General features: G+C 29.0%; 418 protein-coding genes, 4 tRNA genes, 2 pseudogenes and 2 riboswitches (2 of these 426 running past the window's edge). Of the genes and pseudogenes, 247 read left to right on the top strand and 177 right to left on the bottom strand.

The features are described 5' to 3' along the window. The 8 genes from ACJJVK_RS07010 to lpdA all read right to left on the bottom strand — a co-directional run. Positions 1–237, bottom strand: partial view of a phosphoenolpyruvate carboxylase gene (locus ACJJVK_RS07010; protein WP_405564551.1) — the start only. Its footprint begins 2,343 nt before the window's first position; 237 of the gene's 2,580 nt are visible here — the first part of the coding sequence; it begins with the start codon at positions 235–237; its stop codon lies beyond the left edge, outside the window. A gap of 217 nt (positions 238–454) precedes the next feature. Next, a complete protein-coding gene (locus ACJJVK_RS07015) occupies positions 455–2,422 on the bottom strand; it encodes a protein-disulfide reductase DsbD family protein (protein ID WP_405564553.1) in 1,968 nt (655 codons plus the stop codon). Then, a complete protein-coding gene (gene tilS / locus ACJJVK_RS07020; protein WP_405564555.1) occupies positions 2,422–3,747 on the bottom strand; it encodes a tRNA lysidine(34) synthetase TilS in 1,326 nt (441 codons plus the stop codon). The genes ACJJVK_RS07015 and tilS overlap by 1 nt, the downstream gene beginning before the upstream one ends. A gap of 31 nt (positions 3,748–3,778) precedes the next feature. Further along, entirely contained in the window at positions 3,779–4,600 is an 822-nt protein-coding gene (locus ACJJVK_RS07025; protein ID WP_405564558.1) for an alpha/beta hydrolase, read from the bottom strand. A gap of 10 nt (positions 4,601–4,610) precedes the next feature. Further along, positions 4,611–5,069, bottom strand: coding sequence for a type II secretion system protein GspG (locus ACJJVK_RS07030; RefSeq protein WP_405564560.1), 459 nt, complete (start codon positions 5,067–5,069; stop codon positions 4,611–4,613). A 1-nt stretch (position 5,070) separates the two neighbouring features. After that, positions 5,071–5,304 carry a hypothetical protein gene (locus tag ACJJVK_RS07035; RefSeq protein ID WP_405564563.1) on the bottom strand — a complete coding sequence of 78 codons (234 nt, stop codon included), beginning with the start codon at positions 5,302–5,304 and terminating at the stop codon, positions 5,071–5,073. 2 nt (positions 5,305–5,306) lie between these two features. Next, complete coding sequence (locus ACJJVK_RS07040; protein WP_405564566.1) at positions 5,307–6,608, bottom strand: anthranilate synthase component I family protein; 1,302 nt, start codon at positions 6,606–6,608, stop codon at positions 5,307–5,309. Between the two features lie 79 nt (positions 6,609–6,687). After that, positions 6,688–8,088, bottom strand: coding sequence for a dihydrolipoyl dehydrogenase (lpdA, locus tag ACJJVK_RS07045; protein ID WP_405564567.1), 1,401 nt, complete (start codon positions 8,086–8,088; stop codon positions 6,688–6,690). Between the two features lie 134 nt (positions 8,089–8,222). Between lpdA and ACJJVK_RS07050 the strand changes: the two genes are divergently transcribed. Then, positions 8,223–8,696 carry a heme-binding domain-containing protein gene (locus tag ACJJVK_RS07050; protein ID WP_405564570.1) on the top strand — a complete coding sequence of 158 codons (474 nt, stop codon included), beginning with the start codon at positions 8,223–8,225 and terminating at the stop codon, positions 8,694–8,696. Beyond that, positions 8,697–9,935 (top strand): glycosyltransferase, encoded by a 1,239-nt coding sequence (locus ACJJVK_RS07055; RefSeq protein ID WP_405564572.1) that lies wholly within the window; start codon positions 8,697–8,699, stop codon positions 9,933–9,935. A 61-nt stretch (positions 9,936–9,996) separates the two neighbouring features. On the opposite strand, the gene ACJJVK_RS07060 is transcribed toward ACJJVK_RS07055, so the two are convergent. The 5 genes from ACJJVK_RS07060 to ACJJVK_RS07080 all read right to left on the bottom strand — a co-directional run bounded on the left by ACJJVK_RS07060 (position 9,997) and on the right by ACJJVK_RS07080 (position 15,485). Then, the gene (locus ACJJVK_RS07060) at positions 9,997–11,226 is read right to left on the bottom strand and encodes a carboxypeptidase-like regulatory domain-containing protein (RefSeq protein ID WP_405564574.1); all 1,230 of its coding nucleotides are present in this window, start codon (positions 11,224–11,226) and stop codon (positions 9,997–9,999) included. Positions 11,227–11,286: 60 nt separating this feature from the next. After that, on the bottom strand, positions 11,287–13,302 hold the full coding sequence (locus ACJJVK_RS07065; protein WP_405564576.1) for a M3 family metallopeptidase: 2,016 nt from the start codon (positions 13,300–13,302) through the stop codon (positions 11,287–11,289). A gap of 64 nt (positions 13,303–13,366) precedes the next feature. Beyond that, positions 13,367–13,846, bottom strand: a complete 480-nt coding sequence (gene purE / locus ACJJVK_RS07070) for a 5-(carboxyamino)imidazole ribonucleotide mutase (RefSeq protein WP_015481745.1) — start codon at positions 13,844–13,846, stop codon at positions 13,367–13,369. A 2-nt stretch (positions 13,847–13,848) separates the two neighbouring features. Next, entirely contained in the window at positions 13,849–15,006 is a 1,158-nt protein-coding gene (locus tag ACJJVK_RS07075; protein ID WP_405564578.1) for a 5-(carboxyamino)imidazole ribonucleotide synthase, read from the bottom strand. Positions 15,007–15,059: 53 nt separating this feature from the next. Next, positions 15,060–15,485: a phosphoribosylaminoimidazole carboxylase gene (locus ACJJVK_RS07080; protein ID WP_405564580.1), complete on the bottom strand. Its 426-nt coding sequence runs from the start codon at positions 15,483–15,485 to the stop codon at positions 15,060–15,062. 196 nt (positions 15,486–15,681) lie between these two features. Between ACJJVK_RS07080 and greA the strand changes: the two genes are divergently transcribed. Continuing rightward, positions 15,682–16,155, top strand: a complete 474-nt coding sequence (gene greA / locus ACJJVK_RS07085; RefSeq protein WP_405564582.1) for a transcription elongation factor GreA — start codon at positions 15,682–15,684, stop codon at positions 16,153–16,155. A 212-nt stretch (positions 16,156–16,367) separates the two neighbouring features. Continuing rightward, entirely contained in the window at positions 16,368–16,757 is a 390-nt protein-coding gene (locus ACJJVK_RS07090; RefSeq protein WP_405564585.1) for an HIT family protein, read from the top strand. On the opposite strand, the gene ACJJVK_RS07095 is transcribed toward ACJJVK_RS07090, so the two are convergent. Then, a complete protein-coding gene (locus ACJJVK_RS07095; protein WP_405564587.1) occupies positions 16,758–17,915 on the bottom strand; it encodes a sensor histidine kinase in 1,158 nt (385 codons plus the stop codon). Positions 17,916–18,110: 195 nt separating this feature from the next. Here ACJJVK_RS07095 and ACJJVK_RS07100 point away from each other — a divergent pair, with 195 nt between their 5' ends. Together ACJJVK_RS07100 and ACJJVK_RS07105 are read left to right on the top strand one after the other, a co-directional pair. Further along, entirely contained in the window at positions 18,111–18,971 is an 861-nt protein-coding gene (locus ACJJVK_RS07100) for a flavin reductase family protein (RefSeq protein WP_405564589.1), read from the top strand. Positions 18,972–18,976: 5 nt separating this feature from the next. After that, the gene (locus tag ACJJVK_RS07105) at positions 18,977–19,345 is read left to right on the top strand and encodes a DUF3127 domain-containing protein (RefSeq protein ID WP_068356955.1); all 369 of its coding nucleotides are present in this window, start codon (positions 18,977–18,979) and stop codon (positions 19,343–19,345) included. A 151-nt stretch (positions 19,346–19,496) separates the two neighbouring features. Here ACJJVK_RS07105 and ACJJVK_RS07110 read toward each other — a convergent pair whose 3' ends face one another. Both ACJJVK_RS07110 and ACJJVK_RS07115 read right to left on the bottom strand, forming a co-directional pair. Beyond that, positions 19,497–19,733: a DUF1456 family protein gene (locus tag ACJJVK_RS07110; RefSeq protein ID WP_215993267.1), complete on the bottom strand. Its 237-nt coding sequence runs from the start codon at positions 19,731–19,733 to the stop codon at positions 19,497–19,499. 18 nt (positions 19,734–19,751) lie between these two features. Continuing rightward, positions 19,752–20,378, bottom strand: a complete 627-nt coding sequence (locus ACJJVK_RS07115; RefSeq protein WP_215993268.1) for a YqaA family protein — start codon at positions 20,376–20,378, stop codon at positions 19,752–19,754. A gap of 117 nt (positions 20,379–20,495) precedes the next feature. On the opposite strand from ACJJVK_RS07115, the gene aat reads away from it, so the two are divergent. After that, positions 20,496–21,122: a leucyl/phenylalanyl-tRNA--protein transferase gene (gene aat / locus ACJJVK_RS07120; protein ID WP_405564594.1), complete on the top strand. Its 627-nt coding sequence runs from the start codon at positions 20,496–20,498 to the stop codon at positions 21,120–21,122. Positions 21,123–21,187: 65 nt separating this feature from the next. On the opposite strand, the gene ACJJVK_RS07125 is transcribed toward aat, so the two are convergent. From ACJJVK_RS07125 to ACJJVK_RS07155, 7 genes are all read right to left on the bottom strand, one after another. Beyond that, positions 21,188–21,898 (bottom strand): DUF4097 family beta strand repeat-containing protein, encoded by a 711-nt coding sequence (locus tag ACJJVK_RS07125; RefSeq protein WP_405564597.1) that lies wholly within the window; start codon positions 21,896–21,898, stop codon positions 21,188–21,190. 86 nt (positions 21,899–21,984) lie between these two features. Then, positions 21,985–22,785, bottom strand: coding sequence for a hypothetical protein (locus ACJJVK_RS07130; protein WP_405564600.1), 801 nt, complete (start codon positions 22,783–22,785; stop codon positions 21,985–21,987). 35 nt (positions 22,786–22,820) lie between these two features. Beyond that, positions 22,821–23,573: a HEAT repeat domain-containing protein gene (locus ACJJVK_RS07135; protein WP_405564603.1), complete on the bottom strand. Its 753-nt coding sequence runs from the start codon at positions 23,571–23,573 to the stop codon at positions 22,821–22,823. Beyond that, positions 23,573–24,109, bottom strand: a complete 537-nt coding sequence (locus ACJJVK_RS07140; protein ID WP_215993272.1) for an RNA polymerase sigma factor — start codon at positions 24,107–24,109, stop codon at positions 23,573–23,575. The genes ACJJVK_RS07135 and ACJJVK_RS07140 overlap by 1 nt, the downstream gene beginning before the upstream one ends. A 173-nt stretch (positions 24,110–24,282) precedes the next feature. After that, positions 24,283–24,693: a large-conductance mechanosensitive channel protein MscL gene (mscL, locus tag ACJJVK_RS07145; RefSeq protein ID WP_215993347.1), complete on the bottom strand. Its 411-nt coding sequence runs from the start codon at positions 24,691–24,693 to the stop codon at positions 24,283–24,285. A gap of 157 nt (positions 24,694–24,850) precedes the next feature. Then, a complete protein-coding gene (alr, locus tag ACJJVK_RS07150) occupies positions 24,851–25,948 on the bottom strand; it encodes an alanine racemase (protein ID WP_405564606.1) in 1,098 nt (365 codons plus the stop codon). A 33-nt stretch (positions 25,949–25,981) separates the two neighbouring features. Next, positions 25,982–26,671 (bottom strand): thymidine kinase, encoded by a 690-nt coding sequence (locus ACJJVK_RS07155; RefSeq protein WP_405564609.1) that lies wholly within the window; start codon positions 26,669–26,671, stop codon positions 25,982–25,984. Positions 26,672–26,840: 169 nt separating this feature from the next. Between ACJJVK_RS07155 and ACJJVK_RS07160 the strand changes: the two genes are divergently transcribed. The 3 genes from ACJJVK_RS07160 to ACJJVK_RS07170 all read left to right on the top strand — a co-directional run bounded on the left by ACJJVK_RS07160 (position 26,841) and on the right by ACJJVK_RS07170 (position 29,272). Beyond that, positions 26,841–27,680, top strand: a complete 840-nt coding sequence (locus ACJJVK_RS07160) for a hypothetical protein (protein WP_405564610.1) — start codon at positions 26,841–26,843, stop codon at positions 27,678–27,680. A gap of 127 nt (positions 27,681–27,807) precedes the next feature. Beyond that, the gene (locus ACJJVK_RS07165) at positions 27,808–28,719 is read left to right on the top strand and encodes a glycosyltransferase family 4 protein (RefSeq protein ID WP_405564612.1); all 912 of its coding nucleotides are present in this window, start codon (positions 27,808–27,810) and stop codon (positions 28,717–28,719) included. Between the two features lie 76 nt (positions 28,720–28,795). Then, the gene (locus ACJJVK_RS07170; RefSeq protein ID WP_215993276.1) at positions 28,796–29,272 is read left to right on the top strand and encodes a DUF4252 domain-containing protein; all 477 of its coding nucleotides are present in this window, start codon (positions 28,796–28,798) and stop codon (positions 29,270–29,272) included. 94 nt (positions 29,273–29,366) lie between these two features. On the opposite strand, the gene ACJJVK_RS07175 is transcribed toward ACJJVK_RS07170, so the two are convergent. Next, positions 29,367–29,711: an arsenate reductase family protein gene (locus tag ACJJVK_RS07175; RefSeq protein ID WP_405564614.1), complete on the bottom strand. Its 345-nt coding sequence runs from the start codon at positions 29,709–29,711 to the stop codon at positions 29,367–29,369. Positions 29,712–29,754: 43 nt separating this feature from the next. Between ACJJVK_RS07175 and ACJJVK_RS07180 the strand changes: the two genes are divergently transcribed. Both ACJJVK_RS07180 and ACJJVK_RS07185 read left to right on the top strand, forming a co-directional pair. Continuing rightward, entirely contained in the window at positions 29,755–30,210 is a 456-nt protein-coding gene (locus tag ACJJVK_RS07180; protein WP_405564616.1) for a DinB family protein, read from the top strand. 116 nt (positions 30,211–30,326) lie between these two features. Then, a complete protein-coding gene (locus ACJJVK_RS07185; protein WP_405564618.1) occupies positions 30,327–31,475 on the top strand; it encodes a cystathionine gamma-synthase in 1,149 nt (382 codons plus the stop codon). Between the two features lie 20 nt (positions 31,476–31,495). Here ACJJVK_RS07185 and ACJJVK_RS07190 read toward each other — a convergent pair whose 3' ends face one another. The 3 genes from ACJJVK_RS07190 to ACJJVK_RS07200 are packed head-to-tail and all read right to left on the bottom strand — an operon-like array spanning position 31,496 to position 34,064. Beyond that, positions 31,496–31,699, bottom strand: a complete 204-nt coding sequence (locus ACJJVK_RS07190) for a PLDc N-terminal domain-containing protein (RefSeq protein ID WP_405564621.1) — start codon at positions 31,697–31,699, stop codon at positions 31,496–31,498. 6 nt (positions 31,700–31,705) lie between these two features. Next, positions 31,706–33,322, bottom strand: a complete 1,617-nt coding sequence (locus ACJJVK_RS07195) for an Ig-like domain-containing protein (RefSeq protein WP_405564623.1) — start codon at positions 33,320–33,322, stop codon at positions 31,706–31,708. A 55-nt stretch (positions 33,323–33,377) separates the two neighbouring features. Continuing rightward, a complete protein-coding gene (locus ACJJVK_RS07200; RefSeq protein WP_405564626.1) occupies positions 33,378–34,064 on the bottom strand; it encodes a ComF family protein in 687 nt (228 codons plus the stop codon). A gap of 105 nt (positions 34,065–34,169) precedes the next feature. Between ACJJVK_RS07200 and ACJJVK_RS07205 the strand changes: the two genes are divergently transcribed. After that, entirely contained in the window at positions 34,170–35,717 is a 1,548-nt protein-coding gene (locus ACJJVK_RS07205) for a glycine--tRNA ligase (RefSeq protein ID WP_405564628.1), read from the top strand. A 52-nt stretch (positions 35,718–35,769) separates the two neighbouring features. Here the strand turns inward: ACJJVK_RS07205 and ACJJVK_RS07210 are convergent, their stop codons facing one another. The 7 genes from ACJJVK_RS07210 to ACJJVK_RS07240 form a co-directional block, all read right to left on the bottom strand. Next, positions 35,770–36,063 (bottom strand): hypothetical protein, encoded by a 294-nt coding sequence (locus ACJJVK_RS07210; RefSeq protein WP_405564630.1) that lies wholly within the window; start codon positions 36,061–36,063, stop codon positions 35,770–35,772. A gap of 111 nt (positions 36,064–36,174) precedes the next feature. Continuing rightward, on the bottom strand, positions 36,175–36,672 hold the full coding sequence (locus ACJJVK_RS07215; protein ID WP_405564633.1) for a DUF3575 domain-containing protein: 498 nt from the start codon (positions 36,670–36,672) through the stop codon (positions 36,175–36,177). A 59-nt stretch (positions 36,673–36,731) separates the two neighbouring features. After that, entirely contained in the window at positions 36,732–37,280 is a 549-nt protein-coding gene (locus ACJJVK_RS07220; protein ID WP_405564635.1) for a DUF3575 domain-containing protein, read from the bottom strand. A 54-nt stretch (positions 37,281–37,334) separates the two neighbouring features. After that, positions 37,335–40,712 (bottom strand): hypothetical protein, encoded by a 3,378-nt coding sequence (locus ACJJVK_RS07225; RefSeq protein WP_405564637.1) that lies wholly within the window; start codon positions 40,710–40,712, stop codon positions 37,335–37,337. 55 nt (positions 40,713–40,767) lie between these two features. Further along, complete coding sequence (locus ACJJVK_RS07230; RefSeq protein ID WP_405564639.1) at positions 40,768–41,259, bottom strand: methylated-DNA--[protein]-cysteine S-methyltransferase; 492 nt, start codon at positions 41,257–41,259, stop codon at positions 40,768–40,770. Beyond that, the gene (locus ACJJVK_RS07235; protein ID WP_405564640.1) at positions 41,260–41,967 is read right to left on the bottom strand and encodes a hypothetical protein; all 708 of its coding nucleotides are present in this window, start codon (positions 41,965–41,967) and stop codon (positions 41,260–41,262) included. Positions 41,968–41,970: 3 nt separating this feature from the next. Beyond that, the gene (locus tag ACJJVK_RS07240; RefSeq protein ID WP_405564643.1) at positions 41,971–42,735 is read right to left on the bottom strand and encodes a TatD family hydrolase; all 765 of its coding nucleotides are present in this window, start codon (positions 42,733–42,735) and stop codon (positions 41,971–41,973) included. A gap of 100 nt (positions 42,736–42,835) precedes the next feature. Here ACJJVK_RS07240 and ACJJVK_RS07245 point away from each other — a divergent pair, with 100 nt between their 5' ends. Both ACJJVK_RS07245 and ACJJVK_RS07250 read left to right on the top strand, forming a co-directional pair. Then, the gene (locus ACJJVK_RS07245; protein ID WP_405564645.1) at positions 42,836–44,188 is read left to right on the top strand and encodes a DEAD/DEAH box helicase; all 1,353 of its coding nucleotides are present in this window, start codon (positions 42,836–42,838) and stop codon (positions 44,186–44,188) included. Then, positions 44,188–44,553 carry a Na(+)-translocating NADH-quinone reductase subunit F gene (locus tag ACJJVK_RS07250; RefSeq protein WP_405564646.1) on the top strand — a complete coding sequence of 122 codons (366 nt, stop codon included), beginning with the start codon at positions 44,188–44,190 and terminating at the stop codon, positions 44,551–44,553. Before ACJJVK_RS07245 ends, ACJJVK_RS07250 begins: the two co-directional genes overlap by 1 nt. An 18-nt stretch (positions 44,554–44,571) precedes the next feature. Here ACJJVK_RS07250 and ACJJVK_RS07255 read toward each other — a convergent pair whose 3' ends face one another. Continuing rightward, a complete protein-coding gene (locus ACJJVK_RS07255; protein ID WP_405564649.1) occupies positions 44,572–45,159 on the bottom strand; it encodes a PepSY domain-containing protein in 588 nt (195 codons plus the stop codon). 170 nt (positions 45,160–45,329) lie between these two features. Next, complete coding sequence (locus ACJJVK_RS07260; RefSeq protein WP_252726755.1) at positions 45,330–46,181, bottom strand: OmpA family protein; 852 nt, start codon at positions 46,179–46,181, stop codon at positions 45,330–45,332. Between the two features lie 114 nt (positions 46,182–46,295). On the opposite strand from ACJJVK_RS07260, the gene ACJJVK_RS07265 reads away from it, so the two are divergent. The 3 genes from ACJJVK_RS07265 to ACJJVK_RS07275 all read left to right on the top strand — a co-directional run bounded on the left by ACJJVK_RS07265 (position 46,296) and on the right by ACJJVK_RS07275 (position 49,157). After that, positions 46,296–47,279, top strand: a complete 984-nt coding sequence (locus tag ACJJVK_RS07265; RefSeq protein ID WP_405564652.1) for an FAD:protein FMN transferase — start codon at positions 46,296–46,298, stop codon at positions 47,277–47,279. Positions 47,280–47,321: 42 nt separating this feature from the next. Further along, positions 47,322–47,771 carry a hypothetical protein gene (locus tag ACJJVK_RS07270; RefSeq protein ID WP_215993294.1) on the top strand — a complete coding sequence of 150 codons (450 nt, stop codon included), beginning with the start codon at positions 47,322–47,324 and terminating at the stop codon, positions 47,769–47,771. 66 nt (positions 47,772–47,837) lie between these two features. Further along, positions 47,838–49,157, top strand: coding sequence for a hypothetical protein (locus ACJJVK_RS07275; RefSeq protein ID WP_405564654.1), 1,320 nt, complete (start codon positions 47,838–47,840; stop codon positions 49,155–49,157). A gap of 6 nt (positions 49,158–49,163) precedes the next feature. Here the strand turns inward: ACJJVK_RS07275 and ACJJVK_RS07280 are convergent, their stop codons facing one another. The 5 genes from ACJJVK_RS07280 to gpmI form a co-directional block, all read right to left on the bottom strand. Further along, positions 49,164–49,940 (bottom strand): class I SAM-dependent methyltransferase, encoded by a 777-nt coding sequence (locus ACJJVK_RS07280; protein ID WP_405564657.1) that lies wholly within the window; start codon positions 49,938–49,940, stop codon positions 49,164–49,166. A gap of 30 nt (positions 49,941–49,970) precedes the next feature. Continuing rightward, positions 49,971–50,345 carry a GxxExxY protein gene (locus ACJJVK_RS07285; RefSeq protein WP_405564660.1) on the bottom strand — a complete coding sequence of 125 codons (375 nt, stop codon included), beginning with the start codon at positions 50,343–50,345 and terminating at the stop codon, positions 49,971–49,973. 44 nt (positions 50,346–50,389) lie between these two features. Then, entirely contained in the window at positions 50,390–51,199 is an 810-nt protein-coding gene (map, locus tag ACJJVK_RS07290) for a type I methionyl aminopeptidase (RefSeq protein WP_215993298.1), read from the bottom strand. 162 nt (positions 51,200–51,361) lie between these two features. Further along, positions 51,362–51,973 (bottom strand): thioredoxin family protein, encoded by a 612-nt coding sequence (locus tag ACJJVK_RS07295; protein WP_405564664.1) that lies wholly within the window; start codon positions 51,971–51,973, stop codon positions 51,362–51,364. Beyond that, the gene (gpmI, locus tag ACJJVK_RS07300; RefSeq protein WP_405564666.1) at positions 51,973–53,490 is read right to left on the bottom strand and encodes a 2,3-bisphosphoglycerate-independent phosphoglycerate mutase; all 1,518 of its coding nucleotides are present in this window, start codon (positions 53,488–53,490) and stop codon (positions 51,973–51,975) included. Before gpmI ends, ACJJVK_RS07295 begins: the two co-directional genes overlap by 1 nt. Positions 53,491–53,755: 265 nt before the next feature. On the opposite strand from gpmI, the gene ACJJVK_RS07305 reads away from it, so the two are divergent. After that, positions 53,756–54,151, top strand: coding sequence for an ankyrin repeat domain-containing protein (locus ACJJVK_RS07305; protein ID WP_405564668.1), 396 nt, complete (start codon positions 53,756–53,758; stop codon positions 54,149–54,151). An 81-nt stretch (positions 54,152–54,232) separates the two neighbouring features. Here ACJJVK_RS07305 and ACJJVK_RS07310 read toward each other — a convergent pair whose 3' ends face one another. After that, entirely contained in the window at positions 54,233–54,499 is a 267-nt protein-coding gene (locus ACJJVK_RS07310; RefSeq protein WP_405564671.1) for a hypothetical protein, read from the bottom strand. A gap of 185 nt (positions 54,500–54,684) precedes the next feature. On the opposite strand from ACJJVK_RS07310, the gene ACJJVK_RS07315 reads away from it, so the two are divergent. Together ACJJVK_RS07315 and ACJJVK_RS07320 are read left to right on the top strand one after the other, a co-directional pair. Continuing rightward, positions 54,685–56,412, top strand: a complete 1,728-nt coding sequence (locus tag ACJJVK_RS07315) for an aromatic amino acid hydroxylase (protein ID WP_405564674.1) — start codon at positions 54,685–54,687, stop codon at positions 56,410–56,412. Positions 56,413–56,453: 41 nt separating this feature from the next. Continuing rightward, complete coding sequence (locus tag ACJJVK_RS07320) at positions 56,454–56,729, top strand: rhodanese-like domain-containing protein (RefSeq protein WP_405564677.1); 276 nt, start codon at positions 56,454–56,456, stop codon at positions 56,727–56,729. 7 nt (positions 56,730–56,736) lie between these two features. Here ACJJVK_RS07320 and ACJJVK_RS07325 read toward each other — a convergent pair whose 3' ends face one another. From ACJJVK_RS07325 to alaS, 5 genes are all read right to left on the bottom strand, one after another. After that, positions 56,737–57,390 (bottom strand): response regulator, encoded by a 654-nt coding sequence (locus ACJJVK_RS07325; protein ID WP_405564680.1) that lies wholly within the window; start codon positions 57,388–57,390, stop codon positions 56,737–56,739. A 25-nt stretch (positions 57,391–57,415) separates the two neighbouring features. Continuing rightward, positions 57,416–59,518: a tetratricopeptide repeat protein gene (locus ACJJVK_RS07330; protein WP_405564682.1), complete on the bottom strand. Its 2,103-nt coding sequence runs from the start codon at positions 59,516–59,518 to the stop codon at positions 57,416–57,418. Between the two features lie 427 nt (positions 59,519–59,945). Further along, entirely contained in the window at positions 59,946–61,001 is a 1,056-nt protein-coding gene (locus tag ACJJVK_RS07335; protein ID WP_405564684.1) for a hypothetical protein, read from the bottom strand. A gap of 101 nt (positions 61,002–61,102) precedes the next feature. Beyond that, positions 61,103–62,053: a GSCFA domain-containing protein gene (locus ACJJVK_RS07340; RefSeq protein WP_405564687.1), complete on the bottom strand. Its 951-nt coding sequence runs from the start codon at positions 62,051–62,053 to the stop codon at positions 61,103–61,105. A 133-nt stretch (positions 62,054–62,186) separates the two neighbouring features. After that, positions 62,187–64,805, bottom strand: coding sequence for an alanine--tRNA ligase (alaS, locus tag ACJJVK_RS07345; protein ID WP_405564689.1), 2,619 nt, complete (start codon positions 64,803–64,805; stop codon positions 62,187–62,189). 159 nt (positions 64,806–64,964) lie between these two features. Between alaS and ACJJVK_RS07350 the strand changes: the two genes are divergently transcribed. The 6 genes from ACJJVK_RS07350 to ACJJVK_RS07375 all read left to right on the top strand — a co-directional run bounded on the left by ACJJVK_RS07350 (position 64,965) and on the right by ACJJVK_RS07375 (position 69,319). Then, the gene (locus tag ACJJVK_RS07350; protein ID WP_215993311.1) at positions 64,965–65,927 is read left to right on the top strand and encodes a M23 family metallopeptidase; all 963 of its coding nucleotides are present in this window, start codon (positions 64,965–64,967) and stop codon (positions 65,925–65,927) included. Positions 65,928–66,070: 143 nt separating this feature from the next. Continuing rightward, on the top strand, positions 66,071–66,400 hold the full coding sequence (locus tag ACJJVK_RS07355) for a MerR family transcriptional regulator (protein ID WP_405564690.1): 330 nt from the start codon (positions 66,071–66,073) through the stop codon (positions 66,398–66,400). Positions 66,401–66,515: 115 nt separating this feature from the next. Continuing rightward, on the top strand, positions 66,516–67,112 hold the full coding sequence (locus ACJJVK_RS07360) for a LemA family protein (protein ID WP_215993313.1): 597 nt from the start codon (positions 66,516–66,518) through the stop codon (positions 67,110–67,112). 16 nt (positions 67,113–67,128) lie between these two features. Beyond that, entirely contained in the window at positions 67,129–67,566 is a 438-nt protein-coding gene (locus tag ACJJVK_RS07365; RefSeq protein WP_405564693.1) for a TPM domain-containing protein, read from the top strand. Continuing rightward, positions 67,566–68,417, top strand: a complete 852-nt coding sequence (locus tag ACJJVK_RS07370) for a TPM domain-containing protein (RefSeq protein WP_405564696.1) — start codon at positions 67,566–67,568, stop codon at positions 68,415–68,417. The genes ACJJVK_RS07365 and ACJJVK_RS07370 overlap by 1 nt, the downstream gene beginning before the upstream one ends. Positions 68,418–68,473: 56 nt before the next feature. Then, positions 68,474–69,319, top strand: a complete 846-nt coding sequence (locus ACJJVK_RS07375; RefSeq protein WP_405564699.1) for an SdiA-regulated domain-containing protein — start codon at positions 68,474–68,476, stop codon at positions 69,317–69,319. Here ACJJVK_RS07375 and ACJJVK_RS07380 read toward each other — a convergent pair. The 9 genes from ACJJVK_RS07380 to msrB all read right to left on the bottom strand — a co-directional run bounded on the left by ACJJVK_RS07380 (position 69,305) and on the right by msrB (position 79,887). Beyond that, positions 69,305–69,694 carry a DUF423 domain-containing protein gene (locus tag ACJJVK_RS07380; protein ID WP_405564702.1) on the bottom strand — a complete coding sequence of 130 codons (390 nt, stop codon included), beginning with the start codon at positions 69,692–69,694 and terminating at the stop codon, positions 69,305–69,307. The genes ACJJVK_RS07375 and ACJJVK_RS07380 overlap by 15 nt on opposite strands. Positions 69,695–69,697: 3 nt before the next feature. Then, positions 69,698–73,396, bottom strand: coding sequence for a metallophosphoesterase (locus ACJJVK_RS07385; RefSeq protein WP_405564704.1), 3,699 nt, complete (start codon positions 73,394–73,396; stop codon positions 69,698–69,700). 17 nt (positions 73,397–73,413) lie between these two features. Further along, on the bottom strand, positions 73,414–74,007 hold the full coding sequence (locus ACJJVK_RS07390) for an NTP transferase domain-containing protein (RefSeq protein WP_215993317.1): 594 nt from the start codon (positions 74,005–74,007) through the stop codon (positions 73,414–73,416). Beyond that, the gene (locus ACJJVK_RS07395) at positions 74,008–75,030 is read right to left on the bottom strand and encodes an XdhC family protein (protein ID WP_405564706.1); all 1,023 of its coding nucleotides are present in this window, start codon (positions 75,028–75,030) and stop codon (positions 74,008–74,010) included. 35 nt (positions 75,031–75,065) lie between these two features. After that, positions 75,066–76,283 carry an alpha/beta fold hydrolase gene (locus tag ACJJVK_RS07400; RefSeq protein ID WP_405564708.1) on the bottom strand — a complete coding sequence of 406 codons (1,218 nt, stop codon included), beginning with the start codon at positions 76,281–76,283 and terminating at the stop codon, positions 75,066–75,068. 17 nt (positions 76,284–76,300) lie between these two features. After that, the gene (locus ACJJVK_RS07405) at positions 76,301–77,245 is read right to left on the bottom strand and encodes an aldo/keto reductase (RefSeq protein WP_405564710.1); all 945 of its coding nucleotides are present in this window, start codon (positions 77,243–77,245) and stop codon (positions 76,301–76,303) included. A gap of 68 nt (positions 77,246–77,313) precedes the next feature. Beyond that, positions 77,314–78,870 (bottom strand): protein adenylyltransferase SelO, encoded by a 1,557-nt coding sequence (locus ACJJVK_RS07410; protein WP_405564712.1) that lies wholly within the window; start codon positions 78,868–78,870, stop codon positions 77,314–77,316. A 20-nt stretch (positions 78,871–78,890) separates the two neighbouring features. Next, on the bottom strand, positions 78,891–79,439 hold the full coding sequence (gene msrA, locus ACJJVK_RS07415; RefSeq protein WP_405564714.1) for a peptide-methionine (S)-S-oxide reductase MsrA: 549 nt from the start codon (positions 79,437–79,439) through the stop codon (positions 78,891–78,893). Further along, on the bottom strand, positions 79,432–79,887 hold the full coding sequence (gene msrB, locus ACJJVK_RS07420; RefSeq protein ID WP_405564716.1) for a peptide-methionine (R)-S-oxide reductase MsrB: 456 nt from the start codon (positions 79,885–79,887) through the stop codon (positions 79,432–79,434). Before msrB ends, msrA begins: the two co-directional genes overlap by 8 nt. A gap of 116 nt (positions 79,888–80,003) precedes the next feature. On the opposite strand from msrB, the gene ACJJVK_RS07425 reads away from it, so the two are divergent. After that, positions 80,004–81,215 carry a Pycsar system effector family protein gene (locus ACJJVK_RS07425; RefSeq protein ID WP_405564718.1) on the top strand — a complete coding sequence of 404 codons (1,212 nt, stop codon included), beginning with the start codon at positions 80,004–80,006 and terminating at the stop codon, positions 81,213–81,215. An 11-nt stretch (positions 81,216–81,226) separates the two neighbouring features. On the opposite strand, the gene ACJJVK_RS07430 is transcribed toward ACJJVK_RS07425, so the two are convergent. The 9 genes from ACJJVK_RS07430 to der form a co-directional block, all read right to left on the bottom strand. Continuing rightward, the gene (locus ACJJVK_RS07430) at positions 81,227–83,533 is read right to left on the bottom strand and encodes a GAF domain-containing protein (RefSeq protein ID WP_405564720.1); all 2,307 of its coding nucleotides are present in this window, start codon (positions 83,531–83,533) and stop codon (positions 81,227–81,229) included. Positions 83,534–83,822: 289 nt separating this feature from the next. Continuing rightward, positions 83,823–85,007, bottom strand: a complete 1,185-nt coding sequence (locus ACJJVK_RS07435) for a glycoside hydrolase family 26 protein (RefSeq protein ID WP_405564722.1) — start codon at positions 85,005–85,007, stop codon at positions 83,823–83,825. Between the two features lie 2 nt (positions 85,008–85,009). Further along, positions 85,010–85,915, bottom strand: coding sequence for an NAD-dependent epimerase/dehydratase family protein (locus ACJJVK_RS07440; RefSeq protein ID WP_405564725.1), 906 nt, complete (start codon positions 85,913–85,915; stop codon positions 85,010–85,012). Next, the gene (gene rfbG / locus ACJJVK_RS07445; protein WP_405564727.1) at positions 85,903–87,009 is read right to left on the bottom strand and encodes a CDP-glucose 4,6-dehydratase; all 1,107 of its coding nucleotides are present in this window, start codon (positions 87,007–87,009) and stop codon (positions 85,903–85,905) included. Before rfbG ends, ACJJVK_RS07440 begins: the two co-directional genes overlap by 13 nt. Then, the gene (gene rfbF / locus ACJJVK_RS07450) at positions 87,003–87,773 is read right to left on the bottom strand and encodes a glucose-1-phosphate cytidylyltransferase (RefSeq protein ID WP_405564729.1); all 771 of its coding nucleotides are present in this window, start codon (positions 87,771–87,773) and stop codon (positions 87,003–87,005) included. The genes rfbG and rfbF overlap by 7 nt, the downstream gene beginning before the upstream one ends. A gap of 17 nt (positions 87,774–87,790) precedes the next feature. Next, positions 87,791–89,401, bottom strand: coding sequence for a glycosyltransferase family 2 protein (locus ACJJVK_RS07455; protein ID WP_405564731.1), 1,611 nt, complete (start codon positions 89,399–89,401; stop codon positions 87,791–87,793). Next, positions 89,401–90,927 (bottom strand): hypothetical protein, encoded by a 1,527-nt coding sequence (locus tag ACJJVK_RS07460; protein ID WP_405564733.1) that lies wholly within the window; start codon positions 90,925–90,927, stop codon positions 89,401–89,403. The genes ACJJVK_RS07455 and ACJJVK_RS07460 overlap by 1 nt, the downstream gene beginning before the upstream one ends. A gap of 261 nt (positions 90,928–91,188) precedes the next feature. Next, positions 91,189–93,135 carry a leucine-rich repeat protein gene (locus tag ACJJVK_RS07465; protein WP_405564735.1) on the bottom strand — a complete coding sequence of 649 codons (1,947 nt, stop codon included), beginning with the start codon at positions 93,133–93,135 and terminating at the stop codon, positions 91,189–91,191. A 90-nt stretch (positions 93,136–93,225) separates the two neighbouring features. After that, positions 93,226–94,536, bottom strand: a complete 1,311-nt coding sequence (der, locus tag ACJJVK_RS07470) for a ribosome biogenesis GTPase Der (RefSeq protein ID WP_405564737.1) — start codon at positions 94,534–94,536, stop codon at positions 93,226–93,228. An 80-nt stretch (positions 94,537–94,616) separates the two neighbouring features. Between der and ACJJVK_RS07475 the strand changes: the two genes are divergently transcribed. Then, positions 94,617–95,141 carry a GTP-binding protein gene (locus ACJJVK_RS07475; protein WP_405564738.1) on the top strand — a complete coding sequence of 175 codons (525 nt, stop codon included), beginning with the start codon at positions 94,617–94,619 and terminating at the stop codon, positions 95,139–95,141. Here ACJJVK_RS07475 and era read toward each other — a convergent pair. Continuing rightward, on the bottom strand, positions 95,138–96,022 hold the full coding sequence (gene era, locus ACJJVK_RS07480; RefSeq protein WP_405564741.1) for a GTPase Era: 885 nt from the start codon (positions 96,020–96,022) through the stop codon (positions 95,138–95,140). The genes ACJJVK_RS07475 and era overlap by 4 nt on opposite strands. 112 nt (positions 96,023–96,134) lie before the next feature. Here era and ACJJVK_RS07485 point away from each other — a divergent pair. The 5 genes from ACJJVK_RS07485 (at position 96,135) to ACJJVK_RS07505 (ending at position 98,639) form a co-directional block, all read left to right on the top strand. After that, a tRNA-Met gene (locus ACJJVK_RS07485) sits at positions 96,135–96,207 on the top strand. 109 nt (positions 96,208–96,316) lie between these two features. Beyond that, positions 96,317–97,138, top strand: a complete 822-nt coding sequence (locus ACJJVK_RS07490) for a hypothetical protein (protein ID WP_405564743.1) — start codon at positions 96,317–96,319, stop codon at positions 97,136–97,138. Between the two features lie 49 nt (positions 97,139–97,187). Next, positions 97,188–97,625, top strand: coding sequence for a hypothetical protein (locus tag ACJJVK_RS07495; protein ID WP_405564745.1), 438 nt, complete (start codon positions 97,188–97,190; stop codon positions 97,623–97,625). A 364-nt stretch (positions 97,626–97,989) separates the two neighbouring features. Next, complete coding sequence (locus ACJJVK_RS07500) at positions 97,990–98,181, top strand: hypothetical protein (RefSeq protein ID WP_405564746.1); 192 nt, start codon at positions 97,990–97,992, stop codon at positions 98,179–98,181. 47 nt (positions 98,182–98,228) lie between these two features. Next, a complete protein-coding gene (locus ACJJVK_RS07505) occupies positions 98,229–98,639 on the top strand; it encodes a hypothetical protein (protein WP_405564749.1) in 411 nt (136 codons plus the stop codon). A gap of 66 nt (positions 98,640–98,705) precedes the next feature. On the opposite strand, the gene ACJJVK_RS07510 is transcribed toward ACJJVK_RS07505, so the two are convergent. The 18 genes from ACJJVK_RS07510 to ACJJVK_RS07595 form a co-directional block, all read right to left on the bottom strand. Then, positions 98,706–99,779, bottom strand: coding sequence for a Fic family protein (locus tag ACJJVK_RS07510; RefSeq protein ID WP_405564752.1), 1,074 nt, complete (start codon positions 99,777–99,779; stop codon positions 98,706–98,708). Positions 99,780–99,974: 195 nt separating this feature from the next. After that, the gene (locus ACJJVK_RS07515; protein WP_405564754.1) at positions 99,975–100,667 is read right to left on the bottom strand and encodes a hypothetical protein; all 693 of its coding nucleotides are present in this window, start codon (positions 100,665–100,667) and stop codon (positions 99,975–99,977) included. A gap of 279 nt (positions 100,668–100,946) precedes the next feature. Then, a complete protein-coding gene (locus ACJJVK_RS07520; protein WP_405564755.1) occupies positions 100,947–101,090 on the bottom strand; it encodes a hypothetical protein in 144 nt (47 codons plus the stop codon). A gap of 743 nt (positions 101,091–101,833) precedes the next feature. Continuing rightward, entirely contained in the window at positions 101,834–102,517 is a 684-nt protein-coding gene (locus ACJJVK_RS07525; RefSeq protein WP_405564758.1) for a GPP34 family phosphoprotein, read from the bottom strand. Positions 102,518–102,621: 104 nt separating this feature from the next. Next, on the bottom strand, positions 102,622–104,847 hold the full coding sequence (locus ACJJVK_RS07530; protein ID WP_405564761.1) for a CocE/NonD family hydrolase: 2,226 nt from the start codon (positions 104,845–104,847) through the stop codon (positions 102,622–102,624). Between the two features lie 40 nt (positions 104,848–104,887). Beyond that, complete coding sequence (locus ACJJVK_RS07535) at positions 104,888–105,502, bottom strand: hypothetical protein (RefSeq protein WP_405564766.1); 615 nt, start codon at positions 105,500–105,502, stop codon at positions 104,888–104,890. A gap of 117 nt (positions 105,503–105,619) precedes the next feature. Then, the gene (locus ACJJVK_RS07540; protein WP_405564769.1) at positions 105,620–106,342 is read right to left on the bottom strand and encodes a LytR/AlgR family response regulator transcription factor; all 723 of its coding nucleotides are present in this window, start codon (positions 106,340–106,342) and stop codon (positions 105,620–105,622) included. Next, positions 106,329–107,414 (bottom strand): sensor histidine kinase, encoded by a 1,086-nt coding sequence (locus ACJJVK_RS07545; protein ID WP_405564772.1) that lies wholly within the window; start codon positions 107,412–107,414, stop codon positions 106,329–106,331. Before ACJJVK_RS07545 ends, ACJJVK_RS07540 begins: the two co-directional genes overlap by 14 nt. A gap of 405 nt (positions 107,415–107,819) precedes the next feature. Next, positions 107,820–108,794, bottom strand: coding sequence for a hypothetical protein (locus ACJJVK_RS07550; RefSeq protein WP_405564775.1), 975 nt, complete (start codon positions 108,792–108,794; stop codon positions 107,820–107,822). A gap of 107 nt (positions 108,795–108,901) precedes the next feature. After that, the gene (locus ACJJVK_RS07555) at positions 108,902–109,747 is read right to left on the bottom strand and encodes an alpha/beta fold hydrolase (protein ID WP_405564777.1); all 846 of its coding nucleotides are present in this window, start codon (positions 109,745–109,747) and stop codon (positions 108,902–108,904) included. A gap of 152 nt (positions 109,748–109,899) precedes the next feature. Then, positions 109,900–111,333, bottom strand: coding sequence for an amidohydrolase family protein (locus tag ACJJVK_RS07560; protein WP_405564780.1), 1,434 nt, complete (start codon positions 111,331–111,333; stop codon positions 109,900–109,902). 168 nt (positions 111,334–111,501) lie between these two features. Next, positions 111,502–112,071 (bottom strand): hypothetical protein, encoded by a 570-nt coding sequence (locus tag ACJJVK_RS07565; RefSeq protein WP_215993734.1) that lies wholly within the window; start codon positions 112,069–112,071, stop codon positions 111,502–111,504. Positions 112,072–112,098: 27 nt separating this feature from the next. Then, positions 112,099–112,791, bottom strand: coding sequence for a DUF6624 domain-containing protein (locus ACJJVK_RS07570; RefSeq protein ID WP_405564783.1), 693 nt, complete (start codon positions 112,789–112,791; stop codon positions 112,099–112,101). A 182-nt stretch (positions 112,792–112,973) separates the two neighbouring features. Then, complete coding sequence (locus ACJJVK_RS07575) at positions 112,974–113,660, bottom strand: DUF4386 domain-containing protein (protein ID WP_405564786.1); 687 nt, start codon at positions 113,658–113,660, stop codon at positions 112,974–112,976. Between the two features lie 105 nt (positions 113,661–113,765). Next, entirely contained in the window at positions 113,766–114,368 is a 603-nt protein-coding gene (locus tag ACJJVK_RS07580) for a hypothetical protein (RefSeq protein WP_405564789.1), read from the bottom strand. Between the two features lie 55 nt (positions 114,369–114,423). Next, entirely contained in the window at positions 114,424–114,912 is a 489-nt protein-coding gene (locus ACJJVK_RS07585) for a thioredoxin family protein (protein ID WP_405564790.1), read from the bottom strand. A 142-nt stretch (positions 114,913–115,054) separates the two neighbouring features. Beyond that, the gene (locus ACJJVK_RS07590; protein WP_405564793.1) at positions 115,055–116,128 is read right to left on the bottom strand and encodes an acyltransferase family protein; all 1,074 of its coding nucleotides are present in this window, start codon (positions 116,126–116,128) and stop codon (positions 115,055–115,057) included. Between the two features lie 12 nt (positions 116,129–116,140). After that, positions 116,141–116,734 carry an ankyrin repeat domain-containing protein gene (locus ACJJVK_RS07595; RefSeq protein ID WP_405564795.1) on the bottom strand — a complete coding sequence of 198 codons (594 nt, stop codon included), beginning with the start codon at positions 116,732–116,734 and terminating at the stop codon, positions 116,141–116,143. Positions 116,735–116,968: 234 nt separating this feature from the next. Between ACJJVK_RS07595 and ACJJVK_RS07600 the strand changes: the two genes are divergently transcribed. The 15 genes from ACJJVK_RS07600 (at position 116,969) to ACJJVK_RS07670 (ending at position 146,034) form a co-directional block, all read left to right on the top strand. Further along, on the top strand, positions 116,969–119,068 hold the full coding sequence (locus tag ACJJVK_RS07600) for a helix-turn-helix domain-containing protein (protein WP_405564798.1): 2,100 nt from the start codon (positions 116,969–116,971) through the stop codon (positions 119,066–119,068). 375 nt (positions 119,069–119,443) lie between these two features. Beyond that, positions 119,444–122,227 (top strand): triple tyrosine motif-containing protein, encoded by a 2,784-nt coding sequence (locus ACJJVK_RS07605; RefSeq protein ID WP_405564800.1) that lies wholly within the window; start codon positions 119,444–119,446, stop codon positions 122,225–122,227. Positions 122,228–122,446: 219 nt separating this feature from the next. Further along, positions 122,447–125,449 carry a SusC/RagA family TonB-linked outer membrane protein gene (locus ACJJVK_RS07610; RefSeq protein WP_405564802.1) on the top strand — a complete coding sequence of 1,001 codons (3,003 nt, stop codon included), beginning with the start codon at positions 122,447–122,449 and terminating at the stop codon, positions 125,447–125,449. Between the two features lie 10 nt (positions 125,450–125,459). Then, complete coding sequence (locus ACJJVK_RS07615; RefSeq protein ID WP_405564805.1) at positions 125,460–126,944, top strand: RagB/SusD family nutrient uptake outer membrane protein; 1,485 nt, start codon at positions 125,460–125,462, stop codon at positions 126,942–126,944. An 11-nt stretch (positions 126,945–126,955) separates the two neighbouring features. Continuing rightward, positions 126,956–129,004, top strand: a complete 2,049-nt coding sequence (locus ACJJVK_RS07620; RefSeq protein WP_405564808.1) for a PKD domain-containing protein — start codon at positions 126,956–126,958, stop codon at positions 129,002–129,004. 10 nt (positions 129,005–129,014) lie between these two features. Then, positions 129,015–130,688, top strand: a complete 1,674-nt coding sequence (locus ACJJVK_RS07625; RefSeq protein ID WP_405564810.1) for a family 16 glycosylhydrolase — start codon at positions 129,015–129,017, stop codon at positions 130,686–130,688. Positions 130,689–130,787: 99 nt separating this feature from the next. After that, positions 130,788–132,068, top strand: coding sequence for a glycoside hydrolase family 2 TIM barrel-domain containing protein (locus ACJJVK_RS07630; RefSeq protein WP_405564811.1), 1,281 nt, complete (start codon positions 130,788–130,790; stop codon positions 132,066–132,068). Between the two features lie 59 nt (positions 132,069–132,127). Further along, positions 132,128–135,583: a hypothetical protein gene (locus ACJJVK_RS07635; protein ID WP_405564814.1), complete on the top strand. Its 3,456-nt coding sequence runs from the start codon at positions 132,128–132,130 to the stop codon at positions 135,581–135,583. 5 nt (positions 135,584–135,588) lie between these two features. After that, entirely contained in the window at positions 135,589–137,406 is a 1,818-nt protein-coding gene (locus ACJJVK_RS07640; RefSeq protein WP_405564816.1) for a glycoside hydrolase family 3 protein, read from the top strand. Continuing rightward, positions 137,403–138,692 carry a glycosyl hydrolase family 17 protein gene (locus tag ACJJVK_RS07645; protein WP_405564819.1) on the top strand — a complete coding sequence of 430 codons (1,290 nt, stop codon included), beginning with the start codon at positions 137,403–137,405 and terminating at the stop codon, positions 138,690–138,692. Before ACJJVK_RS07640 ends, ACJJVK_RS07645 begins: the two co-directional genes overlap by 4 nt. 6 nt (positions 138,693–138,698) lie before the next feature. Beyond that, a complete protein-coding gene (locus ACJJVK_RS07650) occupies positions 138,699–140,195 on the top strand; it encodes a glycoside hydrolase family 30 protein (RefSeq protein WP_405564822.1) in 1,497 nt (498 codons plus the stop codon). A gap of 25 nt (positions 140,196–140,220) precedes the next feature. Then, a complete protein-coding gene (locus ACJJVK_RS07655) occupies positions 140,221–141,648 on the top strand; it encodes an MFS transporter (RefSeq protein WP_405564825.1) in 1,428 nt (475 codons plus the stop codon). 15 nt (positions 141,649–141,663) lie between these two features. Further along, the gene (locus ACJJVK_RS07660; RefSeq protein WP_405564828.1) at positions 141,664–142,578 is read left to right on the top strand and encodes a glycosyl hydrolase; all 915 of its coding nucleotides are present in this window, start codon (positions 141,664–141,666) and stop codon (positions 142,576–142,578) included. 328 nt (positions 142,579–142,906) lie between these two features. Further along, positions 142,907–144,805, top strand: coding sequence for a T9SS type A sorting domain-containing protein (locus tag ACJJVK_RS07665; RefSeq protein WP_405564831.1), 1,899 nt, complete (start codon positions 142,907–142,909; stop codon positions 144,803–144,805). Positions 144,806–145,050: 245 nt separating this feature from the next. After that, entirely contained in the window at positions 145,051–146,034 is a 984-nt protein-coding gene (locus ACJJVK_RS07670) for a type IX secretion system membrane protein PorP/SprF (protein ID WP_405564834.1), read from the top strand. On the opposite strand, the gene murI is transcribed toward ACJJVK_RS07670, so the two are convergent. From murI to ACJJVK_RS07710, 8 genes are all read right to left on the bottom strand, one after another. Beyond that, positions 146,031–146,822: a glutamate racemase gene (murI, locus tag ACJJVK_RS07675; RefSeq protein ID WP_405564837.1), complete on the bottom strand. Its 792-nt coding sequence runs from the start codon at positions 146,820–146,822 to the stop codon at positions 146,031–146,033. The genes ACJJVK_RS07670 and murI overlap by 4 nt on opposite strands. A gap of 67 nt (positions 146,823–146,889) precedes the next feature. Further along, on the bottom strand, positions 146,890–147,396 hold the full coding sequence (locus tag ACJJVK_RS07680; RefSeq protein WP_215993712.1) for an OmpH family outer membrane protein: 507 nt from the start codon (positions 147,394–147,396) through the stop codon (positions 146,890–146,892). 37 nt (positions 147,397–147,433) lie between these two features. Further along, entirely contained in the window at positions 147,434–148,252 is an 819-nt protein-coding gene (locus tag ACJJVK_RS07685; RefSeq protein WP_405564840.1) for an OmpH family outer membrane protein, read from the bottom strand. A gap of 65 nt (positions 148,253–148,317) precedes the next feature. Further along, complete coding sequence (gene bamA, locus ACJJVK_RS07690; RefSeq protein ID WP_215993710.1) at positions 148,318–150,855, bottom strand: outer membrane protein assembly factor BamA; 2,538 nt, start codon at positions 150,853–150,855, stop codon at positions 148,318–148,320. Further along, a complete protein-coding gene (locus ACJJVK_RS07695) occupies positions 150,824–151,567 on the bottom strand; it encodes an isoprenyl transferase (protein ID WP_215993709.1) in 744 nt (247 codons plus the stop codon). Before ACJJVK_RS07695 ends, bamA begins: the two co-directional genes overlap by 32 nt. Positions 151,568–151,570: 3 nt before the next feature. After that, positions 151,571–152,248 carry a DUF6089 family protein gene (locus ACJJVK_RS07700; RefSeq protein ID WP_405564844.1) on the bottom strand — a complete coding sequence of 226 codons (678 nt, stop codon included), beginning with the start codon at positions 152,246–152,248 and terminating at the stop codon, positions 151,571–151,573. A 106-nt stretch (positions 152,249–152,354) separates the two neighbouring features. Then, positions 152,355–153,254, bottom strand: coding sequence for an NAD kinase (locus ACJJVK_RS07705; protein WP_405564847.1), 900 nt, complete (start codon positions 153,252–153,254; stop codon positions 152,355–152,357). 62 nt (positions 153,255–153,316) lie between these two features. Then, positions 153,317–153,976, bottom strand: a complete 660-nt coding sequence (locus ACJJVK_RS07710; RefSeq protein ID WP_405564849.1) for a CBS domain-containing protein — start codon at positions 153,974–153,976, stop codon at positions 153,317–153,319. A gap of 60 nt (positions 153,977–154,036) precedes the next feature. Between ACJJVK_RS07710 and ACJJVK_RS07715 the strand changes: the two genes are divergently transcribed. The 14 genes from ACJJVK_RS07715 to ACJJVK_RS07780 all read left to right on the top strand — a co-directional run bounded on the left by ACJJVK_RS07715 (position 154,037) and on the right by ACJJVK_RS07780 (position 168,683). After that, complete coding sequence (locus ACJJVK_RS07715) at positions 154,037–154,750, top strand: pyridoxine 5'-phosphate synthase (protein WP_405564851.1); 714 nt, start codon at positions 154,037–154,039, stop codon at positions 154,748–154,750. A gap of 45 nt (positions 154,751–154,795) precedes the next feature. Then, positions 154,796–155,545 carry a queuosine precursor transporter gene (locus ACJJVK_RS07720; protein ID WP_405564854.1) on the top strand — a complete coding sequence of 250 codons (750 nt, stop codon included), beginning with the start codon at positions 154,796–154,798 and terminating at the stop codon, positions 155,543–155,545. A gap of 62 nt (positions 155,546–155,607) precedes the next feature. Further along, positions 155,608–156,318: a DUF547 domain-containing protein gene (locus ACJJVK_RS07725; protein WP_405564856.1), complete on the top strand. Its 711-nt coding sequence runs from the start codon at positions 155,608–155,610 to the stop codon at positions 156,316–156,318. A 71-nt stretch (positions 156,319–156,389) separates the two neighbouring features. Further along, positions 156,390–156,725, top strand: a complete 336-nt coding sequence (locus tag ACJJVK_RS07730; protein WP_215993702.1) for an arsenosugar biosynthesis-associated peroxidase-like protein — start codon at positions 156,390–156,392, stop codon at positions 156,723–156,725. Between the two features lie 219 nt (positions 156,726–156,944). Beyond that, the gene (gene arsS, locus ACJJVK_RS07735; RefSeq protein ID WP_405564859.1) at positions 156,945–158,000 is read left to right on the top strand and encodes an arsenosugar biosynthesis radical SAM (seleno)protein ArsS; all 1,056 of its coding nucleotides are present in this window, start codon (positions 156,945–156,947) and stop codon (positions 157,998–158,000) included. A gap of 197 nt (positions 158,001–158,197) precedes the next feature. Beyond that, the gene (locus ACJJVK_RS07740; protein ID WP_405564860.1) at positions 158,198–161,392 is read left to right on the top strand and encodes a SusC/RagA family TonB-linked outer membrane protein; all 3,195 of its coding nucleotides are present in this window, start codon (positions 158,198–158,200) and stop codon (positions 161,390–161,392) included. Positions 161,393–161,430: 38 nt separating this feature from the next. Further along, complete coding sequence (locus ACJJVK_RS07745; RefSeq protein ID WP_405564864.1) at positions 161,431–162,867, top strand: SusD/RagB family nutrient-binding outer membrane lipoprotein; 1,437 nt, start codon at positions 161,431–161,433, stop codon at positions 162,865–162,867. Between the two features lies 1 nt (position 162,868). Further along, the gene (locus tag ACJJVK_RS07750) at positions 162,869–164,200 is read left to right on the top strand and encodes a sodium:solute symporter family transporter (RefSeq protein ID WP_091897701.1); all 1,332 of its coding nucleotides are present in this window, start codon (positions 162,869–162,871) and stop codon (positions 164,198–164,200) included. After that, a complete protein-coding gene (locus ACJJVK_RS07755) occupies positions 164,188–165,015 on the top strand; it encodes a metallophosphoesterase family protein (protein ID WP_405564866.1) in 828 nt (275 codons plus the stop codon). The genes ACJJVK_RS07750 and ACJJVK_RS07755 overlap by 13 nt, the downstream gene beginning before the upstream one ends. Before the next feature lie 6 nt (positions 165,016–165,021). Next, a complete protein-coding gene (locus ACJJVK_RS07760; protein ID WP_405564869.1) occupies positions 165,022–165,516 on the top strand; it encodes a rhodanese-like domain-containing protein in 495 nt (164 codons plus the stop codon). Beyond that, complete coding sequence (locus ACJJVK_RS07765; RefSeq protein ID WP_405564872.1) at positions 165,509–166,120, top strand: TIGR04282 family arsenosugar biosynthesis glycosyltransferase; 612 nt, start codon at positions 165,509–165,511, stop codon at positions 166,118–166,120. Before ACJJVK_RS07760 ends, ACJJVK_RS07765 begins: the two co-directional genes overlap by 8 nt. Before the next feature lie 6 nt (positions 166,121–166,126). Beyond that, complete coding sequence (locus ACJJVK_RS07770) at positions 166,127–166,828, top strand: DM13 domain-containing protein (RefSeq protein ID WP_405564874.1); 702 nt, start codon at positions 166,127–166,129, stop codon at positions 166,826–166,828. 89 nt (positions 166,829–166,917) lie between these two features. Next, positions 166,918–167,736, top strand: coding sequence for a purine-nucleoside phosphorylase (locus ACJJVK_RS07775; protein WP_405564877.1), 819 nt, complete (start codon positions 166,918–166,920; stop codon positions 167,734–167,736). A gap of 59 nt (positions 167,737–167,795) precedes the next feature. Then, a complete protein-coding gene (locus ACJJVK_RS07780; protein ID WP_405564878.1) occupies positions 167,796–168,683 on the top strand; it encodes a sterol desaturase family protein in 888 nt (295 codons plus the stop codon). Between the two features lie 60 nt (positions 168,684–168,743). Here the strand turns inward: ACJJVK_RS07780 and ACJJVK_RS07785 are convergent, their stop codons facing one another. Further along, a complete protein-coding gene (locus ACJJVK_RS07785; protein ID WP_405564881.1) occupies positions 168,744–169,277 on the bottom strand; it encodes a DUF1599 domain-containing protein in 534 nt (177 codons plus the stop codon). Between the two features lie 84 nt (positions 169,278–169,361). On the opposite strand from ACJJVK_RS07785, the gene ACJJVK_RS07790 reads away from it, so the two are divergent. The 3 genes from ACJJVK_RS07790 to ACJJVK_RS07800 are packed head-to-tail and all read left to right on the top strand — an operon-like array spanning position 169,362 to position 171,315. After that, positions 169,362–169,943: a TIGR00730 family Rossman fold protein gene (locus ACJJVK_RS07790; protein WP_405564883.1), complete on the top strand. Its 582-nt coding sequence runs from the start codon at positions 169,362–169,364 to the stop codon at positions 169,941–169,943. Between the two features lies 1 nt (position 169,944). Further along, complete coding sequence (folP, locus tag ACJJVK_RS07795; protein ID WP_405564886.1) at positions 169,945–170,766, top strand: dihydropteroate synthase; 822 nt, start codon at positions 169,945–169,947, stop codon at positions 170,764–170,766. Between the two features lie 48 nt (positions 170,767–170,814). Continuing rightward, positions 170,815–171,315, top strand: a complete 501-nt coding sequence (locus tag ACJJVK_RS07800) for a hypothetical protein (RefSeq protein ID WP_215993689.1) — start codon at positions 170,815–170,817, stop codon at positions 171,313–171,315. Between the two features lie 106 nt (positions 171,316–171,421). Here ACJJVK_RS07800 and ACJJVK_RS07805 read toward each other — a convergent pair whose 3' ends face one another. Further along, positions 171,422–173,281 (bottom strand): peptidase M61, encoded by a 1,860-nt coding sequence (locus tag ACJJVK_RS07805; protein WP_405564889.1) that lies wholly within the window; start codon positions 173,279–173,281, stop codon positions 171,422–171,424. A gap of 139 nt (positions 173,282–173,420) precedes the next feature. Here ACJJVK_RS07805 and ACJJVK_RS07810 point away from each other — a divergent pair, with 139 nt between their 5' ends. Then, positions 173,421–175,385 (top strand): YgiQ family radical SAM protein, encoded by a 1,965-nt coding sequence (locus ACJJVK_RS07810; protein ID WP_405564892.1) that lies wholly within the window; start codon positions 173,421–173,423, stop codon positions 175,383–175,385. A gap of 14 nt (positions 175,386–175,399) precedes the next feature. Here the strand turns inward: ACJJVK_RS07810 and ACJJVK_RS07815 are convergent, their stop codons facing one another. The 5 genes from ACJJVK_RS07815 to ACJJVK_RS07835 all read right to left on the bottom strand — a co-directional run bounded on the left by ACJJVK_RS07815 (position 175,400) and on the right by ACJJVK_RS07835 (position 179,067). Further along, positions 175,400–175,693, bottom strand: a complete 294-nt coding sequence (locus ACJJVK_RS07815) for a type II toxin-antitoxin system RelE/ParE family toxin (RefSeq protein ID WP_405564895.1) — start codon at positions 175,691–175,693, stop codon at positions 175,400–175,402. Next, positions 175,684–176,022, bottom strand: a complete 339-nt coding sequence (locus ACJJVK_RS07820; protein WP_405564898.1) for a hypothetical protein — start codon at positions 176,020–176,022, stop codon at positions 175,684–175,686. The genes ACJJVK_RS07815 and ACJJVK_RS07820 overlap by 10 nt, the downstream gene beginning before the upstream one ends. Positions 176,023–176,143: 121 nt before the next feature. Beyond that, on the bottom strand, positions 176,144–177,331 hold the full coding sequence (locus ACJJVK_RS07825) for a YHYH protein (RefSeq protein ID WP_405564900.1): 1,188 nt from the start codon (positions 177,329–177,331) through the stop codon (positions 176,144–176,146). A gap of 114 nt (positions 177,332–177,445) precedes the next feature. After that, positions 177,446–178,186, bottom strand: coding sequence for a hypothetical protein (locus ACJJVK_RS07830; protein ID WP_405564903.1), 741 nt, complete (start codon positions 178,184–178,186; stop codon positions 177,446–177,448). A 59-nt stretch (positions 178,187–178,245) separates the two neighbouring features. Further along, positions 178,246–179,067 carry a class I SAM-dependent methyltransferase gene (locus tag ACJJVK_RS07835; protein WP_405564906.1) on the bottom strand — a complete coding sequence of 274 codons (822 nt, stop codon included), beginning with the start codon at positions 179,065–179,067 and terminating at the stop codon, positions 178,246–178,248. Positions 179,068–179,170: 103 nt separating this feature from the next. On the opposite strand from ACJJVK_RS07835, the gene ACJJVK_RS07840 reads away from it, so the two are divergent. After that, the gene (locus ACJJVK_RS07840; RefSeq protein ID WP_405564908.1) at positions 179,171–181,708 is read left to right on the top strand and encodes a M14 family zinc carboxypeptidase; all 2,538 of its coding nucleotides are present in this window, start codon (positions 179,171–179,173) and stop codon (positions 181,706–181,708) included. A 76-nt stretch (positions 181,709–181,784) separates the two neighbouring features. Here ACJJVK_RS07840 and ACJJVK_RS07845 read toward each other — a convergent pair whose 3' ends face one another. The 4 genes from ACJJVK_RS07845 to ACJJVK_RS07860 all read right to left on the bottom strand — a co-directional run bounded on the left by ACJJVK_RS07845 (position 181,785) and on the right by ACJJVK_RS07860 (position 184,436). Beyond that, positions 181,785–182,675: a dienelactone hydrolase family protein gene (locus ACJJVK_RS07845; protein ID WP_405564910.1), complete on the bottom strand. Its 891-nt coding sequence runs from the start codon at positions 182,673–182,675 to the stop codon at positions 181,785–181,787. A 67-nt stretch (positions 182,676–182,742) separates the two neighbouring features. Then, positions 182,743–183,282, bottom strand: coding sequence for a sigma-70 family RNA polymerase sigma factor (locus tag ACJJVK_RS07850; protein WP_405564913.1), 540 nt, complete (start codon positions 183,280–183,282; stop codon positions 182,743–182,745). A 249-nt stretch (positions 183,283–183,531) separates the two neighbouring features. Then, the gene (locus ACJJVK_RS07855) at positions 183,532–183,867 is read right to left on the bottom strand and encodes a DUF3703 domain-containing protein (RefSeq protein WP_405564916.1); all 336 of its coding nucleotides are present in this window, start codon (positions 183,865–183,867) and stop codon (positions 183,532–183,534) included. Between the two features lie 41 nt (positions 183,868–183,908). Next, entirely contained in the window at positions 183,909–184,436 is a 528-nt protein-coding gene (locus ACJJVK_RS07860; protein WP_405564919.1) for a hypothetical protein, read from the bottom strand. Positions 184,437–184,541: 105 nt separating this feature from the next. On the opposite strand from ACJJVK_RS07860, the gene ACJJVK_RS07865 reads away from it, so the two are divergent. The 4 genes from ACJJVK_RS07865 (at position 184,542) to ACJJVK_RS07880 (ending at position 186,712) form a co-directional block, all read left to right on the top strand. Further along, positions 184,542–185,045 carry a GbsR/MarR family transcriptional regulator gene (locus tag ACJJVK_RS07865; protein WP_405564921.1) on the top strand — a complete coding sequence of 168 codons (504 nt, stop codon included), beginning with the start codon at positions 184,542–184,544 and terminating at the stop codon, positions 185,043–185,045. Positions 185,046–185,470: 425 nt separating this feature from the next. Beyond that, positions 185,471–185,812 (top strand): hypothetical protein, encoded by a 342-nt coding sequence (locus tag ACJJVK_RS07870; RefSeq protein WP_405564922.1) that lies wholly within the window; start codon positions 185,471–185,473, stop codon positions 185,810–185,812. 4 nt (positions 185,813–185,816) lie between these two features. Further along, entirely contained in the window at positions 185,817–186,308 is a 492-nt protein-coding gene (locus ACJJVK_RS07875; protein WP_405564924.1) for a hypothetical protein, read from the top strand. A 23-nt stretch (positions 186,309–186,331) separates the two neighbouring features. Then, on the top strand, positions 186,332–186,712 hold the full coding sequence (locus tag ACJJVK_RS07880; protein ID WP_405564926.1) for a hypothetical protein: 381 nt from the start codon (positions 186,332–186,334) through the stop codon (positions 186,710–186,712). Between the two features lie 113 nt (positions 186,713–186,825). Here ACJJVK_RS07880 and ACJJVK_RS07885 read toward each other — a convergent pair whose 3' ends face one another. Next, a complete protein-coding gene (locus ACJJVK_RS07885; RefSeq protein WP_405564928.1) occupies positions 186,826–190,356 on the bottom strand; it encodes a methylmalonyl-CoA mutase family protein in 3,531 nt (1,176 codons plus the stop codon). 151 nt (positions 190,357–190,507) lie between these two features. Between ACJJVK_RS07885 and ACJJVK_RS07890 the strand changes: the two genes are divergently transcribed. Next, on the top strand, positions 190,508–191,053 hold the full coding sequence (locus tag ACJJVK_RS07890) for a DUF4136 domain-containing protein (protein WP_405564930.1): 546 nt from the start codon (positions 190,508–190,510) through the stop codon (positions 191,051–191,053). A 72-nt stretch (positions 191,054–191,125) separates the two neighbouring features. On the opposite strand, the gene ACJJVK_RS07895 is transcribed toward ACJJVK_RS07890, so the two are convergent. Then, positions 191,126–192,139: a glutamine synthetase beta-grasp domain-containing protein gene (locus ACJJVK_RS07895; RefSeq protein ID WP_405564931.1), complete on the bottom strand. Its 1,014-nt coding sequence runs from the start codon at positions 192,137–192,139 to the stop codon at positions 191,126–191,128. 167 nt (positions 192,140–192,306) lie between these two features. On the opposite strand from ACJJVK_RS07895, the gene ACJJVK_RS07900 reads away from it, so the two are divergent. Next, complete coding sequence (locus ACJJVK_RS07900) at positions 192,307–194,490, top strand: glutamine synthetase III (RefSeq protein WP_405564933.1); 2,184 nt, start codon at positions 192,307–192,309, stop codon at positions 194,488–194,490. 307 nt (positions 194,491–194,797) lie between these two features. Next, positions 194,798–195,979 (top strand): AIR synthase related protein, encoded by a 1,182-nt coding sequence (locus ACJJVK_RS07905; protein WP_405564936.1) that lies wholly within the window; start codon positions 194,798–194,800, stop codon positions 195,977–195,979. Positions 195,980–196,055: 76 nt separating this feature from the next. Here ACJJVK_RS07905 and ACJJVK_RS07910 read toward each other — a convergent pair. Beyond that, positions 196,056–196,165 (bottom strand): annotated as a pseudogene (locus ACJJVK_RS07910) (glyoxalase); the annotation flags it as partial. Here ACJJVK_RS07910 and ACJJVK_RS07915 point away from each other — a divergent pair. After that, a pseudogene (locus ACJJVK_RS07915) lies at positions 196,156–196,266 on the top strand (winged helix-turn-helix transcriptional regulator); the annotation flags it as partial. The pseudogenes ACJJVK_RS07910 and ACJJVK_RS07915 overlap by 10 nt on opposite strands. A 77-nt stretch (positions 196,267–196,343) precedes the next feature. Next, the gene (locus tag ACJJVK_RS07920) at positions 196,344–197,651 is read left to right on the top strand and encodes an ATP-binding protein (protein ID WP_405564938.1); all 1,308 of its coding nucleotides are present in this window, start codon (positions 196,344–196,346) and stop codon (positions 197,649–197,651) included. A 14-nt stretch (positions 197,652–197,665) separates the two neighbouring features. Here the strand turns inward: ACJJVK_RS07920 and ACJJVK_RS07925 are convergent, their stop codons facing one another. From ACJJVK_RS07925 to ACJJVK_RS07935, 3 genes are all read right to left on the bottom strand, one after another. Beyond that, positions 197,666–198,085, bottom strand: a complete 420-nt coding sequence (locus tag ACJJVK_RS07925) for a response regulator (protein WP_405564941.1) — start codon at positions 198,083–198,085, stop codon at positions 197,666–197,668. A gap of 7 nt (positions 198,086–198,092) precedes the next feature. Beyond that, positions 198,093–199,670, bottom strand: a complete 1,578-nt coding sequence (locus ACJJVK_RS07930; protein WP_405564943.1) for an ATP-binding protein — start codon at positions 199,668–199,670, stop codon at positions 198,093–198,095. 194 nt (positions 199,671–199,864) lie between these two features. Continuing rightward, positions 199,865–200,299, bottom strand: coding sequence for a DUF6265 family protein (locus ACJJVK_RS07935; protein WP_405564946.1), 435 nt, complete (start codon positions 200,297–200,299; stop codon positions 199,865–199,867). Between the two features lie 70 nt (positions 200,300–200,369). Between ACJJVK_RS07935 and prfA the strand changes: the two genes are divergently transcribed. Both prfA and ACJJVK_RS07945 read left to right on the top strand, forming a co-directional pair. Then, complete coding sequence (gene prfA, locus ACJJVK_RS07940) at positions 200,370–201,446, top strand: peptide chain release factor 1 (RefSeq protein ID WP_405564949.1); 1,077 nt, start codon at positions 200,370–200,372, stop codon at positions 201,444–201,446. Positions 201,447–201,586: 140 nt separating this feature from the next. Beyond that, positions 201,587–201,736: a hypothetical protein gene (locus ACJJVK_RS07945; RefSeq protein ID WP_405564951.1), complete on the top strand. Its 150-nt coding sequence runs from the start codon at positions 201,587–201,589 to the stop codon at positions 201,734–201,736. A 135-nt stretch (positions 201,737–201,871) separates the two neighbouring features. Here the strand turns inward: ACJJVK_RS07945 and ACJJVK_RS07950 are convergent, their stop codons facing one another. From ACJJVK_RS07950 to ACJJVK_RS07975, 6 genes are all read right to left on the bottom strand, one after another. Further along, positions 201,872–203,152 (bottom strand): FAD-dependent oxidoreductase, encoded by a 1,281-nt coding sequence (locus tag ACJJVK_RS07950; RefSeq protein ID WP_405564954.1) that lies wholly within the window; start codon positions 203,150–203,152, stop codon positions 201,872–201,874. Further along, on the bottom strand, positions 203,133–204,500 hold the full coding sequence (locus tag ACJJVK_RS07955; protein ID WP_405564956.1) for an exonuclease domain-containing protein: 1,368 nt from the start codon (positions 204,498–204,500) through the stop codon (positions 203,133–203,135). Before ACJJVK_RS07955 ends, ACJJVK_RS07950 begins: the two co-directional genes overlap by 20 nt. 152 nt (positions 204,501–204,652) lie before the next feature. Then, a complete protein-coding gene (rpe, locus tag ACJJVK_RS07960) occupies positions 204,653–205,309 on the bottom strand; it encodes a ribulose-phosphate 3-epimerase (RefSeq protein WP_405564959.1) in 657 nt (218 codons plus the stop codon). Between the two features lie 163 nt (positions 205,310–205,472). Beyond that, positions 205,473–206,078 (bottom strand): hypothetical protein, encoded by a 606-nt coding sequence (locus tag ACJJVK_RS07965; RefSeq protein ID WP_405564961.1) that lies wholly within the window; start codon positions 206,076–206,078, stop codon positions 205,473–205,475. Between the two features lie 6 nt (positions 206,079–206,084). Further along, the gene (locus ACJJVK_RS07970) at positions 206,085–207,095 is read right to left on the bottom strand and encodes a YHYH protein (protein ID WP_405564964.1); all 1,011 of its coding nucleotides are present in this window, start codon (positions 207,093–207,095) and stop codon (positions 206,085–206,087) included. A 144-nt stretch (positions 207,096–207,239) separates the two neighbouring features. After that, positions 207,240–208,103 (bottom strand): RNA polymerase sigma factor RpoD/SigA, encoded by an 864-nt coding sequence (locus tag ACJJVK_RS07975; RefSeq protein ID WP_018942691.1) that lies wholly within the window; start codon positions 208,101–208,103, stop codon positions 207,240–207,242. A gap of 201 nt (positions 208,104–208,304) precedes the next feature. Between ACJJVK_RS07975 and ACJJVK_RS07980 the strand changes: the two genes are divergently transcribed. From ACJJVK_RS07980 to ACJJVK_RS07990, 3 genes are read left to right on the top strand one after another with little or no spacing between them, the layout of a single operon-like run. Beyond that, entirely contained in the window at positions 208,305–208,874 is a 570-nt protein-coding gene (locus ACJJVK_RS07980; RefSeq protein WP_405564966.1) for an RNA polymerase sigma factor, read from the top strand. A 2-nt stretch (positions 208,875–208,876) separates the two neighbouring features. Continuing rightward, positions 208,877–209,062, top strand: coding sequence for a hypothetical protein (locus ACJJVK_RS07985; protein WP_215993658.1), 186 nt, complete (start codon positions 208,877–208,879; stop codon positions 209,060–209,062). 16 nt (positions 209,063–209,078) lie between these two features. Continuing rightward, positions 209,079–209,912 (top strand): mechanosensitive ion channel family protein, encoded by an 834-nt coding sequence (locus tag ACJJVK_RS07990; protein ID WP_215993657.1) that lies wholly within the window; start codon positions 209,079–209,081, stop codon positions 209,910–209,912. A 123-nt stretch (positions 209,913–210,035) separates the two neighbouring features. Here ACJJVK_RS07990 and ACJJVK_RS07995 read toward each other — a convergent pair whose 3' ends face one another. The 3 genes from ACJJVK_RS07995 to ACJJVK_RS08005 all read right to left on the bottom strand — a co-directional run bounded on the left by ACJJVK_RS07995 (position 210,036) and on the right by ACJJVK_RS08005 (position 213,055). Continuing rightward, entirely contained in the window at positions 210,036–210,650 is a 615-nt protein-coding gene (locus ACJJVK_RS07995) for a deoxynucleoside kinase (RefSeq protein WP_215993656.1), read from the bottom strand. Between the two features lie 61 nt (positions 210,651–210,711). Then, positions 210,712–211,389: a response regulator transcription factor gene (locus ACJJVK_RS08000; RefSeq protein WP_215993655.1), complete on the bottom strand. Its 678-nt coding sequence runs from the start codon at positions 211,387–211,389 to the stop codon at positions 210,712–210,714. Further along, positions 211,382–213,055 carry a sensor histidine kinase gene (locus ACJJVK_RS08005; protein ID WP_405564971.1) on the bottom strand — a complete coding sequence of 558 codons (1,674 nt, stop codon included), beginning with the start codon at positions 213,053–213,055 and terminating at the stop codon, positions 211,382–211,384. The genes ACJJVK_RS08000 and ACJJVK_RS08005 overlap by 8 nt, the downstream gene beginning before the upstream one ends. A gap of 123 nt (positions 213,056–213,178) precedes the next feature. Here ACJJVK_RS08005 and ACJJVK_RS08010 point away from each other — a divergent pair, with 123 nt between their 5' ends. The 6 genes from ACJJVK_RS08010 to gldA all read left to right on the top strand — a co-directional run bounded on the left by ACJJVK_RS08010 (position 213,179) and on the right by gldA (position 219,946). Further along, a complete protein-coding gene (locus tag ACJJVK_RS08010; protein ID WP_405564972.1) occupies positions 213,179–213,526 on the top strand; it encodes a hypothetical protein in 348 nt (115 codons plus the stop codon). Positions 213,527–213,531: 5 nt separating this feature from the next. After that, positions 213,532–214,371 (top strand): GLPGLI family protein, encoded by an 840-nt coding sequence (locus tag ACJJVK_RS08015; protein WP_215993652.1) that lies wholly within the window; start codon positions 213,532–213,534, stop codon positions 214,369–214,371. 94 nt (positions 214,372–214,465) lie between these two features. Continuing rightward, a complete protein-coding gene (locus ACJJVK_RS08020; protein WP_405568332.1) occupies positions 214,466–215,302 on the top strand; it encodes a GLPGLI family protein in 837 nt (278 codons plus the stop codon). A gap of 45 nt (positions 215,303–215,347) precedes the next feature. Then, positions 215,348–218,119, top strand: a complete 2,772-nt coding sequence (locus ACJJVK_RS08025) for a carboxypeptidase regulatory-like domain-containing protein (protein ID WP_405564974.1) — start codon at positions 215,348–215,350, stop codon at positions 218,117–218,119. 73 nt (positions 218,120–218,192) lie between these two features. Next, complete coding sequence (locus ACJJVK_RS08030; RefSeq protein ID WP_405564975.1) at positions 218,193–218,963, top strand: hypothetical protein; 771 nt, start codon at positions 218,193–218,195, stop codon at positions 218,961–218,963. A gap of 89 nt (positions 218,964–219,052) precedes the next feature. Further along, positions 219,053–219,946, top strand: coding sequence for a gliding motility-associated ABC transporter ATP-binding subunit GldA (gldA, locus tag ACJJVK_RS08035; RefSeq protein WP_405564976.1), 894 nt, complete (start codon positions 219,053–219,055; stop codon positions 219,944–219,946). Here gldA and ACJJVK_RS08040 read toward each other — a convergent pair whose 3' ends face one another. The 4 genes from ACJJVK_RS08040 to ACJJVK_RS08055 form a co-directional block, all read right to left on the bottom strand. Then, a complete protein-coding gene (locus ACJJVK_RS08040; RefSeq protein ID WP_405564977.1) occupies positions 219,947–220,600 on the bottom strand; it encodes an HAD family hydrolase in 654 nt (217 codons plus the stop codon). Further along, positions 220,584–221,912, bottom strand: coding sequence for a D-arabinono-1,4-lactone oxidase (locus ACJJVK_RS08045; protein WP_405564979.1), 1,329 nt, complete (start codon positions 221,910–221,912; stop codon positions 220,584–220,586). The genes ACJJVK_RS08040 and ACJJVK_RS08045 overlap by 17 nt, the downstream gene beginning before the upstream one ends. Positions 221,913–222,064: 152 nt before the next feature. Next, positions 222,065–226,402, bottom strand: coding sequence for a DNA polymerase III subunit alpha (dnaE, locus tag ACJJVK_RS08050; protein ID WP_405568333.1), 4,338 nt, complete (start codon positions 226,400–226,402; stop codon positions 222,065–222,067). Positions 226,403–226,549: 147 nt separating this feature from the next. Next, positions 226,550–226,996 (bottom strand): PA2169 family four-helix-bundle protein, encoded by a 447-nt coding sequence (locus ACJJVK_RS08055; protein WP_215993646.1) that lies wholly within the window; start codon positions 226,994–226,996, stop codon positions 226,550–226,552. A 248-nt stretch (positions 226,997–227,244) separates the two neighbouring features. On the opposite strand from ACJJVK_RS08055, the gene ACJJVK_RS08060 reads away from it, so the two are divergent. The 5 genes from ACJJVK_RS08060 (at position 227,245) to ACJJVK_RS08080 (ending at position 232,433) form a co-directional block, all read left to right on the top strand. After that, positions 227,245–227,988 (top strand): outer membrane lipoprotein-sorting protein, encoded by a 744-nt coding sequence (locus ACJJVK_RS08060; RefSeq protein WP_215993645.1) that lies wholly within the window; start codon positions 227,245–227,247, stop codon positions 227,986–227,988. Between the two features lie 71 nt (positions 227,989–228,059). Next, on the top strand, positions 228,060–231,083 hold the full coding sequence (locus ACJJVK_RS08065; RefSeq protein ID WP_405564981.1) for a WD40/YVTN/BNR-like repeat-containing protein: 3,024 nt from the start codon (positions 228,060–228,062) through the stop codon (positions 231,081–231,083). Between the two features lie 140 nt (positions 231,084–231,223). Beyond that, complete coding sequence (locus ACJJVK_RS08070) at positions 231,224–231,760, top strand: 30S ribosomal protein S16 (protein WP_405564983.1); 537 nt, start codon at positions 231,224–231,226, stop codon at positions 231,758–231,760. A 19-nt stretch (positions 231,761–231,779) separates the two neighbouring features. Continuing rightward, the gene (rimM, locus tag ACJJVK_RS08075; RefSeq protein WP_405564985.1) at positions 231,780–232,304 is read left to right on the top strand and encodes a ribosome maturation factor RimM; all 525 of its coding nucleotides are present in this window, start codon (positions 231,780–231,782) and stop codon (positions 232,302–232,304) included. A 42-nt stretch (positions 232,305–232,346) separates the two neighbouring features. Continuing rightward, positions 232,347–232,433, top strand: a tRNA-Ser gene (locus ACJJVK_RS08080). 70 nt (positions 232,434–232,503) lie between these two features. On the opposite strand, the gene ACJJVK_RS08085 is transcribed toward ACJJVK_RS08080, so the two are convergent. Beyond that, positions 232,504–232,926 carry a hypothetical protein gene (locus ACJJVK_RS08085; RefSeq protein WP_405564986.1) on the bottom strand — a complete coding sequence of 141 codons (423 nt, stop codon included), beginning with the start codon at positions 232,924–232,926 and terminating at the stop codon, positions 232,504–232,506. 88 nt (positions 232,927–233,014) lie between these two features. On the opposite strand from ACJJVK_RS08085, the gene ACJJVK_RS08090 reads away from it, so the two are divergent. Continuing rightward, positions 233,015–233,737: a tRNA1(Val) (adenine(37)-N6)-methyltransferase gene (locus ACJJVK_RS08090; RefSeq protein WP_405564989.1), complete on the top strand. Its 723-nt coding sequence runs from the start codon at positions 233,015–233,017 to the stop codon at positions 233,735–233,737. A gap of 1 nt (position 233,738) precedes the next feature. On the opposite strand, the gene ACJJVK_RS08095 is transcribed toward ACJJVK_RS08090, so the two are convergent. Further along, entirely contained in the window at positions 233,739–234,170 is a 432-nt protein-coding gene (locus tag ACJJVK_RS08095; protein ID WP_405564990.1) for a hypothetical protein, read from the bottom strand. Positions 234,171–234,260: 90 nt separating this feature from the next. Then, positions 234,261–235,628, bottom strand: coding sequence for a saccharopine dehydrogenase family protein (locus ACJJVK_RS08100; RefSeq protein ID WP_405564992.1), 1,368 nt, complete (start codon positions 235,626–235,628; stop codon positions 234,261–234,263). 71 nt (positions 235,629–235,699) lie between these two features. Between ACJJVK_RS08100 and ACJJVK_RS08105 the strand changes: the two genes are divergently transcribed. The 9 genes from ACJJVK_RS08105 (at position 235,700) to ACJJVK_RS08145 (ending at position 242,428) form a co-directional block, all read left to right on the top strand. After that, positions 235,700–236,080: a DUF423 domain-containing protein gene (locus ACJJVK_RS08105; RefSeq protein WP_405564993.1), complete on the top strand. Its 381-nt coding sequence runs from the start codon at positions 235,700–235,702 to the stop codon at positions 236,078–236,080. 84 nt (positions 236,081–236,164) lie between these two features. Next, positions 236,165–237,775 carry a phosphoenolpyruvate carboxykinase (ATP) gene (gene pckA / locus ACJJVK_RS08110; RefSeq protein WP_405564994.1) on the top strand — a complete coding sequence of 537 codons (1,611 nt, stop codon included), beginning with the start codon at positions 236,165–236,167 and terminating at the stop codon, positions 237,773–237,775. A 98-nt stretch (positions 237,776–237,873) separates the two neighbouring features. Beyond that, entirely contained in the window at positions 237,874–239,100 is a 1,227-nt protein-coding gene (locus ACJJVK_RS08115; protein WP_405564995.1) for an Nramp family divalent metal transporter, read from the top strand. Next, positions 239,090–239,833 carry a 5-oxoprolinase subunit PxpA gene (gene pxpA / locus ACJJVK_RS08120; RefSeq protein WP_405564996.1) on the top strand — a complete coding sequence of 248 codons (744 nt, stop codon included), beginning with the start codon at positions 239,090–239,092 and terminating at the stop codon, positions 239,831–239,833. Before ACJJVK_RS08115 ends, pxpA begins: the two co-directional genes overlap by 11 nt. Beyond that, complete coding sequence (gene pxpB, locus ACJJVK_RS08125) at positions 239,826–240,557, top strand: 5-oxoprolinase subunit PxpB (RefSeq protein WP_405564998.1); 732 nt, start codon at positions 239,826–239,828, stop codon at positions 240,555–240,557. The genes pxpA and pxpB overlap by 8 nt, the downstream gene beginning before the upstream one ends. Then, a complete protein-coding gene (locus ACJJVK_RS08130; RefSeq protein ID WP_405564999.1) occupies positions 240,550–241,401 on the top strand; it encodes a biotin-dependent carboxyltransferase family protein in 852 nt (283 codons plus the stop codon). The genes pxpB and ACJJVK_RS08130 overlap by 8 nt, the downstream gene beginning before the upstream one ends. A 121-nt stretch (positions 241,402–241,522) precedes the next feature. Continuing rightward, complete coding sequence (locus ACJJVK_RS08135; RefSeq protein ID WP_405565002.1) at positions 241,523–241,855, top strand: YtxH domain-containing protein; 333 nt, start codon at positions 241,523–241,525, stop codon at positions 241,853–241,855. A gap of 4 nt (positions 241,856–241,859) precedes the next feature. Continuing rightward, a complete protein-coding gene (locus ACJJVK_RS08140; RefSeq protein ID WP_405565003.1) occupies positions 241,860–242,216 on the top strand; it encodes a hypothetical protein in 357 nt (118 codons plus the stop codon). 11 nt (positions 242,217–242,227) lie between these two features. Then, the gene (locus tag ACJJVK_RS08145) at positions 242,228–242,428 is read left to right on the top strand and encodes a hypothetical protein (protein WP_405565004.1); all 201 of its coding nucleotides are present in this window, start codon (positions 242,228–242,230) and stop codon (positions 242,426–242,428) included. A 69-nt stretch (positions 242,429–242,497) separates the two neighbouring features. On the opposite strand, the gene ACJJVK_RS08150 is transcribed toward ACJJVK_RS08145, so the two are convergent. Beyond that, the gene (locus ACJJVK_RS08150; RefSeq protein WP_405565005.1) at positions 242,498–243,523 is read right to left on the bottom strand and encodes a helix-turn-helix domain-containing protein; all 1,026 of its coding nucleotides are present in this window, start codon (positions 243,521–243,523) and stop codon (positions 242,498–242,500) included. Between the two features lie 254 nt (positions 243,524–243,777). Here ACJJVK_RS08150 and ACJJVK_RS08155 point away from each other — a divergent pair, with 254 nt between their 5' ends. Next, entirely contained in the window at positions 243,778–243,939 is a 162-nt protein-coding gene (locus ACJJVK_RS08155; RefSeq protein ID WP_215993626.1) for a DUF1328 family protein, read from the top strand. A 126-nt stretch (positions 243,940–244,065) separates the two neighbouring features. Here the strand turns inward: ACJJVK_RS08155 and ACJJVK_RS08160 are convergent, their stop codons facing one another. From ACJJVK_RS08160 to ACJJVK_RS08180, 5 genes are all read right to left on the bottom strand, one after another. Continuing rightward, a complete protein-coding gene (locus ACJJVK_RS08160; protein ID WP_405565008.1) occupies positions 244,066–247,305 on the bottom strand; it encodes a choice-of-anchor I family protein in 3,240 nt (1,079 codons plus the stop codon). Positions 247,306–247,436: 131 nt separating this feature from the next. Then, positions 247,437–249,824: a sodium-translocating pyrophosphatase gene (locus tag ACJJVK_RS08165; protein WP_405565010.1), complete on the bottom strand. Its 2,388-nt coding sequence runs from the start codon at positions 249,822–249,824 to the stop codon at positions 247,437–247,439. A gap of 288 nt (positions 249,825–250,112) precedes the next feature. After that, positions 250,113–250,646, bottom strand: coding sequence for an inorganic diphosphatase (locus ACJJVK_RS08170; RefSeq protein WP_215993623.1), 534 nt, complete (start codon positions 250,644–250,646; stop codon positions 250,113–250,115). Between the two features lie 122 nt (positions 250,647–250,768). Further along, complete coding sequence (locus ACJJVK_RS08175) at positions 250,769–253,279, bottom strand: DUF5686 family protein (RefSeq protein WP_405565013.1); 2,511 nt, start codon at positions 253,277–253,279, stop codon at positions 250,769–250,771. A 141-nt stretch (positions 253,280–253,420) separates the two neighbouring features. Then, positions 253,421–254,398, bottom strand: coding sequence for a pyruvate dehydrogenase complex E1 component subunit beta (locus tag ACJJVK_RS08180; protein WP_215993621.1), 978 nt, complete (start codon positions 254,396–254,398; stop codon positions 253,421–253,423). A gap of 266 nt (positions 254,399–254,664) precedes the next feature. Here ACJJVK_RS08180 and ACJJVK_RS08185 point away from each other — a divergent pair, with 266 nt between their 5' ends. The 7 genes from ACJJVK_RS08185 to ACJJVK_RS08215 all read left to right on the top strand — a co-directional run bounded on the left by ACJJVK_RS08185 (position 254,665) and on the right by ACJJVK_RS08215 (position 263,892). Then, a complete protein-coding gene (locus tag ACJJVK_RS08185; protein ID WP_405565015.1) occupies positions 254,665–255,438 on the top strand; it encodes a polysaccharide lyase family 7 protein in 774 nt (257 codons plus the stop codon). 146 nt (positions 255,439–255,584) lie between these two features. Then, entirely contained in the window at positions 255,585–256,331 is a 747-nt protein-coding gene (locus ACJJVK_RS08190) for an electron transfer flavoprotein subunit beta/FixA family protein (RefSeq protein WP_405565017.1), read from the top strand. A 118-nt stretch (positions 256,332–256,449) separates the two neighbouring features. Continuing rightward, positions 256,450–257,406 (top strand): electron transfer flavoprotein subunit alpha/FixB family protein, encoded by a 957-nt coding sequence (locus ACJJVK_RS08195; RefSeq protein WP_215993618.1) that lies wholly within the window; start codon positions 256,450–256,452, stop codon positions 257,404–257,406. Positions 257,407–257,596: 190 nt separating this feature from the next. Beyond that, positions 257,597–258,208, top strand: coding sequence for a bifunctional nuclease family protein (locus ACJJVK_RS08200; protein ID WP_215993617.1), 612 nt, complete (start codon positions 257,597–257,599; stop codon positions 258,206–258,208). A gap of 18 nt (positions 258,209–258,226) precedes the next feature. After that, positions 258,227–259,630, top strand: coding sequence for a NupC/NupG family nucleoside CNT transporter (locus ACJJVK_RS08205; protein WP_405565020.1), 1,404 nt, complete (start codon positions 258,227–258,229; stop codon positions 259,628–259,630). A 110-nt stretch (positions 259,631–259,740) separates the two neighbouring features. Further along, positions 259,741–262,935 carry a VIT domain-containing protein gene (locus ACJJVK_RS08210; RefSeq protein WP_405565023.1) on the top strand — a complete coding sequence of 1,065 codons (3,195 nt, stop codon included), beginning with the start codon at positions 259,741–259,743 and terminating at the stop codon, positions 262,933–262,935. 132 nt (positions 262,936–263,067) lie between these two features. Next, positions 263,068–263,892 (top strand): thymidylate synthase, encoded by an 825-nt coding sequence (locus ACJJVK_RS08215; RefSeq protein WP_405565026.1) that lies wholly within the window; start codon positions 263,068–263,070, stop codon positions 263,890–263,892. A gap of 68 nt (positions 263,893–263,960) precedes the next feature. Here ACJJVK_RS08215 and ACJJVK_RS08220 read toward each other — a convergent pair whose 3' ends face one another. Further along, on the bottom strand, positions 263,961–264,257 hold the full coding sequence (locus ACJJVK_RS08220) for an isoamylase early set domain-containing protein (RefSeq protein ID WP_068355927.1): 297 nt from the start codon (positions 264,255–264,257) through the stop codon (positions 263,961–263,963). Positions 264,258–264,559: 302 nt separating this feature from the next. Here ACJJVK_RS08220 and ACJJVK_RS08225 point away from each other — a divergent pair, with 302 nt between their 5' ends. Then, complete coding sequence (locus ACJJVK_RS08225) at positions 264,560–265,048, top strand: dihydrofolate reductase (RefSeq protein ID WP_405565028.1); 489 nt, start codon at positions 264,560–264,562, stop codon at positions 265,046–265,048. On the opposite strand, the gene ACJJVK_RS08230 is transcribed toward ACJJVK_RS08225, so the two are convergent. Further along, complete coding sequence (locus ACJJVK_RS08230; RefSeq protein ID WP_405565029.1) at positions 265,045–265,479, bottom strand: DUF6146 family protein; 435 nt, start codon at positions 265,477–265,479, stop codon at positions 265,045–265,047. The genes ACJJVK_RS08225 and ACJJVK_RS08230 overlap by 4 nt on opposite strands. 218 nt (positions 265,480–265,697) lie before the next feature. Here ACJJVK_RS08230 and ACJJVK_RS08235 point away from each other — a divergent pair, with 218 nt between their 5' ends. Both ACJJVK_RS08235 and ACJJVK_RS08240 read left to right on the top strand, forming a co-directional pair. Further along, on the top strand, positions 265,698–266,255 hold the full coding sequence (locus ACJJVK_RS08235; protein WP_405565031.1) for a DNA-3-methyladenine glycosylase I: 558 nt from the start codon (positions 265,698–265,700) through the stop codon (positions 266,253–266,255). Between the two features lie 251 nt (positions 266,256–266,506). After that, on the top strand, positions 266,507–267,211 hold the full coding sequence (locus ACJJVK_RS08240; RefSeq protein WP_405565034.1) for a DNA alkylation repair protein: 705 nt from the start codon (positions 266,507–266,509) through the stop codon (positions 267,209–267,211). Positions 267,212–267,213: 2 nt separating this feature from the next. On the opposite strand, the gene ACJJVK_RS08245 is transcribed toward ACJJVK_RS08240, so the two are convergent. After that, on the bottom strand, positions 267,214–267,423 hold the full coding sequence (locus ACJJVK_RS08245; RefSeq protein WP_252726777.1) for a hypothetical protein: 210 nt from the start codon (positions 267,421–267,423) through the stop codon (positions 267,214–267,216). A 104-nt stretch (positions 267,424–267,527) separates the two neighbouring features. On the opposite strand from ACJJVK_RS08245, the gene ACJJVK_RS08250 reads away from it, so the two are divergent. After that, on the top strand, positions 267,528–267,914 hold the full coding sequence (locus ACJJVK_RS08250) for a hypothetical protein (RefSeq protein ID WP_405565036.1): 387 nt from the start codon (positions 267,528–267,530) through the stop codon (positions 267,912–267,914). 7 nt (positions 267,915–267,921) lie between these two features. Here ACJJVK_RS08250 and ACJJVK_RS08255 read toward each other — a convergent pair whose 3' ends face one another. The 3 genes from ACJJVK_RS08255 to metK all read right to left on the bottom strand — a co-directional run bounded on the left by ACJJVK_RS08255 (position 267,922) and on the right by metK (position 274,705). Next, on the bottom strand, positions 267,922–270,615 hold the full coding sequence (locus ACJJVK_RS08255) for a DEAD/DEAH box helicase family protein (protein ID WP_405565039.1): 2,694 nt from the start codon (positions 270,613–270,615) through the stop codon (positions 267,922–267,924). Between the two features lie 196 nt (positions 270,616–270,811). Continuing rightward, positions 270,812–273,307 (bottom strand): zinc-dependent metalloprotease, encoded by a 2,496-nt coding sequence (locus tag ACJJVK_RS08260; protein WP_405565042.1) that lies wholly within the window; start codon positions 273,305–273,307, stop codon positions 270,812–270,814. A 141-nt stretch (positions 273,308–273,448) separates the two neighbouring features. Beyond that, on the bottom strand, positions 273,449–274,705 hold the full coding sequence (gene metK, locus ACJJVK_RS08265) for a methionine adenosyltransferase (RefSeq protein WP_215993606.1): 1,257 nt from the start codon (positions 274,703–274,705) through the stop codon (positions 273,449–273,451). A 310-nt stretch (positions 274,706–275,015) separates the two neighbouring features. Beyond that, a riboswitch (SAM riboswitch) is annotated at positions 275,016–275,140 on the top strand. A 125-nt stretch (positions 275,141–275,265) separates the two neighbouring features. On the opposite strand from metK, the gene ACJJVK_RS08270 reads away from it, so the two are divergent. From ACJJVK_RS08270 to metF, 21 genes are all read left to right on the top strand, one after another. Beyond that, complete coding sequence (locus ACJJVK_RS08270; protein WP_405565045.1) at positions 275,266–276,540, top strand: O-acetylhomoserine aminocarboxypropyltransferase/cysteine synthase family protein; 1,275 nt, start codon at positions 275,266–275,268, stop codon at positions 276,538–276,540. 53 nt (positions 276,541–276,593) lie between these two features. Next, positions 276,594–279,995, top strand: a complete 3,402-nt coding sequence (gene thrA / locus ACJJVK_RS08275; RefSeq protein ID WP_405565048.1) for a bifunctional aspartate kinase/homoserine dehydrogenase I — start codon at positions 276,594–276,596, stop codon at positions 279,993–279,995. A 73-nt stretch (positions 279,996–280,068) separates the two neighbouring features. Next, positions 280,069–281,232 carry a trans-sulfuration enzyme family protein gene (locus ACJJVK_RS08280; protein WP_405565050.1) on the top strand — a complete coding sequence of 388 codons (1,164 nt, stop codon included), beginning with the start codon at positions 280,069–280,071 and terminating at the stop codon, positions 281,230–281,232. Between the two features lie 146 nt (positions 281,233–281,378). Continuing rightward, positions 281,379–282,584, top strand: coding sequence for a polysaccharide lyase family 7 protein (locus ACJJVK_RS08285; protein WP_405565052.1), 1,206 nt, complete (start codon positions 281,379–281,381; stop codon positions 282,582–282,584). 112 nt (positions 282,585–282,696) lie between these two features. Beyond that, the gene (locus ACJJVK_RS08290) at positions 282,697–283,110 is read left to right on the top strand and encodes an Rrf2 family transcriptional regulator (protein WP_215993602.1); all 414 of its coding nucleotides are present in this window, start codon (positions 282,697–282,699) and stop codon (positions 283,108–283,110) included. A gap of 40 nt (positions 283,111–283,150) precedes the next feature. Beyond that, positions 283,151–284,368 carry an acyloxyacyl hydrolase gene (locus ACJJVK_RS08295; RefSeq protein ID WP_405565055.1) on the top strand — a complete coding sequence of 406 codons (1,218 nt, stop codon included), beginning with the start codon at positions 283,151–283,153 and terminating at the stop codon, positions 284,366–284,368. Positions 284,369–284,595: 227 nt separating this feature from the next. Continuing rightward, on the top strand, positions 284,596–284,859 hold the full coding sequence (locus ACJJVK_RS08300; RefSeq protein WP_215993601.1) for a DUF2061 domain-containing protein: 264 nt from the start codon (positions 284,596–284,598) through the stop codon (positions 284,857–284,859). Beyond that, positions 284,859–285,473 carry a phosphoadenosine phosphosulfate reductase family protein gene (locus ACJJVK_RS08305; protein ID WP_405565058.1) on the top strand — a complete coding sequence of 205 codons (615 nt, stop codon included), beginning with the start codon at positions 284,859–284,861 and terminating at the stop codon, positions 285,471–285,473. The genes ACJJVK_RS08300 and ACJJVK_RS08305 overlap by 1 nt, the downstream gene beginning before the upstream one ends. Positions 285,474–285,483: 10 nt before the next feature. After that, a complete protein-coding gene (gene cysD, locus ACJJVK_RS08310; RefSeq protein ID WP_215993599.1) occupies positions 285,484–286,389 on the top strand; it encodes a sulfate adenylyltransferase subunit CysD in 906 nt (301 codons plus the stop codon). Between the two features lie 116 nt (positions 286,390–286,505). Further along, a complete protein-coding gene (locus ACJJVK_RS08315; RefSeq protein ID WP_215993598.1) occupies positions 286,506–287,753 on the top strand; it encodes a sulfate adenylyltransferase subunit 1 in 1,248 nt (415 codons plus the stop codon). Between the two features lie 132 nt (positions 287,754–287,885). Next, positions 287,886–289,979, top strand: a complete 2,094-nt coding sequence (locus ACJJVK_RS08320; protein ID WP_405565061.1) for a HEPN domain-containing protein — start codon at positions 287,886–287,888, stop codon at positions 289,977–289,979. 19 nt (positions 289,980–289,998) lie between these two features. Next, on the top strand, positions 289,999–290,766 hold the full coding sequence (gene cobA, locus ACJJVK_RS08325) for a uroporphyrinogen-III C-methyltransferase (protein ID WP_405565064.1): 768 nt from the start codon (positions 289,999–290,001) through the stop codon (positions 290,764–290,766). A gap of 7 nt (positions 290,767–290,773) precedes the next feature. Further along, complete coding sequence (locus ACJJVK_RS08330; protein WP_215993595.1) at positions 290,774–291,349, top strand: bifunctional precorrin-2 dehydrogenase/sirohydrochlorin ferrochelatase; 576 nt, start codon at positions 290,774–290,776, stop codon at positions 291,347–291,349. 73 nt (positions 291,350–291,422) lie between these two features. Then, a complete protein-coding gene (locus ACJJVK_RS08335; RefSeq protein ID WP_405565068.1) occupies positions 291,423–292,478 on the top strand; it encodes an NAD(P)/FAD-dependent oxidoreductase in 1,056 nt (351 codons plus the stop codon). Between the two features lie 292 nt (positions 292,479–292,770). Continuing rightward, the gene (locus ACJJVK_RS08340; RefSeq protein ID WP_405565070.1) at positions 292,771–293,103 is read left to right on the top strand and encodes a 2Fe-2S iron-sulfur cluster-binding protein; all 333 of its coding nucleotides are present in this window, start codon (positions 292,771–292,773) and stop codon (positions 293,101–293,103) included. 7 nt (positions 293,104–293,110) lie between these two features. After that, entirely contained in the window at positions 293,111–293,887 is a 777-nt protein-coding gene (gene epsC / locus ACJJVK_RS08345) for a serine O-acetyltransferase EpsC (protein ID WP_215993592.1), read from the top strand. A gap of 3 nt (positions 293,888–293,890) precedes the next feature. Further along, positions 293,891–294,778 carry a cysteine synthase CysM gene (gene cysM, locus ACJJVK_RS08350; protein WP_405565073.1) on the top strand — a complete coding sequence of 296 codons (888 nt, stop codon included), beginning with the start codon at positions 293,891–293,893 and terminating at the stop codon, positions 294,776–294,778. Positions 294,779–294,862: 84 nt separating this feature from the next. After that, positions 294,863–294,988, top strand: a riboswitch (SAM riboswitch). A gap of 45 nt (positions 294,989–295,033) precedes the next feature. Beyond that, positions 295,034–296,047 carry a homocysteine S-methyltransferase family protein gene (locus ACJJVK_RS08355; protein WP_405565076.1) on the top strand — a complete coding sequence of 338 codons (1,014 nt, stop codon included), beginning with the start codon at positions 295,034–295,036 and terminating at the stop codon, positions 296,045–296,047. 47 nt (positions 296,048–296,094) lie between these two features. Further along, on the top strand, positions 296,095–296,376 hold the full coding sequence (locus ACJJVK_RS08360) for an antibiotic biosynthesis monooxygenase family protein (protein WP_405565078.1): 282 nt from the start codon (positions 296,095–296,097) through the stop codon (positions 296,374–296,376). Next, a complete protein-coding gene (metH, locus tag ACJJVK_RS08365) occupies positions 296,376–299,051 on the top strand; it encodes a methionine synthase (protein ID WP_405565081.1) in 2,676 nt (891 codons plus the stop codon). Before ACJJVK_RS08360 ends, metH begins: the two co-directional genes overlap by 1 nt. A 175-nt stretch (positions 299,052–299,226) precedes the next feature. Beyond that, complete coding sequence (gene metF / locus ACJJVK_RS08370) at positions 299,227–300,183, top strand: methylenetetrahydrofolate reductase [NAD(P)H] (protein WP_405565084.1); 957 nt, start codon at positions 299,227–299,229, stop codon at positions 300,181–300,183. Positions 300,184–300,185: 2 nt separating this feature from the next. Here the strand turns inward: metF and ACJJVK_RS08375 are convergent, their stop codons facing one another. Beyond that, complete coding sequence (locus ACJJVK_RS08375) at positions 300,186–300,665, bottom strand: hypothetical protein (RefSeq protein ID WP_405565087.1); 480 nt, start codon at positions 300,663–300,665, stop codon at positions 300,186–300,188. 163 nt (positions 300,666–300,828) lie between these two features. On the opposite strand from ACJJVK_RS08375, the gene trxA reads away from it, so the two are divergent. The 5 genes from trxA to ACJJVK_RS08400 all read left to right on the top strand — a co-directional run bounded on the left by trxA (position 300,829) and on the right by ACJJVK_RS08400 (position 307,810). After that, the gene (trxA, locus tag ACJJVK_RS08380) at positions 300,829–301,146 is read left to right on the top strand and encodes a thioredoxin (protein ID WP_215993585.1); all 318 of its coding nucleotides are present in this window, start codon (positions 300,829–300,831) and stop codon (positions 301,144–301,146) included. A gap of 120 nt (positions 301,147–301,266) precedes the next feature. Further along, positions 301,267–303,837, top strand: a complete 2,571-nt coding sequence (locus ACJJVK_RS08385) for a M1 family metallopeptidase (RefSeq protein ID WP_405565090.1) — start codon at positions 301,267–301,269, stop codon at positions 303,835–303,837. Then, positions 303,834–304,754 carry a DUF58 domain-containing protein gene (locus ACJJVK_RS08390; protein WP_405565093.1) on the top strand — a complete coding sequence of 307 codons (921 nt, stop codon included), beginning with the start codon at positions 303,834–303,836 and terminating at the stop codon, positions 304,752–304,754. The genes ACJJVK_RS08385 and ACJJVK_RS08390 overlap by 4 nt, the downstream gene beginning before the upstream one ends. 63 nt (positions 304,755–304,817) lie before the next feature. Beyond that, a tRNA-Asp gene (locus ACJJVK_RS08395) sits at positions 304,818–304,891 on the top strand. Positions 304,892–305,053: 162 nt separating this feature from the next. Continuing rightward, positions 305,054–307,810 (top strand): outer membrane beta-barrel protein, encoded by a 2,757-nt coding sequence (locus tag ACJJVK_RS08400; protein WP_405565095.1) that lies wholly within the window; start codon positions 305,054–305,056, stop codon positions 307,808–307,810. 17 nt (positions 307,811–307,827) lie between these two features. Here ACJJVK_RS08400 and ACJJVK_RS08405 read toward each other — a convergent pair whose 3' ends face one another. After that, positions 307,828–308,919, bottom strand: coding sequence for a formylglycine-generating enzyme family protein (locus tag ACJJVK_RS08405; RefSeq protein ID WP_405565098.1), 1,092 nt, complete (start codon positions 308,917–308,919; stop codon positions 307,828–307,830). Positions 308,920–309,308: 389 nt separating this feature from the next. On the opposite strand from ACJJVK_RS08405, the gene ACJJVK_RS08410 reads away from it, so the two are divergent. The 22 genes from ACJJVK_RS08410 to ACJJVK_RS08515 all read left to right on the top strand — a co-directional run bounded on the left by ACJJVK_RS08410 (position 309,309) and on the right by ACJJVK_RS08515 (position 335,526). Next, complete coding sequence (locus ACJJVK_RS08410; protein WP_405565100.1) at positions 309,309–309,752, top strand: hypothetical protein; 444 nt, start codon at positions 309,309–309,311, stop codon at positions 309,750–309,752. A gap of 84 nt (positions 309,753–309,836) precedes the next feature. Next, on the top strand, positions 309,837–310,727 hold the full coding sequence (locus ACJJVK_RS08415; RefSeq protein WP_405565102.1) for an aldose 1-epimerase: 891 nt from the start codon (positions 309,837–309,839) through the stop codon (positions 310,725–310,727). A 498-nt stretch (positions 310,728–311,225) separates the two neighbouring features. Further along, on the top strand, positions 311,226–312,545 hold the full coding sequence (locus tag ACJJVK_RS08420) for a hypothetical protein (protein ID WP_405565105.1): 1,320 nt from the start codon (positions 311,226–311,228) through the stop codon (positions 312,543–312,545). Next, positions 312,542–313,816 carry an O-antigen ligase family protein gene (locus ACJJVK_RS08425; RefSeq protein WP_405565107.1) on the top strand — a complete coding sequence of 425 codons (1,275 nt, stop codon included), beginning with the start codon at positions 312,542–312,544 and terminating at the stop codon, positions 313,814–313,816. Before ACJJVK_RS08420 ends, ACJJVK_RS08425 begins: the two co-directional genes overlap by 4 nt. Continuing rightward, positions 313,813–314,889 (top strand): glycosyltransferase family 4 protein, encoded by a 1,077-nt coding sequence (locus ACJJVK_RS08430; protein ID WP_405565109.1) that lies wholly within the window; start codon positions 313,813–313,815, stop codon positions 314,887–314,889. Before ACJJVK_RS08425 ends, ACJJVK_RS08430 begins: the two co-directional genes overlap by 4 nt. Positions 314,890–314,894: 5 nt before the next feature. Further along, on the top strand, positions 314,895–316,148 hold the full coding sequence (locus ACJJVK_RS08435) for a hypothetical protein (protein WP_405565110.1): 1,254 nt from the start codon (positions 314,895–314,897) through the stop codon (positions 316,146–316,148). Continuing rightward, on the top strand, positions 316,135–317,139 hold the full coding sequence (locus tag ACJJVK_RS08440; protein ID WP_405565113.1) for a hypothetical protein: 1,005 nt from the start codon (positions 316,135–316,137) through the stop codon (positions 317,137–317,139). Before ACJJVK_RS08435 ends, ACJJVK_RS08440 begins: the two co-directional genes overlap by 14 nt. Continuing rightward, positions 317,132–318,364: a glycosyltransferase gene (locus ACJJVK_RS08445; protein ID WP_405565116.1), complete on the top strand. Its 1,233-nt coding sequence runs from the start codon at positions 317,132–317,134 to the stop codon at positions 318,362–318,364. The genes ACJJVK_RS08440 and ACJJVK_RS08445 overlap by 8 nt, the downstream gene beginning before the upstream one ends. Continuing rightward, positions 318,361–319,563 (top strand): glycosyltransferase family 4 protein, encoded by a 1,203-nt coding sequence (locus tag ACJJVK_RS08450; protein ID WP_405565119.1) that lies wholly within the window; start codon positions 318,361–318,363, stop codon positions 319,561–319,563. Before ACJJVK_RS08445 ends, ACJJVK_RS08450 begins: the two co-directional genes overlap by 4 nt. Further along, positions 319,541–320,263 (top strand): WecB/TagA/CpsF family glycosyltransferase, encoded by a 723-nt coding sequence (locus tag ACJJVK_RS08455; RefSeq protein WP_405565121.1) that lies wholly within the window; start codon positions 319,541–319,543, stop codon positions 320,261–320,263. The genes ACJJVK_RS08450 and ACJJVK_RS08455 overlap by 23 nt, the downstream gene beginning before the upstream one ends. A 103-nt stretch (positions 320,264–320,366) precedes the next feature. Next, positions 320,367–321,548, top strand: coding sequence for a glycosyltransferase family 4 protein (locus ACJJVK_RS08460; RefSeq protein WP_405565122.1), 1,182 nt, complete (start codon positions 320,367–320,369; stop codon positions 321,546–321,548). Positions 321,549–321,560: 12 nt separating this feature from the next. Then, positions 321,561–322,346 (top strand): polysaccharide biosynthesis/export family protein, encoded by a 786-nt coding sequence (locus tag ACJJVK_RS08465; protein ID WP_215993564.1) that lies wholly within the window; start codon positions 321,561–321,563, stop codon positions 322,344–322,346. A 10-nt stretch (positions 322,347–322,356) separates the two neighbouring features. Beyond that, positions 322,357–324,627, top strand: coding sequence for a polysaccharide biosynthesis tyrosine autokinase (locus ACJJVK_RS08470; protein ID WP_405565125.1), 2,271 nt, complete (start codon positions 322,357–322,359; stop codon positions 324,625–324,627). A 363-nt stretch (positions 324,628–324,990) separates the two neighbouring features. Continuing rightward, complete coding sequence (locus tag ACJJVK_RS08475; RefSeq protein WP_405565127.1) at positions 324,991–325,818, top strand: prephenate dehydratase; 828 nt, start codon at positions 324,991–324,993, stop codon at positions 325,816–325,818. Continuing rightward, positions 325,815–326,957 (top strand): pyridoxal phosphate-dependent aminotransferase, encoded by a 1,143-nt coding sequence (locus ACJJVK_RS08480; protein ID WP_405565129.1) that lies wholly within the window; start codon positions 325,815–325,817, stop codon positions 326,955–326,957. Before ACJJVK_RS08475 ends, ACJJVK_RS08480 begins: the two co-directional genes overlap by 4 nt. A gap of 3 nt (positions 326,958–326,960) precedes the next feature. Then, positions 326,961–327,812, top strand: a complete 852-nt coding sequence (locus tag ACJJVK_RS08485; RefSeq protein WP_405565131.1) for a prephenate dehydrogenase — start codon at positions 326,961–326,963, stop codon at positions 327,810–327,812. Positions 327,813–327,832: 20 nt separating this feature from the next. Next, positions 327,833–328,915 carry a bifunctional 3-deoxy-7-phosphoheptulonate synthase/chorismate mutase type II gene (locus tag ACJJVK_RS08490; protein WP_215993559.1) on the top strand — a complete coding sequence of 361 codons (1,083 nt, stop codon included), beginning with the start codon at positions 327,833–327,835 and terminating at the stop codon, positions 328,913–328,915. Between the two features lie 404 nt (positions 328,916–329,319). After that, a complete protein-coding gene (rsgA, locus tag ACJJVK_RS08495) occupies positions 329,320–330,285 on the top strand; it encodes a ribosome small subunit-dependent GTPase A (RefSeq protein WP_405565134.1) in 966 nt (321 codons plus the stop codon). A 3-nt stretch (positions 330,286–330,288) separates the two neighbouring features. After that, the gene (gene dtd / locus ACJJVK_RS08500) at positions 330,289–330,741 is read left to right on the top strand and encodes a D-aminoacyl-tRNA deacylase (protein WP_405565136.1); all 453 of its coding nucleotides are present in this window, start codon (positions 330,289–330,291) and stop codon (positions 330,739–330,741) included. A gap of 111 nt (positions 330,742–330,852) precedes the next feature. After that, the gene (locus tag ACJJVK_RS08505) at positions 330,853–331,491 is read left to right on the top strand and encodes a YceI family protein (RefSeq protein WP_405565139.1); all 639 of its coding nucleotides are present in this window, start codon (positions 330,853–330,855) and stop codon (positions 331,489–331,491) included. 85 nt (positions 331,492–331,576) lie between these two features. Continuing rightward, a complete protein-coding gene (locus ACJJVK_RS08510; RefSeq protein WP_405565142.1) occupies positions 331,577–333,493 on the top strand; it encodes a DUF3857 domain-containing protein in 1,917 nt (638 codons plus the stop codon). 2 nt (positions 333,494–333,495) lie between these two features. Then, positions 333,496–335,526, top strand: a complete 2,031-nt coding sequence (locus ACJJVK_RS08515) for a DUF3857 domain-containing protein (protein WP_405565145.1) — start codon at positions 333,496–333,498, stop codon at positions 335,524–335,526. Between the two features lie 10 nt (positions 335,527–335,536). Here the strand turns inward: ACJJVK_RS08515 and ACJJVK_RS08520 are convergent, their stop codons facing one another. Next, positions 335,537–335,989, bottom strand: coding sequence for an Lrp/AsnC family transcriptional regulator (locus ACJJVK_RS08520; protein WP_215993553.1), 453 nt, complete (start codon positions 335,987–335,989; stop codon positions 335,537–335,539). 156 nt (positions 335,990–336,145) lie between these two features. Between ACJJVK_RS08520 and ACJJVK_RS08525 the strand changes: the two genes are divergently transcribed. The 5 genes from ACJJVK_RS08525 to fabD all read left to right on the top strand — a co-directional run bounded on the left by ACJJVK_RS08525 (position 336,146) and on the right by fabD (position 340,512). Next, positions 336,146–337,345 (top strand): aminotransferase class I/II-fold pyridoxal phosphate-dependent enzyme, encoded by a 1,200-nt coding sequence (locus ACJJVK_RS08525; RefSeq protein ID WP_405565148.1) that lies wholly within the window; start codon positions 336,146–336,148, stop codon positions 337,343–337,345. A 113-nt stretch (positions 337,346–337,458) separates the two neighbouring features. After that, on the top strand, positions 337,459–338,421 hold the full coding sequence (locus ACJJVK_RS08530) for a DoxX family protein (RefSeq protein WP_405565149.1): 963 nt from the start codon (positions 337,459–337,461) through the stop codon (positions 338,419–338,421). Next, positions 338,421–338,792 (top strand): fluoride efflux transporter CrcB, encoded by a 372-nt coding sequence (crcB, locus tag ACJJVK_RS08535; RefSeq protein ID WP_405565151.1) that lies wholly within the window; start codon positions 338,421–338,423, stop codon positions 338,790–338,792. Before ACJJVK_RS08530 ends, crcB begins: the two co-directional genes overlap by 1 nt. Before the next feature lie 67 nt (positions 338,793–338,859). Next, on the top strand, positions 338,860–339,561 hold the full coding sequence (locus tag ACJJVK_RS08540; RefSeq protein WP_405565154.1) for a crotonase/enoyl-CoA hydratase family protein: 702 nt from the start codon (positions 338,860–338,862) through the stop codon (positions 339,559–339,561). Positions 339,562–339,624: 63 nt separating this feature from the next. Further along, positions 339,625–340,512 (top strand): ACP S-malonyltransferase, encoded by an 888-nt coding sequence (fabD, locus tag ACJJVK_RS08545; protein ID WP_215993548.1) that lies wholly within the window; start codon positions 339,625–339,627, stop codon positions 340,510–340,512. A 76-nt stretch (positions 340,513–340,588) separates the two neighbouring features. Here the strand turns inward: fabD and ACJJVK_RS08550 are convergent, their stop codons facing one another. Next, positions 340,589–343,426 carry a M16 family metallopeptidase gene (locus tag ACJJVK_RS08550; RefSeq protein ID WP_405565157.1) on the bottom strand — a complete coding sequence of 946 codons (2,838 nt, stop codon included), beginning with the start codon at positions 343,424–343,426 and terminating at the stop codon, positions 340,589–340,591. A gap of 204 nt (positions 343,427–343,630) precedes the next feature. Between ACJJVK_RS08550 and ACJJVK_RS08555 the strand changes: the two genes are divergently transcribed. From ACJJVK_RS08555 to tsaB, 17 genes are all read left to right on the top strand, one after another. Further along, positions 343,631–344,191 carry a porin family protein gene (locus ACJJVK_RS08555; protein WP_405565160.1) on the top strand — a complete coding sequence of 187 codons (561 nt, stop codon included), beginning with the start codon at positions 343,631–343,633 and terminating at the stop codon, positions 344,189–344,191. Positions 344,192–344,356: 165 nt separating this feature from the next. Continuing rightward, the gene (locus ACJJVK_RS08560) at positions 344,357–347,707 is read left to right on the top strand and encodes a leucine--tRNA ligase (protein WP_405565162.1); all 3,351 of its coding nucleotides are present in this window, start codon (positions 344,357–344,359) and stop codon (positions 347,705–347,707) included. Between the two features lie 57 nt (positions 347,708–347,764). Further along, positions 347,765–348,025, top strand: a complete 261-nt coding sequence (locus ACJJVK_RS08565) for a SemiSWEET family sugar transporter (RefSeq protein WP_252726772.1) — start codon at positions 347,765–347,767, stop codon at positions 348,023–348,025. A gap of 30 nt (positions 348,026–348,055) precedes the next feature. Continuing rightward, positions 348,056–348,823 (top strand): PepSY domain-containing protein, encoded by a 768-nt coding sequence (locus ACJJVK_RS08570; protein ID WP_405565165.1) that lies wholly within the window; start codon positions 348,056–348,058, stop codon positions 348,821–348,823. 66 nt (positions 348,824–348,889) lie between these two features. Then, on the top strand, positions 348,890–349,660 hold the full coding sequence (locus ACJJVK_RS08575) for an enoyl-CoA hydratase/isomerase family protein (RefSeq protein ID WP_405565167.1): 771 nt from the start codon (positions 348,890–348,892) through the stop codon (positions 349,658–349,660). 47 nt (positions 349,661–349,707) lie between these two features. Next, positions 349,708–350,265 carry an MOSC domain-containing protein gene (locus ACJJVK_RS08580; protein ID WP_215993543.1) on the top strand — a complete coding sequence of 186 codons (558 nt, stop codon included), beginning with the start codon at positions 349,708–349,710 and terminating at the stop codon, positions 350,263–350,265. Further along, positions 350,265–350,822, top strand: coding sequence for a hypothetical protein (locus ACJJVK_RS08585; protein WP_405565170.1), 558 nt, complete (start codon positions 350,265–350,267; stop codon positions 350,820–350,822). Before ACJJVK_RS08580 ends, ACJJVK_RS08585 begins: the two co-directional genes overlap by 1 nt. A 255-nt stretch (positions 350,823–351,077) precedes the next feature. After that, complete coding sequence (gene cyoE, locus ACJJVK_RS08590; RefSeq protein ID WP_215993541.1) at positions 351,078–351,980, top strand: heme o synthase; 903 nt, start codon at positions 351,078–351,080, stop codon at positions 351,978–351,980. Between the two features lie 3 nt (positions 351,981–351,983). Continuing rightward, a complete protein-coding gene (locus ACJJVK_RS08595) occupies positions 351,984–352,571 on the top strand; it encodes a heme-copper oxidase subunit III (RefSeq protein ID WP_405565172.1) in 588 nt (195 codons plus the stop codon). A gap of 53 nt (positions 352,572–352,624) precedes the next feature. After that, positions 352,625–353,605 (top strand): cytochrome c oxidase subunit 3, encoded by a 981-nt coding sequence (locus tag ACJJVK_RS08600; RefSeq protein WP_215993539.1) that lies wholly within the window; start codon positions 352,625–352,627, stop codon positions 353,603–353,605. A gap of 18 nt (positions 353,606–353,623) precedes the next feature. Continuing rightward, positions 353,624–353,965, top strand: a complete 342-nt coding sequence (locus ACJJVK_RS08605) for a cytochrome C oxidase subunit IV family protein (protein ID WP_215993538.1) — start codon at positions 353,624–353,626, stop codon at positions 353,963–353,965. 81 nt (positions 353,966–354,046) lie between these two features. After that, entirely contained in the window at positions 354,047–354,715 is a 669-nt protein-coding gene (locus ACJJVK_RS08610; protein ID WP_405565174.1) for a hypothetical protein, read from the top strand. Then, a complete protein-coding gene (locus ACJJVK_RS08615) occupies positions 354,712–355,356 on the top strand; it encodes an SCO family protein (RefSeq protein ID WP_405565177.1) in 645 nt (214 codons plus the stop codon). Before ACJJVK_RS08610 ends, ACJJVK_RS08615 begins: the two co-directional genes overlap by 4 nt. After that, entirely contained in the window at positions 355,349–355,888 is a 540-nt protein-coding gene (locus ACJJVK_RS08620; RefSeq protein WP_215993535.1) for a DUF420 domain-containing protein, read from the top strand. The genes ACJJVK_RS08615 and ACJJVK_RS08620 overlap by 8 nt, the downstream gene beginning before the upstream one ends. After that, the gene (locus ACJJVK_RS08625; protein ID WP_405565180.1) at positions 355,881–356,102 is read left to right on the top strand and encodes a hypothetical protein; all 222 of its coding nucleotides are present in this window, start codon (positions 355,881–355,883) and stop codon (positions 356,100–356,102) included. The genes ACJJVK_RS08620 and ACJJVK_RS08625 overlap by 8 nt, the downstream gene beginning before the upstream one ends. Before the next feature lie 125 nt (positions 356,103–356,227). Next, positions 356,228–357,553, top strand: a complete 1,326-nt coding sequence (locus tag ACJJVK_RS08630; protein WP_215993533.1) for a TolC family protein — start codon at positions 356,228–356,230, stop codon at positions 357,551–357,553. 81 nt (positions 357,554–357,634) lie between these two features. Further along, positions 357,635–358,321: a tRNA (adenosine(37)-N6)-threonylcarbamoyltransferase complex dimerization subunit type 1 TsaB gene (gene tsaB / locus ACJJVK_RS08635; protein WP_215993532.1), complete on the top strand. Its 687-nt coding sequence runs from the start codon at positions 357,635–357,637 to the stop codon at positions 358,319–358,321. Positions 358,322–358,323: 2 nt separating this feature from the next. Here the strand turns inward: tsaB and ACJJVK_RS08640 are convergent, their stop codons facing one another. Beyond that, on the bottom strand, positions 358,324–359,133 hold the full coding sequence (locus ACJJVK_RS08640) for a mechanosensitive ion channel family protein (protein ID WP_405565184.1): 810 nt from the start codon (positions 359,131–359,133) through the stop codon (positions 358,324–358,326). A gap of 46 nt (positions 359,134–359,179) precedes the next feature. Beyond that, positions 359,180–359,536, bottom strand: a complete 357-nt coding sequence (locus ACJJVK_RS08645; RefSeq protein WP_405565187.1) for a DUF1304 domain-containing protein — start codon at positions 359,534–359,536, stop codon at positions 359,180–359,182. A 195-nt stretch (positions 359,537–359,731) separates the two neighbouring features. On the opposite strand from ACJJVK_RS08645, the gene ACJJVK_RS08650 reads away from it, so the two are divergent. Beyond that, positions 359,732–360,085 (top strand): nicotinic acid mononucleotide adenyltransferase, encoded by a 354-nt coding sequence (locus ACJJVK_RS08650; RefSeq protein WP_405565190.1) that lies wholly within the window; start codon positions 359,732–359,734, stop codon positions 360,083–360,085. A gap of 389 nt (positions 360,086–360,474) precedes the next feature. On the opposite strand, the gene ACJJVK_RS08655 is transcribed toward ACJJVK_RS08650, so the two are convergent. The 7 genes from ACJJVK_RS08655 to ACJJVK_RS08685 all read right to left on the bottom strand — a co-directional run bounded on the left by ACJJVK_RS08655 (position 360,475) and on the right by ACJJVK_RS08685 (position 372,592). Then, on the bottom strand, positions 360,475–360,696 hold the full coding sequence (locus tag ACJJVK_RS08655) for an SMI1/KNR4 family protein (protein WP_405565192.1): 222 nt from the start codon (positions 360,694–360,696) through the stop codon (positions 360,475–360,477). Positions 360,697–361,008: 312 nt separating this feature from the next. After that, complete coding sequence (locus ACJJVK_RS08660) at positions 361,009–361,728, bottom strand: energy transducer TonB (protein ID WP_405565195.1); 720 nt, start codon at positions 361,726–361,728, stop codon at positions 361,009–361,011. 65 nt (positions 361,729–361,793) lie between these two features. Beyond that, on the bottom strand, positions 361,794–362,171 hold the full coding sequence (locus ACJJVK_RS08665) for a VanZ family protein (RefSeq protein WP_215993527.1): 378 nt from the start codon (positions 362,169–362,171) through the stop codon (positions 361,794–361,796). After that, positions 362,137–362,517, bottom strand: a complete 381-nt coding sequence (gene gcvH, locus ACJJVK_RS08670) for a glycine cleavage system protein GcvH (RefSeq protein WP_405565198.1) — start codon at positions 362,515–362,517, stop codon at positions 362,137–362,139. The genes ACJJVK_RS08665 and gcvH overlap by 35 nt, the downstream gene beginning before the upstream one ends. Before the next feature lie 33 nt (positions 362,518–362,550). After that, the gene (sprA, locus tag ACJJVK_RS08675) at positions 362,551–369,702 is read right to left on the bottom strand and encodes a cell surface protein SprA (RefSeq protein ID WP_405565201.1); all 7,152 of its coding nucleotides are present in this window, start codon (positions 369,700–369,702) and stop codon (positions 362,551–362,553) included. 4 nt (positions 369,703–369,706) lie between these two features. Further along, entirely contained in the window at positions 369,707–370,288 is a 582-nt protein-coding gene (gene ruvA, locus ACJJVK_RS08680) for a Holliday junction branch migration protein RuvA (RefSeq protein ID WP_405565204.1), read from the bottom strand. 24 nt (positions 370,289–370,312) lie between these two features. After that, positions 370,313–372,592, bottom strand: coding sequence for an NADP-dependent malic enzyme (locus ACJJVK_RS08685; protein ID WP_215993523.1), 2,280 nt, complete (start codon positions 372,590–372,592; stop codon positions 370,313–370,315). Positions 372,593–372,864: 272 nt separating this feature from the next. Here ACJJVK_RS08685 and ACJJVK_RS08690 point away from each other — a divergent pair, with 272 nt between their 5' ends. Both ACJJVK_RS08690 and ACJJVK_RS08695 read left to right on the top strand, forming a co-directional pair. Next, positions 372,865–375,339 (top strand): DUF5686 and carboxypeptidase regulatory-like domain-containing protein, encoded by a 2,475-nt coding sequence (locus ACJJVK_RS08690; RefSeq protein ID WP_405565208.1) that lies wholly within the window; start codon positions 372,865–372,867, stop codon positions 375,337–375,339. Positions 375,340–375,358: 19 nt separating this feature from the next. Further along, positions 375,359–375,601, top strand: coding sequence for a MoaD/ThiS family protein (locus tag ACJJVK_RS08695; protein ID WP_405565210.1), 243 nt, complete (start codon positions 375,359–375,361; stop codon positions 375,599–375,601). Between the two features lie 18 nt (positions 375,602–375,619). On the opposite strand, the gene ACJJVK_RS08700 is transcribed toward ACJJVK_RS08695, so the two are convergent. Next, a complete protein-coding gene (locus ACJJVK_RS08700) occupies positions 375,620–375,892 on the bottom strand; it encodes a DUF3817 domain-containing protein (protein ID WP_405565213.1) in 273 nt (90 codons plus the stop codon). A gap of 62 nt (positions 375,893–375,954) precedes the next feature. Here ACJJVK_RS08700 and ACJJVK_RS08705 point away from each other — a divergent pair, with 62 nt between their 5' ends. Then, positions 375,955–376,377, top strand: a complete 423-nt coding sequence (locus ACJJVK_RS08705; protein WP_215993519.1) for a molybdenum cofactor biosynthesis protein MoaE — start codon at positions 375,955–375,957, stop codon at positions 376,375–376,377. Between the two features lie 237 nt (positions 376,378–376,614). Here the strand turns inward: ACJJVK_RS08705 and ACJJVK_RS08710 are convergent, their stop codons facing one another. Both ACJJVK_RS08710 and ACJJVK_RS08715 read right to left on the bottom strand, forming a co-directional pair. Beyond that, positions 376,615–377,634 carry a heme A synthase gene (locus tag ACJJVK_RS08710; RefSeq protein ID WP_215993518.1) on the bottom strand — a complete coding sequence of 340 codons (1,020 nt, stop codon included), beginning with the start codon at positions 377,632–377,634 and terminating at the stop codon, positions 376,615–376,617. 97 nt (positions 377,635–377,731) lie between these two features. Beyond that, positions 377,732–377,923, bottom strand: a complete 192-nt coding sequence (locus ACJJVK_RS08715) for a cold-shock protein (protein WP_015481089.1) — start codon at positions 377,921–377,923, stop codon at positions 377,732–377,734. 397 nt (positions 377,924–378,320) lie between these two features. Here ACJJVK_RS08715 and ACJJVK_RS08720 point away from each other — a divergent pair, with 397 nt between their 5' ends. The 7 genes from ACJJVK_RS08720 (at position 378,321) to ACJJVK_RS08750 (ending at position 388,116) form a co-directional block, all read left to right on the top strand. Then, entirely contained in the window at positions 378,321–379,292 is a 972-nt protein-coding gene (locus ACJJVK_RS08720) for a ribonucleotide-diphosphate reductase subunit beta (protein WP_215993517.1), read from the top strand. 141 nt (positions 379,293–379,433) lie between these two features. After that, on the top strand, positions 379,434–381,824 hold the full coding sequence (locus ACJJVK_RS08725; protein ID WP_405565217.1) for a ribonucleoside-diphosphate reductase subunit alpha: 2,391 nt from the start codon (positions 379,434–379,436) through the stop codon (positions 381,822–381,824). 361 nt (positions 381,825–382,185) lie between these two features. Beyond that, positions 382,186–382,857, top strand: a complete 672-nt coding sequence (locus ACJJVK_RS08730; protein ID WP_405565219.1) for a hypothetical protein — start codon at positions 382,186–382,188, stop codon at positions 382,855–382,857. Positions 382,858–382,913: 56 nt separating this feature from the next. Beyond that, positions 382,914–383,438: a TlpA family protein disulfide reductase gene (locus ACJJVK_RS08735; protein ID WP_405565221.1), complete on the top strand. Its 525-nt coding sequence runs from the start codon at positions 382,914–382,916 to the stop codon at positions 383,436–383,438. Between the two features lie 53 nt (positions 383,439–383,491). Next, positions 383,492–384,829 carry a deoxyguanosinetriphosphate triphosphohydrolase gene (locus tag ACJJVK_RS08740; protein ID WP_405565224.1) on the top strand — a complete coding sequence of 446 codons (1,338 nt, stop codon included), beginning with the start codon at positions 383,492–383,494 and terminating at the stop codon, positions 384,827–384,829. A gap of 94 nt (positions 384,830–384,923) precedes the next feature. Then, complete coding sequence (locus ACJJVK_RS08745; protein ID WP_405565227.1) at positions 384,924–387,638, top strand: T9SS type A sorting domain-containing protein; 2,715 nt, start codon at positions 384,924–384,926, stop codon at positions 387,636–387,638. A gap of 70 nt (positions 387,639–387,708) precedes the next feature. Beyond that, positions 387,709–388,116, top strand: a complete 408-nt coding sequence (locus ACJJVK_RS08750) for a hypothetical protein (RefSeq protein ID WP_405565230.1) — start codon at positions 387,709–387,711, stop codon at positions 388,114–388,116. 41 nt (positions 388,117–388,157) lie between these two features. Here the strand turns inward: ACJJVK_RS08750 and dxs are convergent, their stop codons facing one another. After that, entirely contained in the window at positions 388,158–389,951 is a 1,794-nt protein-coding gene (dxs, locus tag ACJJVK_RS08755) for a 1-deoxy-D-xylulose-5-phosphate synthase (RefSeq protein ID WP_405565232.1), read from the bottom strand. A 56-nt stretch (positions 389,952–390,007) separates the two neighbouring features. Between dxs and ACJJVK_RS08760 the strand changes: the two genes are divergently transcribed. Continuing rightward, positions 390,008–390,457, top strand: coding sequence for a nucleoside deaminase (locus ACJJVK_RS08760; protein WP_405565234.1), 450 nt, complete (start codon positions 390,008–390,010; stop codon positions 390,455–390,457). A 102-nt stretch (positions 390,458–390,559) separates the two neighbouring features. Beyond that, a complete protein-coding gene (locus ACJJVK_RS08765) occupies positions 390,560–393,070 on the top strand; it encodes a prolyl oligopeptidase family serine peptidase (protein ID WP_405565237.1) in 2,511 nt (836 codons plus the stop codon). Positions 393,071–393,302: 232 nt separating this feature from the next. On the opposite strand, the gene ACJJVK_RS08770 is transcribed toward ACJJVK_RS08765, so the two are convergent. From ACJJVK_RS08770 to ACJJVK_RS08805, 8 genes are all read right to left on the bottom strand, one after another. Further along, positions 393,303–393,509: a helix-turn-helix transcriptional regulator gene (locus ACJJVK_RS08770; protein WP_091895173.1), complete on the bottom strand. Its 207-nt coding sequence runs from the start codon at positions 393,507–393,509 to the stop codon at positions 393,303–393,305. Between the two features lies 1 nt (position 393,510). Continuing rightward, positions 393,511–394,014 carry a DUF2975 domain-containing protein gene (locus tag ACJJVK_RS08775; RefSeq protein ID WP_405565240.1) on the bottom strand — a complete coding sequence of 168 codons (504 nt, stop codon included), beginning with the start codon at positions 394,012–394,014 and terminating at the stop codon, positions 393,511–393,513. 4 nt (positions 394,015–394,018) lie between these two features. Beyond that, the gene (locus ACJJVK_RS08780; protein WP_405565242.1) at positions 394,019–394,564 is read right to left on the bottom strand and encodes a DUF2975 domain-containing protein; all 546 of its coding nucleotides are present in this window, start codon (positions 394,562–394,564) and stop codon (positions 394,019–394,021) included. Between the two features lie 6 nt (positions 394,565–394,570). Continuing rightward, positions 394,571–395,098, bottom strand: coding sequence for a DUF2975 domain-containing protein (locus ACJJVK_RS08785; protein ID WP_405565245.1), 528 nt, complete (start codon positions 395,096–395,098; stop codon positions 394,571–394,573). 77 nt (positions 395,099–395,175) lie between these two features. Continuing rightward, positions 395,176–395,610: a LexA family protein gene (locus tag ACJJVK_RS08790; protein ID WP_405565247.1), complete on the bottom strand. Its 435-nt coding sequence runs from the start codon at positions 395,608–395,610 to the stop codon at positions 395,176–395,178. 168 nt (positions 395,611–395,778) lie between these two features. After that, positions 395,779–396,156, bottom strand: a complete 378-nt coding sequence (locus tag ACJJVK_RS08795; RefSeq protein WP_405565249.1) for a DUF2007 domain-containing protein — start codon at positions 396,154–396,156, stop codon at positions 395,779–395,781. A 7-nt stretch (positions 396,157–396,163) separates the two neighbouring features. After that, entirely contained in the window at positions 396,164–397,429 is a 1,266-nt protein-coding gene (locus ACJJVK_RS08800; RefSeq protein WP_405568336.1) for a Y-family DNA polymerase, read from the bottom strand. 80 nt (positions 397,430–397,509) lie between these two features. After that, the gene (locus ACJJVK_RS08805) at positions 397,510–399,006 is read right to left on the bottom strand and encodes a PLP-dependent aminotransferase family protein (RefSeq protein ID WP_405565251.1); all 1,497 of its coding nucleotides are present in this window, start codon (positions 399,004–399,006) and stop codon (positions 397,510–397,512) included. Between the two features lie 67 nt (positions 399,007–399,073). Between ACJJVK_RS08805 and ACJJVK_RS08810 the strand changes: the two genes are divergently transcribed. The 4 genes from ACJJVK_RS08810 to ACJJVK_RS08825 all read left to right on the top strand — a co-directional run bounded on the left by ACJJVK_RS08810 (position 399,074) and on the right by ACJJVK_RS08825 (position 404,289). Beyond that, positions 399,074–400,897, top strand: a complete 1,824-nt coding sequence (locus ACJJVK_RS08810) for a TonB-dependent receptor plug domain-containing protein (protein ID WP_405565252.1) — start codon at positions 399,074–399,076, stop codon at positions 400,895–400,897. A gap of 223 nt (positions 400,898–401,120) precedes the next feature. Beyond that, positions 401,121–401,693 (top strand): hypothetical protein, encoded by a 573-nt coding sequence (locus tag ACJJVK_RS08815; RefSeq protein WP_405565255.1) that lies wholly within the window; start codon positions 401,121–401,123, stop codon positions 401,691–401,693. A 24-nt stretch (positions 401,694–401,717) separates the two neighbouring features. Then, the gene (locus ACJJVK_RS08820) at positions 401,718–403,319 is read left to right on the top strand and encodes a flotillin family protein (RefSeq protein ID WP_215993499.1); all 1,602 of its coding nucleotides are present in this window, start codon (positions 401,718–401,720) and stop codon (positions 403,317–403,319) included. Positions 403,320–403,437: 118 nt separating this feature from the next. Beyond that, positions 403,438–404,289: a cupin-like domain-containing protein gene (locus tag ACJJVK_RS08825; RefSeq protein ID WP_405565257.1), complete on the top strand. Its 852-nt coding sequence runs from the start codon at positions 403,438–403,440 to the stop codon at positions 404,287–404,289. Positions 404,290–404,564: 275 nt separating this feature from the next. Here ACJJVK_RS08825 and pyrF read toward each other — a convergent pair whose 3' ends face one another. After that, positions 404,565–405,377, bottom strand: a complete 813-nt coding sequence (gene pyrF, locus ACJJVK_RS08830; protein ID WP_405565260.1) for an orotidine-5'-phosphate decarboxylase — start codon at positions 405,375–405,377, stop codon at positions 404,565–404,567. 84 nt (positions 405,378–405,461) lie between these two features. On the opposite strand from pyrF, the gene ACJJVK_RS08835 reads away from it, so the two are divergent. From ACJJVK_RS08835 to ACJJVK_RS08855, 5 genes are all read left to right on the top strand, one after another. Further along, positions 405,462–405,950, top strand: coding sequence for a TlpA family protein disulfide reductase (locus ACJJVK_RS08835; protein WP_405565262.1), 489 nt, complete (start codon positions 405,462–405,464; stop codon positions 405,948–405,950). Between the two features lie 88 nt (positions 405,951–406,038). Then, entirely contained in the window at positions 406,039–406,797 is a 759-nt protein-coding gene (gene tpiA / locus ACJJVK_RS08840; protein ID WP_405565264.1) for a triose-phosphate isomerase, read from the top strand. 63 nt (positions 406,798–406,860) lie between these two features. Next, entirely contained in the window at positions 406,861–407,697 is an 837-nt protein-coding gene (prmA, locus tag ACJJVK_RS08845; RefSeq protein ID WP_405568339.1) for a 50S ribosomal protein L11 methyltransferase, read from the top strand. A gap of 10 nt (positions 407,698–407,707) precedes the next feature. Further along, entirely contained in the window at positions 407,708–407,983 is a 276-nt protein-coding gene (locus ACJJVK_RS08850) for an ATP-dependent Clp protease adaptor ClpS (protein ID WP_215993494.1), read from the top strand. A 4-nt stretch (positions 407,984–407,987) separates the two neighbouring features. Then, entirely contained in the window at positions 407,988–408,260 is a 273-nt protein-coding gene (locus ACJJVK_RS08855) for a hypothetical protein (RefSeq protein WP_405565267.1), read from the top strand. Between the two features lie 199 nt (positions 408,261–408,459). Here ACJJVK_RS08855 and ACJJVK_RS08860 read toward each other — a convergent pair whose 3' ends face one another. Both ACJJVK_RS08860 and ACJJVK_RS08865 read right to left on the bottom strand, forming a co-directional pair. Next, positions 408,460–409,017, bottom strand: coding sequence for a hypothetical protein (locus ACJJVK_RS08860; RefSeq protein WP_215993492.1), 558 nt, complete (start codon positions 409,015–409,017; stop codon positions 408,460–408,462). A gap of 131 nt (positions 409,018–409,148) precedes the next feature. Next, a complete protein-coding gene (locus tag ACJJVK_RS08865) occupies positions 409,149–409,724 on the bottom strand; it encodes a hypothetical protein (protein WP_215993491.1) in 576 nt (191 codons plus the stop codon). Positions 409,725–410,622: 898 nt separating this feature from the next. Between ACJJVK_RS08865 and ACJJVK_RS08870 the strand changes: the two genes are divergently transcribed. The 17 genes from ACJJVK_RS08870 to ACJJVK_RS08950 all read left to right on the top strand — a co-directional run bounded on the left by ACJJVK_RS08870 (position 410,623) and on the right by ACJJVK_RS08950 (position 428,090). Further along, positions 410,623–411,873 (top strand): tyrosine-type recombinase/integrase, encoded by a 1,251-nt coding sequence (locus tag ACJJVK_RS08870; protein WP_405565272.1) that lies wholly within the window; start codon positions 410,623–410,625, stop codon positions 411,871–411,873. A gap of 167 nt (positions 411,874–412,040) precedes the next feature. Continuing rightward, positions 412,041–413,183: a hypothetical protein gene (locus tag ACJJVK_RS08875; RefSeq protein WP_405565274.1), complete on the top strand. Its 1,143-nt coding sequence runs from the start codon at positions 412,041–412,043 to the stop codon at positions 413,181–413,183. Positions 413,184–413,279: 96 nt separating this feature from the next. After that, entirely contained in the window at positions 413,280–413,621 is a 342-nt protein-coding gene (locus tag ACJJVK_RS08880; protein WP_405565276.1) for a helix-turn-helix domain-containing protein, read from the top strand. 106 nt (positions 413,622–413,727) lie between these two features. After that, entirely contained in the window at positions 413,728–415,191 is a 1,464-nt protein-coding gene (locus tag ACJJVK_RS08885; protein WP_405565279.1) for a phage/plasmid primase, P4 family, read from the top strand. 6 nt (positions 415,192–415,197) lie between these two features. Next, positions 415,198–416,115 (top strand): DUF6371 domain-containing protein, encoded by a 918-nt coding sequence (locus ACJJVK_RS08890; protein ID WP_405568341.1) that lies wholly within the window; start codon positions 415,198–415,200, stop codon positions 416,113–416,115. Positions 416,116–416,254: 139 nt separating this feature from the next. Further along, positions 416,255–416,554: a plasmid mobilization protein gene (locus ACJJVK_RS08895; RefSeq protein WP_405565281.1), complete on the top strand. Its 300-nt coding sequence runs from the start codon at positions 416,255–416,257 to the stop codon at positions 416,552–416,554. Further along, a complete protein-coding gene (locus ACJJVK_RS08900) occupies positions 416,551–417,453 on the top strand; it encodes a relaxase/mobilization nuclease domain-containing protein (RefSeq protein ID WP_405565282.1) in 903 nt (300 codons plus the stop codon). The genes ACJJVK_RS08895 and ACJJVK_RS08900 overlap by 4 nt, the downstream gene beginning before the upstream one ends. Before the next feature lie 2 nt (positions 417,454–417,455). Further along, the gene (locus tag ACJJVK_RS08905) at positions 417,456–417,923 is read left to right on the top strand and encodes a hypothetical protein (protein ID WP_405565285.1); all 468 of its coding nucleotides are present in this window, start codon (positions 417,456–417,458) and stop codon (positions 417,921–417,923) included. A gap of 368 nt (positions 417,924–418,291) precedes the next feature. Further along, on the top strand, positions 418,292–418,645 hold the full coding sequence (locus tag ACJJVK_RS08910) for a hypothetical protein (RefSeq protein WP_405565287.1): 354 nt from the start codon (positions 418,292–418,294) through the stop codon (positions 418,643–418,645). Positions 418,646–418,664: 19 nt separating this feature from the next. After that, complete coding sequence (locus ACJJVK_RS08915) at positions 418,665–419,237, top strand: hypothetical protein (RefSeq protein WP_405565289.1); 573 nt, start codon at positions 418,665–418,667, stop codon at positions 419,235–419,237. Positions 419,238–419,427: 190 nt separating this feature from the next. Next, positions 419,428–419,586, top strand: coding sequence for a hypothetical protein (locus ACJJVK_RS08920; RefSeq protein WP_405565292.1), 159 nt, complete (start codon positions 419,428–419,430; stop codon positions 419,584–419,586). Positions 419,587–419,980: 394 nt separating this feature from the next. Next, the gene (locus ACJJVK_RS08925; RefSeq protein WP_405565294.1) at positions 419,981–420,208 is read left to right on the top strand and encodes a helix-turn-helix transcriptional regulator; all 228 of its coding nucleotides are present in this window, start codon (positions 419,981–419,983) and stop codon (positions 420,206–420,208) included. Beyond that, entirely contained in the window at positions 420,205–422,529 is a 2,325-nt protein-coding gene (locus ACJJVK_RS08930) for an N-6 DNA methylase (protein ID WP_405565296.1), read from the top strand. Before ACJJVK_RS08925 ends, ACJJVK_RS08930 begins: the two co-directional genes overlap by 4 nt. After that, the gene (locus ACJJVK_RS08935; protein WP_405565298.1) at positions 422,523–423,863 is read left to right on the top strand and encodes a restriction endonuclease subunit S; all 1,341 of its coding nucleotides are present in this window, start codon (positions 422,523–422,525) and stop codon (positions 423,861–423,863) included. The genes ACJJVK_RS08930 and ACJJVK_RS08935 overlap by 7 nt, the downstream gene beginning before the upstream one ends. After that, entirely contained in the window at positions 423,860–425,923 is a 2,064-nt protein-coding gene (locus ACJJVK_RS08940; RefSeq protein ID WP_405565301.1) for a DUF4357 domain-containing protein, read from the top strand. Before ACJJVK_RS08935 ends, ACJJVK_RS08940 begins: the two co-directional genes overlap by 4 nt. Before the next feature lie 2 nt (positions 425,924–425,925). Beyond that, entirely contained in the window at positions 425,926–427,440 is a 1,515-nt protein-coding gene (locus ACJJVK_RS08945; protein WP_405565304.1) for an AAA family ATPase, read from the top strand. Continuing rightward, the gene (locus ACJJVK_RS08950) at positions 427,437–428,090 is read left to right on the top strand and encodes a hypothetical protein (protein WP_405565306.1); all 654 of its coding nucleotides are present in this window, start codon (positions 427,437–427,439) and stop codon (positions 428,088–428,090) included. The genes ACJJVK_RS08945 and ACJJVK_RS08950 overlap by 4 nt, the downstream gene beginning before the upstream one ends. 527 nt (positions 428,091–428,617) lie before the next feature. Here the strand turns inward: ACJJVK_RS08950 and ACJJVK_RS08955 are convergent. From ACJJVK_RS08955 to ACJJVK_RS08965, 3 genes are all read right to left on the bottom strand, one after another. Further along, a tRNA-Arg gene (locus ACJJVK_RS08955) sits at positions 428,618–428,694 on the bottom strand. 58 nt (positions 428,695–428,752) lie between these two features. Next, positions 428,753–428,983: a DUF2007 domain-containing protein gene (locus tag ACJJVK_RS08960; protein WP_405565309.1), complete on the bottom strand. Its 231-nt coding sequence runs from the start codon at positions 428,981–428,983 to the stop codon at positions 428,753–428,755. Between the two features lie 11 nt (positions 428,984–428,994). Next, positions 428,995–429,147: an SsrA-binding protein gene (locus ACJJVK_RS08965; RefSeq protein WP_215993489.1), complete on the bottom strand. Its 153-nt coding sequence runs from the start codon at positions 429,145–429,147 to the stop codon at positions 428,995–428,997. A 575-nt stretch (positions 429,148–429,722) separates the two neighbouring features. Here ACJJVK_RS08965 and ACJJVK_RS08970 point away from each other — a divergent pair. Continuing rightward, entirely contained in the window at positions 429,723–430,652 is a 930-nt protein-coding gene (locus tag ACJJVK_RS08970; protein WP_405565312.1) for a calcium/sodium antiporter, read from the top strand. Here ACJJVK_RS08970 and ACJJVK_RS08975 read toward each other — a convergent pair. Next, on the bottom strand, positions 430,641–431,870 hold the full coding sequence (locus tag ACJJVK_RS08975) for an MDR family MFS transporter (protein ID WP_405565315.1): 1,230 nt from the start codon (positions 431,868–431,870) through the stop codon (positions 430,641–430,643). The genes ACJJVK_RS08970 and ACJJVK_RS08975 overlap by 12 nt on opposite strands. Before the next feature lie 276 nt (positions 431,871–432,146). Between ACJJVK_RS08975 and ACJJVK_RS08980 the strand changes: the two genes are divergently transcribed. The 5 genes from ACJJVK_RS08980 (at position 432,147) to ACJJVK_RS09000 (ending at position 436,437) form a co-directional block, all read left to right on the top strand. Further along, positions 432,147–432,680 carry a DUF4252 domain-containing protein gene (locus tag ACJJVK_RS08980; RefSeq protein ID WP_215993486.1) on the top strand — a complete coding sequence of 178 codons (534 nt, stop codon included), beginning with the start codon at positions 432,147–432,149 and terminating at the stop codon, positions 432,678–432,680. Between the two features lie 3 nt (positions 432,681–432,683). Then, the gene (locus tag ACJJVK_RS08985) at positions 432,684–433,298 is read left to right on the top strand and encodes a DUF1684 domain-containing protein (protein ID WP_405565317.1); all 615 of its coding nucleotides are present in this window, start codon (positions 432,684–432,686) and stop codon (positions 433,296–433,298) included. Positions 433,299–433,543: 245 nt separating this feature from the next. After that, positions 433,544–435,214: a Na+/H+ antiporter NhaC family protein gene (locus tag ACJJVK_RS08990; protein WP_405565320.1), complete on the top strand. Its 1,671-nt coding sequence runs from the start codon at positions 433,544–433,546 to the stop codon at positions 435,212–435,214. Further along, entirely contained in the window at positions 435,214–435,672 is a 459-nt protein-coding gene (locus ACJJVK_RS08995; RefSeq protein WP_405565323.1) for a GNAT family N-acetyltransferase, read from the top strand. Before ACJJVK_RS08990 ends, ACJJVK_RS08995 begins: the two co-directional genes overlap by 1 nt. Positions 435,673–435,696: 24 nt before the next feature. Next, the gene (locus ACJJVK_RS09000) at positions 435,697–436,437 is read left to right on the top strand and encodes a phosphatase PAP2 family protein (RefSeq protein WP_405565326.1); all 741 of its coding nucleotides are present in this window, start codon (positions 435,697–435,699) and stop codon (positions 436,435–436,437) included. An 82-nt stretch (positions 436,438–436,519) separates the two neighbouring features. Here the strand turns inward: ACJJVK_RS09000 and ACJJVK_RS09005 are convergent, their stop codons facing one another. Further along, positions 436,520–437,650: a vWA domain-containing protein gene (locus tag ACJJVK_RS09005; protein WP_405565329.1), complete on the bottom strand. Its 1,131-nt coding sequence runs from the start codon at positions 437,648–437,650 to the stop codon at positions 436,520–436,522. Between the two features lie 244 nt (positions 437,651–437,894). Between ACJJVK_RS09005 and ACJJVK_RS09010 the strand changes: the two genes are divergently transcribed. From ACJJVK_RS09010 to ACJJVK_RS09025, 4 genes are all read left to right on the top strand, one after another. Next, complete coding sequence (locus ACJJVK_RS09010) at positions 437,895–438,611, top strand: carboxypeptidase-like regulatory domain-containing protein (RefSeq protein WP_405565332.1); 717 nt, start codon at positions 437,895–437,897, stop codon at positions 438,609–438,611. After that, the gene (locus ACJJVK_RS09015; RefSeq protein ID WP_405565334.1) at positions 438,612–440,801 is read left to right on the top strand and encodes a histidine kinase; all 2,190 of its coding nucleotides are present in this window, start codon (positions 438,612–438,614) and stop codon (positions 440,799–440,801) included. A 238-nt stretch (positions 440,802–441,039) separates the two neighbouring features. Beyond that, complete coding sequence (locus ACJJVK_RS09020) at positions 441,040–441,771, top strand: LytR/AlgR family response regulator transcription factor (RefSeq protein WP_405565337.1); 732 nt, start codon at positions 441,040–441,042, stop codon at positions 441,769–441,771. Positions 441,772–441,898: 127 nt separating this feature from the next. Further along, complete coding sequence (locus ACJJVK_RS09025) at positions 441,899–442,414, top strand: gamma carbonic anhydrase family protein (RefSeq protein ID WP_068362918.1); 516 nt, start codon at positions 441,899–441,901, stop codon at positions 442,412–442,414. Between the two features lie 166 nt (positions 442,415–442,580). Here ACJJVK_RS09025 and ACJJVK_RS09030 read toward each other — a convergent pair whose 3' ends face one another. Then, entirely contained in the window at positions 442,581–443,027 is a 447-nt protein-coding gene (locus ACJJVK_RS09030; RefSeq protein WP_405565339.1) for a Spy/CpxP family protein refolding chaperone, read from the bottom strand. A 99-nt stretch (positions 443,028–443,126) separates the two neighbouring features. Here ACJJVK_RS09030 and ACJJVK_RS09035 point away from each other — a divergent pair, with 99 nt between their 5' ends. Together ACJJVK_RS09035 and ACJJVK_RS09040 are read left to right on the top strand one after the other, a co-directional pair. Further along, a complete protein-coding gene (locus ACJJVK_RS09035) occupies positions 443,127–444,767 on the top strand; it encodes a mechanosensitive ion channel family protein (RefSeq protein WP_405565342.1) in 1,641 nt (546 codons plus the stop codon). A gap of 41 nt (positions 444,768–444,808) precedes the next feature. Next, the gene (locus ACJJVK_RS09040) at positions 444,809–445,744 is read left to right on the top strand and encodes an endonuclease/exonuclease/phosphatase family protein (protein ID WP_405565345.1); all 936 of its coding nucleotides are present in this window, start codon (positions 444,809–444,811) and stop codon (positions 445,742–445,744) included. Positions 445,745–445,754: 10 nt separating this feature from the next. Here the strand turns inward: ACJJVK_RS09040 and ACJJVK_RS09045 are convergent, their stop codons facing one another. Next, positions 445,755–446,708 (bottom strand): MBL fold metallo-hydrolase, encoded by a 954-nt coding sequence (locus tag ACJJVK_RS09045; protein ID WP_405565348.1) that lies wholly within the window; start codon positions 446,706–446,708, stop codon positions 445,755–445,757. 79 nt (positions 446,709–446,787) lie between these two features. Continuing rightward, complete coding sequence (locus ACJJVK_RS09050) at positions 446,788–447,843, bottom strand: branched-chain amino acid aminotransferase (RefSeq protein ID WP_215993472.1); 1,056 nt, start codon at positions 447,841–447,843, stop codon at positions 446,788–446,790. 118 nt (positions 447,844–447,961) lie between these two features. On the opposite strand from ACJJVK_RS09050, the gene ACJJVK_RS09055 reads away from it, so the two are divergent. The 8 genes from ACJJVK_RS09055 (at position 447,962) to ACJJVK_RS09090 (ending at position 452,667) form a co-directional block, all read left to right on the top strand. Next, positions 447,962–448,468: a DUF4920 domain-containing protein gene (locus ACJJVK_RS09055; RefSeq protein WP_405565350.1), complete on the top strand. Its 507-nt coding sequence runs from the start codon at positions 447,962–447,964 to the stop codon at positions 448,466–448,468. Next, positions 448,468–448,893: a hypothetical protein gene (locus tag ACJJVK_RS09060; RefSeq protein ID WP_405565353.1), complete on the top strand. Its 426-nt coding sequence runs from the start codon at positions 448,468–448,470 to the stop codon at positions 448,891–448,893. The genes ACJJVK_RS09055 and ACJJVK_RS09060 overlap by 1 nt, the downstream gene beginning before the upstream one ends. Further along, positions 448,893–449,588: a tRNA (5-methylaminomethyl-2-thiouridine)(34)-methyltransferase MnmD gene (gene mnmD, locus ACJJVK_RS09065; protein ID WP_405565356.1), complete on the top strand. Its 696-nt coding sequence runs from the start codon at positions 448,893–448,895 to the stop codon at positions 449,586–449,588. Before ACJJVK_RS09060 ends, mnmD begins: the two co-directional genes overlap by 1 nt. Positions 449,589–449,693: 105 nt before the next feature. Then, positions 449,694–449,825 carry a hypothetical protein gene (locus ACJJVK_RS09070; protein ID WP_289851787.1) on the top strand — a complete coding sequence of 44 codons (132 nt, stop codon included), beginning with the start codon at positions 449,694–449,696 and terminating at the stop codon, positions 449,823–449,825. 4 nt (positions 449,826–449,829) lie between these two features. Continuing rightward, positions 449,830–450,429, top strand: a complete 600-nt coding sequence (ruvC, locus tag ACJJVK_RS09075; protein ID WP_215993468.1) for a crossover junction endodeoxyribonuclease RuvC — start codon at positions 449,830–449,832, stop codon at positions 450,427–450,429. A 7-nt stretch (positions 450,430–450,436) separates the two neighbouring features. Continuing rightward, complete coding sequence (gene hemW / locus ACJJVK_RS09080) at positions 450,437–451,633, top strand: radical SAM family heme chaperone HemW (protein ID WP_405565359.1); 1,197 nt, start codon at positions 450,437–450,439, stop codon at positions 451,631–451,633. Positions 451,634–451,643: 10 nt separating this feature from the next. Next, positions 451,644–452,393, top strand: coding sequence for a cyclase family protein (locus ACJJVK_RS09085; RefSeq protein ID WP_405565362.1), 750 nt, complete (start codon positions 451,644–451,646; stop codon positions 452,391–452,393). Between the two features lie 100 nt (positions 452,394–452,493). Next, a complete protein-coding gene (locus ACJJVK_RS09090; RefSeq protein ID WP_405565364.1) occupies positions 452,494–452,667 on the top strand; it encodes a hypothetical protein in 174 nt (57 codons plus the stop codon). Here ACJJVK_RS09090 and ACJJVK_RS09095 read toward each other — a convergent pair. Further along, positions 452,664–453,644: a CorA family divalent cation transporter gene (locus tag ACJJVK_RS09095; RefSeq protein WP_405565366.1), complete on the bottom strand. Its 981-nt coding sequence runs from the start codon at positions 453,642–453,644 to the stop codon at positions 452,664–452,666. The two genes, ACJJVK_RS09090 and ACJJVK_RS09095, sit on opposite strands and share 4 nt — an antisense overlap. Positions 453,645–453,703: 59 nt before the next feature. On the opposite strand from ACJJVK_RS09095, the gene ACJJVK_RS09100 reads away from it, so the two are divergent. Continuing rightward, a complete protein-coding gene (locus ACJJVK_RS09100) occupies positions 453,704–454,072 on the top strand; it encodes an MmcQ/YjbR family DNA-binding protein (RefSeq protein WP_405565368.1) in 369 nt (122 codons plus the stop codon). A 1-nt stretch (position 454,073) separates the two neighbouring features. After that, the gene (locus tag ACJJVK_RS09105; RefSeq protein WP_405565371.1) at positions 454,074–454,622 is read left to right on the top strand and encodes a 5-formyltetrahydrofolate cyclo-ligase; all 549 of its coding nucleotides are present in this window, start codon (positions 454,074–454,076) and stop codon (positions 454,620–454,622) included. A 22-nt stretch (positions 454,623–454,644) separates the two neighbouring features. Here ACJJVK_RS09105 and ACJJVK_RS09110 read toward each other — a convergent pair whose 3' ends face one another. Both ACJJVK_RS09110 and ACJJVK_RS09115 read right to left on the bottom strand, forming a co-directional pair. Beyond that, positions 454,645–457,914, bottom strand: coding sequence for an amidohydrolase family protein (locus ACJJVK_RS09110; protein WP_405565374.1), 3,270 nt, complete (start codon positions 457,912–457,914; stop codon positions 454,645–454,647). A 112-nt stretch (positions 457,915–458,026) separates the two neighbouring features. Continuing rightward, positions 458,027–458,737 (bottom strand): peptidoglycan DD-metalloendopeptidase family protein, encoded by a 711-nt coding sequence (locus ACJJVK_RS09115; RefSeq protein ID WP_405565377.1) that lies wholly within the window; start codon positions 458,735–458,737, stop codon positions 458,027–458,029. A gap of 163 nt (positions 458,738–458,900) precedes the next feature. Here ACJJVK_RS09115 and ade point away from each other — a divergent pair, with 163 nt between their 5' ends. After that, positions 458,901–460,523: an adenine deaminase gene (gene ade, locus ACJJVK_RS09120; protein ID WP_405565379.1), complete on the top strand. Its 1,623-nt coding sequence runs from the start codon at positions 458,901–458,903 to the stop codon at positions 460,521–460,523. A gap of 3 nt (positions 460,524–460,526) precedes the next feature. Here ade and ACJJVK_RS09125 read toward each other — a convergent pair whose 3' ends face one another. Next, positions 460,527–461,373, bottom strand: the final stretch of a protein-coding gene (locus ACJJVK_RS09125; protein WP_405565382.1) for an FUSC family protein. The gene runs 1,370 nt beyond the window's last position; 847 of the gene's 2,217 nt are visible here — the last part of the coding sequence; the start codon falls outside the window, past its right edge; its stop codon occupies positions 460,527–460,529.

Raw genomic sequence — 461,373 nt, forward strand, 5'->3', positions numbered from 1 at the left:
ATCGTTTTTTTCGTTATCAGTTGGTGAGTCTTGATATTTCTTAAAAAACTTTTCAATTATTTGTGTTGGATTTTTTCCGTTCTTAAAACCTTTTTCACAAATCTTTTGAAAAAGAGGCAATAAAACACCTGTATTGCTTATTGTATCGAAAGGTAGTGTTGTGAATATGCTACTATAAATTTGATATTTAGATAACACATTGTCATTAAATCTTGTTAATTCTGGTAATGCAGACATATTTCTTAAAATTTAGTGATGTGAAATTACAAAAAACCAAAAATAAAGAACCTAGGTTTTTAGGAATAATGTCTTTAAAAAATTGCGAAAATGATAGAAATTTACACCTATTTTTCTGAAATGTTTAATTTCTATTCAGCTGTGCTGATTTTGTTATTTTTTATACCCTTTTTAAGGTTTTTATTTGATGAAACCTTTTGTTAATACAATGATTTTATTATTCTTTATTAAAGTTTTCTACTCCTTCTTTTAACCAAGAATAATAAGTATCTCTGTCTGTATATTGTTGTGCAGAATTTAAAATCTCTAAATCAGGACTTAATAAAATATAATAAGGTTGTGATGCGTTTTTAAAATTGATAACTTGAAATGTAGACCATTTATCTCCAACCGTTTTTATTTTTTTAATTTTACCATTTGGTTTTAAAAAGTCGAATTGTTGTGCTTCTGGTAATGCTTTCTCATTATCATCTACATACAAAGAAATTAAAATATAATCTTCTTTTAAAGTTTGATAAATGTCTGGTTCACTCCAAACATTTTCTTCCATTTTTCTACAATTTACGCAAGCCCAGCCTGTAAAATCTAACAAAATAGGTTTGTTAACTTCTGTTGCTTTTGCTAAACCTTCATCAAAATCTTTATAGCAATCTAAACCTAATGGGCAATCGCTTTCTTGTTCATAAATACTGTAAAATTGTGGAGGAGGAAAACCACTTAATAAACTTAAATTCCAAGTAGGATTTTTTAAAACTCCAGGAGTAATATAAATGATAAAAGAGATAACTAAAACCCCAAAAGAGATTCTTGAAAATGACAGTTTTTTGATAGGAGAATCGTGTGGGAATTTAATTTTAGCAAATAAATACAAGGCTAAACCTATAAAAATAATTACCCAAATTCCGATAAAGATTTCGCGTTTTAAAATATCCCAATGCGCAACTAAATCTGCATTCGATAAAAATTTGAAAGCTAAAGCTAACTCTAAAAAACCTAAAACTACTTTGGTTGTATTTAACCATCCACCAGATTTTGGTAAAGAATTTAACCAATTTGGGAACAAAGCAAACAATGCAAAAGGCAAAGCCAAAGCCAAACCAAAACCAGACATACCTGCTGTTAACTGTGTTGCTCCACCATCCGAAGTTAAAGAACCAGCTAAAAGAGAACCTAAAATTGGGCCTGTACAAGAAAAGGAAACGATAGCTAAAGTTAAAGCCATAAAAAAGATTCCAATAATTCCGCCAACAGAAGAAGCAGAATCCATTTTATTACCCCAAGAACTTGGTAAAGTTATTTCGTAAAAGCCGAAGAAAGAAAAAGCAAAAAACACTAAAACAACAAAAAAGAAAATGTTTAACCAAACATTAGTAGAAATTGTATTTAAAATTTCTGGATCTAAATTATCTAAAAAGTGAAAAGGTAAACTTAGTAATATGTATATTAAGATGATAAAAAAACCATATAAAATGGCATTAAAAACTCCCTTCTTTTTATTTTCTGATTGTTTTGTGAAAAATGAAACCGTTAACGGAATCATAGGAAAAACACAAGGTGTTAATAGTGCTAATAAACCACCTGCAAAACCAAGAAAAAAGATACTAAATAATCCGTTTGAACTTTCTGATTCTGCATCAGAAGTGTTTATTAAAAGTTCAGTACTTTTTAAATCTAACTTTAATTGTTTGGTTAATACTGCACTTCTTTCATCAACAGTATTCGAAATTTTAATTTGATTATTAGTAAGTGAAACTGTAAAATTTTCATCGATATTTATACAAGCAGTTTCACAAACTTGACCAAAGAAATTTAATTTTACTTGCGTGATTTTTTTGTTGGTTAATTGAATTCTTTGAGTAATTTTTGCTTTCTCTTTAAAAACAACTTCTTCTACTTCCCAAACATCAGAATATTTTTTAAATGTATCTTTTTCATCAGCTTTACCAATTAATTTATAGCCAGTTTCGCCATCAGGAATTGTGATTTCTAAAGGTAAAGAAGCCCCATCAGGATTGTATTGTGAGTACAAATACCATCCTTTGTATAATTTAGCATTAAAAATAATATCGTATTCTGTGTCTGATATTTTCTGAACAGAAGTTGCAATGGTTATGGGATCATTTTCTGTTTGTGCTTTTAAAACAAAAGCAGTGAAAAGGATAAATAGCGTGATGAATTTCTTCATTATATGGTGGTGATTTTTAAATAATTTTCAGTGTTTTTGGTTGATGAAAAACGACGATCTTGTCTGTGGTTTATCACCCAAATAATTTCGTTATCTGCATTACAAAGCAACCAAGTATGTTCTTTTTCTAAGAGCGAAAATTTTTCGTCTTTAAAGTATTTGCTCAGTTTCTTTTTTCCTAGCATTCCTGTTGGATAAAGATAGTCTCCATTTTCCCATTTTCTAACAAGCAAAGGGTATTTTAACAAATTTTTATCAATGTAAATAGTCTGTTTATTTTCTTTTGATTTTTCATCAATATCTTCTAAAACTAAATGAATTGGAGTTGTTATTTCTGATTGATATTTCTGTATTTTAAATGTCATTTCTTGCGAAGTTGACAAATCTATTTTAGATAAAATTAAAAATTCTCTATCTTTTAATAATCTATGGGTTTTAGAAAAAACTTGTTTACCAGATTGTGCAGATAATAAATCGTAAACATCATGCCATTCTGTAAAATTATAATCCTTTAAAAGTTGATATAAATAGGCTTTTGGATTAGAAAGTTTATTAATTTCAGCAATTGTATATTTTGTTATTTCTAAAGTTGAAGATGAATCTTTTTTGATAATTTTTGATGAAACATCTTGAATTCTATCTTCAATTATTTGCTGCGATTCTTGTAAGTTTTGTAAAGATTTCGCAAAAGTTTCTAACAAACTTGGATTAATTTCCTTTAAAATAGGTACTACTTGATGCCTAATTTTATTACGTACATATTTGGTTGATGCATTGCTTGCATCTTCTCTCCAATCAATATTGTTGTCTTTGGCATAATTCAGAATTTCATCCCTTGTAAAAGGTAAAAGAGGACGAACAATATTTCCGTTCTTTTTGGGAATACCAGTAAAGCCATCTAAACCAGAGCCTCTTGTTAAGTTGATGAGAAAAGTTTCTAAATTATCATTTGCATGATGTGCTGTTAAAATATAATCGAAATTATGTTTTTCTACTAGTTCTTGAAACCAAGTGTAACGTAATTCTCTTGCTGCAATTTGAGTAGAAAGCTTATTGTTTTTGGCAAAAACAACAGTATCAAAATTAATTGTAAAGATTGGTTTGTTGTTTGCTTTGGCAAGTTTTGCTATAAACTCTTCATCTAAATCGCTCTCTTTTTCTCTAAGTTTAAAATTACAATGTGCTAAAGAAATGTCTATTTTTAATTGATAAAAAAGATGATGAAGAACAACAGAATCTACACCTCCAGAAATGGCAAGTAATAGTTTTTTATCCTTTAAAAAAGGAAAATTATTATTGATATGTTCTTTGAAGTTCTGAAGCATTTGCGCATCAAAAATACGCAATTCTTGTCATTTAAATTTTAGAATTCAACCAGTTTACAACATCTTGTAGCATTTCTTCTTTACAAAGATCATTGTGCAATTCATGATAACCACCTTCGTATAATTTTAAAGAGGCAAATTCTGAATTATTTGCAAATTCTTCTGTGCCTTTATAATCGATAATTTTATCATCTGTTCCATGTAATAAATACATTTGTGTTTGTAGTTTACTCGCATTTTCAATAGCCCATTTGCCAGTTTCTATAAAGGTTAGCGAAAAATTAGGACTAATTTTATCGTGTACTAAATCATCATTTTTGTATTTTTCAACTTCTGTTTGATCTCTAGAAACATGGTTTACATTTAATTCATTACTCAACGTAATTGAGGGTGCAATTTTTTGTAAAATTTTACCAGCTGCTAATTTGATTTTTGGTGGTTGAAAAGCTAGTTTTAAAAACGGACTAGTTGCAATAACTCCTTTTAATTGATGCTTTTTTCTTAATGTATAATTGATTACTGCATTTCCGCCCATAGAATGTCCGTATAAAAAAATGGGTTTGTTTGGATATAATTCTTTTGCTTTAGCTATGGTTTTTGAAATGCTTTCTAAAACCGCTTCAAAATTGGGATTATGGCCTCTTTTACCTTCTGTTTTTCCATGACCAAAATGATCAAAAGCAACAACAGCAAAATCCTTTTCAGTTAATTTTTTTGCAACATGTTTGTAACGATTAGAATGTTCGCCCATTCCATGTGCTAAAACTACAACAGCTTTGGTTTCTTTTCCTTGCCAATATCGACCGTAAAATTCAGTGTTATAAATAGTAAAATTGAATTCTTTTTGAGTCATAATTGTGCTATTAATTGGTTGCTTTAATGTCGTCTGAAGTATTTTGTTTCTGGTCTTTACCCATTGAAACGAGTTGGTAATTTAAGGAATCTTTTGATATTTTATAAATAAAATCATTTCCCCAATAATCTTTGGTGATATTTTTATGCAAAGGATTATTTCTAATAATGTTTTTTAATTCTTTAGGATAAAAGCCAAATTGTTTCTTTTCAGAAGAAAGTAAAGTTTGAATTTTAGCAATTTTAGAACTTGTATTTTCTAAGGGTTTGGTGTTTAAATTGAAATAAGAAATTAAAGCAAAAATTATTATAAATATTGGAAAGGCAATTAAAAATGGCTTGGTCATAGGGTGCCAAACAATACTTTTAGGAAGATTATTTTCTTTTTCGAACTTTCTTCTTTTTTTATGCTTAATCAAATATTTAATCTCTAAATACCACTCTAATATTTCTGCAATTAATTCAGCCAATTTATCTGTTTTTTAACCAAACACGAATTTCCTTTTTTAAAGATTGTTCTGGTTTTGGCAAAGGAATGGTTTTACCAAATTGTTTACTTCTGTTAAATTTACTAAAATTTATTTTTAATTGTTTCCATTCTTCAGGATACATTTTTAAAAAACCTGCAAACATATTCATTTCATTAGGTTTGTCTGTTATGGTTTCTAAAACTGCTTTGAATTTTTCTTCTTTATTTTGAATCATAATTATTTAGAATTCAACAATACATAACGCATTGCTTTTGCTTTTAGTAAACATTCTTCATACTCTTTTTCTGGAATAGATTTGGCTGTAATTGCACCACCTACAGAATAAGAAATATACTTTTTTTCTTCGTTATACAAAATACTTCTAATTACTACATTAAAATCGAAATCGCCATGAGGAGTAATATAGCCAATAGCGCCAGAATACAAACCACGTTTTGTTTCTTCTAGCTTTTCTATGATTTTCATTGCTGCAAATTTAGGAGCGCCAGTCATACTTCCCATAGGAAAAGTATCTTTTAAAACTGTTACAGGATGTATGTTTTCTTCTACTTCAGCAACTACTGTAGAAATCATTTGATGTACTTGCTTAAATGAATACACCTTGCATAATTCCTCTACTTTTACGCTTCCTTTTTTTGCGGATTTAGATAAATCGTTTCTCACCAAATCTACAATCATTACATTTTCTGAACGTTCTTTAATATCTCTAGATAAATCTGATGCAATTTTATCATCATCAATTTTACTTCGTAAACGCTTTGCAGTACCTTTTATAGGCTGAGAAATTATTTTATTACCTTCTTTTTTAATATATCTTTCTGGTGATGCAGATAATAAATATTGATGTTCCATTTTTAGAAAAACAGCAAAAGGAGGCTCAGAAATTTTATTTAAATCTTTGTAAACTTCAATAGGATTTATGGTCGAATTTTCAGCATAAAATTCTTGACAAAAATTGGCTTCATAAAGATCTCCGATTTTAATATGCTCTAAAAGTTTATTTACTTTTTGATGGTATTCGTCTTTATGAACTCTGAGTTTTATTTTGATGTCATTTTCAGATTTTTGAGTTGTTATATTTTTGATTTTTTGGATTGCTTCAAAATCACTATCCATTTCATCATCAACCATTCTTAAATAATGGAATTCAACAGAATTTCCTTTGATAAAAAACAACTTTTGAGGCTGAAAAAAGTACAAATCAGCAAAATCTAAACCATCAAAATTATTAGAAGAAAGTTGTTCTACATCATTTTTAACATCATAAGAAATATAACCGAAAATATAGTCTTTAGTTGTGGTTTGATATTCTTCTAATTTATCAAAAGCATTAAAATAATCAGTTTTAATTGAAGTAAATTCTTCAACAGCCAAAGCACAATCAAAACTAGAATATTGTTGTTTGTAATTGTTAGAATCTAACCAAATTGCAGTTTCAAATTGTTGTGCCCACAACAAAATTTGTTCTTTAAAATTCTCAATATTATCAACAGTAAAAGATTGTATGGTTCTCTGCATATTTTTGCAAAAATACTCGAAAGTTTTGGAAACAAAAAAACCTCACCAAATAGTGAGGTTTCTATATAAAATTTAAATTTTAAGCATTTAATGGTTTACCATCCCAAGCCGCTTTTGCAGCTTCTTTTACAGCCTCTGAATAGGTTGGGTGTCCATGACAAATTCTAGCTAAATCTTCTGCAGACGCTCTATATTCCATTGCAACAGCAGCTTCCATAATTAAATCTGCAACTCTTGCACCTACCATATGAACTCCTAAAATTTCATCAGTGTTTTTATCTGCTAAAACTTTTACAAAACCATCAATATCTCCACTTGCTCTAGATCTACCTAAGGCTCTCATAGAAAATTTACCAGATTTATAATCGATTTTTGCATCTTTTAATTCTTGTTCAGTTTTACCAACTGCAGCAACTTCTGGCCAAGTGTACACAATACCAGGAATTAAATTATAATCAATATGTGGTTTTTCACCAGCTAAATATTCTGCAACAACAACACCTTCTTCTTCTGCTTTGTGAGCTAACATTGCACCTTTTACAACATCACCAATTGCATAAATGTTAGAAATATTAGTTTGTAAATGATCATTTACATCAACTTGCCCTCTTTCATTAACTTTTACGCCAGCTTTTTCTAAACCTAAACCTTCTGTATACGCTTTTCTACCAACAGCAACTAAACAATAGTCACCAGTAAAAGTTACTTCTTCACCTTTTTTGTTATTTGCTTTTACAATAACTTCATCACCATTTCTTTCAACAGAAGTTACACCTGTACTTACGTTAAATTTCATACCTTGTTTCTTTAAAACTTTGGTAAGTTCTTTAGAAACATCAGCATCCATAGTAGGTGTAATTTTTGGAGCATATTCAATTACAGTAACATTTGCACCTAATCTTTTATAAACAGAACCTAACTCTAAGCCAATAACTCCACCACCAATTACTAATAAATGTTTTGGTACTTCTTTTAATTTTAAAGCTTCTGTAGAAGTAATTACTCTTTCTTTATCTAAACTGATAAATGGTAAAGTAGATGGTTTAGAACCAGTTGCAATGATGGTATTTGTACCTTCAATCACTTCTGATGAACCATCACTTTTAGTAATTTTTATATGAGTAGCATCTTCGAAAGAACCTAAACCTTCGTAAACATCGATGTTATTTTTATCCATAAGATATTTAATACCACCAGTTGTAGTTGTAACAACGTTTTCTTTTCTTGCTACCATTTTAGAAAAATCAAAAGAAGGTTTTTCTACAGAAATTCCATGTTCTTCAAAATGATGTACAGCATCATAATAATGGTGAGAAGAATCTAATAACGCTTTAGAAGGAATACACCCAACATTTAAACAAGTACCTCCTAATGTGCTATATTTTTCTATAATAGCTACTTTTTTTCCTAATTGTGATGCTCTAACTGCAGATATATATCCTCCAGGACCAGAACCAATAACGATAATATCGTATTTCATTGTTGATTTTTTTTATGTATTCTATAACCTAATAGGTTGTTTTTTAATAATAGTAGACAAAAATACGGATATTTTTACAGAATAAAGTTAGAATTTAGTAGTTTTACTGAGTAATATATTTAAAGTAATTTCAGATGAAAATCATAAAAAAAATAATGTTAGTGCTTTTGTTAATTTTTATTGTAGCTCAATTTTTTGGGCCAGAAAAAAATGAAGGAAACATAGATACTGTAAATGCATTTATTGCAGAAACAAACCCACCAGAAAAGGTGTTAGATATTTTAAAAACAAGTTGTTTCGATTGCCATTCTGCAAAAACAAGTTACCCTTGGTACAATAATATTACACCTGTTAACTATTGGTTAGCAGATCACGTAAAAGATGGTAAAAAACATTTAGATTTTTCGAAATGGAATACTTATTCTTTAAAGAAAAAAGAACATAAAATGGACGAATTGTATGAAGAAGTTGAGAAAGGCGAAATGCCTTTAAATTCTTATACTTGGACACATTCAGAGGCGAATTTAACTCAAGAACAAATTAATGCAATTGTAACTTGGGGTAAAAAAGTACAGGCAGATTACAAGCAACAAATGACTGCAGAATAATTGAAAAAACAATCTATTTTAATTATAGGTGCAGTTTGGGTAGAGCCCAATTCTTCTGCTGCAGGTAGTAGAATGTTGCAATTGATAGATTTGTTTTTAAAACAGAACTTTATACTCACTTTTGCTTCTACTGCTCAAAAAAGTGAAAACGCTTTTAACCTAGAATCTTTAGGAATTACAACAGTTGCTATTGAGCTGAATTCATCTTCTTTTGATGATTTTATTCAAAAATTAAACCCAAATATTGTTGTTTTTGATCGATTTATGACAGAAGAACAATTTGGTTGGCGAGTTGCAGGAAATTGCCCAAATGCTCTACGAATTTTAGATACAGAAGATTTACATTTTTTACGTAAAGTAAGGCATCAACAACTAAAAAAAAGAGAGAAATTTACAAACGAAGCTTTGTTAAGATCTGATGATACCAAAAGAGAAATAGCTTCTATTTTACGATGTGATTTGTCTTTAATTATATCTACTTATGAAATGGATTTGCTTAAATCTGTTTTTAAGATTGATGAAAACCTACTTTATTATTTACCTTTTTTATTAGATAAGATTGATGAACATCACACTAATAAATGGAAATCATTTGAGGAAAGAGAACATTTTGTGTTTATTGGAAACTTTTTTCACAAACCAAATATTGATGCTGTACTCACTTTAAAAAATGAAATTTGGAGCAAAATTAGAAAACGACTCCCTGAAGTAGAAATTCATATTTATGGCGCATATATAAATCAACAAATAAAAGAGTTACATAATTCTAGAGAGGGGTTTATTGTAAAAGGGTATGCAGAAAATGCCCAAGAAATTGTGAAAAATGCAAGAGTAGTTTTGGCCCCTTTACGTTTTGGAGCTGGAATAAAAGGCAAATTAACAGAAGCTATGATTTGCGGAACACCAAGTGTTACAACCTTAATTGGAGTTGAAGGAATGACTGATGAATTGCATTGGAGTGGGTTTGTTGAAGATGATTTTACTGTATTTTCTAAAATGGCAGTAATATTATATGTAGAAAAAAATACTTGGAAAATGGCGCAAAGTAATGGGGTTAAAATTATCAATGCTACATACAATAAACAGAAAATAGGGAAACCTTTTTTAAATAAAATTGATGTAATTAAACAAAATTTAGAGCGTCATAGAACTCAAAATTTTTTAGGAAGCTTGTTACAACATCAAACTTTACAAGCTACTAAGTTTATGAGTAAATGGATAGAGGCTAAAAATAAGTAAGCAGTTTTTTAGCCTTCAGTTTGCAGTCACCATTTTCAGTAAAAACTCACAGAATTACTGTTTACTGAGAGCTGCCAACTGGCTCATAATCTAAAGGTAAATAGGTTGCGATTTTTTCGTAAAAAGACCAATAGCCTTCATAAAACACATCTAAAGGATAAATTAACAATCCGTTTTTATTTACAATAATTCCTTTTTTCTGAGGAATTAAACTTGATGTTTGTGGTAAAGGTTCTCTTTTTTTGCTGAATGTGTTTCTTGTAATGTATGCTAATTCTTCTTTTTCTTTAGTGTAAACGATACTTAAATTATCATCAAAAGTAAGATAAACTAAACCATTTTTTTTAGTAATTATTTCTTTTTGAGATAGTTTCGATTTGTACAAATAATCTTTAAATTTTACCAAACGAGATTTTTTAAGTACTACTAAAGCAGAGTCTGTTGCGTTTTTTGGTGTATCAATTTCTTTATTAAAGTTGATGCCTAAACCTTTACTAAGTTTTATGAGTTCTCTGGCTTTTTTAATTTCTTTTTCAGAAGGTCTTTCTGGGTTTGGTACTCTTTTAAATTGGTTAACAACAAAACCTTGCTCAGTAAAAGTGTTGTTTAAAACAGATTTAAAAAAGTGAACTGTAGAACCATTGTAAGCTTTTATTCTGTTTTTTTTCCAACGTTTTTGTTTCGCTTTTCCGCCTTTTAATTCTTTGTATCTAGAGTAACCTAAATAATGAACATAGTTTCTGTTTCTTACAAATTCTTCTAGTTCATAAATAATCAAATAGCCCAGCGCTTTATGTTTTAATTGCAGAGGTTTTCTGGTAAAAGCAGTAAGAATATTCTCTCTAGCATTGTAATTAAAATGCAAAACTTCAGGATTTAAAAGTTTACATTCTTTAGCTAATTCTGTTATGCCTATAAACTCTTTTTTAAAAAGTTCTAGATTATATTTCCACTCTTCATCATACACTGTTTTTTGAATAATAATTTCATCCAAAACGTTTTCATCTTCCTCAAGAACAAAAAACAAAGGTTTAGAGTATGTAGCAGTATTTAGAGTATAATTAATTTTTTTAAATCCAAGATAAGATACAATAAGTTCGAATTTACCTTCTTTAACAGTTAAGTTAAATTGCCCATTGGCATTTGTTGTAGTGCCAAGCATGGTGTTATTTAGGTAAATGGCAACATTTTCTAAAGGTGTTTTTTGATGATATACAGTACCTTTAATTTCTATTTGCGAAAATGATGATATTGTAAAGAAAGCCCATAAAATAAAAAAATTGTTCCTCATTCTATTTTTATAACGAACAAGAAACAATTTTATAACAATTCTTTTGGTTTATTTTTAAGCTTATAACAAACCAGCTCTTCTTAATAAAGCTTCTGGTTTTGGTTCTTGACCTCTAAAGCGTTTGTATAATTCCATTGGTTTTACAGTTCCTCCTTTAGAAAGCACATTTTCTTTAAATTTTGTTGCTACTTCTTTGTTAAAAATTCCTTTTTCTAAGAAATATTCAAAAGCATCAGCATCTAAAACTTCTGCCCATTTGTATGAATAATATCCTGCAGAATATCCTCCTTGAAAAATGTGAGAAAATGCAGTACTCATACAGTTTTCTACAACATCAGGATACAATCTAGTTTCAGAAAAAGCATCAATTTCAAATTCTTTTACAGAAGTAATTTCTGACGGATTTTCTGAGTGCCATTTCATATCTAAAAGTCCGAAACTCAATTGACGTAAAGTTTGCATTCCTTCGTGAAAACTAGCAGATTCTTTAATTTTTTCTACATATTTCATAGGGATAACTTCTCCAGTTTCGTAATGTTTTGCAAACAATTCTAAAGCTTCTTTTTCATAACACCAGTTTTCTAAAACCTGACTTGGTAATTCAACAAAATCCCAAGAAACAGAAGTCCCTGATAAACTGTTGTAAGTGGTGTTTGCTAACATTCCATGTAATGCGTGACCAAACTCGTGAAACAAAGTTGTAACCTCATTAAACGTTAATAAAGAAGGTTTTGTAGCTGTTGGTTTTGTGAAGTTACAAACAATAGAAACTTGTGGTCTTTCGTTAACTCCGTTTTTAATTTGTTGCGATTTGTAACTCGTCATCCATGCACCATTTCTTTTTCCTTTTCTAGGATGATAATCCGCATAAAAAACAGCAATAAAGTTGCCTTTAGTATCAGTTACGTTATAGGTTTTTACATCTGGATGATATTTTTCTATGTTAGAAACTTCTTCAAAATTTAAATCGTACAAACGATTAGCGATTTCAAAAACCCCATCAATTACATTTTCTAATTTAAAATAAGGCTTTAATATTTCTTGATCTAAATCGAATAATTCTTTCTTTAATTTTTCTGAATAATAAGCGCCATCCCATTTTTGAAGTTGATCAATTCCGTCTAATTTTTGAGCGTATTTTTCTAAATTTTCAAACTCTTTTTGAGCAGCAGGTTTTGCTTTTTCTAATAAATTGTTCGAAAATTCGATTACCTTTTCAGGAGATTCTGCCATTCGTTCTTCTAAAACAAAATGAGCGTGGGTTTTATAACCCAATAAATTTGCTCTTTGCTGACGTAAGTTTACAATTTCTAAAACAATTTTTTCATTGTTAAACTCATTGTCTTGAAATGCTTTTTTACCAGCAGCAATTGCCATTTTTTTACGCAATTCTCTATTGTCTGCATAGGTTAAAAACGGAATGTAACTTGGGTATTGAAGCGTAAAGATATAACCATCTTTATCTTGTTCTTTTGCTAATTGACTTGCAGCTTCTTTAACAGATTCTGGTAAGCCAGAAACATCTTCTTCATTAGTTAAATGCATTTCAAAAGCATTTGTTTCTGCCAAAACATTTTCGCCAAATTGTAAAGATAATTTAGATAGTTTTGAATCTATTTCTCTTAATTTTGATTTTTTATCATCACTTAAATTTGCACCATTTCTTGCAAAACCTTTGTATTGCTTCTCTAATAGCATTTGTTGTTCTGGTGTTAAATCTAAATTTTCTTTATCATTAAAAACAGATTTTACTCTTGTAAATAAAGCTTCATTTAAAGTGATGTCGTTTCTAAATTCACTTAACCAAGGAGAAACTTCTTGAGCAATTTTTTGAATAGCATCATTAGTTTCAGCTGAGTTTAAATTAAAAAAAATTGAAGTTATTCTATTTAATTTTTCTCCTGTAAAATCTAAAGCTACAGTAGTGTTTTCAAAAGTAGGAACAACAGTACTATTTGCAATTGTATCAATTTCTGCTTTTGCAATTTCTATCCCTTTTTTAATAGCTGGTTTGTAATCATCAGAAGAAATTTTCGTAAACGGAGCTGTATTAAAATCTTGTAAAAGTGGGTTCATGTTTTTATAATTTATAAGCCCTTCAAATACGAATACCTGAAGGGCTATTACAATTTGTACTCTTTTATTTTTTTACTCTTTCAGAAGCTTTTTCAACTTTAAGTTTTAAACCTTCTTTATAAGCGATAATTTTGTCTAAAACACATTTATCTGAAGCTCCAATAATTTGAGCTGCCAAAATTCCTGCATTTTTTGCACCATCTAAAGCTACAGTTGCAACAGGTACACCTCCTGGCATTTGTAAAATTGATAAAACAGAATCCCAACCATCTATAGAATTTCTACTTTTTACAGGAACTCCAATTACAGGTAAAGGACTCATACTTGCTACCATTCCTGGTAAATGAGCAGCACCTCCAGCACCAGCAATAATTGCTTTTATACCTCTTTTGTGTGCATTTTTAGAATAGTCGAATAATTTTTCTGGAGTTCTATGAGCAGATACAATATCTACTTCTATTTGTATGTCAAAACTTTCTAAAATGTCTATTGCTTCTTGCATTATTGGAAGATCTGAATCGCTTCCCATTATTATACCTACCATAATTATTTGCTTATCACTCTAATTGTTTCTTTAACTTTTTGTGCTATCTCTCTTGCTTTATCAATATCAGCATTTACAATCGTTACATGTCCCATTTTTCTGAATGGACGTGTTTCTTTTTTACCATAAATATGAGGAGTAACTCCATCAACCCTTAAAATATCATTTAAATTCTCGTAAATTACATCTCCAGAAAAACCTTCTTCTCCAACAAGGTTTACCATAATTCCTGCTACTTTACTTTCTGTGTTTCCTAAAGGAAGATTTAAAATTGAACGTAAATGTTGTTCAAATTGATTGGTGTAACTTGCTTCTATAGAATAATGACCAGAATTATGTGGTCTAGGAGCAACTTCGTTTACCAAAATTTTATCATCTACAGTTTGAAACATTTCTACAGCCAATAAACCAACAAAATCTAGTTTACTAACTACATTTAAGGCAACTTCTCTAGCTTTTTCTGCAACCTTAAAATCGATTCTTGCTGGGCAAATTACATATTCAACTTGATTTGCTTCTGGATGAAATTCCATTTCTACAACAGGATAAGTTGATATTTCACCATCAGAATTTCTAGATACAATTACAGCCAATTCATTTTTAAACGGAATTAACTTTTCTGTAATACATTCTACATTTGGTAAACTTTGTAAATCATCAATATTTCTTACAATTTTTACTCCATTACCATCATAACCAAAACGTGCAGCTTTCCATACAAAAGGAAAATCGATAATATTATTCTCAAAAGAATGCTTTAATTCTTCTAAATATGCATAATGAGAAAATTCTGCAGTTGGTATTTGATGATCTACATAAAAATTTTTCTGTCTTGCTTTACTTTGAATAATTCTTAAATCTCTAGGTTTTGGATAAATGGTTAAACCTTCGTCTTCCAATTTATCTAAAGCATCTAGATTTACGTTTTCAATTTCTATGGTTAGTAAATCTACAGTTTTACCAAAGTTGTAAACTGCATCAAAATCTAATAAATCTCCAACAACAAACGTGTTACAAATTTCTGCACAGGGTGCAGATGCACTGCCATCTAAAATTGAAGTATGAATGTCGAATTTTTGAGTTTCTGTTAACAACATTCTACCTAGTTGACCACCACCTAAAACGCCTAATTTAAAGTTTGAAGAAAAATAATTTTTCACGATAATTGTAATTGTATTTTAGCAAAAATAAGCATCTAAAAGCTAAGAAACTATTAAAAATTACTGATTCGAATTGTAGAGCCATTTCTGGTTACATTGTACTCAATAGCAGGGCATTGAAAATCTTCAGTTTGTGGTGCTCCTCCAAAATCTACACTGTAAGTACTGTCATCGCAAGTGCATTTTAAAAGGCGGTTTTCAAATATCATTGGTGCTGTACAATTATTTGCAGGGCATAATCTATCAAAAGCAACAAAATCACTTCCGTTTTTATTAAATAAAAGAATTCCTTTACTTAAACCACCTACACTTGGTAACTCTGCATAACCTCCAGGAGTTTGTGCGTTTATAAGTCCAGGATTGTTTAAGTCTGTGGCTGTACTTAAGCTAAAAGATCTAATGCAACCTTCTAAATTAGTTGTATCTGAGCAGTTTATAAAAAAGATAAAACAAGTAAAAATTACTAATTTTTTGAACATTATGTATTTCTGTTTTATTAAAAACGCTGGCAATTTACAAATATTTTGTACATTTGTAGAACAATCTCATTCCTGTTTAGGCAATGAGATTTTTAAATTTAACCCATAAAGGGTTTTTAAGAAATAATTGTATTATCTCTTTTTTGATAAATTGTATGTTTTGCAAAGAAAAGGATAAGTTTTAAAAACAAAGAAAATGAGCGAAATTTCATATTATTCTCCAGAAGGATTAAAAAAGTTAAAAGATGAATTGCATCAGTTAGAACAAGTAGAAAGACCTAGAGTTACTCAAGAAATTGCAGATGCTAGAGATAAAGGTGATTTAAGTGAAAATGCAGAATATCATGCAGCAAAAGAAGAACAATCTCATTTAGAAACTAAAATTGCCAAATTAAAAAATATAGTGGCAAATGCGCGTATTTTAGATGAAAGTCAGTTAGATACTTCTAAAATATTGATTCATTCTAATGTTAAGATTAAAAATACAAGTAATGGAATGGAGTTTTCTTACAGATTAGTTGCAGATTCTGAAACTGATGTTAGAAATGGAAAACTGTCTGTAAATTCCCCAATTGGTAAAGGTTTATTAGGGAAAAAAGTAGGTGAACTTGCTGAAATTAAAGTGCCTAATGGAATTATGAAATTTGAAATTGTAGAGATTTCAAGATAATTTTATTTGAAGCTATTTCCTGCTTTCCACTATATCTTTTTTATGAAAAATAAAAAAGGATGTCGTTTCAATCAGGGCTAAACTTGTTTGCAAACTTTTTGAAATAACTTTTTAGGAAATAATTACTAAAAAACTATTCTAAATTCGGATTTTGATAATGTCAGAACTCGAATTCTTTTTTTATTTTTACTAAAAACTATTTATTTTTTAATATGAGCATATTTACCAAAATAATCGAAGGAGAAATACCAAGTTATAAAGTAGCAGAAGATGATAATTTTTTTGCTTTTTTAGATATTAATCCAAATGCAAAGGGACATACTTTAGTAGTACCTAAAAAAGAAGAAAACAAGATTTTTGATTTATCAAAAGAAGAATATACAAGTTTAATGAATTTCTCTTATAGAGTTGCAAAAGCATTAGAAAAATCAGTGCCTTGTTTACGAATTGGTATGAGTGTAATTGGTTTAGAAGTGCCTCATGTTCATGTACACTTAATACCAACAAATGCAATGGCTGATATGCAATTTACCAAAAAAGAAAAACTAACAAACGAAGAGTTTGTTGCTTTAGCAGAAAGTATTTCTAGCAATTTTTCTTGATTATAATTTATTCAATAAAATCTGAAAAGTAGTTCCTTTATCGATTTCAGATTTTTTTACAAATATTTTTCCATTGTGGTAATCTTCTACAATTCGTTTTGAGAGCGATAAACCTAAACCCCAACCACGTTTTTTAGTTGTAAAACCGGGTTTAAATATTTGTTTGAATAACTTTTTAGGCATTCCTTTACCAGTATCAGAAACCGTAATTTTTACTTTCTTTTGTTTACTTTCAATTTTTAGATTGAGTTCACCTTTACCCAACATCGCATCAATTGCATTTTTAATCAGGTTTTCGATTACCCAACCAAACAGTTCTGTATTTAATTCCGTAAAAATTTCATCTTCTGTGGATGAAAACGAAAATGAGATTTGCTTAGAACTTCTAGATTCTAAATAATCAAAAGCCTGTTTTGTAATGTCTACAATGTTTTCTTTTTTTAATTCGGGTACAGAACCAATTTTAGAAAAACGATTGGCAATTGTATTTAAACGATGTACATCTTTTTCAATTTCTTCTATATAAGTTTCATCAACTTTTTCCATTTTTAAAATAGAAATCCAACCTAAAAGAGAAGACAAAGGTGTGCCAATTTGATGCGCAGTTTCTTTAGCCATCCCAGTCCATAGTTTATTGGTTTCTGCAGCTTTGTTAGAACTATAAAACAAGTAAATAACCGCTAAAAATAAGACTAAAATTAAAATTAATGCTAAAGGATAATAGGTTAATTTGTTTAATAAATCTGAATCTCGGTAATAAATAAAGTCAGTTTTTCCAAGATAATCAACCTGAATTGGCTGATTTTGATCCTTCATAATTTCGAGCTGTTCTTTTAAATATTTAGGATCGTTTTCTTTTTTAGGATCTAAGTTATTAGAACCTTTTATTTCACCATTTGCATCAACCAAAATAAAAGGAATATCTTTTGTTCTGCTGATAACACTTAATGGAAGTTCAGAAATATTTTTTTCTAAATCTTCTAAACTTTCTGTATTTAGTTCTTTAATGGCTTCTCCATGAATTTCCATTTTTGCTCTTTCAGATTGTTTAAATTTTTGAAAGAAAGTGTAAGTGTTCCAGAGAATTAGCGTAACAATTACTAAAGAAACTAGCATTGTTATACGTTTTAATAAAAGTGTATTTGAGAAAAATTTCATTAAAAACAAATATAAAGGTTTCTTGTATATAACTCATTTAAGTATTTGATAGTATCTTTACTAATGAATTTTATTTGTTAGTTCGAGTGAATTTATAAAGTGATAACGTAATAAATTAGTGTCGAGAACTTCTTGATAAAATTTTCTCTTGAAACCGAAAATCACTCAAAGTGACATCTATTTAAATTTTTGAATATGCTTTCAATCAATCCAAAAGAAATTCCAACAGGAAAATTTCACGGCTATTTATTAGGCGCAATTGCACCAAGACCTATTGCATTTGCAAGTACCATAGATACTGATGGTAATCCTAATTTATCGCCTTTTTCTTTCTTTAATGTTTTTGGGTCAAACCCGCCAATATTAATATTTTCTCCTGCAAGAAGAGTAAGAGATAATACTACAAAGCATACTTTAAATAATGTTTTAGCAACGAAAGAAGTAGTGATTAATGTTGTGAATTATGATATTGTGCAACAAATGTCTTTGAGTTCTACAGAATATCCAGAAGGAGTAAATGAGTTTGAAAAAGCAGGTTTTACAATGTTAAAATCAGACGAAATTAAATCTTTTAGAGTAGCAGAATCACCTGTGCAATTTGAGTGCAAAGTAAATGATGTTATTTTTACAGGTGATGAAGGTGGAGCAGGAAATTTAATAGTTTGCGAAGTTGTTAAAATGCACATAAACGAAAATGTTTTAGATGATAATGGAGCAATAGATCAACATAAAATTGATTTAGTGGCTAGAGCAGGAGGTAGTTATTATACAAGATCCAGAGATGGTTTTTTCGAAATTCCGAAACCAATATCAACTTTAGGAATTGGTATTGACAATATTCCATCAGAAATTAGAAATAGTACAGTTTTAACAGGTAATAATTTGGGGATGTTAGGTAATGTTGAACAATTGCCAACTACTGACACTGTTAATAACTTTGGTAAAGAACACCCAAATTTTATTGGGTTAGAAACTACAAAAAAACATACATTTGCGCAGGATTTTTTAAGTAAAAATGATGTAGAAAGTGCTTGGAAAGTACTTTTATTAAAATAAATATTATGGAAGTTATTGGTAAAGTAAAAATTATTGGAGAAGTACAAACTTTTGGTGCTAACGGATTTAGAAAAAGAGATGTAGTTGTAACTACTGATGATCAATACCCACAAATGATTAGCGTAGAATTTCATCAAGACAAAACAGATTTGTTAAACAACTATAAAGTTGGTCAAGATGTAAAAATTTCAATTAATTTAAGAGGTAGAGAGTGGATTAATCCACAAGGAGAAGCAAAATACTTTAACTCAATTGTTGGTTGGAGAATAGAAAATTTAGGTCAGTCTGCAGCACCTAGTAATTTGCCTCCTGTAGATCAGTTTGAGCCAGCATCTAAAGTTTCTGATGATGAGCCAGATGATTTACCATTCTAGATTGTTAGATTTTTAGTCAGTTAGATTTTTAGAATCAAGAGACAAGATAAAAAAAGAGAGAATTCATTTAATGAATTCTCTCTTTTTTTTTAATTAATATATTTTATTCTTGGTTCTAAAAATCTAACTGACTAAGAGTCTAAAAAAAAATCTACGATTTTTTAGGCATTGGTCCACGCAAATGAATAATTAATCCGTTTAAGAAATTACGTAGAAACTGATCTCCACATTCAATATATTTAGGATGATCTTCTTTTCTGAAAATTGCACCTAATTCGCCTTTTGTAACTTTAAAATCGACCAAAGCACAAATATCTATAATATCTGTATCACGTAATTTGTGTGCTACTCTTAATTTTTTGAAAATATCGTTATTTGTTAATCCCATACTGCAAAGATAATTGTTTTAATGTACTACTTTAAAAATTGCCCAAGCATAAATTGCAAATCTTGCAAAACGAAATAATCCGAAGAAAAAAACATTTTTAAAAGGATATTTAATCATACCAGCAGTCATACAAGCAATAGAAAAAGGCAAAGGTAATAATGCACCAACTAAAACTAAAATCCCTCCCCATTTACGAGTATTGGCTAGGTTTTTTGCCATTTTAATTTCTAGATATTCTTTTATAGACTTTATTTTTAAGGCCATTCTTCCTATAAAATAAGAAATTAAACCACCTGAATAAGATAATGTTGCTAGAATAGCTAGATTTAAAATAGGTTCGTCAGTTTTTTTTGTCCAAGCAATAAAAATTTCTGGCGGAATTAATCCTAAAATAGTTTCTGAAAGAAAAAATACAGATAAAATAGAAAGCCTAGAAAAAGTTTCTGTAAAATGATGCAAACCATCATTTATATTATAAACGTATTTATTAAATAAGAAAATACCGATAATAATACCTAGAATAGGTAAAATAGCACTTTTTAGGTTTTTACCTACAAAAGAATAAAAACCAGTAATTTTATAATACTTGTGTACTAGTTGGAATTTTTTACCTTGAGATTTTTTAGGTTTTTTTCTTTTAAGCATTTTGTTGTTTTATTAATAAAACGATTTGCAAAAATACTGACAAAATTTTAATAATTTTGAGTAAAATTTTAAATAATTTATTTTTTGATTTTAACGGTTTAAGTAAAAATAGAAACTTTGATTTGGCTCACTGATAAAATAGAATTTCCTGATTACAAATACGCTACATATGATGGTGTTTTGGCTTTGGGAGGCGATTTGTCTGAAAATCGTTTAATTTACGCTTACAAAAACGGAATTTTCCCTTGGTTTTCTGAAGATGATCCTATTGTTTGGTATTGCCCTCCAGAAAGAATGGTTTTATTTCCTGAGGATATAAAAGTGTCAAAATCGATGCGAAAAATTATTAATAAAAATGAATTCTTAATTACAGAAAATCAAGCATTTGAAGAGGTTATTTACAACTGTAAAAACATCAACAGAAAAGATGGTTTTGGCACTTGGATTACAGATGATATGGAGCAAGCTTACATTAACTTGCACAAAAGAGGAGTTGCAAAATCTATTGAGATTTGGAAAGATAAAGAATTAGTTGGTGGCTTATATGGCTTAGAAATTAACGATATTTTTTGTGGAGAGAGCATGTTTAGTAAAGTGTCTAATGCTTCTAAATTGGCATTTATTCACTTGGCAAAAAACAAAAATTATAATTTGATAGATTGCCAAATTTATAACGAACATTTAGCAAGTTTAGGTGCAAAAGAAATAGAAAGAGGTTTGTTTTTAGAAATTTTAAAAGCCTAGATTTTTTTGATAAAAAACAGCCATTTTCTTAAAGAAATGGCTGTAAAATTAGTTTAAAATAGTAGTTAAATCTTTCGTAAATAAATATCTCCGCTAATTGTATTTAGCTTTAAAAAAGCGGTTCCTTTGTTTATGGTAGTTACAATTTTAGAACCAAAACCTGTCTTTTTATTTTTGTCAAAATTAATTTCTAAATTAGAATATACACCTCCTGTTAAGGTTTTTGCTTCTAATTTTGCATCTGCTACATAAATATCAATATCGCCACTTATGGTTTTTAATTGCATTTCTTTAGAGTGTTTTTTTACGGTAATATTTCCGCTAATTAAATCTAAGTTTAAAACCCCTACAAAGTTTTCAGCTTCTACATCACCAGAAATACTTTTTACTTTTAAATTCATGTTTTTCGGTACATAAATTACGTAATTCACAATATTTTTATGTCTATAAGTTGAGATTTCTTTGTCATCATTTTTAGTATAACTTCTATATTTTTTAAAATAATCTCCATATTCTGATCTTATTTTATAAGTATTACCTGTGTTTTCTGCATTTAAAGAAAAATAATCATTGTGTTCATTATTATCTAAATTTACAGTTGCTTCAACAGAAATTTCGTTTTTATTCCAGTTTTTTACAATGATGTTATTAGCAAATTTTAAATGAACATAAACATCATTTATATTATTACTAGATGCGTTTTCTGTAACTTTTTTTTGAGCTGATAGGTTGTTAATAGTCAATAACAATCCTATGAAGAAGTATAAACTTTTCATTATTAATGTTTTTAAATTAGATGATTTTAGTGTGTTTTAGAAGTAAAGTCTAAAGCGAATTTTTTAAGAAAATTTAGACGATATTCTTATTTTTTGCGCAAATAAATATTACCCATAGAAGATTTTATGTAGATTTTTACGCCACCATTATTTAGTTTAGAAACAATACTTTTTCTGCCACTAACATTTGGTAATCCTTTTTTCTTTGGCATATCAAAATCGAAATTTGTATAAACAGTTCCTTGTGTTTTTAACTCTAAATTTGCTTGTGTATTTGCAGGTATTGCAACATCAATTTCAGAAACAGAAGTAGAAATTGTAATTGGAGATTTTTGGCTAACTTTTACAAAATCGATATCTACTTTACCAACATTAGCATCTACAGTAATTGGTCCTGTAACGTTTTTCATTTCAATTTTACCCACGTTTGCAGAAGCTTCAACTTCGCCTGTAAAACCTTCTATATAAATAGAACCTAGGTTTTCTGCATCCACAGAAATATTGATGTTTTTTGGTAATTTTACAAACAACCCATGTCTTTGAAAGTGCGATTTTAAATCTGTAACATACAGTATATCTCCTTCTTTTGAAATTGAAAATCCATAACCATTTGTATCATCTTTTCCTCCAGGATAAACTGCTGTTAAGCCTTTTCTTTTATCTTCTTTTGTACTCGATTTTTCTTCAGAAAAATGATCATTATTATGTTTGTCATTATTATTACTATCTGATAGAATGAGTTCTTGTGTAGTACCAACTTCTACTCTAATTGCTGTATCTGATGATAATACTACTTTTTTTATGCCAGTTAATGCATATTTAAAATCCTTTTTTTGTGCTGATATTATTGTGCTAACAAATAATAATAAGATGAATATTTTTTTCATGATTTTCTTTGTGCTGAATTTAGTGCAGCATCTTTCTATAATAATGTTGATAAATTTAATTCTAATTGTTGTTTTACATATTGAGGAGTTTCCTCGTTTTCGAGCATTTTTTCCATGGGTTTAATTGCTCTTTTTTCTTGGATTTTAGATAAAATTGTAATTACTTCTATTTGTACTATAGTACTTTTATCTGTTTCCAAACTTTTTATTAACGCATCTCTAACCAACTCTTCAGACGAAAACTTAGACAACGCTTCTGCTGCAGCTAAACGTACGTTTGTGTTTTTATCAAAAAATAATCTGTTAATTAATGCTTCAATAATTTTTGTGTTTTTACTTGTAAATTCTTCTGCATTGTTTACGGCTAAAATTCGCTTGCTTGCAGAATTATCTTCTAATAAAGTTAAAACTTGTGCTGTATTTTTTTCTATTGATGATGTTTTGTTTGGTTGATATTTGCCTAATAAAAAAGCACTGATTACAATTAAAATACTGGCAGCTACTCTTAAGTAAGATTTCCAATCTGTTTTTGGTTTTAACTTAACTACTTTAGGATTGTGTGCTTCTATTTCTTGTGCTAACATTTGCTCGAAATTCGACTTTAAATTGGCAGACGGAATTTCCATTGTTTCATTATCTAAGACAGCTAAAAAAGATTTTAGTTCTGCTAATTCTTGTTGACAATTTGCACAACTTTTTAAATGATGTTCTATCTCAGATTTTTCTATTGCAGATAAATTATCTTCTAAATAATCGTTCAATTTATTTTCTATATCTCTACACTCCATTAGTTATTGTTTTGAAAATAGATTTCTTTTAATTTCTTTAAAGCTCTGTGCACTTTTACTTTTACAGCATTTTCTGTGCTGCCAATAATTTGTGCAATTTGCTCGTATTTTATTTCTTGAAAACGATGCATAACTATTAATTCTCTATCAGAATTAGAAAGTTTAAGTAACGCTTTTTGTAAATGCTCTAACTCTTCTTGGTTACTTTCAGAAACCAAAGTTTCGTTAGCATCTAACTTATCATCATCAATTAAATTAGAACGTTCTTTTTTTGTTTTTTGATAATGACTAGAAAATATATTGCGTGCAATAGTATATAACCAAGCTGCAAAATTTCCGTTTTTGTAAGATGTTCTGTACTTAATTACTTTTATAAACACATCTTGTGTTAAATCTTCGCTAACCATTTTATTACAAACCATCTTATTGAAATAATTATACATACGAACATGATATCTATCAAAAAGAATCGATAATAATTCTATTTTGCCAGTTGCAATTGCTAACATAATTTCTTCGTCAGTTAATTGTTTCAAGGTTGGTTTTTGGTTGGTTTCTATAGTTAAAACCATCAATTTACAAAAAGGTTACATTTTTAATAATTTTTTTCTAAAAAGAACAAATGGTATGGATGCAGATTTGGCTATAATCCATAAAAAAAACCCAAGCTATTGCTTGGGTTTTGTATCGTTTTCTAAAAGAAAAAAATTTATTTTTGCTTTGCTAATAAATCTCTAATTTCAGCTAATAAATCTTCTTGACTTGGTCCTGCAGGAGCTGGTTCTGGAGCTGGCTCTTCTTTCTTTTTAGTTGCGTTTATACCTTTTATCATCATAAACATAACAAAAGCTACAATTATAAAATCAATAATATTGGTAATAAACTCACCATATAAAATGGCTACTTCTCCAGTAACTTTACCAGTTGCATCTGCAACACCTTCTTTAGCAATGTATTTTAATTCTTTAAAATCAGCTTTAAATATTAAGCCAATTAACGGAGAAACAATCCCTCCTGTAAATGAAGTAACTACTTGTTTAAAAGCAGCACCCATAACAAAACCTACTGCAATATCTACAAGGTTTCCCTTCATTGCAAAAGCTTTAAATTCTTTAAGCATTCCCATTTGTGTATAATTTTAGTTTACGCAAAAGTAGAGAAATAAAAACTTTAGTGATTTTTTTATTCGATAAGAGGTGTAAGTTGGGCTTTTAAGCTCCAAATTGTTAAGTTTTATAGAATATTATTTAAAATAAAAATTCTAGTTAAGATAATTATTATTTTAAAACCTTTTTAACGCGCTGAGAAATTGCAGTTAAAGTTTCATAAACAATCGTTTCAGAAATAGTTGCTATATGATTTAGCATTTTCTGATGATTAAAAATGATAACTTCATCACCTTCTTTACAATCAATTTTTGTAACATCAACCATAATCATATCCATACAAACATTACCAATAATTTTTGCTTTCTGATTATTTATTAGTACAAAACCTTTTTTATTTCCTAATTTTCTAGATAATCCATCTGCATGCCCAATAGGGATTGTTGCAGATTTTGTTGGACTTTTAGCTACAAAATCTCTGTTATATCCAACAGTTTCACCTGGCTGAATTAAATGAATCTGAGAAATAATAGATTTTAAGTTATGTGTGTTTTTTAATTGAGCAGTTTCTTTATCATCATTACCAAAACCATACAAACCAATACCAACTCTAACCATATCAAATTGTGCTTTAGCATAATTTATAACTCCAGAGGTATTTAAGATGTGTAATAAAGGTTCGTAACCTAGGTGTTTATAGAATTGTTGAGCTATGTATGCAAAGTTATTCAATTGATTTATAGAGAATTCCTTTTCTTCTAAATCTTCACTAGCAGCTAAATGAGAGAATATAGATTGTACTTTTACGTGATTAAAACCTTTTAAATCTGTTAAGATTTTAGGGATATCTGTATGCCAAAAACCTAACCTGTTTAAGCCTGTATTAAATTTTAAATGAATTGGATAATTCATTAAAGGCATTTCGTCTGCTAATTTTAAAAAGGCATTAAAGATTTTAAAATTGTATAAATTAGGTTCTAATCTATAATCTACAATCGTTTTTAAATTTGGTATCTGTGGATGTAAAACTAAAATGGGTGTTTCAATTTCTGCTTCACGCAAAGCAACACCTTCTTGTGTGTATGCAACAGCAAAATAATCTACTTTATCTTCTAAAAACTTAGCAACTTGCACACCATCAGAACCATAACCAAAAGCTTTAACAACCGCTAAAATTTTGGTTTCAGGTTTTATTTTTTGTTTAAAATAGTTCAAGTTATGCACTAAGGCATTACTATCAATTTCTAAAACTGTAACGTGATTGTTCATAATCTTAATATGCTAAATTAGAATCAGCATCTTTTAATCAATTTTTGAGTCATCAGCATTTATTTCAGAATCTTCATTTTCAGAAACACGATTAAGTTGTTGGTTGTCAGTTTTAATTGTTGTGTTTTGTGAAGTTTCTTCCTGCTTTTTCTTAACAGCTTTATAATATGCAGCTCTACTTAAAGGTTCGTATTCTTGGGTTTCTCCAAGCATTACTAATTTATCATTTTGCGCTTTTCTAAAGCTATAATGTGCTAAATTTCCTGTATGTGTACAAACAGCATGTACTTTAGTTACATATTCTGCAGTAGCCATTAGGGCTGGCATTGGTCCAAAAGGGTTTCCTTTAAAATCCATATCTAAACCAGCAACAATTACACGAATTCCTCTATTTGCCAAATCGTTACAAACAGCAACTATTTCATCATCAAAAAATTGAGCTTCATCAATACCAACAACATCAACATTGTTTGCTAAAAGTCTTATGTTTGATGAAACTGGCACAGGTGTAGAACGAATTCTAGAATCGTTATGAGAAACTACTTCCTCATCATCATATCTTGTGTCTACAGCAGGTTTAAAAATTTCTACTTTTTGCTTAGCAAATTGCGCACGTTTTAAACGTCTAATTAACTCTTCTGTCTTGCCAGAAAACATAGAACCACAAATTACTTCTATCCAGCCAAATTGTTCAGTATGATTTACTGTATTTTCAAGAAACATTTTGTAATTTTAAGCGTTATAATTTTATTTATTTTTAAGCAATTACAAATCTATAAATATTTAATAGCAAAAAATAATTTATGCTGAAATGATTTCAGCAACTCAAAGATAAGATATGCACAAAAAATTGGAGGCTGATTTAATCAGTTTAGCGCACAACATTTTAAAAATGAAAAACAGAGAAGATGTTTTTGCATTAAAAGAAAAATCTAAAGAAGTTTACGAAAAGCTTGCTTTACTGGCTTTTGTAGAAGAATATGTGAAAGAAACTCCGAATTTAGAAACAACTAAAGAAGATTTGTTAGATAAAGTTGAACTAGCTTTAGAAACAAAAGAAAATACGATTACAGCAGTTCATAACACTAATAAAGAAATTATTCTTGAAGAAAAAATTGTCTATAATTTAGTTGATGAACCTAAGGTAACTGAAAAAGTAGAAATTTTTGAAGAGTTAGTAGAAGATAAAATTAAAGTAGTTCTAGAAGAAAAAGTTGAACTTAATGATGTTGTTGAGCACCCCATACAAACCAATAAAGTTGAAGAAATTATTGAACAACCTTTTGATGAGTTAGAAGAAATACTTTTTCCTAAAGATGAAGTTGAAGAAAAGTTAGAAGAAAATGAGGTTGTAAAGATTGAAGAAGAAATTATAAATGATGTTATAAAAGTAGAAGAACGAAAAACAATGTCTTTAGAAGAGGAATTACAAGATGTTATTTCTGTAGATGTTATGGCAGATTTGTTCGAAAATGCACAGCCAATATCTCTAAACGATAAATTGGCAAAGAACATTCAGATTGGTTTAAATGATAGAATTGCATTTGTAAAAAACTTGTTTAATAATCAGCAAGAAGATTATAATAGAGTAGTTTCGCAATTAAATACTTTTCGATCAGAAAGTGAAGCGAAACATTTTATAAATACAATGGTAAAACCAGATTATAATTGGGATAATCAAGAGGAATTAGAAGTTCGTTTTATGGAGATAATAGAACGTAAATTTGCTTAAAAATTCGAGATTTTGAGTTTATACTCAAAATAATTGCAAACACTTTAGACTTTATCAACTGAAACCTATTTTAATTCATACTCATTTTCACAAGCGTAAAACAGGCGTTACTAGAAGCATAGAAAATGTGCTTCCTTTTTTTTCTGATGAATTTGAAACTTATGTTTATGGTTCAAATATTTCAGGAAATCATCTTACTGCTAAAAAACTAAAATCAATTTTATTTTCTGATGTTAAAACAGTAGTGCATTGCCATAGAAACAATGAAATTATGCGAATGCTTTTTTATCGTTTTTTAGGTGCAAAATTTACTTTAGTTGCAACAAGACACGCAGAAACAAAACCATCTGGTTTAACTTTATACTTATTAAAAAAAGCAGATAAAGTGATTACGCTTATAAAAAGTATGAGCGAAAATTTAGGTATTAAAAACGCCATAGTTGGTCATGGAGTTAGAGTTAATGATTTTAAACCAGAAGCTAATAAAAAATTAGAGAATATTTCTCAAGAAAACATCATTTTAAACGCTGGTAGAGTAAGAAAAGCAAAAGGACAATTAGTGTTATTAGGAGCTGCTAAGGTTTTAAAAAGCCATAAAAATTGGGCATTAGTAATTGTTGGTAAAATTGACAAGCCAGAATTTTCACAGGCATTAAAAGAAATTATAGAAAAACATAAAATAGAAAATCAAGTTTATTTTATAAATGAAACTAGAGAGATAATTTCATATTATCAAGCTGCAAAAATAGTTGTTGCTCCTAGTTTTTCTGAAGGTTTTTCTTTAGTAACAGCAGAAGCTATGAGTTGCGAATGTTCTGTAATTGCTACAAAAAATGTAGGTGTACATTCAGAATTAATCACCAATGAAAAGAGTGGATATTTATTTGAAGCAGGAAATAGTACTGAACTAGAAACCCTTTTATCAAAATCTATAACAGGCGAAATTCCACATTTAGGAAAACAAGCAAGACAAGAAATTCTACAAAACTGGAGTGCAAAAAAAGAAGCAGAAGGTTTAATGGAAGTTTATAAATCTTAGACTTAGAAAAATCTATTTTAAAAATTTTATTGTAACAAAATACTTTGGTATTCGTCTGAAAAGAAAACCAAGTATTATGAAACAAATTACAACCATTCTATGTGCATTTTTTATGATAAGTGCTGTAGCACAAGAAACTACCTTTAAAAACTTTTATAAAAAGCATAAAGAACAATCTGCTTTTTCTATTAATTTATCAGCCTCTTTTGCAGGTTCTTTTTTAGATGAAGGTGATAATGACGATTTACAAAAACTACTAAAAAAATCGGGCGATTTTAAATTAATGATTTTTAATAACGAAGACGCTTCAGTATCTAAAGACTTTAAAAAGTATATCAAAAAAAATAAATTAAAAACTATGGCACGTGTAAAAGGTGATGATGGAAAAGCCGCTTTTTATATTTTAGAAAAAAATGATATTGTAAAAGAAATCGTTTTACAAGCCAATAGCGATAATGATAAAGTTATTTTATTCGGATTAAAAACCAATTTAACTATGGATGAATTAGCAGAAATAATGTCTAATTCAGATATTAAATTTTCATCAAAATAAAGAGTTAGCTTGTCATTTCAACCTTTTGTAAAAAAATCGCCTAATACATAATCAATTTTTTGGTTTCTCTACAAGGTAGAAATGACATTTGCTTTTAAAGAATATCTTTTAAACTTTCAATTACTTTTTTACTATTTCCAATAAATATTTTATCATCAACAATAAAAACTGGGCGTTTTAAAAACGTATATTCATCTAGCAAAAATTGTTTATAATCAGCTTCAGTCAAATCCTGATTTTTCAAATCCATAGCTTTGTACAACTTTGCACGCTTGTTAAATAAAGCCTCATAACTACCAGAAATCACGTACATTTCCTCCAATTGTTCAACAGAAATATTATTCGCTTTAATTTCTTGTCGTTCAAAACCATCTGTATTTACTTCTTTTAAAATTCTTCTACAGGTATCACAAGTTTGCAAAAAATAGACTTTCTTCATTTTTATTAAATTATATTTACAACATCAAAATTATACATAAAAAATGAATATACAGTTTGATGTTTTAAGAAAATCTAGAGAACTCGTTTTAAAAGAATTAGAAGGTTTAACTTTAGAACAAATTCACAAAATTCCAGAAGGTTTTAAAAACAATATTGCTTGGAATGTGGCTCATTTAGTAGTTACTCAACAATTGTTGCATTATAAATTGTCTGGTTTAAACCCTTTGTGTCCAGACGATTTAATAGAAGCGCATAGAAAAGGAACTGTACCAACAAAAACTTTTACAGAAGAAGAATTTGAAGAAGTAAAAGATTTGTTAATAGGTTTGCCAGATACGTTGCAAGAAGATTTTGAAGCAGGTATTTTCGAGAATTACACAGAATATCCAACAAGTACAGGTTATGTTTTAAAAAACATAGAAAATTCAATTTCGTTTAATAATTTTCATGAAGGAATTCACTATGGAATTATAAGATCGATTAAAAAGTTTTTATAGAAGCTATTTCCAGCTTTCAGCACTCGCTTTTTTTGGCTAAAAAAGCCAAAAAAGAGCTCAAACAAATGCTTTAATCTGGGCTAAACTAGTTTGCCAGCTTTTAAATAATGTAAGAAATGAAGTTCAATACAAAAACAATTCATGGAGGTCAGAAGCACGAAGAAGCAACAGGAGCAGTAATGCCACCAGTTTTTTTAACATCTACCTACGCACAATCTAGCCCAGGAGTAAATAAAGGGTATGAATATTCAAGAGGAAAAAACCCAACAAGAGCAGCATTAGAAAGCAGTTTTGCAGCCATAGAAAATGGTACTCATGGTTTTGCGTTTTCGTCTGGTTTAGCTGCAATAGATTGTGTTTTAAGAACATTAAGTCCAGGAGATGAGGTAATTGCTGGAGACGATTTATATGGTGGTACTTACAGAATGTTTACAAGATTATTTAAAAAATACGGATTAGAATTCTCTTTCGTAGATATGAATAAAGTAAACAATGTTACAGAAGCCATAACAGAAAAAACAAAATTAGTTTGGATAGAAACACCAACAAATCCGTTAATGAAAATTGCAGATATTGCAATAATAGCATCAGCAATAAAAGGTCTAAATTCAGATATTTTAGTAACTGTAGATAATACTTTTGCAACGCCATATTTACAACAACCCTTAACTTTAGGTGCAGATATTGTTATGCATTCTGCAACAAAATATTTAGGTGGGCACTCAGATATTGTTATGGGAGCATTAATGGTAAAAGACCTAAAATTAGCAGAAGAATTGCATTTTATACAATTTGCAGCTGGTGCAATTGCAGGTCCTATGGATTCTTTTTTAGCTTTAAGAGGAGTAAAAACGTTACATATTAGAATGCAAAGACATTGCGAAAATGGTAGAGCTGTAGCTAAATTTTTAGAAAACCACCCAAAAGTAGGAGAGGTATATTATCCAGGTTTAGAAAATCATCCAAATCATGAAATTGCTAAAAAACAAATGAAAGATTTTGGAGGTATGGTTTCTTTTAGGCTTAAAGACGAAAGTAAAGCAGCTGCATTTAAGTTTTTAGAAAATACTAAAGTATTTACTTTGGCAGAATCTTTAGGAGGTGTAGAGAGTTTGGTAAATCATCCAACAACAATGACACACGCTTCTATTCCAGAACCAGAACGTTTAAAAATTGGTATTACAGATTCTTTAATTCGTTTAAGTGTGGGTATTGAAGATGAAGAAGATTTATTGGCAGATTTAGACCAAGCTTTAAATTTATAAGAACAAAAAAAAGACCTAAACTAAAATTTAGGTCTTTTTTTTATGTAATTTTTTTTCATCAAAAAATACGCAGAAGCTCCTAAAAATGGAATTAAAAAGATGATGAAAAACCATATTTTTTTGTTGTTATCGCTGCTGAATCTTGTTCTAGAAATGTCTGATATAGCTTTAAACCATAGTGTTAAGCTCAAAACTATAAGCGCAATAATTAAAAGTGTTTTCATTTTTTTTTAATCAATTGTAAAATTTTCAACCAAGAAAAAGTTGGCCCTTAAGTCTGCATTATTTATTTCTTTGTGATATATAATTTCTTCTGCTAATTGTTTATTAAGATAATTTCCAGTATCCCATTTGTTATTTTTGTTTGTATCTACAATTGCTCTAATAGTATATTTACTAGGTTCTAATAAATCGAAAACTACTTTGGTAGAAGTAGTAATAAATTTACGCTCTACAAGTTGTTCTTGTTTAGAGCCTGAAAGAATTTCTATAATTATGTTTTTGTTATTTACGTTATTTACGTTTAAAGTTATTCTACCATAATCTTCAATTTCTTTAGTAGAAAAATTATAATTTAACGTATCGTTTTTTATTCCAAAAACATCATTAAAAGCCTCTGGTAGTGCTTTAAAATTGTATTTGTCTTCAGGTTTTTTATCAAAAAGAAAAGCAATTTTATTCTCTTTTTTAGAAGCTAATACTTTGTAATTTACAGCAATTGTATCTTTATCAAAAAGACTGATTTTGGTAGTATCTATCTTAACAATTGGGTTGTTACTACTTATAAAAAATGTGTCTCTAAAATGTAGTGTATTTCTAACAGTAGTTGTTATTTCTAGAGAATCTAATTTTTTCTTTCTTAGCTTAACTGTTAAGGTGTCTAAAAACTCATTATTAGAAATTGTGAAATTTAAAGAGTCTACATCAATAGGGGTAAACCAGTAATTTAGTGTGTCTTTATCAAGTCTAAATTTAGAAACACTTTTAAAAGTATCTGGTACTTTAGAGAGTAGGTTAACTTTCATGTCTTTTGCATCACCCACAAAACCAAACTCTATTTTACCTTTGGTAACTTCTTTACCTCTTTTAAACTCGTAAGGTAAATCTTCTTGAAATAAAATAATAGGTTTGGTTATAATACTGTCTTTTGGTAATTGAAGTGTGTCTGTATAAAAACCAATTTTATCTGTAACCGGATTAAATATATAATCGTTAATTTCTTCTTTTAAAGCCACCATTAAATACTTGCCTTTTCTTAAATTGGTGAATTTAAAATTGGTTGTATCTAATGTGTTTGTAATATAATTTGGTTTCTTTTTGTAAACAATAGAATCGTTAAAAGCAGTGTCTATTCTATATAACAAAACATTTACACTTTTAGGTGTTTCTTTTAATTTTGAATCTTTAATAGAGCCAGAAGTAGTTAAAGAATCTATATAGCTGCCAGTAGAAAATACATATTTAAAATTTTCTAGCTTATTACCTTCATTATTATCTTCTACTGCATTACCAAAATTAAAAATGTAGGTAGTGTTTTGTTTTAATGTGTCTAAAATTTCGATTTTTATTTCTTTGCTTGCAGTTCCTTGAGGAGTAATTAAAGGCGGATTTTTCATTGGTGGAGATACTACCAACTGATCATTTAAATTTTTTAAGACTACAAATTCATCAAACTCAATCTTAATTTCTTTTTTATTAAAGTTGATACTTTCGTAAGGCGGATTTGCAGTTACAAATAAAGGTGCATCTTCATCTTTAGGGCCACCTTCTGGTCTTCCAGTTCTAGCACAACTTGTTGCAATAATAAGAATTAATGTAAAAAAAAGGAATTTGTAAAAAGTCTTCACTCAAATAAATTTTACACAAATTAACGATTATTTTTTGAATATAAAATCATAAAAATTATTCTGTATATGCCATTGTTAAAACGCTTATTTTACAATTTTCTGATTTCTGAAACTCTTTAGCACAAGCTTTTAATGTAGCACCTGTTGTAATTACATCATCGATTAATAATATATGCTTATTGTTAAATTGAGATGGGTTACTTAAAGAAAACTTAGTGTCTAAATTCCTAAATCGCTCAAAACGAGATTTAAAGGTTTGTGTTTTGGTTGATGAAATTCTGATTAATTCATTTTCTACTAACGGAATATTTAGATAAAAACTCAATCTTTTTCCGAATTTAGTTACTTGATTATAACCTCTTTCTCTTAATTTCTTCGGATGCAAAGGCACAGGTATTATGCAATCTACATCTTTAAATTTACTATTTTGTTTGAGAATTTCACCCAACCAATTGCCAAAGAAAACACCAATTTCTTCATTGTCCTTGTATTTTAATTCATGTATTAATTTTAATGTGCTACCTTCTTTTCTGTAAAATAACAAGGCATAACCTTTATCTATAGCAATAGCCCCATAAAAAGTCTGTGTAACTTTATTGTTTTTATAGTCATTAAAATTTGTGAGTGGTAAATCGTGTCTGCAAAGTGTACAAACTACATTTTCATTTTCTAACAAATGCTCATCACAAACAACACATAATTTGGGGTAAAAAATATGGAATAAATCTTTTAGAATTCTCATAGCGTAAAACAATTCTTCTTAAAGATACATAAATTGTTTTTTATAGGTTTTTATGCACTGCTTTTTATTGATAAATTTCAGTAAATGTGTATTTTTGCGCTCATTATGGCAAAACAAGAAGATCAGTTTAAAAAAGTTTTATCGCACGCAAAAGAGTATGGTTATGTATTTCAGTCTTCTGAAATTTATGATGGATTAAGTGCGGTTTACGATTATGCTCAAAATGGAGTAGAGCTAAAGAAAAATATTAGAGATTATTGGTGGAAAGCAATGGTGCAAATGCACGAAAACATTGTGGGTATAGATGCAGCAATTTTAATGCATCCAACAACTTGGAAAGCTTCTGGGCACGTAGATGCTTTTAATGATCCTTTAATCGATAATAAAGATTCTAAAAAACGCTACAGAGCAGATGTTTTAGTAGAAGAATTTAGAGAAAAAATAAATATAAAAATACAAAAAGATATTGCTAAAGCTCAAAAACGTTTTGGTGATGCTTTTAATGAGGATGAGTTTAGAGCTACAAACCAAAATGTAATTCGTCGTCAAAAACAAATTGATGAAATTTCTGCAGAATTAACTCGCGTTCAAGAAGAAAGTGACTTAGAAGGTTTTAGAAATTTAATTTTAGATTTAGGTATTGTTTGTCCTGTTTCTGGTTCTAAAAACTGGACAGAAGTTAAACAATTTAACTTAATGTTTGGAACTAAAATTGGTGCTTCAGCAGAAAATTCTACACAAGTATATTTACGTCCAGAAACTGCACAAGGGATTTTTGTAAACTTCTTAAATGTGCAAAAAACTGGACGAATGAAAATTCCTTTCGGAATTGCGCAAACTGGTAAAGCTTTTAGAAATGAGATTGTTGCAAGACAATTTATTTTTAGAATGCGTGAGTTTGAACAAATGGAAATGCAATTTTTTGTAAAACCAGGTACGCAAAAAGAATGGTATGAACAATGGAAAGACACACGTTTAAAATGGCATTTAAGTTTAGGAATGGGAGCAGAAAATTATCGTTTTCATGACCATGATAAATTGGCTCATTATGCAGATGCAGCAGCAGATATTGAGTTTAATTTTCCTTTTGGCTTTAAAGAATTAGAAGGGATACACTCTAGAACTGATTTCGATTTAAAAGCACACGAAGAATTTTCTGGTAAGAAATTACAATATTTTGATCATACAGAAAACAAAAGTTATGTGCCTTATGTTGTAGAAACTTCTATTGGTTTAGATAGAATGTTTTTAGCAGTTTTTTCTAATTCTTTGCAGGAAGAAGCATTAGAAAACGGAACTACAAGAACTGTATTAAAATTACCAGCAGTTTTAGCGCCATTTAAAGCAGCAGTTTTACCATTGATTAAAAAGGATGGTTTGCCAGAAGTTGCCAAACAAATTATGGAAGACTTAAAATGGGATTTTAATGTTTTTTATGATGAAAAAGATGCAGTAGGTAAGCGTTATAGAAGACAAGATGCTGCAGGAACACCTTTTTGTATTACTGTAGATCACGATTCTTTAGAAGACAATTCTGTTACCATAAGACATAGAGATACTATGGAGCAAAAGCGTGTTAAAATTTCTGATTTAAAAGAGATAATAAAAGCTGAGGTTGATGTAAAGACTTGGTTAAAGAAAATGGATGTATAGCATCTATTTTCATTCTAAAATAGAATCCTCATCAATTTTGATGAGGATTTTTTTATAAAGCGTCTCTAAAAATAGAATAGAGTAAATTAAAAATAGTAAAGGTTATAATTATAGAAATTATAAGAATAAAATAGTTCTTGATTTTTTCTTTTCTCCTTTGTTTGGAAATTTTAGCTTTTATTTCTAGAGCTTCTTTATGAGATAATTCAACTTCTTTTTTTACACTAATTTTCTTTCTTTCAGTTATATCTAGCTTTCTAGTTCTATCAAAAAATTTCTTTCGCTCTTTTTTTCTTGAATTTTTTTTTAAGTCTTTAACCTGTTGTGAAGCAAAACCTTCCCCCATAATAATATTTTCATTATAAGAAGATAAAACCCGAAGAATGTTACAGTGAATAATAAAAATGTTATAATTCCTTTGGGATTATAGCATTTTTTAGTTTTGTCTAAAGTCTAACTAAAACCTCCAACCAACATTAAATCCAATTCTTGGAACTATTACAGGTGATTCTGAACCAAATAAATTACGACCCAAACCACCATACAAATCAATTACTAGGCCTCCATTAGAGATGTATTTTGTACCTACTGCAACACCTAAAGCACCATCTGTATATTCTATATCATAAATATCAGAATCTTCAACAGACTCTTTTTTTCCAGAATTAATTCCGAAGAAACCTTCACCAAAAAAGTTCCAATTATACTCAGTTGTAAAATAATGACGGTAATAAGGAGTTATCATCATATTCTCATTGTATCTAAAATCTGCTTCTTGTTTTTCTAAATTAAACTGTACAGAAATACCAAAAGAAGATTCTTCATTTATATAGTTTTCATAAGAAAAATCTAGAGTTTTTATGATTAGAGCATCAGCAATATCTAATTTAAATTCTCTTTGAGAAAAAGTAATTGAGCTAATGAAAAGTGTAAATAGTAAAATTGATTTTTTCATAAATTGTCTTTTAGCCTTTAACGATTTAATTATTAAATTTATTTTATAGATGAATGCTTTTAAAAACGGTATCCAACAGAAATTCCAACTCTACCAATAGCATCATCATAACTATTTTCAGAAAAATTACGCCCCACACCTAAAACTAATTCTGTAGTAAAGCCTTTTTTAGAAACAAATTTTCCTCCAATAGAAATACCTAAACCAAAGCCAGTTTCAAAGTTATCAGAATTACTATAATAGTCGTAGTGATCATAATCATAATAATCATAATAATAGTCTCTTGCAGAGTACAACATACCAAAACCTTCTACAAAAAAACCTCTTGCAAAATTGCCCGAAAAATAACGTCTGTAAAAAGGTGTAAGCGAATAATTTAAATCACTTTCATCTCTATCTGTATTTATTGTAGCTGCAATACCATAAGAAGACTCTTCATCAATTAAACGTTCATAAGAAACATCAATCCATTTTGCAGCGATTAAAGTTAAGGCATTAATTTTAATTTCTGTTTTTTTATTGATGTCTTGAGGATAATTTTCTTCTTTTTCTTGTGCAATTGCAATTGTAGTTACAAATACTAAAATAATTAAAGTAATTTTTTTCATAGTTAAGTTTTATGATTTAAGTAAACAAATTTATCAAAAACCTTACCAAGATTATTAAAAATTAGCTCTTAATTGCACACTACCTGTATGTATGGTTTTAGAGTTCTCACTTTTTCTACCTAAATAATTTAAATTTAGGTTTAAAAAAGCGTTTAGTTTTCGGTTAAATAGTAAGCTCCAAGTATAGTTTTTACCAGCTTGCAAACCTTCTAACATTTGGTAGGCAACAGGTGTGTTTGCGTCTCCTGTAAAATCATTTAAAAAGACATTTATGTTCGCAGATATTTGATTTTTCTTTTTGCTGATGTAAAAATACTCTACTCCAAATTTTTGTTGATGTAAAGTTTCGAAATCTTCTAATTTGTTTTGTTTGTTTTTAAAGTGATAAAATGCAGAAAATCGATTGTTTTCATTGTATAAAAAACTAATTTTTGGCTGAACTTCATTTGCATTAATTTCGTAGTTTCTGTCTGTAAAATTTTCTGTTTCTAAACTATTTTTTGATGTTTTTGTCATTAAGTCTATCAACCAGAAATCTGCAAATTTATGTGCATAATCTAACTGATGTAAATTAATGTTATTTTCTTGATTACCAATAAAATATTGCTGTTTTAATTTTGAATTCCCATAAGTGAAAGTCATACTATGTTTTTGTAAATCTTTGTTGTAGTACAAACTATTTCTGATATTTAAATTCAAACCAATTAATGAATTCTCATTAAAATCAAAAGGATTTAATTGAAACGAATTTGCAGTTCTTTCTTGTTCATTTTCTACGGATAAATAACTCTGATTATAAAAGTGAGAAATTAGTTTTTTAAAACCTGTTTTTGTTGCCCAATTTCTTGGATTTAAGGTAATAGTTTGATTCCATTTTGCACGTTGAGTAGCAATAAAACTTAAATTGGGTTTTGGCAAACGTAAATAATTTGCTTGGTCTTGAAATTGTGCAATTTCGAATTCATTAAAATCTTTAATTCCGTCGTTATTATAATCAATCCAAGCATAAAAACCTAAACCAGGTTCTGTCTGAACATAAATATAATCTTGTTGAGCTACATTACCAGAAGAAGTTTCATAAACTGTACTTAAATTGATAAAATTCTTGAATAATTTTTGACTAAAAACGACTCTTGAGTTTAGTGCTTTTTCATCATCAGAAAAATTATTTTCTGTAATTCTATAATTGGCATACACACTTAAATTGGTGTTTTTATTTTTGATGAGTTTACTATTAATATAAATTGTTTTTCTGTTATTAATTTCTGCAAACTGATTCGATTTTATACTGTCGTTGTTTCTAAAATTATAACCAATTTTCGCAAATATTTTTGTAGAATCACCAACACCAAAATAACCTTCGTACTCTTTAAAACGATGACTTGTATTTATAAATTGATGGGTTGTTACGTCTTTTCTAGAATTGGTTTCGAAATTGATAAAAGTACCCAGCCAAGTTTTTTTAAGAGAATGTTCTGCTTTTGCTTGTGCTCTAAAAAATGAATTGTCTTCTATAGTAGATGTGTTAGATAAGAAGCTTCCATCAACAAAAAAACTAGTTTTATTGGCTTTAATTTTCGATTTTAGTTGATGTTTCGTTCCTTTAAAACCATTGTTGTAAGTTAAATTGTAAAACTGATAAGTGAGGTAATCTTCTTTTTTATTGATTAAATTTAAAGCCGATTGAAAATAATTCTTAGTAGCATTATTGCTTAAAATGTTCCAGTCTCTGTTAAATTCTACAGGTTCATAACCTTGCTCAGAATAAAAATTTTCTTGTGCATATTCGTGGCTAATTTTACTGGTTAATTTCCAGCTTTTATCAATTAAAGTTTGCTCCCAATTAATTTTTGCAGCCACTGCAATATTGTTTTCATCATCTATAGTAGAATACAAATTGGCATCTCTGTTACTAATGGCAATTTCGGTATCTAAACTAGTTTTTTTATCGGTGTTTAATTCAGATTTTACAATAAATAATTGCGATTTTGTTGGGGCAACAAGTCTTGTAATTGGGCTATAATCACCCAGATTTGTGCCTACAAAACTAAAAATACTTCCTGTTGCAATAGTATCATCTAAAACATAATCTCCATTATTAGTGCCAACATTTGTAAAAGTTACCGTGTATAATTCGTCATTTTCATTGGTAGAATATTCAAAATATTCTTGTATTCCGTCTGTTACTTTTTTGTAGAGAATTTTATTTTCATCAAACACATCAATAAAAGCACTTTCAGAAAACATAGCCTCTTCGTTATTACCAGCATTGGCTAAAATTTCTTTTTGTTCTGTAGATAAACTTTGTTGTAAAGGTTGATTTTTAGCATCATTTTCAGAATAAAAATAACCAGCAATACTAAATTGTTCTCCTTTATATTCGGCTTTATCATAGGTAATAAAACGTGTGTAATTCCTTTCTGCGTACTGAAAATCTATCCAAATACGCATATCATTTGTAATAGGATAGGTGGTGTTAAAGGTAATTTCACCCAAATTATAATTAATGGTGTAATCTTCGTTTTCGCCTCTTTTTATTAAAGAACCATTTACATAAACCTGTTCTGAACCTTCTATCATTAAAATTACAGACTCATTATTTGCACCGTAAATTTTATAAGGTCCTTGGTTGCCTTCTACACCTGTAAAATTAAAAGTGTTGAATTTACCTCTAACCACAGCACCAGATGCAGCCACTTTTAAATTGTCGTTTACATTGGCTTCTACTTCTAAACCAGAAACTTGTTTTGCAAACGGAAAGAAGAACGTTTCTGTGTTTTTAAGTGATAAATCTCCAGCTCTAACTCGCCAATTATCAGTAAACATTTCTATAAAAATACGATCAAAATCGGTTAAGTTTTGAGATACTCCATTGTTCTGAACAGGAATATTAGTATCAAATATATTAGCCCTTAAAGTTACATCTTTAGATAGTTTTCCTGATATTTCTAAATCGAGAGCAGAATTAGTTACCGCATTTTGATTGTTACCCGAAGTTAAACCTCTGGTTATAAATCCTCTGGTTTTTAAACCATCAAAAAGTTGAATGTCTGACTTTTTTTTGTTGGTAGTTAAGCTATATAATTTACCTTGGTTTGTATTGCTTTGTAAAATTAGTTTTTCATCAAAAGGAGTATAGATTTTGGTGATAAAATCGGGTAATCTAAAATATTCAACTGTAATTTTTTTGTATTTTTTTGAGTTGATAATTAAGATGGCTTTGCTAAAGTTGATGTTGTAATTTTTAAAAGGAATTTGGTGTTGTTTATCATCAAAAATTTTGAATTCTTGCGGATTTAAAGCCACAGAATCTAATTGAATGGTATCTTGTTTTACCTCAATAATTTTCTTTCTATAATCTGTAGATTTAGTTTGACTCTGAATTGATAATCCAAAGAAAAGGATAAAATAAAAGAATATTTTTTTAAACATAGAAACTATAAGAAGCTAACGTAAAAATATGTTTTTATGTTTTAAGAAAATAAAATTAAAAAAGAGATTGTTGTTTTACAGGATTTTCGTGCGCTAACAACCATTTTTTACGCCAAATTCCGCCTGCGTAACCAGTTAAAGAACCATCAGAACCAATTACTCTATGGCAAGGAATTACGATCCAAAGTGGGTTTTTTCCATTTGCTGAAGCTACTGCTCTTATGGCTTTTACATCGCCTAAAAACTTACTTTGTTGTAAATAGGTTCTTGTTTTTCCATAAGGAATATCTAACAAGGCTTTCCAAACTTTTTTTTGAAATGTAGTTCCTTTAGGGTTTACGGTTAAGTTGAAACTGGCTCTTTTGCCCTTAAAATATTCTTCTAATTGTGTGACGCAATCTTGCAAAACCTCAGGAATTTCTGTTTTTAAAAGCTCTATAGAAATTGAATCATCATCTAAAACTTTAATAGATTGAATTCCGTTTTTGTCGCCAATAATTTTAGCAATACCAATTGGTGTTTTGTAGTATGTGGTTTGTGAATTCAATTATAAATTATATTTTTTTCTTAATTCTTTGGCTTCTTTATCCGATGAATAATTCATCATTAATAAGCCTTCTGTGCTGTTAATTTCTCCTTCTTTTATTTTAGAGGCCATAAAATTTCTTGATTCTATGGTCTTTTTAAAATCATCACTAAAAATAGAAATTAACTTTTTAATATTTATTTTCGTAAACTTATTTTTGATGATTTGACTCGCAAGAAAATAATTTAAAGTTGTTATTTCTCTTTCAGAGTTTATCAGAATTCTTTTTTTAATTTTTTCTGTATCAGTTTTTATAGTAATAAAATTATCTGCTCCTGATTTTAATCCAGATCCGAATTCATTATGATGTTTTAATTCTCCTCTATATTCTGTAATACTAAGATTTAAATATGTAACTGAGTTGAAATGAATATTTTTTGAGTTGTTAATGATAAATTCGTCTTCCGTAATTTTTAAAAAACCTGTATTTATAATTTTAATATTCTCTTTAGAAAATTTCAAAATGAAAAATGAAAAAAATAATATTAAACCAGAAATAAAAATTAATGAAGAGAAAATAATATCTATTATTTCTATGGATAAATATTCATTATTTAAACTTACCATAGAAATACTAAGCACAAGAACCCCAAAGCTTAATGTTAAATATGTTATAGGATGATCAAAAGACCAAAAGTTAGACTTTATTTCAACTGTGTTTATTGTCATAATCTAAATTCCAAAAACGTCTTTAGAATTTTGAGTTGTAATTTCTGCAATTTCATTGTAAGAAAGGTCATAAATATCTACCAATTTATCAACAACATTTGTTAGGTATGCACTTTCATTTCTTTTGCCTCTAAAAGGAGTTGGTGCTAAATACGGAGCGTCTGTTTCTAGTACAATGTGTTTGATATCAATTTGGTTTAAAAACTTATCAATTTTACCGTTTTTAAAAGTGGCAACACCACCAATTCCTAATTTCATATTGTAAGATATGGCTTGTTTAGCTTGTTCTACTGTACCAGTAAAGCAATGAAAAATTCCTCTTAAATCATCACTTTTTTCTGATTCTAGCACTTCAAAAACTTCGTTAAAAGCATCTCTACAATGTATATTTATAGGCATTTTCTTTTCTTTTGCCCACTGAATTTGTGTTTTAAAAGCTTCTTGTTGTTGGGTTAAAAAAGATTTATCCCAATATAAATCCATACCAATTTCACCAATAGCATAAAATTGTTTTTTATCGATCCATTTTTTTACGTGTGCTAATTCTTCTATGTAATTTTCTTTTACAGAAGTTGGATGTAAACCCATCATTAAAAACACATCATCAGGGTTTTCTTGTTCTAAAGTAAACATTTTTTCTGTGTACGTAGAATCAATTGCAGGAATAAAAAAGCGTGTAATACCTGCGTCTTTTGCACGTTTTATCATTGCTTTTCTGTCTTCGTTAAATTGCTCTGAATATAAATGGGTATGCGTATCTGTAATCATTATTTAGGTCGATTTTCATCAGCAAAATTAAGAATATTAGAGCGTATAAATTCAAAAGATATCATCTTTATAATCTGTATCTTTGCAGAAAATATACAAAATGACTTTCCAAGATTTAGACTTATCAAATCAGTTACAATATGCTATTGACGATTTGGGTTTTCAGAACCCAACTCCAATTCAAGAGCAAGCATTTTCTGTGGTAAGATCTGGTAAAGATGTTGTAGGAATTGCGCAAACAGGTACAGGAAAAACTTTTGCGTATATGATGCCAATTTTACGCGATTTAAAATTTTCGAAACAATTGCATCCAAGAGTTTTGGTGTTAGTACCAACTCGTGAATTGGTTTTGCAAGTTGTAGATGAAATTGAAAAATTATCAAAATACATTAATACAAGAGTTTTGGGTGTTTATGGTGGTGCAAATATCAACACACAAAAACAAGCCATTTTACAAGGTCAAGATATTATTGTGGCAACTCCTGGACGTTTGTACGATTTAGGTTTAAGTAATGCTTTAAAGCTAAAATCAATTCAGAAATTGGTAATTGATGAGGTAGATGTAATGTTAGATTTAGGTTTTCGTTTTCAGTTGATGAATATTTTTGATATTCTACCAGAAAGAAGACAAAACGTACTGTTTTCTGCAACAATGACAGAAGATGTAGATGCTTTAATTTATGATTTTTTTAAAAATCCGCAGAAAATATCTATTGCAGTTAGTGGAACACCTTTAGATAATATAGAGCAAGTTTCTTATAATATTCCCAATTTTTTTACCAAAGTAAACTTGTTGAATCATCTTTTAAGTGATAAACAAACCTATAACAAAGTTTTAATTTTTGTGGGTTTTAAAAGAACTGCAGATTATTTATTTAAACATTTAGAAGAAGTTTTTGGTAGTGAAACTTGTGTAATACATTCTAATAAAACCCAGAATTACAGAATACGTTCCATTCGTCAGTTTGATGAAGGTAATAACCGAATTTTAGTAGCTACAGATGTTATGGCTCGTGGTTTAGATTTTGATAATGTGAGTCACGTTATTAATTTTGATACGCCAGATTTTCCTGAAAACTATATGCATAGAATAGGTAGAACTGGTAGAGCAGAAAAAGCGGGAAAAACAATTTTATTATCTACAGAAAAAGAGCAAAAACCTAAAGACGAAATAGAAATTTTAATGGATTATAAAATTCCAGTTTTAGAATTGCCAGAAGAAGTAGAAATTTCGAAATTATTAACGGAAGATGAACGACCAAGTGAAGATAGAGAACAATCTAAAAACAGAACAGGACAAGAATATGTGCCTGGCCCAGCTTTTCATGAAAAGAGTGAAAAGAACAGTAAAGTAAATTTAGGGGGTTCTTATCGTAGAGAAATTGCAAAGAAATATAAGAAACCTAAAACACGAGGGGATAAAAATTATAATAGACGAAATAAGAAGAAATAATGCAGATTTTAACAGCACAAGAATTGCATAATTTAGCGATGAATATTGTAGGTGAAAAGCTTACAAAAATGGGGTATGAGTTCCAAGCCATTAATAGTCAGTTAAAAAGACACCCTCAGTTTGTGTTATTTAAAAAAGGAGAACCTACCATTTTTGTATTGGTAAAAGCTACAGATAACCTACAAAACCCAAATGAATACGATACCTTTTGGATGGAAACTTTTATCAATCATGCAAAAAAGCAAAATGCTAAAGTTTGGTTTGCAGGTGTAGGAATTGCAAATGCAGAAAGTGTTGAAAGCCCTGTTTTTAAAGACCAACCTTATTATGTAGCTTTTGAAGACTTTGTTAAAGTTTTGGAGTAGGTCTTAGTTTAATTGTAGTTATTCAATACTTTTAACGGTTCTTTTTTTTCGCATTCGTTTAGGACCGTACCAAAGCCAAAAACCAGTAATGGTAAAACTTATTAGTGCAAGCCCCATTACAGACGTATATATTAGTTTTATTTGTCCATTTGTTGTTTCAAAATACTTGTCAAGTATAGATCCATCATGGATGTTTTCGATATAATCAGAACGTCTTTGTCCAATATGTAATAATTGACCTGTTGCACCATCAAGTTGAATGCTCCAGTAATGGTCTTCAAAAATAAATTTTACCATACCTTTATTTTTTCTGATATCAATTCGATCTATTTTTGATGAGAGTTTAGGTGATATTGAATCGTGTAGAATTTTACAAGCATTTTTATGTAAACGATCTATTGGTAGCCAATTTTTAAGATCTGTTGATGTTCCTTGGTAAGATTTTGATAAAATAATGCCATTACTATGCTTTTTCCAACCTAATAAAAGTCCGGTTACAGATATCAAAAAGAAAAAAATGAATAGTAAAGCACCTGTCTTTCTGTGAACTTTTCTAAAAATCCTTAATAATTTTGCTTGCTTTTGCCTTTTATTTTTAATGCTCATTGTTTTTCTTACGATTCTAAATCAGTAGCTGTTCAGCAATAATATAATTTATGGGCATTATTTTATGCAAATTAAAAGTTAAAAGAGTTCAATTTTTTTAAGTTTAACTTTTAAAAACAAAAAAAACCAACTTTAAAAGTTGGTTTTTAATAAAATATTAAAGAATAAAATTACTCTGCATCTTGCTCTAATAATTCAAAAAACTGATTTAATTTAGGCATAATAATAATTTTTGTTCTTCTATTTTTTGCTTTGTTTTCTTTAGTATCATTTTCTACTAAAGGTATATACTGACTTCTACCAGCTGCAATTAAACGTTGTGGTTGTACTCCGTATTTATATTGTAAAATACGAGTAATAGAAGTAGCTCTTAAAGCAGATAAATCCCAGTTATCTTGTATTATGTTTCTTTTAATTGGTGTAGAATCTGTGTGCCCTTCAATCATAACTTCCATTTCTGGTTGTCCTTTAATTACTTTGGCAATTTTCTCTAAAACTGTATAAGCGTTATCAGTTACATTATAACTACCGCTTTTAAATAAAAGTTTATCAGAAATAGAGATAAATACTACTGTTTTTTCTACATTTACAGTAATATCTTCATCTTGTATACCGTCTGTTAAATTCTTAGTTAAGTGAAATTTAATAGCAAGGTTTAAAGAATCTTTTTGAGTCATTGCTCTTCTAATACCGTTAATGTATTTATCTTTTTCGCTTAATTGAGCAATTACTTTGTTTATACCATCAGAAGATGATTTAGATAAAACTGTTAAGTTTTCAACTTGTTTTAAAGCATTTTTTTTGTCTTCTTTTAAAGAAGATACTTGCTCTGTAAGCGAAGATACTTGCGTGTTTTTTTTCTCTTGGTCTATCAAACATTTTTGTAAAGTTGTTTCAACTTTTAACAATTCATCTTTGGTTTTTGCGTGAGTAGATTCTAATTGTGCATACTGTTTTTTAGATACACAAGAACTTACTAAGATTACAGACAATATTAATAATGCTGTTATTTTTTTCATCATTTAAAAAATTAAATTCGACTACAAATTTAACAAAATCAGTAGATAATTAGTAGTATAAATACGATTTTGTGAAAATTTTATATACTATTTTTGCAAAAAAGAAGAAACAGATTTATGAAAACAATACAGAGTGTATTATTTTTTTTAGCCCTATTACTCTTTATCTCTTGTAAAAAAGAGATTAAAAACCAAGACTATATTTTAAAAGGTGGTGTTTTTGGAACCACTTATAAAATTACTTATTTAAATGCATCTAAAAATTATCAAAAATCTTTAGATAGTCTGTTTTTGGTGATTAATAATTCTGTATCAACTTATATTCCTACTTCAGATATATCCAAAGTAAATGCTGGGGAAAATAATGTAATTATTGATGATGTTTTTACAGAAGTTTTTAAAAAATCGAAAAGAATACATAAAGAAACTAATGGTTTTTTTGATCCTACAGTGGGTAATTTGGTAAATGCATATGGTTTTGGCCCTAAAAAAGAAAAGGTAAATCTAACAAGTCAAGAAATAGATAGTAGTATGCAATTTGTTGGTTTAGATAAAGTTGTTTTAAAAAATGGTACAATTGTAAAAGAAAAATCTCAGGTATATTTAGATTTTAATTCAATTGCTAAAGGTTTTGGAATAGATATTGTATCTCGTTTCTTTGATGCTAAGCAAATTGATAGTTACCTAATTGAAATTGGCGGAGAAATAAAAGCAAAAGGATTAAAAAATAATAAAGAACCTTGGATAATAAAATTAGTTAATCCTGTTAAAGCTGATGATAATGATGGTTTTAAAATAATAAACCTCTCTAATAAATCTATGGCAACTTCTGGCAATTATCGAAAGTTTAGAATTACAGATGATGGAAAAAAATATGTACACACCATAAACCCTAAAACTGGTTTAGCTACAGAAAGTAATTTATTAAGTGCTTCTGTAATTGCTACATCAGATTGTGCAGATGTAGATGCTTATGCAACTGCTTTTATGGCTATGGGCTTAGAAAAAACAAAAGAATTTTTAGAGAAACATTCTGAAATTAAAGTAATTTTAATTTATGCAGATACAGATGGTTCTTTACTAGAATTTTCAACATACTAAATTATAATACAGGTCGTTAATTACTTAAATCGTTAACTTTTTATGCTTTTAAAAAATATAAACTTTAAACAACTATTATTTATTTTAATTATTTGTGTTTGCAGTAGTTTGCAAATAAATGCTCAATCGAACAAAAAAATAGCTTATTCATATATTAGAAAGGCAAATGCAGCTATAGAAAAAAGTATAGATTATGCAGAAGCGCTTATCAATTTTAATAAAGCTATGGAGTATATGGATGTTATTACAGACAAAAATGTGGCAAGTTTAGGTGCAAGATCTTATTACGAAATTCATCATACTCAAAGTACCATCCAAAGACAAATTCGATTTTTAGAAATTTCTAATAAATACTCTAAACAATATTTTTCACTCGCAAAAAATAAAAATTCTAATGATTATGAAGATAACTTAGAATTGTACACTCATGCAAAAAGCGATCTTAAAAAATTAAGATATGCCCTTAGAAGAAAGAGTATGGGTAAGTTTTAACTCCTGAATTTCAGCTTTTTTTTATTAAATTGTATATATTGCAAAAAATAAGAAAAAGGTTTATTTATGAAGAAAATTGTTGTTGTTATATGTTTATTAATGTTTGTTGTAACTGAAGCACAAACTAATAAAGATATTGCAAATGTGTATATTAGAAAAGCAAATGAAGTTTTAGCAGAAAGTATAGATTTTGAAACAGCCCTTACAATGTTTCAAAAAGCAATGAAATACACAGATACAATTTCAGATAAAAAAATAGCTTCTTTAGGAGCTTCTGTTTACTTCGAAACTTACCAAAAGCAACCAACTTTAAAAGACCAATTAGCTTTTTTAGAAAAAGCAAAATTTTACTCTAAACAATATTTTAATTTAAACGATGGTAAAAATAAGACCTCTGAAGATTTTATAAATAATTCCGATAATTATGTGTTTATATTAGAGAATATAGAAAGTATAAATGATAAATTAGATAAAATAGAACAAGATCGTTTAAAAAAAGAGAAAGAATTACGCAGAATAGATTCTTTAAAAACGGTTTGGAAAAATAAATCAGAAACTTTATCTATTAAAGCAGATAGTATATACCAATTCAATAAAAACAAAGTTGCACTATATAGAAGTGATGTTTACTTCGGATTAATAAATGATAGGGGAGAAATACTTTTAAAAGCAAACGAATATGCAGATGCTATTTCTTTTGATGGTTTTGTGATATTTAAAAATCAAGCTATAAACCCTACAAAATTGTATTGTTACAATACTAATAACAATGTAAATTTTCAAATACCTAGTATCTCTGATTTTAATACGCTATCTACACATTATGGTAAAGTAATGTTACCTAGAGGAAATGGAAGATTGGTAACCTACCCAAATAATTCGCACAGTGCTTTTGTTTACGATCTTAACGTTAAAAAAAATGTAAAAGTAGCTAATCTAGAAAACCTTTTTAAAAGATTAGAAAAGGTTGAAGCTATTAGAAAATATAACAAAGACGATCAAGTTAAAATTGATAAAGATTGGTATAATTTTGGAGGTCATTTAGGAGGAGGAATTCATCCCTTATATGGTGTAGAAGACTATAACTTAAAAGGTTTTTTATGTTCTTTAGATGCTAGTTTTATTAAGGCAAATTCAGGTTATCAATACATAGGAGCTTTCCATAATAGTAAATATCAGGCATTAAAAGGTAATCAGGTTATATGGATAAACCAAAATGGTACAAAAGTAAATGCAGCTAAAGATGAAGCTGAAAAGTATTCTGGTAATTCAATTGTTAGTAAATTAGATAATGGTAATTATCAAATTACTCAAGAAGGAATAATTATTTTAGGGAAAGAGAGCTTAGTAAAAATGTCAGAATTTTTAAGAAGTTTTTCTAATTAATTTCTGTTATTTTTTATAACATACTGGTAATATTTCGCCTTTCATTAAGCAAAATCGTGTTACTTTTTCTTCGGATATTTTTTTGGTATAATCTATTTCATCAACTTTAAAGCCTACAGAACGTAGTCTGTTAAAGTAATCTTTTCCGTAAACTCTTACATGATCATATTGTCCGAAAATTTTAGCACGTTCTTTTTTATCTGTAATGGAATCATCTTCAAAAGTTGTTTCTCTAGATAAATCTTGCGGAATTTGAAAAATACCAAATCCGCCTTTTTTTAAGACTCTATACAATTCTTGCATAGCTTTTTTATCATCAGGAATATGCTCTAAAACGTGATTGCAAAAAACAACATCAAATTCATTGTCTTTAAAAGGTAAATCGCAAATATCTGCTTTAACATCTGCAATTGGGCTTTCTAAATCTGAGGTAATATATTCTAAGTTTTTTTGTTTTCTAAAAATATCTAAAAAACATTGTTCTGGTGCTATATGTAAAGTTTTTAATTTTTTGGTTGATGTTAAAAAGTTGGTTTCATCATTTAAAAATAACCACATTAAACGATGTCTTTCTAATGATAATGTTGATGGTGAAAGTGCATTTTCGCGTTGTTTACCATAACCATAAGGTAAAAATTTACGAAACGATTTACCATCAATAGGATCTGTAAATGTATTTCCTTTTAAAGTTAATGCAATTATTGGACGTACTAAATAACTTGCTTTTATTAGTAAAGGTCTTGGAATTGTATTTAATATGGATTTAAAGATTTTGTTTGACACGGATTTCACAGATTTACACTGATAATAGCGTTATAAAATTACTCTTTTATATTTTAAACTATCTTCACCAAAATTAATTAGTAAACCCAATTTAAGACTAGAAACGGCTAAGTAGTTTAATGTTTGTTTAATATGAGAAGAGGTTAAACATTGCACAGCTTTAATCTCTAAAATTATTTTATCATTAATAATAAAATCTGCTCTATATTTATGAGGCAGTATATTTCCTTTATAAGTGATACTGAATTTTTTCTCTTTTGAATATTTAATATTGTTATCAATCAACTCAATTTCAAGAGCATCACTATAAACAATCTCATTAAATCCTTTTCCTAATTGATTATGAACTTCCATACAAATACCTATAATTTTATAAGTTTCTTCTCTGTAAAGTAAATTGTTCATTTTCTTGAAATTAATTTATCCGTGAAAATCTGCGAAATTCGTGTCTAAATATTTTGTCGGAATTCGTCTTCCTCATCAGTAACAATACCTAAAGCTTCATTTACATATTTAAAAGTAGAAAGAAGTTCTGGTTTTCCGTTAACAATGGCAACATCATGCTCAAAATGAGCAGAAGGTTTGTTGTCTAAAGTAGTAATGGTCCAACCATCTGAATGTTGTCTTATTTTGTGAGTTCCCATATTTGTCATTGGTTCAATGGCTACAACCATACCTTCTACAAACTTTTTTCCTCTTCCTCTTCTACCATAATTTGGCATTTCTGGGTCTTCGTGCATTTTTCTACCTAAGCCATGGCCAACTAATTCTCTAACAACTCCATAACCATGTTTTTCAGTAAAATTCTGAATAGCATAACCAACATCTCCAACTCTTTTGCCTACTTTAAATTCTCTAATACCAACGTATAAACTCTCTTTGGTAACTTCTAATAATTTTTTGGTTTCAGCGTCAATTTCACCAACAGCAAAAGTATAAGCATGATCACCATAAAAACCATTTTTTAAAGCACCACAATCAATAGAAATAATATCGCCTTCTTGTAGAGGTTCGTTTGTTGGGAATCCATGAACAACTTGAGAATTAGGACTCATACAAAGTGTATTCGGAAAATCGTACAAACCTAAAAAACCAGGAATAGCTCCTTGTTCTCTAATAAAATCTTCTGCAAGTTTATCTAAATATAAAGTAGTTACGCCAGGTTTTACTTCTTTGGCTAACATTCCTAAAGTTTTAGAAACTATTAATGCACTTTCGCGCATAATTTCTATTTCTTCTCTGGTTTTAATATGAATCATTCTCTAATAATTGAAATGCAAAGTTACTACAATTATTAATAATTATATACTGATGTAACTCAAGTAAAAAAGCAATTTATTGTTAAAAAAGAAAACACGAATTTCAAAGATTTTTGTTGATCTATGAAATTCGTGTTAGAAATTTATCTACTAAAATAGCAGTTATTCGCTCTTATCGTAAGAGTGTTTATAAGGTGCTCCTGTAACTATTTTTAAAATGTCTTTTTCAAGATTTTCTCTAGGGTATTCTACATAACGTCCTACTTCTTTACCTTCTTTATAAAAAATAAAAGTTGGTACTCTAATTATGTTGTAACCTTCTTGTAAATTATCTGGTGTTTTTTTGTTTCTACCTACAGTAACTAATTCAAAATAATTTAAATCGAAACCAGTTTCTTCTAAAATTTTGTAAAAACGTGGAGTTTCTCTTTTGCTATCTCCACACCAAGTACCCATAAAACCTTTAATGGTAAAATCATTAATAATAGGTTTTAGTTTTTCTATAATTTCTTTATTGGTATTATATTCACTATATCTGCTGTTAAACCAAGATTTATAAGAAGCATCTGCAAAAGAATTCTTATCAGCAAAACCAATTAAATAACCTCTATCGTTTTTAGTGGCATTTGCATTTTTGGCTTTTACTTTAATGTATTCTTTAGCTTTTACAATTTTTTCAGCTACTTCTATTTCTTTGTTTTCTACAGTAGATTTACTTGAATTACAAGCAAAAACAATAGTAGTTAAAAATATAAATATGATTTTTTTAAGCATTATAAAAGTGATTTTTGTGTCATTTCTTTTGGTTGATCTACACCCATTAAATCTAAAATAGTTGGAGCAATATCACCTAAAATTCCGCTTTTAATTGATTTTATTTCATCATCAATTAAAATAAAAGGAACAGGATTTGTTGTGTGTGCTGTATGAGGAGATCCATCAGGGTTCATCATTGTTTCGCAGTTTCCATGATCTGCAATAAGTAAAGTAGAATAACCATTGGCTAAACCAGTTTCTACAACTTCTTTGGCACAAATATCTACAGTTTCACAAGCTTTAATGGCTGCTTCCATAATTCCTGTATGCCCAACCATATCTCCATTTGCAAAGTTTAAACAAACAAAATCAGCTTCACCTTTTTCTAAATCTTCGCAAAGAGCATCTTTTAATTCATAAGCAGACATTTCTGGTTTTAAATCGTAAGTAGCTACTTTTGGCGAATTTCTTAATATTCGGGATTCACCTTCAAAAGGTTCTTCTTGTCCTCCAGAAAAGAAAAATGTAACGTGTGGATATTTCTCAGTTTCAGCAATTCTGATTTGTTTTTTGCCAGCTGCAGATAATACTTCTCCTAAAGTATTTTTGATATTATCGTTATTATAAATTACATTAATCCCTTTAAAAGAAGAATCATACATTGTAATTGTTGTGTAGTATAAGTCTAATTTTTTCATTCCGAATTCTGGGAAATCATTCTGACTTAAAACGTTTGTTAATTCTCTACCTCTATCTGTTCTGTAGTTAAAGAAAATAATAGCATCACCTTCTTTTATTTGTGCTTTTGGAGACCCGTCTTCATTTGTAATAATGATTGGTTTGTGAAATTCATCAGTTAAACCAGCTTCATAATTCGCATTTAAAGTTGCAATAGCATCTGTAGTTTTTGTACCAACGCCATTTACAAGACCATCGTAAGTTTCTTTAATACGTTCCCATCTATTATCTCTATCCATTGCATAATAACGACCTGTAATTGATGCTAATTCACCAACACTTTTTGTCATATACTCTTGCACATCATTAATGAAATATGTTCCTGATTTTGGGTCACAATCTCTACCGTCAGTAAAAGCGTGTAAGAAAACATTGGTAACATCATTTTCTTTAGCAACATCTAATAAACCTTTTAAATGGTCTATGTGTGCATGAATTCCTCCATTAGAAACCAAGCCTAATAAATGAACATTTTTGTTGTTTTCTTTGGCATATTTAAAAGTATCTAATAATACTTTTTCTTTACCTAAGGTTTTTTCTTTAACAGCTTTGTTAATTCTAGCTAAATTCTGGTATACAATTCTACCAGCACCTAAATTCATATGGCCAACTTCTGAATTACCCATTTGTCCTTCAGGTAAACCAACGTGCTCACCATCTGTTCTTAATTGTGCATTCGGATATTTGTCATATAAAGAATTGATATATGGCGTTTTTGCATTGTATATGGCAGATACTTTTGGGTCTTGTGTAATTCCCCAACCATCTAATATCATTAAGATAACCTTCTTGTTCATTTTATAGTTTTATAACGTAAAAATAAGAAAGATTTTGGAGATATTTTTAAAATTCTACGAAACCGATAAAGTTGAGAATAAACTAATATTTAAGTGTGATAATAGTGATATTAACATAAATTTAGTTTTTTTTTAGATAAAATATAGGAATGCGTTAAACGCTTGTTAAATGAATTAAAGTTCTGAAACATAATTGGTTTAGTTTGGTCTATTAAATATATACAAACAACCATAAATTATATAATAACCTAAAAACTTATCTATTATGAAAAAATTAATCTTAAGCACATTTATCTGCTTATTCGTATTCTCAAGTTCTAGTAACGCAACTTCTTTAGATTTAAATAAGCAAACTGTTGCATCAGCAAAATTTGGTTATGCAGTAAACTCATTTTGTAAATTAATACAAATGGGAAATTACGATGCTGTAAAAGCACTTATTAAAGCTGGTCATAATGTTAATAAAAAATCTACAGGTTTAACTCCGTTAATGTTTGCTGCTAGATATAATAAATCTAAAATTGCAAAATTATTAATTGATAATGGAGCAAAATTAGATACAAAATCTGACAAGGCTTTAAAAATGACAGCTTTACAAATTGCAAAACAGTCTAAAGCAATAGATGTAGTAAAGGTGATTAAAGCTGCTTACAGGAAATAGAAATTAGTTGTGACGTCTTAAAATAGCGTTACAAAATTAATAAATTAAAGGTAGTGATTTTTTATCACTGTCTTTTTTTGTTTAAAATTCTACAAAGCCGATAACGTAAATGACGATTATTAAAAGACAAGTAGAAATAATAGCAAATCTCCTTAATCTTTTTCTGTTTTCTGATTGTAGCTTTTCTCTTATTCTTTTGAGTTGTGCTGGTGTAGATTTTTTAGAAAAAGAAACTTGAATGTTTTTACCTTCTTTAAAATCTTTCATTTTTTTAAAAGTAGAAACACGCGTTCTTTTGTTATTTTTTAAACTTGTAATCATTGCTGCTGCAGAACCTCCAAAACCCATAATAGTATCTCTTTTTATTATAGGTAGTGAAAAATGATTAAATGTTACAATTGTGTTATTATTAAATAATTGATTGTTTTGGTTTAAAATAAATTTTAAATAGGATAAAACTGTTCATTAATTACAAATTCCGTAATTTTATAAGATAATATTTTTAAGTATCTAGAATAAAATTAAATGTAGTAATGAATGAAGTAACCCAAAAACTGCCTAAACATTTGCATAAATTTATTGTAAAGCAACCTTATGATGAATATACAGCACAAAACCAAGCAGTTTGGAGATATGTAATGCGAATGAATATAGATTATTTAAGCAAGGTTGCACATAAATCATACATGCCTGGTTTGCAAAAAACAGGAATTTCTACAGAAAATATTCCAAGAATGGAGGGCATGAATCGTATTTTAAAAGAAATTGGTTGGGCAGCAGTTTCTGTAGATGGTTTTATTCCACCAAATGCTTTTATGGAATTCCAAGCCTATAATGTTTTGGTAATTGCTTCAGATATGAGAACCATAAATCATATTGAATATACACCTGCACCAGATATTATTCATGAAGCTGCAGGTCATGCACCAATTATTGCAAATCCAGAATATGCTGAGTATTTAAGACGTTTTGGAGAAATTGGTAGCAAAGCCATATCATCTGCTAAAGATTATGAAATGTACGAAGCCATCCGACTTTTGTCTATATTAAAAGAAGACCCAAATTCTGCAGCGTTGCAAGTTAAAGAAGCGCAAGAAAAAGTAGAAGAATTGCAAGATAATATGGAAGAATTATCAGAAATGGCTAAAATTAGAAATTTACATTGGTGGTCTGTAGAATATGGTTTAATTGGTTCTTTGAATGACCCTAAAATTTATGGAGCAGGACTTTTATCATCTATTGGAGAAAGTGCTTGGTGTATGCAAAATGAAGTAAAAAAACTGCCTTACTCTATAGAAGCTGCCACTAAGAATTTCGATATTACTAAACCACAACCTCAATTATTTGTAACTCCAGATTTTGCTTATTTAAGTTTGGTTTTAGATGAGTTTGCAAACACAATGGCCCTAAGAAATGGAGGTTTAAATGGAATTGTAAAATTAATAGATTCTAAAAATATTGGTACTATAGAGTTAACAACAGGAGTTCAGATTTCTGGAAATTTTGATAGCGTTATTCAATTTAAAAATAACAAAGTGGCTTATTTTCAAACTATTGGTAAAACAGCTTTGGCTAATAGAGACAAAGAATTAATTGGTCATGGAACAACAAAACATGCTAATGGTTTTGGTAGCCCAATTGGTAAATTAAAAGGAATTAATTTGCCAATAGAAGACATGAGCCCTAGAGATTTAAAAGCTTACGGAATTTACGAAGGTGAGTTTATGACGTTAGAGTTCGAAAGTGGAGTAGTAGTAAAAGGAAAAGCAATAACAGGTACTAGAGATTTAAGAGGTAAAATTTTAATAATCACATTTGCGAATTGCACAGTAACTTATAAAGAAAAAACGCTCTTTCAGCCAGAATGGGGTTTATATGATATGGCTGTTGGTAAAGAAGTAATTTCTGCTTATGCTGGCCCTGCAGATATTGGCTCTTTTGAAGATACAAGTAAAGTTTCTGAAGTTAAAACACACAAAATAATCTATTCAGAAAATGAGAAAGCATTGTACTTTTTATACAACCAAGTAAAAGAAATGAGAGAAGGTAACACAGTGTCAGAATTAAAAATAACAGAAATTTTTAATCAGTTAAAAACTAAATTTTCTAAGGATTGGTTATTGATTTTAGAGCTCTATGAATTAGCTTTGCAAAATAATTACAAGATTAAATCTGAAATTTTAGCAACATTACATCAGTTAAAGTGTAACAAAAGCTACACAAGGTTAATAGAAAATGGATTAGCTTTGTGCCAAAATTAAGAGATATTATGGGTTTATTTAACTTGTTTAAAAGAAAAAATATGAGTGCAGAAATTAAAGAATATTTAGAAAAAGGAGCAGTGGTTTTAGATGTAAGAACAGTAGAAGAGTGGAATGAAGGTCACTCAGAAGGTGCTAAACACATTGTGTTACAAACAATTCCTAATAATGTAGATGAAATAAAAGCATGGAATAAACCTGTAATTGCTGTTTGTAGAAGTGGTGCAAGAAGTGGCCAAGCAACTCAGTTTTTACAAAACCATGGAGTAGATGTTATTAATGGTGGGCCTTGGGGAAATGTAGACGTACTTTTATAAAAGTAATCTAAATTAGGTTACTTTTTTTAGCTTTCATTACAGCCTCTACTTTACTATGTACTTGTAGTTTTTTATAGATGTTTTCTATATGTTTTCTTACAGTAGAAGGAGATATATTTAAATTATCTGATATAGAATTATAGTTTAATCCTTTACTTAACTGAATTAGTATTTCTGTTTCTCTTTTGGTTAATTTTATATCGCTTTCGGCAGTGTTTATTGTTGCTGTAAATTCTGGATTACGTAATAAATTTAAAGTTTTTAGAGCAATACTTGGCGTCATTGGTGCACCACCTTTGGTAACTTCTAAAACACTTTTATGAAGCTTTTCTGCGTCTATTTCTTTTAATAAATAGCCATTTGCACCAGCTTTTATAGCGTTAAAAACATATTCATCATCATCTACAATAGTTAGCATTATTATCTTTATTTGAGGGTATTTGTTTTTAACCAATTCTGTAGCTTTAATACCATCCATTACTGGCATTTGAATATCCATTAAAATAACATCTACATTGTGGTTTTCTTCAAGCTTACCAATTAATTCAGCTCCATTTTTAGCATCAAACTTTACTGTAATATCATCAAAAAAAGATAGTTTTTCTTTGATTGCTTTAGTTAAAAAATAATTGTCTTCTGCAATACAGATTTTCAGTTTCATAGGTAGCTTTATTTATTTTTAAACTTTAAATACTTTTTAAAAATTTTACGGTTAACTTAATTTCTGTGCCAATTTTTGGTTTAGAGATAATGGCAACTTTTCCATCAATTTCACTCATCCTTTTTTCCATGTTAGATAAGCCATTGCCTAAATGCACTGTGTTTAAATCAAAACCTTTACCATCATCAATTATAGAAATTGTACAATAATTGTTTGTTTCAGAAAGTGAAATTTTTATGTTTTTAGCATCAGCATACTTAATTGAATTATTAATGGCTTCTTGAATAACTCTAAAAACATTCATACCAGTTAGAGATGAAAAATTAGAGTTTTTATCAATATTAAAGCCAATTTCAAATTCAGTTTTATCAACTGCATTTTTAGCTTTTTCTATAAATGATAAAACTCTAGTATGTAAATCTTCTACAGAAATTTGACTTTTATTCATTGCCCAAATTGTATCTCTTAGTTGATGAATTGTATCACCTGTAAAAGAGCTAATATTAGTTAATTTGTCTTTCAGTTTAGTACTTGCATCTTTAGAAATATACTTTAAATTGTCTATAGATGAAATAATAAAGGTGAGTTGAGATCCGATATTATCGTGTAAATCTCTTGATATTCTTAAACGCTGTTCTTGTAACCTATTTTGAGTTTTTATTTTAGAAAGTGCTTCTTTTAAATTAATTTCTTTTTGTAGTTGTTTTCTTTTAAATTGATTTTTTTTATAAACTCCAAAAAAGATGATTCCCAAAATTATAACTGTAAATATTAAAATAATCAGATATAAAGTTCTGTTTTTAAGAGCTAATTCTTGTGCTAAAAGTTGTTTTCTTTGAACTATTATTTCTTTCTCTTTCTTTTCTGTTTTGTATTTTATTTCGAAATCAGAAATTTTTTCTTTGAGGGTGTTTTTAGTTAAATCCTTTTCAATATCATATTGTTTTTTTAAATATTGATACGCTTTTGTAAACTGTTTTTTTTCTGCATACAAAGAAGATAAGTTTTTGTAAACACTTGCATTATCTGATGGATTATTAGCTTTTTCTATAATTGGTAAAGCTTGTAGTAGATAATTTTCTGCAATATTTAGATTTTTAAGTTTTAAATAATTTACACCTAAATTTAAATATGTAATTCTTAAAGTTTGATTATCGTTTGCTTTTATAGCATCTGGTAGTACAGATTTATAAATTTCAATAGCTTTTTTTGGTTGATTTCTTACAGTTGCTAGTTGGGCAATTCCTGTTTTGTTAAATAATATAACTTTACCATAATTTATAGTATTGGCTATATTTAAAGATTTCTGATAATAATTTTCTGCTTTGCTATAAAAAGTAGTGTCATTCTCTTGCTCTCCAATTTCTTTATACATGCCTGCAACATTATACAAACTGTTGGCAACATCAATTTGGCTAGTTCCATTTTTTTTAATTTCTAAAGCATTTAGATAAAATTCCAGCGCTTTTTCATATTCTTTCATGTCTTCGTAAATCAAACCAATATTGTTAAAAGATTTACCAAGAGCTGTAGAATCATTTAGTTTTTCTGCTAAAGAAATGGCTTTTTTATGCACATCTAAAGAGGCTTCAGCTTTTCCTAAATAAGACATTGCAAGTGCTTTATTGTTCAAAAAACGTAGTTGATCTTCATTTATATTTTCTTTTTCTGCTAATTCTAAGGCTTTAGAGAAATTGTTTAAAGCACCTTTAAAATCACCTTTGTAAAAATGTAACACTCCAAAATCTCCATAATATTTGCTGTATAATTGGTAGTTGTAGTTGTTTTTTAATTTTGCCCAAGCTTTATTGTAGTTTTCTTCAGATTTATTGTAATCTCCTTTAACAATATAAAATTGTGCATATTTTAGAATTGCATTTATATAAGTTTTTTCTAAACTTGGTTTATTTTTGGTTAGCTGTACTACTTCCTTAATATAATATTCTGAAGAATCTTTATTTTGATTAAAATAATTATCGATCAATAACATCATTGTGCTTGCTTTTTTGTCAATTTCTGATGTTGTTTTTAAGCTTTTTTTCAAGCTATCAATTTTTGTAGTTTGAGCTAAATTGATAGAACTATAGATTAGCAGTAATTGAAGAATAATGGTTTTAATTTTTTTCATAAAACAATAAGTATCAGGTAACCAATTTAAAGAAAAGATTTTAATTCAAAATTTCATCCAAAGAAAAATGAATGTTTATTAAAGAAACTTTAATGGTTTTTATTTTTTTTAAAATTGATTCTTGAATAAGTTCAACTTTTTTAGACTTATCTTTTAATAGATAAAACTGTTTATTTTCTTGTTGAATTTCTTTGTGGAAAAGTTCAATTTTTTTTTGTTCTATTTTTTTTAACTTGTTATAAGTAATACGAAACCAAACACTTAAAAATAATGTTGTTAAACTCAATAAATTTAGAGTTAAAATTAGCTTAGTAGTCATAAATTTTTCTTTAGTTATTTTTTTGTCTAAAAATCATTGAAATTACATCAAAAAAAAATACGACTAATGCCGTATTTTTTTCCCTTTCACAACATTTAATTTTTATAGCTATTTTAATTTAGGTAATATTTCGTCTAATTGATTTTCTAAAAACGCATTACAAGCATTATAAAAGCCTTGTGCATATTTATCTCCATCAACTTCAATCCATTTTGTGGTTGTAGAATAACGATCAGCTTTAGCATCTAAGTAGTTAGAAAACGTGGTAAAAGAAGTTGGTACAAAAGAACCTTGTTTTTGATATGCAACAATTTTTTGTTTTTTTACAATATCATTAATTTCTAAATCTTCTTTTAAACTACCAGTATAATTAGCTTGTACTTGATCATAAAAAGCAATATTAGAATTTACACGATGTACATCAGATGCTCCTTTTATTTTCACAGAACCAAATAATTTACCTAAAGTAGATTTTTTCTCTTTAAATTTTTGAGGAATGGTAATTGCGTATTCTCCTGCCAAACGTAAATTTGTTTTAATTTTTACCTTTGCAGCTCTTCCTTTCATCCAATCATTACCAGATTCAGAGAAAATTACGTATAAATTTACATCAGCAACAATTACATTGCCTAGTTGTTTTGCAAGTTTAGGTTGAATGTTCCATCCCAAACCAAAAAAACCTTTTTTCTTATGATAAAAAGTATAATTTTCTGGTACACAAGTAATAATTCCTGTAAGGTTTTCTATTAAATTAGGCCCTGTTGTTTTGTCCCAATCTTTAATAGCATCAACTTTTGCAACTTCTTCTGTAGTAATAATTTCATAACCTGCATCTTCTAATTTTTTCATGTAATTTTTATACAGCAAATTTGTTTTCTCTTGCATTAATTTTCCGTCAATACCACTTAAACCAACTGCGGCTTTTGCTGTTGCACTACTAGTATTACCACCAATTCTACCTCCATTTCCTCCAGCTTTAAAGTCTATAGCTTCTTTATATACTTCAAAATTTACATTAAAAGAATTTATATAGATTCTTTTAGATGCTTTTTTCATCGTTTTAAATGCCCACTTTTTGTTAGTGGTTTTTAAATTACCAATACTTTGAGCACTTAAAGAAAGTGTTAAACATATAAGACTAATTGAAAATAGTAATTTTTTCATTTTATGAATTTTAAAAGTTACCCTACAAAAATCTTTAATAATGAAAGTTAAGACAATACGTCAAATGACGTATATTTTAAATAAATAAGGAAGATGATTTTTTAGAATTTGATAAAAGAAAACGCTTTCTGAATTTTATCTTTTTTCTCTTCTAAATTTTTAAGAAACTGTTGATGTTGTTCAGAATTCTCATTAAAAGGTCTGTGTAAAATTCCTTTTTGAATTGCATCAATTGTAGCCATTGTTGGTTTAGATGCTTCAGAAAACCAAGTTGCTACAAACCTTTCCCAAATATAATTTATAGCAGTTTTATTCGGATGAATCATATCTTCATTATAAAAACGATAATCGCGTAATTCATCCATCATAATTTCATAAGAAGGAAAATAATGTGTGTTTTTTCTTTCATCAATTATTTGATGTATAGCTGTAATTAGGTGGCTTTTACTTTGTGTGTTTTCTATAAAACCATCCTTTAAATGTCTTACAGGCGAAACTGTAAACAAAATTGTTAAATTCTTATTTACAGATTTTATCAATGCAATTGTTGAAGCTAAACTTTCTGTAATTTCATTAACAGATAAGAGTTCTTTTAAGAATTTTTTTTGTGGAATTTTATGACAGTTTGTAACAATTTTGTCACTTTCTATATGTCTGTAAACCCAAGAAGTACCCAATGTAATTACAATATGTGATGCTTCCTCTAATTTTTTATTTGTTACTGTAATTGCTGAATTTAAATGATTTAATATCTCACTTTTATCTAAAGAACTTAAGCTTGAATGTGCATCAAAAGAATGCCAAATTTCATTTTGATAAATTAAATCTTCTTCAACATATTTTTTTTGGTTGATAGCATTTGTGATTAAGTTTTCTATTGCAATAGGATGAAACAAAATACCAAACGGATTTTGAGATGATTGAAACTTAAAATAGTTTAATTGATGACCAATATTATCAGAAAAGCAAGAGCCAAACAACAACAGTTTAGAGTTGTAATTAATTTGGGCTCTAGTTTCTTTTTTAATGGCAATTTTTGTTTGTAGTTTCATTTCTATAAAAGTGAATTTTACTATTTATTAAATAAAAACGAACTTACATACCAAATTCCAAGACCAGAAAGAATCAAGACAATTAAGATGATAAAAAGTATAATAAAAAAAGAAAATTTACTCTTTTTTTTTTTCAAACTATATATTCTTTTGCCTTTTCTAAAACTTTAGGTATTCCTCCAGGATTTTTACCTCCAGCAGTAGCAAAGAAAGGTTGGCCTCCTCCACCTCCGTGAATTAATTTACCCAATTCTCTAACTACAGTTCCTGCATTATAACCACGTTCGTTGGCTAATTCTTTAGAAATATAACAAGTTAACATTGCTTTGTCTTTTTTAGGTGCAGTAGCAAATAATAAAAATAAATTCTGATGTTCTTTACCCAAACCAAAAGCTAAGTTTTTAATTCCGTTTGCGTCTAAATCTACTTTAGTAGCTAAAAACTGTACTCCGTTAATTTCTTGTAATTGGTTTTTAATTTCTCCTGATAAATTTTGTGCTTTTTCTTTTAGCAGTTGCTCAACTTGTTTTTGTAAATCAGCATTTTCATCTTGTAATTTTTGAACTGCTTTTACAGGGTCTTTTGCATTGTTTAATAAATCTTTTACTTCGAATAAAGTTCTGTTATTATCAAAATAAAAGTCTTTAACAGCATCATTTGTAATTGCTTCAATTCTACGAATTCCTGCAGCAACAGCACTTTCAGATTTAATTTTAAAATGCCAAATATCACCAGTATTTTTTACGTGAGTTCCACCACAAAGTTCTATAGATTTACCAAATTTAATTGCTCTAACAGTATCTCCATATTTTTCGCCAAATAATGCCATTGCTCCATCAGCAATTGCTTTTTCCATGGTAATATTTCTGCTTTCTTCTAAAGGTAGTTTGCCAGAAATACGTGCATTTACAAAGTTTTCTACATCACGTAATTCATCAACAGTTAATTTAGAAAAATGAGAAAAATCGAAACGTAAATATTTAGAATGTACAGCAGAGCCTTTTTGCTCTACATGTATACCTAAAACTTCTCTTAAAGCTTGATGTAAAAGGTGAGTGGCTGTATGGTTACACTCAGTTCTGTAACGTTGTTTTTTATCTACATTTGCTTTAAAATGAGCATTTATATTTTCGGGTAAATTTTTAGTGAAATGAATAATTACATTGTTTTCTTTTTTGGTATCAAGAATATAAATAACATCGCCATTTGCATTTTCTAAATACCCTTTATCACCAACTTGCCCTCCACCTTCTGGATAAAAAGGAGTTAAATTAAAAACTAATTGATACATTGTTCCGTCTTTTTTAGAAGTAACTTTTCTGTATCGTGTAATTTTTACATTGGCTTCTAAAAAATCATAACCAATAAATTCTTGTACAGCATCATCAACTAAAACTGTCCAATCTTCTGTAGACATTTCGCTTGCTGCACGAGATCTGTTTTTTTGTTTTTGCAATTCTGCTTCAAAACCTTTTTCATCTAAAGTATATCCTTTTTCTGATAAAATTAAAGCAGTTAAATCTATAGGGAAACCAAAAGTATCATATAATTCAAAAACTTTATCGCCAGAAATTTCTTTTGTTTTTGCTGATGCAATAATACCATCTAACAAAACCAAACCTTGATCTAACGTTCTTAAAAACGAAGTTTCTTCTTCTTTAATAACGTTTTCTATCAGCTGTTTTTGAGCTTTAATTTCTGGGAAAGCTGTTCCCATTTTTTTGCTTAAAACATCAACTAACCTATAAATAAAAGGTTCTTTTTTATCTAAAAATGTAAATCCGTAACGAACTGCTCTTCTTAAAATTCTACGAATTACATAGCCAGCACCTGTGTTGCTTGGTAGTTGACCATCAGCAATAGAAAAAGCTACAGCTCTAACATGATCAGAAATTACGCGAGTTGCAATATCTTGTTGTTCGTTTTTGCCATATTTAGTATTGGTAATGGCTTCTATTTCTCTTATAATTGGTGTAAAAACATCAGTATCATAATTCGATTGAACATCTTGTAAAACCATACACAAACGTTCAAAGCCCATTCCTGTATCTATATGTTTGTTTGGTAAATCTTCTAAAGAACCATTGGCTTTTCTATTATATTGCATAAAAACCAAGTTCCAGATTTCTACCACTTGTGGATGATCTTCGTTTACTAAAGTTTTACCATCTACTTTTGCTTTTTCTTCTGCAGAGCGAATATCAACGTGAATTTCAGAACAAGGTCCACAAGGTCCTTGCTCTCCCATTTCCCAAAAATTATCCTTTTTGTTTCCTTTTAAAATACGATCTTCAGATATAAATTGTTTCCATAAATCGTAAGCCTCTGTATCCATACCTAAATCATCAGCATCATCAGAACCTTCAAAAACGGTTACATATAAAATGTCTTTATCAATTTTGTAAACTTCAGTTAACAATTCCCAAGCCCAAGCAATAGCTTCTTTCTTAAAATAATCGCCAAAAGACCAGTTACCTAACATTTCAAATAAAGTATGGTGATACGTATCGTAACCAACTTCTTCTAAGTCATTGTGTTTACCAGAAACACGCAAACATTTTTGCGAATCTGTAATTCTATTCTTTTTAGGAGTTCCATTACCTAAAAAGTATTCTTTAAAAGGCGCCATTCCAGAATTAACAAACATTAATGTTGGATCGTCTTTTGTAACCATTGGTGCAGAAGGAACTACTAAATGAGATTTTTCTTTAAAAAAGTTTAAAAAAGTAGCGCGAATTTCTTGAGATTTCATAAAAAAGAAGTTTCCAACAAGTTGGATTTTGTTAATTTATTTTTAAAAAACTGCTATAAAATAAGCAGTTGTAAAACATTTTGTAAATTTGTTTGTTCTTTAAGTAAGGTTATTTAAATATAACGTTACAAAAAACACAAAAATAGTATATTTAAGAATATGGCAAAAGTAAAATATTATTATGATGAGAATACTCTTTCTTACAGAAAAATTGCTGTAAAAAAGAGTGATAAGTATCGTAAAGTAATATTTAGTTTTTTAGGAGTAGTTTTAATTGCATTTTTTGGTTTTATCGGTTTTAGTCAAATTTTAATGTCGCCCTCTGAACGAGCTCAAAAAAGAGAGTTAGAAAATTTAAAATTGCATTACGAACTTATTGAAAAAAGATTAGAAGAGAGTTCTTCTATATTATCTCAATTACAAGAAAGAGATAATAATATTTACAGAAGTTATTTTGAGGCAAACCCAATACCAGAAGAACAGCGTAAAGCTGGTTTTGGTGGTGTAAATAGATATAAAAACTTAGAAGGTTTTGATAATTCTGATTTAATTACCAAACTAACAAAAGAAGTAGATATTTTATCGAAACAAATGGTGGTGCAATCTAAATCTTTAGACGAAATTGTAGAACTTGCCAAAGAAAAGAAAGAAATGTTAGCTGCAATTCCTGCAATTATTCCTGTAAAAAAAGGAGATTTTTATGTGGCTTCTGGTTATAAAATGAGAATGCATCCTATTTTAAAAATAAATAAGTTTCATAAAGGGATGGATTTTACAGCACCAAAAGGTACACCAGTTTATGCTTCTGGAGATGGTAAAATACATAGAGCACAAAGAAGTAGTACGTTTGGTAAAGTAATTTATATAGACCATGGTTATGGTTACAAAACCATTTATGCTCATTTAAGTAAAATGGTAGTTAAAAGACGCCAAGAAGTAAAAAGAGGAGACTTAATAGGTTATATTGGTAATACAGGTTTATCTGTGGCACCACATTTACATTACGAAGTACATAAAAATGATAGAGCTGTAAACCCTATAAATTTTTATTACGGAGATTTGTCTTTAGAAGAATTTGCTACTTTACAAAGAACATCAGAAGAAAGTCAATCTTATGATTAGTGTTTTTTAGTTTTAGAGATAAGAAACAAGAAAAAACTAAAGATGATAGATTGGATTTGGATTAAAAAACCTGAAAAAAGAATCTATTGTTTACCTAAGCTTCTAAAAGTCTTTTTTAACTTTGAAAAACTGAAAATTGAAAAATGCACATAGATTTACCCGAAAAACGTTATTATAAAATCGGCGAAGTTGCCAAAGCATTTGGTGTAAATGCTTCCTTAATTCGTTTTTGGGAAAAAGAGTTTGCTATTATTAAACCTAAAAAAAACGCCAAAGGCAATCGACTTTTTACTCAAGAGGACATCAAAAATTTTAAGCTAATATTTAATTTAGTAAAAGAAAGAGGTTTTACTCTAGAAGGCGCAAAGCAAAAGCTTAAAAAAAATCCGGAAGGTATTTATAATAATCACGAAATTATTAGCAGATTAGAAAGCGTAAAAGCAGAATTGATTAAAATTAAAAATCAGTTGTAACAAATGTTTATTTGTTGTGTCTAATCCGTAGGAAAACGTCTGTTATTTTTTAGATTCTAAAGAATAATCGATAATATTGTAACACAAAAAATCAATCAATTAAAATTTAGAAATTATGAAAAAATGGTTAATTCCAGTAATAATTATAGCAGTTTTAGCTTTTTATGGATACAGCAGAGCAAAAGGATTTAATAATGATGCAGTTGTTTTACAAGAAGATGCAAAAACAGAATGGTCTAATGTAGAAAGTGCTTACCAACGTAGAAACGATTTAATTGGTAACTTAGTAAAAACGGTTCAAGGAGCTGCAGATTTTGAAAAAAGTACACTGACAGAAGTAATTAATGCAAGAGCAAAAGCAACTTCTGTAAACATTAATGCAGGAGATTTAACACCAGATAAATTAGCACAATTTCAACAAGCACAATCTGGTTTAACAGGTGCATTATCTAAATTATTAGTTTCTGTAGAACGTTACCCAGATTTAAAAGCAAATGCAAATTTCTTAGAATTACAAAGTCAGTTAGAAGGTACAGAAAACAGAATAAATGTTGCTAGAGATCGTTTTAACGAAGATGTAAATAAATACAACAAACACATTAAAATTTTTCCAAATTCAATATTTGCTGGTTGGTTTAATTTTGATGAAATGGCTAGATATAAATCTAACCCAGGTTCTGAAAATGCAGTTGATGTAAATTTCGAATTTTAATTTTTAAATCACATAAATGTCTAAAGTAGAAGCTTTTTTAACCAAAGAAGAAGAGCAAGAAATTATTGAAGCTATTCGAATTGCAGAGAAAAATACTTCTGGTGAAATTCGTGTACATATAGAAGCTACAGCAGATAAAGATCATTACGAACGCTCTTTAGAAGTTTTTCATCTTTTAAAAATGAACAATACAAAAGATGAAAATGCTGTGCTGATTTACGTTGCTGTAAACGATAAAAAGTTTGTGGTTTATGGTGATAAAGGCATTAATAAAGTTGTGCCTAAAGACTTCTGGAATTCTACCAAAGATGTAATGCAAAATCATTTTAAAAACGCCAATTTTAAACAAGGTATTGTTGATGGTGTTTTAAAAGCTGGTGAAGAATTAAAAACGCATTTTCCTTGGCAAATAGATGATGAAAACGAACTTTCTAATGAAATTTCTAAAGGATAATGATGATTCGTAAACAGTTTTTTAAAGATAGTTTTCAGTGGGCAGATATGTGTAAAAAGTTGTTGTTTGTAACCGCTTTTGTTTTTTCATTAAATACCTTTTCTCAAGGATTTGAAATCCCTGAAACACCTAAGTTTCAAACTAGTGTTTACGATTATGTTAACCTACTTTCTTCAAACCAAAAAAAGAACTTAGAAAATAAATTAGTTCGTTATTCAGACACAACATCAACCCAAATTGTAATTGCCATAATAGCATCTACAGAAGGAGAAAATATAAACTATTTAGCTGCAAATTGGGGAGAAAAATGGGGAATTGGAGATGAGGAAAAAGATAATGGAATTCTTGTTTTATTAGCCAAAGACGATAAAAAAATTGCTATTCAAAATGGTAGAGGAGTAGAGCATTTAATGACAGATTTTCAATCGAAAAGAATTATAGATAGAGTTATAATTCCTGAGTTTAGAAAAGGCGATTTTTATGCAGGTTTAAATAAAGGATCTGATTATATTTTTAGAACTTTAAATGGCGAATTTAAAGGAACTCGACAACAAGAGTCAGAAGGGTTTGATCCTGGAGTTATCATTTTTGTAATTGTTATAATCATCTTTTTTATTCTAATTTCTAGAGGAAATAAAAATAATAGAGGTGGAGGAAGAGGTTATAGAAGAGGTTCTGTAGCAGGCTCAATTTTAGATACCATTATTTTAAGCAACGCTGGTAGAGGAGGAGGAAGCTTTGGAGGTGGTTTTGGTGGTTCTTCTGGTGGAGGCTCTTTTGGTGGAGGTGGCTTTGGTGGCGGATTTGGAGGTGGCTCTTTTGGAGGTGGAGGTGCTTCTGGAGGCTGGTAAAAACCTATTTTTTACTTTCTAAAGTAAAGAAAATTAATACCCAAAATTTTATGTTAATGAAAAAGCTTATTATATCATTCTGTTTGTTATTTTTTTATAGTTGTCAGAATTTTGGACAATTAGAAATGATTGCTGGTTTACCAAAAGTTTTAGATGAAGTTTCTGGAACAGAGACCATAAAAGGTTCTGATTTAATTTGGATGCTGAATGATTCTGGAAATCAACCCAAATTGTTTGCTGTTTCTGAAGAAGGTAAAATTCTAAAAGAGATTTATGTTAAAACGAAAAACCACGATTGGGAAGATTTAACTGCGGATAAAAAAGGTAACTTATACATTGGTGATTTCGGAAATAATAACAGCAAAAGAAAGAATTTAAGAATTTTAAAAGTTGATAAAAAGTATTTAAATAAAAAAAATGCTGAGGTAGAAAAGATTGAATTTGAGTATGAAGATCAGAATAAATTTCCACCGAAAAAGAAAAATTTATTCTTTGATTCAGAATCTTTTTTTTACCACAATAATCACTTTTATATTTTTACAAAAAGTAGAACAAAGAAAAAATACGGAAAAACTTCTTTGTATAGAATTCCTGCAGAAAAAGGAAAACATAAAGCAACGTTAATTGGCAAATTCGATAATGGTAAAAAAACAGACTCTTGGATTACCTCTGCAGATATTTCTGACGATGGCAAAAAAGTGGTACTGTTATCACAAAAAAATATTCTAATTTTTACAGATTTTAAAGGCGATAATTTTTTGTCTGGTAATGTAAAAGAAATTGAATTAACCCACGAAACCCAAAAAGAAGGAATCTGTTTTAAAGATAATACTACTTTATTGATTACTGATGAAAAATCGGGTGGAGAAGGTGGTAATTTATATCAATTAAAATTCGAATAAAACTACATATTTATACAATAATAAAGCCCAACCTGCTGCTAAAAACAAGCCTCCTAAAGGCGTAATTGGTCCTAAAAACTTTAGTTTCTTATTTTTTGCTGACGAAATAACGAGTCCGTAAATAGAGAAAGAAAACAGAATTACACCAATTATAAATGCATTAACTATGTAATTATCTATGATTAAAGTATCATCTAAATTAAAGCCTAACATAAGTAAAACTATTGCATGATACATTTGGTATTTTACGCCAGTTTCAAAACTTTGTAGTTGTTCTGTACTTAGTGTTTTCTTTAATAAATGTGCGCCAAATGCACCAAAAATGATTGCTAAACACCCAAAAATACTACCAGAAATTAATGCTAATTGACTCATATTTTAAAAATCAAAACCTACTTTAAATGCAATACGCATTCCATCATCTCCATTAAAAGCGCCTATATTACCTACAAATATGTTAGCAGCGTTAAAAAATATTCCACCTCCATAAGAAGTATTTGGTGTTCCATTTTCTGTAATAAGTATCGTTAAATTATCTGGTGTGTTCCAAACTTTACCATAATCAAAGCCACCAAAAACACCAATATTCATTGGTAATAAACTTGTTTTAACACTTCTTAAATTTAAACGTACATCTGTAGTATGATAAAATGCATTTTTACCTGTAAAACGTTCATTTCTATAAGCACGTAAACCATCATTACCTCCAATTGTTGCAGCTTGGTAAAACTCGAAATTATTACCAAAAGTAAATTGCCCTTTTACTTTAGAAGCTAATACTAATCGACCATTAGGTATCAGTTTATGTGTAATTGCCAAAGAAGTATTATTGTAAGCAAAACTTCTTTTTTCATCTAAATTTCTAGTATAGCCAAACTTAGTGTCGAATTCCATACCTAATGTCGTAAAAGCAGGATTATCTGAGTGTTTGTAGTTATAACTTGCTTCTGTATTTAAAAAGTTTTGTTCTTTAAATATTCTATTATCTATAGCGTAATTTGCTTCTAAAAATCTACCTTCAGTTCTTTCAATATCGAAGCTTTGGTAGTTTAATCCTATTTTTAAAGCAGCACCTAAATCTCCTCTTATTTTTATAAACGTACCTAATTGAATTTGACCAATTTTAACTCTATTATAATCTCTGTCTTCATCATCTTTATTTGCTTCTGGATTTAAAGAATTGTTACCATAACCAAAAAAGTTAGATGAATAATTAGGGCTGTTAAACTTTGCTTCAAAACCAAGGTTCCATCTATCAAAAATATTTGCAATTTCTGAAGAGTATCCTAACTCAAAACCATTAGTGGCAAAATAATAGTTCGCAGAAATTACGTGTTGTCTTGTAAATGGGTTTCTCTCAAAAGAATTTACCAAAAAAAGATATTTTAAACCAACTTTTACTCCATCATCTGGGTTGTAACCAATTGCAGGTGAGATTTTACTCTGTTTATGTTTTAGTTTTTTGTAATCGTAGGTATTGGTCTTATAATCGTCTGTAATTTTTTTATGTATGTTTTTTGTTATAAATGTATTTTTCTTGGATTTATAATCATATACCTTAACATCATGTTGTTTTCTAATGTCGTAAACATCATTATTTAAACCACCAATAATTTTTATTTTAATACTTTTTTTACCATTGGCACCTGTTAATAAAAATTCATCATCATCATCTAAACCATAAATCCAGATTTCTTTGGTAATGTCATATTTATAGCGTCTATTATGAATAATAGTTCCTTTTTTACCATCTTTTATTCTGTAGGCTGTAATTTTTGTATCACCATTAACAAAACGTTCTATCTCGAATCTATCATCTTTATTTGTTCCTGTAATTATTTGAAATTCATTTAAATAATAAAAATAATTATCAGAAATCTTTTGAAGATTTTCTCTTCTTCCTTTTAGTTTTCTCTTAATTTCATTTATAGTTTTACCTCTAACTTCTGTAGGGAAATTAGAAAAAGCACTCTCTATAATTTCATCTGTTATTTGATTTTGAATGAAGCTAACCTGTTTATCCCAAACTTTTTTATCAGAAGCAGAAATTAAAGTCATATCTAAAGGATGACCAGATAAATTAAACCATTTTGTACTTTTTATATCCTCTTCGTAAGAACGCATACCTCTTAAAGTTGGTATTAATTTGGTGAATACGTTTAAAAGAATTCCGTCTGCAAAAACAGAAAAAGCCTGATCTCGATCTCTTGGTACAGGTCTGTAAATAATCTTATCATTTTCTTTAAATTCTGCCCATCTCCATTGGTCTTGGTGTCTGTCCCAATCTCCTATTAACATATCAAATAATCGAGCTCTTATATAAGCTTCTTCATCTAAAGTATATTTTTCATCCTTTTTAAGGTTTTTTCTTAAATCATCTGTACTAATAATTTCATCAGAATAACCAAAGTTTTCTTTATCTCCATGACCATCTGCAGTTCTGGCTTCAATCATATACAATTCATCACCATAATCTGTATTGAATTCTCCCAAAGTTTCTTGCTTAGGCACATAATATAATATAGGGTTTGTATGATAAATATTAATTGCATCTGCTAATTGAGCAATGGTAAATGGAGCATAAGGATGTGAGCCTGTAAAAACGTCTAACAACAAGCTTTCTGTATATGTCTTTTTAAACTGACCCTCTACATATTGATCTTTAAAAGCAACCGCTTGTAAATACTGTACAGCATTTTTTCTTAAAGCTCGCATTACATATTCTTTACCTTCTTTATCTTCTAATCGTAAAGATTTAGATTGATGTCCTCCACCTCTTCTAATAGGTTTTAAACCACCATATAAAGTATCTAAACTTACTGTTGGCGCATTTATTTTTTGACCAAAAAACTTTCTGTATCTCTTACCCCAAAGTAAATTATAAACACCACTTTTTGTAGTTTCTTTATCTGTATAAATAGAGGCTTCTTTTTCTGATAATTCTGCATTTGGGAAAGCATCAAACTTAATAATACTATCAGCTTCGAATACATTAGCTTCATAAACAATTTTACGATCTTTTGCAGTATAATAGTGCACTGTAGAAGAACCATCTGTATATATATCTAACCTTGCAAAACCTTGTGTGCCATAAGAAAATAAACCTCCGTTTACATTTTTTGTAGCTGTAACTTTAGAGCCAGAACCACTAACTATTTGCGGTATGTTGTCTTGCACAATATATTGTAAGTTATGCTCATGACCAGAAACAAGAATTATTTTTTCGTTTTGCTGTGCTAAACTAATAATACGTTTTCTAAGTTCATTGTATTTATCATTTTGTTGATCTGTATTTGTAACTCCAGATGTTTTTCTTAAAATATTTAAGGCACTACCAAAAATTGGTAAAGGTTTCATATGGCTTTTAAAAGAGTAATAACCTCCATGAGGACCATTTGTAAATACAGGATGATGTATGGCTAAAAGTGTCGTTTTTCCTTGCGATTTTTTAATCATTCCTTCTAACTCTTCAAAGAATTTTTCGCGAGTTTTAATTTGGCATTCATCGTTAATTCCTGGGTGATTGTCCCAGTTTGTAACATACCAATGAGAGTCTATAACTATAATATTTATGTCGTCATTTACCTCGATTTTTTCTAAAGGACATCCATTTTCTGGTAAAAAAGTATTTTTACCTAAAGCATCTTCAACTAGTTTTTCTTGTCTTTTTAACCCTTTTAAGCCACTGTACCAATCATGGTTTCCAGGAATAAATAAAGTTTTTCCAGGAAATTTTTTTCCAATATCTGTTTGTACTTTTAGTCTGTATTTAGAAAGTTCGTGTAGTTTTTTTCCTTTAGATGGAATTCCTTTAGGATAAACATTATCTCCTAAAAAAATTAAAGTAGAATTTTTATTTGCCTCTTCAATTACCTGATTTAAATAAGATAAAGCAGAATCTCTTTTATTGAATTCAGAATTACCAGCATCACCAACAAGATAAAATGAATGAAGTAGCTTTGCATCTTTTTTCTTTATGTTAAATTTTTGACCTTCTGTAACTTGCATTTTTACAGTGGCACAAGAATGTATAAATGAGATTAGTAAAAGCGCAATACAAATTTTCAATATTTTCATGGCGTAAAAATAAATATTTAAATTGACTTGTTGTAAGAATCTAAATCTTGTTTGGTATCAATATCTACTAGATTTGCTTTTATTTTAGGTGAAAGTGTATTTTTTGTGTTTTGATTGATGAAATTTTTAGCGCCTTTATCTCCTTTTATCAATAATAAATCATCATAATATTTTGATGAAAATAGTGCTGGTACTCCAAAAAAATCGCCATAATTAGAAGCAATAATCTTAGAACTATTAGCATAAAATAAAGAGATAAGTGTATTTAGATAACTAATTTCTATTGCTGGTTGATCTGCTAATAAAACCAAAACCCCATCAAATTGTAATTGATTTTTTTTAAAATAATGAATGCCAGAAACGATACTAGAACTTAAGCCTTCATTATAATTATTATTTAAAATAAAGTTGATATTTTCTGTTTTTATTTTCGATTTAATCAAATTAGCATTTGCACCTAAAACACAAAAGATATTTTTTATTGGTAGTTGTTTTGCTTTTTCTAAAGTAAGTTCTAAAAGGGTTTGATTCCCAATTTTTTCGAGCTGTTTAATACTTTTCATTCTCGAAGATTTACCAGCAGCTAATACTAAAACAGCAATATTTTTCATTTAAGAACTATGAATTTTCCCATTGATATTCCTTAAAGAAAAAGGTTCTTTTTGTCTGATAACAGATAATATTTCTGCAATAATAGAAACCGCAATTTCTTCTGGAGTTTTAGCGCCAATGTGTAAACCTGCAGGTGTGTATATGTTCTCTAAAAACTCATCAGTAATTTCTGGTGCAAATTCAATAAGCTCATTAAATAAACGTTCTCTTCTTTTTGGTGCACCTAAAATACCTATGTATTTGGGATTGTATTCAGATAATTTTACCAAATATTTTAAATCTTGCACATAACTATGATTCATAATTACAATTGCTGTGTTATCTGATATATCAGAAAACTGAATGGTTTCTGGAGTATTACCAACAACAGAGTTTGCGCCTGGAAAATCGCTCAATAATTTGCTGTCTTTTGCAGACGTTATTACATCAATTTCCCAACCTAAATTTGCAGCAATTTTACACAGTTTTACAGCATCGTGTTCACCACCAATTATGATCAATTTAAAAGCTGGCTGCAAAATTTGCGAAAAAAGTGCGATTTCATTTTTTTCTTGATGTATGAATGATTCAGAAAATGTAAATTTTTCTTGATTATAAAAAGTAACTACAGAACCAAAATTGCCAAAAGATTCATCCTTTTTAAGAAAAAAGCTGTCAATTTTTAAGGCTTCACGTTTATCTAGTGTTGTTGTAAATGTTTTTAGAAAGTTATCATCAATATAAAAAGGTTCAATTAAAATATATAAAATACCTTCGCAACCTAATTTATATCTGCCATCGTAAGTAATTACTTTGGGCTTATTATCAGAAAAAACAGATTTTGCTCTTTGAATAATTTCTTTTTCTACACAACCACCAGAAACTGCACCAACAGAGTTTAAATCTTCAGAAATAAGCATTCTAACACCTGGTTTTCTGTAAGATGAACCTTCTAAATGTACAACAGAAGCCAACACGTTTTTCAATCCTTTTTGTTGATTGATGACAGCTTGATTGATAATTTCTTTGAGTTCGTGAATCATTAAAAAATTATTTATATAACACCAATATATAATTTTTAAATTAATTCTGTTTCAATAACAGTTTGTGTAATTAATGTTTTATGTACAGGACATTTAGAGGCTATTTCTTTTAATCGTTGTTTTTGAGCATCATCTAAATTACCAATAAATTTTAGTTTTTTTTGCAAATGATCTAAACGAGTTGGCTTTTCTAAGTCAATTTTTAAATCTTCGCTATGTTTTTTAGAATAAGTGATGTAAACAAAAACCTCTTGTAAATCCCATTTTTTACGCTCAGCATATAATTTTAAAGTCATCACTGTACAAGCAGCTAAACCAGCACTTAAATAATCGTAAGGAGATGGTCCAAAATCGTCTCCACCTACACTTGTAGGTTCATCAGCAATTAAAGTATGCTTTTTTGTTTGGATAGATGTTGTGAAATTATCTTCAATTAAATTTAAATGACCAACCAATTGTTCACCTTCTGTAGATAACATTTTGTTTTCTTCTTTAGGGAAATATTTATCAACCCAAGTACCAATCATATTACCCACATAAATGCTGTCTTTTGCATTTGATAGTAAATGATCTGCGTCATCTAAACTCATAAAACTCTTTGGGTGCATAGCATTTAAATAAATTTTTTCTGCATTTTCTATACCTACAATTTTATCGAAAGGAGCGTGCATTACCAAAATTGGTTTTCTTAGTTCTTTGGTAATTTTTGGTAAATCTGTTTTGCTAAAATCTTTTACAAAATCTTGATTTATTTTAAAAGGCCTACCACCAATTTGTACTTCTACTTCACCTTTTTTTGCAATATCATTTAAAGAGTGAGAAAATAAATGTGTTACGTGATTTACGTTTGCTGGTGCACCTATAGTTGCAATTGCTTTTATATTATTTAATTGAGATGCAGCAACAATAACTGCAGCACCACCCAAAGAATGGCCAACTAATAAAGCAGGTGCTTGGTAGTTTTCTACTAAATAATTATTAACATCTAAGAGATCTTCTACGTTTGCAGAAAAATGACTTTCTGCAAATTCGCCTTCACTTCTACCTAAACCTGTAAAATCGAAACGTAAAACTCCAAAACCGTTATTAGATAAAGAACGACTAATGTTTTTAACTGCATTAAAATTACTGTTGCAAGAAAAGCAGTGTGCAAAAATTGCAAAATGATTCGGTTTTTGATTTGCTGGTAATTCTAAATATGCTTGTAATTTTAAACCTTTTCTATTCTTAATTTCTAATCTAATCGTATTCATAAAGTTTTCTTTTTATGTTAATTCCATTGTAATTCTTTTCTTTCTTGCCAATATAATTCTGGCGAAATTTTAAAAGAATTTAGTTGTTCAATATCATTATTAGAAAGTAAAAATGAGTTCGTTTTTAAATTTTCTTTTAATTGATTTAAATTACTTGCACCACTTAAAACAGTGCTTTTACCAATTGTTTGGTTGCAATATTTTAAAGCAATAGCATCTAAACCAACATTGTGTTTGTGAGCTAAGCTTTCTAAAACTGTATACATTTTATTGTAGTGTGGATATTTTTTATTTCTAAAAACTCTACCATTAGCTAAAGCTTCTTTTATTACTATTGATTTATTTTGGAGTTGTAATTCATCAATAATTTCTGATAAACTTTGGTCTAAAAAATTGTAAGTAACTTGATAAACATCAAATAATTGTTCACCATCAACCAAAACATTTAAAGCATTCTTAATCACTTCAACCTGATTTGTGCCTGTTGTAGTTAAACCTATTTTTAAATTGTGTTCTTTTTTTAAAACTGCCAATTGCTCTAAAACTGATTTGTTTTCTAAAATTCCAGTTTCTAAGGTAGCAGAATGAATTTGATATACTTTTAAATAGGGCAGAAGTTGTTCAGAAAACTGCCATTGTTCATTTAGCTTTACCAAACTATGCTCTTTAACTTCATGCACTTTTGCATTTGCATTAAAATTTGCAGTATATGTATAACCCCATTTTGTGGCAACTTTAATAGTTTCATCATTTTTGGTTTGCAACCATTCTAACAATAATTCTTCTGCTAAACCATAACCAGGAGCTGTATCAAAATATCTAATACCTAAGTTGTATGCGTTTTCTAAAACAGAAAAACTTTGTTTTTTAAAGGCATCCAAATCTGAATTGTCTACATTTTTCTGACGAATATTTATGTATTGAGGTCTTCCTAAAGCTGCTGTTCCTAATCCTATACTCATATTTTTTTTTAATTTTTCGAATTTTTAATCCCTTCAGTTTTTTGAAACTTAAAGTTTTTTTCTAATTTTTAAGAACTACAAGATAACATGGAACAACCCACTTTATTTCTAGCCCATTCAGGTCTTTTTGCAAACCATTTTTCATTTTCTGGTTGTTCTGTATAAGGTTTTTTTAAGAGTTTAAAAAGCTCATCAATTAAAGTGTAATCACCTTTATCTGCAGCATCAATAGCCAATTGTGCCATATAATTACGCAATACATATTTAGGATTTACAGCATTCATTTTTTCCTTTTTTTCTTCGGATGAAACTCGTTCTATAGCCAATCTTTTAGCATAGTTTTTAAACCAAGAGTTCCATCTAGTTTTTACATCATTTGTAAGATTTTCTATATTATAAAAAGCACTTTCTATTAATTTTAGTCCAGTTTTATCATCAGAAAAATTACTTAAATTTCTAAAGAAAATGGTCATGTCTGTTTCTATCAATTGTAAATTATCTTCTAAATTTTGAATCAATTCAACATCGTCTTCATCAGAAACAAATAAGCCCAATTTGCTTTTCATCATTTGTAAAGATTGTTTCTCAAAATCAATTTTATATTGATTTAAAATAGCTTCTAAAGGTTCAACTTCTTCAATTATTGGGTACAGAGCATTTGCGAGTTGATACAAATTCCACAACCCAATATTTGGTTGATTTCCATATCTATAACGTTTATTTTGCCTGTCTGTAGTGTTTGGTGTCCATCCAAAATCGAAACCTTCTAACCATCCATAAGGTCCATAATCTATGGTTAACCCTAAGATGGACATGTTATCAGTATTCATAACTCCGTGTACAAAACCCACTCTTTGCCAATCAATAATCATCTTTAAAGTACGTTCAGAAACTTCTTTAAAAAAGTTAATATAGGTTTCTTTTAATGGTTTTCCTAAATGCGAAAAATGATGTTTGATAGTGTAATCTGTTAAAACTTTTAAGTTTTTTACATCTTTTCTGGCAGTAAAAATTTCAAAATTCCCAAATCTTAAAAAAGACGGAGAAATTCGAGAAACAATTGCACCTTTTTCATAAGCCGGATTTCCATTGTATAATACATCTCGTAAAACTTCGTCTCCAGATAAACTTAAAGATAATGATCTTGTAGTTGGAACACCTAAATGAAACATGGCTTCTGCACATAAATATTCTCTAATTGATGAACGTAAAACAGCCAAACCGTCTGCAGTTCTAGAATAAGGAGTTTCGCCTGCACCTTTTAACTGTACTTTCCAGTTTTTATTTTGATGTTCAATCTCGAATAAATTTATGGCTCTACCATCACCTAATTGTCCTGCCCAATTGCCAAATTGATGACCTCCATAACACATTGCAAAAGGTGTTGTATTTGGGTAGACTTCATTACCAGTAAGAATTTTTTTAAAGAATTCAGTTTTAGTTTCTTCTTTTGTGATGCCTAATTCTGATGCCATTTCTTGCGAAACGTGAATTACTTTGGGTGCTTTTGTTTTTTTAGGATGTACATAAGAAAATACTGATTCAGTAACTTGTCTTCTTGAGTTTTCAAGAATTTTATCCGAAGGCAATTCTGATGTAAATGTATTTTTTAGGTTCAGTTTCATATAGTGATTTGCAACGGATTTTAAACTCCTTGTAACTTTAATTTATCTGCGTGTAATTTTCTTAATTTAGATAATTTTGGTTCAATTACAAAAGTACAATAACCTTGTCTTTTGTTATCTCTATAATAATTTTGATGTTCTTGTTCTGCATTGTAAAAAATATCTAAAGCGCTAATTTCTGTTACAATTTTATCATTATAATAAGGCTGAATTTGTTCTAAAACTTCTTTGGCTATTTTTTGTTGATTATCATTATGATAGTAAATTACAGATCTGTATTGTGTGCCTCTATCTGCACCTTGTCTGTTTAATGTTGTAGGGTCGTGAGTGGTCATAAAAATAACCAAAATGTCTTGGTAAGAAATTACATTAGCATTAAAAGTTATTTGAATTACTTCTGCATGACCTGTTAAACCTGAACAAATTTCTCTATAAGTTGGTTTGCCAGGAGCATTACCACCAGAATAACCAGATACTACTTCTTCTATTCCTTTTACTTCTTGAAAAACAGCTTCTGTACACCAAAAACATCCACCACCAATTGTGGCAATTTGTAAATTTTTATTCATTTTCTTTTTTGTCTAAAATCATAGATTCAGAGTTTATGCAATAACGTAATCCACTTGGTTCTGGTCCATCAGGAAAAATATGCCCCAAATGAGCATCGCAAGTATTGCACATTACTTCAACTCTAACCATACCAAAAGAAGTGTCTTTGTAATATTTTATTGCGTTTTCTTTTATAGGTTGTGTAAAACTAGGCCAGCCAGAGCTAGATTCGAACTTAATTGTAGAATCGAACAAAGGCGTGTTGCAACAAACACAGTTGTATTGCCCTTCTTCGTAAATACTGCACAGTGCACCAGAATGTGGTCTTTCTGTACCTTTTTTACGTGTAATTCTATATTGCTCTGCTGTTAATTGTTTTATCCATTCTTTTTCTGGTTTTTCAACTCTTTTATCTGGAATAGGATTTCCTTTTACAGTATAATTAATTATATTTTTCCAAGTAAGCATCTTTATTGTTTTGTATTGTTTTTATAGTCGTAAAAATTACTATAAATTTACGACTAAATGAATAGAATAAAAAGTTGATTTTATTACTTACTTTTGATTGATTAAAAAAAATAATTATGAGCGAATTAGTTTCTAAAGCAGAACTTTATGTATTAAATTTTTTAAGTAAAAATTTAGATGAGAAGTATGTGTATCATAATATTTCTCATACACAAAGAGTTGTAGAAAACACAACTGAGATTTGTGAAAATATAGAAATTAGTGAAGAAGAAAAAGATGATGTTTTATTAGCTGCTTGGTTTCATGATACTGGTTTTATAAAAGGTTCAACGAATCATGAAGAAGAAAGTGTTAAGATCGCCGTTAATTGGTTGCAAGAAAATGAAGTAAATGCTAAAAGAATAGCAACAATTTCTAGAATTATTTTAGCCACAAAAATGGGTGCTAAACCTGTAGACAAATTAGAAGAAATTATTGTTGATGCAGATTGCGCGCATTTGGCTTCGAAAAACTTTTTAGATTATACCTCTTTATTGAGAAAAGAGTGGGAGTTAACAGACAAAAGAAAAATGTCTGAAATAGATTGGATTGCTGGTAATATTGAGTTTTTTACCATTACACAGAAATTTTATACAGACTACGCTTTAAAGAATTGGAGTAAAAGAAAAGCTAAAAATTTAGCTAAACTGATTAAAAGTCAGAAAGAAATAGCTGATAATACTAAGAAATTTAATCAGAAACAAGAAGCTTTAGATATTAAAAAGAATAAGAGTGATGTACCTGAAAGAGGTGTAGAAACAATGTTTAGAGTGGCTTTGAGAAACCACATAACTTTAAGTGATATTGCAGATACAAAAGCTAATATTTTACTTTCGGTAAACGCTATTATAATTTCGATGTCTTTGTCTACTTTAATTCCTAAATTAGACAATCCTTCTAATGATTATTTATTAGTGCCTTCTATAATTTTTGTGCTTTTTACTGTTATTTCTATGGTTTTATCCATCTTAGCAACAAGACCTAATGTTACCCAAGGAAAATTTACAAAAGAAGATGTTGCTAACAAAAAAGTAAACTTGTTGTTTTTTGGTAATTTTCATCAAATGAAATTAGAAGAGTTTGAATGGGGAATTCAAGAAATGATGAATGATAAAGATTATTTATATGGTTCTTTAACCAAAGATTTATACTTTTTAGGTTTAGTTTTAAACAGAAAATACAATCTTTTAAGAACTACTTATACTGTATTTATGATAGGTATTATTGTAAGTGTTATTGCATTTTCTATAGCTTTTGCACTACAAGGAACCAGCCCACATACTTTATAAAATCTTTAAAATTATGCTTCTATTTCTTTCATTAAATCGTTAAAAGAAAAAGTTTCTTTTTCATTAAAACACTCTTGGTAAATAACTTCTACTCTAAGTGCTTTTAGCCCAGAAACACCTTGTAAATCTTCTAACTCTAGGTATTCTAATTTACCTAATTGATTTTTTGATTGTAAGTATGCAATGTATTTAGAATACTCTACTGCGTCTTTATCTTGCGAATACACAATTGCTATTTTACCAGGTATAGTTAAACGATCTTGAGTGCCTTTAATATTTGCTTTGTCTATACGTTTTTTTATGATTTCGTATCTAATATTATATGCACCATCTACATCAAATTGCTTTTCATCCATTCTAAATTTTATAGCCATAGGATTACTGTGTACCAAAATTAAAGAAGCAACACGTAAATCATTTTTCATATTATTACGTTCGTAATAGGCTAAGTTTTCCATTTCATAAGTAACTTGCAATTGCCACAAACGTAAGTTATATAAATACAGATTGTCATAAGTTTTTGACTTTGTAATAGATTGCCCTATATACATATTGTACTCAACTCCATCTGTTTTATAGCGCTCAAAATAATGTGGAAACATTTCTTGAACATCTTTTTGCTTTGTGTCTATAAATCTTGCTAGTTTATCATTTAAATGAGTAACACTATCTTCGTATTCTTTTCTTTTCTCGTAGACTACATTCAGTTCTTTGTCTAAACGATTCATATAAATTTTTACTTTCAAAGAAAGCTCTTTACTAATATCTTTTATATGACTAAAAACAGGATAAATTTCTCTACTTAAAAAATCTAAAATACTAACTTCATCACCAGCATTTAAACCATCTTTAACATCTTCTAAATAAGAAGATACACGAAACATTAATTCGTTGTAAATTGGTAAATGTTCTGTTTTACAAGCATCTTCTAAAACCGAAATTGCTAATGTTAGTTGAGTTGTTAAATCTTCTTGAATAGCTACGTTTCTAGCATTTGAAGAGCCTTTAATATCACTTTGCCCAAATAAAGGGTAAACTTCATCAAAAACGATTTGATCTAACTTCGCATTTTCGCTTGTTAAAGATTCTTGATGATATTTTTCTGCAGCTTCGTAAAAACGCCATTTTACAGCTGGGTGAATAGAAGTATAATTCTCTTGTATAGTGGCTTCTAAAACATTTTGACGTTCTTCGGATGTTCTTTTAACAGCGGCTTCAAATACTGGAATTATATCTTTTAATTTATTTATTGTTACTGAGTTTAAATCATAAGCTCTTTGTGATGCAATTTCTAATAAGGCCAAATCTCCATTTCCTGTAGCAACAATTGGTATTAATATTATACTTTGTATACCAGAATCATGTAAGTTTTGATAAAAAGGATTTTTATGGGTATTTAAACCATATTGTTCTACATCAGAAATTATAAATGTTTCATGATCTACAAAAACTTTTTGCATAATACCTTCACAAAAGTAATTTTCATCACATTTTATTTCTGCGTTTTTATTTAGAATTATACTGTTCGATTTTTTTCCAACAGTTGCGCAAACTTTAGTATTGATATTATCGAAAATAGAAAAGCCTAATTTTAAGTCTTTAATACTATAAAAATCTCTTAGGTTGTTTTGTAATTTATAGATTAAATCATCTCCACCAGAAAGTAAATTGGCTTTTATTTGAGATAACATTTCTTCGGATGTTACATCAAACAAACTCACTAAACCAAAACCTTTAAAAATATAACTGTTTGGTGGAAATTTTTCTCTCCAAATGTCTATGTTTTCAAAGTTGTTTAATAATTCTTGAAAGTCTTCTTGAGTTAATTGAGGTGCCTTTTCTGTTGGTGTAACTTCAGAAAAATCAGCATTAAATGCGGCTCTATAATATTTCATTGTTCCTGTTGTTTTATCAGGAATATCAAAATAAAAAGGTCTTTTTACATCAACATTATAACCATATACAAAGCCTAAAATGAATGTACAGGCCATAATGTACATGCTATCGTCCTCAAAATTACGAACGTTAAATTCGTAATCATCACCAGCATTATCTATAATATTTTTAAAACGATCTGTAAATTTAAACGACGTAAAAGAAAAAGGTACACTTGCTGCTTTTATTTCGTTCATCAACAAAGGTTCAGGAAATAAAGGGTTTAATAATAACTCTATTTCTTCCTTGTTTTTTTCTAATAAAGAATAATCTGAAAATCCTTCAATTAATTGAGGATGCTTTTGGAACAATTCTACCATATTTATAGCAGCACTATAAAAAGGATGAGTTTTATACTCATCATGAGCATATTTTTCGAACATCACAAATACCTTTTTAAAGGACACGAAAAGCTGTAGAGGTAGCTCTACGTTGTCAAAGTTATTTGATTCAATTATTCTCATAGTGAAAAAGTTATTATTCTTGTGTCTATTTAGACGTTTAAAGAGGTAAGAAGTTACAAAAATACGAATATTTTTATTTTTGTATTATAATTAAGTCTTTTTTGTCTATGTTGTTGATTTTTAATAGATAAGTGTTGTTGAGTGATAAGCATAAAAAAAACAGACCTAGGTCTGTTTTCTAATTTTTATTTTAGTCGTTAATTATATTTTACTCCATACCTGGTTGTTTTATACTCGCAGGCCATTTTTTTAATTCATCTTTAATTGCTGTAGTAACCTCATTATCATCTTTAATATACCAACTTACATTTTTATAAGTTGTAGAACCATCACTTGAGTAGTGAAAAAAGACAATAGAAGTTACATATGGATATTTAGTGTAAAAGTCTCTAAAGGTATCTCCAAACCATTCAGCTCTATTACCACCTGGTTTTAAAGAACCAAATTCTGCAATCATAATTGGTTTGTAAAAAGATTCTAATTGTTTGTAATAATTACCAAAAATTTGTTCAAAAGACCACCAATCACTCCAACTTGTACTTGTACCATAGTTTAAAGCTCCAGTAGCAACTACATCTACATAATCTGTACCTGGATAATATTCTTGAAACTTACCATACGTTAAATGCGGACTCCAAATCCAAATAATATTTGTAGCGCCAACAGCATCAAAAACCTCTCTGATGTGTTGATATGCTGCTACATATTCTGATGGATCATTGTTTTGAGGTCCCCAAGGATAACGATAAGGATCGTTCATTTCATGACCAACTCTTAAATAAATTGGGTAACCTACTTTTTTAGCTTCTAAAGCCCATTCTTTTATAAAAGCATCATAATGACCTTTTGCAACTGAAGCCAAACCATGATTGTTTCTTACTTCAGGAGCAGCAATTTCAGGGAAATTTTCTTGTGTAAACTTACCTAACCAAGGCTCCCAAGTAACCATTGGTATAGAACCAACTCTAACAATGGCATCAATCTCATTTCTTGGAAATTCGTAATCTTGTCCTTCTCCCCAAGCTTTATAAATGTGAATTATAGGGAAAGTTATCGCTAAAGAATCTTCTAAATTAATAATGTTTTCATAAGATGCACCTTTGCTATCATCTGAAGCACCAAAAAGAATATGTTTTGTTTTTAATAAAGCAAACTTATTTTTTCTTTGATCTTTAAACCAAGCTAACTTCTTTTCTCTATTTTTTTCTCTTTTTTCTAGAATATTATCACGTTCAAAATCTTGAACCATATTACTCATGCTTTCTAGAAAACCTCCTAAGGGCCCTTTAGAACTTTTACTTACAGCTGCCAAACCATAAATTACAATATAACCTAATGCTAAAGCTATAAGAACGTTAAAAAGTCTTTTAAATGTTTTTTTGGATGATGCCATGCTTACGATTTATTTATAACGATTTTGATACCTTCATCTATAGATGTTTTTGGCTCGAAACCTGTAATTTTTTTAATTTTAGAATTGTCTCCTATCATTTCCCAAACTTCATTATTTCTATAGGGTATTGCACCTAAAATAATTTTAGATTTAGTATTAATAGTTTTATTTACTGCTTCTGCTAATTCGCTTAATTTTGTTCCTTTACCACTACAAATATTCATAGTTTGGTTGTAAGAATTGGTGCTTTTTGCTGTTAAAATTAAAGCTTCTACAACATCACCAACATATAAAAAATCTCTAACTTGTTCTCCTTTTGTCATCAAAAAATCTTCTCCTTTTTTTAATGTTAAAATCATTTGAGGAATAAAGAATTCTACTGGCATATTTTCGCCATAAAAATTGAAAACTCTTAAGTTAGTAAATTGTATTTTTTGATTTTTACAATAGGTCTCTATTAACATTTCTGCACTTATTTTACTTAAAGAATAAGGTGAAACAGGTTTAGGAACTTGATTTTCATGAAATGGAGATGTATTGTTTCCGTAAATTTCACTAGTAGAAGTAAATATAAAATGAGCGTTACTATTTTCTAAGGATTTTAGTACATTTAATGTTCCTTGAACATTAACTTCTGTCATATCTTTATATATCGAAAAATCTCTATTTCTGCTGATATTAGCAGCTAAATGATAAACGATATCTGGTTGTATTTTCTGAATTATTTTTTGGGTTTCATCAAAATTTGTAATATCAATTGTAAATTCAGTTTTCGAAGGTTTACAATCTCTAGAAATAACAAAAACATTAGCATTAATCTCTTTAAGTGCTTTTACAAGAAAAGTACCCAAATAGCCATTACCACCAATTACTAATATTTTTTTATTTTTTATTTCTATTGTGCCCATAAAATATTTGCAGTATTTGCATCACCTACATATTCAGTTAAATCTGAAAGTGATAAAACTTGATTGTTTTCATAATAAGCCTTATACCAACTAATTGTTTTGTCAATCGTTTTATCTATACCCCAAACAGCTTTCCATTTTAAGGTTTTGTTGGCTTTAGAACAGTCTAACATCAATAAATTTGCTTCATGATGTTCGTCTGTATTTTTACTGATTTCAATTTTGATATTATTCCAATATTCGTGTGATAATTTTACAATATCACCTACTTGTAAATTGCTGTTATTATCAGGTCCAAAATTCCAACCTTCTGCAGCAAAAGTTTCTTTATTTAATAATTTCCAACCTAAAGTTAAGTAACCACTTAATGGTTCTAAAACATGTTGCCAAGGTCTTGTTGCTAACGGGTTTCTAACTAAAACAGCTTTGTTAATTGCTGTTGCTTTAACAATATCAGGAATTAGTCTATCTACAGCCCAATCACCACCACCAATTACATTTCCTGCACGTCCACTAGCTAATAAAACTTGATGTTTTTTATCAAAATCTTTAGTATTGAAATAAGAATTTCTATAAGATGATGTTAATAATTCTGAACACCCTTTAGAAGCACTATAAGGATCGTAACCACCCATTGGTTCGTTTTCTCTATAACCCCATTCCCATTCTTTGTTTTCGTAACATTTATCAGTGGTAACATTAATAATTGCTTTTACAGATGGTGTTTTTCTACAAGCTTCAAAAATGTTTAATGTACCCATAACATTGGTAGAAAAAGTTTCTACAGGATCAACATAAGAAGCTCTTACTAAAGCCTGAGCAGCTAAATGAAAAACAATATCAGGCTGTACTTCTTCAAAATATTTTTGAAGAACATCTGTATTTCTAATGTCTTCTATTTTTTCTTCAATACCAAGTTTTAAAAGGCTAAGATGATTAATTTCATCTTCATTTATTAAAGAAAAACCATATACTTTAGCCCCCATTTGTTCTAGCCAAAGTGCTAACCAAGATCCTTTAAAACCTGTATGGCCTGTTAATAAAACCTTTTTATCCTTATAAATGCCTCCAAAAAGTGATTCGAAATTTACCATGTTTTCCAAGGTGCTTTGTTATCATTCCATTTAGACTCTAATTGATTTTTATCTCTTAAAGTATCCATTGGTTTCCAGAAACCTCTGTGTTTGTAGGCAGCTAGTAATTTATCGTTTGCAATATTTTCTAAAGGACTTCTTTCAAAAACAGTTGTATCATCATCTAAATAATTAAAAACGATTGGGTCACAAACAAAGAAACCACCATTAATCCAAGCTCCATCTCCTTTTGGTTTTTCCATAAAGCTATTAATTTCGTTGGTTTCTGTATTAATGTCTACAGCCCCAAATCTACCTTCGGGTTGTACACAAGTCATCGTAAACTTTTGGTCGTGATTGTTATGAAAATCTAAAAGTTCTTTAATATTTACATCACTAACTCCATCACCATAAGTTAAAAAGAAAGGCTCGTCTAAATATTTTGCAGCTCTTTTAATACGTCCACCAGTCATTGTATGTAAACCTGTATCTAGAATTGTAACTTTCCACTTTTCAGTTTTAGATTCTAAAGTAGTCATTGTGTTATTTTCCATGTCAAACTCTACATCAGATTGATGTAAATAATAATTTGCAAAATATTCTTTAATAACGTAAGATTTATATCCACCTAAAATAACAAAGTCGTTAAAACCATAACTAGAATAGTGTTTCATTATGTGCCAAATAATTGGTTTGTCACCAATTTTTACCATAGGTTTTGGTATTGTTGAGGTTTCCTCACTTAATCTAGTTCCAAACCCTCCTGCTAAAATTACTACTTTCATATTTTAGTTACTTTAAGTTATTGTTTTATTTCAATTTCTTTGTTTGATTTTACTTTAATTCTACTCCAAGCATTTTCTGCTTTAATAAATAGAGATTTGTATGCTGCACCAATACCACCAATAAATTGGATAAAAGCTATCATAGCAAAGCCTATCATAGCCCAAGTTTTTTTGGCAGTTAGTATTAATTCGCTTTCTGGTATAAAGTACCTTCTTTCTATATAAATACCAACTAACATCAACAAAAATAGTACACAATATATAATTAATGGTTTAACAAATGGATTCATAAAACCTTTTACGGCTATTTTTGCTGTTGGTAAATAGGGTATTTTTTTATTTATTAATGTTAAATAGAAAGCATAGGTAAATACTGGCCAACAAGAATATTTTAAAACCATTCCTCGCCAATGAATTCCTTTTTCTGTTTTTCTATCACATAAAAATCTTTGTGCATACCCGTAAATTAATAATGCTACAATTAATATTGGACTACCAAGTATTACAAATTCTGTAAAATCCATACTTGCAGGACTTATTTTTGTTGTAAAAAACAATAATGGAATAAATATAAAAAAGGCTGTTATTGGGCCAAATAAATAATAAGTTCCTATTGATAAATAGGATATTTTTTGCCAGAATTTTAGATGTTTTAAATGACCAGGCATTTCATCGAAAAGTAATTCAAAGACACCTCTTGCCCATTTTAATTGTTGTTTGCAAAATGATGTAAAATCTTCTGGAACCAAACCACGACTAACAATTACAGGATTGTAAATAGATTCCCATCCTTTTGCATGTATTCTTATGGATGTTTGCAAATCTTCTGCTAAACCTTGTGCATGGCCTCCAATACTTTCTAATGCCTTTCTTCTAAAAGTACAATTTGCACCAATAGCAACTGCACCTCCATAACCATGTAAACCCATTTGAGTTGGTCCATAAAAAGAATAGGTTTGTTCTGCAGCGCCTTTTGCTGTAAAAGAACGATACATATTGTAATAACCCTGACTAACCTGAACAAAACCAATTTTTTCATCTTTAAAAAAGCCCAAAGTTTGGTCTAAAAAGTTAGGAAACACAATATGGTCTGGGTCTAATATTAAAATATAATCTTCGTTTGTTCTTTTTAATGTTTCGTTAATTTTACCCGCTTTTGCTCCAGGAATGTTGGCAAGATTTAGCCAAACTACTCCATATTCTTCTGCTAATTCTTTAAAAGCAACATCTTCTGTGCTATCTAATAAATAAGTTGTGTGAGGATAATTTAAGTTTTTTAAAGCCTTAAATGTGTTTTCGAACATAGATAAAGGTTCACCAGGAGCAGAGGTTGTAAATACAGCAACACTTAAATTTTCTTCAGGTACAGGAACTTCTTTTGGTTTAGAAATGCGTAAATAATTTATCCAAACTAAAGCAATTCTTATAATTCCGTATATAAAAAGTAAACTTAAAATTACAAACAAGAAAAGATTTTCTATGTGTTCGCCACGAAACCACCATTCAATTAAATTGAACATACTTAACAAACCAGCAAATGTTAATCCTAAAAAGATAGCTCTGTCTAAGCTAGTAACTTTTTTAGCTTGTTTAAATTCCCATAAATCGTTACGTAATTTTGAATTCATTAAAATCTATAATTCAAACCTAAATTAATATTATCTCTTTTGTAAAAAAATGTTTCTTGATAGGTGTAAACTAAATTAACACCAAATTTATGAGAAAACATATAGTTTACAGCCCCTTCAATATCCAAGTAAGAAAATTCTTCATCATAAAAACCCCCTATTTCAAAATTGTTTGGTGTAACTTCTAAAGGATATGGATTTCTTACAGTAGCAGAAAAACCATAGTTTAACTTACCTTTTATTGTCAATTTTTCTGTTGGCTTATAGTTTGTTATAAATAAACCAGAATGAATTTTTTGTTCTTTTGGTGTAAAATACGGGTCGTAAACTCCCAAACCTTCACTGTCATAAACAAATAAAATATCATCTGCATCTGTGTAGTTAAAACCATAACCAGCCTGAAAGCCAAATTTGCTCACTTTTATAGGTTGAGAAACAATCCAAGCACCAAACACTTTTATTTTATTATCATCTTGATAAAATTGTTGATTGTAAGCACTGTGTAAAACTATCCATTTGTTATTATAATCTAACTCACCAAATATATCTTCTTTAGTTAAATTGATAGAAGTACTAGCAATTGTACCTAAAACACTATTTTTTGAGTAGCCAAACTTAATAGATGTGTTTTCTGCTAAAAACTGTTTAAATTCTATACCTCCAATCCAATCTGTATCTCCAGAGAAATTTTTGTATGCACCAGCACTTAAATTTACTTCTAAGCTGAGTTCATTAAAATGCATTTTGTTACCTAGCTTAGCAAATATAGCTTGTTCTGATTGTGGAGAAAAATTATAATTTGAAATTTCTAAACTAGGATTAAGAAGTTTAGAAACGTATTTTTGTAAAGTGATGTGTTGAGCAAAATAATCCATTGGTTGAGAATCTGTTTGATACTCAAAATTGGCCTTTAAATATAAGCCAGTTAATTCTTCTATTTGATTTGATAAATTATTAGTTAGGTCTGTATTTGGATAAATTTCTTGAATTCTATCAATTTTCTTTTTTGATGTTTTAAAATTACCATTCCAAAAACTGATATTTGCATGTATAAGCAAGAACTCTACATCTTTAGAATTTTTATCAATTGTAAAATTGGATAAAATGTTTTCTATTTCATTGATTTTACCCATTTGATAAAGAAACTTAACGTAATCCATTTTCAATTCTTTATTGTTAGGAGCAATAGCAATGGCTTTTTTAAATTTACTCTTAGCTTCTGTTTTGTTATTATTTAAATTTAAAACATAAGCATAAAGCCAATTTATTTCTAAATCTTCTGAAAAAAGGTTGTAATACTTTGATAAATAAATGTCTGCTTGCTTGTATTCTTTTTTTGATAGATAAGCTTTTGTAGTTGTAACTACGTCTTTTTTATCAATAGTATGAGAAGCAAGATTGTTTTTTGGAGTCGATTTAAAAGACTGATTTTGAGAAAAAACAGATATGTTTAAGAATATTAAAATGTATACGCTACAATTTTTTATTAATTTAAAAATTGTATTTACCTTTAATAGGTTTATCATTTTTTTTAAAGTTTTTTATTTCATTTAGAAAAAACTATAAATATGTTGGGGTTTTAGAAACTAAAATCCAAATATATTAATTTTTTAATGATAACTCTTTAATTTCTTTAGAGTTTTATCTAATTAAAATTAAGAAAATTCTTAAGGATTTTAGATGTAAAATTTAGTAAATATAGTTTTTAAATAAAATAGAGATGAATAAAAAAAGATTAAACCAGCTTAACTTTTAAGTGATAAGCTGGTTTACTAATTTATCTAATTTTATAGAGAACTTATTGTTCCAAATTCTTGCCAAACTGCAGTAGACTCATATGTTGAAACTGAACTTGCTGGTACTTTTAAAGTTAAATTGATTAAAGAAACATATTCAAAAACATTTGCTTCTATAGTAAGAGGTGTTTCTATATCTACATTTACATTGGTTAAAAGAGAGCAATTATAAAAAGCGCCATCACCAATACTTGTTACACTACTTGGTATACTTACATCTTTTAAACTAGTACATTGAAAAAACGCTTGAGTAGATATGCTTGTAACAGTATTAGGAACATCGAAGCTTGTTAAGCTTACACAGTTTCCAAAAACGGTTGCACCAAATGAAGTTACACTAGTAGGTATGTTCACTTTAGTTAAGCTGCTACAGTTATAAAAACCAATTTCTGGTAAAGAAGTAATACCATCTGGTATTGTAATTTCGCTTATTGCATTACAACCAGCAAAAGCTCCTTTACCAATACTTGTTACGCTACTAGGTATGTTTATTTCTGTTAAACTACTACAGTTAAAGAAAGTTGTTTCTTCGATAGTTGTAATTCCATCAGGAATTGCGATGCTTTTTAAATTAGGGCAGTTACCAAATGCACTACCACCAATGCTTGTTACACTATTTGGTATGTTAATTTGTTCTAAACTAGTACAATCGTAAAATACACTACTACCAATTGTTGTTGCGTTGCTTGGTATGTTTACATCAACCAAATCAAAACATTGATAAAATAAGTTGTCTGGTATAGTTGTAATATTCTCTGGTAAAACTGCTTTTGTTAAGTTAATACAAGCACCAAATGCACTGTTACCAATACTTGTTACAGTAGCAGGTATTGTTATTTCTTTTAAGACACTACACTCATAAAACGCAGAAGAACCAATTGTAGTAATATTACTTGGTATTGTAAAACTCTCTAAACTGTTACAAGCATAAAAAGTTTCATTAGGTATTGTTGTAAAAGTATCTGGAAAAGTTACGTTTGTTAAACTGTTACATAAACCAAAGACAGCTGCACCCATATTGTCATTCTCTACACTGCTAGGTATTGATATATTGTTTAAACTGCTACAATCATAAAAAGCTCCAGTACCAATACTTGTGATTGTGTTTGGTATATCAATAGAAGTTAAACTTCTACAACTTGCAAAAACACCATCAGCTAAATGAGATGTGCCTGCAGGAATATTAATGTCTGATAAACTTACACAAATACCAAAAGCATCGTTACCAATTTCTGTAACTTCATCAGGTATATTAATGCTAGTAATGCTGTATGAGTTGTAAAAAGCGAGGCTACCTATGTTTGTGTAACTACTTGGAATATTTATACTTGTTATGTCGTAAGCATAAGCAAAACCTTCGTCTGCAATACTAGTAACGCTATACGTTAAATCGAATTGATCTATGGTTGCAGGTAACTCTAATGCACCAGAAGGACCATCTTCGGTGGTTTTTTCTATAGATACCTCTTTGTTGTCTACATTTGTAATGGTGTACTTATAATCATCAACCGTAAAAGTTGTTCCTGCTTCTGGCCCTGTAGGAGGTATAACTACCACAGTAACTGATGCAGTATCACTATCTCCATCATTGTCAGTAATTGTATAATCAAAAGTATCAGTACCATCAAAGTTTGTTTCTGGAGTATAATCGATAGTATCGTCTGTTGGGTCATTTGGTGTACCTTCTGTGTTTACAGAAACTGTTCCTCCATTTTCTGTTGTATTAGAAATTACAGAAATTGCTCCTGTGCTTGGACCATCATCACCAAAATTATCATTATTTAAAACATCAATATTAATTGATATTCCTACATCTGTAGAGGTAGAATCGTTTAAAGCATTTGGTGTATCATTTAATTCTTCTTCTTCAGAAGTTGGGCTTGTACATGATGTAAAAGCAATGGAAATAATTGCGAGAGCGTAAAAATATTTTCTCATTTTTTTTGTTTAAGGGGTTGATAACAAAGGTATTTAAATATTCGTTATCTCAAAGTGTTTTTTATTTTATTTAAATTTATGTTGATATAACTATTTCTGTCTAAAGTAAATAGTTATTGGTACACCAGAAAAATTATAAATTTCTCTAAGTTTATTTTCTAAAAATCGTTTATAAGGATCTCTAACATATTGTGGTAAATTACAAAAAAAAGCAAACTGAGGTGTTTGTGTTGGCAACTGCATGCAATATTTAATCTTCACAAATTTTCCTTTAATTGCAGGTGGTGGATTGTTTTTAACAATTTCTAACATTGTTTCATTAAATTTACTTGTAGAAATTCTGTTTTTTCTATTTTCAAAAACTTCTACAGCAGTTTCAATGGCTTTAAATAAACGTTGTTTTGTTAATGCTGATGTAAAAATTATTGGTACATCTGTAAAAGGTGCAATTTGTTCTTTTACTTTTGCTTCATAATCTCGCATTGTATTGGTTTCTTTTTCAACCAAATCCCATTTATTAATTAAGATGATAACACCTTTTCTGTTTTTTTCTGCTAACCAAAATATATTTTGATCTTGACCTTCAAATCCACGAGTGGCATCAATAACTAATATAATAACGTCAGAATATTCTATAGAACGCACAGCACGCATAACTGAGTAAAACTCTAAGTCTTCTTTTACTCTCGATTTTTTTCGGATACCTGCAGTATCAACTAAATTAAAATCGAAACCAAATCTGTTGTATTTTGTATCAATAGAATCTCTTGTGGTACCTGCAATATTGGTTACAATATTTCTGTCTTCACCAATTAAAGAATTTATAAATGATGATTTTCCTGCATTTGGACGCCCAACAACAGCAAATCTTGGCAATTCTTCTTTTTCTAAATCTACAGCTTCTGGTTCTGGCATTTTTTCTGCAAGCGCATCTAATAAGTCTCCAGTACCTGAACCGTTAATAGAGGCAATTGTGTAATACTCTCCTAAACCTAGATTGTAAAATTCTACTGCATCAGGTTCTCTCATTGCGTTATCTACCTTGTTTACAACTGTAAAAATTGGCTTTTTAACTTTACGTAAAAGTTTAGCAACTTCAGCATCCATAGGTGTAATACCATCTTCAACGTTAACTACAAAAACAATTAAATCTGCTTCATCAATAGCTAGATTTACTTGCTTTCTAATTTCTCCTTCAAAAATATCATCAGAACCTTTAATATACCCACCAGTATCTATCACAGAAAATTCTTTTCCATTCCAGTCAGATTTTCCATAATGTCTGTCTCTTGTAACTCCGCTAACAGAATCTACAATTGCTTCTCTTTTTTGCACCAATCTGTTAAAAAGTGTTGACTTCCCTACATTTGGTCTTCCTACAATGGCAACAATGCTATTCATTTGATTTGTAATTTTTTGCAAAGATACGATTTACTAAAGGATTTTAATTGTAATTTTAAAGGGTTGTAAAATAGATTTCTATGGATAGAAAATTAAATGTATTAATAGAAAAAAGAAATAGCGAAGTTTTTCTTAGGCCAAGATTTACGATTGATTTAGATAAAAATTATAAAGATATACTTGAGCGTTTTTCTGATGAGTTTAAAAAAGGGAATTCAAAAATTACTGGAAATATTGTTGATGGGCATGTTTTTATAAAAGTTTGTGAAAAAGACGAACATTTTTGGTCGCCACAACTACATTTAGAGATTATTGAAAAAACAGTAGACACATCATTATTAAAAGGTTTGTTTGGTCCAAAGCCAGCAGTTTGGACACTTTTTATGTTTATACACTTTATAATTGGGCTTTCTTTTCTAGCTTTTTGTATGATGCTATATACTCGATTCTCTTTAAGTGAATCACTTTTTTTTCCTTTATTAATGATGATTGTTTTACCATTAATTTGGGCGCTTTTATATTTTTTAGGTAAAATTGGGAAAAATACAGGTAAATACCAAATGAGAAATTTACACGACTTTATGTTACAAGTTTTAGATGATTAATTCTGATTATAACCAAAACGTTTTAATTGGTTCTTATCACTTCTCCAGTTTTTGTTCACTTTTACATAAAGTTCAATAAAAACTTTTTTCTGAAAAAAGCGTTCTAGATCTTTTCTGGCTTCAGCACCAATTCTTTTTATTGCACTTCCTTTATGACCTATAATAATTCCTTTTTGAGTATCGCGTTCTACCATAATTATAGAGCGAATTCTAACAATGTTTTCTTGTTCAATAAATTCCTCAGTTTCTACTTCTACAGAATAAGGAATTTCTTTTTTGTAATGCATTAGAATCTTTTCTCTAATTTTTTCGTTTACAAAAAAGCGTTCGGGTTTGTCTGTTAATTGGTCTTTTGGGTAAAAAGGAGGTCCTTCTGGTAATAATTCAATTATTTTGTAGAAAACAGCCTCAACATTAAATTTTTCTAAAGCAGAAATTACATAAACAAAAGAATTAGGAACTTTTTCTCTCCAATATTTAATTTTCTCGTCAACTTCTTCTTTATTAGATTTATCAATTTTATTCAATAAAAGTATAACAGGAATCTTGCTGTTGATGATTTTATTAAAAAAAGCTTCATTTTTTAATGCAGTTTCTCCAACTTCAACCATATAAATTAAAACATCGGCATCATCTAAAGCAGATTTCACAAAATCCATCATAGAAGCTTGCAGTTCGTATGCAGGTTTTATGATTCCAGGAGTATCTGAAAACACAATTTGATATTCTTCGTGATTTACAATACCTAATATTCGATGTCTAGTTGTTTGGGCTTTAGGTGTTATAATTGAGAGCTTTTCTCCAACCAATGCATTCATTAATGTGGATTTACCCACATTAGGATTTCCAATAATATTTACAAAACCAGCTTTATGTATCATAAAACAAAGATAACTTGTTTTATGTTTTGTCTATAAATTTTGTCTTAAAAAAAAATAAATGAAATAAAGTTTGGAAAATAGTTTCTTTGTGTTGTATATTTGCAGTCCAAATCGCGGGATAGAGCAGTAGGTAGCTCGTCGGGCTCATAACCCGAAGGTCACTGGTTCGAGTCCAGTTCCCGCTACAAGCTTAACGTTAATTAAATCAACGAATTGTGTCTAACAATTCGTTTTTTTATGTCTTCAATTTCCTTACTTTTACAAAGAGTACACAAAAACGTACACGTTTTACCTATGAAATTGAATTATTCAGAGCCAAAAATTTACACAGGAGGTGTGGATATTTCCTTGTGGTCAAAATTAAGTATCAAAGAGAAAAAAGCATCATTAGAAAAGCCTTGGTATGTTTATTTTTCGTTTAGAAACTCTAAAACGAACAAACTAGAGCGTCAGCCCAATATTAAAGCAGGCGCCAATAAATTAAAAACTAAGGGCGAACGTTATGCGTTTTTAAGAACAATGCAACAGGCGCTTTTAGAGTTGTTAGAGTATGGATTTAATCCTTATCAGGACAATAGTTCATTAGAGGAAGCCATGTTTTCTAGTGATAATTTAACGAACTCAAACAAAAAGTCAACAAAAAATCAACATCTAGCAATAGAAAAACCTACAGTTGAAATAATAAAAAAAGAACCTATTGTTATAGAGGTTGAACAAATTAACACAACTATTTCAGAAGCCTTTGAATTTACTTTAGATTTAAAAGTGAATATGATGAACAAAAACTCATTTGTTCAATATAAGAGTAGAATAGGTCTATTTGAAAAGTGGTTAAAAGAAAAAGAGTATTATAAGAATACAATTAATTTTATTACCAAGAAAATAGTTATCGAATATTTGAATGAAGTTTTAAAACGGACAAGCGCAAGAAATAGAAACAATTCTAGAACAGATATTGCCTCAATGTTTCAGCTTTTAGAAGATAACGAAATTATTAAAGATAATTTTGTTAAAAAAATCGCTGTTTTAAAATCGGTGCCGAAGAGAAATAAGACTTACACATCCAAACAAGAAAAAGAGATTTACAAGTATTTAGAAGAAGTAGATCCTCATTAACTGCTTTTTGTAAAATTCATCTCTTACAGTATTTTAAGACCCATTGAGATTGGCAGATGTTGATGTTAAGGATAAAAAGTTATACCTAAAAGAAAAAAATAAGCCTGTAAAAATTAAGATTATTCCTGAGATTTTATTGGAAAGCTTACCAGACTTATCAAAAGGAGATTCCAAGGCTCTTTTATTTGGTAGATATGAAATAGGTGAGCCTTGGGATGCAGATGAGGTGAATAGACGAAATGATTTCTCAATGCGCTTTAAAAAGATTAAAGACCATTTTAAATTAGGTGTTGAATATGGTATGTATAGTTTTAAGCACACCTTTATTACAAAGCTTTACAAATCATTTAGAGAAACAATGTCTCAGCATGAAGCAAAAAGCAAGATTATGCCCATAAGTGGACATTCCACAATGAAAGGTTTAGAGAAATACTTAAGAGATATCGATGCAGAACTTCCAGAGGATTACTCCAATCATTTAGTCTAATTTTGATATTCTATCTTTAATTTTAAGCTAAACGATCCAATTTTTACGTTTTTATTTGATGTTGAACAATGCCAATCTAAAATGTTTTTTATAGATCATCTAAATATAAATTCAAAACCAGTTTATCAATTCTTAGATTAGAATAAGTTTTGTGTTTGAAATTGAAATAAATTTTATTACAGTTTATAATGAAAATTATATTAAAAAAATGCTATCGATAAAAAGTAAATCAATCGATTATGTAATTCAGAGCATATAAGTATAAGAAAGTTAGAATTTGTAATTCACAAAACCTGCCAAAACCTCTCATAACCTCCTAAATCCTAAAAAGAGTATTTTAACTTATTTAAATTTGGATTCATAAATGAATTCAAAAACGGTTTATCAAGTAGCAAAAGCACTTTCAAAAGAAGAGCAACTGTTGTTGTTTGAGAAATTAAAAAAAGATTTCATACCAACGAAAACGAGTTATAAAACAATGGGTAAGCAATTCAAAAAAGAAGATGCTATTGATTATTTATTTACACGTATTTTTAACAAAAAGGGATTAAAATAGAAAATAAACTACGATTAAACGTTAATCGTACGTAAAATTAACTAATAATGGAATCAAGAATGTATGTATGTCAACACTGTAAAAAGGAATATCTTCCAAAAAGAAGAAAGGTTCAAAAATTTTGCAATGCTAGTTGTAGAGTTAGTTCTCATCAATTAAAAAAGAAATCTAATGACGAATTAACCACAAACAGAACAAATTATAAATCAAATTTAGAGAAACTAAAAGTAGAAAAAATGAGTTTGGCTGGAGTAGGTAATTCTGTGGCAGGTACCATAGCTGTTGAAGGATTAAAAGCACTATTTATAAAAGAAGAAAATAAACCAGCCACAAAATTGGATATTCAGAAGTTAGAAGAGAGATTTAAAAGATATCTAGAAATAAATAATTTGCCAAGAAATATAAACAATCAAAAACCTTTTTATGATAGTCTTTTAAAAAGTGTAGTTTATTTATAGATTAATTTAAAGAATATACTTCTTAAGTTAAAAAAGTTTGTTTTTTAACTCAGTTCTTTGTTGTATTTAGTGCTTTTTTAATATTTCTATTAATTTTGTATTTACGTAAACGCTTTCTCTTCCAATTTTTTGAGAAGTTAATATCCCAATATCTTCCAATTTTTTTAAATATCGTGAAGCCGCTTTTCTTTCTACGTTTAATTTTTCTACAACAAATTCTATTTTAGAATAAGGTTGTTCAAAGAGTAATTCAATTAATTCTTTTCTATAAATTTTAGGTTCTTTTTCTTGAGCAAATATTATAGTTTTATCCAATAATACTTTAATTGAATTTATTTTTTCAATAGTTCTATTTGATGTTACTTCAACAGCTTTTAACATATAAATTATATATTCAGACCATTCGTCTTTATTGTTAACTGTATTTAGTAAACGATAATAATCTGCTTTATTTTCGTTGATATATGAGCTTAAATATAAAATAGGAATATCTAAAAGGTCGTTTATGATTAGGTATAAAATATTTAGTATTCTTCCTGCTCTTCCATTTCCGTCATAAAAAGGATGAATACTTTCAAATTGATAGTGTAAAATAGCTAAATTAATTAACGGATTTAAATCGTTTTGTTTAACATTAAAATGTTCTAAGAAGTTTCCTAATAAATCTAAAATTTCATCTTTTTCTTGTGGCGGTGTATAGACAATTTCTCCAGTTTTATCGTTTTTTAGCACAGTTCCTGCCATTGAGCGAATTCCTGCATTATTTTCGATAATGGTTTTTTGAATAGTTTCAATATCTTTTAACTTTAAAAATCCTTGTTTCTGAATTAATTCAAAACCAGAAAAAATAGCACTTCTATAGTTTATAACTTCTTTAACTTGAGTTGGTTGCTTTGTGTTTGTTGCTAAAGCTTTATATAATTCATCTTGTGTTGTAATAATATTTTCTATTTCCGAACTATCTTTAGCTTCTTGTAAGACAACAGCATTTATCAACATTTCTTGATTAGGAATAGTTTTGGCAATTCCTTTTAATTCTCCTAATGAATTTGAGGATTTACTCAATTGACGAAGAATTTCAATAGTTTCTACTTTTTCTCTTTTTGGTGGAAGTTTTGCAAGTTTATTGATTTGGGACATTTTATCTTTTGTGAATTATATATGTACCAAAAATACGAAAAATAGTTCAATTAAATTCAATATGTGACTTTTTGTCCCGCATTAAGTACAACGTTTTTGTGTATGATTTCGTTGCGTGTTCCAGCAACTAATTTAGTAAATACAAACCGAATAGAAAATCCGCGAGGATTTTCGTAAGTAGGCGAGTACTAGCAATTAATTATACACGGTGTTGGCAGTAGTATTTTTATATTTAAAAGTTGAAAATTCTCCTTTATAGACAAAATCTTTGTATTCAATCGATGATTTCAAATTCAGTTCTTTTCCTATTTGCGTGTCTTTATAATTGTAATGACGTTTATTCATAAATCCAACTGAACGTATTGAAGGATGTTCCAAAATTGGTGTCAAATCTCCATTTAGTATTGTTGTATTTGTAAATCTAAAGTCAATTAAATCAGGGAAATTTTTCAGAAAATTCAAGTTTTCCAATTCTCCACAAGAGTTTAGTCGCAATACTTTTAACTTTTTTAATTCATTCAGTTCAGACGTAGGTTTAAACTTTTTTGACTGATTTATATGTAAAATCTCAAGAGAATTTTTTAAAGAGGAAATTCCGCTGACATTTTCTAATTTTGTGCAATAATGCAATTCCAACCTTTTTAAGTTTCTGTATTTTTCAATTCCATTTAGGTCTTTAAAATTCGCCCAATTCATTTCTAAATACAACAACTTATCAGATTCTGGAAGTAAGTCAAATGAGATTCCTTTATACTTAAAATACCAAAGAATTGCATATTCAATACTTTCAAGATTTAGATTGTCTGTAGTTTTTTCTTTAAAATCCCATTTCGTAAATAATTCGGAATTTATTTGTTCAAACCATATTGTGTTAAATCTCCAATCCATTTTCGTGTTTCGTTATATTACTGCCAACGTTGTTGTATATGGTTTGTTGCGTGTTTTAAGCACCTAATTTAGTAAATAATTACGGACAAAGAAAGTCCACGAGGACTTTCGCAAGTAGGCAAGAAGCCAGCAATAAATTATATACGGCTTAAGTTAGCATTTTAATAAAAAGGTTAAATTAAGGCCTTATAAATCAGAAAGAATAAAAGAGAGAATTAAGGTTAGTATATACGGTGAAGCTTTGACTTCGACAACACTGATAATCCTCTCTCTTTTCTACTAAAAAACACGTTCAGTTCTGTGAGACCTAGATCTCGAGTATTTCATTTCAACAGCTGGATAAGGAACGACAAGTTTATTGTCTTGTCCATAACCTTGTTTGGCTGTTCCTATATTTCTATTTCTTCGTGTTGGATTGAGCATTTTGGTCTAATTGGGCATAACTTGTATATACACTCAACTTTTATAAGCCTTTAAAACCAAATTGGTGGGCTATGCTGAGTTTTTGTTATTTTTATTTTTATTTCAATTTTCTAATTAAAGATAGTGTTTTATTAGAAATCATCAAACGGATTTTTAATGTTTTAAAACATGAAGTGTTACATTTTTTTTATTCCTGCTTTGGATACTTCAATTTCCAATACTTTTTGAGCGCTTGCGTTACTGTATATTTCACTATTTTGACCTTCAAATAAATACTTTTTTACTAATTAAAGGTTATTCTGAGAAGTTTACTTTTTATATAATTAAGAGACGGCTATTTTCTATAATTTTATTTTTTTAAATGTAATAGTAATTTGTGAAAAATCTTTATTAGATTTACTTTTAAATAATATAAATCAGAGTACACGCTTTCGTAAACGATTTAATTAAAAATAGAGCAAAAAAGGGTCAAATTCTGCTATTTCGTCGAACTCATAACCCGAAGGTCACTGGTTCGAGTCCAGTTCCCGCTACAAAATATAAAGCTTTAAAAAAAAACGGTTTAGTTTTTCTAAACCGTTTTTTTTACGCCTACTTTAAACGGATCAATTATCTTGAATTCACAATAAATTAGCTTAAATTATAGGTTAATGAATTAAGTGCCTCAATTATTTATAGGGGTAATCTCTTTAAAAGAAATTAATAAACTTTAGTTTTCGCTTTTCTGTATGTTTATTTTAATATTAGCTAGCAGCTGCTGTTGCTGCTATCGAAGCTGACATAATAACAACAATCATTGCTGTTATTTGTGTATGAATTTCTTTAATGGTAGTACTTAACATATTGTTTTCAGCATCAGAAATAATAGCTTTAATATTCTTTTTGCTCTTTTTGTAGCGTTCTTTTCCGTAAACAATTCTATCCATATTACAAGTATTTATAAGACTCACCAACATTAGTTCCTCTAGAATAGGTTTTTTATGAAGTTCTACTATTTCATATAATCTTTTTCGCAAGGTGTTTTCTGGTTTTGCATTTACGGTTGGGAATTTGTCATTATTAAATACCCATAAAAATTTTTGCTCTCTTTTTGCTAAAACTCCTTTTCTAATTAACTTATCTAGTGTTTTTTTTTTAATATCGCGTTCTTTGTTTCCAAATTTTTGTATCCAATATTTTAGGGAACGTTCTTTGTTTGAGTTTTTTAATATGTCTAAATACTTATTAAGAAAAGTATCATCAATTCTTTTAAAGTTATTTACAACTACTTTTTTGTCAATAATAGTTATACATTCTTTTAACGAAAGTTCTAAAAAAATGGCACCAGCAAATCCATACGTTAATGCAAAAGGGCCTGAATTAAAGCTTCCTTTTTCATCATCTAATGCAAGTAGCAGAAATTTATCTATCAAATTTAAGTCAGTCATAAAATAAGTTATTTATAATATTAGTAGTTTAAATTTGAAAATTGTTACACCTAATACTATTTATTCTTAGCTTTAACTTCTGTTTATATTAGAGTGGATTCTTTTTAATTCATCTTGGAATTCCAAATAGGGAAAGAGATACAACTATTCCCTGTAAAGGTAATTTGTAAAGGTCTTTTTGCATCTTTAATACTTTCTGTATTTACATCTTTTCCAGTACCATAATTAATTTGCGCATTATTGTTTTTATTAACGTTAACTACAACAACTATTTTACTGCCTTTTTCAATTTTTTTACTGATTAATTTGGAATTATTGAATGAAATTTGTCCCTTTTGATTCGGTGTAAGTAAATTTCTATGTTCTCTATCTTTCGCATAACTTGCTCTACCAATGTAATAACTTAAATGAAAATATTTATTGTCTGGAGTTAATTGATATACGATCACAGAATAATCAACATCTTTTTTATTGATTATCAATTCTAAGCTTCCTAGAAATGAACCATTAATAATAACATCTTCTGTTAAGGTTTCGGATTTAAAAGTTAAACCATCTTTTACGTTGATTTGTTCACGTTCTAAAGGCCAAGGATAATAGTCTGTATTAGTCATACTTTTTCGGTCTTTAAAATCTACAGACATAGAAACCTCTGAGTTAGTTGCTTTCGTTTTTAAAGCATAAAAATCACCCTGCTTATCTGAACTTAAATAAAACTGTAATGTATCGTTTGTCATGGCACTTAAAGTTGGTTTGTGCATCCAAGTATTTGTATTCATTACTTGAAAGTTGACTTTATCTTTTAAAATACTAGGTTTTGTTTTTCCTTTTAAAATATAATCAAACCATTGATAAAGAAGGTCTTCTTCAATATTAATTAAAGCAGCTTTATCTAGTTTATAATTTCTTAAATTTTCTTCTGGCTTGGATTGTGCAGTCCAATGGTCATAAGGGCCAACTAATAAATAATGATTGGGGTTTTTAGCGTATTTGAAATGCTCATTATAATAATACATTGCTCCTCTTTGAGAGTCATCATAATAACCAGTAATGGTTAAAATAGGAATGTCAATTTTTGCAAATTCTTGTTTGTACGGAATCATTTTTTTCCAAAAATCATCATAACTTGGGTGTGCCATATATCTATTCCATAATGTATTTACTTGCCCATCTAGACTATCTAGCTTATTAAATGCAACTCCGGTTTTATACCACTTGTTTTTTAAGGAATTCCAACGATTAAAATCATTCGAAGCTCCAAAATCTAAAAACTTGTTGTTGGTTACATAAAAATTCCAAGAATAGGAGTAATTGTGTAATACATTATTTTCCATTGGATAATCAATTCCTGGAGCAATAGCCACCATTGGAACAATTGTTTTTAATGCTGGATGCACTTTATGTTTCATAGATGCCCATTGTGCAAAGCCATTGTAACTACCACCAAACATAGCTACTTTTTGATTAGACCAAGACTGTTTACTAATCCAATCAATTACTTCATAAACATCTGTATGTTCATATTCCAGTGGTTTTATTTCGCTTTTACTCAATCTTTTTCCTCTGGTATTGGCAATAACTCCAATATATCCTTTAGATGCTGATAACATAGCACTAACCTCATTGGTTCCTGCATATATGGATGAAACTAATATTGCTGATTTTTTATTTGACGATTTTACTTTTCGTTTTACAACTACAATTGAAACTTCTGCACCATCTTTCATAGGAATTACTATACTATCATTTATGGTATACCTATGTTTATGATCTTGTTTTATTTCATCAAAATAAAGTTCTCTTGTTGATGAAAATACGGTGCTTAAAAAATATTTTTTGACTAAATCCTTAGCAGTTGATTGTGATATCTTTTCAGATTTAATATTTTGATAGGTATTCTTAAAATTACTAACATAATAATCTGTAGGATCTCTAATAATCAATGCTTTGTCTAAATTAATCACTTGTATATCATCCGAATTCTTTACGTATTTTCTGTAAGATTTTTTAAACGCACCTTTAAAGTCCTTAGAAAACTTTGCTTCTACATAATGCAAGTATATATCTAAATATTGTCTTTGATTTATTGGTGTTTTTTTAATTCTTTTTTGGAAAGTAACTAAGGCCTCTTTATAATTACCTCTAATTAATTGAAACTTAAATAAATCTAGTTCAGACATATTTTTTACATCACATAATTTGGCAAGATGCTGCATTTGACCTGCAAGCGCTATTGAATCTGAAATTTCTACCTTCTTAAAAGGCAACTCTTGTGTATAAGAAGAAATACTAATTACTAATAGAAGTAATAAAAGGAATGATTTTTTCATTTTTTTTGATTTGAAAAATTGATAAAAACGATGTTACTTTCTATTTTGGATTTGAGTAATGAATTAATTCTTCATTGTACAAAAAGTCATCTTGAGTTTGAGACATTTTTATAAAATTTTTTATTTTTGGAGCATATAACCAAACTTCATCCGTTTGTGCATTGTAGCCTCTAGAATTTGAAACGGTTCCTTTGTATTGTATGGTGTACGCCATAAATGTGCCAGCTGCTACAGTTTCTTCTTTAAAAGAGAGAACTTCTACATCTTGACTTTGTTTTCCTGTAGTACCATCTTGACTTGTCCAGTTTTTTTCATATTTCCATTTTTCACCAACTTTTAAAGGCCACTTATATCTTGGTGTTTTACTTACTTCTGGCTTCACAATTTCTGAAACAGGAACAGTATCTTTTCCGACTGTCATACCTAAACCATAGTCCATTTTTACTATTTTTCTTGTGTCTTCTCCCTCTGATCTCACTTCTCCTTTATCTGTTACTCCTTTATATTTCCAAACCCATTTTTCTCCAAGGGAATAATCTTTTAGGGTTGGTTGTTTTGCTTCTAAAGACTTGTCTTGATTACAAGACAATATCATTGAAATCATAATTAAATATATGATTTTGGATATTTGTGTTGTTACTTTAAAATAATTCATAATATGATTTTTAATTAATTATACCACAAAGTAAAGGTGTTTAACTCCATCCTAAAAGGGAAAGTACAGGAACGTAAATAAATGCAAATGAACGTTAAATACTAAACGATTTTTCTGTTATAAACTATTCCAATTTTTAAACCTAACAGACTGTCTACTTGATACTTCTACTTTTTTTCCTGTAGTTAATATAATTTGCAATTTATTATTGAAGTAAGGGTGAATCTCTTTAATGTAGTTTATGTTAATCATTTGACTTCTATTCACACGAAAAAAGACTTTAGGATCTAACTTCTCTGCTAATAAATTTAAAGAACGCTTAATCATCGCTTTATCTGAACCAAAATACAGACGTGCGTAATTTTCTAAAGATTCAATAAAATGAATATCTGTTAACGGAATAAAATGACATTTTTCACCATCTTTTATAAAAATCTTTTGATGCATTGGTAAGGTTGTAGGCTCTAATTTTACCCTTTTAGACAATTCTATTTTTACCTTCTCAATGGTTTTAGAAAAACGTTCGTCTCTTAAAGGTTTTACTAAATAATCTAATGCATTCATCTCAAAAGCTTTTACTGCATATTGATCGTATGCGGTTGTAAAAACCACGTCTGGTACGTTGGTTAATTCTTCTAATAAATCAAATCCAGATTTTTCAGGCATATGAATATCTAAAAAGAGTAGATCTGGTTTTAATTCTTCAATTACAGCTATTGCCTCATCTACGTGACTTGCTTCCCCTATAATTTCAAATTCAGGGTGTTTTTGTAATGCGCGTTTTACTTCTTCTCTAGCTAAACGTTCATCATCAATAATTATGGTTTTAAATCTTTTCATCGTCTATATGCATAGGAATTATTATTTCAGCGCAGACATTGTTATTTTCATTCTCGGTTAAACTAAAACTGGCCTTATTTTTATATTGAATTTCTAGACGTTTTTTTAAGTTTTTTAACCCTAAACCAACACTTTTATTTTGATTAATTACTCCTGGATTTTCAATTAAAATATGAATATTGCGATTATTCTTTTTGATTTTTAAGAATACAACGCCACCACCAACTTTTAAGTCGATGCCATGTTTAATGGCGTTTTCTATCAATAACTGAATACTTAACGTCGGGATTTTATAATTAATTAATCCTTCATCAATATTGGTTTTTAATTTTAAACGTTCTTCAAAACGCATCTTTTCTAATTCAATATAATCTTTTACTAAAGACAACTCCTCTTTAATTGTAATTAAATCTTTATCTTTTTCATATAGTGATGAGCGTAATAAATCTGATAATAAATCAATTGCTCTTCTTGCTGTATCAGGATTTTCAATCACTAAAGATTTAATAGAATTTAAGGAATTGAATAAAAAATGTGGATTTAATTGTGCTGATAAATTATCTAACTGTGCTTGCTTTGCAATTAGAGAAAGTTGAGCATTCTCTCTTGCTGTGACTACTTCTTTTTGATAATAATGATACAAATGATACGCTAAAATCCAGATTGACATTAATCGTAATCCAGCAAGCAATATCGGATCCCAATAAATAATAGCTTCAAATAAATTCTTATCCTCACTTGCTATTAAAGTCCAGTAAGTGTACCATTTTAAATTGTTTAAAAGCACATATAGAAACGCTAATAAAAGTATGCTAGGAATTACACGAATTACCAATTTTTTAATTGGTAATAGACTCCAATTCGCTTTTATAGCATACAGTCTATATATATGAGTCAAGAAAATTCCGATTGCAACATCTAAAGTATAATTTACAAATGTGTAAAAAACACTATAATTATCTCTAGTATACACTGTATACGCCCAATAAATGGAAACTAAACACCAGCCTATCAATTGACATAGCCAATACAAACGATATTTTGATATTTTATTCTTTAGATGTGAACCCATATGAATAGCAAAGGAACGTATATTCCATTAATATAGAAAAAAGAAGTACATGAACGCTACTATTTTGTGTTAAACGTAATTAATTTCATTTTAAAATATTGAATTAGGAAAACGATTTTTAAAGTTTTTACTTTTTTCTCATTAATTACGTGATTCTTTTCAATAATTAATTGTTTCTGTTTTACTAACTTATGATCAACTCCATAAATAGCAATTAATGAGTCTCTTGTTCTAATAGGATTCTGCTCAGTTGCCCAAATGGTATACAGAATAGCAATTAGATTTTTTTGATGCTGTTTAGTAGAGATAATTTTTTTGAATTGGTCTTATTAGAGCAACTCATCATAATTAGAAAACTGAGTAAATAAATTTATTTCATTTATAATTTAGAATTGCATTAATGATTTAATTCTTAGGCCTTAATGATTCAATGATTTGAGCATCTACCCAAAAAACATCTACATTTTCAAAATCGTCTGAACCTACATTTCTACTAAAGAAAAGGTATTTACCATCAGGTGTTATACTTGCAGAGGCTTCCCAGGCTTTGGTGTTTATTTTATCACCCAGATTAATTGCATTACCCCAAGTACCATCATTTTGTTTAAAACTGATGTAAATATCAGATTCACCAAAACCATCTTCCTTTTTAGCATCAAATAATAAGTACGATTCATCTGGAGCTATAAATGGATGGCTTAAAAAAGTTCCTGTGTTTATTGCTTTGGGCAAAGCTATAGGTTCTTCATGCTTTCCATCTATCAAACGTGAAAAGCGAATTGGAAACGTTGGATCATTCTCTTTATAGGTGTCAAAATAATAGGTGCCATTTGCAGAAGATGAAAGTCTCATAATATACATAGAATCATTACTTACAGTAGGAGGTGCTAGTTTTTGTAATTCTGACCATCCAGATTCAGTTCTTTTTAGATAACCATCTCCTAAATGCATAGTTTGTCCATCTGGAGCTATTACTGGCCTTCCTATCCATGGAGATGCTATTTGAGATTTTTCCCATTTTTTATTTACTTCATTGTATTTGTATTCATAAAAAGCTGATTTTTTATTCTCTTCTCCTCTTCTAATAAAATAAAACGCCTTCATATCTGGGGTAAATGCACTATTGACTTCATACAAATCTGTAGATACAAGACCTGGAGCAAATGGAATTGGTGTTAAACCTGGTGGCTTTTGTCCTAAATAAGCTGCTTCTTTATTTAATGAATCTTTACTTGTTTTTGTGTAACAGGCACTTAGAAATATTGTGAAAATGAGTGCTACTATTATTACATTATTTGGATTTTGAACACTATTTTTTAAGAAACAAAGTTTAGCATAATTGGTAAGCGGAAATTTTATGTTTTTATCAAGTCCAGTCATTTGATTATTTTAATTTGATTTTGAAAATGTATAAATTATCTGAATTTTAATTGTAATCAGTATTTAATTCTTGTTATGCTGATATAGAAATTTTCGAAACATTTTAATTATAAAATTAAGTCTTCAATTATTTTAAAATTTCTAGTACTTGGTACATGTTTAGAATCTTCTAATAAAACAACTTCATCTAATGATGTAAAAATACGTTTTGCTCTTTTTATCATTTTTTTACCTGGAAACATAATGTCTTTATCTGCTGCAATTATTGTAATTGGAGTTTCTATATTTTTTGCAGAATTACTTGAAATTACTGGTAAAGGAGAGAAATCCATATTACAATTTTGAAAAGTAATCCCCATAAACTGAAGAGCAAAATCATCAGCTTCACTAAAAAGAACTTTTATTACTTTTTTTAAATAAGTTTCATTATTTGTTTTTATAAACTTCTTTAATGGAATAAACATTTTAAATAAACCTAAAAACGGATTTCCATTTACAATATATACAGGTGCAATTAAGTATGCCTTTTTTATTGGTAATTGGTTAAACTCTAAAGCTTTTAAAGAGATAAAACCGCCAAAAGAAAAACCAACCAATGTAACTTCTTTTAACTGAAGTAACTCCGTTATTTCTATCAACCATTTACCATAATCTAGCGTTTTCATTTCTAATCTATTTCCTGCACTTTTATTAGGTTGTGCTAAAACATCAATAGCATACACACAATATTTTGACGCTAAATTTGGGAATGATTCTAAAATTAAAGGTGCACAACCTCCTGTGCCATGTATCAGTAATAAAGGTGGGTTATTTTTATCACCAGAAATAATAACATTTGTAACACCAAACTTTGTTTCTACAATTTTTTCAGAATACTCAATATTCAGTTCTTGTAATTTTTGATTGTATAGATTTAATATTTTTTCTTTTCCTTCTTTTGATTTGAAAAACATATAGTGTTCTTTTTTTTTTTTTTTTGATTGATGATTTCTATTAATGTCTACTAGAGTTTTATGATGAAAGATTATTGTTTTGCAACAGACGATTCATATTAAAACTATTCTATTAATTAATATTTCTGATTTTATATTTTTTAGGAAATGTTTTATTTTTCTATGATTAAGTTTTCCAAATACCTAAGAGCAGTTGCTATTAGATTCTTTCGATTTTTTGCTTTTTCATTAAAAGAATCCAAAGTTTCTCTGTCTAATTTTCGGCCCTTAACAAAAACATAGGTTGGATTTTTAAGTGAAGACAAATTAACAAGTGGATTATCATCCACCAATAATAAATTAGCAATCTTACCCTCTTCAATAGTTCCAAGTTGATTCATTATTGAATGTGTCTTGGATGCATTTACAGTAGCTGTTTTTAATACTTCATAATTAGAAAGTCCTGCATCTTTGTAAAAAGCCAATTCTTGATGAATTGAAAAACCTGGAAGCGTAACTCCAATACCACCATCAGTTCCACAAATAATAGGCACACCTGCTTCGTGTAGCTTTTTAACAATGGTCATATGAAAATCATGTTGTTTTTTTATTCGCTCAACTGTAGATGGATTTTCTTGCTTGGAATTAAACCAACGTTCAAACTGTTTTTTACTGTCCGTTTTTTTAATGAGCGGATTCATATACTCTAGTGATTCTGAATCTAAAATACCATCATTCATCATCATTTGGTAGATATTGTTGAATACAGTAAGTGTAGGACTATAGCTTGTGTGTTTAGACCCTGAAATAGAGTCAATAACAGATTGTAGTTTAATGGTATCTAAATCAAAATGTAAAGGTTGCTGTACAATTTCTTCAGCATGTTCAATAGATTTGATTTGTGGATTCAAATGATATGAAAATGGTACTTTTTGAGAAGGGTGAGCAACAATGTCAATTTCAGAAATTTTGGCTTGTTCAATCACAGCGTCAAATATTTCTTTATCCAATCCATAATATGTCTTAATGAAATTATAACCTCTTTCTTTATGTGAAATTACCTTAACTTTTGCTTCACTCGCATTCATTAGATTTAAATTGTCATCACCTATAAATTCTGATCCTGTTAATTTTGGTCCAGTCGTAAAAAACGTTGGAGAAAAAATATTTTCTTCAATTACATCTTCTTTAATTCTTAAATGCATAGGCATTCCCCAAAGATTTCTAATTGCAGTTACACCATTAGATAAGTATAATCCCAATTCATATCTATCCCAAACATGTACATGCATATCTATAAGTCCTGGGGTTAGAAATCTATTTTCTCCATCAAAAATTTGAATTCCATTAACCTGAATATTGTCAGCAATCTTTTCAATAATCCCTTCTTTTATATACACCATTTTATCAACTAAAACAGTGTCTTTGTTCATTGGAATTATATTGATATTTGTAATTACGTAAGAGTTATTGAATGTTGCTTCATCCTTATCAATATCAAGATAATTTGTTCTTGATGAATCAACCCAAAGTGTAATGATTCCAATTAACACAAGTACACCAATGAGAGCGAAAATAATTTTTAAAAGACGTTTTAATATTTTCATTTAGAAATAAGTTGTTGTTTTGTTTTTTTTTGATTGACGATTAGAACTTTTTAACGAATAGTTTAACTGATTGTTATAGAATATAAATAGTTTTCCTTTTCCACTTTAGATTTGAAAAACATATAACTGAAAATTATAATGAATGATTATGCTAGATTTTTATTTATACTAAAACCTATATCCTATTCGTAAGTGCATATTTAATTCCATTTCACTTTTGTTATTTACATAACCAGCGCGTTTAGCAAATGTGTAACTAAATCCTGCTCCAAGACCAGCTTCATAATTAAAATGTTTGCCTAAATTTCTTCTAATTCCCCAAGTGGGTATAATGGAAAAATCACTTACTACAGGTGCATTGTCTTTATTGAATAAGACAAACCAATCTGGATGATACCCCATTTTTAAGGCAATAAAATTGCCACTATTTCCATCAATTCTTTTTAAGTTCTCTGAGCGTTTTTTGAGGTTGTAATAGAATCTTGGTTCTAAAACGATAACAGGTGTTTGTAGAAAAGGAGAATCATAATCATCATAATAAGTAGTTTCCCATATACCAAAATCAAAACCAATTTCTGTTCTTAGAGCTATGGTGTTTGATAGTTTTGTTTCATTGTATGCCCAGATTCCTAAAACTCCAGTTTGTAACCCGAATGTAGATTTTTCTACACTTGTATTTTGAGATTTGGCGATTAAAGTTAATGCGCACAAAGTCAATGTGATTAAATTTTTTTTCATGATTATGTTTTTTTTTGATAATTATAATTACAGCTTATCGTTTTTAATTTTTATTATTTTGTTTTTTTTAAATGCTTCAGTTCGTTTGATTTGTTCTTCCAAATTCCAATCAAAATCAAATCGATTTTTCAGAAATATGGCTATTGAATCCAATCCAATTGCAGTTCGTCTTTTATCTATATTTTCTGGTTCAAATACTGGCCACAGATTAAAACTTTTAGTTTCTGGGTAGTATTTCATTTGCCCTCCATAAATTTGTAAATCTCCTTTTTCAGTTGCAATTCTATCTTCTGCTCTCACCAAAAAACGTGGTTCTAACTTTTTGTCTTTTACAGCTTGTCTCATCATGGGAAGGTATTGTATTCTAACTTTATTATCTGCATGTTGAATGACATTGCATATCGTCCAATTTCCTTGTTCACCTGCTATTTCTTTCGTAGGCCATCCATATTTATCTAGAATATTTTTAACTTTTCTTTCATTGAAAATATGATTCTTCTTATAGATTGCTTGTTGTTCCTTAACTATATCTGATTCAGCTCCATATATTTTCATAAGTGAATCTCTTAAGGTGATTGGTCGCTGTTCAGTTTTCCAAATTGTATCGAGAACTGCAATCAAATTTTCTTGATTCTCCAATGTTGTCGAGATTCTTTTTGATTGGGTTTTACTAGAGCAACCCATGGTTAATAGTAGACTGATTAATAAAATATTTTTCATTCGTTAATAATTTTTTTAATTTTGTTACTGATTAATGCCAACGATCTCGGCTTTGAGTAGTTTCGTGGATAAGCACTTAACGTTGCAAGTATAAACCAAACTGAAAATCCTTATGGATTTTCAGAAGTAGGAGAGAAAAGCAATTACTTATAGCCACTGTTGTGTTCCGTTTTAATTTAATTTTACTTATAGCTAGGTCTTATGCCAAAAATTAATAAATAACCAATCATCCAAAATTCTCCAATGGTTGCAGGTAGAGTAAGGAAATTATTGTAGCTAAAATCAATTCCTGCGTAGTGTATAACTGTAGAAATTAGATAACCTATACCACCTAAAATAATTATTCTTCCCAACCAGACAGGCAACCTTTTAGATTTGATAACTATATATCCCATTGGAAATAGCCATAACCCGAAAAATAGGCCTCCAATGCCCCAAGCATTTGAAATTATATTTTGAAAGACCTGAATTAATAAAACTTTGTCCTCCATAGCACTTATATCAGAATTTGCAATACCTATTGCTGACGCGATTGAAATTGCACTTATCATAATGGCTAAAGCATTTACCATTCCCCATATACCTAGAGTCCAAGCTTCCCATTCATAATTATCTTTAAATAATTTGAAAAACCAAACTGCGGTAAGTGCTTGAGAAATTACGATACCAAATTCTAATAGCAATCGAATTCTTGCTGTAGATTCTAATTCTACTAAATTTGTTAGCGTTTGTTCAGGATTACCAGACACAAATATTTGAGAATGAAAGACCATGAACCCTAGAATTCCGGTAATAGCCATCATTAAATACCATAAGCCAGTTATTCTAGCTGTCTTAATTAAATTTTTCTGTTTTGTATTTGCAATCATAGATTATTTATTTTTTTATACTAATTATGACTCTGTAAAAGAGTAATTGTTACAGTTTTGCCCTAATGCCACACAACAATAGAATATATGGAAATAGATAAATTTTTATAACCAACTAAACCCTATACCTACATTAAAGATTGCTGCATCTCTATGTGCATCACCATCTAAATTTGCACGACCCAAAACTAATTTAGACTGAACATTAAGTGCAAAGTTTTTCTTTTTGTAAATTTCATAACCTGTACTCAACATTACTGCATGACCAAAGTTCCAATCGTCATTTACATCATCCTTGATATCATAAAGTGCTGGTGAATCTATAGCTAAACCAAACCCACCATGAATCCACCATTTGTCTTTTACCCAATATTGTAAAGATGGAATTAAACCTCCAAAATTTCTGTCATTATCTTGAAATTCATAAATGTTTCCAGGCATAGATATGGTAATCGCTAATTTTTCATTTAGCATATAACCTAACTTTAGATCTGGAAAAACGAACGTTCCTTGAGATGTGTCAAAAGTTTGAATGCCTGCACTATCTTCTAAACTTATACTACCTCCACCTAATACGAATTCGAAGATAAATCCTTCTCTTTGAGTTGTTTTTTCTGAATTTGTGTTTTGTGCGTATGTTATACTAGACAATAATGCAAAGGCAACACAAGCCATTTTTACTAAAATTTGTTTTTTGATTGTTTTCATTTTAATTGTTTTTATTATTGATTTATGTTTTTAATTAAATTGTGTTATTTCTTTTTTACTTCTCTGTAAACCCTTTTTGCTTTTCAAGCATTTCAATGAATTTTGTTTTCCCAACCTTTCCTACAGCATAATCAATTACTTTTCCCTCTGGATTAATAAAAATTGTTGTTGGTGTTGCACCAATATTATAATGCTTTACTATATTTTCAGAACTCGAGTCATCAATATTAATCTCAACTGGAACCACATGTGAATCAATAGCTTTCATAACTTTATTATCTGCAAAAACTTCACGTTTCATAATTTTACAAGGTGAGCACCATTTCCCTGTAAAGAATATCAGGATATTTTTGTTAGAATTGATTGCAATCTCTTTTGATAATTCTATATCACTACTCCAAACCTTATCATTAGAAGGAACATAGAATGAATACCATGCATACCATAGAGAAACTACAAGAAATGTCAACCAAAAGAAACTCCAAAATGGATGAGATTTATTTTTTAATTTCTTAACATCTGAATCGATTTTTTTGTTTTTCATTTTTTGTTATTTTATTTATTACTTCTATGATGATTTTCTCTTTTTAAAATTAATTAGATTTCGTTTTTCTAAAGTTCTACTTTTAAAAATGGAACAAGTTTTCTAAGCAAGTAGAAGGTTGAAAGTGATATTTATCCCTTTTTTAGTTATGAATTTTTTTCGTATCCACTTTCCATTTTAACCCAAATAAAGGCCTTAATACTGCAATTCTTTTTAGAATGAATTCATAGATGAGAAAACAAACTATAAAAGTGAAGATTGTAATTCCAATAAATTGTAGCATAGGATTAAGGTTTAAGTGCAAAATCAATAATGCTCCAGCATATAAAACAAACATGTGAATAATGTAAACAGGGTAAACAGCTGCACTCAAGTAGTTTAATAAAGAACTTGGTTTATTAAGGTAGCTATACCCTAATCCAAAGACACCCAATATCCAAGAGTTAGATTCTATGGATGTTAAATACATGTTTGAAATTGTTTCAAATCCTGTAAAACGAATTAAAAAGAGGATCGTTGCCAAACCAATATATAGCCATTTCCATTTAGAAACTGTTTGCCAAAAGAAAGTTCCAGCATAGACAAAGAGATAACCAAAAAAGAAAGCAAGAAGACCGATAAAAAAACCATGCCAGTTTTGTGCATACATTTCAAATAATTGTGGTTTTACTAAACTCACTTCTAACATAAAAAAAACAGATATTGCTAATGGTCCTAAAGCATAACTCATCATTTTTTGAATAGCTTTCTTAAATTTTCTGTTTTCATTGTTTTTTAAATAGAAAAACACAGGCGATAACAACAGTACATATACAAAAATGTTACCCAAGAACCATAAATGACCACTATCAGGAAAGTAACTTAAAGGCATATTATAGTACTCCTGAAAAATATACATGTGTAAAGGAGTTATCGCAAAATAGCCAAAAACAAAAGGTAATAGAATTCTTTTACCTCTCTCTAAGAGTAATTGTTTCCAATTTCTTTTTTTCATTGCAAAATACAACCCCATTCCAGAAACAAAAAACAATAGAGGTATTCTCCATACATTAAGCATTGTCATTGGTTTCCAAAGTCCTTCTAAGGTCTCTTCACTTCGTATAAATCCTATAAACATTGCCCAAGGTTGAAATATTATGGCAATATGATAAATCAATAATAACCCAATTGCAATTACTCTTAGCCAATCAATATCGTATCTTCTTTCTGTTGTCATCTTACTTTGTGTTTATTGTAACATCATTGCTACAACAGGACGTGCTTTTTGCAATTCATCTAAATCTAATGTAAAGCCCATTGGTTTTAATTGCAGTATTAGCATTTCGTAAATAGGTTTCATTTGAGTAAAGTCAGTCATCACAATTTCTCTAGGTGTAGCACCAAAACTATTACGTACAGTTTTATCAGTTTTGGCATCAATCAATAGTTGTACAATTTCAATTCGTCCAAAAAATGCTGCAGTATGCAAAGCTGTACCTCCGTCATTATTTTTTATAGTTAAATCTGCGTTTGCATTAATCAATACTTTTGCAATTTCTGTTTTATTAAACGTAGCTGCAGACATTAATGGAGTAGAACCAGACATTGCTTCTTTTTGGTTAATATCAGTACCTGCTTCAATATGTTGTTTCACTGTTTCTAAATTTCCAGTTAGTACAGCTGCATGAATATCCATGTTTGGTTTAGTTGCTGTTTTTGTAGTTTCTTCTGAATTGTTGGTCTCTGTCTTTTTGTTAGATTGAACACACGAACTTGTTAATAAAAGAATAAAGAATACGATTTGAATTGTTATTCTCATTGATGTAATTGTAAGTAATTTCATAATAAATATTTTAAAGATTAATAACTTTGTTTTTGTTGATACAAATATCCAACAAGAATCAAAATTCCTTTAAACCCTTATGAAGCCTAATGTGTAAAGTTTGATGATAGATTGAAAATTATGACGCAACTATATAAATTATGACGCAAACAACAGTTTTTGTTAAAGAATTTAGAATTGTAAACAGTTTCGTTTAAAATAAAAATTGATACATTTGGAATAGCACAAAACAACATGTCTCAGATCTCAAAAAAAGGAAAATTTATAGAACAAGCAGAAGTGTTTGTTTTAGAGCATATCTCTAATGAACAATTTGGAGTATCAGAATTAGCTACGCTTATGCACATGAGTCGATCTAATTTGCTTAGAAAAATAAAAAAGGAAACTGAGTTAAGTGCAAGTCAATTTATTCGTCAAGTTCGTCTTGAAAAAGGAAAGGAATTGTTAGATGAAACTGAACTTACTGTTTCAGAAATTTCTTATCAAGTTGGTTTTAGCAATAACTCTTATTTTATTAAATGTTTTAGAGAACAATATGGATTATCTCCTGGAGAATATAGAGTAAAACCAGTTCAAGAAACAGAAATTGAGTTTGAAGATAATCAGTCAGAAATTGTTATAGATGATATTACTGAATCCTTTTTTAAAAAATATCGTACAACAATTTTTGTAGCAGCTTTCTTTACGATTGTTGTTGCAACCTTGCTGTTTTTTAAGAATAAAACTCCAAATTCAGAAATAAAAGTCAACGAGAGTAAGAAATCGATTGCTGTTTTGCCCTTTAAAAATATGAGCAGTGATTCTACAAACTTATATTTTGTAAATGGACTTATGGAATCTGCACTTAATAATTTACAGAAAATAGAAGATTTACGAGTTATCAGTAGAACATCCGTAGAAAAATATAGAAATACCAACAAAACCGTAAAAGAGATTGCAGAAGAATTGAATGTGGCGTATTTACTAGAAGGTAGTGGCCAGCGAATTAACGATCAAGTTTTACTAAACATTCAATTAATTGATGCTTCTAAAGATACCCCAATTTGGGCGCAACAATATAATAACAAAGTTGTTGATGTATTTTCACTACAAAATACAGTTGCCAAAAAAATTGTAGATGCAATTCATGCAAAAGTTACTCCTGCAGAATTTCAGCAAATTAATAAAAAACCAACTGAAAATCTTGAGGCTTACGAATTTTATTTAAAAGGTTTAGTTCCGTTAAAAAAAGAAACCAAAGAAGGTTTAAAAGAAGCCATTGCTTTGTTTGAAAAAGCGATTGAACTAGATCCTAAATTTGCTTTGGCTTACTCAGATCTTGCAATTGCCTACTATTATTTAGACATAAACCAGAGAAAAAAACAATACACAGAAATTATTAATAATTATGCTGATAAAGCATTGCTTTATGATAACAAATCTTCTAAAAGTTTAATCGCAAAAGCATTGTATTATATTAATATTAATGAGTTTCGATTGGCAATACCACATTTAGAAAAGGCGTTAGAATACAACCCTAATTCATCTTCTGTTGTGCAAATACTTGCAGATTTGTATTCGAGAGCAATTCCAAACACAGGCAAATATCTTAAATATGCTTTAATGGGCTTACAGTTAGATGTAGATTCTAATGATGCTACAGCTAAAGGTTTTATGTATTTAGCACTGAGTAATGCGCTTATTCAAAACGGATTTATAAATGAAGCACAGAAATATATAAACTTATCTTTAGCAGCAGATCCAAACAATTATTACGCTCCGTTTTTAAAAGTATTTATTGATTATGCACAGCATCAAGATTTAAACAAAGCCACAAATTCTTTAAAGAAAGAGTTTAAAAAAGACACAACACGTTTAGATTTGATGCAAGAGGTTGCAAAGTTTTACTATTTTCAAGAGAATTATGATAGTGCATTTTATTACTATGATAAATTTCAAAAAATTAGGAAAAAAAATGGACTTAATATGTATCCTCAAGAAAACTTAAAAATAGGTTTGGTGTTTGATAAAATGGGGCTGCATCAACAAGCTTTAGAATTTTATAAAACTTATGATGATTATTGTAAGAATGATCTATCTATATATAAATCAGCCAGTTTAGCTACAAAATACATTCATGAAGGTAAAAATGATTTAGCTATTGAACAATTTAAATTATTTGCAACCAAAAATAATTACCAATATTGGGTTTTATTATTTCTAGAAAAAGACCCGTTAATAAAGTCTCTACAAACACATCCTGAATATGATGAGGTAATTCAAAAAATAAGAGACAGATTTTGGGATAACCACAACCAATTAAAAGAGTCTTTAAAAGAAAACGGACTTATTTGATAGCTTTGATTTTGTAATTCAGTACTCATTGATTTTAATGTTTTTTAGAATTAAATTTTATCACTAGAGAACAAGATTCTACTTTTATTTTATCTTCTTAGATTGATGTTGATGATTAATAATTATTTTCAGGTAGATTTTTTTCAAGTAGATAAAAAATAATTTTCTATATCCTTTTTTTTGAGTTTGAGAACACTCGTTTTTTAAGTAGTATAGCATTCATTTAAGTTGTTTAGGTTTTTTTGTGTTTTTTTATTTTTAAAAATTAACTATACAAACTATGTAATACTTGTTGATTTTTGCCTATTTTACTTATTTATTTCTAATTTAGTGCCCAAACAAAATTATATTATTGTTATTATGTTTAAATCCAAAATGCTTATTCTTCTTACGTTTTTGTTTTTTATTGGTAGTGTTTTTTCGCAAGAATTACCGCCAATAAATTCTTTTAAAACTGAAGATTATGGAGGTGAAAACCAAAATTGGTCTATTTCTCAGGCAGAAAATAACTTTATATATGTTGCAAATAACAAAGGTTTATTAGAGTTTAATGGTGCAACTTGGCAGTTGTATGAAACGCCTAATGAAACCATAATGAGATCTGTAAAAGCTTATAAAAATCAAATTTTTACGGGTTTTTATATGGGGTTTGGTTTTTGGAAGAAAAATGATTTTGGAGTTTTAGAATACAAATCCATTGTTGATGCTCAAAATGTTAAAATGATAGAGGATGAGCAAATTTGGAGTATAGTTGAGTTAGATGGATGGATGGTGTTTAAGTCTTTACAAAGAATTTATTTGTATAACTTATCTAGCAAAGTAGTTAAAATTATTAATATAAAAAATAGAGTAAATAGTTTATCTAAAGTTGAAGGCGTAATTTATTTTCATGAAAGTGGTAATGGTCTATTTAAAATTGAAAATGGATTACCAAAACTGGTTTCAGATCATAAATTTATAAAAGAAAATTTTATTGTTGATATTTTTAAAAGAGATAATAGGATTTTACTTTTAACTCAAGAAAATGGTTTTTATTTTTTAAATGATAACGCAGTAGAAAAATGGAAAATTCCTTCGGATTTCATTTTTAAAGGAAAGAAGATTTATAGTGCCAAGAAATTACACGACAATAGTTTTGCATTAGGTACAATTTCTGATGGAATTATCAATATAAATGAATTTGGAGAATTAAATTATCAAATTAATCAAAGTGTAGGTTTACTAAATAACACTGTACTTGATGTCTTTGAAGATCATGATAACAATCTTTGGTTGGGTTTAGATAAAGGTGTTAATTGTATTAATAACACATCTCCAATTAAAATATATAACGAAAAAAACGACTTTTTAGGAACTATTTATACTTCGATTATTTATAAAGGATATATTTATTTAGGTACAAATCAAGGTTTGTTTTACAGGAATGTAAATTCTAATCAACCTTTTAAATTTATAGAAAATACCCAAGGACAAGTTTGGAGTTTAAATACAATTGATGATAAACTCTTTTGTGGACATGATATAGGTACGTTCATAGTTGATAGAAATAAAGCTAAAAATATATTTAATGATACAGGTACATGGCAATTAATTAAAATTGATGAAAGTACCATTTTACAAGGTGGTTATAAAGGCTTGTATGTGTTAAAGAAACAATTTGGTTTATGGAAAGTAAGAAATAAAATTGTAGGTTTCGATAATTCTAGTAAAAGCCTAATTTTAGTAGATAAAAACAGGTTATTTGTAAATCACGAGTATAAAGGAGTTTTTAAAATTACTTTAGATGATCGTTTATATAGAGTAGAAAATTTCGAAGTAGAACCTACAGTAGAAAAAGGAAATCATTCAAATATTGTTAATTATTTTGGTGATGTTTTATACGCTAATAAAAAAGGTGTATATAAATATGATAAATCTTCTGACTCTTTTAGTAAAGATAGTATTTATAGTAAACTTCTGTCTAATGATGCTTATATATCAGGTAAATTAATTCATAATTCAGGTGATAATAAATTGTGGACTTTTTCAGAGGATAAGATAAAGTATTTAAGTCCAGGTAAATTTAATGATAAACCAATAATCAATAAGATTTATATTTCTGAAACTATGCCTAAAGCAGTTTCTGGATATGAAAATATTATTCAGTTAGGTAATGAAAATTACTTAATAGGTACATCCAATGGCTATATTGTAGTAGATATAAGTAAAATAGACATTGAAAAAGATTTTGATGTATATATAAATAAAATTAATTCATTTAAAACAGATGAACCTAAGAATAATATAAGTTTAACCAAAAATAAAGAGTTCGATTTTGTAAATAATAATTTAGAGTTTTTCTATAACGTACCTTATTATAATAAAACACAAAATATAAAATACCAATATAAATTAGTGGGTTTTAATAAAGATTGGAGTCAGCCATCAACATCTAATTCAATAGCTTTTAAAAACATTTCTTTTGGTGATTATACATTTAATGTTAGGGCAATTATTGGGGGTAGAATTAGTAATAATAGTAGTTATAGTTTTAAGATTAATAAACCTTGGTATGTTTCTAATACTTTTGTTGGGCTTTATGTATCTATTTGTTTATTTGCTTTGTATTTAGTGCATGTTTTTTCTAAAAGATACTATAGAAAGCAAAGAGAAGAGTTAATAGAAAAAAATAAAAAGGAATCAGAATTAAAAGAATTAGAAAGTTCTAAAGAAATTATTAAATTAAATAACGATAAGTTAAGAAGTGATATTGAAAGTAAAAATAGAGAATTAGCAACATCTACAATGAATATCATAAAAAAGAATGAGTTTTTAAATACAATAAAAACCGAACTTGTTAATGGTGGGCAGAAGAGTATTACTAAAGTTGTAAATATTATTAATAAGAATTTAAATAATACAGATGATTGGAAAATGTTTCAAGAAGCATTTAATAATGCTGATAAAAAATTCTTAAAAAAAGTAAAAGATAAGCACCCTAATTTAACTCCAAACGATTTAAGACTTTGTGCATATTTAAGACTTAATTTATCTTCTAAAGAAATTGCACCTTTATTAAATATATCTCCTAGAAGTGTAGAGGTTAAAAGATATAGATTAAGAAAAAAGATGGAATTACCTCATGATTCTAACTTAACAAACTACATTTTAGAAATTTAATACCCAAACACTTTTGTTTTTCACCCAAACAATACCACAACATTGATAATTTTGTATTGTTTTGGGTTAATTAATTACATAATAGAATCCTACTGTTTATTGGGTTTTCTGTATTATTTACTTGTGTTTTTTGTGATGTATGTTTTTTGTTGTGGTTGTATTTGTGAATTAACTAAAATTTAACTTTAATTTTATGACAAACTATAAACATATTAATTGATGAGAAAAAAAGTCATACTGTTACTCCTTTTACTGGTAGCTTTTTGTGTAAAAGCACAAACAATAAATGTAAAGGGTGTTGTAAAAGATGCTAAGTCTGGTGATTTATTGCCAGGAGTTAGTATAATAATTAAAGGCACAACTATTGGAACTGAAACTGATTTTGATGGGCAATTTAGTCTGTCTAATGTAAAAGAAGGTGCAACTTTAGTCTTTAATTATTTGGGGTTCTCCCAAAAAGAAGTGATCGTAAATCAACAAGTTATTAATATTTCATTAGAAGAGTCAGCAGAAGCTTTAGATGAAATTGTAGTTGTTGGTTATGGAAGACAAAAGAGAAAAGATGTTACTGGTTCTGTTTCTATTGTTGGTGAAGAAACTTTAGAGGTTTTAAAACCTATAGATGCCACAACAGCTTTACAAGGTACAACTTCTGGTGTTGCTGTTAACTTATCTTCTGGTGCTCCAGGTGCAAAAGTTAATATTTTAATTAGAGGTGTAAGTTCAAACACAAATAATCAGCCATTAACAATTGTAGATGGTTATGAAGGTGATTTAAATAGTATAAACCCAAATGATATCGAATCAATTACTGTATTAAAAGATGCACAAGCAGCTATTTATGGTATAAAAGGTGCAAATGGTGTTGTTTTAGTAACTACTAAAATTGGTAGTAAAAACAAAAAAGCTACTGTAAAGTACGATACTTATGCAGCCATTCAGCAAACAACAAAAAGATTAGATTACTTAAATGCAACAGAATATGCTTTAGTTTTAAACGAAGCTTATGCTGCTAGTGGTCAATCATTACCATTTAGTAATGTTAGTCAATTAGGTACAGGTACAGATTGGCAAGACCAATTATTTAATAATGCTTTATTAATGAATCATAACATCAGTTTATCTGGTGGTGGAGAAAATGTAAAGTATTTTGTTAGTGCTTCACGTACAGAACAAGATGGTATTATTGCTAAAGAAAAATCAAATTTTGTTAGAAATAATATCAAACTAAACTTAGGTGTAGATATAAGTAAAAAATTAAATTTCTCTTTAATAGCAAACTATTATACAAGTGCTTCTCAAGGGTTTGATGGTTCTTTATTATTTAACGGATTAAATTATGCGCCTACTTTTGGGGTAGATGAAGATGATACCAATAACTTTTTAGGTATAGAGGTTGTAAATCCTTTATCATTATTAAGTAATACTTATGGCGAAAATAATGGAAATGGAATTGAAGGTAACTTTAAATTACAATATAAGCCAATAGAAGGTTTAAATGTAGTTTCTAGAGTTGGTTATAAAATATATAACGAAAAGCAAAGATCTTTTACGCCAATTCAAAATTATGGTTCTAGTAAAGTTTATAATCAAACACAAAGTTCTGTTTATCAGTTTAAAGCAACTTCTACAAGAGTGCTTTGGGAAACTTTTGCAACGTACACAAAATCATTTGATGAAACACACAACACAAGTATTACTTTAGGTACAAGTGTTCAAAACGATTTGTTTGATGGTATTTATGCAACAGGATTCGATGTTCCTAATAATTCTTACGAATTTGCTGATATCAGTTTAACCAATTCTCAAAGCGAACAAAGAAGTATCAATACTGGTAATGGCGATGTTAGATTAACATCATACTTTGGTAGAGTTCAATACGATTATAAAGGTAAATACTTATTCTCTGGTTTAATTAGACGAGATGGAGCATCTGTTTTTGCAGAAGATCAAAGAGTAGATAACTTTTGGTCTGTTACAACTGGTTGGAAAATGTCTGATGAAAATTTCTTAAAAGACAATAAAACAATTTCTTTCTTAAAATTAAGAGCAAGTTATGGTACACTAGGTAATTTAGTTGGAGATAACTTATACAGATCTTTATTAAATGGAGAAGGTACTTATGTTTTTGATGGTTCTTTGGTAGATGGTACAGCTCAAGGAGGTTTGCCAAATCCACTAGCAACTTGGGAAACAGCAGAAAAATTAGACATTGGTTTAGATATTAATTTATTTGATGATAAATTATCTTTTGTTGCAGATTATTTCGAGGAAACAAGAAAAGATTTATTAATTCAAAATTTCCCAGTTTCTGGTTTATTAGGTGCAGGTGCAGCAGGTGGTGCAAATCCAACAGTTAATGCAGGTACTTCTAAAAATACAGGAGCAGAATTGGCTATTAACTATAAAGCAATTTCATCAGACGATCTTACTTTAAACTTTGGTTATAATGTTACGTATGTAAAAAACAATGTAACTGATGTTTTAGATGATGCTTTTGTAGAGGGTGGAGGATTTGCTATTGGTAATTTAGCACCATCAAGAATGGAAGTTGGGCAACCAATAGGTTATTTCTACGGATTAGTAACAGATGGTATTTTTCAAACACAAGCAGAAGTAGATGCTCATCCTTCTCAATCTGGTTTAGGTGCTTCTAGTACATCTCCTGGAGATATCAGGTATAAAGATACCAATAATGATGGAGTTGTAGATTTTGATGATAGAGTAAATATTGGTAATCCACAAGCCGATTTTTATATGGGCTTTAACATCTCAGCAACCTATAAAAATTGGGATTTTACTACCTATTTATATGCAGAACTTGGTAAAGATATGGTTAGAAATTTCGAACGTTTTTTACCAAATGTTAACAAACCTGCTTACTACTTAGATAGATGGACAGGCCCTGGAACAAGCAATTCTGTACCAAGACTTACAAACGATGCAACTAACAATAAGTTGTTCTCAGATTTCTTTGTAGAAGATGCTTCTTTTTTACGTTTGCAAAACATCCAATTAGGATACAATTTTGCTCCAGAGTTATTAGAAAAAGTAGGTTTATCTAAAGTTAGATTATATACTTCTATTAATAATTTATTCACAATAACAGAGTATACAGGTTTCGATCCATCTATAAATGGTGGAGCAATAGGTGCTGGTATTGATTCAGGGAATTACCCATCAGCAAGACAGTTCTTAATAGGTTTAAATGTTACATTTTAAAAAATAAAAGATGAGAAATTACAACAATAAAATAAAATTAGGAATCATCTTTATAGCCAGCTTATTCATTTTAAGCGCATGTGCAGATGAGTACTTAGACAATTCTAAAATTTACGCAGAAGATTCTGAATCTTTTTTCAATTCAGAAACAGATTACTACAATGCATTAGTAGCTGCTTACGATCCTTTACAGTACACGTTTATCAATGTGTTAATGGGCGAAATTGCATCTAACAACACACTTTGTGGTGGAGAGAGTGCAACAGACGTTCCTGGTTATCAACAAATTGATGATATGACGCATACACCTGTTAATGCACAACTTCAAAATCTTTGGAGCTGGATGTTTGGTGGTGTAAATAGAGCAGCATATATCATAGAATTTCAAGATAAAACAGATTTTACAGGCAAAGAAGTTATCATTGCAGAAGCGCGTTTTTTAAGAGCTTATTACAACTTTGAGTTGGTAAAATGGTTTGGAGATATTCCAATTAAAGCAGAAGGACGTTTTGTTTTGGGTGATGAAAAAACAATTCCTAGATCTTCAACTTCGGATGTTTACGCACTAATAGAAGAAGATTTAGAATATGCAGTAGCAAATTTAAACTACACAGCACCACAAACTGGTAGAGCAACAAAAGGTTCTGCACAAGCTTTATTGGGTAAAGTATATTTATTTCAAGATAAGTTTGATGAGTCAGCTGCTGTTTTAGAAAACTTAATTCAAAATGGAGGCTATGTCTTAGAGTCTGATTATAGTACAATTTTCGAATTTGCTGGTGAAAACGGATCAGGAGCAGTTTTTGAAGTACAATATACTGATATAGAAGGTGCGGGTTTCGAGTGTTTACAATGTAGTGAAGGTAATGTAGCAGTAGGTTTTCAAGGAGTAAGAGGTTATGATGGAGATTTGTTTACATCAGGTTTTAGTTTCAATGTACCAACACAAGAAGTTGTAGATGAGTTTGAAGCTGGAGATAATCGTAAAGAGGTTGCTATTTTAGATATCGAAGCTTGGTCTGCATCAACAGGAGCTGCTTTTACAACAGGTTATGAGCATACAGGTTATTTTAATAGAAAGTATTTACCTAGAAAAAGAAGTGGAGATGCAGCAGGAGATTTAAACCTTACAAATCCTAATAATTACAGAGCAATTCGTTATGCAGATGTTTTATTAATGGCTGCAGAAGCTTATAATAGAAAATCGAGTTCAGATGATGTTAAAGCAAAAATCTACCTAAATATGGTAAGAGAAAGAGCTTTTGGTAATTCAGATAATAACATTACAACAACTGGTACTAACTTAACAGCTGCAATCTATAAAGAAAGAAGAGTAGAATTAGTTGGTGAAGGACATCAATTTTTCGACTTGGTAAGAACAGGAAGAGGAATTCAGATACCTGGTTTTACAACAGGTAAAAATGAAGTGTTTCCTATTCCTTTAGAAGAAATACAGTTTTCTCAAGGAAATTGGTCGCAAAATGATAATTATTAATTTTTAGAAGTATGAAAAAACTGAAAACAATATACAAAGCATTAATTATATTATTAATGATTAATGCATGTACAGAAGATGATAGAAGTTTAGACTTCTTAGATAATATTGCAGCGCCAGCTAACGTGGCTGCAGCATATAGTGTAACACAAGATAATTCTGGTTTAGTAACAATTACACCAACTGCAGATGGAGCAATTTCTTTTGATATTACTTTTGGAGATGGAACAGCAGAGTCAGAAAGCATGGAAGCTGGGCAAAGTGTTCAACACACTTATGAAGAAGGTACTTATCAGGTTACAATTGAAGCATATAATACAAATGGAGATTCAACAGTAGCAACTCAAGAATTGGTAGTATCATTTCAAGCTCCACAAAATTTAGAGGTAACTTTAGAAAATGATAGCTCTAAATCAAAACAAGTAAATGTAACAGCAACAGCAGAATTTGCAACTACTTTCGAGTTTTATTCTGGAGAAACTGGAGTAGATCAGCCAGTAGCAACTGCAAATATTGGCGAAGCTATTGCTTATCAATATGCAACTGCAGGTACTTATGCTGTAAAAGTAGTAGCAAAAGGTGCTGCAGCAGAAACAGCAGAATTTACAACAGATTTCGAAGTAACAGAAATCTTAGCACCAACAAATGCTGCAATTACACCTCCTAGTAGAGATGCTGCAGATGTAGTCTCAATTTTTAGTGATGCATATACAAATGTTACTTTAAACGAATTACCTACAGATTGGTCTTTATCAAGTTTTGAAGCAACAACTATAAATGGTAATAATGTTTGGTTGTTAACAAACTTAGATTTTTTAGGTATGGTAACCAATTATGATGCAGGTATAGATGTTTCATCTATGGAAAAATTACATATTGATTATTGGGTGCCAGATGGAGTAGAAAACGAGTTAATTGTAAAAATTGTAAACACTGTAGATGGTGGAGAAGATGAAGAATCTTTAGGAGCAACAGTTGGTGGTTCTTGGCAAAGTATAGATTTAGATATGACTGGTTTTGATGGTGGAAATCTTGCTAACAAGACTAAAATTACTCAGATTTTAATTGATGCAGTAGATACAGAAGGAGTTGTTTATGTAGATAACTTTTATTTCTATAAAGAAAGTACAACACCAGTTTCTGGAGTAACACCAATTACTTTTGAGACAGATTATGAATTAAGTTCTTTTGATGGTGGTGCAGCTTCTGTAATAGCAAACCCAGATACAAATGGTAATACATCATCTTCAGTTTTAGAATTGGTAAAAAATGCGGGTCAGCCATGGGCAGGATCTAAAATTACAATTCCTACTACTTTCGATGTTTCTAATACAACAGTAACAGCAAAAGTATGGTCTCCAAGAGCAGGTTTAAATTTATTATTAAAATTTGAAGATGCTACACCTTGGCCAAATACAGTTGCTTCAGCAGAAATTACAGCAACAACAACAGGCGCAAACGCTTGGGAAGAATTAACATTCGATTTTTCAGGAATAAGTACTACTGTAGACTTTAATAATTTAGTTTTAATTATGGATAATGGTACAGAAGGAGATGGTTCAGCTAATTATACTATTTATTTAGATGATATTTCTTCTACACCTATTTTAGATTTTGAACCAGATTTTGAATTAAGTTCTTTTGATGGTGGTGCAATTTCTGTAATAGCAAATCCAGATACTAATGGTAACACTTCTGCTATGGTTGCAGAATTGGTAAAAAATGCAGGTCAACCTTGGGCAGGTTCTAAAATAACAGTGCCTTCTCCATTTACTTTTACAAATGGTACAAGTGTTAAAGTAAAGGTTTGGTCTCCAAGAGCAGGTTTAAATTTACTACTAAAATTTGAAGATGCTACAGCTTGGCCAAATACAATTGCATCAGCAGAAATTACTGCAACTACAACCACAGCAAATGCTTGGGAAGAGTTAACGTTCGATTTTTCTGGAATAAGTACGTCAATAGATTTTACAAACTTAGTTTTAATTATGGATAATGGTACAGAAGGCGATGGTTCTGCTAACTACACTATTTATCTAGATGATATATCACAATTTTAAAATATTAAATATGAAAAAACTTAAAAATATTTATATAGTTCTATTTTCTATGTTGATGGTCTTTTTTGGCTGTCAAGAAGATAACTATAATTTCGGTGAAATTGTAACACCAACAAATATTGTAATTACTGCAGAAATTGTTGGTCAAGATACGAGTAATCCAGATTTAGAATATGGAGATGGTAGTGGAACAGTAAATTTTACAGCTGTTTCAGAGAACGCATCATCTTATGTGTTTTATTTTGATGGAGTTGCAGATAAATCTCCATCTGGTCAGTTAACAAAAAGGTTTTCTAAAGTAGGTGTAAATACATATACAGTTGTTGTAAAAGCAAATGGTACAGGTGGTTTATCATCAACAGAAACTTTAGAAGTTGAGGTTTTTAGTTCATTTACAGATGAAGAAGCAGAAAACTTTTTAAGTGGTGCAAACATTGGCGATAGCAAAAAATGGTATTGGCAAGCAGATAAAGATGTGCACGTTGGTTTAGGTCCTGTTACTGATGATTATGGAAATGGAGAATTTGCATATGAAGCTTGGTGGAATGGAATTAAAGCTTGGGATGATGAAAAAAGCTGTATGTACGATAATGAGTTTGTGTTTACAAGAACTGCAAACGGACTTACATTTGAGCAAACTGTTGGGCCAGCATTTGTACCTGGTACTTATGCAGATGTTTTAGGTGTTGCTGGTGACACTTGTCAAGATGAAACAGTTGCAACTTCTATGTTTGGTGTTAAAAATGTATCATTTGGGCCATCAACATCAAAAGCAGCAACAGAAGGTTCTTATAATAATGAGCCTTATAGAGGTACAAGTTTCGAAATCTCTGAAGGAGGTTTTATGGGGTGGTTAGTTGGTTCTAGCACTTATGATATTATTTCTGTTACGAATGATGAGTTAATTGTTAGAATTATTCAAGATGGAGATGGTTTTGCTTGGTATCATAAATTTACATCAACAAAACCTGTAGAAGGTGCTGTAAGTTATACCTACAATAACTTAGTTTGGGAAGACGATTTTAATACAGATGGTGCACCAGATGCTGCTAATTGGACCTACGATTTAGGTGCAGGTGGTTGGGGTAATGATGAATTACAAACTTATACAGATAATGCAGAAAATGCAAAAGTAGAAGGTGGTTCTTTAATTATTACTGCTAAAGCTGATGGTAGTGGAGGTTATACATCTGCAAGATTAAAATCTCAAGGATTACGTAAATTTACCTATGGTAGAATAGAAGTTAATGCAAAATTACCTGCATCTCAAGGTACTTGGCCTGCAATTTGGATGTTGGGTTCTAATTTTCCTGATGTTGGCTGGCCAAAATGTGGAGAAATTGATATTATGGAACAAACAGGGAGTGATAAAAATACCACTTTAGGGACTTGTCATTGGTTTGATGAAGCAAGTCAATCTAAAGCAGATTATGGTACAACAACTTCAGTTGCAAATGCAGATTCTGAGTTTCATTTGTATACGTTAGAGTGGACAGATGCATCAATAAAAATTTATGTAGATGGTGTTTCTTTCTATGAATTAACAAATAGTGCAGATTTACCTTTTAATGCAGATTTCTTTTTAATTCTTAACATAGCAATGGGTGGTACTCTTGGTGGTACTGTAGATGCTGGGTTTACAGAAGATACAATGGAAATAGATTACGTAAAAGTTTATCAATAATATTTTTATTTTAATTGGTTTAAATAAGGTCAGTTTAGATTGGCTGGCCTTATTTTTTTATTCTTAATTCAGTTTTAGATTTTTTAAAATTCAAAATTTATGAAAACTCTTTTTATAGCTTTATTTAGCATTTTACTAACCTTAAACTCTTGCGCACAAAAAGATAATGTTACTGTTGTAAGCAATGAACAAGGAGTGAAATTAAAGGTAAATGGAAAAGATTTTTTTATAAATGGTATGAATTGGGATTACTTTCCAATAGGCGCAAATTTCGAATACAGCCTTTGGAATCAATCAGAAGATTTTATAGAAAAAGCATTAGAATCAGAAATGAGTTTATTGCAAAAAATGGGCGTAAATACAATTCGTGTGTATTCAGGTATTCCATCAAAATGGATTACTCATATCTATAAAAACTACGGAATTTACACAATGTTAAATCACTCTTTTGGTAGATATGGCAATACAATAAATAACCAATGGATTCCTGTTACAGATTACAGAAACCCAGAAACTCAAAAAGGTTTATTATCAGAAGTTACTAATATGGCTAAGGCTTATAAAGATACTCCAGGATTACTTTTATTTCTTTTAGGGAATGAGAATAATTATGGACTTTTTTGGGCAGGCTCAGAAACAGAAGACTTTCCTGATGATGAAAATCAAAAAAGAGAAATGGGCGAAAAAAGAGGAAGACCAATGTACAAGCTCTTTAATGAAGCTGCAAAATTGATAAAAGAAATTGATAAAAATCATCCTGTTGCAGTTTGTAATGGCGATTTATTATTTGCAGACATGTTTGCAGACGAATGCAAAGATGTAGACATTTTTGGTACAAATATGTATAGAGGTAAATCTTTTGGTGATGCTTTTGTAAGAGTAAAAAAAGAAATTAATAAACCTATTCTTTTTACAGAATTTGGTGCAGATGCATTTAATGCAAAAACCAATGCAGAAGATCAGAAAATGCAAGCTTATTTTATGATCGAAAACTGGAAAGAAATTTATTTAAATGCAGCAAACTTAGGTAATGCAAATAATTCAATTGGCGGATTTACATTTCAATTTAGTGATGGTTGGTGGAAATACGGGCAAACCAAAAACTTAGAAATTCACGACAATAATGCATCATGGTCTAGTGCAGGTTATCATTTCGATTTTACAGAAGGTAGCCAAAACATGAACGAAGAATGGTTTGGAATCTGTGCAAAAGAAACTCCAGATCAAGAAGGTTTTTATGTGTTAAAGCCAAGAGTGGCTTATTATGCAATTCAAGAAATACATCAACTAAATCCTTATAAAAAAGGACTTACAAAAGAGTTTATATCAAACTATTTTAAAAATATTCAGGCAAAACATACTGGTTTAATAAAAGAGTAAAACAAATATCGATAGCCTAAAAATTATCAAAAGAAAAAATCAATATAATAAAGAAAAAAATGAGCAAAACTGTTTCTTACAAAGACAATGTAAACTCGAATCCTAATACAGCTATAACAGGAGAGTTGGTAACTTTAGAAAACGAATCTTACTATAAAATATCTAATAGTCATACAATGCGTCCTTTTTTTATGACGATTGTTTCAGACTCAAATCACTGGATGTTTATTTCTAGTAATGGAGGTTTAACAGCCGGAAGAAAAAATGCAGAATACGCAATTTTTCCATATTACACAGACGATAAAATTACAGAACTTGCAGAAACTACAGGTTGTAAAACAATTTTTAGAATTGCCAAAAATGATAAAACTGTTTTATGGGAACCTTTTTCTGAAAGACAAGCAGGTTTGTATAACATCACCAGAAATGTTTACAAAAACGAATATGGAAACAAGGTGATTTTCGAAGAAATTAACGAAGATTTAAACCTAACTTTTAAATATCAATGGAGTTCTTCTGATGAATTTGGTTTTGTTAGAAAAGCAAGTTTAATCAATAATGCTGATGAAAATCTGGATATTTCTATTTTAGACGGATTTCAAGACATCATTCCTTATGGTGTAGGTTCAGACATACAAGGTATTCGAAGTAATTTGGTTGATGCTTATAAAAAATGCGAATTAGAAGCAGATGCAGGTTTAGGTATTTATGCTTTAAGTGCTATTATTGTTGATAAAGCAGAACCAAGTGAAGCCTTAAAAGCTAATTTAGTTTGGTCTTTAGGCTTAAAAAATCCAACCTATTTATTATCATCTTTACAAGTAAATAACTTTAGAAGAGGTGTACAACTTCAGCAAGAAGTGGATATGAAAGCAGAAAAAGGCGCATATCTTATAAATGCTGATATTCATTTAGCTGGTAATTCAGAAAAAAAATGGTTACAAGTTGCTAATGTAAATCAAACAGTTGCAGATGTTACTCGTATTTCTGAGTTGATTAAAACCAATGATAGTTTAGAAGAACTATTGCAAACCAATATTGAAGAGGGTACAAAAAATTTAATCAATTTAGTTGCAGCTTCTGATGGTTTACAACTTTCTAATGATCCATTAATTAATACAAGACATTTTTCTAACACACTTTTTAATATTATGAGAGGTGGTATTTTTGACGATAATTATACCATAGAAAAAGATGATTTTACAACATATTTATCAAAAGCAAACAAGCAATTATTTGCAGTTAAAAAAGAATCTTTAGCAAATTTACCAGAAAAATTTACGCTAACTTTTATTAAAAATTTGGCAGAAAACGATGCTGATAAAGATTTTAAACGTTTGTGTTTAGAGTATTTACCATTAAAATTTAGTAGAAGGCATGGAGATCCAAGTAGACCTTGGAACAAGTTTTCTATCAATACAAAAAGCGAAATTGACGGCTCTAAAATTTTAGATTACGAAGGGAATTGGAGAGACATTTTCCAAAACTGGGAAACTCTTGCACATTCATATCCTCAATTTATTGAGAGTATGATTCACAAGTTTTTAAACGCCACTACTTTTGAGGGTTACAATCCTTACAGAGTTACAAAAGGTGGTTTTGATTGGGAAGTAATAGAAGAACACGATCCTTGGTCTTACATTGGTTATTGGGGAGATCATCAGATAATTTACTTGCTAAAATTCTTAGAGTTTATAGAGAAACATTATCCTTCTAAACTAGCAGAATTGTTTAATGATGACATTTTTGTGTACGCAAATGTGCCTTACATTATAAAACCGTATGCAGATATTTTAAAAAATCCAAAAGATACTATTGATTTTGATTATCAATTAAATGCAAAAATTGACGAAAAAAGAGCAGAAATTGGTGCTGATGGTTCTTTAATTACAGATAAAAATAACAACGTTCATAAAGTTAATTTAATAGAAAAACTTTTGGTTACAGTTTTGGCTAAAGTATCAAACTTTATTCCAGAAGGTGGTATTTGGTTAAATACACAAAGACCAGAATGGAATGACGCCAATAATGCTTTAGTAGGTAATGGAGTATCTATGGTTACCTTAAATTACCTAAGAAGATTCATTAATTTCTTTGAAGGAATTGTCGCAAATGCGGATGTAAACGAAGTACAAATTTCTGATGAAGTCGCTACTTTATTTGCAGAAATTGTAGAAACTTTAGAAAATAATGAAGCTATTTTATCTAGAAAAGTTACAGATAAAGAAAGAAAAACGGTTTTAGATGGATTAGGAAATCCTGCAAGCGAGTATAGAACTACGATTTATAAAAATGGATTTTCATCAAACAAAACCACAATTTCAAAAAGCGCATTAGCACACTTTTTAGAAATTACCAAAAGTTATTTAGAGCATAGTATTAGAGCAAACAAACGTTCAGATAATATGTATCATGCTTACAATTTAATGACAATAGAAAATGACGATGAGGTTTCTATTTCTTACTTGTCAGAAATGTTAGAAGGGCAAGTTGCAGCCTTAAGTTCGGGTTATTTATCACCAGAAGAAGCATTGGCTTTATTAGATGGTTTAAAAGCATCTGCGTTGTTTAGACCAGATCAATACAGTTATATTTTATATCCGAATAAAGATTTACCAAGGTTTACACAAAAAAATAATATTGAAGTAGAACAAGTTGCAAGCTCTAAATTATTACAGCAATTAATTGCTGATGGTAACACCACAGTTGTAGAAAAAGATGTTTTAGGAAACTATCATTTTAACGGAAATTTCAACAATGCAAATAGTGTAAAAGAGGCTTTATCAAATTTACCTGAAGCTTATGCAACTTTAACTTCTGAAGATTCAGAAACGGTTTTATCAATATTCGAAGCCATTTTCGATCATAAATCATTTACAGGTCGTTCAGGAACTTTCTTTGGTTACGAAGGACTAGGTTCTATTTATTGGCATATGGTTTCTAAGCTGTTATTAGCAGTTCAAGAAAATTGTCTGTTGGCTGTAAAACTTGGCGAAAGCGAAAAAGTAATTGGTAGATTATTAGATCATTATTACGAAATAAATGCAGGTATTGGTGTGCACAAATCACCAGAATTGTATGGTGCTTTTCCAACAGATGCCTATTCTCATACACCAGCAACTAAAGGAGCACAACAACCAGGAATGACAGGTCAAGTAAAAGAAGATTTACTAAGTAGATTTGGCGAATTGGGTGTGTTTGTGCAAGAAGGTAATGTTGGTTTTAATCCAAGATTATTAAAAGATTCAGAATTTTTAAAAGAGGCTAAAGCATTTAACTACATAAATGTAAATAGCGAAAAAGCCTCACTAAAGATTGCTGAAAATCAGTTGGCATTTACGTATTGCCAAGTACCAATTATTTACAGTTTATCTGATAAAAATGAAATTGAAGTAGTTTTAAATGATGATAAAAAAGTCGGCTTTAATAGTTTGGTTTTAGACAAAGAAATAAGTACAAAAATGTTCGATAGAACAAATGAAATCAATCATATAAAAGTTTCGATAGTTAAATAATTTTGATGAAAATCAGGCCATATACATATCTAATTTATTGCTTTTTATTTATAGGGTTTTCCTGTAATAAAGAAGTAAAAGTTAGTGATGAAGAAATTATAGAGCAAAAGGTAGATTCTCTTCTAAAGTTAATGACTTTAGGAGAGAAAATCGGCCAAATGTCGCAAATAAGACATTTTGATGAAGCTGCTGATTCGCTTATAACTTCTAATTATATTGGTTCAATTATTCATACAGAAGGTTCAACTCCTGGTAAAACTGCTTTAGAGTGGCAAAACCGATTTATAGAACTTCAAAAGAAAGCTTTAGATACAAGATTAGGCATTCCTTTATTAATAGGTGTAGATGCTGTTCATGGGCAAAACACTTTTAATGGAGCTACAGTTTTTCCTCATAATATTGGTTTAGGAGCTACACAAAATGAGCAATTAATAGAACAAATAGCAAAAATAACGGCTTTAGAAAGTCAAGCTACAGGCTTTAATTGGGTGTTTTCGCCTTGTGTTGCTATTCCTTTTAACGAAAAATGGGGAAGAGTTTATGAAGCCTTTTCCGAAAGTACTGCCTTAACAGAAAAGTTAACAAAAGCAGCTATAAAAGGGTTACAAGCTAATTTAAAAGATGCAGAAACGGTTTTAGCAACTGCCAAACATTTTATTGGTGATGGCGCAACCGATTTTGGTGTTGAAGGAGGTAATACATCTTTAACCGCCCAACAAATAGAAAGTTTTTTATTACCACCTTACAAAACAGCTGTCAAACAAAATGTTGGTGCTGTGATGGCTTCTTTTAATAGAGTTTCTGATATTTCTATGCATGCACACAAAGCATTAATTATAGATACTTTAAAAATCGGAATGAATTTTAAAGGGATTGTAGTTTCTGATTGGCAAGGCTATTCTAGGTTTGGTAAAAATGATATCATAAATGCAGGTGTAGACATGGTTATGGCTGTAAATGGTAATCTAGAAGGATATCAAAAAGGATTAAAAGAAGGTGTAGAAAACAAAACGGTTTCTCTACAAAGAATAGACGATGCTGTTAAAAGAATTTTACGACAAAAGTTTAGATTGGGTTTATTTAAAAATCCTTTTCCATATACAACTTTAGCAAATGTTGTCGGAAAAAAAGAACACAGAGAAATTGCAAAACAGGCTGTAAGAGAATCTTTAGTATTACTAAAAAATAAAGACAAAGTGCTGCCAATATCAAAAACTGCTAAGAAAATTGTGGTGGTTGGTGAGCATGCAAATTCTGCTGGTTTACAATCTGGAGGTTGGACCATCAATTGGCAAGGAACTAAAGAAAATTATAAAGGTGCTACTACCATTTTAGACGGAATTAAAAATCAAACTAAAGCCGAAGTTGTGTACGATTCTCTAGCTACAAAAAATTATTTTGATGCAGATGTTGCCATCATCGTTGTTGGAGAAACACCTTATGCAGAATTTTTTGGAGATATTGGTCATGAGTCTAATCAGTTAGAATTAACGTTAACAGAAGCACATCAACAATACATAAAAACTTACCAAGAACAAGGTGTAAAAACGGTTGTGGTTTTAGTGTCTGGTAGACCTTTGGTAGTTACTAATCAAATACAAAAATCAGAAGCTTTTGTTGCAGCTTGGTTGCCAGGTTCTGAAGGAGATGGAATAGCAGAAGTACTTTTTGGAGATTATAATTTTTCTGGAAAACTACCACATTCTTGGCCAAAATCCGAAGAAGATTTTAAACATAAATATGGTCCCAATTTTTGGGATAAAACAATTGAACCTTTATTTCCTTTCGGATTTGGGTTAACCTACGAAACACACAATAAATGAAATCAAAATTAAAAATAATAATACTCCTTTTTGGCTGTATAATTGGTTTTGGGTGTAATTCTAAAAATCAAGATAAAAAAGAAGTTAAGCAAGAAATTAAGAATAAAATGACTGCAAAAGACATATTAGGCAACCCAGATTATTTAGCAATATCTTATGGTGGGTATAGAGAAAAATCCAGAGAAGACAATCAACCTACAATATCAGAATTAAAGGAAGATTTAAAGTTGGTGCATGCTATGGGCATTCGAATTATAAGAACCTATAATGTACAACCTAAATTGCCTCATGCAGCGAATATTTTAGAAGCAATTCATCAATTAAAACAAGAAGATTCATCTTTCGAAATGTATGTGATGTTGGGTGCTTGGATAGATTGTTTAAATGCTTGGACAGAATTAGATCCTAATCACGATATAGAAAGCGAACAAAATAAAGAGGAAATAGATAGAGCAGTAGCTTTGGCTAATAAGTATCCAGATATCGTAAAAATTATTGCAGTTGGTAATGAAGCTATGATTCGTTGGGCAACTAGTTATTATGTGCAACCAAGTGTAATTTTAAAACATGTAAATTATTTACAAAACCTAAAAAAGCAAGGGAAATTAGATAAAGATTTATGGATTACAAGTTCAGATGATTTTGCTTCTTGGGGTGGTGGAGACCCAACTTACAGAGTAAAAGATTTAGAAGATTTAATAAAGGCAGTAGATTATGTTTCTATGCATACTTACGCGTATCATAACTCACATTACAATCCACAATTTTGGAAAGTGCCAGAAAATGAACAGCATTTATCAGATTTAGAAAAAATTGATAATGCCATGTTGCGTGCTTTAGAATTTGCAAAAATGCAATACAAAAATGTTTCAGATTATGTAAAAAGTATAGATGCAACCAAAACTATTCATATTGGCGAAACTGGTTGGGCAACAGTTTCTAGTGGTCATTATGGAGTTAATGGTTCTAGAGCAACAGACGAATATAAACAAGGTTTGTATTACAAACATTTAAGAAATTGGACCAACAAAGCAGGTATTTCTTGTTTTTATTTCGAAGCTTTTGATGAGCAATGGAAAGATGCACAAAATCCTTCAGGATCAGAAAATCATTTTGGTTTATTCACTTTAAAGGGTGAAGCTAAATATCCAATTTGGAATTTAGTAGATGATGGAGTTTTTAAAGATTTAAAAAGAGGAGGTAACCCAATTACCAAAACGTTTAATGGAAATAAAGAAGAATTAATGAAAACGGTTTTAGTTCCAAATACAGAATATCAAAGATAAATAATTATGAAAAAGACAACCTATTTTTTATATACACTACTATCATTTATGATTTTAAGCTGTCAACCTAAACCAGAACAATTAACTGTAGATGTTTACGAAACTTCTGCAAGCGGAAATAGTTTAACAAAATTAGATGATTTTTCTTCGGATGAAAATCAAGAGGAATTCATTCAAGTTAAATTATTCCCAGCACAAAAAAGACAAACAATTACTGGTTTTGGGGGTGCTTTTACAGAATCTTCTGCGTATTTGTTAAATCGTTTAAGCAAAGAAAAAAGAGACACGATAATTCAGGCTTATTTTTCTACAGAAGGTGCAAATTATTCATTGACAAGAACACACATGAATTCTTGCGATTTTTCAATTTCTCAATACTCGTATTCGCCTGTGGCTGATGATGTAAATCTAGAACATTTTTCTATTAAAGAAGATAAAGACGATTTAATTCCGATGATAAAAGATGCAATGAAAGCTTCTACAGACGGATTTAAAATTTTTGGATCTCCTTGGACAGCAGTTCCTTGGATGAAAGATAATAACAAATGGGTAGGTGGTAAATTACTGCCAAAATATTATGATACTTGGGCATTGTTTTTCTCTAAATATGTAGATGCTTACAAAGAAGAAGGTATAGATATTTGGGGGTTTACTGTAGAAAATGAACCTTTAGGAAATGGTAATAATTGGGAAAGTATGCATTATTCACCTGATGAAATGACCAATTTTGTACAAAATCATTTAGGGCCAAAATTAGAAGCAGATGGTCATCAAGTTAAAATTTTAGGATACGATCAAAATAGAGAGCATTTAAAAGAATGGATAGACTCTCAATACAAAAACGAAGCAACTTCTAAATATTTTGATGGTACAGCCATTCATTGGTATGCAAGTACTTATGAAATTTTTCCTGAAGAGTTGCAGTATGCACACCAAAAAGCGCCAAATAAATATTTAATTCAAACAGAAGCTTGTGTAGATTCTCAGGTTCCTGTTTGGCAAGATGATGCATGGTATTGGAAAAAAGAAGCTACAGATTGGGGTTGGGATTGGGCTCCTGAAAAAGACAAATATTTACATCCTAAATACGCTCCTGTAAATAGATACGCCAGAGATATTATTGGTTGTTTAAATAATTATGTTGATGGTTGGGTAGATTGGAATATGGTTTTAGATACCAAAGGTGGGCCAAATTGGTTTAAAAATTGGTGTATTGCACCAGTTATTGTAAATCCACAAACAGATGAGGTTTATTTTACGCCTTTGTATTATACACTTGCACATTTTAGCAAATTTATAAGACCAGAAGCAAAAGTTATTGAAGTTGAAAATGGGGATAAAGATTTAATGATTACAGCTGCAGAAAACCTTGATGGAACAATAGCTGTAGTTGTTTTTAATGAAAAAGAAACTCCTAAAACAATACAACTTTCTTTAGGAGAAAAAAACATCAATATAGCTATAAAAGGTCAAGCTATTCAAACGATTGTTGTTAAAAACTAAACCAAACTAAATCCAAGATAAAACGATGTCAGATAAAATATTAAAAAAAGGGAAAGTGGCAATGGGTCAAAAAATTGCTTTTGGAATAGGGATGTTTGCAAACCAAATGTTTCCTGCTATTTTGGGTATTTTTATGGTTGTTTTGGTACAAGATTTGGGTTTTCCAGGCTGGATGTGGTCTTTAATTTACTTCTTTCCAAGAATTTTTGATTCTATAACAGACCCAATTATGGGTTTTATTTCTGATAACACAAAATCTAAATGGGGTAGAAGAAGACAATATGTTTTAATTGGCGGAATTATTATGGGAATTGCTTACATATTTATGTGGCAACTTTTTAAAGAAAACTCATTACAGTTCAATTTTTGGTATTTTTTCTTATGGTCTATAGTTTTTTATTTAGGCTTAACATTTTTTAGTGTGCCTTATGTAGCTATGGGCTATGAAATGAGTGATGATTTTCATGAACGTACAAGTATTATGGCTATTGCACAATGGATTGGGCAATGGGCTTGGGTAATTGCACCTTGGTTTTGGGTTATTATGTACGATCCAGAATGGTTTCCATCAGCAGAAATAGCAGTAAGAGAATTGTCTATTTGGGTAGCAATACCTTGTGCAATTTGTGCTATTGTACCTGCAATATTTATTAAAAGCGAATCTACTTTAGATAAAAATTACGAACCTTTAAACACCTCAAACATTGGTCAGAGTTTAATAAAAATTAAAGATAGCTTTAAAGAAGCCTTTAAAATTAAAGTATTCAGAAAATTATGTGGAGCTACTTTTTTAATTTACAATGCATTTAACACAGTCGCTGCATTAACTTTTTTTGTAATTGTTTACAAATTATTTAATGGTGATGCAGGTAAAAGTGGAATTTGGGTTTCATTATTTGGATGTCTAGGTGCACTAGGAACAACTTTTTTAGTAATACCAATAATTACCAAAATGTCTAAAATCTGGGGCAAGAAAAAAGCGTTTTTAGTAGCTCAAGGAATATCAATAATTGGTTATGTAATGTTATGGTTTTTATTTGTGCCTGGTAAACCATGGATGTATATAATTGCTTTGCCATTTTTCTCTTTCGGAATTGGAAGTTTATTTACAATTATGATGTCTATGACAGCAGATATTATAGATATAGATGAACTAAATACAGGAAAAAGAAGAGAAGGTATATTTGGTGCAATTTATTGGTGGATGGTAAAAGTTGGTTTTGCTATTGCAGGCGCGTTAAGTGGAGTAATTATTGGTATAGTTGGTTTTAATCCAGATTTACCAACTATAGACCAACAATCTGCAGTAGATGGTTTACACACATTTTTCTGTTTTTTCCCAATTGTAGGTACACTTATAGCTATGTATATTATGAAAGATTATGATATTGATGAAAAACGTGCTAGCGAAATAAGATTAGAATTAGAAAAAAGAAAGCAAAAACATAATTAATTAGTTTATCAACAAATGTCTTATAGAAAAGAACAACATATCTCAATTCAAAAAGCTAAGAGCTTATATAAAGAGAATATTGGTATAGAGTTTAATGATTATTCAGAGATTGAGTTAAAAACACTTTGGAAAGAAACATTAGATAATGGAATACATGGTATTTGTTTTAGCATGTATGAAGATGGTCAAGAACCAGGAGATACAATTACAGAAGAACAAGTAGAAAGAAGAATAAAAATATTAAAACCTCATGTTAAATGGATTCGTTCTTTTTCTTGCATAGAAGGTAGTGAGCACATTCCTAGAATTGCAAAAAAGTACGGATTAAAAACCTTAGTTGGTGCTTGGCTAGGTGAAGATTTAGATAAAAATAAAGAAGAAATAGAAGGATTAATTAGTCTTGCAAAAGAAGGATGTGTTGATATTGCTGCTGTTGGTAACGAAGTTTTATATAGAAAAGAATTAACAGAGCAAGAATTGCTAGTTTATATTAACAATGTTAAAAAAGCAATTCCAAATATTAAAGTTGGTTACGTAGATGCCTATTATGAGTTTTCTAAAAGACCAGCAATTACAGAGGCTTGCGATGTTATTTTAGCCAATTGCTACCCATATTGGGAAGGTTGTAGTATAGAATATTCTTTAAATCATATGCATGAAATGTATAGTTTGGCTAAAGAAGCTGCAAATGGAAAGAAAGTAATAATTACAGAAACAGGATGGCCAAGTAAAGGAAGCAGTTTAGGAGGTGCGCATTCTGGTGCCGTTAATGCAATGAAATATTTTATAAACTCACAGGTTTGGGCAGAGGTAGATGAATTAGAAATGTTTTACTTTTCTTCTTTTGATGAATCTTGGAAAGTTGGAGATGAAGGAGATGTTGGTGCTTTTTGGGGATTATGGGATAAATATGAAAATCTCAAGTTTTAAATAATAAAAATATAAAATCAAGTTAATAATCAGTGTAAAAAATTTTACACTGATTTTTTTTGTAGTTATTTCAAAATTCATACGTATTTTTTTAAACTACTGATTATAAGTGATAAAAGAGCTATACATTACCCATACAAAAGATTACTTATTGTTTTTTCTACATATTTTATATTAGCTTTTTATAAAAGCTAAATGTACTGATAGTGCGTATTTGATATAATATTAACTGTTTTTTTAAAAATGTATGTTTTTTGTAGGGGTAAAATTATTTTATTCGTAAATAATAGATGGTAATATTGAATGATATTAATTTAAACTATATACAATGAAAAAAATTACTTTATTAATTGCCTTATTGATTACATCTTTAGGGTTTTCTCAACAACAAGAATATATTTTCGATTTTGAAGATGATGGTCCAGATGGTACTGCTTCTAATTGGCTTACTTTTGATAATGAGCCAGCTGCTGCAGAAATTGTAGATAATCCAGATTTAGACGGAGTTAATGCAACAGCTTCTAAAGTTTTAAAAGTAGTTATGGGGCCAGGCAACGCTTTTTATGCAGGTGTTAATAATGGTTGGGAACAATCAGCTTTTGGTACTTGGAAAATAGATATGGCAGTTCCATCAAATTTAACATTAACTATGGATGTTAATAAAAACTATGTGGGTACTGTTGGTATAAAAATGGCAACAAATACGGGAGGAACTACATTTCAAATTACAGATCAAAATGTAGGAAATACAGTAGTAGATGAATGGCAAACTATAACTTTCGACCTTTCTGGCATCAATCCAAATGGAGATTTATCAAACATTAGTCAATTGGTAATTTTTGTAGATTGGACACAAGATATGCCAGATAGAGCAGAAGGAAGTACTATTTATATTGATAATGTGAAATTTGGTGCAGAAAAATTAACAGATCCTGCTGTTTCTGGTGGTTCAGGTTCAAGTACAGCACCAACTGATGCTCCAGGAACACCTACTTTAGCAGAAGCTGATGTAATTTCAATATTTAGTGATGCTTATACAGATTTAGCAGCAACTTGGAATCCTGGTTGGGGCCAATCAACAGTTTTAGCAGATGAAACTATTGCCTCAAATCCTGTAAAAAAATACTCAAGTTTAAATTTTACAGGAATTGAACCAACTGCGGGTACTATTGATGCTACTTCTATGACACATATAAATTTAGATTATTGGACAAGTGATGCTGCAGAAATCAAATTTAAATTAGTAGATTATAAAGGTGATGGAGCTTGGGGAGCTGATAACTCTGAATTTGAAGTTACAAAAACAACAACAACTGGTGATTGGGTTACTTTAAGTATTCCACTTACAGAATATACTGGAATTAGTTTTAATGATATTGGTCAATTAGTATTAAGTGCTACAGGAGCTACAAACCCTGTTTATATTGATAATATCTACTTTTCTAATGGAGAAGCTACTTCAGGAGGTGGTAGTGTTGCAATAGCACCAACAGATGCACCAGCTGTGCCAACTTTAGCAGAAGCTGATGTAATTTCAATTTTTAGTGATGCATATACAGATTTAGTATCAACTTGGAATCCAGGTTGGGGTCAATCAACAGTTTTAGCAGATGAAACTATTGCCTCAAATGCTGTAAAAAAGTATTCAAGTTTAAATTTTACAGGAATTGAACCAACAGCAGGTACTGTTGATGCAACTGCAATGACACACATAAATTTAGACTATTGGACAAGTGATGCCACTGAAATCAAATTTAAATTAGTAGATTATAATGGAGATGGAGCTTGGGGAGCTGATAATTCTGAATCTGAAGTTACAAAAACTGCAACAACTGGTGCTTGGGTTACTTTAAGCATACCTTTTACAGAATTTTTGGGTATTAGTTTTAATGATATTGGCCAGTTTGTTTTAAGTGCTACTGATGCTGTAAATCCTGTTTATATTGATAATATTTACTTTTCTAATACAAGTGTTTTAAGTACTAGTTCGATTACTTTAGAAGAATTGAGTTTTTATCCTAACCCTACTTCTAGAAACTTAAACATTTCTGCAGCAAACAATATTAAAAATGTTGAGATTTATAATGTTTTAGGTAAAAAAATGATGAAGGTTATCATTAATAAAACTAGTGATTCAATAGATGTGTCTAATTTAGCTTCTGGTATTTATTTAATAAAATATAATATTAATGATGCAATTGGTACAGCAAAATTCATTAAGAAATAAATTAATAATCATATAATATAATAGCCGAGCAAATTGCTCGGCTTTTTTTGTGCTAAATAATACTTTTAAAATAGGGTTTAGGTTTAATTGATTTTTTAGGATTCTTATAATTATGAACCAAAAACTTAAGATATTAATAAATTATAATTTATTATGGTTTTTATATGTGTTAAAACTATAAGTTTAAAACTATTATTTCTTTTAAATTGAATATATTTGGTAGCTTTAAATAAATAAATTTTTTAATGAAGTTGCTAAATAATGTTTTCCCTTTCTTATTTCTATTTCTTTTATCATTAAAAAGTAATTCTCAAGAGACATTACCTATTTATCAAGATTATCTTTCAGATAATGTTTATTTAGTGCATCCTTCTGCAGCAGGTATTGGTAACTCTAGTAAATTAAGATTTACAGCAAGACAACAATGGGCAGGTATACCTAATGCACCAGCTCTACAAACTATGAGTTTTCACTCTAAATTTAACGAGTATTCTAATGCAGGTTATGGTTTTGTGTTGTTTAATGATAAAAACGGATTTCATTCACAAAAAGGAATTCAAGGAGCTTATTCTTATCATTTACCTATGAGTAATGGAAAAGTGTTTAATCAGCTTTCTTTTGGTTTAGCTTTTAGTTTTGTTCAAAACCAATCAGACCAAACTAGTTTTACAGGAGATCCAACAATTTCTAGAGTAGTAGAAAGTACCAGTTATTATAATGCAGATTTTGGAGTTGCTTATCATTTAGGTGGTTTTTCATCTTATTTTACCGTTAAAAACTTATTGCTAACAGCAAAAAACAATTTAAATATTCAAGAGCCTTTAGATTTAAGAAATTACATTTTATCTGCAGGTTATTATTTTGGCGAAGATCTTTTTGTGCACTTTGAGCCTTCTGTAATGTTACAGTTTAGAGAAAGTACTGGAGAACGAATAGCCGACTTTAACCTTAAGGCTTATAAAACATTTTCTAAAACTCAATTTTGGGCTGCATTATCTTATAGAAGAAGCTTTGATGCTAATGCAATAGAAAATGCTCAATTTATATCACCAATTGTTGGTGTTAACTATCAAAATTTAATGTTTTCTTATACTTATACAAATCAGATGAATGATACAGTTTTAACTACATCAGGATTTCATCAAATTTCTTTAGGGATAAATTTATGGACACAAGAGCCAAGAGCTGCTGCATGTCCTAATATTAATTCAGTTTTCGGAGGGTTTTAAAAATCTTTTTTATCAATCTTAATATTTTCTTTTTTAGATAAAATCATTTCTAAAACTTTTTTATTTTTATTAATGTAAAATTGATAATCACCTGTTTTATCATCTGTATTTAAAAGTTGATGTTTTTCTAAAATTGCCTTTGTTTGTTTAGCTACAGCTTGGCCAGAATCTATTATTTCTATTTCATTACCAATAATTTCTTTAATTTTAGGAATTAAATATGGGTAATGTGTACAACCTAAAACTAAGCAATCTACATTTTCTAATAACATCGGTTTTAAATACACAGAAAGTAATTTAGTCATTTCAGAAGAATTTATTTTACCTTCTTCTATCAATTCAACTAAACCTTTTCCAATAGTTTCTTTTATGTTTATTTCTTTATTGATGTTACGTGAAGTATTTTCGAATAACTTACTATTTAAGGTGCCTTTTGTAGCTAAAATACCAATGGTATTTGTTTTGGTTTTTAATGAAGCTGGTTTAATTGCAGGTTCTATACCAATAAATGGGATGTTAAAATAACCTCTTAAAACTTTAATAGCATTAGTAGTTGCAGTGTTACAGGCAACAACTATTATCTTGCAATTGGCATCAATTAAGAACTGTGTATTTTTAATTGATAGATCTATAATTTCTTGTTTACTTTTTTGACCATAAGGTGCGTTTTTACTATCAGAAAGATAAATAGTATTTTCTTTTGGTAAGAGTGTTGTTATCTCTTTCCAGATAGAGGTGCCACCTATACCAGAATCGAAAACTCCAATTGGGTAATTATTTGATTTCATATTACTGTAAAAATAAAAAAACCTACTTTATAAAAAGTAGGTTTTTAAATATGTTTTAAGGTCTTAATTAGAATCCTAACTTAGCTTTTACAGCTGCATAAAGATCTTCTCCTTTTTTTACTAATAAACCTTTACCCATAGTAGCATCTAAGACATAAACAATGCCTTTACTTGCAGCAACATCACTAATTGCTTTTTGCGCTTTTTCGATAATTGGATTTAAACCTTCAGCTTTTTTCTTCTGCATTTCTTGATAAGCTGTTTGTCTTAACTGCTCATATCTTGCATTATCATCTTGAACTTCTTTCGCTCTAATTTCGTTAATTTCTTTAGTTTGCGTGTTTTGTTCTGCAGTATATTTTTTCATCTTAGCATCTAACTTCTTAGCCATACTTTCAACTTCATCTTGATAAGTTTTACCTAGCTTTTCCATATCTACTCCAAGTTGTTTAGTTTCAGGCATATCTGCAACTAACTTTTCAAAGTCAATGTGCCCCATCTTTTGTGCATTTGCAACACCACCTAATCCTAACGTAAATACAGCAATTAATAGTAACGATTTTAAATTTTTCATTCTTGTTTTAATTTAATTATTATTCTTGTCTTTTTGTTTAATTATTATTTTCTTCTTCTTCTTTCGCTTTTTGCTCTTCTTCTTTCTTTTTTCTAGCAGCTTCTTTTTTCTCTCTTAATAATTTTCTTTTTGCTTCTCTTTGTTCTTGTAAAGCTTTTCTTTTTTCTGCTATCTCTAATTTTTTAGCTTCTTTTTCTGCATTTTTCTTAGCTAAAGCAGCTTCTTTATCGGTTTGTGCTTGTTCCTTTTTTGCAAGAATTTCTTTTTGTGAATTTGTTAATTCTTTACTTTTCGGAGCCGATTTTTTTCTTCTTTCTTCCTTTTTTTGGTCAGATAATCTTGTTCTGTCTATGGTAGATAAAACAAGGTCGCTAATATCGTATTTTTTATTTGAATATAGCATAACCAAATCAGTAGATTTTTCGAAAACAAAATCATATTTTTTTCTTTTAGCAATACTTTGTATGGCATTGTAAACTTGGTCTTGTATTGGTTTTACCAATTGTTTTCTTACCAAAAACATATCGCCTTTAGGCCCAAAATATAAAGATTCTAATCTTCTTAACTCTTCTTGTTTAATTGTAATTTCTTCTTCTTTTTCTTCAATTAAATCTTTTGTTAAGATGGCTTTCTCATTTGCTAAATCAGTTTTTAACACTTCTATATGGCGTGCTTGTGTATCTAACTTTTTTCTCCATTTAGAAATTTTAGCATCTAATGTATTTTGAGCTTGTATATATTCTGGAACATTTTCTAGAATGTATTCCATGTCTATATAAGCAATCATTTGATTTCTTTGCGACCAGAAACTTGTAACACTAAATAAAAGAACGACTAATAAAAATATTTTTTTCATTTGTATATTGTATTTAGAAAAAACCGTGCCAAAAAAACTTTGGACATTACAAATGTACAGTTTTCCTAGAATTGTCTTCCGATAATAAAATGTGTTTGCCAACCAGATTTTTCAATTTGCCCTGGTAAAGGATCAAATCCATGAGCAAAGTCAATACCTAATAAACCAAATGCTGGCATAAAGATTCTAACTCCAACTCCTGCTGAACGTTTTAATTCAAACGGATTAAATGTCTCAAAATTGTCATAAGAATTACCTGCTTCTAAAAATCCTAAGGTATAAATAGATGCAGAAGGCGAATCTGTAATAGAATACCTTAATTCCATTTGAAATTTATTATAAATTGTACCACCTTCAGCAGAAGATAATTGGTTGTTTTCATAACCTCTTAATCCAATTGTTTCTCTACCATCTAATTGAAATTGTGCAATACCATCTCCACCTACAAAGTATCTTTCAAATGGGTTTTGACCTAATTCAGAATTATAATAACCTAAATAACCCATTTCTGCATTGGTCATTAATACTAATTTATCAGTAAAAGAAGTATACCATTTACCTTTTGCAGTAATTTTATAATATTCTAACCATTTGTATTTTTCTGCTGGTTCTAATTCTGAATAATCCTTACCATTAATTAAAGAATAAGGTATTGTTGCTTTAACTCCTAAAGAGAATTCAGATCCGTAAGTAGGGAAAATTAAACTTGGTCCTGCAGAATTTCTACTAAGTGTTGCATTATATGCTAAATTATTTAAAGTACCATTACTTAAAACATCTGTACCAACTCTAAAACCATAATTATTTAAATTAAAGCTTTGGTAGCTAATAGTTTGTGATAGTTGAAAATAATCATCTGGCCATTTTAAACGTTGTCCTAAACCTAAAGATGCACCAACTATACCTAAACTTTGACTTTTATCTACAACACCTGTTGTAAAATCATATTGATATTGATTTGATGAATAAATAGAAAAAGATAATGATTGTGGTTTTTTACCACCTAACCATGGTTCTGTAAAAGAAAAACTATACGTATTATAAGTTCTACTAGTTTGTAATCTTAATGCTAAAGATTGCCCATCTCCCATAGGTAAAGGTTTGTAGGCTTCTTTATTAAAGATGTTTTTAATAGAAAAGTTGTTAAAAGATAAACCTAAAGTACCTATAAAAGAGCCACCACCATAACCACCTTGTAGTTCTATTTGGCTTCCTCCTTTTTCTACAACATTAAAATTGATGTCTGTAGTTTTATTTTGATAATCAGGATTTACGTCTGGAGTTACATTTTGATCAAAGAAACCTAATTGCCCAATTTCTCTAATAGATCTTATAATGTTTGTTCTACTAAATAAATCGCCTGGTTTAACACGTAATTCTCTAAAAATAACGTGGTCGTTTGTTTTGTCATTACCAGAAACTGTTACTTTTTTAATTCTTGCTTTTTCGTCTTCACGAATTCTAATTTCTACAGTAATCGAATCGTTTTCTACTTTTGTTTCTACTGCATTTACTTGAGAGAATAAGAATCCATTATCTTGATAAAGGGTAGATAAATCATCAGAAGTTGGTGAGTCATCACCTTTTACTCTTTCTTTAAGTACTGCTCCATTATAAACATCACCTTTTTCAATCCTTAAAACTTGGTGTAATTGTTCATCTGTATATTCTTTGTTACCAACAAATAAAATATCTGCAAATCTATATTGTCTACCTTCTTCAATATCTATATTTATATTGATGGTGTTATCATCGTTCCAAGAAATTCCTTCACTTAAAATACGTGCATCTCTATAACCAATTCTGCTATATTTATCTAAAATACTTTCTAAATCTGCTTGGTAATCTTCTTCAATATATTTTGATGATTTCCAAAAACGACCAATCATTTTTTCTTTGGTGTTTTTCATTGCTTTACGAAGACTCTTGTTAGAAAGTGCTTCGTTACCATTAAAAAAGATGTATTTTATTTTAATTTTAGAACCTTTATCAATAAAAACATTCATGTTAACAGCATTCATATCTGAAGTGTCTTTTTTAATGTCTAAATTAACTTTGGTTTTTAAGAAACCTTTGTCTGTATATTTTTTAGTGAAGTAGTTTTTTGTAGTTACAATTAAGTTGTCTGTAACCATAGCTCCAGTTTTTAACTCAGCTTCTTTTTTAAGTTCTTTGGCTTTAGATTTTTTTATACCAGTAATCTGAATTTCATTTAATTGTGGTAATTCTTGTACATCAAATTGAAGATATACAGTGTTGCCATCTAACTTTGCTAAATAAACATCTACGTTACTAAACTGTTTACTTTCGTATAATTTTTTAATAGCACTTGTTAGTTTATCACCAGGTAATTTTATGGCTTGTCCGTTTCTTAAACCTGTAAATACTTTTACGGTTTCTTCACTAAACTTTTTTAAACCTGTAACAGAAATGCCACCTAAAATATATTCTTTACCTTTTTCGAAAGAAAGGTTATTAGAAATTGTGTCTTTTTTTGTTTGTGCGTTGGCACTAAAAGTAAAAAATAGTGCAAATAGCACTAATGCAACAGAATTTAAATTGATAGTAACCTTATTCTGTAATTTGTTCGCTTGTTTTTCCAAATCGTCTTTCTCTATTCTGATAATCTATGATGGCATCATAGAAATGTTCTTGTCTAAAATCTGGCCAAAGTACATCTGTGAAATATAGTTCAGCATACGCTAACTGCCATAATAAGAAATTACTAATGCGTTGTTCTCCACTAGTCCTTATCATTAAATCAACGTCGGGCAAATTAAATGTATATAAATGGTTATTTATAGTATTTTCATTTATTTTTTCTAAATCAAGTTCTTTATTAACAACTTTTTTAGATATGTTTTTGATTGCGTTAACAATTTCTTCCCTTGAGCCATAGCTTAAAGCGAAGGTTAATACAATATCTGTGTTATTTTTTGTTTCAGAAATTACTTCATTTAAAACTTTTTGAGCTTTTGTTGGTAGTGTTTCTATAGAGCCAATTGAGTTTACTTTTACTCCTTGCTTCATAAACTCTGGCAACTCTTTTTTTAATGAATTTATCAATAAACTCATTAAAGCATCGACTTCTAATTTTGGTCTGTTCCAGTTTTCTGTAGAAAAAGCATATAAAGTTATTGCTTCTACATTTACTTGAGAGGCTGCTTTTACAGATTCTCTAACAGCAGTTAAGGCATTTCTGTGACCAAAAATCCTATTCATACCTTTACCTTTTGCCCAACGTCCATTACCATCCATAATAATGGCAACGTGTCTTGGTGTTTTTTGCAAATCGATGAGTAGTTTTTTGTCCATATATTAAAATCCTGTGGTGTAACAAGGTGGTCTACCAAAAGTATAAATTATTGAAACACCTGTAAACATGTACCAATCTTTACCTGTGCCACCAAAATTTAATCTTTCTACAGTTTCTGTATTAAAATCTAAATCGTCTGCAAAAGAATATCTAAATTTTGTTTCTACAGCAAATGCTAAAGAACCTATTAATTTAGATTTAAAACCAACACCAAAAGGTACTGTAACTCCATTTTTAGAGTTATATACAAATTCTTCTGGTTGGGTTTCTTCAACAATGTATTTATAATTAAAAACTGCCAAATCTATGGTAATGTAAGGTGTCCATGTTTTACCTGGTGTAGATACATCATATTCATAAAAATTGTATTCAAAACCTACTGCCAATTCATTAATTGTATTAGAGAATGTTAAGCCTCTACTTATTTTGTAATCTGTATCTGCTTCAAGATCACTTGCAGATATAGGTAAATAACTGTAAGTTGCTCTTAAAGCAATTCTAGGATTCCAGTTGTATTTAAAAAATACTGAACCAGCAATGTTGTTAGGGTAAATGTAATTGGTTCTACCAATATCACCAACGTAATTAGATCCACCAACAAAGATTCCTGCCTCATATACCTGTCCTAATAAAATATTAGAAAAGCTAACAAAAATTATTAATAATATACTTTTTTTCATCCTAAAAAATAGCGAGCAAATATAGGTATTTCAATTTGCTTTATAAAGTTAATATTCAGTCTTTTTTGAATAACTGTTATTTTGACTTTTTATTGTAAAGTGTTGGTTAAAGATTGGTCTCATTTCTAGTATCTTCTCCCCATAATAATTTACTACGTAAAGTTCTTAAAAATGATTGATTGTTTGGTATAATACTTTTTACTGTAAATGTAGCTTTGTTTATTGAAACTTCTGTATTCTTAGGTATTGTTGTAATTCTAGAATCTAAAGAAATTAAAAAATCTTTTTCTCTAGAATCTATGTTTAGTTGAATGCTTGTGTTATCTGAAATAACCATTGGCCTCGAATTTAAATTATGTGGCGCAATTGGTGTGATAATTAAATTTTTAGAATCTGGAGAAATTACTGGGCCATTGCAACTTAAAGAGTAACCTGTAGAGCCAGTTGGTGTAGCTATTATTAACCCATCTGCCCAATAATTGGTTAAATATTCGTTGTTTAAACTTGTTTTAACTCCAATCATAGAAGTGGTGTTTTTTCTAGCGATTGTAACTTCGTTTAAAGCAAAATTAAGTTCGTTTAATTCCTCTGTTTTGGGTGATGTTTTAACTTCTAATAATGTTCTCTCTAAAATTGAGTATTCTCCTTTTAATATAAGGTTAATGCTCTCTTTAATTGATTTTTTATTGATGGTTGCTAAGAAACCTAATCTACCAGTATTTATGCCTAAAATTGGTATTCCTAAATCTCTTATATAGGTAACTGCTCTTAATATAGTACCATCTCCACCCAAAGTAAATAGGGTTTCGAATGTTGAGTTTAAATCGTTAAAGTGAGAAAAAGTTGGGTATTTTTTATCTAAAATATTGCCTTCTATTAATAAATCATAGAATTTTTTTTCTATATAACTCTCAATGTTATTTTCTTGAAGTACTTCTAATAAAATTTGAATTTCTTTTTCGGCTGAAATTGAATAAGATTGACCGTAAATTGCAACTTTTTTCATTTTTTTATTTGATAGCTTATTAAAATAATCAACTTATTTTTTTTAAAAGAGATCTGATATAGCTACATTTCTAAATATTTCTGTAAATATTCTGATCTATTTTTTAAATCTTCTAAATAAATATCATTTTCGTGAGTAGAAATAATTTTATAATCATAACGTCTAAAGGTTTGTATAATTTCATTAATTTCATCAGAAACTATTTTTAAAGTTATTTGCACAAAATCATTTTGTTTTTCTGATATGTATAAACCTAATAACTTACCTCCATTTGCTTCAACAATTTGCGAAATTTCTCCCATTGAATAATCTACTTCTAATTTTTCAATAATTAACGTTTCACTTTCTTCAATCATAAAAGGGCTAGTAGAAAAAACATCTAAAACATCGCATAAATCATAATAACCAATGTAGTTTTTGTCTTTATTTAAAACCGGAATTATAGTGCTATTGTTATCAGCAAAAATTTTTAACAATTCTAAAATAGTTGCTTTTTCATCAGCAAAAAAAGAAGTCATTAAATAAGAATATTCTACTAACTCTTTTTCTTTATGTTCTATAGTTTGTATGTCGTCTTCTGCAAAAGATCCCAATAATTTACCATTTTCAATAACAGGAAAATGTGTAATTGGGTAGTTTTTGAATAGCTTTTTGGCATTCTTTACAGTCGATTTTAAACTGAGAGCCTTTATTTCTTTTAATATGTAATCGTTAATATTCATTCTTTACGAATATAGGATAAAATGATTTAATAAATTATCTTTGACGCCTAATTTTAGACAATGACAAAGTTAAGTGTAAATATTAATAAAATAGCAACATTACGTAATTCTAGAGGAGGTAATGTGCCGAATTTATTAAAAGTGGCTACAGATATTGAGAATTTTGGTGCAGAAGGTATAACAATTCATCCAAGACCAGATGAAAGACATATTCGTTATCAAGATGCTAGAGATTTAAAAAAGACAGTTACCACAGAATATAATATAGAAGGTAACCCAATAAAATCTTTTATGGATTTGGTTTTAGAAGTAAAACCAACTCAAGTTACTTTAGTGCCAGATGCTGTAAATGCAATTACCTCTAATGCTGGTTGGGATACCATTAATCATCAAGCTTTTTTAAAAGAAGTTATTGCAGAATTTCAGAAAAACGGAATTAGAACTTCAATTTTTATAGACACAGATTTAAAATTGATAGAAGCTGCAGCACAAACAGGTACAGATAGAATTGAATTATACACAGAACATTTTGCTAGCGAGTTCGAAAAAGGAAATAAAGGAGCTGTAAAATCGTATACAGATGCAGCTGTTTTGGCACATCAATTAGGTTTAGGTATAAATGCTGGTCATGATTTAAGTTTAGACAATATCCAATTTTTTAAAGAGAACATTCCTAATTTAGCTGAGGTTTCTATTGGGCATGCTTTAATTGCAGAGAGTTTGTATTTAGGTTTAGAAAATGTAGTAAGTATGTATTTGCATCGTTTAAAATAAAGGATGTTTATAAACCTTATTCTTAAAAATTTGTAAATTCGCTAAATGACATCTAAAGACAAGTTACTTGCAAATAAAATTTACTTAATTCTTGCTGCCTTGTTTATAGCGTCTTTAGTAACATCTAATTTAATTTTTCAAAAATTTTTTTATTGGTATCCTTTTGATGTTACTATTTTTGGTACAAAATTATTTGAGGTTTCTGTAGGCTTATTACCTTATCCAATCACTTTTTTAATTACTGATATTTTATCAGAAATTTATGGCAAAAGAAAAGCGAATGATGTTGTTATTGCAGGTATTTTCGCTTCATTTTTCTCTTTGTTAATCATTTATATTTCCAAAGAAGTACCAGCTACAAATTGGTCGCCAGTTAATAATGGAATATTTGTAGAAGTTTTTGGTGCAGCACCATTAGCAGTTTTAGCATCAATGATGGCGTACTTATTTGCCCAATTTATAGATATTAGAGTGTATCATTTCTGGAAACAATATACAAAAGGGAAACATCTTTGGTTGCGTAATAATTTTTCTACATTTTCATCACAAATTATAGATACATTAACAGTTTTGTTACTGTTGTGTTCTTTTGGTATTATAGATTGGGGCAATTTTTTAGGTCTTTTAATAAGTGGTGTAATTTTTAAGGTGATAATTGCTTTTCTAGACACACCAATTCTTTACCTTATAGTTTATGCTTTTAGGTATCGATTTAAGCTTAAAGTAAATGAAGAAATTGATGATGCTGTTTTATTGAGTGTTGATAGTGAGGTAGATAAAATAGGTAAAGAATAAAATTGATAAAATTCTGTAATTTTTGATAAAAGTGTTCGTCTAAAAAATCAGAAATTATATAAATGAAGAAAACACTTTTTTTACTGATAGCAATTTTTACTTTTTTACAAGTAAACGCTCAAACATCAATTTTTAATAATTTATTGCAAAAACACGTTTCTGATACTGGAACAGTAGATTATAAATCTTTTAAAGCAGATGCATTAAAACTAGATGCTTATATTGGGTATTTAGAAAAAACATCTCCAGATAATTCTTGGTCAGAAAACAAACAAAAAGCCTTTTGGATTAATGCCTACAATGCTTATACAATCAAATTAATTTTAGAAAACTATCCTTTAAAATCAATAACAGACATTAAACAAAAAGGAAAAACTGCTTGGAAAATTCCTTTTGTAAAAGTAGGAGGTGAGGTTTATACTTTAGATTATATAGAGCACGAAATTTTACGTAAAAAATTATTTGACCCTAAAATACATGTTGGTGTAAATTGCGCATCTGGTTCTTGTCCTAAATTAGGTAATAAAGCGTTTACAGAACAAAATGTGGATGAAGAATTAACACAATTAATGAAAGATTTTGTGAATGATTCAACCAGAAATAAGCTGTCTAAAAAGAAAGTTCAAATTTCATCTATTTTCGATTGGTTTAAAGAAGATTTTACTAAGAGTGGTTCTGTAATAGATTATTTAAATACTTATTCTGATATAGAAATAAATTCTAAAGCTAAAATTAGTTATTTAAAATACGATTGGTCTTTAAACGGAAAATAGACAAGCCATTTTTTGGCATAAATTTTTGAAAACAATTTGTATCTTTCATCTTTTAATTATAAAACCAACATATGTCAAAGTCTTATTATGATGCAGCCGATTTAAGAAAATTCGGAAAAATAACAGAATGGAATGAAGAACTTGGTAACAAGTTTTTTGATTATTATGGTAAAGTTTTTGAAGAAGGAGCACTTACTGCTCGTGAAAAATCTTTAATTGCTTTGGCTGTGGCTCATACAGAACAATGTCCATATTGTATAGATGCTTACACAAAAGATGGTTTGCAAAGAGGAATTACAAAACCAGAAATGATGGAAGCCATTCATGTTGGTGCTGCAATTAAAAGTGGTGCAACTTTAGTACATGGAGTACAAATGATGAATAAAGTGAATAAATTAGAAATGTAAGTAGACTTTAGTTTTATTTTTTAAAGTAAAATTTTAGAGAAAGCTTATTCCGCTTTTTAGTGAAATATATAAATTAATACTCGATAATATTCCGTTAAAAAAAATAAGGTTTTAACTTATTTTAGTAAACTTAATTATAACAAACCAAACCAAGCCAAACTTTACTACGTAAATAGATTAAAGAACCCAAAAAGATACTGAAAAAAGCTAAGCATAAATATGGCTACAAAATCATTAAAAGCAAGAAATAACGATATTGCAAACACTTCTCGTCAAATGGAAATTCTTTCGAACGGAATTTTTGCTAATGGAGAATTACCAACCTTTGCTGCTAAAATAAAAGAAACAAATCAGTTTCCTTTGCGTCCTAAAAAACTAGAGATTTTACAAATCAATTTAGGTTATATGTGCAACCAAGTTTGCGAACACTGTCATGTAGATGCTGGTCCAGATCGTAAAGAAATTATGACTATAGATACCATGAAACAGTGTTTAGAGGTTATAAAAAATACTGGTGCACATACTTTAGATTTAACTGGTGGTGCTCCAGAAATGAATCCTAATTTTAGATGGTTTGTAGAAGAAGCATCAAAAGCAGGAATTAAAGATTTTATTGTACGTTCTAATTTAACAATTATTAGAGCTAATAAAAAATATTACGATTTACCAGAATTCTTTAAAAAGCATAATGTACACGTGGTTTCTTCTATGCCTCATTGGACTCGTGGAAAAACAGATAAACAAAGAGGAAGTGGGGTTTTTGATAAATCTATAAAAGCTTTACAAGAGTTAAATGCAGTAGGTTATGGTATGCCAGATTCTGATTTAAAATTAGATTTAGTGTACAATCCTTCAGGTGCATTTTTACCTGGAGATCAAATGGCTTTAGAAAACGATTTTAAAAAGGCTTTAAAAGCTGATTTTAATATTGATTTTCATAGTTTATTTGCTATTACAAACTTACCTATCAGTCGTTTTTTAGATTATTTAATTGCATCAGAAAATTATGAAGATTATATGTTTGCTTTGGTTGATGCTTACAATCCTGCAGCTGTAGAAAATGTAATGTGTACAAATACACTATCTATCAGTTGGGATGGTTGGTTGTATGATTGCGATTTTAATCAGATGCTAAATTTAAAAGTAAACTCTAAGGTAAAGCACATTTCAGAATATAATGAAGAGTTATTGCAAAATAGAAATATCATCATTAATCAACATTGTTATGGTTGTACTGCAGGTTCAGGTAGTAGTTGTCAAGGGGTTGTAGCTTAAAATTTAAAGAAACAATCCTTGTTGTTTAATTATTGTATTAGTAAAAAATAAGTGTAATTATTGTGAATAACTTATTGTATTTCTAAAAAACGCATTTTTTCAATAACATAATGCGTTTTTTAATCTATGTTTTTGTATTTTGTGCATATCTCGATTTTATCACAAAAAATTAACCAAAACAAAAAAAATCATTTTAAATGAAGCACCTTTATCTGTGGATGTTTTTACTCTTTACAAGTATTAGCATTTCACAAACTAAAATTACGGGTACAATTACCGATAAAAAAACCAAAGAAAAACTCCCTTACGTAAGTATTACCTCATCACCAAAAAACGGAACAGTTTCAGATATTAACGGATTCTACTCCTTAACTGTTCTTAAAGAAAACAAGTTTCTTACTTTCTCTTACTTGGGTTATAAAACTCAAAAAATAGCAATTAACAATCTAACAAACATCAATATTCAATTAGAAGAAGATGAAACTGGTTTAGATGAAATTGTTGTAACAGCTTTGGGTTTAAATAGAAAAACCAAAGAGTTAGGTTATGTTGTACAAGAAATAAAAGCAAAAGATGTTGCTAATGTAAAAACAGTAAATTTTTTAGATAATTTATCTGGTAAATTAGCAGGTGTAACTATATCTCAAGGAGCAACAGGTGTGGGTTCATCTTCAAAAATTACAATTCGAGGTGAGGCTTCTTTCTCTAATAATAATCCGCTTTTTGTTGTAGATGGTACACCAATAAACAATAATTCAGTATTTAATTTTACAAACGAAGCTGCTGCTGGTTTTCAAGAAATTGATTTTGGGAATGGTGCTATGGATGTAAATCCAGATGATATAGAATCTATAACTGTTTTAAAAGGGCCAAGTGCTGCAGCTTTATATGGTACACGTGCATCTAATGGAGTTATTGTTATTAATACTAAAGATGGTAGTAAGAAAAAAGGATTAGGAGTAAGTATAAATTCATCCATAACTTTTGATTCTGCTTTTCGTTTACCTGATTTTCAAAACGAATATGGCCAAGGAAATTCAGGAAATTTTGAATATGTAGATGGTTTAGGTAGTGGAGTAAATGATGTAATTACCTATTCTTGGGGGCCAAAATTAGATGCAGGTAATTTAATTCCTCAATTTGATTCTCCTGTAACTTTAGCAGATGGAACAGTAGTTAGAGGTGGAGATACTTCTTTGTATAATGGTTTGTCGATTACACCAACTTTATTTGAATCTAACCCAGATAATTTAAAAGATTTTTATCAAACAGGGGTTACAACCATTAATAATATAGCTATTAACGATAGTTTTGAAAGAGGCTCTTACAGATTGTCTATTACAGATTTAGATAGTGAGTCTATAATTCCTGGTGTAAATTTAGAACGTAAAACAGCTGCTTTAAAACTAAATTTTAATCCATCAGAAAAAACAAAAATTACAAGTTCAATAAATTATGTAAACTCAAGTTCAGATAATAGACCAGCAAATGGTTATGGTAGTGAAAACGCCAATTATTCTTTAGTAGCTTGGGGACCAAGATCGTTGAATATAGATAACTTGCGCAATTATTGGCAACCAGGTTTAGAGGGTGTACAACAATATTCATTTAACTATACTTATTTCGATAATCCGTTTTTTATTTTAAACGAAAACACAAACTCATTTAATAGAGATCGCGTTTTTGGTAACATTGCCTTACAACATTATTTTACAGATAATTTAAGTATTTCTTTACGTTCAGGGATGGATTTTTCATCAGAAAATAGAGAGTTTAAACGTAATTTTAGTAGCAATCGTTTTAAAAACGGAGCTTATGCAGAGCACGATGTTTTTTACAGAGAAATTAATACAGATTTTTTAATTAATTACAATAATAATTTTGGTGATGTTTCTTTTGATGTTTCATTTGGAGGAAATCGTTTAGACCAAAATGCATCAACCAAACAAACACAAACTACAAATTTGGCTCAGCCAGGTATTTTTAGTTTAAATAATGCAGCTTCGCCTATAGAGGTTTTTGAGTTCGAATCTAAAAAACGAATCAACTCGCTTTACGGAATTGCAAAATTAGGGTATAAAGATTATCTGTTTTTAGATATTACAGGACGTAATGATTGGTCTAGTGCTTTGGCTACACCTTTTTCTGTAGATGGCACATCATTCTTTTATCCTTCAGTATCTACTAGTTTTATTTTATCAAACTACACAGAATTGCCAGAAAATATTTCGTTTGCAAAATTAAGAGCAAGTGTTGCGCAAGTGGGTAATGATACAGATCCTTATCAAACTTCAGGCGCGTTTGTTTCTCAAACAACTTTTAATGGTCAAGCCACTTTTAGCAATCAAGATTTTATACCAAATTCAGATTTAAAACCAGAAATTATAACTTCTTATGAGTTGGGTGCAGATTTGCGTTTCTTTAAAGATCGATTAAATATCGATTTTACATATTATAATGCTACAACAAAAGACCAAATTATTTCTTTACCAATTCCAATTTCTTCAGGTTATAATCAGCAAGTAATTAATGGCGGAAAAGTAAATACAAGTGGTGTAGAAATTATTTTAGGTGGTACACCTATTAGAAATGAAAACTTTAAATGGAATACCACTATTAATTTTGCAAGTAACAAATCTGTAATTAAAGATTTACCTCAAAATGATGGTCGTTTAACTTTAGCTTATAGCAGAATATACGATAGTGCTAATCAAACAGTTTGGTTTCAAGTAGAAGAAGGAGGTCAAATAGGAGATATGTATGGAACAGGTTATGAAAAAAATGCTGATGGAGAATTTTTATTAGATGATGATGGAAGATATATTGCCAATAATGAGTTGATAAAAATTGGGAATTACAATCCAGATTTTACTTTAGGATGGAACAATTCCTTTACCTACAAAAACTGGAATGCAAGCTTTTTGTTTGATTGGAGACAAGGAGGAGAAATTGTATCTAGAACAAGAGCTTTAGGTAATGTTGGTGGTCAATTAGCAGAAACAGCCTACAGACCAGATGCAGGTATTATTGCACAAGGGGTTAATGTAAATACAGGTTTACCAAATACTGTTGCAGTAACTGCAGAAAGTTATTATAGACAGTTTTATGATAGAAATCACGAAGAAAATAATGTGTATGATGCTTCTTTTTTAAAATTACGTCAATTTTCAATTGGTTACGTTTTAGAGTTAAACGAAGGTTTTTTAGGGTTAAAAAACCCGTCTACAATGAACTTTTCTTTTATAGGTAATAACTTATTTGTAATTACAGAAAACCCGCATTTCGATCCAGAGCAAGTTGCTGTACAAGGTAATGGTTTTGTAAGCGGAGTTGAAGATATGAGTTATGCAACTAGCAGAAGTTTAGGTTTTAAAGTAGGTTTTAACTTCTAGTTTTCACTAAGGTGAAAATCGCAATAAAAAATAATACAATGAAAAAAATTATATACATATTCGCAATTTTAGCATTTATAACTACAAGTTGCACCAAAGATTTTGAAGAGATAAATACCAACCCAAATGCTCCAGTTGCTGTACAACCAAGTTTGTTATTAAGACAAGTTATTTACGATTTTGGTGAACAAATGAGTTACGAAGGTTTTGTTGCAGGAGATTTATTAGCACAACATAGAACAGCTTTAGATTTTAATTTATTTGATAGACACGATTTAAAAAGTCCACAATTAGGGGGTAATCCTTGGTCTATTTTTTACGTTAATTTACGTGATAATGAAATCATTTTAAATCAGAGTAGAGAAACAGCTGCTTATGCTGTTTACGAAGGGCCTGCTTTAATTTTAAAAGCATATATGGCTGCTGGTTTAACAGATTTATTTGGTGATGTACCTTATTTTGATGCTTTTAATGGAGTTGATGGTGCTGTTACACCAAAATACGATTTACAAGAAGACATTTATCAAAACGAAAACGGAATTTTAGATAATCTAGACAAAGGTATTGCAGCTATTAACGCTTATACAAGTTCTATTGCTTTAGAAGGTGATATTCTATTTAATGGCGATTTACAATCTTGGATTCAGTTTGCTAATTCTTTAAAAATAAAATATTTAATTCGTATTTCTGATAAGGTTGATGTTTCTGCAGAATTACAAACTTTATTTAATAATGGCAATTACATCAGCACAAATACAGAGAATGCAGTATTCGATTTTACAAATTCAGAACCTAACAGTTTTAGATTAGCGCAATTAAGAGTTGGAGATTTCAATAACTTTGTAATGTCTGAAACTATGGAAGAAATTTTGTTTGATTTAAATGACAATAGAATGTCAACATTTTTTAGAACTTTTGCTAATTCTACAGCAAATGAGTTTAATGGGTTAATTAACGGAATAAACTCATCTACAACTTCTATAGCAATAGCAGATTATTCGCTTGCGGGTACTATTTTTAGAGAAGATACATCTACTTTAGATGCTAATTTTATGACAGCTTGGGAAACCAGCTTTTTATTAGCAGAAGCAGCATTAAAAGGATATATTTCTACAGATGCAGAAACTTTGTATAATTTAGGAGTTGCACAAGCTTTTGAATATTGGAATACAGAATTACCAACAAATTATTTAAATGGTAATGCTAATTATAATGCTGGTACATCACCTTTATCGCAAATTATTACTCAAAAATGGATTGCTGCTGTAATTAATGGTTATGAAGGTTGGGTTGAGTATAGAAGAACAGGTTTTCCTGCATTAAAAGATGTTGCTGCAAGTTTAAATAACGGTTTAATTCCTGCAAGAATGCCTTATCCTGCAGAAGCAGCAACTTTAAATCAAGAGAATTATAGTGTTGCAGAAGCAGCTACAAATGGTAATAGTTTAGATGTAAAAGTTTGGTGGAATGAATAATATGGATGTAATAAATTGGCAATGGCTTTTAGTAATATGTTCAAGTTTAATCATGTTCTTTTTATCGCCACTAGCAAAAACAACAGATGAGTTTTTTAAAGCTGTTCATAAAAAGAAGGCGCCAAATACTTTAGTATTAACAGGTAGTTTAATCATCTCCTGGATTTTTGCAAAAAGCATAACAAATGCAGCAAACCTAGGTTTAGATTATGGTTTGGTTGGTGGTGTAGCCTATGCAGGTTATTATTTGTCTTTTGCAGTTGCTGGTGTTGTTATTTATCAATTAAGGACAAAAGGAAACTATAAAAGCATTCACGAGTTTTTAACCACAAAATTCGGTAAAAAAGCAGTAGCTATTTTTTCTATTTTAATTGCTTTTCGTTTATTTAATGAGGTTTGGAGTAATACTATGGTTATTGGTAATTATTTTGGTGCGCAAGGCAGTACACCTTATTATTGGTCAATTGTTGTTTTTACCTTATTAACCTTAAGTTATGCATTAAAAGGTGGTTTAAGTAGCTCTATATTTACAGATGTAATTCAAATGGTTTTATTTTCTGTTTTACTCATCGTTATTTTAGGAACTATTTTTGCTACAGATGATTTTTCATCCAAAGAAATAATAAATTCAGGAACTTGGAGTTTTGAGCTTGGTTTAAACCTCTTTTTCGCAGCACTTTTACAATCATTTAGTTATCCTTTTCACGATCCTGTTTTAACAGATAGAGGTTTTATTTCTAGTCCTAAAGTTACCAGAAGAAGTTTTTTGTGGGCAGGTCTTTTAGGTGCTTTTTGTATTATCTTTTTTAGTTTTATTGGTATTTATGCACAATCACAAGGCTTAAAAGGGCAAGCTGCTGTAGAAGTGGGTAAAGCATTTGGCGTAGTTATTTTATTGGTTATTAATTTTATAATGATTACTTCTGCAGCATCTACCTTAGATTCTACATTTTCGTCGTTTTCTAAATTGTTAGCAGTAGATTTAAATTTAGGAAAATCTGTTTCTTTTGGTAGAATTGCAATGGTTGCAGTTGCTGTTTTAGGTACAATACCCGTTTTTTTAAATGCAGAAATTCTATCTGCAACTACTATTTCTGGAACTATGGTTATTGGGCTTACACCAATGTTTATTTTCTGGAAATATAAAGTGCCAAAAATTAGCTTTTACTTGTCTATTGGTTGTGGTTTGGTTTTTGGAATCTTATTGGTTTTTAATGCTTTTCCTCAGGCTTTAATTTTTACAGAAGGTAAATATGCAAGTTTACTTTGGGTAAATTTATGGGGAATTTTAAGTTGTATCATTTTATATTTTATTCCTAAATGGATCAAATAACACATAGCTTAGGCAAGCTATCAGGAAAAATGCTGGTTTTTGGAGGTGTTTACAGTAATTTACAAGCTTTAGAGGCTTTAAAACAAATTTCTGAAAAAGAAAACATTGCACCAGAAAACTGTATTTGTACTGGAGATATTGTTGGGTATTGTGCACAACCAGAAGAAGCAGTTCAGCTTTTTAAAATTTGGGGAGCAAAAAGTATTTTAGGTAATGTAGAAATACAACTTAGAGAAAATGCAGAAGATTGTGGTTGCGATTTTAGAGAAGGTTCTAGATGTGATAGTTTTTCGCAACTTTGGTATCCTTATGCACAAAGTAAATTGTCAGAAAATTCATTAAGTTTTATAAAAAAGCTGCCAAATTATATTAACTTTACTTACGCAAATAAAAAAGTGAGTGTTGTTCACGGATCATTTTTTAACGTGTCAGAATTTATTTATAAATCTACAGATTGGGATGTTAAAATACCGAATTTTAAAGCTACAAACAGTAATGTAATAATTTCTGGGCATTGTGGTTTGCCTTTTAATCATCAGCAAGAAAATAAAATTTGGTTAAACCCTGGTGTTATAGGTATGCCTGCAAATGATGGTAATTCTTCTGTTTGGTATGCAATTTTAGATGATGCAAATAATCAGTTTAATTTTACGCACAAAACGTTAACTTATAACTATAAATTAACAAGTAAATTAATGCAAAATGGGGTGTTGCCAGAAGAATATTCTAGAACAATTGTTACAGGAATTTGGGATAATACAGAAATTTTACCAGCCATAGAAAGCGGTTTGCAAGGTTTTGGAATTCAATTATAATCTTATATGAAAAAAATAGTTTTACTTTTCTTAGTAATAAGCTCAGCAACTTTTGGGCAGAAAAAATTAGATAAATTACTTGAAAAATGGAATACTAGAAATGTACCATATATGTCTGTAGAAACTTTGGCTTTACCAAAAACGGATGCAATTTTATTGGATGCTAGAGAAGAAAAAGAGTATAAAGTAAGTCATTTAGAAAATGCAATTTGTGTTGGTTACGATAATTTTAAACTAAAAGAAACAATTGCAAAATTACCAGAAGATAAGAATGCTAAAATTGTCGTTTATTGCTCTTTAGGTATTCGTTCAGAAACAGTAGCGCACAAATTAATTCAGGCAGGTTATACCAATGTTTATAATTTGTATGGTGGAATTTTCGAATGGAAAAATGCCGATTTTCAAGTAATAGATACTTTAGGAAATAACACAGAAAAAGTACATACTTTTAATAAAAATTGGAGCAAGTGGCTAAAAAAAGGAAAGAAAGTTTATGAGTAAAAACTTGCTATTAATATTTACAAGAAACCCAGAATTAGGTAAAGCAAAAACACGTTTAGCAAAAACGGTTGGAGATGAAACTGCCTTAGAAATCTATAAATTCTTACTCCAAAAAACCAGAGATGTTTCATTGCAAGTAAATGCAGATAAAGCTGTTTATTATTCTGTTAAAGTTAGAGAAAATGACATTTGGGATGCTAAAATTTATCAAAAGCATCAACAATTTGGTGAAAATTTAGGAATTAGAATGTTAAACGCTTTTAAAAATGGGTTTGATTTAGGTTACGAAAAAGTAATGATTATTGGTAGTGATTTGTACAATTTATCATCAGAAAATATTGATAATGCTTTTCTTCAATTAGATAATAATGATGTAGTTATTGGGCCTGCAGAAGATGGTGGTTATTATCTTTTAGGAATGAATGCATTACAAGAAAAAGTATTCAAAAATAAAAGTTGGGGAACAGAAACTGTAAGAAAAGATACATTATTAGATTTAAAAAATAAAAAAGTGAAATTATTAGCATTTAAAAACGACATAGATGTATATGAGGATATTATTGATATCCCAGAAATTATGTCAAAGTTTATAAATGTTAAATAATCTCTTATGAAAAAACTATTACTTATTACTTTTTTAAGTCTTTCTTACCTACAAATTAATGCACAATGTGCAGAAACTTTAATGGGTTTTGGTAACAATCCAGACCAAGATTCTTATAATGTTGTTGGTGATGTGACTCTTATTTTAAATACAAATAATACAATTACATTAAATTTAGGAAGTAATTTTAGAACAGCTCCTGGGCCAGATGTTAGAGCTTTTTTGGTAGATTCTAATGGTATTTCTGATGATGTTTTAGCTACAACCTTAATAGCAAATTTAAACCATTTCGAAATTGGTTTAACACAATCTTCAGGCAGACAGAGTTTTACAGTTGCTATACCTAATGGTAAAAATATAGCTGATTTTGATAAAGTATTTTTCTATTGTTTAGATTTCGATCATTTTTGGGATTTAGGAACTTTTACCTCTTTTTCATCAAATAATTGCTCAGTTTTAAATATTGATGAGGTAAAAATTGATAAAATATCTTTTTACCCAAATCCAGCAAAAACCAAGATTCAACTCTCAAATATTGATGCTGTTTCTGTTGAAATACGTATTTTTAATGTTTTAGGAAAACAAGTTTTTCATCAATCTAAAATCACAAATAATAGCATAGATATTTCTTCTTTTAACAAAGGGATTTATTTGGCTAAAATTAATGTTGATGGTAAAACGAAAACACAAAAATTAGTGATACAATAAAAACGTCATTGTTAAAGAAGAACGAATGAAGTAATCTGTTATTTAAAAAGAGATTGCTTCGTAAACTTGCAATGATAAATTAATATAATATGACCAAACAAAATCAATTAAAAGAAACCATCCATTTTTTAACTCAAAAAGGATTAGCAAATCCAGAAATAGGGATTGTTTTAGGAACAGGATTAGGTAAATTAGTTGATGAAATTTCTATAGAAATAGAAATTGCGTATAAAGATATTCCGAATTTTCCAGTGGCAACTGTAGAGTTTCATTCTGGTAAATTAATTTACGGAGAATTATCAGGCAAAAAAGTACTTGTAATGTCTGGTCGTTTTCATTTATATGAAGGTTATACTCCTTGGGAAGTTACTTATGGAATTAGAACTATGCACGGTTTAGGAATCAAAAATTTGCTAATTTCTAATGCTGCAGGTGCAATTAATTTATCTTACAAAAAAGGCGATTTAATGTTGATAGAAGATCATATAAACTTACAAGGTCAATCTCCATTAGCATTTAAAGGGGCAAATACTTTTGGTAATATTTTTGCAGATATGTTAGCACCATATTCAAAAGAAATCAACTCAAAAATTATTGAAGTAGCAAAAACAGAAAATATTCTTTTACATCAAGGAACTTATGCAAGTGTATTAGGTCCTCAATTAGAAACTAGGGCAGAATATAGAATGTTACAAATTTTAGAAGCTGACGCTGTTGGTATGAGTACAGTTCCAGAAGTAATTGTTGCCAAACAACTAAATTTACCTTGTGCTGCAATTTCTGTGTTAACAGACGAATGTGATCCTAAAAACTTACAGCCTGTTAATATTGCAGAAATTATTGCCATTGCTGGTGAAGCTGAACCAAAAATGATTACTTTGTTTAAGGGAGTTATTAAGGTTTTATAATAAATTAGACTTTTCAGGTTTTTAAAATCTGAAATGGCTACATTTTATAATTGTAAGAAATGAACAAATACATAGAAATTATAAAAAACTCGTATTCCAGTTATTGGAATTACCTTAAAAATTCAGTTTTAATGGAACTGAATTGGGAGAATTATTTCTACGGATTAATTATAATTTCATTAATAGTTTGGGGTTTAGAAGCCATTTTTCCTTGGCGAAAAAATCAATCACTATTCAGAAAAGATTTTTGGTTAGATACGTTTTATATGTTCTTTAATTTCTTTCTGTTAAACTTAATTGTGCTTATTGCCTTGTCTAATTCAGCATCAGAATTGTTTAATGATGTTTTGGGGGTTGTAGGTTTATCAATAGCTAATTTTCAACTTTTAGAATTGAATGAATTGCCATTTCTATCTAGAATATTTATCTTTTTTATTGTGGTAGATTTTGTACAATGGTGGACACACAGGTTGCTGCATAGCGTAGAATTTCTATGGAATTTTCACAAAGTACATCATTCTGTAAAACAAATGGGTTTTGCAGCACATTTGCGATATCATTGGATGGAACCTGTGGTTTACAATTCTTTAAAATATATTCCTTTAGCAATTATTGGTGGGTTTTCTGCACAAGATGTAGCTTTTGTACATTTTTTTAACATCACTATTGGGCATTTAAATCATGCAAATATCAATTGGGATTATGGTTGGTTAAAGTATATTTTGAACAACCCAAAAATGCACATTTGGCATCATTCTAGAGAATTGCCAGAAGAACGTAAGTTTGGTGTAAATTTCGGAATTACACTAAGTATTTGGGATTATATTTTTAAAACAAATTACATACCACATTCGGGTAGAGATATTGAGTTGGGTTTTGAGGGAGATGAGAATTTTCCTAAAGGATTTATTCAGCAAGAAATGTATCCTTTAGGTAAAAAAGAGTAAACTTTGTATGATAACTTTTTGGCTTTGAAACTTTGTTACTTTCAAACTTTGTAACAAATATTAACCCAAATGAATCATTGCAAAAACGGCATAATTAATCATATCTTGGTAATTGGCATCTATACCTTCAGAAACTAAAGTTTTTCCTTTATTATCTTCAATTTGTTTTACACGTAAAAGCTTTTGTAAAATTAAATCTGTTAAGCTAGAAACACGCATATCTCTCCAAGCTTCACCATAATCGTGATTTTTATTTAGCATCAGTTCTTTGGTGATTTTAACATGCTTATCATATAAAATTGTAGCCTCTTCTGTGTTTAAATCTGGGTTATCTACCACGCCTTTTTCTAGTTGAATTAAAGCCATAATCGAGTAATTGATAATGCCAATAAATTCAGATTTCTCACCTTCATCTACTTTTCTTACCTCATTTTCTTGTAGTTGACGAATTCTTTGCGCTTTAATAAAGATTTGGTCTGTTAAAGATGGCAAACGTAAAATACGCCAAGCAGAACCATAATCAGACATTTTTTTAATGAATAAACTTCTGCAATTTTCAATTACTGCATCATATTGTTTTGAGGTGTCTTGCATTTTTGTAAAAAAGTATTTTTTCAAAAGTAGTAAATCTTATAGCCTTTTCATTTATTTTTACAATGAAATTATCAAAGGTTAGTAATGAAAAAAATTGTTGTGTTTTGTGGCTCAAGTTTAGGTTTTAATCTTATTTATAAAAATGCAGCCAAAGAATTGGGTAACTATTTTGTAAATCATAACATTGGCTTGGTTTATGGTGGAGGTAAATTAGGGTTGATGGGTGTTATTGCTGATGAAATTCTGGCTAAAAAAGGAGAAGTTATTGGTGTAATTCCTAAGATTTTAGAAAAAGAAGAAGTAATTCATCCAGAAGTAGAAGAAATGATAGTTTGTAAAAATATGAGCGAACGCAAAGTTATTATGAGTAAATTAATTGATGCTTATATTACGCTTCCAGGAGGTTTTGGCACTTTAGATGAGTTGTTTGAAGCCTTAACTTTAGGCCAATTACAAATAGAACAAAAACCTGTAGGTCTTTTAAATATTAATGGTTTTTTTGATGCACTTATTTTGCAATTAGATAAAATGGTAGAAGAAGGTTATTTAAAAGAGGCAAATAGAAAAATGTTAATTATTGGTGATTCTGTAGATGATTTAATGCAAAAGATAAATGCATATAAAGCACCAAAACTTAGTGCTATTATAAATAAAGTAGTCAAATAAAATGACCATAAACTGCAAAGGAAATTTAGTGGATTTATCATCGCCAAAAGTAATGGGGATTTTAAATATAACTCCAGATTCTTTTTTTGACGGAGGAAAATATAAAGACGAAACAGCAATTTTAAATCAGGTTGATAAAATGTTAGCAGAAGGTGCTATTTTTATTGATGTTGGTGCTTATTCTTCTAGACCAGGAGCTGCTCATATTTCTGAAACAGAAGAGTTGCAAAGAATAATTCCTGTTATTGATTTGCTGATAAAAAATTACCCAGAAATTATAATTTCTGTGGATACATTTAGAAGTAAAGTTGCTGAAGCTACTGTAAATTCTGGAGCTGCAATAATTAATGATATTTCTGGTGGAATTATGGATGATAAAATGTTTGGTACAGTTGCCAATTTGCAAGTTCCTTATATTTTAATGCACATGTTAGGTACACCACAAAATATGCAGCAAAATCCTGTTTATGAAGATGTAACTAAAGAAATTATTTCGTTTTTTGCAAAACAAATATTCGAATTGCATCAACTAAAATTAAATGATGTTATTATTGATGTTGGCTTCGGATTTGGAAAAACCATTGCTCATAATTTTAAAATTTTAAGTAATTTAGAACTTTTTAAAAGTTTAGATGCACCAATTTTAGCAGGAATTTCTAGAAAATCGATGTTGTATAAAACCCTAGATATTTCTGCACAAGAAGCTTTAAATGCAACCACTTCTGCAAATACAATTGCTTTATTAAATGGGGCAAATATTTTACGTGTGCACGATGTAAAAGAAGCTGTAGAAGCTGTAAAAATTGTTGAACAACTAAAATAAGTTAAATAGTAAACTATAATTTTAATTTTTTACAAAAATTGTTTTAAAATGAATGAAAGCTTAGAAAATTTACCACTTTATATTAAGGCTGAACAAATTAACGAATTGGTTAGCAAGGTAGCTGATTTAATTGAAGAATGTGATGAAGATGCTGATGCAGAAAAAAAAATGATGCAGTACTTTAAAGAATACTTAACAAATAGTTCAAGGTTGATACCCGCAAAAATAGCTGGTGTTTATGATGAAGAAATATTGTATGATATTAAAATGGAAACTGCTACTATTATTCGAAGAGAAGCTCGTTACATTTTAGCATATACAACTAGTTTAAAAGAGTTAAGTTTTAAAGATGTTGATTATTTAAAACTTATTAGAGATGAAATTGAAGAATTTAGAATACTATTTGCAGAGTGGGTCAAGACATTTAATAAGCAGAATTATAAAATTGATGGATGGGGTTTATTTAATCCTCCAGGCGTAAATATTGATGATTATGATATTGAAGACGATTTACCATTCGATAATCCGTTTGATGATGATGACTTTTAAAAAAAAAACTTCTTTCTAGTGATTTCTCCACAAGGTTAAAATTACAGTAAAATAAAAAAAAGACTCCCAAAATGAGAGTCTTTAAGTTTTTAATAAAGAAATAAAATTACAAAGCTTTTAACCAAGCATCTCTTAATTTTTTCTTCGGATTTGATTCTGGTAATTCTTCAATTACTAAATTTTCAATTTCAGTAGTACCTTTTACAAAATCACTTTCTAGTTTTACATTTTCTCCATTTCTAATCACTTCAAAAGTAATTTTATCTCCTTCTTTCCATTGTAAAGATTGTCCTATAAAAGTTCTAATGTTTTGCAAGTTAATATCAGTACCATTTACCGATTTTAAAACATCACCAGATTTTACACCCAAAGCTGCTAAAGCCGTGTTTTTTCTATTGGTAAAAAAGATTTCTTGTTTTTGATTAGCTGAGATAAAAATTTGTCTGTTACTGTCTAAAAAGTAACCAGCATCAATGTTTTCTTTTTTCTTAACAATACCAACTTTGGCTAACAAAGCATCGTAATCAATAGCAACATTTCCTGTTAAATGCTTATCGAAAAAAGTGCCAATAGAAGGATAGGTCATGGCTACAATTTCATCTAAAATTTCATCATCTTTAAAAGGTTTATTCTGTCCGAATTTATTCGATAAATCTTTCATTAAATCACGAACCCCATATTTACCTTCACTTTCTTCGCGCAATAAAATATCTAAAGACATCCCAATTAAAGCTCCTTTTTGATAAACGTTTCCATAGTTTTTGGCATACTTATCTTCTAAGATGTTTTTACTCATTTTGGTAAAAGACATGGTATCATTATAACGCATAGAGCTCGCAATTTTGCCTTTCATTTCATCAATAAATTCTTGCTCAGAAATTAAGCCTTGGTTTACTTGAAATAAGTTGGCAAAATATTCAGTAATTCCTTCGTACATCCATAAATGTTGAGACATATTTGGTGTATTAAAATCAAAAGAATGTATTTCTTCAGAATGTACAGACAATGGAGTAACAATATGAAAAAACTCGTGAGAAACAGTTCCGTTAATCATTCCATTTGTCAATTGTTCTTTGCTATACGTTTCTGGGAAAACTACTGTTGTAGATGATAAATGTTCTAAAGCACCAAAACTTTGCCAGTTGTACACTTTTGGGTCGAATAAATACACTAGAATATTGTATTCATTGGTTGTAGAAAAACCTTCTAAGAAATTGGTTTGTGCTTCAACCATTTTCTTTAAATCTGCTTCCATATCTTTAGCATTATGTATATTATTTGGCGAATACACAGCTAAAGAAACAGCAACACCATTTACTGTAAAGTTTACCGTGTTTAAAGGTGCATACATAATTGGGTTGTCTGATATTTCATCATATCTAGAAGCATAAAATACATCTTTTGTGTTGTTTTCTTTAGTAATGTTTTTATTGATTAAAGAAGAAGTTTCATACAAATTCTCTGGATGATTTATGGTTAAATTATAAGGCATTTCTTTATTGCCTTTAAAATAACCCACAAAACCTGGTAAGTTTAAAAAGAAATTTTTGTCAGCTTCAATATTGGTTCCTGCCATTACATAAATGCCGTGTTTTTTTTCAGAATCGAAAGTATCATCTACCCAATAAGAAATTTTGTCAAGTTTTTGAGCTTCATTTATTTGCCAAGAATTTGGGTCTAATTTGCTTACAGTAAGTTCGTTTCCATCATAATCAAAGGCTTTTAAATCAGAAACAAATTGGCCATAATCACTCATTGCATAAGTACCTGGTACAATTGCAGGAATTTGGTATACGATAGATCTTTGGTTGATTTTACTTGGGTTTACTTCCACTTTTATTTTATCATCAAAAATATTGTTCAAGTCCATAGAAACCTGAATCGTGTTGTCTTTTTTGTTGATGTTAGAAGTTGCACAACTGCCTAAAAATGCAATAGTAATTGCAAAAAATAGTATTTTTTTCATTTATAAAGTTTATTGATTCTTGCAAAAGTATTAGATTTCTTATGTATTTAGTCACTTATTTAACAAAAATTTTGGCAACTTGTAATTTATAAAAGAAAGCATATCGTAATCCATTTTAAAACCCGTATTTTTGCAAAATATGCAAGAAACGAATAGACATCAATTAACAGACTGGTTACCAACTACAAACAAGGAAGTAAAAATCCGTGGTTGGGAACAATTGGACGTTATTTTATTTAGTGGAGATGCTTATGTAGATCATCCATCATTTGGGCCAGCCGTAATTGGACGAATTTTAGAAAGTTATGGCTTAAAAGTGGCAATTGTACCACAACCAAGTGTAAATGATAATCTGCAAGATTTTGAGAAACTAGGCAAACCAAGATTGTTTTTTGCAGCAACTGGTGGTTGTATGGATCCTATGGTTTCAAATTACACAGCTAGTAAAAAAAGAAGAGATAAAGATGCTTATACACCCAATGGAGATAAGGGTTTTAGACCAGATTATGCAACTTCTGTATATTCTAAAATATTAAAAGAAAAATTTCCAGATGTACCTGTTTTAATTGGCGGTATTGAAGCTTCTTTAAGACGTGTAACGCATTACGATTATTGGTCTGATAAGCTGTTGCCAACTATTTTAGAAACTTCTAAAGCAGATATGTTGGTATATGGTATGGGTGAACAACCTTTGCGTGAAATTGTTCAATTATTGCAAAAAGGTGTGCCCTTTTCGAGTTTAAAAAACATTAAACAAACAGCTGTTTTAATTGATGAGAAACAAGAGAAAATTCCTGTAATTAATGATTGGGAAGATGTTACTATTAATTCTCATAAAGCTTGTTTAGCTGATAAAAAGACTTTTGCTTCTAACTTTAAAACGATTGAACAAGAATCGAATAAACTTAAAGCGAGAAGAATTCTACAAGAGGTTGAAGGAAAAATGTTGGTGATTAATCCACCTTTTCCTACAATGACAGAAAAAGAAATTGATGGTTCTTTTGATTTGCCTTTTACACGTTTACCACATCCGAAATATAACAAAAGAGGACCAATACCTGCTTTTGAAATGATAAAATTTTCTATCAATATTCATAGAGGATGTTTTGGTGGATGTAGTTTTTGTACCATTTCTGCACATCAAGGAAAATTTATTGCAAGTAGAAGCCAAGAATCTGTTTTAAAAGAAGTAGATAAGGTTGCAAATATGCCCGATTTTAAAGGGTATTTGTCTGATATTGGTGGACCTTCTGCAAATATGTATCAGATGAAAGGTAAAGTGCAATCTATTTGCGATAAATGTGTTGCGCCAAGTTGTATTTCGCCTGTAATTTGTTCTAATTTAGATACTTCTCACAAGCCATTAACAGAGTTATATCAAGCAGTTGATAAACATCCGAAGATTAAAAAGTCTTTTATTGGTAGTGGAATTCGTCATGATATGTTAGTGCCAGAGTTCAACAAAAATGCAGACCCAAAAGAGTTGGATGCGTATACAGAAGAGGTAATGACTAAGCACGTTTCTGGAAGATTAAAAGTAGCACCAGAACATACTTCTGACCCAGTTTTAAAGTTGATGCGTAAACCTTCTTTTACGTATTTTCATAAGTTTAAAGAGCGTTTTGACAGAATAAATATCAAGAAGAAATTAAACCTACAATTGATTCCTTATTTTATTTCTAGTCACCCAGCAAGTGAAGTGGAAGATATGGCAAACTTGGCTGCTGAAACCAAAAATATGGGCTTTCAGTTAGAGCAAGTACAAGGTTTTACACCAACTCCAATGACGGTTGCTACTGTTATTTATTATTCAGGCTATCATCCTTATACTTTAAAGCCTACAAAAACTCCCAAGACAAAAAAGGAGAAAGAAGACCAACATAAATTTTTCTTTTGGTATAAAAAAGAAAATAAAGATTGGATTAAAAACACTTTAAATAAAGTGGGTAGACAAGATTTGCTAAAAGTACTTTTACCAGAAACCAATTCTTGGCAAAAAAACAAAAAAGCAAAAGCTGCTAAAAACACTTTTGATGATGCTGTGCCTTTTAACAGAAGAAAGAAAAAAGTAACTAGAAGTTCTTCTAAAAAGAGAAGGAGGTAGAAATTACATTAAATTCAATAAATCGAAATTTGTTTAGTGCCTCTAAAATTAATAATTATAATTAATTGGTTTTGTAAATCAACTCGATAAATGATATAATTATTTTTATCGACAAAACCTTTGTGTAAGTTATTATGTTTTGAAGTTTTTGGACAGATTTTAGGATAAACACTAATTTTAACTAAAAGGTCTTTTAAATTATTTTCGAGCTTTAGAATTTCTAAAATTGTCCATTCTTCTTCTAAATAATTTATAACTTTTTCTAAGCCTTCATCAGCTTTTGGAGTCCAAAGAATTTTTAGTGCCATTTTTTAAAACGATTCATTACTTTATCGTTTTCTATAAGATTGCCTTTGTTAGCTTGGTCTATACCTATTTTAATGTCTTCTTTTTCTTCTTTTGATAATTCTGTCCACCAATCTTGTGTTTCTTCTGAAGCATTATTTGGATAAGATAATTTCTCTGTAATTGTTTCTGAAACCATAGCTGTTTTTTTGTTATCAATAATATATTCTGTACTTAGAGGAGTGTGTTCAATTTGCTCAATAATTTTTATTTCATCTTTATTAAATTTACTTAATAAAAGGAGAAATTTAGCGTAAGCTTCATCTTTGATATTTAATTGAATTCTTTTCATAAAACCGAATTTATCAAATATACAAAAAGGTTTTGATTTGCCTTAAATGAGTAAAATCAAATTAAAGTTACTCAACTTAAAATTAGTTCTTTATCAAAAATAAATGAAAGAAAATGAATTTTTATTCTTTTACCTCTGTGTATCCAGGTAAACCATGTAAACATTTTATAATTTGGTTTCCTCCTGGTTCACCTGCGTGATAATGATAACCTCTTTCATCATCAAAATGCCCTCCACATTCGTCTAAATTTGTAGGTTTATTTCCGTTTTTATCTAACAAAGCGTAAATTCCAAAACCATCTATAGCATAACCAATCAGTTCTGAATGTGTATTGGTTTGTTCAATCTTTTTAGTAGAACCAGTAACTGCATGATAATGATAACCTCCATGAGGATTTACATGGCCTCCATGATCGTCTAAAGGTGCAATTGTATGTGCTGCTAAAATTGCGTGAGTTGGTGCAGGTGGATCGTATTTTACACCATTAAAGGCAACTCCAATTCCACCTCCTCCAAAACTTTGTGTGGTGTTTAAATATTTAGGAGTTACAGGTATAGTATAGGTAGTTACTTGGTCTTTAAAATATTCTGGTAAACATTCTACACAATAATTATTGTATGCTTCATCAACATCTGGTTTTGCTGCTGCTAAACAACCTTCTTCTGTATCTGTAACCCTAATAGTACCATCTTCTCTATACACTTTCCATTTATCATCACTATAAAATTCATCTAGATTTGCTATAAAATGCCCAGAAACATCATAAACTTTATCATCTTTAAACCAAATACCAGCTTTTTCCATTCCATCATCTATATGTCTTGGACACCAAGGCCCCATTTGATGTTCTGTTGCTATAGAATTGGTTTTAAAAACATAACAAAGAGTTTCAATTCCGTTTAAATTGATGGTCTTTTTCTCAATATCACCAATAATGTTTTCTGAAATAAAATAATTTGTATTTACAGGTATTACTTTTACTGTTGTATTAATTTCTGCTGATAAATCAGTTGGTGTGTTTTCTCTTCTTGGTGGTCTATTTTCTTGATTTTTTAGTGCAGATGAAAGTTCATCAGTAGATAAAAAACCATCAGAATTAGTATCAATTTTTGAAAAATCATCAGCTAATGGACCTCTTGTTTCATTTTCAGATAACTTACCATCTTTATTACTGTCCATTTCAGTAATTAGTTGAATAACACTTGGTCTTCCTTCTCTTTGTTCTTCTTGTTGGTTTTCGTTTTTATTTGAAGATTTACAAGCAATAAAAAGTAAAACAGATAAAATTATATATGCAATATTTTTCATAATCAGTTTCTTATTTTAGAATGATGAGTTATCGTTAATTTTTATAAAAATAACTTTTAGAATTTATAACTTTAGATTCTTAATCAGGAAAAAACTTGCGGTAAAAGTTAAAAATTACTCAGGTAAAACCGTTAGATGAATTTTTAAAATACTTTCGTTTACATAATCAGCATCAGCAGTAAAAGCTTTTACAATTAGCATGGTGTTTTGACCAATAAATTCTTTATCTATTTTAAAGTTAAATCTATTAGAATCTTGTTTTATCTTTAATTTACCTGCAAAATGTGCTATTTGATATTCAATTTTTCTGTCTTTAGGATCATTTGCTTCTACTAATAATTCGTAATCATCACCAACTTTTAGAACTGGTTTTTTCTTATTTGTAGTATCAGATTTAGACCAGGAAGTACCTAAATTATCAGAAATTTTTTTGATAGAGATAAAATAATCATCTACTAAATTTTCTTTATTGTTATAGATAGTAATGGCATTTTTTAAATCCATTACAATACCAGAAAGCAAATTCTCTTGGCTTTGTATCAAGTTATTGCCACTATTGATGGTTTTTCTAAATTGCCCAACTTCTTTAAAAAATACTTGAAACCTTTTTTTATCAAACAAAACAGGTAAGAATTCTTTCCAGTTTTCTTCAATAACTAAAGCTAAGTCTTCGAAATCGGCATAGAAAATAATTCTTTTTTCAAACAAAAAGCCATCATTTTTGTTTTTTGCATTGGTTCTTTTTGCAAACCATTTTTCTGATATTTCTTTAGAAATATTATAATCGCTTTTATCTTCATCACCAAGAACATCAATAATTAATTGCCTTAACGTATTTTCATATTGTATAGTCATGTAATAAAATTGAATTTTTAAGAAAAATAATCAGTTAAAACAAATATACAAAAAGGCTTTTATTTTTCTACAGCAATCATCATATGAGGACTAAAAGGTAACAAATATTCATCATTCTGTGTAAGATGTTGTAAAGCTTTTAAAGTTTTAGATTTCTTTTTATCGAGCATATTTGCAAAGTATTCATTGTCTAGCCAAATCATGCCTTCTACAGCAAATAAGTTAATGAACTTTAATTCTTGTTCTAAAAACTCAGCTTTTAAATCTTGTGGTTTATGATAAAATGCATCTGCTAATAAAAAAGGAAAATCTTTTGGAGTATTATGAATTCCTGAGGTTAATTCTTCTTTGCACATTTCAAAAAATGAATTGGCGTGAATCATTCCATTCATTAAACCCACAACAGTAGAGGCAGTTGCGTTTATGGCAAAACCTAAAACAATTCCGCCTTTTTTTAATACACGTTTTGCTTCAAGTATGGTTGCTATTCTATCTTCTCTTTTTTGCAAATGATACAAAGGCCCATGTAAAATAACCAAATCTGCAGTATCATTTTTATAAGGTAATTTCTGAGCAATTCCTTTGGTAACCGAAAATGGATTTTTTAGTTTTTTTGCTCTTTTTTCGGCTAATTTTATATGTTTTGCAACAGGTTCTATTAAGTGTACTTTATGATTTTGTTGCGCTAACCATTCTGAGTATTTTCCTGTTCCACCACCAACATCAATTATAGTAATATTTGGTTTAGAAATGTGCTGTTTTATAAGTTCTTTAATACGTTCAAACTCAAAAATACCCATTCCTTTTTCTAGGCGAGTTTCTTCTGAAGCTTTGTTGTAAAAATCTTCGAGCTCTTTATTGATAAGTGATTTGTTTTTCATCAAAAAAAATAAAAATCAAATGTAAACTAATATTTTGAATGTTAAATAAAACAACCGTTCGCAATTAATTATTATTTTAGTGCAACTAACCTATTGCAGTCTTATGAAATCTATCAAACACCTTTTTGCTTTTCTATTTACTTTTGTTTTATTCCAAAATTTAGTGGCCCAAGATTATTATTTTAAAGATAAAGCCCCTTTTAATTCCGAAATTCCTACTCCAGAAGAATTTTTAGGATATGGAATAGGAGAACACCATACAAGGCACGATTTAATTGTGGCTTATTTAACAAAGTTGGCAGAGGTTTCTGACAGAGCATCCATAGAAATTTACGGTAAAACCCATGAAAAAAGAAAATTAGTAATGTTTGCGGTTTCTTTACCAAAAAACTTACAAAATTTAGCAACAATAAAATCTGAACATTTAAAATTTGTTGATACAGAGACCAATGTTAAAAATTATGATGATGTACCTGTAATTATTCAATTAGGGTATAATGTACATGGAAATGAGCCTTCGAGTTCTGAAGCAGCTTTACTTGCAGCATATACTTTGGTGGCATCTAACAATCCAGAAGTATTAAATTATTTAGAAAAGTCAGTTATTTTTATAGATCCAACAATTAATCCTGATGGAAGAGATAGACACACACAATGGGCGAATCAATATCAAGCTAAAAATTTGGTTTCAGATAATGTAGATGCAGAGCATACAGAAGGTTGGCCAAGAGGAAGAACAAATCATTATTGGTTCGATTTAAATAGAGATTGGTTATTGGCTGTACATCCAGAGAGTAAATCAAAATTAAAATGGATGCATTCTTGGTATCCAAATGTAGTGACCGATTTTCATGAAATGGGTACAAATAGTCATCACTTTTTTGAGCCAATGAAACCTATTGGTTCTTGGGATCCTATTATGCCTAAAGAAAATTACGAAGATTTAAACAACTTATTTGCAAAGTATTTTGTTAAGGCTTTAGATGATGTGGGTTCTTTATATTATACCAAAGAATCTTTTGATGGTACATATCCTGGTTATGGTTCTTCTTATCCAGATTTACAAGGAGGTTTGGCTTTATTGTTTGAGCAAGCTAGTTCTAGAGGTCATGTTCAAGATACAGATTATGGAAAAATTACGTTTTCGTTTACCATCAGAAATCAATACATATCTACGTTTGCAACCATAAAAGCAGCTGTAGAAAACAAAGCTTTTTTAAGAAAATATCAACAAGACTTTTTTAAATCTGCAGTTACTAAAAAAGCAAAATCTGGTTTGGCTGGCTACGAGTTTCAAGAAAAATATGATAAAAACAGAGCCAAAGATTTTATAGAACAATTGTTAACGCATAAAATTAAAGTGTACAAAAGCGGAGATACTTACACTGTGCCTTTAAAACAGCCACAACATAGAATGGTGCAAACCATGTTTGAGACTTATAGCAAGTATAGAGATAGTGTTTTTTATGATGCTTCAGCTTGGAGTTTAGCCAATTTTTACAATATAAAATACCAAGGTAAAAAATCGGTAAGTTTAGGAGAAGAAATTACAAATACAGAAAATTTAATTCAAAACCCAAAAATAATAAAAGCAAATTATGCTTATATGATTGATTGGGATGATTACAATACACCAGCAGCATTATATTATTTGCAAACCAAAGGATTAACTGTTGCTTCTGCTTTTAAACCATTTTCGATTGCTACATCAGAAGGTGATAAAAGTTTTAATTATGGTAGTTTATTGATTCCTGTAAGTAAACAAAAAAAATCTACTGAAGAAGTTTTTAAGATTATAGCTGAAGCACAAGAAAAATTTGAAATTCCTGTTTTTGGAACAAACAGCGGATTTAGTTTAAAAGGAATTGACTTAGGGAGTAATAATTTTAGAGTTTTAGAAAAACCTAAAGTAGCTTTATTAATTGGAGAAGGAACTAATTCTTACGAAGCTGGTGAGGTTTGGCATTTATTAGATACTAGAATTCATATGCCAATTACTAAAATTAGAATGAGCAATTACAGAAGAGCCAATTTAGACAAATACAATACTTTGGTGATGGTTTCTGGAAGTTATAATGAGTTAGATTCCATCCAAAGAAATAAATTAAAAGATTGGGCAGCTAAAGGAAATACTTTAATTACAATTGCAGGTGGCTCTAAATGGTTGATTGATAAAAAAATGGTGAAAGAAAGTTTAACCAAAAAACCAAAGTCTAAAGATAAAGACAAAAAAGAAGTTAAAAGAATGCCTTATGTGGATGCTTCTGAAAATGCTGGAAAAGAAAGAGTAGGAGGTGCTATTTTTGAGGTAGATTTAGATGTAACTCATCCTTTAGGATTTGGCTATAGATCAACTAAATTGCCAGTTTATAAAAACAATATGGTGTTTTTGGCCCCAAGCAAAAGTGCTTATGCAACAGTTGCTAAATATTCTAAAAATCCACATATAGATGGCTTTGTATCTAAAAATAACTTAGATAATTTTATTAAACCTTCTGCTTCTTTATTAGTAAGTCCTTTAGGTAGAGGTAGAGCAATATTATTTGCTGATAATCCTAATTTTAGAGGTGCTTGGTATGGAACAAACAAACTGTTTTTAAATGCTTTGTTTTTTGGTGCTGAAATTAGAGTGCCTAGGTAATAATAAGTGGTATTATTTGTATAAAAAAAGAGCGTTCGTAATACGAACGCTCTTTTTTATTTTAGAATATTTAGCTTTATGCTTTTAAATATTTATTAAAGAAATCAATAGTTCTTTTCCAAGATAAATCTGCAGCTTCTTTATCAAATCTTGGAGTTGTATTGTTGTGAAATCCGTGGTTTGCATTCGGATAAAAATGAGCTGTATGTGGTATGTTATTGGCTTTTAAAACTTTCTCAAAAGCTGGCCAACCCGCATTTACTCTTTTGTCTAATTCACCATATTGTAATAATAATGGTGCTTTTATTTGTGCAGCCATTTCATCATCAGGTTGTCTACCATAATAAGGTACTGCAGCACCTAATTCTGATACTTGCACAGCCATCATATTAGAAATCCAACCTCCAAAACAAAAACCAACAACACCTACTTTACCAGTACAATTTTTATGATTTTTTACATAATTATAAGCAGCAATAAAGTCTTCTAGCATTTCTAAACGATCTCTTTTTCTTTGCATTGCTCTACCTTCATCATCATTACCTGGGTAACCACCTAAAGGTGTTAAAGCATCTGGAGCTAAAGAAATATATCCTTCTAAAGCTGTTCTTTTGCCTACATCTTTTATATACGGATTTAAACCTCGATTTTCATGAACAACAATAACTCCTGGAAGTTTACCTTTAGTTTCTGCTGGCATAGAAAGTAAACCATCAATTTTTAATCCGCCTTTAGGCGAATCATAAGTTATCATTTTAGAATCTATTCTTGGATCATCATCTTGAACTATAATAGAATCGATATAATTTGGAGAAACAAAACTCAGCAAAGCAGGCAAAGTAATAGCGCCAACTGCATATAAAGAAAGTTTTTCTAAAAATTGTTTTCTTGTAAGTTTATTGTGTGCGTAATCATCATACAAATCAAATACTTCTTGACTTATATCTTCTTTTTTTAGTTCAATCATAATAGAGAATAGTTTATTAGAAATTTATCCCCAAGATAATTAAAAATTGATGATTTATTTTGTTAAATTAATTGCAAACTTTGCAGTCTTCTTTTTCTTGAATTTCACCAACTAAATTACCTTTTTCATTCATTACAAAACCACAACAATCCATAAAACCTTGTGCAATTAATTTTCTTGCTCGTTGAATTTGCGATTTTGTTGTAGGTAAACTTTGTTTTAATTGATGTGCAACTTCTTGCTGTTTTAATCCTTTTATATCAGATAAAAATAAAGGATCTCTATATTTTTTAGGCAAGTGTTTTAATATACCTCGCAAGCAATCTTGTTCTGTATGTGTGTTTTCTAAGATTTCAGTTTCGGCTTCAAAATTGGCAACTTCAAAGGTTTGATTAGTGCTTTTCCAATAATCTAAAATCGAATTTCTAGCCACAGTAAAACACCAAGATTTTAATTTAGTGATGTCTTTTAAAGTATGAAGTTTGGTGTGGATTTTTATAAAAGTATCCTGCAAAATATCTTCAGCAATAGTGGTATCTTTTACCTTGCTGATGATAAATCGTTTTAAATCCTGAGAATAATTTGTCCAAACTTGTTTGGTAGTCATTGTTTTTATTTTAAAAAAGTCATTTCAACTTTATAAAGAAATCTAATGTAGAAGGTTCTTTATAAAGTCGAAATAACAGTGTAAAACTAACAGTTACAATTTGTACAAGTACAGCTTGTACAAGTGCAATTCTTACAATCTCCAGTTACACAGCCTTTGCAATTACAAGTACATTCGTTTTTATATTTCATAATTTTTGTTTTAATGTTCATCTAATAGACAGTAAAACTTTAAAAAAGATGCATTAAATTAAAAATATTTTTTTAGTTCTTTTCTAATCGTCATTATTTTGATAGGTGAAACATCTGCACCTCCTGTATTTCCTTTAGGAACCCAAATTAATGTAAATAGGAGAGAAGCTATTAATCTAATAATTTGACCAATACTTTCTTTGATGTTTTTAGTCTTTATGCCAAAAATCAACATCCAATAATGACTAATTGTATGTCTAATTAAATGTTTCTGCCCTAAAATATGTGCATTTTCTAAATGATAAAAAGAAGCTTCAAAATTTTGTAGTTTTAAAGCCTGTTTACCTAATTTTAGTTGATGATAATATGCCGTTTTTAAATTTTGATTATCCATTTTGTTTTAAAAATAGACGAGTTATCATCAAAAAAGATGCATTATTTAGATCTTGAACCTACAAATTGATCAGATTTTACTTTAAATAATACATTAAAAGTGGTTAAACTTCCATAAATTCTGGTGATATATTGTTGCAAATCAATTTTATCTTGATCGTCTAAGGTCTTGCTTGAGTTAATTTTTTGCTCCATAACACGAATTCGATCTCTAACCATTACAATCTTATGAAAAAACGTATCAATAGGTATTTCTTTATCTGCTAAATTAGAATCTGCTGATCTAAAAATTAAAGTTCCTTTTTTCCATCTGTCTGCAATTGGTGCTATTTCTGTAACATCGCTCCATTTTTGTAATAAACTTTTGAGTGATTTTTCAACTTCGTAAAAACTAATCGTATCAACTTCATCTTCTACAGCTTCAATTACTTCAAAATCGCTGTCAATAGCTATGGTTTCTAATCCGTCTTTTATAAAAGTTACCCAATAATGTTTGCTGGTAACGTTTGTAACAACTCCTGTTCCATATGTTGCGTGTTCTATTCTTGAACCTATTCCTAATAATTTCATTATGTATTTAATTTTTAAGGAAAGATAAATAACTTATCAATTCTATAAAATTATTTTATTTTCAATAATTATTGAAAGTTTAGAAATAAGTTGTATATTTGATGTATGGAATTAGAAGATGCAAAATTAAAATATATTCATACTTGGGGAAGTTTAGCTACTTCTTGGGGAGTTAATAAAACAATGGCTCAAGTACATGCGTTATTATTAGTTTCTACAAAGCCTTTGTCTGCAGAAGATATTATGGAAACTTTACAGATTTCTAGAGGTAATGTAAATATGAATGTTAGAGCTTTAATTGATTGGGGAATTGTACAAAAAGAATTGGTAATTGGTGAACGAAAAGAATTTTTTATTGCCACCAAAGATATTTGGGAATTGTTTAAACAAATCACCAAAGAACGTAAAAGAAGAGAAGTAGAGCCTGTTTTAAAAGTTTTAGCTGATTTGCAAGAAATCGAAGACGATTCTGAAGAAGCTCTAGAATTTAAAAAGGTTTTAAACGATTTATCTAAAGTAACCACAACTGTAAATAATATTTTAGACAAAACGATTAAAGCTGATGAACACTGGCTTTTATCAAACTTTACCAAAATTGTAAAAAAGTAAAAAAATTTGATTATAAACTTTCAATAATTTCTGAAAGTTTTAAAAATAAATTATATTATGAAAATAAATATCTCAATAATGATTTGGATTAATAGGGTTTTAATGGTTCCTTTTTTAATCTCTCTTTTAATTTCAATTCTAGATTCAAGCTACCTATTCTATTCATTATATATTGCTTTTGCATTAGGTTGCTTTCAGGTTTTTTCGTCATTAATAACATTGTTTTACCGTAAGAAATTAAATAATTTTAAGCTTATACTTATATATTTATTATCTGTTGTATTATATTTTTTTGGTGTTTTTTTATTCTTTGAGTTAGAAAAGCACATTCCAATTAAAAATGTAGTTATTATAATCTTTTGGATTTCTCCAATTCCTTTATCAGTATTTTGGACATATATTCTGGAATCCATAAAAAAAGAAATATGAGCCAATTCACTTACATATTCTATATTTTAATATCTAGTTTAATTGTAATTTTTGTTGGAGATTTCTGCTACAGAAATGGCAAAATATACATTTTAAGTTATTTTCCTAATGATATAAATTTTGGAAATGGAATCAATAAACTATTAAGAATTGCTTACTATTTATTAAACCTAGGTTTGGCTATTTGGAGTTTACATTCAATGTCTGAAATTGAAACCACAAAAGAAATGATTTTAGAAATTTCAGCAAGATTAAGTTACATTTTACTCATTATAGCAAGTTTGCATTTTATCAACATATACTCAGTGTATTTAATTCATAAACATTATAAAAAGTAACAAAATGAAAATTAATTTACAAGAAAACTGGAAAAGAATAAGAGTGCACTTTAGTAAATCGATTGGACAAAATATGCATATTTCTATTGCATCTGTAAATAAAGATAATCAACCTACAATTACTCCAATAGGATCTTTGTTTTTGAATGATAATCAAACAGGTTTTTATTTTGAAAAGTTTGCTGCGAAACTAAATATAAATTCAAAAGTAAATAAAAAGATTTGTGTTTTGGCAGTGAATAGTAGTAAATGGTTTTGGTTTAAATCTCTTTTTAAAATGAATTTCTCTGAATATCCTGCTGTAAAATTATATGGTGAATTAGGGAAGAAAAGACCAGCTACAAAAAATGAATATAATGCTTTCCAAAAAAGAATTAAGCAAACAAAAATGTTAAAAGGCAGTAGATATTTATGGAAGGATATGAATGTAGTTAGGGAAATTAAATTTACAAAAGGAGAGAAAATTAACTTAGGAAAAATGACTAAAGAACTTTAAAATTAATATTAAATTCAATAATTATGAGCACTTCATTAGAATTAATCGCGTACATCATTTATTTACCAATAGCAATAGGTTTAACAACAATGGTATCAGAGCATTTGTTTAAAAATAGTAAGATTTTTATGTTAGATATTTTTGGTCAGAAAATAGAAATTGCAATGGCAACTAATAAATTATTTAAAATAGGTTTTTATCTATTAAATATCGGGTTTGCATTGAGAATAATAAAAATTTCTAGTTTAATAGATTATAAAGATTTAGTTGAAACTTTAAGTGGTAAAATAGGTGGATTCTCTATTTACTTAGGTATAGTTATGATTGCTTTTATACTTTTCTTTTTAAAAGGTAGAAAAGCAAGCAAAGAGAATAATATGAAGATGAAAAAAGAAATGGTTTAGTTTTAAACCCCTTCAGGTTTTTAAAACCTGAAGGGGTTAATTTGTAAATTTCTTTTTACAAAGACTTTAAAAGTTTAGTGATTTTTAAAATAAATATTTAAAGGTATTACCTTTTACATATTCCTTCTATATTGCCCACCAACTTTAAACAAAGCATCAGTAATTTGTCCTAAAGAACAAACTTTAGTAGCTTCCATTAATTTATCAAACAAATTTTCGTTCTGAATGGCAGCTTCTTGTAAAATTCTTAATTGATGCTCAACTTCTGTTTTATGAATCGCATTAAGATTCTCTTTCGTTTTAATTTGATATTGCTTTTCTGTTTCAGTAGCACGAATCACTTCAGCAGGTAAAACTGTAGGCGAACCTTTAGAACTTAAAAACGTGTTTACGCCAATAATAGGAAAATCTCCATTGTGTTTTAAAGTTTCGTAATACAAACTTTCTTCCTGAATTTTAGAACGCTGATACATCGTTTCCATAGCACCTAAAACACCACCTCTTTCTGTAATTCTATCAAACTCTTCTAAAACTGCAGCTTCCACTAAATCTGTTAATTCTTCTATAATAAAAGCCCCTTGAATTGGGTTTTCGTTTTTCGCTAAACCAAGTTCTTTATTAATGATTAATTGAATAGCCATAGCTCTTCTTACAGATTCTTCAGTCGGAGTTGTAATGGCTTCATCATAAGCATTTGTGTGTAGAGAATTACAATTGTCATAAATGGCATACAAGGCTTGCAAGGTTGTTCTAATATCATTAAAATCGATTTCTTGCGCGTGTAAAGAACGTCCAGAAGTCTGAATATGATACTTTAGCATTTGCGCTCTTGGATTGGCTCCGTATTTATTTTTCATCGCTTTTGCCCAAATTTTACGAGCAACTCTACCAATTACAGCATATTCAGGATCAATTCCGTTAGAAAAGAAAAACGATAAATTCGGGCCAAATTTATTGATGTCCATTCCACGACTTAAATAGTACTCCACATAAGTAAATCCGTTAGACAAAGTTAATGCCAATTGCGTAATCGGATTTGCACCAGCTTCTGCAATATGATATCCAGAAATAGAAACCGAATAAAAATTACGGACTTGTTTTTCGATGAAATATTCTTGAACATCGCCCATTAATCGCAAAGCGAATTCCGTAGAAAAAATACAGGTATTTTGTGCCTGATCTTCTTTTAAAATATCAGCTTGTACAGTTCCTCTAACTTGTGCTAAAGTGTCTTTTTTTATCTGTTGATAAACTTCTGATGGCAGAACCAAATCGCCAGTTAAACCTAAAAGAAGTAAACCTAAACCATTATTTCCTTCTGGTAATTCTCCTTGATATTTTGGTCTTTCTAAACCATTATCATCATAAATTGAGACAAATTTTGCTTCAACTTCTTTTTCTAGTTGATGTTCCTTAATGTATTTTTCACAATTCTGATCAATTGCAGCATTCATAAAAAAACCTAACAACATTGGTGCTGGGCCATTAATAGTCATAGAAACAGAAGTCATATGATGTGTTAAATCAAAACCAGAATACAGTTTTTTAGCATCATCTAAACAACAAATAGATACACCAGCATTTCCTATTTTACCATAAATATCGGGTCTTACATCAGGGTCATTTCCATACAAAGTAACAGAATCAAAAGCTGTTGAAAGCCTTTTAGCATCCATTCCTAAACTTACATAATGAAAACGTCTGTTGGTTCTTTCTGGGCCACCTTCGCCTGCAAACATTCTTGTAGGGTCTTCTCCTGTTCTTTTAAAAGGATATAAACCTGCTGTATATGGGAATTCTCCTGGTACATTTTCTTGTAAATTCCAGCGTAATAAATCTCCCCAAGCTTGGTACTTAGGCAAACTAACCTTTGGTATTTTTGAGTGTGACAGCGACTCGCTGTGTGTTTCTATTTTTATTTCTTTATCACGAACTTTAAACGTATAAATAGGATTTTTATACTTGTTTACCTTTTCTTGCCAGTTTAAAATGATTTCCCAATTATGGGGATTTAAATTCATTTTAACTTTTTCGAATTGTGAGATTAGTAATTTAACAAATTGCTGATCGTCATCCTGAACTTGTTTCAGGGTCAAGTCATTATCAAGTCCAGTTTTACTTAAAAGAGATTTCTCCATTTCAGTCGAAATGACAACTGTTAAAGATAAAATTGTTTGATAAATTCCATATAATTTTTGAGCAACCTTTACTTGCTCATCAACTTTTTTGTCATAATCTCTATTATCATCAGCAATTTCTGATAAATAACGAACTCTTTTTGGCGGAATTACAAATATTTTTTCAGACATTGCTGAGGTAATTTCCATAGTTGATTTTAAATCAGCTCCAGTTTTTTCGACTAATTTATCCATAATACTTTTGTACAAAGTATTCATTCCAGGGTCATTAAATTGCGATGCAATTGTACCATAAACTGGTAAATCCTCTTGATTGATATGCCACAAATTATTGTTGCGCATATATTGCTTTTTTACATCTCTCACTGCATCTAAAGCACCTCTTTTATCAAATTTATTGATGGCAACTAAATCTGCAAAATCTAGCATATCAATTTTTTCTAATTGTGTTGCAGCTCCAAACTCAGGAGTCATTACATATAATGAAGTGTCAGAATGTTCAATGATTTCTGTATCAGATTGTCCAATTCCTGAAGTTTCTAAAATAATTAAATCAAATTCAGCACTTTTTAAAACTTCAATAGCTTCATTTACATGTTTAGATAATGCTAAATTAGATTGACGAGTGGCCAAAGAACGCATATAAACACGAGAATTGTTAATTGCGTTCATTCTAATTCTATCCCCTAAAAGAGCACCACCAGTTTTTCTTTTTGATGGATCAACAGAAATAATACCAATTGTTTTTTTAGGAAAATCAATTAAGAATCTGCGTACTAATTCGTCTACCAAAGAAGATTTTCCTGCACCACCAGTTCCTGTAATTCCTAAAACAGGAGAAGAAGCCCCTTTTAATTTCCCCAAAGAAGAAAAAACCTGTTCGAAATCTATATGGTTATTTTCTGCGAGAGATATTATTCTAGCAATAGTGTTGACATCTTTATTTTTTAGATTTTCTAAAATTTTTTCACTTCCTAATTCTAGCAACCAACTACCATCTTCATTACAAACTTTCCCCTCATTTTTTGAGTCAGATTGTAGTTCCTTCCCTTTGGGAAGGTTAGGATGGGCTTGTTCGCTTTTTTGTACCAAATCATTAATCATACCTTGTAAACCAAGAGCTCTTCCATCATCAGGAGAATAAATTCTTGTAATTCCATAATCCATTAAATCCTTAATTTCTTCAGGAAGAATTACTCCACCTCCACCACCAAAAATTTTGATGTGACCAGCACCCTTTTCTTGCAATAAATCGTACATATATTTAAAATACTCATTATGACCTCCTTGATAAGAAGTCATTGCAATAGCGTTCACGTCTTCTTGAATAGCACAATTAACTACTTCTTCTACTGATCTATCATGCCCTAAATGAATAACTTCAACTCCTGTAGATTGAATAATTCTACGCATAATGTTTATAGCAGCATCATGACCATCAAAAAGAGAAGCAGCAGTTACAATACGTACTTTATGTTTAGGTTTATAAGGAATTGTTTGTTTCATTCGTAATAAATGTTTAATTTTTGTCTTGCAATTTAAGGAATTTTCAAAATAAAGTTTAATTTTATGAATATTTAATTAAATTATTGCATTTTGTTGCTGTTTATCATTAGTTTGGCACATTTTTTGATAAATTATTGTTAAATTTAATCTTATGAAAACTGTAAAATTATTATCATTATTTCTATTAGTTGGGTTGTATTCTTGTAATACTGTAAAGGTGGTTACAGATTATGATACAAAGGTAGATTTTAATCAATATAAAACTTTTGCATTTTATAAAACAGGAATTGATAAAGCTGAAATTTCTAGTTTAGATAAAAAAAGAGTTTTAAGAGCAATTGAATCTGAATTGTTAGCACAAGGGTTTACAAAATCTGAAAATCCGGATATGTTAGTGAGTATTTTTACAAAATCGAGACGTAAGGTAAACGTCAATCTGAATAATACTTTTGGTTACGGTTTTGGTTGGGGATGGAATCCTTACAGGTGGAATGGTATGAACAACAATCTAAATATAAATGAATATACAGAAGGTACGTTGTTTATCGATTTTATTGATAAACAAAAGAAAGAATTAGTTTGGCAAGGTATTGGAACTGGTGCTCTAAAACTAGATAATGTAGAGAAAAAAGAAGAACGAATTAAGTTATTTGTAAAAGAAATTATTTCAAGATTTCCTCCAGAGAAAAATAAATAGTTCAAAAGAAGTTATAATAAAAAACGCTAACAAATAAATGTTAGCGTTTTTTTTGATTTATACTTAAGATTATTATTTAATCGGTTTAACCGTTTTAATAATTCTAGCAGCAATTTTGTATGGGTCTCCGTTTGAAGATGGACGACGATCTTCTAACCAACCATGGTATCCTTTTTCTACAGCGATAATTGGAATACGGATAGATGCTCCTCTATCTGAAACTCCCCAAGAGAAATCACTAATAGATGCAGTTTCGTGTAAACCAGTTAAACGTTGTTCATTGTGCTCACCATAAACTTCAATATGTTCTTTTGTTACAGGACGAAAAGCTTCACAGATTTCTGCATATTTTTCTGCAGAACCACACTCTCTTAAAATAGAGTTAGAGAAGTTTGCGTGCATTCCAGAACCATTCCAGTCTCCTTTAATCGGTTTTGGGTGGTATTCAATGTACCATCCATACTTTTCTGTTAAACGATCTAGTAGGTATCTAGCAATCCAAATTTCATCACCTGCTTTTTTAGCACCTTTTGCAAACAATTGAAATTCCCATTGTCCAGAAGCAACTTCTTGATTAATACCTTCAAAGTTTAATCCAGCATCAATACATAAATCAGCATGCTCTTCTACGAAATCTCTACCAAAAGTATTTTTACCACCTACAGAACAGTAGTACATTCCTTGAGGTCCTGGGTAACCACCTACAGGGAAACCTAAAGGTAATTGTGTTTTAGAATCCATAATAAAGTATTCTTGCTCAAAACCAAACCAAAAATCATTATCATCATCTTCAATAGTAGCACGACCATTAGATTCGTGTGGAGTTCCATCAGCACTTAAAACCTCAGTCATTACTAAGTATCCATTAATACGAGCAGGATCTGGATAAATTGCAACAGGCTTTAAAATACAGTCAGACGCTCCTCCAGAAGCTTGCTTTGTAGATGATCCATCAAAAGACCAATTACCTAATTCTTCAACTGTTCCTTTAAAGTCTTCATGTTCTTCAACTTTGGTTTTACTTCTCATGTTCTGAGTTGGATAGTATCCATCTAACCAAATGTATTCTAATTTAATTTTTGCCATAATTATTTATTGTGTGTGATGTTAATGTTACAAAAATGGCTTTTTTTGTATTGATATCAAAAAAAAAGGGGGGTAAAAATTGAAAATGAATAAAAAATAATTTTATCCCTATTTTTTATGGGGTATATTTGTTTAAAAAATAAAAATTACCCTTTAAAAATCATATTATGTCAACAATTAGATTTTCTGCGTTGCAAGAAATATTGAATAGAAGTGCTAAAAAAGTGCAAGAAAATGAAAAAAGATCGGTTTTGTTTGGCAAAAATGTATTTAATAAACACGCAATGCAACAGTATCTTACAAGAGCTGCATACGAAAGTGTTATGAATGCGATTGAAAAAGGAACAAGAATTGACCGAAAAATAGCAGATCAAGTTGCTGTGAGTATGAAAGATTGGGCTATCTCTAAAGGTGCTACACATTATACTCATTGGTTTCAACCTTTAACAGGTGCAACAGCAGAAAAACACGATGCTTTTTTCGAATCTATAAACGGAAGTTTAGCTATAGAAAAGTTTGATGGTGAACAATTGGTGCAGCAAGAACCAGATGCTTCTAGTTTTCCTAATGGTGGAATTCGAAATACTTTCGAAGCTAGAGGTTACACAGCTTGGGATCCTACATCACCAGCATTTATTTACGAAACAACTTTGTGCATACCTACTATTTTTGTGTCTTACACAGGTGAAGCTTTAGACAATAAAACACCTTTATTAAGAGCTTTACAAGCTATAGATATACACGCAACTGCTGTTTGCAAATATTTTGATAAAAATGCAACCAAAGTAAATGCAACTTTGGGGTGGGAACAAGAGTATTTTTTAATAGATGATGCACTTGCATATTCTAGACAAGATATTTTAATGACTGGTAGAACTTTACTAGGTCATATACCAGCAAAAGGTCAGCAATTAGATGATCATTATTTTGGTAGTATACCTGCAAGAGCTATGAGTTTTATGCAAGATTTAGAGCAAGAATGTATGTTGTTGGGTATTCCTGTAAAAACAAGACATAATGAAGTTGCACCAAATCAATTTGAATTGGCACCCATTTTTGAAGAAGCAAATTTAGCAGTAGATCATAACTCTCTATTAATGGATGTGATGCATAAAGTATCTAGACGACATCACTTTAAAGTGCTTTTTCACGAAAAACCATTTGTAGGTATAAATGGTTCTGGTAAACATAATAATTGGTCTTTATCAACTTCATATGGTACAAATCTGTTAAGTCCTGGTAAAACACCAATGAAAAATTTACAATTCTTAACTTTTTTTGTAAATACAATAAAAGCAGTTTACGAAAATGAAGAATTATTAAGAGCTTCTATAGCCTCTGCAAGTAATGACCATAGGTTAGGAGCCAATGAAGCACCACCCGCAATTATATCTGTTTTTATTGGTAGTCAGTTGTCTAGAGTTTTAGACGAGCTAGAAAATGTAACAATAGGTAAATTATCTCCACAAGAAAAAACAGATTTAAAACTAAATATTATTGGTAAAATACCAGTAATTTTATTAGACAATACAGATAGAAATAGAACATCGGCTTTTGCTTTTACAGGTAATAAATTCGAGTTTAGAGCAGTAGGTTCATCAGCCAATTGTGCAATACCAATGACGGTTTTAAACACTATTGTTGCAAAACAATTAAAAGAATTTAAAATTGAGGTAGATAACCTTATAGAAAACAAGAATTTAAAAAAGGACGAAGCTGTATTTAATGTATTAAGAGAATACATTAAAGCTTCAAAAAATATTCGTTTTGAAGGCGATGGTTATGGAGATGCTTGGGAAAAAGAAGCAAAAAAACGAAAACTAAGTAATAATAAAACTACGCCAGAAGCATTACAAGTTAAAGTTTCTAAAAAAACAATTGCTTTATTTGAAGAAATGAATGTAATGAACAATGTAGAGTTAGAAGCAAGATATGAGATTGAATTAGAAGAATACACGAAACGTTTGCAAATAGAGAGCAGGGTTTTAGGAGATATAGCAAGAAATCATATTGTACCAACAGCTATTAATTATCAAAATACGTTATTAGAAAATACCAAAAATTTAAAAGAAATTTTTGGAGATGAATTTAAGAAGATTGCTAAAGAACAAATCGAATTGATAATGATTATCTCTAATCATATTACAGAAATAAATGCTTTAACCAATAAAATGATTGATGAACGCAGAAAAGCAAATAAACTACAAGGATTAAAATCTGCTCAAGCCTATTGTAATAAAGTAAAACCATTTTTCGATGATATTAGATACCATTGTGACAAGTTAGAAACTATGGTAGATGATAACTTATGGCCACTAACAAAATACAGAGAATTATTATTTACAAGATAATATACTTTTAAAAACTAAACTTTTAGAAATATGGGCGTTTTAACGGGCTTTCATTACTCGCTTTTTTTGCTGAAAAAGCAAAAAAGAGCTCAAACAAACCATTCAATCCCTAACGCAAATTACGAACTCAAAAAGACAGTTCTTTAAATGAATTCTTAGAAATAAGAAACCTCACAGAATTAAAAACTGTGAGGTTTGTTAATAATTTGTAATGTGTTTTAATGTTTTCGGGTACTTAAAACTTTTAGAGACAAACTCATATTATTTTCAATCAAAAACCTAAATTTGCAATTCACAACACAACAATATGAGTCAAGAAGTTTCTAAAAGATACGCACAAAGAGGTGTTTCTGCATCAAAAGAAGATGTGCACAATGCAATTAAGAATATAGACAAAGGTTTGTTTCCGAAAGCATTTTGTAAAATAGTACCAGATTATTTAACAAATGATGAAGATTATTGTTTAATAATGCACGCAGATGGAGCAGGCACAAAATCTTCTTTAGCTTATATGTATTGGAAAGAAACAGGAGTTATTTCTGTTTGGAAAGGCATTGCACAAGATGCTTTAATAATGAATATAGACGATTTATTATGTGTTGGTGCAACAAATAATATCATGTTATCATCAACCATTGGTCGTAATAAAAGTAAAATTCCTGGCGAAGTTTTATCAGCAATTATTAACGGAACAGAAGAGTTAATTGAAGATCTTAAAGGTTTTGGAGTAACAATCCATTCAACTGGAGGAGAAACTGCAGATGTTGGAGATTTAGTGCGTACAATTATTGTAGATTCTACAGTAACTGCAAGAATGAAACGTTCTGATGTAATTGATAACGCCAACATAAAAGCTGGTGATGTAATTGTTGGTTTAGAATCTTTTGGACAAGCAACTTACGAAACCGAATATAATGGAGGAATGGGTTCTAATGGCTTAACTTCTGCAAGACACGATGTTTTTCATAAATATTTAGCAGATAAATATCCAGAAAGTTTTGATGCTGCAGTTCCTGAAGATTTAGTGTATTCAGGGAATACAAAGTTAACAGATGAAGTTGAGAATTCTCCTATTGATGCAGGTAAATTAGTTTTATCGCCAACAAGAACGTATGCGCCAATTATCAAAGAAATTTTAAATAATTTTTCTTCGGATAAAGTGCATGGAATGATTCATTGTTCTGGAGGTGCACAAACCAAAATATTACATTTTGTTGATGAGTTACACATTGTAAAAGACAATATGTTTCCAATTCCGCCATTATTTAAATTAATACAAGAACAATCTAAAACAGATTGGAAAGAAATGTATCAAGTTTTTAATTGCGGACATAGGATGGAAATTTATGTTACTCCAGAAATTGCAGAAGACATTATTTCTATTTCTAAATCTTTTAATGTTGATGCTAAAATTGTAGGTAGAGTAGAAGTATCAGAAACAAAAAAGTTAACTATTAAAAGCGAGTTTGGTGAATTCATTTACGAATAATCCCAAATTTTAAAATATTTAAAAACCTCTAAATTGATAAGATTTAGAGGTTTTTTATTATAGAAATAATTCCTAATTAATTCTTTTGATAAGCGCCAGAAGAATACGTTAACTCATAACTGTGAGTATAGATTTCAAAAAAATTCCAAAAGGATCTTTTACATAACACATTTTAAAAGATTTATCCTGTTGTGCCTCCAAAAGTTGAATATGGTTTAACAAATAGAGGTAAATCTTTAGAGCAAATTTTAAGAAGTTTAGATAAATGGGGTTTAGAAGATTGTTAAAGTTCAATAAATAGATGAATTTTATTTTATAAAAACCGTAATTTAGGCATATCAAACTATCAGAAAAAGAAATTTATATGACTAAGAAAGAGTTAAATGAAAAAGAAAATGACGTTTCTAGAAAAGAAGAAACCAATTCTATTATTGAGCGTCAATTACGTTTTCAAGATTTATTAATTAGTATTTCAACCAAATATATCAATTCAGATTTATCGAATATAGATGAGTTGGTTGGTAAATCTTTAAAACAAATAGGAGAGTTTGTAGAAGCAGATAGAAGTTATATTTTTTCTTATGATTTTGTAAACAATACTACAAGTAATACTTATGAATGGTGTGCAAACGGAATTGAGCCAGAAATAGAAAATTTACAAAATATTCCCATAGATTATATAACACATTGGTTAGAAGCGCACAGAAAAGGAGAGGCTTTTTATATAGAAGATGTTAGCCAGTTACCAAAAGATGGAGAGTTTGGTTTACGTGCTATTTTAGAGCCACAAGGCATACAAAGTTTAATAGTAATACCAAAAATTAAAAACAATGAATTAATTGGTTTTATCGGTTTTGATTCTGTTAGAAAAATAAATAAATATGCAGAAAATGAACAGAATATACTATTTGTTTTTGCAAATATGTTAGTCAATGTAATTCAAAGAAAAGAACAAGAAGAGCTTATAAAAAAACAAGAACAAAAAAAGGAAGAACTATTACAAAACTTATCAGCGCAAAACGAAGAGTTAAGTAAATATGCTCATGCTGTTTCTCATGACTTAAAGGCTCCTTTAATAAATATTCAAACGTTAATAGATTGGTTTTTAGAAGATAATAAAGATAATGTTCCTAATGATTTTTTAGAGCTTTTAAAAGAAACATCTTTTAATGTAGAAAAAATGAACTTCTTAATTAAAGGTATTTTAGATTATTCTACCATAGATAGGTTAGATACAGATGATAGAAATATAGACTTTAATGTAATGGTTTCTGATGTTGTAAATAGTATATCAAAACCAGACTATGTAAAACTTACAATTCAGAAAGATTTACCAACCATACATGGAAATATATGGAGGTTTGAACAAATATTTATCAATTTAATAGAAAATGCAATTAAATATAGTGATAAAGAAGAAGGCCAAATTGAGGTAGGTGTAACTGATAAAAATGAATATTACGAATTTTTTGTTAAAGACAATGGTATAGGTATTAATCCAGATTATTTTGATAGAATTTTTAAAGTTTTTACCAAATTAGAGAGTGTTAGTTCTTCTTCTGGAATAGGATTATCTATTGTTAAAAAAATAATTAATTATTATAAAGGTGATATTTGGTTAGAAAGCCAAGAAGGTAAAGGAACTACATTTTACTTTACCATTTTAAAATAGCATAAACCTGTTTTTTAAGTGTTTTTTCTCAAAGAATCTGATTGATTAAAGTACTTAGCAAACATTTTCTGAAGTTTTTCTGGAGTTAATGGTTTATGTTCAAAACCATTAATAGAAATATATTTTTCTGATTTTTTTACATCTTCTGGGTTTAAAGAAGTAGTAAGCATTACTATTATGATACATTTTTCTTTAAAATCAGTCATTTTTTCATATTCTTCTAAAAATTCCCATCCATCCATGCCTGGCATGTTAATGTCTAAAAATATAATTTCTGGTAGCACCTCTGTACTTTTTAAATGATTTAAAGCTTCTTCTGCTTTATCATGAACTAGTATTTCTGTAGTTGGTTTAACTTTTGTGATAATTTTTGTATGTATAAAATTTGTAGGATGATTATCATCAATAAGCATTACTTTTTTAGGTTTTTCCATAATAAATTTATTTTTTTAAAGTAAAATGAAAGGTACTTCCTTCATTTAAAATAGAGGTTAACCAAATTTTACCATTATGTAACTCAACAATTTTTTTACAATTGGCAAGCCCTATTCCAGTACCTGTGTATTCAGTTTCTCTATGTAGTCTTTTAAATATTTTAAATATTTTTTCAGAATGTTTTTTTTCTATTCCTATACCATTATCTTGAATGTTAAACTGCCAAAAATCACCTTTATCATTAGTCGTAATAATAATATTTGGCACAGTTTCTTTTTTTCTAAACTTTATAGCATTAGATATCAAATTTTGAAACAATTGTCTAATACCACTTTCATTTGCAATTATATTTGGCAAAGTATTGTGTTTTATTTCTGTTTTAGATTCCTTGAGTTTTAAGGAAAGATCTTTTTTAATGTCTTCTAAAACAGCATTAACATTTACCTCACTAAATTTCACTTCATTTCCTAGCCTAGAATAATCCATTAGATCTCTAACTAAGCAATGCATTCTTGCAATACCTTCTGTAATAAAATTTATATAGGTTTTTGCATTTTCATCCATAGAGTCTTTATATTCATCTTTTAACAATTCACTAATACTAGTTACTGTACGTAAAGGTTCTTGTAGGTCATGAGATGCAATATAAACGAACTGTTCTAAGTCCTTATTTTTTTCAGTTAATTGGTTATTGAGTCGTAAAAGTTCTTTATTAGATTGTTGTAGTAAATTTTCTAACTTTTTTCTTTTTAGATCAGTTTTGTTTAAGTTACTAGAAATATAAGCTATGCAAATAAAAGTTATTATTACCAATAAAACTGTATGTAAAACTATACCAAAATCACTTTTCACTATAGATTCAGAAATGGCGAAAATAAGCAGATAACTAAGGCAAATTGGTATAAGGAAAATTATAGGAAATATGGATTTTAATATATTAGAACCAGCCAGATTAGTAAAAAATATAGAAAATATACCTACAGATTTATTTTTTAGACTACTAACAGCGCCAAGAATTAAAAAAAGTATAGATGTTACAGCAGACATCGTGTCTAAAAACATCGATTTATTTTCATTAGGTATATTTAAAATGTGAGTGATAAAAGATATAATTGCTATTGATATTATGAGTGCAAAAAGATGTTGAGCGCAAATTATTACTTTTTGCTTTTTAGACTTGAGTAATAATAAACCAGATGATAGAAGCATAAAGCATACTGCAGTACCTACAGACATTCTTCCAGGATAAATACTATTGTAATTATCTTTAATAACTAAATTATCAATACTTATTGGTAGCTCTACAGTATATATAAGAATTGTATAGGCACTTAATAAAAAAACGAAAAATAACAACGCTTTTTTTAATGTAGAATAAGAAAGTAAATGCTGATCTAATATTAATATTAATGAAATGATAAGAAAAAATAGGGCAGTATTAAATTTCATTCCTGCTCTATCTGCTAAATATTGTAAAATGATTTCAGAGTTAAAAAACCAGCCAATAATTACCAAAAAACTAATTAATAAACATAACAGGCTTAAGAGTAATTTAAGATTAGTTTTTAAATAACTTTTAACCATAAATGTTTTAGCTTTTTTTGTTAAAAATAACGAATATTGTAGCAAAAAACAATTATATTTTAATCATAAAGATGGTATTTAGTTAAAATTTAATACCCTTTGATCCAAAAAAAGAGAATATTTGAAAAAGATAAATTATGATGTCTGTTTTTTAAAGTGATAATATTTTGACTATTATTAAATTTATTAATGGTTTAATTAACCTTATCAAAAATAAAATCAATTCTAAAATCATCAGAAGAAACAGACGCTTTTAACTGTTTGTTGTCTAAAATGTATTTTATTCTCTTAGGGAATTCGTTCTTGGGGTTTTCGCTTACAAAAGAAGTATCAGTTTGTTCTATAAATTTAAATAAAGTTGGTTTTTCATTAACACCTTTAACCTCTAAATACAAAGTGTCTTTAATAGTAATAATACTCAAAATTTCTTGAAAAGACCTAGTTTTACCTTTCATTGTATAACCCATTCCTACTAAATTTGTGTTCCACATTTCGTAAGTTTGGCTACCAGGTTTATCATTTAAACGTTTCCATTCACCAATTAAAAAAGTAGGTTTTTGTGTTTTTTTGATATTATTGTTGCAAGAAAATATCAATAAAAATGAACATAAAATAAGTAGCTTTTTCATAAAAATAGATAGGTTTTTTCAAAGATACCCATAAAAATTGTAAATTCGCAATCCAAGAAAAGAGGACAAGATGTTAGATAAATTAAGAATTGTAAAACAACGTTATGATGAGGTTTCTGATTTAATTATTCAGCCAGAAATCATTATGGATCAAAAACGTTATGCACAATTAATGAAAGAGTATAAAGATTTAGGTGATGTTGTTAAGAAAGGTGCTGAATACAATACTCTAATGAACAATATAGAAGAAGCAAAAGAAATTATTGCTGATGGTTCTGATGCTGAAATGTCAGAAATGGCAAAAATGGAAATTGATGAAGCTAATACTCGAATTCCGCAATTAGAAGAGGAAATTAAATTCTTGTTAATACCAAAAGATCCAGAAGATTCTAAAAATGCAGTTGTAGAATTACGTGCAGGTACAGGTGGTGATGAAGCTAGTATTTTTGCAGGAGATTTATTTAGAATGTACACAAAATATTGCGAAGGTAGAGGTTGGAAAGTTTCTACTGTAGATTATTCTGAAGGTACAAATGGTGGTTTTAAAGAAATTCAATTTGAAGTAAATGGAGATGACGTTTATGGAATTTTAAAATTCGAAGCTGGTGTGCATCGTGTACAAAGAGTTCCGCAAACAGAAACACAAGGTCGTGTGCATACTTCTGCAGCAACTTGTATGGTTTTTCCAGAGGCAGAAGAATTTGATGTAGAGATTAATCCAAAAGAAGTAAGAATCGATTTTTTCTGTTCTTCTGGTCCTGGAGGTCAATCTGTAAATACTACATATTCTGCTGTTCGTTTAACGCATATTCCTACAGGTTTAGTAGCTCAATGTCAAGATCAAAAAAGTCAGCATAAAAATAAAGAGAAAGCTTTTAAGGTTTTACGTTCTCGTTTATACGATTTAGAACTGGCTAAAAAACAAGCAGAAGATGCTTTAAAACGTGGTTCTATGGTTTCTTCTGGAGACAGAAGCGCAAAAATTAGAACGTACAATTATGCCCAAGGTCGTGTTACAGATCACAGAATTGGTTTGTCTTTATACGATTTGCCTAATATTATGAATGGCGATATTCAGAAAATTATTGATGAATTAATGTTAGCAGAAAACACAGAAAAATTAAAAGAATTAGGAGACGGTATTTAACCTTCTTTTTCTTTTCAAAATATCTAAAATCTCAAAATGAATAATTTTGGGATTTTTTATTTGAGTTATTTTTTAATTGATATGAATCAATAAAGAATGTATCTTCCTTGTACTTTTGAAGTAACAAAAAAATAAAAATTATGATTGCTACAAAAATACTAGGGTTAACTGCTGCAGTGAGTAAAAGTAAAAAACTAAAAATTGCTTTATTATTAGCTGAAGTAGCATTATTTGCCTTAGCTCTTAGAAAAGATAAAGATATAGATAAAAAAATGCTTGAAAAAGAGTAAATTGCTTTAAGAGATTAAAGCTTAATGATTTATATATCTTATTTTATTACGGGGTTAATTAAGTAAAATGTAAATTATTAACTTTTATAAATATGAGCTTCAAAACATTTTAAAAATGTTTTGAGGCTTTGTTTTTTAAGAGTATTCAGAAGTTAACTCATCTGTTATAAAACCATCTTCTAAGGTTTGTATTACGCCTAAAGCAGCTCTTTCTCCAGAAATCATTGCGGCATTTAAAGAGCCATTTAAAAGTTGATCTCCAGCTAAAAAAAAAGTAGATTTTAATTTGGTTTCTGTACTCGAAATTTCGTATTGTAAATTAGATAATACTGGTAATGCTTTCTTAATTTTATAGTGTTTGATAAACTTTTTTACATCTATGCCACAAAGTATTTTTAAATCTTCGGTTACTTTTAAAATTAAATCTAAGTCATTTAATGAATGATTTTTTACAACGGTTACAGAAAGTAAATCTTTGTCATTTTTGTTTGATGAAGGGAAACTTGTATGATAAAAAATATTATTAATAAGAGCATTTTTATCAGTAATTAAACCAATTAAAGGTTTTTTTATAACTCTTTCATTAGTTTCAAAATATAAGGTATCACAACTTTTCCAAGTAGTTTCTTGGTTTTTTAAGTTGCTAACTAATGAACTAGCATCAGTAGCAATAATGGTGATATGACTTTCAATTTTGTCATCATTATCTAAGATAATTTCTTTGTCTTTTACTTCTTTTACAAGTGTATTGAACTTAAATATTGTGTTTTTTAATTTGACTTTTAACTGATTGGGAATTGCTTGAATTCCGGTTTTAGGTACAGCTGCAAATCCGTCACCAAACATTTTATAAACAAATTCAAACATTCTGCTAGAAGTCGCTAAATCTGATTCTAAGAAGATTCCGCTAAAAAAGGGCTTAAAAAAATCATTGATAATTTCTTTAGAAAAACCAAAATTTAGCAAATATTTTAAAGTTGATGTTTCATCAGTATTGAATATTTCAGGAATGGTTTTCTTTTTTAAAATTGTGTTTAATTTTAAGATTTTTGTTTTATCAGAAAAATTACCAATAGATGAAAAAAGCGTCGGAATTAACAAAGAAAAACTTCTTAAAGGATCTCCAATTATCTGCGATTTACCTTCTTTAAAAATGGCAGCACCAGGTAAAAATTTTTGTAAATCTAAAGCATCGTAATTTAAATATTTTTTTGCAGCTGGATAAGAAGTTAACAATACTTGAAATCCTAAATCTAAATGATGACCTTTAATTATTTCTGATTTTACACGGCCACCAACTGAATCTGAAGCTTCTAAAATTGTAGGATGATATCCGTTATTTTCTAAAATCTGAGCTGCAATTAAACCACTAATTCCTGCACCAATTATATTAATTTTATACGCTGATTTTTTCATTTTCTTTCTTTTTTAAATAAGAACCAATAATCCTATGAATGTCTCTATTATCTTTTTGAGGTTGAACAAAAAATAAATAGTCTTCTGGATTTGTTAATTGTTCTGATTGATGTTTATCTACATAACCAAAACCCTTATATATTCCATCTAAAATTAAGGCAAAACCAATTTCGTTATTAGTTCTTCCAGTTTCTTTAATAACTAAATTTTCTGCGCCAATTCCTATTGATTTTATTGCCTCTTTTACGCGTAAATTGTAATCTTCTACAGACTCTTTATTGCAACAAATACCTTTACATTCTTTTATTTGATAATGGAAACAAGTACTCACATTAGTTTGTAAATGACAGTATTTTGGGCACAATTCAAACTCTTTACACAAATTTTCTAGATGATTTCTAACCTCAGAAACATTGTAATATTTGGTTAACGGATTTGGTACTAATTTTAAGCGATTATAAGCCAAATGCAAAATTCCTATTTGGTCTTCGTAAGAAAATAAGCCAATTGCTTCTCCAGATTTTCTTTGGGCTCTATTGTATTTTGGGTAAATATGTTTTATTTCTGATGATTCGTACAAAAGCGCTAATAATTCACTGCCAGTTTTTACGTAAGAAATATCAGCAGTTTCTAAACACATGTTCTGCTCTTTCTTTTTTTTATCGTAAAAATGACTGATAACTCTTTGCTTTATATTATTGGCTTTACCCACATAAATAACTTCTTTGGCTAAATTTTTAAAATAATAAACGCCAAAAGTTTCAGGTAAATTATCGACTACTTTTTTATCTAAAAGCGGAGGTAAAGTAGCTTGTCTAGATCTTGGATTTAAAAAAGAATTGATGATGAATTTATCATCTCTTTCAATTAATCTTCTAAACAATTCTGTAGTGGCTTCAGCATCACCTTTTGCTCTGTGCCTACCATTAATAGGTATATTTTCATCAGTACAAATATTACCTAAACTATATGAGTTTAATCCTGGAATTATTTTTCTTGATAAACGAACTGTACAAAGTTTTTTACGTTTAAAATCGAATCCTAAACTTTTAAATTCTGCCTGAATAATATTGTAATCGAAGTTTACATTATGTGCCACAAAAATGGTGTCTTCTGTAATTTCTGCTACCTTTTTTGCTATTTCATAAAACTTAGGTGCATTTCTAACCATGGCATTTGTAATACCTGTTAAATTGGTAATAAAGGATGGTATATTTTGCTCAGGATTTACTAAGGATGTAAACTCATCTACCACAACTTTTCCATCAAAAACAAAAATAGATATTTCAGTTATTTTCTGACCTTTATATCCATTTCCTGTTGTTTCTATGTCTACTACTGTGTACAATACTTTTTTTAAATTGAGTTATTAAATGTTTTTTTACTTAATTTAAATTGTCACCAATTTATTGTTGTGTTTTACTAAAAAAGCCACGCAATCAAAAATAGAAATTAGTGAATTCGTGGCTTATATATAAAGATGCACAAAATCTGAAATGATTATGCAATAATGTTTTTTAAATCTGCAATAGTTTCTGTCGGATTTTCGGCTCCAAAAACAAAACTACCTGCCACTAAAACATTGGCTCCAGCTTCAATTAATTTATTTGCGTTTTTGTTGGTAACTCCACCATCTATTTCTATTTGACAATTAGATTCTGTAAACTCAATTAAATGTCTTAATTGGCTTACTTTTTTGTAAGTATTTTCTATAAATGATTGCCCTCCAAAACCTGGATTTACACTCATAATACAAACCAAATCTAAATTTACAATAATGTCTTCTAAAACTGCAATTGGTGTGTGCGGATTTAATGCAACTCCGGCTTTCATTCCTGCAGCTTTTATTGCTTGTATAGTTCTGTGTAAATGCGTACAAGCTTCATAATGCACTGTTAAAATATCTGCACCTAAATCTGCAAAAGTTTGTATGTATTGATCAGGATTTACAATCATTAAATGTACATCAATTGTTTTTGTAGCGTGCTTATTTATGGCTTTTAAAACTGGCATTCCAAAAGAAATGTTGGGTACAAAAACACCATCCATAATATCAATATGAAACCAATCTGCTTCACTATTGTTTACCATTTCTATGTCTCTTTGTAAGTTGGCAAAATCTGCCGCTAAAATTGAAGGTGCAATTAAATTACTCATTATTATTTTTGTGCTTTTTGCAAATATAATGAAATGAGGTATTCATCTGCTAATATTTTGATAAGTTAAAAGTTTTTGATTTTTTATATGAAACAAAAAATCACTCTTTTTTAAGAGTGATTTTAAAGAAAAATTAAGTGAAATATTTTATATAAAAGTATAATTAGATACCGTTTGTTAATAGCTGTTTTCTTTTAATAAAAAGAATAAAACCTATTGTAGATATTACTAATATTCCAAATATTAATAAATATTGATTTTTTAAAAAAGGGCTATTATTTTTTATACCAAAGTCTTTTTTAAAATCATTTTTTTTTGATAAAACAACTTTTTCATTTTTTTTAGGTGATCTCCACCAAAATACAGTTTGTTGATTACCATTTTCTTTAAAAGCATCAATATCAACTTTTAAAGATTCAGTGTTTATAGGATAATTTTTTATATAAAAAAATGCATCAGTCTCATGAGACCCTAATTTTACGGCGCTTAATCCTAGTTCTAAAAGGTTGTTGTTAACACTCAATTTAATTCTAGATTTTAAATAGTCTATAATTAATTTTTCATATTGATCTCTTGATAATTCTTTAAAATCAATAGCGTTATGTTCATTAAGTAATGCTTTTTGTAACCCAGATTGAGTCATGTATATATTTAAAACAGCTTTGTTATTACTTGATGATACTAATTCAACTCTAGATGTTAAAGGATTGTGAGCTTCTAATGAAAAGTAGCTAGAATATAATAGTAAAATTAGAATGAATTTTTTCATAATTAATTACTGAATTTCAAAACTATCTTGCACTGCCACACCTTTTAAACATGGAGGCATATTTGTAACAGCAGTTGTACTAGCAACATAATGATAAACACCATCTGGGTATTCTGTTGTTGCTGCCGTTCTTCCATTACATTCATCAAGGTCGTCTGGCATTTCTGCATATGCATAAATAGGAAATCCATCTTTTGCAAAACCTGCTAAAACTGTACCAGATGTTTGTTCAAACATTGTACATTCTACTTCATCTATGTTGTTGGCAGCTAAAACCTGATTTATAACTTGTGGTATAAAGTGAGCGTGATAGTAACCTGCTGGGTCTGGATGCCCTCCACAAGGATCAATTGAAGGAAAATTAATTTCCTCAATTTCACTTATATCTTGAGTACCAAACATTGCTGGACCAAAAACAGCAGATGGTGGGTCTCCAGTTAAGGGAGTACCATCAATAGAAAAGCCTAAATTTTCAACTTCATCTATATCCGTACTAGAACTAGCTAATTTAGGTACAACAGGTACAGTAAAAACAAAGTTTAAATCGGCATCATATGCTAAAGCTAAACAATTAGAAGTACCACTATTATTATTACTATAAACAAGGCCAGTATCATCTTCAACAATATTCCATCCATCAGCTTCCATATCTTCAAGTAAATCTCTAGAAATGTTTCTTAATCCTGGGTTTGTTTCTCCATCATATACAGCAATCCCTCCAATGTCATCAATGGTTTCTGGACAAAACGGACCTAATTCTCCATCAATAGCATCTCCAGAAAAAGTTATTTGATAGCAATCTGCAGTTGTACCATCTTCTAATCTAGCTTCAACTAATTCAATAGAAATAAGGCTACTGGTATTAAAATATGATTCTGCTATAATTGATGATTCACTAGTTGTGGTTTCATCTTCCTCCTCATCATAGCTGTCATTATTACAATTTAGAAAAGAAAAAGTAGACAACAAAATCAAAACAAGTATGGGTAACTTAATAATATTTTTTTTTTGTTTCATGGTATAATAATTTAGTTTATAAAATATTTAGATGATATATCTCTTAAAAACTTGTGCTTATATTATTTAGAATTTTAATTAAAAAATAAAACTCTCAGATTTTTTCTGAGAGTTTTATTTTTACTTTTTTAGTACATTTGAAATCTAGCCTAAATAAGTCATTAAAATTTTAGATCTAGAAGTGTGTTTTAATCTTCTGATTGCTTTTTCTTTAATTTGACGAACACGTTCTCTTGTTAAATCGAAAGTTTCACCAATTTCTTCTAAAGTCATTGGTTGGTGCTCACCTAAACCAAAGTATAGTTTTACAACATCTGCTTCTCTAGGAGTAAGCGTTTCTAATGCTCTGTTAATTTCTATTCTTAAAGATTCATGTAATAAGACTCTATCTGGGTTTGGAGACTCACCAGAGTTTAAAACGTCGTATAAATTAGAATCTTCACCTTCTATTAAAGGTGCATCCATAGATACGTGACGTCCAGAATTTTTCATAGATTCTTTAACGTCATTAACTGTCATGTCTAATTTCTTAGCAATTTCTTCTGCAGAAGGAGGACGCTCGTTTTCTTGTTCTAAGAAAGCGTACATTTTATTAATTTTATTAATAGAACCAATTTTGTTTAATGGTAAACGTACAATTCTAGATTGTTCTGCTAAAGCTTGTAAGATTGATTGACGAATCCACCAAACAGCATAAGAGATAAATTTAAAACCACGTGTTTCATCGAAACGTTTTGCAGCTTTAATTAAACCTAGATTACCTTCGTTAATTAAATCTGGTAACGTTAATCCTTGATTTTGATATTGTTTTGCAACAGATACAACAAATCTTAAATTGGCTTTTGTTAGTTTTTCTAATGCTCTTTGATCACCAGCTTTAATTAGCTGTGCCAATTCTACTTCTTCATCTGCAGTAATTAAATCTACTTTACCTATTTCTTGTAAATATTTGTCTAGGGATGCAGTTTCTCTATTAGTAACCTGCTTGGTAATTTTAAGTTGTCTCATCTAATTCTCTCTGACTTTTTAAAGGATTAATGTATTGCTACAACTTATTATACGTAACAATTATTGTAAATGTTACAAAATGTTTCATTTTTTTTTAAAAGTGTAAAAAGACACGTTCAACGTGTTAAAATTGCGGACTAACTTTTTTTAAAAAATAGTTGTGACTTATTGTTTTTTTTTGTGTCTAAAAGGTAATTAGTATTGAAAACAAGTATAGTTAACAAATTAACAGACGAAGAATTGGTCTTTAAAATAGTAGAAACAAACAACTCTCAGTTGTTTGCTATTTTATATGATAGATTCTCTAAAGTTGTTTATAACAAGTGTTATGGCTTTGCCAAAAGTAAAGAAGAAGCAGAAGATTTAACACATGATGTTTTTATTAGATTGTTTGTAAAGTTGAAAACGTTTAAAGGCAATTCTAAGTTTTCTACTTGGTTGTATTCTTTTACATATAATTTTTGTGTGAATTATGTACAAAGAAATACTCATAAGAAAAAAGAAAAAGTTACTGTGGTTACAGATGTAATTAAAGATGATAATGTATCTGAAGAAATTGATGATGCTGCATTATTTGAATTAAAGTCAGATAAATTAGCTAAGGCTCTAGATTTAATGGACCCCAAAGATAAAATGATTCTTTTAATGAAATATCAAGATGATATGAGCATTAAAGAAATTAAAGAGGCTTTAGGTATTGGAGAAAGTGCAGTAAAAATGAGAATTAAAAGAGCAAAACAAAAAGTGGTAAGTATTTACGGAGAACTATAAATATGGGGAATCCTTTTAAAAAAATATTACATCATCATGAAGTGCCAGATGTACTTAAAGAAAAAGTACTGAATGACATTAATATGATTAAGCTAACAATTGATGTTGCTGATTTGTTTTTGGTGAAATACCCAAATACAATTGGCAATATTTTGGGTGCTATACATCAAAAAAAAGAAGATAAATAACTAATTATACAACAAAATGAACGCTTTACAAATAGCCCTACAATCTGATTTCGATTTTAGTTTTTTACAAAACCTTTGGTACAATTTTGTGAACTTTTTACCTCAATTATTAAAAGGGCTTGCTTTTTTAATTATTGGATGGCTTTTTATTAAATTTATTTTATACATCATAAAAAAGGCATTAGGGCTTACAAATATAGATGCTTTACCAGAAAAATTAAATGTAGATGAAATTTTTGGCAATACTTCTATTAAAATTCAACCTACAAAAATTATCATTACAACTATAAAATGGATACTAATCTTTATTTTTATAATTGTAGCTTCTGAGTTGTTAGGTTTAAAAATGGTTTCTGAGCAGTTAGGTAATTTAATTGCTTATTTACCAAAACTAATAAGTGCTTTACTAATTTTTGCTGTTGGTATTTATATTGCAAACATGGTAAAAAAGGCAGTTTCGAGTATGTTTACTTCTTTAGAACTTACTGGAGGCAGCTTAGTTGGAAATATTATTTTTTACATAATTGCAGTAATAGTAAGTGTTACAGCGTTAAACCAAGCTGGTATAAACACAGATTTGATTACTAACAATTTATCTATTATATTTGCATCGATTTTGGCAGCTTTTACAATCTCTTTTGGTTTAGGCTCTAGAGATATAATAAAAAGACTTTTATTCGGTTATTACTCTAGAAAGAACTTAAAAATAGGTAGTAAAATAAAAACTGAAAATTTTGAAGGAATTATTGAGTCAATTGATAATATTTCAGTAATTTTAAAGGTCGAAAATAAAACGATAATTATTCCTGTTAAGGAAATAGTAGATAACAAGATTGAAGTGTTGCATTAGCATCACTTAAAATCTGATAGAAAGTTGGGGGACTATCTATCATGCGTGAGTTAATCACAAAAAAAGAGACCGTTTTTAACGGTCTCTTTACTTTTATATAAATCTAATATTTATTCTGTTTTCTTAAAAAAGGCCATTTATTTGAGCATCTATTCTGTCTATTATATAACCTAAATCTTCTTGGTTAGTAACAAAATCTAAATTATCTACATCTATTACTAAAAGTTTACCTTTTGTATAAGTAGAAATCCAAGCTTCATAACGTTCATTAAGTCTGCTTAAATAATCGATACTTATAGAGTTTTCGTAATCTCTACCACGTTTGTGAATCTGCCCTACTAAAGTTGATATGTCTGCACGTAAATAAATTAATAAATCTGGTGGCTGTACTAAGTTTTCCATCAACTCAAATAAAGAACTATAATTGCTATAATCTCTATTAGTCATTAAACCCATTGCATGTAAATTCGGTGCAAAAATATGAGCATCTTCGTAAATAGTTCTATCTTGAATAATGTTTTTACCTGTTTCTCTTAATTCTAAGATTTGGCGAAAACGACTATTTAAAAAGTAAACTTGTAAATTAAACGACCAACGTTCCATTTCTCCGTAAAAATCATCTAAGTAAGGATTTTCATCTACAGACTCAAAATGAGGTTTCCAATTAAAATGTTTGGCTAAAAGTTTGGTTAGCGTGGTTTTACCTGCGCCTATATTTCCTGCAATTGCAACGTGCATATATTGTGTTCTAAAATATTAAAAAGAGCTACAAAAGTAAAAAAATATAACTTTAAATTTGTTAACAAATCAATTTATATCCAAAACCTCTAACATTTAAAATTTGAATGTTAAGATCTTGTTTTAACTTTTTTCTGAGTTTGCTTATAAACACATCCATACTTCTGGCATTAAAAAAATCGTCATTACCCCATAATTTGTTCAGAATAAAAGTTCTATCTAAAACTTCGTTTTTCTTTTCAAATAAATAAAAAAGTAATTCGGCTTCTCTGTGTGTTAAGGTTTCTACAGTATTAGAATTTGTTAATGTTTGTTTGGTGAAATTAAAAATATATTCGCCAATTTTAATGGTTTCTACATTTGTTTTTAATTCAATTCTATTTAGTAATGCCTTAATTCTAACAATAAGCTCTTCCATAGAAAAGGGTTTTTTTAAATAATCGTTACCACCAATCGTAAAACCCTCTAAAACATCGCTAGTTTGCGATTTTGCTGTTAAAAATATAATAGGAATACTTTTGTTTTCTTGCCTAATTTCTTGAGCTAAAGTAAATCCATCTTTTTTGGGCATCATAACATCTAATACTAAAATATCTGGCTCTTCTTTTTGATAAATTTGATAAGCTTCTTCGCCATTTTCTGCATGATAAACTACAAAATTTCTAGTTTCTAAACTTTCTTTTACAATCATTCCTAAACTAGCTTCATCTTCAGCTAAAAGCACTTTTATTTTAGACATTGGGTATGGTGATTTTAAAAATGGTTTGTTTTTTATCAGAAGAAAGCGTAATACTTCCTGTATGTTTTTCGATGATTTTTTTACAATAATACAGTCCAATTCCAAAGCCTTTTACATCGTGCGTATTTCCTTTTGGCACTCTGTAGAATTTATCAAAAATCTTTTCTTGTTGATTTTTTTCAATTCCATTACCATCATCAGCAATTGTTATTTCTGTTGAGTTGAGAATTGAATTTATATTGATGTCTATTGTGTTTCCACCATATTTTATAGCATTATCAATAAGGTTAGAAATTACATTTTCAAAATGAAAAACATCTACATTTACATAATTAGGTTGTAAGTTCCACGAAAAATGTAGCTCTTTTTTATTGGCTAATAATTGGTGTTTTTTTACTAGTTTTTCTGTCATTTCAACTACATCAACAGTTTCTTTTTTTAGTATTAATTGTTCGCTATCTAAAGTAGCTGTTTCTAATAATTTTTCTACCATTTGATGTAGTTTTTTTAATTGTACAGAAGACATTGCCAAATATCTTTGAGTTTTTTCTTTATCATCTAAAACATTAAAACTTTCTATAGCTTCTATGGCTGTAGATACTGTAGCTATTGGTGTTTTAAATTCATGAGTAATATTGCTAATTAAATCGTTTTTTATTGCAGCTAATTCTTTTTGTTGATTAATGATTTTTAGTAAATAGAACAAACAAGAAATAATTAATAAAGACAAAATTAACGATAGAAAAATGCCTCCAAAACTTCTTTTTAGAGCTTCGTAATTTGGGTTGCTATAATATAATTTATAAGATTGGTTGTTTTTTAAATAGGTAGATTTTGAGTTTGCTGAAAAATTTTTATCGACTAAAGTGGTGTCTTTGGTTTTTTTAAAAATGGTGTCTTTTTTTAAATGATGAAAACTTGTTTTTAAGTAAATGCCTTTAGTATTTAATTGATTTTCTATTAAAGAATCAATTTTATTATAATCTAAAGATTGATCTAAAAACGAAATAAAGATGGGTTTTAAATTAGTTTTTAGTTTTAAACTATCTGCAGCTGCTTTTCCTTTAAAATATTTTACTGAAGTTTTGTTGCCATTTTCATCAAAATGAATTCCATTTTTATCATCTGTAAATTGGGTAAATGATTTGATTTTATCAATGTTATATTTTTTTAATTTAATAGAGTCTACTTTGTTGAGTTTGCCTGTTTTTTTGCTAACAACATCATATAAAATAGAATCTTGTTTGTTGTTTAAATTATTTATCAATTCTTTGGTGTCTAACATCATAGAATCTATTTTTTCTTGAGAAAAATTTTCATCCGAAGAAATTTGAATGCTATTAATGGTAAATTTTGGTTTTTCGTTCTCTTTAGAATTTGAGCTTTTTTTTATTTTTGAAATTATAGAATCGAAAGATTTATTGCTCTTAATTTTTACAGTTTGCTTATTATCAGTATCGTTATTAATAATAGTTAAAAAGTTGCTTTTTGCCAGAGTAGAATAATACTCTTCTATAGCATTGTCTAAACTTAATTGAATTTCATTAGCAACTCTTTGCTTGTTTTCTTGGTAATTTTTTAAATTCCAATAAAACTGAACCCCAATTGTAGTAATAATTGTGGTGGCTATTAAATAAAAAATCCATTTGTATTTTTTGGTATTCATATTACAAATATAAGTTGTAATTGCTATAAATCTAGTTGGTTAACACTCGTTAACACTTGTTAACCTAAATAACAAGAGATCATTATCATCTTTGTAGTGAACAATAATTCAAAATAATTTATTATGAAAAAAGTCCTTTTATTGGTAGCAATCTTATCATCATTATTTAGTTTTTCGCAAGAGAATGATAATAAAGAAATAAATGTAAAGGTGAGTAAAGTAGCTTTTGAGGTAAATTCTCCAGAAGAATTAGAATCTAAAGATTGGGAGGATGTAAAAAAAGTATTTAGTAAAAATACTGAAAATGAAAAAATAGAAATGAGCTTTACTTTAAGTTATCCAGAATCTAAATACAAAATTAAAAGCTCTATAAAGGTAGGAGGAGAATCTAGAAATATTGACTCTTTAATCTTAAAATCAAAAAAAGGAATACAATCTATAATAAAATTATCAACACCTTATAAAAACTAAATATTATGAAAACTTTTATCACAGCATTTACACTTTTGTTAGTTTGTACATTACAAGCACAAAATTTTACAGGAAAAGCGATTTATAAAACGAGTCAGAAATCGAACTTTAAAATGAATAATGAAAAAGGTGTAGATGATAAAATGCAAGAAGAGTTAAGAAAAAGAATTCAGAAAATGTATCAAAAGACCTTTATTTTAGAATTCGATAAAACAACTTCTACCTACAAAGAAGATATAAAATTAGAAGAACCAAAGCCACAAGTTGGGGGTAATAATGTTGTTGTAATGTCTTTTGGAGGTTCTGGAGCAGCAAGTGTGTATTATAAAAACATTCAAGAAAAAAGATTTGCAAATCAAACAGAAATAATGGGTAAAGTGTTTTTGGTAAAAGACTCTTTACCAAAATACGATTGGCAAATGACTACAGAAACAAAAAACATTGGTCAGTATACATGTTATAAAGCTACTTATACAGAAGAAGTAGAAAGTAAAAAAATAAGCATTGTTAACGGAGAAACAAAAGAAGATGTAAAAAAAGAAACTAAAGTAACTACTGCTTGGTATACCTTGCAAGTGCCAATTAATAATGGACCAGATAATTACCAAGGTTTGCCTGGTTTAATTTTAGAAATTAACGATGGTAAAAGAATGATTGTTTGTACTGAGATCGTTTTAAATCCGTCAGAAAAAATAACCATTCAAGAACCAGCAAAAGGTAAGGTTGTTAACCAAAACAAGTTTGATGAAATTCAGGAACAAAAATCTAAAGAAATGATGGAGAAATTTAAAAGTAGAAATGGTTTTGATATGGGAAATGGAGTTCAAGTAAAAATAGGAGGCTAGAGGTGTTAAAGTTTTCCCAACAGCTTTAAACTTTTAAACCTTTTTTAAGTCATACTGAACATATAACCGATATTTTTACAAAAAAATAAAAATGATGAAATCAGTATTTACTTTCTTATTAGTTTTAGCAACTAATATTTTATTTTCTCAAAACGACTTTCAAGGTAAAGCAACCTACATGTCTAAAACTACTATGGATATGAGTAGGTTTGAAGGAAGAAGTGAGCAAGAGAAAAAGCAAATTATGGCTCGTATGAAAAATTTTTTAGAAAAAACATACACCTTAAGTTTTAACAAAACAGAATCTGAATTTAAAGAGAATGTAAAATTAGATGCTCCTGGAGGAACTTCTGGTAGAAGATTTGGAGCAAGTAATGGAAAAGGTGCTATTTACAAAAACCTTAAAGAAAAAGAAATGATTGAAGATGTTGAAATGTTTAGTAAACGTTTTTTAATTGTTGAGGATATGGAACAACCAAAATGGGAGTTAAGTTCAGAAACTAAAAAAATTGGTCAATATACTTGTTACAAAGCAACTTTAGTAAAAGTAGATACAAGTGTAGATTTTGCTAGTATTTTTGGTAGAAGAGGTAGAAGAGGTGCAGATAATGCAGATAAAAAGGAAGAAGAAAAAGAACCAGAAGTTAGAACTTTAGAAGTTACAGCTTGGTATTCTCCACAAATACCTATTAGCTCTGGTCCAGATTCTTATTATGGTTTACCAGGTTTAATTTTAGAATTAAATACGGGTAGAACTACAATGTTATGTACAGAAATTGTATTAAACCCTTCTGAAGCATTAGAAATTGATAAACCTAAAAAAGGTAAAAAAGTAGATAGAGAAGAATACAACAAAATTGTTAAAGTTAAAACAGACGAATTAAAAGAGCGCTTTCAAAATGGAGGTGGTAGAGGAGGAAGAAGATTCTAATCTTCTTTTAGTAACTTTTTTTAATCAAATTCAAACAAATCAAACATGAAAAAAATATTATTATTCACCATTTTAATGGTGTCATGGGTTTCTACAGCCCAAATTACCCTAAGAGGTGTTGTCAAAGATTCTATTGGTGAACCTTTAGAAATGGCAAATGTTATTGCTATAGATAATGTTGCAAAAACAATTAGCTCTTTTGGCTTTACAGATTCAAGTGGAAGTTTTAAATTAGATTTAAAACGTAATACTACTTATAATGTAAAAATTAGTTATGTAGGTTTTAAAGAAATTAGCGAAACTGTACAAACAAAAGAAGAAAGTATTGTAAAAAACTACACAATGTTCGAAGATAATATGCTAGATGGTATTAATATTGTTGCTAAAATGCCAGTAACTATTAAAGGAGATACCATAGTTTATAATGCAGATTCTTTTAAAAATGGTTCTGAACGTAAGTTAAAAGATGTTCTAGATAAGTTACCTGGAGTAGAAATTAATGATGATGGACAAATAGAAGTAGAAGGTAAAGCTGTAGAAAAAATAATGATAGATGGTAAAGAGTTTTTTAGTGGAGATACTAAATTAGCTACAGAAAATATACCATCTAATGCAGTAGATAAAATTCAGGTTTTAAGAAATTATGGTGATGTTAGTCAATTAAGTGGTGTACAAAACAACCAAGATAGAGTTGCCATCAATATAAAATTAAAAGAGGGTAAAAAGAACTTTTGGTTTGGAGATGTTTTAGCAGGTGCAGGAGACTCACCAGATACAGGTTTGTATTTATTTCAGCCAAAATTATTTTATTACACTCCTAAATATACCATCAATATTATTGGTGATGTAAATAATATGGGAGAAGTTGTACTAAGCAGAAGAGATGCAAGAAGCTTTGGTGGTAGTTTTCAGAGCCAAAGTCCATCTAATGGTACAAACATTAACATTGCAGATGCAGGTATTGGTTTTTTAAATGCAAGCACTAGAAATGCAAACAGAATAGAAACTAAGTTAGCTGCTTTAAACTTTTCATACTCTCCTAATCCTAAATTAGATTTAAGCGGATTTTTAATTTGGTCTGGTAATTCTAATGGACAAAGAAATATTAATACTATAGACTATATAGATCCAGATACTCCAGACGATGTTGTAGATAATAGTACAAACCAAACTAGTAATAATGGCTTGTTTAGATTTAGTACTATCTATAAAAAGAACATCAATAATCAATTAAACTACAATGTTTCTGGTCGTTTTTCTAATGAGTTTAGAACAGATAATGTAAATTCTGTAGTTTTAAGTGATATTGTTGAAACAGAAAAAGCAACACCTTATACTATTAATCAAGATTTTAGCTACTTTTATACAGCAAATGAAAAAAACATTTTTGCTTTAGAAGTGCAACATTTATTACAAGACGAAGATCCGTTTTATTTGGCTTCTTTAGAAAATGATCCTTTTAATAATAACCCAACTAACGACGAAGATTTAGAAGACTCAGAAGATGGTTTTGATGATACTGCATTTACCTTAGGTTTAGACAGATCTAATTTGTACTACAATTTAGAACAAGACAGACGTGTAAAAACAAATCAAGTAGATGCTAAATTAGATTATTACTATATTTTAAATGATAAGAGTAATTTAAACTTTGTAACTGGTACTATATTAAGTTCTCAGAATTATGACTCTCGTTTTTTCCAGATTTTAGATGATGGTTCAGAAGTAGACCCAACTCCAGCTATTGCAGGAATTGATAGTTCTGAAACTACAAATGATACTGAGTACAATTTTACAGATATTTATGCAGGTTTAAGATACCGTTTAAAAACAGGGATTTTTACAATAACTCCTGGGTTTACAGTACACTCTTACAACTCTAACAATACACAATATGGTTCAGAAACTTTTAAAGATACTTTCTTTAAAGTTTTACCAGAATTCGAAACGATTGCTCAGTTTAAAAGCAGTGAGAGTTTAACTTTTACTTATAAACAAGAAGTAAACTTTACAGATGTAAATCAAATTGCAAGAGGTATTGTTGCAAATAGTTATAGTTCTTATTTTGCAGGTAATGCAGATTTAATAAATGCTAGTTTTCATAATGTTAGCTTATTTTATAGAAGCTTTAATTTATTTAATAACAGTAGTGTATTTGCAAGAGTTAACTATAGAAAAACAATAGATCAAGTAAACTCAAATACAATTTTCGAAGACAATTCTGTAGTTTCTAGTAGTACAAGTATTAACTCACCTTTCGATAATGAGAGCTTTACTGCATTTGCAAGATTAAGCAAAACAATCAGAAAAATTACAGCAAGAATTGGTGGTAACTTTTCTTTTAACAAAAGCTATCAATTCATCAACTCTTTAGAGAATACAAACGAAAACGTATCAAGAGGATTTAATACAAGAATTGGTACTAATTTTAGAAAAGCACCAAACGTTAGTTTGTCTTATAATTTAACTTATAACGATCAAGTAAACAGTGCAAGAACAGAAGATATTAATACTGTAACACATGCACCAGCAATTAATTTTGATGCGTATATCTGGAACTCTTTAACGCTAACATCAGATTTTACTTTTAATGAAGTTAGGCAAGAAGGTAGTAAACAAAGTTCTTTTAATATCTGGAATGCTAAGTTAGCCTACAGAAAAGATAAAGATGCTAAAATGGAATATGAATTAGTAGGTAGTAACTTATTAGGTACTGGTTCAGAAACTTCTGTTGGGCAAAGTATTATTTCATTTAATGTAAATGAAAGATTTATTATGCCAAGATTTATCAGCTTAAGATTGCGTTACCAACTATAACAAAATATTTTATTTATTTTTAAATGGCTCTTTTTTAGAGCCATTTTTTATTTAGTTTATTTACTTTTACAGTATGAGTTTATTAGCAACAAAATCATCTTTATACGCTACTTTTAAAAGTTTAGGATTACTGTATTTATTTATTGCTTATGGTCTTTTTTTAGACGGATTTTACATTTTTAGCAAAACAGATAATGCACAATTATATGCAAATATCAGTATGCTTTTGGTTTTTCCAATTGTGTATTTTAAGGTAAATAAAAGATCTAGAGAACACCTAATTGCTGGAGTTTTAATCGGTTTTTTTGGTGAGTATCTTTTCTCTGTTTTACTGGGGATGTATACTTACAGACTAGAAAATGTGCCACATTATATTCCTTTTGGGCACGCTTTAGTGTATTTAGCGGTTTTGTATTTTTCTAAGGCAGCCTCAATCATTAAACACAGAAAAAAGATTGAAACATTTTTAGCTATTTTTATCTTTATTTATGCAATCGTTTTTCTAATTTTTAGGTTTGATGTTTTCGGTTTTGTAATGACAATGGCAACCTTATATATTTTAAGGAACAAGCCAAGAGAACGTTTGTTTTATTTAACAATGTACGTTTCTGTTGCCTATTTAGAGATTATAGGTACAAGCCTTTTATGTTGGGAATGGCCACCAATTGCTTGGGATGTTATTCCGTTTTTACCAAGCCATAATCCACCAAGTGGAATTAGTTTATTCTATTTTTTATTAGATTTAGGTTGTTTGTGGGTGTATAAAAAACGTTATAAAATAACTTGGTTAAGAATGAAAAACATCAGAAAAATACGTGAGAATAAAACTGTTGTTACAAACTAATTTTGAACTAAATTCGTTATCAATAATGTAAGTTCGAGTAAATTTTTAAGAACTTTAAATTTCTTTCGAGAATTAATTTAAATAAACTAATGTCGATAAAAGTAGCATCAGTAACAAAAACATATAAAACTCAAAAAGCTTTAAATAATATTTCTTTTTCTGCGGATAAAGGTCAAATTATTGGTTTTTTAGGTCCAAATGGGGCAGGAAAATCAACAATGATGAAAATTTTAACGGGCTTTATAAAACCGAATTCTGGTGAAGTTTTGGTTGATGAAATAGATGTTTTAAAAAATCCATTAGCAGCACAAAAAACTATTGGTTATTTGCCAGAACATAACCCTTTGTATGCTGATATGTATGTGCGTGAATATTTACAATTTCAAGCAGCAATTTTTAAGGTTGATAAAAATCAAATAGAAACTTGTATCGAAAAAGTTGGTTTAACAGCAGAAGCACATAAAAAAATACATCAATTATCTAAAGGATATCAGCAAAGAGTAGGTTTGGCTGCAGCCATTTTACACAATCCTTCTGTTTTAATTTTAGATGAACCAACAACAGGTTTAGATCCTAATCAATTAGTAGAAATTAGAGCTTTAATTTCTGAATTAGGTAAAGAAAAAACAGTGCTATTTTCTACACATATTATGCAAGAGGTAGAAGCTGTTTGCGATAGAGTTATCATCATAAAAAAAGGAGAAATATTAGTAGATAAAAACCTCGCAGATTTAAAAGAAAATAATCAACAAACTATTATTGTAACTTTCGATTACAAGATAGAAGAGCAATTTATAAATCGATTGCCAAATGTAGTTTCTTATAAAAATAACTACGACAATACTTGGTATATAACTTTTGAAAGTGATGAAGATATGAGGCCAAAAATCTTTGATTTTGCTCAAGAAAATGGATTGAAAATATTAGGTTTAAATACCGAAAATAAGAATTTAGAAACCTTGTTCAGAGAAGTAACTCAATAATTATTTTACTAAATATTGATAAGCTTCTAACAAAGTAGGAAAAACCAAAATGCTACCAGCTTCTTTTAATTCAGCTTCAGAGTATTGAGTTAAAATTCCTATAGGATTCATACCTGCTGCCTTTGCTGCCTTTGTACCTGTTAAACTATCTTCAAAAACCCAAAGATCTTTAAACTCTTCTTTTTTAAACCCTAAGGCTTTTGCTAGCGTTTTATATGCTTCAGGGTCTGGTTTTGGTTTTTCATAATCTTGTACACCAAAAACAGTTTTAAAATTTAAGTTTAAATGATGAATGCTGTTCTTTAAAAACTGTTTAGTTGCGTTACTTGCAATTCCATAAGGAATGTTTTCTTCGGATAACAAATCTGTAAATTCATGAACACCAGGTAATAATTCAGGAATTGTAAAATACTTGTCTAAATGTTCATCTTTTAAATGATATAGTTCTTCAGTTTGATGTTCTTTACCAATTACACTACAAAAATATTCAGCAATAATTAAAGGTGTTTTACCTGTATGAATTTTAGGAAAAGGAGCAATTTCTTTATTAAATAATTCTTTAAAAGCAGAAGTCCAAGCAGAATAATGGCTGTTAAAACTATTTACAATAACTCCATCAAAATCGAATAAAAATCCTTTAGGCTGCAGTTTCATTTACAAGTGTTTTAGCGGCTACTAATTTAGTTAAATATGGATTTAAAAACTTGTTAGTTGGGTCTAATTTTTCTCGAATTTCTTTAAAAGCATCCCATTTTGGGTAAATTTTAGATAATTGAGCATTTTTAGCAGAAAAACGTTTACCCCAATGAGGTCTGCCTCCGTGTTTTAAAAAAATTTTTTCTATACTTTTAAACGCTTCATAAGTATCTGCAGTTGCAGCATTTCTAGAAACACATCCCATAGTTACTGTATCATGCCCATAAGCATAACTTAACCAAGATTTATCTTGATATACAAAACGTACATCCATAGGTATGTGGATAAAAGATTTGTTGCTCCATTTGTTGATTTCTGTTTTTAATTCATTAAAAACTTCTGGAAATTTGTCTAAAGCAATTGTCCATTCTGCCAATTCTAAAGTAGATCCTCTAGACTTAGTAACTGTAGCTTGGTATAATGTGCCTTTGTGCTCTTTCTTAGCGCTGAAAAAAGCTTTTGCTAATATTTTGTTTGCGATTGAAGTAATCCAAGGAAATTTGTGAGAATATTTATATAAAAATTTAGAAGTGTTTCTTCTATGTTTTAAATAATTTGGTCCTTTATTTTCAGTAATTTCTTTTTTAGGATCAATTTTATCACCAGTAATTACATAGCCTTTATCTGTATGAGGTAGCCATAGTATTCTTAAAAAGTCATGCTCTTTTAATCTGCTTTTTATTTTTGGTAACCATTCACTATCGCTTTCTGGCCTTTCTTTTACATGAAGTGTATAAGCAGGCTCACATTGAAAAGTAATGGTAGACATTACACCTAACATACCTAAAGAAACACGAACTGCATCTATTAAACTGTCTTGTTCAGTAATTTTTTTTATGCTACCATCTGCAAGAACCAAATTACATTCAGTCATGTATTCGCATAATAATTTTCCACTTGTACCATGTGTTCCTGTTGCTAAAGCTCCACCAATGGTAATGGTATTAATATCTGGTAAACAAGGTATACACCAGCCTACAGATTCTATAGCTTCTAACAACTCACTTAGTATTAAACCAGACTGAACTGTTATTGTTTTTTTGTTGTAATCATATGAAACAATTTTGTTATAGTTTGTCATATCAATCAAAACATCTGTACCAGCAGCAATATCTGCAGAAGATTGTTTGCTTCCAAAAAAACGTATCTTTTCGTTGTTTGCTATTACTTCTTTCAGTTCATCTTCAGTAGTAATATCAAACTTTGTTGTGTAGTTATACTTTAAATTTCCATTCCAGCTAACCCAGGTACCGTTATTTTTTTGTTTCATAAAATATTACTTTCGTTAAACAAAACTACAAAATAAACGATTTATAACAGCTTTTAAAATGATAAAAATAATAAAATGAATTTTTGATAAATAAAAAGAACTATTTCATCATATTGATAAAAATAGCAATCATAATACAAGAATATGTTATTTTAATTCAACTTATAGTTAATTTGTTGGTTTTGAAGTGTAGCTAACAATTCATTAGAAACATTAACTTTTGTGTTTCTACTTGGTAAGTTTACTTCAATTTTTTCTTTAGCATCCCAAATAGTAAACTTTAAAGACTGCTTACCACCATTTGTTCTAAGAATTCTCTGTAGGTTAGTAATGGTTTCTTCAGTTATATCATCCACAGAAATTTTAATAGTTAATTTTTTACACAACTCATCCATAATATCGTGTAATAATTTCATTTCTGTAAATTTTAACCTTGGTTCGCCAGTTACACCTTCTTTGTTTGTCCAGCCAGGTTGAATTGTTGCACGCACAAATAAGAAAGAATTTGGTACTAAAAAGTGTTTCATTTTTAAGTAATCTTCACCAAAAATTCTAAACTCATTGCTATCTCCATAATCTTCTATAGTAAACATTGCCCATCCTTTACCAGCTTTAGAAACTCTGTGTTGCACATCTGTAATTATACCTGCAAAAGATAAATTCATACCCACATATTTGGCTAAATCTTCTTTAAAATATTTTAATGAAGCATTACAGAAAATCATTTCATTTTTAAAATCATCTAGAGGATGTGCAGAAATATAAATACCAATTACTTCTTTTTCTTGTGATAAAAGTTCCATGGTTCCCCAAGTTTCACACTCAGGAATATCTGGTTCAGGAAACTGAACTGTAGACGCTTCTCCAAACATAGAAACCTGAGCAGAATTTTTGTTTTCTTGATATTTACTACCAAATTTCATGGCACGTTCTAAGAAAGTTAATCCTTTTTCATCAGTTGCAAAATATTGCGCTCTGTGTGTATCTGTAAAAGAATCGAATGCGCCAGCTTTAATTAAACTATCAAAAGATTTTTTGTTAGCGGCTCTTAAATCTACACGTTTTGCTAAATCAAAGATAGAAGTATAATTTCCGTTTTCTGTACGCTCTTTAATTATGGCTCTTACAGCAGCAGCACCAACACCTTTAACAGCAGCCATTCCAAAACGAACAGCTCCATCTTTATTTACTGAGAATTTTAAATAAGATTCATTTAAATCTGGTCCTAAAACTTCTAACCCCATTCGTTTACATTCTTCCATAAAGAAAGAAACAGCTTTAATATCTTTCATATTATTAGAAAGTACAGAAGCCATATATTCTGCAGGATAATGAGCCTTTAAATACGCAGTTTGATAAGCAATCCAAGCATAACAAGTAGAGTGAGATTTATTGAAGGCATAACTTGCAAAGGCTTCCCAGTCTTTCCATATTTTTTCTAGTTTTTCTTCATCATGACCATTTTTACCTGCTTGCTCAATAAACTTAGGTTTCATTTTATCAAGTACAGCAATCTGCTTTTTACCCATGGCTTTACGTAAAACATCAGCTTCACCTTTGGTAAAATCTGCTAGTTTTTGCGAGAGTAACATTACCTGCTCTTGGTAAACCGTAATTCCGTAAGTTTCTGCCAAATACTCTTCCATTGCTGGTAAATCGTACTCAATATCTTCTGTTCCGTGTTTTCTGTTGATAAAACTCGGAATATATTCCATTGGTCCAGGTCTGTACAATGCATTCATGGCAATTAAATCTGCAAAAACGGTTGGCTTTAAAGAGCGCATGTGTTTTTGCATTCCTGGAGATTCATATTGAAAAATACCTACAGTTTCTCCTCTTTGGAATAATTCATAAGTTTTTTCATCATCTAAAGGAAAATTTTCAGGATCTAAATCAACATCGTGTTTTGCTTTAACAATTTTTACGGTGTCTTTTATTAAAGTCAATGTTTTTAATCCTAAGAAATCCATTTTTAACAAACCTGCAGATTCTACTACAGAGTTGTCAAATTGGGTAACATACATGTCAGAATCCTTTGCCAAAGCAACAGGAACGTAGTTGGTAATATCACCTGGAGTAATAATCACACCACAAGCATGTATACCTGTGTTTCTAACTGAACCTTCTAAAATTGTGGCTTTATTAATGGTTTCAGAAATAAGATCTGAACCAAAAGACATATTTTTAAGTTCTTCTACTAATTGCTTTTCTTCTGCACGTAAACCATCAACTTTACCTTTACTTTTTGGGTCATCACCAAAAATATTTTTTAGTTTAATTCCAGGAATTAATTTAGCAATTCTATCTGCTTCAAAAAGAGGTAAATCTAAAACTCGGGCTGTATCTCTAATCGAAGATTTTGCAGCCATTGTTCCGTAAGTAATAATTTGTGCAACTTGATTTGCTCCATATTTATCAATTACATAATCCATAACTCTTCCACGACCTTCATCATCAAAATCAATATCGATATCTGGCATAGAAACACGCTCAGGATTTAAGAAACGCTCAAAAAGTAAATCGTATTTAATAGGGTCAATATTTGTAATCCAAAGACAATATGCAACTACAGAACCAGCTGCAGAACCACGTCCAGGACCAACAGCAACATCCATTTTTCTAGCCTCGCGAATAAAATCTTCCACAATTAAAAAGTAACCAGGATAACCCGTTTTTTCGATTACTTCTAATTCAAAATCTAAACGCTCTTTTATGGATGCTGTAATTTCTCCATATCTTATTTTTGCACCTTCAAAGGTTAGGTGTTTTAAGAAGTTATTTTCACCACGTTTTCCTCCATCTTCATCATCTTTTGCATCTTTAAACTTTTCTGGAATATCAAAAGCAGGTAATAAAACGTCTCTTGCTAAAGTGAAAATTTCAATTTTATCTACAATTTCTTGAATGTTGATAATCGCTTCTGGCAAGTCTGCAAAAAGCGTTTTCATTTCATCTGAAGACTTAAAATAATATTCTTCGTTTGGCAAACCATATCTGTAACCACGACCTTTTCCTTTTGGTGTAGCTTGTTTTTCGCCATCTTTTACACACAATAAAATATCGTGGGCGTTTGCATCTTTTTTCTCTAAATAGAAAGTGTTGTTTGTTGCAACAATTTTAATATCATGATTTTTAGAGAATTTTAATAAGGTTTCATTTACAATATTCTCATCTTGTTGATTATGGCGCATCAACTCAATGTAAAAATCATCTTTGAATTCTTCTTTCCACCAAAGCAAAGCTTCTTCAGCTTGTTTTTCACCAAGATTTAGAATTTTACTTGGTACTTCTCCATATAAATTACCAGTTAAAACAATGATATCATCTTTATATTTTTTGATGATTTCTCTATCAATTCTTGGTACATAATAAAATCCATCAACAAAAGCAATGGAAGACATTTTTGCCAAATTATGATACCCTTTTTTGTTTTTTGCCAACAAAACAACTTGGTAGCCATTGTCTTTCTGAGATTTGTTTTTATGATCTTCACACACATTAAACTCACAACCAATAATTGGTTTTATTGGGTTTTCTGCGTTTTTATTATGGTTTAAAATGGCGCTTACAAAATGAAAGGAAGCCATCATATTTGCAGTATCTGTCATTGCAATGGCTGGCATATTATCTTTTGCAGCCGCTTTTACAATGTTACCAATTTGCATAGTAGATTGTAAAACAGAATATTGTGTGTGGTTGTGTAAATGTGCAAATTGTACATCTTTTAATTCTGCTAAACCTTCTGATGTAGATTTGGTTTCTTTAACGTCTTTTAATTTCTCTAAACGTTTACGAATCTTATCACTCTCTTTTTTTAGGTTGATGTGTTTTAAACCAATTACTTGTATTGGCTTAGGATTCGCTTCAGAAAAGTTTTTAAAATAATCAGCATTAACATCTAATTGTTCTTTGGTAAATTCTCTTAATCGAATTAATTCTAAGAAACAACGTGTTGTAGCCTCAACATCTGCAGTGGCATTGTGTGCTTCTCCAAAGCCAACACCAAACAAATGATTGTGTAATTCTGTTAAAGTTGGTAATTTAAATTTACCTCCTCTACCACCAGGAATTTGACACATTGTAGCTGTTTTTTCTGTACAAGTATCTAAAAGTGGTAGTTTTGTTAAATTGTTTTCTACACCTAATCTATGAAATTCACATCCCATAATATTAATATCGAAACCAACATTTTGCCCAACTATAAACTTTGTTTTTTTAAGAGCTTCGTTAAAAAGAGCTAAACCTTTGTCTAGTTTAATACCTTGTTCATCTGCTAATTCAGTAGAAATTCCGTGAATTCTCTCTGCATCATAAGGAATATTAAAACCTTCTGGCTGAATTAAAAAATCGTTATGTTCTAATACATTACCCATTTCGTCATGCAATTGCCATGCAATTTGAATACACCTTGGCCAGTTGTCTGTGTCTGTAATTGGTGCATTCCAACTTTTGGGTAAACCAGTGGTTTCAGTATCAAAAATTAAGTACATAAATGATTTTTTTTTGCTCATTATTTTGGAGGGTTAAATGTACGAAATAAAGGAAGTTTTAAGGTTAAAAAGTAAAGAGACTTATCAACAAAAAAAGTCAACCCAATTAAGGATTGACTTTCTAAAATTAATTCAAATAATTTATTTTTATGCTAATTCTTCTTCTACCATTAAGCTGTTAATTGCTGATTGAATTTGCTGTTTTTGAGCTTCTAATAATTTTCTAGTTGATGGTGCAAATGCATCTTCTTCTAAAATCTCAGTGTATTCATTATAACTAACTTGCTCACCTCTAATAGCTTCTTCTAAAATTGCTTCTTCATCATTAGAACTAAATAAAGATTTTAAAGACATCCAGTTTCTGTGCATTGTACCTTGAAATGTACCAGTTTCTTCTGGTATTTGCCCATAAGATAATATTTCTGTTCTTAAGTTTTTAGCAAAATCACTTCGTTCTGAGGCTCTATTTTTAAAGAAAATTTTCAATCGAGAACTATCTACATTTTCGGCGGCATTTAAATACCCTTTTTCAGCATCATAATTCTTTTCTAATAATTCGTTTAATTTGTTCGAAATTTTTTCTGTGTACTTCATTGTGTCATTTTCATTTTAAATTCCAATAAATTATTTTGAGATGCGTATTGTTTCACATCTTATTGCTGATACAAATTTAAATAAGCTTTAAGACTGTTATTGATGCATAAGGTTTCGATTTTAACTCATTTGATTTTTAGTTTTTATTTAAGAATTATGCTGTTGTTTTTTAAATTGAATTAAAATATTTGTAACATTTTCGTAAATTGGCATACATATAAAAGAACTTTTAATTAAAATATTTAAAAATGAAAAAATTACTATTAGTAGCTGTTATGTTTTTAGGACTTGTTGCTAACGCGCAAACAGCAGATGAAATTTTAGCTACTTACTATGAAAACATTGGCGGAATTGAAAACCTTAAGAAAATTAAAGGTCTTAAAATGACAGCTTCTGTTAATCAACAAGGAATGGAGATTCCTTTAGAAATTTATCAAATGGCTGATGGTAAACAAATGTCTGTTATTAATTTTCAAGGAAAAGAAATTAAACAAGGTGTTTTTGATGGTGAAACATTATGGGGTCATAACTTTATGACAATGAAAGCTGAAAAAAGCGATGCAGAAGCTACAGCAAATATGAAGTTAGATATGAATGATTTTCCTGATGCATTTATTGATTATAAAGAAAAAGGTTATAAAGTAGAATTATTAGGTAAAGAAACGATTGATGGTGCAGAAACTTTTAAAATCAAATTAACAAAAGAACCTGTTACTATTGATGGTAAAAAAGAAGATAGCATTACGTATTACTTTTTTGATACCGAAAATTTTGTACCAATTGCAATACAATCAGAAATAAAATCTGGACCAGGTAAAGGTATGATGTCAGAAATTACGATGAGTGATTACCAAGAAGTAGAAGGTTTATATTTTCCTTTTTCTATGACACAAGGTGTAAAAGGTCAGCCAGGTGCTCCATTAACTATTACTAAAATCGAGCTAAATCCAACAGTTGATGCAGCTTTATTCGCTTTTCCTGAAGAAAAGTAATCATCATAAAATACTACAAAAATCCTCAAATTAAATTTGGGGATTTTTTTTAATCACTAAAACCAAACAAAATGAAAAAACAACTTTTATTAGTGGCTGTTCTACTTTTATCTTTTTCTATAAAGGTTGATGCGCAAAGTAAAAACACAAAAGGAAAGCAATTATTTGGAGATTTAACTGCAAGGCATATTGGGCCAGCTCTAATGAGTGGTAGAATTAATGATTTAGAAAATCACCCAACAAATAATAGAATTATTTACGCAGGAACTGCAGGTGGAGGTGTATGGAAATCGAATGATGGAGGTGTAACTTTTAATCCTATTTTTGATGATTATTGTCAATCTATTGGTGCAGTAGAAGTAGATCCTAACGATCCTGATAATACAATTTATGTAGGTACAGGAGAAACATGGACAAGAAATAGTGTTTCTTATGGAGATGGTTTGTATAAAACTGTTGATGGTGGTGTTACTTGGGATAAAATAGGTTTCGAAAACTCAGATCGTATTGCAAACATAATCGTTAATCCAAAGAATTCTAATGAAATTTATGTAGGTGTTTTAGGTGCTTTATGGGGAGATAGTGAAGAAAGAGGTGTTTATAAATCTTCTGATGCAGGTAAAACTTGGGATAAAATTTTATATACCAATCAAAAAACGGGTTGTGCAGATTTAACTATGGATCCTAATAATCCAAATATTTTATACGCTTCTATGTGGGAGTTTAGAAGAACTGGTTGGTCTTTTGAATCTGGAGGTAAAGATAGTGCACTCTACAAATCTATTGATGGAGGTACAACTTGGAATAAAATTCATAACGGATTTCCAGAAGGTAGTTTAGGTAGATTAGCAATTGCAGTTGCACCTTCTGATTCAAATATTCTTTACACAGTTATTGAAGCAGAAAAAAACGAAAGAAAAGGATTGTATAGAAGCGATGATGCTGGAGCAAACTGGAAACAATTAAATAATGATTTTGGTATTACAGTGCGTCCTTTTTACTTTTCTAGAATTGTGGTAGATCCTAAAAATCCTGATGTAGTTGTAAAAGGAGGTTTAAGTGGTTCTATTTCTAGAGATGGAGGAAAAACGTTTAAAAACTTAGGTAATATGCACAGTGATATTCATGATATTACTTTTGATATTCATAATTCTGATAGAATGTACGCAGGTACAGATGGCGGGGTTTATCGTTCTTTAAATGGAGGTACAACTATGGAAATTGTAGAGAATTTACCTATTTCTCAATTCTATCAAGTTAGTGTAGACGATGCAGAACCTTATAATATTTATGGTGGTTTACAAGATAATGGTTCTTGGTATGGACCTTCTTCTTCACCTGGAGGAATAGAAGCAAGAGACTGGAACTCTATTGGTGCAGGAGATGGTTTTAGAGTGTTAAAACATCCAACAAAAAATATCATTTACTCAGAAATGCAAGGAGCAGAAAATGTTTGGAGATATGATGTAGATGCAAAAAGAGTAAAAACCATTCAGCCTTTACCACAAAAAGGTTTTGAAAAATTCCGTTTTAATTGGAATGCACCTATGGCTATAAGTGCACATCAACCCAATCGTTTTTATATGGGAAGTCAGTATGTTCACAAATCTGAAGATATGGGAGATACTTGGACAATTATTTCACCAGATTTAACGACGAATGATCCTTTAAAACAAGACCAAAGTAATTCTGGAGGATTATCTATGGATAACTCAGGAGCAGAAAATCATACTACAATTTTTACAATAGCAGAATCTACTTTAGATGAAAATATAATTTGGGTAGGTACAGATGATGGTAATGTACAAGTAACACAAGATGGAGGGGAAACTTGGACAAATACTATTGCAAATGTGCCAGATTTACCTAAAAATACGTGGACATATCATATAGAAGCAAGTGTTTTTAATAAAGGTACAGCTTATGTTGTTTTTGATGGACATACTATGAATGATATGAAGCCATATACCTACAAAACAACAGATTTTGGAAAAACTTGGACAAGTATTATTACTAGTGATGTTGTTGGTTCTGTTAGAAATATTCAAGAAGATTATGTAAACCCTGATTTATTATTTTTAGGTACAGAATTCGGTTTATACATTACGATTAATGGAGGTAAAAACTGGATAAAATTTACAAATAATATGCCTGCAGTAGCTGTGCATTTTATTGAGTTACAGAAACAAACTAACGATTTAGTAATGGGAACGCATGGTAGAGGAATTATTATTATTGATGATATATCTCCATTAAGAGAAATTAATGAAGAGGTTTTAAAAGAGAAAGTACATTTCTTTACATCAAAACCAACTGTAATTTTCGAAGAAGGCAGTTTTGCAGGAAGTTTTGGAGCAGAAACTCAGTTTGTAGGTGCAAACCCAAGCAGAGCTGCACAAATAAAATATCATTTAAGCAGACGTCATACTTTTGGTAAAATGACTTTAGAAATTCAAGATGATAATGGAAAAGTAATTAGCAAATTAGGTCCTGGAAAATCTAAAGGAATAAACATTGTAAACTGGAATTATAGATTAAAAAACCCAAAAGTAGCAAAAGGTAAAACGTTTAGTTTTGGTGGATTTACTTCGCCTTTAGTAGAAGCAGGTACTTATAATGTGGTTTTAAAGAAAGGTAAAGATACTTTTACGCAGAAGATAGAGTTAATCTACGATCCTAAATCAAATTTATCAGCATCAGATAGAGAAATGAAACACAATACCACAATGAAAATGTATAATATGACAGAAGAATTGGCATATATGGTATATGAGTTAGATGCAATATTGGAAAAAGCAGAAACGCTTAATAAGAAAAAAATCGTAGAAAAGTTAACAGCATTAAAGAAAACTTTGGTAATTACAACTGGAGACAATTATGTAGGCTCAGCAGAACCTCAATTAAGAGAAAAAATGTCTGATTTATACAGTAAAATTGCTACTAGTTATGATAAACCTTCAAACTCTGAATTAGAGAGTTTATCTATAATTGAAGAACGATTTGATACTGCAAAAGTAGATTATCAAAAAATAAAAAAGAAAGTAAAATTCTTAGATGAGTTAAATTTAAAGTCTTTCGAAGAATTTATAAAATAATTTTATGTTAAAAAATATCATTAATTTATAGGTTATTAGTGATTTAGTATCAAAAAAAGTTAGTATTTTTGCGCCCACTTATCACGAGATGGTAAGATTTTTAATAATCAAGGTCGAGAACCTTAAAAAATTAACAAATTATGTCTGTAAAAATCAGATTACAAAGACACGGAAAAAAAGGTAAACCATTCTATTGGATTGTTGCTGCAGATGCCCGTGCAAAAAGAGATGGTAAATACTTAGAAAAAATTGGTACTTACAATCCTAACGTAAACCCAGCAGAAATTAACTTAGATGTTGATGGTGCTGTAAAATGGTTACAAAATGGTGCACAACCAACTGATACTGCAAAAGCAATTTTATCTTATAAAGGTGCTATGTTAAAAAATCATTTAGTTGGTGGTGTAAGAAAAGGTGCTTTAACAGAAGAGCAAGCAGAAGCTAAATTTACTGCTTGGGTAGAAGAAAAAGCAGCTAAAATTTCTGCAAAAGAAGAAGGTTTAAGCGCAGTAGAAGCTGATGCAAAAGCGAAAGCTTTAGCAGCTGAAAAAGCGGTTAACGAAGCAAGAATCGAAGCAGCAAAACCAGCTGTAGAAGAAGTTGCAGAAGAAGCATCTGAAGAAGTTGAAGCAGCAGCTGAAACTATTGATGAAGCAGCAGAAAAAGCAGCAGAGTAAATTATAAAGAGATGCGATAATGCGTAAAGAAGAATGTTTTTATTTAGGCAAAATCGTAACTAAATATAGTTTTAAAGGTGAAGTTGTTATCAAATTAGATACAGACGAACCTGAGTTGTATAAAAATATGGAATCAGTTTATGTCGAATTTGGCACAAATCTGGTTCCATTTTTTATTGATAAAAGTTCTTTACACAAAGGCAATCAATTACGTGTTCAGTTCGAAGATGTGTATTCTGAAGAAGAGGCAGATTCGATTTTAAAATGCGGAGTGTATTTACCTTTAGATTTATTACCAAAATTATCTGGAGACAAATTTTATTTTCACGAAGTGATTGGTTTTAATGTTGTTGATGTTAATTTTGGCGAAGTTGGCAATATTGTTCATATCAATGATAAAGCAGCACAACCACTTTTTGAAATTGATAGAGATGGTAAAGAAATCTTCATACCTATGATTGATGATTTTATCAAAAAAGTAGATAGAGAAAACAAACAAATACAAGTAGAAACACCTGAAGGATTAATCGAATTGTATTTGTAAATCTTTCTTCGGATTAAAAAAAAATAAAGTTACTACTAAATTAGAGAGGTGTCTGAGTGGTCGAAAGAGCTACCCTGGAAAGGTAGTATATGGGTAACTGTATCGAGGGTTCGAATCCCTTCCTCTCTGCAAATAAATTTCAGAAATATTATCAATAACATCTAAATAGAAAGATCAAAAGTTTCTTAATCTGTAGCTTTTAGATGCTTTCTCCTATTAAAATATCGTAGTTAAAACTAATATTTATATACTCACTACCATCACCAGTTTTGCTTTCATCAACAACTAATTCATCATCGACATAAATTTTTAATGAAAGTTGATCAGAAATCGGATTGTTTCTATAAACTTCTCCTTCAATATATCTAAAATCGTAATCATCTAAAGTAATGACTTTAGTAATTGCATTACCAGAAGAGTCATATTCAAAAATATGTTGTTCTAGAATGTGAGCATCAGTTAAATAATCATAATAAGCAATTTGAACCGCATCATTTTCTAAAGTTGTATCTATTTCGATTCTAACTGTTTTATCTAAAATTTCTGTAGTTTCTTCTTCAGTTTCTGTAGTAGCAGTTGTACAACTATAAACAACAAGTAATAAAAGAAATAATTTCTTCATAATGAATGATTTTAGGGTGAGTTGCAAAAATAATGCAAACAGTGTAAAAATAAGAATTATTAGAAATAAATATTATTAATTTTGCACTATGGGTTCAATATTTAAATTTAAAGAGTTTTCAGTAAATCAAGATAAAACAGCTATGAAAATTGGCACAGATGGTGTTTTATTAGGTGCTTGGTGCACTGTAGATTTTTATCCAGATTCAATTCTAGATATTGGTTCTGGTACAGGAGTTGTGGCATTAATGTTGGCACAACGTTCTGATGCAATGACTATAGATGCTGTAGAAATAGAAGAAAATGCATACGAACAATCTGTAGAAAATTTTGAGCAATCTGATTGGGGAGATCGTTTGTATTGTTACAATGCCACTTTTCAAGAATTTGCTGATGAAATTGCTGAAGAGGAAGAAACTTACGATTTAATTATTTCGAATCCGCCTTTTTATACAGATGATTTTGAAACCCAAGATAAAGCAAGGAATAAAGCAAGATTTACAAGTGCGCTATCTTTTGAAGATTTACTATCTGGAGTTATAAAAATCTTATCTAAAAACGGAAAATTTACAACAATAATACCTTATAAAGAGGAAGAGAGTTTTATTAAACTAGCCAATATTAAAGGTTTGTTTCTAAATAGAATTTGTAAAGTTCAAGGCAATCCTGCATCAGAAATAAAAAGAAGTTTGTTAGAGTTTTCTTTTATTGAAACCGCACTAAATGAAGAACATTTAATTATAGAAACCGAACGTCATCAATACACCAAAGAGTATATTAATTTAACCAAAGATTTTTATCTTAAAATGTAAATTATTCATTAATTGTATAATTAAAATCTACATGTGCCCATTCTAACTCTGTACCAATACTTTCGGTTTCAAAGTGCAAAACTTCATCAATATAAACTTGAACTTTTAAAGAAAATTCTAAATTATTTTTTCTGTAAGCTTCACCTTCAATTGTGTTATATGTGTAATCATTTAATGTAATAACTATAGGTTCTGGGTTTCCTTCATCATCATAAGTAAATTGCATTGGACCATAAACCCATTCAGACAAATCAAAATCATAATAAGATACCATTATTTCATCGAATTCTAATTGAGAAGTGGTTAGTACTATTTCTATAGTTTTTGCTGTAACTTCTATTTCATCATCTATTTCTTCAATGGTTGTATTTGTGGTGCAAGAAGTATATAATGTTATTAAAACTATTGTAGTAAAGTGTTTTAGAAATTTCATAAGTTGTCTAATAAAGTTTGTTGTTTTTAATTAGACACCAGTAAAATAAAAAAGTTTGATTTTTATTTTAAAAACTTTATTGTTGATTTTTTAACCCATTACATGATTAGGATTATAACCCAAATATTCTATATTTCTTTCTTTAAATTTAATGCCATAATTTTCGAGTTCCTTTAAAATAGGCTTATAAACTTCTTTGGTTATGGGTATTTGAACTCCAGGAGTTTTTATTTCTCCTTTTAAAATTTTTAAAGCAGCAATTGCAACAGGTAATCCCACAGTTTTTGACATGGCTGTATAGGTCTGATTTTCGCCTTCAACAACCAAACTGCTTTCTATTTGAAGTTTTTTACCATGAATTTCATAACCAAAAAGGTGCTGCATTACAATCATATCTTTATCCTTTTCTTGTAAAGTCCAAGAATCTTCTAAGATTTTCTGTAAAATTTGAGCGGGTGTAGCGTTTTTAAGTGCTATTTTTTTCTTCGGATTAAAAAGATCAAGTTCAACTAATTTTTCCCACATAATATCATCTTGATCAATTTTTAAATAAGAACGCAATTTTAATTCTACAGAATCTGATGGAGAATAAGCCAAAAATAAGTTTGTGAAATCGCGATAACTCATATACTCAGAATCTTCTATGGTATAAGAATCATCAGTCATACCCAACTGAACAAAAATGTTCCAAGCCCTAGAAAAACCAACTCGTCTAATGGTTCCTCTGTACATAGTTGGTATATCATCTAAACCATAAACACTTCTATATTTTAAAGAATCTCTATTGGCATAAGCTTCAAATTTTTCGTTATCAATTTTTAAAAATTCTGTTCTTCGAAACAATTTATGATATGGAATGTATTTATAAGTGCCTTCTTGTATAAACATGGCAGCTCCTCCTTGACCAGCCAAAACTACATTTCTAGGATTCCATGTAAACTTATAATTCCATAAATTTGTATCACTTTCAGGGGCAACCAAACCACCACAAAAAGACTCAAACAACAACATTTTAGCACCACTTTCTCTAATTCTATCTATAACTTGCATAGCACTCATGTGATCTATTCCTGGGTCTAAACCAATTTCATTCATAAAAACCAAACCATTTTCTTTGGCGGCATTATCTAGTGCTTTCATTTCTTTGGATACATAAGAAGCTGTAACCATATGTTTTTTAAGTTTGATACAATCTTTGGCAACATCTAAATGAAATCTTGCAGGCAACATCGAAATTACAAGATCTGCTTTTTCGATTTCTTTTTCTCTTTGATGCGTATCAAAAACATCCAAGATAATTGCCTTAGCATTTTTATGATTGTTGATTAATTTTTGTACATTTTCTGTGGATAAATCTCCAATAGTTAATCTTAAGTTTTCTTCATCAGATTTATCTAATAAATACTTTATTAAAGCTGAGCTCGATTTTCCTGCGCCAATTATTAATATATTTTTCATAAAAGAAAGCTGTATTTTTGTCTTAAACGAAGATAATATAATTGTTTAAAAATTAACAAAATCATTAAAAAATGTTTAAAAATTTAGTAATTACTTGTTTTTTAGGTTTATCAGCAGTTGTTTTAGGTGCTTTTGGTGCTCATGCTTTAAAAGAAACTTTAACAGTAGCTGAGTTACAAAGTTTTGAAACAGCAGTTCGTTATCAAATGTATCATACCATTGTTTTATTATTTGTAAATATTTATAAAGGTTTTTCTATCAAACAAAAAAATACAATTAGTTACTTTTTTTTCTTAGGAATTCTTTTTTTCTCAGGCTCTATTTATTTAATTCAATTAACAAAAATTACAGCTAAATCAATTTGGTTTATAACTCCTTTAGGAGGATTATTCTTTATAATCGCTTGGATTTCAATGATTATAATATTCTTAATAAAAAATAGGAAGAATTAAATAATTCGTAAAAGTTATATAATAAATGGGTTGTTTTAAAATATTCATTAGTTTTGTTACTTATAAAAACCAAAAAATATTGATATGGTAGATACAAATACGAAATCGATTTCGTTAAATAGTCTAGGAATTAAAAATGCAACAATTCGTTATCAATTAACTTCTAGCGAATTACACAAAGAAATTTTAGAAAAAGATTTAGGAGTAGAATCATCTTTAGGCGCAATTGCTATAAATACGGGTGAATTTACAGGTCGTTCTCCTATGGATCGTTTTATTGTAAAAGATGCAATTACAGAAAATGAAGTTTGGTGGAGCAAGATAAATTTACCCTTTGAACAAGATAAATTCGATAAATTATATGACAAAGTTGTAGATTATTTATCTGAAAAAGAAGTTTTTGTAAGAGATAGTTATGCTTGTGCATATGAAAATTACAAATTAAATATAAGAGTTGTAAACGAACATCCTTGGAGTAATATGTTTGCTTACAATATGTTTTTACGACCAACAGAAGAAGAGTTAGAAAACTTTACTCCAGAATGGACCGTAATTAATGCACCAGGTTTTATGGCTGATGCTGAGGTTGATGGAACTCGTCAGCACAATTTTGCAATTTTAAATTTTACGAAAAAAATTGCTTTAATTGGTGGTACAGGTTATACAGGCGAAATTAAAAAAGGAATTTTTTCTGCTTTAAATTTCATTTTACCAATGTATAAAAACACTTTGCCTATGCATTGTTCTGCAAATGTTGGTGCAGCTGGAGATACTGCTATTTTCTTTGGTTTATCTGGTACAGGAAAAACAACGTTATCTACAGATCCAAACAGAAGTTTAATTGGTGATGATGAACATGGTTGGACAGCTGAAAACACCGTTTTTAATTTTGAAGGTGGTTGTTATGCAAAAGTAATTAACTTATCTCAAGAACAAGAACCAGAAATTTTTGCAGCCATTAAAAAAGGAGCCATTTTAGAAAATGTTGTAATGGATGATAATGGAGTTGTCGATTTTTCAGACACTTCTATTACTCAAAATACAAGAGTTAGCTATCCTATTTATCATATAGATAATATAAAAGAGCCTTCTATTGGCGAAAATCCGAAAAATATTTTCTTTTTAACTGCAGATGCTTTTGGTGTTTTGCCTCCAATCTCTAAATTAACTCCTGCACAAGCTGCATATCATTTTATTTCTGGTTACACAGCAAAAGTTGCAGGTACAGAAGCAGGTGTAACTGAACCAGTGCCAAGTTTTTCAGCATGTTTTGGAGCGCCTTTTATGCCTTTACACCCAACAAGATATGCAGAAATGTTAAGCAAAAAAATGACAGATGCAGGTGTAAATGTTTGGTTGATAAACACAGGTTGGTCTGGAGGTAAATATGGTGTAGGTAGAAGAATGCCATTAAAATACACAAGAGCAATGATTACTGCCGTTTTAAATGGAGATTTAGGTGATTATAGATACGAAGATTACCATATTCATTCTGTATTTGGTGTTGCACAACCAAGATCTTGTCCTGGTGTGCCAACAGAATTACTGAGCCCAAGAGCAACTTGGAATAATGATGAAGCTTATTATGAAACTGCGTTTAAATTATCTAACGCATTTAGAAACAATTTTAAACAATTTGAAGATTTTGCTAATGAAGAAATTCGCAGAGGAGGACCTCAAAGATATGCGCATTAATTTTTAGTGATGTTTGTTTAGACAAAAAACACCTCTTTTGAGGTGTTTTTCTATTTAAAAAAGTATCTTTAGTCAAAGAACTAAAAAATTATTTTTGAATGATTAAAAAATGGTTTCAGAATATTGGGCCAGGTACTTTAGTAGCTGCTGCTTTTATTGGTCCAGGAACAGTAACACTTTGCACTTTGGCTGGTGTAAATTTTGGTTTTAATTTACTATGGGCAATGTTATTGTCTATTATTGCAACCATTGTTTTGCAAGAAATGGCTGCAAGATTGGGTATTATTTCTCAAAAAGGATTATCAGAAGTTATTCGTGAAGAAATTAAAATTCCGTTTTTAAAATACTTTGTTACCATTTTAATTTTAGCTGCAATTGTTATTGGTAATGCTTCTTATGAAGCAGGTAATATTAGTGGAGGAATTTTAGGTTTAGAAACTGTTTTTGGAGAGTTTAAACTCATTTTTGGTGAGTTAACCATTAATTTAATGAGTTTAATAATTGGTGTAATTGCCTTTGTGCTTTTATATATTGGTAATTATAAATTTCTTGAAAAAGCTTTGGTGGCTTTAGTTTTATTAATGAGTTTTTCTTTTGTAATTACAGCAATTGTAACCAAACCCAATGTATTAGAAATTTTAAGAGGATTGTTTATTCCTAAGTTTCCAGAGAAAAGTTTATTAACAATAATTGGTTTAATTGGTACAACTGTTGTGCCTTACAATTTGTTTTTACATGCTTCTTTAGTTAAAGAAAGATGGAACAAAAAAGAGGATTTAAAATTCGCGAAAAAAGATACAATAGTTTCTATAATTTTAGGAGGAATGGTTTCTATGGCAATCATTATTTCTGCAGCTTCAATACCATCTAAAGATATTTTAAATGCTGCAGATTTAGCAGAAGGTTTAGCACCTTTATATGGCGAATTTGCCAAATACTTTCTGGCTTTAGGCTTATTTGCTGCAGGTATAACTTCTGCAATAACTGCACCTTTAGCAGCAGCTTATGTAGCAAAAGGATGTATGGGTTTAAAAGGTGGTTTACAATCTAAATCATTTCGATTTGTTTGGATTGTTGTACTGTTTTTAGGTGTTTTGTTTTCTTCAATTGGCATTAAACCTATAGAAATTATAAAATTTGCGCAAGTTGCAAATGGTATGTTATTGCCAATTATAGCTGGAATTCTATTATGGATTATGAATAAAAGGAGTGTTTTAGGTGGTTTTGTAAATTCTAAAACTCAGAATATTTTTGGATTCTTAATTTTGTTAATTGCTGTTTTTCTTGGTGTAAAAGGTATTCTAAAAGTGTTTAATGTATTCTAAAATGATTGTTGATATTAATTGTGACGTTGGTGAAGGTATAGAAAATGAGCATTTACTAATGCCTTATATTTCATCTTGTAACATTGCTTGTGGAGGTCATTTTGGTAATGTTAAAAGCATTGATAAGACTATTAAATTAGCGAAAGAAAATAAGGTGAAAATTGGTGCACATCCTTCCTTTCCTGATAAAGAAAATTTTGGCAGATTGTTAATGCAAATTTCTGATGAAGACTTAAAGAAGAGTATTCAAAATCAAATGAATTTATTTTTAGAAAGATTGTCTTTGTTTGATGCAAAATTACATCACATAAAACCACATGGAGCTTTGTATAATGCAATTGCTGTAAATGAAAAGTTGGCTATTTTCTTTGCTGATGTTATTAAACCATATTTAAAAGAAACTTATTTATATGTGCCATATAATTCTGTAATAGAGAGAGTTGCTTTGAAAAATAACATCAAGATTATGTATGAAGCATTTGCTGATAGAAATTATAATAACGATTTAAGTTTGGTTTCTAGAAAACAAAAAAATGCTTTATTAGTTGATAAAAGAGCGGTTTTGAGCCATGTTTTACAGATGATAAAACATCAGAAAGTAAAAACAATTTCTGGCTTAGAAATACCAATAAAATCAGATACTTTTTGTGTGCATGGAGATACTGAAAATGCTATTGAAATCGTAAAATTTATTCATCAAGAAATTCAAAAAGAAGGGTTTAAAATTGATTAATAATATTACATATAAACCTTTTGGTGTAAAAGCAATTCTTATTGAATGGCAATCTATCATTGATAATGAAATCTTAGATGATATTTTTCTTTTTAAAGAGAAAATAATATCAATAAATAAAACTGAAATTGTCGATATTATTCAAGGTTATAATTCTTTAACTATTGTTTATGAAAACTTTATTTCTAATCTTAATGATGAGGTTCATCAATTAAAATTGGTTTATGCATCAACTTTAAAAGAAAGTAAACAAAACTATTTTCAATGGGAAATTCCTGTTTGTTATGATGTTGAGTTTGGCATTGATTTACAAGAAATATCTCAAAAATCAAGCTTAGCAATTGATGAAATTATTCAACTGCATTCATCTGCTTTGTATAAAATTTATTTTATCGGTTTTTTACCAGGGTTCCTATATTTAGGTGGTTTAGATTCTAAAATTTATTTTGATAGAAAACCAAATCCGAGATTAAATGTACCAAAAGGAGCTGTAGGAATAGGAGGTAAGCAAACTGGTGTTTACCCCAATAATTCTGCTGGTGGTTGGAATATTATTGGTAAAACTCCTGTTAATTTTTTTGATGTAGAAAAAGAAAACCCTTGTTTTGCAAAAGCTGGTGATTTTATCAAATTCAAATCCATTTCTTTGGATGAATTTTATCAACTAGAAAAAGAAATACAGGCAAATAAATATCAACTTATTAAAACTTTACACAATGCTTAAGGTTTTAAAGTCAGGTTTTTTTACCACAATTCAAGATAAAGGTAGAGTTGGTTTTGCTTCAGTTGGTATACCAATTTCTGGTTCAATGGATAGTTATTCTTCAGATTTAGCAAATAATATTTTAAATAATTCTGTTAATTGTGCTGTAATAGAAATTACATTAGGTGCTTGTAAATTCGAGTTTACTAAAACCACTACAATCTGTATTTCTGGCGGCGATTTTTCACCTACGATTAATAACGTAGCAATTTCTCTAAATAAAAGAATTTTAATTCATCCAAATGATATTTTATCCTTTAGTAAAATAAACTACGGAATTCGTTGTTATTTGGCTGTTAAAGATGGGTTTTTATCAGAAGAGAAATTAAATAGTAGAAGTTTTTATCCAAATATTACCAAAGATTTTTTACTTAGAAAAGGTGATTCCATTCCTTATAAAGAGGTAGATAATGGAATTGAAACATCAAAAGCATCCATTAAAATAAATAGAAATCACTTTATGACTAAGGTAATCGAATGTTATAAAGGTCCTGAATTTGATTTGCTAAATAACCATCAACAAAAAGAAATCTTCAACACCACTTTTACTATTTCTAAAGATAACAGTAGAATGGGATATAAATTAAATGAAGTTATAGAAAATAGTTTATCGCAAATTTTAACTTCTGCAGTTTTGCCAGGAACTGTTCAATTAACACCTTCTGGAAAATTAATTGTTTTAATAAGAGATTGCCAAGTTACAGGTGGTTATCCAAGAGTTTTACAGCTTACAGAAACAGCAATTAATCAATTGGCACAAAAAACAACAAGTGCTACTTTAAAATTTTCACTTTCTTGTATTTGAGTTAACATTCAATTTGTTTGAGTTAAGTTCAGTTGTGCTTATGCTATACTTTTGTAGTGTACTTATTACATAACTGGTAATAATGCAAAGAAATTAAGTTTAACCATTAAAAAAATATAAGATGAGTAATAGTAGTAACACATTAATAGGAATATTAGCAGGAACAGCAATAGGAGCAACTTTAGGGATTTTGTTTGCACCAGATAAAGGAACAAAAACAAGAAAGAAAATTGCAGATGAGGCTGTACATGTAAAAGATATAATTGCTGATACTGCAATCGATTTAAAAGAAAGAGCAGCAAGTACTTTAGAAGTACAAAAAGAAAGTTTAGATACTCAAATTGAAAATGTAGTCTCTAATGTAAGTCATAAAACAGAAGATGTAATTACCACTTTAGAAGCTAAATTAAAAGATTTGAAAGAGAAAAATAAAAAATTACAAAAGACAGCCTAAGAATATGAATATTTTTGATGCTTTAAAAAGTAATTCTGAAGAAGGAGTTGATGCAAGTAAAGATTATGTAAATGCTTCTTTTGAATACGGAAAACTTAAAATATTTCAGATACTAACGTATTCTTTAAGTGCATTTGCTAAACTTCTTTTAATAGGTAGTTTACTTTGTATGGGACTTATTTTTATGTCTGTAGCAGGTGCAATTGCTTTAGGTAATTATTTAGGTAATATAGCTTTAGGGCACTTAATAGTTGGTCTTTTTTTAGCATTCTTAGGATTTATAATTTACTTGCTAAGAAAAAGATTTATTGATAAAAAAATTATTAGTGAAATGTCTAATCAATTTTTTGATTCAAAATAAATAATACCATTATGAAAACATACACCTCTTTTATTGAAATTGAAAAAGATTTGAAAAAGTTAGAACTTGAAAGAGAAATTGCTAATGAAGAATTAAAGATTGTAAAACACAATTTTGAAGATATTTTAGAACCAATGAATTGGATAAATTCAGCGTTTAAAATGATAAGCAAGTATGGTGTTTTGTTAATGATTAAAAAAATATTAAAATAAATTATTTAATTTTTTAAATAGTGGTTAGTTGATTTTAAGCCTTGTTATTGTAAAATAACAGGGCTTTTATTATACAACTACTTTTAATTTCTTTTTAAATTGATTTGGTGTAATGTTGTATTTTTCTTTAAAAATTTTAGAGAAATAACTTCTACTACTAAAACCAATACTGTATACAATTTGAGAAATATTTAAATCGCTATTTTTTAGCATATCTCTTGCAGATTCTAAACGAATATGCCTTATATATTCTGTTACTGTTCTATTGTACAGAAATTTAAAGCCTTCTTGTAATTTAGCTTGTGTTAAACCAGATTTAAAAGAAAGCTGACTTAATGAGTATTGTTTTGCAGGGTTTCTTAAAATATCGTTACCAATTTTACGAACCAATTTTAAATCGCTTTTACTTATACTTTCTGGCAAAGAATCACCTTCTAAAAGTCTGTTGTGTTGTTGGATGTGCATAGAAAGAATTTCATAAATTTTTGCTTCAATTTTTAAAATTCTTAGCATTCCTTTTGCCTTAATTTTATGCAGTTTTTTAATTAGGTCTGCCATTTTAAGGTCTAAAGTTCCATAACTTGAAAACCTGTTATCATGATCTGTATCTACAAAAACTTCATATAATTTTTTATTTAGAGTAGAAACGTTTGTAGTTCTCTTTTTTAAGAAATGTTTACGAACAATCTGAATTACATTTATATTTAATTTTTCGTTTTTTGGAAAAATAATATCATTATAACCACCATCTTTATTAGTGTAAATTAAAGATTGAAATTGATTGACTTCTTTAATATTATTATGAATACCAAATTTATGTTTTATACTGCCTAAAGAAGGATAAATAAAACGAATAGGATTAAATTCATCATGAGATTTTGTATGCATAAAAATTTCTTTATGAAATTTTATATCAAAATCTATAAAGTTTACACCCCAATCAAAAGGGATATACCTAATGCTACCAATAGCGTTTTCATTATTTATTCTTAGTACAAACTCGCTCCAGCGTTCTGTAATTTCTCCACCAATTGCATCTTGTAGTTGTTCTAAAAAGTCTTTAGGGCTATCTGCAATAATTTCAATATGTATCATAATAAAAGACTATATAAACATATGCTAATTATTAGCATCTATTAAGTTTGGTAAAAATAGGTTAAAAATAGTTTTAAGGGTCTAAATAAATTTATAATTTATTTGATATGAGTTAAAATCTAAATCTACAGCACTAAGCAGAGCCTTACAGTGTCTGTATCTTTGAAGTGTAAGAAAAAGTTAAAAAACTTTTAAGATGTAAAGCGTTTAGCATCTTTTTAAAGAATTAAATGCTCACTTAAAAAATATATATTATGTTACGTTGGACAATCACATTTGTAGTAATCGCTTTAATTGCAGGAGTTTTAGGTTTTGGAGGAATTGCAGGAGCTGCAGCAGGAATCGCAAAAATTTTATTCTTTGTATTTTTAGTATTATTTGTTATATCATTAATTAGAGGTAGAACAGTAAGATAAATTACAAGCTTATTTATATATAGTTATCAACTATCCAAATAATAGTAAAGCTATAAAAGAAAAGCACTTTTTATGTGAATATTAAATTCATATAAAAAGTGCTTTAATTATTTTAAAGAAGTAGTGTTATTTTACTAAAAGTTTCTGACTAAAACCTTTTGTATTTGTTACTACATATATACCAGATGTTAAATTATTAACTTCTATAGATTTTGTGTTTTTAGATACTTTTACCAATCTACCAGATAAATCATAAATTTTGTAATCGTCTTCTTTACTAAAACTTACATAACCATTTGTAGGGTTTGGAAACATGCTAAAGGTTTTATTACCAGTAATATAGTCTTCTGTACTTAAAACGTTGTCTAAAGAATATATACTCAAAGTTCCACTGACTTCGTTAGAAACTATTATTAAAGCTGTTCCATTAGGGCTTTCGTTTTTATCAACAAAAACAATACCTTCTGGGCCTAAATCACCACTATCAGTTGTGGTTTCTCTGCTATTTAGATATTGTAAAAATTTAGGCGATGTTGGGTTGGTTACATCGTAAATCATTATTCCACCAATTCTTTCTAATAAAATAAAAGCATAATAAGAACCTTCAATTTCTTTTACCAAAATACCTTCTGGTTCTGGGCCTTTGTTATCACTTCTATTTTTAAAGCTATTGTTGGTGTTACTTGCGTTAAAAATACTACCATAAGTATTGTCTGCAGCTGTAATTACTTCAAAATCGTTTCCACTATCGTAAACAATATTACCAGTATTTGCTTCAAAAATACTAAAAGAACGCCCACCAAATACGTGAATTTCTTCGAACTCAGCATCATCATCTGTATTACCAGAAGCATTAGTGACATTAATATCTCCAAGATTTGTAGATAAAGCTAAAATATCTGCATCACCAAAAACTGCTGGGTCTAAAATGTAATCAGAATCGTTTAATTTACGTTCTTCTACTAATCCTCCATACTCTCTTGCATCACCTTCGTTTGCAGTTGCTATGTATGATGTTCCATTTATATTAAAATAAGAAATAGCATCTGGCATATACATTCCGTAAATTGGCCAAGAAGCATTAAAGATAAAGTCAGTTTCATCACTTGTATCTAAAGAGTTTTTTGCTAAACTATGGTCTTTTAAACCTAAAGGCAAAATTTTGGTAATTGTATTTGTTGATAAATCAATTACTGCGTATGCATTGTTTTCTTGTAAAGAAACATAAGCCATTAAATTATCATCAGAAACAGTAATATATTCTGGTTCTAAATCTTCAGCCACTGTAGATCCTGGTCCAAAAATTCTAACTCCAGCAGTTTTTAAGGCAGCTTCTTGACTATTAAAAGCTTTAAAGTCTAGTGTATTTACATTTGTTTGTGTAATGCCATTTAAACCACCAGTAACATCAATGATAGAAATACTTCCTTCAGGATCAAAAGAGTAATCATCATTTGGTTGTCCTTCGTTTGCTACAAGTAATTTTGTACCATCAGGTGTAAAAGTTAACATGTCTGGTAAAGAACCAACTGTTACAGATATTTGGTTATTACCATCAATATCAGAAAATAAAACCATACCATTATCTGTTGCTGGGTTTGCAGCAATTGCAGCAGCTAAAAGGCCATTATAAACAGCTACACTTTGCACGCCAGAAGTGTTTGCTGGTAATGTTATTGTAGAAATAGGTTTTATATCACTTGGATTTGAAAAGTCTAAAATTTCTATACTAGTTGAATTTGTAACAAATAAGCGTTGTGAAACTGCATCATAAGCAGTAATTTCTGCAGTTCCTGATGCATCAACTACATAACTATCTAAATAATTTGCGTTTAAAATAGAATCATCACTTGTAGGTACATCAGTATCATCATCTAAAATATAGACAGAAAATGTATCTGCATTACCAATAATACTATTTGTTTGATTTTCTAATTTTACCATAAAATATAAATCAGAATCATCTGTATTATTGTTTAGAATAGGAATTGTAAGTGTTTGTGAATCTGTGTTACCTGCAGAAAAAGTTACAGTTTGCGAAGTAGAAAATGTAAAATTAGAACCCTCTGTTGCAGAACCAACAGGTAAAAGAGAAACATTTACAGTTGCTGTTGTTGCAGGAGCAGATGAAATTTTTAAGGTAAGGTTTACATTAGCATCAGCTTCAGAAACTGAAATATAACTTGCATTAAATTCAATTATTGGTTGTATTGGAGGTGCAATATTTCCTGGGGATGCTATATTAGGAACATCACTATTGTCACCACCTAAAGTTTGTGTAGCAATTGCATTACTAGTATTGTTAATTGTACTAAAAGATGCTAGTTCTAAATCGTAAGATTGCCCATCATTGGCAGCTGTATCTGGGTAAACACCTATTGCTATTGTAGATGTTGTAGAAGGATCTCCCATCCAAAGAGCAACAGCATCTCCACCAGCACCTAAGCCAGAACCATCTGTATACCCTACTTTAATTCCTGTTAAATCTACTACAGAAGACCAAACTGTATTGAATGTATTTACTTCATTGCCAGTATTATCTGTAACTAAAACAATTGCTCTTTCTCCTGGTTGAATATCTGTGATACCTTGTATAACAACTGCTTTTGTAGGATCTGCAGAATCGTCATCATAATATAAAACATCATCTGTACCAGAAACCCAAGCTTTGTTTCCTGTATTATGAATTTCGAACCAGTCTGCAGTTAAATCTGTGCCTTCTTGACCTGGAAAAATTTCTGTAATTACTAAGTTTACAAGGCTAACAACATTTCCTGGAGAAGCAATGTTAGGTACGTTATTGGCATCACCTCCTAAAGCAGAAGTTTCAACAGCGTAACTTATATTGCCTATAGTACTAAAAGCGGCTAATTCTAAATCGTAAGATTGGCCATCATTAGCGGCTGTGTCTGGGTAAGTACCAAAATCTGCAAGTATAAATGTGCTATTATTGGGGTTTCCTAGCCATAGTGTAACAGCATCACCACCTGCACCTAAACCAGAACCATCAGTATAACCGATTTCTATATTAGACAAGTTAATTACAGGACTCCAAATTGAACTGAAAGTATCAATTTCATTGCCAGTATTACCAGTTATTAGAACAATTGCTCTTTCACCTGGTTGTAAGTCTGTAATTCCGTTAATTAGAACTGCTTTATCAGCATCTGCTGAGTCATCATCATAATATAAATCTGGGTCTATGCCAGATACCCAAGCTGTTGTTCCTGTATTTTGAATTTCAAACCAATCTTCAGTTAAGTCAGTTCCTTCTTGACCAGCAAAGATTTCTGTTATTTTAAGGTTAATTTGAGAGTAAGAGATAATGCTTGTTAATAAAGCAATAAATAAAGTAGTTTTTTTCATTATGGTTTAATTTTTTAGAAGCTTAAAATTACTACCTTATAAAAAGAACTTTATTAACTCTAGGTTACTATAATGTAAAACAAAAAACACCTCTAAAAGAGGTGTTTTTGTTCTTTCTAATAGAGTTCTTTTTACTCTTCTTTTTCAATTATTACTTCTACTGTTTCTTTAGTTTCTTTTTTATTTTTAGAAACGTTTACAGAAATTATTTTACCAGCTTCTTTTGCTTTTTGTTCAATTTCTTCAACAGTGCCTTCTATTTTTTGTACATCTTCAGTAACTTCTCCATTTACAGTTTTTGTTGTAGTAATAGTTGCCATAGCTAAATCTCCAGAAGTTTTGTTGATTTCTACTTTTACTTCTTCTTTTGTATTGTAATTAGAAACATCAGCAGAATTCATTGCAATACTTGGTGCAATTACTAAAGCTACAACAGACATTAATTTAAGAAGTATATTTAAAGAAGGGCCAGATGTGTCTTTAAAAGGGTCACCAACAGTATCACCAACAACAGCAGCTTTGTGAGCATCTGTCCCTTTTCTGCCTTGTTCTTCTATCGTTTTCTTAGCATTATCCCAAGCACCACCTGCATTCGATTGAAAGATGGCCATTAATACACCACAAGTTGTAACTCCTGCTAAAGCACCACCTAACATTTCTGCACCACCTATAAAGCCTATGGCAACAGGTACAGCAATTGCTAATAAACCTGGTAAAACCATTTCTTTAATAGATGCTTTTGTAGAAATGTCTACACATTTATCATATTCAGCAACACCATCTGCAGCATCAAAAATTGCTCTTTGTTCTTTGGTTGCTTTTGTCATATCAGAATCTACAGCTCTCATTACTTCTAAAGCTGCTTTTAACTGAGGAATATCTCTAAACTGACGACGAACTTCTTCAATCATAGCCATTGCAGCTCTACCAACAGCATTCATAGATAATGCAGAAAATACAAATGGTAGCATTCCACCTACTAATAAACCCGCCATAATTTTAGGCTGAGAAACATCAATTGCAGTAACATTTGCAGTTTTCATAAAAGCAGCAAATAAAGCCAAAGCAGTTAAAGCAGCAGAAGCAATTGCAAAACCTTTACCAACAGCAGCAGTTGTATTACCAACAGCGTCTAATTTATCAGTACGTTCTCTAACTTCGCTTGGTAATTCTGCCATTTCTGCAATTCCACCAGCATTATCACAAATTGGTCCGTAAGCATCTACAGCTAATTGAATACCTGTATTTGCAAGCATACCAACAGCAGCAATTGCAATACCATATAAACCTGCAAAATGGTGAGATACAATAATTGCAGCTGCAATTAAAATGATAGGAATAGCTGTAGACATCATACCTACTCCTAAACCAGCAATTATATTAGTAGCAGCTCCAGTTTTAGATTGTTCAACAATAGAAAGCACAGGTTTTTTACCTGTAGCAGTGTAATATTCAGTTACTTTACCAACAGCCAAACCAGCTACTAAACCAGCAATTGTTGCCCAGAAAACACCCATAGAACCAAAAGGTAAACCTGCTACAGCTTCTGGAATTAAAGCGTTAATTATAAAATAAGAAGCAACAACCATTAAACCAGCAGAACCAAACTCACCAATATTTAAAGCAGTTTGTGGGTTTCCACCATCTTTTACTCGAACAAAAAATGATCCTAAAATAGACATTATAATTCCTGTTGCAGCTAAAACTAAAGGTAAATAAACAGCTCCCATTCCATTTAAATTTGGAGTTATGATAAAAGCTCCTAAAACCATTGTACCAATAATAGAACCTACATAAGATTCAAATAAATCTGCACCCATACCAGCAACATCACCTACATTATCACCAACATTGTCTGCAATTGTTGCAGGGTTTAGAGGATGATCTTCTGGAATACCAGCTTCTACTTTACCAACTAAATCTGCACCAACATCTGCTGCTTTTGTGTAAATACCACCACCAACTCTAGCAAATAATGCAATTGATGATGCACCTAAAGAAAAACCGGAAAGTACGTTTAATACTAGTGTTAGGTTTTCTGCTCCTGGCCATATATTTTGATAGATAATAAATAGACCACTCAAGCCTAAAACACCTAAACCTACAACACCTAACCCCATAACAGCACCACCTGCAAAAGCTACTTCTAAAGCTCTTCCTAATGATGTTCTTGCAGCTTGTGTGGTTCTAACATTTGCTTTTGTAGCAACCTTCATTCCTATAAAACCTGCTAGCGCAGAACAAATTGCACCAATAATAAATGATACTGCAACAATACCACTAGAACCTTCTTCAGAAGATCCTTTAAAGTATAATAAGATAGCTACAGCTACCACAAAAATTGCCAAAACTTTATATTCAGCTTTTAAAAAAGACATTGCACCTTCTGCAATATTTTTGGCTATTCTTTTCATTCGGTCTCCACCTTCATCTTGCTTGGATACCCAAGCGCTTTTAATGAACACAAACGCCAAGGCTAGAACACCAAAAAGCGGTAAAAATTTAACTACTGTTTCCATATTAGTTAGTTGATTTTAATTAAAAATTTTAAAACGATGTTAAAAGTAATAAAATTAAATTGATAAAAAAAGCTTACTTAATTTAAAGATTATTTATTTATAAGCTACTTAAATTATTATATTAATAAAACTATGATTAAAGTCAGTTTTTTTTATATGTTATATTGAATTTAAATATGGTAAATAAATGTTTAGATAATTATTATCTATATAGATTCTTTAGAAAAGTTTATTGCAAAAAAAAACATCTTAATGAATAAGATGTTTTTTTATTAATTTTCGTTTATTTTAGATTGTAAACGTTCTTTTTTTCTTGTGTTCACTTTCATCATAACGTTTAACACATTCATGATAAATGTTAATTGCAGCTTTTGCATTTCCCCAACCACCAGTATCAACTTTTTTCTTTTCTAAATCTTTATAAACTTGGAAAAAATGTTCGATTTCTTTTAATCTATGAGGATTAATATCAGCAATATCTGTTTTTTTACTCCAAATAGGGTCAGAAACAGGTACACAAATTACTTTTTCATCTGGTCCTTTTTCATCAGTCATATAAAAAACACCAATTGGTCTTACTTCCATTACAACCATTGGGTAAGTTGGTTGATGACCTAGTACTAAAACATCTAATGGATCTGAATCTAAAGCTAAAGTTTCTGGAATAAATCCGTAATCACCAGGATACATCATAGAAGAAAATAACATTCTATCAAAACGAATTTTATGTAAGGTAAAATCGTATTCATACTTATTTCTACTTCCCTTAGGGATTTCTATTAACACATCAAATGTTACTGCTTGTTTTTGTTCTTTAGTCATTATATCTTTTTAAATTTAACTGATCAGATTACAAAAATAACGAATAAAGAAGTTTATCCAATTATTTTACGTTATAAATTACGCAATGGTTTTAGTGTATTTTTTTTAATAGGTAAAAATACTTAAAATTTAAACCTTAAACCTGCTGTAATACCAAAGTTTCTAGCATCTGGTTTTTCTAAATAATTACCTCTAAAATTAAAATCTACACGTAATATTTTAAAAATATTAGATACACCAACACTGTATTCGTAATATGGTTCAGAATCTGGTGCAATTAATGGAATTTCAAAATTATTACCAGTAGTATTTAGTGCTATATTTTGGTCTGATAAACTTCCCCAAAATGTTTTAAGGCCAATAATTGTTCTTAAGTTGGCTTTTTTTAATAAAGGAATTCTCGAAAATATTCGACCATTAAAATTGTGTTCTAAATGAAAAGAAGCATAAGTGTCTGATACAAATTCATAGAAATCTAGCAAATTAAATGTGTTTTGATACATAAAATAAGTTTGATTTCCTGGAGCTACACTTAATAAAGATAATGGAACTGCACCATAAGTTTTACCAGTTTCTAAAGAAGTGGTTAATCTACCAAAACCACCAATTTTCCAAAGTCTAAAAAATGAAAACTGAACCTTGGTATAATCGAAATCGCTATTAAATAGGTTTTTGGATCCTTTGGTAATTTGTGTATAAAACTTTGTGAAATATGGATTAGCAAATTCTCTATGAACTCCATAACCAGACATTTTTCTCCCTGGATAAAAACCTGCAGAAAAAATAGTTTCAAATTGATTGGTTTGAGATGAGATGCCTGTTGATGCATCAGAATCGTTATAATCTAAACTAAATGTACTAGATGCAGAACTAAGTGTTTTGTAATTTGCAGATAATTTAAATTCTATATTTGGTATTGGCTCTAAACCTAATGTAAAATTAGTTAAGTTTAATTTAGTAAGCTTGTCATTTGTGCCAGTACCTACTAAAGAAGATGATCCATCACTTTGCCCTAAAACATTTGATGTAGCTGTTAAAGAAGTACCAATCTGTTCTACATCATCTCTTTTACCTAAAGAAATTGTGAATCTATTTTTTTTATTTAAAAGCCATTTAGCTTGTACTCCATATTTAAATTTTTGATCTCTTAAACCATAAGCACCATAACCTTCTACTCTGAATAAATCGTTAGAAGTTTTAAAAGTTCTACCACCAGCTCTAATACGTAAACCTTCTACATCATTATAACCAAAAGTAGAAAAAATAGGTCCGTAATCGAAGTTTAAAGATTCTATTAAAAAATATCTAGAATAGATAGATTGCCCAACTTTATTTATGGTTTGAAATTTTTTAACTGTTTTTAAAGTGTCTATTAACTGATAAATTCCTTGTTCATTTTTGTTTAAATCTTCAAATCTGTTTTCATCCCAAAAACTTCTGGGTTTATTGTAGAGAGAATCACTACCTATATTGTACACTTTTTTGTCGTAATATTCTTTGTCTTTGATAGGTTTATTAAAAACATAATCTTTGTAAATTGTTGTTTTTTTACCATAAACTCCTCTTGAATTTTCTTTTTTTGAAAGTGAAAAATCAGATAAAAAATAATCTTTTTTTAGTACAAAAATAGAATCGTTTAATAAGTCATATTCTTGTTCTATATAAACATCTTTTACCCAGTTGATATTTGCATTTTTTACAACTTGTAAATTAATTTTCTTTATTGCGAATGTAGTATCACTTACCCAAAAGTCTCCTTTAAAGGTTAATTCATTTTTTCTTCTTGGATAGTAAACTAGGTTATAACTCCATTTTTTGTCTATAAAAGCACTATCTGCTAAGTAATAATTATAGTTGCTTATTCCTGTTTTAGATAATGGACTCACAAAGCTTTTATCGAAAATTTTAATATAATTATCATAGATGTTATAATCTGCATATAAATCATCTATGTAAGCAATTAGTTCTTGATTGTTGCTGAAACCTGAGTTTTGGTTTGCTATTAAAATATCTTTTTCTTTATTTAAAGTATTGTCTCCATAAACATTAGATAGAGATTCGTTTAAGAAAACTGGTAGATAACTTTTACCTGTAATGTTAGAAGTATCTACATCATCAAAAATAAATTCTAAATTTTTAAAGATTCTTTTGTCTTTTAATTTATCATCTATTGTATTTAAATCAAATTCTACTTTTTGATATTTTTTATATTGATATTGATTAAAATGTTTTAATCCGTTTTTACGCTTTTGAGCCCAGATTTTTCTTAGAATATCAATTGCAGGATTGTTTTCTTTGGGTTGTTTACCAGTAACAATAGTAATTTCGTTTAAAGATTCTTGTTCTTCTTCTAAAGTAAGAACTAAATTAAACTGAATGTTGCTAGTTAATCTATAATCTAAAGTTTTATAACCAATAAACGATATACTTATTTCTTGCCAAGTTTTATCTGACTCTAAATAAAAAGAACCATTGTCATTACTAGTAGTACCTTCTGCAGAACCTTTAAATTGTATATTACAATAAGGAATTGGTTCTTTGTTAGTGTCTAATACAATTCCTTTTACTTTAGTTTGTGCTAGTAATGAGGTGCTTAGTAGAATTGTAAAGATTAAAAATAGTTTAATTTTCATGTACTTTTAAAAGGTTAAAAGAACAAATAAAGAAACAGTTTTTTCTTTATAAAAAGTTAAAAAATATATTATTTTTTAACCATAAAAAAAGACCTTTTTATTAAATAAAAAGGTCTTTTTAATATTGTTCAAACTAAACTCTTATAGGTATAAAACTTCTTTTACAGCCTTAACTACATCATTAGAATTTGGTATCCATTTTTCTAATAAAACTGGTGAATAAGGTGCAGGAGTATCTGCAGTAGTTATTCTTTTAATAGGTGCATCTAAATAATCGAATGCTTCGTCTTGAATTCTGTATGTAATTTCTGATGCTACACTTGCAAATGGCCAAGCTTCTTCTAAAACTACTAATCTATTTGTCTTTTTTACTGATGTTAAAATTGCTGCATGATCCATAGGTCTTACAGTTCTTAAATCAATAATTTCTACAGAAATATTTTCTTTTGCTAATTCATCTGCAGCCTTGTAAGCTTCTTTAATAATTTTACCAAAAGAAACAATAGTTACATCTGTACCTTCTCTTTTTATATCTGCAACACCAATTGGTATAATGTATTCCCCTTCTGGGATTTCCATTTTATCACCATACATTTGTTCAGACTCCATAAAAATTACTGGATCATCATCTCTAATAGCAGCTTTTAATAAACCTTTTGCATCATAAGGATTAGAAGGTACTATTACTTTTAAACCAGGTGTGTTTGCAAACCAGTTTTCAAAAGCTTGAGAGTGAGTTGCACCTAACTGACCAGCAGAAGCTGTAGGTCCTCTAAATACAATTGGGCAATTGAACTGCCCACCAGACATTTGTCTAATTTTAGCGGCGTTATTTATAATTTGATCAATTCCAACTAAAGAGAAGTTAAAGGTCATATATTCTACAATAGGTCTGTTACCATTCATAGCAGAACCAATTGCAATACCTGCAAAACCAAGTTCAGCAATAGGAGTGTCAATGACTCTTTTTTCACCAAACTCATCTAACATTCCTTTACTAGCTTTGTAAGCACCATTATATTCTGCTACTTCCTCACCCATTAAATAAATGCTTTCATCTCTGCGCATTTCTTCACTCATTGCTTCGCAAATAGCTTCTCTAAATTGAACTGTTTTCATTTGTTTTAATTAGTAGTTTATTGTTCAGAAACAAAAGTAAGAAATTTTGATGTAAACAAAACACTTCTTTGTGCTATAAATCTTTAGATTTTAATATGTTTTCTACTTATTGTAACTCAAGAACTAGATTCCTAAAAAAAAGGGACCTTAAATTTACTTAGATTAAAAATCTATTTTAAAATTTTGGTATGCATTTTGGTGTTGATATAACTTTACAATTAATTATATTTACTGATAAATTAAAATAATTTAAATATTTATATCCAATGAATAAATCAAGATTTTACTTGTCAATTACTTTTTTTCTATTAATGATTTTTTCAAGTTTTGGTCAAAATCAATCAGAAAAATCTAAGTGTAATTTATGTGAAACTTTCCCAGGTGAAATTGCAGAATTTGAAGCTGCATTAACAGATTCTAAACTCCATTATTATACAAACAATGGTAAAACCAAATTAGACTTAAAAAAAGCAGAAGAAGTTTGTGATGCAAATTATTTTTATACCTGTAATAATCTAATGGTATTAATTTCTACAGGACATAAAAATGATAGAACAGAAATTAGACAAGATAAAAACTTGAGTTTAAATGATTATAGTGCAATGTATTTTAAAGGAAAATTCGAAAATGCACCAGACTCTAATGAAAGAAAAGGAGTTACTATTGGGCAAATTCATAATGATACAAAAGGTGTTAAAAGACCACTTTTAAGAGTAGAAATTGCTGGTGGAAATGCCATTAAAGTAATTGTTACAGATAGTTATATTAAAAATGAAGGGAATGTTGAGAATGACTTTTTTACATCATTTAAGAATAAAGATGAGGTAGAATGTAAAATAGAAATCAATGAATCTGATGATAAAGTTACTGTTTATGTAAAAAATATAACTCAAAATAAAGCAGAATCAAAAACGTATAATGTAAGTGATCTTTGGAAAGAGATGGATGGTGATTTTTATTTTAAAGCAGGTGCATATACTCAGGTTTCAGGGCCAAAAACTAAAGTGAGTTATAGTAAATTTCAGTTTATTTATGAGTAAAGGTTTATACTTAAAACATCCTTTAAAATAATTCTCAATTTTAAAGTGATTTATTTTTATTTCAAAAAATTTATTATGCATGCATAGTATTTTTTAAAAAAAAGACGTAGTTTTGTAACAGATAATTTAAACTAAAAATAGAATTTATGAAAATATTGGTATGTATTAGTCACGTTCCAGATACAACTTCAAAAATTAATTTTACTGAAAATGATACAAAGTTTGATACAAATGGAGTGCAGTTTGTAATCAATCCTTATGATGAGTTTAGTTTAACAAGAGCAATGTGGTTTAAAGAAAAGCAAGGTGCAAGTGTAACTGTTGTTAATGTAGGTAGTGCATCTACAGAACCAACTTTACGTAAAGCTTTGGCTATTGGTGCAGACGATGCAATTCGTGTAAATATGGATGCTACAGATGGTTTGTCTGTTGCAAAACAACTTGCAGAAGTAGTTAAAAGTGGTAGTTACGATTTAGTTTTAGCAGGTAGAGAATCTATTGATTATAATGGAGGAATGGTTCCTGGTATGTTAGCTGCTTTAGTAGATTTTAATTTTGTTAATGGTTGTGTAGGTATGGAAGTTGATGGAACTTCTGTTACAGCAATAAGAGAAATTGATGGAGGTAATGAAACTTTAAGTACTTCTTTTCCTTTAGTAATTGGAGGCCAAAAAGGTATTGTAGAAGAAAAAGATTTACGTATACCTAATATGCGTGGTATTATGATGGCTCGTAAAAAGCCTTTAAATGTTGTTGAGCCTGTTGCAATAGAAAGTGCAACATCTATAGAGTCATTTGAAAAACCAGCACCAAAAGGAGCTGTAAAATTAGTAGATGCAGATAATGTAGATGAGTTAATTAGCTTATTACATAATGAAGCAAAGGTGATATAATCATAAATTATATCGTTCTGAACTTGTTTCAGAATTTAATAAATTAATAAAAATTTTTTAGGATAGTTTTTAAGTCTAATTAAAAATCTAATGTCTAAAAATCTAAAATTTAAATAATATGTCAGTTTTAGTTTTTGCAGATTCAGCAGAAGGAAAATTTAAGAAAAGTGCTTTTGAAGTAGTTTCTTACGGAAAAAAAGTTGCTGAAGAATTGGGTAGTAATTTAGTTGCTTTAACCATAAATAGTAGTAATAACGAAGAATTATATACCTATGGTGCAGAAAAAGTTGTTACTGTTTCTAATGATAGTTTGGCAACCTTTAATGCAAAAAGTTATGCATCTGTAATAAAGCAAGTTGCAGAAGCAGAAGGTTCATCAGTAGTTATTTTAGACTCAAGTATAGATACTTTATATGCAGCACCAATTTTGGCTGTAGCTTTAGATGCAGGTTATGTATCAAATGTGGTGGCTTTGCCAAGTTCTACTAGTCCTTTTACGGTAAAAAGAAAAACTTTTTCTAACAAAGGATTTAGTAATACAGTAATATCAACAGAAAATAAAGTAATAGGTGTTGCTAAAAATTCTTATGGAGTTTTTGAAAACCCTGTAGATGGTACAACAGAAACTTTTGAGGCAACAATTGCAGATTCAGGAGTAACATCAACAAAAGTAGAAAGAGTTACAGGTAAAGTAACTATTGCAGATGCAGATATAGTTGTTTCTGCAGGTAGAGGTTTAAAAGGACCAGAAAATTGGGGAATGGTAGAGGAGTTAGCAGACGTTTTAGGTGCTGCAACAGCTTGTTCTAAGCCAGTTTCAGATTTGGGATGGAGACCTCATGGAGAACACGTTGGTCAAACAGGTAAGCCAGTTGCATCTAATTTATATATTGCAATAGGTATTTCTGGAGCAATCCAGCATTTAGCAGGTATTAACGCATCAAAAGTAAAAGTTGTTATTAACACAGATCCAGAAGCACCTTTCTTTAAAGCTGCAGATTATGGTATTGTTGGTGATGCTTTTGAGGTTGTTCCTAAATTAATAGAGAAGCTCAAAGCTTTTAAGCAAGCTTAATTCAAATATTCAAACACAGTTTTTTAATGAAAACCTATTAGTTTAATAGCTAATAGGTTTTTTCTTTTTTTAGTAAAAACTATTAAAAATAAAGGAGTAATCTATTATTTTTATTAAATTGTGCCCTCTAAAAAGTGTAAAATATTATCTGTTTTTTTTTGATATTACTTTTTAGATTTGTAGAAGATATATGAGTTTAATACAACTAACCATCAAAGGAATTTCTTACAGTCAAACACAAAGTGGTGCGTATGCATTAGTTTTGAGTGAAATGGAAGGAACAAGAACTTTACCTATAATTATTGGTGCTTTTGAAGCGCAATCTATTGCAATAGCTTTAGAAACTGAAATTAGACCACCAAGACCATTAACACACGATTTATTTAAAACCTTTGCAGATACTTTTACTATTGTAGTAAAAGAAGTTATCATTCATAAATTAGTAGATGGAGTTTTCTTTTCTAGCTTAATTTGTGAAAGAGAAGGTGTAGAAGAGGTGATTGATACTAGAACTTCGGATGCAATTGCAATAGCTGTTCGTTTTAATGCACCTATTTTTACTTATGAAAACATTTTAGATAAAGCTGGTATTTATTTAAAAGTTGAGGAAGAAATGGCCATTGAAAACAAACAAGAGTCACAAGAAATTCCTATAGATTTTGAATTAGAATCTTCTGATGATAAGAGCGATTTTTCTACCTTGTCTTTAAGTGAATTAAATAATCAATTAAACAATGCAGTTGATAATGAAAATTATGAATTGGCAGCCAAAATAAGAGACGAAATTAGTAAACGTTCTTAAAAAAAAAATATCTTCATTATGAAAAAAACACTCATTGTTTTTCTTTGTTTTTTCTCAGCTTCAATCTTTGCTCAAGAGATTGAAACTTTAGTAGCAACCGCAGAAATAATACCTAGTCAAGGTTTTTCATTTACAAGTTTATGGAGAGGAATTCTTGGTATGTTTGTACTTATTCTTATCGCTTTTTTATTTAGCAGTAACAAAAAAGCCATAGATTGGAAAAAAGTAGGTGTTGGTTTAGCTTTACAATTATTAATTGCTATTGGTGTTTTAAAAGTTAGCTTTATTCAGAAAATATTCGAATTTATTGGTAGTATTTTTATCGAAATTTTAGAATATACAAAAGCAGGTAGCGAGTTCTTATTTGCTGGTATTGTTGCAGATACAAATACATTTGGGTACATATTTGCATTTCAGGTTTTACCAACTATTATTTTCTTTTCAGCATTAACTTCTCTATTGTTTTATTTAGGTATCATTCAAAAAGTAGTAAAAATATTAGCAATTGGTTTGTCTAAGTTTTTAGGTATTTCTGGTATGGAGAGTTTGTCTGTGGCTGGTAATATCTTTTTAGGTCAAACAGAAGCACCACTTTTAATTAAGGCGTATTTAGAAAAAATGAATAAGTCAGAAATGCTTTTGGTGATGATAGGAGGTATGGCTACAGTTGCAGGTGCAGTTTTAGCAGCTTACATAGGCTTTTTAGGAGGTGGAGATAAAACTTTAGAATTAATTTTTGCAAAACACTTATTAGCAGCTTCTGTAATGGCAGCTCCTGGAGCAATTGTAATTTCGAAAATCTTGTATCCACAAACAGAAGAAGTAAATACAGATGTAACTGTTTCTCAAGAAAAAATAGGTTCTAATATTTTAGATGCAATTGCAAACGGTACTACAGAAGGTTTACGTTTGGCAGTAAATGTTGGTGCAATGTTATTGGTTTTTGTAGCTGTAATTGCAATGATTAATGGAATTCTAGGTTGGGCAGGAGAAATAACACCTTTAAATGAAATTATTGCAGCAAATACAGGTTATGACAAGTTTTCTTTAGAATTTATTTTAGGTTATATTTTTGCGCCTTTAATGTGGTTAATTGGTGTTGCATCAGAAGATATGGCTTTAATGGGGCAATTATTAGGTATTAAATTAGCTGCAAGTGAATTTGTAGGTTACATACAATTAGCTGAATTAAAAAACGTAACTAGTGTTACTCATTTAACGTTTAATAAATCTATAATTATGGCTACTTATATGCTTTGTGGTTTTGCAAACTTTGCATCAATAGGTATTCAAATTGGAGGTATTGGTTCTTTAGCTCCTGGTCAGCGTAAAACATTGTCAGAATTTGGTATAAAAGCTTTAATTGGTGGTACAATTGCTTCTTTAATGTCTGCAACAATTGCTGGGATGATTATTGGATAATTAGTTCTTACTAATTTTTTGTTTTGTAACATTTTATTACCTCATAAAATATTTTAACATTTTTTTGGCATACGTTTTGTTTAGTTGATAAGCCTAAACCAGCCCAGAAAATGAAAAAGATAACCTTATTACTTCTTTTTATTTATGTAATAAAAGGATACAGTCAAAAATCACCAGCTTTATACATTGGTAAAAAACAATTAGAACTTTCTAACTTAGATATAAGTGTTAAAATTGTAGGAAATATTGCTACAATAACTTTTGATATGTCTTTCTATAATGCTAGTTCAAGAGTTTTAGAAGGAAGCTTGAAATTCCCTTTAGGAGAAAATCAAGAAGTTTCCAGGCTTGCTTTAGAGATGAATGGTATATTAAGAGAAGCAGTTGTTGTAGAAAAAGAGTTAGGTAGAATTGCTTTTGAAGAAATTGTTAGAAGAAGAGTAGACCCTGCTTTGCTTGAAAAAGGGAAAGGCAATACTTATAATTTGAGAGTGTATCCAATACCTGCAAGAGGAAGCAAAAGAGTTGTTATTGCTTATGAGCAAGAATTGTTATTTAAAGATAATGCATATTATTATCATTTACCTTTTAATTTTAAAGACGCTATAAATACCTTTAATCTTAGTATAGTAGCGTTAAATCAAAAAAAGAAACCGATTGTTGTTGAAGGGGAAGAATCAATATCTTTTTCAACTTGGCAAACTTCATTTAAAACTTCATTCAAAAAAGAAAATTATATACCCAATAAAAGTATTTTGATAAAAATACCAGTTGATTTAAAAAAACAGAAATTAATTACTACACCAAATTATTTTTACTTCTATAAAACGATACAACCAAAACTTAAAAAGCGTGATAAACCAAAATCAGTTTCCCTGTTTTGGGATGTTTCTTTATCTATGAAAAATAGAAATTTAGATAAAGAAACTGATTTATTAGAAGCATATTTTAAAGAGTTAGAAAATGTTGAAGTACAATTAGTTTTATTTAGTAATACAATTATCTGTAATAAAAAATATCATATTAAAAATGGAAATTGGACAACTTTAAAAAATAAATTAGGGCAATCAATTTATGATGGAGCAACCTCTTATAAAGAAATAAGTAATCTAAATACTAAATCTGATGTAATCATATTGAGTTCAGATGGCTTAACCACATTGAGTAATCCTTCATTTAATAAAAAAACACCAGTTTTTCTTATAAATAGTAATACAGAAGTTGCACATAATGCATTAAATTATATCGCAAAAAAGTCTAAAGGAGGAATTGTTAACCTGAATATAACTAGCATTAAAAAAGGTTTATCAGTATTAAATAATTTAGCTTTTCAATATTTGGGATTTAATTCAAATAACAAAAATATTGAAGTATATCCATCATTATCATCTAAAGGAGTATTAGATTTTTCGGTTGCTGGTAAAAATTATCTTAATGGAGAAAAAATATCTTTTTTATTTGGGTATGGAAATGTTGTTTCAGAAGAAGTTAAAGTTATTTTAAAAACAGAAAAAGTAAAAGATGAAAATATAATAAATAGAATTTGGGCAAAAAATAAATTAGCAACTTTACTTGATAAAAAGAAAGAAAATAAAACAAAAATTATTGATTTAGCTACTAGTTATAGCTTAGTAACTGATTATACATCCTTAATTGTTTTAGAGAACGTACAAGATTATATTAAGTATAATATTATTCCGCCAAAAGAATTACTAGTTGAATATAATCGACTAAAAAATACTAAAAAAAAGTTTAGAAATATAGCTAATTTACCTCTTGATGATAAATTATCATTTTCCTTTTCAGAAAGAATAGAAGTTGTTGAAGATGAAAGGGAAATTGAAGAAACCGTTATAGAATCGACAGAAAGTGATGAAGGTAAGTCTATTAATATTGAAGATATTGTTGAAGTAGTAGAAGAAGAGGTTATATATGATGTTCCTTTTATGATAATCGAAGAAGCACCAACATTTCCTAACTGTACAGGTAATAACCAAGAAAAGAAAGACTGCTTTAATGAAGAATTGCAAAGACATATTCAAAATACTTTGAACTTAGAGTTAATTAATTTATTAAATTTAACTTCTGGTAGAAAAAGAATTCATGTTCTTTTTAAAATTTCTAAAACAGGGCTAATTCAAGACATTAGAGTTAGAGCACCACATCTTAGCATTAAGAATGAAATAATAAGAGTTCTTAATTTATTGCCTCGAATGATTCCAGGAAAACAAAATGGTATGCCTGTAGATGTAAAATATACAATGCCTATAACAATACAAATCGATAATTCAGGAAAGATTCAAAGCCCTGTTTTTTATTCAAATACACAAAATCAAAGAACATCAATTCAAAGAAAACCTTTTAAATTATATAAAGGAGATTTAAAAGTTGTAGATAGAATTCTAAAAACACCTTATTTAACTTCTTTATCATTTTTTAAAGATAAAGAATCTGCGTATTTATTTTACCTTACTCAGAGACAAAGTTATCAGGATACTCCACATTACTATATTGATGTATCTGATTTTTTTTATAGAAAATTTAATGATAGGGAATATTCTGATCGAATTTTATCTAATGTGGCAGAATTTGATGCGGGTAATTATGAGCTTTTAAGAGCTTTTGCTTATAAATTAGAAGAAAGGGACAAAAAAGAAGCTGTACTTTTTATTTATCAGCAAATATTAGAACTAAGACCAGAAGATGCACAATCTTACAGAGATTTAGCTTTGGCATATCAAAGTGTTGGTTTATGTCAGAAAGCATTTGATTTGTTTTTAAATATTGTTAATAAAACCATTTATGACAACAATAAACACAGAGGAGTTTTTAAGGGTTTACAAGATATTGCAAAGCAAGAAATAATTTTTTTGATAGATAAATATAAAGATGATTTAGATTTAGAAAAAATACCTAAAGAATATTTATCAAATGTTAAAAAGTTAGACTTAAGAGTTGTGTTAGATTGGAATCAAAATGATACTGATATAGATTTACATATTATAGACCCTAATCTAGAGGAATGTTTTTACAAACATTCAAAAACCCAACAAGGAGGTAGAATGTCTAGTGATATGACGCAAGGTTTTGGACCAGAAGAATTTGTATTAGAGAAAGCTAAAAAAGGGTTTTACTATATAAAGATCAAATATTATGGAGATAGAAAACAAAAAATAGAAACACCAACTTTTATGAAAGTAACGATTTACAAAAATCAAGGAAAAGAAAATGAAGAAAAGACAGTTAGAGTAATTAGATTAACAAAACAAGATAAAGAAGAAATTATTGCTAAAATTAAAATTTAGGAGTTTCTTACCGTTAATAACTTTTAAATATTTTTAAAATAAAATTACCTAAATGGTTTCAACCTTTTTCTATTTTTACAAACAGTTTTTTTTAACTTACAATAATATTCAATTAAACGCATACGCACTTTTATGAAACAATATCACGATTTAGTAAAACACGTTTTAGAAAACGGAAATGAAAAAGGCGATAGAACAGGAACAGGTACAAAAAGTGTTTTTGGTTATCAAATGCGTTTCGATTTAAGTGAAGGTTTTCCAATGGTAACTACTAAGAAGTTACATTTAAAAAGTATTGTTTACGAACTCTTGTGGTTTATAAAAGGTGATACAAATATTAAATATCTACAAGAAAATGGTGTAAGAATCTGGAATGAATGGGCAGATGAAAATGGAGATTTAGGACCAGTTTATGGTCATCAATGGCGTAACTGGAATAGTGATGAAGTAGATCAATTAAAAGAAGTTATTGATACTTTAAAGAAAAACCCAAATTCGAGAAGAATGTTGGTTTCTGCTTGGAATCCTTCTGTATTGCCAGATACTTCAGTATCATTTTCAGAAAATGTAGCAAATGGTAAAGCAGCTTTACCACCTTGCCACGCATTTTTTCAATTTTACGTTTCTAATGGTAAACTATCCTGTCAGCTATATCAGAGAAGCGCAGATATATTTTTAGGAGTTCCTTTTAATATTGCTTCTTACGCTTTATTTACAATGATGATTGCACAAGTTTGTGGTTATGAAGCAGGCGAATTTATTCATACTTTTGGTGATGCACATATCTATAATAATCATAAAGAACAATTAGATTTACAATTGTCTAGAGATATAAGACCTTTACCAAAGATGAAAATTAATCCTAATATCAAAAATATCGAAGACTTTACTTTCGATGATTTTGAGCTGTTAGATTATAATCCACATCCACATATAAAAGGTGTGGTTGCAGTTTAAAAGAAACAAAAAAGAGCTTTCAAAATTTATAATTGAAAGCTCTTTTTTATTTTATCATAATAAGTTAATTATAAACTTAAAACACTGTTATCTGCTCCTGCAAAATCGCTCCAAGCAAAACTATCAGCAGCTTCTTCGTTTACATATTCACCATCAACTAGATATTTAAATTCGTAAGAATTACCAGATTCTAAATCAACAGTACCTTTAAAAGATCCGTTTTTTAATTTTTTAAGCGGCATTGCCTCAACATTCCATTCATTAAAACTTCCTACAACTGCAACACTTTTAGCTTCTTCAGCTGGTACAGTAAAAGTTACTTTACAAACTGGTTTACTTTTTAAAAATTGTTTTTTGATTGCCATAATTATTAGGTTAAATTATGGTGTAAAAATATGCAAGAAGATGTTTATAGCAAACACTATTTGGCAATAAGATTTAAGATTTATCAGTTTAATAATAACAGCATACAAAATATTGATAATTCAAAATAATTATATATCTTAATTATTGTTTATATAAAAATGAGGGGTGTTCTTTTTACTTGATTTTCAGGGTTTTTACTACTAAAACGTATTCGTGTAAGCAAAAGATAGTTTAAAATTAACCTAAAACATCAATTTAAATGAACATTTCTGTTATTTTTGTGTAAAATGAAGAGGATTATATGGTAACAATAATAGCTGCAATTGCAGAAAATAATGCTTTAGGAAAAGATAATGACTTAATTTGGCATTTACCTGCAGATTTAAAAAGGTTTAAAAAAGTAACTTCTGGTCATCCCATTTTAATGGGTAGAAATACTTTTGAATCTATAGGTAAACCTTTACCAAACAGAACTACAGTAATTATTACCAGAAATAAAGATTATATAAAAGACGGATGTTTAATTGCTAATAGTGTAGAAGAAGCTTTAGAATTAGTACAAGACAAACCTGAAATTTTTATTATTGGTGGTGCACAAGTGTATAATTATGCCATGAAAAATAATTTAGTTGATGCTTTAGATATAACTAAAGTACATCATGAATTTGAAGCAGATGCTTTTTTTCCTGAAATTGATGCTGATGTTTGGCAAGTAGTAAAACAAGAAGATTTTAAAGCAGACGAAAAACACAAGTATGATTTTAGTTTCTTACGTTTCGAAAAAATTTAATTAATTCTATTGGGTCTAAAACCCCCACCTAAATTCATTTTATATTTTTGTTGTGCAAATAAAAAGTAATTGAATAGTTTATAATTTACTTCATAGCCATAATCTACAAATGCCTGGTAATCAATAATATTTTCGTAGATGCTCGCATTAAATTGTCTAGGATTATTTGCTCTTTGGTTCCAGGTAACTACCCATATTTTATTTCTAGCTTCTAAATATTGTTGCGAATAAAAACCTTCTGGTTTTGCAACAGAATTTAAAAAGTTATTAAAACCAATATCAATAATTGTAATTTCGTACTCTAAGCTGTCATTTGCAATAACAACTGGTTCTTCTTTTTTTGTTAGTGTTTTATTTATGGGTGATGATCCACAGGCCCAAAAAAAGACACCAACAGCGAATAATACTAGTATTTGTTTTAAAGTTTTCATAATATCTAAATATATTAAATTTATATAGGTTTTTTGTTAAAAACGGATAATACATCCATTTAATCTTATTCAAAAGTAGATTAGATTGTTTGTAAAGAAAAACAAGAATGAGTAAAAACATCTTTTTAATGAGTAAACAGAAATAAATGCTCAAAAGTTATTCCAAATTGTATTATTTTTAAATCTTTAATTTTTTTTTTTAAGTTAAAATCAACTAGATGAAACATAGATGTTTTTGGGTAATAGACAGTAAGTTGTATCAAGATTATCATGATTTTGAGTGGGGAGAACCTGTTTTTGATGATGAAACTTTGTTTGAGTTTTTAATTTTAGAAACTTTTCAAGCAGGTGTAAGTTGGATTACGATTTTAAATAAAAGAGAAAATTTTAGAAAAGCTTTTGATAATTTCGATTATAAAAAAATAGCCATATATTCAGAAAGTAAGTTTAATGAATTAATGCAAGATGCAGGTATTATTAGAAACAAATTAAAAATAAGAAGTGCTATTTCTAATGCACAATTGTTTATGGATATTCAAAATGAATTTGGTTCTTTTTCTAAATTTATTTGGAGTTATGTTGATGGAAAACCAATTCTAAATGAGTTTCATAAAAAGGAAGATGTACCAGCTACAACTCCTATATCTGATAAAATTTCTAAAGACCTAAAAAAACGTGGTTTCAAATTTACGGGTTCAACCATAATGTATGCTTATATGCAAGCTGTTGGTATGGTAAATGATCATACAACAGATTGTTTTAAATATCCAAATTAATTAAGGTTTTACAAATCCTTAAACCAGAATTAAAACAGATTACAACTGTTTTTTTGTTGTTATTTTAGAAATAGAAAGTACTGCTTTTGGGAGTTGGAAATGGCCAGAAATAGTTTTTGTTTTTTTAAACAAACCACAATACACTAAGTGGTATAAGTTTATTCTATTTTATATATTGGTTGTTTTGTGTTTTATATGGCATTTTATAAAACAGCATGGAATAGACTTAAAAATATTAGAAAAATTAATAATTGAATTTGACTTACGAAGAAATAATAGAAAAGCTTTACGAATTAGAGAATCAAGATAAAGTGCTTTTTAAAGAACAAAAATTTGGTATTATTTCTAACAATTCTTTAGGAATTTATCATAAAGATTTGAGATTAATTGCTAAACAAATTGGTAAAGATAATCAGTTGGCTATTGAATTATTTGATAGCGAAATTTATGAAGCAAGAATATTGTGTAGTAAAATATTTAATCCAAAAGGTTTAACAGAAAACTTGATGGAAAAATGGGTAAGAACTTTCGAAAATTGGGAAGTTTGTGATAGCTTTTCTATGGGAGTTTTTGCGAAAAGTGATTTAGCTTTAACCAAAATATTAGAATGGTCAGATAGGGAAAAAGAGTTCGAGAAAAGAGCTGCATTTGCAATTATGGCTGCATACTGTATGGCAGATAAAAAATCTGAAAATGAACTTTTTAGTCAGTTTTTTAAGTTGATAAAAAAAGCATCAACAGATGAAAGACTGTATGTTAAAAAGGCAGTTAATTGGGCTTTAAGAAATATAGGTAAAAGAAATATCGATTTAAAAAAAGAAGCCATAAAAATTGCTGAAGAACTTTTAAAAACGAAAAGTAAATCTGCTATTTGGATTGCCAAAAATGCTTTAACAGAACTTAAAAAAGAAGAGATTAGAATGTCTGATTATCCTAGAAGTATTTATAGAAATTAGAATTAATTACCAAAAATAATACGAATAGCTATAAAAACAGCAATAATCAATCCACCGTAAATTGCTACTTTTTTACCAGCATTTTTATAATAACGCTCATGGTTTTTAATATCTTTCTTGTAGCTAATAAATATTAAGGTACCGAAAATTAAAACAAAAAAGACGATAAAAATTATTCTTCCAGTAGTAAAATAAGCATTTATAAACATCATCTTTATTCTTAATAAGTTTTAAATTAATCCAATATAAAACTCTTTAAATTATTATAAAGTTTCTATATCTTGTGTTTGCAAAATTACAAATAAAAGTAGACTAAATGAAAAACAAAATAGCAGCAGTTCACGAATTTCACACAGCGTTTAAATTAAATATTCAGAATAAGCCAACTGTAGATATTTCTAATGATAGAAAAAAACTACGTTTTGAGTTGATGAAAGAAGAAAATGAAGAATATTTAGAAGCAGCAAAAAACAATGATTTAGTTGAAGTTGCAGACGCTTTAGGAGATATGCTGTATATTTTATGTGGCACAATTATAGAACATGGTATGCAAGATAAAATCGAAGAAGTTTTTAATGAAATTCAACGTTCTAACATGAGTAAATTAGGCGAAGATGGACAGCCAATTTACAGAGAAGATGGTAAGGTTTTAAAAGGGCCTAATTACTTTAAACCAAATTTTACTAAAATTTTAGGGAAATAAGAAAATACTATCTCCATTTATTTACATGATCTACTTTATCTTGAAACTGTGAGGATAAAGCTTTTATTCTAAATGCAAGTAAAGATTTTCTACCTTCTATTGTTCTCGTAAAAATTAGGGAACAATTACCAACTAGTTTTTTCCATTGATTTTCAAAATACTGAGCTAATTTTTTATTTCTGCCTAATATTTCTGGTACTGAATGATAATCTTTTTGGTTAAAGAATAACATAAATTTGTTTTTTCTGATAATAACATATCTTGGATTTTCTATTGGAACCACAATTTCGTGAAGAGCGTTTATAAAAATTGATTTTTCAAATGTAGTACCTCCTTCTAAATGACAATAAACAGCTCCCCATTTGTCTATAGTAGTTTCTACTTTTAGTTCTGAATTATTTGTATGCAATAACTCAGCTTTAATTAAAGAATGTAGTAAAGCATCACCAATTTTTTGAATGTCTTTAGAGATATCTCTGTATTTAATATAAAGATGAAGAGTAACAAATGAAAACCTTCCGTAAATTATTACACCAACAATTCCCAAGGCAATAAGAAAATTGTAATACTGTTCTACAGAATTAAAATGTCTAGAAATTCGATTCAAAAGATCTAAGCTTGTTTGCGTAAAACCTATAAGACTAGAACTTAAGGTCGCAATAAGATTTGCTATGGTTTTATTTAAATACATCGATTTTACGGCTCGATATTCTTTTTTCTCAGAAAAAGGAATTTTTATTTCTTCTATAAGAGTAATACCAGATTCTAGAGCAGTATCCCATCTTCTTTTAAGAGATTTTCTATCCTTAGAAAATAAAAACATTTTTGAGTTTTCTTTTTCTATTGCTTCTTTAAAAGTAATGTTATTTGGTAAGTTTAAACGTCCAATTCCATTTTCTATACTTGGTTCTTCTTTAAAAGAAACACCAACAAAACTTTTAAAACGTCTTTTAAGTATGTCTAAATCATCTCCACCATTTTCTGATGTTTGGTCTATAGTTGCTAAATGCCAAATATTGCTAGTTTTCTTTAAATTATCTTTCTGCGTTCTAATTGCTCTACCACGCATTTGGTTTGATAAAACAAAAGAACCAACAAAACTTGCTAGAATTAAAGTATTAATTGCAGGAGCATCCCAACCTTCACCTAATAAGGATTTTGTGCCTATTAAAATTTCAATTTCCCCATTTTTAAAAATTTCAGTTACTATATTAATAATATCATTTTTTATTTGTGATGATTGATGAATTGAAATATAATTATCATCATAAGGGACTTGAGAAGAGTTTATTTTGGTAATTCCATATTGATAAGCCAACGTTTTAAAAGCCTTAAAAGCTGTTTTAGGAATAATGATTATAGAACCAGTTAATACTCCTATTCTTTTATTGTTACGGTTTTCTCTTCTTAATTTTTCAAAAATCGGAATAATTCCAATTTTAGTTAACTCTAAATTGTTTTCATCAGCATTAACAAAAAACTCCTTACGTATGTAATCAGAAAGAATAACCATACGTAAGTTTTTACCAAGTTGTTCGTGTTCAAAATCTACAATTTTTTGAATTCCATTAAGTTTACTTATACTAGATTTTAAAGAGTTTGTAATAAGATTATTATGAGATAGGTTAATGCGTTTTTTTTCGATAGCACCTTTTCTCTTTAATTTATTTAAAATTATTTTTTGATGTTCTTCAAATGGTATAAAATGTTTTTCATCTTGAAATAAATAGAAATCTAGAAGTGTTTCTAGCCAATTATAGTCAAGTTCTGGGATTTTAATTTTAGAATCACCAATAATTTCAAGATGTATTTTAGGAATCTCTTTTTTGTTAGCATAAAGAAAAATTAAGCAAGCAGAATAGAAAGAAAGATTTTTATAAATCCAATTTAAATGTTTGGTAGGCTCTATCCAAATTGGGTGTTGTTCAATAGCTTTTATAATTATTACATCTTGTTTTATTTCGTTGAATACTTTTTTTATATTTTCTCTAAATTCTATAATAATTTTGTGCTCTTCGTCTGTAGGTAAAGTAAAATGAACATAATCTTGATGTGGGCATAAATTACCTTCAATTATCAATTCAGGTACTGAAATTTCAGAGTCAACAGGGCCATTTAATTCAATATATCTATTCCATTCATTATAAGTTACATCATAAGGAGGTGTTGCAGTTAAGCCAACAATTACAGGTTTTAACTGTTCCTTTACTTTTGTTAATGTTTTCCACCATTCGTTTTTTAAATGATGAGCTTCATCAACAATAATAGTTTTTATATTTTTAGTTTTTAAGGCATTAATAACTTCATTATTTGCTACAAACTCTTCCTCTTCTTCAATTTGTTTTTCTTTAGAGTTAAAGTCATTACAAGCAGAATGTAAGCCTTGGTAGGTAACTACAGTCATAAATTCAGGATTTCTAATATTTCTAGAAATCCAGTTTGGCGTTGAATTTGTTTGTAAAAAAAGCTCGCAAAAACGTTGTATCCATTGATTTTGAATAGCAATTGTTGGTACAAGAATTAAAACAGGTTTATTAAGTCTTAATGCTACTTCTAAACCTAAAATTGTTTTACCAGAACCAGGAGGTGCAATTACGTGTAAATGTTGGTCAGTTAAATGTTCTTGTAATTCATTAAGTACCCGTTTTTGATATTTTCTCCAGTTGTATTTAAACTTAATGTTCTTAGGGAATTCGTTCAAATTGTGATTTATGTAAGTTGATTAAATTTAAAGAGTTTTATATAAAATTTCTTGTTTTTACTTATCAAAGATAAAAATACATTTGTTAATTGCATTTTATTAGAAACCTATTCATCATTATTTTAATAATATTAATTGTTTTTAAACAAAAAAACCTCGCAATTTGCGAGGTCTTTAAATTATATTTTGAACATGATTATTTAGGTTCTAAAATCATATCAATTCTATCAATCACATCTTGTAAGTGGTAACGTCTTAAAGTATTACCAGAATAAGCTGCTTTTTTAGCATCTCTCTGAATACGTTTTAACTCACCTCTTGCTACAGATTTTACATCAGATTGGTTTATAGTAATTCCAGATCTTTTTCTGTAACCACTGTTAGTACCTCTTTGATCTTGTGCTTTATTCAATAAATAATCTAATCTATCTAAATGTGCTCTTTGTAAATTTCTTCTGTAAGTATCTATAGATGCTCCAGAATAAATTTCAGACCAAACGCCTTTTCTTACATCACTCATCATATTTACAAGTGTATAAGCTTTAGAAGAACCGTTTAAGGTTTCGTTTTCTATCATTCTAGCCATTCTACCAGCGTCTAAAATATTGTTTAAAGTTCTAGCTTGTAATCCACGAACTCTTTCTACAGAACCAGAAAATTCAGTTTTGCTAAAAATATTTTCGTCTAACATCCAAGTAGGAGTTTTAAACAATTCATCAACTACAAATTTTAAAGCTTCTTTTTGAATCGCTTTATCTACATGAGTATACACTGCACCTTCTTGGTCTGTAGTTTTGTAATGTTCGTAAACACCACCAATATTAGCAGAAACGTGTCCCATATATCTATTAAACTGACTTAAAACTTGGCCATACATAGTAGATAGATTTTCGTAGTTTTCACCTTTTTCAGATGTCCACTCTTCTAATCTTGGTAAAATTCTCTGTAAATTCTTAATTCCGTACATAGAAGCTTTCATTGCATCATCACCTAAGTCTTCTGTTTGAGAACTAGGATCTACAACACCACCTGCTTGCTGATGCCCAAATCTATACATTGGGTCTCCAGCATGTTTTAATATCCAAGAATCTAAAATTGGTTTTTCTTCTTTTGCAGTTTTATCTAAAATTGGTCTATAACCCCAAGAAATGGCATATTTATCATACACACCAATGTTTGGCATTAATGCAACATCTTTATCTTCTGGTTGTGCAACATAGTTAAAACGAGCATAATCCATAATTGATGGTGCAGTTCCATATTTTTTTGTAAATGATGCAGAACGTAAAGAATCTACAGGGAAAGCAGATGAACTACCCATATTATGTGGTAAACCTAAAGTATGCCCTAATTCATGTGATGAAACAAATTTAATTAACTCACCCATTGTTTCTGTCTTAAAATTATTACTTCTTGCATCAGGATTGATTGCTGCAGTTTGAATAAAAAACCAGTCGTGTAATAAAGTCATTACATTATGATACCAGTTAATATCAGATTCTAAAATTTCTCCAGAACGTGGATCACTTACGTGAGGTCCATTTGCATTTGGTATAGGTGAAGCTAAATATCTAATTACAGAATAACGAACATCTTCTGGGCTATATTCTGGGTCTTCTTCTTTAGTAGGTGCTCTTTTTGCAATAATTGCATTTTTAAAACCTGCAGCTTCAAAAGCAACTTGCCAATCATTTACACCTTGTATAATATATGGAACCCATTCTTCTGGTGTAGCTCTATCTACATAATAAATAATTTGTTTTTTAGGTTCAACTAATTCACCTCTTTTAAATTTCTCAATATCTTCATCTTTAACTTCTAAACGATATCTATCTAAATAAGCAACAGTTTTACTTTTTTGTGCATCTAAACCATAATCTGTTTGTCCACGTGCAAACCAACCAACTCTTTCATCAAAATAACGACGTTTCATAGGTACTTTTGGTAATAATACCATAGAGTTACTCATTTCTAAAGTTATAGACCCTAAAGAACTGTTAGAAGGAGCTTTGTTAGCAAAATAAGTTTTTACGTGTCTTACTTCTATATTTTGAGGATAACTACTTACTCTATCAATATAAGAACGAGTGTTGTCTAATCTTGTAGCTTGGTAAAATTTTCTGTAAAACCCTGGGAAACCAAGAGGTTTTACATCTGTAGAAAATAAAGAAGTTGCATCGATTACAGTTGCTGTAGAATCTTTGCTAAATGCTTTAATAGGAAAAGCAAATAGAATAGGTTCTAAGTTAGAGTTTACAACAGCTTCATGCACAGGTAAAATAGTGTCTGCAACAATATTATGAGAAACAACTCTTAATAAAATTTGTTTTTGTTTCTTTTCCCAACGTAAAACTTGGGTATTTGTTTTTCCACCACCAAAACCAATTCCGGTTGCAGTTTTAGCTATTCTTGTTACCATTAACATTTCTCTTTTTAAAAGAGAATCAGGAATTTCGAATAAGTAAGTGTTGTCTTTTTGATGAACTTTAAATAAACCTTCGTCTGTTTTGTGTTCTTTGGTAACAACTTTAGCATAAGGCTGAATTGCACCTTTTTTAGGTTTTGGTTTCGGAGCAACTTTTTTAGGCTCTTCTTTCTTTTTTTTCTTCTTAAAAATTTGAGCTTCAGCATTTGCAGAGAACCCTAAAACAAGAGCAAAAAGAAGTACTCTCGAAAATATTTTTTTTGTCATAATGTGTGATTTGAATTGTTTTCGAAATTACGCAAACTATAAAAACCTAAACCTTAAATTTTTGTTAAAGGAATAAAAGAGAAAACCCTCTAAAACTTTGTTTTAAAGGGTCTTTATAATTGTTCTAAATAGTAGTAAAACTTATAAATTAAAAGCTTCTTTTATTGTGTCAACATAATCTAGTTTTTCCCAAGTAAAAGTTTCTACTTCTTCAGAAACAGTTTCTCCCATAGGATTTGAAAAAGTAACTGTTTTTACTTCTGATGTTCTTCCCATATGTCCATAAGCAGCAGTTTCTGAATAAATAGGTGTTCTTAATTTTAAACGTTGCTCAATAAAATAAGGACGCATGTCAAAAATAGAAGCTACTTTTTTACTGATTTCTCCATCTGTTAAATTAATATTAGAAGTACCGTAAGTTTCTACATTTATACTTGTTGGTTTTGCTACACCAATAGCATAAGAAACCTGAACCAAAACTTCTTTACAAACGCCAGCAGCAACTAAGTTTTTAGCAATATGCCTTGTTGCATAAGCTCCAGATCTATCTACTTTACTTGGGTCTTTTCCAGAAAATGCCCCTCCTCCATGAGCGCCTTTTCCACCATAAGTATCTACAATAATTTTACGACCTGTTAAGCCAGTATCTCCATGTGGCCCACCAATAACAAATACTCCAGTAGGATTTATGTGATACGTAATATCATCAGTAAATAATTTTTGAATATGAGCAGGTAATTTTGCAATAACTCTTGGTATTAAAATTTCAACAATGTCTTTTTTGATTTTTGATAACATTATTTCTTCTGAAGGATCAAAATCATCATGTTGAGTAGAAATTACAATGGCATCAATTCTTTGTGGAACGTTATCATCAGAATACTCTATAGTTACCTGACTTTTTGCATCTGGTCTTAAATAAGTAATGTCTGAATTTTCTCTTCGTATTTCAGCCAATTCTTTTAATAACCTGTGAGACAATTCTAAAGCCAAAGGCATATAGTTTTCGGTTTCGTCTGTAGCGTAACCAAACATCATTCCTTGATCTCCTGCACCTTGTTCTTCTGGGCTAGACCTGTCTACACCTTGGTTTATATCTGGTGATTGTTCGTGAATTGCAGATAAAACTCCACAAGAATTTCCATCAAACATATATTCGCCTTTTGTGTAACCAATTTTGTTGATTACATCTCTTGCAATTTTTTGAACATCTAAATAGGTTTTAGATTTAACTTCACCAGCTAAAACTACTTGACCTGTTGTTACTAAAGTTTCGCAAGCCACTTTACTTTCTTTGTCAAAAGCTAAAAAGTTATCTATTAAAGCGTCAGATATTTGATCTGCAACTTTGTCTGGATGCCCTTCTGAAACACTTTCTGATGTAAATAAATACGACATAAATTTATATGTATTTTAAATAAATTATAATAATAAATGATTGCTTTGTCGCTAAAAGAAGTAGGTAATTACTGCTTTAGCATTTTTTTTAAGAGGTTGCAATCAGTTCAAATTTTTCCTCTGTATTGAAATGCAAATTTACATCATTCTTATAAATAATTGCATTTATATAAAAAAAATATTCTTTTTTAGGGTTAATTCGTAAAATACTATCAATTTGTTAAATAATATAAAATAATTTGCATTTTACTTGGATATTAAATTTTTCTATTGCAATATTTGTACTCACAAAGTTCAATAACTTATTGAAATGTTATCAAGAAAGGTGAAGGGATTAGACCCGTTGAAGCCTTAGCAACCCTTTTCGTGAGGAAAAGAAGGTGCTAAATTCTACTTAATTTCAGATTCATTTATCAGAAATTGGATAGATAACCCAAAAACAATTACACATCTGTGTATTTGTAAAATTCTTAATAACATTTTTCTAGTAAGTACATCAAAAAATTTTGATGCATTCAACTTTTGTTTTAATCATTTATTAACTCAAAAAAAATAGAAAAATGAGTACTCAAAAATTAGCAACAAATGCGTTGCACGCAGGTCATGATGTAAAAGCAAATGGAGGCACAAGAGCTGTGCCTATTTATCAAACATCATCTTATGTTTTTAATAATTCAGAACATGCAGCTAATCTTTTTTCATTAAAAGAATTAGGTTTTATTTACACGCGATTAAACAACCCAACAAATCAAATTTTACAAGATCGTTTAGCAGCTGTAGAAGGCGGAATTGGAGCAGTGGTTTTTGCATCAGGAACAGCAGCGATTTCAACAGGTTTGTTAACTTTATTAAAAGCTGGAGATCATATTGTGGCTTCTAGTAGTTTGTATGGTGGAACTTATAATTTATTAAGTGTTACTTTACCAAGATTCGGAATTACAACTACTTTTGTTGATGCTTCTAATCCTGATAATTTTAAGAATGCTGTTCAAGAAAATACAAGAGCATTTTTTGTAGAGTCTTTAGGAAATCCGAAGTTAGATGTTTTAGATTTAGAAGCAATTGCTGAACATTCTAAAACTGCAGAAGTTCCTTTTATTGTTGATAACACTGTGGCTACACCAGCGTTATTAAATCCTATTAAACACGGAGCAAATATTGTAATTCACTCTTTAACAAAATATATTGGTGGTCAAGGAACATCATTAGGTGGTGCAATAATTGATGCAGGAACTTTTAACTGGGCCAATGGAAAATTCCCAGAATTTACAGAACCTTCTGCAGGTTATCATGGGTTAAAATATCACGAAGTTTTAGGTGCTGCCTCTTATACATTTAAATTAATTTTAGAAGGATTACGCGATTTTGGTGGTGCTTTAAGTCCTACAAATGCATTTAATATTATTCAAGGTTTAGAAACTTTATCAGTTAGAATTAAACAACATTCAGAAAATGCATTGGCTTTAGCAACTTGGTTAGAAGCACAAGAAGAAGTGGCTTGGGTTAATTATCCTGGTTTAGAAAGTAGCAAATACAATGGTTTGGCTAAAAAATATTTACCAAAAGGACAAAGTGGAATTGTAACTTTTGGTCATAAAGGGGGTTTTGAAGCTGCAAAAACAATTGCAGATAAAACAAAAGTTTTCTCTTTATTAGCAAATATTGGAGATACTAAATCCTTGATTATTCATCCAGCAAGTACAACACATCAACAGTTAGATGAAGCTCAGCAAGAAAGTGCTGGTGTTTCTCAAGATTTAATTCGTTTGTCTGTTGGTATTGAAGATTTAGAAGATTTAAAAGCAGATTTAAAAGCGGCTTTTTCAGAAATATAACTTGTATAACCTGCAAGGTTTCTAAAATCTTGTAGGTATTAATTATAAAAGATTTGACACATCCATTAGAACATATTAAAATAAAAGATTTTACCACAGAAGCTGGTGTACTTATTCCTGAATTAAATTTAAGTTATCAAGTTTTTGGTAAAGAATTGGGTACAGCTCCTGTGGTTTTAATCAATCATGCATTAACAGGTAATAGCGAAGTTGGTGGTAAAAATGGTTGGTGGAAAGACATTGTAGGTAAAGAAAAAGCCATTGATACAACTGTTTATACAGTATTATCTTTTAATATTCCTGGTAATGGTTTTGATGAGTTTCTGATAGATAATTACAAAGATTTTATTGCTAGAGATATTGCAAAACTTTTTTTACAAGGATTATCCGTTTTAAAAATTAAGCAATTATTTGCTTTAATTGGTGGTTCTTTAGGTGGTGGAATTGCTTGGGAAATGATGGTGTTAAGTAATAAATTAACGCAACATTTTTTACCAATTGCTACAGATTGGAAATCTACAGATTGGTTAATTGCAAACTGTCAAATTCAAGAGCAATTTTTGGTAAATTCTAGTAATCCTGTGCATGATGCACGTATGCATGCTATGTTGTGTTATAGAACTCCAGAGTCTTTTAAAGAACGTTTTCATCGATCTAAAAAAGAAGATTCAGATATTTTTGATGTAGAAAGTTGGTTATTACATCATGGTAAATCTTTACAAGAACGTTATCAATTATCGTCTTATAAATTAATGAATCAATTATTAAAAACGATAGATGTAACAAAAGGCGGTGTAAAATCTGATGAAATTTTAGATAAGATAGATGCTAATATTCACATTATAGGTGTAGATTCTGATTTGTTTTTTACAGCAGAAGAAAATAGAGAAACGCATAAAAAAATAGCGTTAACAAAAGACAATGTTACTTATAATGAGATAAATTCAGTTCATGGTCATGATGCATTTTTAATGGAATATGATCAACTACAAAAAATTATAGAACCAATTTTTAATAAAGATTATAGAGAAAAGAAGATGAAAGTTTTAAAGTTTGGAGGTAAATCTTTAGGGAATGGAAAAGGCTTACAAAATGCTATAGAAATTATAGTTAATAAATATAAAAGCGGAGATAAAATTACGATTGTTGCTTCTGCTAGAGGAAATTCAACAAACGATTTAGAAGCTATTTTACAAAATGCAGCTGCAAAAAAGGAATATAAACCTAAATTTTTAGCATTTAAAGAATATCAACAAGAACCTAATAAGGCAGTTGATTTTTCTCAAGAATTTTCTAAGTTAGAAACCATTTTTGAAGGTGTTTCTTTGTTGGGTGATTATAGCCAGAAAATTAAAGATGAAGTTTTAGCACAAGGTGAATTATTATCAGTAAAATTAGTGGCTAGTTTATTAGAAAAAGAATCTATTTCTGTAAATCCTGTTGATGCAAGATCGTTAATAATTACTGATGAAAATTTTGGTAATGCACAACCAATTCAAGCAGTTTCAAAAGAAAATGTAATTCAATATTTTAAAGAAAATAAATCTACAATTAACATTGTTACAGGTTTTATTTCATCAAACAAAAAAGGAGAAACAACGACTTTAGGTAGAAATGGAAGTAATTATACTGCAGCTTTATTAGCAAATTATTTAGATGCAGATGAACTTCAAAATTATACGCACGTAAGTGGTATTTATACTGCTGATCCAAAATTAGTTGCAGATGCTAAAAAAATAGATCAATTGTCTTTTAATGAAGCTAATGAGCTAGCTACTTTTGGTACAAATTTGTTACATGCTAAAACAATTATTCCGTTAATAGAAAAAAATATCAACCTTAGAATTTTAAATACTTTTAATCTTAAAGATAAAGGAACTTTAATTTCATCTACTTCTGCATCACAAGGAATTAAAACCATTTCTACTATAGAAAATATGGCGATGATTAATTTTGAAGGTAGAGGCTTATTAGGTAAAGTGGGTGTAGATGCTCGTATTTTTAATGCATTAAGTAAAGAAGATATTAGTGTTAATATTATTGCACAAGGTTCATCTGAAAGAGGTGTTGGTTTGGTGATAAATGCCGAAAAGACTTTACGAGCAGTAAATGCATTAAAAGATGAGTTTGAAAGTGATTTTCAGGCACAAGATGTAAATCAAATAACAGTTTTTGATCAAGTTTCTGTAATTTCTATTATTGGGCAAGATTTAAGTCAATTTCATCATCCATACAATGCATTAATTAAAAATCAAATTGTACCGCTTTTATTTAACAACACAGTTACAGGTAAAAATGTGAGTTTGGTGGTTAAAAAAGAGCAATTGTATAAAGCTGTTAATGTAATTCATGGTCAGGTTTTTGGCGTAACCAAAAAGATAAACATTGCCATTTTTGGTAAAGGTTTGGTAGGTGGAACATTAATCGATCAAATTATAGAAAATACACAATCTGTTTTAGAAAGACGTAAATTACAATTGAATGTTTTTGCAGTTGCAAACTCTAAAAAAGTGTTGTTAAATAAAAATGGAGTTTCTAAAAACTGGAAAGAAAATCTTTTAGAAAATGGTGAAGAAAATGTAAAAGTTAGCGATATTATTGCTTTTGCAAAAGCTAATCATTTCGAAAATTTAATTGCGGTTGATAATACAGCAAGTGTTAATTTTGTAAGCAATTATATTCCGTTAATAGAATCAGGTTTCGATTTGGTTTCTTGCAATAAAATTGCCAATACGTTATCTTTTGATTTTTACAAAGAAGTAAGAACCAAATTAAAAGAATATAAAAAACAATATTTATACGAAACCAATGTTGGTGCAGGTTTACCTTTAATAGATACCATTCGTTTATTACACGAATCTGGTGAGAATATCACTAAAATTAGAGGTGTTTTTTCAGGTAGTTTAAGTTATCTTTTTAATACTTTTTCTGCTGAAGATGTTTCTTTTTCAGAAACTTTGCAAGAAGCCATTGATAAAGGATTTACAGAACCAGATCCAAGAGAAGATTTAGGAGGAAATGACGTTGCTAGAAAATTATTAATTTTAGCAAGAGAGTTAGAGCTAGAAAATGAGTTTGATGAAGTAAAAATTAAAAACCTAATTCCCGAAAATTTAAGAGAAGGTGCTGCAGAAGATTTCTTAGGGAAATTAGCCTTATTGAATGATGAATATCAAACTATAAAAGAAAATCAAAAACCAAATCACGTTTTACGTTATATTGGCGAATTAAGTGGAGATTTATCACAAAATAAAGGTACTTTAGAGGTAAAGTTAGTTTCCACAGACAAAAGTACACCTTTAGGTTCTTTAAAAGGTTCTGATGCAATTTTTGAAATTTATACAGAATCTTATGGAGAGCAACCTATTGTAATTCAAGGAGCAGGAGCAGGAGCAAGTGTAACAGCAAGAGGTGTTTTTGGAGACATATTAAGATTAGCAAAACATAATAATTAGTTTTTGGTTGACGGTTTTTGGTTGTTAGTTAGCACCAAAATCCAACAACCAATAACCAACAACTAACAACTAAATGAAACATTTCGAAACAGAAGCAATTAGAAATCAAACAGAAAGAAGTCAATTTTCTGAACATTCTACACCTTTATATTTAACATCAAGTTTTGTTTTTGATGATGCAGAAGACATGCGTGCTTCTTTCGCAGAAGAAAAACAACGTAATTTATACAGCAGATTTACAAATCCGAATACAACAGAATTTGTAAATAAAGTTGTGGCTATGGAAGGCGCAGAAAGTGGTTATGCATTTGCAACTGGTATGTCTGCAATTTTTTCGTCATTTGCAGCGCTGTTAAATGCAGGCGATCATATTGTTTCTTGTAGATCTGTTTTTGGTTCTACACACAGTATGTTTACCAAATATTTGCCAAAATGGAATATAGAAACCTCTTATTTTAAGGTTGATGAAGTAGATTTGGTTGAAAGTTTAATCAAGGAAAACACAAAGATTTTATATATAGAAACTCCAACTAATCCTGCTGTTGATATTTTAGATTTAGAATTGATAGGTAACATCGCCAAAAAACACAATCTAATTTTTATTGTTGATAATTGCTTTGCAACACCTTATATACAACAACCCATAAAATTTGGTGCAGATTTGGTAATCCATTCAGCAACTAAATTAATGGATGGCCAAGGAAGAGTTTTAGGTGGAGTTACAGTAGGTAAAGAAGACTTGATTCGTGAAATCTATTTATTTGCTAGAAATACTGGGCCAGCAATGTCTCCTTTTAATGCTTGGGTATTATCAAAAAGTTTAGAAACGTTGTCTTTACGTGTAGAAAAACATTCAGAAAATGCTTTAAAAGTTGCCTCTTTTTTAGAAGAAAATAATAATGTAGAATTGGTGAAATATCCTTTTTTAGAATCTCATCCTCAGTACAAAACTGCTAAAAAACAAATGAAATTAGGGGGCAATATTGTTGCTTTCGAAATTAAAGGCGGAATTGAAGCCGGTAGAAAATTCTTAGACAAGATAAAAATGTGTTCATTATCAGCAAATTTAGGCGATACAAGAACTATAGTTACACATCCATCTTCTACAACTCATGGGCGTTTGTCAGAAGAAGATCGATTAGAAGTTGGTATTACAAACGGTTTGGTAAGAGTTTCTGTTGGTCTAGAAAATGCAAGTGATATTATAGGAGATTTAAGTCAGGCTTTAGAAAATTAGTAATTTACAACATTACTTTTCTCAAAGTAAAGCATCTATGATAAGGTTTTTATATAGCTAAATAATAATTTTATTTAAAAATAACACAAATTGGTTAACCAATTTTGTATTTTTAAAAAATCAATTATAAAGTTATTATTTGTCTTATGAAAAATGCCTACAGATTACTTTTTCTTAGTTTTTTATTAATGTCTTTTTCTGCTTGTGGTTCTAGCGAAACAGAAGAAGAGGTAACAGAAATTTTAGAGGTAACTACAGTTAATGAATTTTCTGCGTATCAAGAAACTCAAACAATAAACATAACTGCAAATATGTATTGGTTTACAGAGATTGATGTGAATTGGATATCAATAGAACCAAGGTATGGAACCAATAACGCTATAGTAGAAGTAACTGTATCATCAAATACAATCTACGAAAAAAGAACAGGAACCATTACTGTTAAAGGTGGTAATCTTACAAAAACGATAACAGTAACTCAGGCTGCCAGAGAAGAAAATACAGGTGAGTTGGATGCAAATAAAGCACCATCAGAAAATTTTGATTTATCCACTTGGAATTTAAGTATTCCTGAAGATAAAGGTAATGGTATAGCAACAACAATTACCGTAAGTGAAATTAATAGTGCGTATGTAAATAGCAACTATTTTTATACAGCAGAAGATGGAGGTATGGTTTTTAAATGTCCAGTAGATGGATTTAAAACATCAGAAAATACTAGTTATACCAGAGTTGAATTGAGAGAAATGTTAAGAGGGACAGATACAAGTATTAGTACACAAGGTGTAAATAAAAATAATTGGGTTTTTGGTTCTGCACCGCAAGCAGATATAAATGCTGCAGCTGCTTATGATGGAGAAATGTCTGCAACTCTTTCTGTAAATTATGTAACTACTACAGGAGATTCTAGTCAGCAAGGGCGTGTTATTGTAGGGCAAATACATGCAAATGATGATGAGCCTATTCGTCTTTATTATAGAAAATTAGCTAATAATACTTTGGGCTCAATTTACTTTGCTCACGAACCAACAGAAGGTAATGGAAATGAACAATGGTACGAAATGATCGGTTCTAGAAGTAGTAGTGCTTCTAATCCTTCAGATGGAATTGCACTTAATGAAAAATTTAGTTACACAATTAATGTTATTGGAGATAGTTTAACTGTAACAATTATTAGAGAAGGTAAAGAAGATGTTGTTAAAACTGTTGATATGAAAGATAGTGGGTTTAATGTAAGTGGGCAATATATGTATTTTAAGGCAGGTGTTTATAACCAAAATAATTCTGGTGATGCTGATGACTATGTGCAAGCTACTTTTTACGCATTAGAAAAATCTCATACCACAAATTAAGAAATTTTCTAAACACCAATTTTTCTTATTAGTATTTAGTTATAACTTTAGGTTTAAAGTTTATCCTAGTGTTTTAGTATAGTAATTGCATTAAATTATGTAGTTTTGTAATATGCTATCTAAAAAAACAAAATACGGGTTAAAAGCGCTTACTTATTTAGCAAAACAGGAAGATAAAATACCTGTATCTATAGCTACAATTTCTCAAAGTGAAAATATTTCCCTTAAATTTTTAGAAAGTATCCTTTTAACACTTCGTAAAAATGGTTTTTTAGGTTCTAAAAAAGGAAAAGGTGGTGGTTATTATTTAATTAAAGAGTCATCAGAAATTCAAATGACAGATGTTATGAGAATTTTAGAAGGGCCAATTGCAATGGTGCCTTGTGTGAGTCTTAATTTTTATGAAAAATGTGACGATTGTCCAGATGAAAATACCTGTACAGTTCATAAATTAATGACTCAAGTAAGAGACAATACTCTGCAAATTTTTAGAAATACAACATTAGCAGATTTAACCAATAATTAATATTAGTTTTTTTATTTTTGATGAAATTGCTACAAATTAAATGAAAAATAAAAATCGATTTCTAGTTCTAATTTTCTTTATTTCAGTTTCTCTTTTTAGTCAAGAAAAACAAAGAACAAAATTCACTAATTTTTTAGCCAACTCCTATTATAGTGTCAATTTAGGTGGTATTTTTTATCCTTTTTCAAATGATAATTTAATTGATGGTTATAAAACAGATAGCTTTAGTAAAAACTGGTTTTCTGGTAGGTTTATGTTAGGTGATAAAATAACTGACAATTTATCTGCACAATTTGGTACAATGAGACCTGCTTCTTGGTTTAAATACGATAATGTAAATAATATTGGTTATGATAGAAGTGTATGGATTAATGCTTGGTTTCTATCACTAAAAAAAGATTTTTATTTATCAAACAAAACCTCTTTTTATGCAGAAGCTGGTATTGCTAATTTAACCAGATTTGGTTTTTCTATAGATGATAAAGTTATTTATAATGATGCACATTATGCAAGTTTAATTTACGGTCTTGGCTTACAATATAAGTTAACCAACAAATGGCGATTATCTGTAAACGGAACCTTTTTACCAAAATCAGAAAAACAAAATCAACCATTAATTTCTCAGTTTTCTTTAGGTTTTGAATATCATTTACAACAGGTTGATGATAAAATTGCAAAAGAGTATTCAAATAACGATTATTTTTTTCCGAACAACATTTTTCAAGTGAGTTATGGTACTGGAGACATTGGTTTTGGTGTAAATGAATTTTTTGGCATGAGTATGAAAGTTGGTAATTTTGATAGTTTTGGGATTCCTGTTTTTTGGGTTGGAGAAATAAAAGCAAAGCATGCTTTATCTTTAACTTACCAGAGATTAATTTATAGGTCAGAAAAAATATTTTCTTTAGATTGGGGTGTGAGTGCTACTTATTTTCAATCTACAAGAGGGAAAACAGATGTATTTGCATTTTCAATTTTTCCTGTTTTGCGCTTCTATTTGTTAAGAAAAAAAGATTATGATTTTTATACAAATTATTCAATAATTGGACCAACTTATATTTCTAAAAGTAATATTGATAATACAGAAACTGGTCCCAAAAGCACTTATCAAGATACAATGGGTTTTGGTGTGTTTTTTGGTAAAGAAAGAAAATACAATTTAGAGTTGCGTATTATGCATTATTCTAATGGAAATATTTTCACTAAAAATGATGGAGTAGCAATACCTCTTCAATTAACTTTTGGTAAAACTTTTTAGAACATTGATACCTACACTATATATTTCATAAAAATTAGGGTAAAATATTTTCAACTACAACCTTTTAGTAATAATATATTCACAATTATTAGCTTCATTTATTATTAATCTACTAATTCAGTAGGCTTTAAGTAATTTTTATGTTTTTATCTCGACTTTTTGTTTGTAAATGATGTATGTTTGCATACCCTACTAAACAAATAGGGTATTAATATTAATGAATTCTTATGATTGCAGATCAAATGATTTTTAGCAAAAAGATAGCAAAACAAAGTTTCGAAGAAGATGTAACTTCAGAAAAACCTGTAAGAAGTATTGTAAAAGCATTAAGTTGGAGAGTTGTTGGTACTTTAGATACCTTAATAGTATCTTATTTTTTAACAGGTAAAATAGCCTTAGCAGCATCAATAGCATCCGTAGATTTTTTAACGAAATTAGTTTTATACTTTTTTCACGAAAGAATTTGGAATAAAATAAAATGGGGAAAATAATGAGCCTAGATTTAGATAAAATAAACAAAGAATTAAAAGATAAAAGCCCTGCAGAAATTATTTCGTGGGCTATTTCTTTAGCAAAAAATGCAGTAATTACTACTAATTTTAGACCTTATGAAGTTGCAATTTTAAATGCAGTAACAGAAGTGAAAAAAGATATAAAAGTAATTTGGTGCGATACAGGTTATAATACTGTACAAACCTATAAACACGCAGAAGATATAATTGAAAAATTAAGTTTAAACATTCAATTATATGTGCCAAAGCAAACAGCTTCTCATAGAAATGTAGTTTTAGGAGTGCCATCAATAGAAGATTCTAAACATGCAACTTTTACAGAGCAAGTAAAATTAGAGCCATTTTCAAGAGCAATGAAAGAACATCAACCAGATGTTTGGTTTACAAATTTAAGAAAAGGGCAAACTGCATTCAGAAATAGTATAGATATAGTATCTCAAAGTAAAGACGGAATTGTAAAAGTAAGTCCATTTTACAACTGGTCAGATGAACAATTAGATGCGTATTTAGAAGAAAAGAATTTACCAAATGAATTCACTTATTTCGATCCAACAAAAGTAGAAAGTAACCGCGAATGTGGTTTACATATATAAAAAATAAGACATGAGTCATACAACAATACAAGTAGATGCTTTAGAAAGCGAAGCAATTTATATTTTTAGAGAAGTAGTTGCGCAGTTCGAAAAACCAGTGTTATTATTTTCTGGAGGAAAAGACAGTATTACTTTAGTGCGTTTGGCACAAAAAGCATTTTATCCTGCAAAAATTCCATTTCCTTTAATGCATATAGATACTGGTCATAACTTCCCAGAAACTATAGAATTTAGAGATAGGTTAACAAAAGAATTAGGTGTAGAGCTTATTGTTAGAAACGTACAAGATAATATCGATTCTGGTAGAGTAAAAGAAGAAACAGGTAGGTATGCAAGTAGAAATATGTTGCAAACAGAAACACTTTTAGATGCTATAGAAGAATTTGGTTTCGATGCTTGTATTGGAGGAGCCAGAAGAGATGAAGAGAAAGCAAGAGCAAAAGAAAGAATCTTTTCTGTAAGAGACGATTTTGGTCAGTGGGATGAAAAAAATCAACGTCCAGAAGTTTTTGATATGCTAAATGGTAAGATAGATTTAGGTCAGAATGTACGTGTTTTCCCAATATCAAACTGGACAGAATTAGACGTTTGGTCTTATATAGAACAAGAAGAAATCGAAATTCCATCTATTTATTTTGCACACAAAAGAAAAACATTTGTAAGAGATGGTATGATTTGGTCTGCAGACGATGAAGTTGTTTACAGAGATGAAGAAGAAGAAGTTGTAGAAAGAATGGTTCGTTTTAGAACAGTAGGTGATATGAGTTGTACAGCAGCAGTTTTATCAGATGCAATAGACATCAATAAAGTTGTAGAAGAAATTAGAGATTCATCTATATCAGAAAGAGGTGCAAGAATCGATGATAAACGTTCAGAAGCAGCAATGGAAAAAAGAAAACAACAAGGATATTTTTAAAAATTTGTTTTACAAATTTTTCGCATTTCGCTTTTGGCAATTAGCCATCAGTATAAATAAAAGAATATAAAATTAGGCGAATAGCTATTTAGCGAAAAGCCAACAGCTCAAAAAAAATGAAAGTACTAAAAATAGCAACAGCAGGAAGTGTAGATGATGGTAAAAGTACCTTAATTGGTCGTATTTTATACGATACCAAATCATTAACAGATGATAAGTTAGAAGCCATAGAAGAAAAAAGTCAGCAAAGAGGTTTTGATTATTTAGATTTTTCTTTAGCAACAGATGGTTTAGTTGCAGAACGTGAGCAAGGTATTACAATAGATGTAGCACACATTTATTTTTCTACACCAAGCAAAAGTTTCATTATTGCAGATACACCAGGTCATATAGAATATACAAGAAATATGGTTACAGGTGCTTCTACAGCACAAGCTTCTATTGTTTTAATAGACGCTAGAAATGGAGTTGTAGAGCAAACTTACAGACACTTTTTTATCAATAATCTATTAAGGATTAAAGATGTTGTAATTGCTGTAAACAAAATGGACTTAGTTGATTATTCAGAAGAAAAATACAACGTAATAAAAGGAGAAATTGAGTATTTAGCAAGCAAAAGCGAATATAAAGGTCAGAATTTAACTTTCATTCCTTTATCAGCACTAAAAGGAGATAATGTAGTTGCAAAATCTGATAATATGAGTTGGTATCAAGGAGAAACACTAATGCATCACTTAGAAGCTTTAGATACAGAAGATATTAATGACGAATCTCAAACACGTTTTCCTGTACAAACTGTTATCAGACCAAAAACAGAAGAATACCATGATTTTAGAGGTTATGCAGGTAAGATTTACGGAGGAGATTTTGAAGTAGGAGATGAAGTAGCAGTTTTACCTTCTTTAACAAAATCGAAAATTAAAACAATTAATTTCTTTGATAAAGAATATCAAATAGCAAAAAGAGGAAGCTCAGTTACCATAACTTTAGAAGATAATGTAAATGTAAGTAGAGGAGATATGTTAGTAAAAACAAATGAGGAACCAAAAATTGCAAAGCAATTAGACGCAACTATTTGTTGGATGGATAAAGAACCTTTACAGGCATCACAAAAATACTATATCAAACATGGTGTAAATGATGCACAAGCAAAAATTACGCAACTATCAAGCATCATTAAAACCGATTTTTCTGGTATTGAAGAAAATCCATCAGAATTAGAATTAAATCAAATTGGTGATGTACAATTAAAATTGAGTAAACCTTTAGCGTTTGATGCTTATAAAAATAACAAATCAAATGGTTCATTTATTTTAATCAACCCAAAAACGAATAACACAGTTGGTGTTGGTTTTATAAAATAAAAGCTTATTTAATCCTTTAAAAAGGAAAATAATTAAGCTGATGAATAAAGAATAAAAAAAATAATTAACAATATTTTTACTGCCCAAGTAAAAATCCCTTCTCATTTTAGAAGGTTAGGATGGGCTATTAGCATGCAAAGTTTTAGAACAGAAATTGAAAATCCGGTTGTAGAAAAAGATATTATTGAATTAGCAGATAAAATTGCTGCATTCAATAACCTACAAATTGATGAAGAAAAATTTAGAAGTCTTCGTTTAGCAAGAGGTGTTTACGGTCAACGTCAAGAAGGCGTGCAAATGATTCGTATTAAGTTGCCTTATGGTAAAGTAAAAAGCAATCAATTACGTAGAATTTCTGAAGTTTCTGATGAATATTCTAGAGGAAGATTGCATATTACAACGCGTCAAGATATTCAAATTCATTATGTAGATCTAAATAGAACTCCAGAATTATGGGCAGAATTAGAAAGAGATGATGTTACTTTACGAGAAGCTTGTGGTAATGTGGTTAGAAATGTAACTGCTTCTGAAACTGCAGGTATAGATGTAAACGAACCTTTTGATGTTTCACCTTATGCAGATGCATTATATAAATTCTTTTTACGTAACCCAATTTGTCAAGAAATGGGTCGTAAATTCAAGGTTTCTTTTTCTTCTACAGATGAAGATACAGGTTTGTCTTATTTACACGATTTAGGTTTTATTGCTAAAATTGAAAACGGTGTAAGAGGTTTTAAAGTAATGGCAGCAGGAGGTTTAGGTTCACAGCCAAGACATGCAGAAGTTTTATATAACTTTTTACCATCAGATAAAATAATTCCAGTAATGGAAGGTGTTTTAAGAGTTTTTGATAGATATGGTGAACGTAAAAGTAGAGCCAAAGCAAGAATGAAATTCTTATTAAAAGATATAGGTTTAGAAGCTTTTAAAGATTTAATTGCTCAAGAACAAAAAGCAATTGAATTAAAAACAGTTGTTATAGATGCAGATGCTTATGTTGCTTCAACTCCAGTTTCTGTTGATGTTCCTCAGGTTGCAATTAAAAACCAAGAAGCATTTGAATTATGGAAATCGACAAATTTAATTCCGCAAAAACAAGAAGGATTTGTTGCAATCGGAATAAAAGTGTTGTTAGGAGATTTTTATACAGATAAAGCAAGATTATTAGCAGATTTAGTAGATGAATATGCAGCAGGAGAAATCAGATTAACTTTACGTCAAAATATTGTAATTCCGTTTGTCAAAGAAGATTTAGTACCTTATTTTTATCAAGAATTAGAAAAGTTAGGTTTTGTAGAAGCTGGTTATAACAAAGCAGTAGATATTACAGCTTGTCCAGGTACAGATACATGTAATTTAGGTATTGCAAGTAGTACAGGTATTGCAGAAGAATTAGAAAAAGTAATTGCTGCAGAATATCCTCAATATTTAAAAAATGAAGATCTAGTAATTAAAATTAGTGGGTGTATGAATGCTTGTGGTCAACACAATATGGCAAACATCGGTTTTCAAGGGATGACAGTAAGAACGCCAGATAAATTAGTTGCACCAGCATTGCAAGTTTTATTAGGTGGAGGTAATTTAGGAAATGGAAATGGAGCTTTTGCAGACAAAGTTGTAAAAGTACCAAGTAGAAGAGGTCCAGAAGCATTAAGAAGAATTTTAAACGATTTTGAAGCAAATGCAAACGGAAAACAATTTGTAGAGTACTATAAAGAAAAAGGAGAAAAATATTTCTATAATTTCTTAAATGATTTACAAGACGCAACTAATTTAACTCAAGAAGATTTTATTGATTGGGGAGAATCTGAAAAGTATGTTAAAGAAATCGGAATTGGAGAATGTGCAGGTGTTGTTATCGATTTAATTGCTACCTTGTTTTTAGAAAGTGAAGAGAAAATTGATAACGCAAAAGAAGCTTTAGAAAATGGAATATATTCTGGTTCAATTTACTATACATATCAATCAATTGTAAATTCGGCAAAAGCATCTTTATTAGCAGAAAATAAGAAAACAAATACACACGCAAGTATTATTTCTCAATTCGATGATTTATTTGTGAAAAGTGGTAAAATAGAATTAGGTACATCTTTTTCAGAATTAATTTATCAAATTAATAAATTTGCACCAACAGCAGAATTTGCACAAAAGTATATTAATGATGCCAATACTTTTTTAGAAAAAGTTAGAGCATATAGGGCAGCAGAAACTGCAATTACGCAGTAAAAAGCTTAAAAGAAAAAGCATGAGTTTAAAAACACCAAAATTAACGGTTGTAGGCGCTGGTCCTGGAGATATAGATTTAATAACAGTAAAAGCTATTAAAGTTTTAAAAACTGCAGATGTAGTTTTATATGATGCTTTAGTAAATGAAGAATTACTAGATTATATCAACCCAGAAGCAGAGCAAATTTTCGTGGGTAAACGAAGAGGATGTTATCGTTATCAACAAGAGCAGATTAACGAATTAATTGTAGAAAGAGCTAAAACTTCTGGACACGTAGTTCGTTTAAAAGGTGGAGACTCATTTATTTTTGGTAGAGGTGCAGAAGAAATGGAATATGCTGCAAATAATGGTTTAGAGACTGCAATTGTTCCAGGTATTTCATCATCATTAGCAGTACCTGCTTATCAAAATATACCTTTAACTAAAAGAGGAAGTTCAGAAAGTTTTTGGGTTATTACAGGTACAACTAAAGAGCATAAAATATCATCAGATGTTGAGTTGGCAGCAAAGTCTAATGCAACAGTTGTAGTGTTAATGGGTATGAGTAAGTTACCTCAAATTGTAAAATTATTTCAGGCAGAAGGTAAAAATAATTTACCAGTAGCTATTATTCAAGAAGGTACAACTGTTAATGAAAAAATAGGAATTGGTACTGTAGATACTATAGAAAATGTAGTTGCAGAAAACGAATTAAGAAACCCTGCAATTATTGTTTTGGGTAATGTTGTAAAACATCGTCAAGCCATTTTAGATATTCAACAAGAATATGCAAGCGATATAAAGTAGTAGTTTAATGGAAAGAAATAATTTATATCCTATTTTTTTAAAAACCAAAAACCTACAAGTATTAATTGTTGGTGGAGGTTTTGTGGCAGAAGAAAAATTAACTTTTTTGTTAAAATCGAGCCCAGATGCTAATGTAACAATGGTATCACCAATGTTTAGAGAAGGTACAGTAACTTTGTCAAAAAAAGGGAATGTAAAACTTATTCAAAAAAAATATAGTAAAAAGTATTTAAAAGGGAAACACATTGTTGTAGCAACAACAGATATTCCTAAAATTAACGAAAAAGTTTACAGCCATTGCAGAAAGAGAAGCATTTTAGTTAATGTTGCAGATAATCCACCATATTGCGATTTTTATATGGGCGGAATTGTAACCAAAGGAAACGTAAAAGTGGCAATTTCTACAAACGGAAAATCGCCAACAACAGCTAAAAGATTACGTCAGTTTTTCGAAGAAGTTATTCCAGAAAATATTGATGATTTAGTAAAGAATTTAAACGAGTATAGAAAAACCATTAAAGGAGACTTTGAGGAAAAAGTAGAAAAGCTAAATGAATTTACAAAAAGTTTAGTAGAAAAATAAAAGTAAAAAGGCGAATAATCTTTAGTTTTTTGCAATTAGTAAAAAACCAAAGAAAAGCCAAAAGCAAAATAAAATGATTACAACAGATATATTAATTATTGGGGCAGGACCAACAGGGTTATTTACAATTTTTGAAGCAGGTTTATTAAAATTAAAATGTCATTTAATAGATGCATTACCACAACCAGGTGGTCAATGTTCAGAAATTTATCCAAAGAAACCAATTTATGATATTCCTGCTTATCCAGAAATTTTAGCAGGCGATTTAACCCATAAATTAATGGAACAAACAAAGCAGTTTGAGCCAGGTTTTACTCTAGGAGAAAGAGCAGAAACAATAGACAAACAAGATGATGGTACTTTTATTGTAACTACAAATAAAGGAACAAAGCATCACGCAAAAATTGTTGCAATTGCAGGTGGTTTAGGATCTTTTGAGCCTAGAAAACCAAAAATAGAAAACTTAGAAAAGTTCGAAGATAATGGAGTTGAATACATTATTAAAGAACCAGAATTATATAGAGACAAAAAAGTAGTGATTTCTGGTGGTGGAGATTCTGCTTTAGATTGGGCAATTTTCTTGTCAGATGTTGCATCAGAAGTAACTTTAATTCATAGAAGAAACGAATTCAGAGGCGCATTAGATTCAGTAGAAAAAGCACAAGAATTAAAAAACTTGGGTAAAATTAACATTATAACACCTGCAGAAGTAAAAGGAATTATTGGTGATGATAAAGTTACAGGTGTTGTTGTAGAGAAAAAAGGCGAAGATGCTGTAATTATAGATACAGACCACTTTATCCCTTTATTTGGTTTGTCACCAAAATTAGGGCCAATTGCAAATTGGGGCTTAGAAATAGAAAAAAATGCCATTAAAGTAAACAACGCATTAGATTATCAAACAAATATTCCAGGAATTTACGCTATTGGAGATGTAAACACCTACCCAGGAAAATTAAAATTAATTCTTTGTGGTTTTCACGAAGCAACTTTAATGTGTCAAAGTGCATATAAAAGAATTTTTCCAGACAAAAAATACGTAATGAAATACACAACAGTTGGTGGTGTAGAAGGTTTTGATGGTACAAAGAAAGAAGCACCAAAAGCAGTAGTAAAAGCAATAGAATAAACTTTTTGCAGGGGTATAAAAACCTTGTAAATATTCGTTAAATAGCTTTTAAACTCAAAAAAAATAATGTTTTTAAGAAGCTATTTCCAGCTTTCAGCACTCGCTTTTTTGCCTAAAAAGGCAAAAAGAGCTCAAACAAATGCTTCAATCTGGGCTAAACTTGTTTAAAAATCAATTGTTTTCTTGCAATAAAAGGCAAATTTAAAAGTGTAAAACTAAACAAGTTTTTAAAATTTGTAAGGTTTAAAATCATCCAAATTCATTAATTTTGGTCTTTGGTAAATAAATAAAAATGAGTGTAGATATCAACATAAAAATAACTGATAGAAATGGTGAAACACATGAAATTGTTGCACCAACAGATATGGCAATGAACCTTATGGAAGTTGTTCGTTCTTACGAGCTTGAAGAAGAAGGTACAATTGGTATTTGTGGAGGAATGGCTATGTGTGCCTCTTGCCAATGTTATGTAATATCAGATCATCAATTACCAGAAATGACAGACGATGAAGACGCAATGTTAGCAGAAGCATTTGATGTAGAAGATAATAGTAGGTTAGGTTGTCAAATACAAATGACACCAGAATTAGAAGGTTTAGAAGTAGAATTAGCACCAGAAAGCTAGAGTTTAAATGAAACAATCAGAACAAATAAAAGAAACAACCCAATTAATTGGAGCTAAAAATTACAGCATGTGTTTAAGAGACGCAGTTGAGGTTTTTACCAAACAATTAATTAATAATTTGTTCGATGTAAATGATTTAGCAGAAAGTGGCGCAGATACAAGGAATAAGTTTTTACAAATACTAAAAAGATTATCAGTAGAAAATGGAGAGAATCTATGGAGCGAGTATCAAAGTTTCTTTGTAGAAATTAGAAGAAAATTAGATTTAGACGCAATTGCTGCAGAAAGAAACGATCCTGCTTGTAAAAGTTTAGAAGAAGTATATTTGGCTTATCCTGGTTTTTATGCAATTGCTGTACATCGTTTAAGTAATCAATTATTAAAATTAGCAGTTCCTGTTTTACCAAGAATGATGAGCGAATTTGCACATAGTACAACAGGTACAGACATTCATCCAGGAGCAGAAATAGGCGATTCGTTTTTTATAGATCATGCAACAGGTATTGTAATAGGAGAAACAACCATTATTAAAAATGATGTTTCTATTTATCAAGGAGTAACTTTAGGAGGCATCCAAGTTAAAAAGAGTTTGGCATCAACAAAAAGACATCCAACCATAGAAAGCGGAGTTGTAATTTATGCAAATGCTACTATTTTAGGTGGTGATGTAGTTATTGGTGCAAATTCTGTAATTGGCGCAAATGTTTGTGTTACAGAAACAATTTTAGAAAATTCTGTAGTAACTGTACAATCAGAAAATAATATTTTTCAAAAAAGAAATTAAACAATGCAGACAAAAAGTATCATAGATTTTGTAGGAAATACACCTTTGGTGGAAGCGCAACATATTTTTAAAAAAGAAGGCGTTACTTTATTATTAAAGTTAGAAGGTAACAACCCTGGAGGAAGTGTAAAAGATAGAGCTGCTTATTACATGATTTCTGAAGCTATTAAGAGAAAAAATATAAAAAAAGGAGATACTTTAGTAGAAGCTACAAGTGGTAATACAGGTATTGCTTTAGCTTTAATGGCAAAAGTATTGGGGGTAAATATGGTAATTACAATGCCAGAAAACTCAACTATAGAAAGAGTTAAAACAATGCGTGCTTATGGTGCAAAAGTAATTTTAACTCCTGCAGAAAAAGGTATGGAAGGTGCAATTGACCATGCATTAAAACTAAAATATAAGAAAGGATATTTTAGATTAAATCAATTTGATAATTTCGATAATCCAAAAGCACATTATAAAACTACTGGTCCAGAAATTTGGAGAGATACTGAAGGAGAAGTAACACATTTTGTTTCTGCAATGGGAACAACAGGTACAATTACTGGTGTTTCAGATTTTTTAAAAGAAAAAAACGAAAATATTACAATTATTGGAGCGCAACCTAAAGACGGTGCTAAAATACCAGGTATAAGAAAGTGGCCAGAAGAATATTTGCCAGCTATTTTTAATTTAAATAAAATAGATCAAGTATTAGAAGTTGGTGAAGATGAAGCAAGAGAAATGACCATACGTTTAGCAAAAGAAGAAGGTATCTTTGCAGGAATGAGTAGTGGAGGTTCTGTTGCAACAGCATTAAAAGTAGCAAACTCAATAGATAAAGGAGTTGTTGTAGCAATCATTTGTGATAGAGGGGATAGATACTTATCATCAGATATCTATCAGTAATTTAAAAGTAAAACAAGTATTTGCTATAAAATCAAAAAAAAAGTTCGTTACTTTGTAGCGAATTTAGTTCATAAACTTATTAATACGTTATCACGAAAGGCAGAGGGATTAGACCCAATGAAGCTTTGGCAACCTCTTAGAAATGAGAAAGGTGCTACATTCTACAATCTATTTTGATGATTTTTCAAAACAGTAATTGACAGATAACAGCGAAAATTACCACTTTCCTGATGACATATGATAGAATAATAAAATATGTCAAACATATACAAAGCTTTACAAGAAAGAATTTTAGTTTTAGATGGTGCTATGGGTACTATGCTACAAGCTTATAAATTTACAGAAGAAGATTTTAGAGGAGAACGTTTTAAAGACTATCCAACACCATTACAAGGTAATAACGATTTGTTGTCTATTACACAGCCAGAAGCTATAAAAACTATTCATGGAAAATACTTTGCAGCTGGTGCAGATATTATAGAAACTAACACTTTTTCTGGAACTACAATTGCAATGGCAGATTATCAAATGGAAGATTTAGTATACGAACTAAATTATCAATCTGCAAAAATTGCTAAAGAAGTTGCTGATGAATTTACAGCCAAAGAACCACATAAACCACGTTTTGTAGCAGGTTCAATAGGGCCAACAAACAGGACTGCAAGTATGTCTCCAGATGTAAACGATCCTGGTTATAGAGCTGTAACTTTCGATGAATTAAGAATAGCTTATAAACAACAAACAGAAGCTTTAATGGATGGTGGAGCTGATATTTTATTAGTAGAAACTGTTTTTGATACCTTAAATGCAAAAGCAGCTTTATTTGCAATAGAGCAAGTAAAAGAAGAAAGAAAAGTAGAGATACCTGTAATGCTTTCTGGTACAATAACAGATGCTTCTGGTAGAACTTTGTCTGGGCAAACAGCAGAAGCTTTTCTAATTTCTGTTTCTCATATCCCTCTACTTTCAGTGGGATTTAATTGTGCTTTAGGAGCCAGTTTATTACAGCCCCATTTAGAAGCAATTGCCAATAAAACTGATTTTGCTATTTCAGCACATCCTAATGCAGGTTTACCAAATGCTTTTGGTGAGTATGATGAAACTCCAGAAGAAATGGGAGAACAGATTGAAGAATATTTAAAAAAGAATTTAATTAATATTATTGGCGGTTGTTGTGGTACATCACCAGATCATATTCGTGTAATTGCAGATATTGCTGCAAAATATAAACCAAGACATCATTCTGAATTTGTTTCAGAATTAAATTAAAAAGACCTTTTAGGATTTTTAAACCAGAAAGGTCTGTATTTTAGACTATGATTTTAGAAGTAGCTATCTTAAATATAAAAAAAGGTCAATCTTCAGCTTTTGAAATTAATTTTCTAAAAGCAGAAAGTATCATTTCATCAATGAAAGGATACATTTCTCATCAACTAAAAAAATCTGTTAAAGAAGAAGATAAATACATTTTAGTAGTGAATTGGGAAACCTTAGAAGATCACGAAATTGGATTTAGAAAATCTGAAGAATATCAAAAATGGAAAGCGTTATTACATCATTTTTACGAACCTTTTCCAACAGTAGAACATTATAAGTAATGAAGATAAAACAAACAAAATATATGAAATTGTCTGGTTTAGAACCTTTAATTCTAAACGAAAACAGTAATTTTATCAATGTTGGTGAACGAACAAATGTGGCAGGTTCACGTAAGTTTTTGCGTTTAATTAAAGAAGAAAAATTTGATGAAGCTCTAGATATTGCAAGACATCAAGTAGATGGTGGTGCACAAATTGTAGACATTAATATGGATGATGGACTTCTTGATGGTAAAGAAGCTATGGTTCGTTTTTTAAATTTAATTGCTGCAGAACCAGATATTTGTCGTGTACCAATGATGATTGATAGTTCTAAATGGGAAATCATTGAAGCTGGTTTGCAAGTTGTACAAGGTAAATGTGTTGTAAACTCAATCTCTTTAAAAGAAGGTGAAGACAAATTTATAAAAGAAGCCAAACTAATAAAAAAGTATGGAGCTGCTGTAATTGTTATGGCTTTTGATGAAGTTGGTCAAGCAGATAATTACGAACGTAGAATAGAAATTGCACAACGTTCTTATGATGTTTTAGTAAATAAAGTAGGTTTTCCATCAGAAGATATTATTTTCGATTTAAACATTTTTCCTGTAGCAACAGGAATGGATGAGCACAGAAAAAATGCAATCGATTTTATAGAAGCTACAAGATGGGTGCGTCAAAATTTAGAAAACGTTTCTGTAAGTGGAGGTGTAAGTAATGTTTCATTTTCGTTTAGAGGAAATAATGGAGTAAGAGAAGCAATGCATTCTGTTTTCTTGTATTATGCAATACAAGCAGGTATGAATATGGGTATTGTAAATCCTGCAATGTTAGAGGTTTATGATGATATTCCTAAAGATTTATTAGAACATATAGAAGATGTAATTTTAGATAGAAGAGATGATGCTACTGAACGTTTGTTAGATTTTGCAGAGACTGTAAAAGGAACAACAAAAGAAAAAACAGTAGATTTATCTTGGAGAGAAAATCCTTTACAAGACAGAATTACACATGCCTTAGTAAAAGGAATTGATGCTTTTATTATAGAAGATGTAGAGCAAGCAAGACAAGAAGCTGAAAAACCAATTGAAGTTATTGAAGGTAATTTAATGATTGGTATGAATGTAGTTGGAGATTTATTTGGAGCAGGAAAAATGTTTTTGCCACAAGTAGTAAAATCGGCTCGTGTAATGAAAAAAGCGGTTGGTTATTTAAATCCGTTTATTGAGGCAGAAAAAGGAGAAGAACAAAAAGCGCTTGGAAAAATTTTAATGGCAACTGTTAAAGGTGATGTTCATGATATTGGTAAAAATATTGTAAGTGTTGTTTTGGGTTGTAATAATTATGAAATAGTAGATTTAGGTGTAATGGTACCACCTGAAAAAATTATAGAAGCTGCTAAAAGAGAGAATGTAGACGCTATTGGTTTAAGTGGATTAATTACACCTTCTTTAGATGAAATGGTGTATTTGGCCAAAGAAATGGAACGTCAAAATTTTGATTTGCCGCTGTTAATTGGTGGTGCAACAACATCTAAAGCGCATACAGCTGTGAAGATAGATACGCAATACAAAAATGCAGTGGTTCACGTAAACGATGCATCTCGAGCAGTAACTGTTGTTGGTGATTTATTGAACAAAAAAACATCAAATGAATATGTTGCCAAACTTAAAAAAGACTATGACGAATTTAGAACTAAGTTTTTAAAACGAGGTAAAGAAAAATCTTATATTTCTATTGATGAAGCTCGAAAGCGTAAATATAAAATTGATTGGCAGTCATCTGATGTTATAAAACCTAGAGAATTAGGAATTCAGACTTTAGAGCAATTAAGTTTAAAGGAACTAGTGCCTTTTATAGATTGGAGCCCATTTTTTAGAAGTTGGGATTTACATGGGAAATTTCCAGATATTTTAACGGATAAAGTAGTTGGTGAACAAGCAACAATTATGTTTGATGAAGCTAAAGTTATGATTGATGAAATTATAGCAAAACAACTCTTAAAACCAAAAGCAATTTTTGGTTTGTTCGAGGCAAACACAATTAATGAAGATGATATTTCTATTCAGAAAAAAGGGAAAGAAGTTGCTGTTTTTAGAACTTTACGTCAACAATTAAAAAAGCGTGATGGAATACCTAATATTGCATTGTCTGATTTTATAGCCCCAAAAGAAACAGGTACAACAGATTATATGGGCGCATTTTGTGTGGGTATTTTTGGTGCACAAGAATTGGCTGAAAGTTATAAAGCCAAAGAAGATGATTATAATGCAATTATGGCACAAGCCATTGCAGATCGTTTTGCAGAAGCTTTTGCAGAATATTTGCACAAACAAATTAGAACAAAACATTGGGGTTATTCTGCTGATGAAGAATTAACTAATGACGATTTAATTAAAGAAAGTTATAAAGGTATTCGTCCTGCACCTGGTTATCCTGCGTGTCCAGATCATTTAGAAAAGGAAACAATTTGGGATTTATTAGATGTAGAAAATCAAATAGGAGTTTCGTTAACCGAAAGTTTAGCAATGTGGCCAGCAGCTGCAGTTTCTGGTTATTATTTTGCCAATAAAGAAGCAAAATATTTTGGTTTAGGTAAAATTACTGATGATCAAGTTGAAGATTATTCAACTAGAAAAGGAATAACGAAAGAGAAAGCTAGAAAATGGTTGCATCCTAATTTGGCTAGTCAATAAATTGCTTTAAAGTTTATAAAAAAAAACTGTAGACATATTAAACGAAATTAGAAAAAAGAGAAAATAAGCTGGCAAACAAGTTGCGTTAGTGATTGAAATGACATCCTTTTTTCTTTTTTAGAAAAAAGATATAATGTAAAGCGCGACCTAAAAGGAAACGCCCAAGAAATATAAAATGAAAGTAACAGATCATATTAAAAATGCAAACGGAAAAACTTTATTTTCTTTTGAAGTAATTCCGCCAAAAAAAGGAAAAAACATTCAAGATTTATACAACAATATAGATCCTTTAATGGAGTTTAATCCGCCTTTTATAGACGTAACAACCTCTAGAGAAGAATATGTTTATTTAGAGAAAGGAAATGGTTTGTTAGATAAAAGAAAAACCAGAATGCGTCCAGGTACTGTAGGTATTTGCGCATCTATAATGCATAAATATAAGGTAGATGCAATTCCGCATTTATTATGTGGAGGTTTTACAAAAGAAGAAACAGAATATGTTTTGGTAGACTGCCATTATTTAGGGTTAGATAATGTTATGGCTTTACGTGGAGATTCTATGAAAGACGAACCTTATTTTGTGCCAGTTAAAGGTGGTAATGCTTTTGCAAGTGATTTGGTTTCACAGATATCAGACTTAAATAATGGTAAATATTTACATGATGATGTTGTTGTAGAGCATTATTCAGATTTTTGTGTAGGTGTTGCAGGTTATCCAGAAAAACATATGGAAGCACCTTCTTTAGTCTCTGATTTAAGACGTTTAAAAGCAAAAGTAGATGCTGGTGCAGATTATGTGGTTACTCAAATGTTTTTTGATAACAATAAGTATTTTGAATTTGTAAAAGCAGCAAAAGAAATAGGAATTAACGTGCCAATTATACCAGGAATTAAACCTTTAGCCGTAAAAAGACATTTACAAATTTTACCTCAAGTTTTTAAAATTGATTTGCCTCAAGATTTAATAGATGCTGTAGATAATTGTAAAGATAATAAGGCTGTAAGACAAGTAGGTGTAGAGTTTGCCATACAACAATCTAAAGAATTGTTAGCAGCTGGTGTGCCTGTTTTACATTATTATTCTATGGGTAAAAGCGATAATATTCAAGCAATTGCTTCTGAGTTGTTTTAAGCTTAGTTTTTTATAATAAAACCATTTACTTCTTTAGCTATAATTTTTGCAGAACTTATTAATTTAGGTTTTAATAGCTTGTAAATAATAGTTTTGAATTTAAGAATTAAAAAAGTGAATCCAAAAACAGCGATGAGAATTAAATAGATTGTTATGTCTGTAGATTTATTAGCAATAACTATAACTAATGCTACTATAAAAAAAACAAAGAGAAGAGTTTTAAATATCAATGAATAATTTGGGCTAGAATCCACAATTCTTAAATCTATAAATGATTCTGAATTCTTCTCATAAATTTTACCTTTAACACTAATATGCGTACTGTAATTTGTGGTTCCGTAAAAAGTGTCGTCTTTTAATGAGCCAACAAATTTACCTCTAAAGAAAGTATGTTTTTCTTTAAAAAGTGCATTCATCTTACTCCTAACTTCAGATAAATTTGCATTTGTTTTTATTAGATAAGTTTCAGACTTTACTTCCATTTTTAACAGCAAAAAAATAAAAAAGCTAAGTTATTCCTTTTTGTAAGCATAAGCACAATTGATAGACAAATAGTAAAAAGCAATTTTTTAAAAAATGGTAAAGTAAATAAAATGTTTACTTTTGTGGTTTAAAAAAGAAATAACAATATAAAAAAATATAAAAATGGCATTAGAAATTACAGACGCAAATTTTGATGAAGTAGTATTAAAATCAGACAAACCAGTATTAGTAGATTTTTGGGCTGCTTGGTGTGGACCTTGTAGAATGGTTGGACCTATTGTAGATGAAATTCACGCAGAATACGAAGGTAAAGCTGTAGTTGGTAAAGTTGATGTTGATGCAAACCAAGAATTTGCTGCAAAATATGGTGTAAGAAATATACCAACTGTTTTAATCTTTAAAAACGGAGAAGTTGTAGATAAGCAAGTAGGTGTAGCACCAAAAAATGTTTACACAGGTAAAATTGATGCTGCTATTTAGTAGTTTATGTTTTATAATAGCATAAAGGTTTGGCTAACGTCAAACCTTTTTTTATTTTAGAACTTTTATATAATAAGCGCAAAATACGATGTTATTTTGTGGTTAAATAAAATTATTTGAATGAATAAATACATCTTTTTTTTGTGCTTACTTTTTTTTATTTCTTGTGATAAAATTCAGGATAACACAAAAGATAATATAGAAACAGGAATTTCTCTTGAATTAGCAAAGTACAGAAAACAGCAAGTTTCTGATGTTGTTTATAATTTACATTTCAAGATACCAGAAGAAAAGCAAGCTGAAATAGCATCTAGATTAGAAATGCTTTTTAAGGTAAACGATTTAAAACAAAATTTTCTTTTAGATTTTAACGAAGAAGCTACAAAACTTAAATCGCTAAATGTAAACGGAAAAACGGTTGAGTTAGATGCATTTAATGAGCATATTATTATTGATAAAACAAATCTAATTTTAGGTAATAATACACTTGAAATATCTTTTGATGCAGGTGAACAATCTTTGAATAGAAATGATGAGTTTTTATATACACTTTTAGTGCCTGATAGAGCAAGTACACTATTTCCTTGTTTAGATCAACCAGACATTAAAGCAAAATATAATTTAAGAATTACAGCACCAAAAGACTGGAAAGTTTTGGCTGGAGCTTTCGAAGAAAGTGCTATTGAAGTTGATAATTTTATAGAACATACTTTTGCAACTTCAGATTTAATGAGTACTTATTTATTTTCTTTTGTAGCAGGTAAGTTTACAGAAGAAACAAAGAACCCTGGTGCTTTTGATATGCGTTTTTTATACAGAGAAAACAATAAAGAAAAGATTGATGAAAGTGTAGATAAAGTTTACAAAATACATCAAAACTCAATAGATTTTTTAGAAAAATATACTGATGTAAAATTCCCATATCAAAAAATGGATTTTGCTGCAATTCCGCCTTTTCAATATGGAGGAATGGAGCATGTAGGTGCAATTCAGTACAGACAATCTTCATTGTTTTTAGATAAAAATGCAACTCAAAATCAAAAGTTAAGTAGAGCAAAATTAATTGCTCACGAAACATCACACATGTGGTTTGGAGATTTGGTTACAATGCGTTGGTTTAATGATGTTTGGATGAAAGAAGTTTTTGCTAATTTTATGGCAGATAAAATTGTAAATCCTGTTTATCCAGAGATAAATCACACATTAAGTTTTATGATGTCTCATTATCCAAGTGCCTATTCAGAGGATAGAACAAAAGGGACAAACCCAATTCGTCAAAACTTAGACAACCTAAAAAATGCAGGTTCTTTATATGGTAGAATTATCTACAATAAAGCACCAATTATGATGCGTCAGTTAGAGAGTTTGTTGGGTAAAGAAGCTTTTCAAGAAGGTATTCAAGATTATATAAAAACCTATAAAAATTCTAATGCAGATTGGGAGGAATTGGTTGCTATTTTAGATAAAAAATCTACAGATGATATTAAAACTTGGTCAGATGTTTGGGTAAATTCTTCAGGTAGACCCATTTTTACAGAAGAAATCGAATACAATTCTAGAGGTAATGTTACAAAATTTATCCTTCATCAAAATGCAGAAGATGGTTCAGATAAAATTTGGACACAATCTTTTAAAATACAATTAAGAGATGCAAGAGGTTTTATAAAGAACATCAACATAAAAAATATGGGCAAATCTTTTGATATTACAGAGGCTGCAAAAGGTTTTAAACCAGGGCAAATTTTGTACAATACAAACGGATTTGGTTATGGAGTTTTCCCTATCTACAAAGATGAAGTTTATACGTATAAAGATGTTAAAGATGAGGTTTCTAGAGGATATCAGTTCATAAATTTATATGAGAATATGTTAATTGGAGAAATCGATCCAATTGAAGTATATAAGTTTTATTTAGAGGATGTTAGGGTAGAGGAAAATGAATTAATATTAAGTTACATTACCAATGGTTTAAATACAATTTTCTGGAAGTTTTTGAATGATAAACAAAGAGAAGATTGGTTACCTATTACAGAAAAAGTTCTAAAAGAAGCTTTGTCTAAAAACAAGCCTAAAAATATTAAGAAAATAGTTTATAATTTATTGGCTAAAGTAGGTTACAACACTTCTTCTCAGAAAACATTGTATGCACTTTGGAGCAAAGAAGGCGAGGTTAAAAACCTCTTTTTAAATGAAAATGATTACACTGCTTTAGCAATGAAGTTGGCAATTTACGAGCATCCAAAATCAAAAGAAATATTAGAGCAACAATTAACAAGAATCTCAAATCCTGATAGAGCAAAACGATTTAGTTGGCTTTTACCATCTTTAGCGCCAAAATCTATAGATAGAGATCTTTTTATGGAATCTTTGCTATTAAAAGAAAACCGACAAAATGAATCTTGGGTATTAGCTGCTTTAAACAATATTCATCATCCTTTAAGACAAACTGCAGCATCTAAACATTTAAGACCAATGTTGGCAAAACTAGAAGAAGTACAGCTTACAGGTGATATTTTCTTTCCTAAAAGATGGTTAACATCGTCATTTGGCCATTATTCATCCATAGAAGCAAATGATATTGTAGAAGAATTTAGAAGAGAAAACCCTAATTATAATCCTGTTTTAATCAATAAATTATTACAAAGTACAGATGATAGTTTTAAAGCAGAAAAAATTAGAAAAGTAGAATGAAGCTCTCTGAAGTAAAATCATCAGAAATTAAAAATCTAGACTTGTTAGCAAAACAAGTTGTAGAAGGTTTTATTACAGGGATTCATAAAAGTCCTTTCCACGGATTTTCTGTAGAGTTTTCTGAGCATAAATTATACAATAAAGGTGAGAGTACACGACATATAGATTGGAAATTATTTGCGAAAACAGAAAAGCTCTACACCAAAAAATACGAAGAGGAAACCAATTTAAGATGCCATATTATTATTGATAATTCTGCTTCTATGCATTATCCAATTATAAAAAAGCAGACAGTTAATCAACTAAATAAAGTAGGTTTTTCAGCAATTGCTGCAGCTTCTTTAATGGAAATTCTAAAAAGACAAAGAGATGCAGTGGGTTTAAGTATTTATTCTGATAAATACGAATATTACGCACCAGAAAAAGGAAGTGAGCGTCATAGAAAAATGTTATTGAATCAATTAGAGCAATTGTTAGTTTCAAGTTCTAAATCAAATACAGAAACCTATAAATATTTACACGAGATTGCAGAAAAAATTCACAGAAGATCTTTGATTTTTCTTTTTACTGATATGTTTCAGACTTCTAAAGACGATGAAGCACTTTTTGATGCATTAAGGCATTTAAAATATAATAAACACGAAGTAGTTTTGTTTCATACTTACGATGAAAAAACAGAAATTGGATTTAATTTTGATAATTCACCAAAGAAATTTGTAGATGTAGAAACTGGAGCAGAAATAAATGTTTTTGCAGAGAATGTACAAGGAAAATATAAAGAATTAGCTCAATTGTATTTCAAAGATTTGAAAAATAAGTGTTTACAATATGAAATTGATTATGTTCCTTTAGATATTAACAAAGGTTACAATGATGTTTTAATAACTTATTTACTACAAAGAAAAAAAAATAAATAATTTTTTCATTTTATGTTTGCAGATCTAAAAAACTGTGTTATATTTGCAACCGCTAAAAGCAACGGTCTGGTAGTTCAGCTGGTTAGAATACCTGCCTGTCACGCAGGGGGTCGCGGGTTCGAGTCCCGTCCAGACCGCAAAAAGCTCTTCATTTTTTGAAGAGCTTTTTTTTGTTTTTATATTAAGTTCGTAAAGTTCTAAGTTTAGAATCATTTATTTTAAATTTTAGGTAAAATGATGCAGAAATAAGTTAAATGTTTATTTAAAATTCTTTATTTTTTGAGAAACTTTGTTTCAATATGAAATGCAAGAAATTATTTTTAAATCGATATATAATTAAACATTTACTTTTAATAAGTTTTGTAAGTTTTTCAATAGCTTTTAAAGCGCAAAATAGCGGAATTAAAGGTGTTGTTGTAGATAATGAGAAAACACCTTTAGAAATGGTTTCTGTAGCTGTTTTAAGCTCTAAAGATTCTACTTTTTTAAGTTATACTACAACAGATCTAAAAGGGTTCTTTCATTTACAAGATGTGCCAAAAGATACGGTTATAATTCAGCTTAATTTATTAGGCTTTATCCAGTATTCAAAAAAGTTGGTTTATAACAATAGTTTAATTGATTTAAAAACCATAATCTTAGAAGATGATGTAAGTAGTTTAGATGAAATTGTAATTGCAGCAGTTGTTCCTATTCAAATAAAAAAAGATACAGTTAGTTATAATGCCAATTCTTTTAAAGTAAATCATGATGATAATATTGAAGGTTTATTAGGGAAACTACCAGGTATAGAAATTGAGGATGGTAAAATAATATCGCAAGGAAATGCTGTTACTAAAATTATGATTGATGGTAAAGAATTCTTTGGTGGTGACCCATCCATCGTATTAAAAAATATTTCTGCAGATGCAATTGCAAAAGTAGAGGTAATTGACAAAAAAAGTGATGAAGCAGAACTTACAGGTGTTAGTGATGGTAACAAACAAATAGTAATTAATTTTACTTTAAAGAAGACGAAAAAAAATCGTGGTTTTGGAAAAGTATCAGCAGGTTTAGGTTTAGATAATCGTTATTTTGGTAATCTAAATTACAATCAATTTAATTCTAAAACGCAACTTTCTGTAATTGGTAAATTTAATAATATTAATATTACAGGCTCTAATATTAAAGGTTTTTTAGAGAATGCAGATGGAGTTGCAGATGAATCAGAAGATGATACTAATGGTAGTTTTAATTTAAAACAGAAGAGTTTAAGTGGTTTTTTAGAAACCAAAGTTACTGGTGTGCATTATGGTAGAGAGTTAAAAAAGAAAGAGTCTTTAAATGCAGATTATTTTTATAATGCATCCGAAAATAGAGGTATTTCAGAAACCAACAGAATTAATTTTACGAATACCAACAACTTTGATTTTAATTCTACTAACGATTATTTAAACACAACAAACAATCATAATTTTAATTTTAATTACGAAAACAAATCCAACAAAACTTATACGATAAAACTACGTGGTCGATTTTATACTGATAATAGAACGAATAATTTAGATAGAAAAGGAATTTATGAAAATGAAAATCAAGAGATTGTAACAGAAAACAATCAACTATCTAAAAATACCACTTTTAAAAAGTTCGGAAATTTAAATTTTAACTTTTACAGGCGTTTGCTAAAAAAAGGAAGAAGTTTTAATACAGGTTTTAATTGGGGTGTAAATAATTACGATAAAGAAAAGGATCAGCACACTTTTATCACCAGAAATATTAATACAAACACACCTACTTATCAAGAAATAATTGCGTTAAGAGATGAGATAAGTAACTCTAATAATTTTAATTTAAGGTTTAAATACACAGAGCCATTAGGTGGTAATCATTATTTAAATGCAGAGGTTAATGCTAGTTTTTATAAAGCTGATGAAAGTACAGATCAATCTAGAACAACTATTAAAACTACAACAGAAGAAGATTTTATAAAGTTCGATTATACATTTTTTCAGAATATAATGCGTTCTAAATTGTTTCATAGTTACAATACGTCTAAAATAAATATTTCTACAACAATGGAGTTGTATAATTTAAGAAGAGAGTTTGGGCAAGAAATTGATCAAATTTATATAAAAGAGAAATTGTATATAACCCCTTCTTTTCTCTTTCAATACAAACCCAAAAGAGGAGAAAAGTTAAGATTTACTTATAAGAATATAATTAGAGCTCCAAGACTACGTGAAACCAATCCGTTTATAAACGATTTAAGCCCGTATTTTATTAGAACAGGTAATGTAGATTTACAGCCAGAAAAAGTACATTCATTTGTTTCTTTTTACAATGTAAACAGTGCAAATTTAACAATGAATTTTAATACAAAATTACAATACAATTATTCTACGGATGCAATTATTAGAAGTTATGCTATAGACGATGATTATATTAGAACAAGTAGCTATCAAAATAATGGAGAAAGACATCGTTTAAATGCTCAAGTTCGTTTTTCTAAAAAACTGAATAAATTAGGAATACGTTTTAATTTAAATAATCAATTTTTTTACAATTCTACAAACTCGATTGTCAATTTTAATTTAAATAAAAATGAATCTCAAGATATTTCTACAAATTTCGTAATTCAGAATACAAGAAAGAGAAAAGTAGATTTAAAAGCAGGTGTTTTTTTCGGCGTAAATAATACAAGTTTTTCCATAGAAAAAGATTTAGATAGAAAATTTACAACCCAAAAATATTTTGGAATGATAGATGTTGATGTTACCCAAAGACTTAATTTAAACACTCAATTAGATTATATAATTTATAATGATGATAAATTTGATATTCATCAAGAACTACCTATTTGGAATGCAGCAATGTCTTACTCATTATCTCCAAAAAACAATATTGTAAAACTGGTACTAATAGATTTGTTAAATAAAAACGTAGATGTTTTTAGAAGAAGTACAGATAATTTTTTTGAAGAAACAATAGGTCAGAGTTTAGGGAGATATGTAGTTTTAAGTTATACCCACAGGTTAAATAATGGAAAAAGAAAGCCTAAAGAAAAAAGAAGTTAGGCTTTCTTAATTATAATTTATTTTGATGTTAACATTTCTGGGGTTGCAACAGTTCTAAAACCCATATGGTCTGAACCAGAATCTGTAGAAACCCCCATTTTTGCTGATATTCTAAAACTTGCACAATACGATTCGTGACATAAAAATGAACCACCTTTCATAACATGTTCTACTTGATAAGGATTACTGGGGCTGTAAGATTTTTTAGCTCCTGTTGGGTTTAAAAGCGGTTGAGAAATATCTAACTCTTTATAATGATTTACATTAAATAAATCGCTTGTTAATTCCCAAACATTACCTAACATATCATACAAACCAATACTATTTGGTGAGTAAGATTTGGTAGCAGAAATAAATTCAAAACCATCTTTAGATTCATTTTTTGTAGGAAAAACACCTTGCCAAGTATTTGCATTTGAATTTAAGATTGATGAATCATTACCCCAAGTATAAATAGTGTTTTCGTTGTTTCCTTGTGCAGCAGATTCCCACTCAGCTTCTGTAGGTAAACGTCTGTTTGCCCATTTACAATAAGCTAAAGCATCTTCTAAAGCAATATGTACAACAGGGTAATTGTCTTTACCTTCAATAGTAGAATTTGGTCCTGAAGGATGTTTCCAGTTAGCGCCAATTTTCCAAGTCCACCATTGTTGATAGTTGTTCATGTTTGCAACTGCGTTTATGTTTTTATTAAAAATTAAACTACCAGGCTGTAAAATAGAATCATGAGGTTTTGGGGTTCCTGGTGGTAATTGAACTTTCATTTCTTCCCAATCAATTTTACGCTCAGCAACTGTTATATAATCTGTTGCTTTTACAAAAGCAGTATATTGTTTATTGGTTACTTCATTTACATCAATATAAAAACCATCTACAGTAACTTTATGAGCAGGCTTTTCTCTTGGCATAGCATATTTATCAGAAGCTTTTGCGCCTCTTAAAAAAGTTTTGCTCTCTACCCAAATCATATTTTCTGGGGTTTTTATTTCTGATTCAACCTTGTTTTTTGAAGATTTTTTAGCTTCATTTTTGCAACTAGAAACTAATAAGGTCAATGAAATAAAAATAGTAGTTATATAGAAAAAGCTTTTTTTAGAGTATTGAATCATTTACGTATTTTTTTGATGTTATTTTGGCTGATAAAAGTAATAATTAATCTGGCTTTAACTCTTAAATACAAGCTCTTATTTTAGTTAAAAAAGGTTAAGAGAACATTTGTTTTATAGATAATTAATGATTTTTTTTAAGAACCTACTAGTTCAGAGCAGTATTTTGTTTAGGTTATTGTTCTTCTAAAGAATAGTTCAGATACCCTGAATACAAACAAATAATAACCTTTATAGAAAGGCTTTTAATGTTGGTGTTTTAAAGATTGTGATTACCATCTTTAGATAAAATTAATAATCAACAGTCGCTTTCTAGAGATACTATTCTGTCTGCCTTTAATCAGATAAAAAATAGAGAGGAATTATACATTCTGTAGTTGATAAAGTTTATTATGTTTTTCCAGAAAATATTTTTACTTTTAGATGAACTTAATTCTTTTTCTCAAAGATTAAGAGACAATATACAAGTAGATTTTTTTCATCACTTTAATAAAGATATTTTTAAAGATTTTCCTTTAATGTTAATCAATATTGTGAATTACGAAAAAAGTAACTTTACTATGTTCTCAAGAAAAACAACTAAAGGTATTTTAAAAAGATTTCAATTAACTTGTAGTCAGTGTGATATAACATCAGTAGTAATAGTGTCTTTTAAAAATAGAATGCCAGAAGAAGGTGAGGTTTATATTGTTTTAGATGATAATAATCATGAAAAAAATCAAGAAAAAAAAATAACTTTAGCAAATGATATTGGTGTTATTTCTGTGAATAATAATTTATTAAAACTAATAGTAAAATATGGTATAATCACAATTACTATGAACTTTAATGGGTAATAGATTAGCAGAAATGATATTGAATAAAGAATAAGTAAAAATTGAAAACCCTATTAGTTTAATCTTAATAAAATCTATTTAAAAGTGTTTAAAATCAATACCATTACAGAAAACGGAATGAGTTTTATAGAATTACAAAACTCAACAAGAACCACAACAGCAAAAATTTGCTTAGACCAAGGAGCAAGACTGCAAGAATTAAAATTTAACGATGTTTATTTAATAAAAGAACAACCAGATTTTGATTATGCTTCTTCTTATGCTTCCTCAATTTTATTTCCTTTTGCAAGTAGGGTTAAAGAGGGTAAGTATAAGTTTCTAGGACAAGAACTAGAGTTAGACTGTAATGATGCAGGTAAAAGTGCTTTACATGGTTTAGTTTATAATAAAAAATTTAATCTTTTTGAGCCAGAAGAACACAAAAAAACTTGTTTTGCAACTTTTAATTATTATGAAAAGGAGTTAAATAAAGGGTTTCCTTTTACTTACATTTTTTCAGTCACATACACACTTTTCGAAGATTATTTAAAAATAAATGTAACAGTTAAGAATACTGATGATAAAGCCTTTCCTTTTACTTTAGGTTGGCATCCATATTTTAATTGTAGCGATTTTGAAACTAGTTATTTATCGTTTAAAAGTGATAAAAAAGTTAAGTTCGATGAAAACTTAATAACTAAAGAAGTGTTTGATGAAAAAACACCAGAAACCTTTAAAATAGATACTAAACAAATAGATGATTGTTTTGTTTTAAATGATAACATTATTCAATTTACAACACCAGATTATAAAGTAGAAATGTCTCAAAGGTCTGCAAATAATTTTTTACAATTGTATAAGCCAAAAGATATACCAGTAATTGCAATAGAACCAACTACAGGCATTTCTAACTCTTTTAATAATAAAATAGGTTTACAAGTTTTAGAATCAGGTAGAACACACTCTATTAACTGGAGCTTAAAAATGATTAACTAAAAACAAAAAATATTTTAAGAAAAAGAAGGATGAATTGTGGTTTTATGTACGTTGTACAATTAATTTAATTGCAAGAGATGAAGTAACGTATTTGTTAAACTAAACTTCTAAAAAAACATTAAGAAAATAAAATAATGCAAGATACAAGTTTGTAAGATTATTATCATAATAGCAGACATTGTAGTTAAGATAATTAATATAAAACTCTCAGCATTGCAAATTATTTAAGGGAATTAGTAAAAGTTTAAGAAAAATTTATATATTTACTCTTTAATTACTAATTCCCCCAAATGAATTTTATATTTAGTAATATTCTTTCAATAACAATTTGTAAAAGCTTTTTTTTACAAACGCAATCTAATTTTATTTTATTATTAAAAAAGATGTCATTTTATAATGATACTAACTTTTTTACAAATAATTTAGAATTTTTGATGGATGATTTCTTTAGAACATCAACAAAGTTGCAATTTGAAAAATTACCTATTATAACTGAAAATGGAGGCATTTTTAGTTGTAAAGTCAGGTAATTTTATGAACATAAAACATTACTTAAAAAAGAACGTATTTGCGTCTGTTGGAAAAATCTTAACAGTATCATCTGTTACGTTGCTTTTATTACCAATAATTATCCAAAAAGTTGGGTTAGATTTATATGGTATTATAAGTCTTACACTTTTATTTAGTGGTGTTTCTAGTTTAATGGATCTAGGTTTGTCTCAAGCAATAGTTTTGTTAAGTGGTAATGATAAAATAACTTCAAATCAGGTAGTTACATCAGCAATTTATATAAATATAACAATTATAACTATTGTTAGTATTGGTTTTGTGTTTTTAAATTATTTAGGTGTAGATTTCTTAGGGAAAAATATAAATCTTAACGATTCAGAAAAATATTGGCTGTTAGTAACCAGTTTTCTAATTCTAGTTTTTATGCTTTTAAATAATATTTGTAAATCTATTTTAGAAGCAAATTATTTTATGCATATAGTAAACTTTAGTTTAGCTTTATTTACGCCAGTATTATATATAACTATTTATTCGTTAAGTTTTTTTACTGATAATGTTTCTGTTTATATTATAACGCCTTTATTTATAACTGTTTGTCTTTTTGTGTTTTATGTGTTTTTTATAAAAACAAAAACCAATGTTAAATTGGTAAAAGTAGATAAATCACATATAAAATTTGTTTTAAAATGCTCATTTCGTTTTTTAAACCTAGGTATAATTAACAGTGTAATAATGCCAGTAATGAGGTATTTATTTATTTTAATGGTTGCAGATGTTGGTTTATATGCAATTTTTGATCTTTCTTTTAAAGTTGCAATGTTGGCAAATAGTTTAATTGTATCATTATCAGTGCCAATGTTTGCTGTTTTTTCTAAAATGATAAAAGAAAAAGCTAAAGAAATGTCTAAAATAGCATTTAATATTTTTTATATTTCTTTAGTAGTTTACTTAGTTGTTTTAGCAGGTTATCATTTCTTTGGAGAAATAATTTTATCTTATTTACGCTTGTCTGTAAGTAATTTAGATGTGCTTTACGATCTTATATATGTATTATTAATATCTTTAGGTAGTGTAGCTGTAGTAGAGGTTTTTTACAGATATTTCTTAGGCGATAATCAATTACAAAAAGCATTTTTAATGAAGCTAACAGTACCAATAACCTCTGTTATTTTCTTTTTTATTTTAAGTGATGTAGAAATTATTTATAGATTTATTTATGCTTATGGTATCAGTTTAATTATAAATGCTTTGGTTATTTTTTGTGCATTTATAATAGAGAATTCAAAACAAAAACAAATAAGTGTATGATAGTTTTACTACTTGGTTTTTATGGTTTTGCTTTTCTGTTAGCCGCAAACAGACCAATGTCTTTTGTGTTGTTTTATATTTTGGCATCTACTAAGTTTTTAGGCTACATAGATCCTGCAACTTTTATTGTTGGCGGAATTGAAGTTGGTTATTTTGGTTTGAATTTGATGGCAATATTTGGTATATTTTTTAAGAAAAATTGGGTAGAACTTCCTAAAAATAGCATCACAATTATTATTCTAATAGCTGCCTTATTAATTTATGGAATTGCAAGGCCAATTATTAATGATTATTCCTCTGTAAAACAAGCAGTTATTGCAAGTAAAGATACTTGGTTTTACGCTATTTTTATTTACTTATTTGTCTATTATGATAATATAGATTTAAAACTTTTAATAAAATTTATAAAAGGTGTAAGTGTTTATTTTACAGTGAACTACTTGTTGTTATTTGTGTTTCCTGCTATTATTCCTCCTTTTTATGATGGTGGTTTTCATGTTAGAACTTTTTTTCCTACGTATATAAGTTTAGCTATTTTTCTCTATTTAATTGAAATTAAAATTGAAGAAGAGAAATCATATAAAAAATATGGTTTTACTGCTTTTCTTTTTTTAGGTTTAATTTTAGCAGAACATTCAGCATTAACTGTAATGACTTTGTTAGGTGCAATTTTATACTTGTTTGCATTTGGTGAAGATTTAAGATTTAAAAGAACAAAAATTGCAAAACTATTAAGCATTGGTGTTTTTTGCATTTCATTGGCATTAATTTTTATTAATGGTTTGTATGATGGTATTGTAGATAAAGTAAGAGCAGTAGTTTTTAGTGAAGATTTAGCATTAAGTACAAGAGATTTATATAACAAATTTAGATGGGATGCTATAAATGATCAGAAAACATTTGGCTATGGTTTTATACACCAATCCTCAAGTTTAATGAATCAATTTAAACTGAGTGGTACAAGTGCATTTATGGAACGTTTTACAGTAATAGATTCTGGTTATGTAGATTTATTAATAAAGTTTGGCTATTTAGGTACAGGAATAATGTTGGCAGTTTTAAACCGATTTTTTCTGTTTGGCTTTTTCAGAAAGTTCAGAAATCACATCACTTTAGCAATGTCTTTCTATTTAATTCAATACCTATTTGTAAATTATACGTGGTCTGTTTATACGTTTTCACATGGTATAATTCCTGGTGCAATTGCTATGTACATTATAATTATGTATCAAGATTTAAAGTTAGAAGATGATAAATTAGAATTGGTATGAGAAAAAATATCCTCTACATATTGTCATCTTACAACAGGTTTTCTGGCACTCCCAAAAAAACCTTCGATTTAATAGAGCATTCTAATAATAAAAGTTTCTTATATGTTTGGTCTACAGCCTATAGTAATGAATTTAAAGATGGTTTTAAAAACATAACAGAAAAGATTTTTGAAGGTAATTATGGTAGAAATTTACTAAATCACATAAAAAAGTTAATTAATATTATTGATGAAAATAATATAGAAATTATACAAACTCAATTCTTTTTTGGTGAACTTTTAGGCGGAATTTTAAAAGCCTTAAAGCCGAATATTAAACTAATTGTAACTTTTGAAGGTGCAATGTCTGCAGGTTTTATAAAAAGAAATATTCAAAAACTAATCTATAAAAAAGTAGATGCTTTTATATACATTTCTAAATATGTAAAAACAGAAAAAGAAAAAGTTTTTTCGCAATTAAAACAATCAGAAACACTTATAATTTATAATGGTACAGACAAATTAAAAGTAGATGAAACTTTGGCAATTAATAAAGAAAACAACTTTTCATTATTAAGCGTTTCTAGTTTAATCAATATAAAAAATATTGATGTTTTAATTGATATGATGCAGCTTTTATCAATTAATAAGCAACAAGATATTCATCTTTTTATTGCAGGTGATGGTGTTCATAAAAAAGAATTAGAAGCAAAAGTAAAAGCTCATAAAATTGAAAATAGAGTTCATTTTTTAGGAAGACAAAAAGCAATTGGCAACTTATTAGCAAAAGCTGATGTTTTAGTACACCCATGTTATATAGAAGGTTTTGGTTTATCTGTAGTAGAGGCAATGATGGCAGAAAAACCAGTAATCGTTTCTAATTCTGGAGCTCTACCAGAAATTGTAGAACATAAAAAAACAGGTTTTTTAGTAAACCCTTTTAAAGCTGAAGATTGGCAAAAAGCTATTTTAGAGTTGAAAAAGAATAAAGATTTAGCAAATAAAATAGCAAAAAATGCAAGAATAAAAGCAGAGCAAGATTTTTCAGTAAAAAACTTTGTGAATAATTATAATTTGTTTTATCAAAAATTATAAAATAAATGATACACACATTTTTAAAATATTTAACAAACAGAAATTTAAGCTATGTAATTACAAATGGCTATAAAGATTTGTTTACAAATTTGTCATCAGAAAGTGATGTAGATATTCTATTTACCAAGAGTAATTTTTTAAAGATAGAAACTATTATTAAAGACTTTTGTGATAAAGAAGACTTTAAGATTGTTCAAATTTATCATCAAGAAGTGTATGCCAAAAACATCTTTTTATATAGTAACAAAACACAAAAAATTCTTAATCTAGATATTTACGGAAAACTGCATAAAAATAACTACGAATACTTTACAGAAAATGAAATATTTAAAAATAGAAGTTTTTATAAAGAAATTTCAATTTTAGCAAAACATCAAGAGTTTTTTCATTATTTCTTAAAGAAGTTAACTAAGAAAGATTTATCAAATACCGTTTTCGAATATTTAAGAGAATTATATCTTCAAGATAAAATTAACTGTACTAAAACATTAGAATATCAACTTAAAAATACCAGTAAAAAAGTAGAAGATGCTTTTTTAAATAATGATTTAAAAATAATAATAGCCCATAGAAATCAAATTCTTAATGATGTAAAAAAAGGAAGTGTAACTGTTGGTTATAGGTTAAAAGATAAACTAAGAATTTTAAAAAGAATTTGTTATCCAACAGGTATTTCTATTGCTTTTTTAGGGCCAGATGGTTCTGGTAAAACTACAGTTATTAATGGTTTAACAAGTTCTTTTCTGCCATTTAGAAAAACAGATTATTTTCATTTAAAACCAGTATATACAAAGAATAAAGTTGGTGGAGTTACAACAGATCCACATAAATTTAAGCCATATAATAAATTAAAATCGTATAGTAAATTACTTTATTTTTTATATCAATATAATTCTGGTTGGCTTAAAAATATTATCCCGTTAAAAATAAAATCATCATTAATTATTTTTGATAGATATTTTGATGATTTAATAGCCGATAATAAAAGATATAGATATGGAGGTAAAAATTATATGGCGAAATTTTTTCGTCTTTTTATAAAAAAACCTTCTTTATATTTTGTTTTAGTAACAGATGCAAAAACCATTTATCAACGAAAACAAGAAGTAACTTTTACAGAGTTAGAAAGTCAGATTTTTAAGTACAGAAGTTTAGTTGATAATCAAAGATATTTTGAAATAGATGTAAATGAATCACCAAGTTTAATTGTTAAAAATGTTTCAAGAATTTTAATGACAAAGATGAATGAGAGGTATTAGTTTTTTTTCTGATGATACTTATTTGAGTATTCCTAACCGCAAAAATCCGAAGGTAATTTTAGCAGTTGGTAATAAAACTATGGCTAAAAATTCATTTAAAATTTACAATCCATTTTCATTAAAAGCAAAGTTATTTAAAAAATTAGTTCGTTTTTCTTTAATCAATTTTAATACAATTCTAACAACAATTTTTGATTTAGATAAAAACGAAAACTCTGAATTTATTAAGTTTTTAAATGATAAGTTTCAGATTAAATTTACAGCCTCAATTTACAATGCTACTTTAAAAGATAAAGTTGTAATTCAGCTACAATCAGAAGGTTTAATTTTTGGTTATGTAAAATACCCTATAGATAAATTAGGTTTAAAAAACATTAAAAACGAAATTAAAGCTATAGAAATTTTATCAGAAAAAGGAGTACTTAATTTACAAATGAAAAGCTTTGAGTTTAAAGGAACTCCGTTTTTTATATTGCCAGAATTACAAGGTAATATTGCAAATATTCCTGACAATGAAGTTTTAAAATTAGTAGAATCTTTTAAAAAAGAAGTGCGTTTAAAATTAAAAGAACAACCTAGAGTTTTAGAAATTAGAAACTATCTTAATGAACAAAATTTAATTTTAGAATTACAAATTTTAGAGAGTGTTGTTAAATCATCTACAGAATATTATTATGAAGTTTATGAGCATGGCGATTTTGCTCCTTGGAATATTGTAAAAACAAAAGAAGGTTTAGCTGCTTTCGATTTTGAATATTTTGCAGAAAAAGGTTTAGAATATTTAGATATAATAAAATACCATTTTCAAGTTGGTAGATTGTTAAAGGGTAAAAATGAAGAAGAATTATATCAACACATATCAGAGAAAATAAATATTAAAGAAATAAAAGAAATAGTGTCTTTGTTTCTTTTAAAAGAGATTATGAGCGCTTCTCAACAAAAGAAATCAGCAGATTTTGAAAAACAAATGTTAAACTTTATCAATGCCTAAAAAATTAAAAATATTAATTTCTTGTTATGCTTGTAGCCCTAAAAGAGGGTCAGAGCCAGGTATGGGTTGGAGTTTTGTTTTAGGATTAAGTAAGCAGCATGAAGTGCATGTAATTGTTGAAAAAGAAAAATGGCAAAAAGACATAGATGTTTATTTAGAACAGTATAAAAATGAGAATTTAAACTTCTATTTTATTCATAAAAAAAGGAATCGTTTATTACGTAAAATATGGCCACCTTCTTATTATTGGTTTTATAAAATTTGGCAAAAAGAGGCTTATAATTTAGCAAAGAAATTAGAAAATAAACATAATTTTAATGCAGTTCATCAATTAAATATGGTGGGTTATAGAGAGCCTGGGTTTTTATGGAAAATGGATAAACCATTTGTTTGGGGGCCAATAGGAGGTACAGAAAATATACCATGGAAATTGTTTTCTTTATTCAGTTTTTATGGTAAAATATTTTATGGTGGTAGAAATATCATTAACAGTTATCAAAGAAGTTTTTTTATAAGACCAAAGTTGGCAGCAAATCATAAAAAATCTAGTTTAATTGCAGCTACACCAGATATTAAAAAATCGATTAAGAAATTATGGAATAGTGATGCTGTTGTAATTCCAGAAGTTGGTGCAGTACAATTATCAGAAAATAATATTACGAAAAGAGATCATAACAAACCATTAAAAATTGTTTGGTCTGGGCAACACACATCTGGCAAAGCTTTACATCTTTTATTAAAAAGTTTAGTGCTATTAAATAAAGAAATTTCTTGGGAATTACACATTTTAGGAGTTGGAAAGGAAACCAAAACATGGCAACAATTATCTAAGAAATTAGATATAAATAAAAATTGTTTTTGGTATGGTTGGCTAGATAAAAGTGAAGCCCTACAAATAATGAAAAACGGGCATTGTTTAGCAATAACAAGTTTAAAAGATTTAACATCATCTGTAATTATAGAAGGTATTTCTTTAGGTTTACCTGTGGTTACTTTAGACCATTGTGGTTTTTCTTTTGTGGTTGATGATACTTGTGGAATTAAAATTCCTGTAGATAATCCAAATAACATTTACATCAACTTTAAAAATGCATTAGAAAACTTATATAAAAATGAGAGTTATAGAGTATCACTTTCAGAAGGAGCTTTAAAAAGAGCAAAAGATTTTTCTTGGGATAGTAAAATTGATCAGTTAAATGAAGTTTATCAAAAATTGGTAGTATGAAAATTTTAATGATACATAACAAATATGGTAAACACAGTGGAGAAGAATCTGTGGTTTATGCTCAAATAAAATTATTAGAAGAAAATGGGCATAAAGTTGTAACTTATTTTAGAAGTAGCGAAGAATTAGAAACCATGCCTTTAGGTAAAGCAAAAGCTTTTTTCTTAGGATTAAAAAATAGCAAAGCCATAGCAGATATTAAGCAAATAATTAAAGATGAAAAGCCAGATTTAGCTCATGTTCATAATTTATATCCAATTATTTCTCCTGCTATTTTACCAGTAATAAAAAAAATGGGAGTGCCAATTGTAATGACAATTCATAATTATAGATTGCTTTGCCCAAATGGATTATTCTTTACAAAAGGAGCAGTTTGCGAAAAATGTACAGGCTCTAAAAGAGAATTGAATAGTATTATAAATAATTGTGAAGGATCTATATTAAAAAGTTCAGGTTACGCTTTGCGTAATTTATGGTCTAGAATTACAAAAAAATACGAGAATTATATAGATAGTTATTTGTGTTTAACTTCTTTTCAAAAAGAAAAGTTGGTGCAAAATGGTTTTGAAGAAAGTAAATGTTTAGTGATTCCTAATTTTTTTAATAAGAAATTAGAAGATAAAAATTACGATATTTCTGATAAAAACTATATAGCATTTGCTGGTAGAATTAGCCCAGAAAAAGGGTTGCCAATTTTATTAGCAGCAGCTAAAAAATTACCCAAAATATCATTTCATTTAGCAGGTTTAATGAGACCTGGTTATAGACAAGAATTAGAAATACCTAAAAATGTAGTTTTAAGAGGTATGTTAAATGCAGATGAAATGAAAACTTTTTATGAAAAAGCGAAAATATTAGTACATACAAGTATTTGTTACGAAGGTTTTCCTATGGTTTTTCCAGAAGCAATGGCTTATAAATTGCCAATTATAGCACCAGATTTAGCTGGCTATCCAGAAATTGTAGAACACAATTACAATGGATTGCTATTTAAACCACAAAATAGTAATGATTTAGCAGATAAGATAGTATCTATTTGGACTGATAAAGAAAAATTAGAAGTTTTTGGTAAAAACGGATTTCAAAAAGTTAATAAAAATTATAGTAAACAATTTTATTTTGATATATTATTAGAAGCATATCAAAAAAATATAATAACCCCCAATTATAAAAATTATGAACCTATTAAAAATTATTGATAATCACATTTTTTCTGATGATTTAAGTACTATAAATTTAAATAAAAAAACCATAATCAATACTATAAACCCGCATTCTTATTGTGTTTCTAAAACAGATTTGTATTTTCAGAAAGCACTATTAAATAGCGATATTTTATTACCTGATGGTTCTGGAATTGTTTTAGCAGCCAAGTTTTTGAGAAAAAAAAATATAAAAAAAATTGCGGGCGCAGATATTCATCAATATTTATTAGAAGATGCAAACAAGTATAAAAAAAGTGTTTTTTATTTAGGTGCTGCACCTAAAACATTACAATTAATACAAGCAAGAATAGCAAAAGAATACCCCAATATAAAAGTAAATAGCTACTCACCACCTTACAAACCAGAGTTTTCTAAATCAGATACAAATAAAATGATTGAAGAAGTAAATCGCTTTAATCCAGATGTTTTATTTGTAGGGATGACAGCTCCTAAACAAGAAAAATGGGTAACAACAAACAAAGACAATTTAAATGCTACTATTACAGTATCTATAGGTGCAGTTTTTGATTTTTATGCAGGTACTGTAAAAAGGTCAAGTTCTTTTTGGGTAAATTTAGGTTTAGAGTGGTTACCAAGACTTTTAAGAGAGCCAAAAAGGTTATGGAGAAGAAATTTTGTGTCTACACCTATGTTTTTATGGTACTTATTTAGATCAAAGTATATAAGTTTTTGAAAAAAAAATTAAACTATGTTAAAAATTATTGTATATTTATAATGTAGTAAAGAAGCTTTAGTAGTTTTTTTATAGAAATAGTATTAATAATTCCCCCATTATTATGAGTTTATCATTCCACACAGTAAGTGTAAGTTTAGATTTTGGTTTTTTCTGGCCAGCAATTGTTTTTTTCTTATCAATTTTTTTGTCATACCTATGTTATCCTATAATTATTAGGGTCTCTAAAGCTAAAAGGTTAATGGCAAAACCCAATCACAGAAGTGTTCATCGTTTTAAAACTCCAAATTTAGGAGGTATTGGTATTTTTTTAGCCATAAATTTAATTATTACTTTATTAGGTAATTATTTTGAAGATAGCACACTGTTAAGTCTTTTAGGTTCTATTACCATTTTATTTTTTACAGGTTTAATAGACGATTTAGTAGGTGTTAAACCAAAAAGTAAATTATTATTACAAGTAATAGCAGCTACAGCAGTGATTTTAATTTCAGATTTAAGAATCACTGATTTACAAGGGCTTATGGGTATAGGTGAGTTGTCATATGTTGTTTCTACTTTATTAACAATTTTCTTTTTTGTATTACTTATTAATGCTTACAATTTAATAGATGGTGTAGATGGTTTAGCAGGTATGTTTGCAATAACAGTAACTGTATTTTTTGGTTTTTTCTATTATGTGAATGGTAATAATTCTATGTTCTTTTTAAGTATTTGTATTGTTGGTTCATTAATATCTTTTTTAATTTTTAATTTTTCAAAAAAAGAAAAAGTTTTTATGGGTGATACAGGTTCTTTGGTTATTGGTTTTCTATTGGCATACCAAGCAGTAAATTTTTTAACAGTAGATTTTAACCCTAATTTTTTAATTCAAAATACAAAGTCTCCAGTTTTTATTTTAGCATTATTTAGTTTTCCTATTTTAGATACAAGTCGTGTGTTTTTATTGAGAATAATGAAAAAGAAAAGTCCGTTTTCTGCAGATAAAAGTCACATACATCATGTTTTTTTAAATTACGGATTAAAACATTGGCAAATTTCAGTTTTATCTACTTTTTTTACTTCAACATTGGTTTTAATTGTATTTCTTTTTAATGACTTAACCATTAATAAGCAAACAACTTTCTTATTAGCTATGTGGGGTTTAACAGTTCTTGTTGTAAATAATTATAGTTTAATTAGTAAATTAAAAAATATTTCTAATCAAGATGTCACTGAAGGTGCTGATTCTGAGGATGCTCAAGTACATAAAGGTAAAACTATAGCTCTAAGAGATTTGGCTTAAAAACTAAAAATCATGAAATTATTCTCTTATAAAAAGATTTTTTATTTTCTGATATTTTTTACAACTGTTCTAAGTATTACTTCTTGTGCTACTAAAAAAAGTGTATTATATTTTCAGGATGCAGAAAATATTAATTTAAGAAAACTAAATTATTCAAATTCTAAAATTCAAACAGACGATATCATTAATATAAAAGTTACAGCTTTAAATGAAGAGTCTGTAGCACCTTATAATATAGAAAATGGCTTATCTCCAAGTACTAGTTTTATAGAAATTTTAAAATTACAAGGTTATTTAGTATCAAAAGAAGGAGATATTGTTTTTCCTATTATTGGTAAAATTAATGTAGTAGATAAAACCACATCAGAATTAGAAAATTATATAAAAACTATTTTAATTGATGGTAACCATGTTATTGATCCTACAGTAAGTGTAAGGTTGTTAAATTCTAAATTTACTATTTTAGGAGAAGTTAATAAAGCAGGTACTTATACTATTACAGAAAATAATATTACATTATTACAAGCCATAGGTTATGCAGGAGATTTAACAATAAATGGCTCTAGAAAAGATGTTTTAATTATTAGAAGTATAGATGGTCTTCAAAAAACAAAAAAAATAGATTTAACAAAAACAGATTGGTTTAATAGCGAGTTTTATTTTATTAAACAAAACGATGTAATTGTTATAAACCCAAATTCTAATAAAATTAAAAGTTCTGGGTTTTTAGGTAGTGCAGGTGCTTTAATGTCTGCTATATCTTTAGTTTTAACCTCTATTTTAATAGTAATTAATTAGCAAAATTACTATGAAAAAAGAGATGCCTTTTTTTCAGCCCAAAAAGAAAGAAACCTTTAATTTAAAACAAGAGGTTTTACGTTATACAAAACATTGGAAATGGTTTTTAATTTCTGTTGTAATTCTATTGTTTTTTGCCTTTTTCTCAATTAAGAAAAGTCCGGTAGTTTATGAAACATCAGCAAGAATTAAAATTTTAAATCAACAGGTAAATAATATTGAATTGCCTGGTAATTTAAACTCACTATTTGAAGAGGCTAAAGTAAATTTAGAAAACGAAATTGAGATCATTAAATCTTATCGAATTTTAGAAAAAGTTTCTGCAAGTTTAGATTTGAATGTTAGGTATTATCATATAACAGCATCCAGACTTATTCAGGTTTGGGATATACCCTTAAAAGCTTATCCAATAAATAATTTTACACCTTTACCAACAAGTGGAGAGTATATAGTTCAAGTTTTAGAAAACGGATATATAATTAAAGATTCTAATAGTAAAGAATGGAAAGTATCTGGGCATACAATGAATGCAGCATTAAAAGACTTGCCTTTTTTACTAAAAATAGATGCTCTTAGAAATACATCAGAATTAATAAATAAGAAAATAAAAATTCGGTTTTTTACAACAAGAGAAGCTACTTTGCGTTTGTTTTCTGGTTTAAATATAGAGCATATAGGTAAGAGTAGTGAAATACTTAAAATTGCTTTAAGAAATGAAAGTAGTGCAAAATCAGAAGCAATTTTAAATGAAATTATTGCACAATTTAATCAAGATGGTTTAACAGATAGAAAACTTATTTTTCAAAGAACAATTGATTTTGTTGATGAAAGATTTGAATTTTTAACCAAAGAATTAGATTCTATAGAAAATAAGAAAAAACAGTTTAAACAAAAGAATAAATTAACAGATATAGTTATGGATACTGAACATAACTTATCAGACAAATCAAATTCTAACACAGAAAAAGTAAATTTAGAAACTCAGTTAGAGATAGCAAGAATTTTAAGAAAAACACTTACAAATAAAAACAATTCAGAATTATTACCTGTAGATATTGGTTTAGGTATTGCTGGTGTAAATGATCAAATTACTTTATTTAACAAAAAATTGTTAGAATATAATAAGCTAAAAATAAGTGGAGGAGAAAATAATCCTTTAGTTAAAAATTTAAATAAAGATATTAATCAACTAAAGAATAATATTTTTACATCTGTTGTAGCTTATCAAAAAAAGTCAGAAACAGCGCTTAAGAATATTAAAATAGTTGATAGAAAAAATAAAGGCTTTTTTACTGCTTTACCAACTAAAGAAAAAATATTAAGAGAAATAGAAAGAGAGCAGTCTATTAAAGAAAATTTATTCATTTTTTTATTACAAAGAAGAGAAGAAGCAGCTATAAATTTGGTAATCACTGCACCAACATTAAAAGTAGTAGATTATGCAATAACTAATTTAATTCCGGTTTCAGAAAGCCCAAAAATGGTTTATCTAAAAGCATTTATTGCAGGTTTGGTTATCCCTTTTATAATATTTTACCTTATTTTCTTTTTAGATACAAGAATACAAACCAGAGAAGATTTAATTGCAAATATTACAACAAGTCAAGTAATTGGTGCAATACCATTTTCCGAAGATAAAAAGCTCTTTAGTGGTAAAGATGATAATTCTATTTTAGCAGAAGGTTTTAGAATGTTAAGAACTAATATTGGTTATGTTCTTAAAAATCAACCAGAAAAAGAGCTTGCAAACGTAATTATGGTAACTTCTACAAAAGAAGGAGAAGGAAAAACTTTTTGTGCCATTAACCTAGCTATTTCATACGCTGTTTTAAATAAAAAAGTATTGTTATTAGATACTAATTTTAGAAAACCAGAAATTCAGAACTATTTAAAAAGTGAAAGAAATTCTAATAAAGGTTTATCAGATTATTTACAAGGAGATTTTAAAAACTTTAAAGATTTAATATCATCATTTAGAATAGGAAAAACAGTTTTAGATATTCTAACTACAGGAGAAATTCCTAATGCACCAGCAGAATTGTTAGCCAATGAAAAACTAGAAGAATTAATAAATTCTGTAAAAGATAAATACGATTATATCATTTTAGACACCACACCAACTTCTGTAGTTACAGATACGCTTTTAATTTCAGAAATGGCAGATCTAACTATTTATGTTGCTAAATCTAATTTTACCAATAAAAAAACAATTGCTTTTGCAGAAGAATTAGTTGGTACAAATAAATTAAATAATGTAAGTTATATTTTAAATGCAGTGTAAAGCTATGATTTTTAACTTGTAATTTTTTAAAAAATATAAAATGATAAAGCATTAAAATTTATAGAATTTTAGGTTATTTAAAGAATACCTTGTAAAATATTTAAAATAAATTTGCAATTTCATTTTATTTCATAAAAATTTTGAAACTTTACTAATAATATTTGTGTATCTGAATTTAATCTTTAGATTTGCTATTCAAAACAAAGAGAACCAATGTTAAATAACAACTATACTCGTTTCTTCTTTTACTTTTATTTTTACAATAAGAGCAGAGACTTTGTATGTTGTTAAGAAACATATATAATATATAAAGTCTCGAATTTAATTCGAGACTTTTTTTTTGATATAATTTTACCAAATAAGTTGAACAAAACAATCGCAATACAAGGAGCAGAAGGCTCAAACCACCATAAAGTTGCTCGCGACTTTTACGGAACCGAAATTAAATTAAAAGAATGTATGTCTTTTGATGTTTTGGTAGACAGTTTGTTAGATAAATCTGCAGATTTAGGTGTAATGGCTCTAGAGAATACTATTGCAGGTTCTATAATACCTAATTACGCTTTAATAGATAAGCATAATTTACACATTACAAATGAAGAATATTTAAGTATTCATCATCATTTAATGGCATTAAAAGGGCAAAATATAGCAGATATTAAAGAAGTTTGGTCTCATCCAATGGCATTATTGCAATGTAAAGATTTCTTTAAAAAGCATCCACATATTAAGTTGGTAGAAGATGTAGATACTGCAGAAGTTGCCAAAAGAATATCCAAAGAAAATTTAGTTGGTATTGCTGCAATTGCACCAAAAATAGCCGCAGAAATTTTTGATTTAGATGTTTTAGAAGATGAAATACAGACTATAAAAGACAATTCAACAAGATTTGTAATTGTACAAACTGAAAAACCAGAAAACGGAGTTGATCAAATAAATAAAGCGTCATTAAAATTTCAATTAAATCATAAAAGAGGGAGTTTAGCAGCAATATTAAATGTGTTGAGTGATTGTAAAATGAATTTAACTAAAATCCAATCTTTACCTGTTATTGAAACTCCTTGGAAATATTCGTTTTTTGTTGATATAACTTTTGATGAATATAAAGATTACAAAAAAGCAGAAGCAATTATAGAAATAATGGCTGAAGAATTTAAAATATTAGGAACCTATAAAAACGGTAGAAAATGATTAAAGCTGCCAAAAGATTAGACACAGTTCAAGAATACTATTTCTCTAAAAAATTAAGAGAAGTTAGAGGCTTAGTTGCTGCAGGAAAACCAATTATCAATATGGGAATTGGATCTCCAGATTTGCAACCACCAACAAAAGTTTTAGAAGCAATTTCTAATAGTTTAGGAGATGCAAACGCACATAAATATCAATCTTATCAAGGTTTACCAGAATTAAGAAATGCAATTTCAAGTTTTTATAGAAACAAGTTTTCTGTAGATACAAATCCAGAGAATGAGATTTTACCTTTAATGGGAAGCAAAGAAGGAATTATGCATATTTCTATGGCCTTCTTAAATGAAGGAGATAAAGTATTAATTCCTAATCCTGGTTATCCAACGTATACATCAGTAACAAAATTAGTAGGTGCAGAACCTCTTTTTTATAATTTAAGTGATGCTACAAATTGGCAGCCAAATTTTGATGCATTAGAAAATGAAGATTTATCAGATGTAAAAATTATGTGGATAAATTACCCACACATGCCAACAGGTACAGACGCAACATTAGAAACGTTTGAAAAATTAGTGGCTTTTGGTAAAAAGCATAATATTTTAATTATTAATGACAATCCTTATAGTTTTATTTTAAACGATAATCCTATCAGTATTTTACAAGTAGAAGGTGCAAAAGACATTGCTTTAGAATTAAACTCTTTAAGTAAAACTTTTAATATGGCTGGCTGGAGAGTGGGTATGTTATTAGGTAATTCAGCTTTAATAAACGAAGTTTTAAAAGTAAAATCTAATATGGATTCTGGTATGTTTTACGGAATTCAAAAAGGAGCTATAGAAGCACTTCATTTATCTGATAGTTGGTTTGAAGAGCAAAACAAAATTTATGAAGAACGCAGAAAGTTAATTTGGCAATTAGCAGATAAATTAAATGCAACTTACAGTAAAAATGCAACAGGTTTATTTGTTTGGGCAAAAATACCAGAAGGTAAAAAATCAGAAGAAGTTACAGATTCAGTATTATATGATAATGATATTTTCATAACTCCAGGTACTATTTTTGGTTCTCAAGGAGAAGGTTATATTCGATTTTCATTATGTGTAACCACAGATGTAATTAAAGAAGCAATATCAAGATTATAAGTTATGAAAAATATATACATGATTGGTATTGGTTTAATTGGTGGTAGTTTTGCTATCGATATTAAAAACCACAATCCAGAAGCTGTCATTCACGGAATTAGTAGAAAAGACGAAACCCTAAATAAAGCATTAGAATTAAATTTAATTGAAAAAAAAGCAACCTTAGATGATTTAGAAAATGCAGACTTGGTAATTGTATCAATTCCTGTAGATGCTACTGTAAAATTACTGCCAACAATTTTAGATAAAATATCAGATAATGGTTTGGTTGTAGATGCAGGTTCAACAAAAGAAGCAATTTGTAAAGTGGTTGAACATCATCCAAAAAGACGTAATTTTTTAGCAGCACATCCAATTGCTGGTACAGAAAACTCTGGGCCATCAGCAGCCATTTCTGGCTTATATAAAGGGAAAACGAACATTATTTGCGAAGTAGAAAAAACAACTTTTAAGCTTCAAGAAAAAGCTCTAGATCTTTTTAGAGCCATTGGAATGCGTATTCGTTATATGGATCCTGTTTCGCATGACAAGCATATTGCGTATGTTTCGCACTTATCTCACATCAGCGCATTTATGTTAGGTAAAACAGTAATCAATAAAGAAAAAAACGAACGCGATATTTTTGATATGGCAGGTTCAGGTTTTGCATCAACAGTACGTTTGGCAAAAAGTTCGCCAGCAATGTGGACTCCAATTTTTGAACAGAATAAAGAAAACGTAATAGAAACATTAGAAGAGTACATCAGCAATTTGCAAAATTTTAAAGAGTTGATGCAACAAGATAATTTCTCCGAAATTTTTAACGAAATGGAGAATACAAATTATATAAAACAAATTTTAAACGGCATAAAATAAAAGCCAAAACAAGTAGAAAGATGAAGAATACAAAAGAATTAAGAACATGGTTGGACGATATGAAATTAGATCATCCACTAGTAATAGCAGGGCCTTGTAGTGCAGAAACCGAAGAACAGGTTTTAAAAATTGCACACGAATTAAAAGATTCTGATGTAAATTATTATAGAGCAGGTATTTGGAAACCAAGAACAAGACCAGGAAATTTTGAAGGTGTTGGTGCATTAGGTTTAGGATGGTTAAAGAAAGTAAAAGAAGAAACAGGTATGAAAACCTGTACAGAAGTTGCAAATGCAGCACATTGTAAATTAGCAATCGAGAACGATGTAGATTTACTTTGGATAGGAGCTCGTTCTACAGTATCTCCTTTTATTATGCAAGAAATTGCAGACGCTTTACAAGGTACAGATAAAATTGTATTAGTAAAAAACCCAGTAAATCCAGATTTAGCTTTATGGTTAGGTGGTATAGAAAGATTATATACTGCAGGAATCAAAAATTTAGGAGCAATTCACAGAGGGTTTTCAACTTACGACAAGTCTAAATACAGAAACAATCCAAATTGGCAATTAGCTATAGAATTCCAAAACAAATTTCCAGATTTACCATTAATTTGTGATCCTTCACATATTACAGGTAACAGAGAAATGATTCAAGATGTTTCTCAAGTTGCTTTAGATTTAAATTTCGACGGTTTAATGATCGAAACTCATTTCGATCCTGATAATGCTTGGTCTGATGCAGCACAACAAGTAACTCCAACAAAATTGAAATCAATTATGGAAGAGTTAAAAATTAAGAAAACTACAGAAACTGCAACAAGTTACAGAGAACCTTTAGAAAGTTTAAGAGCTCAAATTAATGTAGTAGATGATCAATTAATTGAGTTGTTAGGTAAAAGAATGAATGTTGCAGATCAAATTGGTGCTTTAAAGAAAGACCAAAATGTAGCTGTTTTACAATCTAGACGTTGGAACGAGATTCTTGGAAACATGGTTTTAGAAGGAACTAGCAAAGGTTTAAGTGAAGAATTTGTTTTAAAAATGTTTAAAGCAATTCACCAAGAATCTATCAATCATCAAGAAAAGATTATTAACGGATAATTTTTGAGCGTTACCCAAGGGTCAGGCTTTCGTTACTCGCTTTTTTGTAAAAAACAAAAAGAGCTCAAACAGGCCACTCAATCCTTAACGCAAAGAGCTAACTCCAAAAGTAAGTTCTTTAAAAATTATCTTATAGATATTAAAAGACTCTTCAGGTTTTCAAAATCTGAAGGGTCTTTTTTATACTCATAACTCTAATTTCTATGTTTCTATGTTGTCAGAAATATCTTTTTTACACGTATATAGAAAAACATCGACACTTAGATTAAAATTTCTTTTTCAGAAATTTTATATCAAGAAGTTTATGATTAAAACGAAATATTCTCAATACAATTTTCTCATAAATCAAAAATCACTCGAACCTACATTCTAATGTTTGCATAAAATTCTGCATCTTTGTATTAATGACAGGAATCGTATACAAATCCACAGGAAGTTGGTATCAAGTAAAATCTGAAGAAGGTATCTTTTATCAATGCAGAATAAAAGGAAAATTCAGAATAAAAGGTATCAAAAGTACCAATCCAATTGCTGTTGGAGACAAAGTAGTTTTCGATTTAGAAAAAAAAGGAGATGAAGAAACAGGTGTCATCAAAAAAATCTTAGAACGTGAAAATTTTATAGTACGTAAATCTGTAAATCTATCTAAGCAAACACATATTATTGCAGCAAATTTAGATTTGGTTTTTCTATTAATTACTATAGATAATCCACCAACATTTACCGCATTTATAGATCGTTTTTTAGTAACCACAAGAGCTTATAGAATAGATACAGTTTTGGTGTTTAACAAAATAGATTCTTATGCAATAGAAGAACGAGCAGAAATTTTATACTTAAAAGATATTTACGAAGCTATTGGTTACAGATGTGTTGAGGTTTCTGCAACCAAGAATAAAAATGTAGATAAAATTAAAGAAATGATGATTGGCAAAACATCTATGTTTGTTGGTCATTCTGGCGTTGGTAAAACTACTTTGGTAAATACTATAGAAACTACTTTAGATTTAAAAACCAAAGAAATTTCTGATCAGCATAAGCAAGGACAACATACAACCACCTTTGCAGAAATGTTCGATTTAAGTTTCGATGCTAGAATTATAGACACCCCAGGTATTAAAGGTTTTGGAGTTGTAGATATGGATAAATACGAATTAGGCGATTATTTTCCAGAATTTTTCGAGCTAAAACAATATTGTAAATTCAATGATTGTTTGCATTTAAAAGAACCACAATGTGCAGTAAAAGCAGCTTTAGAAGACGAAGAAATTTCTTGGTCTAGATACAGAAGTTATCTTCAAATTTTAGAAGGTGAAGAAGAAACAGAACACTACAGAACAGATGTTTGGGACGAAGAAGATAATGAATAGACTATGAAAATTGTTATTCAAAGAGTTTCTGAAGCAAGTGTAACCATTAATCAAGTTAAAGTTGCAGATATTAAAAAAGGATTGTTAATTCTTTTAGGTATTGTAAATGAAGATACACAAGAAGATATCAATTGGTTAGTGCGTAAAATTGCAAATCTTCGCATTTTTAATGATGAAAATGGTGTAATGAATAACTCTCTTTTAGATATTGATGGGGAAGTAATTGTTGTCAGTCAGTTTACATTACAAGCATCCACAAAAAAAGGAAACAGACCCAGTTATATTAAAGCAGCAAAACCAGAGGTAGCTATTCCTTTGTATGAAGGTTTTGTAACATCATTACAAAAAGAAATTAAAACGGAAGTACAAACAGGTAAGTTTGGCGCAGATATGAAAGTTGAGTTATTAAATGATGGGCCAGTAACCATAATCATCGATTCTAAAAATAAAGAGTAACTTAACGTTTGTTAATTTTGTATTAAAAAACAGTAAAATATATTCCAAGGAAAATAAAATAACATATATTTGCCATGGAAAATAAATAACCAATATTAAAATTTATAAAAAATGAAAAAATTAGTTTTATCATTAGCAGTTGTAGCATCAGTTTTAACAGCTTGTAAAAGCGAAAAAAAAGAAAAAGTAGCTACTAACGAAGCTGTAAAAGTAGAAGTAAATGTTTCTGAATTAAATAATGTAGATACTGCTATATCAGTATTAACTTGGAAAGGAACAAAACCAGGTGGAGCACATGATGGAACTGTAGCTTTAAAAAGTGGAGGTTTGTTATTAGAAGAAGGTACTTTAAAAGGTGGTGAATTTGTAGTAGATTTAACTACAATTACAAACTCAGATATGAAAGGTAGTGGAGGTGCTGCAAAGTTAGAAGGTCACTTAAAAAATGCAGACTTTTTTGATGTAGAAACTTACCCAACATCAACATTTGTAATTACTAATGTAGAGCCTAAAGAGGGTAAATTACATGTAACAGGTAATTTACAAATTAAAGATGTAACTAAAAGTATAACAATACCTGCAACTGTTTCTACAGAAGATGGTGTTACTACTTTTAAAAGCGAAACATTTAATATAAACAGAGCAGATTTTAATGTAAAATATGGTTCTAAATCTTTCTTCGATAATTTAAAAGATAAGTTTATAGATGATATGATGGAATTATCTTTTGAAGTAAAAACAAAGGCATAAATTTTATTATCATTAAAATTATTTAAACCCAAAACTTTTAGTTTTGGGTTTTCTTTTTTAAATTGCATTGCTATTTAAAAAATTTATGATAAAAGATAAATACCCCAACTCACTACTAGCAGTATTATTTTTACTTACTTTAAATACGTTCTCACAGATTAGTGAGTTAACTGCATTTACAATTCCTATAGAATTAAAAGAAGATGCAAATGCTGTTGTTAGAAACAACATTACAGAGATTACTATAGAAGATGTAAATAGAATGGTTGTTTCCCAAAAAATGGTAGTAACTGTACTAAATAAACTTGGTAATTCAGACGCTGGTATTTACGAGAGTTATGATAATGATACCAAAATAACCAACCTCACAGCTATTATTTACGACGCTTTTGGCAACGAAATTAAAAAGTTTAAAGAAAGAGATTTTATAGATGTAAGTGCAGTTGATGGTGGTACTTTGTATTCTGATGCTAGAGTTAAATATATAGATTATACTCCAATTTCTTATCCTTATACATTAGTTTTTGAATCAGAATACAGAACGTCTACAACTGGTTTTATTCCTTGGTGGAGTCCAGTAAATGGTTATTATGTATCAGTAGAAAAAAGTAGTTATACTTTAAAAAATCCGAAAGCTATTCCTTGGCGAATTAAAGAAACCAACTTTACAGATTATAATATTGAAAAAAATGAATCTGATACTGAATTAAATTATTCCTTAGCAAAGAAAACTGCTTTAGAATACGAAAATCAAAGTCCTGCTTACAGAGATATTTTACCAATAGTTAAAGTTGCTTTAAACAAGTTTAGTTTAAAAGGAGTTTATGGTGAGGCTACAAATTGGAAAGAGTTTGGTAAATGGATGCACGAATCGCTTTTAGTAGGTAGAGATGTTATTGATGATGCTACTAAATATAAATTATTAGGTTTAGTAAAAGATGCCAAAACAGATGTAGAAAAAACAAAAATTGTATATGAATTTATGCAAAATAAAACCAGATATATCAGTGTACAAGTTGGTATTGGTGGTTGGGAACCTATTGCTGCAAATCAAGTAGATCAAGTTGGTTATGGAGATTGTAAAGGGTTATCTAACTACACAAAAGCTTTGCTAGATGTTGTTGGTGTTACTTCTTATTATACTGTAGTTTATGCAAAAGAAAGAAGAAATTTAGACAAAGATTTTTCATCCATTCAAGGAAATCACGTTATCTTAAATGTACCTAATAATGGTAATGATATTTGGTTAGAATGTACAAGCCAGACCATGCCTTTTGGCTTTTTAGGCGATTTTACAGATGATAGAGATGTATTAGTGGTTACTCCAGAAGGCGGAATTATTAAAAGAACGGCTTCTTATACAGACGAAGTAAACCTACAAACAATTAAAGGAGAAATAGAATTAACAGCTCAAGGAGATGTAAAAGCTACTTTAAAAAGAACATCCAAAGGGATTCAATATGATGATAAATTTTACTTTGAAAACTTTACTGATGAAGAATTAATTAAAAATTACAAAGCGAATGTTTGGAGTTATAATAACAATTTAGAGGTAGACTCTTTTCAATTAAATAACGATAAAGAAAATGTGGTTTTTACAGAAAACTTGGGGCTTTCTATAAAAAGTTTTGCATCAGTAAACGAAACAGAATATCTTTTTCGAGTAAATATATTTAACAAAGAAAGTTACATCCCAAAAAGGTATAGAAAAAGAAATTTACCCTTAAAAATTAGCAGAGGTTATAAAGATGTAGATGAATATACTATTAAAATTCCTGATTCTTATAAATTAGAATATATACCAGAAAACAAAGAATTATCTACCAAGTTTGGTACTTATAAAATAAGCTTTCATAAAATAGATGAATCTACTTTTTCTTACAAAAAAGAAATTTTGATGAAAGAAGGTGTGCATCCAAAAGAAGATTACAAAGCTTATAGAAGTTTTAGAAGAAGTATTGCAAAATCAGAAAATTTAAGAATAGCACTTATTAAAAAGTAACCATGAAAAAGAGCATTTTAGTAGTATTAGTAATTTTTTTACAATTATCATTAGTAGCCCAAGATTATAAGTTTGGTAAAGTATCAAAAGAAGAATTAGAAGAAGAATTTTATCCTTTAGATTCTACAGCAGATGCAGCGTATTTATACAGAAAACAATATACACATTACGAGTATGATGAGTCGAATGATAGATTTAATGTAGTAAAAGAAGTACATAATAGAATTAAAATTTATTCTGAAGAAGGTTTTGAAAAAGCTACAGAAATGTTTTATTACTATACACCTGAAAGTGGAGAAAATGAAAAGTTCTCTTATTTAAAGGCATATACTTTTAATTTAGAAGATGGTAAAATAACCAAAGACAAATTGTCTAAAAAGAGCATTTTTAATGAACGTAAAAATGAAAGATGGACAGTAAGAAAAATTACTTTACCTAATATAAAAGTTGGTTCTGTTTTAGATATACAATATAGAATATCATCACCATATTACAGTAAATTAGATGATTTAGAGTTTCAATTTAATATTCCTGTTAAAAAATTAGACTATAATATAGTAATACCTGAGTTTTATAAATTTAAGTCAATGTCTAAAGGTTATTTTAGTGTTACTCCAAAAATATCGCAGAAAAGTAGTTCATTTTCTTACACTACTAAATATAGGTCAAGTGGAGGGTTAAATACTAATGGAGGTACTGTTTTTGATAATACTAAAATTGATTTTTTAAGTAATATTCTAGATTTCTCAGCAACAGATATTCCTGCATTAAAAGATGATGAACCTTTTGTTTCTTATATAGATAATTATAGAGGAGGTTTAAAGTTCGAGTTAAAAGAATTAGATTTCTTTAAATTGGGTGGTACCAGTAAATCTTATTCTATTGATTGGACAGATGTTAGTAAAGCTATTTTTAAATCAGATGCTTTTGGTGGTGAATTAGAAAAAACGAGTTATTACAAAAACGATGTAAATACTATTTTAGCAAATGCAGCCACAGATTTAGATAAGATTGCGTCTATATTTCAATTTGTAAAAACAAAAATTAAATGGAATGGAGATTATGGTAAATTTACCCAAAAAGGTGTAAAAAAAGCATATAAAGAAAAGACAGGTAATGTAGCAGAAATTAATTTAATGCTTACCTCTATGTTACGTTTTGCTGGCTTAGATGCAAACCCGGTTTTAGTAAGCTCTAGAAATAATGGAATTCCCATTTTTCCTACTTTAGATGGTTTTAATTATGTAGTTTCTGCAGTAACTTTTAGTGATGGTACATACTTGTTGTTAGATGCTACAGAACTTTATAGCTTACCAAACATATTACCTTTAAGAGCCTTAAATTGGAATGGTAGAATGGTTAGAAAAGATGGTAGTTCTTCTTGGGTAAAATTAAGTTCTGGCAAACCAGCATCAAAAGAAAATATTATGATGTTAAAAATAACGGATGATTTAATGGTTGAAGGTATGATTAGAACAAAGTTTGAAAATATAAATGCCTTAAATTTTAGATCTGATTATAACCATATTAAAGAGGAAAGTTTAAGAACTAAATATGAAGAAGAAAATAATATTGAGATTGATGACTTTAGTTTAAATAATAAACAAGAATTAAATAAACCTGTTTTAAGAACTATAAAATTTGTTAGCGAAGATTTAATTGAAGAAATTGGTAATAAAATCTATATAGAACCTTCTTTATTTTTAACAACACGTACAAATCCTTTTAAATTAGAAGAACGTAAATTTCCTATAGATTTTTTTACTGCTTGGAAAGTGCTAAATAGAGTTTCTATGGATGTTCCTGAAGGATATATAGTAGAAAAAATACCAGAACCAATGGCTATGGTTTTACCAGACAACTTAGGTACGTTTAAATATAAAATAACTCAAGTAGGTAATAAATTAAAAACATTTTCGGTTTTAGAATTCAACAAAGCTATTATTCCTGCTCAATATTATGTTTATTTAAAAGATTTCTATGGTAAAATGGTGCAAAAAGAAACAGAAAAAATAGTTTTAGTAAAGCAGTAAAATTCTAATTTTATAAATTAATTGAGGTTGTGTTTTTAACTTCCTTAATAGTAAAAGTGCTATGGGTACTTCCAATATATTTTATGGCTGTTAATTTACTAACCATAAAATTTCTATAAGTATCCATATCCTTAACATATATTTTTAAAATATAATCATAATCTCCACTTACGTGAAAACATTCTGAAACTTCTTCTAGTTTAGATATTTCACGTTCAAAAGTGGTTACATACTCTCTAGAATGCTGAATTAATTTTACATGGCAAAAAACTAAAAAAGACTTTTCAATTTTATTCCTATTGATGATAGCCACATATTTTTCAATTACCTTTTCCTTTTCTAGTTTTTTAATACGTTCATAAACAGCAGTAACAGATAGGTTTAATTGTAAAGAAAGTTGCTTTGTAGTTTGTTTACCATCATTTTGTAGTAAATTAATAAGTTTTTTATCAGTAGAATCCATAATAACAAATTTTCTAAAAAGTAGAAATACAATTAACTTTTGTAGTTTTTATAACTGTATAATGATTCAAATTTAGATAAATAATCTATATTTAATATGTTAAGTTGATAATATTTCTTTTTAGTTGTTTTTTTGATGTAAATAAAACTACTAATTATGAAATTCAACCCAGCAGAAAATATTCAAGATTTACAATATTTTGGAGAATTTGGAGGCGTTAATCCATCAATTTCAGATTCATCAACATACACCTTTTTATCAGCAAAAACAATGTTCGATACTTTTGAAGGGAATGCAGATGGCTGTTATTTATACTCACGTCATTCAACACCATCAAATTTATATTTAGGAGAAGCGCTTGCAGCAATGGAAGGTACAGAAACTGCAAATGTAACAGCATCTGGTATGGGTGCAATAACTTCGGTTTTATTGCAACTTTGTAGTTCAGGAGATCATGTTGTTTCTAGCAGAACCATTTATGGAGGTACTTACGCATTCTTAAAAAACTTTACACCAAAATTTGGCATAGCAACTAGTTTTATAGACATTACTAATTTAGATGTTGTAGAGGCTTCAATAACAGAAAATACGAAAGTTTTGTATTGCGAAGCTGTTAGTAATCCGTTATTAGAAGTAGCAGATATAAAAGGTTTATCAGCTTTAGCTAAAAAATATAATTTAAAATTGGTGGTAGATAATTCGTTTTCGCCATTGTCAATATCTCCTGCAAAATTAGGTGCAGATGTAGTTTGCCATAGTTTAACGAAGTTTATAAATGGTTCTTCAGATACTGTAGGTGGTGTAGTTTGTGGTACAAAAGAATTTATAAATGCTCTAAGAAATGTAAATGATGGTGCAAGTATGTTGTTAGGTGTTACTATGGATAGTTCAAGAGCAGCTTCAATATTAAAAAATATGAGAACTTTACATATTAGAATAAAACAGCATAGTAAAAATGCTATATTTTTAGCTGATAAGTTTGAGGCTGATGGATTAAAAACAGTATATCCAGGGTTAAAAAGCCATCCTTCAAATTCCTTATATAAACAAATGATGAATGTAGAATATGGTTTTGGAGGAATGTTAACTGTAGATGTTGGTTCGTTACAAAAAGCAAATGAATTAATGGAGCTAATGCAACAAAGAAATTTAGGTTATTTAGCAGTAAGTTTAGGTTTTTATAAAACATTATTTTCTGCACCTGGTAGTTCTACATCTTCAGAAATACCAGAAAAAGAACAAAAAGAAATGGGTTTATCAGATGGTTTAATTCGTTTTTCTATTGGCTTAGATAATAATATTGAACGTACTTATAAAATGATGAAAAAATGTATGGAAGATGTAAATGTTTTATAAATACGTTAAACTAATATTTTAAGTTTTATTAAACATTTAAAACAAGAATTTTTGCAATCTTTGTAATATCATTCATTTAATTAAATTTCTAATCATCAAGATTTTATTACACTATGAAAATACTCGTACAATTAGCAAGAATTATAGTAGGTGTCTTATTTATTTTTTCAGGATTTGTAAAATTGGTAGATCCAATTGGTTCTCAATATAAATTCGAAGAATATTTTTCTGAAGGTGTTTTAAATATGGAATTTCTAATTCCTTATGCATTAACATTTTCTATTATTCTAATCATTGCAGAAATTGTTTTAGGGGTAGCTTTATTAGTGGGCTGGAAACCGAAATTTACAGTAATAAGTTTAAAAATAATTATTTTAATATTCTTGTTTTTAACTTGGTATTCTGCTTATTATGATAAAGTTACAGACTGTGGTTGTTTTGGTGATGCTATAAAATTAAAACCTTGGGAAACATTTTATAAAGACGTAGCTCTTACAATTTTAATCTTCTTTATTGGCTTTAAAATTAAGTACATAAAACCGATAGCAAAAAAGTTTATACCTTTTCAGATTGTATTTGTTTCGCTAATTATTTCTTCATTTATCACTTATTATGTTTTAGCACATTTACCAATAATCGATTTTAGAGCGTATGCAATTGGTAAAAACTTACCAGAAGGAATGGAGTATAAAGATGATGGAGAAATACCTCCTGTTCATGATTTTATGTTAGAAAATGCACAAAATGATTTAGCGCCTCAAATTCTAAAAATGGATAAAGTAATGATAATTATTATGTCTAGTTTCGAAAAATCGGATTATAATGCTTTTCCAGAGGTAAAAAAGATTTCAGAAGAAGCCATGCAAAAAGGTTACAAAGTTTATGGTGCTTCTGCTTCTTTTTCTGATATTATTGATTTAACAATTAAGAAATACAATTTACCTTTCGAGGTTTTATTCTGTGATGAAACCACTCTAAAAACAATGATTAGAGCAAATCCTGGAATAATGATTTTAAAAAACGGAACAGTTACAGAAAAGAAAAACTGGTCAGATATTGATGATATAGAACTATAATGAAAAGTTTATTATTCGTTTTTATTGGTGGTGGTTTTGGTAGTGTTTTGCGATTTTTAATTGGTAAATGGCTAAATAATTCAGAAAACGGAATACCTTATGGTACATTTGTAGCCAATATTTTAGGTAGTCTTTTAATAGGATTTATTTTAGGTTACGCTGCCAAAAATAATGCACTTAGCCAAAATCATACTTTATTATTAGCAACTGGTTTTTGTGGTGGTTTTACTACATTTTCTACTTTTGCGTATGAAAATCATGTCTTTCTAAAATCAGGAGATTTTACTTCTTTTGCCTTTTACACAATAGTAAGTTTTGTGGTTGGCTTTTTGGCTGTTTTTGCAGGAATGTATTTGGTAAAATTTATATAAATGTCAGTTCGAGTGAATTTATGAAGAATGAATAAATTTGTATCGAGAACAATTAAAATCCTAATAAATGAACGAATTCGTAACCTATCAACCTAAAGAAAATTACATAATAATTACCATTAATAACGGAAAAGCAAATGCCATTTCTCATGAAGTTATTGAAGGTTTAAACACAAGTTTAGACAAAGCAGAACAAGAAAATAAAATTGTAATTCTCACAGGTACACAAGGAATTTTTTCAGGAGGATTTGATTTAAAAGTGATGACAAAATCACCTGAATCTGCATTAGAGTTGGTTACAAAAGGTTCGCAATTATCATTAAGAATGTTGTCTTTTTCTAAACCAATTATTGTAGCTTGTAATGGGCATGCAATTGCTAAAGGTGCTTTTTTATTATTGTCTGCAGATTATAGAATTGGGGTTGAAGGTGATTTTAAAATCGGTTTAAACGAAGTTATGATTGGTATGACAATGCACAATGCAGGTATTGCTATTGCAAATTCTCGTTTGTCAGAAGTATATTTAAACAGAGCCGTAAATAATTCAGAAATATTTAATTCAAAGGATGCTGTAAAAGCTGGATTTTTAGATATGATTGTTCCAGAAGAAGCTTTATCACCAACAGCAATTAAGGTAGCAAATATGTTTTCTAAATTAAACAAAAAAGCACACGCAGCTACAAAATTAAAAGTTAGAAAACCCCATTTAGAAGCGTTAACAAATGCAATTGAGTTAGATGCAAAAGGAAGTATTTCTATAGATGCCTAATCTAACTTATAAATTGATTATTTTCGCAGGCGATTACAAGTTAAAAAATTAAACAAAAAATAAATGAAAGCATATATTTTTCCAGGTCAAGGAGCTCAATTCACAGGAATGGGATTAGATTTATACGAAAAATCACCTTTAGCACAAGAATATTTTGAAAAAGCAAACGATATTTTAGGCTTTTCAATTACAGATATTATGTTCGAAGGTACAGCTGAACAATTAAAAGAAACCAAAGTTACACAACCTGCAATATTTTTACATTCTGTAATTTTAGCAAAGGTTTTAGGTGATTCTTTTCAGCCAGAAATGGTTGCAGGTCATTCTTTAGGAGAATTATCGGCTTTAGTTGCAAACGGAGTTTTATCTTTCGAAGATGGATTAAAATTAGTTTCTAAACGTGCTTTAGCAATGCAAAAAGCTTGTGAAATTGCACCATCAACAATGGCAGCAGTTTTAGGTTTAGAAGATAAAGTGGTAGAAGATACTTGCGCAGAAATTGATGGAGTAGTAGTAGCAGCAAATTACAATTGCCCAGGTCAATTAGTAATTTCTGGAGAAATTGAAGCAGTAGAAAAAGCTTGTGAAGTTTTAACAGAAAAAGGAGCAAGAAGAGCATTGTTATTACCAGTTGGTGGTGCATTTCACTCGCCAATGATGGAGCCTGCAAGAGAAGAATTAGCTGCTGCAATAGAAGCAACAACTTTTAGCAAGCCAACTTGTGCTGTGTATCAAAATGTGGTTGCAAAAGCAGTTACAAATCCAGAGGAAATTAAAGAAAATCTAATTGCTCAATTAACTGCACCAGTAAAATGGACACAGTGTGTACAAGCAATGATTACAGATGGTGGAAAAGAATTTATAGAAGTTGGACCAGGTAAAGTTTTACAAGGTTTAATGCGTAAAATCGATAGATCTGTTACTGCTAGTGGAGCTGCTTTAGCAGAATAATACAAAAATATTTTAAATAAAAAAGTCCCAATTTCAATTTTGAAATTGGGACTTTTTTTATGGTTTTTTATTGAATTTAATTCTTTACTTTTTCTTGTCTTTTGTTTAATAAAATTGGTTCTCCATAACCTAATTCTTTCATTCTGTCTAATTGTGTTTCTGCATCACCAACAACTAACCAAATCATTTTATTAGGGTTTACATATTTATTAGCTAATGCTTTTATTTGTGCTTTAGACATATTATTAACAGTGTTTTCTCTGTCTGTTACATAATCTGCACTCCAACCATAATCACTAATATTAGATAACATATTTAATTTTGCTCTAGAAGTTTCAAAAGCTCTTGCGTTACTTTTTATTAGAAAACTTTTTGTGGTTTCTAAATCTTTATCAGAAAATGTAGTTGGGTATTCTTCTAAAATTTTCTTTACCAATTGTGCAGATTCTAAAGTTACATTACTTCTTACACCACTAGAAATGGTAAAAGCACCTTTTGCTTTTGTACCTGAAAAACCTGATCGAATTCCGTAAGTATAGCCTTTGCCTTCTCTTAACTCTTGTGTTAAACGAGATGCAAAACCACCACCACCTAAAATGTAATTCATAACAGAAGCAGCATAAAAATCTTTGTCAGTTGCAGCTAAAGCTGGTGCCCCAAATTGTAAAACAGATTGTTTTGCATTAGGAATATCATAAAAATAAACAGCTGGTTTTGTTGGTGTATCAGGTGTTTTATATTCAGGAATTGTAACTTCTTTGGCTGCCCAATTATTATTTAAAGATGCTAAAGAAGCAGTTACTTTATCTTTAGAAATATCACCTACAACCAATATTTTTGTCACTGATGGAGAAATATAATTGCTATAATATGCTTTTAAATCTTCAATGGTAATTTTTTCTACGGATGCCAAACTACCTAAAATATTTTTAGAACGGATGTTGTCTTTTCCGTAAATCAACTCATTATAAGCATTTCTTGCAACAGAATTAGGGCTCGCTTCTTGCTGACGTAATCTTGCTATAGTTGCTTTCTTTAGCAAATCGAATTCATTTTCATCAAACCTTGGTTCTAATAAAATCTCTTGAGCTAAAGCTAAAGTTTTATCATAGTTTTTAGCTAATGTTGTACCACTTAAAGTAATGTTTTCAACATCAGAATACACATAAATAGAAGCACCTAATTCTTGAATTGCTTCTTCTAATTCTTTTACAGTTTTTTGCTTTGTACCCTTGTTTAATAAATCAGCAGTTAAATTAGCAACACCTAATTTATCCATAGATTCTAATAATTGGCCACCATCAATAGTAATATTAAAACGAACCAAAGGCACTTCGTCATTTTCAATTCCAAATACTTTTAAACCATTGTCTAAACTGCTTTCATAAACTTCTGGCACAGCCAAAGATGGAGTTTCTCCATAAGGAGGTTCAATGCTTCTATCAAAAGTGGAAGGAGTTTTTTCATAAGTTGCAGCAATTTTAGGATCGAATTTTTCTTCTGCACCAATTACAATTTGCTCTTCAACTACATCAGCCAAAACAGCTCCTTCTAAAGCAAGTTTAGCTGAGTTTTTAGGTACAAAACTTGTAGCTACATAATTTTTGTTTTTAATATATTGATTGTAAACTCGCATTACATCTTCTGTAGTAACAGCCAATGTGTTTTTAATATCTTCGGTTACAAATCCCGGATTTCCTGTATAAGTATTGTAAGATGCTAAACGAGTTCCTTTACCCAAAACACTAGATAAACTTGAGTAAAAACGAGTTTCTTGTCCTGCTTTTATTCTGCTTAAATCTTTTTCAGAAATTCCTTCTGCTTCAAATTTTGCAAAGGCTTTTTCAATTCCTGCTTTTACATTATCTAATTTTACGTTGTTAAAAGCTCTAATAATCAAATGAGTTTCTCCTGCCAATTCAGAAGCATAATTATACATTGTGGTATTTGATGTTAGTTTTAAATCATCAACCAAAACCTGATTTAAGGGTGCAGATTTTCCATCAGATAAGTACTGAGTTAAAACTTCTAAAGCATAAGAATCTGCATGAAACTGTTCTACACTTGGCCAAGCCATGGTTAATTGAGGTACTCTTGCAAAGTTATCTTCAAAATATAAAGACTTAATTTCATCTATTTTTCCTGGTCTTTTTTCAATTGTAGGTATCTCTTCTGTTCCTTTAGGTATTTCATCAAAATATTTATGCACCCATTTTGTAGCTTGTTCAATATCAATATCACCAGACAACACTAAAGTTGCATTGTTAGGAACATACCATTTTCTAAAAAATGTTTTTACATCATCTAAAGTTGCATTTTGTAAATCTTCTAAAGAACCAATTACTTGCCAATTATAAGGATGATCTTTTGGATATAAATTTTTACCAATTACATATCTATTATGGCCATAAGGAGAATTGTCTACTCGTTGCCTTTTTTCGTTTTTAACAACTTCTTTTTCTTTTGCTAAAACAGGGTCTGTAACTGTGTTTATAAACCAACCTAATTTGTCGGCTTCTGCCCAAATCATTTTTTCTAAACCATCTTTTGGTACCGTTTGTAAATAATTTGTTCTGTCTCTAGACGTAGATCCATTTGCGCCAGAACCACCAATTCTTGCACTCATTTTATCTAAACCACCTTTGCCTAAATTTTCGGATTCTAAGAATAATAAATGCTCAAAAAGATGTGCAAAACCTGTTCTTCCTTCAATTTCTCTGGCAGAACCCACATGTACCATTAATTCTACTGCAACAACAGGATCAGATTTATCCACATGAAAAACCACATCTAAACCATTATCGAGTTCAATTTTTTTGTAGTTGATACTCAGTTCTGGAGTTTTTTCTTCGGATGATTTTTTGCAACTATAAAAAAGAGTTGCCACTAAAAGTGTAAGTACTATTTTTTTCATTTGATTTGAATTTACGGGTTTAAAAGTAATCAAATAATAGATTGAAAATGGACTCTCTTTTGTTAAAATAAAATTTTTATAAAATAGTTTTTTTTGTAAATATTACTTTATCAACTTATTACGACTTGAATGAAATTCTTTAACATTCAGTAATTAGAATTGGCATAACAATTGGGTTAGAGCAGTAAATAAAATTAATAAATTATGATTAAAAAACTATGTATTGCTTTAGTATCGTTTGCTTTTATAGGTACAATAAAAGCGCAAGAAGTAAAGTTTGGTGTTAAAACAGGAATGAATATTTCTTCGATTAACGGAAACAATGTTAATAATTTAGATTCTAGAACAGGTTTTGTTATTGGAGCAACAGCAGAAATACCTTTAGCAGATAAGTTTTCTATGCAGCCAGAATTATTATATTCTGCGCAAGGAGCTCAACAAAGAGATAGTTTTAAATTTGATTTAAATTATATTGCGCTACCAGTAATGGCTAAATATTATATTGCAGATGGATTTTCTGTAGAAGCTGGACCACAATTTTCTTTTTTAATTAAAGATCAAATTGTACCTATTAACCAAAATGGAGGCGTTGCGCAAAATACGGATGCAGCAAATTTTGACCTTGCTGCAAATCTAGGTTTTGGTTATCAACTTAAAAATGGAATCTTTTTTCAAACAAGATATAACTTTGGATTGGTTGCAATTAGCGAAAATCCAGATATTAAAAATGGTGCTTTTCAAATAACTTTAGGATTTCAATTTTAAATAAAACATCAATAAAAAGAAAGGCTCTTCATTTAAAATGAAGAGCCTTTCTTTTTTGGTTTCAATTAATTTTACTTTTTATAAGTACATCAATTTAAGCAAGTTCTTTTTTACTTTAATCTTCTAAAGAATAAACGTAAATTTGCACCCTCAAAAGTAGAAATAATGCAATATAATCATAAAGAGATAGAAAAGAATTGGCAAAAATTTTGGGCTGATAACCAAACTTTTAAAGCCAGCAATGAAAGTGAAAAACCTAAATATTATGTGTTAGATATGTTTCCTTATCCTTCAGGAGCAGGTTTGCATGTTGGGCATCCTTTAGGGTATATTGCAAGTGATATTTATGCACGTTACAAGCGGCATAAAGGCTTTAATGTCTTGCATCCACAAGGTTATGATTCTTTTGGTTTGCCAGCAGAACAATATGCCATTCAAACTGGTCAACATCCTGCAAAAACTACTGAAGAAAATATAAAAACTTACAGAAGACAATTAGATCAAATTGGTTTTTCTTTTGATTGGTCTCGTGAAGTAAGGACTTCTAATCCAGAATATTATAAATGGACACAATGGATTTTTATCCAACTATTTAATTCTTGGTATAACAAAGATTCAGATAAAGCAGAAGATATTTCAACTTTAGAAAAAGTCTTTAGAAAAGAAGGGAATGCAACTGTAAATGCAGTTTGTGATGAAGATATTACTGTTTTTTCTGCGGATGAATGGAAAGCACTTTCAAAAAAGGAACAAGAAGAAATATTATTACAATACAGATTAACATTTTTGTCTGATACAGAAGTAAACTGGTGCCCAGCATTAGGAACTGTTTTGGCAAATGACGAAATTGTAAACGGAGTTTCAGAAAGAGGAGGGCATCCTGTTTTGCGTAAAAAAATGACACAATGGTCTATGCGAATTTCTGCTTATGCACAACGTTTGTTAGATGGTTTAAATACTATTGATTGGCCACAACCTTTAAAAGATTCTCAAACCAATTGGATTGGTAGAAGCCAAGGAGCAATGGTTTCTTTTCAAGTTGATGTAGCATCTGAAAAATCAACTTCAGAAGTAAAATTATCTTACAAAGAGTTAGAAGCTTTAAAAGAATTGCGTCAAAATTTATCTAAAGCTGAAACTACGCTTTGGAATGAATTAAAAAATAAAAAAGGAGCATCAAAATTTAGAAAAAAATATACAATTGCTACTTTTCTAGTAGATTATGTTTGTATTGCAAAAAACTTAATTGTTGAATTTTCAGGTAAAGAAGATGAAGAGGCAAGAACTGAATCTTTTCATAAAAATGGCTTTAATGTTATCCGTTTTACAAATGAAGAGGTTTTACAAAATGTAGTAAAAGTTGTTTCTGAAATTAATTTTGCAATTCAGTTTCCACAAGTAATTGGTGAGTCTGCAGAAGAAACTGAAGTAAAAGATGAAAATAAATATAAAATTGATGTTTTTACAACAAGACCAGATACAATTTACGGAGTAAGTTTTATGACTTTAGCTCCAGAACATGAATTGGTTTCTAAAATTACAACAGATGCTCAAAAAGCAGAAGTTGAAGCTTATATAAAAGCAACTGCAAAACGTTCTGAACGTGATAGAATGGCAGATGTAAAAACCATTTCTGGTGCATTTACTGGGGCTTATGCAATTCATCCTTTTTCTGGTGAAAAAGTGCAGATTTGGATTGGGGATTATGTGTTAGCATCTTATGGAACAGGAGCTGTAATGGCTGTTCCTTGTGGAGATCAGCGTGATTATGATTTTGCAAAGCATTTTAATATTCCTATTCCTAATATTTTTGAAGGCGTAGATATTTCTGAAGCTGCTCATACAGATAAAGAAGGAACTGTAATTGCAAATTCAGACTTTTTATCAGGATTAAAATATAAAAAAGCACTAAAACTTGCCATTTATGAAATGGAAAAAAGAGGTTTTGGTTATGGCAAAATAAACTACAGATTACGTGATGCTGTGTTTAGCAGACAACGTTATTGGGGAGAACCATTTCCTGTATATTACAAAGATGGAATGCCGCAAATGATTGATGAAAAACACTTGCCAATTGTTTTGCCAGAGGTAGAAAAATATTTGCCAACTGAAGATGGAAAACCACCTTTAGGAAACGCAACTGAATGGGCTTGGGATTCTCGTGGAAAGAAAGTTGTTTCAAACGATAAGTTAAAAAACAAAACGGTTTATCCTTTAGAATTAAACACAATGCCTGGTTGGGCTGGTTCTTCTTGGTATTTTAATAGATATATGGATGCTACAAATTCTAACGAATTTGCAAGTAAAGAATCTTTAGACTATTGGAAAGAAGTAGATTTATATATTGGTGGTTCAGAGCACGCAACAGGTCATTTATTATATGCACGTTTTTGGCAAAAATTCTTGTTTGATAAAGGAATTGTTCCTGTGGATGAGTTTGCAAAAAAGCTAATTAACCAAGGAATGATTTTGGGAACGAGTGCTTTTGTTTATAAAGCTGATGCATTTGTAAAATCAGGTTGTTCTTTAAGTAGTTCTTTTGATGACATTAAAGCCAAAATTCCTACAATATTTGTTTCTAAAGATTTGTTTTCGAATGATGATGAATTTGAAAATGTAGTAATAGAATATTTATTAAATCAGAAAATTGTTAATCAGCAAGAGTCAGAATTATTAACTATTATAAAAAGTAATATACATTCTGATGTTTCTTTAGTGAATGCTTCTGATGAACTAGATGTAGAAGGTTTTAAAAGTCATCCTTTAAATGCGGATTATAAAGATGCTAAATTCATTTTAGAAAACGATGTTTACAAAGTAGGTCGTGAAGTAGAAAAAATGTCTAAATCAAAATACAATGTTGTAAATCCTGATGATATTGTTGCAGAATATGGTGCAGATTCTTTACGTTTATTCGAAATGTTTTTAGGTCCTTTAGAGCAAACAAAACCTTGGAAAACCTCTGGTATTTCTGGTGTTTCATCATTCTTAAAAAAACTTTGGAAATTGTATTTTAATGGAGACCAATTTGAGGTTTCAGAAGAAAATGCAACCAAAGATGAGTTGAAAACGTTGCACAAAACAATCAAAAAAGTAGAAGAAGATATAGAGAATTTCTCTTTTAATACATCAGTATCTACATTTATGATTGCTGTAAATGAGTTAACTGCATTAAAATCTAATAAACGAGAAATTTTAGAACCATTATTGGTTTTATTATCACCTTATGCTCCACATATTACAGAAGAATTATGGAGATTGTTAGGGCATACAGAAAGTATATCAACTGTGTCTTTTCCAATTTTTGAACCAAAACATTTGGTAGAAAGTGCAAAGAATTACCCAATTTCTTTTAATGGTAAAATGCGTTTTACTCTAGAGTTGTCTTTAGATTTAAGCAAAGAAGAAATTGAAAAAACAGTAATGGCTCACGAAAAAACAATTGCTCAATTAGAAGGTAGAACTCCTAAAAAAGTAATTGTTGTACCTGGTAAAATTGTAAACATTGTAGGTTAATTCTACATATTTGTAAATATAAAAGCAGGTTTAGTAAATAATTAAATAAATGAAAAGTTGATTAACAATTTTGAAATTATAGGCTTGGTTGCTGCTTTTATTACAACTTCGTCTTTTTTGCCACAAGTTTTTAAAGCATATAAAACTAAAGATACAAAATCATTATCTTTAACTATGTATGTTGCGCTTTTTATAGGTAGTGTAATGTGGTTAATTTATGGCATATATTTAAAGAGTTTATCCATAATTTTAGCAAATGCTATAACAGCTTTATCAACGCTTTATTTGGGAATTTTAATTTTAAAATATAAAAAATAACATTTCTAAAAGTCATTATACTAATCTATAATGGCTTTTTTTTATTTAGATATGGGAAGAAAAACACACAGGTTTACAAGAAAAATACATCGTTATTTGGGTTTATTTATAGGTATACAATTTCTTTTTTGGACAATTGGTGGTTTATACTTCAGTTGGAATGATATGGATGACGTGCATGGAGAAACGTTATTAGATAAAACCGAACATACCTTTGCTTTTTCTTACAACGAGCCTATTAGAAAGCTTTTAAATTTCTTAGAAGAAACAGATGCTAAACCTATTAAATATATAGAAGCCATTGTTGTAAATAAAGATAGTTTATTACGTGTAACAAGAAGTAATGATATTCTCTTTTTAAATTTAAATAAAAACCAATACAAAGTTCGAAAAGCATTAACTAAAGAAGAAAGTATTGCCTTTGTAAAGAGCAGATTGTATAATGCATTGCCAGTAAAACAAACAGAATACTTAACAGAAAAAGAAATTACCAATAAACACGAATATAGAGGGAATCCTTTACCAGTCTTTGCAATTACTTTAGAACACGAAACAAACACAACAGTTTATGTGCATCCTAACACAGCAAAAATCACTAAAGTAAGAAATGATAATTGGCGTAAATTCGATTTTTTATGGATGCTACATGTGATGGATTTCGAAACTAGAGATCATATAACCAATTGGGTGTTAAGAGCTTTTTCTGTTTTAGGTTTGTTAACTATTTTATCTGGCTTTTACTTGTTTTTTATAAGCTCGCCAACACTTAGAAAATGGCGTAAAAAAATTAAAGGTTAACTTTTATTACAAAGATTGATTTTTAATCTATAAAAAGTTACTTTTGGTAAAACTTATTTGAATTCTATGATTACTACTAGGCAAAATGGAAGTTTATTTACTAATATTCAAAACAATATTGCTACCATAGAATTTGGTCATCCTGCAAGTAATTCTTTTCCAAGTGAACTGTTAGAGAGGTTAACCAAAGAATTAAAAAAACTTTCTTTGAATGATGAAGTTGCTCTTATCATTCTAAAATCTGAAGGAGAAAAAGCCTTTTGTGCTGGTGCTTCTTTTAATGAATTATTTGCAATTGCTAATCTAGAAGATGGCGAAAAATTCTTTACAGGTTTTGCGAATGTAATTAATGCTATGAGAACTTGTAGTAAATTAATTATTGGTCGTGTACAAGGTAAAATTGTAGGTGGTGGAGTAGGTTTAGCATCCGCTTGCGATTACGTTTTAGCAACTGAAGCAGCATCAATAAAATTATCAGAATTAACTATTGGTATTGGGCCTTTTGTAATAGAGCCTGCTGTAACCCGAAAAATTGGTTTAGCAGCAACATCAGAATTAACTTTAGATGCCACAAGCTGGAAAAATGCTTATTGGGCAAAAGAGAAAGGTTTGTATGCAAAAGTTTTTGAAAATATAAAAGAGTTAGATATTGAGGTGGATTTGTTTGCTCAAAAACTGGCAAGTTATAATCCATCAGCTTTAGCTAAAATGAAAAAAGTATTGTGGCAAAATACGAATCACTGGGATGATCTTTTAATAGAAAGAGCTAAAATTTCTGGAGAATTAGTTTTGTCTGAATTTACTAAAAATACTTTGGCTAAATTTTCTAAAAAGTAAATAATAAAAGTTTATGCTGATTTAGATTCAGTGTTAAAACAAAATAAATGAGAATTGTATCAACAAATATAGGAGAACGAAAAGAAATCACATATAAAAACAAAAAAGTGATTACAGGTATTTTTAAATATCCTGTTGATAAACCTGTTTTTTTAGATATAGAAGAAGTAAAAGGAGATGAGATTTCAGATAGAGAACATCATGGGGGTATAAAACAGGCAGTTTATGGTTATTCTTTAAAACATTATGATTTCTGGAAACCTAAATACCCAGAATTAGAATGGAGTTTAGGTATGTTTGGTGAAAACTTAACGATTGATGATTTAGATGAAACTAAAATTAATTCGGGTGATACTTTTAAAGTTGGTGATGCAATTTTAGAAGCAACAGTGCAAAGAAGCCCTTGCTATAAATTAGGAATTCGTTTTAATAACATGAAAATTATAAAACAATTTTGGAATACAACTTTTTGTGGTGTATATTTCAAAGTTATTCAAACAGGGTATGTTAAAGTGGGAGATGAATTTGAAAAAATTAAAAGCTGTCCAGAAAACCTTACTATAGCAGACATATTAATTAAAAAGAAAAAAGAAAAAGGGATTTAATGAAACTAAGAAAAAGATATATTTTACTCATTTTACTAGCTTTATTACCTTTTTATAAATTATATCATAAAGAAGATTATTGTTTTGGTGATGTAGATTTGGTAATTATTGGTGGACTTACGCTTATTTTTATTATTACTTTTTTAGCAATATTTTTTTACAACCTATACAAAATAACCATAAAGAAAGAATTATTTAATTTTACACCTTTAATAATCACAGCTGTTTTTGCGGTAGTATTTAACAGAGCTTTAGAATATCATGATAAAGCTATTTTTAAAGATAAAGTTCAAATATTTAATAGTTTTTCTAAAGAAAAAGCTTTGCTAGAAATTATTTTATTTGATGATGCTACTTTTGAGTTTAAAACAATTTACGAAAATTCTTATTGTGTAGAAAAAGGAACTTACGAATATAAAATGGACTCTCTATTTTTTTATAAAACAAATAAAATAGATGGTAATATTGTTTTTGGAGATGTATATATTTATAATAAAGTAAATCAAAGATTAAATCCTATATATACTGGTTTACCAAATTTTACATTAAAGAATTAATTTTTAGCGCCTTAAATTAAGAGGTTGTTAATTCTAAGAAGATTTTAAAAGAAAATCATTTTTTTATTAAAAAAATATAGAAAATAATCTTTATATTTGCGTGTGGTTTTTTTAAAACCACACTTTTTCTTTTTCATAGCAATTTTCCCACTCAGTTTTGAGTGGGTTTTTTTTATGCTTTTAAATAACAAAAGGCTTTAAAAAACATTGTAAATTCATAATTATCAAATATCTTTGCAAACGATTATTGGTAATATGAATTCAACAGCAATTTCAGAGACAAATTCTTCAATGCAAACAATTCTATCAGATTTAAAACAGCTAACAAAAGTTGGTCTGTCTTTTAGTGTGGTTTTTTCTTCTGTTGCAGGTTATTTGTTGGCTGTAGATGTTATTAATTATACAACACTTTTACTTTTAGCAATTGGTGGTTTTTTTATGGTAGGTGCATCTAATGCGTTTAATCAAATTATAGAAAAAGATACAGATGCAGTTATGCAACGTACAAAAAACAGGCCTTTACCAACAGGTAGAATGTCTGTTAATTTTGCATTAACAATAGCTGTTGCTTTTACTATTTTAGGTTTATCAATTTTATATAGTATAAATCCTAAAACAGCATTATTTGGTGCAATATCTATTTTTATATATACATGTGTTTATACACCATTAAAAGCGGTAACACCTTTAACTGTTTTTGTGGGTGCAATACCAGGTGCAATACCTTTTATGTTAGGTTGGGTAGCAGCAACAAATGAGTTTGGTATAGAAGCAGGTTTTTTATTTATGATTCAATTTTTCTGGCAGTTTCCACATTTTTGGGCAATTGGTTGGTTACAATTTGAAGAATATAAAAAAGCAGGTTATAATATGTTACCAATGAATACTAAAGATAAAGGAGCTGTTAAACAAATTATTTTTTATACTGCTATAATGATTTTAGTATCTATAGCACCAGTTTTAAAAGTATCAGGTAATTTTTATATTTATCCTGCAACAGCAATTTTAGTAGCATTATTAGGTTGTATTATGTTGTATTATGGAGTAAAATTGCATAAATCAGAAGAAAATACTGATGCTAGAAAATTAATGTTGGCTAGCGTTTTATATATTACAGTGGTACAAGTTGTTTATGTAGTTGATAAATTTTTACATTAAAAGATGATAGGAGAGCAAGCTTTAAAACAAGAATATGTAGTTGCAAAAAAGAAATCTGCAAAACCAATGTTATGGGTTTCTATGATAAGTATGGTTATGTTTTTTGCAGGTTTAACAAGTGCTTACGTTATTAGTATGAAACGTGATGATTGGGTTTCTTTTGATTTACCTCAGGCATTTTACATAAGTACTTTTTTAATTGTAGCAAGTAGTATAACATTATTTTTATCGCAAAGATTTTTAAAACAAAATAAAAGACAATTATCTTTAATAATGGTTGTAATAACCTTAATTTTAGGTCTTGGTTTTATTTGGCAACAATATGTTGGTTTTAATCAATTAAAAAGTATAGGATTATTTTTTACAGGACCAGAGAGCACAGTATCAACATCATTTATAATAGGTATTACTTTTATGCATGTTTTACACTTGCTTGCAGGTGTAATTGTACTGTTTGTTGTAATTTATAATCATTTTAAATACAAATATAAATCAGAAGATATGCTTGGTTTTGAACTAGGTGCGATTTTCTGGCATTTTGTAGATATATTATGGATTTATCTATTTTTCTTTTTCTCTTTTATTAAGTGATGAAAATTAGCTATTTTTGGCAAAACGTTTAAGATTTTAATTAAATATTATTTATGGAAGCAAATATTGCTATACCTTCAGACGGAAAAAACACTTGGGATGGTGGTGCTGTAAGACCATTTGGCGCAAGTTATGGTAAAATGATGATGTGGTTTTTTATCGTTTCTGATGCATTAACCTTTTCAGGATTTTTGGCAGCCTATGGTTTAACTCGTTTTAAATTCATTGACTCTTGGCCAATTGCAGATGAAGTTTTTACCCACATACCTTTTATACATGGAGAATTCCCTATGTATTATGTGGCTTTTATGACATTTGTACTTATCTTTTCTTCAGTAACAATGGTTTTGGCTGTAGATGCAGGTCATAAAATGCAAAAAAGTAAAGTAGCTTGGTATATGTTTGCTACTATTATTGGTGGTTTAATATTTGTTGGCTCACAAGCTTGGGAATGGAATACCTTTATTAAAGGTTCTTATGGAGCTGTAAAAACTACAGATGGTAAGGTTTTACAATTTGTAAAAGATGGGCACCAAATAGCATTGTCTGATTTTGTTGTTGGTGAAAGAATGGATCATAGAGAATCTGATACCAAAAAGAACGGATTATGGTTTGAGAGTGGAGAAGCTGTTTCTCAGTACTCTGTTGCTCAAATTATTGCTTCTTATAAAGCAGACCCTTCAATACAAATTAGAAGTGAACAGATAGACTTAGATAAAAAACAAAAGATTATTTTATCAAGAGAAAAAGGTCTATCAGAATTAACTAAAGGAAAAATGGTTTTAGAAGGTGCAAATCTTAAAGCAAATGAGTATGGTAATACTATTTTTGCAGATTTCTTCTTCTTTATTACTGGTTTTCATGGTTTTCACGTATTATCTGGTATTGTACTAAACATTATCATATTTATGAATGTAGTTCTTGGTACTTACGAGAAAAGAGGACACTATGAAATGGTAGAAAAAGTAGGATTATATTGGCACTTTGTAGATTTAGTTTGGGTATTTGTATTCACATTCTTCTATTTAGTTTAATAAAAAAATAGCATTAAAATGGCACACGCACACGAATCTAATGTAAAAAGAATATGGATGGTATTTGGTTTACTGTCTTTAGTTACAATTGTAGAAGTAGGTTTAGGTATTGTTAAACCAGGTTTTTTACACTTAACTAGTTTTTTAGGTACAAGCCCTTTAAACTGGATATTTATTATATTAACTTTGTTTAAAGCATACTATATTACTTGGACATTTATGCACATGGAAGGTGAAAAGAAATGGTTTAGACGTTCTGTAGTTTGGACAGCAGTTTTCTTAATCTGTTACTTAGTAACTTTACTCTTAATTGAAGGAGATTATTTATACGAAACATTAGGACCACTAGTAAAATGGTAATTAAAATATAAAGGTGGTTTTAACCACCTTTTTTTTTACTTTAAAAATGTGTTAATTCAGTTTTAAAATTATTTCTGGTATATGAAGTTTTTTACAAAAAAAAGAGTTGTTTTATTTTTACTTTTTATTTTTCCGTTAATTTGCTTCTTGTTTTTATCTACAGGAGAAAATAATTTTAAAAAGTTACCTGTACTTACTCAAAACGTAATAGATGTTTCTGAAATAGACGCTTCTAAATCAGTTCAACTAAAAAATAATGTTACTATTATTTGCTTTTTAGGTGATGATATCAACGCTATAAAATCTGGTCTTTTTAATTTAAATGAAAAGGTTTATAAGAAGTTTACAGATTATAAACAGTTTCAAATTATTGGTATTTATCCTAAAGGAAAAGAACAAGATGTACAAAAGTTAAAGAAAGATATTGGTGCTTTTACAGATATGCAAAAATGGAGATTTATTGCAAGTTCTAAAGCAGAAATAGAAGCTTTTTATTCTAGTTTTGAGTTTAATGAACCTTTAGTAAACCTAGCTTCTGCCAAAGCATTTTTAATAGATAAAGATGTGAATTTAAGAGGTAGGTTAAATGATGAAGCTTCAGGTAATAGACTTTATGGTTACAATATGAATTCTGTTGCAGAATTAAACGGAAAATTAAAAGACGATGTAAAAGTTTTGTATTACGAATATTATGCAGCTTTTAAAGAAAAAAATAAGAATAAAGCAGATAGAAAAGAAGTAGGGTTATGAGAAAAAAGTATTCTTACGTAGGTATTGCATTTATTGTATTATTGTTTGGTATTTATACTGTGCCAAAAGTAGTAGATCGTTTTAAAGATTCTGATTTAGTAAAGTTCGATAAAGTACCAGATTTCGAATTTACAAACCAAGAAGGTAAAACAATTACTAATGAAACCTATAAAGGTAAAGTATATGTTGTAGAATTTTTCTTTTCTACATGCCCAACTATTTGTCCTTTAATGAACAAAAAAATGCTAATCTTACAAGACGCTTTTTTTGGAAATCCAGAATTCGGTATTGCTTCAATTTCAATAACTCCAGAAATAGATACTCCCAAAATTTTGAAAGATTATGCAAAAGACAATGGTATTAGCCATAAGAACTGGCATTTGCTAACAGGTAAATCAGAAGATGTTGTGTATGCGTTATCAAACAAAGGTTTTAAATTGTATGCAGGTAAAGGGGATGAATCACATGCTGGTTTTGAACATTCAGGTTTATTTGCTTTGGTAGATAAAAACGGTTATATACGATCTAGAAAAGATGAATTTGGTAACCCAATTATGTACTATAGAGCTTTACAAGAGCAAACTTTTCCAGATCAAATTATAGAATTAAAAGAAGATATTAAACTATTATTAAATGAGTAATCTAGCAGAAGAAAAAAAATATAAAAAAATTATAACAGCTTTATCTATAATAATTCCTATCGCTGTTGCTGCTTTATTTGGTGTTAACTTAAGACAATTAGGTTTTGATGTAGAACCTTTAACTTTTTTACCACCAATTTATGCTACGATTAATGGTTTAACAGCAATACTTTTAATAGCAGCTGTTGTTGCTATTAAAAAAGGTAATAGAAAATTACATGAGCAATTAAACACGTTTGCAATTGCTTGTTCTTTGGCTTTTTTATTGATGTATATAGCTTATCATATGACATCTGATTCTACCTCTTTTGGTGGAGAAGGTGTAATTAAATATGTATACTATTTTATTTTAATAACACATATTGTTTTATCAGTAATTGTAATTCCTTTTGTTTTAATTACTTATATGAAGGCTAAACTAGGTAGTTTTATAGATCATAAAAAAATTGCAAAAAAAACTTTTCCTTTATGGTTATATGTTGCAGTTACAGGTGTTATAGTATATTTAATGATATCTCCTTATTATGTTTAATAAAAAAATAGTAATTTTTTTATTACTGATATTTTCTTCAGTAAAATATTCTTCTGCTCAATGTGCTATGTGTAAGGCAGTTGTAGAGAATGGAGATGTTGCTATGGCTGAAGGTGTTAATAACGGAATTTCTTATTTAATGGTTTTTCCGTACTTGTTAATTGGTGCTTTATTTTATGCATTATACAGATATAGAAAGCAAACGAAAAATTAACATTTCAATAAGAGTAAATTCTTGTAACAAATTTTACTTTTAGTCGTCTTATAAGCACTATCAAAAGAATAAAATCTTCTTTTGTAGACAATAACACAAATAAATCAACCATAAACTAACTCGTTTTGAAAACTAAATTTATTCTATTTGTAGCTTTTTTTACTTCTATTGCTACATTTTCTCAAAAAAAATGGACTCTTAAAGAATGTGTAGATCAAGCTCTAGAAAAGAATATATCTATACAGCAAAATAAACTAAGTTTAGAACTTGCTAAAAAAGATGTAGAAATTGCTAAAGGAAATTTTTTACCAAATTTAAATGGAAGTTCTTCTGGTAGATTTGGTTTTGGTTCTATTATCGATAATATTAGTAATTCAAGAATATCTACAGATAACTTTAATGCCTCTTTCGATTTAAGTTCTAGCGTTACTGTTTTTAATGGTTTTAGAAATACAAATACATACAAACAAGCACAGCTAGGTGTAGAAAGTAGTGTTTTAGATTTAAAGAAAATAGAAAATGATATTTCTTTATTTGTAGTAAATGGTTACTTAAATATTTTATTTGCAAAAGAAAATTTAGCAGCAGCAAAAGTACAATACGAAATTAGCAAAACTCAAATAGAAGCCGCAGATGCTCGTTTTAAATCTGGTGTTATACCAAAAGGAGATTTATTAAATACGCAATCTACAGCAGCAACAAACTTACAAGCAGTAATAAGTCAAGAAAATGCATTAGACTTAGCTTTACTTAATTTAGCACAATTATTACAAGAGCCAACAGAAGGCTTTGATGTTATGCCAATTGATGTTGGTACACCTTCTGCAAATTTATTCTATAAAAATTCTAATGTAATTTATTCTAAATCTTTAGATAGAATGCCAGAGATTGAAAGAGCTAAATTAGCAATAGAAAATGCAGATATTAACATTGAGATAGCTAAAGGTGCTTTTTTACCTTCAGCATCTTTATTTGGTGGTATGGGTACTGGTTACAGTCATAGATTTAATGAAATCTTTACTAATGATTATTTCTTTAAACAATTAAATGATAATTTAGGTTATAATATTGGTGTATCATTAAGTGTACCTATTTTTAATCGTTTTCAAACAAAAAACAATGTGGCAAAAACAGTTATTAATAAACAACTTTCAGAAACCCAATTAGAAAGCGAAAAATTAAATTTAAAACAAACTATTGAGCAGTCTTTTTTAGATGTTAAAACTGCTTTAAAAAGTTATGAAGCAGCTAAAATTTCTTTAGAAGCTCAAGAGGAGTCTTTTAAAAATGCCCAAGAGCGTTATAATTTTGGAGCAATGACACAGTTCGATTTTGATCAAGTTAGAAATGGTTTGGTAAATGCACAATCAACTTTAATTCGTTCTAAATACGATTATGTTTTTAAAACAAAAGTTTTACAGTTTTATGCTGGAGACTTAGTTTTAGAATAAATAAAAAAAAATAAGTTTTAGAACCTCACTATTTTTAGTGAGGTTTTCTTTTTGATTTATATTTGCAAATAAAAATAGATTTTGAGTATTATCCTTAACATAGAAACTGCAACAAAAAACTGTTCTGTTAGTATTGCCAAAAACGGAGAAATTTTAGCACTAAAAGAGTTAAATAATGGTAATTATTCTCATGCAGAAGTGTTGCATCCTTTTATTGTAGATGTTTTAAAAGAAGTAAATTTAACGACTAAAGAAATAGATGCTGTAGCTGTAAGTAAAGGCCCTGGCTCTTATACAGGTTTAAGAATAGGTGTTTCTGCAGCAAAAGGTCTATGTTTTGCTTTTGATAAACCTTTAATTTCTATTGATACTTTAACTGGGTTATCTTATGCTATTTCTATTGATAAAGGTATTATTATACCAATGATAGATGCAAGAAGGATGGAGGTTTATGCAGCAGTTTATAATCAAGATCATCAACAAATACGAGAAATAAAAGCAGAGGTTATAGATGAAAACTCTTTTTCTGATTATTTAGAAAAGCATAAAGTTTATTTTTTAGGTGATGGGTCTCAGAAATGTAAAACAATTATCAATCATAAAAATGCTGTTTTTATTGATGATAAATTTCCATCAGCAAAGGAAATGGCAAAGTTGTCTTTTATTAAATACAAAAAAAGCGACATAGAAGATGTCGCTTATTTTGAACCTTTTTATTTAAAAGATTTTGTTGTAATACCAGAAAAGAAAAAGAAACCTACTTTTTAGTTTTATTCTTCTGATTTGTTAATGTTCACTCTATGTGGGTAAGGAATTTCGATACCTGCTTCATCTAATGCTATTTTAACATCTTCTGTAATACCAAAATATACATCCCAATAATCTGCAGAATCACACCAAGGTCTAACAGCAAAATTAACAGAACTATCTGCTAATTCAGATACGTTAACTGTTGGTGCAGGATCTTTTAATACTTTAGGATGTGAAGTTAAAACATTCATCAATACTTCTTTTGTTTTTTTAATATCAGCATCATAAGAAACTCCAATAACTAAATCTACACGTCTTGTACCTTCTGTTGTATAGTTTATAATATTACCATTAGATAATGCACCATTTGGTATAATAATTTCTTTATTAGAAAGTCCAGTAAATTTTGTAGTAAAGATTTCTATTTCTTTAACTACACCAATTTCTCCTTGAGTTTCTACTAAGTCTCCAATTTTAAAAGGTTTAAAAATCATTATTAAAACTCCACCAGCAAAATTTGCTAAAGAACCTTGTAAAGCTAAACCTACAGCTAAACCAGCAGCAGCAAGTATAGCAGCAAAAGATGTAGTTTCTACACCTAATTTAGAGATAACTACAATAAAGAGTAAAATTTTTAAAGCCCAGCCAGCTAAGTTTCCTAAAAATTTTTGAAGTGTAATATCTACACCACCTTTGTTCATTAATTTTTTCGCAGAGTTAACTACAATTTTAATTGCAAATAAACCAACAATTAAAATTAATAATGCTGTTACTACTTTAGGTGCATATTCTACAAATATGTCTTGAAATTTTTCAATGTATTCTTCCATTTTTTTTGTTTTATTGATAGATTTTGAAGTGCAAAAATAAAGTTATTTAAAATACCAATAAAGAAATTATACCTAAAATAGCTGGTATAGATTGTACATATAGAATTTTACGGTTCTTTGTTGAATATGCACCATACAAGCCTGCAATAAAAACACAGGTTAAAAAGAATATTGCAACATCTATTTTAAATGTTATAATTGACCAAATTAATCCTGCAACTAAAAAGCCATTGTACAAGCCTTGGTTAGCAGCCATAACTTTTGTTTCTTCTGCAAATTGCTTGTCTTTAAGACCAAATGTTTTAATTCCTTTTTTAGTTGTCCATAAAACCATTTCTATATAAACTATATAACAATGTATTAATGCAACAAGTAATATTAATGTAATTTGATAATACTTCACTTTTTTGTGTTTATTGTGAGTTCATAATATACTAAATATATCTAATTATTTAATATTAGTCTTTATTTTGTTGTTAATCAACAGTAAAAATATGAGATTTCAACCCTCAATGTTAAATTAATGTTACCAAAACGTTTCTGAAAGGTAAAAATAATGTATATTTGTAAAAGTAATGTTAACTTAAATATATATATCATGAAAAAAATAATAACAATATGTTTGCTTTTTATGGCAACAATAGGTTTCTCTCAAGAAAATAAACCAACTTATGAAACTGTAGGTGATTTAATAAAAGTTACTTATTATTTTGAAGATGGAGCTATTAAAACTCAAGGCTTTTTTAAAGATAAAAAATTAAGTGGAGAATGGACCAGCTATAACAATGAAGGTAAAAAGATTCAATTGGCTTATTATAATGAAGGCAAAAAAGTTGGGAAATGGTTTATTTGGAATAATGAAAACCTTAAAGAAATTACTTATGAGAATAACTCAGTAGCTTATGTTAAAACATGGAAAACTGATTCTGAAGTTGCTCTTAATAATAAATAAGTTTACTTATGTTTAGTTCTTTATAACTCATTAGAAAATTGTTTTCTAATGAGTTTTTTTATTTCTTTATTTATCAAGGTTTTGAGTATATACTAAAGCTTTTTTTCTTGGATTCAATGTTCTAAATAACGTATATGTGTTTAAATTTAGCTAATAATTACAGACTTTTGCGTTTGTGAGGTTTTCACGTGAAAAACCCGAAAAAGCAATAAATTTTACAAGGTGTCAATTGTAGTTCATTTTATTTCGAGTTCTGCTTGCCATTCATAAAGTCCTCCGCTTTCAAATACATCCCCTTTTAAAAATTCCACAAGAGATTATGTCATATTTTTTTCTGGATAACTTACTTTAAATATTTCATATTCTCCAATTTCGGAAATTCTAATTCCTCACATATCTGAGTAAATCATATATTCCGAAAAGGAAAAACAATTTTTTCCATAATTCTTTTGATATTCTGTTATTTCAGAAAGGGGAGTAATATTAAATATATCCTCAGTATAACCAAATCCGTTACAGATTAAATAGAATTCTGTCAAATAGTTTGGTAGTTTAAATCTAATTTCATTTTCAAAGTCAATAATTTCAGAATAACTAGCAGGTTTATTCATTTCAATTCCTTCTTTCTGATGTTTTTTTGAATATTAAGTCAATTAATTCTTTCATAGAACGATATGGTTTAGGAGTCCATTTTTATTATAGTTAACAATCTATATAAAGGTTTTTTCATTAAATATAATTGCTAGAAGTTTAGAAAGAAGATAAAAGTGAAACATGATGTTTCGCATTTCAATAAATAATTCGATTGTTATTATTAGGTTTAAATATAATACAAGCTATTATTCAGCACTTGATATAGAGCAAAAAAAAACGTCTAGAATTAATTATTCTAGACGTTTTTAAATTATATGTGAAGTCCTTTATTACTCTACAATTAAAGTAAAAGGAATACTATATTTTACACCTACTGGTTTTCCTCTTTGTCTTCCTGGAGTCATTTTAGGTAATTGATTCATTACACTAACAACTTCGCTTTTAATTTTTGGGTGTGGTGCTCTTGCTTGAATATTAACAATGTTTCCACTTTTATCAATTTTAAAAGCAATAAATACTCTTTTTCTTCCTGGAGAAAGACCTAATTCGTTAGGTAAATCTGCATCAAATTTTCTAGAGAAGTGTTTTTGTACTTTTTGACTGAAACATTTTTTTAATTCAGCTTTACTTCCTTTACAACCAGGAAATACTGGTACATCTTCAATAATCATAAAACTAACGTCTTCGATTACTTCTTCTACTTCTTCTACTTCTTCAATTTCTTCTACTTCTACAGCTTCAGTTTCATCAGTTTCAGTAGATTCTATTACAGTCTCTTCAATCTCTTTTTCATCTTCAACAATTTCTATTTTTTCTGGAGTTGGTGGTGGTGGAGTCTTAGGTTTAACTGGCTCAACTCTTTCAGTAATAGGAATTTCTTCTTCCATTTCTGCGTTCATGCTAACAACTTCTAAATCACCATAGACTTTGTCATACGTTTTTTGTTCTATTGCAGCATATGTTACAAATAAAGCCAATACAAGCCCAATTTGCATAAATATTTTACTGAAATTTTCTAAATTCGATTTAGGATTTTTCTTAATTTCCATTCTTAAAGAGTTTATAATAGGTTGCTAATTTAATTAAATTATTGCTTTAAATACAAGTGTAAACGTTAATTAATCCATTTTTTTTTCAAAAAAAGGTTAAATATAATTAAAGCGAGTATTGCCCCTAACGAATTTGCAAGAACATCAATAATATCTCCTGTTCTATAAATCGTTAAATTACTCTGTAACAGTTCAATTATTATGCCAAATATTATACAACTAGCAACAATTAAATATTTTTTTTCTGGTTTTTTGTAAAAACTAAATAACCAAGTAGATGCTAGCGTAAAATAAGCAATACTATGATATACTTTATCAATATTTTTTATTTCTACTCCAGTACCTGAAAGTTTAATTAAACTTAAACATATAATTGCTAGAGTTGTACCAATAGCAATTATAATAAAGTTATCCAGCAATAATTTCTTTATACGCTTCAGCATCTAGTAAGTTTTCTATTTGTGAGCTATCAGAAATATCAATTTTTATCATCCAACCTTTGTTATAAGGGTCTGTGTTTACTAATTCTGGCTCGTCTTCTAAAGTTTCGTTAAACTCAACAACTTCTCCAGTTAAAGGCATAAATAAATCAGAAACTGTTTTTACAGCTTCTACAGAACCAAAAACTTCTCCTTCATCTACAGTATCATCTAGTGTATCTACATCTACATAAACAATATCTCCTAATTCACCTTGTGCAAAATCTGTAATTCCTACAGTTGCAATGTTACCCTCAATTTTAATCCACTCGTGGTCTTTTGTGTATTTTAATTCTGATGGAATGTTCATTTTTTAATTTTATTTTATAATTTGAATTTACTTTTAATTTCCTCCTAGATTATAAACAATATTTATACCACCATTAATTGCCTGTCTAGGAAAAGTGGTTGATATTGCATATCTAGATGTTTGATGATTATAATAAAACGATGCTGTTAAATTACTACTCAATGTATAATCTGCTGTAAATTTAATAGAAAATAATCTTTGGCCACCACTAATTTGGTCATTATCTTCATCTATATATCTTATTTGTGTTAAATTGTCTCTAAGAGAAACATCTGTTCTTAAATTAATATCACCTTTTAAGGTTGTTTTTTTACCTGTAAAACGAGTATTCATTTTAACATCTTTAAAAACATATCCTAAACCAACTATGTATTCTTTACCAGCAATATCTGTTAAAGTACTATTGTTAAAGTTCATTGTTAAAGTTCTATCTCTTTTAATTTCTCCTCTAAAAGAAAAAGAGTTTTTCATTTTCATGTCTACTTTTATTAATGGCGAAAATTCATCAACCAAAGTTGCACTGGCTATTAGTTTTTGTGCTTCGTAATTACCAGCAGCATTTGTTTCTGTAAAAGCAGTATCTTCTTGGTATTGTAAATTATTTGTAAAACTAGAAATAGTGTAAGATGATCTATATCCATGTGAAACAACAAAGGAAGAAAAGTTCTTTTTAAACCATTTCACCTTCATAAAACCATTGTAACGTAATGTCCAATTAGGAATTGGTATATTTCTAAACAAACCTGTACTTACTTTATTTGGACTTTTACCTGAATAAGCAGCAATAAAAGCAGGTAATAAAACTTGCTGACTATTTTCTCCAAAACCATCTGGATTTACTGTTGGGTTTTCTGTGGCGAATCTGTTTGCAATTACACTTCTATAGTCTTTCATTGTTTGAAATAGAGCATCACCATTTGTAAATGCTGTAGAAAACATAGAATGACTTGTACTAAAATTACCTGTTTCGAAAGTATCAATATCATAATCTATTGTTCCAGTTGCAGTTCCGTTTTCAATTACATCTAATTGCTGAGAAAGATTTTTGGTTTGTATTTTATTACCTCTTATATCAATATTTAGATCTTTTATAGGTTGTACTGTAAAAGAATAATCTAATTTATTATAGTGAGTTCTGCTATAAGTTTTGTTGTAATAAGCGCTTTCATCAATATCTGATGTACTTGGGTCATCAGTAAGTGCTCTTGGATTTACTAACCACCCGTTTGTAAGCGCTTTATTTCTAATATCTACTTGGCTACCAAAAGCAAATGCAGTAGGTGAGCCTCCTAAAAAGCCAATACCTTCATCATAACCTTGTAAATATTGTCCGTTATTTTCGGTGTAACTTATTTTACCTTGTTTTACTGATGTTATAATACCCCAAGTTGTTTTTAAAATCTTTTTACCAATAGGTAAATTTTTCTTGGGTTTTATTCTTGCAATATTTTTTCCTTTAGCATTTTTACGTTGCGATTTTGTTAATAATAATTTTTCGAAACCAATGTTTTTGTATAATTTCTCGAAAGAGAAAGTAGTATTTATATTATGTGTATTTGCATTCTGAATTACGTTACCTATTTGTTCGGCTATAGTTTCGTCTTGTGATGATACTTGCCAGTCAAAATCTGCTGTATAAGCATAATCTGCTTTCATAAAACTTAAGAAAGGAAACTTCTCTAAAGGTAATTGGTAAGTACCATTTAATTTTTGATGATATTGGTTTGGTCTTCCTGTGTTAAAGAAATTATCAAAAATTTGTAATTCTTCATCACTACCAAAAGCATCATAAATGTAGCTATTACTAGCGTTAAAATTCATTTGTAACGATTTTGTTAAATCGAAACCAACTGTATAATCCCAATCGAATAAAAATCGACGTTGTTTTAATTCTGGTTGTGCAGATAAACCTTCTACCAAATTTCTAGATTGTTGCTCATTATAACTTCTATTAATTCTAGAGTTTATGGCTAATGTAGAAGGTATTGGATTTATGTTTAAATCTTTAATAAATTTCCAATATTTACTCTTAAATTTCTCTGAATTTTTAAAGAGTTCTATAGGTTTTGAGTTAAAGTTAAAATTGTAAGCAGCAGAAGCCATTACATTTTCGTTAATGTATTTTTCTATATTATAGTCTCTATGAAATTCTTTGTTATGAGAATAAGAAACCGCTAAATTTTCTACATCATAAAACTTAGGTTTTTTACTAGAATTAGGGTTTCTGTTCTTTTTTACATTGATAAAACTTATGCTAGTTCTTTTAGTGTAATCTCTAGAAAACTCACTATTTGGGTTTTGTTCAATAGCATCTACTAATTCTACATCTTGGTATTGAGGATCGTATTTAGGATCTATAAAAGTTTCTCCTACACTATAACTCATTGGTATTTGAATTCCCCATTTTTTTGGAGTTAAAACTTTACCTAAGCTAATACTTGTAGAAACATCATATTGTTTTGTTTCGTCTAAAGTACGTTGGCTAACTCTATCTTCTACATTACCAAAACCAACAGTTTCCATACTACCAGCTAAAGATACGTTTGCAATATCAGCAAAATTGGCATCAGCATTAACAACTGCAGCCCAACCACCTTCGTTGTCAAAACCAGCAGAACGTAATTCATTAAACCAAATTTCTCCAGATTTATTAATAAGGCTAGTGTTTTTTAAACCTAAAACAATTGTTTTTAATTGTGCTAAAGTTGGGTTTCCTTTTACTGTAATTGTATAAGATAAATCAGTTTGTTCTACAGAAGTATAAGGTTCACTAATTGCAGCTCCTATAGCATCTCTTTCTAATTTAACTTTACCTAATGCTTCTAAGATTACATCTAAATTGTTTTCTTCTGGCCAAATATCTAATTGACTATTACCACCAGAACTTACAGTTAAAGGGAGTTCTAATTCGTAATAGTTTTCTGTTAAATCTGTTCCTAATCTAATAATACCAGCAAAACCTTCATCACCCTCTAAATGCATAAACATTTTAAGGTTTTTAAAACGCCTTAAATCTACACTTATATTTTTGTAAATGGCTCTAGTTTTATTTGGCTCTAAGTTTGTAACGCTTAAGGTTACAGATTGCTCGTTTTGTAATTGTACAGATGTAGAACCTTGTAAGCGTTCACGTTCAATACCTGGTGGTTGTATGTAGCTACCATTATTTTGTTCTATACTTACCACACCAACTTCAAAATTTTCTAATTGGGTTTGGTCTAAATCTATATCTGGATCAATTGCTGGGTCTATAGTTTTTGTATAACGTCTCCAATCTCCACGTACCAAATCTAATTCTCCAAAACGAATAACAACTGGCATTTTAAAGTTGGTTAAATACATTCTAACAAAACGAATACTATTAAAGTCAGAAATTCCGTTTACAGAAGTTCCGTTTCTAATAGGTACTCTAAATTGATACCATTTTGTTTCTTGTGTATTTCCGTTTTCTAGAGTTACAGAAGTTGTTTTTTCATCAACAATATAATTTCTACCTTCTTGTAATTCATTTCTATTCATAGAAATTTTATACTCGTAATAACTCTCAACAGTGTTCATTGTCTGATCTTTGTTGATGTCTTCTACATCTGGATAAGTTGTAGATGAAGTAGGGTAGGTTTCTGGTGATTGATTTAAAGTAGGTGAATTACCTTGAGTGTTGTTATAATCTTTATACCTACTAATTATAGATGCATTTAAAGCATCTAAATTACCACCTCTAAAAAATTGAAAGTTATCTGCTGCAGGATCTACTAAACTACCATAAACCCCAATGTTTGCTAATGTGCTTTCTTCAAGATCATTTAAACCATCAAAACCAACATCTTGATTTGTTCTTGCTGTATCATCTTCGCTAAAAGCATAAATAATTGAAGGGTTTTTAGGTACATCTCCCCAAATTGTTCTGTTTACATTAACCGTATTTGTTTTAGCTCCATCTTCTGGTAAACCATTCTCGAACATTTTACGATTATCTTTTACAATGTCTTCTGAAATGTTACCTAAATTGATGTATAAATCACCAACTTGATTTGAAACATCATCAGGGTTTACACCTTGTGGTAATCCTTCTGCTTCTGTTATAGAATAATTTTGATAAGGATCCATTACCCAAAACTGAATATACTCAACATTAGCTTGGTCAAAATTATTGGTGTTTAAAGGACGCATAATTCCACCCCAATTTTCTTCTGGTTTAAGTAAGGTAACTTTATTATTGGCAATATCAACAGTTGCTTCAGTTGTGTTTTGGTTAAAGTTATAAGAACCTCTTTCTTGTGGAAAATATGCTAAATCTAAAGTTCTTATAAGAGTATTTTGTGTGATGTCAAATTCTTGATTAGGAAAAAGTTCGCTGTAATTAATCTGTCTTGTTTCTGCTCTAGATTGTTCGTCTGCATTTATGCTTGATGGAGTATCACCTAAACCATAAAAAATTTGATCTATACTATACCAAGCTAATTTTCCTCTTTTATTATTGTAATCTAAATCGCTACTATTACCATTAAATTTATCATCTGTTTCGTTTCTTGGTGTACTTGCTTCATACCAATCTAAGGCAGATAATAAACTAATGGGTATTTGAGAAGCTTCAAAATCATCAATATAAGAAGTTGCAGCACCTGTAACATCTATTCCACTTGGTGTGCCTGGTAATAAGTAAGCCATATCTGCTCTAACAGATAAATTAGAAGGCACATCTGTATCTACAAAAGGTAGTTTGTTTGCTAGTTTTGTAAAATAAGGTACTTCTGTAGAATAATCAATATTAAACCCAAACATAGTATTGTTTATAGGTTCTGACCCAAAATTAATTTTAGCAGTTAAAGGTCTTTCGTTTACATTTAATACAGTTGCACCAACAATTAACTCATCAGAAAATTTATGTTCTATATCAACACCCATAAAGGTTTTTCTTTGTTGATTAAATACAGCATTATTTTCTGTAGATACATTTATAGGTGTATCAGAAGCTTGTAATCCTGGATCTAGAATTTGTACTTTACCCAAAGAATAATCAACCACATAATCTATACCTTCTACTAATTGTCTTCCATTAGCAGTTACTGTTACAGAACCTCTAGGCACATTAAATGCACCAATTGATATACCTCCTGAACTTTCTGATTTAAAGTAACCTTTTAAATAATACTTGTCTTTGGTTTGAAAGTTGTTTTTAATGTTTGTTTTGGTATTTAAATATAACTCTTTAAAAAGGTATTCACTGTCTACAGTTTCATCTAAACCAATATCACTAGAATTACTGGTATCTAAAACCAAATCATTACCAAAAGGTTCAGGTTCTGGAAAAATAACATAACCGTTTTCAGAGATTACTGTTATACCTTCTAGATAATCAAAATAACCATCTGCAGTTCTATATTGACTTTGATCTAATTGATCTAATTGAAAAACTTGAATTAATGGTAGAGTAGCTATGTTAGCCGTATTTGCATTTTGTAAAACATTGGATGCTATACCTGTATCATCATCTCTATATTGAATCTCGAAACGAAAACCATCTTGCTCTAAAGGATATGCACCTAAAGCATAAACGTTTTTCATCATTAAACGCCAAGTAGGAAAAGATTCTGTTTCTCCTGTAGTTGTATTTTCACGATTGGTTTTTAAAATTTCTGAGCGTAATAATTTAACAGCTAAATTATCTGGAGATTGTATACCATCATTAGAAAATTCACCAACTTTAAACGATTTTTCAGTAGTTCCGTTTACAGAACCAGCAACAGTATATTCGTAAGCAACTGCTAAAACTTCACCATCATTTAATCTTCTATTTAAAGAGATATAACCTAATTGAGAATTTAAAGTGTACTCGCTAGTACTTAATTTTCTAGCATTTTCTAGCATTGAATAATCTGTACCAGAAGTCATGTTAAAATTACTACTTAAGGTGTTTTCTACATCAGAAACATCTCTTATACCTGCTAAAACAGCATCAGTATAAATATTATTGGCATTATTTTGAGGTAAATATAATTGTTGACCACTTGCATTAATACTAATAGGGCTAGTAGAGTTTGTGACATTACCAGAATCTGCTACCAAATTACTATAAAAATCATTATTTGCATTTGGGTTGTCTGTTTCACCAAGATCAGCAAGAGCAACAATACTTCTAAAATCTTCTGTTGTAGCAGTTCTATTAGTAATCCAAACTTCTATTCTTGTAATATTAACTTGGCTACTAATTAATGGATATTGTTTAAGAGAATTGGCATAATTATCAATAAAAAATTGCGATAAGAAAAAGTGTCTGTCATTATCATAATCTGTGGCCAATAATTCAAATTCTTCTATAGAAGCACCAGCTTCTGAAACAACAGTTTTACTTTCTGAGTTTTGTTGAGAAAAAACTGCAGTAACACTTGTTTTACCAAATTGCAATTGTGCTTTTACACCAAATAGACTTTGTGCTCCGTTTATTAAAGAGTTTTTTATTGGCATTGCAATGTTACCAGCTTCAATCCCCTGAATTATATCATCTTCAGTAGGTGAATAATCAATTTTCACTAAGTTCTGAAAATCGAAAGTAGATTGTGTGTCATAATTTGCAGTAAACTCTAAACGTTCACCAACTTTTGCACGAATACTTGCATTTATTTGTTGATCAAAATCGAAAGTAAAACTACTTCTGTTTTCTTCGGATATTTGTGGGTTTTCTGTATTTTGATATATAGCACCTAGTTTTAAATTCAGATTACCAGTTGGTGTTACTTTTACAGTGTTACCACCAAAAATAGATTCGAAAAACTTAGAATTTACGTAATATTCTGGCAGTAAATCTTTTTGTGCAGCTGCAGCACCTTTTTTCTTACTATTGGTAGCACTTACTTTGTCTTTAAAGTACTGCAACATATCTCTTTTTAAACGATATTGTGCGTATTCTCTTTGTGTTAAAAAAATAGGAGTTTTGGTATAATAATCACCAATTTTCTCAATAATTACGTATTTATTTAATGCTTTATCAAAAATGACTTCCTTTTCTGCTAAATCATCTAAGAAAAGACCTCCTTTTTGGGTGTTGTTAAAATCGTATCTAAGGTTTAAAGTGTCTTTTTTTACTTCTGATGAATCTTTACTTTGTGTAGTTTGTGCGTATACTGATAAATTTACCGAAAAAGTAAAAAGAACTATTGCAATTATTTTTTTTAATAAATTAACCAATTGACTATAAGTTTTTTAAAGCTAGTTTTATGATTTTTTCTACTGATGCATCAGGGTTTTCTTTTAAAACAGCGTTTACAACTTTATCAGATTGTTTTTTATGAAAACCTAAAACTTCTAAAGCAGATAACGCTTCACCTTTGTTCGTATTGCTTGTGTTAACAGAAACTTCATCAATATCAAACGTTTTTAAAATTTTATCTTTTAAGTCTACAATAACTCTTTGTGCTGTTTTTGCACCAATACCTTTTACAGATTGTATTAGAGCTACATTTTCTGATGCAATTGCATTTTGTATTTCTTCGGATGTCATAGAAGAACACATTGTTCTTGCAATACTTGGCCCAACACCAGAAACTGAAATTAATAGTTTAAAAACTTCTCTCTCAGTTTTGTTGATGAATCCGAAAAGCGTGTGAGCATCTTCTCTAATAGACAAATGAGTGTATAAAACCACATTTTCATCTGCTGGTAAACTAGAAAAAGTATTTAAAGAAATATGTAATAAATACCCAACTCCATTACAATCTACAACAACTTCTGTTGGGTTTTTTTCTACTAATCTTCCTCTTACTTGTGTAATCATAGTTTTTTTCTTGGCTCTAAAGTACTATTTTTTATTCTTTTCTCTCTGCTGTGCATCAACACAAGCTAAAGCAGCCATATTTACCATTTCATCTACACTAGAACCTAGTTGTAAAATGTGTACTGCTTTATTTAAACCTAAGATTACTGGTCCAATAGATTCAGCACCTTCTACTTGTTTTAATAATTTATATGTTATGTTCGCAGACTCTAAATTAGGAAAAATTAAAATATTAACTTTTTTACCATTTAATTTAGAAAAAGGAAACTCTTTGGCTAACATTTCTGGATTTAATGCAAAATCTGCCTGAATTTCTCCATCTACAACAGCGTTTGGGAAATGACGATGAATATAAGAAACAGCTTCTCTAATTTTTTTAGAAGTTTCTGTGTTCGAAGATCCAAAGTTAGAGAAAGACAACATTGCAACATTAGGTTTCATACCAAACATCTTTGCTAGATTAGATGTCATTTGCGATATTTTCACCAAATCTTTAGCACTTGGATTAATATTTATGGTAGTATCTGCCAAAAAGATTGGGCCTTGCTTAGTTAACATTAAGTTACATGCAGCTACTTTAGAGATACCTTTATCTTTTTCAATAAGTTCTAAAATTGGCTTAACAACAGTTGGATAAGGTCTAGAATAACCCGTAATTAAGGCATCTGCTTCGTTTTCATTAACCATCATTGCTGCAAAATAATTACGCTCTCGCATTAATTTTTTTGCTTCATTTAATGTTCTTCCTTTACGTTGTCTTGTTTTCCAGTAAGCTTCTGCAAAACGATTTATTCTTTCTTTTTCTTGGTCTGTTTTTGGGTCTAAGATTGGCACATCACCAGTAAAACCAATTTCTTCTTTTAAAGCAAGAATTACATCTTTTCTACCTAATAAAATAGGGTCTCCTAATTTTTCTTCATGTACTCTTTGTGCAGCTTTAAGAACATCTAAATGGTCTGCTTCTGCAAACACAATACGTTTACGATTGCTTTTTGCTCTATTGTGTATTAAACGTATTTCTTTACTACCAGAACCAGAACGTTCCATTAATTCTTCTCTGTATCTATCCCAATCTGTAATAGGTTCTAAAGCAACTCCAGAATCCATAGCAGCTTTTGCAATTGCTGGTGGAATTTCGTAAATTAATCTAGGGTCAAAAGGTTTAGGTATAATATATTCTTCACCAAAAGCTAAACTAACCTCATCATAAACAATATTTACTTGTTCAGGAACTGTTTTTTTAGCCAAATCAGCTAATGCATGTACAGCAGCCATTTTCATTTCTTCATTAATTTTAGTTGCTCTAACATCTAAAGCACCTCTAAAAATAAATGGAAAGCCAAGTACATTATTTACTTGGTTAGGATGGTCTGATCTACCAGTTGCCATAATAATATCATCTCTAGTAGCAATTGCTAATTCGTACTCAATTTCTGGAGTAGGGTTTGCCATTGCAAAAACAATTGGTTTTTTTGCCATAGATAAAAGCATTTCTGGGGTCACAACATTCCCCATAGATAAACCAATAAAAACATCTGCATTTTGCATGGCTTCTTCTAAAGTATTCAAATCTTGTGAGGTTGCAAATTCTGCTTTTTGTGATGTTAAATTGTCTCTATCTTGCCTGATAACACCTTTGCTATCGCACATGATAATGTTTTCTCTTTTTGCACCAAGTTTTAGGTACAAACGAGTACAAGAAATTGCAGCAGCTCCAGCACCATTTACTACCATTTTAATTTTAGAAATATCTTTTTTTGTTATTTCTATGGCATTTTTTAGTGCAGCAGCAGAGATAATTGCAGTTCCATGTTGGTCATCATGCATTACAGGAATGTCTAATTCCTCTTTTAATCTTCTTTCTATCTCAAAAGCTTCTGGTGCTTTTATATCTTCTAAATTAATTCCACCAAAAGTTGGTGCAATTGCTTTTACAGTTTCTACAAATTTATCTACATCAGTAGCGTCTACTTCAATATCAAAAACATCAATATCTGCAAAGATTTTAAACAGTAAACCTTTACCTTCCATTACAGGTTTAGAAGCTTCAGGGCCAATATTACCTAAACCTAAAACTGCAGTTCCGTTAGAAATTACAGCAACTAAATTCCCTTTAGAAGTATATTTATATACGTTATTTTTATCTTTTTCAATTTCTAAACAAGGTTCTGCAACACCAGGCGAATATGCTAATGTTAAATCGTGTTGAGTTGCATATTTTTTAGTAGGTACCACTGCTATTTTACCTGGTTTTGGTTTTGCGTGGTACAGTAAAGCTTCGTGTCGTTTTCTAGAATCGCTCATGAATTTTTTATATTTCTAAGTAGTTCACAAATATAGGCTTTTCATATAAAGAGCAAAGTATTTTTAACTTTTTAGACGATCTAATTTTGTTGTAAATTATTCCATTTGATACGTAACTAAACATCAAATTTTATCAATTTAAAAGTACAGGCAACTTTTGGTATTGTTATTGTGTCTTATTTTTAAGAAATTATTGTAAGTTGTTTAACAAATTTTAAAGATTTGCTTAGGCAAGAAACTTTAAGTTTGTGAAAATCAACCAAAACTAAACTATGAAAAAAACATTACTACCATTTCTGTTATTGATTTCATTAATAGCAGTAGCTCAAGTAAAAGGAAAAATTACAGATGCTAAAAACGAACCACTTTCTTTTGTTAGTATTTATTTAGATAAAACTACAAAAGGTACAACTTCTAATGATAATGGAGACTATTTTTTAGAAACCAATAAGTTAGGAAAACAAGTTGTCGTTTTTCAGTTTTTAGGATATAAAACATTAAAAAAAGAAGTAAATATTACTTCTTTTCCTTTTGAGTTAAATGTAAAACTCGAACAAGAAAATATTCAATTAGATGAAATTTCTATCTCTACCAAAGAAAATCCTGCAGATAGAATTATTAGAAATGTAATAGCTAATAAAGATAAAAATACAGATAAATATGCAAATTATACTGCTAAATTTTATTCTAGAGGATTAACCAGAATTAAAGATTTACCGAAGAAATTTCTTGGGCAAGAAATGGGAGATTTAGGTGGAGGATTAGACTCTACAAGAAGTGGAATTGTTTATTTATCAGAAACTTTTTCTAATATATCGTTTCAGAAAAAACCAAAGAAGTTTAAAGAAATAATAACGGCTTCTAAGGTTTCTGGAGAGGATAATGGAGTAAGTTTTAATAGAGCAGAAGAATCTGATATTAATTTATATGATAATAGCATAGAGGTTTTTAACAATTTAATTTCGCCTATTTCTACGAATGCTTTTAGTTATTATCGTTATAAGTTAGAAGGTACTTTTTACGATAAAAATGGCAAACTCATCAACAAAATAAAATTAATACCAAAACGTAAAAACGATCGTGTTTTTGAAGGTTCTATTTATGTTGTAGAAGATGATTGGGCCTTGTATGGTTCAGATTTAACAACTACAGGAGTTCAAGTAAATTTGCCTTTTGTAAATTCTTTAGGTGTAAAACAAAGCTATAATTATTCTGATAAAGTTGATGCTTGGGTTCTAGTAACGCAGACTATAGCTTTTGATATTAAGTTTTTAGGGTTTAAGCCTCAAGGAAAATTTTCTTATGTGTATTCTGATTATAACTTTAATCCTAGTTTTAATGAGAATACATTTACAAACGAAGTTTTGTCATTTAAAGAAAATGCCACAAAAAAAGATTCTGTTTTTTGGAACACTTTAAGACCTGTGCCTTTGACCAAAGAAGAGTCTCAAGATTATGCTTTAAAAGATAGTATAAAAGTAGTTCGTAAATCAGAGAAGTTTTTAGATTCTTTAGATAATAGATCTAATAAATTTAAATTATTATCTCCAATAACTGGTTATAGTTATAGAGATACTTACGAAAAATGGTCTTTGTCTTTTAGTGGTTTAATAAACGATTTTGGTTTTAACACGGTTCAGGGATTTAAGACTTCTTTAGGAGCAAGTTATTATAAAAGGTTAAATGATGAAGGAAAATGGTGGAGTGTAGGTTTTGATGTAGATTATGGTTTTTCTGATAAAAGAGCTAGACCTACTTTTTATTTTAGTAAAAAATGGAATAATTTTTCTAGACCTAGAATGTACATTACAGGAGGTGTTATAACAGCTCAATTTAATAGAAGAAATGCAGTTAAACCATTAGATAATTTTGTGTTATCTTTATTTAGAAGACAAAATGTACTTAAGATTTATGAAAAAGAATTTGCAAGAATTGGTTTTTCCGAAGAAATTAAAAACGGTGTGTTTTTCTCGTCTTCTTTAGAATATGCGAATAGAAAACCACTTTTTAATACTACCAATTATTCGTTTGTATCCGAAGAAAAATACCAACCTTATACTTCTAATAATCCTTTAGAACCAGGTAATTTCACAAGTTCTGTTTTTACAGCACATAAAATTGCAACATTAAATATGGGGTTAAGATTTGTATTTGGTCAAAAATATTTAACCTATCCAGATAGTAAGTTTAATATTGGAAATGAAAAATATCCTACACTAAGTTTAAATTATAGAAAAACATTTGCAGCTGATAATACTGAATTTAATTCAGATGTTTTAATTGCTACTTTAAGACAAGATGTAAATACAGGTAATTATGGTGAGTTGTTTTATAAAATTAGAGCAGGTGCTTTCTTAAAAAAGAAGGATATTCCGTTTATGGATAATTTACAAGTTGTAGGGAATGAAATGTTTTTTGTAACGGATGTTAACAGAAAAAATAATTTTGGTTTGTTAGATTATTATCAATATTACACAAATGATAAATATGCAGAAGCGCATATAGAGCATAATTTTAAAGGCGCTATTTTAGGTAGAATTCCGTTGATAAATAAATTGAACTTTCATTTAATAGGTAGTGCAAAAACAATGTTTATGTCTGATGCTAAACCTTACTCAGAATATGCTGTTGGATTAGATAATATTGGTTTTGGTAAATGGCGTTTGTTACGAGTTGATTATGTGAAATCTGTAAATGGTGGTAATCGAAAAAGTGGATGGTTGTTTGGTTTAAATATGTCTTTCTAATCATTTATCTTTGTTGATTATGAAAATAAAAACACTTTTTTTCGGAATTACATCAGATTTGGTGAGTGCATCAGAATTACAAATTGAGGTTGATGAAAATTCATCCGTAGAAAAATTTAAATCTGTTTTAAAGGATGAGTTTTCTGCTTTAATAAATATTAATTCTTATGCAATTGCTGTAAATGAAGAATATGCAGAAAATGAAACTCTTTTAAAAGTAGGTGATGTTGTTGCTGTAATTCCGCCAGTAAGTGGAGGTTAAAATCTTGTAATAGATTTTTTATCTTAAATACTTTTTATCAACATAAAAAGTACCAAAAGGGATAACTGAGCAAAGTAAAACAATACCTAACGTTTTGCTGTTCCAGTTCATTTCTTTTTTAATTACAATAGCTAAAACTATATAAAGCATAAAAAGTAATCCATGAGGCATGCCTAACATTTTTACATAAGTATCATCACCTTGAAGATATTTAATAGGTGTTGCAATAAATAATAAAAGTAGGTAAGATATTCCTTCTAAAAAACTAATAATTCTAAATATACTTTTCATTTTGATGTTCTAAAAATAATAAAGTACAAAGATACATTATGAATGATTACTTTTGTTAAACTATGCAGAGAACTTCGATAAAAATTACATCAGAAAAATTAGATTTACAAGAATGTTACCATTTTGTAGAAGATGATTCTTGTGGAGGAATATCAGCATTCGTAGGTACTGTAAGAAATGATACGCAAGGTAAAGAAGTAAAACAACTCGATTTTTCTACTTACAAACCAATGGCGATTAAAGAAATGCAAAAAATTGCAGATTTAGCTTTAGAGAAATTCGAAATTAAAAAAATAGCCATTCATCATGCAGAAGGTATGTTACAAATTGGTGCAATTCCTGTTATTATTACAGTTTCATCAAAACATAGAAAAGCTGCATTTTTAGCTTGTGAATTTGCAATAGATACTTTAAAAGAAACTGTGCCAATCTGGAAAAAAGAATATTTTTCTGATGGCGAAGTTTGGGTAAATGCGCATCCTTAGTATTCAGTATTCAGTATTCAGTATTCAGTATTCAGTATTCAGTATTCAGTGTTCAGTGTTCAGTGTTTTGGTGTGGTAAAAAGAGTTGTTTTTTTCTTTGATTTTCGACTTTAAATTTATTTTTGCTAACTGCTAACTGCTAACTGCTAACTGCTAACTGCTAACTGCTAACTGCTAACTGCTAACTGCTAACTGCTAACTGCTAACTGCTAACTGCTAACTGCTAACTGCTAACTGCTAACCCTTAACAGTTCTCCTGCTTTGCAGCCATAAATAAAATTGTAATCCAAATAAAATGGCGCCTGCTAATAAATGTGTAGCTTGTGTGCCTAAAGGGAATTCAGCATAATACATTAAAATACCAGTTAAGGTTTCTAAGAATAGTAAAAAGATAATCCAATTAACTAATTTATAGCCTAACTTTTTTATTTGATTGATGTAAAACATCCCAAAGTTTACTAGCAAAATAGCAATAGTAAAAGATCTATGAAAGTAAAATTTAAAACTTGGCTCCATTAAACTATAATTCTTGTTCTCGAAACCAAAAAGTTTTACTTGCTCATCAATAAACTGCCTAACTTGTGTGCCCATTGCAATTTGTATCAAAGAGAAAATTACAGAAACAATTAATAGTTTATTAAAAGTTGAGTTGTAATTATAAGTTTTTTTGTCAGAAAGAATAAATTTTAACTTTAGTAAAATGGCAATGATAATTAAGCCAATTACCATGTGAATTGTAATAATTGCGGGAGTTAAATTAGTGTCTACCACTGTTTTTCCTAACCAAGCCTCAAAAAGCATTAAAAAGAAAGCTGCAAAAGATAGGTAAGTAATTGTTTTGTTTTCTTTCCAGAATTTTGTGGCTCCATAAATTAAAAATAGAAATACAAAACCAGCTAAAACAGAGGTTAATCTATTGATGTATTCTGTCCAAGAGTGATATTTATTAAACTTATTATAATCGTGTTTGGTGTATTTAGCCCAATTATTTGCGTTAAATTCAGAAGATGTTTTTAAATCATTTTCAGCAACAAATAAAACCTCATCTTTAATAATGATAAATCCTTTTTTAAATTCAGTATTTGGTTTCCAAGTAATTTGTTCTTCAGAAGTTGGTGGTATGTAATAACCAAAACATTTTGGCCAATCAGGGCAACCCATTCCAGAGCCTGTCATTCTAACTACAGAACCAGCTAAAAAAATAAGATAAAGAGATATTATAGAAATTTGAACAATTTTAGGAAATCTTGTTTTCATCAAAATAAAAAGTTTTTGCAAAAATAAGGCAAAAAAAAGTCGCTTAAAATAAATTAAGCGACTTGTGTCTTATGTAAAAAAATTCTAAATAATATAATTAGATAACTCTAACGTCTACTGCGTTTAAACCTTTTCTACCTTCTTTCAGGTCAAATTCTACTGCATCACCTTCTCTAATTTCGTCAATTAATCCTGATACGTGTACAAAATACTCTGTTTTTGAACCGTCTTCAATTACAAATCCAAATCCTTTAGATTCGTTGAAGAATTTTACTGTTCCGTTTTTCACTTTGATATATAATAAATGTTAATAATACTACAAATATAAGATTATATGTAGTAAGTTTTACAATTCTTTGCTTTAAATAATTATCAATAAGATTATTTAGAATATATTTTTATTTTGATGATTCTTTTTTGATGTAAAAAGTTCAAATAAAAAATCATTTTAAGAATGTCAGCAATAGTAGGCTTTAGAAAGCTTTTTGTATTTTAAGTATCTGTAAATCAGTGTTTAGTATTTTTAAAAAAATCACATAAAATATGTTAAAAGTTTCTTTTTGTTAAAAACTTCAAGGGTTTTGTGAATAAGTAGGGCTTTCTTTTTTTAGTAAAAAATCCAATCTTTGTAGAGGTCGTTCTTAACGATTAAATAACATTCATAAACACTCAAATTTTTCACAATAATGTCTAAACAAGAGCCAATTTTACAACCAAATAACAATCGATTTGTTATTTTTCCTATTCAACATAACGATTTATGGGAATGGTATAAAAAACAACAAGCTTGTTTTTGGACAGCTGAAGAAATCGATCTACATTCAGATATTGTAGATTGGACTACAAAGTTAACTGATGATGAGCGTTATTTTATTAAACACATCTTAGCATTTTTTGCAGCATCAGATGGAATTGTAAATGAAAATTTAGCAGAAAACTTTGTAAATGAAGTACAATATTCTGAAGCTAAGTTTTTCTACGGATTTCAAATAATGATGGAAAATATACACTCAGAAACCTATTCTTTATTAATTGATACTTATGTAAAAGACGAAGTAGAAAAAGATCAATTATTTAGAGCTATCGAAGTTTTTCCTGCCATTAAGAAAAAAGCAGATTGGGCTTTAAAATGGATCGAATCAGATTCTTTTGCAGAGCGTTTAATTGCGTTTGCAGCAGTAGAAGGTATTTTCTTTTCAGGTGCATTTTGTTCAATTTTTTGGTTAAAGAAAAGAGGTTTATTGCCAGGTTTAACGTTTTCTAACGAGTTAATTTCTAGAGATGAAGGTATGCATTGTGATTTTGCAGTGCATTTACATAATAACCATATGGTTAACAGAGTAGCACCAGAACGTATAAAAGAAATTATTGTAGATGCTTTAAATATTGAAAGAGAATTTGTGACAGAGTCATTACCAGTAAGTTTAATTGGTATGAATGCGCGTTTAATGACACAATACTTAGAATTTGTAACGGATAGATTGTTGTTAGAATTCGGATGTGAAAAAGTGTATGATGCTACAAATCCTTTCGATTTTATGGAAATGATTTCTTTAGAAGGAAAAACAAATTTCTTCGAAAAAAGAGTGTCAGAATATCAAAAAGCTGGTGTAAAATCTGGTGGAACTGGAAGTATCAGTTTCGATTCAGATTTTTAAGATTTAAAGAATCTTTTCTATCAGTAAATAATAAATACTTAAATAAGTATATCATAAAAAAGAGCCTTCCAAAATTTGGAGTTTTTGTTGGCTGTAATAACTAGTGAATAATCGTAAATAATTAAATCGTAAATCTAAATTATGTTTGTATTAAAAAGAGATGGCAAGAGAGAGCCAGTTATGTTTGACAAGATCACAGCTAGAGTTAAAAAGATGTGTTATGGCTTAAACAAAATTGTTGACCCAGTTAAAGTAGCAATGCGTGTTATAGAAGGTCTTTATGATGGAGTAACAACTTCAGAATTAGATAACTTAGCTGCAGAAACTGCTGCAACAATGACAACTGCTCACCCAGATTATGCAAGATTAGCTGCAAGAATTGCTGTTTCTAACTTACATAAAAATACAAAGAAATCTTTTTCTGATACTATGGATGATTTATATTTCTATGTAAATCCACGTACAGAAAAAAAAGCACCTTTATTGGCAGATGATGTCTATAAAATTATTCAAGACAATAAAGAAAAATTAGATTCTACGATTATCTACAACAGAGATTTTAATTACGATTATTTTGGTTTTAAAACATTAGAGCGTTCTTACTTATTAAAGTTAAATGGCCAGATTGCAGAACGTCCACAACATATGTTAATGCGTGTTTCTATAGGTATTCATAAAAATGATATTGATGAAGCAATTGCTACTTACGAGTTAATGAGTAAAAAATATTTTACACACGCTACACCAACTCTTTTTAATTCTGGTACTCCAAAACCACAAATGTCTTCTTGTTTTTTATTACAAATGCAAGATGATAGTATAGAAGGTATTTACGATACATTAAAACAAACCGCTAAAATTTCTCAATCTGCAGGTGGTATAGGTTTGTCTTTACATAATATTAGAGCTACAGGTAGTTATATTGCTGGTACAAATGGTACTTCTAATGGTATTGTACCAATGTTACGTGTTTTTAACGATACTGCACGTTACGTAGATCAAGGAGGAGGTAAGCGTAAAGGGTCTTTTGCAATGTATTTAGAACCTTGGCATGCAGATATTTTCGATTTTTTAGATTTAAAGAAAAACCATGGTAAAGAAGAAATGCGTGCAAGAGATTTATTCTATGCCATGTGGATTTCAGATTTATTTATGGAGCGTGTGCAAAATGATGCAGACTGGACCTTAATGTGTCCTCATGAATGTCCGCATTTATTTGATACTTATGGTGAAGAATTTGAACGTTTGTACACAAGTTACGAGGCTGCAGGTAAAGGAAGAAAAACCATTAAAGCTCGTGAATTATGGGAGAAAATCTTAGAATCTCAAATTGAGACAGGTACACCATATATGTTGTATAAAGATGCAGCAAACAGAAAATCTAATCAGAAAAATTTAGGTACAATTCGTTCATCAAACTTATGTACAGAAATTATGGAGTACACTGCAAAAGATGAAGTTGCTGTATGTAACTTGGCTTCAATTGCATTGCCAATGTTTGTTTCTGAAAGAGAAAATGGCGAAAAATACTTTAATCATAAAAAATTATACGATGTTACCAAAAAAGTAACTCGTAATTTAGATACTGTTATTGATGCAAACTTTTATCCTGTAAAAGAAGCAGAAAATTCTAACTTTAGGCACAGACCAGTAGGTTTAGGTATACAAGGTTTAGCAGATACATTTATCAATTTACGTTTGCCTTTTACAAGTGAAGAAGCAAAAAAACTGAATCAAGATATTTTTGAAACAATGTATTTTGCAGCTGTAACATCATCTATGGAAATTGCAAAAGCAAAAGAACCATATTCTACATTTAAAGGATCTCCAATGTCAGAAGGAGAATTCCAGTTTAATATGTGGGGAGTTAAAGATGATGAATTAAGTGGAAATTGGGATTGGGATAAATTACGTAAAAACGTAATGAAACATGGAGTTAGAAACTCGTTATTAGTTGCACCAATGCCAACAGCATCTACATCTCAAATATTAGGAAACAATGAAGCTTTTGAGCCTTATACTTCTAATATTTATACAAGAAGAGTTTTATCTGGTGAGTTTATTGTAGTAAACAAACATTTACTAGAAGATTTAGTTGAATTAGGTTTGTGGGATAATGATATGAAAGAAAGCATTATGCGTGCAAATGGTTCTATACAGCATATAGAAGAGATTCCTGCAGAATTAAGAGAATTGTACAAAACTGTTTGGGAAATGAGTATGAAAGATATTATTGATATGGCACGTCATAGAGGTTATTTCATTGATCAATCTCAGTCTTTAAACTTGTTTATGAAAGATCCAGATTATGGTAAATTAACATCAATGCATTTCTATGCTTGGAAATCTGGCTTAAAAACAGGAATGTATTATTTAAGAACAAAATCTGCAGTAAATGCAATACAGTTTACAGTTTCTAAAGAAAAGAAAAAAGAAGAAATAGAAAAACCAATGAGTGCTGCAGAATTTAAAGCAATGGTAGACGCTTCTAGAAATGCAGAGCCAGATGATTGCGAAATGTGTGGTTCTTAAAATTAGAAAATAAAGGAAAAGAGAAGTCTAAAAAGGCTTCTCTTTATTATGAATTATTAAAACATTTTATTTGAGAAAAAAATAATAAGCATAGAAAAAGCGATACTGGAAATATCGCTTCTTGGTGTAATTTTTAAATTTTTTGCTTTCGAGGGCTTAAATTTAGTTAATTAAAATAGAATATTGAGACTGCTCAATCTCCCATTTGTTTTTCAAAACTACAAATTAGGATTCTTTTTGCCAAGTTATTTTTCTAAATTTTATAAAAAGTCAAAATAAGGGTTATGGCCTTATTTTATGCTTGATAACAGACTTATTAACAATAATAATTAATAATTAATAATTTAAAATTAAGAATATAATGGAATATTTTATATCAATAAATCAATTTGTGGATTTCTCAAAAGGGACTGACTCAAAAAAGAAAAGAATAATTAGGCAGCAAAAAGAACCTAATAAGTTCATGATATCTTTATATCAAACACCTAGAGCAAGCATTAAAAAATCACTTTCTAATAATGGGGATAACAAGCCTATTATTGAAGGTCTTAAAAGACTTAAGGATAAAGTACCTGTAAAGCCTAGACAAGTTTTAAATAAAACTATTTCAATTGAAGCTATTCAGAGGTATATGAAAATAAAAATACCTAAAATATTAAAAAGTCATAAACTTGATATTATAAAAAAACCAGAAATAAAATCAATATTCGTGGAGGGTGTTGAAATTTTGATTTCTCCAGATGTGATTTTTACTATGGTTTACAATAATGAAAAATATATTGGAGGTATAAAAATTCATATATCTAAAAGAAATATATTTGAATTAGAAGATTCGAAAAAAGTTTCTTTTTTAATAGAAAAATATTTAAAAGTTATTGAGGATAAATATCAAGCAAAAGTTTTACCAGAATTATGTTTTTCTTTAGATGTTTTTGATGGAAGAATGATTGATGCTCCAAAAAATAAATTATTCTATATAGAAAATATTAAGGAAACTGCGAGGGAAATTAAATCCTTTTGGAAAACAGCATAATTATTTAGAATAAAAAGAGAAGTAGAAATACTTCTCTTTTTTTGTATTTTCGAAAAATGAAAAAAATAATATATTTAATTGTTTTTTTGTCTTTTTATTCTTGTAAAAAAAATGATGAAAAACAAAACGATATCATCATCGAAAAAGAAAATAGTATTAATTTAAATCAAATAAATTTTGATAACTATTTGTTTAATACTCTTAACAATCAGCAAGAAAAAATTGAATTAGAAAAAGGTAAAAAATATATTTTAGATTTTTGGTATTTAGAATGTCCACCTTGTGTAAAACAACATCAAGAAATTAAAGAGCATCAAAATTTACTTGCTAAAAATAACATAGAAGTTATTGGTGTTTCTATTGATAGGAACCTTGAAAATTGGATAAGTTATATCAATAAACATCAATATAATTGGAAAAATTATAATCAATATTCTCAAGAAAATGAAATTAAAACGGATTATAAAATCAAACTTTTTCCAACTTATTTATATATAAATGATGAAGGAGTAATCTTAAAGAAGTTAAATTCTTTTCAAGAATTAATTACTTCATTAGAATTAGTAAGTGAAAATAAATAAAATAAAATGTTGAACTTAAATTATGAGTTCTGCATTAGTAAATCAAGAAATAAATGAATTGGGAACAACTCCTTTCTTTAAAACGTTTTGGTGATACACAAAAACGACCAAGAATAGCACAAGATGAAACACGCTTAGGGTTTGATGTAGATTTTGATAGAATCATATTTTCATCAGCATTTAGAAGTTTACAAGATAAAACACAGGTAATACCATTATCAGAAACCGATTTTGTACACACACGTTTAACACATAGTTTAGAAGTTTCTGTTGTTGGTAGAACTTTGGGTAGAAGAGTTGGTAAAGTGTTGTTAGAACGTCATCCAAATTTGGTGAATTTAGGTTATACTTTTAATGATTTTGGAGCAATTGTAGCAGCTGCATCAGTAACTCATGATATTGGAAATCCACCTTTTGGGCATTCAGGAGAAAAAGCTATTGGCGAGTATTTTAAAACAGGAAATGGTGCTAAATACAAAGACCAATTATCAGCAAAAGAGTATCAAGATTTAATAGATTTTGAGGGCAATGCAAACGGATTTAAAATTCTTACAGAATCTAGAGAAGGTATTTCTGGTGGTTTACGTTTAAGTTATGCAACATTGGGCGCGTTTTTAAAATATCCAAAAGAAAGTTTACCTAAAAAACCAACAAGTCATATAGTTGATAAAAAGTATGGTTTTTTTCAATCAGAAAAAAATGAGTTTTTAGATGTGGTGCAAGAATTAGGAATGAAACCTAAATCGTTAGAAAATAACTCTTTTTACAGACATCCTTTAGCATATTTAGTAGAAGCCGCAGACGATATTTGTTACACTATTATCGATTTTGAAGATGGTATAAACCTTGGTTTAATTGATGAAGATTATGCTTTAGAGTATATGATTAAGCTAGTAAAAGATACTATTGATAGTAAAAAATACCATTCTTTACAACACAAAAAAGATAGGGTAAGTTATTTAAGAGCATTGGCAATTGGTGTTTTAATTAATGAAGCTGTAGCCATATTTTTAGCAAATGAAGAAGCTATTTTAAGTGGGTCTTTTGAAAAATCTTTACTTGATAAATGCAAATACGAAGCACAAATAAACGATATTATTAAAATTAGTATCGATAAAATTTATAAAAGCAATGAGGTTGTAGAAAAAGAAGTTGCAGGTTATAAAATAATTGCAGATTTATTAAATGTTTTTGTTAATGCCTTAAATAATAAGTTTGATGGTAATCAATCTAATTTTGACAAATTGGTACTTAATTTAATGCCTAAAGAATATCAATTAGAAAGTGAGTGTTTATATGGTAGAATAATGCAGGTTTGTAGCTATGTTTCAAGAATGTCAGACAGTTATGCAATTAGAATGCACAAAAAATTAACAGGTAATATTATTTAATTATTATAGTTTATTAACGAAACGTTAAAATTTAACATAATTATTAATCAATTATAGTTAAATTAGTGGTTCTATATTTAAAATTTTAACACTTATGAGAAAAAAAGTACTTGGTTTACTAGCTTTAGTTTTGGTTGCTTTTGTTGGTATAGTTTTATTATCTGATAAAAATGAAGCTAATAATGAAGTAGCATCTTTAAAAAAGATAAAAAAGAAAAAGAAAACCATAGAAGAGAAAATGCTTTATGCAAAAGAAAGAGAGTTGTATGAGTTAGGGTTTCAAATCAATCCAACAACTGGTAAAATTCCTTTAGAAGAGAAAGAGCAAGAATACAATACTGCTTATAAATTATTAAATACAAAATCTAAAAGTAGTGCTACAGGTAGAAGTTTTATCTCTAGAGGTCCTTCTAATTTAGGAGGAAGAACAAGAGCTTTAAGAATAGATGTTTCAGATCCTACAGGAAATACAATTATTGCTGGTGGAGTAAGTAGTGGTGTTTTTAGAACTACTGATGGTGGTGCAAACTGGACCAAAGTTTCAAATAACGATGAAATACATAATGTTACAGCAATTGCGCAAGATACAAGAGTAGATTCTCAAAATATATGGTACTATGCAACAGGAGAATGGTCTGGAAATAGTGCGTCATTAGGTTCTGCATATAGAGGTCAAGGTGTTTGGAAATCTATTGATAGTGGTCTTAATTGGTCTCAAATTTCTTTAACAAATTCAGTTCATGAAGCTTTTGATTCTTATTTCGATTATGTAAATGCTTTAGAAGTAAGTCCTATTAATGGAGAATTATTTATTGCAGCTACAGGTAAAATTTATAGATATGATGGTACAACTATGAATGTTGAACTAGAGATGGCAGATGATGCTACAGGTTGGACAGATGTTAAAATTGCAAGTAATGGTAGAGTTTTTGCAGCTATAGAAGGTACATCTAAAACAGCAGGTGTTACAACTTCTCCAACAGGAAATGGTTCTTGGACTCTTTTAGCAAGAAATGGTAATCCAACAGGTTGGTCTGCTGCAGGCAGAATAACTTTAGCTGTTGCACCTAGTAATAATGATGTTTTTTATGCATTATATAATAATGGAAAAACATCTGATGCTTCTTCAGATACTTATGAAATAGAAGCAGATTTATGGAAATACGATTTATCAACTTCTACTTGGACAAATTACTCAGATAAATTACCAGATGAATCTGGAGGGAACTCAGAAGGTAATGACCCTTTTGCTATTCAAGGAGGATATGATTTAGTAGTTTCTGTTAAACCAGATAATGAGAATTTTGTTGTTGTTGGTGGTACAAATCCATATAAAATTGAAAATATTACTACAGATGTTATGTTTTCAAGAATTGGAGGTTATGTAAATAATTTAAGTTATGGTACATATAGTGTTGGTGGTACAAATCATCATCCAGATATACACCAATTAGTTTTCGACCCTCAAGATCCAACAACTCTTTACAGTGGTACAGATGGTGGAATTCATAAAGCATTAGTTACAGTACCAAGTATAGCTTGGACAAGCTTAAATAATAACTATCAAACATATCAATATTATCATGTTGCTATGGATCCACAATCTGGGAAAGATATTGTTTTAGGTGGTGCACAAGATAATGGAACTACTGTTGGTGGTTTAGATTATGCTAGTTCAGCAATTACTGATAAATCAACAATGGTTAGTATGGCTGGTGGAGATGGAGTTGCTGTTGGAATTGGTAGAAATAGTAATGCACTTAGATATTATTTAGGTTTTCAAAACGGAACAATTTATCAAAGGAAAAATGGATTTTTAGAAATAACTCCAGATGATTCTTCTAGTCAGTTTGTTACTTATTTTTATTTAGATCCAGATAATAATGAAACATTATATTATGCAGGTCAATCTAGTTTATTTGTAACCAATGATGCAGAAAATATAACTAGTGAAACTTGGACTAATTTAGGAACTTTACCAAGTACTAACGAGTTTATTAGAACTATAGCAACTACAAGAGGTACATATAATGCTGCAACAAGTCACATTTATATTGGTGGTCAAAGTGGTGGAATTTTTAGAGTGTCAGATCCTCAAAATGTAACATCTATTTCTACTTCAGCTGTAAATATAACTCCAGCTTCAGCAAGTAAGGCAAGTGGGTCAATTGTGAGTGATATTGCTATTCACCCTACAAATCCAGATATTGTATTAGCAGTTTATTCAAACTACGGAATTAATAATATATACCTAACAACAAACGCAACTGCTGCATCTCCAACTTGGGATTTGGTAGAAAGAAATTTAGATGTTCATTCAATAAGATCTGCAGCAATTACACAAGTAGGTTCAGAAATAACATACTTTGTAGGTACAGCAAAAGGATTATATAGTTCTACAGATCCAACAAGTATAGATTGGGCTATTGAAGGAGCTAACGATTTAGGTTTAGCTATTATTAGTTCATTAGTTTATCGTCCTTCAGATAATAAATTATTAATTGGTACTCATGGAAATGGTATGTACGAAACTACTATAGAAGAAACACTTTCTGTTAGTTCTTTTAATGATGATTTAAAATTATCAATATATCCTAACCCTGTTGCAATTAATGTTTTCTTAAAGAGTAGTTTAATAGATTCAAATGATGATGTTACCTATGAAATTTATAATTTAATTGGTAAATCTGTAAAAAAAGGACAACTTAAAGATGCTCAAATTAATGTAGAAAATTTAACTGTAGGTGCTTATATTTTGAATATAAAATCAAAAGATTTAAAGCAGTCTGTTAAATTTATTAAAGAATAAAAATATGATAAAGAAGTTCTACAGCTTTCTTTTAATGTTTATTTTCCTTTTTGGATGCGCTAGTAGTAATATGAAATTAGAAGATAAACCTTTAGTAGAAATTAAAGAAGCCTACTTTTCTAAATATTCATCAGGAATAAAAGGAGGTGGAGCTGGTTTTAATGTTCATATTTCTATAAGTGATAAATTAGAACAGGATAAAAAACTTTCAGGTATTTATTTTAAAGAAAAATATGCCAATTTAAAGTTTAATGAACCTAATATTTATACAGCTTTTATAAGAACAAAAAAGCCAGAAGATACAAATTTAGACGCTATTAATAGTTCTATAAAAGATGATAAAACTAAAGAGGTTTTAAAAGATGATTTTCCTTTTCAATTAAAATCAAATGAAGCAGTTTTGGTTTATATGATAAAAGAAAAAAAGAAATATTTTAAAGTTCTTTTAGAAAAAAAAGATATTGGTATACCACAATAATATATAAATTAAAAAGACGCAGAAATGCGTCTTTTTTTGTTTTATATCAATCTAGAAAACACTTCTGATAAAGTTCTTGAATCTAGTCCGTTTTTTAATAGTAATCTTTCTTTAGAACCTTGCTCAATAAAATTATCAGGTATACCTAAAATTTTAATTTTATTTTGATAATAATTTTCAGCAGCAAATTCTAAAATAGAAGAACCAAAACCACCTTTTAAAACTCCATCTTCAATAGTAACTATGGTTTGATGTTTTTTTAAAATGGTATGCAATAAATTTTCATCCAAAGGTTTTATGAAACGCAGATCATAATGAGCAATTAAAGAAATTGAGTTTTCATTATTTATTTTTTTTTCTGATAAAACAATGGCTTTAGAAACATTTTCTGCAATTGTACCAACACTCAAAATAGCAATAGTTTTACCATTTTTTAAACAAATACCTTTACCAATATCAATTCTTTGAAAAGGTTTTTGCCAATCAATAATATTACCTAAACCTCTAGGATAACGAATAGCTATCGGATTTTTTAAACCTAATTGAGCCGTATATAAAATATTGCGCAATTCAATTTCGTTTCTTGGAGCAAAAATAATTAGGTTTGGTATACATCTTAAATATGCCAAATCAAAAACACCATGATGTGTAGCACCATCTTCGCCAACTAAACCAGCTCTATCTAAACAAAAAATTACGGGTAAATTTTGCAAAGCCACATCATGAATAACTTGATCGTAAGCACGTTGTAAAAAAGTGGAATAAATATTACAAAAAGGCACTAAACCTTGTGTAGCCATTCCTGCAGCTAAAGTAACAGCATGTTGTTCTGCAATACCAACATCAAAAGTTCGGTTAGGAAACTTTTTTAACATTAAGTTTAAAGAACTACCAGTTAACATTGCTGGTGTAATTGCTACAATTTTATCATTTTTTTCTGCGAGTTCAACAATGGTTTTACCAAATACATCTTGATACTTTGTATATAAACTAGCTTCTTTCTTTAAACGCTCCCCAGAAATTTTATCAAATTTACCAGGTGCATGATAGGTTATTTGATCTTCTTCAGCCTTTTGTAAACCTTTACCTTTGGTAGTGATAATGTGTAAAAATTTTGGGCCTTTTACAGATTTTAATCGTTCTAATTCAGTTAATAGTTTTGGTAAATTATGACCATCAATAGGTCCAGAATAATTAAAATTTAATGCTTTTATAATATTATTTTGAGCAGCTAATTTTCTATCGGATTTTACCTTAGTTAAATACTCTTTTAAAGCACCAACAGCAGGATCAATCCCAATAGCATTATCATTTAAAATGATGAGTAAATTTGCTTTAGAAACTCCTGCATGATTCAACGCTTCAAAAGCCATTCCGCTTGCAATAGAAGCATCACCAATTACAGCAATATGTTGTTTTTCTTTTTCTCCTTTTAAGTTCGATGCAATTGCCATTCCTAAAGCTGCAGAAATAGAAGTAGAAGAATGACCAACACCAAATGCATCAAATTTACTTTCTTTTCTTGACGGAAAACCAGAAATACCACCAAATTGTCTGTTGGTATGAAAAACGTCTTTTCTTCCAGTTAAAATTTTATGTCCATACGCTTGATGACCAACATCCCAAACTAATAAATCATTAGGTGTATCAAACAAATAATGCAAAGCAATTGTTAATTCTACAACACCTAAACTTGCACCCAAATGGCCTTCTTTAGTTGATACAATATCAATAATAAATTCCCTTAAATTTTTAGCTAATTCAGGTAATTGATTAGGATTTAATTTTCTTAAATCAGAAGGATTTGATATGTTGTCCAACAAATTTTTTGACATTCTACAAAAATACAATAATCCTTTTTTGTAATATTGATTTTTATTTTCTTAAAATTATGATACAACCTTTTGATGATACTTTTTTTATGAGAAAAGCCTATCAAGAAGCAGAAATTGCTTTTGATAAAGGCGAGGTTCCTGTTGGTGCAGTTATTGTTTTAAAGAATAAAATAATTGCAAGAGCACATAATTTAACAGAGACTTTAAATGATGTAACAGCACACGCAGAAATGCAAGCATTTACTGCAGCTGCAGATTTTTTAGGTGGTAAATATTTAAAAGATTGTATTTTGTATGTAACTTTAGAGCCTTGCCAAATGTGTGCAGGTGCAAGTTATTGGGCACAAATAAGTAAAATTGTCTATGGCGCTTCTGAACCTGAAAGAGGTTTTGTAAATTTAAAAACTACTTTACATCCGAAGACAAAAGTTGTATCAGGAATTTTAGAAAACGAATGTTCTCAAATTTTAAAACGATTTTTTATAGAAAAACGTAATCTAAATTAAAAGCAAACTGTTAAATATTTAACAAACTCTTCTTAAAAAATTTGTAGTGTAATTTGTTTTAATCAACTTTAGGGTTAATTCAAATTTAATCAAACATTACAAATGAAAAATTTCATCTTGTTTTTTGTGTTTTTATTGACTGTTTCAATAAGTTTTGCACAAGAAACTCCAAAACCCAATTACAGAGCTGCAGCTAAATATTCGCCTAAAAATTTAGCAAAAATGGTACATTCAACCAGTGTAAATCCTCATTGGTTAAAAAAAGGAAACCGTTTTTGGTATTCTTACAAAACATCAGAAGGTTCTAATTATTATTTAGTTGATTTAGACAGAAAAACTAAAAAAACACTTTTTGATAACATAAAAATGGCAAAATGGTTAACAGAAATTACCAAAGATCCTTACGATGCAAAACATTTACCACGTTTCAGTTTTAAATTTAACGAAGCAGAAAATGCCATCCGTTTTTATGTAACTTCTACAGAAGAAGTAGAGGTTATAGAAGAAAAAAAAGAGGTTAAAAAAGATTCTACATCAACCAAAAAAGGTAAAAAAGCAAAGCCTAAAAAACCTAAAATGGAAAAGAAAGTTTACCATTTAGAATACAAATTAGGTAGTAATAGTTTAACCATTTTAGATAATAAAAAGAAAGAAAAAGAACCTTGGAAACGTTGGGCAAATATTGCTCCAGATAGTTCTATCGTTTTGTACTCTAAAAATTACAATTTGTATTGGATGGATAAAGTAAACTTTAAAAAGTTTATTAAAGATGAAAAAGACAGTACTGTTGTAGAAAATCAATGGACAAAAGATGGTGAAAAAAACTATGGTTATGGTAGAGGTGGTAGAGGACGAGATAATGAAGATATAGAAAAAAATAAAGATAAAAGAAATGGAGTTGGAGGTATGTGGTCTCACGATTCTAAAAAGTTCGTTTTTCAAAAATCAGACTCTAGACATATTAAAGATTTATGGGTAATTAACTCTACAGGTAAAAAAAGACCAACGTTAGAAACGTACAAATATCACATGCCAGGAGAACAAGAATATTACAAATCAGAATTATTAATTTTTGATATTCCTACAAAAACACATGTAAGAGTTCCATTAGATACTATTAAACAACAAAGTATTTCTGTTTTTAGAGCGCCAAGAAAACAATCTGAAAGAGATGACGATTTTAGACCTTCTTTACTTTTATCTAAAAAAGGGAAAGTATATTTTAGTGTAATATCTAGAGATCGTAAAAAATACGATATTAATGTTGCTGATATTAATACTGGAGAATATAAAACCTTAATCGAAGAGCGTTTTAATACATATATAGAATCTAAACCTTTGGTTTTATTTAATAATGAAACAGAAATGTTGCATTGGGCAGAACGTGATGGTTGGGCACATTTTTATTTGTATGATGCCAATGGTAATTTAAAAAACCAAGTTACAAATGGCGATTATCATGTGTCTAATTTTGAGGGTTTAAACGAAAAAACTAGAACTTTATATTTTTCCGCAAATGGAGTAAATAAAGAACAAGATCCTTATTATGCTCATACTTATAGTATCAATTTAAATGGTACAGGATTAAAGACTTTAAATCCTGGTGATTTTACTGCAAGAACAAGTATGTCTGATTCTAATCAATACTTTGTAAGTAATTTTTCTAGAGTTAATACAGTGCCAAAATCGGAAGTTAGAGATGCTAATGGAAGTAAAGTTATGGATTTAGAAACAGCAGATTTATCGCAATTATTTGCATCAGGATATAAATTTCCAGAACCTTTTAAAGTAAAAGCAGATGATGGAATTACAGATATTTACGGAGTAATGTACAAACCTTTTGATATGGATTCTACCAAAGTTTATCCGCTTTTAGAATATGTGTATCCTGGCCCACAAACAGAAGCAGTAAATAAATCTTTTTCTTTTAGAATGGATAGAGTTGATAGAATGGCGCAAGTTGGTTTTATTGTAATTACGTTAGGAAACAGAGGTGGACATCCAGACAGATCTAAATGGTATCATAATTATGGTTATGGTAATTTGCGTGATTATGGTTTGGCTGATAAAAAATATGTTGCGCAACAATTGGCAAATAAACATAAGTTTATCGACATTGAAAAAGTAGGAATTTACGGTCATTCTGGAGGTGGATTTATGTCTACAGCTGCAATGTTAGTATATCCAGATTTTTTTAAAGCAGCAGTTTCATCAGCAGGAAATCATGATAATAATGTGTACAATTCTTGGTGGAGTGAAACGCATCATGGTGTAAAAGAAGAGATTGATGAGAAAGGAAAAAGTTCTTATAAATATAAAATTGATGTAAATCAATCTTTAGCAAAAAATTTAAAAGGACATTTAATGTTGATTCATGGAGATATGGATAATAACGTAAATCCTGCAGGAACCATAAGAATGGCAAACGAATTAATTAAAGCAAATAAACGTTTTAAATATATGATTATGCCAGGACAAAGACATGGTTTTGGTAATATGACAGAATATTCTTTCTGGTTAAGAGCAGATCATTTTAGTAAATATTTACTGGGAGAAGAAAACACAAGTGCAGACTTTATGTTTATGAATTTAGACAAACCAATGAATAGATAATTTTTTAGAATGTCTGTTCGAGCGAAGTCGAGAACTAATTAATAGAATTAAAATTAACCAAAAACTCCGAATGAAAATTCGGAGTTTTTTTTGGTTGAATTTAAAAGTTCTCGATACAATTTCTCTTCCTTTGTCAGAAAAACCACTCGAACTAACAATTAGATTTCTTTAAAGTTTTTAGTCTGTAATATCGAATGATTTTGCTTTTTTGCAAAATTGTATCGAGCTGTTTTTAATCTTGTTGATACTCTAAAATATCTGCAGGCTGGCATTCTAAAGCTTTACAAATTGCCTCTAAAGTAGAAAACCGAATCGCTTTTGCTTTACCAGATTTTAAAACGGATAAATTTGCGGTAGTAATGCCAATTATTTCTGCCAATTCTTTACTGCGCATTTTGCGTTTGGCAAGCATTACGTCTAAGTTTACAATGATTGCCATATTATATTGTTAAATCGTTTTCTTGTTTTTGATGTTTTGCAATTTTAAATATTTCACTTAAAACTAAAAAGAATAAGCCTAAACATATAATTACTAAATGTTGATTCAAACCGAATTCTAAAGTTGTTTTTTGCTCAAAATAAATTTTACTAATCATCGAAACTGAGAGAGAAATAATTCCGGAAACAGATAATAAATTTCCTGTTTTTTTGAATGATTTTATAACTGTTTCTTCAAATATTTTTATTCTTATAAAGTAGTTTAATACTTTTCTAAAAAAATATAAAGCTGTAATAATTAGTAAATAATTTAGTGCTGAAATAACCAATAATGTTTTTGATAATAAACTATCATTATTAAAATTTACTGAATTTATTTTGATATTTACCTCACTTAAATCAACAAAGAAAATCGCAATAGAAAAACCAAAAATCATTAGTATAATTGGCATAGAAAATATCCAAAATAAATCTACAATTGCTTTTAAAATATTAATTTTTCTCATAGTTTTAAATTGTTAAATCGTTTTCTTGTTTTATAATATTTCCGTTTTTAATTAATGAAGAAATTATTAATACAAAAAGAGAGATCATGTATAAGTACATTCTTTTTGCAATGTTAGTTCCAAGAGCGTAACCCAAGTTATAAGAATTGGATTCTTTAGAGCTAACAGTACTATCTAAAAACGAATGGTCTATAGTTGTTTGTACAATGATAAGAATTGATGTGAAAACTATAATACCTTTTCCTATAGCATGTAATTGATTTGCGTTTTTGTTAGTGAAAACCTTGTTATCAATGAGGTTTTGAGCTATTCTTATCAAATTAAACAACTGATATATTAAATAAATTAAGCTGGCTAAAATAAAAATACTTACTATCCAGAGTAAAGATTGGTTAATATCTTCAGGATACTCTATTCCAAATATTTTATTTAGTTTTTTATCGTTATTACTAATTAAATATAGATTCTGTATTTGTTTAAAAGTAAGATAGATAAGTCTTATTAAAAATATAAGCGATAGCCATTTTAAAATGTTCGATTGTGTTTTCATTGTTTTTTAAATTGTTAAATCGTTTTCTTGTTGAATAGTGTTTCCTTTTTTTATCAAATCTTGATAGAAGTATAAAAAGAATGCAACAACTAAATGAATAAATACAAAAAAATGAGGCTCATCAAATTTTAAATATCCTAAAGAAAAGTAACGATACAAAATGCCAACAAAGCCAATAATTACAGGGATAAAGTTTAATTTGAAAAAAAGATTAAGCTGCTTTACAGCATGTTTATCAAATGTATTTTCAGAAATAAATATTTTGAAAAATTTTTGTAATGTATAAAAATAAATAGCATAAAAAATCATTGTTCCCCACATTAAAATAATGGTATAGTTGATCCAGAATTCAACACCAATATTTTTAATTTTAGCAAAATCTAAACCTTCTCTTTTAACAATTTCTACAAAAGGAATATCCCAATTAAAATAATATTCTAAAAAAGAGGATAATGAAAGAGGTATCAGAATTAAAGTAAATAAAAGAAAACCCCAGAAAGTTATTTTAGAAATTAAATAGGCAATTTTTTTCATAACATTTTATAGTATTTGATATCACAAATATATAAAAATTATCGAAAAACAATAATAAAATACTAAATAAAGGTAATTTACACTTTTTTAATGACACTTGTTACAATTCCCCAGATCATAAAATCATTCTCTTCTGTAATGTTTATAATTGGGTAATTAGGGTTTTCTGGTTGCAACCAAACTTCATTTTTTTCTACACGAAGTCTTTTTACGGTAAACTCGCCATCTAAAAAACAAACCGCAATTTTATTGTTGGCAGGTTCTAAACTTCTATCAATAACTAATAAATCGTTATCGTCTAAACCAGCATCAATCATAGATTGACCTTTTACTTTGGCAAAAAAAGTAGCGTCTTTGTTTTGAATTAATTCATCATCTAAAGAAATTCGAGTTTCTCTAAAATCGTCTGCAGGCGAAGGAAATCCAGCAGAAATGCCAACATCAACCAAAACAGCTCCATTACCAGATGAAGCTTTTGGTGTAAAAAAAGTAAGATTTTTAGTTCCCATCATAAGTAGTTGCAAATTATAACTTTTCTTGAAATGTTTTAGATATTATTTTAGAATTAAAAAAAGTTGTGAATTTTAAGTTATTAAATTGTTCTCGATACAATTTTTCGTGCCTCAAAATCACTCGAACTGACATATTAGAATTAAGAAAGGTAAAAATAAAATAGGTAATTAAAATACTGTTTTACAATTATTACAAATGTGTCTTGTTTTTTCAAAAAAGGGAAACAACATATAAAACACATTTTTTCTTTGTGCAGGTGCAACTAAAATTCGAGTAGAATCACAGTTAGGGCAAAAAATATCATTTCCATTTTTATCTTTTTGATACGTTCTAATTTCATTGTAAATAGTAGCTGCTTTATCAAAATCGTTTTTATGAACCAACAATTTTACGCCACCAATTGCATTGCTAACCAAAGGATCAGTATCTATCGTTTTTTCGTCCATTAGTAAGGTTTTTAAACCTTCTGAATCTAATTTAGATTTGGTAACATGTGCTTCTGTAGAATAATCAAAAACGGCTAAAATTTTATAATTATCATTCATAAAAAACTTATTTAGTGGCTTTTACAATTAAAATATCATTAATATTTGTTGTAAATTTAGGTGATAATCTTTCTTGACGCATTTTCCAAGTGCGTTTTAAATCTTGATTTCCTAATTTAATTTTGTCTGCTTTAAATTTACGATTTAAATGATCAATAGCAGACATTAAAGGTTTGTGTTTAGGATTTTCTTCTGAAAATAAGTTCAACTGAAAATTATCATTGGGCACTAAACCAGTAACAATTACACCTGCTCTTTTGTATTTAATTCCGGGTTTAAAAATACTTTTTACAGCCTCAACAGCAGCTTTAGAAATGGTTAATGTAGAGTCTGTTGGATACGAAAAAAACACGGTTTTACTCTCTCTGTGTTGTGGTTCATTTTTTTGATGACGGTTGCTAGAAAGCTGCACAATTAACATATGACAGCTCGATTCTTGATTACGCAATTTTTCTGCACAACTTGCAGCAAACGTAGAAATACGTTCTTTAAGATTATTGATATCAGAATACGTGTATTCGAAACTACGAGTTGTGGCAATCATTTTTTTTGATGAAACTTCTTCTAACGGAATTTTAGAAATGCCTTGTAAATCTTTTTGCAAACGCCATTCTACAATAGAAAAATTCTTTAAAACCCAATCGCTTGGTAATTGTGTAAAATCATACGCAGTTGTACAACCTTTTGCTTGCAATCTGTTTTTTAAGCGTCTTCCAATTCCCCAAACATTGCCAATTTTTGTCCATTTTAAGGCTTTAATTCTGTTTTCTTCGCAATCAATAACGCAAATTCCTTTAGATTGTTTTAAGTTAGAACGTGCAATTTTATTGGCAACTTTACTCAATGCTTTGGTTGGCGCAATTCCTACACAAGTTGGTATGCCTGTCCATTTTAAAACTCTACTTCTAATTTTTGTTGCATATTCTTGTAGATCATAATTATCAAAACCTTGTAATTGTAAAAAAGATTCATCAATAGAATACACTTCTATATCTGGAGAAAAATCGCCCAGAATATTCATTACTCTTGCACTCATATCTCCATACAAAGGATAATTAGAAGACAAAACTGTAATGTTTTTTTCTTTGCAAAACTGTTCCCATTTAAAAATTGGAGCGCCAAATGGGAGTTCTAATTTCTTAGCTTCATCACTCATAGAAATTACACAACCATCATTATTACTTAAAATAGCAACAGGTTTGTTTTGCAAGTTTGGGTTAAAAACTCGCTCGCAAGAAGCATAAAAATTATTACAATCTACAAGTGCAAACATGGTATAAAAATACCTAAAAATAGCAGACAAAATTACGTTGTTAATATCTTAATTTGTAAAAGAAGCAGAATATTATCAATCTAACTTAAAGACAGATTTTTATAAGCACTTTTTAATTTCTGAATAACAATTTCGATTTCATTTTCATTTAAATGCCCAAATCCAAAGCGAATTGCACAAGTGGTTTTATTCTGATATAATATAGTTTTGGGTAAAAATAAATTGTTTTTTTCGGCTTCTTCTGCCAATTTAACTAAAGGTATGGTTGGGTTAAACGTTAACCAAATTGCTAAACCACCTTCAGGAATTTTCCAAGCTGCAATTTTATCAAAATGTTTCAATAATAATTGATTTAAATAATCTCTTCTTTTTTTATAGATAACAATATTTTTTTGCATTAATCTGTAAATTTCTCCTTCATTAATTAATTCTGATAGCATTTGTTGCTGAATTAAATCTCCTTGTTCGTCTAATAAATACAAGTAATTTTTAGCTTCTGATATTAAATTTTCTGGTGCAATTACAAATCCGGTTTGAAAACTAGGAAACAAAGATTGCCCTAATTTACCTAAGTAAATAACCATCCCATTTTCATCAGAATTTGTCATTGGTAAAACAGGAGAATTATCAAATTGAAAATCAAAATCAAAATCATCTTCAATAATGGCAAAACCAAATTCTTTGGCCAATTTTAGTAATGCAGTTCTACGTGTTGCGCTTAAGGTAACTGTGGTTGGGTAATCTCTGTGCGCACAAAGATAAACACATCTAATACTGTTTTTTATAAAGTTTTTTCTGATAAATTCAACATCTAAACCATCATCATCAGTAGGAATTGTAATTAGTTGAGCTCCTACTTGCTGAAATATCATATTAGAAGCATAATTGCTTAAATCGCCAACCAAAACAACATCATTTTTTTGAATTAAAAGTTGAGAAACAATGTACAAACTCATTTCTGTACTTCTGGTACTAATTATATTTTTAGGGCCTACATGTAATCCTCTTGTGGCATTTAAATAATTACACAGTTGTGTTTGGAACATAGAAAGTGACGCTTCTTGAGGTCTGTTCCATTTTTGAATTAAAGTTTTACGTTTCATAGCTGCACTATACCATCTTGTAAATTGATTTACAGGATGTAAACGCAAATCTGGTTTACCATCATTTATAGAATATTTAGCTTCTGTTAATTGCACAGTAGATGCCAAATGAAACGATTTTTGAAATTCGAAACCAGTAGTTTTGGCTAAATTTTGATGATTGATAAATTCAGTTTTTCTGTTTTTATCAGTGAATCTCACTTTTTTAGTAGATACAAAAGTGCCTTTATTAGGTTTAATATCTACCCAACCTTGAGAGGCTAACTCATCATAAATAGCGACAGCAGTATTTCTATGAATTTGTAATGTTTTTGCAAGAGCTCTAGTGCCTGGTAATTTTGTTTTTTTTAGGATGATGTTCCTCTGAAACAAGTGTACAAATGCTTGCGCAACTTGTATGTAAACAGCTTGTGTTTTAGATTTATCAAAATTGACGTTTTTCTGAATTATTGTTAAAAGTGGACTATCTCTCATTTAAAAACCGGACTATTTTAAGCGGTTATAAAGTTACGTTTTTTGCAGTCTATTTAAATCACTATTTATGAAAATTAAAATTACGTTAGTAATTCTTGGATTGTTATCCGTTTTACAAGTAAAATCACAAGAAAAAGTTATAAAAAGAGATACTTTAAAAGAGGTTGTTATTACATCAACAAGAATAGATTTACCTTTTAAAGCAAATTCTAGAACTATAAATGTTATTTCATCTCAAGACATTAAAAATAGTGCAGCTACCAATGTTGCAGATGTATTACAACAAGTTGCAGGTGTAGATATTAGAAGAAGAGGTACTGCTGGTAGCCAAGCAGATTTATACATTAGAGGTGGTGGTTTCGATCAAACTTTACTATTAATTGATGGTATTAAAATGGATGATTCTCAAACAGGGCATCATACATTAAATGCGGCTTTACCAATAGAAGTTATTGAAAGAATAGAAGTAATAAAAGGACCTGCAGCAAGAGTTTTTGGTCAGAATGCATTTACGGGTGCTATAAATATTGTTACTAAAAAGAAATTGAATAATGTTGCTTCTGTAAATGTAGAAACAGGTTCTTTTGGGCAATTAAATGGTTCTGTAACTGTGGGTAAAGAATTTGAAAACTCATCAATAATAGCACACGTTGGTGCATTAACATCAGATGGTTATAGAGAAAATTCAGATTATAACAATTACAATTATTTCTTAAAAGGAGTTTTTAATAAAAAGCGCCAACCAATAGAGGTTTTGGCTACTTTTTTCGATAAAAAATTCGGAGCAGAAAACTTTTATACCACTAACGAAACGTTTCACGAATACGAAGAAACTCAGAATAGTGTAATTGGTGTTTCTACTACTTTTAAATCAGAAAAATTAAAAATTACACCAAGAGTGTATTGGAGAAGAGGTCAAGATATTTTCTTGTTAAGAAGAGACGATCCTAGTTTTTACAGAAACTTGCACATCACGAATAAAGTAGGTGTAGAAACAAATGCAGCTTACACATCTAATGCAGGTGTTACTGGTTTTGGAATCGATGTTTCTAGAGTTTCTATTAGCAGTAATAATTTAGGTGATAGAAATAGAACAATGGCTAATTTGTTTTTAGAACATCGTTTTAGTTTGGCTGATGATAAATTAGACATTACTCCAGGTATTGCAGTTACGTATTTTTCTGATTTTAAATTCCATGCTTTTCCAGGATTAGATTTAGGGTTTCAAATATCAGATAAAGTAAAAGCTTACGGAAATATTGGTTATACGTATAGAATACCAACTTACACAGATTTATTTTATAGTGATCCTGTAACTGTGGGTAACGAAAATTTGGAGCCAGAAGAAGCCTTTGCGCAAGAAATTGGTTTTAAATTTAATGATGCTAAATTCTCTGCTTCAGTTGCTTTCTTTAATAGAGATTCTGATAATTTGATAGATTATGTAAGAGAAAATACAGATAATAGTGCATTTACAGCAACAAACATTGCAGAAGTAAATACCAAAGGTTTTGAATTAGATGCAGGTTATAATTTTAAAATAGGTAGTTATACTCAAACTATTTCTACAAACTATACTTTTTTAGAGGATGATATTTTAGATCAAAATAAAGATTTATCTCGTTATTCTTTAAACACATTAAGACATCAATTTACAACACGTTTTACAAGTAAATTGTTTAAAAATTTGCGTCAGAATATTATTTACAAACATGCAGAACGTACAGTTGGTACTTCTTATAATGTTTGGGATGCATCTATTATTGTTGATGTAAATAAGATTAATTTTACAATTACAGCTAATAATATTTTTAATGTAGATTATATAGAATCTGGTTTTGTACCAATGCCACCAAGCAACGTTTTATTTGGATTGAGATACAATTTTTAAGGAATCTAAAATTCCCGTTTTTTTACTTTAAGCCTTGATAAAATTTTTTATCAGGGCTTTTTTTTGATCTATTATTGTAACAAAATATATTTTTTATCTACTAATATAATACAATCACTTTTTTATTTTTTCAAGAATATAAATTGATCTTTTTTGCCGAAGATAAAGTCAATTTATAAACGCAAAAAGCAGTATATTTATTCACTTTAAAAATTAATTTTCTATGATGGAATGGTTTCAAGAATTAGCGTCTTTTCCTAAAACGTATTGGATTATTACAGGAATCTCTACACTTATTTTTCTATTCGTTTTAATCACCACTTTTATTGGTGCAGATGCAGATGATATTGGTGATGTAGATATGGAGGTAGATGCAGACACAGGAGCAAGTTTTCAGTTTTTTACCTTTAAAAATGTAGTGGCCTTTTTTGCTATTTTTGGATGGAGTGGAATAGCGTGTATAGATGCAGGTTACTCAAGATCTACCACAATAATTGTTTCCTTAATTTGTGGTTTGGCAATGATGTTTGTAATGGCAGCAATGTTTTATTACATCAGTAAACTAACTTCTAGTGGCACCTTAAAAATGCAAAATGCTTTAAATTCTATTGGTGAAGTTTATTTAACAGTAGGCGCAAACAGATCTAGAATAGGGAAAGTACAGGTAAAAGTACAGGGAGCTTTAAGAGAATTAGAAGCTTTAACAGATTATAAAGAAGACTTAAAGCAAGGAAATGTTATAAAAGTGATTGAAGTAACAAACAATGGAATATTAATTATAGAACCTCAAAAATAAACTAAAAAAACGATGCTAAATTTAATGATTTTACAAAGTAGCCCATTTGCGGGTTTAGTAGGAATAGGAATTGCAATTCTCTTTATTTTTATATTGATAGTTGCCATGATAAAACGCTACAAAAGATGTCCTTCAGACAGAATTTTGGTAGTATATGGTAAAGTTGGGGGAGGCGAATCTGCCAAATGTATTCATGGTGGAGCTGCATTTATTTTTCCTGTAATACAAGATTATGAGTTTTTAGACTTAACACCAATTTCTATAGAAGTAAATTTGGTAAATGCACTTTCTAAGCAAAATATTCGTGTAAATGTACCTTCTAGATTTACTATTGGGGTTTCTACAGAACCAGGAATTATGCAAAATGCAGCAGAAAGATTGTTAGGTTTAAATCAAGATAACATTCAAGACTTAGCACAAGAAATTATATTTGGGCAGTTGCGTTTGGTGGTTGCATCTATGGATATAGAAGAAATTAACAATGATAGAGATAAGTTTTTAACCAATATTTCTCAAAGTGTAGAAACTGAGTTAAAGAAAGTAGGTTTAAAATTAATCAACGTAAATATTACAGATATTGTAGATGAATCTGGTTATATAGAAGCTTTAGGAAAAGAAGCTGCAGCGCATGCAATTAATGCTGCAAGAAAATCTGTAGCAGAGAAAAATAGAGATGGTTCTATTGGAGAGGCAGATGCTGTACAAGATGAAAGGATTAAAGTTTCTGAGTTACAGGCAAAAGCAAAAATTGGGGAAGCAAAAGCAGCTCAAAATGAAAGGACTCAAGTAGCAGCTTCTATGGCAGAAGCAAAAATTGGAGAAGCTAATGCAAATCAGAATGAAAGAGTACAAACCGCAAATGCAATAGCACTAGCTAAAATTGGAGAAGCAGAAGCTCTAAAATCAGAAAGAATTAAAACATCAGAAGCCAATGCACGTGCCATTACTGGAGAAAATACAGCTAAAATTTCTATTGCAGAATCAGATGCTTTAAGAAGAGAAAGAGAAGCAGAGGCAGAAAAACGAGCAATTGCATCAGAAAAAGTGCAAGCAGCAAAAGCTTTAGAAGAAGCATATGCAGCAGAACAAGAAGCAGAAAATGCACGTGCGTCTAGAGATAAAGCTACAAAATATGCAGATATCGTTATTCCTGCAGAAATAGCAAAATCTAAAGTAGAGATTGATGCAGAAGCAGAAGCAGAAAACATAAGAAGAATTGCTAAAGGAGAGGCAGATGCTATTTTCTTAAAAGCAGAAGCAGAGGCAAAAGGTGTATATGAAGTATTAACAAAGCAAGCTGCAGGTTTAGATGAAATTGTAAAAGCTGCAGGTAACGATTCTAAAAACGCAGCTTTATTATTAATTGCAGATAAATTGCCAGAATTAGTTAAAACACAAGCAGAAGCAATTAAAAATATTAAAATTGATAAAGTAACTGTTTGGGAAAATGGAGGAGGAAAAGATGGAAAAACATCAACTTCTAACTTTATTTCTGGTATGTATAAAGCAGTGCCACCTTTACAAGAAATGTTTGATATGGCAGGTATGCAATTGCCAGAATATTTAAAAGGAAAAGAGATAGATACAAAAGAAATTAAAGAATCTACAGATGATGTAATCTCTTAAAAATTAATTCAATCTTAATGAATATCTTTAAAAGTCATGCAATTTAAATTGCGTGACTTTTTTAGATTATTACTTTTCATAACGTTTTCTTAACTTTGCTTTTTAAAATTTTTTAAGCATGAGTTTAAACTTATCTCAAATAGATAGAGTAAAAACAATTACAAAAGAAGACTTTATAAAAAAATATTTTAAACCACAAAAACCTGTGGTTATAGAACAATTTATAGAAGATTGGCCTGCGTATAAAAAATGGAATTTAGACTATATAAAAGAAGTTGCAGGCAATAAAACTGTGCCTTTGTATGATGATAGACCTGTAGATTATAAAGAGGGTTTTAATGAGCCACATGCTAAAATGAAAATGGCAGATTATGTAGATTTATTAAAACGTGAACCTACTAAATATAGAATTTTCCTTTGGAATATCTTAAAAGAAGTACCAGTTTTACAAAAAGATTTTTCTTACCCAGATTTTGGCTTGCGCTTAATGAAAGGATTACCAATGTTGTTTTTTGGAGGAAGAGATTCCTATACTTTTATGCATTATGATATTGATTTAGCTAATATTTTTCATTTTCATTTTGAAGGTGAAAAGAAAGTTATTTTATTCGATCAAAAACAAAATAAACATTTATATAAAATTCCTTATTCTTTAATCACTAGAGAAGATATCGATTTTAATAACCCTGATTTCGATAAATGGCCTAAATTAAAAAATGCTAAAGGTTATGTTACTAAATTAAATCATGGTAATGTTTTATACATGCCAGAAGGTTATTGGCATTACATGAGATACATTACACCTGGTTTTTCGTTGAGTTTAAGAGCAATTGCAAGAAATCCGAAAAATTTAGGAAAAGCTATCTGTAATGTCTTTATAATGCGCTCAATAGATAATGTTATGCGTAGGCTTAGAGGTGAAAAGTGGATAGAATGGAAAAATAAGCAGCCTTTATTAAAGAATCTTTAATAATTAAAAAGGTTCTATTTAATTGTTTGATTTTAAGTATATTCGTTAAGTCTAAACAAATAAAAACTAACCTATGAAAGCTTGCCCAAGATGTAAATCTGAGTCTAGGCACAGATTAAAAAGAAAAGCAGTAGTAAAGATGATTCCAGGTACAAGAAGTTATGGGTGTGATAAGTGTAATACTTATTATACTTGGTTTCCTATTATTAATCGTACTTTAAGAGTTTAACAAAAGGGCCTCGCAAATGCGAGGCTTTTTTGTTTTTATTAATATATTAGGCTAGTAATAAGCTCATCTCAGATTGTAATTCTTTAGCTTTTTTAGCAGCTGCTTCTGCAAAATTTTTATCTTTTGATGCATAAATAATTCCGCGAGAAGAATTAATTAATAAACCAATAGTATCATTTAAACCATATTTACAAACATCTTGTAAATTACCACCTTGTGCACCAACTCCAGGAACTAATAAAAACGAATTGGGTACAATTTTTCTTATTTCTTTAAAATATTCGGCTTTTGTAGCACCAACAACATACATTAAGTTTTCAGAATTTTTCCAGTTTTTAGAAGTTTCTAAAACTTGTTTGTATAATTCATTATCATCAACTTTTTTGGTCTGAAAATCAAAAGCACCTTCGTTAGACGTTAAAGCTAACATAATAGTATGCTTGTCTTTAAAAGCTAAAAAAGGCTCAACAGAATCTTTACCCATATAAGGAGCAACAGTTACAGAATCAAAAGCTAAATCGTTAAAAAAAGCTTTGGCATACATAGTTGAGGTATTGCCAATATCACCACGTTTTGCATCAGCAATTGTAAAAATTTCTGGATAGTTATTATTAATGTAGGCTATCGTTTTTTCTAAAGCTAACCAACCTTTTATTCCGTAAGCCTCATAAAAAGCTGTATTTGGTTTGTAGGCAACACACAAATGATGTGTAGCATCAATAATTGCTTTATTAAACTCAAAAATAGGATCTTCTAAATCTAATAAATGAGTTGGAATTTTGTCTAAATCTACATCTAACCCAATACATAAAAATGATTTTTTTAGATTTATTTGTGATACAAGTTGTGCTGTTGTCATTATTTTTGTTTATCAGTTTACAAAAATACTATTTTAAACTTTTAAGGTTTGTAAGAAAGTAATTTTTTAATGGACAAATTAAATATGAAAAAAATCTTTATTCTATTTGCTGTTTTAATGTTGTTGAGTTGCTCAGAAGATCCAAAACAATTTTCTGAAGAAGCAAACTTAGAAATGTTAATTGGTTTAGATAATTCTAAAATTACTTTAAGAGAAATTTTATATCAACATAAAGAAAAAAAAGTTTTAATAGATGTGTGGGCTTCTTGGTGTAAGGATTGTATTGTTGGTTTCCCGAAAGTAAAAGCTTTGCAAAAAGAATTTCCTGATGTTGTTTATTTATTTTTATCTGTTGATAGAAGTAATCCTTCTTGGAAAAGAGCCATTAAAAAATATAATTTAAAAGGTGTTCATTATAATTTACCAAAAGGACAAAATGAAGGTGATTTCGTCGATTTTATAAACCTTGGTTGGATTCCTAGGTATATGGTTATAGATGAAAAGGGAGAAATTTCTTTATTTAAAGCTACAATTGCATCAGATAAAAAAATAAAAGAGGCTCTTAAAAAATAGTAAAAAATCGTTTTAGTAACTATTTCTAATTCTACTCAATATTTAGGTTTCATTTCTTAAATTTACAAAGTAATAAAAGTATATAATTATGAGACAAAAAATAGTAGCTGGAAATTGGAAAATGAATAATGATAAAAATCAAACTCAAGTACTTATTAATGGTATTAAAGAAGAGATTAAAGATTTAGCATTAGAGAATACAAGAGTTATCATTTCTCCTTCTTTTATAAATTTAGAATCTGCTGTTAAAAATACTGAAGATTCTAAAATAGAAGTTGTTGCACAAAATATGCATCAGGCAAAAAGTGGAGCTTACACAGGTGAGGTTTCTGCAGATATGTTAAAATCAATCAGTATTAAATCTGTTATTTTAGGGCATTCAGAAAGAAGAACTTATTTTGGTGAAACTGATGAATTACTTGCTGAAAAAGTAAATACAGTTTTAGAGAATGATTTAGAAACTATATTTTGTTTTGGTGAATTGTTAGAAGATAGAAAATCTGATAATCACTTTAATGTAGTAGAAAGTCAGTTAAAAAATGCTTTATTTCACTTAGAAGCTAAAGATTGGGCAAGTATTGTTTTAGCTTACGAACCTGTTTGGGCAATTGGTACAGGAGAAACTGCAAGCCCAGAACAAGCACAAGAAATGCATGCTTTTATTAGAAGTATTGTAGAAAAACAATATAATAAAGAAGTTGCAGAAAATGTTTCTATTTTATATGGTGGTAGTGTAAAACCTGCAAATGCAGTAGAAATATTCTCTAAACCAGATGTAGATGGTGGTTTAATTGGTGGTGCAGCTTTAAAAGCATCAGATTTTTCTGCAATTATAAAAGCGATTTAAAAGAACTTAAATTTAAAACTAATAAATTTGCGTCAAGATTTAATTCTTGACGCTTTTTTTATGATGGATAATATATATATAGAATACAATTTTACAGTAATGCCTAAAGAACCAGCTACCGAAATTTTAATTGCTGAATTAGGTAATGTGGGTTTTGAGAGTTTTGTTGAAAATGAAAACGGAGTAACAGCTTACATTCAAAAAGATGAATATTCTGACGATATTTTAAACGATATTTTTGTTTTAAATTCAGATGAATTCCAGATAGAATATCAAAAGAAAGAAGTTGCACAAACCAACTGGAATGCAGAATGGGAAAAGAATTTTACACCTATTCAGGTGGATGAATTAGTGAGTGTAAGAGCTCCTTTTCACGAGAATCCAAACCTTAAATATGATATTGTAATTGAACCAAAAATGAGTTTTGGTACTGGTCATCATGAAACTACACATATGATGATTCAGCATTTATTACAATTAGATTTAGAAAATAAATCTGTTTTAGATATGGGTTGTGGAACAGGAATTTTAGCAATTTTTGCAGAAATGAAAAATGCTAAACCTATTGATGCTATTGATATTGATAATTGGTGTTACGAAAATTCTTTAGAAAACGTACAACGTAATAATTGTACTAATATTTCCGTTTATGAAGGTGATGCATCACTTTTAAATGATAAAAAGTACGATGTTATTATTGCCAATATTAATAGAAATATTTTGTTGATGGATATGAAAATTTATACCAATTGTTTAGATGATAAAGGAGTCTTATTACTGAGTGGTTTTTACAAAGAAGATATACCAATTATAGACAATGAAGTTTCTAAATATAATTTAAAGTTAGAGACATTTATTGAAAGAAATAATTGGGTTGCATTGAAATACAATAAATTGTAATTTTGTTTATATGAGTACAAAAGAAAAAATTAAAGAAGAAGTAGACGTTTTAGAACAAAGAACAAATCAACATGAAATTGTATTGCATAATGATGAGGTTAATACTTTTGATTTTGTAATAGAATCTTTGATAGATATTTGCGACCACACTTTAGAGCAAGCAGAACAGTGTACTATTTTAGTACATTATAAAGGTAAATGTACAGTAAAATCTGGCGAGTATAAAGATTTAGAACCTAGATGTTCTAAATTATTACAATTGGGTTTGTCTGCAGAATTGGTATAGGTTTATGGAGAACGTTTTAAAATATTACGAGTTTTCTGAGTTTTTAAAAGATAATTCTTCAGCTTTTTCTGGCAATGAAATAGCATATACTGAATTAAATGCAACACATTTTTTAATTTTCGAAAAAAATAATGAAGCCTATAATTTATATGTTTCTAAATATCAACAAAGAAAAGATATTGGAGTTAAACCCCCAGAAATACTAGAGTTATTGATAGAGAATTACGACAAAAGTATACCAGAACACAGAATAGCGATAAAGCAATATTTAAACTAAAACCTGAGAATTTCTCAGGTTTTTTTGTTTTTATAAAATTAAATGTGACTTATTAAATTTTGTTGTGTCTTATAAATAGAGAACAATAAAAGAAAAAGTAAATAAAGATAGTAGTTAGTTTTTATACTAAGTTTGGTTAGACGAAAAGGCTCTTAACATATGTTAAGAGCCTTTTCTATTTTATACTAAGGGTATAAAACTATTTTGTTATTTCTTTAACTATACCATAGATTAAAGTGTCTTTATTATTTACAACTTCTCTCCATTTTAAAACTTTCATTCTATGAATTTTATTTTCTTTATCAATGTATTCTGGTTTGCTATGTAATTTTTCGCCAGTAACTGAAACTGCAATATCAGCTTCGTAATATTGTTGTGCCATATTTTTATTGAAAGATTCAAAATTGGTTTTACCAATTATGTTATAACGATTATAATCAAAAGAGTGACCAAAACATTCTATAAAAGCTTTATTAACATATTGTAAAATAAATTTGTCTCCTCTTTTTACTTTTTGCCAAACAGGTAAAGGGAAATCCTCATAATCACCATTAAAGATAATCATATTTTGTTTTAAATTATGGCTTTTTTCTTGTAAAGTCGCATATTCAATTTTTACTGTTTGGTTTTCTGATCTTAAAAAATAGGTAGAAACAGTTAAAAATAATAATGATGCATAAGTTATTATTTTATGTTTCTTTTCTAAATTAGAAACATTAAATATAATTTTTTTAGATTTTATGGCTAGTTTACTCATAATGTTGCTGTTTTAGAATTCAAAATAAAATTGCTGCATTTTATTTTGTCATTCTCATTAGAAAGCAAAAATTGAGTACTATAAGTTTTTGTATCCATATTAAGGGGGATTTGGATTGTTAAATACATTTATTATTTATTAGTTTCTGTGTAAGGTAGAATCTCTTTTACCATCCCATAAACTAATGTGTCTTTATTACTTTTAATTTTTCGCCATTTTATAACTTTTAGAGTAATAATATTACCATGTTTGTCTACCACTTTCTCTAAGCCTTCTATTTTTTTTCCTGTTTTAGAAACTGTTATATCATGAACAAAATATTCTTGAGCAATTTTATCAGGAAAAAGTTCAAAATTATTTTTACCTAATAATTCATATTTATCATTATTAAAAATATGACCAAATTCTTTTACATATTCTGGGTTTATATATTGTATAATAAATTCATTGCCTTTTTTTATTTTCTGCCAAACAGGTAAAGGAAAACCTTCGTAATTTCTATTAAACAGAACCATATTGTATTTTAAATTACTACTTTCTTCTTTTAAAATAGCGTAATTAACTTTTACATTTTGGTTTTCAGTTCTCAAAAAATAAGTAGAAACCGTTAAAAATAGCAAAGAAATATAAGTAATTATTTTATGCTTTTTTTCTAGGCTAGAAAACTTAAATAATACCTTTTTAGATCTTATGGCTAACTTTTTCATTCGCTTTTAATTTAGGGGATAATAAAAAAGTTAAACAATTAAAAAATCTATTTTTTGCAAAAATAAATTTAAAATCCAATGATTTTACTACGCTATTTTTATTCTGAATATTGTTTTTAATATCAAAAGCAATAAAATTAGAAAATGTTTCTAAAAACATAAATAGCACAGTTTTAACTGCCCCCAAAAAAATAAAAATAAAAAATTTTGTGTTTGATGTTTTTGTTTCAAAAAAGAATTTTTGGTTAAAAATTTGATTTTCAACCACTTGAAACAAGTTTTCAGTAAAATTAGTTTTTATAATATCCATAATTGGGGGGATTGGATTCTTTTAATAACTAATTATCTATAATTATTACAGATAAATGTACGTTTCAAATATATATAATAATAATAGTTTGTACAAGTTTTTTAATGTTATTAATTCGTTAAATGACATTAAATTATTGATTGTTCAGTGAAATGGAAGTAAAGATTTACGATTGTTAGTGATTTGATGGTTTTGATTAAAATTCAATAATAAATAATAGGACAATTATATAAAAACAATAGAACAGTATTTAAATGTAATTTTACCCTATTTTTCTTTCTTAAAATATTTAAAATTGAGTTTTTCTGAAAATTATAGGCAAATAAAAAACCAGCAATTACTAATGTTATAGTAAACTGCTGGTTTTGTTGTGACCATGCTAGGATTCAAACCTAGAACCTCTTGAGCCGTAATCAAGAGTTAGTGTATTTGTTGACTATCCTTATTTTGCTGTGTTTTTCTTTAAATCCTTTGTTTATAGGGTTTTTGTAGGTTTTTTAAAATTCAATTATCTGTTTGTTACTATTTAATACTATTAAAAGTGTGAAAATAGTGTGAATATATTTATCTTTGTTTCAAATAAATACTATGGCTTATAACATCTCAATTTATCACGAAACAAGGCGAAAAAAAGAAAATGATAAGTTTTCAGTTAAAATAAGGGTGTATAATAAACAGGGTAATATTAAAAAAGTAAGATTCTTTACTACTGATATCGACTTAACGATTGAAGAATTTGATGCTATTTGGATAAATCCAGAAAACAAGAAATTAAGAGGTTCGAATAAGGAAATTGAGTTAAAATTAAAAGCGATTGAAAAAAGAGCAAACGATGAAGCAAAGTCAATGTCTGTTTTTAATTTCTCTACTTTTGAGTCAAAACTATTTCGTAAATCTTCTGATAAAAATAATGTTAAGTATCATTTTAATTTAGTGATTGATAAGAAAAATAAGGATGATAAAATAGGTACAGCAGAAAGTTACAAATACACACTTAATTCTTTAGGTGATTTTAGTAAGAATAAAAAGAAACGAAGTATTGATAAATTATCATTTAGTGAAATTACAGTAGATTGGTTAAAAGAGTATGAAAAGTATATGATTAGTAAGAGTAAAAGCTACACTACTGTTGGAATTTATACAAGAACATTAAGAGTAGTATTTAATAATGCTATTGAGAATAATGATATTGTTGCAGATATTTATCCTTTTGGTAAGAATAAGTATAAAATACCAAGAACAAAAAAAGTAAAAAAAGCTTTAAGCAGTATTCAGCTTAAAGTTTTATTTAACTCAAAAGTATCTAATGAAAAAGAAGAAGAAGCAAAAGATTTTTGGTTTTTTAGTTACGCTTGTAATGGGATGAATTTAAAAGATATGGCTTTACTTGAATATTCAGACATTCAGAATAATAAATTTACTTATTATAGAGCAAAGACTTTTGATAAATCTGCTGAAAAAATCAAAATCACTATTTATTTAACAGATTTCACAAAAAGCATACTTAAGAAATATGGTAATAAAAACAAAAAAGGCTTAGTTTTTAATATTGTTTCTCATAAAGAAGATAGTGAGACTCAATATAAGAAAATCAAAAACTTCAATCGCTATATTAACGACCATATAAAAAGAATAGCCAAAGCAAATGACTTACCATCAGACTGTAGCTTTTATTGGGCAAGACATTCATTTGCAACGAATTCTATAAGAAAAGGAGCGTCGATGGAATTTGTTAGTGAAGCTTTAAATCATAGTGATCTTAATGTTACAAAGAATTATTTTGCGGGTTTTGAAGATGAAGCAAAAGAGGAATTTGCAAATTCTTTACTTGACTTTTAAAATAAAGTTTGTTTTTAGAACTGCATTTAGTACATCTACTACATCATTTAAGAAATAATATTTGTTTTTAGAGGTACATTTAGTAAACCTACTACATCATTTTAAAAAATAATGTTTGTTTTTAGAGCTACATTTAATACACTTACTACATTAATTTTATAAAAAAAATGAAAGAAATACTAATTAATGATGACCTTTTAGAGGAAGTTAGATTAAGTAGAAACACTTGGAAATGGCAAGATAAAAAGGTTGATAGAATTGTAGACATTGGTTATACACATGAATATTTATTAGCGAATCGTACAGTTGATGATGTTATAAAAGAATTTTATAAAAAATCATTTAAAGAAATGTATACAGTTGACGAGTGGCAAGAGTTTATGAGTCTTGATAAAAATAATAAAAGCGATATAACAAACAATTGTTCTTTTTTAATAGAAGGAGCATTACACAATAGATTAAATTTGTGGGCGAAAATAGAAATACTTCTAAAGTGTAGTGTCCAATTTAAACTAAATAATAAATATAAGTATTTTTCAGATTTAAAACCTTATTTCGAAACTTATGCTTGTGGTTTTAAATCAGGTTACAATCAATTTATAAATATTATTGTAAAGCCTCATTCATTATTTGATAATAGTAAAGAAGAAGCCTCTCAGATAATATTTAGATATTTAACCAATGCTCAGTCTAATGACCCTGTAGTGACTTCAAATAAAGGATTTAAATTTAGGGTTGAAAATGGAAATTACGATATATGCAACGACTTTTTAGATGGTTTAAATGAGGGCTGTCTTTATAGAGCTTGGACTATTGTTTTTTCTCAAAGCGAATTGTTTTTACCATTATTTCAAAATTATTTAAATGGAAGTGATAAGGTTAAAATTGAGAATAAAGAATTGAAAAAAGGTGATATTCTTAAAAAGCAAAACAATCTTATTCCTAGAGTTAGTTTACAATATGTGTATGATTTTTTTAGCGTATTAATTGAGCCTAACAAAAAAGGGACATTTTATTTAAATGAACAGAAGCTATTAATTTTTATTGAATCTACTTTTATCAATGAAGATCCAACACTACAGTCTTTTAACGTATCCTTTAACAAAGATAAGAAAGATGTTAAAAGTGTATTTAGAAGGTTTTATGAAAATTGTTTTGATTTAGAATACGACAAGAAAAATTTAAGTAGAAAGTATTTTGACATAATGAATAAAGCTTTTAAAGGTTTTTCGGTCGATAAAGATTTATCAAAATGGCATGAAACCAATAGTGTGATACCAACGAAAAATAAGCCCAAAGGTAAATTATAAGTTCTAAAGGTTAAAATATAGGGTGTAAAGGCTATTCAGTTTATAGAATAGCAACAAACTTATACCATTGCAGTAAACATAAATATATAAACTGTTATGGAAGTACCAACGTTTACACAAACGCAACTAGATGTTGCAGAGATTAAAAGAAGTAATGAAAAAATTTTAGCTAGACTGCAGCAAAGGGAAACACCTATTCTTGAGGATAAAGACCCTAAAGATATAGATGAAGTAGTTCGGATTACTGGATATAAAAAAAAGACTATTTATTTATATTGCCAAAATAAGACAATACCACATTATAAAAAAAATGGTAGGCTTTTCTTCTTTAAAGCAGAAATCATAGACTGGATTCAGTCAGGAAAACAAAAAACGATCAAAGAGATAGAAGCTGAGAATGATGAATTTTTTGCTAGTAAAAATAAAAGGTCGAAGTAATGAGAAAGCATTACAACAACCTTGATAAAATAGAAGCACAATGTAGGGTGTATAACCTACAATTACAAAAATCGTTTAATTGTTTTTTTAATTACAGATTTTCTGTATGAAAGAAGATATGCTAGGTATTGGTATTGAAGAGATACTTAAAGAAGCAGAAACTCTTTTAAATTATGCTGATAGTGATGCTCAAATATTGAAGAGAAATCAAGTAGATAATATTCTAAAAGAGATACTTAAAAATATAGGGCCTGTTGGTTTTAGTACGTATTGTGGTGAAAATAAACTTCATAAAAAGCATTTTTTAGTTTCTTGTATAGAGATATTATTGGAATTGGTAAATAAAGATGATTATAGTCTTTGTAGGAAAAACAAGTTTATTTATTTGTTTAATTCCGAATACTGGGAAGTTATAAGTGAAGTCGATTTTAAAGATTTTTTAGGAGATGTTGCTTTAAAAATGGGGGTCAATAAGTTTGATGCTAAGCACCATCTTTTTAAAGATGATTTGTATAAACAATTTTTATCAGATGCACGTTTAAAAGAGGTTGAAAGTAATAGTACTACTACGCTTGTAAATTTGAATAATGGAACTTTTGAGATTAACTCTAAAAAGCAATTTTTAAGACCATTTAAAAAGTCAGACTTTCTTACTTATCAGTTGCCGTTTGATTATAGCAGTAAAGCAAATGCACCACAGTTTCAAAAGTTTTTAAATGAAGTATTACCAGAGCAAGAACTTCAAGATATTTTAGCAGAATATTTAGGTTACATTTTTGTAAAAAACAGTGTTTTAAAATTAGAAAAGGTATTGCTTTTGTTTGGAACAGGAGCAAATGGGAAAAGTGTTTTATTTGAGATATTGATGGCTTTATTGGGTAGTCAAAATGTTACAAATTTTTCACTAAATAGATTAACAGACGATCAAGGTAATTCAAGAGCGCAATTAGGTGATAAATTACTTAATTACTCAAGTGAAATTAACGGGAAACTTGAAAGCAGTATTTTCAAACAATTAGTATCAGGTGAACCTGTAGAGGCTAGGCTACTTTATAAGGACATTCAAATTATGACAGATTATGCCCGATTTATGTTTAACTGTAATGAGTTGCCAAGAGAAGCGGAGAATACGAATGCTTTTTTTCGAAGATTTATAATTTTACCTTTTAGAGTTACTATTCCTTCCAAAAATCAAGATAAAGAACTTTCAAAAAGAATAATAAAGACAGAGTTATCAGGTGTTTTTAATTGGGTTTTGAATGGTTTAACTCGATTATTGAAAAATAAAGATTTTACTCAAAGTAAAATAGTGGAAGAAGAAGTATTACAATATCAGAAAGAAAGTGATAGTGTTTTAATGTTTTTGGAAGATGAAGGATATTGTATCTCTTTTGATAAAACTAGTCCACTTAAGAGTATTTATTTTGAATATGGGAATTATTGTAAAATGAATCATTATACGGTTTTCTCTAATCAGAATTTTTCGAAAAGGTTAAAAGCAATGGGGTATAAATTGGGAAGGAGAAAAAGTTATGGATTTCCTCTTTTTATAGAAAAAAAATATATCTAATTAATGATGAGAAACTTTAGATATAGATTAGAACCTTATAGTGGGATGAAAACTCGTTTTTCTTGTCCTAAATGTGGTAAAAACAGAGTTTTTACAAAGTATATAGATACTGAAAATAATGATTATTTAAACGATTCTGTAGGTTGTTGTAATAGGGTTATAAAATGCGGTTATCATTATAAACCCAAAGAATATTTTCATGACAATAAAACTTCACCAAATATTACGATTAAGAAAAATGTTTCAAATGACAATAAATCTAAAACAGAAATTAGTTATATAGATGTTGAAATAATGCGAAAAAGTATAGCAACAAAAAAAAATAATTTTTTTATTGATTATTTAGTTAGTCTTTGGGATTTAGAAACTGCATCCTTATTATTAGAAAAATATAATATTGGAACTTCAAAATATTGGAATGGTGCTACGGTCTTTTGGCAAAGGGATAAAGTAGATAAAATAAGAAGTGGAAAGATTATGCTTTACAATGCTATTAATGGCAAAAGAGTGAAAGAACCTTTTAATCATATTAATTGGGCTCATAAGGTTTTGAAACTTGAAAACTTTAATCTTGAACAATGTTATTTCGGAGAGCATTTATTAAAGGAGGACAAAAACAAACCTGTTGCAATAGTTGAAAGTGAAAAAACTGCAATAATATCTAGTATTTATTTACCTGAATTTATTTGGATTGCCTGTGGTAGTGTAAATAATTTAAATGAATCAAAAACAAGATGTTTGAAAGGTAGGAGCGTGGTTTTATTTCCAGACTTGAAATGTTTTGATATTTGGAACAATAAGATTCCTAAACTTACAAATTTAGCAACTTTTAGAACATCTACTTTATTGAGAGATAATGCTTCTGAAAAGGAAAAAAATATGGGATTAGATTTAGCTGACTTTCTGATTAAAATTAAACATTAAAACAGCCTTAATTGGTGTTGAGAGTCGTTGTCTTGATAAGGTAAAAATATATCAAGAGGTGCCAATGTACTGACAAATTAAAAAATTTTTCACTCCATTAACATCTTGTTTTTCTCCCGAAGGTCGCAAAAGAAAAAAAATGAAAAAAACAAAGAAAATAGAGTTTAGAGTTACACTTACGGAACATTTAATTATTAAAAATAAAGCAAAAAAAACAGGCGGTTCAACGTCTGAATATTTAAGAAGTATAGCATTGGGGTATGATTTAACTTACAAGCTAACTGCCGATGAAATTGAAGTTTATAAACAGCTAAATAAGTTTAGCGATAACTTTAGAAGAATCAGTAATCTCTACAAATTAGGAGACGTTACAGGGGTTAAGGAAATTTCTATTGAAACTGCAAAATTAATTAGAAGCCATTTAAATAAATTAAAATGATAAGCAAAGCTAAATCTTGTCCTGGGGGAACTGCACTTTTTAATTATGTTATTAATGAAAATAAAGGGTATGAACTTTTACGTAACAATATTTCAGGTGTAACCCCAAAAGAAATGTATTCGGATTTTTCAATTTTACAGCAACAAAATTTAAGATGTAAAAATAATACTATTAGTATCGTTTTATCTCCAACGATAAATGATAGTATTAAAATGACTAATGAACAACTAAAATTACTTGCAGAAGATTTTTTAAAAGAAATGGATTTAGACCCTAAAACTAATCAATTTATTGCATTTGTTCATACAGAGAAAGAACACAAGCACGTTCATATTATTTTAAATAGAGTTAAAAATAATGGAACTCTCATTAAAGATAGTTTTATCAGTAAGAGAGCTCAATTTGTAGCACATGAAGTTGCAATAAGACACGGTTGGACTTCTGCTAAAGAGTTAAAAATAAAAAAAGAACAAGAACGCATACTACTCTACAAAAAGGTTAGAAAAATTATTAAAAAAGCACACTATTTAGTTTTAAGAATGAAGCCTAAAAATTTACAAGCCTATCAAATTAAAATGGCGAAATTTGGGATTAAAGTAAACCCTACTATTAATAAGCAAGGAAACATTCAAGGATTTAGATTTGTTCACGAAGCTTCTAGTACTGATTTAAAAGCTAGTGAAGTTGACCGTAATTTGAAACTTAACCAATTATTTCTTGTAGAAAAATCAACAATTTCAAATAATGTCTGCAGAATAAATAAAACTATTGATTTAAAAGAGTATAACCTAAATACAGCTGATTTTAACTCAATTATTTCTCTACTTTCTTTTGAAGATGGAGACGATACTAGTAAAAAACAAAAACAACATAGAAAAAGAGATTCAATAAATTATTAAATATGGCAAAACAACTACAACCTAAAGTATCTGAATTAGTTGAGATATTAATTCAACAAGTTTCTCAATTTGAAAAAAAAATTGATGAACGAAATAAAATTCTTACAGAATCAATTTCTAAATTGAAGAATATTAGAGTAAATTTTAATGTAGAAGAACTTGAAGAGATGAAAAAATCTAATAGGAAAATTCTAAATGAAGATTTCAATAATTTTCATTGTCAGACTGTAAAAAACAATAAAGAACTTTTGAGTATTCATAAAAAAATAAGTTCCAAAAGGTTATTTTATATTCTGTTTCTAAATGTTTTTCTTTTTTCAATTGCAGGAATTTCTATATACTTTGCCATTGAAAACAAAATTCAAAAAACAGAATTCAATACTTTACAAAAAGAAAATAATTATTTGAATCAGTACTTTTTAGAAAACCAAAAAGAATCCTTAAAATATAAAAAATGGTTAGATAAGTAGTTAATTAATAACATACATATCTACATCTTTAATTGAATATATAAGTATGTCTATGTATAAGTGTATAAATATTGTAAAAAAGGTTTTCTTTAGCGTTTTCTAACGAGAGCAGTAATAAAAAAAACCTTAAATTTGTAATTAATAAACAAAGTAATATAAGAGAAAAAACAAAGTAACATAAACATACAAAGCGTTAAAATGCTTTTGAATTGGTTTTAGAAATCCGGCAAGATTTAATATCCACCACTATCAAAAGATGAAACGCCCACGTTCTGCGTGGGCTGTTCATATTATGGTGGATTAGGTTTCTTGCCGGAACCTCTAAAACTAATATGATTCATGCTCACGTTTTTTTGTGCCCAAAATTTATGAAACAACTAGGAAAAATGTCTAATAGAAGTATTAGCAAAAATGAAAATCAAATGCTTACTGACTATTGGTTAGTAGAAAGAGAAAACGGTACTGAAACATTTGTTTTTTCAGAAAATGAATTTTTAAAAAAATATGCAAGTACAAGCTTTTTTAAAAAATTAAGAAGTTTAGAAACTTTCGCAATCTACCAAATAGAAGAATGTAGTGTTTGTCTTAAACCTTTTACTATGGTCTTAAACGATAGAACTCACGTAAAATCTTATTTGCAATCTAAAAATAAATGTTGTCGTGTATGCGGACATTTTCAAACTTCCATAGAAAACTCAAATACTAAATCACTAGAAATATAAATAACTTAATAAAATAATTATGAAAATTAAAACATCAATCCTAACAATTGTATTTTTTACAACACTAATATCTTGTAGTCAAGACAAGCTAACTAAAGATATGGCTAAATCGATGGTTATAGATTGTCAAAAAAGGGAAAGCTATTCTAAAACTAGAAGAGTTTCATACGGAACTGTTCAACAATGGGATATATTTAAAAAGAAGTTTCCAAATTTTTTAAAAACAAAAAGAGAATTCGAGAAACTAGGACTTTTAAAAATTGGAAAATTACAACGCATTAAAGGAGATATGGGATTTAAAGATAGCTACGAAATTACTTTAACTCCAAAAGGAAAGAAACATCTTTTGAAATCTGAAACGGATTATAAAGGAGAAATTACTGGAAAGTTTATAACTTGTGGATACAAATTTGAAAATATAGCGGAAATTCACGAAATTCCAGAAAAGAATATTGCAAAAGTAAAAATTAGAATCATCCGTTTTAATGAAACACCTTTTTTTGAGGAAAGTAAATCAACACCAAAAGAAAAATTTGAAACCGTTATGATTAGAAAAACAACAGACGGATGGAAACTTTGTGATAAAAAATAAATAACAAAATCACTTTTATGTTTCGCCTTCCGCTAGGGATCATTTTTAAAACAATCTGATTTTTTAACCATTGCTATGAAGAGAAAAATCAAATTGTTTTAAAAACGGAATATAGTTAAGTAATTATTTGTTTATATAAATATATTTCAACTTAATTTATTACTTTGAAAGACAAAAATATTAAGAGGTTATGGTAAAAAGAAATGAGTATATAATAGCAAATCTTGAATTAGAAAAATTAATAAAACAGTTAGATTTAGGTAAAGATGTTGATGATAAGTTAATTTTAGTAAGTAATATTATAGAAAAATATGAAGAAACTAATTACCTTATGGATATGTTAAGTTGAATTTAAACTGAAGATAAATATTTTAGAAAAAGTTGAAAACAATATTTTGGATTATTAAAATATAGAAATAATAAAAATTTAATTTACACACTTAATGTGATAGTGTCAAGAATATTGATTACTTGTGTTTATGCGTAATTTTTCCTGTTTGAATAAAGTTAATACTTTTTTTATTCAGACAGAGATGAATTTACAGTCTCAATGTTAAGATTGCTCTAAGGAAATTTCAGGATAACTATACTTACATAACAGTTAAAACTAATTTTCTACCTTTTTTATATAACATATTAAAATTGTTATTACAAATAAGACCTTCTACTTCACTAATTTCATTGTTGAATATATTAAAAATATAGCAACACTTTCTCGTTGAAAGTTGATATATTTGCATTAGATGCTAATAATTATGAATAAAAAAGCAATTAACAGACTAAAAGTTGTTTTAGCTGAACATGGAAAAACTAACAAATGGTTAGCCGAAAAACTGAATAAAAACGGAACAACAGTGTCTAGATGGTGTACTAATGAAGTACAGCCTTCGTTAGATACACTTTTAGAAATTGCCAATTTGTTTGGTATTGATGTGAAGGAATTAATCAATTCAACTCTGGACGAAAAATGAAACTAGAACTACAAATAGACAGAGACAAGAATAAAATATATGCTCCTTTGTTAGACAAATGGGTTTCTTATTCAACTGAAGAAGAATTGAAGCAAAAATTTATCTGTCGTCTTATTAATACATATGGATACTCCTTAAATCAACTTGGTCAAGATGTAAAAATAAAAAAACGATATGAAGCTGATATTGCAATTTGGCGAAATAAATTAGACAAGGAAAAAAATACCATTCCCTCAATAATAATTACAGTTGAATGCAAAGCTGAGCACATCAAGATTAAAGAGTCTGACTATTCAATCGGCTATAATTTTGCATCAACAATTAATGCTAATTTTTTTATTGCAGTAAATCTAAAGGAAACTAAAATTTTTCATATTAAAAATGAAATTTCTACTAAAAAGATTGAGAAATTAACAGAAATACCTAAAGCAGATATTCTTTCTAATAATAGTAAAATTGTAAAATATGTAAATGAAAACAAACGATTTACAAGAGAAGAGTTTACTAAATTATTAACAAGAAGTCATAACATAATAAGAAACAACGATAAATTATCTCCTGAGGCGGCGTTTGATGAAATCAGTAAAATCTTGTTTATGAAAATAATGTATGAACGAAGTTCTACAGAAGAAATGATTTTTTCAAAAGACAGGTTTAAAGCTGACGAAATAAATTATGAGAAAATTATTCGTCCTAGCATAAAGAAGGAGTACCCTAACTCTGACCAAGATTATATGCAATTCCTTTTCAATAAGACAAAAAAAGAATTTGAAACTGATGGTCTTTTTGAGCTTAAAGACATAATTAAAATAAAGAGAAATAGCTTTGAAATGATAGTTGAAGAACTTGAAATGTTTAACCTTTCCGATACTTCTGATGATGTAAAAGGAATAGCTTTTGAACAATTCTTGGGAAAAACTTTTAGAGGGGAATTAGGACAGTTTTTCACACCACGAACTATTGTTGATTTTATGATTGATATTCTCGACCCTCAAGAAGGCGAGACTATTTGCGACCCTTGCTGTGGTAGTGGCGGATTCTTAATTAGTGCTTTTGAACATGTAAGAGATAAAATAGATTCTGAAATAAACAATCAAATTAAATCACTAAAGCAAGAATATTATAATGAGAATTTTGATAAACTCTCAGTGAGAGAGCAAGAAAAGATTATCAAATTAGTACAAGTTAAAATTGACAAGATAAACCAAGAACTTGTTATTAGTAATGAAAAAAGCAGATATCATAAGCTTTCTCATTACAGCATCTATGGAACTGATGCAAATCCAAGAATGGCAAGAACAGCTAAAATGAATATGATTATGCACGGAGATGGACACGGAGGTGTTCACCATAACGATGGGTTGTTAAATGTAAATGGGATTTTTGATGAACGTTTTGATGTAATCCTTACAAATCCACCTTTTGGTGCTAGAGTAGAAAAATCTCTAAAAGTAACTGAATTAGACCTACCCTCAGTAGATAAATTAGAAAAATACAAAACTAGATATCACAATTATGAAGAAAAAGTAGTTGAACCTCTAAAAGAATGGGCAAATTATATTAACAAAAAAGATAAAAGTAAAGGGAAGCCAATTCTTGATTTATTTGAGGTTGGTAAATGGAGTACATTAACAGAAGTACTTTTCATTGAAAGGTGCTTGAATTTATTAAAACCAGGTGGACGAATGGGAATCGTTTTACCTGAAGGTGTTTTAAATAATACTAACCTTCAAAAAACAAGAGAATTTGTAGAAGGAAAAGCCAAAATTATTTTAATAACTTCTATTCCTCAAGATGTTTTTATTGCAAGTGGAGCTACTGTAAAGCCAAGTTTATTATTCTTTAAAAAATTCACAGAAGAAGAAGTTAAAGAATATAAAGAGATTGAAGAAAAGGCTACTAACGAAATCAATAAAAAATATAACACTTTAATTAAAAAAGAAAAAGAAAAATCGATTTTAGCTGACGGGAGTTACAAAAAATTGTTTAAAGACTTAAAGGATATTAATACTCTAAAAGGTCAAAAAAAAGGAAATATAAAAATAAATACTACTGAATATTTAAAACTACAAGATTCCGTACAAAAAGCAAAAGCAAAGGTAAATGAAGAGAAAAAGGCATTTAAATCATTTGTGAAACAAATAGAATTAAAAATAGAATCTGAGATAAAAGCCAAAATTAAAAATGACTTTGATTATCAAATTCCTATTGCAGAAGTTGAAAAAGCAGGGATAAGCACAACTGGAGCTGAAATTGAGAATGAGCTAAAACCATTAGCAAAAGAGTTTACAGAATACAGAAAAGGAAATATCTTATGGTAAGTAATCTAGAAAATCATAAATATTTGAAGTTTTCAAATTTAAAAACCTTAAGGTTTTGGGATTACTACTCCCTTAGTAATAAATCAGAGATATATTCTAACTATCCTTTAATAAAGCTGCATGATGTTTTAGTACAGAGAAAAGATTATATCAAAATAGACGACACCAAGCTTTATAAAAGGTGTAGAGTTAAAGTGAGAGGACAAGGTATTGTACTCCGTGATGAAGTATTAGGGAAAGATATAAAAACGAAAAAACAATATCTCTGTAAAGAAGATGATTTTCTAGTTGCTGAAATAGATGCAAAAGTTGGTGGTTATGGAATAGTACCGAAAGAATTAATTAATGCGATAGTTAGTAGCCATTATTTTCTATTCGAAATTAATAAGGGCGAATTAAACCCTGAATATTTGTCTATTCTCACAAAGTGCGAGGGTTTTTCAAAACAAGTAAAAGCAACTGGAAGCACAAACTATGCTGCAATTAGACCATATCACGTATTGGAATACTTAATACCACTTCCTTCTCTTGAGGAACAAAACAGGATAGTAGAAAACTACAATACCAAAACACAATTAGCAATACAACAAGGAGAAAAAGCAAAACAGCTTGAAACAGATATTAAAAATTATCTTTTTCAAATACTTGGATTTGAGAAGTTAGAAGAAACGCAAAAACAACTATTACAAATAATTTGTTATTCCACTTTGGATAGATGGGATAATTCCAAAGCATTTACATTAAAATCGACTTACCCTATAAAAAGAGTTAAGGAAGTTCTTTTCGATATTTCGACTGGTACAACGCCGCCAACTGCAAGGAAAGAATATTTTGATGATGGAAAAATAAACTTTTATACTCCTGCAGATTTAACGGGCAAAATGTATTTAGTAGAGTCTAAAAGAAAAGTCACTCAACTAGCTATCAATGATCGGAAAGCTAGGAAATTTAAACAAGACACATTACTATTTGTCGGAATAGGCTCTACTGTTGGTAAAGTTGGAATAATAAAAAACGAATATGCTACAAGTAATCAGCAGATTACAGGCCTAAAACTAGATTCTACAATTGCAAATATTGAATTTGTTTATTATTATTTCAACAATTTTATAAATATCACAACAAAAGAGAAAACACAAGCAACAATACCTATTGTCAATCAAAATAAAATATTAAACATTCCTATTCCATTACCTCCTATTGAGATACAAAAAGAAATAGCAGATTACATTTCAAATTTAAAAAGAAAGATCCAAGGTTTTAAGAGTAAAGCTATACAAAATAATGAATTAGCAATTTCTGAATTTGAGGAAGAAATATTCAGTACAATATGAAAATAAAAAAGCTTAAAATAGATGGGTACAAAAACCTTGACCTTGAACTAGTGCACAGCTCTGATATTATTGCAATCATAGGAAACAATGGGAGTGGTAAAAGTAATTTACTAGAATCACTAAGCTTAATTTTTAAGAGCCTTTATACTGAAAATTATAATCTTTCATTTGATTATGACATTGAATATCTTAATAGCAAAAACGAAACAATAAAAATAAATAAATCTAAATCTAAACTTACTTTTCATAAAGATGATGAAGTCTTGGTGTCTATTAAGGATTATTTACCAAAAAAGGTAGTAGCTATATATAGTGGTGAGGAAGATAGACTTTGGAGAAAATGTTTTAAACCATTTTATGATGATTTCATTAAAGATATAAATAAAACTAAGCTCGAAGGAATTCTTTATTCTCAAACACCACAAATGCTGTATTTGAATAAATTCTATTGGCACATTTCACTTTTAAGTTTAGCTCTTTCAAATTTAGATGATAATAAAGACTTTATTAAAAAGGCATTAGACATAGATAAAATTGATAAAGTGAAATTTGACTTCAATAAAGGGAGTTATACAGATTACAGCAATAGCCCAACACTTGAATTTATTAAAAAAATAGATTCTAAATCAGAATACACTATATCGCAACTTCAAAAAATATTTGATAAAGAAGGTTATATACCTGATGATGTTTACAAGCATCTTTATTTGGCTTTCACTCCAAAAGGTTCAAAAATAATCAATGATATTACCATAAAATTCAATCAGCATTTAACAATTGAAGATTTAAGCGAGGGTGAGAAAAAATTGCTTTTAATGAAAGCTGCTTTTGAATTTGCAGAACAAGAGGACAGTCTATTTATTTTAGATGAACCAGATGCACACATCCATTTAAATAATAAAGAATTAATTGTTAAAACTTTTGAGCCATATAAATCAAATAGACAAATTGTTTTAACAACACATTCTCCTACGATAACACAAGCCATAAATGAAGAAGAACTCTTTATGGTAGATAAAGGAAAAATCATTGACAAGAAAAAACAGGAAATCGTAAATGATTTAACTGGTAAATTCTGGAATAAACATCAGCAAAGTTCTTTTCTTTCTAGCACAAAAAAACTTGTTTTACTAGTTGAAGGAAAGCACGATAAAATACATATTAAAAATGCTTATAGCTTTCTAAAAGAAGAATATAAGAGTATTGATTTTGATATTTATTCTTTGGGTGGCGAAAGCAAAATTCATCCATTTATGAATGGATTATATGAAACAGACTTGAAAAACAATGTTACCTATATTGGAATATATGACAATGATGGAGCTGGTAGAGGCACCTTACACAAAGCAGGGTTTGAAAAGGAAGTAGACAATTGCGGTTTTAGAAAACTCAAAGAAGATAAAATTAAACACAATCATTTTTTTGCATTCCCATTAATTAAACCGGAAAATTTTACGGCTGATTGTACTATTGAAAATATGTATGACTCTGACAAATATGAGGAAGCTTACAAAGAATCTTTGACTAAAACTCTTGGCAACTTTACAAATAAATCGATTGATGATTTAAATAAAGGCATTAAAGAAACCTCCAAAAACATTCTGGCTGAAAACTCGAAAAGTTTTGACAAAGAAGATTTTAAATATTTCAAACCACTTTTTTCGCTACTTGAAAAAATAGTTTCTGATAATTCTATCATTGAAACAAAAGAAGAAGAGAAAGAGGAACAGGAACAGGAACAGGAAAGAAATATCTTTTTATTTAAAAATGCAAAAGGAGCGTTTAATACAGAAGATGAATCATTAACCTTACTTAGTGGAAGTAAAATAAATAAAGAATATACACCTGCTACAAAACAAGAATATAAAAACAAGAGAGACGAATTGATTCAAACTCTTAATCATACTGTTGATGGAACTGAAATTACTATAAATTCAGAATATAAATTCAATTCACCTAGTGGAGCTGCTAAATTTGTTAATGGCGGAAACAGAAATGGATGGATAGCTTGGAAAAATGAAAATGATGAAAGTTTGAAAGATAAATTTAAACAAGTATAATTATGCAACTGAAAAAATTATACATAAACAACTATAAAATATTAAAGGATTTCACAATTGAATTTCCTTATGATTTCAAAAAATACATTTCAATTTTAATTGGAACAAATGGTTCTGGAAAATCTACAATACTGGAAGCTATTGCACAAATATTTAGTAACGTTTATCTTAATGAAAAAGCAAAATTTGGTTTCACACTAGAGTACTCTATTCGTCACGAAAAACTAATAGAAGAAACAAGCACTACTTCTGAATTCGACACAGCTAATCTAAATGTAAAATTATTTGCAAATAAAAAAGGAGATACTATCCAAATTGAAACTTACGACAGGTTTGGAAAAATTTCTGGTGTAACGAACATTATAGAAAAACATAAGATGGCATTTGTTCTTGGGACAACAGCCTATTCGTATTTGCCTGACAATATTGTTATTTATTATTCAGGCTTATCAGAAATAATGAAAGAATTAGTTGAACCACATAACGAGATCATTTCAACTGCCTATAGAAAAAATAATACTTCTGTAGATAGAGATTTTTTCTATTTTCAGCCAGAACATTTTGGAATTATTTTAACTAGCTTACTTTCATTTGAATATGGAGATATTCCTGATTTCCTAAGTACGAAAGCCAAAATTGAAGGAGTTCAAAGTATTCAAATACGATTGCAAAAGCCTGAATGGGCGAGCGATACAATTCAAAATTTTTGGGGAGCAAAAGGAGAGGTGAAATTTTTTTTAGACTACTTAAATGAAAATTCAGCTACTATTGATGATTTGATTAATCCTAATAATTTCAATGGGGTTGGAAATATTGTTATTGAAACTTGGCAAGATGAAACTATTAATATTACAATTGTTTCGCAAGAGAAATTATTTGAAATACGTAATCACTTAATCGAAGAAAGAAAGCTATTTGAAATACTAAATATCCTACTTGCAGACGGTATGTTAAATGATATTTCGTTTTCATTAAAAAAATCAGGAGAAGAATACCAAAACTTTGGCGTTTTAAGCGAAGGAGAACAACAAGCAATAATTATTAAAGGTTTAACTGAATTACTTTCAGAAAAAAATTCTCTTTTTCTATTTGATGAACCTGATACATATTTACATCCGAAATGGCAACGTCAGTTTATTGCAGATATAGAAGGTACAATTGATTCGAGTTTTAATTCTGAAAACTCATTTGTAATTGCAACTCATTCGCCACAATTACTAAGCAATGCACAATCAGAAGTCAATTTTGTTAAAATTATTGAAGATGGAGGCTTGATAGAAAATACACCAAAATATTATGGACGAGAGATAAATTCTATTTTGTATGAACTAATGGGTGTTAAAGAACGTAATAAGCTTATTAGAGATAAAATTAGTGATTTATACACTCTCATTGCAGAAGAAGAAATAAAAGATGCCGAAAGCTCTTTAAAAGAATTGCAAGAACTAATAGGGAAAGATGACTCTGAACTAAAAAGAGCCAAAATTCAAATTGCCTATTTAAAAGAAGACGAATGAAAGCTATAATCAAAAACAATGAACCTATATCTTTAACTCAACATAGAGCTAATAAGCCTTCTTTTTATGAAAATCTACCTAAAGATGATACTAGAAATTCATTGTTAACTGAACAAGGTCATATTTGTTGTTATTGTATGAGACGGATTCCTGAATCAAGAAAAGCTCCAGGTTCCAAAATTGAACATTTTTTATGTCAGGATAATCATTCACAAGAAGAATTAAATTACGGAAATATGCTTTTAGCTTGTTTAGGAAATGAAGGTTCTCCAAAACGATTGCAAACTTGTGACACAAAAAAAAGAAATCAAAACTTAACCCATTCGCCTTATAATCCACCAAGAAATATAGAGGATTTAATCAAGTATAAACCTAATGGAGAAATTTACTCTACTGACCAAATTTTTAATACTGAATTAGAAGAAGTATTAAACCTTAACGTAAAACACTTAATAGATGATAGACGAGTAATCTATGAAGAAGTTCAAAATAGAATTAGATTAGAAGGCAAAAAACAAGGAAGTACAGCATTAAAGAAAAAGTTTTTAAAAGCAGAAAAAACAAAGCTACTTAATTTAAATGATGGAAAGCATCTTCCTTTTTGTATGGTTGGAGTTTATGTTATAAATAAGAAATTGAGTAAAATCTAATAATATTGTTTTTAGTAAGATTTTAAAATTTACTTTTAAAACAATGTATGGCAATAAAATAAACAAGGGGGGATTAAAGTAAATATTTCAGTAGATTTTTAATGCTAAAGTCACAGCCTTTATAATTTTATTTAGTTGCGTTAGGGATACAACATTCTTCTTTTCAGACTTACACGAATACTTTTTATAAAAATCCAATATTTTTTACCTTACCCTTAATTAAATAATCAGTTACGATTTTAAGTTTACGTGCTTTTTTTGATAAATTAGAATTCACATATTATTAAAGTAATTCTTGATAGAAAAGGTTCTTATAGATTTGTAAATGCTATTTTTCTTTATTAAAATTTAAAACAACCATTTTTATAGTTCAATTTAAAGAAATAATGTAGCAAGTGTAGTAAATGCACCTCTAAAACAAACAAAAATATTTTAGTGTTAGTAGCCTTAATTACTAAAAAGTGTGAAAAAAGTGTGAAAATGAAAAAACCAGTAATTTCCAAATCGTTGGAAAGTACTGGTTTTAGTGGTGACCATGCTAGGATTCAAACCTAGAACCTCTTGAGCCGTAATCAAGTGCGCTATTCAGTTGCGCCACATGGCCTTTAAGCGGCTGCAAATATAATATCATTTTTTCGAATTAGAAAATCTATATTATATTTTTATGAATTAATTTTTTCTTTATATTTAGTAAGTATCTCATTAGCTTTCTCAAGTTTATTATTTAAAACATGTATTTCTACTGCTCCTAAAGACTCTCCAAAACCTCCTAATCTAGCAGATTCAAATCTGTCTTTAATAATATATTTTATATTATTATTCTCTAATATATTCTGTAAACCACGTACAATTATATTAGTATCTGTAAATAATTTAACATATGTTGCATTCATAATTTTAGTTTTTAGTTAAGAGAATTTATTGTTACAAAAGCTCTATAACCAATTATAGCCAATTGCAGTTTAGTAGCTTTAGAGATATCCAACTTCTTTTTTGTAAAAGAAGGTAAAATAGCTTTATTAATTTTTGCTAAAGTTTTAAAAACTTGTTTTTTCATTCTGGTTTGATTAGTCGTCAAATTTAATGAAAAATAACAACTCAGTATTTTAGTAAAGTGTTGTTCTTGTAAAATAACTCTTTCATATTCTTATTTTTATTTAGTTGATTTTATTATGGCAGTTGTAGGTTTTCTAGTTAGTTTTTAAGTCTTTTTAAAAAAATAAAAGAAATATAAGAGTAGAAATAAATTTGATAAATTTTAGAGCAAGAACAATCATGATAACAGAGTTTTAAAGTTAGTAAATTTGGTTGTTTGTATAAATGTTTTTTGAATATACAATGATTGAAATCACATAACCAAAGTTTAATATTTAAATTATTTAAATTGATTTTATATATAAAACTAAAAAAACACATATAGTTATAATGTGTAATGTTTATAACTACAAAAAGGTTTCTGTTTGTTGTTTTATTTTGTATAATAAGGAAATACTGTAATAAAGTAAAGGGTGTTTTTGAATGTTTTTTTAAAAGTAAAGTAAAACCCATTAATTAATAGGGGTAATTTTGCTTTTTGATTTTTTGTTCTCGCTAGAAAGTGATAAAAATGTATCTTCGCAAAAAAGAAAATAAATGAATTTTTTACTAATTATTGGAGGTTTAATTTTATTAATTTTAGGTGGAAACTGGTTGCTAAAATCGGCAGTTGCTTTATCATTAAAATTAAATATCTCTAAAGTTGTTGTGGGTATGACAGTTGTTTCTTTTGCAACTTCTGCACCAGAGCTAATAGTTAGTATTAATGCTGCTTTAAATGGTTCATCAGATTTAGCATTAGGTAACGTTATTGGTTCTAATATTGCAAATTTAGGTTTGGTTTTAGGTATAACATTACTTTTAGGTAAAATGGAAGTAGCAAAAAACTTTTATAAATTAGATTGGCCTGTAATGATTATTGCTTCTGCATTACTCTTTGTCTTTTTAGCTAATGACAATATTATTGTGCAATATGAAGGAATTATATTATTTACGCTATTAGTAGTTTTTTTAATTTACCTTTTACGTACACAAAAAAATATTGATTTAGATGAATTAGAAGAAGAAACACCTTTAACAGTTTTTAAAACTACAATTTATCTAGTTATTGGAGGTTTAGGTCTTTGGGCTGGTTCAGAATTATTAATAAAAGGAGCAACTTCTTTAGCTTTAGATTTTGGAGTAACAGAACGTGTAATTGGTGTAACTGTGGTTTCTATAGGTACAAGTATACCAGAATTAGCAGCATCTATTATAGCTGTTATAAAAAAAGAAAAAGCTATTTCTTTGGGTAATTTAATTGGCTCTAATATTTTTAATATTTTAGCTGTAATTGGTATAACTTCTATAATTACACCTATTTCTTTGTCTGATCAAAGATTATTAACTAGCGATATTTATTGGATGCTAGGTATCTCATTTATTGTTTTACCAATGGTTTTACTTCCTAAAAAATATTCTCTAAATTGGAAAAATGGTAGTGTTTTGTTAATTGCTTATTGTGTTTTTATTTATTTAACTTTGTAAACTTACTTTAGCTTTAGTTGCTTTTTTTTGAAGTATTTTAAGTAGAATAACTAAAATACCAACTCCTAAAACTGCAAAAGCAGTCATAAAATACCAAGTAAATTCATAGCCAAACTTATCAATCATTTGCATACCTGTATTATGGCTAAATATACTAGCTAAAGAAAAAGACATAGCATACATAGCCATATATTCCCCTTGATTTCCTTTTTTACCTCTTTCTAAAGCAAAAGAATTAGAAAACGGAAAAGCTATCATTTCACCAATTGTCATAAATAACATTCCAATTAATAAAATGCCCAACCAATTTGTAAAATTAAGTACAACAAAACTTATGGCAACCAAAAATAAACCTAGTGCTATTAGTTTAACTTTAGAACGTTTAGAGTTTACCAACCAATTTATTAATGGCATTTCAAAAACAAAAATAAAGAAACCATTAAAAGCCATTAACATACCTATTTCGAATTCAGATAAAAATCGAATGTCTTTATAATACAAAGGCATTGTAGAAAAGTATTGCATAAATGTAAACCCGAAGATAAACATCGCTATAAAAAACAACCAAAATATTTTATCAGAATAAACAGAAACAGGTTTCTCTACTTTAACAACATCTAACACTTTTGCTTTTTTAGGATGTAATACTTTTAATAACAAAATTGCTGCTAAAACACAAGTAATTCCATCAACCCAAAACAAACCTTTATAGCCAATATTTGTAATAATTAAACCACCAAGAGCAGGTCCTGCAGAAAAACCTAAATTTATTGCCAAACGAATTAAAGTTACAGAACGTGTTTTATTTTCGGGTTTACTATATGCACTTAAAGCCACAAACATTGCAGGTCTAAAAATATCTGCCACTAACATTACAGTAAAAATTCCAAAACAAAAACCTGTAAAAGTGGTAATGTATTGTAGTAGAAAAAAGAAAATACCAGTAAAAAGTAAACTAACAAACATTACTTTATAATACCCTACTTTATCAGTTAATTTGCCACCTAACCAAGTACCAACAACAGAACCTAATCCCCAGAAAGATAAAATCCAACCAACGTTTTCTAAAGAAAAACCTAGACTTTTATTTAAATATAAAGACAGAAAAGGAATAACCATTGTACCTGCTCTGTTTATAAGTGTAATTAAAGATAACCACCAAACTTCAGTAGAAAGCCCTTTAAAGGTGTTTATATAGTTTGTAAATAATTTTTTCATTTTTGTTGATGTTATATGTTGATGAAAAATCTACAATTTCAATTTCCGTTGATTAATTCATAAAAAAAAGTCCGACTTTTTTAAGTCGGACTTTTAGTAATTATTATATTTTATAGAGAAACTATCAAAATAGATTTACAGACCGAACTTTGTGGTTTTTCCACGAAATTTGAGTACATAAAATAATGACAGTTTTCATTTTTGTTTTTATTGATGTTCCAAAACTACATAAAATATATGAATGTTGTATTTTTGAAAAGTGAAATTTTTAATGAAATGAAAAAAATAATTCTGACTTTTAGTTTTTTAGTGCTTGCAATTTCTTGTGGTAGTGGTAAATCTTTTCAAAGTTTTTTTAATGATCATAAAAGAGATTTAGGAGTTACAGCTTTTCAGGTTCCTAATTTTATGATGTCATTAGTACAAAATATTTCACCAGAATTAAATAATTTATTTGGTAATGTTAGTGATTTTAAATTTATCACTTTTGATGCCATTTCCAGAGAAAAACAAAATTTATTAATTTCTGAAATGAATTTAGTAACCAACAATAATTTTACAGATGTATTAAGAAAAAATACAGTAGAAAAAACAAAAATTGTTTCTGTAAAAGAAGATGGTAATGTAGTTACTCAAGCTATTGTTTTCAATTCAACACTTGATAAAACATCTGTTTTTTATTTAAAAGGACGTTTCAATCCAAATAGAATTAAAGAATTATCAGAAACAAATCAGTTTGAAAACTTGTCATCTAAATTAATTCAAAATTATCAAAAAACACCTTTAACGCCAGGTTTTAATCCTAATTAAAAAATGAAAAAAATACTTTTATTATTAGTTTTGTTAACTATGATTTCTTGTAATTCACAAGGTAAAAGACCTTTGGTTGGTAAAACTGAATATCAACAAAAATTAAATTCGAGTTACAAAGACGCAACAACATCACCCTTAAAAAAGAAGGATTTAAAAAACTTTAAAGGGTTAGATTTTTTTCCTGTAGATTCTTCATTTATCGTAATTGCAAAACTAAATATAACTGTAGATGCACCTATTTTTAAAATGGCAACGACTACAGACAGAACTCCTTTGTATAAAGAATATGGCAAGCTAAATTTTACAATACAAGGTAAAGGTTTAGAATTAACTATTTATCAAAGTCAAGATGATTTAGAAGATGAAAAATACAAAGATTACTTGTTTGTACCTTTTACTGATGATACTTCTGGAGATGAATCTTATGGAGGTGGACGTTATATGGATGTAATGCTTTACGATATTAACGCAGATGGAACAGTAATTTTAAACTTTAATAATACTTATAATCCTTACTGTGCTTATAATGATAAATATTCTTGCCCATTAACACCAAGAAAAAATCATTTAGATATAGAGGTAAAAGCAGGTATAAAAGTTTTTGAAAAACATTAAGCTTTATTTGCTGTTATTTTTAATTATAGGTTTCTACATAAGGCAGAAATTACAGTCATTATATTTCATCAAAATAAATTAAAAATTATGAATAATACTTTCTGTTGAATATGATAATTATAAATTTATGAAATCATTACAATTTTAAATATTTATCAAACAAATTCAACGAAATAGATAGTACTATCAATTCAATTTGCATAACATCTACTAAAATCGTAACATTACACTAGAAAAATTAGAAAATGCAGAACAATAAAAACTTATCTGAAATAGAAATAGAAGATCAAAAAATTATAGAGAATAAAGAATTGAATCTTTTAGAATCTCTAATTCCGGTAATTATTTTAATGTGTTTATTAGCATACAACATTTTTTTGGTTGAAGATCAAGAATGGTTAGGTGGTTACACAAATCAATATATATTATTAATGGGTGGTGTAGTTGCAGCAGCTGTTGGTTTTTATAATAAAGTTTCTTTTAAAAGAATGATTTCTGAAGTTTGGGAAAACTGGAAAAGTGTTTTTGTGCCTATAATGATTCTTTTTTTAGTAGGTGCATTAGCAGGTACTTGGTTGGTAAGTGGTATAATACCAGCAATGGTTTATTATGGATTGCAAGTTTTGAGTCCTGCAATATTTTTACCAGCATCAGTAATCATTGCAGCTATAATTTCGATTGCAACTGGTAGTTCTTGGACAACTTCTGCAACAGTTGGTATTGCATTAATTGGTATTGGTAGTGCGTTAGGAATCCCAACAGGTATGATTGCAGGAGCCGTAATTTCTGGGGCTTATTTTGGGGATAAAATGTCTCCACTTTCTGATACTACAAATTTAGCGCCAGCAATGGCTGGTACAGATTTGTTTACACATATTAAATATATGGCATTTACAACAGTGCCTACAATTGTAATTACATTAATCGTTTTCGGAATTTTGAGTGCGAACTTGGAAGCGTCTGGAGATGTAGATACTACTTTTATATTAGGAACAATTGATAAGTATTTCAATATAACACCTTGGTTGTTTTTAGTTCCAATTACTGTAATTGTATTAATACTTTTTAAAACCAAACCCTTAATAGCTTTAGGCACAGGTGTCATAATGGCCGGAATTTTTGCTTTTATTTTTCAATCAAGTTTAATTCAAAATATTTCAGATAATAAATCAAAAGTAATTATTAATTCTGTGTTATCAGATACAGAAATTGAAATAGATAACTCGAAATTTATTTCATCGTTTTCAGAAAATGAATTGAATTTACTTAAAAAAGATGAAAAAATAAAAAATTTATTTATTGATGGAAATGATTTGAAAGGAGTATTTACAATTGAATTATTATCAGATTATTTTCCTGAAAAAAGTTATAATGAATCAATAATTGCTGAAAAAGTTTATAATTTAGATAAATTAATTACAATAAAAAGGTTAAAAAAATTATTCTCTTCAGGTGGAATGAATGGAATGCTTTGGACTATTTTTTTAATAATCTGTGCAATGGTTTTTGGTGGGGTTATGGATGCAATAGGTGCTTTAGCTAAAATTACCAAAAGTTTGTTGTCTATTGCTTCTTCAATCTTCGGGTTATTTGCAAGTACAGTTGTAAGTTGTTTAGGATTAAATATTGTGGCATCAGACCAATATTTGGCTCTTGTAATTCCGGGTAAAATGTTTAAAAAAGCTTTTGAAGATAAAGGTTTAGCGCCAGAAAATTTAAGTAGAACATTAGAAGATTCTGGTACTGTAACATCGGTTTTAATTCCTTGGAATACCTGTGGAGCTTATCAATCTAGTGTTTTAGGTGTTGGAGTAGGAGAATACTTTTTATATGCCATTTTTAACTGGTTAAGTCCTTTTATGACATTACTTTTTGCTGCTTTTAATCTAAAAATTAGAATGATTAAAGGTAAATAATGATTGTTGTTGCAACAATTTCTGATGCAAAAATACTCACAGAAATTGCATTAAATTCTAAAGCTTTTTGGGGTTATTCTGCTGATGATTTAGAAATTTGGAAACCAGATTTAGCAGTGTCAGAAAAAATGATTAATGAACTGTTTGTCTATCAATTTATATTTGATGATACAGCTGTTGGTTTTTATATTTTAAATCTGCCAAAAGAAAAAACAATTGAATTAGAAATGCTTTTTGTACTTCCTGATTTTATTAGGAAAGGAATAGGAAAACAATTGTTAGTTCATGCAGTAGAAAAAGCAAAATTTCTTGAGGTTGAATCTATAACTTTATTATCAGACCCAAATGCAGTTTCTTTTTATAAATCTAAAGGTTTTGTAATTATAGATAAAAAAATAAGTTCAATAGCTGGACGTTTTTTGCCTATTATGAAACTAGATTTATCAAACAATCAATAAAATTTTACAAAAAAACAATATTTTATGTACAAACAACTAAAGATTTTTATTTCTAAATTTAAAGAGTTTTTATCTAAAAAATTCCAAAAATACGATGGTAAAATTCCTTATTTGGTAACCGTATTAATTACATCAATAATAGTTGTTTATGGTATTAAATTTTTTGTAAAACTCACTAAAAATTTACACACAGATGTTCTATCAGAATTCGATACTTCAGTAAGCAATTATATTACAAGTTTTAGATCAGACCTTTTAACAAGCTATTTTAAATTTGTTACAGATGTTGGTGATGCTTTAGGCTATTTTGTTGTTGTTTCTCTTTGTAGTTTGTTGTTTTATCTGTTTTTTAAGAACTGGAAATATGTATTACAATTGTTATCAATTTTAATATTAGCGCTAAGTTCTAACTTAATTTTAAAGCAATTAATAAACAGACAAAGACCAACTTTAGAGCATTTGGTAACTGTAAAAACATTGAGTTATCCAAGTGGTCATGCAATGACAGCAATGGCTTTTTATGGTTTTTTAATCTATTTGATTGTTACCTTTAAAATCAATAAATTCTTAAAATTTGGTTTAATTACGGTTTTTACAATTCTAATTTTAAGTATAGGAATTAGTAGAATTTATTTAGGTGTACATTTTCCTTCGGATATTGTTGGTGGTTTTGTAGCCGGCTTTATTTGGGTAGTATTCTGTATTTTAGTTCTTAATCTATTTAAAGTATTTAGAGAAGACCCTAATACAATAAATTTATATTGATGATTAACTAAACATTAATTAGTAATGTATAAGTATCATCAACTTAAAATAGATAATACTTATACATTAAATTTACCTGTTTCTACCAAGTATAGTTTTTCAATTTTGCTTGTCTTTTTATTGCTTTAATCATTACGTTATTCAAAACATCTTTTTGAGTTCCTTCTTTTTGTTTTTTTGCGATAAAACTCCTTCTTTTTATATCTAATTCTTTAATTTTTTTCTGTATTTCAGCTCTTTCATTTGCTTTTTGTTTTACATAATTTTTTATTTCAGTCGCAGATTTGTTTTGTAAAATTTTTGGTAATTTCTTCTTTTCTATAGATTTATAATCTACTTTTTCTTTTTTATCAGCATCTACTAAATCCCAATTCGAATTTTCATACAATCTAGAACTTTTACTAACAGCTCTTTTTACCACAACAGCTTCATCCATTTCTAAAGCATTCTCATCTTGTGTTTTTTGATTCGAAAATTTAGAATAACCTGCATTTCCATAATAAATATAAGTGGCATTTAGTTTTTTGTTTAGAATGATAATATCATCATCATAAGGAGTAATTATATGTACTACTTTTTTATCTTGATTAATTGTCATATAATCTCCACCACCTAAATCTGCACCATTTTTCCACATTCCAGAAATTCCATTAGAATAATTACCACAGAAAATAGTATTTATAACAACATCCTTTTCTTTAGCATCTGTAATTGCATCTTTATAATTAATTTTTCCTTGAGTAAAAGGTTCGTTACCAGCAATGAACAATAATTTTAAATCGTTTTTGTTGTTGCCCCAATCTAGTTCTTTTAAAGAAGTTTGTATTACTTGTCCGCAAAACTCATTTCCACCATTTGTGGTAAGTGAAAATAGTTTTTCAGAAATTTCATCTAAATCGTTACTAAACTGTAAAACTTGTCTAATGAACCCTTCTCTAGAAGGTAAATTTGAATTTCCATATTCATACAAAGCAATTTCTAAATCTGGTTTTTGCATTCCGTATTTGGCATAAGAAAGTTCGTTTACAATTTCCCAAAGTTGTGCTTTTGCTTGGTTTATTAAACCATCCATACTATTACTAGTATCTAACAACAACGCCACTTTTATGGTTTGTTTTTTTAGGTTTTCTTTTTCTGTTTGATGATTAGCAAAACTAAAAGTAGTTGCTAAAACAAATAAAATTGAGGTTACTTTTAATACTAGAGATTTCATAATTAATGTTTTTTAAGATTTATAATTTGATTAAAAGTTTGATGTTAAATGTTATCCAATATTACTACCAACTTTTTTCTAAATAAAACCAGAATGAGTAAAGTGGTTCATTGAATGAGTAAACAAGATTGCAAAATGAGTAAACTCTATTTTTTGACTGTTTTTATAGGCTATAACACACTTTAATGATTTTTTTGGATGCTAATTTATTTCTATGTTTACAAAGAATTTAAATAGATTTACTATGAAATATCAAATTACAATACCAAAACCTTGTCATGAAGATTGGAACAAAATGACATCAACAGAAAAAGGAAAATTTTGTGAAAGTTGTAGTAAAGAAGTTGTCGATTTTACAAGTTTATCAAATTCAGAAATTGCTAAAAAAGTAAGAAAGGATAATAATCTTTGTGGTCGTTTTAAAGACAACCAATTAAACACAGAGTTAGAAGTAATAAAGAAAAATAATTTATCGAAAGTTGCTGCTGGGTTGGCTTTAATTTCTGCAATTTCGGCTTCAGAACCTGTTTTTACGCAATCAATAAAAGATAATGTAGAAGTGTTAAGTATTAGATTGGGTAAAGTTTTTGTTGAGAATGATTCTATCCAAAAAGACATTATCATTACAGGTAAAGTGAAAGATAGTTTTGATGTTTTACCTGGAGTCAGTATTGTGTTAAAAGAATCGACTTTAGGTATAGAAACTGATTTCGATGGAAATTTCTCTATTAAAATACCAAATAAAAAGACAAAGTCAACTATATTAGTTATCTCTTATTTAGGTTATGAAACGCAAGAAATTGATGTTTTATCAATTAAAAAACCTTTAATAATTGAAATGAAAGAGAGTAAAGCACTTTTAGGAGAAGTTGTAACTGTTGGAATGGTTACTGTAAAAAGACCAAATATTTTTAAAAGAATTGGTAATCTTTTTAGAAAAAAAGAAAACAGAAGATATTAAATGTCAAAACATATACACATATTATTCACCTTTATCTTATTCAGTTTTACAACTGTTTTTAGTCAAGAAAATATTATTACTCAAAAAGGAGTCGAGTTTTCTGTGAGAATTACAATTGTAGATGATAGTAATAACGAAAAAGTAAAAAATGCTGAGGTTTCTGTAAACGGAATTAATTATAATTACCCTGATATTAGTGGTAGATATATTGTAAAAGCCAGAGTTGGAGATGAACTTAGAGTATCTCACCCAGATTTTGAAACGATTTATTATAGATTAAAATCGAGTGAAGATATTAAGATTTTAGTTGAAAATTCTGGAAATATTAGAAACCGAGATTCAAAATTTTCAAGTAAAACTAGAAGTCAAGATTTGTATTTACAGCATTTAGATTCAGTAAAATTTTATAAGAAAAAAGACATCGAAAAAAGTTTGTCTTTTATAGAAAAGGCAATAGAAAGTAAACAAAATAAAGAAAGAAATGCAGCTACTTATAAATTACTTGCTGATGTTTATTTGTATTGGAAACAATACGATTTAGCAGTTTATAACTACAAATTATCGCATCAAATTAAAGAAGATTTAGCCACTAAAATAGCTTTGGCAAAAGCACAGTTTTTACAGAAAGAATATACAGATAGCGAAAAAACATATCTAGAATTAGTACCAGAAAAACTGAGTAATTACGAAAGAATTCTGGTTTATGAAGGTTTAGGTGATGTGAATTTTGCTCAAAAAAAATGGAGTTTTTCCAAAACTAATTATCAACAAGCCTTAGAAATTGCGAAAGAGAATATAGTTACTCCTAAAATTACAGATATAAGTTCTAAAATTGCTGATGTTTTAGCTGCACAAGGAAAGGTAAATGAAGCTGAAAATCAATTTATAAATTCTTTAAATTTTGCGAAAAAAGAAAATCCTGAAAGAGCTTTAGAAGAAGAAGAAAAAGTAGCAGATTTTTACAATTCTAATCAACGTTTTGATGAAGAAATAGCCATTCGTAAAAAGAGTTTACAGAAGGCAGAAAGTAATTCTTCTAGAAAATTATCAAAAGAAAAAGATTCAATTACCTCGCAAAAAATTAATTATAAAATTGGGAATGCTTACCTTTTAAAAGAGGATTATAAAAGTGCAATTCCGTTTTTAGAAAAAAGTAAAAAAGGTGCCAAAGAAAAGAATGATATTGTAGTTGCTAAAGATGCTACAAGAAAAATATCTGAAGTTTTTGCTAGTTTAGGTGACAACGAAAAAGCATTAAAAAATTACAAAGAATATGTTGCTTTAGTAGATTCTTTATATGTAAGAAAAGAACAAGAAATTCAGCAAATAAAACGTTTTTCTAAGAAAATTGCAGACAATCAAAATAGAATAGCGAGTTTAGAAAAAGACAAAGAATTAGCACAAAGTAAAATTAGTTTAGCTTATATAGATCAAAAATTATCAGAAGAAAGTAATCAAAGACAGCGTTTAATTATTTACTCTTTAATTGGTGGTTTTTTGTTGATGAGTTTGCTAGCTTATTTTATGTTTAGAAACAACAAACAACAAAAATTAGCGAACAATTTATTGGCTTTAAAATCAATGCGATCGCAAATGAATCCGCATTTTATTTTTAACGCACTAAACTCTGTAAACAGTTTTATTGCAGTAAATGATGAACGAAATGCAAACCGATATTTAAGTGAGTTTTCAGTTTTAATGCGTTCGGTTTTAGAAAATTCTGATGAAGATTTTATCCCCTTAAACAAAGAAATTGAGTTGCTAGAATTGTATGTGAAATTAGAACACAATCGTTTTAAAGATAAGTTCGATTATGCTATTCATGTTGATGAAACTATCGATTTAGAACAATTTTCAATTCCGCCAATGTTATTGCAACCTTATATAGAAAACGCAATTTGGCACGGATTACGTTATAAAAAAGAGAAAGGGAGTTTAGAAATAGCAATTCATAAAAAAGATGATAAAACTGTTTCAATTTCTATTATTGATGATGGAATTGGACGTAAAAAATCGCAGGAATTAAAAACAAAAAATCAACTGAAACAGAAATCAAAAGGAATGAGCACTATTAAAAATAGAATTGCTATTCTAAATGATATGTACAAAGAACGAATTGCTGTAAATGTTTCTGATGCTTTAAAAAATGGAGAAGGAACAAAAGTGGAGTTGTTACTAAAGAAAAAATAATCAGTATTCAGTTGCAGTTTTCAGTTACAGTAGACTGTTATATATGTGATATTAATTTTAAGATTTAAAAGTTGGCAAACAGGTTTAGCCCTGATTGAAGCAATTGTTTGAGCTCTTTTTTTAGTGTCAGTTCGAGTGATTTTTCTGACAAAGGAAGAAAAATTGTATCGAGAACAAACTAAAAAAAAGCGAGTGCGAAAAGCAGGAAAAAGCTTCTAAAAAGTAAATAAAAACAATAATGAAATTAAAAGCCATAATAGTAGAAGACGAACAAATAAGTAGAGAAATTCTGCGTAATTATTTAGGTAAATATTGCCCAAATGTTTCTTTATTAGGTGAAGCAAGTAATATTGATGAAGCCTATTCTTTAATCAATAAACACGAATTAGATTTAGTTTTTTTAGATGTAGAAATGCCTTTTGGTAATGCTTTCGATTTATTAGAAAAAGTAGAAAACAGAACTTTCGAGACTGTTTTTGTAACTGCTTACGATCATTATGCAATAGAGGCGTTAAACAACCATGCAAGTTATTATTTACTAAAACCGATTTCTATTGATGAGTTGATTAAAGCCGTAAATATTGTTACTGAAATTAAAGAAAAAGAAAATGAATTACAGCATAAAATATTAGCTCCAAAAACAAAATCTGCAGAAGGTAAAATAACCATTCCACAACAAGATGGTTTTGAAGTTTTAAATATTGATGACATAGTTTTTTGCAAAGCCGATGATAATTATACAGAAATTCATTTGGCAAACTCTAAGAAATTAGTCAGTAAAACCTTAAAATACTTTGAAGAAGCTTTAACAGACTATACGTTTGCAAGAATTCATAAATCGTATTTGGTAAATGTAAACGCAATTACCAAATACAAAAAAGGAAAAGGAGGAAGTGTAATTGTTTCTAATGGAAAAGAAATTTTAGTTTCTGCATCACAAAAAAGTAATTTATTATCTTATTTCAAATAAAAAAAACATCTTATTCTTCCCAAAAGGAAGAGAATGTAGATTGGAATTAATTTGATTTTTTATCAAATTTCTATTAAGATATTTTTTTAATTTTTACATTTACTGCTAAATTAAAAGACAAAAGAATATGCCTATCATAAAATCAGTAAGAGGAAATCATCCACAAATACCAGAAGATTGTTATATCGCAGAAAATGCTACTATTTTAGGTGAAGTTTCTTTAGGTTCAGATTGTTCTATATGGTTTAATGCTGTGATTAGAGGAGATGTACATTTCATCAAAATAGGCAATAAAGTAAACATTCAAGATGGAGCAGTAATCCACGCAACTTATCAAAAATCGCCAACAACAATTGGTAATAATGTTTCTATTGGGCATAATGCAATTGTACATGGTTGTACAATTCACGATAATGTTTTAGTGGGTATGGGGTCAATTATTATGGATGATTGTATTATAGAATCTAATTCTATAATTGCAGCTGGTGCAGTAGTTACTAAAAATACAAAAGTAGAAAGTGGTAGTATTTATGCAGGTGTGCCAGCCAAAAAAGTAAAAGACATTTCAGAAGAATTAATTTCTGGTGAAATTGATAGAATTGCTAATAATTATTTAAAATATTCGAGTTGGTTTAAGGAGTAGAATTTAACGCCAATATTCTCGTAAAAAATATCAAATTAAGAAAAAGATATTAAAAAAAGTTTCTGACTTTGCTAGATTAGCAAGCTGTTTTAAAAGCATAAAAAAGCCCAATTTCCTCTAAAGGGAATTGAGCCATATATAAACCAATCAACCAAATCAGTTACTATTAATCTCTTTTTTCTTTTGCCATTCTGCGTTCTTTTGTGTCTTTCTTTTTCCCCTTCATTTTTCTGCCTTTGTTCATTTTTTCAAATTTTTCAAATTGCTCATCATTTAAGATTTTTTTCATGTTGTTTTTAAATGCAATTTGATCGTCTAAACGTTTGCTTTGCATCGCATACATTTCATCAGCAGTTGGCTTTGTATCACTTTTTCTAGCCTCTTTTCTTTTTTCCATTCCTGCTTTTCTTTCTTCTGCTTGTGCTTTAATCAAAGGTTTAATTTGATTTTGTTGCTTGTCAGATAAATCTAAAGCTAATGTCATTTTCTTAACTGCTAAATCTGTATGTTGTTCAACAGTCATTTGTGGTCCTTTATTACCTCTTTTTTTCTGTGCTTGTGTTGTTAAAGTAAAAACGAATACTAAAACTACGATACCTATTATTTTTTTCATGATTTTAAATTATTTTTTTGTTACGCTTCTTTGACATCAAAAAAATTAAAAGGTTTAAATTTGTTTTATTATTTAACAGCTGCTTAACAAATTACTCTTATGAAAAAACTACTTGTTCTAATCTATTTTTTATCTTTTTTAGTAAATGCGCAAGAGATTGTTAAAGTAGACTTAAGTAATCCGAAATCAGCGGTTTATACGCATATTTATTTTTTACAAAACGATTCTTATCAACCTAAAAAAGCTGCAAAAACTATCTTAGGGTTACCAGAAAAAACAGCAATAGAAAAAGCAATAAAAATTAAAAAAGTTTTAGATGGTAAAGGTTTATTTATAGATTTTAATAGGTTGCCAACAAATGCTAATTATAAAGATACCCTAGATTATAACTCAAAAGAAAAGTATGTTTTGTTTCCTCAAAGAATGCCAAGTATCTATGTAGAAAAGGTAGAAAATAGTTGGTACTATTCTTCAGAAACTGTAGCAAGTATAGATAGAATTTACAAAGAAGTTTTTCCTTGGTATGTAGATAAGTTTCAGGATTTTATTCCGAATTCGGGTTATACAAAAGTGTTAGGCATTGAGTTGTGGCAATTTGTAGCAGTTATCATTTTATTTATTTTAGCTTTTGTAATCTTCTTAATCTTTAAGAAAATTACTTATTCTATTTTACAAAAACTACAACATTATATAACTAAAAGTAATTCTAGTTTAGCCATAAATACAGTACTAAAAAAGTTAGCACACCCTATAAGTTTGTTAGTTGCTATAAAATTTATAGATACTATTTTTCCGTCTTTACAATTTTCTTTAACTGTAAATAAATGGGTGTTTTTAGCCATAAATATTGCAGAAACTGTTTTTTGGATTTATGTTTTCTTAAAGCTGGTTAAAGTTATAATGAAGATTTATGAAGAATTTACCTCAAAAACAGATAATAGATTAGATGACCAATTAGTGCCAATTTTAAATAATTTATTAACAGGTGTTGTATTAATTTTTGGTTTCTTTAAAGTTTTGCAATTATTTGGTGTAGATACAACAACTATTTTAGCAGGTGCTACAATTGGAGGTTTAGCTTTTGCATTAGCCTCTCAAGATACCGTAAAAAACTTTATTGGTACAGTTGCCATATTTTTAGACAAACCTTTTCATATAGATGATTGGATCTCTGCAGGCGAAGTTACAGGTACAGTAGAAGAAGTTGGTTTTAGATCTACAAGAGTTAGAGCTGCAGATACAACTGTGTATCAAATTCCAAACAGTAAATTAGCAGAAATGGTAATTAACAATAGTGGTTTGCGTTTGTACAGACGTTACAACACAAATTTAGGATTGCGTTATGATACACCACCAGAATTAATTGAGGCTTTTGTAAACGGAGTTCGTATTATTATTAAAGAACATCCAGAAACAAAATCTGATTCTTATAATGTAGAGTTTACTGGTTTTGGAGATTCTGCTTTGTTGGTAATGATGAATGTTTATTTTAAAAGTTTGGCTTGGAGCACAGAACAATCTTCTAAACACAGATTGCATATGGCTATTTTAAAATTAGCAGCAGAATTGGGAGTAGAATTTGCTTTTCCTTCTACTACTGTAACTATAGAACAATTTCCAGATAAAAGTAACTTGTCACCAAAATACAATACAGATAAAGAAAAAATAAAAAATTCTTTAGATAAAGTTTTGGAGAATTTTAGAAATGATACTCCACCAGAAAATACACCAGAAAGCTAATGAATCGTTTTTTTAAAATTATTTTTCGATTTTTTTTACTGTTGATAGTAGCCTGTGTACTTTTCTTTTTTTGGGCTTCATCATCTACCTTAAACGAAAGTGAGTATGAAGATTTAAATGTTATAAATGCCGATCAAAAAACAGAAAATGATTCTATTTTTAGCATTGTTACTTATAATATTGGTTATTTAAGTGGAATGACAAATAACTTGCCAATAGCAAAACCAAAGTCTTTGTTTGATACGAATTTGAAGAAAGTTTTATCAGAAACAAAAAAGATCAATCCAGATATCATTACTTTTCAAGAAATCGATTATGATGCTTCTCGTTCTTATAACATAAATCAGGAAGAAGAAATAGCCAATTTAGGTTATGGTTTTAGAGCAACAGCTGTTAATTGGGACAAACGTTATTTACCCTTTCCTTATTGGCCCATTTCTATGCATTTTGGTAAAGTAGTTTCTGGGCAATCTATTATTAGTAAATATCCTTTAAAAGATCAACAGAGATTTGTTTTGCAAAGAGTTGCAGATGCACCTTTTCATAGAAATGCTTTTTATTTAGATCGTTTGGCACAAATAGTAAAAGTTACTTTAAACAAACAAGAAGTTGTTTTAATAAATATTCATTTAGAAGCTTTTGATAAAGTTACCAGAGTTAAACAATTTGATGAGGTTTTAAAATTATTCAATCAATATAAAAAAGATTACCCTACAATTTTATTAGGTGATTTTAATTCTGAAGCCAGAGATAAAGATGCAATTATTCAAAAAATGTTTGCGTTAAAAGATATTGGTAATTCTGCATTTAATAAATCAGGAATAGAAAATACTTTCGATTCTAAAGAACCTTCTAAAAGAATCGATTATATTTTTTATACCAAAAACTCAATAGAATATATTTCAGGAAAAGTGTTAAATGAGTTTGAACAAGCTTCAGATCATTTACCAGTTTTTATGGAGTTTAAATTAAAATAAAAGGCAACAGTTACAACTGAAACTGCATGCCTTCATCAGCAAAATGAAAGCCTGATTTTTCTATTTCTTTTCTTGCAGGGCTATTCTCTTGCAGAGTTGGGTTTGTATGATTATAGTGTATAAAATATATTTTATTTTTAGTTGTTAAGGCCTCATTAACAAACAGCCTTACAGTTTCTTCTATAAAAGGATGTGGTACTTCAGACATTGCTCTTTTAACTTCATGCTGATTTAGAAAAGTGGCATCTAAAAAGGCGTAATCTACTTTTTTAACTTCTTCAATTATAGAGTGTTTCCATTTATGCCATTTATCAACATCTGGTATAAATAAAATAGATTTATTATTCCCTTCAATTTTATAGCCTACAGTTTCAGAAAATTCATCTCTATGTGGTACTAAAAAAGGAGTTACTTTTAATTTATTACTTAGTACAATTGTAGAATCGTTTTGTAATTTTTTAAGTTTAATATTTTTTAAAGACACCAATTGACTCCAAGGACCATTTTTTTTTAAAAATGATGTCATTTTAGGCATCGCAAAAACAGGAATATTAGTTTTACCATAGGCTTCTCTACCAAAATACATTAAACCTGTATAATGACCAATATGTGCGTGCGTTAAAAAAACACCATCAATAATTTTTTCTTTTTTTAGATGATGTTGTTCTAATTTAGCTAATTGTGTGTGTAAATCTGGTGTAGCATCAAATAAATATTTTTGTTCATTTTCTATATCTACTAAACCCAAAGAAACTACACTTTTTCTTTCATTTACATCATTGTAAAAGTTTTTACAACATTGTTTTTGGCAGCCTATATGTGGGTAGCCTCCATCTTGTGCAACTCCTAGAATTGTTACGTATTGGTTGTGTCTTGCTTTATTTTTTAAGTTTTTTGCTACTTTGTTTTGTTGCTTACAAGAAGTAAAAAGGAAGATGCTTAAAAATGTTAAGAATAATTTCATAAAGAAAAATTAGATTTTAAAGCTACAAAAAAAGCATCAACATTAAGTTGATGCTTATAGAATTTATTTAAATATAACTTTATACAAAAACTCTCCAACCATAAGGATCTTCTGTTTTATTAGTTTGTATGTCAGTAATTAATTTTTTTAATTGAGCAGCATAAGGGTTTTCTAATTCTGGTAAATCAAAATCACTATCATTATAACCAAAACCAGAAATTGGAGATATTACAGCAGCAGTTCCTGCACCAAACATTTCCTTTAAACTACCATTTTTAGCAGCTTCTACAACTTCACCAACAGAAATTTTTCTAATTTCGGTGTCAATTCCATTATCTTCTGCAATTTGTAAAATGCTTTTACGTGTTATTCCATCAAGAATTCTATCGCTTGTTGGGCTTGTAATTAAAGTATCATTAATTCTTACAAAAATATTCATTGCACCAGCTTCTTCAATAAATTGGTGCGAGTTATCATCTGTCCAAATTACTTGATTGTAACCTTTATCTATAGCCAATTGTGTTGGGTAAAATTGCGCAGCGTAATTACCACCAGCTTTAGCATAACCAACACCACCATTTGCAGCACGTGCATATTTTTCTTCGATTAAAACTTTTACTTTACCTGCAAAGTAAGGTCCAGAAGGTGCAGAACAAATAATAAATTTATAAGCATCAGCAGGCGAAGCGTGAAAACCATTTCCAGAAGCAAACATAAAAGGTCTAATGTATAAAGAACTCCCATCGTTTGTTGGTATCCAATCACTATCAACTTCTAATAACGCCTTTAATCCGTCCATAAAAATATCTTCAGGAATTTGCGGAATTACCAAACGCTCAGCAGATTTGTTTAAACGTTTACAGTTATCTAAAGGTCTAAAAAGCATCACATTTTCATCTGCATCTTTATAGGCTTTCATACCTTCAAAAATAGACTGCCCATAATGAAAAATCTTTGCAGAAGGGTCTAAGGTTATAGGTGCAAAAGGCACAATTTTAGGTTCTTGCCATTTGCCATTTACAAAATCGCAAGTTAACATATGGTCAGAATATACACTTCCAAAAGGTAAATTATCAAAATCTACAGAAGCTATCTTCGAATTTTTAACACGTTGAATTTCTATGCTTGATGTCATTTTTTGTTGATTATGTAAAAGCAAATGTACGCAATTTATTTATTCAAAACTCATAAGTAAATTCACATTTCTTATTAAATTTAGTACTTTTGTGATGAATCCATTAAAAAAATATAAGATGAAAAATTTAATAAAATTTTGTGCAGTATTCCTTTTAGTATTTACAGCTTGTAAAAAAGGAAAAGAAGAAAAAACTACAGAGGTTAAAGAAGAAAAATTGGCAATGAATTTCGATTCTTTTGGTGATAAAATTACTTCGGATAAAGCAATGTCTTCAGATGAAATGTTGGCAAAATTTAATACATTAAGTGTTGGTGATACTTTAAACGTAAAATTTGCATCTAAAATTAATGATGTTTGTTCTAAAAAAGGATGTTGGATGAAATTACCTGTTGGCGAAACTGAAACTATGGTACGTTTTAAAGACTATGGTTTTTTTATGCCTTTAGATTCTAAAGACAGAGAAGTTATTGTAGAAGGTAAAGCATTTTTAAAAGAAACTTCTGTAGATGAGTTAAAACACTATGCAGAAGATGCAGGTAAATCTGAAGAAGAAATAGCTAAAATTACAGCACCTAAAAAAGAATTCGCTTTTGAAGCAAATGGTGTCTTAATGAAAAAATAATGAAGCAATCACTTTGTTTTTTACTGTTTTTATTCACTTTATCTTGTTCTCAAAAAAAACAAGACAAAGTAGTAGTTACAGAGAATAAAGAATACAAGCAGTCAGAAATGGCTGCTTTAATGCTTAAAATGTATGCAGAAAATTTAGAAAACAAAAAGTTGATTTTAGAGGGTAAGTTTCCTGAAAAATTTAATCAAGAATTTTTAAATATTCATACAGCAAAACTTACAGATTCTACAGATAGAAATGCAGTCTTTAAAGGGTTTTCTCAATTTTACTTAAAGAATTACGAAATGCTTTTTGAGTCGCCAAAAGATTCTTTAAAAATAAGTTATAATAACACAATTAACAGTTGTATAGCTTGTCATAAAACAACTTGTATTGGCCCTATTCCTAAAATAAAAAAACTATTGATTAAAGAGTAGTGAAGAGAGAAATAATAATAACTTCTGATGGATCAACATCCATACATTTACCAGATTGGAATGAACAATACCATTCTAAACACGGAGCTATACAAGAAGCATATCACGTTTTTATAAAAGCAGGTTTAGAGCATTTTTATGCTGATTTTATTTCTAATTCTGATAAAAAAACAGAAGGCGAAATTTCTATCTTAGAAATTGGTTTTGGCACTGGTTTAAATGCTTTTATTACTTTTTTAGAAGGTAAAAAAAAGAGTTTAAAAGTTAATTATGTGGGTGTAGAAGCTTATCCTATTTTAGATGATGAAATCCAGAAGTTAAATTATGTTTCAGAATTAAAAGCAACAGAATATCAACCAGAATTTGATAAAATACATTCAGTTTCTTGGGATGAAAAACAGTTGATTTCTGATGATTTTAAGCTCACAAAAAGGAAACAATTCTTTGAGCAAATAGAAGATGTAAATAAATTTGATATTATTTATTTTGATGCTTTTGGGGCTACTAATCAACCAGAGTTATGGACAGAAGCTATTTTCTTAAAAATGTATAAAGCATTAAAAAAAGAAGGAGTCTTAACAACATATTCTGCAAAAGGTAGTGTTAGAAGAGCAATGCAAACTGTTGGTTTTACAGTAGAAAGATTAGCAGGTCCACCAGGAAAAAGAGAAATGCTAAGAGCAACTAAAAAGTAGTTAAAAGTTTTCTGAAAATAGATTTCAATGAAAAATCTAATATTTTTAGTTTGTAAACGTTGCAGTAAGAACTTTTAAAATTAATAAGAAATAATTCAAGTAAAAATGGAGTTCAAAAGAAAATTTGGAAGACAAAAAAAAACAAAACCTACAAAAGGGCTTTTTTTAATTTTATTATTAGCATTGGCTTTATTTTTATGGTTTAATGCAGAATCACTTTTAAATTCTTTATTCTAAATAATTGGCAATAGAAAAAATAATTTTAGGCATAGATCCTGGAACAACAATTATGGGTTTTGGTATCATAAAAGTTGTGGGTAAAAAGATGGAATTTATTCAAATGAATGAATTGATATTAAAAAAATACGACGACCATTACCTAAAATTAAAACTCATTTTTGAAAGAACTGTAGAATTAATAGATACCTATCATCCAGATGAAATTGCTATTGAAGCACCTTTTTTTGGTAAAAATGTACAATCTATGTTAAAGCTAGGTAGAGCACAAGGTGTTGCAATGGCTGCAGGTTTATCTAGAGAAGTGCCAATTACAGAGTATTTGCCAAAGAAAATTAAAATGGCAATTACAGGAAATGGAAATGCAAGTAAAGAACAAGTAGCTTTAATGCTAAAATCGTTATTGAATTTAAAAACTTTGCCTAAAAACTTAGATGCTACAGATGGTTTGGCAGCAGCAGTTTGCCATTATTATAATTCAGGAAAAGTTGTTGGTGGTAAAAATTATTCGGGTTGGGCAAGTTTTGTGAAACAGAATAGCTCCCAAATCCCCAAAGGGGGCTCTAAAAACTCTCTCACAATAAACTTAAGGAAGAAGAAATAACAATTTAATGGATAAAAATATAAATTTCCATAAAGAGGAGAGTTCCTCTCCTTTGGAGAGGTTAGGAGAGGCCTCAGGAATCTACATACACATCCCATTTTGCAAACAAGCTTGTTATTATTGCGATTTCCATTTTTCTACATCATTAAAAAAGAAAGAGGAGCTAATTTCTTGTTTAGTTAAAGAGATTGAAATTAGAAAAGAAGAGCTAAATCAATCAAAAATAGAAACCATTTATTTTGGTGGTGGAACTCCGAGTTTGTTATCAACAAAAGAAATAGAAATGTTGGTAAATGCTGTTTATCAAAATCATACTGTTGTAGAACATCCAGAAATTACGCTCGAAGCAAATCCAGATGATTTATCCGAAGAAAAAATAATTGAACTTTCTAAATCACCAATAAACAGATTGAGTATTGGTGTGCAATCTTTTTTTGAAAAAGATTTAAAGTTGATGAATAGAGCTCATAATGCAACAGAAGCAAAAAAATGTTTGCAAACTGCAAATCAATATTTTAACAATATTTCTGTAGATTTAATTTACGGAATTCCAGATTGTACAAACGAACAATGGCAAGAAAATATAGCAACTGTTTTGGGTTTTAATATCCCACATATTTCTAGCTATGCTTTAACTGTCGAAGAAAAAACTCCGTTAGCAAGTTTTATTAAAAAAGGAATTATTAAAAATGTTGATGATGAAAAAGCACAGGAGCAATTTAATATTTTAATTGATGAATTAGAAAAAGCAAATTTTGTACATTATGAAACATCAAATTTTGGTAAAGAAAGCTTTTTTAGTAAAAACAATTCTGCTTATTGGTTGGGTAAACCTTATTTAGGTATTGGTCCATCAGCACATTCTTTTAGTAGCAATCAACGTAGTTGGAATGTTAGAAATAACTCAAAATATATAAAAACAATTCAGCAAAACCAATTACCAATAGAAAGAGAAATTTTATCTAAAACTGACAGATATAATGAATATATTATGACAGGATTAAGAACAATTTGGGGGGTTTCTTTAGCAAAAATTAAAAATGATTTTGGTGTTCAGTTTGTTGATTATTTAGAAAATCAATCAAAAAAATACATTCAACAAGAATTGTTGTATCTTGAAAACCAAACTTTAAAAACCACAAAAAAAGGAAAGTTTTTGTCAGATGGAATTGCAGCTGACCTTTTTATGTTAAACTTAAATTAAACAATATTATTTGAAAGCAACAGTAGAATACAACTCAAGAAAAATAGTAGTAGATATCTCTAACCCTATAGATATTTCAATTCCAATAGACCCTGTAAAAGAGAGTGTAAATGCTTGGTATACAGATGGTCCAAAAATTTCTGCAGAAACACAAGAAGGTTATGAAATAAGTGTTGCCAATGGTGCTGTAGTAAATTTTAATAGCATACAATTCAATCCACATTCACATATTACACATACAGAATGTGTTGGTCATATTACAGAAAAAGTACATTCTGTAAACCAAAATTTAAAGTATTTTATCTTTCTGGCAGAGGTGGTTACAATTGCACCTTTGTTTCATAATGGAGATTTTTTAATTGGAGTAAAACAATTAAAAACTGCTTTGAGAAATAAGAAACGAGATGCTATAGTTATTAGAACTTTACCTAATCTAGAGGATAAAAAGAGTATGAAATACTCAAATACAAACCCTACTTATTTGTCAGAAAAAGCGGCAATTTATTTAAGAGAAAAAGGCGTAAAACATTTGTTAATAGATTTACCATCTGTAGATAAAGAAAAAGATGATGGTCAACTATTGTCTCATAATGCTTTTTGGAATACAGCAGGAGAAATAAGAATGGATGCCACAATTACAGAATTTATTTATGTACCAAATGATGTAGAAGATGGTGAGTATTTATTAAACTTAATGATTGCACCTTTTGAGAATGATGCTACCCCAAGTAAGCCAGTTTTGTATGAAATTATAAAGTAATTTTAGCTTTTGTAAAAAGGGTTTTTTGTTGATGAAAGCACTTCTTGAAAATACCAGACTTTTGCTTGTATTTATAACTTCACTATATATTTATCTATATATGGAGTTTTCAGTAAGAATAAATAATACAATTACAATGTTAGCAGAAAGTAGTTCAAATAGAGCTATTGGAGTTTATGTAGCAATTAATATTGCCAAATTCGCGGCTTTTTTATTTAGTTTAATTTCATTAATTTTTCTGATAAAACTAATAGTTGAAAAAAAGAAAAATTAAAACCATTTTTTACGTTTAAAATACCAAACAGCAGCAATAGTAACTAACACCATTATTCCTAATAAAATAAAGTAACCATATTTATATTTTAATTCAGGAATATACTCAAAATTCATTCCGTAAATACCTGCTAAAAAAGTAAGTGGAATAAAGATTACAGATAAAATTGTTAGTGTTTTCATCACCTCATTTAATCTATGACCTTGAATACTAAAAATCAAGTTTATTTTACTTTCTAACTCTTGTAATTCAAAATCTATATTAGAAATTAAATTATTCGATTGTTCTTTTAATTCACTAAAATATTTTACATCAAAATTTGTAATTTCAATCTTTTCTAGCTTTACAATAGTATCTCTTAAACTCATTGTAGCTTTTTTAAAGTTGAATAATTCTTGTTTCCTTTTTTCTACTAAGGATGTAAATTCAGGTGTGGGTTTTATTTGAGTAGAGTTTAATTTATCTGCACTTAAAGCTGCATTTTTTTGATAAGTTTCTTGATAATTATCTACTATCGATTCTAAAATTAAAAACAATAAATAATCTGTTTTTTTCTTTCTAACAATGCCTTTATTGGCTTCTAAACGCTCACGAATCCAATCAAAATAATCGCCTTCTTTTTCTTGAATACTCCACAAATAACTAGACGAAACTACAAAAAGCATTTGTTCAGATTCTAAAGTTTCGCTTTTGGTAATTAATACACGAGTAGACACAAATACCAAATCATCTAACAAAATAACTTTATTAGAATGCTCATCATCCATAAATAATTTTATCAAAAAATCGTCTAATTTATTCTGATTAACGATTATTTTAAAAATTTCTGAATATTTGTTTCCATAAGTATTTATCCATTCTGTAGAAGGTATTTTGTTCGATAAAATAATATCAGAAATAGTATCATATTTATTTTTTTGATAATTATTTTCAGAATAACTAATTAATGATGTCTGTTTTAAAAACTCCTTCTCCATTATAAAATTAATTGTAGATTTGGTTTTATAAAGATACTTTTTTAAAATCAACAACTAAAATGCATATAGAACAATTAAGAGATTTTTGTATCGCTAAAAAAGGAGTAACAGAACATTTTCCTTTTGATGATGTTACGCTTGTTTTTAAGGTGATGAACAAAATGTTTGCTTTGGTTGGCTTAAATCATTGGGAAAAAGGCGAACAGAAAATTAACCTAAAATGTAACCCTGAAAAGGCTTTGGAACTACGTGCTGAATACGAAGGCATTTACCAAGGTTTCCATATGAATAAAAAACATTGGAACACCGTAAAAATTAACACTGCTGATGTTTCTGATACTTTGGTTTTTGAGTTGATAAATCATTCTTACGATTTAGTTGTACAAGGTTTAACTAAAAAAGCAAAAGCTGAATTAGCTAATTTGTAAAATGAAAAAAGCAGAACTTAGAAAAATATACAAACAAAAAAGACAACATTTATCTTCGGATAAAATTCGTCAGCTTCAAGAAAGTATCTACAATCAAATTTATGATTTGGATATTTCTAACATTAATACCATTCATATTTTTCTTTCGCTAGAAAAGTTTAAAGAAATTGATACAAAGCCAATTATTGATTATTTTAGAGATAAAAAGATAAAAATTGTAGTTTCTAAAAGTGATTTTACAAACAATACCTTAACTCATTTTTACTTAGAAAAAGATACAGAAATTGAAGTAAATACATACGGAATTCCTGAACCTAAAAATGCAGAACAAGTTTTAGAAACAGAAATAGATTTGGTTTTTGTACCTCTTTTAATTTCTGATGAAATGGGTTACAGAGTAGGTTATGGTAAAGGTTTTTATGATCGTTTTTTATCTAATTGCAGAAAAGATGTAAAAAAAATAGGTTTAAATTTCTTTAAACCTATTTCGAATATTTCTAATGTTAATGAGTTTGATATTCCTTTGGATTTTGTTATTTATCCAAAGTAATAAATAATTTGTAACTCATTTTTTACTCATGACAACTACAAGTAGGTGTCATAAAACTATTCGTATTCATATTTAAAGGAACTCCTTGGTTGTAACCTTCCATTTCAAAATAAAATTGGGTTCTTTTTTTATCGTAATTACCAATTTCATTCATAGTATCTACATCAAATAAACGTCCATTAACCATAGTGTAAATCACTGAATTAGAATTTTTAATATCCTCTAAAGGATTTTTATCAAGTATAATTAAATCTGCTAATTTCCCTTTTTCTAAAGAACCAATTTCATCAGCAACACCAATGTAATTTGCTCCATTTATGGTGGCAGCTTTTAAAGCTTCGTGATTACTTAAACCACCTTGTTGTAACATCCATAATTCCCAGTGAGCGCCCAAACCTTGTAATTGCCCATGAGCACCTAAATTAACTTTTACACCTTCTTTTGCTAAAGCAGTAACCGTTTCAGAAGTTAAAACATGTCCGTTTTTATACTCTTCTTCAGGTATCATAGTTCTATGTCTAGAACGTGAATCAACTACATATCTTGGTGTGTATTTCTGTAAGGTTTTGTTTTCCCAGACATTTGTTTTTTGATACCATTCATACTCACCACTCATACCACCATAATTTACAATTAAAGTAGGTGTGTAACCAGTTTTACTGTTTTTCCAAAGCGATATTACATCTTTATAAACAGGTGCAACAGGTATGTTGTGTTCAATTCCTGTATGGCCATCAAAAATCATAGACATGTTAGAGAAAAAATTAGAACCACCTTCAGGCACCACATTTACACCCAATTCTCTAGCTGCTTGCATAATTTGCTGACGCTGTTCTCTTCTTGGCTGATTGTAACTTTTAATTGATTTTGCACCAAAAGCTTTAGTTCTTGCAATTGCAAAACGAGCATCATCTAAATTATTAACAATTGCTTTAAAATCGCCTTCTGCTCCATATAAAATAAAACCAGTAGAAAACATTCTAGGACCAACTAAATCACCACTTTTTTGTAATTCTTCTAAGGTAAAAGCAGCTGCTGTATGCACAGAAGGGTCATGTGAAGTAGTAACTCCAAAAGCTAAATTCGCATAAAATTGCCAGTGTTTTTGAGTGCTTAATCCGTTTCTAAAAGCGCCAACATGTGCATGTACATCTACAATACCAGGCATAATGGTTTTGCCTAACATTTTATACACTTTTGCATCAGCAGGAATGTCAATATCATTGGTTTTACCAATTTTTTCAATTTTATTTTTATGGATGATAATAGTTCCATCTTCAATTACTTGATTGCCATTCATAGTAATAATTCTGGCATTTTTAAACGCAATTCTACCTTCAGGAACATCCGATTTTTTAGTTAGATTTATTTTAATACTAGTAACATCTGTTGCTGCTAAATTTGTTTTTGCAAAAGGATCTGTTGTATTATTTACCACTGATTTCGATGAATATTCATCACCCAAAGTCCAGAATACTTTAGAATCGTTTTTTGCCCAATGTAAATTAATACCAGCGTTTATAGACAAGCTTTCTACATTAAAAGACTGTGTGTTGTTATCTAAATTAATTTCACTTCCGTTCTTAACAAAAGGAGCAACATACAATTTATGCAAATGAATAAAAGCAATAAATTTATTATCGTTACTTGGTACTAATCTGTTGGCTAATTTTGATGAAAAATGACTTCTTTCTTCTTTTCCATTTAAATCGACACTTTTTAATTTCTTTGTTAAACCACCAAAAAATGATCCTCCAGTTTGAAAGAAAATACGTTTATCATCCGCAGAAAAACTTGGAAATTCTCCACTTTTAGAAATCAATTTAGCATCAGTTCCATCTGCATTGGCTAAGTAAATTCCTGTTTTTTTTGTGTAATCAAAACCTTGATCTCCATTTCCAGATTCTTTTCTGTATACAATTTTAGAATCAGCACTATTAAAAGCAGGAGTTCTGTATATCCCTTTTTCTTTTGTGATTTTTACTAAGTTGGTTCCATCCAAATTTATTTGGTAAATGTTCCCTAATTCTTCATCATTCCAAGTTACAAATAATATCGAATTTCCATCCGAAGAAAAACTAGGTTCAGCCTCAAAATCAGATAAAGTTGTAATTCTAGTAGGTATTCCTTCTGGTAAAACTTTTTTGTAAATATGACCTAAAGCTGTAAAAACTATCGTTTTTTCATCAGGAGAAGTTTGTACATTTTTAATCATTTTTGATGTGAAATTTTCTTCAAAAACCTTTCTTTTTACGCTGTGTGTTTTGGCCAGTTTAATTTCTTCATCAACTTGAAAAGGAATATTCTGAATCTGTTTTGTTTCAATATTTATTCTGTTAATTTTACCTTGAGCCCAAATAATAATGTCTTTGCTATCTGGCATCCAAGCAAAATGTGGATACACTCCAAACACAGCCCAAGCCTCACTTTGGTCTTTGCTTAAGTTCTCGTAAATAGGCCATTCTTTACCTGTCTCTAATTCGTGAATGTATAAAACAGATTTTGTTCTTACACGTTTTACAAACGCCAATAATTTACCATTTTTAGAAACAACAGGTCTTGCTGCACCTCCAGGACCACCTGTAATTCTTTCTGTTTTTCCGGTTTCAAAATTATATTGATTAATTACATAAATCTGTTTGTTAGGATCTTTATTGTACTGAAAATACCCTCCAGGATACATGTCTTCTGCATAATATAAATACTTTCCATCTGGTGAAATTGATGGATCATTTACATCTTGTTGATCGTTTTTTCTTTTGGTTAATTGCAAACCAGCAGCTCCAGAAAGTGGATATTGCCACATTTCTCCTGCACCTACAGAACGTTGAGAGGTGTAGTGTTTTCTAGCCACTAAAGATTTTCCATCTGGTGTCCAAACAGCATTGTTTAGTAATCTATATTTTTCTTTGGTAATCGATTTTGCATCACTACCATTTGCTTTCATCACCCAAATATTATTTCCACCTTCAGCATCACTTGTAAACGAAATATATTTTCCATTTGGGCTAAATCTTGGTTGTACTTCATAAGCTAAACCAGAACGTAAACGAGTAGTTGTACCTCCAGAAATTGGCATTTTGTAAATATCACCTAGCAAATCGAAAACAATGGTTTTTCCATCAGGAGAAACGTCTAAATTCATCCAAGTACCTTCTGTTGTGCTCAATTGAAAAGAATTGTATCTCCAATCTTCATGCGGATTATTAACATCCCATTTTTTAGGTTTTTCTTGCGAATTGATTTGTATCGAAAACGCTAAGCAAAGCAGTAGTAATATATTTTTAGACATAATTGATCTGGATTAAAAATTATACTTTATAAATGTAAGGTTTTTATTCTTGCTACGAATTCAAGAATTAATTATTTTAATGAAATTCAATATTCGTTTATTAATGGTTAATTTATTGTAAGTCAGTACTTCTAAATAATAAATTAGGATTAGGACAAATCTTTTTCCAATAGTCAAGTTCACTTTCTAAAACAACACCAGGAAAATCATTTTTATATTTTAGTAATGAGAGAATTACTTGAAAATGTAAGTGAGGTACCCATTCACCATTTTCGTTATAATTTCCTAAATCACCAATTTTTTCACCTGCTTTTATTACATCATTCAAATTAAATTTTAAAATACTTTCTTCGGATAAATGTCCATACAAAGTATAAAATTTAAGTTTTTGAAACTGATGTTTTAGAATGATAAATCCGCCATAACCTTTTAAATCTTTTTGATGAATAGCGCATACAATTTCACCATCTAAAATTGCGTGAACAGCAGTGTTTTCTGGTAACCAAAAATCAACACCCAAATGAATATTTCTTTTTTCTGATGAATTTTCAGCATTATAAATATCAGAAGTGTATAAAGCACGTTTTTCTAAATAACCACCAGCAATTATTTTCTCCGGATTTTTGTTTTGAATAGCCAATAATTGAGCTTCAAAAAAAGTAGGATTATTGAATTCTGCCTCTGTTTTTACGGTTGAATTATTGATGCTTAAATCAATAGGATAAAGTGCTGTTTTCTGAATTGTTGGGAATAATTCTTTAAGTGAAAATTGTCGGTTTTTAACCCAATTGATAAAATTTTGATAGCGTTGTTTTTCATCCATTATCAAAAATAAGTCTTTGAATTGAACTTACAAATATTTTTTATTTTGTTTGATAGTAGTTGACAAAGTAAGTAAGTTAAAATGAAATAATTCTTGACTATTTTTATCAAGCTTATTCTAAATGCTTTTTTTATTATTTGTAATTTTGTGTAAAAGCAAATAAATGATAGTACAAGGAAACATTGTCGATATTCAGAATAAAACCATTTTTAAAGGAGAAGTTGAGGTTAAAAATGATAAAATTATTGCTATTCGTGAAGTAAATCATAATAAAGAAAACTATATTTTACCTGGTTTTATAGATGCTCATATTCACATAGAAAGTTCGATGTTAGTGCCTTCTGAGTTTGCTAAAATTGCAGTTGTATATGGAACTGTGGCTACAGTTTCAGATCCGCATGAAATTGCCAATGTTTTGGGCGTAAAAGGTGTGGATTTTATGATTGAAAACGGAAAAAAAGTGCCGTTAAAATTCAATTTTGGAGCACCAAGTTGTGTGCCAGCAACTTCTTTTGAAAGTGCAGGAGCAATTATTAATGCAGATGACATTAAAAAAATGATGGAAAATTCTGACATTAAATATTTGGCAGAAATGATGAATTATCCAGGTGTTCTGTTTGATGATAAAGAAGTTTTAGCAAAGATTAAACACGCAAAAAATAACAACAAACCCATAGATGGTCATGCACCAGGATTAAGAGGAGATGATGCTACAAAATATATTGATGCAGGTATTTCTACAGATCACGAATGTTTTTCTTTTGATGAAGCCAAAGAGAAATTAGAAAAAGGAATGAAAGTAATTATTAGAGAAGGTTCTGCTGCCAAAAATTTTGAAGCTTTAATTGACCTTTTGCCAGATAATTATGAAAATATGATGTTTTGCTCAGATGATAAACATCCAGATGATTTATTGTTAGGCCATATAAATCAATTGTGTGAAAGAGCAGTTGCTAAAGGGTTTGACGTTTTTAAAGTGTTACAAGCTGCTTGTATAAATCCTGTAAAGCATTATAATTTGGATGTTGGTTTATTACAAAAAGATGATTTTGCAGATTTTGTTGTGGTTGATAGTTTAGAGAAATTTAATGTTTTAGAAACCTACATAAATGGAGAATTGGTTGCAAAAAATGGAAACTCATTTGTAAAAGATGTTGCCTTTGAAGTATTGAATAATTTTAATACAGATATAAAGAAAATTGAAGATTTTAGATTTGCTTCATCAGCAGCAAAAATTAAAGTAATTGAAGCTTTAGATGGTGAGTTAGTAACCAATAAAATAGAAGCAGCATCTTTAATAAAAAACGGAAATTTAGTTTCGAATATTGAGACTGATGTTTTAAAAATGACAGTCGTAAATCGTTATAAAAATGCTGAACCATCAATAGCATTTATCAAAAATTTTGGATTAAAACAAGGTGCTATTGCAAGTTCTGTTGGGCATGATTCTCATAACATAATTGCAATTGGAGTTTCTGATGAAATGATTTGTAAAGCCGTAAATTTAATCATCGAAAATAGAGGGGGAGTTTGTGCTGTAACATCATCCAAAGAAAAAATAGTTTCATTGCCAGTTGCTGGTATCATGTCTGATAAACCAGCCAAAGAAACTGGTGAAGCTTATGCTGAATTAGATAAAATGGCAAAAGAAATGGGGAGCCAATTAAGAGCACCTTATATGAGTTTGTCTTTTATGGCTTTGCTTGTTATTCCGTCTTTAAAACTATCTGATAAAGGTTTGTTTGATGGAACAAGTTTTCAGTTTACATCATTAGAAATCGATTAAATCTTAAATCTTATTAATCTTTTTCACTAAACTTTCTGATAAATTAAATAACCATTTTACCTGTTCAAAAACCAATTGAGTTTCGTGTAAAGCAACTTTCATTTCATTAGAAATAGGAATCCCTTTTACAATTTCTTCATCTCTTGTAGATGAAAGGTTTTTGTAATGTTTTTTGTAATTTTTTTCAGCAATTTTTAATTCTTTGGTGTTTAAAGAATTATTATTTTCTTTATCGTTTGTGGTGTCAATTACACTTTTTAAATTGGTTTGAATATTGGTTACATAAATCTCAAATTGTTCTGGTGCAATACCTGTTTCGTTACTTCTAATAAACATCCCTAAAGAAGTTAAAGAAGATAAAAATGTATTACTAATAGATACCAAGTCATAAATTATTGCACTATTTTCTTGTTTAGATTTTGGTTCTTGTACAAATCTTTGATAAGCAGCATTTAAATTACCAACCTTTAAAAAAGCTTCTTTTCTGGCTAGCCTATAATTGATTGATGTTTCCCCTTTTTTATGATAATAGATATTTATTTCGTTCAAAAGATTAGAAAAACTATTGGTAGATTCTTTTAAGAAATCTTTCATGTTTCTAGCCTCCCAAGCAGGCCAAAATAAATGGTTGGCTGCATACGCTAATAATGCTCCTATTAATGTATCAAAAACTCTAAATTGAATAACTTCTAATACATTTGGATAAATTATAGCATACATAAAAATTACATAAAGTGTAATAAAAGCGGCTCCATTTCTATAGTTCTGTTTTACTAAAGAAAAGCCTATAATTAAAGAAATTACTGCAATAATTGCATAAATGATTGTGTTTTGTGTAATAAGTACAATA

Source organism: Polaribacter sp. Asnod6-C07 (genome assembly GCF_045063625.1).
In the GTDB taxonomy this organism is placed as follows: domain Bacteria; phylum Bacteroidota; class Bacteroidia; order Flavobacteriales; family Flavobacteriaceae; genus Polaribacter; species Polaribacter vadi_A.

What these genes read in the sequence shown, in the direction of transcription:
- ACJJVK_RS07510 (WP_405564752.1), bottom strand. Translation starts at nt 99,779, where the DNA reads ATGTCCCAAATCAATAAACTTGCAAAACTTCCACCAAAAAGAGAAAAA.
- ACJJVK_RS09115 (WP_405565377.1), bottom strand. Translation starts at nt 458,737, where the DNA reads ATGGATGAAAAACAACGCTATCAAAATTTTATCAATTGGGTTAAAAAC.
- metK (WP_215993606.1), bottom strand. Translation starts at nt 274,705, where the DNA reads ATGTCGTATTTATTTACATCAGAAAGTGTTTCAGAAGGGCATCCAGAC.
- dxs (WP_405565232.1), bottom strand. Translation starts at nt 389,951, where the DNA reads ATGTCAAAAAATTTGTTGGACAACATATCAAATCCTTCTGATTTAAGA.
- ACJJVK_RS08855 (WP_405565267.1), top strand. Translation starts at nt 407,988, where the DNA reads ATGGAGAACGTTTTAAAATATTACGAGTTTTCTGAGTTTTTAAAAGAT.
- ACJJVK_RS08170 (WP_215993623.1), bottom strand. Translation starts at nt 250,646, where the DNA reads ATGACTAAAGAACAAAAACAAGCAGTAACATTTGATGTGTTAATAGAA.
- ACJJVK_RS07780 (WP_405564878.1), top strand. Translation starts at nt 167,796, where the DNA reads ATGAACAAATACATAGAAATTATAAAAAACTCGTATTCCAGTTATTGG.
- ACJJVK_RS07220 (WP_405564635.1), bottom strand. Translation starts at nt 37,280, where the DNA reads ATGAAAAAAATTACTTTAATTATTTTAGTATTTGTAACTACAATTGCA.
- map (WP_215993298.1), bottom strand. Translation starts at nt 51,199, where the DNA reads ATGATTCATATTAAAACCAGAGAAGAAATAGAAATTATGCGCGAAAGT.
- ACJJVK_RS08720 (WP_215993517.1), top strand. Translation starts at nt 378,321, where the DNA reads ATGTCTAAACAAGAGCCAATTTTACAACCAAATAACAATCGATTTGTT.
- ACJJVK_RS07995 (WP_215993656.1), bottom strand. Translation starts at nt 210,650, where the DNA reads ATGCACGTTGCAATTGCAGGAAATATAGGCGCAGGTAAAACCACGCTA.
- ACJJVK_RS08885 (WP_405565279.1), top strand. Translation starts at nt 413,728, where the DNA reads ATGAAAGAAGATATGCTAGGTATTGGTATTGAAGAGATACTTAAAGAA.
- ACJJVK_RS07965 (WP_405564961.1), bottom strand. Translation starts at nt 206,078, where the DNA reads ATGAAAAAATTCATTCTAATTTTACTATTATATTCTAGCTACTTTTCA.
- ACJJVK_RS07830 (WP_405564903.1), bottom strand. Translation starts at nt 178,186, where the DNA reads ATGACTATACAATATGAAAATACGTTAAGGCAATTAATTATTGATGTT.
- ACJJVK_RS08220 (WP_068355927.1), bottom strand. Translation starts at nt 264,257, where the DNA reads ATGGCAATCAAAAAACAATTTTTAAAAAGTAAACCAGTTTGTAAAGTA.
- ACJJVK_RS08105 (WP_405564993.1), top strand. Translation starts at nt 235,700, where the DNA reads ATGTTTAAAAATTTAGTAATTACTTGTTTTTTAGGTTTATCAGCAGTT.
- ACJJVK_RS08090 (WP_405564989.1), top strand. Translation starts at nt 233,015, where the DNA reads ATGGGTTCAATATTTAAATTTAAAGAGTTTTCAGTAAATCAAGATAAA.
- ACJJVK_RS08995 (WP_405565323.1), top strand. Translation starts at nt 435,214, where the DNA reads ATGATTGTTGTTGCAACAATTTCTGATGCAAAAATACTCACAGAAATT.
- ACJJVK_RS07565 (WP_215993734.1), bottom strand. Translation starts at nt 112,071, where the DNA reads ATGAAAAAAAATTTAATCACATTGACTTTGTGCGCATTAACTTTAATC.
- ACJJVK_RS08235 (WP_405565031.1), top strand. Translation starts at nt 265,698, where the DNA reads ATGAAACATAGATGTTTTTGGGTAATAGACAGTAAGTTGTATCAAGAT.
- ACJJVK_RS07835 (WP_405564906.1), bottom strand. Translation starts at nt 179,067, where the DNA reads ATGAAAAACAAATCACTTATCAATAAAGAGCTCGAAGATTTTTACAAC.
- ACJJVK_RS07865 (WP_405564921.1), top strand. Translation starts at nt 184,542, where the DNA reads ATGGAATTAGAAGATGCAAAATTAAAATATATTCATACTTGGGGAAGT.
- ACJJVK_RS07270 (WP_215993294.1), top strand. Translation starts at nt 47,322, where the DNA reads ATGCTTTTAAAAAATATAAACTTTAAACAACTATTATTTATTTTAATT.
- ACJJVK_RS07545 (WP_405564772.1), bottom strand. Translation starts at nt 107,414, where the DNA reads ATGGGTTCACATCTAAAGAATAAAATATCAAAATATCGTTTGTATTGG.
- ACJJVK_RS08165 (WP_405565010.1), bottom strand. Translation starts at nt 249,824, where the DNA reads ATGGAAACAGTAGTTAAATTTTTACCGCTTTTTGGTGTTCTAGCCTTG.
- cysD (WP_215993599.1), top strand. Translation starts at nt 285,484, where the DNA reads ATGAGTCATACAACAATACAAGTAGATGCTTTAGAAAGCGAAGCAATT.
- ACJJVK_RS08775 (WP_405565240.1), bottom strand. Translation starts at nt 394,014, where the DNA reads ATGAGAAAAATTAATATTTTAAAAGCAATTGTAGATTTATTTTGGATA.
- ACJJVK_RS07475 (WP_405564738.1), top strand. Translation starts at nt 94,617, where the DNA reads ATGGATAGAAAATTAAATGTATTAATAGAAAAAAGAAATAGCGAAGTT.
- ACJJVK_RS07090 (WP_405564585.1), top strand. Translation starts at nt 16,368, where the DNA reads ATGAGCATATTTACCAAAATAATCGAAGGAGAAATACCAAGTTATAAA.
- rfbF (WP_405564729.1), bottom strand. Translation starts at nt 87,773, where the DNA reads ATGAAAGTAGTAATTTTAGCAGGAGGGTTTGGAACTAGATTAAGTGAG.
- ACJJVK_RS07720 (WP_405564854.1), top strand. Translation starts at nt 154,796, where the DNA reads ATGACATCTAAAGACAAGTTACTTGCAAATAAAATTTACTTAATTCTT.
- ACJJVK_RS08920 (WP_405565292.1), top strand. Translation starts at nt 419,428, where the DNA reads ATGGTAAAAAGAAATGAGTATATAATAGCAAATCTTGAATTAGAAAAA.
- ACJJVK_RS07660 (WP_405564828.1), top strand. Translation starts at nt 141,664, where the DNA reads ATGTCTTATAGAAAAGAACAACATATCTCAATTCAAAAAGCTAAGAGC.
- ACJJVK_RS08115 (WP_405564995.1), top strand. Translation starts at nt 237,874, where the DNA reads ATGATTAAAAAATGGTTTCAGAATATTGGGCCAGGTACTTTAGTAGCT.
- ACJJVK_RS07555 (WP_405564777.1), bottom strand. Translation starts at nt 109,747, where the DNA reads ATGTTTTTCAAATCAAAAGAAGGAAAAGAAAAAATATTAAATCTATAC.
- ACJJVK_RS08940 (WP_405565301.1), top strand. Translation starts at nt 423,860, where the DNA reads ATGAAAATAAAAAAGCTTAAAATAGATGGGTACAAAAACCTTGACCTT.
- ACJJVK_RS08585 (WP_405565170.1), top strand. Translation starts at nt 350,265, where the DNA reads ATGAAACTAAGAAAAAGATATATTTTACTCATTTTACTAGCTTTATTA.
- ACJJVK_RS07750 (WP_091897701.1), top strand. Translation starts at nt 162,869, where the DNA reads ATGGATGTAATAAATTGGCAATGGCTTTTAGTAATATGTTCAAGTTTA.
- ACJJVK_RS07525 (WP_405564758.1), bottom strand. Translation starts at nt 102,517, where the DNA reads ATGACTGACTTAAATTTGATAGATAAATTTCTGCTACTTGCATTAGAT.
- ACJJVK_RS07765 (WP_405564872.1), top strand. Translation starts at nt 165,509, where the DNA reads ATGAGTAAAAACTTGCTATTAATATTTACAAGAAACCCAGAATTAGGT.
- ACJJVK_RS07440 (WP_405564725.1), bottom strand. Translation starts at nt 85,915, where the DNA reads ATGGGCACAATAGAAATAAAAAATAAAAAAATATTAGTAATTGGTGGT.
- murI (WP_405564837.1), bottom strand. Translation starts at nt 146,822, where the DNA reads ATGAAATCAAATAATTACCCAATTGGAGTTTTCGATTCTGGTATAGGT.
- ACJJVK_RS08935 (WP_405565298.1), top strand. Translation starts at nt 422,523, where the DNA reads ATGGTAAGTAATCTAGAAAATCATAAATATTTGAAGTTTTCAAATTTA.
- hemW (WP_405565359.1), top strand. Translation starts at nt 450,437, where the DNA reads ATGGATAAAAATATAAATTTCCATAAAGAGGAGAGTTCCTCTCCTTTG.
- ACJJVK_RS08330 (WP_215993595.1), top strand. Translation starts at nt 290,774, where the DNA reads ATGGAAAGAAATAATTTATATCCTATTTTTTTAAAAACCAAAAACCTA.
- ACJJVK_RS07205 (WP_405564628.1), top strand. Translation starts at nt 34,170, where the DNA reads ATGGCAAAACAAGAAGATCAGTTTAAAAAAGTTTTATCGCACGCAAAA.
- ACJJVK_RS09095 (WP_405565366.1), bottom strand. Translation starts at nt 453,644, where the DNA reads ATGGAGAAGGAGTTTTTAAAACAGACATCATTAATTAGTTATTCTGAA.
- ACJJVK_RS07460 (WP_405564733.1), bottom strand. Translation starts at nt 90,927, where the DNA reads ATGATAAACCTATTAAAGGTAAATACAATTTTTAAATTAATAAAAAAT.
- ACJJVK_RS08780 (WP_405565242.1), bottom strand. Translation starts at nt 394,564, where the DNA reads ATGAAAACACAATCGAACATTTTAAAATGGCTATCGCTTATATTTTTA.
- ACJJVK_RS08580 (WP_215993543.1), top strand. Translation starts at nt 349,708, where the DNA reads ATGAGAATTGTATCAACAAATATAGGAGAACGAAAAGAAATCACATAT.
- ACJJVK_RS09045 (WP_405565348.1), bottom strand. Translation starts at nt 446,708, where the DNA reads ATGAAATTATTCTTAACATTTTTAAGCATCTTCCTTTTTACTTCTTGT.
- ACJJVK_RS08180 (WP_215993621.1), bottom strand. Translation starts at nt 254,398, where the DNA reads ATGAAAACAGTTCAATTTAGAGAAGCTATTTGCGAAGCAATGAGTGAA.
- ACJJVK_RS07405 (WP_405564710.1), bottom strand. Translation starts at nt 77,245, where the DNA reads ATGAGTATAGGATTAGGAACAGCAGCTTTAGGAAGACCTCAATACATA.
- ACJJVK_RS08300 (WP_215993601.1), top strand. Translation starts at nt 284,596, where the DNA reads ATGATTGCAGATCAAATGATTTTTAGCAAAAAGATAGCAAAACAAAGT.
- ACJJVK_RS07945 (WP_405564951.1), top strand. Translation starts at nt 201,587, where the DNA reads ATGATTGCTACAAAAATACTAGGGTTAACTGCTGCAGTGAGTAAAAGT.
- ACJJVK_RS07875 (WP_405564924.1), top strand. Translation starts at nt 185,817, where the DNA reads ATGAAAATTAATTTACAAGAAAACTGGAAAAGAATAAGAGTGCACTTT.
- ACJJVK_RS08525 (WP_405565148.1), top strand. Translation starts at nt 336,146, where the DNA reads ATGAAATTCAACCCAGCAGAAAATATTCAAGATTTACAATATTTTGGA.
- ACJJVK_RS07310 (WP_405564671.1), bottom strand. Translation starts at nt 54,499, where the DNA reads ATGGGTTTTGGAGGTTCTGCAGCAGCAATGATTACAAGTTTAAAAAAT.
- ACJJVK_RS07170 (WP_215993276.1), top strand. Translation starts at nt 28,796, where the DNA reads ATGAAACAAATTACAACCATTCTATGTGCATTTTTTATGATAAGTGCT.
- ACJJVK_RS08295 (WP_405565055.1), top strand. Translation starts at nt 283,151, where the DNA reads ATGAAAAATAAAAATCGATTTCTAGTTCTAATTTTCTTTATTTCAGTT.
- ACJJVK_RS07025 (WP_405564558.1), bottom strand. Translation starts at nt 4,600, where the DNA reads ATGACTCAAAAAGAATTCAATTTTACTATTTATAACACTGAATTTTAC.
- ACJJVK_RS08725 (WP_405565217.1), top strand. Translation starts at nt 379,434, where the DNA reads ATGTTTGTATTAAAAAGAGATGGCAAGAGAGAGCCAGTTATGTTTGAC.
- ACJJVK_RS07385 (WP_405564704.1), bottom strand. Translation starts at nt 73,396, where the DNA reads ATGAAAATATTGAAAATTTGTATTGCGCTTTTACTAATCTCATTTATA.
- ACJJVK_RS08575 (WP_405565167.1), top strand. Translation starts at nt 348,890, where the DNA reads ATGATTACTACTAGGCAAAATGGAAGTTTATTTACTAATATTCAAAAC.
- ACJJVK_RS07360 (WP_215993313.1), top strand. Translation starts at nt 66,516, where the DNA reads ATGAAAAAATGGTTAATTCCAGTAATAATTATAGCAGTTTTAGCTTTT.
- ACJJVK_RS08085 (WP_405564986.1), bottom strand. Translation starts at nt 232,926, where the DNA reads ATGAAGAAATTATTTCTTTTATTACTTGTTGTTTATAGTTGTACAACT.
- ACJJVK_RS08000 (WP_215993655.1), bottom strand. Translation starts at nt 211,389, where the DNA reads ATGTCTAAAATAAAAGTGCTTTTAGCTGAAGATGAAGCTAGTTTAGGA.
- ACJJVK_RS07275 (WP_405564654.1), top strand. Translation starts at nt 47,838, where the DNA reads ATGAAGAAAATTGTTGTTGTTATATGTTTATTAATGTTTGTTGTAACT.
- ACJJVK_RS07105 (WP_068356955.1), top strand. Translation starts at nt 18,977, where the DNA reads ATGGAAGTTATTGGTAAAGTAAAAATTATTGGAGAAGTACAAACTTTT.
- ACJJVK_RS07650 (WP_405564822.1), top strand. Translation starts at nt 138,699, where the DNA reads ATGAAAAAGACAACCTATTTTTTATATACACTACTATCATTTATGATT.
- ACJJVK_RS07725 (WP_405564856.1), top strand. Translation starts at nt 155,608, where the DNA reads ATGAAGAAAACACTTTTTTTACTGATAGCAATTTTTACTTTTTTACAA.
- ACJJVK_RS07620 (WP_405564808.1), top strand. Translation starts at nt 126,956, where the DNA reads ATGAAAAAACTGAAAACAATATACAAAGCATTAATTATATTATTAATG.
- ACJJVK_RS08490 (WP_215993559.1), top strand. Translation starts at nt 327,833, where the DNA reads ATGAAGAATACAAAAGAATTAAGAACATGGTTGGACGATATGAAATTA.
- ACJJVK_RS08185 (WP_405565015.1), top strand. Translation starts at nt 254,665, where the DNA reads ATGAATAAATCAAGATTTTACTTGTCAATTACTTTTTTTCTATTAATG.
- pxpA (WP_405564996.1), top strand. Translation starts at nt 239,090, where the DNA reads ATGTATTCTAAAATGATTGTTGATATTAATTGTGACGTTGGTGAAGGT.
- tilS (WP_405564555.1), bottom strand. Translation starts at nt 3,747, where the DNA reads ATGCTTCAGAACTTCAAAGAACATATCAATAATAATTTTCCTTTTTTA.
- arsS (WP_405564859.1), top strand. Translation starts at nt 156,945, where the DNA reads ATGGCTACAAAATCATTAAAAGCAAGAAATAACGATATTGCAAACACT.
- ACJJVK_RS08020 (WP_405568332.1), top strand. Translation starts at nt 214,466, where the DNA reads ATGAAATCAGTATTTACTTTCTTATTAGTTTTAGCAACTAATATTTTA.
- ACJJVK_RS07295 (WP_405564664.1), bottom strand. Translation starts at nt 51,973, where the DNA reads ATGCTTAAAAAAATCATATTTATATTTTTAACTACTATTGTTTTTGCT.
- ACJJVK_RS08540 (WP_405565154.1), top strand. Translation starts at nt 338,860, where the DNA reads ATGAACGAATTCGTAACCTATCAACCTAAAGAAAATTACATAATAATT.
- ACJJVK_RS07645 (WP_405564819.1), top strand. Translation starts at nt 137,403, where the DNA reads ATGAAATCAAAATTAAAAATAATAATACTCCTTTTTGGCTGTATAATT.
- ACJJVK_RS08140 (WP_405565003.1), top strand. Translation starts at nt 241,860, where the DNA reads ATGAATATTTTTGATGCTTTAAAAAGTAATTCTGAAGAAGGAGTTGAT.
- ACJJVK_RS07535 (WP_405564766.1), bottom strand. Translation starts at nt 105,502, where the DNA reads ATGAATTATTTTAAAGTAACAACACAAATATCCAAAATCATATATTTA.
- ACJJVK_RS07715 (WP_405564851.1), top strand. Translation starts at nt 154,037, where the DNA reads ATGACAAAGTTAAGTGTAAATATTAATAAAATAGCAACATTACGTAAT.
- ACJJVK_RS09100 (WP_405565368.1), top strand. Translation starts at nt 453,704, where the DNA reads ATGCATATAGAACAATTAAGAGATTTTTGTATCGCTAAAAAAGGAGTA.
- ACJJVK_RS08515 (WP_405565145.1), top strand. Translation starts at nt 333,496, where the DNA reads ATGAAAAAGAGCATTTTAGTAGTATTAGTAATTTTTTTACAATTATCA.
- ACJJVK_RS09005 (WP_405565329.1), bottom strand. Translation starts at nt 437,650, where the DNA reads ATGAAATCTCTAGTATTAAAAGTAACCTCAATTTTATTTGTTTTAGCA.
- metH (WP_405565081.1), top strand. Translation starts at nt 296,376, where the DNA reads ATGAAGATAAAACAAACAAAATATATGAAATTGTCTGGTTTAGAACCT.
- ACJJVK_RS08965 (WP_215993489.1), bottom strand. Translation starts at nt 429,147, where the DNA reads ATGAAAAAACAAGTTTTTAAAACTTTAGCAAAAATTAATAAAGCTATT.
- ACJJVK_RS08060 (WP_215993645.1), top strand. Translation starts at nt 227,245, where the DNA reads ATGAAAAAATTACTATTAGTAGCTGTTATGTTTTTAGGACTTGTTGCT.
- ACJJVK_RS07185 (WP_405564618.1), top strand. Translation starts at nt 30,327, where the DNA reads ATGAAGTTCAATACAAAAACAATTCATGGAGGTCAGAAGCACGAAGAA.
- ACJJVK_RS08925 (WP_405565294.1), top strand. Translation starts at nt 419,981, where the DNA reads ATGCTAATAATTATGAATAAAAAAGCAATTAACAGACTAAAAGTTGTT.
- ACJJVK_RS08450 (WP_405565119.1), top strand. Translation starts at nt 318,361, where the DNA reads ATGAAAATTTTAATGATACATAACAAATATGGTAAACACAGTGGAGAA.
- ACJJVK_RS08250 (WP_405565036.1), top strand. Translation starts at nt 267,528, where the DNA reads ATGAAAAACAAAATAGCAGCAGTTCACGAATTTCACACAGCGTTTAAA.
- ACJJVK_RS08900 (WP_405565282.1), top strand. Translation starts at nt 416,551, where the DNA reads ATGATAAGCAAAGCTAAATCTTGTCCTGGGGGAACTGCACTTTTTAAT.
- ACJJVK_RS07350 (WP_215993311.1), top strand. Translation starts at nt 64,965, where the DNA reads ATGGCAAAAGTAAAATATTATTATGATGAGAATACTCTTTCTTACAGA.
- ACJJVK_RS07245 (WP_405564645.1), top strand. Translation starts at nt 42,836, where the DNA reads ATGACTTTCCAAGATTTAGACTTATCAAATCAGTTACAATATGCTATT.
- ACJJVK_RS09050 (WP_215993472.1), bottom strand. Translation starts at nt 447,843, where the DNA reads ATGACATCAAGCATAGAAATTCAACGTGTTAAAAATTCGAAGATAGCT.
- ACJJVK_RS07530 (WP_405564761.1), bottom strand. Translation starts at nt 104,847, where the DNA reads ATGAAAAAATCATTCCTTTTATTACTTCTATTAGTAATTAGTATTTCT.
- ACJJVK_RS08245 (WP_252726777.1), bottom strand. Translation starts at nt 267,423, where the DNA reads ATGATGTTTATAAATGCTTATTTTACTACTGGAAGAATAATTTTTATC.
- ACJJVK_RS07610 (WP_405564802.1), top strand. Translation starts at nt 122,447, where the DNA reads ATGAGAAAAAAAGTCATACTGTTACTCCTTTTACTGGTAGCTTTTTGT.
- ACJJVK_RS08305 (WP_405565058.1), top strand. Translation starts at nt 284,859, where the DNA reads ATGAGCCTAGATTTAGATAAAATAAACAAAGAATTAAAAGATAAAAGC.
- ACJJVK_RS08620 (WP_215993535.1), top strand. Translation starts at nt 355,349, where the DNA reads ATGAGTAATCTAGCAGAAGAAAAAAAATATAAAAAAATTATAACAGCT.
- ACJJVK_RS07430 (WP_405564720.1), bottom strand. Translation starts at nt 83,533, where the DNA reads ATGTTCGAAAAATATGCTCATGATGAGTATAAAACTCATCCTTTTTAT.
- ACJJVK_RS08530 (WP_405565149.1), top strand. Translation starts at nt 337,459, where the DNA reads ATGAAAATACTCGTACAATTAGCAAGAATTATAGTAGGTGTCTTATTT.
- ACJJVK_RS07700 (WP_405564844.1), bottom strand. Translation starts at nt 152,248, where the DNA reads ATGAAAAAAAGTATATTATTAATAATTTTTGTTAGCTTTTCTAATATT.
- ACJJVK_RS07225 (WP_405564637.1), bottom strand. Translation starts at nt 40,712, where the DNA reads ATGTTTAAAAAAATATTCTTTTATTTTATCCTTTTCTTTGGATTATCA.
- ACJJVK_RS08555 (WP_405565160.1), top strand. Translation starts at nt 343,631, where the DNA reads ATGATTAAAAAACTATGTATTGCTTTAGTATCGTTTGCTTTTATAGGT.
- ACJJVK_RS07410 (WP_405564712.1), bottom strand. Translation starts at nt 78,870, where the DNA reads ATGAAACTGAACCTAAAAAATACATTTACATCAGAATTGCCTTCGGAT.
- ACJJVK_RS08405 (WP_405565098.1), bottom strand. Translation starts at nt 308,919, where the DNA reads ATGATTCAATACTCTAAAAAAAGCTTTTTCTATATAACTACTATTTTT.
- ACJJVK_RS07570 (WP_405564783.1), bottom strand. Translation starts at nt 112,791, where the DNA reads ATGAAAAATATTTTATTAATCAGTCTACTATTAACCATGGGTTGCTCT.
- fabD (WP_215993548.1), top strand. Translation starts at nt 339,625, where the DNA reads ATGAAAGCATATATTTTTCCAGGTCAAGGAGCTCAATTCACAGGAATG.
- ACJJVK_RS07605 (WP_405564800.1), top strand. Translation starts at nt 119,444, where the DNA reads ATGCTTATTCTTCTTACGTTTTTGTTTTTTATTGGTAGTGTTTTTTCG.
- ACJJVK_RS07625 (WP_405564810.1), top strand. Translation starts at nt 129,015, where the DNA reads ATGAAAAAACTTAAAAATATTTATATAGTTCTATTTTCTATGTTGATG.
- ACJJVK_RS07515 (WP_405564754.1), bottom strand. Translation starts at nt 100,667, where the DNA reads ATGGATTGGAGATTTAACACAATATGGTTTGAACAAATAAATTCCGAA.
- ACJJVK_RS07540 (WP_405564769.1), bottom strand. Translation starts at nt 106,342, where the DNA reads ATGAAAAGATTTAAAACCATAATTATTGATGATGAACGTTTAGCTAGA.
- ACJJVK_RS09055 (WP_405565350.1), top strand. Translation starts at nt 447,962, where the DNA reads ATGAAAAATTTAATAAAATTTTGTGCAGTATTCCTTTTAGTATTTACA.
- ACJJVK_RS08570 (WP_405565165.1), top strand. Translation starts at nt 348,056, where the DNA reads ATGGCTTTTTTTTATTTAGATATGGGAAGAAAAACACACAGGTTTACA.
- ACJJVK_RS08625 (WP_405565180.1), top strand. Translation starts at nt 355,881, where the DNA reads ATGTTTAATAAAAAAATAGTAATTTTTTTATTACTGATATTTTCTTCA.
- ACJJVK_RS08025 (WP_405564974.1), top strand. Translation starts at nt 215,348, where the DNA reads ATGAAAAAAATATTATTATTCACCATTTTAATGGTGTCATGGGTTTCT.
- ACJJVK_RS08215 (WP_405565026.1), top strand. Translation starts at nt 263,068, where the DNA reads ATGAAACAATATCACGATTTAGTAAAACACGTTTTAGAAAACGGAAAT.
- ACJJVK_RS08030 (WP_405564975.1), top strand. Translation starts at nt 218,193, where the DNA reads ATGAGTTTATTAGCAACAAAATCATCTTTATACGCTACTTTTAAAAGT.
- ACJJVK_RS07790 (WP_405564883.1), top strand. Translation starts at nt 169,362, where the DNA reads ATGAAAAAAATTGTTGTGTTTTGTGGCTCAAGTTTAGGTTTTAATCTT.
- ACJJVK_RS07850 (WP_405564913.1), bottom strand. Translation starts at nt 183,282, where the DNA reads ATGACTACCAAACAAGTTTGGACAAATTATTCTCAGGATTTAAAACGA.
- ACJJVK_RS09070 (WP_289851787.1), top strand. Translation starts at nt 449,694, where the DNA reads ATGGAGTTCAAAAGAAAATTTGGAAGACAAAAAAAAACAAAACCTACA.
- ACJJVK_RS07775 (WP_405564877.1), top strand. Translation starts at nt 166,918, where the DNA reads ATGACCAAACAAAATCAATTAAAAGAAACCATCCATTTTTTAACTCAA.
- ACJJVK_RS08970 (WP_405565312.1), top strand. Translation starts at nt 429,723, where the DNA reads ATGAATTTTTTACTAATTATTGGAGGTTTAATTTTATTAATTTTAGGT.
- ACJJVK_RS08210 (WP_405565023.1), top strand. Translation starts at nt 259,741, where the DNA reads ATGAAAAAGATAACCTTATTACTTCTTTTTATTTATGTAATAAAAGGA.
- ACJJVK_RS07770 (WP_405564874.1), top strand. Translation starts at nt 166,127, where the DNA reads ATGAAAAAACTATTACTTATTACTTTTTTAAGTCTTTCTTACCTACAA.
- ACJJVK_RS07215 (WP_405564633.1), bottom strand. Translation starts at nt 36,672, where the DNA reads ATGAAAAAATCAATTTTACTATTTACACTTTTCATTAGCTCAATTACT.
- ACJJVK_RS07305 (WP_405564668.1), top strand. Translation starts at nt 53,756, where the DNA reads ATGAAAAAATTAATCTTAAGCACATTTATCTGCTTATTCGTATTCTCA.
- ACJJVK_RS08710 (WP_215993518.1), bottom strand. Translation starts at nt 377,634, where the DNA reads ATGAAAACAAGATTTCCTAAAATTGTTCAAATTTCTATAATATCTCTT.
- ACJJVK_RS07135 (WP_405564603.1), bottom strand. Translation starts at nt 23,573, where the DNA reads ATGGAGTGTAGAGATATAGAAAATAAATTGAACGATTATTTAGAAGAT.
- ACJJVK_RS08685 (WP_215993523.1), bottom strand. Translation starts at nt 372,592, where the DNA reads ATGAGCGATTCTAGAAAACGACACGAAGCTTTACTGTACCACGCAAAA.
- ACJJVK_RS08055 (WP_215993646.1), bottom strand. Translation starts at nt 226,996, where the DNA reads ATGAAGTACACAGAAAAAATTTCGAACAAATTAAACGAATTATTAGAA.
- ACJJVK_RS07900 (WP_405564933.1), top strand. Translation starts at nt 192,307, where the DNA reads ATGTCAACAATTAGATTTTCTGCGTTGCAAGAAATATTGAATAGAAGT.
- ACJJVK_RS08040 (WP_405564977.1), bottom strand. Translation starts at nt 220,600, where the DNA reads ATGAAACTGCAGCCTAAAGGATTTTTATTCGATTTTGATGGAGTTATT.
- ACJJVK_RS07950 (WP_405564954.1), bottom strand. Translation starts at nt 203,152, where the DNA reads ATGAAAAAATCAGCGTATAAAATTAATATAATTGGTGCAGGAATTAGT.
- ACJJVK_RS09090 (WP_405565364.1), top strand. Translation starts at nt 452,494, where the DNA reads ATGGAGTTTTCAGTAAGAATAAATAATACAATTACAATGTTAGCAGAA.
- ACJJVK_RS07095 (WP_405564587.1), bottom strand. Translation starts at nt 17,915, where the DNA reads ATGAAATTTTTCTCAAATACACTTTTATTAAAACGTATAACAATGCTA.
- alr (WP_405564606.1), bottom strand. Translation starts at nt 25,948, where the DNA reads ATGAACAATCACGTTACAGTTTTAGAAATTGATAGTAATGCCTTAGTG.
- ACJJVK_RS07435 (WP_405564722.1), bottom strand. Translation starts at nt 85,007, where the DNA reads ATGGCATCATCCAAAAAAACATTTAAAAGACTTTTTAACGTTCTTATA.
- ACJJVK_RS09015 (WP_405565334.1), top strand. Translation starts at nt 438,612, where the DNA reads ATGTCAAAACATATACACATATTATTCACCTTTATCTTATTCAGTTTT.
- ACJJVK_RS07340 (WP_405564687.1), bottom strand. Translation starts at nt 62,053, where the DNA reads ATGAAACTACAAACAAAAATTGCCATTAAAAAAGAAACTAGAGCCCAA.
- ACJJVK_RS07260 (WP_252726755.1), bottom strand. Translation starts at nt 46,181, where the DNA reads ATGATGAAAAAAATAACAGCATTATTAATATTGTCTGTAATCTTAGTA.
- rfbG (WP_405564727.1), bottom strand. Translation starts at nt 87,009, where the DNA reads ATGGTAAATTTCGAATCACTTTTTGGAGGCATTTATAAGGATAAAAAG.
- ACJJVK_RS08950 (WP_405565306.1), top strand. Translation starts at nt 427,437, where the DNA reads ATGAAAGCTATAATCAAAAACAATGAACCTATATCTTTAACTCAACAT.
- gcvH (WP_405565198.1), bottom strand. Translation starts at nt 362,517, where the DNA reads ATGAACATTCCATCAGAATTAAAATACACAAAAGACCACGAGTGGATT.
- ACJJVK_RS07080 (WP_405564580.1), bottom strand. Translation starts at nt 15,485, where the DNA reads ATGTTCAAAAAATTAGTAATTTTTACTTGTTTTATCTTTTTTATAAAC.
- ACJJVK_RS08460 (WP_405565122.1), top strand. Translation starts at nt 320,367, where the DNA reads ATGAGTTTATCATTCCACACAGTAAGTGTAAGTTTAGATTTTGGTTTT.
- ACJJVK_RS07175 (WP_405564614.1), bottom strand. Translation starts at nt 29,711, where the DNA reads ATGAAGAAAGTCTATTTTTTGCAAACTTGTGATACCTGTAGAAGAATT.
- ACJJVK_RS08455 (WP_405565121.1), top strand. Translation starts at nt 319,541, where the DNA reads ATGAACCTATTAAAAATTATTGATAATCACATTTTTTCTGATGATTTA.
- folP (WP_405564886.1), top strand. Translation starts at nt 169,945, where the DNA reads ATGACCATAAACTGCAAAGGAAATTTAGTGGATTTATCATCGCCAAAA.
- ACJJVK_RS08190 (WP_405565017.1), top strand. Translation starts at nt 255,585, where the DNA reads ATGAAAATATTGGTATGTATTAGTCACGTTCCAGATACAACTTCAAAA.
- ACJJVK_RS08740 (WP_405565224.1), top strand. Translation starts at nt 383,492, where the DNA reads ATGAATTGGGAACAACTCCTTTCTTTAAAACGTTTTGGTGATACACAA.
- ACJJVK_RS07990 (WP_215993657.1), top strand. Translation starts at nt 209,079, where the DNA reads ATGAACGCTTTACAAATAGCCCTACAATCTGATTTCGATTTTAGTTTT.
- ACJJVK_RS07670 (WP_405564834.1), top strand. Translation starts at nt 145,051, where the DNA reads ATGAAGTTGCTAAATAATGTTTTCCCTTTCTTATTTCTATTTCTTTTA.
- ACJJVK_RS07840 (WP_405564908.1), top strand. Translation starts at nt 179,171, where the DNA reads ATGAAATCTATCAAACACCTTTTTGCTTTTCTATTTACTTTTGTTTTA.
- ACJJVK_RS07505 (WP_405564749.1), top strand. Translation starts at nt 98,229, where the DNA reads ATGGAATCAAGAATGTATGTATGTCAACACTGTAAAAAGGAATATCTT.
- ACJJVK_RS07190 (WP_405564621.1), bottom strand. Translation starts at nt 31,699, where the DNA reads ATGAAAACACTTTTAATTATTGCGCTTATAGTTTTGAGCTTAACACTA.
- der (WP_405564737.1), bottom strand. Translation starts at nt 94,536, where the DNA reads ATGAATAGCATTGTTGCCATTGTAGGAAGACCAAATGTAGGGAAGTCA.
- ACJJVK_RS07330 (WP_405564682.1), bottom strand. Translation starts at nt 59,518, where the DNA reads ATGAAAAAAATTAAAACCATTATTCTTCAATTACTGCTAATCTATAGT.
- ACJJVK_RS08655 (WP_405565192.1), bottom strand. Translation starts at nt 360,696, where the DNA reads ATGAATAAACCTGCTAGTTATTCTGAAATTATTGACTTTGAAAATGAA.
- ACJJVK_RS08865 (WP_215993491.1), bottom strand. Translation starts at nt 409,724, where the DNA reads ATGAAAAAGTTAGCCATAAGATCTAAAAAGGTATTATTTAAGTTTTCT.
- ACJJVK_RS07870 (WP_405564922.1), top strand. Translation starts at nt 185,471, where the DNA reads ATGAGCCAATTCACTTACATATTCTATATTTTAATATCTAGTTTAATT.
- ACJJVK_RS08930 (WP_405565296.1), top strand. Translation starts at nt 420,205, where the DNA reads ATGAAACTAGAACTACAAATAGACAGAGACAAGAATAAAATATATGCT.
- metF (WP_405565084.1), top strand. Translation starts at nt 299,227, where the DNA reads ATGAAAGTAACAGATCATATTAAAAATGCAAACGGAAAAACTTTATTT.
- ACJJVK_RS08260 (WP_405565042.1), bottom strand. Translation starts at nt 273,307, where the DNA reads ATGACAAAAAAAATATTTTCGAGAGTACTTCTTTTTGCTCTTGTTTTA.
- ACJJVK_RS07820 (WP_405564898.1), bottom strand. Translation starts at nt 176,022, where the DNA reads ATGAAAAGAATTCAATTAAATATCAAAGATGAAGCTTACGCTAAATTT.
- ACJJVK_RS07920 (WP_405564938.1), top strand. Translation starts at nt 196,344, where the DNA reads ATGACTAAGAAAGAGTTAAATGAAAAAGAAAATGACGTTTCTAGAAAA.
- ACJJVK_RS08790 (WP_405565247.1), bottom strand. Translation starts at nt 395,610, where the DNA reads ATGATGGGAACTAAAAATCTTACTTTTTTTACACCAAAAGCTTCATCT.
- ACJJVK_RS08960 (WP_405565309.1), bottom strand. Translation starts at nt 428,983, where the DNA reads ATGAATGCAACATATGTTAAATTATTTACAGATACTAATATAATTGTA.
- ACJJVK_RS08800 (WP_405568336.1), bottom strand. Translation starts at nt 397,429, where the DNA reads ATGTTTGCACTTGTAGATTGTAATAATTTTTATGCTTCTTGCGAGCGA.
- ACJJVK_RS07815 (WP_405564895.1), bottom strand. Translation starts at nt 175,693, where the DNA reads ATGGCACTAAAAATTCTTTGGACTCCAAAAGCTGATGAAGGCTTAGAA.
- era (WP_405564741.1), bottom strand. Translation starts at nt 96,022, where the DNA reads ATGATACATAAAGCTGGTTTTGTAAATATTATTGGAAATCCTAATGTG.
- ACJJVK_RS08435 (WP_405565110.1), top strand. Translation starts at nt 314,895, where the DNA reads ATGATACACACATTTTTAAAATATTTAACAAACAGAAATTTAAGCTAT.
- ACJJVK_RS07335 (WP_405564684.1), bottom strand. Translation starts at nt 61,001, where the DNA reads ATGAAAAAATTACTATTTTCAATTAGTCTTATATGTTTAACACTTTCT.
- ACJJVK_RS07365 (WP_405564693.1), top strand. Translation starts at nt 67,129, where the DNA reads ATGTCTAAAGTAGAAGCTTTTTTAACCAAAGAAGAAGAGCAAGAAATT.
- ACJJVK_RS07425 (WP_405564718.1), top strand. Translation starts at nt 80,004, where the DNA reads ATGAGCGAATTAGTTTCTAAAGCAGAACTTTATGTATTAAATTTTTTA.
- ACJJVK_RS08770 (WP_091895173.1), bottom strand. Translation starts at nt 393,509, where the DNA reads ATGGCAATCATTGTAAACTTAGACGTAATGCTTGCCAAACGCAAAATG.
- ACJJVK_RS08230 (WP_405565029.1), bottom strand. Translation starts at nt 265,479, where the DNA reads ATGAAAACTTTAAAACAAATACTAGTATTATTCGCTGTTGGTGTCTTT.
- ACJJVK_RS07695 (WP_215993709.1), bottom strand. Translation starts at nt 151,567, where the DNA reads ATGGACAAAAAACTACTCATCGATTTGCAAAAAACACCAAGACACGTT.
- ACJJVK_RS07180 (WP_405564616.1), top strand. Translation starts at nt 29,755, where the DNA reads ATGAATATACAGTTTGATGTTTTAAGAAAATCTAGAGAACTCGTTTTA.
- ACJJVK_RS09030 (WP_405565339.1), bottom strand. Translation starts at nt 443,027, where the DNA reads ATGAAAAAAATAATAGGTATCGTAGTTTTAGTATTCGTTTTTACTTTA.
- rpe (WP_405564959.1), bottom strand. Translation starts at nt 205,309, where the DNA reads ATGAGTAATTTAATTGCACCTTCAATTTTAGCGGCAGATTTTGCCAAC.
- ACJJVK_RS07760 (WP_405564869.1), top strand. Translation starts at nt 165,022, where the DNA reads ATGAAAAAAATAGTTTTACTTTTCTTAGTAATAAGCTCAGCAACTTTT.
- ACJJVK_RS08410 (WP_405565100.1), top strand. Translation starts at nt 309,309, where the DNA reads ATGTTTTTCCAGAAAATATTTTTACTTTTAGATGAACTTAATTCTTTT.
- ACJJVK_RS07160 (WP_405564610.1), top strand. Translation starts at nt 26,841, where the DNA reads ATGAAAAACAGAGAAGATGTTTTTGCATTAAAAGAAAAATCTAAAGAA.
- ACJJVK_RS08910 (WP_405565287.1), top strand. Translation starts at nt 418,292, where the DNA reads ATGAAACAACTAGGAAAAATGTCTAATAGAAGTATTAGCAAAAATGAA.
- ACJJVK_RS07755 (WP_405564866.1), top strand. Translation starts at nt 164,188, where the DNA reads ATGGATCAAATAACACATAGCTTAGGCAAGCTATCAGGAAAAATGCTG.
- ACJJVK_RS08520 (WP_215993553.1), bottom strand. Translation starts at nt 335,989, where the DNA reads ATGGATTCTACTGATAAAAAACTTATTAATTTACTACAAAATGATGGT.
- ACJJVK_RS07325 (WP_405564680.1), bottom strand. Translation starts at nt 57,390, where the DNA reads ATGAAACTGAAAATCTGTATTGCAGAAGACAATTATTTTTTAACTAAA.
- ACJJVK_RS08665 (WP_215993527.1), bottom strand. Translation starts at nt 362,171, where the DNA reads ATGCTGAAGCGTATAAAGAAATTATTGCTGGATAACTTTATTATAATT.
- ACJJVK_RS07860 (WP_405564919.1), bottom strand. Translation starts at nt 184,436, where the DNA reads ATGAAATTATTAGGAATAGGTTCAAGAATAGAACACGCAACATATGGA.
- ACJJVK_RS08895 (WP_405565281.1), top strand. Translation starts at nt 416,255, where the DNA reads ATGAAAAAAACAAAGAAAATAGAGTTTAGAGTTACACTTACGGAACAT.
- ACJJVK_RS07880 (WP_405564926.1), top strand. Translation starts at nt 186,332, where the DNA reads ATGAGCACTTCATTAGAATTAATCGCGTACATCATTTATTTACCAATA.
- ACJJVK_RS08045 (WP_405564979.1), bottom strand. Translation starts at nt 221,912, where the DNA reads ATGAAACAAAAAAATAACGGTACCTGGGTTAGCTGGAATGGAAATTTA.
- ACJJVK_RS07730 (WP_215993702.1), top strand. Translation starts at nt 156,390, where the DNA reads ATGTCAAAGTCTTATTATGATGCAGCCGATTTAAGAAAATTCGGAAAA.
- ACJJVK_RS07500 (WP_405564746.1), top strand. Translation starts at nt 97,990, where the DNA reads ATGAATTCAAAAACGGTTTATCAAGTAGCAAAAGCACTTTCAAAAGAA.
- ACJJVK_RS08440 (WP_405565113.1), top strand. Translation starts at nt 316,135, where the DNA reads ATGAGAGGTATTAGTTTTTTTTCTGATGATACTTATTTGAGTATTCCT.
- cysM (WP_405565073.1), top strand. Translation starts at nt 293,891, where the DNA reads ATGCAGACAAAAAGTATCATAGATTTTGTAGGAAATACACCTTTGGTG.
- ACJJVK_RS07315 (WP_405564674.1), top strand. Translation starts at nt 54,685, where the DNA reads ATGAATGAAGTAACCCAAAAACTGCCTAAACATTTGCATAAATTTATT.
- ACJJVK_RS08145 (WP_405565004.1), top strand. Translation starts at nt 242,228, where the DNA reads ATGAAAACATACACCTCTTTTATTGAAATTGAAAAAGATTTGAAAAAG.
- ACJJVK_RS08480 (WP_405565129.1), top strand. Translation starts at nt 325,815, where the DNA reads ATGATTAAAGCTGCCAAAAGATTAGACACAGTTCAAGAATACTATTTC.
- ACJJVK_RS08270 (WP_405565045.1), top strand. Translation starts at nt 275,266, where the DNA reads ATGAGTACTCAAAAATTAGCAACAAATGCGTTGCACGCAGGTCATGAT.
- ACJJVK_RS08700 (WP_405565213.1), bottom strand. Translation starts at nt 375,892, where the DNA reads ATGAAAAGTATATTTAGAATTATTAGTTTTTTAGAAGGAATATCTTAC.
- ACJJVK_RS07130 (WP_405564600.1), bottom strand. Translation starts at nt 22,785, where the DNA reads ATGAAAAAAATATTCATCTTATTATTATTTGTTAGCACAATAATATCA.
- ACJJVK_RS07925 (WP_405564941.1), bottom strand. Translation starts at nt 198,085, where the DNA reads ATGGAAAAACCTAAAAAAGTAATGCTTATTGATGATAATCATCCTACA.
- ACJJVK_RS09010 (WP_405565332.1), top strand. Translation starts at nt 437,895, where the DNA reads ATGAAATATCAAATTACAATACCAAAACCTTGTCATGAAGATTGGAAC.
- ACJJVK_RS08135 (WP_405565002.1), top strand. Translation starts at nt 241,523, where the DNA reads ATGAGTAATAGTAGTAACACATTAATAGGAATATTAGCAGGAACAGCA.
- ACJJVK_RS08820 (WP_215993499.1), top strand. Translation starts at nt 401,718, where the DNA reads ATGATTTTACAAAGTAGCCCATTTGCGGGTTTAGTAGGAATAGGAATT.
- ACJJVK_RS08975 (WP_405565315.1), bottom strand. Translation starts at nt 431,870, where the DNA reads ATGAAAAAATTATTTACAAACTATATAAACACCTTTAAAGGGCTTTCT.
- ACJJVK_RS07285 (WP_405564660.1), bottom strand. Translation starts at nt 50,345, where the DNA reads ATGAACAATTTACTTTACAGAGAAGAAACTTATAAAATTATAGGTATT.
- ACJJVK_RS07655 (WP_405564825.1), top strand. Translation starts at nt 140,221, where the DNA reads ATGTCAGATAAAATATTAAAAAAAGGGAAAGTGGCAATGGGTCAAAAA.
- msrB (WP_405564716.1), bottom strand. Translation starts at nt 79,887, where the DNA reads ATGCTTACTTGGAAAAATATAATTAATTATACTGTAAAAGGAAATCCT.
- purE (WP_015481745.1), bottom strand. Translation starts at nt 13,846, where the DNA reads ATGGTAGGTATAATAATGGGAAGCGATTCAGATCTTCCAATAATGCAA.
- ACJJVK_RS08850 (WP_215993494.1), top strand. Translation starts at nt 407,708, where the DNA reads ATGAGTACAAAAGAAAAAATTAAAGAAGAAGTAGACGTTTTAGAACAA.
- ACJJVK_RS07465 (WP_405564735.1), bottom strand. Translation starts at nt 93,135, where the DNA reads ATGAGAAAATATTTTTACGCTCTCGCAATTATTTCCATTGCTTTTACA.
- ACJJVK_RS07600 (WP_405564798.1), top strand. Translation starts at nt 116,969, where the DNA reads ATGTCTCAGATCTCAAAAAAAGGAAAATTTATAGAACAAGCAGAAGTG.
- ACJJVK_RS08560 (WP_405565162.1), top strand. Translation starts at nt 344,357, where the DNA reads ATGCAATATAATCATAAAGAGATAGAAAAGAATTGGCAAAAATTTTGG.
- ACJJVK_RS07520 (WP_405564755.1), bottom strand. Translation starts at nt 101,090, where the DNA reads ATGCTCAATCCAACACGAAGAAATAGAAATATAGGAACAGCCAAACAA.
- ACJJVK_RS08200 (WP_215993617.1), top strand. Translation starts at nt 257,597, where the DNA reads ATGAGTTTAATACAACTAACCATCAAAGGAATTTCTTACAGTCAAACA.
- dnaE (WP_405568333.1), bottom strand. Translation starts at nt 226,402, where the DNA reads ATGTACTTAATTTTTGATACTGAAACCACTGGTTTACCCAAAAGTTGG.
- ACJJVK_RS08690 (WP_405565208.1), top strand. Translation starts at nt 372,865, where the DNA reads ATGAAAAAAACATTACTACCATTTCTGTTATTGATTTCATTAATAGCA.
- ACJJVK_RS07370 (WP_405564696.1), top strand. Translation starts at nt 67,566, where the DNA reads ATGATGATTCGTAAACAGTTTTTTAAAGATAGTTTTCAGTGGGCAGAT.
- trxA (WP_215993585.1), top strand. Translation starts at nt 300,829, where the DNA reads ATGGCATTAGAAATTACAGACGCAAATTTTGATGAAGTAGTATTAAAA.
- ACJJVK_RS07240 (WP_405564643.1), bottom strand. Translation starts at nt 42,735, where the DNA reads ATGATTACAGATACGCATACCCATTTATATTCAGAGCAATTTAACGAA.
- ACJJVK_RS07805 (WP_405564889.1), bottom strand. Translation starts at nt 173,281, where the DNA reads ATGAAAAAAATACTATTTTTTGCAATTACTATTGCATTTTTAGGCAGT.
- ACJJVK_RS07665 (WP_405564831.1), top strand. Translation starts at nt 142,907, where the DNA reads ATGAAAAAAATTACTTTATTAATTGCCTTATTGATTACATCTTTAGGG.
- ACJJVK_RS08880 (WP_405565276.1), top strand. Translation starts at nt 413,280, where the DNA reads ATGGAAGTACCAACGTTTACACAAACGCAACTAGATGTTGCAGAGATT.
- gldA (WP_405564976.1), top strand. Translation starts at nt 219,053, where the DNA reads ATGTCGATAAAAGTAGCATCAGTAACAAAAACATATAAAACTCAAAAA.
- ACJJVK_RS08485 (WP_405565131.1), top strand. Translation starts at nt 326,961, where the DNA reads ATGAAAAATATATACATGATTGGTATTGGTTTAATTGGTGGTAGTTTT.
- ACJJVK_RS08150 (WP_405565005.1), bottom strand. Translation starts at nt 243,523, where the DNA reads ATGATACATATTGAAATTATTGCAGATAGCCCTAAAGACTTTTTAGAA.
- ACJJVK_RS08695 (WP_405565210.1), top strand. Translation starts at nt 375,359, where the DNA reads ATGAAAATAAAAACACTTTTTTTCGGAATTACATCAGATTTGGTGAGT.
- ACJJVK_RS07855 (WP_405564916.1), bottom strand. Translation starts at nt 183,867, where the DNA reads ATGGATAATCAAAATTTAAAAACGGCATATTATCATCAACTAAAATTA.
- ACJJVK_RS07930 (WP_405564943.1), bottom strand. Translation starts at nt 199,670, where the DNA reads ATGGTTAAAAGTTATTTAAAAACTAATCTTAAATTACTCTTAAGCCTG.
- ACJJVK_RS07710 (WP_405564849.1), bottom strand. Translation starts at nt 153,976, where the DNA reads ATGAATATTAACGATTACATATTAAAAGAAATAAAGGCTCTCAGTTTA.
- ACJJVK_RS07935 (WP_405564946.1), bottom strand. Translation starts at nt 200,299, where the DNA reads ATGAAAAAGCTACTTATTTTATGTTCATTTTTATTGATATTTTCTTGC.
- ACJJVK_RS09000 (WP_405565326.1), top strand. Translation starts at nt 435,697, where the DNA reads ATGTACAAACAACTAAAGATTTTTATTTCTAAATTTAAAGAGTTTTTA.
- ACJJVK_RS08990 (WP_405565320.1), top strand. Translation starts at nt 433,544, where the DNA reads ATGCAGAACAATAAAAACTTATCTGAAATAGAAATAGAAGATCAAAAA.
- ACJJVK_RS08465 (WP_215993564.1), top strand. Translation starts at nt 321,561, where the DNA reads ATGAAATTATTCTCTTATAAAAAGATTTTTTATTTTCTGATATTTTTT.
- ACJJVK_RS08015 (WP_215993652.1), top strand. Translation starts at nt 213,532, where the DNA reads ATGAAAACTTTTATCACAGCATTTACACTTTTGTTAGTTTGTACATTA.
- ACJJVK_RS08550 (WP_405565157.1), bottom strand. Translation starts at nt 343,426, where the DNA reads ATGAAAAAAATAGTACTTACACTTTTAGTGGCAACTCTTTTTTATAGT.
- ACJJVK_RS07390 (WP_215993317.1), bottom strand. Translation starts at nt 74,007, where the DNA reads ATGAAAAATATTGCTGTTTTAGTATTAGCTGCTGGTAAATCTTCGAGA.
- ACJJVK_RS08285 (WP_405565052.1), top strand. Translation starts at nt 281,379, where the DNA reads ATGAAAAATGCCTACAGATTACTTTTTCTTAGTTTTTTATTAATGTCT.
- ACJJVK_RS07455 (WP_405564731.1), bottom strand. Translation starts at nt 89,401, where the DNA reads ATGAATTCAAAATTACGTAACGATTTATGGGAATTTAAACAAGCTAAA.
- ACJJVK_RS07575 (WP_405564786.1), bottom strand. Translation starts at nt 113,660, where the DNA reads ATGATTGCAAATACAAAACAGAAAAATTTAATTAAGACAGCTAGAATA.
- ACJJVK_RS08100 (WP_405564992.1), bottom strand. Translation starts at nt 235,628, where the DNA reads ATGAAAAATATATTAATAATTGGCGCAGGAAAATCGAGCTCAGCTTTA.
- ACJJVK_RS08280 (WP_405565050.1), top strand. Translation starts at nt 280,069, where the DNA reads ATGAAACATTTCGAAACAGAAGCAATTAGAAATCAAACAGAAAGAAGT.
- ACJJVK_RS08860 (WP_215993492.1), bottom strand. Translation starts at nt 409,017, where the DNA reads ATGAGTAAACTAGCCATAAAATCTAAAAAAATTATATTTAATGTTTCT.
- cobA (WP_405565064.1), top strand. Translation starts at nt 289,999, where the DNA reads ATGAGTTTAAAAACACCAAAATTAACGGTTGTAGGCGCTGGTCCTGGA.
- rimM (WP_405564985.1), top strand. Translation starts at nt 231,780, where the DNA reads ATGCGTAAAGAAGAATGTTTTTATTTAGGCAAAATCGTAACTAAATAT.
- ACJJVK_RS07235 (WP_405564640.1), bottom strand. Translation starts at nt 41,967, where the DNA reads ATGACAATAAACACAGTTGAAATAAAGTCTAACTTTTGGTCTTTTGAT.
- ACJJVK_RS07595 (WP_405564795.1), bottom strand. Translation starts at nt 116,734, where the DNA reads ATGAAATTACTTACAATTACATCAATGAGAATAACAATTCAAATCGTA.
- ACJJVK_RS07800 (WP_215993689.1), top strand. Translation starts at nt 170,815, where the DNA reads ATGAATGAAAGCTTAGAAAATTTACCACTTTATATTAAGGCTGAACAA.
- ACJJVK_RS07890 (WP_405564930.1), top strand. Translation starts at nt 190,508, where the DNA reads ATGAAAACTGTAAAATTATTATCATTATTTCTATTAGTTGGGTTGTAT.
- ACJJVK_RS07745 (WP_405564864.1), top strand. Translation starts at nt 161,431, where the DNA reads ATGAAAAAAATTATATACATATTCGCAATTTTAGCATTTATAACTACA.
- ACJJVK_RS08385 (WP_405565090.1), top strand. Translation starts at nt 301,267, where the DNA reads ATGAATAAATACATCTTTTTTTTGTGCTTACTTTTTTTTATTTCTTGT.
- ACJJVK_RS07355 (WP_405564690.1), top strand. Translation starts at nt 66,071, where the DNA reads ATGCACATAGATTTACCCGAAAAACGTTATTATAAAATCGGCGAAGTT.
- ACJJVK_RS08810 (WP_405565252.1), top strand. Translation starts at nt 399,074, where the DNA reads ATGAAAATTAAAATTACGTTAGTAATTCTTGGATTGTTATCCGTTTTA.
- ACJJVK_RS07320 (WP_405564677.1), top strand. Translation starts at nt 56,454, where the DNA reads ATGAGTGCAGAAATTAAAGAATATTTAGAAAAAGGAGCAGTGGTTTTA.
- ACJJVK_RS08425 (WP_405565107.1), top strand. Translation starts at nt 312,542, where the DNA reads ATGATAGTTTTACTACTTGGTTTTTATGGTTTTGCTTTTCTGTTAGCC.
- ACJJVK_RS08360 (WP_405565078.1), top strand. Translation starts at nt 296,095, where the DNA reads ATGATTTTAGAAGTAGCTATCTTAAATATAAAAAAAGGTCAATCTTCA.
- dtd (WP_405565136.1), top strand. Translation starts at nt 330,289, where the DNA reads ATGAAAATTGTTATTCAAAGAGTTTCTGAAGCAAGTGTAACCATTAAT.
- ACJJVK_RS07250 (WP_405564646.1), top strand. Translation starts at nt 44,188, where the DNA reads ATGCAGATTTTAACAGCACAAGAATTGCATAATTTAGCGATGAATATT.
- ruvA (WP_405565204.1), bottom strand. Translation starts at nt 370,288, where the DNA reads ATGATTACACAAGTAAGAGGAAGATTAGTAGAAAAAAACCCAACAGAA.
- ACJJVK_RS08805 (WP_405565251.1), bottom strand. Translation starts at nt 399,006, where the DNA reads ATGAGAGATAGTCCACTTTTAACAATAATTCAGAAAAACGTCAATTTT.
- ACJJVK_RS09110 (WP_405565374.1), bottom strand. Translation starts at nt 457,914, where the DNA reads ATGTCTAAAAATATATTACTACTGCTTTGCTTAGCGTTTTCGATACAA.
- ACJJVK_RS07635 (WP_405564814.1), top strand. Translation starts at nt 132,128, where the DNA reads ATGAGCAAAACTGTTTCTTACAAAGACAATGTAAACTCGAATCCTAAT.
- ACJJVK_RS07065 (WP_405564576.1), bottom strand. Translation starts at nt 13,302, where the DNA reads ATGAACCCACTTTTACAAGATTTTAATACAGCTCCGTTTACGAAAATT.
- ACJJVK_RS09025 (WP_068362918.1), top strand. Translation starts at nt 441,899, where the DNA reads ATGCCTATCATAAAATCAGTAAGAGGAAATCATCCACAAATACCAGAA.
- ACJJVK_RS07740 (WP_405564860.1), top strand. Translation starts at nt 158,198, where the DNA reads ATGAAGCACCTTTATCTGTGGATGTTTTTACTCTTTACAAGTATTAGC.
- ACJJVK_RS08615 (WP_405565177.1), top strand. Translation starts at nt 354,712, where the DNA reads ATGAGAAAAAAGTATTCTTACGTAGGTATTGCATTTATTGTATTATTG.
- ACJJVK_RS08470 (WP_405565125.1), top strand. Translation starts at nt 322,357, where the DNA reads ATGAAAAAAGAGATGCCTTTTTTTCAGCCCAAAAAGAAAGAAACCTTT.
- cyoE (WP_215993541.1), top strand. Translation starts at nt 351,078, where the DNA reads ATGAATTCAACAGCAATTTCAGAGACAAATTCTTCAATGCAAACAATT.
- ACJJVK_RS07845 (WP_405564910.1), bottom strand. Translation starts at nt 182,675, where the DNA reads ATGATTGAACTAAAAAAAGAAGATATAAGTCAAGAAGTATTTGATTTG.
- ACJJVK_RS08315 (WP_215993598.1), top strand. Translation starts at nt 286,506, where the DNA reads ATGAAAGTACTAAAAATAGCAACAGCAGGAAGTGTAGATGATGGTAAA.
- ACJJVK_RS09035 (WP_405565342.1), top strand. Translation starts at nt 443,127, where the DNA reads ATGAAAAAACTACTTGTTCTAATCTATTTTTTATCTTTTTTAGTAAAT.
- ACJJVK_RS07580 (WP_405564789.1), bottom strand. Translation starts at nt 114,368, where the DNA reads ATGAAAACAATCAAAAAACAAATTTTAGTAAAAATGGCTTGTGTTGCC.
- greA (WP_405564582.1), top strand. Translation starts at nt 15,682, where the DNA reads ATGAGCGAAATTTCATATTATTCTCCAGAAGGATTAAAAAAGTTAAAA.
- ACJJVK_RS08430 (WP_405565109.1), top strand. Translation starts at nt 313,813, where the DNA reads ATGAGAAAAAATATCCTCTACATATTGTCATCTTACAACAGGTTTTCT.
- ACJJVK_RS08445 (WP_405565116.1), top strand. Translation starts at nt 317,132, where the DNA reads ATGCCTAAAAAATTAAAAATATTAATTTCTTGTTATGCTTGTAGCCCT.
- ACJJVK_RS08785 (WP_405565245.1), bottom strand. Translation starts at nt 395,098, where the DNA reads ATGAAAAAAATTGCCTATTTAATTTCTAAAATAACTTTCTGGGGTTTT.
- ACJJVK_RS07885 (WP_405564928.1), bottom strand. Translation starts at nt 190,356, where the DNA reads ATGAAACAAACAATTCCTTATAAACCTAAACATAAAGTACGTATTGTA.
- ACJJVK_RS07630 (WP_405564811.1), top strand. Translation starts at nt 130,788, where the DNA reads ATGAAAACTCTTTTTATAGCTTTATTTAGCATTTTACTAACCTTAAAC.
- ACJJVK_RS08225 (WP_405565028.1), top strand. Translation starts at nt 264,560, where the DNA reads ATGGTAACAATAATAGCTGCAATTGCAGAAAATAATGCTTTAGGAAAA.
- ACJJVK_RS08745 (WP_405565227.1), top strand. Translation starts at nt 384,924, where the DNA reads ATGAGAAAAAAAGTACTTGGTTTACTAGCTTTAGTTTTGGTTGCTTTT.
- ACJJVK_RS07490 (WP_405564743.1), top strand. Translation starts at nt 96,317, where the DNA reads ATGAAATTGAATTATTCAGAGCCAAAAATTTACACAGGAGGTGTGGAT.
- ACJJVK_RS07975 (WP_018942691.1), bottom strand. Translation starts at nt 208,103, where the DNA reads ATGAGACAACTTAAAATTACCAAGCAGGTTACTAATAGAGAAACTGCA.
- ACJJVK_RS07375 (WP_405564699.1), top strand. Translation starts at nt 68,474, where the DNA reads ATGAAAAAGCTTATTATATCATTCTGTTTGTTATTTTTTTATAGTTGT.
- ACJJVK_RS07985 (WP_215993658.1), top strand. Translation starts at nt 208,877, where the DNA reads ATGGGGAATCCTTTTAAAAAAATATTACATCATCATGAAGTGCCAGAT.
- ACJJVK_RS08155 (WP_215993626.1), top strand. Translation starts at nt 243,778, where the DNA reads ATGTTACGTTGGACAATCACATTTGTAGTAATCGCTTTAATTGCAGGA.
- ACJJVK_RS07590 (WP_405564793.1), bottom strand. Translation starts at nt 116,128, where the DNA reads ATGACAACAGAAAGAAGATACGATATTGATTGGCTAAGAGTAATTGCA.
- ACJJVK_RS08355 (WP_405565076.1), top strand. Translation starts at nt 295,034, where the DNA reads ATGTCAAACATATACAAAGCTTTACAAGAAAGAATTTTAGTTTTAGAT.
- ACJJVK_RS08650 (WP_405565190.1), top strand. Translation starts at nt 359,732, where the DNA reads ATGAAAAAAATAATAACAATATGTTTGCTTTTTATGGCAACAATAGGT.
- ACJJVK_RS09105 (WP_405565371.1), top strand. Translation starts at nt 454,074, where the DNA reads ATGAAAAAAGCAGAACTTAGAAAAATATACAAACAAAAAAGACAACAT.
- ACJJVK_RS08875 (WP_405565274.1), top strand. Translation starts at nt 412,041, where the DNA reads ATGAAAGAAATACTAATTAATGATGACCTTTTAGAGGAAGTTAGATTA.
- tpiA (WP_405565264.1), top strand. Translation starts at nt 406,039, where the DNA reads ATGAGACAAAAAATAGTAGCTGGAAATTGGAAAATGAATAATGATAAA.
- ACJJVK_RS08505 (WP_405565139.1), top strand. Translation starts at nt 330,853, where the DNA reads ATGAAAAAATTAGTTTTATCATTAGCAGTTGTAGCATCAGTTTTAACA.
- pyrF (WP_405565260.1), bottom strand. Translation starts at nt 405,377, where the DNA reads ATGACAACAGCACAACTTGTATCACAAATAAATCTAAAAAAATCATTT.
- ACJJVK_RS08660 (WP_405565195.1), bottom strand. Translation starts at nt 361,728, where the DNA reads ATGGAAATTAAGAAAAATCCTAAATCGAATTTAGAAAATTTCAGTAAA.
- ACJJVK_RS07395 (WP_405564706.1), bottom strand. Translation starts at nt 75,030, where the DNA reads ATGATTCACGAACTCAAAGAAATTATCAATCAAGCTGTCATCAATCAA.
- crcB (WP_405565151.1), top strand. Translation starts at nt 338,421, where the DNA reads ATGAAAAGTTTATTATTCGTTTTTATTGGTGGTGGTTTTGGTAGTGTT.
- ACJJVK_RS08945 (WP_405565304.1), top strand. Translation starts at nt 425,926, where the DNA reads ATGCAACTGAAAAAATTATACATAAACAACTATAAAATATTAAAGGAT.
- ACJJVK_RS07265 (WP_405564652.1), top strand. Translation starts at nt 46,296, where the DNA reads ATGAAAACAATACAGAGTGTATTATTTTTTTTAGCCCTATTACTCTTT.
- ACJJVK_RS08815 (WP_405565255.1), top strand. Translation starts at nt 401,121, where the DNA reads ATGATGGAATGGTTTCAAGAATTAGCGTCTTTTCCTAAAACGTATTGG.
- ACJJVK_RS07060 (WP_405564574.1), bottom strand. Translation starts at nt 11,226, where the DNA reads ATGAGGAACAATTTTTTTATTTTATGGGCTTTCTTTACAATATCATCA.
- ACJJVK_RS08735 (WP_405565221.1), top strand. Translation starts at nt 382,914, where the DNA reads ATGAAAAAAATAATATATTTAATTGTTTTTTTGTCTTTTTATTCTTGT.
- ACJJVK_RS07615 (WP_405564805.1), top strand. Translation starts at nt 125,460, where the DNA reads ATGAGAAATTACAACAATAAAATAAAATTAGGAATCATCTTTATAGCC.
- ACJJVK_RS07035 (WP_405564563.1), bottom strand. Translation starts at nt 5,304, where the DNA reads ATGATTCAAAATAAAGAAGAAAAATTCAAAGCAGTTTTAGAAACCATA.
- gpmI (WP_405564666.1), bottom strand. Translation starts at nt 53,490, where the DNA reads ATGAACAAGAAGGTTATCTTAATGATATTAGATGGTTGGGGAATTACA.
- ACJJVK_RS07400 (WP_405564708.1), bottom strand. Translation starts at nt 76,283, where the DNA reads ATGAATACGATTAGATTAGAAATTAAGAATAGAAAAGGTTTAAAATTA.
- ACJJVK_RS07905 (WP_405564936.1), top strand. Translation starts at nt 194,798, where the DNA reads ATGAGTCAAGAAGTTTCTAAAAGATACGCACAAAGAGGTGTTTCTGCA.
- ACJJVK_RS08605 (WP_215993538.1), top strand. Translation starts at nt 353,624, where the DNA reads ATGGCACACGCACACGAATCTAATGTAAAAAGAATATGGATGGTATTT.
- pckA (WP_405564994.1), top strand. Translation starts at nt 236,165, where the DNA reads ATGGTAGATACAAATACGAAATCGATTTCGTTAAATAGTCTAGGAATT.
- ACJJVK_RS07895 (WP_405564931.1), bottom strand. Translation starts at nt 192,139, where the DNA reads ATGGCAAAAATTAAATTAGAATACATTTGGTTAGATGGATACTATCCA.
- ACJJVK_RS07970 (WP_405564964.1), bottom strand. Translation starts at nt 207,095, where the DNA reads ATGAAACAAAAAAAAAATATTATTAAGTTACCCATACTTGTTTTGATT.
- ACJJVK_RS08980 (WP_215993486.1), top strand. Translation starts at nt 432,147, where the DNA reads ATGAAAAAAATAATTCTGACTTTTAGTTTTTTAGTGCTTGCAATTTCT.
- ACJJVK_RS08905 (WP_405565285.1), top strand. Translation starts at nt 417,456, where the DNA reads ATGGCAAAACAACTACAACCTAAAGTATCTGAATTAGTTGAGATATTA.
- ACJJVK_RS08420 (WP_405565105.1), top strand. Translation starts at nt 311,226, where the DNA reads ATGGAGGCATTTTTAGTTGTAAAGTCAGGTAATTTTATGAACATAAAA.
- alaS (WP_405564689.1), bottom strand. Translation starts at nt 64,805, where the DNA reads ATGAAATCTCAAGAAATTCGCGCTACTTTTTTAAACTTTTTTAAAGAA.
- ACJJVK_RS08205 (WP_405565020.1), top strand. Translation starts at nt 258,227, where the DNA reads ATGAAAAAAACACTCATTGTTTTTCTTTGTTTTTTCTCAGCTTCAATC.
- ACJJVK_RS07110 (WP_215993267.1), bottom strand. Translation starts at nt 19,733, where the DNA reads ATGGGATTAACAAATAACGATATTTTCAAAAAATTAAGAGTAGCACAC.
- ACJJVK_RS08070 (WP_405564983.1), top strand. Translation starts at nt 231,224, where the DNA reads ATGTCTGTAAAAATCAGATTACAAAGACACGGAAAAAAAGGTAAACCA.
- ACJJVK_RS07705 (WP_405564847.1), bottom strand. Translation starts at nt 153,254, where the DNA reads ATGAAAAAAGTTGCAATTTACGGTCAATCTTATTCAATTTCAGCCGAA.
- ACJJVK_RS07685 (WP_405564840.1), bottom strand. Translation starts at nt 148,252, where the DNA reads ATGAAAAAAATATTTTTATTAGTCGTTCTTTTATTTAGTGTTACAAGT.
- ACJJVK_RS07255 (WP_405564649.1), bottom strand. Translation starts at nt 45,159, where the DNA reads ATGAGCATTAAAAATAAAAGGCAAAAGCAAGCAAAATTATTAAGGATT.
- ACJJVK_RS07810 (WP_405564892.1), top strand. Translation starts at nt 173,421, where the DNA reads ATGCAAGAAACGAATAGACATCAATTAACAGACTGGTTACCAACTACA.
- ACJJVK_RS08730 (WP_405565219.1), top strand. Translation starts at nt 382,186, where the DNA reads ATGGAATATTTTATATCAATAAATCAATTTGTGGATTTCTCAAAAGGG.
- ACJJVK_RS07015 (WP_405564553.1), bottom strand. Translation starts at nt 2,422, where the DNA reads ATGAAGAAATTCATCACGCTATTTATCCTTTTCACTGCTTTTGTTTTA.
- ACJJVK_RS07100 (WP_405564589.1), top strand. Translation starts at nt 18,111, where the DNA reads ATGCTTTCAATCAATCCAAAAGAAATTCCAACAGGAAAATTTCACGGC.
- ACJJVK_RS07585 (WP_405564790.1), bottom strand. Translation starts at nt 114,912, where the DNA reads ATGAAAAACAAAAAAATCGATTCAGATGTTAAGAAATTAAAAAATAAA.
- ACJJVK_RS07210 (WP_405564630.1), bottom strand. Translation starts at nt 36,063, where the DNA reads ATGGGGGAAGGTTTTGCTTCACAACAGGTTAAAGACTTAAAAAAAAAT.
- ACJJVK_RS07125 (WP_405564597.1), bottom strand. Translation starts at nt 21,898, where the DNA reads ATGAAAAGTTTATACTTCTTCATAGGATTGTTATTGACTATTAACAAC.
- ACJJVK_RS08160 (WP_405565008.1), bottom strand. Translation starts at nt 247,305, where the DNA reads ATGAAAAAAACTACTTTATTTATTGCTTTATTAACAAGCATTATCTCT.
- ACJJVK_RS08765 (WP_405565237.1), top strand. Translation starts at nt 390,560, where the DNA reads ATGAAAAATTTCATCTTGTTTTTTGTGTTTTTATTGACTGTTTCAATA.
- ACJJVK_RS09020 (WP_405565337.1), top strand. Translation starts at nt 441,040, where the DNA reads ATGAAATTAAAAGCCATAATAGTAGAAGACGAACAAATAAGTAGAGAA.
- ACJJVK_RS08760 (WP_405565234.1), top strand. Translation starts at nt 390,008, where the DNA reads ATGATACAACCTTTTGATGATACTTTTTTTATGAGAAAAGCCTATCAA.
- ACJJVK_RS08195 (WP_215993618.1), top strand. Translation starts at nt 256,450, where the DNA reads ATGTCAGTTTTAGTTTTTGCAGATTCAGCAGAAGGAAAATTTAAGAAA.
- ACJJVK_RS08595 (WP_405565172.1), top strand. Translation starts at nt 351,984, where the DNA reads ATGATAGGAGAGCAAGCTTTAAAACAAGAATATGTAGTTGCAAAAAAG.
- ACJJVK_RS09060 (WP_405565353.1), top strand. Translation starts at nt 448,468, where the DNA reads ATGAAGCAATCACTTTGTTTTTTACTGTTTTTATTCACTTTATCTTGT.
- ACJJVK_RS08510 (WP_405565142.1), top strand. Translation starts at nt 331,577, where the DNA reads ATGATAAAAGATAAATACCCCAACTCACTACTAGCAGTATTATTTTTA.
- ACJJVK_RS08985 (WP_405565317.1), top strand. Translation starts at nt 432,684, where the DNA reads ATGAAAAAAATACTTTTATTATTAGTTTTGTTAACTATGATTTCTTGT.
- ACJJVK_RS08010 (WP_405564972.1), top strand. Translation starts at nt 213,179, where the DNA reads ATGAAAAAAGTCCTTTTATTGGTAGCAATCTTATCATCATTATTTAGT.
- ACJJVK_RS08390 (WP_405565093.1), top strand. Translation starts at nt 303,834, where the DNA reads ATGAAGCTCTCTGAAGTAAAATCATCAGAAATTAAAAATCTAGACTTG.
- ACJJVK_RS08915 (WP_405565289.1), top strand. Translation starts at nt 418,665, where the DNA reads ATGAAAATTAAAACATCAATCCTAACAATTGTATTTTTTACAACACTA.
- ACJJVK_RS08870 (WP_405565272.1), top strand. Translation starts at nt 410,623, where the DNA reads ATGGCTTATAACATCTCAATTTATCACGAAACAAGGCGAAAAAAAGAA.
- ACJJVK_RS08640 (WP_405565184.1), bottom strand. Translation starts at nt 359,133, where the DNA reads ATGGAAGAATACATTGAAAAATTTCAAGACATATTTGTAGAATATGCA.
- ACJJVK_RS08750 (WP_405565230.1), top strand. Translation starts at nt 387,709, where the DNA reads ATGAAATTAGAAGATAAACCTTTAGTAGAAATTAAAGAAGCCTACTTT.
- ACJJVK_RS07155 (WP_405564609.1), bottom strand. Translation starts at nt 26,671, where the DNA reads ATGTTTCTTGAAAATACAGTAAATCATACTGAACAATTTGGCTGGATA.
- ACJJVK_RS08290 (WP_215993602.1), top strand. Translation starts at nt 282,697, where the DNA reads ATGCTATCTAAAAAAACAAAATACGGGTTAAAAGCGCTTACTTATTTA.
- ACJJVK_RS08705 (WP_215993519.1), top strand. Translation starts at nt 375,955, where the DNA reads ATGCAGAGAACTTCGATAAAAATTACATCAGAAAAATTAGATTTACAA.
- ACJJVK_RS08005 (WP_405564971.1), bottom strand. Translation starts at nt 213,055, where the DNA reads ATGAATACCAAAAAATACAAATGGATTTTTTATTTAATAGCCACCACA.
- ACJJVK_RS08340 (WP_405565070.1), top strand. Translation starts at nt 292,771, where the DNA reads ATGAGTGTAGATATCAACATAAAAATAACTGATAGAAATGGTGAAACA.
- prfA (WP_405564949.1), top strand. Translation starts at nt 200,370, where the DNA reads ATGTTAGATAAATTAAGAATTGTAAAACAACGTTATGATGAGGTTTCT.
- ade (WP_405565379.1), top strand. Translation starts at nt 458,901, where the DNA reads ATGATAGTACAAGGAAACATTGTCGATATTCAGAATAAAACCATTTTT.
- ACJJVK_RS08835 (WP_405565262.1), top strand. Translation starts at nt 405,462, where the DNA reads ATGAAAAAAATCTTTATTCTATTTGCTGTTTTAATGTTGTTGAGTTGC.
- lpdA (WP_405564567.1), bottom strand. Translation starts at nt 8,088, where the DNA reads ATGAAATACGATATTATCGTTATTGGTTCTGGTCCTGGAGGATATATA.
- ACJJVK_RS07040 (WP_405564566.1), bottom strand. Translation starts at nt 6,608, where the DNA reads ATGCAGAGAACCATACAATCTTTTACTGTTGATAATATTGAGAATTTT.
- ACJJVK_RS07640 (WP_405564816.1), top strand. Translation starts at nt 135,589, where the DNA reads ATGAAAATCAGGCCATATACATATCTAATTTATTGCTTTTTATTTATA.
- epsC (WP_215993592.1), top strand. Translation starts at nt 293,111, where the DNA reads ATGAAACAATCAGAACAAATAAAAGAAACAACCCAATTAATTGGAGCT.
- ACJJVK_RS08400 (WP_405565095.1), top strand. Translation starts at nt 305,054, where the DNA reads ATGAAATGCAAGAAATTATTTTTAAATCGATATATAATTAAACATTTA.
- ACJJVK_RS08795 (WP_405565249.1), bottom strand. Translation starts at nt 396,156, where the DNA reads ATGAATGATAATTATAAAATTTTAGCCGTTTTTGATTATTCTACAGAA.
- ACJJVK_RS08825 (WP_405565257.1), top strand. Translation starts at nt 403,438, where the DNA reads ATGAGTTTAAACTTATCTCAAATAGATAGAGTAAAAACAATTACAAAA.
- ACJJVK_RS07050 (WP_405564570.1), top strand. Translation starts at nt 8,223, where the DNA reads ATGAAAATCATAAAAAAAATAATGTTAGTGCTTTTGTTAATTTTTATT.
- prmA (WP_405568339.1), top strand. Translation starts at nt 406,861, where the DNA reads ATGGATAATATATATATAGAATACAATTTTACAGTAATGCCTAAAGAA.
- mscL (WP_215993347.1), bottom strand. Translation starts at nt 24,693, where the DNA reads ATGCTTAAAGAATTTAAAGCTTTTGCAATGAAGGGAAACCTTGTAGAT.
- ACJJVK_RS07380 (WP_405564702.1), bottom strand. Translation starts at nt 69,694, where the DNA reads ATGAGTCAATTAGCATTAATTTCTGGTAGTATTTTTGGGTGTTTAGCA.
- ACJJVK_RS08600 (WP_215993539.1), top strand. Translation starts at nt 352,625, where the DNA reads ATGGAAGCAAATATTGCTATACCTTCAGACGGAAAAAACACTTGGGAT.
- ACJJVK_RS08130 (WP_405564999.1), top strand. Translation starts at nt 240,550, where the DNA reads ATGCTTAAGGTTTTAAAGTCAGGTTTTTTTACCACAATTCAAGATAAA.
- ACJJVK_RS07680 (WP_215993712.1), bottom strand. Translation starts at nt 147,396, where the DNA reads ATGAAAAATTTAAAATCGTTACTATTAATTGCTGTATTTACGTTAGGA.
- ACJJVK_RS08375 (WP_405565087.1), bottom strand. Translation starts at nt 300,665, where the DNA reads ATGGAAGTAAAGTCTGAAACTTATCTAATAAAAACAAATGCAAATTTA.
- ACJJVK_RS07115 (WP_215993268.1), bottom strand. Translation starts at nt 20,378, where the DNA reads ATGCTTAAAAGAAAAAAACCTAAAAAATCTCAAGGTAAAAAATTCCAA.
- ACJJVK_RS07825 (WP_405564900.1), bottom strand. Translation starts at nt 177,331, where the DNA reads ATGAAAAATATTGCATATATAATTTTATCTGTTTTACTTTTTATTGCT.
- msrA (WP_405564714.1), bottom strand. Translation starts at nt 79,439, where the DNA reads ATGAATAAAAATTTACAAATTGCCACAATTGGTGGTGGATGTTTTTGG.
- ACJJVK_RS08175 (WP_405565013.1), bottom strand. Translation starts at nt 253,279, where the DNA reads ATGAAAATTAAACTATTTTTAATCTTTACAATTCTACTAAGCACCTCA.
- ACJJVK_RS07200 (WP_405564626.1), bottom strand. Translation starts at nt 34,064, where the DNA reads ATGAGAATTCTAAAAGATTTATTCCATATTTTTTACCCCAAATTATGT.
- ACJJVK_RS08610 (WP_405565174.1), top strand. Translation starts at nt 354,047, where the DNA reads ATGAAGTTTTTTACAAAAAAAAGAGTTGTTTTATTTTTACTTTTTATT.
- ACJJVK_RS08095 (WP_405564990.1), bottom strand. Translation starts at nt 234,170, where the DNA reads ATGAAATTTCTAAAACACTTTACTACAATAGTTTTAATAACATTATAT.
- ACJJVK_RS08335 (WP_405565068.1), top strand. Translation starts at nt 291,423, where the DNA reads ATGATTACAACAGATATATTAATTATTGGGGCAGGACCAACAGGGTTA.
- ACJJVK_RS08065 (WP_405564981.1), top strand. Translation starts at nt 228,060, where the DNA reads ATGAAAAAACAACTTTTATTAGTGGCTGTTCTACTTTTATCTTTTTCT.
- ACJJVK_RS07560 (WP_405564780.1), bottom strand. Translation starts at nt 111,333, where the DNA reads ATGAAAATATTAAAACGTCTTTTAAAAATTATTTTCGCTCTCATTGGT.
- ACJJVK_RS07785 (WP_405564881.1), bottom strand. Translation starts at nt 169,277, where the DNA reads ATGCAAGACACCTCAAAACAATATGATGCAGTAATTGAAAATTGCAGA.
- ACJJVK_RS08320 (WP_405565061.1), top strand. Translation starts at nt 287,886, where the DNA reads ATGCAAAGTTTTAGAACAGAAATTGAAAATCCGGTTGTAGAAAAAGAT.
- rsgA (WP_405565134.1), top strand. Translation starts at nt 329,320, where the DNA reads ATGACAGGAATCGTATACAAATCCACAGGAAGTTGGTATCAAGTAAAA.
- ACJJVK_RS07550 (WP_405564775.1), bottom strand. Translation starts at nt 108,794, where the DNA reads ATGACTGGACTTGATAAAAACATAAAATTTCCGCTTACCAATTATGCT.
- ACJJVK_RS08890 (WP_405568341.1), top strand. Translation starts at nt 415,198, where the DNA reads ATGAGAAACTTTAGATATAGATTAGAACCTTATAGTGGGATGAAAACT.